This window comes from Nitratireductor rhodophyticola, from assembly GCF_019891355.1.
GTDB classification, from domain to species: domain Bacteria; phylum Pseudomonadota; class Alphaproteobacteria; order Rhizobiales; family Rhizobiaceae; genus Nitratireductor; species Nitratireductor rhodophyticola.
This window is the reverse complement of sequence record NZ_JAHSSF010000003.1, coordinates 113,046-566,608: the sequence shown is the minus strand read 5'-3', so window position 1 is coordinate 566,608 and position 453,563 is coordinate 113,046. Positions and strand designations below refer to the sequence as shown.

General features: G+C 62.3%; 426 protein-coding genes, 5 tRNA genes, 1 other RNA gene, 1 pseudogene, 1 riboswitch and 1 other annotated feature (2 of these 435 cut by a window edge). Of the genes and pseudogenes, 242 read left to right on the top strand and 191 right to left on the bottom strand.

Features of this window, described 5'->3' with window-relative positions; all coding sequences use genetic code 11:
• On the bottom strand, positions 1-2,468 hold the 5' portion of the coding sequence (gene acnA / locus KUG85_RS13745) for an aconitate hydratase AcnA (RefSeq protein WP_223005602.1). The gene continues 229 nt to the left of window position 1, outside the view; only the first 2,468 of its 2,697 coding nucleotides appear in the window; its start codon is at positions 2,466-2,468; its stop codon lies beyond the left edge, outside the window.
• 281 nt (positions 2,469-2,749) lie between these two features.
• Between acnA and ccmA the strand changes: the two genes are divergently transcribed.
• The 6 genes from ccmA to KUG85_RS13715 all read left to right on the top strand — a co-directional run bounded on the left by ccmA (position 2,750) and on the right by KUG85_RS13715 (position 7,030).
• Positions 2,750-3,361 (top strand): heme ABC exporter ATP-binding protein CcmA, encoded by a 612-nt coding sequence (gene ccmA / locus KUG85_RS13740; RefSeq protein ID WP_223005856.1) that lies wholly within the window; start codon positions 2,750-2,752, stop codon positions 3,359-3,361.
• A gap of 289 nt (positions 3,362-3,650) precedes the next feature.
• Positions 3,651-4,316, top strand: a complete 666-nt coding sequence (ccmB, locus tag KUG85_RS13735) for a heme exporter protein CcmB (RefSeq protein ID WP_223005601.1) — start codon at positions 3,651-3,653, stop codon at positions 4,314-4,316.
• 43 nt (positions 4,317-4,359) lie between these two features.
• Positions 4,360-5,148 carry a heme ABC transporter permease gene (locus KUG85_RS13730; RefSeq protein WP_223005600.1) on the top strand — a complete coding sequence of 263 codons (789 nt, stop codon included), beginning with the start codon at positions 4,360-4,362 and terminating at the stop codon, positions 5,146-5,148.
• Positions 5,145-5,312, top strand: coding sequence for a heme exporter protein CcmD (gene ccmD / locus KUG85_RS13725; protein WP_007010672.1), 168 nt, complete (start codon positions 5,145-5,147; stop codon positions 5,310-5,312). Before KUG85_RS13730 ends, ccmD begins: the two co-directional genes overlap by 4 nt.
• Positions 5,309-5,893, top strand: coding sequence for a DsbE family thiol:disulfide interchange protein (locus tag KUG85_RS13720; protein WP_223005599.1), 585 nt, complete (start codon positions 5,309-5,311; stop codon positions 5,891-5,893). The genes ccmD and KUG85_RS13720 overlap by 4 nt, the downstream gene beginning before the upstream one ends.
• A gap of 102 nt (positions 5,894-5,995) precedes the next feature.
• On the top strand, positions 5,996-7,030 hold the full coding sequence (locus KUG85_RS13715) for a DUF2332 domain-containing protein (protein WP_223005598.1): 1,035 nt from the start codon (positions 5,996-5,998) through the stop codon (positions 7,028-7,030).
• Positions 7,031-7,125: 95 nt separating this feature from the next.
• Here KUG85_RS13715 and KUG85_RS13710 read toward each other — a convergent pair whose 3' ends face one another.
• From KUG85_RS13710 to KUG85_RS13680, 7 genes are all read right to left on the bottom strand, one after another.
• Positions 7,126-7,737 (bottom strand): LysE family translocator, encoded by a 612-nt coding sequence (locus KUG85_RS13710; protein WP_223005597.1) that lies wholly within the window; start codon positions 7,735-7,737, stop codon positions 7,126-7,128.
• Positions 7,738-7,741: 4 nt separating this feature from the next.
• On the bottom strand, positions 7,742-8,353 hold the full coding sequence (locus KUG85_RS13705) for a LysE family translocator (RefSeq protein WP_223005596.1): 612 nt from the start codon (positions 8,351-8,353) through the stop codon (positions 7,742-7,744).
• Between the two features lie 317 nt (positions 8,354-8,670).
• Entirely contained in the window at positions 8,671-9,423 is a 753-nt protein-coding gene (locus tag KUG85_RS13700) for a class I SAM-dependent methyltransferase (protein WP_223005595.1), read from the bottom strand.
• A gap of 31 nt (positions 9,424-9,454) precedes the next feature.
• Positions 9,455-11,278 carry a translational GTPase TypA gene (typA, locus tag KUG85_RS13695; RefSeq protein ID WP_223005594.1) on the bottom strand — a complete coding sequence of 608 codons (1,824 nt, stop codon included), beginning with the start codon at positions 11,276-11,278 and terminating at the stop codon, positions 9,455-9,457.
• Positions 11,279-11,406: 128 nt separating this feature from the next.
• Complete coding sequence (locus tag KUG85_RS13690) at positions 11,407-12,336, bottom strand: MBL fold metallo-hydrolase (protein WP_223005593.1); 930 nt, start codon at positions 12,334-12,336, stop codon at positions 11,407-11,409.
• A 193-nt stretch (positions 12,337-12,529) separates the two neighbouring features.
• Positions 12,530-14,098: an alkaline phosphatase D family protein gene (locus KUG85_RS13685; RefSeq protein WP_223005592.1), complete on the bottom strand. Its 1,569-nt coding sequence runs from the start codon at positions 14,096-14,098 to the stop codon at positions 12,530-12,532.
• A gap of 104 nt (positions 14,099-14,202) precedes the next feature.
• Positions 14,203-16,257, bottom strand: a complete 2,055-nt coding sequence (locus KUG85_RS13680; RefSeq protein ID WP_223005591.1) for a M3 family metallopeptidase — start codon at positions 16,255-16,257, stop codon at positions 14,203-14,205.
• A gap of 144 nt (positions 16,258-16,401) precedes the next feature.
• On the opposite strand from KUG85_RS13680, the gene KUG85_RS13675 reads away from it, so the two are divergent.
• On the top strand, positions 16,402-16,881 hold the full coding sequence (locus KUG85_RS13675; protein ID WP_065816834.1) for a MarR family winged helix-turn-helix transcriptional regulator: 480 nt from the start codon (positions 16,402-16,404) through the stop codon (positions 16,879-16,881).
• On the top strand, positions 16,878-18,140 hold the full coding sequence (locus tag KUG85_RS13670; RefSeq protein WP_223005590.1) for a multidrug effflux MFS transporter: 1,263 nt from the start codon (positions 16,878-16,880) through the stop codon (positions 18,138-18,140). The genes KUG85_RS13675 and KUG85_RS13670 overlap by 4 nt, the downstream gene beginning before the upstream one ends.
• 24 nt (positions 18,141-18,164) lie before the next feature.
• Here KUG85_RS13670 and KUG85_RS13665 read toward each other — a convergent pair whose 3' ends face one another.
• From KUG85_RS13665 to KUG85_RS13655, 3 genes are all read right to left on the bottom strand, one after another.
• Entirely contained in the window at positions 18,165-18,809 is a 645-nt protein-coding gene (locus tag KUG85_RS13665; protein WP_223005589.1) for a carbonic anhydrase, read from the bottom strand.
• Positions 18,810-18,992: 183 nt separating this feature from the next.
• Positions 18,993-19,877: a pyridoxal kinase PdxY gene (pdxY, locus tag KUG85_RS13660; RefSeq protein WP_223005588.1), complete on the bottom strand. Its 885-nt coding sequence runs from the start codon at positions 19,875-19,877 to the stop codon at positions 18,993-18,995.
• Between the two features lie 7 nt (positions 19,878-19,884).
• Positions 19,885-20,136 (bottom strand): hypothetical protein, encoded by a 252-nt coding sequence (locus KUG85_RS13655; RefSeq protein ID WP_065816838.1) that lies wholly within the window; start codon positions 20,134-20,136, stop codon positions 19,885-19,887.
• A gap of 124 nt (positions 20,137-20,260) precedes the next feature.
• Between KUG85_RS13655 and KUG85_RS13650 the strand changes: the two genes are divergently transcribed.
• The 5 genes from KUG85_RS13650 to ppa all read left to right on the top strand — a co-directional run bounded on the left by KUG85_RS13650 (position 20,261) and on the right by ppa (position 23,752).
• A complete protein-coding gene (locus KUG85_RS13650; protein ID WP_223005587.1) occupies positions 20,261-20,899 on the top strand; it encodes a LemA family protein in 639 nt (212 codons plus the stop codon).
• A 13-nt stretch (positions 20,900-20,912) separates the two neighbouring features.
• Positions 20,913-21,755, top strand: coding sequence for a TPM domain-containing protein (locus tag KUG85_RS13645; RefSeq protein WP_223005586.1), 843 nt, complete (start codon positions 20,913-20,915; stop codon positions 21,753-21,755).
• 1 nt (position 21,756) lies between these two features.
• Positions 21,757-22,404, top strand: coding sequence for a TPM domain-containing protein (locus KUG85_RS13640; RefSeq protein ID WP_223005585.1), 648 nt, complete (start codon positions 21,757-21,759; stop codon positions 22,402-22,404).
• Between the two features lie 88 nt (positions 22,405-22,492).
• A complete protein-coding gene (locus tag KUG85_RS13635) occupies positions 22,493-22,999 on the top strand; it encodes a GNAT family N-acetyltransferase (protein WP_223005584.1) in 507 nt (168 codons plus the stop codon).
• A 219-nt stretch (positions 23,000-23,218) separates the two neighbouring features.
• On the top strand, positions 23,219-23,752 hold the full coding sequence (ppa, locus tag KUG85_RS13630) for an inorganic diphosphatase (protein ID WP_065816842.1): 534 nt from the start codon (positions 23,219-23,221) through the stop codon (positions 23,750-23,752).
• A 118-nt stretch (positions 23,753-23,870) separates the two neighbouring features.
• On the opposite strand, the gene KUG85_RS13625 is transcribed toward ppa, so the two are convergent.
• From KUG85_RS13625 to KUG85_RS13615, 3 genes are read right to left on the bottom strand one after another with little or no spacing between them, the layout of a single operon-like run.
• The gene (locus KUG85_RS13625) at positions 23,871-24,479 is read right to left on the bottom strand and encodes a hypothetical protein (RefSeq protein WP_223005583.1); all 609 of its coding nucleotides are present in this window, start codon (positions 24,477-24,479) and stop codon (positions 23,871-23,873) included.
• Between the two features lie 55 nt (positions 24,480-24,534).
• A complete protein-coding gene (locus KUG85_RS13620; protein ID WP_223005855.1) occupies positions 24,535-24,852 on the bottom strand; it encodes a DUF167 family protein in 318 nt (105 codons plus the stop codon).
• Positions 24,853-24,864: 12 nt separating this feature from the next.
• The gene (locus KUG85_RS13615; protein ID WP_065817101.1) at positions 24,865-25,155 is read right to left on the bottom strand and encodes a YggT family protein; all 291 of its coding nucleotides are present in this window, start codon (positions 25,153-25,155) and stop codon (positions 24,865-24,867) included.
• 260 nt (positions 25,156-25,415) lie between these two features.
• Here KUG85_RS13615 and KUG85_RS13610 point away from each other — a divergent pair.
• Positions 25,416-25,491, top strand: a tRNA-Ala gene (locus KUG85_RS13610).
• A gap of 270 nt (positions 25,492-25,761) precedes the next feature.
• Here KUG85_RS13610 and KUG85_RS13605 read toward each other — a convergent pair.
• A complete protein-coding gene (locus tag KUG85_RS13605) occupies positions 25,762-26,505 on the bottom strand; it encodes a cyclic nucleotide-binding domain-containing protein (RefSeq protein WP_255606406.1) in 744 nt (247 codons plus the stop codon).
• A 196-nt stretch (positions 26,506-26,701) separates the two neighbouring features.
• Here KUG85_RS13605 and KUG85_RS13600 point away from each other — a divergent pair, with 196 nt between their 5' ends.
• From KUG85_RS13600 to KUG85_RS21105, 9 genes and pseudogenes are all read left to right on the top strand, one after another.
• Positions 26,702-29,440: a nitrate/nitrite transporter gene (locus KUG85_RS13600; RefSeq protein WP_223005582.1), complete on the top strand. Its 2,739-nt coding sequence runs from the start codon at positions 26,702-26,704 to the stop codon at positions 29,438-29,440.
• A 13-nt stretch (positions 29,441-29,453) separates the two neighbouring features.
• Complete coding sequence (locus KUG85_RS13595) at positions 29,454-33,209, top strand: nitrate reductase subunit alpha (RefSeq protein WP_223005581.1); 3,756 nt, start codon at positions 29,454-29,456, stop codon at positions 33,207-33,209.
• Positions 33,206-34,744, top strand: coding sequence for a nitrate reductase subunit beta (narH, locus tag KUG85_RS13590; protein WP_223005580.1), 1,539 nt, complete (start codon positions 33,206-33,208; stop codon positions 34,742-34,744). Before KUG85_RS13595 ends, narH begins: the two co-directional genes overlap by 4 nt.
• The gene (gene narJ / locus KUG85_RS13585) at positions 34,744-35,457 is read left to right on the top strand and encodes a nitrate reductase molybdenum cofactor assembly chaperone (RefSeq protein ID WP_223005579.1); all 714 of its coding nucleotides are present in this window, start codon (positions 34,744-34,746) and stop codon (positions 35,455-35,457) included. Before narH ends, narJ begins: the two co-directional genes overlap by 1 nt.
• A gap of 12 nt (positions 35,458-35,469) precedes the next feature.
• Positions 35,470-36,192, top strand: a complete 723-nt coding sequence (narI, locus tag KUG85_RS13580; RefSeq protein WP_065816869.1) for a respiratory nitrate reductase subunit gamma — start codon at positions 35,470-35,472, stop codon at positions 36,190-36,192.
• Positions 36,193-36,196: 4 nt separating this feature from the next.
• Positions 36,197-37,114, top strand: coding sequence for a peptidylprolyl isomerase (locus tag KUG85_RS13575; protein WP_223005578.1), 918 nt, complete (start codon positions 36,197-36,199; stop codon positions 37,112-37,114).
• Between the two features lie 10 nt (positions 37,115-37,124).
• Positions 37,125-37,682, top strand: a complete 558-nt coding sequence (locus KUG85_RS13570) for a hemerythrin domain-containing protein (protein ID WP_223005577.1) — start codon at positions 37,125-37,127, stop codon at positions 37,680-37,682.
• A gap of 226 nt (positions 37,683-37,908) precedes the next feature.
• Positions 37,909-38,451: a DUF2478 domain-containing protein gene (locus KUG85_RS13565; protein ID WP_065816870.1), complete on the top strand. Its 543-nt coding sequence runs from the start codon at positions 37,909-37,911 to the stop codon at positions 38,449-38,451.
• A gap of 8 nt (positions 38,452-38,459) precedes the next feature.
• A pseudogene (locus tag KUG85_RS21105) lies at positions 38,460-38,657 on the top strand (hypothetical protein); the annotation flags it as partial.
• A 50-nt stretch (positions 38,658-38,707) separates the two neighbouring features.
• Here KUG85_RS21105 and KUG85_RS13560 read toward each other — a convergent pair.
• Together KUG85_RS13560 and KUG85_RS13555 are read right to left on the bottom strand one after the other, a co-directional pair.
• A complete protein-coding gene (locus KUG85_RS13560) occupies positions 38,708-39,322 on the bottom strand; it encodes a glutathione S-transferase (RefSeq protein WP_223005576.1) in 615 nt (204 codons plus the stop codon).
• A 32-nt stretch (positions 39,323-39,354) separates the two neighbouring features.
• Positions 39,355-40,098 carry a GntR family transcriptional regulator gene (locus KUG85_RS13555; RefSeq protein ID WP_223005575.1) on the bottom strand — a complete coding sequence of 248 codons (744 nt, stop codon included), beginning with the start codon at positions 40,096-40,098 and terminating at the stop codon, positions 39,355-39,357.
• 145 nt (positions 40,099-40,243) lie between these two features.
• Between KUG85_RS13555 and KUG85_RS13550 the strand changes: the two genes are divergently transcribed.
• From KUG85_RS13550 to KUG85_RS13520, 7 genes are all read left to right on the top strand, one after another.
• Complete coding sequence (locus KUG85_RS13550) at positions 40,244-41,002, top strand: SDR family NAD(P)-dependent oxidoreductase (RefSeq protein WP_223005574.1); 759 nt, start codon at positions 40,244-40,246, stop codon at positions 41,000-41,002.
• Entirely contained in the window at positions 41,002-41,526 is a 525-nt protein-coding gene (locus KUG85_RS13545; protein ID WP_255606404.1) for a TRAP transporter small permease subunit, read from the top strand. The genes KUG85_RS13550 and KUG85_RS13545 overlap by 1 nt, the downstream gene beginning before the upstream one ends.
• A gap of 9 nt (positions 41,527-41,535) precedes the next feature.
• Entirely contained in the window at positions 41,536-42,840 is a 1,305-nt protein-coding gene (locus KUG85_RS13540; protein WP_223005573.1) for a TRAP transporter large permease, read from the top strand.
• 66 nt (positions 42,841-42,906) lie between these two features.
• On the top strand, positions 42,907-44,028 hold the full coding sequence (locus tag KUG85_RS13535; RefSeq protein ID WP_223005572.1) for a C4-dicarboxylate TRAP transporter substrate-binding protein: 1,122 nt from the start codon (positions 42,907-42,909) through the stop codon (positions 44,026-44,028).
• A 71-nt stretch (positions 44,029-44,099) separates the two neighbouring features.
• Positions 44,100-44,834 carry an SDR family NAD(P)-dependent oxidoreductase gene (locus KUG85_RS13530; protein ID WP_065816876.1) on the top strand — a complete coding sequence of 245 codons (735 nt, stop codon included), beginning with the start codon at positions 44,100-44,102 and terminating at the stop codon, positions 44,832-44,834.
• A gap of 11 nt (positions 44,835-44,845) precedes the next feature.
• Positions 44,846-45,607: an SDR family NAD(P)-dependent oxidoreductase gene (locus KUG85_RS13525; protein WP_223005571.1), complete on the top strand. Its 762-nt coding sequence runs from the start codon at positions 44,846-44,848 to the stop codon at positions 45,605-45,607.
• Positions 45,604-47,331 (top strand): FAD-dependent oxidoreductase, encoded by a 1,728-nt coding sequence (locus tag KUG85_RS13520; protein ID WP_223005570.1) that lies wholly within the window; start codon positions 45,604-45,606, stop codon positions 47,329-47,331. Before KUG85_RS13525 ends, KUG85_RS13520 begins: the two co-directional genes overlap by 4 nt.
• 211 nt (positions 47,332-47,542) lie before the next feature.
• Here the strand turns inward: KUG85_RS13520 and KUG85_RS13515 are convergent, their stop codons facing one another.
• The 8 genes from KUG85_RS13515 to KUG85_RS13480 all read right to left on the bottom strand — a co-directional run bounded on the left by KUG85_RS13515 (position 47,543) and on the right by KUG85_RS13480 (position 58,543).
• Complete coding sequence (locus KUG85_RS13515; protein ID WP_223005569.1) at positions 47,543-49,114, bottom strand: ABC transporter substrate-binding protein; 1,572 nt, start codon at positions 49,112-49,114, stop codon at positions 47,543-47,545.
• Between the two features lie 43 nt (positions 49,115-49,157).
• Positions 49,158-50,243, bottom strand: coding sequence for a DUF917 domain-containing protein (locus KUG85_RS13510; protein WP_223005568.1), 1,086 nt, complete (start codon positions 50,241-50,243; stop codon positions 49,158-49,160).
• Positions 50,240-51,358 carry a DUF917 domain-containing protein gene (locus tag KUG85_RS13505; RefSeq protein ID WP_223005567.1) on the bottom strand — a complete coding sequence of 373 codons (1,119 nt, stop codon included), beginning with the start codon at positions 51,356-51,358 and terminating at the stop codon, positions 50,240-50,242. Before KUG85_RS13505 ends, KUG85_RS13510 begins: the two co-directional genes overlap by 4 nt.
• Positions 51,351-52,907, bottom strand: coding sequence for a hydantoinase/oxoprolinase N-terminal domain-containing protein (locus KUG85_RS13500; protein ID WP_223005566.1), 1,557 nt, complete (start codon positions 52,905-52,907; stop codon positions 51,351-51,353). Before KUG85_RS13500 ends, KUG85_RS13505 begins: the two co-directional genes overlap by 8 nt.
• Positions 52,908-52,936: 29 nt before the next feature.
• On the bottom strand, positions 52,937-54,616 hold the full coding sequence (gene nikE / locus KUG85_RS13495) for a nickel ABC transporter ATP-binding protein NikE (protein ID WP_223005565.1): 1,680 nt from the start codon (positions 54,614-54,616) through the stop codon (positions 52,937-52,939).
• Between the two features lie 2 nt (positions 54,617-54,618).
• Entirely contained in the window at positions 54,619-55,494 is an 876-nt protein-coding gene (locus KUG85_RS13490) for an ABC transporter permease (RefSeq protein ID WP_223005564.1), read from the bottom strand.
• The gene (locus tag KUG85_RS13485) at positions 55,494-56,522 is read right to left on the bottom strand and encodes an ABC transporter permease (RefSeq protein WP_065816885.1); all 1,029 of its coding nucleotides are present in this window, start codon (positions 56,520-56,522) and stop codon (positions 55,494-55,496) included. Before KUG85_RS13485 ends, KUG85_RS13490 begins: the two co-directional genes overlap by 1 nt.
• Before the next feature lie 131 nt (positions 56,523-56,653).
• Positions 56,654-58,543, bottom strand: a complete 1,890-nt coding sequence (locus tag KUG85_RS13480; protein ID WP_223005563.1) for a helix-turn-helix transcriptional regulator — start codon at positions 58,541-58,543, stop codon at positions 56,654-56,656.
• A gap of 321 nt (positions 58,544-58,864) precedes the next feature.
• Here KUG85_RS13480 and KUG85_RS13475 point away from each other — a divergent pair, with 321 nt between their 5' ends.
• Positions 58,865-59,740 (top strand): lytic transglycosylase domain-containing protein, encoded by an 876-nt coding sequence (locus KUG85_RS13475; protein ID WP_255612885.1) that lies wholly within the window; start codon positions 58,865-58,867, stop codon positions 59,738-59,740.
• 102 nt (positions 59,741-59,842) lie between these two features.
• Here KUG85_RS13475 and KUG85_RS13470 read toward each other — a convergent pair whose 3' ends face one another.
• Positions 59,843-60,088, bottom strand: coding sequence for a hypothetical protein (locus tag KUG85_RS13470; protein ID WP_025030912.1), 246 nt, complete (start codon positions 60,086-60,088; stop codon positions 59,843-59,845).
• A 337-nt stretch (positions 60,089-60,425) separates the two neighbouring features.
• Here KUG85_RS13470 and KUG85_RS13465 point away from each other — a divergent pair, with 337 nt between their 5' ends.
• The 4 genes from KUG85_RS13465 (at position 60,426) to KUG85_RS13450 (ending at position 65,207) form a co-directional block, all read left to right on the top strand.
• Positions 60,426-61,742, top strand: a complete 1,317-nt coding sequence (locus tag KUG85_RS13465) for an NAD(P)H-dependent oxidoreductase (protein WP_223005562.1) — start codon at positions 60,426-60,428, stop codon at positions 61,740-61,742.
• A gap of 111 nt (positions 61,743-61,853) precedes the next feature.
• Positions 61,854-62,888, top strand: a complete 1,035-nt coding sequence (locus KUG85_RS13460) for a thiamine pyrophosphate-dependent dehydrogenase E1 component subunit alpha (RefSeq protein WP_255606403.1) — start codon at positions 61,854-61,856, stop codon at positions 62,886-62,888.
• Positions 62,888-63,898 (top strand): alpha-ketoacid dehydrogenase subunit beta, encoded by a 1,011-nt coding sequence (locus KUG85_RS13455; protein ID WP_065816891.1) that lies wholly within the window; start codon positions 62,888-62,890, stop codon positions 63,896-63,898. The genes KUG85_RS13460 and KUG85_RS13455 overlap by 1 nt, the downstream gene beginning before the upstream one ends.
• Position 63,899: 1 nt before the next feature.
• Complete coding sequence (locus tag KUG85_RS13450; protein ID WP_223005561.1) at positions 63,900-65,207, top strand: pyruvate dehydrogenase complex dihydrolipoamide acetyltransferase; 1,308 nt, start codon at positions 63,900-63,902, stop codon at positions 65,205-65,207.
• Between the two features lie 272 nt (positions 65,208-65,479).
• Here KUG85_RS13450 and KUG85_RS13445 read toward each other — a convergent pair whose 3' ends face one another.
• On the bottom strand, positions 65,480-66,166 hold the full coding sequence (locus KUG85_RS13445) for an HAD family hydrolase (RefSeq protein WP_223005560.1): 687 nt from the start codon (positions 66,164-66,166) through the stop codon (positions 65,480-65,482).
• Positions 66,167-66,222: 56 nt separating this feature from the next.
• Positions 66,223-66,870 carry a hypothetical protein gene (locus tag KUG85_RS13440; protein ID WP_223005559.1) on the bottom strand — a complete coding sequence of 216 codons (648 nt, stop codon included), beginning with the start codon at positions 66,868-66,870 and terminating at the stop codon, positions 66,223-66,225.
• Positions 66,871-67,049: 179 nt separating this feature from the next.
• Here KUG85_RS13440 and KUG85_RS13435 point away from each other — a divergent pair, with 179 nt between their 5' ends.
• From KUG85_RS13435 to ptsP, 5 genes are all read left to right on the top strand, one after another.
• Positions 67,050-67,487, top strand: a complete 438-nt coding sequence (locus KUG85_RS13435) for a transcriptional regulator GutM (RefSeq protein WP_065816895.1) — start codon at positions 67,050-67,052, stop codon at positions 67,485-67,487.
• An 82-nt stretch (positions 67,488-67,569) separates the two neighbouring features.
• Positions 67,570-68,310: a PTS glucitol/sorbitol transporter subunit IIC gene (gene srlA, locus KUG85_RS13430; protein ID WP_007009751.1), complete on the top strand. Its 741-nt coding sequence runs from the start codon at positions 67,570-67,572 to the stop codon at positions 68,308-68,310.
• Between the two features lie 14 nt (positions 68,311-68,324).
• Complete coding sequence (gene srlE / locus KUG85_RS13425) at positions 68,325-69,329, top strand: PTS glucitol/sorbitol transporter subunit IIB (RefSeq protein WP_065816896.1); 1,005 nt, start codon at positions 68,325-68,327, stop codon at positions 69,327-69,329.
• 71 nt (positions 69,330-69,400) lie between these two features.
• A complete protein-coding gene (locus tag KUG85_RS13420; RefSeq protein WP_223005558.1) occupies positions 69,401-69,784 on the top strand; it encodes a PTS glucitol/sorbitol transporter subunit IIA in 384 nt (127 codons plus the stop codon).
• Positions 69,785-69,822: 38 nt separating this feature from the next.
• Positions 69,823-71,811 (top strand): phosphoenolpyruvate--protein phosphotransferase, encoded by a 1,989-nt coding sequence (ptsP, locus tag KUG85_RS13415; RefSeq protein ID WP_223005557.1) that lies wholly within the window; start codon positions 69,823-69,825, stop codon positions 71,809-71,811.
• 9 nt (positions 71,812-71,820) lie between these two features.
• Here ptsP and KUG85_RS13410 read toward each other — a convergent pair whose 3' ends face one another.
• Positions 71,821-72,579 (bottom strand): hypothetical protein, encoded by a 759-nt coding sequence (locus KUG85_RS13410; RefSeq protein ID WP_255606402.1) that lies wholly within the window; start codon positions 72,577-72,579, stop codon positions 71,821-71,823.
• 131 nt (positions 72,580-72,710) lie between these two features.
• Here KUG85_RS13410 and KUG85_RS13405 point away from each other — a divergent pair, with 131 nt between their 5' ends.
• From KUG85_RS13405 to amaB, 3 genes are all read left to right on the top strand, one after another.
• Positions 72,711-73,742 (top strand): sugar-binding transcriptional regulator, encoded by a 1,032-nt coding sequence (locus tag KUG85_RS13405; protein WP_065817106.1) that lies wholly within the window; start codon positions 72,711-72,713, stop codon positions 73,740-73,742.
• Positions 73,743-73,855: 113 nt separating this feature from the next.
• Positions 73,856-74,749, top strand: coding sequence for a LysR substrate-binding domain-containing protein (locus KUG85_RS13400; protein ID WP_065817107.1), 894 nt, complete (start codon positions 73,856-73,858; stop codon positions 74,747-74,749).
• Between the two features lie 397 nt (positions 74,750-75,146).
• The gene (gene amaB / locus KUG85_RS13395; protein WP_223005556.1) at positions 75,147-76,661 is read left to right on the top strand and encodes an L-piperidine-6-carboxylate dehydrogenase; all 1,515 of its coding nucleotides are present in this window, start codon (positions 75,147-75,149) and stop codon (positions 76,659-76,661) included.
• Positions 76,662-76,730: 69 nt separating this feature from the next.
• Here the strand turns inward: amaB and KUG85_RS13390 are convergent, their stop codons facing one another.
• The 3 genes from KUG85_RS13390 to KUG85_RS13380 all read right to left on the bottom strand — a co-directional run bounded on the left by KUG85_RS13390 (position 76,731) and on the right by KUG85_RS13380 (position 78,350).
• Positions 76,731-76,994, bottom strand: coding sequence for a DUF2312 domain-containing protein (locus KUG85_RS13390; protein ID WP_007008278.1), 264 nt, complete (start codon positions 76,992-76,994; stop codon positions 76,731-76,733).
• Between the two features lie 239 nt (positions 76,995-77,233).
• Positions 77,234-77,542: a DUF1244 domain-containing protein gene (locus KUG85_RS13385; protein WP_065816901.1), complete on the bottom strand. Its 309-nt coding sequence runs from the start codon at positions 77,540-77,542 to the stop codon at positions 77,234-77,236.
• A gap of 10 nt (positions 77,543-77,552) precedes the next feature.
• The gene (locus tag KUG85_RS13380; protein WP_223005555.1) at positions 77,553-78,350 is read right to left on the bottom strand and encodes an N-formylglutamate amidohydrolase; all 798 of its coding nucleotides are present in this window, start codon (positions 78,348-78,350) and stop codon (positions 77,553-77,555) included.
• Between the two features lie 193 nt (positions 78,351-78,543).
• Here KUG85_RS13380 and KUG85_RS13375 point away from each other — a divergent pair, with 193 nt between their 5' ends.
• Positions 78,544-79,026: a DUF1036 domain-containing protein gene (locus tag KUG85_RS13375; protein WP_065816903.1), complete on the top strand. Its 483-nt coding sequence runs from the start codon at positions 78,544-78,546 to the stop codon at positions 79,024-79,026.
• A complete protein-coding gene (gene pyk / locus KUG85_RS13370) occupies positions 79,023-80,459 on the top strand; it encodes a pyruvate kinase (RefSeq protein ID WP_065816904.1) in 1,437 nt (478 codons plus the stop codon). The genes KUG85_RS13375 and pyk overlap by 4 nt, the downstream gene beginning before the upstream one ends.
• A 77-nt stretch (positions 80,460-80,536) precedes the next feature.
• Here the strand turns inward: pyk and KUG85_RS13365 are convergent, their stop codons facing one another.
• Complete coding sequence (locus KUG85_RS13365; protein WP_223005554.1) at positions 80,537-81,130, bottom strand: tetratricopeptide repeat protein; 594 nt, start codon at positions 81,128-81,130, stop codon at positions 80,537-80,539.
• 70 nt (positions 81,131-81,200) lie between these two features.
• Positions 81,201-81,326, bottom strand: coding sequence for a type B 50S ribosomal protein L36 (ykgO, locus tag KUG85_RS13360; RefSeq protein WP_007008283.1), 126 nt, complete (start codon positions 81,324-81,326; stop codon positions 81,201-81,203).
• A 196-nt stretch (positions 81,327-81,522) separates the two neighbouring features.
• On the opposite strand from ykgO, the gene KUG85_RS13355 reads away from it, so the two are divergent.
• Positions 81,523-81,936 carry a lysozyme inhibitor LprI family protein gene (locus KUG85_RS13355; RefSeq protein WP_223005553.1) on the top strand — a complete coding sequence of 138 codons (414 nt, stop codon included), beginning with the start codon at positions 81,523-81,525 and terminating at the stop codon, positions 81,934-81,936.
• Here KUG85_RS13355 and KUG85_RS13350 read toward each other — a convergent pair.
• The 3 genes from KUG85_RS13350 to KUG85_RS13340 form a co-directional block, all read right to left on the bottom strand.
• Positions 81,923-82,999 (bottom strand): 5-(carboxyamino)imidazole ribonucleotide synthase, encoded by a 1,077-nt coding sequence (locus KUG85_RS13350; protein ID WP_223005552.1) that lies wholly within the window; start codon positions 82,997-82,999, stop codon positions 81,923-81,925. The two genes, KUG85_RS13355 and KUG85_RS13350, sit on opposite strands and share 14 nt — an antisense overlap.
• A gap of 2 nt (positions 83,000-83,001) precedes the next feature.
• Positions 83,002-83,493 carry a 5-(carboxyamino)imidazole ribonucleotide mutase gene (gene purE / locus KUG85_RS13345; RefSeq protein WP_065816908.1) on the bottom strand — a complete coding sequence of 164 codons (492 nt, stop codon included), beginning with the start codon at positions 83,491-83,493 and terminating at the stop codon, positions 83,002-83,004.
• A gap of 92 nt (positions 83,494-83,585) precedes the next feature.
• On the bottom strand, positions 83,586-83,795 hold the full coding sequence (locus KUG85_RS13340) for a YdcH family protein (RefSeq protein ID WP_171900098.1): 210 nt from the start codon (positions 83,793-83,795) through the stop codon (positions 83,586-83,588).
• 241 nt (positions 83,796-84,036) lie between these two features.
• Between KUG85_RS13340 and KUG85_RS13335 the strand changes: the two genes are divergently transcribed.
• Positions 84,037-84,216: a YdcH family protein gene (locus tag KUG85_RS13335; protein ID WP_007008288.1), complete on the top strand. Its 180-nt coding sequence runs from the start codon at positions 84,037-84,039 to the stop codon at positions 84,214-84,216.
• Positions 84,217-84,648: 432 nt separating this feature from the next.
• Here KUG85_RS13335 and KUG85_RS13330 read toward each other — a convergent pair whose 3' ends face one another.
• Positions 84,649-85,911: an MFS transporter gene (locus KUG85_RS13330; RefSeq protein ID WP_223005551.1), complete on the bottom strand. Its 1,263-nt coding sequence runs from the start codon at positions 85,909-85,911 to the stop codon at positions 84,649-84,651.
• A gap of 204 nt (positions 85,912-86,115) precedes the next feature.
• Entirely contained in the window at positions 86,116-86,310 is a 195-nt protein-coding gene (locus tag KUG85_RS13325; protein WP_065816910.1) for a DUF1192 domain-containing protein, read from the bottom strand.
• Positions 86,311-86,417: 107 nt separating this feature from the next.
• Here KUG85_RS13325 and KUG85_RS13320 point away from each other — a divergent pair, with 107 nt between their 5' ends.
• Positions 86,418-87,425, top strand: coding sequence for an NAD(P)H-quinone oxidoreductase (locus KUG85_RS13320; RefSeq protein WP_374730103.1), 1,008 nt, complete (start codon positions 86,418-86,420; stop codon positions 87,423-87,425).
• Positions 87,426-87,607: 182 nt separating this feature from the next.
• On the opposite strand, the gene KUG85_RS13315 is transcribed toward KUG85_RS13320, so the two are convergent.
• A complete protein-coding gene (locus KUG85_RS13315) occupies positions 87,608-89,806 on the bottom strand; it encodes an esterase-like activity of phytase family protein (protein WP_223005550.1) in 2,199 nt (732 codons plus the stop codon).
• A 228-nt stretch (positions 89,807-90,034) separates the two neighbouring features.
• Between KUG85_RS13315 and KUG85_RS13310 the strand changes: the two genes are divergently transcribed.
• Positions 90,035-90,748, top strand: a complete 714-nt coding sequence (locus tag KUG85_RS13310) for a DUF1013 domain-containing protein (RefSeq protein WP_065816913.1) — start codon at positions 90,035-90,037, stop codon at positions 90,746-90,748.
• A 42-nt stretch (positions 90,749-90,790) separates the two neighbouring features.
• On the opposite strand, the gene KUG85_RS13305 is transcribed toward KUG85_RS13310, so the two are convergent.
• The 6 genes from KUG85_RS13305 to KUG85_RS13280 form a co-directional block, all read right to left on the bottom strand.
• A complete protein-coding gene (locus KUG85_RS13305; protein WP_007008294.1) occupies positions 90,791-91,501 on the bottom strand; it encodes a helix-turn-helix transcriptional regulator in 711 nt (236 codons plus the stop codon).
• Between the two features lie 12 nt (positions 91,502-91,513).
• Entirely contained in the window at positions 91,514-91,888 is a 375-nt protein-coding gene (locus KUG85_RS13300) for a VOC family protein (protein ID WP_223005549.1), read from the bottom strand.
• A gap of 112 nt (positions 91,889-92,000) precedes the next feature.
• Positions 92,001-92,588: a DJ-1/PfpI family protein gene (locus KUG85_RS13295; protein ID WP_223005548.1), complete on the bottom strand. Its 588-nt coding sequence runs from the start codon at positions 92,586-92,588 to the stop codon at positions 92,001-92,003.
• A gap of 25 nt (positions 92,589-92,613) precedes the next feature.
• Positions 92,614-92,775, bottom strand: coding sequence for a hypothetical protein (locus KUG85_RS13290; RefSeq protein ID WP_171900094.1), 162 nt, complete (start codon positions 92,773-92,775; stop codon positions 92,614-92,616).
• A gap of 60 nt (positions 92,776-92,835) precedes the next feature.
• Positions 92,836-93,630 (bottom strand): SDR family NAD(P)-dependent oxidoreductase, encoded by a 795-nt coding sequence (locus KUG85_RS13285; protein ID WP_007008297.1) that lies wholly within the window; start codon positions 93,628-93,630, stop codon positions 92,836-92,838.
• 83 nt (positions 93,631-93,713) lie between these two features.
• Entirely contained in the window at positions 93,714-95,615 is a 1,902-nt protein-coding gene (locus KUG85_RS13280; protein ID WP_223005547.1) for a propionyl-CoA synthetase, read from the bottom strand.
• A 150-nt stretch (positions 95,616-95,765) separates the two neighbouring features.
• Here KUG85_RS13280 and KUG85_RS13275 point away from each other — a divergent pair, with 150 nt between their 5' ends.
• A complete protein-coding gene (locus KUG85_RS13275; protein WP_007008299.1) occupies positions 95,766-95,927 on the top strand; it encodes a hypothetical protein in 162 nt (53 codons plus the stop codon).
• Between the two features lie 304 nt (positions 95,928-96,231).
• Positions 96,232-96,558: a hypothetical protein gene (locus tag KUG85_RS13270; RefSeq protein ID WP_255606401.1), complete on the top strand. Its 327-nt coding sequence runs from the start codon at positions 96,232-96,234 to the stop codon at positions 96,556-96,558.
• Between the two features lie 95 nt (positions 96,559-96,653).
• Here KUG85_RS13270 and KUG85_RS13265 read toward each other — a convergent pair whose 3' ends face one another.
• The 5 genes from KUG85_RS13265 to tkt all read right to left on the bottom strand — a co-directional run bounded on the left by KUG85_RS13265 (position 96,654) and on the right by tkt (position 104,214).
• A complete protein-coding gene (locus KUG85_RS13265) occupies positions 96,654-97,676 on the bottom strand; it encodes a class I fructose-bisphosphate aldolase (protein ID WP_223005546.1) in 1,023 nt (340 codons plus the stop codon).
• 109 nt (positions 97,677-97,785) lie between these two features.
• Entirely contained in the window at positions 97,786-98,988 is a 1,203-nt protein-coding gene (locus KUG85_RS13260; protein WP_223005545.1) for a phosphoglycerate kinase, read from the bottom strand.
• Positions 98,989-99,125: 137 nt separating this feature from the next.
• Positions 99,126-100,937, bottom strand: coding sequence for a potassium/proton antiporter (locus KUG85_RS13255; protein ID WP_065816922.1), 1,812 nt, complete (start codon positions 100,935-100,937; stop codon positions 99,126-99,128).
• Positions 100,938-101,075: 138 nt separating this feature from the next.
• Positions 101,076-102,083 (bottom strand): type I glyceraldehyde-3-phosphate dehydrogenase, encoded by a 1,008-nt coding sequence (gap, locus tag KUG85_RS13250; protein ID WP_065816923.1) that lies wholly within the window; start codon positions 102,081-102,083, stop codon positions 101,076-101,078.
• A gap of 136 nt (positions 102,084-102,219) precedes the next feature.
• Positions 102,220-104,214, bottom strand: a complete 1,995-nt coding sequence (gene tkt, locus KUG85_RS13245) for a transketolase (RefSeq protein ID WP_223005544.1) — start codon at positions 104,212-104,214, stop codon at positions 102,220-102,222.
• A gap of 444 nt (positions 104,215-104,658) precedes the next feature.
• On the opposite strand from tkt, the gene KUG85_RS13240 reads away from it, so the two are divergent.
• The 10 genes from KUG85_RS13240 (at position 104,659) to leuC (ending at position 111,810) form a co-directional block, all read left to right on the top strand.
• The gene (locus KUG85_RS13240; protein WP_007008306.1) at positions 104,659-104,931 is read left to right on the top strand and encodes a DUF4164 domain-containing protein; all 273 of its coding nucleotides are present in this window, start codon (positions 104,659-104,661) and stop codon (positions 104,929-104,931) included.
• 8 nt (positions 104,932-104,939) lie between these two features.
• A complete protein-coding gene (locus KUG85_RS13235) occupies positions 104,940-105,302 on the top strand; it encodes a cell division protein ZapA (RefSeq protein ID WP_007008307.1) in 363 nt (120 codons plus the stop codon).
• Between the two features lie 50 nt (positions 105,303-105,352).
• On the top strand, positions 105,353-105,916 hold the full coding sequence (rimM, locus tag KUG85_RS13230; RefSeq protein ID WP_223005543.1) for a ribosome maturation factor RimM: 564 nt from the start codon (positions 105,353-105,355) through the stop codon (positions 105,914-105,916).
• Complete coding sequence (gene trmD / locus KUG85_RS13225; RefSeq protein ID WP_223005542.1) at positions 105,913-106,614, top strand: tRNA (guanosine(37)-N1)-methyltransferase TrmD; 702 nt, start codon at positions 105,913-105,915, stop codon at positions 106,612-106,614. The genes rimM and trmD overlap by 4 nt, the downstream gene beginning before the upstream one ends.
• The gene (locus tag KUG85_RS13220; protein WP_245291813.1) at positions 106,611-106,964 is read left to right on the top strand and encodes a DUF4260 domain-containing protein; all 354 of its coding nucleotides are present in this window, start codon (positions 106,611-106,613) and stop codon (positions 106,962-106,964) included. Before trmD ends, KUG85_RS13220 begins: the two co-directional genes overlap by 4 nt.
• A gap of 211 nt (positions 106,965-107,175) precedes the next feature.
• Positions 107,176-107,700, top strand: coding sequence for a 50S ribosomal protein L19 (rplS, locus tag KUG85_RS13215; RefSeq protein ID WP_065817109.1), 525 nt, complete (start codon positions 107,176-107,178; stop codon positions 107,698-107,700).
• Between the two features lie 172 nt (positions 107,701-107,872).
• Complete coding sequence (locus KUG85_RS13210) at positions 107,873-108,682, top strand: transporter substrate-binding domain-containing protein (RefSeq protein ID WP_223005541.1); 810 nt, start codon at positions 107,873-107,875, stop codon at positions 108,680-108,682.
• A gap of 62 nt (positions 108,683-108,744) precedes the next feature.
• Positions 108,745-109,566 carry an amino acid ABC transporter permease gene (locus KUG85_RS13205; protein ID WP_223005848.1) on the top strand — a complete coding sequence of 274 codons (822 nt, stop codon included), beginning with the start codon at positions 108,745-108,747 and terminating at the stop codon, positions 109,564-109,566.
• Positions 109,567-109,611: 45 nt separating this feature from the next.
• Positions 109,612-110,133 (top strand): MgtC/SapB family protein, encoded by a 522-nt coding sequence (locus KUG85_RS13200; RefSeq protein ID WP_065816929.1) that lies wholly within the window; start codon positions 109,612-109,614, stop codon positions 110,131-110,133.
• A 261-nt stretch (positions 110,134-110,394) separates the two neighbouring features.
• Positions 110,395-111,810, top strand: a complete 1,416-nt coding sequence (gene leuC, locus KUG85_RS13195; RefSeq protein ID WP_065816930.1) for a 3-isopropylmalate dehydratase large subunit — start codon at positions 110,395-110,397, stop codon at positions 111,808-111,810.
• Between the two features lie 4 nt (positions 111,811-111,814).
• Here the strand turns inward: leuC and KUG85_RS13190 are convergent, their stop codons facing one another.
• Positions 111,815-112,426, bottom strand: a complete 612-nt coding sequence (locus KUG85_RS13190) for a hypothetical protein (RefSeq protein ID WP_223005540.1) — start codon at positions 112,424-112,426, stop codon at positions 111,815-111,817.
• 83 nt (positions 112,427-112,509) lie between these two features.
• Between KUG85_RS13190 and KUG85_RS13185 the strand changes: the two genes are divergently transcribed.
• Both KUG85_RS13185 and KUG85_RS13180 read left to right on the top strand, forming a co-directional pair.
• Positions 112,510-113,055, top strand: a complete 546-nt coding sequence (locus KUG85_RS13185; RefSeq protein WP_065816933.1) for a DUF2975 domain-containing protein — start codon at positions 112,510-112,512, stop codon at positions 113,053-113,055.
• A gap of 5 nt (positions 113,056-113,060) precedes the next feature.
• Positions 113,061-113,279 carry a helix-turn-helix domain-containing protein gene (locus tag KUG85_RS13180; protein WP_025031369.1) on the top strand — a complete coding sequence of 73 codons (219 nt, stop codon included), beginning with the start codon at positions 113,061-113,063 and terminating at the stop codon, positions 113,277-113,279.
• Positions 113,280-113,324: 45 nt separating this feature from the next.
• On the opposite strand, the gene KUG85_RS13175 is transcribed toward KUG85_RS13180, so the two are convergent.
• Entirely contained in the window at positions 113,325-114,161 is an 837-nt protein-coding gene (locus KUG85_RS13175) for a COG3904 family protein (protein ID WP_223005539.1), read from the bottom strand.
• 9 nt (positions 114,162-114,170) lie between these two features.
• Positions 114,171-114,536 carry a hypothetical protein gene (locus KUG85_RS13170; protein WP_007008322.1) on the bottom strand — a complete coding sequence of 122 codons (366 nt, stop codon included), beginning with the start codon at positions 114,534-114,536 and terminating at the stop codon, positions 114,171-114,173.
• Positions 114,537-114,670: 134 nt separating this feature from the next.
• Here KUG85_RS13170 and KUG85_RS13165 point away from each other — a divergent pair, with 134 nt between their 5' ends.
• From KUG85_RS13165 to msrA, 7 genes are all read left to right on the top strand, one after another.
• Positions 114,671-115,162 carry a GNAT family N-acetyltransferase gene (locus KUG85_RS13165; protein WP_065816935.1) on the top strand — a complete coding sequence of 164 codons (492 nt, stop codon included), beginning with the start codon at positions 114,671-114,673 and terminating at the stop codon, positions 115,160-115,162.
• 10 nt (positions 115,163-115,172) lie between these two features.
• Positions 115,173-115,541 (top strand): hypothetical protein, encoded by a 369-nt coding sequence (locus KUG85_RS13160; protein WP_223005538.1) that lies wholly within the window; start codon positions 115,173-115,175, stop codon positions 115,539-115,541.
• Between the two features lie 226 nt (positions 115,542-115,767).
• Positions 115,768-116,175: a succinate dehydrogenase, cytochrome b556 subunit gene (gene sdhC, locus KUG85_RS13155; protein WP_223005537.1), complete on the top strand. Its 408-nt coding sequence runs from the start codon at positions 115,768-115,770 to the stop codon at positions 116,173-116,175.
• Positions 116,176-116,177: 2 nt separating this feature from the next.
• On the top strand, positions 116,178-116,561 hold the full coding sequence (gene sdhD / locus KUG85_RS13150) for a succinate dehydrogenase, hydrophobic membrane anchor protein (protein WP_223005536.1): 384 nt from the start codon (positions 116,178-116,180) through the stop codon (positions 116,559-116,561).
• Between the two features lie 8 nt (positions 116,562-116,569).
• Positions 116,570-118,420 carry a succinate dehydrogenase flavoprotein subunit gene (gene sdhA, locus KUG85_RS13145; RefSeq protein ID WP_223005535.1) on the top strand — a complete coding sequence of 617 codons (1,851 nt, stop codon included), beginning with the start codon at positions 116,570-116,572 and terminating at the stop codon, positions 118,418-118,420.
• A 12-nt stretch (positions 118,421-118,432) separates the two neighbouring features.
• Complete coding sequence (locus KUG85_RS13140; RefSeq protein WP_065816939.1) at positions 118,433-119,215, top strand: succinate dehydrogenase iron-sulfur subunit; 783 nt, start codon at positions 118,433-118,435, stop codon at positions 119,213-119,215.
• Positions 119,216-119,472: 257 nt separating this feature from the next.
• Complete coding sequence (gene msrA, locus KUG85_RS13135; RefSeq protein WP_065816940.1) at positions 119,473-120,114, top strand: peptide-methionine (S)-S-oxide reductase MsrA; 642 nt, start codon at positions 119,473-119,475, stop codon at positions 120,112-120,114.
• A gap of 54 nt (positions 120,115-120,168) precedes the next feature.
• Here the strand turns inward: msrA and KUG85_RS13130 are convergent, their stop codons facing one another.
• The 3 genes from KUG85_RS13130 to KUG85_RS13120 all read right to left on the bottom strand — a co-directional run bounded on the left by KUG85_RS13130 (position 120,169) and on the right by KUG85_RS13120 (position 123,147).
• Positions 120,169-121,290 (bottom strand): Glu/Leu/Phe/Val family dehydrogenase, encoded by a 1,122-nt coding sequence (locus KUG85_RS13130; RefSeq protein WP_223005534.1) that lies wholly within the window; start codon positions 121,288-121,290, stop codon positions 120,169-120,171.
• Between the two features lie 128 nt (positions 121,291-121,418).
• A complete protein-coding gene (locus tag KUG85_RS13125; protein WP_223005847.1) occupies positions 121,419-121,856 on the bottom strand; it encodes an OsmC family protein in 438 nt (145 codons plus the stop codon).
• Between the two features lie 46 nt (positions 121,857-121,902).
• Positions 121,903-123,147 carry a ubiquinone biosynthesis hydroxylase gene (locus KUG85_RS13120; RefSeq protein ID WP_223005533.1) on the bottom strand — a complete coding sequence of 415 codons (1,245 nt, stop codon included), beginning with the start codon at positions 123,145-123,147 and terminating at the stop codon, positions 121,903-121,905.
• Between the two features lie 124 nt (positions 123,148-123,271).
• Between KUG85_RS13120 and tesB the strand changes: the two genes are divergently transcribed.
• From tesB to KUG85_RS13090, 6 genes are all read left to right on the top strand, one after another.
• On the top strand, positions 123,272-124,138 hold the full coding sequence (gene tesB, locus KUG85_RS13115; protein WP_065816943.1) for an acyl-CoA thioesterase II: 867 nt from the start codon (positions 123,272-123,274) through the stop codon (positions 124,136-124,138).
• A gap of 218 nt (positions 124,139-124,356) precedes the next feature.
• Positions 124,357-124,695: a P-II family nitrogen regulator gene (locus KUG85_RS13110; protein ID WP_065816944.1), complete on the top strand. Its 339-nt coding sequence runs from the start codon at positions 124,357-124,359 to the stop codon at positions 124,693-124,695.
• A gap of 28 nt (positions 124,696-124,723) precedes the next feature.
• Entirely contained in the window at positions 124,724-126,067 is a 1,344-nt protein-coding gene (amt, locus tag KUG85_RS13105) for an ammonium transporter (protein ID WP_223005532.1), read from the top strand.
• 209 nt (positions 126,068-126,276) lie between these two features.
• Positions 126,277-128,838 (top strand): FtsK/SpoIIIE family DNA translocase, encoded by a 2,562-nt coding sequence (locus KUG85_RS13100; protein ID WP_223005531.1) that lies wholly within the window; start codon positions 126,277-126,279, stop codon positions 128,836-128,838.
• Positions 128,839-128,944: 106 nt separating this feature from the next.
• On the top strand, positions 128,945-129,580 hold the full coding sequence (locus tag KUG85_RS13095; protein WP_083213007.1) for an outer membrane lipoprotein carrier protein LolA: 636 nt from the start codon (positions 128,945-128,947) through the stop codon (positions 129,578-129,580).
• Between the two features lie 135 nt (positions 129,581-129,715).
• Positions 129,716-130,525, top strand: coding sequence for an exodeoxyribonuclease III (locus tag KUG85_RS13090; RefSeq protein ID WP_223005530.1), 810 nt, complete (start codon positions 129,716-129,718; stop codon positions 130,523-130,525).
• Between the two features lie 92 nt (positions 130,526-130,617).
• Here KUG85_RS13090 and KUG85_RS13085 read toward each other — a convergent pair whose 3' ends face one another.
• Both KUG85_RS13085 and KUG85_RS13080 read right to left on the bottom strand, forming a co-directional pair.
• On the bottom strand, positions 130,618-131,073 hold the full coding sequence (locus KUG85_RS13085) for a cyclic nucleotide-binding domain-containing protein (protein WP_065816949.1): 456 nt from the start codon (positions 131,071-131,073) through the stop codon (positions 130,618-130,620).
• Between the two features lie 55 nt (positions 131,074-131,128).
• On the bottom strand, positions 131,129-131,812 hold the full coding sequence (locus tag KUG85_RS13080) for a response regulator transcription factor (protein ID WP_065816950.1): 684 nt from the start codon (positions 131,810-131,812) through the stop codon (positions 131,129-131,131).
• Between the two features lie 155 nt (positions 131,813-131,967).
• Here KUG85_RS13080 and KUG85_RS13075 point away from each other — a divergent pair, with 155 nt between their 5' ends.
• Positions 131,968-132,516: a L,D-transpeptidase family protein gene (locus KUG85_RS13075; protein WP_223005529.1), complete on the top strand. Its 549-nt coding sequence runs from the start codon at positions 131,968-131,970 to the stop codon at positions 132,514-132,516.
• Positions 132,517-132,541: 25 nt separating this feature from the next.
• Here KUG85_RS13075 and KUG85_RS13070 read toward each other — a convergent pair whose 3' ends face one another.
• Positions 132,542-133,123 (bottom strand): peroxidase-related enzyme, encoded by a 582-nt coding sequence (locus KUG85_RS13070; RefSeq protein WP_065816952.1) that lies wholly within the window; start codon positions 133,121-133,123, stop codon positions 132,542-132,544.
• A gap of 123 nt (positions 133,124-133,246) precedes the next feature.
• Here KUG85_RS13070 and KUG85_RS13065 point away from each other — a divergent pair, with 123 nt between their 5' ends.
• Both KUG85_RS13065 and KUG85_RS13060 read left to right on the top strand, forming a co-directional pair.
• Positions 133,247-138,031: an NAD-glutamate dehydrogenase gene (locus KUG85_RS13065; RefSeq protein WP_223005528.1), complete on the top strand. Its 4,785-nt coding sequence runs from the start codon at positions 133,247-133,249 to the stop codon at positions 138,029-138,031.
• Between the two features lie 28 nt (positions 138,032-138,059).
• Positions 138,060-139,460 (top strand): MFS transporter, encoded by a 1,401-nt coding sequence (locus KUG85_RS13060; protein ID WP_223005846.1) that lies wholly within the window; start codon positions 138,060-138,062, stop codon positions 139,458-139,460.
• 18 nt (positions 139,461-139,478) lie between these two features.
• On the opposite strand, the gene purH is transcribed toward KUG85_RS13060, so the two are convergent.
• Positions 139,479-141,095 carry a bifunctional phosphoribosylaminoimidazolecarboxamide formyltransferase/IMP cyclohydrolase gene (purH, locus tag KUG85_RS13055; RefSeq protein ID WP_223005527.1) on the bottom strand — a complete coding sequence of 539 codons (1,617 nt, stop codon included), beginning with the start codon at positions 141,093-141,095 and terminating at the stop codon, positions 139,479-139,481.
• 142 nt (positions 141,096-141,237) lie between these two features.
• Between purH and KUG85_RS13050 the strand changes: the two genes are divergently transcribed.
• The 3 genes from KUG85_RS13050 (at position 141,238) to KUG85_RS13040 (ending at position 142,968) form a co-directional block, all read left to right on the top strand.
• Entirely contained in the window at positions 141,238-141,663 is a 426-nt protein-coding gene (locus KUG85_RS13050; protein ID WP_223005526.1) for a GNAT family N-acetyltransferase, read from the top strand.
• Between the two features lie 224 nt (positions 141,664-141,887).
• Positions 141,888-142,340, top strand: a complete 453-nt coding sequence (locus KUG85_RS13045) for an Lrp/AsnC family transcriptional regulator (RefSeq protein ID WP_007008348.1) — start codon at positions 141,888-141,890, stop codon at positions 142,338-142,340.
• 4 nt (positions 142,341-142,344) lie between these two features.
• The gene (locus KUG85_RS13040; protein ID WP_223005525.1) at positions 142,345-142,968 is read left to right on the top strand and encodes a LysE family translocator; all 624 of its coding nucleotides are present in this window, start codon (positions 142,345-142,347) and stop codon (positions 142,966-142,968) included.
• Here the strand turns inward: KUG85_RS13040 and KUG85_RS13035 are convergent.
• Positions 142,959-143,972 carry an AraC family transcriptional regulator gene (locus KUG85_RS13035; protein ID WP_255606399.1) on the bottom strand — a complete coding sequence of 338 codons (1,014 nt, stop codon included), beginning with the start codon at positions 143,970-143,972 and terminating at the stop codon, positions 142,959-142,961. The two genes, KUG85_RS13040 and KUG85_RS13035, sit on opposite strands and share 10 nt — an antisense overlap.
• Positions 143,973-144,137: 165 nt before the next feature.
• Between KUG85_RS13035 and KUG85_RS13030 the strand changes: the two genes are divergently transcribed.
• Positions 144,138-145,157, top strand: coding sequence for an alpha/beta hydrolase family protein (locus tag KUG85_RS13030; RefSeq protein WP_065816957.1), 1,020 nt, complete (start codon positions 144,138-144,140; stop codon positions 145,155-145,157).
• A gap of 209 nt (positions 145,158-145,366) precedes the next feature.
• Here the strand turns inward: KUG85_RS13030 and KUG85_RS13025 are convergent, their stop codons facing one another.
• The 3 genes from KUG85_RS13025 to htpX form a co-directional block, all read right to left on the bottom strand.
• Positions 145,367-147,088 (bottom strand): heparinase II/III family protein, encoded by a 1,722-nt coding sequence (locus tag KUG85_RS13025; RefSeq protein WP_223005524.1) that lies wholly within the window; start codon positions 147,086-147,088, stop codon positions 145,367-145,369.
• A 105-nt stretch (positions 147,089-147,193) separates the two neighbouring features.
• The gene (locus tag KUG85_RS13020) at positions 147,194-148,579 is read right to left on the bottom strand and encodes an RsmB/NOP family class I SAM-dependent RNA methyltransferase (protein ID WP_407673664.1); all 1,386 of its coding nucleotides are present in this window, start codon (positions 148,577-148,579) and stop codon (positions 147,194-147,196) included.
• A complete protein-coding gene (gene htpX, locus KUG85_RS13015; protein WP_223005844.1) occupies positions 148,570-149,568 on the bottom strand; it encodes a zinc metalloprotease HtpX in 999 nt (332 codons plus the stop codon). The genes KUG85_RS13020 and htpX overlap by 10 nt, the downstream gene beginning before the upstream one ends.
• A gap of 122 nt (positions 149,569-149,690) precedes the next feature.
• Here htpX and KUG85_RS13010 point away from each other — a divergent pair, with 122 nt between their 5' ends.
• Complete coding sequence (locus KUG85_RS13010) at positions 149,691-149,897, top strand: DUF1674 domain-containing protein (protein ID WP_065816959.1); 207 nt, start codon at positions 149,691-149,693, stop codon at positions 149,895-149,897.
• A 41-nt stretch (positions 149,898-149,938) separates the two neighbouring features.
• The gene (locus KUG85_RS13005; protein WP_223005522.1) at positions 149,939-150,394 is read left to right on the top strand and encodes a thermonuclease family protein; all 456 of its coding nucleotides are present in this window, start codon (positions 149,939-149,941) and stop codon (positions 150,392-150,394) included.
• A 562-nt stretch (positions 150,395-150,956) separates the two neighbouring features.
• Here KUG85_RS13005 and acs read toward each other — a convergent pair.
• A complete protein-coding gene (gene acs, locus KUG85_RS13000; RefSeq protein WP_223005521.1) occupies positions 150,957-152,912 on the bottom strand; it encodes an acetate--CoA ligase in 1,956 nt (651 codons plus the stop codon).
• Positions 152,913-153,207: 295 nt separating this feature from the next.
• Between acs and KUG85_RS12995 the strand changes: the two genes are divergently transcribed.
• Complete coding sequence (locus tag KUG85_RS12995; RefSeq protein WP_007010905.1) at positions 153,208-153,480, top strand: usg protein; 273 nt, start codon at positions 153,208-153,210, stop codon at positions 153,478-153,480.
• A 71-nt stretch (positions 153,481-153,551) separates the two neighbouring features.
• Here the strand turns inward: KUG85_RS12995 and KUG85_RS12990 are convergent, their stop codons facing one another.
• Both KUG85_RS12990 and KUG85_RS12985 read right to left on the bottom strand, forming a co-directional pair.
• Positions 153,552-154,586: an aldo/keto reductase gene (locus KUG85_RS12990; protein WP_223005520.1), complete on the bottom strand. Its 1,035-nt coding sequence runs from the start codon at positions 154,584-154,586 to the stop codon at positions 153,552-153,554.
• 33 nt (positions 154,587-154,619) lie between these two features.
• Positions 154,620-155,807, bottom strand: coding sequence for an MFS transporter (locus tag KUG85_RS12985; protein WP_223005519.1), 1,188 nt, complete (start codon positions 155,805-155,807; stop codon positions 154,620-154,622).
• Between the two features lie 122 nt (positions 155,808-155,929).
• Between KUG85_RS12985 and KUG85_RS12980 the strand changes: the two genes are divergently transcribed.
• Complete coding sequence (locus tag KUG85_RS12980; protein WP_065816964.1) at positions 155,930-156,838, top strand: LysR family transcriptional regulator; 909 nt, start codon at positions 155,930-155,932, stop codon at positions 156,836-156,838.
• Between the two features lie 189 nt (positions 156,839-157,027).
• Positions 157,028-157,354: a hypothetical protein gene (locus tag KUG85_RS12975; RefSeq protein WP_322098565.1), complete on the top strand. Its 327-nt coding sequence runs from the start codon at positions 157,028-157,030 to the stop codon at positions 157,352-157,354.
• A 4-nt stretch (positions 157,355-157,358) separates the two neighbouring features.
• Here KUG85_RS12975 and KUG85_RS12970 read toward each other — a convergent pair whose 3' ends face one another.
• Positions 157,359-158,021: a YggS family pyridoxal phosphate-dependent enzyme gene (locus KUG85_RS12970; RefSeq protein WP_223005518.1), complete on the bottom strand. Its 663-nt coding sequence runs from the start codon at positions 158,019-158,021 to the stop codon at positions 157,359-157,361.
• A gap of 111 nt (positions 158,022-158,132) precedes the next feature.
• Between KUG85_RS12970 and leuS the strand changes: the two genes are divergently transcribed.
• From leuS to KUG85_RS12955, 3 genes are all read left to right on the top strand, one after another.
• Positions 158,133-160,748: a leucine--tRNA ligase gene (gene leuS / locus KUG85_RS12965; protein ID WP_223005517.1), complete on the top strand. Its 2,616-nt coding sequence runs from the start codon at positions 158,133-158,135 to the stop codon at positions 160,746-160,748.
• Between the two features lie 46 nt (positions 160,749-160,794).
• Complete coding sequence (lptE, locus tag KUG85_RS12960; RefSeq protein WP_255606397.1) at positions 160,795-161,340, top strand: LPS assembly lipoprotein LptE; 546 nt, start codon at positions 160,795-160,797, stop codon at positions 161,338-161,340.
• Positions 161,341-161,454: 114 nt separating this feature from the next.
• Positions 161,455-162,459, top strand: coding sequence for a 1-acyl-sn-glycerol-3-phosphate acyltransferase (locus KUG85_RS12955; RefSeq protein ID WP_255606396.1), 1,005 nt, complete (start codon positions 161,455-161,457; stop codon positions 162,457-162,459).
• A 128-nt stretch (positions 162,460-162,587) separates the two neighbouring features.
• Here KUG85_RS12955 and fsa read toward each other — a convergent pair whose 3' ends face one another.
• Complete coding sequence (fsa, locus tag KUG85_RS12950; protein WP_223005515.1) at positions 162,588-163,241, bottom strand: fructose-6-phosphate aldolase; 654 nt, start codon at positions 163,239-163,241, stop codon at positions 162,588-162,590.
• Between the two features lie 106 nt (positions 163,242-163,347).
• On the opposite strand from fsa, the gene KUG85_RS12945 reads away from it, so the two are divergent.
• The 8 genes from KUG85_RS12945 (at position 163,348) to KUG85_RS12910 (ending at position 172,430) form a co-directional block, all read left to right on the top strand.
• A complete protein-coding gene (locus tag KUG85_RS12945) occupies positions 163,348-165,534 on the top strand; it encodes a primosomal protein N' (RefSeq protein WP_223005514.1) in 2,187 nt (728 codons plus the stop codon).
• A 103-nt stretch (positions 165,535-165,637) separates the two neighbouring features.
• Entirely contained in the window at positions 165,638-166,033 is a 396-nt protein-coding gene (locus tag KUG85_RS12940; RefSeq protein ID WP_223005513.1) for an AGROH133_08824 family phage infection protein, read from the top strand.
• A gap of 226 nt (positions 166,034-166,259) precedes the next feature.
• Positions 166,260-166,820 carry a F0F1 ATP synthase subunit delta gene (locus tag KUG85_RS12935; RefSeq protein WP_223005512.1) on the top strand — a complete coding sequence of 187 codons (561 nt, stop codon included), beginning with the start codon at positions 166,260-166,262 and terminating at the stop codon, positions 166,818-166,820.
• Positions 166,820-168,349, top strand: a complete 1,530-nt coding sequence (atpA, locus tag KUG85_RS12930) for a F0F1 ATP synthase subunit alpha (protein ID WP_223005511.1) — start codon at positions 166,820-166,822, stop codon at positions 168,347-168,349. Before KUG85_RS12935 ends, atpA begins: the two co-directional genes overlap by 1 nt.
• Before the next feature lie 12 nt (positions 168,350-168,361).
• Positions 168,362-169,237, top strand: coding sequence for a F0F1 ATP synthase subunit gamma (locus tag KUG85_RS12925; RefSeq protein WP_007009217.1), 876 nt, complete (start codon positions 168,362-168,364; stop codon positions 169,235-169,237).
• Between the two features lie 23 nt (positions 169,238-169,260).
• Positions 169,261-170,799, top strand: a complete 1,539-nt coding sequence (gene atpD / locus KUG85_RS12920) for a F0F1 ATP synthase subunit beta (protein WP_065816976.1) — start codon at positions 169,261-169,263, stop codon at positions 170,797-170,799.
• 102 nt (positions 170,800-170,901) lie between these two features.
• Positions 170,902-171,306, top strand: a complete 405-nt coding sequence (locus KUG85_RS12915) for a F0F1 ATP synthase subunit epsilon (RefSeq protein ID WP_065816977.1) — start codon at positions 170,902-170,904, stop codon at positions 171,304-171,306.
• Positions 171,307-171,584: 278 nt separating this feature from the next.
• Positions 171,585-172,430 (top strand): M23 family metallopeptidase, encoded by an 846-nt coding sequence (locus KUG85_RS12910; protein WP_255606395.1) that lies wholly within the window; start codon positions 171,585-171,587, stop codon positions 172,428-172,430.
• A gap of 71 nt (positions 172,431-172,501) precedes the next feature.
• Here the strand turns inward: KUG85_RS12910 and KUG85_RS12905 are convergent, their stop codons facing one another.
• The 13 genes from KUG85_RS12905 to KUG85_RS12845 form a co-directional block, all read right to left on the bottom strand.
• Positions 172,502-173,023, bottom strand: coding sequence for an RNA pyrophosphohydrolase (locus KUG85_RS12905; protein ID WP_065816979.1), 522 nt, complete (start codon positions 173,021-173,023; stop codon positions 172,502-172,504).
• Between the two features lie 17 nt (positions 173,024-173,040).
• Positions 173,041-174,216, bottom strand: a complete 1,176-nt coding sequence (locus KUG85_RS12900) for a divergent polysaccharide deacetylase family protein (RefSeq protein WP_223005509.1) — start codon at positions 174,214-174,216, stop codon at positions 173,041-173,043.
• 200 nt (positions 174,217-174,416) lie between these two features.
• Positions 174,417-175,742, bottom strand: a complete 1,326-nt coding sequence (locus KUG85_RS12895; RefSeq protein ID WP_223005508.1) for a S41 family peptidase — start codon at positions 175,740-175,742, stop codon at positions 174,417-174,419.
• Entirely contained in the window at positions 175,732-177,039 is a 1,308-nt protein-coding gene (locus KUG85_RS12890) for a murein hydrolase activator EnvC family protein (protein ID WP_065816982.1), read from the bottom strand. The genes KUG85_RS12895 and KUG85_RS12890 overlap by 11 nt, the downstream gene beginning before the upstream one ends.
• 177 nt (positions 177,040-177,216) lie before the next feature.
• Entirely contained in the window at positions 177,217-177,699 is a 483-nt protein-coding gene (rlmH, locus tag KUG85_RS12885) for a 23S rRNA (pseudouridine(1915)-N(3))-methyltransferase RlmH (RefSeq protein ID WP_065816983.1), read from the bottom strand.
• A 60-nt stretch (positions 177,700-177,759) separates the two neighbouring features.
• Positions 177,760-178,155 (bottom strand): ribosome silencing factor, encoded by a 396-nt coding sequence (gene rsfS, locus KUG85_RS12880; RefSeq protein WP_007009225.1) that lies wholly within the window; start codon positions 178,153-178,155, stop codon positions 177,760-177,762.
• A gap of 138 nt (positions 178,156-178,293) precedes the next feature.
• Entirely contained in the window at positions 178,294-178,935 is a 642-nt protein-coding gene (locus KUG85_RS12875; protein ID WP_255606394.1) for a nicotinate-nucleotide adenylyltransferase, read from the bottom strand.
• Between the two features lie 14 nt (positions 178,936-178,949).
• On the bottom strand, positions 178,950-180,236 hold the full coding sequence (locus tag KUG85_RS12870; RefSeq protein ID WP_223005507.1) for a glutamate-5-semialdehyde dehydrogenase: 1,287 nt from the start codon (positions 180,234-180,236) through the stop codon (positions 178,950-178,952).
• Positions 180,237-181,391 (bottom strand): glutamate 5-kinase, encoded by a 1,155-nt coding sequence (gene proB / locus KUG85_RS12865; RefSeq protein ID WP_223005841.1) that lies wholly within the window; start codon positions 181,389-181,391, stop codon positions 180,237-180,239.
• Positions 181,392-181,398: 7 nt separating this feature from the next.
• On the bottom strand, positions 181,399-182,436 hold the full coding sequence (obgE, locus tag KUG85_RS12860) for a GTPase ObgE (protein WP_065816986.1): 1,038 nt from the start codon (positions 182,434-182,436) through the stop codon (positions 181,399-181,401).
• Between the two features lie 110 nt (positions 182,437-182,546).
• Positions 182,547-183,140 (bottom strand): GNAT family N-acetyltransferase, encoded by a 594-nt coding sequence (locus KUG85_RS12855; protein ID WP_065816987.1) that lies wholly within the window; start codon positions 183,138-183,140, stop codon positions 182,547-182,549.
• 122 nt (positions 183,141-183,262) lie between these two features.
• Positions 183,263-183,532: a 50S ribosomal protein L27 gene (rpmA, locus tag KUG85_RS12850; RefSeq protein WP_007009231.1), complete on the bottom strand. Its 270-nt coding sequence runs from the start codon at positions 183,530-183,532 to the stop codon at positions 183,263-183,265.
• Positions 183,533-183,615: 83 nt separating this feature from the next.
• Positions 183,616-184,269, bottom strand: a complete 654-nt coding sequence (locus KUG85_RS12845; RefSeq protein ID WP_007009232.1) for a 50S ribosomal protein L21 — start codon at positions 184,267-184,269, stop codon at positions 183,616-183,618.
• Positions 184,270-184,526: 257 nt separating this feature from the next.
• Here KUG85_RS12845 and KUG85_RS12840 point away from each other — a divergent pair.
• A tRNA-Ser gene (locus tag KUG85_RS12840) sits at positions 184,527-184,616 on the top strand.
• Between the two features lie 225 nt (positions 184,617-184,841).
• On the opposite strand, the gene KUG85_RS12835 is transcribed toward KUG85_RS12840, so the two are convergent.
• From KUG85_RS12835 to KUG85_RS12825, 3 genes are all read right to left on the bottom strand, one after another.
• A complete protein-coding gene (locus KUG85_RS12835) occupies positions 184,842-185,828 on the bottom strand; it encodes a phospholipase D family protein (protein WP_223005506.1) in 987 nt (328 codons plus the stop codon).
• Positions 185,829-186,080: 252 nt separating this feature from the next.
• Positions 186,081-187,220: a serine hydrolase domain-containing protein gene (locus KUG85_RS12830; RefSeq protein WP_255606393.1), complete on the bottom strand. Its 1,140-nt coding sequence runs from the start codon at positions 187,218-187,220 to the stop codon at positions 186,081-186,083.
• Positions 187,221-187,288: 68 nt separating this feature from the next.
• Entirely contained in the window at positions 187,289-187,888 is a 600-nt protein-coding gene (locus KUG85_RS12825; protein ID WP_065816989.1) for a TetR/AcrR family transcriptional regulator, read from the bottom strand.
• 218 nt (positions 187,889-188,106) lie between these two features.
• Here KUG85_RS12825 and KUG85_RS12820 point away from each other — a divergent pair, with 218 nt between their 5' ends.
• From KUG85_RS12820 to KUG85_RS12810, 3 genes are all read left to right on the top strand, one after another.
• Positions 188,107-189,192: a DUF418 domain-containing protein gene (locus tag KUG85_RS12820; RefSeq protein WP_223005504.1), complete on the top strand. Its 1,086-nt coding sequence runs from the start codon at positions 188,107-188,109 to the stop codon at positions 189,190-189,192.
• Between the two features lie 227 nt (positions 189,193-189,419).
• Entirely contained in the window at positions 189,420-190,760 is a 1,341-nt protein-coding gene (locus KUG85_RS12815) for an SLC13 family permease (RefSeq protein ID WP_223005503.1), read from the top strand.
• Between the two features lie 33 nt (positions 190,761-190,793).
• Positions 190,794-191,669, top strand: coding sequence for a LysR family transcriptional regulator (locus KUG85_RS12810; RefSeq protein ID WP_223005502.1), 876 nt, complete (start codon positions 190,794-190,796; stop codon positions 191,667-191,669).
• A 114-nt stretch (positions 191,670-191,783) separates the two neighbouring features.
• On the opposite strand, the gene KUG85_RS12805 is transcribed toward KUG85_RS12810, so the two are convergent.
• The 8 genes from KUG85_RS12805 to KUG85_RS12770 are packed head-to-tail and all read right to left on the bottom strand — an operon-like array spanning position 191,784 to position 200,230.
• Positions 191,784-192,512: an SDR family NAD(P)-dependent oxidoreductase gene (locus KUG85_RS12805; protein WP_223005501.1), complete on the bottom strand. Its 729-nt coding sequence runs from the start codon at positions 192,510-192,512 to the stop codon at positions 191,784-191,786.
• Between the two features lie 4 nt (positions 192,513-192,516).
• The gene (locus KUG85_RS12800; RefSeq protein WP_223005500.1) at positions 192,517-193,320 is read right to left on the bottom strand and encodes a cyclase family protein; all 804 of its coding nucleotides are present in this window, start codon (positions 193,318-193,320) and stop codon (positions 192,517-192,519) included.
• A complete protein-coding gene (locus tag KUG85_RS12795) occupies positions 193,317-194,576 on the bottom strand; it encodes an SDR family NAD(P)-dependent oxidoreductase (RefSeq protein WP_223005499.1) in 1,260 nt (419 codons plus the stop codon). The genes KUG85_RS12800 and KUG85_RS12795 overlap by 4 nt, the downstream gene beginning before the upstream one ends.
• On the bottom strand, positions 194,573-195,757 hold the full coding sequence (locus tag KUG85_RS12790) for a thiolase family protein (RefSeq protein ID WP_223005498.1): 1,185 nt from the start codon (positions 195,755-195,757) through the stop codon (positions 194,573-194,575). The genes KUG85_RS12795 and KUG85_RS12790 overlap by 4 nt, the downstream gene beginning before the upstream one ends.
• Positions 195,757-197,397 carry an AMP-binding protein gene (locus KUG85_RS12785; RefSeq protein ID WP_223005497.1) on the bottom strand — a complete coding sequence of 547 codons (1,641 nt, stop codon included), beginning with the start codon at positions 197,395-197,397 and terminating at the stop codon, positions 195,757-195,759. Before KUG85_RS12785 ends, KUG85_RS12790 begins: the two co-directional genes overlap by 1 nt.
• A gap of 13 nt (positions 197,398-197,410) precedes the next feature.
• Entirely contained in the window at positions 197,411-197,893 is a 483-nt protein-coding gene (locus KUG85_RS12780) for an aromatic-ring-hydroxylating dioxygenase subunit beta (RefSeq protein ID WP_223005496.1), read from the bottom strand.
• Positions 197,893-199,224, bottom strand: coding sequence for an aromatic ring-hydroxylating dioxygenase subunit alpha (locus KUG85_RS12775; protein WP_223005495.1), 1,332 nt, complete (start codon positions 199,222-199,224; stop codon positions 197,893-197,895). The genes KUG85_RS12780 and KUG85_RS12775 overlap by 1 nt, the downstream gene beginning before the upstream one ends.
• Before the next feature lie 40 nt (positions 199,225-199,264).
• Positions 199,265-200,230 carry a PDR/VanB family oxidoreductase gene (locus KUG85_RS12770; RefSeq protein WP_223005494.1) on the bottom strand — a complete coding sequence of 322 codons (966 nt, stop codon included), beginning with the start codon at positions 200,228-200,230 and terminating at the stop codon, positions 199,265-199,267.
• A 261-nt stretch (positions 200,231-200,491) separates the two neighbouring features.
• On the opposite strand from KUG85_RS12770, the gene KUG85_RS12765 reads away from it, so the two are divergent.
• The 13 genes from KUG85_RS12765 (at position 200,492) to pbpC (ending at position 217,721) form a co-directional block, all read left to right on the top strand.
• Positions 200,492-201,466, top strand: coding sequence for a TRAP transporter substrate-binding protein (locus tag KUG85_RS12765; protein ID WP_255606392.1), 975 nt, complete (start codon positions 200,492-200,494; stop codon positions 201,464-201,466).
• Positions 201,466-201,975 (top strand): TRAP transporter small permease, encoded by a 510-nt coding sequence (locus KUG85_RS12760; protein ID WP_223005492.1) that lies wholly within the window; start codon positions 201,466-201,468, stop codon positions 201,973-201,975. Before KUG85_RS12765 ends, KUG85_RS12760 begins: the two co-directional genes overlap by 1 nt.
• Positions 201,975-203,261 (top strand): TRAP transporter large permease, encoded by a 1,287-nt coding sequence (locus KUG85_RS12755; RefSeq protein WP_223005491.1) that lies wholly within the window; start codon positions 201,975-201,977, stop codon positions 203,259-203,261. The genes KUG85_RS12760 and KUG85_RS12755 overlap by 1 nt, the downstream gene beginning before the upstream one ends.
• A gap of 12 nt (positions 203,262-203,273) precedes the next feature.
• Positions 203,274-203,798: a MarR family winged helix-turn-helix transcriptional regulator gene (locus tag KUG85_RS12750; RefSeq protein WP_223005490.1), complete on the top strand. Its 525-nt coding sequence runs from the start codon at positions 203,274-203,276 to the stop codon at positions 203,796-203,798.
• Positions 203,795-204,238: a RidA family protein gene (locus KUG85_RS12745; protein WP_223005489.1), complete on the top strand. Its 444-nt coding sequence runs from the start codon at positions 203,795-203,797 to the stop codon at positions 204,236-204,238. Before KUG85_RS12750 ends, KUG85_RS12745 begins: the two co-directional genes overlap by 4 nt.
• 46 nt (positions 204,239-204,284) lie before the next feature.
• Positions 204,285-205,361, top strand: coding sequence for an NAD/NADP-dependent octopine/nopaline dehydrogenase family protein (locus tag KUG85_RS12740; protein WP_223005488.1), 1,077 nt, complete (start codon positions 204,285-204,287; stop codon positions 205,359-205,361).
• Positions 205,361-206,344 carry a 3-hydroxybutyryl-CoA dehydrogenase gene (locus tag KUG85_RS12735; RefSeq protein WP_223005487.1) on the top strand — a complete coding sequence of 328 codons (984 nt, stop codon included), beginning with the start codon at positions 205,361-205,363 and terminating at the stop codon, positions 206,342-206,344. Before KUG85_RS12740 ends, KUG85_RS12735 begins: the two co-directional genes overlap by 1 nt.
• A gap of 59 nt (positions 206,345-206,403) precedes the next feature.
• Positions 206,404-207,417 carry a TRAP transporter substrate-binding protein DctP gene (gene dctP / locus KUG85_RS12730; protein WP_223005486.1) on the top strand — a complete coding sequence of 338 codons (1,014 nt, stop codon included), beginning with the start codon at positions 206,404-206,406 and terminating at the stop codon, positions 207,415-207,417.
• A 61-nt stretch (positions 207,418-207,478) separates the two neighbouring features.
• Positions 207,479-207,976: a TRAP transporter small permease gene (locus KUG85_RS12725; RefSeq protein ID WP_223005485.1), complete on the top strand. Its 498-nt coding sequence runs from the start codon at positions 207,479-207,481 to the stop codon at positions 207,974-207,976.
• Positions 207,976-209,292 carry a TRAP transporter large permease gene (locus tag KUG85_RS12720; protein WP_223005484.1) on the top strand — a complete coding sequence of 439 codons (1,317 nt, stop codon included), beginning with the start codon at positions 207,976-207,978 and terminating at the stop codon, positions 209,290-209,292. Before KUG85_RS12725 ends, KUG85_RS12720 begins: the two co-directional genes overlap by 1 nt.
• Before the next feature lie 4 nt (positions 209,293-209,296).
• Positions 209,297-210,070: an aspartate/glutamate racemase family protein gene (locus KUG85_RS12715; RefSeq protein WP_223005483.1), complete on the top strand. Its 774-nt coding sequence runs from the start codon at positions 209,297-209,299 to the stop codon at positions 210,068-210,070.
• A 91-nt stretch (positions 210,071-210,161) separates the two neighbouring features.
• Positions 210,162-215,624, top strand: a complete 5,463-nt coding sequence (locus KUG85_RS12710) for an alpha-2-macroglobulin family protein (RefSeq protein ID WP_255606391.1) — start codon at positions 210,162-210,164, stop codon at positions 215,622-215,624.
• Positions 215,625-215,651: 27 nt separating this feature from the next.
• A complete protein-coding gene (gene pbpC, locus KUG85_RS12705) occupies positions 215,652-217,721 on the top strand; it encodes a penicillin-binding protein 1C (protein ID WP_223005839.1) in 2,070 nt (689 codons plus the stop codon).
• Position 217,722: 1 nt separating this feature from the next.
• On the opposite strand, the gene KUG85_RS12700 is transcribed toward pbpC, so the two are convergent.
• Together KUG85_RS12700 and KUG85_RS12695 are read right to left on the bottom strand one after the other, a co-directional pair.
• Positions 217,723-218,646, bottom strand: coding sequence for a sugar kinase (locus KUG85_RS12700; RefSeq protein ID WP_223005482.1), 924 nt, complete (start codon positions 218,644-218,646; stop codon positions 217,723-217,725).
• A 279-nt stretch (positions 218,647-218,925) separates the two neighbouring features.
• Positions 218,926-220,278 (bottom strand): sugar transferase, encoded by a 1,353-nt coding sequence (locus KUG85_RS12695; protein ID WP_255606390.1) that lies wholly within the window; start codon positions 220,276-220,278, stop codon positions 218,926-218,928.
• 308 nt (positions 220,279-220,586) lie between these two features.
• On the opposite strand from KUG85_RS12695, the gene KUG85_RS12690 reads away from it, so the two are divergent.
• A complete protein-coding gene (locus tag KUG85_RS12690; RefSeq protein WP_223005481.1) occupies positions 220,587-221,480 on the top strand; it encodes a DMT family transporter in 894 nt (297 codons plus the stop codon).
• Positions 221,481-221,534: 54 nt separating this feature from the next.
• Here the strand turns inward: KUG85_RS12690 and serA are convergent, their stop codons facing one another.
• On the bottom strand, positions 221,535-223,133 hold the full coding sequence (gene serA / locus KUG85_RS12685) for a phosphoglycerate dehydrogenase (protein WP_065817013.1): 1,599 nt from the start codon (positions 223,131-223,133) through the stop codon (positions 221,535-221,537).
• 66 nt (positions 223,134-223,199) lie between these two features.
• Positions 223,200-224,375 (bottom strand): phosphoserine transaminase, encoded by a 1,176-nt coding sequence (locus KUG85_RS12680; protein WP_223005480.1) that lies wholly within the window; start codon positions 224,373-224,375, stop codon positions 223,200-223,202.
• Positions 224,376-224,614: 239 nt separating this feature from the next.
• On the opposite strand from KUG85_RS12680, the gene KUG85_RS12675 reads away from it, so the two are divergent.
• Together KUG85_RS12675 and KUG85_RS12670 are read left to right on the top strand one after the other, a co-directional pair.
• A complete protein-coding gene (locus KUG85_RS12675; protein WP_065817015.1) occupies positions 224,615-225,913 on the top strand; it encodes an adenylosuccinate synthase in 1,299 nt (432 codons plus the stop codon).
• Between the two features lie 75 nt (positions 225,914-225,988).
• A complete protein-coding gene (locus tag KUG85_RS12670) occupies positions 225,989-227,476 on the top strand; it encodes a hypothetical protein (RefSeq protein ID WP_223005479.1) in 1,488 nt (495 codons plus the stop codon).
• Between the two features lie 271 nt (positions 227,477-227,747).
• Here the strand turns inward: KUG85_RS12670 and rpoH are convergent, their stop codons facing one another.
• Both rpoH and KUG85_RS12660 read right to left on the bottom strand, forming a co-directional pair.
• Complete coding sequence (gene rpoH / locus KUG85_RS12665) at positions 227,748-228,671, bottom strand: RNA polymerase sigma factor RpoH (RefSeq protein ID WP_065817017.1); 924 nt, start codon at positions 228,669-228,671, stop codon at positions 227,748-227,750.
• A 201-nt stretch (positions 228,672-228,872) separates the two neighbouring features.
• Complete coding sequence (locus tag KUG85_RS12660; RefSeq protein WP_065817018.1) at positions 228,873-229,922, bottom strand: RluA family pseudouridine synthase; 1,050 nt, start codon at positions 229,920-229,922, stop codon at positions 228,873-228,875.
• A 26-nt stretch (positions 229,923-229,948) separates the two neighbouring features.
• On the opposite strand from KUG85_RS12660, the gene KUG85_RS12655 reads away from it, so the two are divergent.
• From KUG85_RS12655 to phoB, 10 genes are all read left to right on the top strand, one after another.
• Positions 229,949-230,323: a fimbrial protein gene (locus tag KUG85_RS12655; RefSeq protein ID WP_223005478.1), complete on the top strand. Its 375-nt coding sequence runs from the start codon at positions 229,949-229,951 to the stop codon at positions 230,321-230,323.
• A gap of 2 nt (positions 230,324-230,325) precedes the next feature.
• A complete protein-coding gene (locus tag KUG85_RS12650) occupies positions 230,326-230,730 on the top strand; it encodes a VOC family protein (RefSeq protein ID WP_223005477.1) in 405 nt (134 codons plus the stop codon).
• A 51-nt stretch (positions 230,731-230,781) separates the two neighbouring features.
• Positions 230,782-230,857: transfer RNA gene (locus tag KUG85_RS12645), tRNA-Glu, on the top strand.
• Positions 230,858-231,118: 261 nt separating this feature from the next.
• Positions 231,119-234,355, top strand: a complete 3,237-nt coding sequence (locus KUG85_RS12640) for a response regulator (RefSeq protein WP_223005476.1) — start codon at positions 231,119-231,121, stop codon at positions 234,353-234,355.
• A 660-nt stretch (positions 234,356-235,015) separates the two neighbouring features.
• The gene (locus KUG85_RS12635) at positions 235,016-236,053 is read left to right on the top strand and encodes a substrate-binding domain-containing protein (protein ID WP_065817022.1); all 1,038 of its coding nucleotides are present in this window, start codon (positions 235,016-235,018) and stop codon (positions 236,051-236,053) included.
• A gap of 104 nt (positions 236,054-236,157) precedes the next feature.
• Positions 236,158-237,630, top strand: a complete 1,473-nt coding sequence (gene pstC / locus KUG85_RS12630) for a phosphate ABC transporter permease subunit PstC (RefSeq protein ID WP_065817023.1) — start codon at positions 236,158-236,160, stop codon at positions 237,628-237,630.
• Positions 237,627-238,943, top strand: a complete 1,317-nt coding sequence (gene pstA / locus KUG85_RS12625; RefSeq protein ID WP_065817024.1) for a phosphate ABC transporter permease PstA — start codon at positions 237,627-237,629, stop codon at positions 238,941-238,943. Before pstC ends, pstA begins: the two co-directional genes overlap by 4 nt.
• Before the next feature lie 14 nt (positions 238,944-238,957).
• A complete protein-coding gene (gene pstB / locus KUG85_RS12620) occupies positions 238,958-239,773 on the top strand; it encodes a phosphate ABC transporter ATP-binding protein PstB (RefSeq protein WP_025030225.1) in 816 nt (271 codons plus the stop codon).
• A gap of 22 nt (positions 239,774-239,795) precedes the next feature.
• The gene (gene phoU, locus KUG85_RS12615) at positions 239,796-240,506 is read left to right on the top strand and encodes a phosphate signaling complex protein PhoU (protein WP_007010231.1); all 711 of its coding nucleotides are present in this window, start codon (positions 239,796-239,798) and stop codon (positions 240,504-240,506) included.
• 37 nt (positions 240,507-240,543) lie between these two features.
• Positions 240,544-241,230, top strand: a complete 687-nt coding sequence (phoB, locus tag KUG85_RS12610) for a phosphate regulon transcriptional regulator PhoB (protein ID WP_025030226.1) — start codon at positions 240,544-240,546, stop codon at positions 241,228-241,230.
• A 66-nt stretch (positions 241,231-241,296) separates the two neighbouring features.
• Here phoB and KUG85_RS12605 read toward each other — a convergent pair whose 3' ends face one another.
• The 3 genes from KUG85_RS12605 to KUG85_RS12595 all read right to left on the bottom strand — a co-directional run bounded on the left by KUG85_RS12605 (position 241,297) and on the right by KUG85_RS12595 (position 242,810).
• A complete protein-coding gene (locus KUG85_RS12605) occupies positions 241,297-241,623 on the bottom strand; it encodes a hypothetical protein (protein WP_065817025.1) in 327 nt (108 codons plus the stop codon).
• A gap of 91 nt (positions 241,624-241,714) precedes the next feature.
• Positions 241,715-241,882 carry a DUF1328 domain-containing protein gene (locus KUG85_RS12600; protein WP_007010234.1) on the bottom strand — a complete coding sequence of 56 codons (168 nt, stop codon included), beginning with the start codon at positions 241,880-241,882 and terminating at the stop codon, positions 241,715-241,717.
• 133 nt (positions 241,883-242,015) lie between these two features.
• On the bottom strand, positions 242,016-242,810 hold the full coding sequence (locus KUG85_RS12595) for a response regulator (RefSeq protein WP_223005837.1): 795 nt from the start codon (positions 242,808-242,810) through the stop codon (positions 242,016-242,018).
• 203 nt (positions 242,811-243,013) lie between these two features.
• On the opposite strand from KUG85_RS12595, the gene KUG85_RS12590 reads away from it, so the two are divergent.
• A complete protein-coding gene (locus KUG85_RS12590) occupies positions 243,014-243,220 on the top strand; it encodes a NepR family anti-sigma factor (RefSeq protein ID WP_065817027.1) in 207 nt (68 codons plus the stop codon).
• 5 nt (positions 243,221-243,225) lie between these two features.
• Positions 243,226-243,777 (top strand): sigma-70 family RNA polymerase sigma factor, encoded by a 552-nt coding sequence (locus KUG85_RS12585; protein ID WP_223005475.1) that lies wholly within the window; start codon positions 243,226-243,228, stop codon positions 243,775-243,777.
• Here the strand turns inward: KUG85_RS12585 and KUG85_RS12580 are convergent.
• A complete protein-coding gene (locus KUG85_RS12580) occupies positions 243,774-244,175 on the bottom strand; it encodes a response regulator (protein ID WP_245291819.1) in 402 nt (133 codons plus the stop codon). The two genes, KUG85_RS12585 and KUG85_RS12580, sit on opposite strands and share 4 nt — an antisense overlap.
• A 143-nt stretch (positions 244,176-244,318) precedes the next feature.
• Here KUG85_RS12580 and KUG85_RS12575 point away from each other — a divergent pair, with 143 nt between their 5' ends.
• A complete protein-coding gene (locus KUG85_RS12575; protein WP_223005474.1) occupies positions 244,319-245,068 on the top strand; it encodes a Crp/Fnr family transcriptional regulator in 750 nt (249 codons plus the stop codon).
• Here the strand turns inward: KUG85_RS12575 and KUG85_RS12570 are convergent.
• A complete protein-coding gene (locus KUG85_RS12570) occupies positions 244,998-246,191 on the bottom strand; it encodes an AI-2E family transporter (RefSeq protein ID WP_223005473.1) in 1,194 nt (397 codons plus the stop codon). The two genes, KUG85_RS12575 and KUG85_RS12570, sit on opposite strands and share 71 nt — an antisense overlap.
• 133 nt (positions 246,192-246,324) lie before the next feature.
• On the opposite strand from KUG85_RS12570, the gene KUG85_RS12565 reads away from it, so the two are divergent.
• The 4 genes from KUG85_RS12565 to KUG85_RS12550 all read left to right on the top strand — a co-directional run bounded on the left by KUG85_RS12565 (position 246,325) and on the right by KUG85_RS12550 (position 247,950).
• Positions 246,325-246,663 carry a DUF883 family protein gene (locus KUG85_RS12565; protein ID WP_065817031.1) on the top strand — a complete coding sequence of 113 codons (339 nt, stop codon included), beginning with the start codon at positions 246,325-246,327 and terminating at the stop codon, positions 246,661-246,663.
• 12 nt (positions 246,664-246,675) lie between these two features.
• Entirely contained in the window at positions 246,676-247,113 is a 438-nt protein-coding gene (locus KUG85_RS12560; RefSeq protein WP_255606389.1) for a hypothetical protein, read from the top strand.
• An 87-nt stretch (positions 247,114-247,200) separates the two neighbouring features.
• On the top strand, positions 247,201-247,395 hold the full coding sequence (locus KUG85_RS12555; RefSeq protein ID WP_007010243.1) for a hypothetical protein: 195 nt from the start codon (positions 247,201-247,203) through the stop codon (positions 247,393-247,395).
• A gap of 45 nt (positions 247,396-247,440) precedes the next feature.
• Positions 247,441-247,950 (top strand): Dps family protein, encoded by a 510-nt coding sequence (locus KUG85_RS12550; protein WP_065817033.1) that lies wholly within the window; start codon positions 247,441-247,443, stop codon positions 247,948-247,950.
• A gap of 54 nt (positions 247,951-248,004) precedes the next feature.
• Here the strand turns inward: KUG85_RS12550 and KUG85_RS12545 are convergent, their stop codons facing one another.
• Positions 248,005-248,922 carry a diacylglycerol/lipid kinase family protein gene (locus KUG85_RS12545; RefSeq protein ID WP_223005472.1) on the bottom strand — a complete coding sequence of 306 codons (918 nt, stop codon included), beginning with the start codon at positions 248,920-248,922 and terminating at the stop codon, positions 248,005-248,007.
• A gap of 213 nt (positions 248,923-249,135) precedes the next feature.
• Here KUG85_RS12545 and KUG85_RS12540 point away from each other — a divergent pair, with 213 nt between their 5' ends.
• The 4 genes from KUG85_RS12540 (at position 249,136) to KUG85_RS12525 (ending at position 252,192) form a co-directional block, all read left to right on the top strand.
• The gene (locus KUG85_RS12540; RefSeq protein WP_223005471.1) at positions 249,136-250,167 is read left to right on the top strand and encodes a PRC-barrel domain-containing protein; all 1,032 of its coding nucleotides are present in this window, start codon (positions 249,136-249,138) and stop codon (positions 250,165-250,167) included.
• Between the two features lie 172 nt (positions 250,168-250,339).
• Complete coding sequence (locus KUG85_RS12535) at positions 250,340-251,272, top strand: ring-cleaving dioxygenase (protein ID WP_223005470.1); 933 nt, start codon at positions 250,340-250,342, stop codon at positions 251,270-251,272.
• A gap of 3 nt (positions 251,273-251,275) precedes the next feature.
• Positions 251,276-251,896 (top strand): alpha/beta hydrolase, encoded by a 621-nt coding sequence (locus tag KUG85_RS12530; protein WP_223005469.1) that lies wholly within the window; start codon positions 251,276-251,278, stop codon positions 251,894-251,896.
• 2 nt (positions 251,897-251,898) lie between these two features.
• The gene (locus KUG85_RS12525; RefSeq protein ID WP_065817037.1) at positions 251,899-252,192 is read left to right on the top strand and encodes a GNAT family N-acetyltransferase; all 294 of its coding nucleotides are present in this window, start codon (positions 251,899-251,901) and stop codon (positions 252,190-252,192) included.
• Between the two features lie 36 nt (positions 252,193-252,228).
• Here the strand turns inward: KUG85_RS12525 and KUG85_RS12520 are convergent, their stop codons facing one another.
• The 5 genes from KUG85_RS12520 to ectA all read right to left on the bottom strand — a co-directional run bounded on the left by KUG85_RS12520 (position 252,229) and on the right by ectA (position 257,094).
• The gene (locus KUG85_RS12520; protein WP_223005468.1) at positions 252,229-253,713 is read right to left on the bottom strand and encodes an aspartate kinase; all 1,485 of its coding nucleotides are present in this window, start codon (positions 253,711-253,713) and stop codon (positions 252,229-252,231) included.
• A 21-nt stretch (positions 253,714-253,734) separates the two neighbouring features.
• Complete coding sequence (gene thpD, locus KUG85_RS12515; RefSeq protein WP_223005467.1) at positions 253,735-254,670, bottom strand: ectoine hydroxylase; 936 nt, start codon at positions 254,668-254,670, stop codon at positions 253,735-253,737.
• An 87-nt stretch (positions 254,671-254,757) separates the two neighbouring features.
• Positions 254,758-255,150, bottom strand: coding sequence for an ectoine synthase (locus tag KUG85_RS12510; protein ID WP_065817039.1), 393 nt, complete (start codon positions 255,148-255,150; stop codon positions 254,758-254,760).
• 5 nt (positions 255,151-255,155) lie between these two features.
• Complete coding sequence (ectB, locus tag KUG85_RS12505; RefSeq protein ID WP_223005466.1) at positions 255,156-256,445, bottom strand: diaminobutyrate--2-oxoglutarate transaminase; 1,290 nt, start codon at positions 256,443-256,445, stop codon at positions 255,156-255,158.
• Between the two features lie 46 nt (positions 256,446-256,491).
• Positions 256,492-257,094: a diaminobutyrate acetyltransferase gene (gene ectA / locus KUG85_RS12500; RefSeq protein ID WP_223005465.1), complete on the bottom strand. Its 603-nt coding sequence runs from the start codon at positions 257,092-257,094 to the stop codon at positions 256,492-256,494.
• 221 nt (positions 257,095-257,315) lie between these two features.
• Between ectA and KUG85_RS12495 the strand changes: the two genes are divergently transcribed.
• Both KUG85_RS12495 and KUG85_RS12490 read left to right on the top strand, forming a co-directional pair.
• Entirely contained in the window at positions 257,316-257,792 is a 477-nt protein-coding gene (locus KUG85_RS12495) for a MarR family winged helix-turn-helix transcriptional regulator (RefSeq protein ID WP_007010256.1), read from the top strand.
• A gap of 16 nt (positions 257,793-257,808) precedes the next feature.
• Complete coding sequence (locus tag KUG85_RS12490; RefSeq protein WP_223005464.1) at positions 257,809-258,417, top strand: hypothetical protein; 609 nt, start codon at positions 257,809-257,811, stop codon at positions 258,415-258,417.
• 6 nt (positions 258,418-258,423) lie between these two features.
• On the opposite strand, the gene KUG85_RS12485 is transcribed toward KUG85_RS12490, so the two are convergent.
• The 3 genes from KUG85_RS12485 to KUG85_RS12475 all read right to left on the bottom strand — a co-directional run bounded on the left by KUG85_RS12485 (position 258,424) and on the right by KUG85_RS12475 (position 261,897).
• A complete protein-coding gene (locus KUG85_RS12485) occupies positions 258,424-260,439 on the bottom strand; it encodes a DUF4139 domain-containing protein (RefSeq protein WP_255606388.1) in 2,016 nt (671 codons plus the stop codon).
• A gap of 140 nt (positions 260,440-260,579) precedes the next feature.
• A tRNA-Arg gene (locus KUG85_RS12480) sits at positions 260,580-260,656 on the bottom strand.
• Positions 260,657-260,733: 77 nt separating this feature from the next.
• A complete protein-coding gene (locus KUG85_RS12475) occupies positions 260,734-261,897 on the bottom strand; it encodes a M20 aminoacylase family protein (protein WP_223005463.1) in 1,164 nt (387 codons plus the stop codon).
• A gap of 401 nt (positions 261,898-262,298) precedes the next feature.
• On the opposite strand from KUG85_RS12475, the gene KUG85_RS12470 reads away from it, so the two are divergent.
• Both KUG85_RS12470 and KUG85_RS12465 read left to right on the top strand, forming a co-directional pair.
• Positions 262,299-263,414 carry a D-alanyl-D-alanine carboxypeptidase family protein gene (locus KUG85_RS12470; protein WP_065817126.1) on the top strand — a complete coding sequence of 372 codons (1,116 nt, stop codon included), beginning with the start codon at positions 262,299-262,301 and terminating at the stop codon, positions 263,412-263,414.
• Positions 263,415-263,419: 5 nt separating this feature from the next.
• Positions 263,420-264,514, top strand: a complete 1,095-nt coding sequence (locus KUG85_RS12465; RefSeq protein WP_223005462.1) for a CobW family GTP-binding protein — start codon at positions 263,420-263,422, stop codon at positions 264,512-264,514.
• A gap of 228 nt (positions 264,515-264,742) precedes the next feature.
• Here KUG85_RS12465 and KUG85_RS12460 read toward each other — a convergent pair whose 3' ends face one another.
• The gene (locus KUG85_RS12460) at positions 264,743-264,973 is read right to left on the bottom strand and encodes a sulfurtransferase TusA family protein (RefSeq protein ID WP_223005461.1); all 231 of its coding nucleotides are present in this window, start codon (positions 264,971-264,973) and stop codon (positions 264,743-264,745) included.
• A gap of 2 nt (positions 264,974-264,975) precedes the next feature.
• Positions 264,976-266,250, bottom strand: coding sequence for a L,D-transpeptidase family protein (locus tag KUG85_RS12455; protein ID WP_065817045.1), 1,275 nt, complete (start codon positions 266,248-266,250; stop codon positions 264,976-264,978).
• 550 nt (positions 266,251-266,800) lie between these two features.
• Between KUG85_RS12455 and KUG85_RS12450 the strand changes: the two genes are divergently transcribed.
• From KUG85_RS12450 to KUG85_RS12440, 3 genes are read left to right on the top strand one after another with little or no spacing between them, the layout of a single operon-like run.
• Positions 266,801-267,544 carry an amino acid ABC transporter substrate-binding protein gene (locus KUG85_RS12450; protein ID WP_223005460.1) on the top strand — a complete coding sequence of 248 codons (744 nt, stop codon included), beginning with the start codon at positions 266,801-266,803 and terminating at the stop codon, positions 267,542-267,544.
• Positions 267,545-267,573: 29 nt separating this feature from the next.
• Complete coding sequence (locus KUG85_RS12445) at positions 267,574-268,248, top strand: amino acid ABC transporter permease (protein WP_065817047.1); 675 nt, start codon at positions 267,574-267,576, stop codon at positions 268,246-268,248.
• Positions 268,245-268,976 (top strand): amino acid ABC transporter ATP-binding protein, encoded by a 732-nt coding sequence (locus tag KUG85_RS12440; protein ID WP_223005459.1) that lies wholly within the window; start codon positions 268,245-268,247, stop codon positions 268,974-268,976. The genes KUG85_RS12445 and KUG85_RS12440 overlap by 4 nt, the downstream gene beginning before the upstream one ends.
• A 15-nt stretch (positions 268,977-268,991) precedes the next feature.
• Here the strand turns inward: KUG85_RS12440 and KUG85_RS12435 are convergent, their stop codons facing one another.
• The gene (locus KUG85_RS12435; RefSeq protein WP_223005458.1) at positions 268,992-269,627 is read right to left on the bottom strand and encodes a copper chaperone; all 636 of its coding nucleotides are present in this window, start codon (positions 269,625-269,627) and stop codon (positions 268,992-268,994) included.
• A gap of 10 nt (positions 269,628-269,637) precedes the next feature.
• Positions 269,638-270,414, bottom strand: a complete 777-nt coding sequence (locus tag KUG85_RS12430; RefSeq protein WP_223005457.1) for a DUF899 domain-containing protein — start codon at positions 270,412-270,414, stop codon at positions 269,638-269,640.
• Positions 270,415-270,526: 112 nt separating this feature from the next.
• On the opposite strand from KUG85_RS12430, the gene KUG85_RS12425 reads away from it, so the two are divergent.
• Together KUG85_RS12425 and KUG85_RS12420 are read left to right on the top strand one after the other, a co-directional pair.
• Positions 270,527-271,747 (top strand): HTH domain-containing protein, encoded by a 1,221-nt coding sequence (locus KUG85_RS12425; RefSeq protein WP_223005456.1) that lies wholly within the window; start codon positions 270,527-270,529, stop codon positions 271,745-271,747.
• 35 nt (positions 271,748-271,782) lie between these two features.
• Complete coding sequence (locus tag KUG85_RS12420; protein ID WP_223005455.1) at positions 271,783-272,430, top strand: Vgb family protein; 648 nt, start codon at positions 271,783-271,785, stop codon at positions 272,428-272,430.
• 7 nt (positions 272,431-272,437) lie between these two features.
• Here the strand turns inward: KUG85_RS12420 and KUG85_RS12415 are convergent, their stop codons facing one another.
• The 3 genes from KUG85_RS12415 to KUG85_RS12405 form a co-directional block, all read right to left on the bottom strand.
• Complete coding sequence (locus KUG85_RS12415; RefSeq protein ID WP_065817052.1) at positions 272,438-273,388, bottom strand: acetyl-CoA carboxylase carboxyltransferase subunit alpha; 951 nt, start codon at positions 273,386-273,388, stop codon at positions 272,438-272,440.
• A 100-nt stretch (positions 273,389-273,488) separates the two neighbouring features.
• Positions 273,489-274,415: a site-specific tyrosine recombinase XerD gene (gene xerD / locus KUG85_RS12410; RefSeq protein WP_223005835.1), complete on the bottom strand. Its 927-nt coding sequence runs from the start codon at positions 274,413-274,415 to the stop codon at positions 273,489-273,491.
• A gap of 8 nt (positions 274,416-274,423) precedes the next feature.
• Positions 274,424-274,573 (bottom strand): hypothetical protein, encoded by a 150-nt coding sequence (locus KUG85_RS12405; protein WP_007010270.1) that lies wholly within the window; start codon positions 274,571-274,573, stop codon positions 274,424-274,426.
• A gap of 149 nt (positions 274,574-274,722) precedes the next feature.
• Between KUG85_RS12405 and KUG85_RS12400 the strand changes: the two genes are divergently transcribed.
• From KUG85_RS12400 to KUG85_RS12390, 3 genes are read left to right on the top strand one after another with little or no spacing between them, the layout of a single operon-like run.
• Entirely contained in the window at positions 274,723-275,343 is a 621-nt protein-coding gene (locus KUG85_RS12400) for a shikimate kinase (protein WP_065817053.1), read from the top strand.
• Positions 275,340-276,467, top strand: a complete 1,128-nt coding sequence (gene aroB, locus KUG85_RS12395; RefSeq protein ID WP_223005454.1) for a 3-dehydroquinate synthase — start codon at positions 275,340-275,342, stop codon at positions 276,465-276,467. Before KUG85_RS12400 ends, aroB begins: the two co-directional genes overlap by 4 nt.
• Positions 276,464-277,729, top strand: coding sequence for an HlyC/CorC family transporter (locus tag KUG85_RS12390; RefSeq protein WP_223005453.1), 1,266 nt, complete (start codon positions 276,464-276,466; stop codon positions 277,727-277,729). Before aroB ends, KUG85_RS12390 begins: the two co-directional genes overlap by 4 nt.
• Positions 277,730-277,756: 27 nt before the next feature.
• Here KUG85_RS12390 and KUG85_RS12385 read toward each other — a convergent pair whose 3' ends face one another.
• Positions 277,757-278,161 carry a nuclear transport factor 2 family protein gene (locus KUG85_RS12385; RefSeq protein WP_223005452.1) on the bottom strand — a complete coding sequence of 135 codons (405 nt, stop codon included), beginning with the start codon at positions 278,159-278,161 and terminating at the stop codon, positions 277,757-277,759.
• A gap of 151 nt (positions 278,162-278,312) precedes the next feature.
• On the opposite strand from KUG85_RS12385, the gene KUG85_RS12380 reads away from it, so the two are divergent.
• The 3 genes from KUG85_RS12380 to KUG85_RS12370 all read left to right on the top strand — a co-directional run bounded on the left by KUG85_RS12380 (position 278,313) and on the right by KUG85_RS12370 (position 279,570).
• Positions 278,313-278,723, top strand: coding sequence for a MerR family transcriptional regulator (locus tag KUG85_RS12380; RefSeq protein ID WP_223005451.1), 411 nt, complete (start codon positions 278,313-278,315; stop codon positions 278,721-278,723).
• 212 nt (positions 278,724-278,935) lie between these two features.
• Positions 278,936-279,175, top strand: a complete 240-nt coding sequence (locus KUG85_RS12375; RefSeq protein WP_065817129.1) for a type II toxin-antitoxin system Phd/YefM family antitoxin — start codon at positions 278,936-278,938, stop codon at positions 279,173-279,175.
• The gene (locus KUG85_RS12370) at positions 279,172-279,570 is read left to right on the top strand and encodes a type II toxin-antitoxin system VapC family toxin (RefSeq protein WP_223005450.1); all 399 of its coding nucleotides are present in this window, start codon (positions 279,172-279,174) and stop codon (positions 279,568-279,570) included. The genes KUG85_RS12375 and KUG85_RS12370 overlap by 4 nt, the downstream gene beginning before the upstream one ends.
• Positions 279,571-279,579: 9 nt before the next feature.
• Here the strand turns inward: KUG85_RS12370 and KUG85_RS12365 are convergent, their stop codons facing one another.
• Positions 279,580-279,861, bottom strand: a complete 282-nt coding sequence (locus KUG85_RS12365; RefSeq protein WP_025029548.1) for a BolA family protein — start codon at positions 279,859-279,861, stop codon at positions 279,580-279,582.
• Positions 279,862-280,006: 145 nt separating this feature from the next.
• Between KUG85_RS12365 and KUG85_RS12360 the strand changes: the two genes are divergently transcribed.
• The 5 genes from KUG85_RS12360 (at position 280,007) to KUG85_RS12340 (ending at position 285,319) form a co-directional block, all read left to right on the top strand.
• On the top strand, positions 280,007-280,624 hold the full coding sequence (locus KUG85_RS12360) for a J domain-containing protein (protein ID WP_065817059.1): 618 nt from the start codon (positions 280,007-280,009) through the stop codon (positions 280,622-280,624).
• A 102-nt stretch (positions 280,625-280,726) separates the two neighbouring features.
• The gene (gene cobS, locus KUG85_RS12355; RefSeq protein ID WP_223005449.1) at positions 280,727-281,713 is read left to right on the top strand and encodes a cobaltochelatase subunit CobS; all 987 of its coding nucleotides are present in this window, start codon (positions 280,727-280,729) and stop codon (positions 281,711-281,713) included.
• 74 nt (positions 281,714-281,787) lie between these two features.
• Positions 281,788-282,135 (top strand): GFA family protein, encoded by a 348-nt coding sequence (locus KUG85_RS12350; RefSeq protein ID WP_223005448.1) that lies wholly within the window; start codon positions 281,788-281,790, stop codon positions 282,133-282,135.
• A 24-nt stretch (positions 282,136-282,159) separates the two neighbouring features.
• Positions 282,160-284,043: a cobaltochelatase subunit CobT gene (cobT, locus tag KUG85_RS12345; RefSeq protein WP_223005447.1), complete on the top strand. Its 1,884-nt coding sequence runs from the start codon at positions 282,160-282,162 to the stop codon at positions 284,041-284,043.
• Between the two features lie 301 nt (positions 284,044-284,344).
• Positions 284,345-285,319 (top strand): esterase-like activity of phytase family protein, encoded by a 975-nt coding sequence (locus tag KUG85_RS12340; RefSeq protein ID WP_223005446.1) that lies wholly within the window; start codon positions 284,345-284,347, stop codon positions 285,317-285,319.
• A gap of 157 nt (positions 285,320-285,476) precedes the next feature.
• Here KUG85_RS12340 and KUG85_RS12335 read toward each other — a convergent pair whose 3' ends face one another.
• Together KUG85_RS12335 and KUG85_RS12330 are read right to left on the bottom strand one after the other, a co-directional pair.
• A complete protein-coding gene (locus KUG85_RS12335; RefSeq protein WP_223005445.1) occupies positions 285,477-287,234 on the bottom strand; it encodes a hydantoinase B/oxoprolinase family protein in 1,758 nt (585 codons plus the stop codon).
• Positions 287,235-287,403: 169 nt separating this feature from the next.
• Complete coding sequence (locus tag KUG85_RS12330; protein WP_223005444.1) at positions 287,404-289,491, bottom strand: hydantoinase/oxoprolinase family protein; 2,088 nt, start codon at positions 289,489-289,491, stop codon at positions 287,404-287,406.
• Positions 289,492-289,686: 195 nt separating this feature from the next.
• Here KUG85_RS12330 and KUG85_RS12325 point away from each other — a divergent pair, with 195 nt between their 5' ends.
• The 10 genes from KUG85_RS12325 to KUG85_RS12280 all read left to right on the top strand — a co-directional run bounded on the left by KUG85_RS12325 (position 289,687) and on the right by KUG85_RS12280 (position 301,829).
• Positions 289,687-290,514 (top strand): ferredoxin--NADP reductase, encoded by an 828-nt coding sequence (locus KUG85_RS12325; RefSeq protein ID WP_223005443.1) that lies wholly within the window; start codon positions 289,687-289,689, stop codon positions 290,512-290,514.
• Positions 290,515-292,256: 1,742 nt separating this feature from the next.
• A complete protein-coding gene (locus tag KUG85_RS12320; RefSeq protein ID WP_065818061.1) occupies positions 292,257-292,589 on the top strand; it encodes an ArsR/SmtB family transcription factor in 333 nt (110 codons plus the stop codon).
• 12 nt (positions 292,590-292,601) lie between these two features.
• Positions 292,602-293,126 (top strand): arsenate reductase ArsC, encoded by a 525-nt coding sequence (locus KUG85_RS12315; protein ID WP_223005442.1) that lies wholly within the window; start codon positions 292,602-292,604, stop codon positions 293,124-293,126.
• Positions 293,123-294,202, top strand: a complete 1,080-nt coding sequence (gene arsB, locus KUG85_RS12310; RefSeq protein ID WP_223005441.1) for an ACR3 family arsenite efflux transporter — start codon at positions 293,123-293,125, stop codon at positions 294,200-294,202. Before KUG85_RS12315 ends, arsB begins: the two co-directional genes overlap by 4 nt.
• A gap of 11 nt (positions 294,203-294,213) precedes the next feature.
• Entirely contained in the window at positions 294,214-294,612 is a 399-nt protein-coding gene (arsC, locus tag KUG85_RS12305; protein ID WP_007010807.1) for an arsenate reductase (glutaredoxin), read from the top strand.
• A 59-nt stretch (positions 294,613-294,671) separates the two neighbouring features.
• Positions 294,672-296,066, top strand: coding sequence for a DHA2 family efflux MFS transporter permease subunit (locus tag KUG85_RS12300; protein ID WP_223005440.1), 1,395 nt, complete (start codon positions 294,672-294,674; stop codon positions 296,064-296,066).
• Positions 296,067-296,226: 160 nt separating this feature from the next.
• Entirely contained in the window at positions 296,227-298,029 is a 1,803-nt protein-coding gene (locus KUG85_RS12295; RefSeq protein WP_223005439.1) for a DEAD/DEAH box helicase, read from the top strand.
• 69 nt (positions 298,030-298,098) lie between these two features.
• Positions 298,099-298,154, top strand: a sequence feature (sul1 is cis-regulatory element that is thought to sense ions involved in sulfur or methionine metabolism; They are found in Alphaproteobacteria).
• Between the two features lie 71 nt (positions 298,155-298,225).
• Complete coding sequence (locus KUG85_RS12290; protein ID WP_223005834.1) at positions 298,226-299,710, top strand: SulP family inorganic anion transporter; 1,485 nt, start codon at positions 298,226-298,228, stop codon at positions 299,708-299,710.
• Positions 299,711-299,720: 10 nt separating this feature from the next.
• Positions 299,721-300,575, top strand: coding sequence for a universal stress protein (locus tag KUG85_RS12285; RefSeq protein ID WP_223005438.1), 855 nt, complete (start codon positions 299,721-299,723; stop codon positions 300,573-300,575).
• An 87-nt stretch (positions 300,576-300,662) separates the two neighbouring features.
• A complete protein-coding gene (locus KUG85_RS12280; protein WP_223005437.1) occupies positions 300,663-301,829 on the top strand; it encodes a diphosphate--fructose-6-phosphate 1-phosphotransferase in 1,167 nt (388 codons plus the stop codon).
• A 152-nt stretch (positions 301,830-301,981) separates the two neighbouring features.
• On the opposite strand, the gene KUG85_RS12275 is transcribed toward KUG85_RS12280, so the two are convergent.
• Both KUG85_RS12275 and KUG85_RS12270 read right to left on the bottom strand, forming a co-directional pair.
• Positions 301,982-302,284: an alkylphosphonate utilization protein gene (locus KUG85_RS12275; protein WP_223005436.1), complete on the bottom strand. Its 303-nt coding sequence runs from the start codon at positions 302,282-302,284 to the stop codon at positions 301,982-301,984.
• Positions 302,285-302,395: 111 nt separating this feature from the next.
• On the bottom strand, positions 302,396-303,277 hold the full coding sequence (locus tag KUG85_RS12270; RefSeq protein WP_065818071.1) for a LysR family transcriptional regulator: 882 nt from the start codon (positions 303,275-303,277) through the stop codon (positions 302,396-302,398).
• 145 nt (positions 303,278-303,422) lie between these two features.
• Here KUG85_RS12270 and KUG85_RS12265 point away from each other — a divergent pair, with 145 nt between their 5' ends.
• The 9 genes from KUG85_RS12265 (at position 303,423) to KUG85_RS12225 (ending at position 318,157) form a co-directional block, all read left to right on the top strand.
• Positions 303,423-304,919: a CoA-acylating methylmalonate-semialdehyde dehydrogenase gene (locus KUG85_RS12265; protein WP_065818072.1), complete on the top strand. Its 1,497-nt coding sequence runs from the start codon at positions 303,423-303,425 to the stop codon at positions 304,917-304,919.
• 372 nt (positions 304,920-305,291) lie between these two features.
• On the top strand, positions 305,292-306,215 hold the full coding sequence (locus KUG85_RS12260; protein WP_065818073.1) for an ABC transporter permease subunit: 924 nt from the start codon (positions 305,292-305,294) through the stop codon (positions 306,213-306,215).
• The gene (gene livM, locus KUG85_RS12255; protein ID WP_065818074.1) at positions 306,215-307,606 is read left to right on the top strand and encodes a high-affinity branched-chain amino acid ABC transporter permease LivM; all 1,392 of its coding nucleotides are present in this window, start codon (positions 306,215-306,217) and stop codon (positions 307,604-307,606) included. The genes KUG85_RS12260 and livM overlap by 1 nt, the downstream gene beginning before the upstream one ends.
• Positions 307,606-309,177, top strand: coding sequence for an ATP-binding cassette domain-containing protein (locus KUG85_RS12250; RefSeq protein WP_223005435.1), 1,572 nt, complete (start codon positions 307,606-307,608; stop codon positions 309,175-309,177). The genes livM and KUG85_RS12250 overlap by 1 nt, the downstream gene beginning before the upstream one ends.
• Positions 309,174-309,908, top strand: coding sequence for an ABC transporter ATP-binding protein (locus KUG85_RS12245; protein WP_065818076.1), 735 nt, complete (start codon positions 309,174-309,176; stop codon positions 309,906-309,908). Before KUG85_RS12250 ends, KUG85_RS12245 begins: the two co-directional genes overlap by 4 nt.
• Entirely contained in the window at positions 309,908-310,261 is a 354-nt protein-coding gene (locus tag KUG85_RS12240) for a DUF6867 family protein (protein ID WP_065818077.1), read from the top strand. The genes KUG85_RS12245 and KUG85_RS12240 overlap by 1 nt, the downstream gene beginning before the upstream one ends.
• A 160-nt stretch (positions 310,262-310,421) precedes the next feature.
• Positions 310,422-311,522, top strand: a complete 1,101-nt coding sequence (locus KUG85_RS12235; protein WP_065818078.1) for a branched-chain amino acid ABC transporter substrate-binding protein — start codon at positions 310,422-310,424, stop codon at positions 311,520-311,522.
• Between the two features lie 1,898 nt (positions 311,523-313,420).
• Positions 313,421-316,888 (top strand): pyruvate carboxylase, encoded by a 3,468-nt coding sequence (pyc, locus tag KUG85_RS12230; protein ID WP_223005434.1) that lies wholly within the window; start codon positions 313,421-313,423, stop codon positions 316,886-316,888.
• A 90-nt stretch (positions 316,889-316,978) separates the two neighbouring features.
• On the top strand, positions 316,979-318,157 hold the full coding sequence (locus KUG85_RS12225) for an MFS transporter (RefSeq protein ID WP_223005433.1): 1,179 nt from the start codon (positions 316,979-316,981) through the stop codon (positions 318,155-318,157).
• A gap of 45 nt (positions 318,158-318,202) precedes the next feature.
• Here KUG85_RS12225 and KUG85_RS12220 read toward each other — a convergent pair whose 3' ends face one another.
• From KUG85_RS12220 to KUG85_RS12210, 3 genes are all read right to left on the bottom strand, one after another.
• Entirely contained in the window at positions 318,203-318,361 is a 159-nt protein-coding gene (locus tag KUG85_RS12220) for a DUF3309 domain-containing protein (RefSeq protein ID WP_007010814.1), read from the bottom strand.
• 130 nt (positions 318,362-318,491) lie between these two features.
• The gene (locus tag KUG85_RS12215; protein WP_223005432.1) at positions 318,492-321,653 is read right to left on the bottom strand and encodes an efflux RND transporter permease subunit; all 3,162 of its coding nucleotides are present in this window, start codon (positions 321,651-321,653) and stop codon (positions 318,492-318,494) included.
• Between the two features lie 120 nt (positions 321,654-321,773).
• Complete coding sequence (locus KUG85_RS12210) at positions 321,774-322,913, bottom strand: efflux RND transporter periplasmic adaptor subunit (RefSeq protein ID WP_223005431.1); 1,140 nt, start codon at positions 322,911-322,913, stop codon at positions 321,774-321,776.
• A 312-nt stretch (positions 322,914-323,225) separates the two neighbouring features.
• Between KUG85_RS12210 and KUG85_RS12205 the strand changes: the two genes are divergently transcribed.
• Positions 323,226-323,840: a TetR/AcrR family transcriptional regulator gene (locus KUG85_RS12205; RefSeq protein WP_223005430.1), complete on the top strand. Its 615-nt coding sequence runs from the start codon at positions 323,226-323,228 to the stop codon at positions 323,838-323,840.
• A 62-nt stretch (positions 323,841-323,902) separates the two neighbouring features.
• Here the strand turns inward: KUG85_RS12205 and KUG85_RS12200 are convergent, their stop codons facing one another.
• Positions 323,903-324,700, bottom strand: a complete 798-nt coding sequence (locus tag KUG85_RS12200) for a 3-hydroxybutyrate dehydrogenase (protein WP_223005429.1) — start codon at positions 324,698-324,700, stop codon at positions 323,903-323,905.
• A gap of 175 nt (positions 324,701-324,875) precedes the next feature.
• On the opposite strand from KUG85_RS12200, the gene ispG reads away from it, so the two are divergent.
• Positions 324,876-326,153, top strand: a complete 1,278-nt coding sequence (ispG, locus tag KUG85_RS12195) for a flavodoxin-dependent (E)-4-hydroxy-3-methylbut-2-enyl-diphosphate synthase (protein WP_088941579.1) — start codon at positions 324,876-324,878, stop codon at positions 326,151-326,153.
• Between the two features lie 3 nt (positions 326,154-326,156).
• Here the strand turns inward: ispG and KUG85_RS12190 are convergent, their stop codons facing one another.
• On the bottom strand, positions 326,157-326,684 hold the full coding sequence (locus KUG85_RS12190) for a MarR family winged helix-turn-helix transcriptional regulator (protein WP_065818085.1): 528 nt from the start codon (positions 326,682-326,684) through the stop codon (positions 326,157-326,159).
• A gap of 138 nt (positions 326,685-326,822) precedes the next feature.
• Here KUG85_RS12190 and KUG85_RS12185 point away from each other — a divergent pair, with 138 nt between their 5' ends.
• Positions 326,823-327,158 (top strand): cupin domain-containing protein, encoded by a 336-nt coding sequence (locus tag KUG85_RS12185; protein WP_025029517.1) that lies wholly within the window; start codon positions 326,823-326,825, stop codon positions 327,156-327,158.
• Positions 327,159-327,202: 44 nt separating this feature from the next.
• On the opposite strand, the gene KUG85_RS12180 is transcribed toward KUG85_RS12185, so the two are convergent.
• The gene (locus KUG85_RS12180; RefSeq protein WP_255606387.1) at positions 327,203-329,662 is read right to left on the bottom strand and encodes a response regulator; all 2,460 of its coding nucleotides are present in this window, start codon (positions 329,660-329,662) and stop codon (positions 327,203-327,205) included.
• Positions 329,663-329,856: 194 nt separating this feature from the next.
• Complete coding sequence (locus KUG85_RS12175) at positions 329,857-330,765, bottom strand: polyprenyl synthetase family protein (RefSeq protein ID WP_065818087.1); 909 nt, start codon at positions 330,763-330,765, stop codon at positions 329,857-329,859.
• Positions 330,766-330,904: 139 nt separating this feature from the next.
• On the opposite strand from KUG85_RS12175, the gene mtgA reads away from it, so the two are divergent.
• Both mtgA and rpmF read left to right on the top strand, forming a co-directional pair.
• The gene (gene mtgA / locus KUG85_RS12170; RefSeq protein ID WP_223005428.1) at positions 330,905-331,681 is read left to right on the top strand and encodes a monofunctional biosynthetic peptidoglycan transglycosylase; all 777 of its coding nucleotides are present in this window, start codon (positions 330,905-330,907) and stop codon (positions 331,679-331,681) included.
• Positions 331,682-331,833: 152 nt separating this feature from the next.
• Positions 331,834-332,016, top strand: a complete 183-nt coding sequence (gene rpmF, locus KUG85_RS12165) for a 50S ribosomal protein L32 (protein ID WP_007007560.1) — start codon at positions 331,834-331,836, stop codon at positions 332,014-332,016.
• Between the two features lie 60 nt (positions 332,017-332,076).
• Here rpmF and KUG85_RS12160 read toward each other — a convergent pair whose 3' ends face one another.
• Both KUG85_RS12160 and phaR read right to left on the bottom strand, forming a co-directional pair.
• Positions 332,077-332,493, bottom strand: a complete 417-nt coding sequence (locus KUG85_RS12160) for an ACT domain-containing protein (RefSeq protein ID WP_223005427.1) — start codon at positions 332,491-332,493, stop codon at positions 332,077-332,079.
• Between the two features lie 48 nt (positions 332,494-332,541).
• Positions 332,542-333,153 (bottom strand): polyhydroxyalkanoate synthesis repressor PhaR, encoded by a 612-nt coding sequence (gene phaR, locus KUG85_RS12155; protein ID WP_065818090.1) that lies wholly within the window; start codon positions 333,151-333,153, stop codon positions 332,542-332,544.
• A 306-nt stretch (positions 333,154-333,459) separates the two neighbouring features.
• Between phaR and KUG85_RS12150 the strand changes: the two genes are divergently transcribed.
• The 7 genes from KUG85_RS12150 to KUG85_RS12120 all read left to right on the top strand — a co-directional run bounded on the left by KUG85_RS12150 (position 333,460) and on the right by KUG85_RS12120 (position 342,407).
• Complete coding sequence (locus KUG85_RS12150; RefSeq protein ID WP_223005426.1) at positions 333,460-334,644, top strand: acetyl-CoA C-acetyltransferase; 1,185 nt, start codon at positions 333,460-333,462, stop codon at positions 334,642-334,644.
• 109 nt (positions 334,645-334,753) lie between these two features.
• Positions 334,754-335,473, top strand: coding sequence for an acetoacetyl-CoA reductase (phbB, locus tag KUG85_RS12145; RefSeq protein ID WP_223005425.1), 720 nt, complete (start codon positions 334,754-334,756; stop codon positions 335,471-335,473).
• 667 nt (positions 335,474-336,140) lie between these two features.
• Positions 336,141-339,173, top strand: coding sequence for a helicase-related protein (locus tag KUG85_RS12140; RefSeq protein WP_223005424.1), 3,033 nt, complete (start codon positions 336,141-336,143; stop codon positions 339,171-339,173).
• A 9-nt stretch (positions 339,174-339,182) separates the two neighbouring features.
• Complete coding sequence (locus tag KUG85_RS12135; RefSeq protein ID WP_223005423.1) at positions 339,183-339,572, top strand: RNA-binding S4 domain-containing protein; 390 nt, start codon at positions 339,183-339,185, stop codon at positions 339,570-339,572.
• A 138-nt stretch (positions 339,573-339,710) separates the two neighbouring features.
• Complete coding sequence (gene fdxA / locus KUG85_RS12130; protein WP_007007554.1) at positions 339,711-340,049, top strand: ferredoxin FdxA; 339 nt, start codon at positions 339,711-339,713, stop codon at positions 340,047-340,049.
• A 380-nt stretch (positions 340,050-340,429) separates the two neighbouring features.
• On the top strand, positions 340,430-341,002 hold the full coding sequence (locus KUG85_RS12125) for a CarD family transcriptional regulator (RefSeq protein WP_007007553.1): 573 nt from the start codon (positions 340,430-340,432) through the stop codon (positions 341,000-341,002).
• 547 nt (positions 341,003-341,549) lie between these two features.
• Positions 341,550-342,407, top strand: coding sequence for an RNA polymerase factor sigma-32 (locus tag KUG85_RS12120; protein WP_065818095.1), 858 nt, complete (start codon positions 341,550-341,552; stop codon positions 342,405-342,407).
• Positions 342,408-342,499: 92 nt separating this feature from the next.
• Here KUG85_RS12120 and KUG85_RS12115 read toward each other — a convergent pair whose 3' ends face one another.
• The 4 genes from KUG85_RS12115 to thiB all read right to left on the bottom strand — a co-directional run bounded on the left by KUG85_RS12115 (position 342,500) and on the right by thiB (position 347,525).
• Positions 342,500-343,987 carry a M48 family metalloprotease gene (locus KUG85_RS12115; protein ID WP_223005422.1) on the bottom strand — a complete coding sequence of 496 codons (1,488 nt, stop codon included), beginning with the start codon at positions 343,985-343,987 and terminating at the stop codon, positions 342,500-342,502.
• Between the two features lie 171 nt (positions 343,988-344,158).
• A complete protein-coding gene (gene thiQ / locus KUG85_RS12110) occupies positions 344,159-344,905 on the bottom strand; it encodes a thiamine ABC transporter ATP-binding protein (RefSeq protein ID WP_223005421.1) in 747 nt (248 codons plus the stop codon).
• Positions 344,902-346,500, bottom strand: coding sequence for a thiamine/thiamine pyrophosphate ABC transporter permease (gene thiP, locus KUG85_RS12105; RefSeq protein ID WP_223005420.1), 1,599 nt, complete (start codon positions 346,498-346,500; stop codon positions 344,902-344,904). Before thiP ends, thiQ begins: the two co-directional genes overlap by 4 nt.
• Before the next feature lie 20 nt (positions 346,501-346,520).
• Positions 346,521-347,525, bottom strand: coding sequence for a thiamine ABC transporter substrate binding subunit (thiB, locus tag KUG85_RS12100; RefSeq protein WP_223005419.1), 1,005 nt, complete (start codon positions 347,523-347,525; stop codon positions 346,521-346,523).
• 37 nt (positions 347,526-347,562) lie between these two features.
• Positions 347,563-347,676: riboswitch (TPP riboswitch) on the bottom strand.
• A gap of 94 nt (positions 347,677-347,770) precedes the next feature.
• Between thiB and KUG85_RS12095 the strand changes: the two genes are divergently transcribed.
• The 5 genes from KUG85_RS12095 to KUG85_RS12075 all read left to right on the top strand — a co-directional run bounded on the left by KUG85_RS12095 (position 347,771) and on the right by KUG85_RS12075 (position 352,713).
• Positions 347,771-348,418 carry a thiamine diphosphokinase gene (locus KUG85_RS12095; protein WP_223005418.1) on the top strand — a complete coding sequence of 216 codons (648 nt, stop codon included), beginning with the start codon at positions 347,771-347,773 and terminating at the stop codon, positions 348,416-348,418.
• A gap of 3 nt (positions 348,419-348,421) precedes the next feature.
• Positions 348,422-350,233 carry an ABC-F family ATP-binding cassette domain-containing protein gene (locus KUG85_RS12090; RefSeq protein WP_223005417.1) on the top strand — a complete coding sequence of 604 codons (1,812 nt, stop codon included), beginning with the start codon at positions 348,422-348,424 and terminating at the stop codon, positions 350,231-350,233.
• A 120-nt stretch (positions 350,234-350,353) separates the two neighbouring features.
• A complete protein-coding gene (locus tag KUG85_RS12085; RefSeq protein WP_223005416.1) occupies positions 350,354-351,295 on the top strand; it encodes a tyrosine recombinase XerC in 942 nt (313 codons plus the stop codon).
• A gap of 67 nt (positions 351,296-351,362) precedes the next feature.
• Positions 351,363-352,436: a TraB/GumN family protein gene (locus tag KUG85_RS12080; protein ID WP_223005415.1), complete on the top strand. Its 1,074-nt coding sequence runs from the start codon at positions 351,363-351,365 to the stop codon at positions 352,434-352,436.
• 73 nt (positions 352,437-352,509) lie between these two features.
• The gene (locus KUG85_RS12075; protein WP_223005414.1) at positions 352,510-352,713 is read left to right on the top strand and encodes a hypothetical protein; all 204 of its coding nucleotides are present in this window, start codon (positions 352,510-352,512) and stop codon (positions 352,711-352,713) included.
• 56 nt (positions 352,714-352,769) lie between these two features.
• Here the strand turns inward: KUG85_RS12075 and lpdA are convergent, their stop codons facing one another.
• From lpdA to KUG85_RS12030, 9 genes are all read right to left on the bottom strand, one after another.
• Positions 352,770-354,176: a dihydrolipoyl dehydrogenase gene (lpdA, locus tag KUG85_RS12070; RefSeq protein WP_223005413.1), complete on the bottom strand. Its 1,407-nt coding sequence runs from the start codon at positions 354,174-354,176 to the stop codon at positions 352,770-352,772.
• Positions 354,177-354,208: 32 nt separating this feature from the next.
• Positions 354,209-354,964 carry an SDR family oxidoreductase gene (locus KUG85_RS12065; protein WP_223005832.1) on the bottom strand — a complete coding sequence of 252 codons (756 nt, stop codon included), beginning with the start codon at positions 354,962-354,964 and terminating at the stop codon, positions 354,209-354,211.
• 68 nt (positions 354,965-355,032) lie between these two features.
• On the bottom strand, positions 355,033-356,574 hold the full coding sequence (gene odhB / locus KUG85_RS12060; protein WP_223005412.1) for a 2-oxoglutarate dehydrogenase complex dihydrolipoyllysine-residue succinyltransferase: 1,542 nt from the start codon (positions 356,572-356,574) through the stop codon (positions 355,033-355,035).
• A 21-nt stretch (positions 356,575-356,595) separates the two neighbouring features.
• Entirely contained in the window at positions 356,596-359,583 is a 2,988-nt protein-coding gene (locus KUG85_RS12055; RefSeq protein WP_223005411.1) for a 2-oxoglutarate dehydrogenase E1 component, read from the bottom strand.
• 134 nt (positions 359,584-359,717) lie between these two features.
• The gene (sucD, locus tag KUG85_RS12050; RefSeq protein ID WP_065818107.1) at positions 359,718-360,620 is read right to left on the bottom strand and encodes a succinate--CoA ligase subunit alpha; all 903 of its coding nucleotides are present in this window, start codon (positions 360,618-360,620) and stop codon (positions 359,718-359,720) included.
• A gap of 6 nt (positions 360,621-360,626) precedes the next feature.
• On the bottom strand, positions 360,627-361,823 hold the full coding sequence (gene sucC, locus KUG85_RS12045; protein ID WP_223005410.1) for an ADP-forming succinate--CoA ligase subunit beta: 1,197 nt from the start codon (positions 361,821-361,823) through the stop codon (positions 360,627-360,629).
• A 13-nt stretch (positions 361,824-361,836) separates the two neighbouring features.
• Positions 361,837-362,802: a malate dehydrogenase gene (mdh, locus tag KUG85_RS12040; protein WP_007007539.1), complete on the bottom strand. Its 966-nt coding sequence runs from the start codon at positions 362,800-362,802 to the stop codon at positions 361,837-361,839.
• A gap of 362 nt (positions 362,803-363,164) precedes the next feature.
• Positions 363,165-364,370 (bottom strand): cell division protein ZapE, encoded by a 1,206-nt coding sequence (gene zapE, locus KUG85_RS12035; RefSeq protein ID WP_223005409.1) that lies wholly within the window; start codon positions 364,368-364,370, stop codon positions 363,165-363,167.
• Positions 364,371-364,421: 51 nt separating this feature from the next.
• Positions 364,422-364,955, bottom strand: a complete 534-nt coding sequence (locus KUG85_RS12030) for a protease inhibitor Inh/omp19 family protein (RefSeq protein WP_065818110.1) — start codon at positions 364,953-364,955, stop codon at positions 364,422-364,424.
• 351 nt (positions 364,956-365,306) lie between these two features.
• Between KUG85_RS12030 and KUG85_RS12025 the strand changes: the two genes are divergently transcribed.
• The 5 genes from KUG85_RS12025 (at position 365,307) to KUG85_RS12005 (ending at position 370,262) form a co-directional block, all read left to right on the top strand.
• Positions 365,307-365,468: a DUF1328 family protein gene (locus tag KUG85_RS12025; RefSeq protein WP_007007536.1), complete on the top strand. Its 162-nt coding sequence runs from the start codon at positions 365,307-365,309 to the stop codon at positions 365,466-365,468.
• Positions 365,469-365,558: 90 nt separating this feature from the next.
• Positions 365,559-366,440, top strand: a complete 882-nt coding sequence (gene dapF / locus KUG85_RS12020) for a diaminopimelate epimerase (protein WP_223005408.1) — start codon at positions 365,559-365,561, stop codon at positions 366,438-366,440.
• A 1-nt stretch (position 366,441) separates the two neighbouring features.
• Positions 366,442-367,725, top strand: coding sequence for a tRNA (N(6)-L-threonylcarbamoyladenosine(37)-C(2))-methylthiotransferase MtaB (gene mtaB / locus KUG85_RS12015; protein WP_223005407.1), 1,284 nt, complete (start codon positions 366,442-366,444; stop codon positions 367,723-367,725).
• Between the two features lie 5 nt (positions 367,726-367,730).
• Positions 367,731-369,410, top strand: a complete 1,680-nt coding sequence (gene ftsY / locus KUG85_RS12010) for a signal recognition particle-docking protein FtsY (RefSeq protein WP_223005406.1) — start codon at positions 367,731-367,733, stop codon at positions 369,408-369,410.
• A gap of 210 nt (positions 369,411-369,620) precedes the next feature.
• Positions 369,621-370,262, top strand: a complete 642-nt coding sequence (locus KUG85_RS12005; protein ID WP_223005405.1) for a septation protein A — start codon at positions 369,621-369,623, stop codon at positions 370,260-370,262.
• 104 nt (positions 370,263-370,366) lie between these two features.
• On the opposite strand, the gene KUG85_RS12000 is transcribed toward KUG85_RS12005, so the two are convergent.
• The 8 genes from KUG85_RS12000 to tsaD form a co-directional block, all read right to left on the bottom strand.
• Positions 370,367-372,055, bottom strand: coding sequence for a SulP family inorganic anion transporter (locus KUG85_RS12000; protein WP_223005404.1), 1,689 nt, complete (start codon positions 372,053-372,055; stop codon positions 370,367-370,369).
• A gap of 128 nt (positions 372,056-372,183) precedes the next feature.
• Entirely contained in the window at positions 372,184-372,456 is a 273-nt protein-coding gene (locus KUG85_RS11995; protein ID WP_025031833.1) for a helix-turn-helix domain-containing protein, read from the bottom strand.
• 78 nt (positions 372,457-372,534) lie between these two features.
• Positions 372,535-372,942 (bottom strand): DUF1761 domain-containing protein, encoded by a 408-nt coding sequence (locus KUG85_RS11990; protein ID WP_223005403.1) that lies wholly within the window; start codon positions 372,940-372,942, stop codon positions 372,535-372,537.
• A gap of 55 nt (positions 372,943-372,997) precedes the next feature.
• Entirely contained in the window at positions 372,998-373,597 is a 600-nt protein-coding gene (locus KUG85_RS11985) for a class I SAM-dependent methyltransferase (RefSeq protein ID WP_223005831.1), read from the bottom strand.
• A gap of 67 nt (positions 373,598-373,664) precedes the next feature.
• Entirely contained in the window at positions 373,665-374,090 is a 426-nt protein-coding gene (locus KUG85_RS11980) for an EVE domain-containing protein (protein WP_223005402.1), read from the bottom strand.
• The gene (locus KUG85_RS11975; RefSeq protein WP_223005401.1) at positions 374,090-374,386 is read right to left on the bottom strand and encodes a YciI-like protein; all 297 of its coding nucleotides are present in this window, start codon (positions 374,384-374,386) and stop codon (positions 374,090-374,092) included. Before KUG85_RS11975 ends, KUG85_RS11980 begins: the two co-directional genes overlap by 1 nt.
• Before the next feature lie 14 nt (positions 374,387-374,400).
• Positions 374,401-375,387 (bottom strand): NAD(P)H-dependent glycerol-3-phosphate dehydrogenase, encoded by a 987-nt coding sequence (locus KUG85_RS11970; RefSeq protein ID WP_223005400.1) that lies wholly within the window; start codon positions 375,385-375,387, stop codon positions 374,401-374,403.
• The gene (tsaD, locus tag KUG85_RS11965; protein WP_223005399.1) at positions 375,384-376,469 is read right to left on the bottom strand and encodes a tRNA (adenosine(37)-N6)-threonylcarbamoyltransferase complex transferase subunit TsaD; all 1,086 of its coding nucleotides are present in this window, start codon (positions 376,467-376,469) and stop codon (positions 375,384-375,386) included. Before tsaD ends, KUG85_RS11970 begins: the two co-directional genes overlap by 4 nt.
• Positions 376,470-376,562: 93 nt before the next feature.
• Here tsaD and hemC point away from each other — a divergent pair, with 93 nt between their 5' ends.
• Together hemC and KUG85_RS11955 are read left to right on the top strand one after the other, a co-directional pair.
• Positions 376,563-377,492: a hydroxymethylbilane synthase gene (gene hemC / locus KUG85_RS11960; RefSeq protein WP_223005398.1), complete on the top strand. Its 930-nt coding sequence runs from the start codon at positions 376,563-376,565 to the stop codon at positions 377,490-377,492.
• A gap of 1 nt (position 377,493) precedes the next feature.
• Complete coding sequence (locus KUG85_RS11955) at positions 377,494-378,210, top strand: uroporphyrinogen-III synthase (protein ID WP_223005397.1); 717 nt, start codon at positions 377,494-377,496, stop codon at positions 378,208-378,210.
• On the opposite strand, the gene KUG85_RS11950 is transcribed toward KUG85_RS11955, so the two are convergent.
• Entirely contained in the window at positions 378,207-380,261 is a 2,055-nt protein-coding gene (locus KUG85_RS11950; RefSeq protein WP_223005396.1) for a TonB-dependent siderophore receptor, read from the bottom strand. The two genes, KUG85_RS11955 and KUG85_RS11950, sit on opposite strands and share 4 nt — an antisense overlap.
• Positions 380,262-380,550: 289 nt before the next feature.
• Between KUG85_RS11950 and KUG85_RS11945 the strand changes: the two genes are divergently transcribed.
• The 4 genes from KUG85_RS11945 to KUG85_RS11930 all read left to right on the top strand — a co-directional run bounded on the left by KUG85_RS11945 (position 380,551) and on the right by KUG85_RS11930 (position 385,022).
• Positions 380,551-382,035 (top strand): COG4223 family protein, encoded by a 1,485-nt coding sequence (locus tag KUG85_RS11945; protein WP_223005395.1) that lies wholly within the window; start codon positions 380,551-380,553, stop codon positions 382,033-382,035.
• A 6-nt stretch (positions 382,036-382,041) separates the two neighbouring features.
• Entirely contained in the window at positions 382,042-383,679 is a 1,638-nt protein-coding gene (locus tag KUG85_RS11940; protein ID WP_223005394.1) for a heme biosynthesis protein HemY, read from the top strand.
• An 87-nt stretch (positions 383,680-383,766) separates the two neighbouring features.
• Positions 383,767-384,231: a tellurite resistance TerB family protein gene (locus tag KUG85_RS11935; RefSeq protein ID WP_007008384.1), complete on the top strand. Its 465-nt coding sequence runs from the start codon at positions 383,767-383,769 to the stop codon at positions 384,229-384,231.
• 5 nt (positions 384,232-384,236) lie between these two features.
• Positions 384,237-385,022, top strand: a complete 786-nt coding sequence (locus KUG85_RS11930; protein WP_223005393.1) for a glutamine amidotransferase — start codon at positions 384,237-384,239, stop codon at positions 385,020-385,022.
• A gap of 308 nt (positions 385,023-385,330) precedes the next feature.
• Here the strand turns inward: KUG85_RS11930 and KUG85_RS11925 are convergent, their stop codons facing one another.
• The 5 genes from KUG85_RS11925 to KUG85_RS11905 all read right to left on the bottom strand — a co-directional run bounded on the left by KUG85_RS11925 (position 385,331) and on the right by KUG85_RS11905 (position 389,031).
• Positions 385,331-386,521, bottom strand: a complete 1,191-nt coding sequence (locus KUG85_RS11925; protein ID WP_223005392.1) for a vWA domain-containing protein — start codon at positions 386,519-386,521, stop codon at positions 385,331-385,333.
• Between the two features lie 5 nt (positions 386,522-386,526).
• Complete coding sequence (locus KUG85_RS11920) at positions 386,527-386,898, bottom strand: PIN-like domain-containing protein (RefSeq protein WP_255606386.1); 372 nt, start codon at positions 386,896-386,898, stop codon at positions 386,527-386,529.
• Between the two features lie 32 nt (positions 386,899-386,930).
• Entirely contained in the window at positions 386,931-387,608 is a 678-nt protein-coding gene (locus KUG85_RS11915; protein WP_255606385.1) for a helix-turn-helix domain-containing protein, read from the bottom strand.
• A 59-nt stretch (positions 387,609-387,667) separates the two neighbouring features.
• Positions 387,668-388,114: a GNAT family N-acetyltransferase gene (locus KUG85_RS11910; protein ID WP_223005389.1), complete on the bottom strand. Its 447-nt coding sequence runs from the start codon at positions 388,112-388,114 to the stop codon at positions 387,668-387,670.
• Positions 388,115-388,194: 80 nt separating this feature from the next.
• On the bottom strand, positions 388,195-389,031 hold the full coding sequence (locus tag KUG85_RS11905; RefSeq protein ID WP_065818266.1) for an AAA family ATPase: 837 nt from the start codon (positions 389,029-389,031) through the stop codon (positions 388,195-388,197).
• Positions 389,032-389,155: 124 nt separating this feature from the next.
• Here KUG85_RS11905 and ssrS point away from each other — a divergent pair.
• From ssrS to KUG85_RS11885, 4 genes are all read left to right on the top strand, one after another.
• Positions 389,156-389,312: non-coding RNA, 6S RNA (gene ssrS / locus KUG85_RS11900), on the top strand.
• Positions 389,313-389,386: 74 nt separating this feature from the next.
• Positions 389,387-389,968 (top strand): 5-formyltetrahydrofolate cyclo-ligase, encoded by a 582-nt coding sequence (locus KUG85_RS11895; RefSeq protein WP_223005388.1) that lies wholly within the window; start codon positions 389,387-389,389, stop codon positions 389,966-389,968.
• 151 nt (positions 389,969-390,119) lie between these two features.
• Positions 390,120-390,944 carry a TIGR00282 family metallophosphoesterase gene (locus tag KUG85_RS11890; protein WP_223005387.1) on the top strand — a complete coding sequence of 275 codons (825 nt, stop codon included), beginning with the start codon at positions 390,120-390,122 and terminating at the stop codon, positions 390,942-390,944.
• Positions 390,945-391,014: 70 nt separating this feature from the next.
• On the top strand, positions 391,015-391,782 hold the full coding sequence (locus KUG85_RS11885; protein ID WP_065818130.1) for a TerC family protein: 768 nt from the start codon (positions 391,015-391,017) through the stop codon (positions 391,780-391,782).
• 108 nt (positions 391,783-391,890) lie between these two features.
• Here KUG85_RS11885 and KUG85_RS11880 read toward each other — a convergent pair whose 3' ends face one another.
• Positions 391,891-392,697: an MBL fold metallo-hydrolase gene (locus KUG85_RS11880; RefSeq protein WP_223005386.1), complete on the bottom strand. Its 807-nt coding sequence runs from the start codon at positions 392,695-392,697 to the stop codon at positions 391,891-391,893.
• Positions 392,698-392,847: 150 nt separating this feature from the next.
• Between KUG85_RS11880 and KUG85_RS11875 the strand changes: the two genes are divergently transcribed.
• Positions 392,848-393,597, top strand: coding sequence for a YebC/PmpR family DNA-binding transcriptional regulator (locus tag KUG85_RS11875; RefSeq protein WP_223005385.1), 750 nt, complete (start codon positions 392,848-392,850; stop codon positions 393,595-393,597).
• Positions 393,598-393,764: 167 nt separating this feature from the next.
• Positions 393,765-394,064, top strand: coding sequence for a SelT/SelW/SelH family protein (locus tag KUG85_RS11870; protein ID WP_223005384.1), 300 nt, complete (start codon positions 393,765-393,767; stop codon positions 394,062-394,064).
• Between the two features lie 36 nt (positions 394,065-394,100).
• Here the strand turns inward: KUG85_RS11870 and rpmE are convergent, their stop codons facing one another.
• Positions 394,101-394,322 carry a 50S ribosomal protein L31 gene (rpmE, locus tag KUG85_RS11865; protein WP_007007091.1) on the bottom strand — a complete coding sequence of 74 codons (222 nt, stop codon included), beginning with the start codon at positions 394,320-394,322 and terminating at the stop codon, positions 394,101-394,103.
• A 205-nt stretch (positions 394,323-394,527) separates the two neighbouring features.
• Between rpmE and KUG85_RS11860 the strand changes: the two genes are divergently transcribed.
• Positions 394,528-396,333 (top strand): ABC transporter transmembrane domain-containing protein, encoded by a 1,806-nt coding sequence (locus KUG85_RS11860; protein WP_223005383.1) that lies wholly within the window; start codon positions 394,528-394,530, stop codon positions 396,331-396,333.
• A gap of 206 nt (positions 396,334-396,539) precedes the next feature.
• On the opposite strand, the gene KUG85_RS11855 is transcribed toward KUG85_RS11860, so the two are convergent.
• From KUG85_RS11855 to KUG85_RS11810, 10 genes are all read right to left on the bottom strand, one after another.
• Positions 396,540-397,229 (bottom strand): nitroreductase family protein, encoded by a 690-nt coding sequence (locus KUG85_RS11855; protein ID WP_065818135.1) that lies wholly within the window; start codon positions 397,227-397,229, stop codon positions 396,540-396,542.
• A gap of 79 nt (positions 397,230-397,308) precedes the next feature.
• On the bottom strand, positions 397,309-397,989 hold the full coding sequence (locus KUG85_RS11850) for a GntR family transcriptional regulator (RefSeq protein WP_223005382.1): 681 nt from the start codon (positions 397,987-397,989) through the stop codon (positions 397,309-397,311).
• A gap of 41 nt (positions 397,990-398,030) precedes the next feature.
• Positions 398,031-399,686 (bottom strand): FAD-binding dehydrogenase, encoded by a 1,656-nt coding sequence (locus KUG85_RS11845; RefSeq protein ID WP_223005381.1) that lies wholly within the window; start codon positions 399,684-399,686, stop codon positions 398,031-398,033.
• A gap of 80 nt (positions 399,687-399,766) precedes the next feature.
• Complete coding sequence (locus tag KUG85_RS11840; protein WP_223005380.1) at positions 399,767-401,251, bottom strand: carboxypeptidase M32; 1,485 nt, start codon at positions 401,249-401,251, stop codon at positions 399,767-399,769.
• 54 nt (positions 401,252-401,305) lie between these two features.
• Positions 401,306-402,337 (bottom strand): peptidoglycan -binding protein, encoded by a 1,032-nt coding sequence (locus KUG85_RS11835; protein ID WP_007007084.1) that lies wholly within the window; start codon positions 402,335-402,337, stop codon positions 401,306-401,308.
• Position 402,338: 1 nt separating this feature from the next.
• The gene (locus KUG85_RS11830) at positions 402,339-403,349 is read right to left on the bottom strand and encodes a MotA/TolQ/ExbB proton channel family protein (RefSeq protein ID WP_025029149.1); all 1,011 of its coding nucleotides are present in this window, start codon (positions 403,347-403,349) and stop codon (positions 402,339-402,341) included.
• 248 nt (positions 403,350-403,597) lie between these two features.
• Complete coding sequence (locus KUG85_RS11825; RefSeq protein ID WP_007007083.1) at positions 403,598-404,401, bottom strand: inositol monophosphatase family protein; 804 nt, start codon at positions 404,399-404,401, stop codon at positions 403,598-403,600.
• Between the two features lie 50 nt (positions 404,402-404,451).
• Positions 404,452-405,015, bottom strand: a complete 564-nt coding sequence (efp, locus tag KUG85_RS11820) for an elongation factor P (protein ID WP_007007082.1) — start codon at positions 405,013-405,015, stop codon at positions 404,452-404,454.
• Between the two features lie 110 nt (positions 405,016-405,125).
• Positions 405,126-406,163: a tetratricopeptide repeat protein gene (locus KUG85_RS11815; RefSeq protein ID WP_025029150.1), complete on the bottom strand. Its 1,038-nt coding sequence runs from the start codon at positions 406,161-406,163 to the stop codon at positions 405,126-405,128.
• Positions 406,164-406,165: 2 nt separating this feature from the next.
• The gene (locus KUG85_RS11810; RefSeq protein WP_065818139.1) at positions 406,166-406,813 is read right to left on the bottom strand and encodes a thiamine phosphate synthase; all 648 of its coding nucleotides are present in this window, start codon (positions 406,811-406,813) and stop codon (positions 406,166-406,168) included.
• A 246-nt stretch (positions 406,814-407,059) separates the two neighbouring features.
• Between KUG85_RS11810 and KUG85_RS11805 the strand changes: the two genes are divergently transcribed.
• From KUG85_RS11805 to rcdA, 3 genes are all read left to right on the top strand, one after another.
• Positions 407,060-407,833, top strand: a complete 774-nt coding sequence (locus tag KUG85_RS11805; protein WP_223005379.1) for a sulfite exporter TauE/SafE family protein — start codon at positions 407,060-407,062, stop codon at positions 407,831-407,833.
• A 44-nt stretch (positions 407,834-407,877) separates the two neighbouring features.
• Positions 407,878-409,530, top strand: a complete 1,653-nt coding sequence (locus KUG85_RS11800; RefSeq protein WP_407673677.1) for an acyl-CoA synthetase — start codon at positions 407,878-407,880, stop codon at positions 409,528-409,530.
• Between the two features lie 344 nt (positions 409,531-409,874).
• Positions 409,875-410,408, top strand: a complete 534-nt coding sequence (rcdA, locus tag KUG85_RS11795) for a protease adaptor protein RcdA (protein WP_065818142.1) — start codon at positions 409,875-409,877, stop codon at positions 410,406-410,408.
• Here rcdA and KUG85_RS11790 read toward each other — a convergent pair.
• Entirely contained in the window at positions 410,374-411,225 is an 852-nt protein-coding gene (locus KUG85_RS11790; RefSeq protein WP_245291874.1) for a sulfite exporter TauE/SafE family protein, read from the bottom strand. The genes rcdA and KUG85_RS11790 overlap by 35 nt on opposite strands.
• Positions 411,226-411,253: 28 nt before the next feature.
• On the opposite strand from KUG85_RS11790, the gene ruvC reads away from it, so the two are divergent.
• The 9 genes from ruvC (at position 411,254) to pal (ending at position 418,546) form a co-directional block, all read left to right on the top strand.
• Positions 411,254-411,769, top strand: coding sequence for a crossover junction endodeoxyribonuclease RuvC (gene ruvC, locus KUG85_RS11785; RefSeq protein WP_007007075.1), 516 nt, complete (start codon positions 411,254-411,256; stop codon positions 411,767-411,769).
• Positions 411,766-412,386 (top strand): Holliday junction branch migration protein RuvA, encoded by a 621-nt coding sequence (gene ruvA / locus KUG85_RS11780; protein WP_065818143.1) that lies wholly within the window; start codon positions 411,766-411,768, stop codon positions 412,384-412,386. Before ruvC ends, ruvA begins: the two co-directional genes overlap by 4 nt.
• A 55-nt stretch (positions 412,387-412,441) precedes the next feature.
• Entirely contained in the window at positions 412,442-413,488 is a 1,047-nt protein-coding gene (gene ruvB / locus KUG85_RS11775; RefSeq protein ID WP_223005377.1) for a Holliday junction branch migration DNA helicase RuvB, read from the top strand.
• Complete coding sequence (gene ybgC, locus KUG85_RS11770; protein WP_223005376.1) at positions 413,485-413,952, top strand: tol-pal system-associated acyl-CoA thioesterase; 468 nt, start codon at positions 413,485-413,487, stop codon at positions 413,950-413,952. The genes ruvB and ybgC overlap by 4 nt, the downstream gene beginning before the upstream one ends.
• 282 nt (positions 413,953-414,234) lie before the next feature.
• Positions 414,235-414,948, top strand: a complete 714-nt coding sequence (tolQ, locus tag KUG85_RS11765; RefSeq protein WP_065818145.1) for a protein TolQ — start codon at positions 414,235-414,237, stop codon at positions 414,946-414,948.
• A gap of 9 nt (positions 414,949-414,957) precedes the next feature.
• Positions 414,958-415,413, top strand: coding sequence for a protein TolR (gene tolR, locus KUG85_RS11760; protein WP_007007070.1), 456 nt, complete (start codon positions 414,958-414,960; stop codon positions 415,411-415,413).
• Positions 415,414-415,417: 4 nt separating this feature from the next.
• Complete coding sequence (locus tag KUG85_RS11755; protein ID WP_223005375.1) at positions 415,418-416,482, top strand: hypothetical protein; 1,065 nt, start codon at positions 415,418-415,420, stop codon at positions 416,480-416,482.
• Between the two features lie 70 nt (positions 416,483-416,552).
• Entirely contained in the window at positions 416,553-417,860 is a 1,308-nt protein-coding gene (gene tolB / locus KUG85_RS11750) for a Tol-Pal system beta propeller repeat protein TolB (RefSeq protein WP_245291875.1), read from the top strand.
• Between the two features lie 182 nt (positions 417,861-418,042).
• The gene (pal, locus tag KUG85_RS11745; protein WP_223005374.1) at positions 418,043-418,546 is read left to right on the top strand and encodes a peptidoglycan-associated lipoprotein Pal; all 504 of its coding nucleotides are present in this window, start codon (positions 418,043-418,045) and stop codon (positions 418,544-418,546) included.
• Between the two features lie 75 nt (positions 418,547-418,621).
• Here pal and rpe read toward each other — a convergent pair whose 3' ends face one another.
• The 3 genes from rpe to KUG85_RS11730 all read right to left on the bottom strand — a co-directional run bounded on the left by rpe (position 418,622) and on the right by KUG85_RS11730 (position 421,424).
• Entirely contained in the window at positions 418,622-419,293 is a 672-nt protein-coding gene (gene rpe / locus KUG85_RS11740) for a ribulose-phosphate 3-epimerase (RefSeq protein ID WP_223005373.1), read from the bottom strand.
• Between the two features lie 65 nt (positions 419,294-419,358).
• A complete protein-coding gene (locus KUG85_RS11735) occupies positions 419,359-420,057 on the bottom strand; it encodes a GntR family transcriptional regulator (RefSeq protein ID WP_223005372.1) in 699 nt (232 codons plus the stop codon).
• Positions 420,054-421,424, bottom strand: a complete 1,371-nt coding sequence (locus KUG85_RS11730) for a formimidoylglutamate deiminase (RefSeq protein WP_223005371.1) — start codon at positions 421,422-421,424, stop codon at positions 420,054-420,056. Before KUG85_RS11730 ends, KUG85_RS11735 begins: the two co-directional genes overlap by 4 nt.
• A 121-nt stretch (positions 421,425-421,545) precedes the next feature.
• Between KUG85_RS11730 and hutI the strand changes: the two genes are divergently transcribed.
• From hutI to KUG85_RS11685, 9 genes are all read left to right on the top strand, one after another.
• Positions 421,546-422,754: an imidazolonepropionase gene (hutI, locus tag KUG85_RS11725; RefSeq protein ID WP_223005370.1), complete on the top strand. Its 1,209-nt coding sequence runs from the start codon at positions 421,546-421,548 to the stop codon at positions 422,752-422,754.
• On the top strand, positions 422,751-424,292 hold the full coding sequence (gene hutH, locus KUG85_RS11720) for a histidine ammonia-lyase (RefSeq protein ID WP_223005369.1): 1,542 nt from the start codon (positions 422,751-422,753) through the stop codon (positions 424,290-424,292). Before hutI ends, hutH begins: the two co-directional genes overlap by 4 nt.
• 169 nt (positions 424,293-424,461) lie before the next feature.
• The gene (gene hutG / locus KUG85_RS11715) at positions 424,462-425,265 is read left to right on the top strand and encodes an N-formylglutamate deformylase (protein ID WP_223005368.1); all 804 of its coding nucleotides are present in this window, start codon (positions 424,462-424,464) and stop codon (positions 425,263-425,265) included.
• Between the two features lie 3 nt (positions 425,266-425,268).
• On the top strand, positions 425,269-426,942 hold the full coding sequence (hutU, locus tag KUG85_RS11710; protein ID WP_223005367.1) for a urocanate hydratase: 1,674 nt from the start codon (positions 425,269-425,271) through the stop codon (positions 426,940-426,942).
• A 26-nt stretch (positions 426,943-426,968) separates the two neighbouring features.
• On the top strand, positions 426,969-428,060 hold the full coding sequence (locus KUG85_RS11705; protein WP_223005366.1) for a TRAP transporter substrate-binding protein: 1,092 nt from the start codon (positions 426,969-426,971) through the stop codon (positions 428,058-428,060).
• A 58-nt stretch (positions 428,061-428,118) separates the two neighbouring features.
• On the top strand, positions 428,119-428,628 hold the full coding sequence (locus KUG85_RS11700) for a TRAP transporter small permease subunit (protein ID WP_223005365.1): 510 nt from the start codon (positions 428,119-428,121) through the stop codon (positions 428,626-428,628).
• Positions 428,625-430,175 carry a TRAP transporter large permease gene (locus KUG85_RS11695; RefSeq protein ID WP_223005364.1) on the top strand — a complete coding sequence of 517 codons (1,551 nt, stop codon included), beginning with the start codon at positions 428,625-428,627 and terminating at the stop codon, positions 430,173-430,175. Before KUG85_RS11700 ends, KUG85_RS11695 begins: the two co-directional genes overlap by 4 nt.
• 136 nt (positions 430,176-430,311) lie before the next feature.
• On the top strand, positions 430,312-431,307 hold the full coding sequence (gene dgcN / locus KUG85_RS11690; RefSeq protein ID WP_223005363.1) for an N-acetyltransferase DgcN: 996 nt from the start codon (positions 430,312-430,314) through the stop codon (positions 431,305-431,307).
• A 133-nt stretch (positions 431,308-431,440) separates the two neighbouring features.
• Complete coding sequence (locus KUG85_RS11685; protein WP_223005362.1) at positions 431,441-433,093, top strand: alpha/beta hydrolase; 1,653 nt, start codon at positions 431,441-431,443, stop codon at positions 433,091-433,093.
• 13 nt (positions 433,094-433,106) lie between these two features.
• Here the strand turns inward: KUG85_RS11685 and KUG85_RS11680 are convergent, their stop codons facing one another.
• Complete coding sequence (locus tag KUG85_RS11680; RefSeq protein WP_065818160.1) at positions 433,107-433,907, bottom strand: FAD binding domain-containing protein; 801 nt, start codon at positions 433,905-433,907, stop codon at positions 433,107-433,109.
• Positions 433,908-433,923: 16 nt separating this feature from the next.
• Positions 433,924-434,412 (bottom strand): (2Fe-2S)-binding protein, encoded by a 489-nt coding sequence (locus KUG85_RS11675; protein ID WP_223005361.1) that lies wholly within the window; start codon positions 434,410-434,412, stop codon positions 433,924-433,926.
• Positions 434,413-435,071: 659 nt separating this feature from the next.
• Between KUG85_RS11675 and KUG85_RS11670 the strand changes: the two genes are divergently transcribed.
• Positions 435,072-435,147, top strand: a tRNA-Thr gene (locus KUG85_RS11670).
• An 84-nt stretch (positions 435,148-435,231) separates the two neighbouring features.
• Here the strand turns inward: KUG85_RS11670 and KUG85_RS11665 are convergent.
• Positions 435,232-435,936, bottom strand: coding sequence for an MOSC domain-containing protein (locus tag KUG85_RS11665; RefSeq protein WP_374730038.1), 705 nt, complete (start codon positions 435,934-435,936; stop codon positions 435,232-435,234).
• A gap of 230 nt (positions 435,937-436,166) precedes the next feature.
• Here KUG85_RS11665 and KUG85_RS11660 point away from each other — a divergent pair, with 230 nt between their 5' ends.
• Positions 436,167-436,973, top strand: a complete 807-nt coding sequence (locus KUG85_RS11660) for an IclR family transcriptional regulator (RefSeq protein WP_223005360.1) — start codon at positions 436,167-436,169, stop codon at positions 436,971-436,973.
• Positions 436,974-437,012: 39 nt separating this feature from the next.
• Here the strand turns inward: KUG85_RS11660 and KUG85_RS11655 are convergent, their stop codons facing one another.
• The gene (locus KUG85_RS11655) at positions 437,013-437,786 is read right to left on the bottom strand and encodes a MarR family transcriptional regulator (protein ID WP_407673663.1); all 774 of its coding nucleotides are present in this window, start codon (positions 437,784-437,786) and stop codon (positions 437,013-437,015) included.
• A 218-nt stretch (positions 437,787-438,004) separates the two neighbouring features.
• Here KUG85_RS11655 and KUG85_RS11650 point away from each other — a divergent pair, with 218 nt between their 5' ends.
• On the top strand, positions 438,005-438,883 hold the full coding sequence (locus tag KUG85_RS11650) for an SMP-30/gluconolactonase/LRE family protein (protein ID WP_223005358.1): 879 nt from the start codon (positions 438,005-438,007) through the stop codon (positions 438,881-438,883).
• Positions 438,884-438,898: 15 nt separating this feature from the next.
• On the opposite strand, the gene KUG85_RS11645 is transcribed toward KUG85_RS11650, so the two are convergent.
• The 4 genes from KUG85_RS11645 to ilvD all read right to left on the bottom strand — a co-directional run bounded on the left by KUG85_RS11645 (position 438,899) and on the right by ilvD (position 443,645).
• Positions 438,899-440,182 carry a TRAP transporter large permease gene (locus KUG85_RS11645; RefSeq protein WP_223005357.1) on the bottom strand — a complete coding sequence of 428 codons (1,284 nt, stop codon included), beginning with the start codon at positions 440,180-440,182 and terminating at the stop codon, positions 438,899-438,901.
• Positions 440,183-440,188: 6 nt separating this feature from the next.
• Positions 440,189-440,734 carry a TRAP transporter small permease gene (locus KUG85_RS11640; protein ID WP_223005356.1) on the bottom strand — a complete coding sequence of 182 codons (546 nt, stop codon included), beginning with the start codon at positions 440,732-440,734 and terminating at the stop codon, positions 440,189-440,191.
• A gap of 166 nt (positions 440,735-440,900) precedes the next feature.
• Positions 440,901-441,899 carry a TRAP transporter substrate-binding protein gene (locus KUG85_RS11635; protein WP_223005355.1) on the bottom strand — a complete coding sequence of 333 codons (999 nt, stop codon included), beginning with the start codon at positions 441,897-441,899 and terminating at the stop codon, positions 440,901-440,903.
• A 72-nt stretch (positions 441,900-441,971) separates the two neighbouring features.
• Entirely contained in the window at positions 441,972-443,645 is a 1,674-nt protein-coding gene (gene ilvD / locus KUG85_RS11630) for a dihydroxy-acid dehydratase (protein ID WP_223005354.1), read from the bottom strand.
• 109 nt (positions 443,646-443,754) lie between these two features.
• Between ilvD and KUG85_RS11625 the strand changes: the two genes are divergently transcribed.
• The 4 genes from KUG85_RS11625 to KUG85_RS11610 all read left to right on the top strand — a co-directional run bounded on the left by KUG85_RS11625 (position 443,755) and on the right by KUG85_RS11610 (position 447,438).
• Entirely contained in the window at positions 443,755-444,666 is a 912-nt protein-coding gene (locus KUG85_RS11625) for a LysR family transcriptional regulator (protein WP_223005353.1), read from the top strand.
• 36 nt (positions 444,667-444,702) lie between these two features.
• A complete protein-coding gene (locus KUG85_RS11620; protein WP_223005352.1) occupies positions 444,703-446,262 on the top strand; it encodes a sensor histidine kinase in 1,560 nt (519 codons plus the stop codon).
• Positions 446,259-446,867, top strand: a complete 609-nt coding sequence (locus tag KUG85_RS11615) for a response regulator transcription factor (RefSeq protein WP_223005351.1) — start codon at positions 446,259-446,261, stop codon at positions 446,865-446,867. Before KUG85_RS11620 ends, KUG85_RS11615 begins: the two co-directional genes overlap by 4 nt.
• An 88-nt stretch (positions 446,868-446,955) precedes the next feature.
• Positions 446,956-447,438: a GlcG/HbpS family heme-binding protein gene (locus tag KUG85_RS11610; RefSeq protein WP_223005350.1), complete on the top strand. Its 483-nt coding sequence runs from the start codon at positions 446,956-446,958 to the stop codon at positions 447,436-447,438.
• Between the two features lie 128 nt (positions 447,439-447,566).
• Here the strand turns inward: KUG85_RS11610 and KUG85_RS11605 are convergent, their stop codons facing one another.
• From KUG85_RS11605 to KUG85_RS11590, 4 genes are all read right to left on the bottom strand, one after another.
• Complete coding sequence (locus KUG85_RS11605) at positions 447,567-449,552, bottom strand: copper amine oxidase (protein ID WP_223005349.1); 1,986 nt, start codon at positions 449,550-449,552, stop codon at positions 447,567-447,569.
• A 27-nt stretch (positions 449,553-449,579) separates the two neighbouring features.
• On the bottom strand, positions 449,580-451,013 hold the full coding sequence (locus KUG85_RS11600; protein ID WP_255606384.1) for an aldehyde dehydrogenase family protein: 1,434 nt from the start codon (positions 451,011-451,013) through the stop codon (positions 449,580-449,582).
• An 82-nt stretch (positions 451,014-451,095) separates the two neighbouring features.
• On the bottom strand, positions 451,096-452,067 hold the full coding sequence (locus KUG85_RS11595; protein ID WP_007007037.1) for a helix-turn-helix domain-containing protein: 972 nt from the start codon (positions 452,065-452,067) through the stop codon (positions 451,096-451,098).
• A 100-nt stretch (positions 452,068-452,167) separates the two neighbouring features.
• On the bottom strand, positions 452,168-453,563 hold the 3' portion of the coding sequence (locus KUG85_RS11590; RefSeq protein ID WP_223005348.1) for a TRAP transporter permease. The gene runs 683 nt beyond the window's last position; the window shows 1,396 of its 2,079 coding nt (coding positions 684-2,079); its start codon lies off the right edge, out of view — the gene reads right to left on this strand; its stop codon occupies positions 452,168-452,170.

Genomic DNA, 453,563 nt, shown 5'->3' with positions numbered 1-453,563 from the left:
GCAAAGACGAAGGGAATGACGCCCATGCCAACCAGATTGGAGCGGTGGATGCGCTCGTAGCTCTCAGAGATGACGGCGCGGACGCCGAGCAGATTGGTGCCCTTGGCAGCCCAGTCGCGCGAGGAGCCGTTGCCGTATTCGCCGCCGGCGAACACCACCAGCGGCACGCCTTCCTTGCGGTATTCCATGGCTGCGTCGTAGATCGACATCTCCTCCTTGGAGGGGTAGTGGATCGTGTAGCCGCCTTCGGTACCGTTTTCGCCCAGCATGTGGTTGCGGATGCGGATGTTGGCAAATGTGCCGCGCATCATCACCTCATGGTTGCCGCGACGCGTGCCGTACTGGTTGAAGTCGGCCACGCCCACGCCATTGTCCATCAGGTATTTGCCGGCTGGCGACTGTGCCTTGATGGAACCGGCGGGCGAAATGTGGTCGGTGGTGATCTTGTCGCCGAACAGGCCGAGGATGCGCGCATTCTTGATGTCGCTCACATCGCCGGTCGTCTTCTTCATGCCGACGAAGTAGGGCGGGTTCTGCACATAGGTCGACTTGTCGTCCCATGCATAGGTCTCGCCTTCCGGCACCTGCACGGCCTGCCAGTTCTCATCGCCGGTGAAGACCTCGGCATATTTCTTCTCGAAGAGATCGCGGGTGACGTTCTTCTGGATGAATTCCTGGATCTCCTGGTTGGAGGGCCAGATGTCCTTCAGATAGACGTCGTTGCCGTCCTTGTCCTGACCGATCGGCTCCTTGGTGAGGTCCTTGGTGACCGAACCGGCGAGCGCATAGGCGACGACCAGCGGCGGAGAGGCAAGGTAGTTGGCCTGCACATCCGGCGAGATGCGGCCTTCGAAGTTGCGGTTGCCGGAGAGAACGCCGGCAGCGATCAGGCCCTTGTCGTTGATGGTCTTGGAGACCGGCGCCGGAAGCGGACCGGAGTTGCCGATGCAGGTCGTGCAGCCGAAGCCGACGAGGTTGAAGCCGATCTGGTCGAGCTCCTTCTGCAGGCCGGAATTCTCCAGATATTCAGCAACCACCTGCGAGCCCGGAGCAAGCGACGTCTTAACCCACGGCTTCTGCTTGAGGCCGAGGCGGTTGGCGTTGCGGGCCAGCAGGCCGGCGCCGATCAGCACGCTCGGGTTCGAGGTGTTGGTGCAGGAGGTGATGGCGGCAATCGCCACGTCACCATGGCCAAGATCGTAATCCTCGCCCTCAACCTGCCAGCGCTGTTCCAGCGTGGACGGGTCCTTCTTGTATTCCTTCTCGAGCGAGGAGGCGAAGCCGGATGCGATGTTCTCGAGCGGGATGCGGCCTTCCGGACGCTTCGGACCTGCCATGGAGGGAACCACGTCGCCGAGGTCGAGTTCGAGCGTGTCGGTGAAGACCGGATGCTCGGTGCCCGTCTCGCGGAACATGCCCTGCGCCTTGCAGTAGGCTTCCACCAGCGCGATGCGCTCCTTGGAACGGCCGGAGACATTGAGATAGTTCAGCGTTTCCGAATCAACCGGGAAGAAGCCGCAGGTTGCGCCGTATTCCGGGCCCATATTGCCGATCGTGGCGGCGTCGGCCAGCGTCAGATGGTCGAGGCCCTCGCCGAAGAACTCGACGAACTTGCCAACCACGCCCTTCTTGCGCAGCATTTGCACGACGGTGAGCACCAGATCGGTGGCCGTCACGCCTTCTTTCAGCTTGCCGGTGAGCTTGAAACCGATGACTTCCGGCAGGAGCATGGAGATCGGCTGGCCGAGCATGGCCGCTTCGGCCTCGATGCCGCCAACGCCCCAGCCGAGCACGCCGAGACCGTTGATCATCGTGGTGTGCGAATCGGTGCCGACGCAGGTGTCAGGATAGGCAATTGTCTTGCCGTCCTCATCCTTCGTCCAGACTGCCTGGCCGAGATATTCGAGGTTCACCTGGTGGCAGATGCCGGTGCCGGGCGGAACAACGCGGAAGTTCTTGAACGCCTTCTGACCCCATTTGAGGAAGCGGTAGCGCTCGCCATTGCGCTGGTATTCCAGCTCCACATTGCGCGAGAAGGCCTTCGGTGTGCCGAACTCATCAACAATGACCGAGTGGTCGATGACGAGGTCGACGGGCACCAGCGGATTGATCTTCTGCGGGTCGCCGCCGAGCGAAACCATGGCGTCGCGCATGGCTGCCAGATCCACCACGGCGGGAACGCCGGTGAAGTCCTGCATCAGCACGCGGGCCGGGCGGTAGGCGATCTCGTGACCGGCCGTGCCGCGGTCGTCGAGCCATGCCGCGACCGCTTCGATATCGGACTTGGTGACCGAGCGTCCGTCTTCGTTGCGCAGCAGGTTTTCAAGCAGCACCTTCATGGAGAAGGGCAAGCGGGAAATGCCTTCGAGACCGTTTTTCTCGGCCTCCTTGAGGTCGAAGTAAACATATTCCGCATCCCCAACCTGGAGGGTGCGACGGCAATTGAAACTGTCTAGTGATTTGGTCACGGGCGATCCTATCCTGTTCTGCTATCCGAAACGGGAACGGACTCCTCGAGGCATCACGCGCAAAAGGTGCGGGTACGGTCATTTCCGCTGTCCGCCCCCAGCGTCCCGGCCGTTCAAGGCGGCGCGCGCGCGGGTATCGGCACAAAGAGTTACACGCCGACCGCTGGCGTGGTTGAGGCGGATATAGAGAATTTTGTAGAAGAGTTCTAGAGTGAGAAATGGCAAATCTGCCATGTCGTGAAAAATTCAGGACCTTATCTTTGCCCAAGGACGACCAGATGATGCGGCTTGCTGCCGAGGGGCTTGGCGGTGAGCGCGGCGGCGAGACCGTGTTCTCCGGCATTTCCTTCACGCTGGGTGAAGGCGAGGCGCTGACGGTCACGGGGCCAAATGGCGCCGGCAAGTCGACGCTGTTGCGCGTGATCTGCGGCCTTTTGCCAGCCTTTGAGGGCAAGGTGCAGTTTTCCGGTGGAGGGGAGGCGTTTCCGGATGTGGCGTCTGCCTGCCACTATCTCGGTCACCGCAATGCGATGAAGGCCGAGCTTGGCGTCGAGGAAAATTTGCGCTTCTGGCAGGAGTTCATGGGCGAGCCCCATCTGCCGCCGTTCGAGGCGCTGGAGATGGTGGGGCTCGGCGATATCGGCCACCTGCCCTTCGGCTATCTCTCTACGGGGCAGAGACGGCGTGCTTCCATCGCGCGGCTTCTGGTGAGCTATCGCCCAGTCTGGCTGCTCGATGAGCCGACATCCGGCCTCGACAAAGCATCGGAAGCGCAATTCGCCGACCTGATGGCGGTGCATCTCGAAGATGGCGGGATGATCGTGGCTGCCACACATCTGCCGCTTGGCCTGAAGGGCGCGCGGGAGCTGCGCATGGGGGAGGCGGCGATATGAAGGCATTTGGCCGCCGCCGCGGGGTGCGAGGTGAAGCAAGGCACGTCATCCCGGAAGTCCGAAGGGCTATCCGGGACCCATTGGTAGAATGCCAAGGGGCGAGGCCCCGTTTCGCTGCAGGCTCCGATTGGCGCTGTTTGTCGGTTTCTCGGAGACCGGCCGTGCCTCTCAATGGGTCCCGGCTCTCCTTCCAGTCGGCCGGGATGACGGGGGGCAGGGATGAATGTCCTGCCTTTCAGACAGGTGAAATTCGCGTTCATCTCACGCCAATGCCGCCTTTGGTGGCCCCATGCTAGCGCTTTTCCGACGCGAGTTGCAGATTGGCGTGCGCACCGGCAACGGGGCGCTGACCGGTGTGCTCTTCTTTCTTGCCGTTGTCGCCGTCATACCTTTCGGCGTCGGGCCGGATCTCAATCTTCTGGCGCGCATCGGCCCGGCAATTCTCTGGATCGGTGCTCTGCTTGCCGGCCTTCTCGGGCTTGAACGCCTGTTCCAGGCCGACCGTGAGGACGGCTCTCTGGACCTGATGCTTCTGGCCGACAGCCGGCACATGACGGCGGTGACGGTGTTCGTGAAATGCTGCGCGCACTGGACCGTGAATGTTCTGCCGCTGGTGGTGGTGACGCCGCTGCTCGGCCTTTTCATGAATGTTGAACCGGTGGGCATTCTCGCGGCAACCGCGACGCTGGCTGTCGGCACGCCGGCCATCACCTTCATTGGCGCGGTCGGTGCGGCCCTTGCCGTGGCGCTGCCGCGTGGCGGGCTTCTGGTCTCGGTGCTCGTGCTGCCGCTCACCATCCCGGTTCTGATCTTCGGTGTGGCGGCGGCGCGCGGGGCGGTGGCCGACCCCGATCCATTTCTGCCGCCTTTCCTCATTCTTGCCGCGCTGATGCTGTTCTTTGCCGTCATCGGGCCGCTGGCCGCTTCCCTTGCACTGCGCTGGGGCGGCGACTGATGTGCGGCAATCGATTCGATTGCGGAACAGGACACGCAACGCTATGGGTTCAGGCATGACAAACGCCACGCCGCAAGCCTCCACGCTCTCCGGTCGCCTGACGGCGCTCGCCAATCCCACGCGGTTTCTCTCGCTGGCCGACACCCTCGTGCCGTGGCTGGGCGGTCTTTCGCTGGCCGTTCTCGCTGCCGGCTTCTACATGGCATTTGCCGCGCCGGAGGACTACCAGCAGGGCATCACCGTGCGGATCATGTATATCCATGTGCCGTTCGCTTGGCTTGCCATGTTCTGCTATTCGCTGATGGCCATATCCGCGCTTGGAACACTGGTGTGGAAGCATCCGCTTGCCGATGTGGCGCTCAAGTCCGCCGCTCCCATCGGCGCTGCTTTCACGGCGCTCGCGCTGTTCACCGGCTCCGTCTGGGGCAAGCCCATGTGGGGCACGTGGTGGGTCTGGGATGCGCGGCTGACCTCCGTGTTCATCCTGTTCCTGATGTATCTCGGCATCATTGCCCTGACGCGGGCCATGGATGATCCCGGCCGTTCGGCGCGGGCGGCGGCAATTCTCACGCTCGTCGGCTTCGTCAACATACCGATCATCAAGTTCTCGGTGGACTGGTGGAACACGCTGCATCAACCGGCCTCGGTGTTCCGTCTCGATGGGCCAACGATCCACGCCTCGCTGCTGTGGCCGCTGCTTATCTGCGCGCTGGGCTTTACTCTGCTTTTCGTCACGCTGCATCTGATGGCGATGCGGGCGGACATCTGGCGCCGTCGTGTTGTCGCCATGCGCCGGCTTTCGGCGCGGGCGGCGGAAAGGGCGGCCCGATGACCCACGCAGCCTATGTCTTCGCCGCCTATGGAATCTCGGCGCTGGTGATCGCGGGGCTCGGCCTTTGGATCCTGATCGATCAGGCCGGCCGCAAGCGAGAGCTCAAGGAGCTTGAGGAGCGTGGCATTCGCCGTCGCTCGGACCGCAAGGCGCCGAAGAAATGAGCGTGACAAGCGAAAAGCCGGCCCGTTCGCGGCGGCTTCTGTTCCTGCTGCCGCTGTTGCTTTTTCTGGCGCTTTCGGCCGTCTTTCTGATGCAGCTCTTTTCCGGCAAGGATAGCTCTCTCGTGCCATCCGCACTGATTGGCCGCTCCGCGCCGCAGACCGATCTTCCACCGCTCGAGGGGATGAACCTGCCCGGTCTGTCATCGGCGGCCTTCAGCGGCCGGGTCACGCTGGTCAATGTCTGGGGTTCCTGGTGCCTGCCATGCCGTCAGGAGCACCCGCTGCTGATGCAGCTCGCCACGGATGAGCGCGTCGTGATTGCGGGACTCAACTACAAGGACAAGCCGGAAAACGCCCGCCGGTTTCTGGGCGATCTCGGTAATCCCTACGATGCCATCGGTGTCGACCAGAATGGCCGCGCGGCGATCGACTGGGGTGTCTATGGCGTTCCTGAAACCTTTCTCGTCGGACCTGATGGCACGATCCGCTACAAGCATGTGGGGCCGTTCACGCCCGAGAGCATTCGTAGCGATCTGATGCCCGAGATTGAAAAAGCTCTGGCGGCGCGTCCGGCGGGCTGATTGGCCACGCCATATTCTCTGGCCCAGATAAAATGCTGCACTGCAGCAAAAGAGTTGCGAAACACGTGCTAGGGTCTTCATCCCCGCAAACAGGAGGGATGTATGACGACCCATATCAGCGCGCATTTCGAGAAGCAGGCGCAGGCCTGCGATCGCATGGGCTCTCCCTTCACCGCGCAACTGTGCCGGCTTCTGCCTGAAATCCTGGACCGCGAGACCGCCACCGGTGCGCGCGTGCTCGGCTGGCCGGGCGAGGCCGGGGAGGATGCGCTGGCGCTGCGTCTGTGTGGCGGGCTCCACGCGCTTGTGCTTGCCGGTGAGGATGTCGCACTTGCCGGTGTCTACCCACCAAACGCGGCTTCGCCTGAGGCGCTTCGAAAGGCCGTGAGCGCGGCCATTGCGCGCCATGATGAGTGCCTTTGCGCGAATCTGGACAGCGCACCACAGACCAATGAGATCGGCCGTTCGGCGATGCTTCTGCCGGGCTTTCTCCAGATCGCGCGGGAAACCGGCCTGCCGCTCGACCTTTATGAAATCGGCTCGAGTGCAGGGCTCAACCTTCTGTTTGACCGCTTTCACTACCGCTATGGCGATAGCGTATGGGGCGACCCCGCTTCTCCCGTGAGGCTGGCGCCTGAGACGCGGGGGGCAGCCCCGGACCTGTCGGGGGTGCTGGATATCGCCACGCGCCAGGGGAGCGACATCGCGCCCATCGACGTGTCCCGTGATGATCAGCGGTTGCGATTGACCTCCTATGTGTGGGCCGATCAGGAGGCGCGGCTTTCCCGCTTGCGCGCGGCAATGGAGCTGGCGAACGAGACGCCTTTCGCACTGGAAAAGGCGGATGCCGCTGACTTTGTGGATGCCGCGCTTGCCGCCCGCCGGCCCGATCGCGTCACGGTGCTTTTCCATTCGATCATGTGGCAATACCTTCACCATGAAACGCGGGCCCGTATAGAAACCGCGCTTGAGACGGCTGGCCGGGCAGGCGGCCCGCCCATCGCCTGGCTGCGCATGGAGCCCTCGGACACGAATGAGCCATTCGCGCTGGTTTCGCTCACGCTGTGGCCCACTGGAAAGCGCCGCGATCTTGCACGCTGCGACTTTCATGGCCGCTGGATCGAGTGGTTGCTTTAGATCGCCATGCATCCATCCGGACGCACGGCGATCCAGACTATTGATGGAGCATCGGAATAGTCCGAAATCCGGGTTCCACTTTTCGGTCCGATGCTCTAGCGCGTTGCGATGGCCGCCGCAGCACCGGCCATCATCGAGGCGCTGGTGCGGTTCGCAATCCGCATGGCGCGCGGGCTTTTGAGCAGCCTGCGCGCCTGCGTGGCGGCAAGCACCCACACGGCATCCACCGCCACCAGAACAACCACCATGGTGAGCGTCAACTCCGCCCAGCCGACAAGCGTTACCGAGGCGACGTCGATGATGGTGGGCAGCAGCGCCAGATAGAACATCATGATTTTCGGATTGCCGAGGGTGACCGCCATGCCGGTGAAGAAGAGACGCAGGCGCGAGCCGGCATTGGGCAGGGCTTCGCCACCCGTTTCCACGGGCGCAGTCCACATCTTCCATGCGAGATAGAGCAGATAGGCCACGCCCGCATATTTGATCGCGACGAAAGCCATGTGGAAGGTTTCCGCCACGTAGGCCAAGCCTAAAATGGCGAAGGAGAGCCAGATCCCCTCGCCGATCCACATGGCGGCCAGGAACGGCAACACATCGCGCCAGCCGCGCGTGATGACGCGGGCAACCAGCGCCGCGATGCTGGGGCCGGGAGAGCCCGCCGCGACAAGCAGGGCACCGGCGAAGATGACGAGGGCGGAGATATCCATTGTTCTACCTTGCTGAGAGAGCCAGGCGCAGGCCGAGCGCGGCAAAGGCTGCCGCAAACGAGCGCCGCAGCCATTTCATGATGGTCGGGCTCGACAGGACCCGGCCGCGCACGAGCGAGGCCATCTGGCCATAGAGCACGAAGACGACGAAGGTCATCGCCATGAAGATGAAGCCCAGCCATGCCATATCGAGCGCGGGTAGCGCGCTTTCGGCGGGAATGAACTGGGGCAGGAAGGCGAGAAAGAAGATCGAGAGTTTTGGGTTCAGAATGTTGATCAGGAAGCCGCGGCGGATGATCGACCGATGCGGGATCGCGCTGCGGTCGGGTTCGGCATTCAGCATGCCGTTCTCCTTCAGCGCGCCCCATGCCATCCAGAGGAGATAGAGCACTCCGGCGAATTTCACGATCTGGAACAGCATCGCGCTGGCATGTAGCAGGGCGGCGATGCCGAGGATCGCGGCTGCGATATGGGGCAGAATGCCGAGCGTGCAGCCGAACGCGGCCGAAACGGATGCCAGCCCGCCGCGGCCAAGCGCGATGGCCAGTGTGTAGATCACACCAGTGCCGGGAATGAGCACGACGACAAGCGCCGTGAGCAGGAATGCGGGATCCATTGGGGGCTCCTCCACGAGAACGGGGGAGATTAGGGCGCTATGTATGGAAACTGTCAACCCGGATGGCGGGACGTGTTGACGGCTGAGCCTGGCACCCCCGCCCTTCGACAAGCTCAGGATGAGGGTTACTGAAGACGGCCAGTAAGCTCACCATTGAAATGTCGAGGTGACAGAGCGGTGGGCGGTTGATCCTCGCGGACGATAAACCTTTCGAGCCACTGCCACGTCCCAGTAACCCTCATCCTGAGCTTGTCGAAGGGCGAGGGTGCTGGGCGCGAGATTGGTGTCCGCCTGATGCTACCGCGTGCTTCAACTGGCTATTGCGGCACTGCGCGCCCAAGCGGGATGATCTCCTTCGATGCCGGATCGAAGGTGCTTCCGGTCCAATCCCCAAACCATCGTTCGACCTGAAGCCCGCTTTCCTGCAACAGCTCTGCGATGATATTCTTCGGCGTATAGCGGATGCGTGCCGTGGCCGTATGCAACTCACCGCTTTTCAGCACGCGATAGCTGTTTCTGTAGCTGAGTATCTGCGTCGCGTCGTCAAAGGTGGACTCATTCCACGCTTCGACCTCACCATGCACTGGGTGTGTGAAGCGGCGCAATGTCGATTCCATTGTGCGGGTCTTCCCGCCGGGAAAATCCGGATTGCGACTGTCGAAGATGAACTGGCCACCCGGTTTCAGATGTGCGGCGATGGTTGCAATCACCGCGCGCTGATCCGCTTCGGTGAGAAAAACCTGAAACGTATGGCCCGTGAGAGCAATCAGATCGAAACGTTCATCAAGTCGGATCGTGCGTGCATCGCCTTCGATCCAGTCCACCGTCTTGCCATCTGGACGGGCGCGCGCGATGTCGAGCATAGCCGCTGCGGGATCGACCCCGACAACGTGTCGGCCTTCGTTCACAAGAGCGGCCAGTTCGCCGGTTCCGCAGCCGAGGTCGAGAACCGCGCGGGCGTTGCCAGCGAGTTTCCTGCAGAAAGCCAGATCAGGCCGTGCGGCACCGCGAAAGTCGTAGAATTGCGCGATGTCCGGTTCGGCATAGAGCGGTTCGGCCAGGTCATTCATGCGAACAAACTGGCCGGAAAACCGGTCAACCTCAAGCCGCGCCGGCGCGGCTTTTCTCGAAGCGTTTGCGCTCGTGCGGGTCGAGATAGAGTTTGCGCAGGCGGATCGACTTCGGCGTCACCTCCACCAGCTCGTCTTCCTGGATCCAGGAAAGCGCGCGCTCCAGCGTCATGCGGATCGGCGGGGTCAGTTTCACCGCCTCGTCCTTGCCGGCGGCGCGGATGTTGGTGAGCTTCTTGCCCTTCAGCACGTTCACTTCCAGATCGTTGTCACGGGAGTGAATGCCGATGATCATGCCGTGATAGACTTTCACGCCGGCGTCGATCACCATCGGGCCGCGATCTTCCAGGTTGAACAGGGCGTAGGCTGCCGCTTCGCCGTCGTCATTGGAGATCAGGACGCCGTTCACGCGGCCGCCGATCTCGCCCTTGTAGGGCTGATAATCGTGGAACAGCCGGTTCATGATGGCCGTGCCGCGCGTGTCGGTCAAAAGCTCCGACTGATAGCCGATCAGGCCGCGCGTGGGCGCGTGAAAGACGAGGCGCTGGCGGTCGCCGCCCGAGGGGCGCAGCTCGATCATCTCGGCCTTGCGTTCCGACATCTTCTGAACGACGACGCCGGAATGCTCCTCGTCCACATCGATAACCACTTCCTCGATGGGCTCGAGAAGCTGGCCGTTTTCGTCTTTCTGCATCACCACGCGCGGGCGCGAGACGGCGAGCTCGAAGCCCTCGCGGCGCATGGTTTCGATAAGAACGGCGAGCTGAAGTTCCCCACGGCCGGAGACGTAGAAGGAATCCTTGTCGTCGGCTTCCTCGATCTTCAGCGCCACATTGCCCTCGGCTTCCTTCAGAAGCCGGTCACGGATCACGCGGCTCGTCACCTTGTCGCCCTCGGTGCCGGCGAGCGGCGAGTCGTTGACGATGAAGCTCATGGTCACGGTCGGCGGGTCGATCGGCTGGGCTTCCATCGGCTGGGTGACCGATGGATCGCAGAACGTGTCGGCGACGGTGCCCTTGGAGAGACCTGCAATGGCGACGATGTCGCCTGCATGGGCCTCCTCGATCGGCTGGCGCTCAAGGCCGCGGAAGGCGAGGATCTTGGAGATGCGGCCGTTTTCGAGAAGCGTGCCGTCGTGATGCAGCACCTTCACGGCCTGGTTCGGCTTGATGGATCCGGCGGCGATGCGGCCCGTGATGATGCGGCCGAGGAAGGGGTTGGCTTCCAGAATGGTGCCGATCATGCGGAAGGGGCCGGGCTCGGTGGTCGGCTCGGGCACATGCTTGAGCACCAGGTCGAACAGCGGGGCGAGACCCTGATCCTTGGGACCTTCGGGCTCGTAGTTCATCCAGCCGTCGCGGCCCGAGCCGTAGAGGATCGGGAAATCGAGCTGCTCGTCCGTAGCGTCGAGGGCGGCGAAGAGGTCGAACACCTCGTTGATCACCTCGTCGGCACGGGCGTCCGGGCGGTCGATCTTGTTGATGGCGACGATCGGTTTCAGGCCGACTTTAAGCGCCTTACCCACGACGAACTTGGTCTGCGGCATCGGGCCTTCGGCCGCGTCCACCAGAAGCACAGCGCCATCCACCATGGAGAGGATGCGCTCCACCTCGCCGCCGAAATCGGCGTGGCCGGGCGTGTCGACAATGTTGATGCGGGTGTCCTTCCATTCCACCGAGGTGGCCTTGGCAAGAATGGTGATGCCGCGTTCTTTTTCGAGGTCGTTGGAGTCCATGGCCCGCTCTGCGACACGCTGGTTGTCGCGGAAGGCGCCGGACTGCTTCATAAGCTCGTCGACGAGTGTCGTTTTCCCATGGTCAACGTGGGCGATGATCGCAATATTGCGCAGTTTCATGTGTGCTCTTTTGGGGTCGGTAGGCGCGCGAAAGGCATGGCGCGGCCAGTTGCGTTGCCGCGCTCATACAGGTTTTTTCGCAATTGCGAAAGTGTTCACTGCCCTTCCTGCCGCGGGCGGCCGCAAGATCAGCCCCAGCTTGCGCCCTCGAGCGCGTTGAGCGGAAACTTGAGATAGCGCTTGCCATTGGCCTCCGGCGCGGGGAGCTGCCCGGCGTTCATGTTCACCTGCAGTGCGTGCAGGATGAGCTTTGGCATTGGCAGGGTCCTGTCGCGCGCTTCACGGACGGCAACGAAATCGGCTTCCGTTTCGCATTTCGACATATGGCTGTTTGTCGCCTTCTGTTCGGCGACAGTGCTTTCAAAACGCGGCTCGCGCCCGCCCGGCTGATAATCGTGACCCACGAAGATGCGGGTCTCGTCCGGCAGGCTGAGAATGTCCTGGATGGACTTCCAGAGCCGTTTGGCGCTGCCGCCGGGAAAGTCGCAGCGTGCCGTGCCGGAATCGGGCATGAAGAGCGTGTCGTGAACGAAGGCGGCATCGCCGATCACATAGGTGATCGAGGCCAGGGTGTGACCGGGCGAGAACATGACCCTTGCCGGCAGCGAGCCGATGGTGAAGGTGTCGCCGTCGGCAAAAAGCCTGTCCCATTGCGAGCCGTCCGCCTTGAAATCAGGCCAGTTGTAGATTGTTTTCCAAAGCTTCTGGACTTCTACGACCTTTTCGCCGATGGCGATGGGCCTGCCGGTTTTCTCTTTCAGATAGCCTGCGGCGGAAAAGTGATCGGCATGGGGGTGCGTGTCGAGAATCCACTCCAGCTCCAGGCCCTTATCTGCAACGAAGGCAAGGAGCCTGTCGGCATTCTCCGTCGACGTGCTGCCCGATTTCTCATCGAAATCCAGCACTGGGTCGATGATGGCGCATTTTCCGGTTGCCGGGTCGGCAACGACATACTGCGCGGAGAAGGTGCGCTGGTCGAAGAAGACGGTCACATCCGGCCGTGCGGTGGTGGCCTTCGCCGCTGCATCGGCTTCGCGGGGCGTGTATGTTTGATCCATCGTGCTCTCCGTGAGTGCGTGCGATACAGATTAGTTAATGCTGGTGAGGGGAAGATGCAATTTCTCAAACTGCGACCAATTGGGCATGGCATTCCAATAAATTGGTAGTTTGAGCCAACTGTTGGCTTAATCTCTCGAAAGCGCGCAAAAAAACCGGGACCAGAGGCCCCGGTTTGCTGATCTGCGCGGTCCGTCAGGCAGAGCGCACGGGATCGAGCGTCACTTTGTAGAGTTCGCTGTCGTCGCGGTCCATGAGCCGCACGGTCATCTGTTCCGTGGTGGCGTCGATGTCGACAAGACCGAAGAACTGGAAGCCGGCCGAAGGCGGCAGGTTGGCGCCCTGTTCCTCGCTGGGGGCCTTCACATATTTGAGCTCAGGTCCGAACGTCCCGTCGAGCCTGTTAGGCCCGAACGTGCCGGCGTGAAGCGGGCCGGACACGAACTCCCAGAACGGTTTGAAGTCCTGAAAGGCAGCCTTGTCGGGATTGTAGTAATGGGCTGCCGTGTAGTGCACGTCGGCGGTGAACCAGACCGTGTTTTCGATGCCGGCATTCTTGATGTAGCGCAGGAGATCGGCGATCTCGAATTCACGGCCTTTCGGGCCTGCATTGTCGCCATTGGCGATCGCCTCGATCCTGTCGCCATCCGGCACCACCAGGCCGATCGGCATGTCGGCGGCGATCACCTTCCAGGTGGCGCGGGAGTTGGCAAGTTCGCGCTTCAGCCAGCGGATCTGCTCGTCGCCGAGGAAGCGGGTTTCCTCGCCGGCGGCTTCCTGCAGGCCTTCCGTATTGGCGGCGCGGTAGGAGCGCATGTCGAGGAAGAAGACGTCGAGCATCGGCCCGTAGGCGATCTTGCGGTAGACACGACCGGGTTCTGCCGGGGTGTAGCGGATCGGCGTCATTTCGTGGAAAGCGCGCGCCGCACGCGCCTGCAGCAGCGCCACCGACTTTTCGGTGTAGCGATCGTCTTCCGAAAGATCCTTGGAGGCCGACCAGTTGTTGACCACTTCATGGTCGTCCCACTGGAAGAATGTCGGGCAGACGGCGTTCAGTGCGCGCACGTGATCGTCCATCATGTTGTATTTCCACTGGCCGCGGAACTCATCCAGCGTTTCGGCAACCTTGCGCTTTTCGTCGATCAGGACGGTGTTTTTCCAGACGCTGCTGTCCTTGAGCGTAACCTCATCTTCCATCGGGCCATCGGCATAGATAGTATCGCCCGAGTGGAGGAAGAAATCCGGGCGATGCTTTGCCATGGTGGCATAGGTCTTCATGCCGGTCTCGTCGATGCCCCAGCCCTGACCGGCCGTATCGCCGGACCAGGCAAAGCGGATGTCACGGCGGGCAGACGGAGCCGTCCGGAACTGTCCGATAATGGGCTCGGAACCGGCCGAGACGTCGCTCAGATCAACGGCCCTCATGCGATAGAAAATGTCCTGGTCCGAGGCGAGGTTTTCGAGCAGCCGCTTGACGGTGAAATCGCTCTCCGGGAGTGCGTCCATGGTGGGTAGCCGCAAGGGGTTGGCGAAGCTCTCGGTGGTCGAGATCTCGAACTCGATCCGCGCCGGCCGGTCCGTGCGGGTCCAGATCATGCCGCTCGTCGTGTCGACATCGCCGGACTGGACGCCGTGTGTGAACACCGGGCGCGAAGAAGCCCGCGAGATGGCGGGCATGGCAAGCCCGCCCACGGCGGTGGCGAGTGCGGTTGCGCCGGTTCCTAGCAGGAATTTGCGGCGGGTACTCACTGCGAAGGACTTCATGACAGTCTCCCTCAATCTGGTTGATTCTCGGGAGGCAATCTGGTGCTTCAATGTTGCAGTGAGTTATCGCTCACATGACACATCCGTGACTGTCAAAAGCCCTTTCAGGCGAGCCCCTTTTTCTCCATCATGGCTTCCGGGGTGGGCATGCGGCCGCGGAAGGCTTTGTAAAGCTCCTCGGGATCGGCGGAGCCGCCCGCAGAATAGATGTGCCGGCGCAACTTTTCCGCCGTTTCGGGATCGAAGGGATCGCCTTTCTCCTCGAAGGCACGGAACGCATCGGCATCTAGGACTTCCGACCACATGTATGAATAGTAGCCGGCTGAATACCCATCGCCGGCAAAGACATGCAGGAAGTGCGGCGTGCGGTGGCGCATGGCAATGGCCCTGGGCATTTCGAGGGTCTCCAGCGTTTCCGCTTCGAAGCGCAGTGGGTCGTCCGGCGCTTCCGCCTGGCTGTGAAAGGCCATGTCGACCAGTGCGGATGCAGTGAACTCCACTGTGGCGAAGCCGGCGTCGAACGTGCGGGCGGCGCGCATTTTCTCCACCAGTTCCTGGGGCATGGGTTCGCCGGTCTCGTGGTGCAGCGCAAACTTCTGCAGCACCTCAGGCACCGTGAACCAGTGCTCGAAGAGCTGCGAGGGCAGTTCCACGAAGTCGCGCGAGACCGAGGTGCCGGAGATGGATGGCCAGGTCACATCGCTCAGCAGGCCGTGCAGTGCGTGGCCGAATTCATGGAACAGCGTGCGCGCCTCGTCGATGGAGAGCAGGGCGGGGCGCCCTTTCGGCGGTTTGGCGAAGTTCATCACATTGTAGATGATGGGTGACTTGCCTTCCCCCAGACGATAGCCGGATTGAAGCGCGCTCATCCACGCGCCGGAGCGCTTGGACGGGCGATTGAAATAATCGGCCATGAAAAGACCCCGCGTGGAGCCATCGGCGTTGCGGACGATGAATGTGCGCACGTCCTCATGCCATGCAGGCACCGCTTTCAGTTCCTCGAAGGTGAGTCCGAAAAGCCGATGCGCCACATCGAACGAAGCAGCGATGACATTCTCCAGAGCAAGATAGGGTTTGAGAGCGCTCTCATCGAAAGCAAAGCGCTCGGCGCGCCGCTTTTCGGCATAGTAGCGCCAGTCCCAGGGGGCGATGGCGTGGTTCTGCCCTTCCCGCGCGGCGAGGCGAGCCAGTTCCTTCTCGTCCTCGGCGGCCTTCTCGCGCGCTTTCTGCCAGACCGGTTGCAACAGGTCCTGCACGGCTTCGGGCGTTTTGGCCATGGTGTCGTCGAGTTTGAGCGCGGCATAGGAGTCGTAGCCAAGCAGTTTCGCTTTTTCGGAGCGCAGCTTCAGTGTTCTGGCGATCACGTCGGAGTTGTCGGTCTTTCCGCCATTCTCGCCACGTTTCGTGAACGCGCTGAACACTTTTTCGCGCAGGTCGCGCCGTTCTGACGAGGCGAGGAATGGCTCGGCGATGGAGCGAGACAGCGTCGCCGCAAACCGCCCCTTCTCACCGCGCGTTTCGGCAGCTTCGGCCATGGCGCTCTTCAGGGCGTCGGAAAGCCCGGCCAGGTCGCTTTCTTCCAGAAACAGCGCCCAGCCGCTTTCGTCGGCAAGTACATTCTGGCCGAACTGCGCGCCAAGACCGGCCAGGTCCTCGTTGATCGCGGCAAGCCGCGCCTTGTCATCCTGATCGAGTTGCGCGCCGCCGCGCACGAAGCGCTTCCAGGTTTTTTCCAGAACGCGGCTTGCTTCCGCATCGAGACCCAGCGCCTCACGATCCTGGTAAAGCCGGTCAATGCGGGCGAAAAGCGCATCGTTCATGAAGATCGCGGAGACGTGGCGTGCCATACGCGGCGAGATCTCCCGCTCTAGCGTCTGGATCGTCTCATTGGTATGCGCGCCGGCCCGGCACCAGAAAACCGCAGAGACCTTCGACAGGGCGTCTCCGGCAAGCTCCAGTGCGGCCAGCGTGTTGCCGATGCCGGGTGCTTCGGCGTTGCCGGCAATCCTGGCGATCTCGGCTTCGTGCGCGCTCAAGGCAGCCTCGAACACAGGTGCGAATGCTGCGTCATCGAACGCGGAGAAATCCGGCAGGCCATGCGGGCCGGTCCAGTTCGTCAGCGGGTGCGTTGCGAGATCGATTGGGGCGGATTTCTGCATGAGGGTTCCAGAATGTTGGAAGGGTGGGCTCCCTGCGATGTAGGCGTTGGCTGCCAGACGCGCAATGGCTGGAGTTGACGGTGATCCATCATGACTGTATGTAATGCTTATATTAAGCTTACCTTATAATAAGGGGCAATTGTCGTGACGCACTCCGTCAATCCCGATTCCTTCGGTTTTCTGGTTGCCGACATCCATCGCCTGATCCGCGGTACGATGGATCGCGCGATCGCGGAGGCCGGTCTTGGTGTAACGCCCGGTGAGGCAAGAACCCTGGCGCATGCGGCGCGCGCTGGAGCCGTCCGGCAAAATGTCCTGGCCGAACGCATGGGCGTCGAGGCCATGACGCTCAGCGGTTATCTGGACCGGCTCGAAGCGCGGGCACTTATCCGCCGTGCAAACGATCCGAAGGACCGGCGCGCCAAGCTGGTCGAGCTCACCGATGCGGCTGACGACGTTCTCGTGGCCATAGGCCGGGTGGCTGCGGAGATGCGAAAGAAGGCTGCGGGCTCGCTCAGCCATGCAGAATGGGAAAGCCTGCTGGAGCAGCTCAAACTCGTCCGCGCCAATCTTGCCGGGATCTCGCAAAAGCCTGCCGATGCCCGTGCGGAGGCGCCCTTATGAACCTGCGTGCGGACACATCGGACGGTGTTGCCGCGCCGCCGCTCATGAGCGAGCGGCGTGTCAGCATCATCGGGGCAATGCTGGTGGCGCTCGGGCCAGTCTCGATGGCGCTCTTCACGCCGGCAATGCCGCAGATCGTGGAGGCGTTCGGCACGACGGAAGCGGCGGTCAAGATGACCATATCGCTTTATTTCGCCGGCTTTGCATTTGCCCAGCTATTCTGCGGTCCTCTGTCGGACGGGCTGGGGCGCAAGCCCGTCACCTTCGCGTTTATCGGCATCTATGTCGTGGCGAGCTTCATTGCGCTGATGTCGCCCAACATCGAGACATTGATCGCGGCGCGTTTCATGCAGGGCTTTGGGGCTGCGGTTGGCGTTGCGGTATCGCGCGCGGTTGTGCGCGACCTTTTCACCCAGGAAAGCTCCGCCCGCATCATGAACCTGATCGGCATCATCCTGGCGATCGGTCCCGCCTTCGCTCCCACTCTTGGCGGCTTCACAATGCAGCTCGCCGGCTGGCATGCAATCTTCGTTCTCATGCTTGGGGCGGGTGCCGTGATTGCGCTGGTCATACAATTCTGCATGCGCGAGACGGTTGTGCGCGACCTGTCACGCATCAGCCCGAGTGCGTTGATCCACTCCTATGGCCTTTTGCTCGGGAATGCCTATTTCATGCTTTCCAGCCTGGTTATCGCCGGTGCGGTGGGGGCGCTCTACACACAGGCGACAGTGCTGCCCTTCATTCTCATGAGCCGCGTCGGGTTGACGCCGGCCGAGTTCGGCATCGGCATGCTGGCGCAATCGGGCATGTATTTCGCAGGCGCGGTTGCGGCGCGTTTTCTGATGAAGTCGCTTGGAGCCTACAGGCTGGTGCCCATCGGCCTTGCCGCCATTGGCGCGGGCAGCCTGCTTCTGATTTTCTCACTGTCGCTGTTCGAGCCAAGTTTTATCGGAGTGATGGGTCCCGTGGGGGTTTACGCCTTCGGCATTGCCTTCGTGATGCCGGCCATGATGACAGCGGGCCTCGCGCCATTTCCACGCATCGCAGGTTCGGCGTCATCGCTCACTGGTTTTTTGCAGATGGGAACCGGGCTTGCCGGTGGCAGCATCGCGGCGCTGATCGGCGATCCGGTGCTGGCAATGGTGCTCATCATCCCGACGCTGGGGGCCATGGCGATCGTTTCATGGCTGATCTGGAACCGGCTGCCGGAACCGGCACTGGCGACGGCCCTGCGGCCAAGCCCTCCGGGTCCGGTTTAGCGGCTCCGTACGAACGCAGGGCCGTCAGGTGAGTTCTGGCCGTTCAAAATCGCCGGTCTGGGGATTCATCACCCATAGCTCGCCGCTCGAAATGTCAAACCATGCGCCGTGCAGGGAGAGCCTGCTCTTGTCCTCCAGTATCTTCACACAGGGGAAGCTGCGCAGGTTCTGCACCTGGTAGCGGATCGAAATACGCTCCAGCGCTGTTTGCCGCTCTGCCGGCGTCATCAGCTCGTTGCCGGACAGTGCTTCGGCTGCAGGCGCTACGAGGCCCATCCACTTGCCGATGAAGTCACCCGGCGAAAGGGGCTCTGCCGAGGGGTTGAGCGCCGCGCCAATGCCGCCGCAGCGTCCGTGCCCCATCACCACGATATGCTTCACCTTGAGGCTCTGCACCGCAAACTCAAGAGCGGCCGAGGTGCCGTGATGCTGGCCGTCCGGCGCATAGGGCGGCACGAGATTGGCCACATTGCGCACGACGAACAGTTCGCCCGGACCGCAATCGAAGATCGTTTCGGGCGCCGCCCGGGAATCGCAGCAGGCGATGACCATGGTCTGCGGTGACTGGCCATCCTTGGCCAGCTTGCGATAGCGGTCGCTCTCGGAGCTGTAACGGCCGGCCATGAAATTTCGGTAGCCGGCGATCAGGCGTTCTGGAAGATGGGTCATGAGCTTTCGAATAGCGGCAAAATGCGCGGCGGGCAATCCGGTTTAATGTCGAACCACGCACAGCGTCAATGCAATGGCTTTCATGCGCTGCTCTCAGATGCCCGGAGCTATTCTATCCGTTTAACATTCTCGCATTCATATGGATCTCGGATGTTTCCGCCTGCCCCTGGAAAGCTGGCGTATTCAGTGTGATGCGGAGACGGGCTCCGCGACGCGTTCGATATCGACCACCATCTGTGGACGTGTGAGAACCTGCCGGTCGGTTTCCAGCATGAGCTCGTCCGAACCCCGTTCCGTGGCCCTGTTGAGGATGGTCACCACGGATCCCGTTGTCTTCGCAAGCGCTTCTTCCCGCGCCTCGCCGGCAAGCAGGCGCGCGAGGTAGAGTGCTGCCGTCAGATCGCCGGTTCCATTCGGGGCTTTTGGAATGCTGTCGTGTGCCGCACGCAGGATTTCCGTCTCACTGACAAGCAGATTTGCCAGCCGGTCGGCGCTGCTTGCAGGGGCCGATGTCACCATCACATCGGCAGGGGGCGCCTTTCGCGCAGCGCGGATCGCCGTCTCCGTGCCGTCGATATCGATGCCTGTGAGCCAGGCCAGCTCATATCGGTTGGGAGTGGCGATGTCGGCCAGCGGCAATAGCCGGTCGCGGATGGCTGCTGCCGTTGCTTCCGGCACATAGAGCCCGCCCCGGTCGCCAAGCACCGGGTCGCAGACATAGCGTGCCGCTGGATTGCTGGCTTTCAGGGTTTCCACAAGGCCTGCGATCGCTTCTGCCTGTTCCGGGTTCCCCAGATAGCCGGTCAGAACGGCAGAGACCTCGCTTAGCCATGGCGCATTCTCCAGATCGTTCATAAACCGTGCGAACTGGTCGGGTTCCGGCACGATGCGCGTTGCGGGGCCGTGCCCTGGATGCCACGGCAGAATGACGGTCGGCACCGCCCAGACCGGAAAGCCAAGCGCTTCCAGCGTGAAAACGGCTGCGCGGTTTCCCACGCTGCCGCGCGCGACATGGCTTGAGATGACGATCACGGCGCGTGTTTCGCGCCGGTTTTCTTCTGTGGTCATGCTGCCTTTATCCGCCGATGATGCCGAAAACGTAGAGGAGGAGCCAGAGGATCAGCGCGGTCAGGGTCGTCACGGCGATGGCCCTGCCGATCCGTGTGCCCCAGAGTTCGATCGGATCGTTCTGCTCCGCATCTCTTGCCGCGATGTGATCGCGCGCGCGGGTCATCATGGAACTGCCTTCGCTTTCGCGGCTGACCCGGTCGAGGATGCGGCGCGACTCCGCTTCCGCCCGCTCATCCCGTTTCTGTGCTGACCCCATACGAAAACCCGCTGCAGTGAGTGAGGGTCGACCGTACAGCATGGACGCACTGATCGGAATTGGTTTCCTATCAGTGGACCATGTTCTAATGTCCGGAGAACCAATTTTCTGGAGGTGCTCCTTCATGTCGTTTGCCAAGTCGCTCGCCGCCGTTCCTGCACGCGGCCTTTTCCCCCTGCTTGCGCTCTGCCTGATGCTGCCGTTGCTGTCGGCCTGTGGTTTCAACACCATTCCGACCCGTGAGGAGCAGGCCAAGGCGGCATGGAGCGAGGTGCTGAACCAGTATCAGCGCCGTGCCGACCTGATCCCCAATCTGGTCGAGACGGTGAAGGGCTATGCCGCGCAGGAGCGCGAGGTGCTTGAAGGCGTTGTCGAGGCGCGCGCGAAAGCGACGCAGGTCCAGATCTCGCCGGACATGCTTACCGATCCTGAAGCCTTCAAGGCGTTTCAGGAAAGCCAGGCGGGTCTTTCCGGCGCGCTGTCGCGTCTTCTTGCGGTGGTTGAGAATTATCCGGATCTGAAATCCAGCCAGAATTTCCTGGCTCTGCAGGCGCAGCTTGAGGGCACGGAAAACCGCATTGCCGTTGCCCGTCGCGACTATATCGAGGCCGTGCGGCTCTACAACACCTCGCTGAAAACGCTGCCCTCCATGCTGTGGGCCATGTTCTGGTTCACCGGCAACGAGCCTTATGAGACCTTCACCATCCCGGAAGACAAGATGGATGTGCCGTCGGTCAATTTCGGGACCAGCAGCGGCGGCTGACGGAGACGGACCCATGGGGGAGGCTTTTCCGCGTGCGTCGACCGCGCATTGCCGGGGTGGGACCTGGATGGCGTTTGTCGCCGGGCTGATCGCGGTTTTCGCGGCATCGGCCCTTGCAGCTGCGGAATTGCCGCCGCTCACCGGTCGGGTGGTCGACAATGCCGGTATCATAGACGCAGCGACCGAAGGCTCGCTTACCGAGCGGCTGGAGGCTTTCGAACGGAAGTCCTCCGACCAGATCGTCGTCGCTACGATCCGCAGCCTTGAAGGCGAGGCGCTGGAGCCGTTTGCCAACCGCCTGTTTCGCGCATGGGGGCTGGGGCAGGCGGGCGAGGACAATGGTGTCCTGCTCCTCGTCGCGCTCGATGACCGCAAGATGCGCATCGAGGTGGGGTACGGTCTTGAGGGAACGCTGACGGACCTGCACTCAAAGCTCATCATCGAAAACACGATGGTGCCGGCCTTTCGCGCGGGCGATTTTTCCGCCGGCATCAGCGATGCGGTCGATGACATCGTCATGGTTCTGGAAGGCAATGCAGCCGAGCTTGAAGCGCGCGCCAGGCGCAGCCAGCAGGATGACGACGGTCTCCCCTGGCCGGTCATTCTCTTCTTCATCGTCTGGGGCACGTTCTTCTTCGGTGGGTTTGCCATGGCGTTCCTGCCACCCATCTTCGGTCGCAAGATCGGTCCGAAGCGCTACAAATGGCTCGGCATGACGGTGGATTACAACAAGTCGGGCAGCGGCTCTTCCGGCGGGCGCTCATCGGGCGGCTGGTCGACCGGTGGTGGCGGCGGTGGCGGCTTTTCCGGCGGCGGCGGTTCGTCGGGCGGCGGCGGTGCTTCGGGGAGCTGGTAGAATGACGCGACGCATCAGAAGAAGGCTTTCAGGCGCGGAGCACGCGCGCATCGCCCGGGCAATCAGTGACGCCGAGGAAAAGACATCGGGCGAGATCTACTGTGTGCTCGCGCGGACGAGCGACCCCTATCTCTACCCGGCCTGCCTGATCGTCGCTCTTGCGATTCTCATTCTGGGGCCGTTCCTGGCCCTTGCGCTCAGACACTGGTGGATTTCGATCGATCCGGTGGTTTTCGCTGCGGCCCAGCTTGCCGCCTTCGCTGCCGCAGCCGCTCTGGTTGTTGCCTTTGAGGGGCTGCGTGTGGCTCTGGTTCCCAAAGCGCTGAGATACCGGCGGGCGCACGACAATGCGCAGAACCAGTTCTTCGCGCACAACATCCATGTGACGGAAGGCCGGACGGGCGTTCTGATCTTCGTTTCGTTGGCGGAACGATATGTGGAAATCGTGGCCGATCACGAGATCGACGCCTGTGTCGAACAGAGTGTCTGGAACGAAGGTGTTGCGCTGATGCTGAACCATGCGCGGCGTGGCACGCTGGCCGACGGCTTCGTCGAAACAGTCACTTATGCGGGCGAGGTGCTTTCCAGGCATTTTCCTGCCGGACGGCGTAATTCCAATGAAATCGAAGACCGTTTGACGGAAATCTGAGCGCTTTTCGGCCATTTGTGCGTGACCGCAAAGATGAGCGCTCTAATGCTTGCGCATGTCGACCCGACGCAGCTATGGTTAAGAAACTATGAACACGCTGACGATCGACATCAGACGAGCAGAGCCGAACGACGCCGAGGCTGTCGCCGAGGTTCATGACAGTGCGTGGCGCAGCGCCTATACCGGCATCATCCCATATCAGGCGCTCGGACGCATGATCGGCCGGCGCGGTCCGCGCTGGTGGGCAAATGCGATTCGCCGGTCTGCCACTGTTCTCGTGATCGAGATCGGCGGCGAGATTGCCGGCTATGCAACACTTGGGCGGAATCGCGCCCGCGAACTCAGCCAGGAAGGCGAGATCTACGAGCTTTATCTGCGACCCGAATACCAGGGCATCGGTCTGGGCCGGCGTCTCTTCCAGGCGGCACGCGACATGCTGGAGGCTCATGGTCTGAAGGGACTGGTGGTCTGGGCGCTGGAAGACAACGAGACGGCTCTGGCGTTCTATTCGGGTGCAGGCGGGCGCGACATCGCCGAAGGCGTCGAGGTGTTCGAGCACCGGGCGCTGCGCAAGCTCGCCTTTGTCTGGGAATAGGACGTCTGAGATCCGATCTGGTACCCCGTTCCGCCCCATCTGTGCGTTGGCGCGCAGTGTCAAATTTTCGCACTGCACCATTCGCTGCATTGCCATGCGGCCTTTGACGCGATAAAGCGGCAGCCATCCATTTCCGGGCTGCTCCGTCCGGCTGACCGCATCGGTCGCCATGCCGGTCTCCGGCAGCCATAAACTGCCAGAACAAAGGTTGCTTTCCCCATGCGCATAGACGCCATCTCCACCGGTGACAATCCGCCGGAAGACGTGAACGTCATCATCGAAGTTCCGGTCGGCGGCCAGCCGATCAAGTACGAGATGGACAAGAACTCCGGGACGCTGGTCGTCGACCGGTTTCTCTACACGCCGATGACCTATCCGGGCAATTACGGCTTCGTGCCGCACACGCTTTCGGACGATGGCGATCCGATCGACGTTCTGGTCTGCAACACGCGCCAGCTCATTCCCGGCTGCGTCATCAATGTGCGTCCGATCGGCGTCCTCATCATGGAAGACAATTCCGGACAGGACGAGAAGATCATCGCCGTGCCTTCGCCGCACCTGACGCGCCGCTACGAGAATGTGAAGAACTACACGGACCTGCCGGAAATCACGCTTCAGCAGATCCAGCACTTCTTCGAGCATTACAAGGATCTGGAACCCGGCAAATGGGTCAAGATCGGCGACTGGATGGACGCCGCGGCCGCGCGCAAGCTGATCGTTGAAGCGGTCGAGCGGGCCAAGACCAGCAAATAAAGGACGGGGCGGCGCCAGGATCGCCGTGCGTCCCATCCGGACGCGCAAAGGACGATCTAAATTATTGACGGAGCATCGGAACAATCCGGAAACCGGATTCCACTTTCGGTTCGATGCTCTAGCCGCCGCCACCTCCAGCGGCCTCAGGCAGCGGAACATCGCCGGCATCGATAACCGGCTGGTCCGCTCCGCAAGCGAAATCGAAAGCCTGCCCATCGGCGATGCGGCGGGCTTTTTCATTGGCGTTTTCGTTGCCCGTGGCCACGACATAGCCGACCACACAGCCCTCCCGCCCGAAGACTTGCCCGACTTTTTCCACCACCAACACTTCGATCTTGTCACCCAGACTCTCGCCATCGTCGACGAACCAGCGATGGATCGTTGCGAAGGGCCACTGGCGATCGCCATCGCTCATGATGCGCCATTCGATGGTCGATCCTGTCGAATTGAAGCCGGCAAAGCTCTCCCATTCCGGCGCCAGGTCACCGTCAGGCGGAAAGCCGTAGAAGATCGATTCGCGCGCATCACCGTAGTAGATGAGAACGGGGTAGCCGCGCCAACCCGCACAGACGAAGTTGATCCAGTCGCCGGGCTCGTCGCCTGCTGGGGCGGCAAAGGCCGCGCAGTTCTCCTGCGTGTTGACCTCGGTATAGGCGCTTTCGATTTCTGCGGCCTGGGCCACGCCGGCAAGGGCGCCTACCAGAAGTCCCGCTATTGCCAGTCGCATGGGCTATGCTCCTTCTCACAGGTGAGGCGAGCATAGACGCATTTCATGGCGACGCCTATTGCCCTGCGGCGATTGCCCTGAGCCGGATGAGAAGCTCTCCGCGGTCGCCCCTTATCTCCACGGTCTTGAGGCGGGAGGTCGCTCCACCAGCCACTGAAACGGCGCTTGAAGGCACGCCGATCTGTTTTGCGAGCAGTTTTTCCAGTGCGGCATTGGCCTTCCCGTTCTCGGGAACGGCGCGCACACGTGCCTTCAGGTGACAGCGGCCATCCGCGGTCTCCGCCGTGCCTTCAATGGCGTCGCGCGCGGACCTGGGTGTCAGGCGCACGAAAAGCGCCAGCCCGTTCTCGGCCAACCGACAGAAAGCTGGCAGGTTCGTCACGGATCAGAGAAGCGCCGGGGCGATGGTGGTCAGGATGAACTGCCGGATGAAGAACAGCGCCAGCAGCAGGATGATCGGCGAAATGTCGATGCCGCCAAGATCGGGCAGAAGGTTTCGGATCGGCCGCAATGCGGGCTCCGTAACGCGGAAGAGAAAATTGCCGACCGAACCGACGAACTGGTTGCGCGGGTTGACCACGTTGAATGCGTATAGCCAAGAAAAGACGGCCGAGGCGATGATCAGCCACCAATAGATGTCGAGCGCCATGATGATGGTCTGGATAAGCGCGAGCATGCCGGTCTCCTGGGCCGTGTGAAGCGCGGCAGTCGGAAGCGGGAACGATGCCCCTGCCTGCTCCGCATGCCGTGAATTTTGCGACATGTAGCCATTGCCGAAGGATGCGGCAAGTCTGGCGCGGTTATTTGCCTGCCTGAAACGCGAGAATGGGGCCATTTGTGTGTCATTTGGCGATGAATGACGGGCATCTCCCAGTTGAAAACTGGATTCTTGACAGTTCGGGCGCTGCGGACCTAAATGCAGGTCATCGGCGAAACGGGGCTGTAGCTCAGATGGGAGAGCGCGTCGTTCGCAATGACGAGGTCAGGGGTTCGATTCCCCTCAGCTCCACCAACCGTCCGCCGGTTAAACTCTGCCCATACACTTCGAAATCTGATGGTGTTGCCTTCGCCCCGGCGGCCGGGAGAACCGATCACGATACGCGGGCCTTTAACCCTGCTCGGAGTGTATTCGGTGCTTCGGTAGAAATCGGACCGCATTGTCGGAATAGGCGACCCGTGAATATGCGATGACAAGCTCATTGAACCCGCCGAATTGTGAATACCGGTGAACTTCAGAGCCGATGCCACTCACGGATATCCGTGCGGGAACACCGCTCTCCTGCTAACTTGAACGATCGTCGATCAGTTTGTTTGGCTTGGCGAGAGCTGTTAGGCCGTCCAGATCGGAAAGCTCTATGCGCGTGCCATCGACCTGCACGCCATAGGGCTTCAACGAATTAAAGGCACGAGACAGGTTTTCCGGCGTCATTCCCAGAAGCGAGGCAAGGGTGCGTTTGTCATAGGGTAGCTCAAGTGTCCCGTTTGCGCCCTGGTCCTGGTGATATCGCAGGAGGCGATTGGCCAGCCGCTCTATCGCGCTGCGCAGTTTCAGGTCCTTGTGTTCCTTGACGACGGAGCGGTAGCAATTGGCCAGTTCCACAACAATGGCACGGGCGAAGGCCTCATCCGCCTCGAACGCTGCACGAACATTTTCGGCCGGGATCATCAGCACCTTTGATTTCTGACAGGTCCGCGCCGACATCAGATAGGCTGCATCTTTCAAAACCGCAGCCAGTATGAAAGTGCCGATTGGGTTGACCATTCCCATCGTTGCTTCGCGTCCATTGGACCGGGCGAAGAGTTCGACCCGTCCCTCCGTAACAACATAGAGAAAATCAGCAGGATCGCCTTCGCGGATCAGTTCCAGTTGTGCGGGGAAGGTCTGATGATAGGCAGCCTGCATCAGCGCTTCGAACGCCGTGTCCGACATGCTCCTGAAAAGGCCCAGTGCCCTGATCTCTGGAATGTCCGACGGCCGCATCGAGCCTCCTTGATAATTATCAATCAGCGAATTGATAAATGCCAATTTCGCATTTACAGCGCGCAGGCGTCAAACTTGATGAACGCACGTCAGTTGCCGAAAGATTTCCGGCAGCCACTTATTTCTCATCCCGAGCCCAGGCAGTTTGATCTGCATCAAACTGCCTGAAGGGAATGCCCTCAAACTCGCCCCGTTACAGCCATCAGAGCGGCCCGTCCGCCTGTGAGGAAAGGGCGAACATATGAGTTCCCTCAGAGCGGTCACCTCCCGACAGCAAACCACAATTCTTGGCATGAGCACACTGGCTTTCACGGTGTGCTTTGCCGTGTGGACCATCTTCTCAATTATTGGCGTGCAGATCAAAGCGGACCTTGGCCTGACCGACACCCAGTTCGGTCTGCTTGCCGGCACGCCGATCCTGACCGGTTCCCTGTCCCGCATCTTCCTGGGAATCTGGACGGATCAGTATGGCGGACGCATCGTCTATGTCCTGACGATGCTCGCGGCAGCGGCCGCGACGTTCGCGCTCTCCTACGCCACCACCTATGAGACAATGCTCCTGGCGGCACTGGGCGTCGGTCTTGCCGGCGGCTCGTTCGCCGTTGGCGTGGCCTATGTGTCGAAATGGTATCCGAAGGAAAAGCAGGGCACGGCGCTCGGCATTTTCGGCGCCGGCAATGTGGGTGCGGCGGTCACCAAATTCGTCGCACCCTTCGTCATGGTGGCCTTTGGCTGGACCATGGTTGCCCAGGTCTGGGCCGCCGTTCTGGTCGCCATGGCCATCGTGTTCTGGCTGACAACCGAAGATGATCCGGACCTGAAGTCCAGGCGGGCAGCCGGCGCAAAGGCGCGCGGCACCTTCATGCAGCTTGAACCGCTCAAGAACCTGCAGGTCTGGCGCTTCTCGATCTACTATTTCTTCGTGTTCGGCGGCTTCGTCGCGCTTGCGCTCTGGCTGCCGCGCTATCTGGTCGGCGTCTATGAACTCGACATCAAGACGGCCGGCATGATCGCCGCCTTCTACTCGATCCCGGCCTCCATCTTCCGCGCCTATGGCGGACATCTCTCCGACCGGTATGGCGCGCGCCGCATCATGTACTGGACCTTCGGCGTGGCGCTGGTGACGACCTTCATGCTTTCCTATCCGGACACGGATTACATCATCCACGGCATTCGCGGGCCGATCACCTTCTCGACCAGCCTGAGCCTGGTGCCCTTCATCCTGCTGATCTTCGTGCTGGGCTTCTTCATGTCGCTCGGCAAGGCGGCGGTCTACAAGCACATTCCCGTCTACTATCCCGATCACGTGGGCTCGGTCGGCGGTCTCGTCGGCATGATCGGCGGCCTTGGCGGTTTCGTCCTGCCGATCGCCTTCGGCGTTCTGCTCGACATGACGGGCGTCTGGACAACCTGCTTCATGCTCCTTTTCGGCATCGTCGCAGTGTCGCTTGTCTGGATGCACTTCTCGATCCGCCAGATGGAGAAGACGGCGCTGTCGCGTGAACTCGGCGCGCTGCCCGAACTGCCGGAAATGCAGCCGATCCATGAGAAAGACAAGCATGCCGGCTTGGCCGGCGTGATCGAAGACTGGCGTCCCGACGACGAAACCTTCTGGAACGAGAAGGGCAGGGCCATCGCACGGCGCAATCTCTGGATCTCCATTCCCGCGCTGCTTCTGGCCTTCTCGGTCTGGATGGTCTGGTCGGTGGTGGTGGCCAAGCTGCCAGGCATCGGCTTCGACTACACGACCGATCAGCTGTTCTGGCTGGCCGCTCTGCCGGGGCTTTCGGGCGCGACGCTGCGCATCTTCTACTCCTTCATGGTGCCGATCTTCGGCGGGCGCTTATGGACGACATTGTCGACCGCCTCGCTCCTGATCCCGGCCTTCGGCATCGGCTATGCGGTGCAGAATCCCGAAACGCCTTACCTGATTTTCCTGGTCCTGGCGCTTCTGTGCGGTCTTGGCGGCGGCAACTTCGCCTCCTCCATGGCCAACATCTCCTACTTCTTCCCGAAGTCGGAGAAGGGCAATGCGCTTGCGCTCAATGCAGGGCTTGGAAATCTCGGCGTCAGCGTCATGCAGTTCCTGGTGCCGGTGGTGATCTCGACAGGCGCATTCGCCTTCGCGGTCGGTGACGGCCAGATGGCCAGCGATGGCTCCATGCTGTGGCTCCAGAATGCGGGCTTCATCTGGGTTCCGTTCCTGATCGTCTCGACCATCGCCGCCTGGCTCGGCATGAACGACATCGCCTCCGCGCGCGCTTCGTTCGCCGAACAGTCAATCATCTTCTCGCGCTTCCACAACTGGGTGATGTGCATTCTCTACACGGGCACGTTCGGCTCCTTCATCGGATATTCAGCCGGCTTCCCGCTCTTGATGAAAACGCAGTTCCCCGAGGTGAACGCACTTTCCTACGCCTTCCTCGGCCCATTGGTCGGCGCGCTCTCGCGGGCGAGCACTGGCTGGGTTTCCGACCGGTATGGCGGCGGACGCGTCACGCTGTGGACCTTTGCGGGCATGATCGTGGCGGTCTGGGGTGTGCTGCAGTTCCTGCCTCTGAACGGCACGGGCGGCAATTTCTGGGGCTTCTTCGCCTGCTTCATGGCCCTGTTCTTCCTGACGGGCGTGGGCAACGCGTCGACCTTCCAGATGATCCCCTCGATCATGCGGCTCGAGATCCCGCGGCTGATGCCTGAGCTCGACAGGGATGCTTCGGTCAGACAGGCCGAGCGCGAGTCGGCGGCCATCATCGCCTTCACCTCGGCCATCGCAGCCTATGGCGCCTTCTTCATCCCGAAGGCCTACGGCTCCTCGATCGCCATGTCCGGCGGGCCCGAAATGGCCCTGTGGGGTTTCCTCACCTTCTACGTGGTCTGCATGGGCCTCACCTACCTCTTCTACACGCGAAAAGGCGGGCTCCTGCATGCCGTTGAGCGCGCCGGCAACGCCCGGCAAGCCAGCACCGTGCCAGCCAGCTGAAAAGGACCAAGCGATGTCACATCTGTTAAACCGTCTCAACTTCCTGGCGCGGAAGAACACGGGAACCTTCTCCGACGGTCACGGCGTCACCACCAATGAAAGCCGTGACTGGGAGGACGCCTACCGCAAGCGCTGGCAGCACGACAAGATCGTGCGCTCCACCCATGGCGTGAACTGCACCGGCTCCTGCTCGTGGAAGATCTATGTGAAGGGCGGGATCGTCACCTGGGAGACCCAGCAGACCGACTATCCGCGCACGCGGCCCGATCTGCCCAACCATGAGCCGCGCGGCTGTTCGCGCGGCGCCAGCTACTCCTGGTACATGTACTCGGCGAACCGGGTGAAATATCCGCTGGTGCGCTCGCGGCTTCTGAAGCTGTGGCGGCGCGAACGCGCCGTGAAAACGCCAGTCGGCGCATGGGCGGCAATCCAGCAGGATCCGGCCAAGCGCGCCGAATACACGAAGGTGCGCGGCCTCGGCGGCTTCGTGCGGGCAGGCTGGGACGAGGTCAACGAGATCATCGCCGCAGCCAATGCCTATACGGCGCGCACCCATGGTCCCGACCGGGTGATCGGCTTCTCGCCGATCCCGGCCATGTCGATGGTCTCCTATGCGGCGGGGTCGCGCTATCTGTCGCTTCTGGGCGGCACCTGCATGTCGTTCTATGACTGGTATTGCGACCTGCCGCCGGCATCTCCCATGACATGGGGTGAACAGACGGACGTGCCGGAATCGGCCGACTGGTACAATTCCAGCTTCCTCATTCTCTGGGGCTCCAACGTGCCCCAGACCCGCACACCGGACGCGCATTTCTACACGGAAGTGCGCTACCGGGGCGCAAAATCGGTGGTCGTGTCGCCGGACTATTCGGAAGCGGCCAAGTTCTCCGATATCTGGCTGCATCCCAAGCAGGGCACCGACGCTGCGCTCGCCATGGCCATGGGGCACGTCATCCTGCGCGAGTTCCACCTCGACCGGCAGGCGGAGTATTTTGAGGATTACTGCCGTCGCTACACCGACATGCCCATGCTGGTGCGGCTCGTCGAAAAGGACGGGCGTTATGTGCCCGACCGGCTGCTCCGCGCCTCCGATTTCCGGGGCAAGCTCGGCGAGAAGAACAATCCCGAATGGAAGACCGTCGCGATTGACCGCAAGTCGGGCAAGATCGTCGCGCCGGCAGGCTCCGTCGGCTTCCGGTGGGGCGAAAAGGGCAAATGGAACCTGGAGAGCAAGGACGGCAAGGGCGAGGATGTCGAGCTTGAAATGAGCCTGATCCTCGATGCCGATCGCGATACGGTCGCCAATGTGGCGTTCCCCTATTTCGGCAATCGCGAGCACGATCATTTTGCCGGCACCGACCATGAAAGCATTCTGGAGCGCGCCGTACCCGCCAAAAAGGTCAAGCTCGCTTCCGGCGAGGCACTGGTTGCAACCGTGTTCGACCTGTTCGTCGCCAATTACGGGCTCGACCGGGGGCTCGGCGACAATAGCTGCGCGAAATCCTATGACGATGACGCGCCCTATACGCCGGCCTGGGCCGAGAAGATCACCGGCGTGCCGCGCGATCACATCGTCACGGTCGCCCGCGAGTTCGCGCTCAATGCCGAAAAGACCAATGGCCGCTCCATGGTCATTCTCGGCGCGGGCCTGAACCACTGGTATCACATGGACATGAACTACCGGGGGATCATCAATCTCCTGGTCATGTGTGGCTGCGTCGGCCAGTCCGGCGGCGGCTGGAGCCATTATGTGGGACAGGAGAAACTGCGCCCGCAGACCGGCTGGCTGCCGCTCGCCTTCGGGCTCGACTGGGGGCGTCCGCCCCGGCAGATGAACTCGACTTCCTTCTTCTACGCGCATACGGACCAGTGGCGCTATGAAACGCTCAAGGTGGATGAAATCCTGTCGCCGACCGCGCCGGAAGGCCCGTGGGACGGGACGCTGATCGATTACAACATCCGCGCCGAGCGCATGGGCTGGCTGCCATCGGCCCCGCAGCTAAAGACCAATCCGCTGGACGTTGCCAAGGCAGCGAGCGAGGCCGGTCAGGAGGCCAAGGATTACGTCGTGGCGCAGCTCAAGTCCGGCGATCTGCAAATGTCCTGCGAAGACCCGGACGATCCGGCCAACTGGCCGCGCAACCTGTTCGTCTGGCGCTCAAACCTGCTCGGCTCCTCGGGCAAGGGGCATGAGTATTTTCTAAAACATCTGCTCGGGACGGCGAATGGCGTCATGGGCAAGGATCTGGGCGAAGAAGGGCGGCAAAGGGCGCGCGAGGCCGTCTGGCACGAGACCGCGCCTGAAGGAAAGCTCGACCTTCTGGTCACGCTCGACTTCCGCATGTCGACCACCTGCGTCTATTCCGACATCGTTCTGCCGACGGCCACCTGGTACGAGAAGAACGATCTCAACACGTCCGACATGCACCCCTTCATCCACCCGCTTTCAAGCGCGGCGGACCCGGCCTGGGAGGCGCGCAGCGACTGGGACATCTTCAAGGGCATCGCCAGGAAATTCTCCGAAGTCGCGCCCGAGGTTCTGGGCGTGGAGAAGGACGTGGTTCTGGTGCCGATCCTGCACGATACGCCGGGCGAGCTTGCCCAGCCCTTCGACGTGGAGGACTGGAAGACCGGAAAGGTCGAACCCGTTCCGGGCAAGACCATGCCGGCAGTCGCCGTGGTCGAGCGCGATTACCAGAACCTCTACAAGCGCTTCACCGCGCTCGGGCCGCTCATGGACAAGCTCGGCAATGGCGGCAAGGGCATTTCCTGGAACACCGAGCACGAGGTGGAGGCGCTTGGCCGTCTCAATGGCGTCGTGACGGAGGAGGGCGCAACCAAGGGGCGTCCGCGCATCGACAGCGACATCGATGCGACCGAGGTGATCCTCATGCTTGCGCCGGAAACCAATGGCGAAGTGGCCGTGAAGGCCTGGGATGCGCTGTCCCAGAACACGGGCCGCGACCACACCCATCTGGCTCTGCCCAAGGAAGACGAAAAAATCCGCTTCCGCGATGTGGTGGCCCAGCCGCGCAAGATCATCTCCTCGCCGACCTGGTCGGGGCTTGAATCGGAGAAGGTCTGCTACAATGCCGGCTACACCAATGTGCATGAGCTGATCCCCTGGCGCACCATCACCGGCCGCCAGCAGCTCTATCAGGACCATTTGTGGATGCGCGCCTTTGGCGAGGCGTTCTGCGTCTACCGGCCGCCCATCGACACCAAGTCGATCAATCCGATGATCGCGGAGAAGTCGAAGGGCAAGCCTTCGGTGGTCCTGAACTTCATCACGCCGCACCAGAAATGGGGCATCCACTCCACCTATTCCGACAATCTCCTGATGCTGACGCTCAATCGCGGCGGTCCGGTCGTGTGGATTTCGGAGGAGGACGCGAAGACGGCGGGTCTGGTCGACAATGACTGGGTCGAGGTCTTCAACGTCAACGGTGCGATCGTGGCGCGTGTCGTGGTCTCCCAGCGCATGAAGCAGGGAACCGTCTACATGTATCACGCGCAGGAAAAGATCGTGAACACGCCGGGATCGCAGATCACCGGCCAGCGCGGCGGCATCCACAATTCGGTGACCCGCGCCATCACCAAGCCGACGCACATGATCGGCGGCTACGCGCACCAGGCTTACGGCTTCAACTATTATGGCACCGTCGGCTCCAACCGCGATGAATTCGTCGTGGTGCACAAGATGGAGGACGTGGACTGGATGGAAGGGCCTTACCGCGAAACCGGTGAAAAGAAGGAGGCGGCAGAATGAAAGTCCGCGCGCAAATCGGCATGGTGCTGAACCTCGACAAGTGCATCGGGTGCCACACCTGCTCCGTCACCTGCAAGAATGTCTGGACGAACCGCGAAGGCGTTGAATACGCCTGGTTCAACAATGTCGAGACCAAGCCCGGCATCGGCTATCCGAAGGACTGGGAAAACCAGAAGCGCTGGAATGGCGGCTGGGTGCGCAGGGCCAATGGCCGCATCGAGCCCAAACAGGGCGCGAAATGGCGCATCCTTGCAAAGCTCTTCGCTAATCCGGACCTGCCGGAGATCGACGACTATTACGAGCCGTTCGATTTCGACTACAGCCACCTTCAGACGGCGAAGGAAAGCCAGACCTCGCCCACCGCCCGCCCGCGTTCACAGATCTCGGGCGAGCGGATGGAAAAGATCGAATGGGGGCCGAACTGGGAGGAAATCCTGGGCGGCGAGTTCGCCAAGCGGTCGAAGGACTACAATTTCGAAGGCGTCGAGAAAGAGATCTACGGCGAGTTCGAAAACACCTTCATGATGTATCTACCGCGCCTGTGCGAGCACTGCCTCAACCCGACCTGCGTGGCCTCGTGCCCGTCGGGCGCCATCTACAAGCGCGAGGATGACGGCATCGTCCTGATCGACCAGGACAAGTGCCGTGGCTGGCGCATGTGCGTCTCGGGCTGCCCCTACAAGAAGATCTATTACAACTGGTCTTCGGGCAAATCCGAAAAATGCGTGTTCTGCTATCCGCGCATCGAGGCTGGCCAACCAACGGTCTGCTCGGAAACCTGCGTCGGGCGCATCCGCTATCTGGGCGTGGTGCTCTACGATGCCGACCGCATCGCCGAGGCCGCATCCGCTCCCAACGAGCAGGACCTCTACGAAGAGCAGCTCAAAGTTTTCCTTGACCCCAATGACCCGGAGGTCATCGCCCAGGCGAAGAAGGACGGTGTTCCGGATGCCTGGCTTGAGGCAGCGCGCAAATCGCCCGTCTGGAAGATGGCGATGGAATGGAAGGTGGCGTTCCCGCTTCACCCGGAATACCGCACGCTTCCGATGGTCTGGTATGTGCCGCCGCTCTCGCCGCTCCAGTCTGCGGCCGAAGCCGGCAAGATCGGCCTCGACGGCGGCATGCCGGATGTGCGCTCGCTGCGCATTCCCGTCCGCTATCTCGCCAACCTTCTGACGGGCGGCAAGGAAGCGCCGGTCGTCTCCGCGCTCGAACGCATGCTCGCCATGCGGACATATATGCGCGCCAGGACGGTCGATGGGGTCATCGATGAGGCCGTGGCCGGCAAGGTGGGCATGAGCAACGAGATGATCGAGGAAATGTACCACGTGATGGCGATTGCCAATTACGAGGACCGCTTCGTCATTCCCACAACCCATCGCGAAATTTCCGAAGACGCATATGACGTCCGCGGCTCCTGCGGCTTCACCTTCGGCAATGGCTGCTCAGGCGAAGACACGGGCACGGATCTGTTCGGCGGCAAGCGCACCCGCACGGTGCAGACGCCGGTTGGCAAACTTACGGAGGGCGTGTGATGCAAACCGCACTGAAAATCATTTCCCTGCTTCTGTCCTATCCGAGCGCGGACCTGCAGGCGGCGACGCAGGACGTGAAAACCTCCATCGCGGGCGCAGACGGGCTCACAGAGACCCAGAAGCGCCTTCTGGAGCGGCTGGCCGACGATATTGGCGGGCTCGACCTCTACGACGCGCAGGAGCGCTATGTGTTCCTGTTCGACCGCACGCGTTCGCTGTCGCTTCATCTGTTCGAGCATGTCCATGGCGAGAGCCGGGATCGCGGTCAGGCCATGGTCGACCTGCTCGCCATGTATGAGGCGGACGGCCTGTTGATCGACGCAAAGGAGATGCCGGACTATCTGCCGCTCTTCCTCGAATATCTGTCGATCAAACCGGACGCGGAAGCAGCCGAACTCCTCGGCCAGACGGGCCATATCCTGAAAGTCCTGCGCGAGCGACTGAAGAAGCGCCAGTCGGTCTATGCCAATGCATTCGCGGTTCTTGAGGCGCTCGCCTCGGGGGAAGCGGACCCGAAACTGGTGCGTGAACTCCTGGAGACGCCCGAAGACGATCCGGCCGATCTCGAAGCGCTCGACCGAATCTGGGAGGAGGAGGCCGTAACGTTTGCCGGCAATGCTGGTGAGAACGCCTGCGGTCCCGACCGTCTGCAACGCCAGATGCGCGCCCATCAACGCCGGCCGGACGCTCCTGCGCCGGCATCCAATCTCTGAGTGGAGGCCGTCATGTCAGGCTATATCAACACACTCCTGTTCGGGATCTATCCCTATATCGCGCTGGTCGTGCTCATACTGGGCACCGCCATTCGCTACGACCGCGAGCAGTATGGCTGGCGTTCGGGCTCGTCTCAGCTCCTCAGGCGGCGACAGCTCATCTGGGGATCGGTGCTTTTCCATGTAGGCGTTCTGGTGATCTTCTTCGGCCATCTGGTCGGTCTGCTCACCCCCATCGCCATATTCGATGCGCTCGGCATCAGCCATGGGGCAAAGCAGCTTCTGGCCATCGTCGCCGGTGGCGTGGCGGGCGTGATGGCGATCATCGGCGCAAGCCTGCTCGTCCATCGCCGCCTGTTCGATCCGCGGGTGCGGGCGAACTCCAGCACCACCGACACGCTGATCATTATCCTCTTATGGATCCAGTTGGCGCTGGGCCTCATGACCATCCCGGTGTCGATGCAGCATCTCGACGGCGAGGAGATGGTGAAGTTCATGTCCTGGGCGCAGGGCATCTTCACCTTCAACTTTGAGGCTTCCAGCCACATTCTGGAAGTATCGTTCATTTTCAAGGCGCACCTCTTCCTTGGCCTGACGATCCTCCTCCTGTTCCCGTTCACCCGCCTCGTGCACATGCTGAGCGTGCCGCTCGGCTTCTTCTGGCGGCCCGGCTACCAGGTCGTGCGCGAACGCAATCACCGGGCGCAGCCAACGCGCCTGCCGGCAGCGGAGTAGAACCATGGCGACGATCTACAAGAACCCCAAACTCGATCATCCGGCGGCGGCTCCGTCGCCGGACGGGCAGGGCTACACCACCTATCAGGAGCCCGACACGCGGGTTCCGCCCAAGCCCCTGCCGCTCTTCCGCGCCATCGCGGTCGATGGCGTGCCGGTGCCCGAAGACGAGATCCTGCGAGAGGCGCAGAACCATCCGGCAGACAATCCCGGAAAGGCGCTGCGCGCCGCCGCCGAAGCGCTGGTGATCCGCCAGCTCCTTCTGGGTGAGGCGACAAGACGCGGGCTTGCGGGCGAGGGCGAGCGCGACGAGAAGGGCCGGGCCACCTCGGCCGACGATGTGGCCATCCATGCGCTGCTGGAGGCTGAACTCGACGTGCCCCGCGCCGGCGCGGAGGAGTGCCGACGCTATTATGAGAACAACCGGCAGCGCTTCATGAGCGAGCCGCTGTTTGAAGCCCGCCACATCCTGATTGCCGCGCCTGAAAGCGACGATGAAAAAAGGGTGGAAGCGCATCGCAAGGCACAGGGTCTTTGCAATGCGCTGGCCTCCGATCCGTCGGCTTTTGCCGCGCTCGCCGCGCTGCACTCGGCCTGCCCTTCGGGCAGTCAGGGCGGCAATCTCGGCCAGCTTTCGCCCGGCAGCACCGTGCCCGAATTCGAGAAGGCGCTGGAGGGCATGGCGGCTGGCGAGATCGCACCGGGGCCGGTCGCCTCGCGCTTTGGCTATCACGTCATCGCGCTCGACCGTGTGGTTCCGGCGCGTGAACTTCCATTCGAACTCGTCGAGGACAGAATTGCGGCCTGGCTGGAAGCCCAGTCATGGTCACGTGCTTCCGCGCAATACATCGCGATCCTCGCCGGAAAGGCGGATATTTCCGGCATTGAGATCGGCGCGGCGGACAGTCCTCTCGTGCAGTAGCGGGGATGTCATGGGACATATGGAGGAGAAACGCAGGCTGATGGTGGAGGCGCTGGAGGAGCGCCCGCCGGAGGCGCTGCTCAGCGAGCCGCTCGATTACATCTTTGCCGATCATTTTCGGCAGCGGATGCTCTGCAATCTGCTCGACGCGATGGTCTCTGAGGGAGCGCGTGATGCGTTGCTTTCCGGGCAAATTCTGATGTTCATGCGCCTCGACTTCGGCCTTCATGTTCTGGACGAGGAGGAGGACCTCTTTCCGCTGCTTCTGAAACGGGCCTTGCCTGAAGACGGTATGGAAGACGTGATCCACGAGCTATGTGCCGAACATTCGTCTGACCGGCTTGATGCGGACGAGCTGTGTCGTGTGCTTGAAGTCCCCGAAAGCTGCGGGGGGCGATGGAAGAGGCTGTTCACACGCTTTGCCGCAAATGAGCGGCGTCACCTGATCGTTGAAAACGCCATCGTCCTGCCGATGGCGCGGATTCGACTGCAACCCGGCGATCTGACGTTGATCGGTCAGCGCATGGCCGAGCGGCGCGGGATTGTTCCTGCGCGTCACTGGCAATGACCATGCAGCAAAAGACTGTTGGGAAATCAAATGGCTGAGACAGCACTGTTCCTTACTGTTCCTTTCCATGGAACCGAGACAGTGAAGCTGTCACGGGGTGCAGGGCGCGTCGTCGCCAACGCGCTCCGTGCCAGGCCGATGGCGTGGCCGTGATTAAAGCGACGGTCGGAGATGTGGAAGCGGGAGAGGAACTCGACTTCCTTCCATTCATGCAAGGAGTCCTGGAATGACAAACACAATGCCTCCCATCGCGGCAATCCGCTTTGGCGGTGGAGTTGCCGTTGATGCCCTCCTCGCCGAGGCGGCCTTTCGGCTGCAGGCCAACGGGATCGTGGTCGAGGGGTTTGTCCAGCTTGAACGCGATCTTTCTGAAAACTGCTGCGCAGCGATGCATCTGGAGGGGATTCGGGATGGTTCCGTGTGGCTCATCTCGCAGGATCTTGGGAAAGGGTCTTCCGGGTGCAGGCTCGATCCACAGGCTTTGGCTGAACTGTGTGGACCGCTGTTGCGACGTGTGCAGGAGAAGCCGGATCTTCTGATCCTCAACCGTTTTGGCAAAGGGGAAATGCTCGGAGGCGGTTTTCGTGCAGCCATCGAAGCGGCGTTCATACTGGGCATTCCCGTGCTGGTCGCCGTTCGGGACGAGTATGCGGAAGCATGGCAGGCGTTCACCGATGGCTGCCATGTTGAACTGGAGCCCAGATCAGCGGCCATTGACGCCTGGCTTTGCGAGCATGTTCATCGCAGGGAGGCGCGCGATGCGGCCTGACGCTAATCCGCGGACGAACGCTCATCGTCAACCTTCCGGGAAATCCTGCCGCGATCAGAACCTGCCTAGACGCTGTCTTTCCCGCCATTCCCTATTGCCTGGACCTGATATGCGCATCGGCGCTCCCCACCAACGTGGATGGTGTCCATTTGCCAGCTTGTCTACGAGGACGACCCGGATTGCATGTCGCTTCTGACCGCCGATGAGAGCTTCTTCCTGCGGGTTGCCGGTACTCAGACCCAGTCGGAAAGCTACCTCACCCGTGCGGCATTGTCTCACGCATGGATTTTCGCTCCGAGAAGGAGCCGAACCAGTTGGCGAGTGCCCCCCGCCCGCGGCGCCAGTCCTTGTCAGGGAAACGAAAATCGAGATAGCCGAGCGCGCACGCCGCGGCGATCGACCCGGTGTTGACGGGACCGGACAGTAGTGGCATCCACTGTTCGCAAAGCGCATCAAGGCCGCTGTCGACTTTCTCTATCTGGCCCTCATACCAGGCGGTCCATAGCAGTTCTTTCGGCCGCATCACGGTTTCGTAACGCGCCAGAAGTGCTGCATCGAGGATTGAATCCGCGAGTGCCTCGACGGTCAGCACTGCAAAACGCTCGCCGGCGCTTGCCGGTAACAGCCGGGGCTCCTCGGTCTGGGCATCGATATAGGCGCATATTACACGGCTGTCGTATAGCGCGCGCCCGTCTTCCAGAAGGAGAGTAGGGACCTTGCCGGAGGGGTTGCGCGCGACAATGGTCTTGTCGCGTTTGACGGGACTGGCTGCGGACGGGAGGAGTTCGATCCGGTCAGCCAGGCCTTTCTCATGGGCCGTGACCATGACTTTGCGCACATAGGGTGAAGCTGCGGAGAAAAACAATTGCATGACAGACTCCTGTCGGGCTGACGGAAGGAAATTCAGCGTTCCGCCTTCCTGTCCTGAAAGGCATGGCGAAGCGCGGCGGTAGGATCGGCCTCAAGCCGGTCTGCGAGAAGCTGGCCGGCGTAGATGACGTGCTCACTCATGAGATTTTGTGCGCGCACGCCATCTCCGTCGGCAAGCGCCTTCGCTATACGATGGTGATCGTCGTGAGAGCGGTGAATGACGCCGAAATCGTCCCACAGAATAACGCGATCCGAGACCAGCGGTACGTTGTGAGACTGATGTACGAAGCGGCCAATCCAGCGGTTGCCGGCAGCATTGATGATCGTTTCGTGGAACTCGACGTTCATCCGGCGATACGCTGGAAGCTGACTTATGTCGAGAACGCGATTGGATAAAATCCGATCACCCTCTTCCACCAGTGTCATCAGGCGATCACGGTCCGAGCGGCTCATCCCGGATTCGGCAGCGAGCCGGCAGGCCAGACCCTCCAGATTGGCCCGTACGGTGAAGGCCTCGCGGATGTCAGTCACAAGAAAGCGGCGGATGCGGTACCCGCGGTTGGGTTCGTAGTCGATAAGTCCGTCCTGCGCCAGGCGAGCGAGGGCGGTGCGCAGGGGCGTCCGCGAGACGCCCAGGGTTTCGGCCAGCTGATCCTGGTGCAGGCGATCTCCAGGCATGAAATGCCCTTCAAGAATCATCTCGCGGATGGATGTGGCGGCAAGATCGGCGCTCGTTACATCGGGGGTGCTGTTGGGGAGCGAGTTGTGATCGGTCATGGCTGCAAGATGGCTGACTTCCTCGATAGAGGCAAGCGCAAAACCAAAAGAATGTATCCAAAAATGCGATATATCTGCGTATATGGCTTGACTATCCGATAAAATGTATCCATTCATGCTGATGAGAGGACAAGGGAGGAGTTTGATGGCGCTTTTGGCGTTCGTCACTGGCGCGGCCGGCGGGATCGGTAACGCTGTCGCAACAAGACTGGCGAAGGACGGTTTTCGTGTGGCCGCCTCGGATCTTGACGCGGAGCGCGCCGAACAGCTTGCTGCCACGCTGCCCGGCGCGGGGCATGTGGGCCTTGCGCTTGATGTCAGCGACGAAAATGCCGTCGTCGACGGCCTTGCCCGGGTCGAGCGGGAGATAGCGCCGGTCAACGTGATGGTGGCGGCGGCCGGCCTGCTGATCCTCGATGAAAACGGCCAGCGCCGACCAATCATTGAAACCGCAGTCGACGAATGGGAGCGTACTCAGCGCGTTAACAGCACAGGCACGTTCCTGCTGATCCGGGAGTATCTGCGCCATCGGGCAAGCGCACCACTCCCCCACGCCCGTTTCATCGCTTTCTCCTCTGTGGCTGCGCAGCTCGGTGGCTACCGCTCGAGTTCCGCATATATTGCCAGCAAGAGCGCAGTGCTCGGTCTCGTCAAGGCCGCTGCGCGTGAGGCTGCGCCGATCGGCGTGACAGTCAACGCCGTGGCACCGGGGCTGATCGACGCGCCGATGCTGCGCCTGTCGCTCGATCCCTCCAATGACAGCGAGATCGCCCGCTCGATCCCACTGAACCGGATCGGCACACCTGACGATGTCGCCGGCGCAGTGGCCTTTCTGGCAGGCCCCGACAGTGCGTACCTCACCGGCGCAACCATCGACATCAACGGCGGCTATCGGATGCAATGATGCTGGAAACGCTCATCAACAGGCTGAGCGCGCTGCTGGCGGCGCTGGCCTCGCTAGCCCTGGCCCTGATGATGTTACATGTCACCGCCGACGTGATCGGCAAGTATGTCTTCAACGCGCCTGTCCCCGGTACCGCCGAGGTGGTTGCAAGCTACTATATGATTTCCGTTGTCTTCCTGCCTCTCGCCTGGCTCGAGGTGAAGAACGGTCCCATCGTTGTGGAGCTTTTTTACGAGATGGGCTCGCCGCGAGCCAAAAGGGGGATGGTGATGCTTGGAACCATCCTGTCGCTGGTCTTCTACGGAGCGATTGCCTGGCTTTCCTGGGGACCTGCAGTGCATGCCTGGCGGATCGGCGAAATTGTCGAAGGCGCCTGGAAGGTCACTATCTGGCCGACGAAGTTCTTCTTGCCGCTGGGGCTCGGCCTTGCGTGCCTGGCGCTGATCGTGCGTCTCGGCCAGATCGTCACCGGGCGCTGTACGGTAAAGGACGACACTCATCCCCAGCACGCAGATCCCGTTTGAGGCCACGTCATGGATCGTCTCGATATCGGTTTTGTCGGCATCGTTCTCACCCTGATCCTGATCGGCGTTCGCGTTCCTATCGGCGTTGCGATGGGTGGGGTGGCGATTGCCGGCATCTACGTCATGCTCGGCATCATGCCAGCCATCGGCATCGCCAAGGCGGTTCCTTATGAGCTGGTCGGCGACTGGAATCTCTCGGCGGTGCCCATGTTTCTGCTGATGGGGTATGTGGCCTCGGGAGCCGGCCTCACAACGGGCCTTTATGCTGCGGCGCGTGTATTTCTGAACCGCGTTCCCGGAGGTCTCGCCTCGGCGACAGTCGCTTCCAGCGCACTGTTCGCTTCGGCCAGTGGATCGAGTGTGGCGACCGCTGCAGCTTTCTCGCGCATCGCTATTCCGGAAATGCTGAAAGCCGGTTACGCCCCATCCCTGGCAGCTGGTTCAGTCGCCGCAGCCGGTACACTGGGTTCCCTCATTCCGCCGAGCGTCCTGCTGATCGTTTTCGGGCTCATGATGGATGTTTCGATCAGCGCCCTTTTCATCGCCGGCCTGATCCCCGGGCTGTTGTCGGGCGGCATGTTCATCGCCATGATCACGGTTCGCACCCTGTTCAATCCGAAGCTCGCGCCGCGTCTCACCGAGACGTATTCGCAGCGCGAGAAGTTAGCGCTCCTCAGAGAGGTCTGGCCGCTCCCGGTGTTGATAGCCGGCGTTCTGGGCGGCATTTTCTCAGGTATCTTCACGGCGACCGAGGCCGGCGCGATCGGTGCTTTCCTTGCCTGTCTCATCGCCGCTGCCCGCCGCAAGCTGACACCCGGGGTCATGCGCCGCGCTCTGGTAGACACTGCACTCGGCACGGCAGCGATCTTCATTATCGTTGTCGGAGCTGCGCTGTTTGCCCGCTTTATTGCGCTTTCAACCGTCCCGGTGTGGGTAACCGGCCAACTCGAAGGCTATAGTACCATCTGGGTCATTCTGCTGATTGGTGCGCTTTACCTGGTACTCGGCTGTTTCCTTGAGAGCATCTCGATCATGCTGCTGACACTGCCGGTGCTGGCGCCGCTGCTCGGTGTGCTCGGCATAGACCTGATCTGGTTCGGTATTCTCACGGTCAAACTCCTGGAGATCGGCCTGGTAACCCCGCCCGTCGGCATGAATGTTTATGTGATCCGCTCAAGCCTTGGCAGCACCATATCGCTCGGCACGATCTTTGCCGGCGTCTCATGGTTCATCCTGGCCGACCTGATCACCCTTGCCCTGCTGATCGCCTTCCCGGCCATCAGCCTGTGGCTGCCCGCTTTGATGGCGAACTGAGCCCATTGGCCAATCGCCAAACGCAAAGGCGCTCGTGAACAGGCGCCTGAAACTGGGAGAGAGAGAATGAAGAAACTGCTTGTTCTGACGGCCCTTTCGGGTGGCCTCCTGATCTCCACTGCCGTCGCCGATACTTATCAGGCGACCAATTGGATGACGCCGGTCCACATCCTCAACGAGGAGACCTATCAGAAGTTTTCAACCGAGGTGAAGGACGCCACGGGTGGCGACATCTCCTTCGAAGTTTACTCGGGCGGGTCGCTGGTGCCTGCCAAAGCCACTATGCAGGCAGTGCGCGACGGGGTGGCGTCGCTCGGTATTGTCTATCCCGGCTATACACCATCGGAACTGCCGCTCAACAATGTGCTCAACGATCTGGTGTTTGTCTCCGACGACGACATAGCCTCGGCCTTTGCCTACACCGAAATGGGCATGACCAATGACCGCATCATCGACGAATGGAAAAAGAACGGGGGCATTTTCGCCGGCGGTTATTCGACACCGGTCTACAATTTCGTCTGTGTCAAGCCGATCCGTGTGCTTGACGACGCCAAGGGCCTCAAAATCCGCACCGCAGGCGGCGCGCAGACCGCCTGGGTGGAGGCGATCGGCGGAGTGCCGGTCTCAGTGCCTATCGGCGATGTCTATTCCGGCCTGAGCCGCGGCTCGATCGACTGCACCATGTCCGACCCGACCAATCTCGACAAAGGCAACAAATTCTGGGAGGTGGCGAAGTCTGTTACCCGCTTGCCCATGGGGGTCGTTATGGGTGCCAACTACGTGCTCAACCCGTCCTTCTGGCAAGGGCTGTCGCCTGAGCAGCGTCGCGTCCTGCTCGACAATATGGCCATGGGCAACGCCCGCGCCCAGGTCGCCTATCACGTCGGTGTCAACGCGGCGCTTGAAGGATCCCGAGAACGCGGTCTGGAAATCATCGAGCCTGGAGAAGACCTGACGGCCAAGCTGGTTGGCTTCCAGAACGGCTTCGTGGAGGGGCTGGCGCAGAAATCTGTGGCGGACCGGGGCGTTGAGGACCCGAGCGATCTCATCGCCGAGTTCCAGATGCTGCAGGAGAAATGGAAGGGCCTGCTGGAAGGCGTTGACCGGACGGATTCTAAGGCGATTGCCAAGGTGCTGCAGGACAATCTCTATGCGAAAATCGACGAGAACACCTTCGGCATGAACTGAACGAGACCGGGCGGGTGGACCAGCCTTCGCCCGCCGTCCTTCTCCCCCGCATCGCACAACGGACCCATTCCATGTCTGACGATCCTATTGCCATTGTGACCGGTGGCGGCGCCGGTATCGGCGCAGCCATATGCTCGGTGCTTGCCAATGAGGGCTACAGCGTGGCTGTCGCGGACCTGAACGGCGGCAAAGCTGAAGAGACGGCCCGTGGCATTGTAGAGGCTGGCGGCAAGGCGCGCGCCGTGGCGCTCGACATCACCGACTCACGGGCGGTTGACCGGCTGGTTGCGGAGGTGGGTGCTGCGCGCCTGTTGGTCAACAATGCCGGCCTCTTCGAGGTGAAACCTTTCTTCGACCTCGAGCCCGGCGATTTCCGCCGCATATACGATGTCAATCTGGTGGCTCTGTTCGACCTGTCGAGAAAGGCCGCGCGGCACATGCAGCCGGGCAGCGCCATCGTCAACATCGCCTCGCGCGCCATGCTCGGCGCACGCCACTACGCCCACTACGTGGCTTCCAAGGCGGCGGTTGCCGGACTCACCCGCGCCATGGCGCTGGAGCTCGCCGAGCGGCAGATCCGCGTCAACGCGGTCGCGCCGGGCGTCATTGAGACGACCATGCTGAAGGCGCGCTCGGACACGGATCTGGACAGCTTGCGCGCACTCCAGCCCATGGGGCGGCTCGGTGCTCCGCAAGATATCGCACACGCGGTGGCTTTTCTTGGCTCACTCAAGGCGGAATTCATCACCGGGCAAGTGCTGCTCGTCGACGGCGGACGCTCGCTGGGCGGCGCGACCGGACTTTGAGGAGATCAATCATGAACACCAGCCGCTTTGCCGGCAAAACCGCCATCGTTACCGGTGCCGGCTCGGGTATCGGCTTCGCCATCGCAGAGCTCATGAGCAGTCAGGGCGCCCAGGTGCTGGCCGTCGACCGCGACACAGCGGGCCTGGCCCGACTTGGTGCCGACATCGACACGGTGACGGCGGATGTTACAGATCCCGCGTTGCCCGACACGTTGCGGCAAAAGCTGGAGGGGCGTCCGCTGTCGATCCTCGTAAACAATGCCGGCATCGGTGGCGGCGGGCGGGCCGACGAGACCGGCGAGGAGAATTTTCGCCGCTATTTCGAGATCAACGTGCTGGCCCTGTTTTCGCTGAGCAAATTCGCTGTTTCGGCAATGCGTCAGAGCGGCGGTGGGACCATCGTCAATATCGCTTCCATCTATGCAATCGTTGGCGCCACCGGCAGTGCCGGCTATTCCACCAGCAAGGCGGCGGTCGATGGGCTGACGCGTCAGATGGCGACCGATTTCGGCCCGGAAAACATCCGTGTCAACGCTGTCGCGCCCGGTCTGATCGAAACGCCGCTTACGGCGGAGCGCATTCGGAGGGAGGCCTGGCGAAGGCATATTTTCGTAGAGCAGGCGCCGCTGCGTCGGGTCGGGCTGCCGGGCGATGTCGCCCAGGCGGTCGCCTTTCTCGCCAGTGACGAGGCCGCCTTCATCACTGGCGCAACACTGCGTGTCGACGGCGGCTGGGCTGTCGGGCGCTATCCGCGCCAGGGAGACGCTGCATGAGCGGTAACCGGGCAGCGTCCGCAGCGGGGTTTGCAGAGGGTTATGACCTGATCGTTGTCGGCTCCGGTGCGGCCGGCATGGCAGCCGCCATCACCGCGCGGCTCGGTGGGCTGGACGTCGCCATCGTCGAGAAATCGTCGCACTATGGCGGTTCGACGGCCGTGTCTGGCGGCGCTATCTGGATTCCCGACAATCCAAAAATGCGTGACGCCGGCATGACCGACAGCAAAGAGGCCGCCTTCGCCTATCTGGCCTCGGAAACCGGGAATCGCATGAATGCCGAGCTGGTCCATGCCTTCCTCGATGCCGGTCCGGAGATGGTGCGCTTCTTCGAGGAGAATACCGCGCTGCAGTTCGAGCACCGCGCTTATTCGCCGGACTATCATTCGGATCTGCCGGGGGCTGCGCTTGGCGGACGCGTGATTGATGCGCGCGATTATGACGGGCGTCGGCTGGGAGCCCATCTCGAAAGGCTGCGTCCACCGATCGGCGATTTCACGGTTTTTGGCGGCATGATGCTCAACCGCATCGATATAGGCCATTTCCTCAAGATGACCCGTTCGGTGAAATCGGCGCTCTACGCGCTGCGCCTGCTCGCACGTCACGCGCGCGACCGTCTTTCCTACAAGCGTGGCACCCGGCTGGTGCTCGGCCAGGCTCTTGCCGGGCGCCTTGCCGAAACGGTGATCGAACTGGGTATCCCGGTGCATCTCGAGACTGCGCTCGTCAGTCTCGTGCACGACGGTGATGCCGTGCAGGGCGTGCGTGTTGCCCACCAGGGGGAAGAGCGCATAATCAGCGCGCGCGGCGGTGTCGTTCTCGCCACCGGCGGCTTTCCGCAGAATATCCGCAAAAGGCGGGGGATCATGCCGCATGTAAGCGCCGGGGCACCCCACTATTCCATGTCTCCCGAGGCCAGCACTGGCGACGCCATCGATGCAGCGCTCGGCGTCGGCGCGGCGCTGGTCGAGACCAATAGCAACGCCGCCTTCTGGGCGCCGGTCTCCCTGTTGCCGGGAGACGGGTGCGCGCGGCCATTCCCGCATCTCTTCCTTGATCGCGCAAAGCCCGGCGTGATCGCCGTCGGCCAGGACGGCAGACGGTTCGCCAACGAGGCGCTATCCTATCACGACTTCGTCCAGGCGATGATCGCTACCGGCCACCATTCGGTCTGGCTTGTCTGCGATCACCGGGCGCTCAGACGCTACGGTTTCGGTGCTGTGAGGCCGTTCCCCGCGCCCATTGGTTCGCACCTGCGCTCAGGATATCTCAAGCGCGGGCGCACATTCGCCGAGCTCGCGGAGCGAATTGGCGTGCCGCCGGCGGTCCTGACCGAGACCGCCGAGACTTTCAACGCCGCCGCTGGAGCGGGCTCTGACCCCGCCTTCGGCAAGGGCTCGACCGAATACCAGACCTATCTGGGCGATCCCGAGAACCACCCCAATCCATGCCTGCGTCCGCTCGACACCGCCCCCTATTACGCCATTGAACTGTTTGCCGGCGACATCGGAACGAGCACCGGCCTGTCGACGAATGCCCATGGGCAGGTGCTGGATGGAAATGCGGTGCCCATCGCCGGTCTCTATGCCTGCGGCAACGACATGAACTCAATCATGGCCGGAGCCTATCCCGGTGCCGGTATCACACTCGGCCCGGCGCTCACTTTTGGCTACATCGTCGGAAGACACGCTGCGGCCGGCTCGAGGCAACGCCCCATTTCCTGATCCGCTAACTTCGACGTTCTTCCCGCTATAGCGTTTTCGTTTTTCCCGGAATCGCTCGAATGGAGCCGCCCGAAGTGCAAGAGCGGCTCCAGCCTGCCCTGAACAACCCGCTTGCGCAGGAGCTGCAGGCGGCAAGGGTCTGGTACCCGGGCCATTCAATCAGGACCCTGTAGCAGTCGCAGATCGTCCTCCGAATGCGCGGAAGGCCTTATCAGCCTTCGCAGGCCCACCACATGCGCGAAAAGTCGTAATCCCAGCTCTGCATGGGGACTTCCGCATAGCCTTGGAGGCAGGAGTGGGCGGCCATGCGCTTGAGCTGTGTGAGGAGCGGGATTTCCGCCACGTTTTCGTGCAGGCGAGCCTGAATGTCCTTGTAGATCGCGTTGCGCGCCGCTTCGTCGACCGTCGCGCGCGACTTGTCTATCATGGCGTCGATCTCGGGATCCTCGACCCAGGACATCGAGGACCAGGTTCCCGCCGCGCGCGAGTGGTATTGTACGAAAAGCACTGAGTCTGGCGACGGATAGGTTGGTCCGTAAAAAACCTGGGCCGTGTTGGGCGTCGTCTCCACCTTCGTTGCCAGTTCTGTGATGCGGTTCCAGGGTTCGGGCTGAAGGTCTACCTCGAAGCCGATGGTCTCCAGCGTCGATTTGAAAAGAAGCCCGATCTCCTCCTCGAATGCCGTGTTGGCGACGTAGGCGTGGTCGAGCTTGATCGGCTTGTCGCCGGCATATTTCGACTTGGCCACTTCTTCGGCGGCTTTCTCGAGGCTGTATTCGGGGGAGGGCAGTTCGTCCAGATGCGCTTCGGAGAACAGCGAGGAAAGAACGCTCTTCATCTCGCCGCCGGGATAGATCACCTCGCGGATGGTCGCATAGTCCAGCGCATAGGCGATGGCGCGGCGGATGTGAACGTCGTCCGTCGGTGCGATCTGGTTGTTGACCTTGAGATAGAAACCGGTCGCCGTGCTCGCCTCAATGAGTTTGTAATTGTCGAGCGCCTCGATGGCCTTGTAGGTCTCGGTGCTTTGATACTGGGAAGAGAGACCCAGTTCGCCGCGCTGGGCAAGGGCACGGACAGTGGCCTCGTCACGCGTGACGACGAAGCGCAGCTCGTCAATCGGACGCTGCCTGGCCCAGCCGGCATGATAGTCTTCATAGCGTTGCATGATCATTTCGGCGCCACGGGTCCAGCCATTGAGTTTGTAGGGACCGGCGCCGGCGCTGTTTTCGGTAAGATAATCCTCGCCCCATTCGCCGTCCTGCTCCTTCATGACGTCGGAGTTGACGACGAGGATCAGCGGCGTGATGGAAATGAACGGCGCGTAGACGCGGTTGATCCGGATCTCCACCGTATGGTCATCGAGCGCCTTGACGTTCTCCGGATCGACAAGATCGGAGAAGAGATAGGCCGGACCCTCGTTCAGCGAAAGAAGGCGCTGCAGGGTATAGACAACGTCCTTGGCTTCCACCGGGCTGCCGTCCTGAAAAGTCGCATCCTGCTTCAGCTTGAACGTGTAGGTCTGGTTGTCGTCCGACACCTCCCAGCTTTCGGCGAGCTGAGGAACCACCTCGCCGCCGCTGCTCACTGTGGTCAGGCCGTCATAGAGGTTCACGGCAGCCATATATTCGGTGTAGTCGGTGATCTTGGCCGGGTCGACCGTACCGAAAATCTGCACAACGTTGACGACGAGCGAAAGCTTGTCCTGAGCCACAGCCGGCGCAGTCAACGCTGTGGTGGCAGCGAGAACCGCACCGGCCAGCGCATGTTTCAAAAGTCTCATTGTCCTGTTCCTCTTCTCTGGTTCCATCAATGTTGCGTCCTTCTCACCGGGACATCTGGTTCAGCGGCACGTAGTCATGCTCGTAGCCGAAGTATCGGGGCCCAACGAGCTCAAGCCCCTCGGGGGTCGACCATTGCGGATCACAGGCAAGCCCGATCATATTGACCGCCAGCCCGTAGCGAAGCTGCTCCGTGGTGACGGGAAGGCCGCCATCGGCGTCGAGCGCGCAGATCAGATCGGGTGTGACAGCCAGCAGGCCATCATCGTCGCGGCAGACCAGGAACTCGTTCTGGAATTCGACTTCAAAGGACCGTCCCTCGTCCTCGTCGATCCCCTTGAACAGAGCCTTGCCGCGGGCAAAGCCCCCGACGGTTCGTCGGTCGATATCGACGACGCGGCCTGTAAACAGGCGCTTGCCGTCCAGGCGCTTCAAAAGGGCGGCCGCAGGATTGCGGCTTGCCTTGCGCTCCGCCGCCATCGTCTCGCCGATCTCCTTGATCAGCGACATGGTGCCGTGAAGTATGCTGCGCTTCACCTCGGCCCCGCTCATGGGATAGAGCGCGACAAGCGCAGCGCCACCCATTTCCACGGTCTGGCAACGCGCCAGCCTTTCGGTCCAGCGGTTGGAAATCGCGTTGATGACGGAACTGTTGCCCTTGTCATCGGCGAGCACCATGGGCGTTGCCGAAACGCCGTGTATGGTCAAAGTCACCATCTGCAATTCGGGAAATGCCCGCCCCATCCCGTCGCCATCCACCAGCGGAAGGCCAGTGGCCGCTGCAACGGCGTAGGGAATGGTGGAATTGAGCCCCCCGGCCTCAATGCAGATGAGTGCGTCGGCCTTGCGGCCCAGAAAGGTCTCGAGCTGGCTGAGGGCCTCGCGGGCTTCCTCGCCATTGGGCAGTTTCTCGACCATCACGGTCGGAGCTCCCATCATGCAGACGGGGATGCAGAGCGCGTCATCTGGCAATTCGTCGGCCGAAACGACATTGACGGGGCCATGCCGGGCAATAACCTGCTTGGCCATAAGCTTGCCGATATAGGGGTCGCCGCCTCCGCCGGTGCCGAGAAAAGCGCCGCCAAGAGCGATGGCGTCCATATCGTCCGCGGTTACGGAAAAAGATGTCATTCTGACCCTCCCGTGTCATCCGCATTCATCGGCTTGAAGGTAATGTCATCGAAGCCGAACCCCTTCGGGCCGACAACATCGAGGGCCTCAGGACTGCGCAGCAGCGGGTGGCAGGGAAGGGCGAGCACGGCCACGCGCTGGCCGTAGCGCAGCATCTCGGTCGAAATGGCCTCGCCGCTATCGGCGTCAAGAACAACGATCAGGTCGGGAACGATCACCTCGATCTGCCCGTTGCGCGAAAAGATCAGGAACTCGTTCTGAATGTGAATGGAAGCCTGGTCGCCTTCGTAGCTGTCGAAACCCTGGATGATCGCCTCTCCGCGGACGAAACCGCCAGCCAGTTGACGTTTGAGATCGACGATCTTGCCGCGGAACACCACCTCACCACGCTCGGCCTGACAGATCGCCTCGACCGGATCACGGTGTTCGCGCCGTGCGTCAAGAACCGCGTTTCCAAGCGAAATCGCCTTGCTGTAGGAATGCGGAATGGCATAACGCTTGATGAATTCGCCGGACATCGGCGCGCTTGCCAGCGTTGAGGCCCCGCCCTGTGAAACCACGCAGGCCCGCGCCATTCGTTCATGCCAGAGCTCGGATATGGCATGGTCGAAGATCACCACATTGCCGTGGGGATCGCACATCACGCTCGGGGTCGAGCGGTGTCCGTAGATGGCGTAGGTGGTCATCTGCATTTCCGGAAATGCGCGTCCCATACCGTCGCAATCGACCACGGGCAGGCCGGCAACCGCAGCGGCAATCAATGGCTCCATGGAGTTCTGGCCACCGATCTCCTCACAGGCAATGGCATCTACCTTGACGCCAAGCCGTTCTTCGAGAGCCCGCACGCAGCGCAACCCTTCGCGCCCCTCCTTAATGCGTTCATGCGAGACCAGCGGTGCGCCGATACCACCCATCGCGACGATGCGGGCTTCGTCGGGGACGCTTTCCAGGGGGATGATTTCCATGACATGGCCATCGCGCAGGGCCTGGCGCACCCGCAACTTGCCGATATAGGGATTGCCGCCGCCGCCTGTGCCGAGAATACCGGAGCCGATCTCCAGCGCCTCGATCATCTCTTCGTCAAGGCGCCACCTGCCGTCTGCACGATCAAGCATCATGGCCTCCCATCTCGCCGACGACCTTGACGTGAATGCGGGTCGCATTTCCGGGCAGATAGGCCAGTGGCACATCTTCGCGCTCGATGGTCTCGATTGTGTCGGCAACGGCACCGGAGCGGATGGCCTTTTCGCGCGCCTCGTCCTCGGCCTGCTTGAGGCAGATTTCGCGCGTCAGTCCTTTCTCCAGCGAGAAGATGCGGTCGACCTCTCCGCTGATCTGCGCGATGGCAGCTCCAACGGCATTGGCCACGGCGAAGTTTTCCGGCCGGATGACCTTCAGGTCGCCGATCTGCTCCGGCATCAGAATCGAGCCACCGCCGACCGCTATGACGGGCACAGGATCCGGAGAAAGACGTGTGCGCTCGATGGCTCGCTCCAGCATGCTGGTCATTTCGGCGCGGGCTGCTCCCAGCAGAGCCGGGTCGAGACCGGCGACGCGGGCCGGGTCGCCCACCTTTGCTTCGCCTCGGGCCACGGCAATATCGGTCGTGGTAAGCGTATCGCCGCCAAAGACGCGGGCTTCTCGCGTGATCCGGTAGCCGACAGATTGCGGTCCCACGGTGATCCCGTCGCCCGTCTCGCGCACGAGCGACCCGCCGCCCAGTCCGATGGAGAATACGTCGGGCATGCGAAAGTTCGTGCGTACCCCGCCAATATCGACCACCGTGGCCGCCTGCCGAGGGAAACCATGCTGAAGTGAACCGATGTCGGTGGTGGTGCCGCCGATGTCCACGACAATGCCGTCGCGCACGCCGGTAAGGAACGCGGCGCCACGCATGGAATTGGTCGGACCCGATGCGAAGGTGAGCACGGGGAAGCGCTTCACGGTTTCCGCACCCATCAGCGTGCCGTCATTCTGCGTGATGAAGAACGGGCAGTGGAGACCGGCCGATTTCAGAGCGCCTGCAAAGGCTTCCACCGTTCGCGTGCTGAGCTGAAGCAGGCTTGCATTCATGATGGCAGCGCTTTCGCGCTCCAGAAGGCCGATCCGGCCGATTTCGCTGGAAAGAACCACCGGAATGTCGGGGCACTTCAACAGGAGCCGCTTGCGGGCTTCTTCTTCCATATGCGCATTGATCGGCCCGAACACGGATGTGATTGCCACAGCGCCGATACGCTTTGCATTGATATCGTCGGCGATCCGGTCGATTTCTTCGAGGTCAAGGGCAGCGAGCTCACGTCCATCGAATTCATAACCACCGCGCACCAGATAGCCGTGTCCGCCGACTGCCTCGCGCAGATCCCCGGGCCAGTCTACCATCGGGGGCAGGCAGGCGGTTGCCGGCAGTCCGAGACGAATGGCAGCTACAGGGTTCACATGCTTCCGTTCGATCACCGCATTGGTGAAATGCGTGGTGCCGATCATGACCGTGGAGATTTTCGAGCGGTCAACGCCAGCCCTGGATATCGCTGCTTCCATAGCTTCGCGCACGCCGGAGGTGACGTCCTCGGTGGTCGAGGCCTTGACGCCGGAAAGCACATTGCGGCCCTGCATGATCACCGCATCGGTGTTCGTGCCGCCAACATCGATCCCTAGACGATACATAGTTCTGGTCCTGCCTTTCTGATCGGTTCTCAGGCCGCGGTGTCGACGAGGTAGCGCCGTCGCTCCTCATCGCTCACGCGGGGTTTGTGGGCTTCTTCTTCGTCGCTGATCACCGGTACGGCGGCGATAAGTGCTCGGGTGTATGGGTGCTGCGGATCCTGGAAGAGCCTGCGTGGTTCACCCGCCTCGACGATCTCGCCTCGCAGCATGATCGCGATCTGGCTGCAGAAATTGCGCATTAGCGACAGGTCGTGCGAGATGAAGAGATAGGTAAGCCCAAGTTCCTCGCGCAGACGTGTCAAAAGCGCGATGACATTCTTCTGGACCGAGACGTCGAGTGCGGAGGTCGGTTCATCCAGAACAATGATCTCGGGGTCGGCAGCGAGCGCGCGGGCGATGGCCACGCGCTGTTTCTGCCCGCCGGAAAGTTCGTGCGGATATTTGCCGATATAGCTGGCGGGGAGGTCAACCAGGCCGAGAAGCTCGGTGATTCGGCTTTCCAGCGCCTTGCCGCGGAGCCCCGCGAAAGCCAGCGGGACGGTAAGCGTTTGTCCGACCGTCCGTTTCGGATTCAATGAGGTGCCCGGGTTCTGATAAACGATCTGGATCTTGCGCCGGAAGGCTTCGCTGCCGCGTTCGTCGGCGACCGGTTTTCCATCCACGGTGACGGTGCCGCGGGACGCGTCAATGAGCCCCATGATCATGCGTGCCACGGTGGTCTTGCCTGAACCGGATTCGCCAGCCAGACCGAAGACCTCGCCGCGTCGCACTGAAAGTGTCACATCCGATACGGCAACGTGCCGCGTGCGCCGGCCGATCAGTGGCTTCTGCTCGAATATCTTGGTGATGCCCTGCATCTCCACTATGGGATCAGCGTTCGCAGGTTTCTGGTCTTCGACCCTCGCGCCGTACAGCGGCGGGATCGCATCGAGCAGTTCACGCGTATAGGCCTGACGCGGACTGGAGAAGAGTTCGCCCAGCCTTCCGTGTTCGACGATTTCACCATGGCGCATCACGTAGACATCATCGGCCATCTGCCGCACGACGCCGAGATTGTGGGTGATCATCAGGAGAGAGAGGCCGTTTTCGTCGACGAGACGGTTGATCAGCTTCATGATCTCGTCCTGCGTCGTCACGTCGAGCGCGGTGCCCGGCTCGTCGGCGATCAGAAGTTCGGGCTGATGCAGCAGGGAAAGTGCGATTAGCACGCGCTGGCGCATGCCGCCGGAAAGCTGGGATGGATAGGCGGAAACGATACGCTCCGGATCATTCAACTGAACGCGGCGCAGAACCTCGAAAATGCGCTTCCGGCGTTCCGATGGGCTCGTCCTGTGTCCGAGTCGCCGGTCCGCATGGTAGAGCACATCATCGAGATGCCTTCCGATCTTGAAGACCGGATTGAAGGAGGAGAGCGGGTCCTGCATGATGACGGAGAAGGCCGTGCCTTTGAGCGCGTCACGTCGTGCTGCCGGCATTGTCAGCACATCGTCGCCACGAAAATGAATCGATCCGCCTTCCACCCGTGCGTTGCGCGGCAACGTTCCAAGGATGGCTTTGCTGGTGACCGATTTTCCCGACCCCGTTTCCCCGATGAGCGCGACGCGACCACCCTGCGGGATCATCAACGACACATCCCGCAACACGTGGTGACGGCGGCCATAGGTCTGGAAGGCAACATTCAGACCGGAAACATCAAGAAGCGCGGTCATCGTCATACCTCCACGTCGAACATGTCGCGGAGCCCGTCGCCCAGCAGGTTGAAGCCGAGGGTGGCGTAGAAGATGGCGAAGCCGGGAGCCAGAACGCCCCACCACATTTCCGGCAGGAACTGACGGCCGTCAGCCACCATGGAGCCGAGGTCTGGGGTCGGGGGTTTCACTCCCAGGCCCAGAAAGGAAAGCGTGGCGCCGAAGAGGATGACGAATGCAGCGTCCAGTGTCGTCTTGACGGAGATGACAGAAATGCAATTGGGGAGAATCTCCCGCGTCAGGATATGCCAGTGACTTGCACCGGCAAGCCGCGCTGCCTCGACAAAGTCTTCTGCGGCGATGGATTTGGAAACGCGATAGACAAGCCGCGCATGCCACGTCCACCAAAGGAGCGTGATGGCGATCATCGCGTTGACGAGATTGGGCTCCAGCACATTGCCGATCGCCAGTGCCATCACGAGGGGCGGAATGGCCAGCATGACATTGGTTAGCCCGCTGATCAGCCGTTCGGTCCAGCCGCCGAAATAGCCGGCCGCAAGGCCAAGCGCCGCACCAAGGGGAACAGCCACCGCCAAAACGCCGACGACCAGCAAAAGGGAAACCCTGAAGCCGAATATCACGCGGGTCAGGATGTCGCGCCCGACCTTGTCGGTGCCAAGCCAGTGCGTCAGGTCGGGCGATCCATGGCGGGCGCGGAAATTGACGGCAGCGCCCACGTGATCGGGATAGGGCACGATCAAAGGTGCGAGCACCGTCAGCAGCACAACGGACAGCACCATCAATGCCCCGATGACGGCGGTTGGATTGCGTGTGAAGCGATACCACGCCATGTAGCGCGGCGTGAGAGCTTCGAGTTCGGGCGGCCTGCCGGAGGTCATCAGCGCGCCCCTTTCAGTCGAAGGCGCGGATCGACCATGAGAAGGATGATGTCGATGACGATGTTGGCGACGATGAAGAACAGGCCCGAGAGGAGAACCACACCCATCACGGCATTCAGATCCTTTTGCAGGATGGCGTTCAATCCGTATGAAGCGAACCCGCCCCAGGAGAAAACGAGCTCGACCACAAACGCATTGCCAATAAGCGAAGCGAATTCGAGGCCCATGATCGTGAGCGGTGCGATGGAAGACAGCTTTAGAAGGTAGCGAAAGACGATAACCCGGTCAGGAACACCAAAGGATTGAAGCGTAAGGACATGATCGCGGCGCTGGTTTTCGATCATGGCCGAGCGCGTGATGCGGGTAATCTGACCGATGCCGGACATCGCCAGCGCGAGCGCAGGGAAAAGTATGCGCTGAAATGCATCCACGAACACGTCGAAACGTCCGTGGATCAGCGAATCGACAAGAAGCAGGCCGGTTGGCCCTGTGGGGGCGGAAAGGGCATGATTCATCCGGCCGATAATCGGCCAGTCGGTCAGGAAGTACGCTGCAAAGAGCTGAAGAAGGATGGCGAAGAGAAAGCTGGGCATCGTCACGCCGACGATGGAGAACAGCCGCCCCGTATTGTCGATCCAGGTGTTTCTATAGCGCGCCGTAATGACGCCCAGTGGAATCGCCAGCACTGCCATCAGGATCACCGTGACGAGAACAAGTTCCAGCGTTGCCGGAAGCAGGCTCGCGATTTCGGTGCTGACGGGACGGCCCGAAATCAGGGAGCGTCCGAGGTCACCCTGCACAGCATTGGTCACGTAACTCGCATATTGCTCGAACAGCGGCCGATCCAGGCCCATCTCTGTGCGCATCGCATCGACCTGTTCCTGGGAAGCGCTGGGACCCAGCGCGATACGCGCGGGGTCGCCCGGTACAACGCGTGCAAGGATGAAGATCATCAGCGAAAGTACGAACAGCACGCCGACGAAGCCGGCTATGCGTTTGGCGAATGTGTAGAGATAGTTCTCCTGCATGCAGCCTTGATCCCCGAAACGCCACACCTGGGTCGGTGCGATCTTTATTCGGAGTATCCTGCGGCTGCGAGGCGTCCTATCGCAACGCCTCAAGAGTCTAGGTTTTGATCAATCTGGTATAGGTTTATGCTTCAAAGCCACCCGAGTGAACGCGCCGCTGCGACGGCTTCTGCACGACGCCGGCAGCCCATCTTCCGATAGGTGTTGGTGAGGTGAAACTTGACGGTCACTTCCGAAAGACGCAGCTGTCGGGCAACGAATTTATTGGTGCCGCCTTCGGCCACCAGCCGCAGCACTCGCAGTTCCTGCGGGGTGAGCACCGTTGAGTTGGTTTCGCGTCCCGGTGCAAAACCGTGCAGTTTGCGCAGTATTGCACGTCGCTCGGCGGTTGAAATCACCTGTGGCCCCACCCGTTTGTCATCCACCAGCGCATCCACCAGGCCAATATCGCCGAGCAGATGCGTGACGACGCCAATGCGGGCAAGTTCGTCCAGCAGCGCTGCGAACAGGTGGCGAGCACGGGTCATGTCGCGGTGAACCCGTGCCAGGTATGCCGCCCAGAGCCGCAAGCGCCCCCGATCCCTTTCACCGATATGCTCATTGCGCAGCAGCGCTTCTACCTGGGCGCGCAGGAGAGGCCTTCGCGGCAGGTGCTGCATGAGGTGGCGCAGCCAGGCCATGGCAAGTTCGATTTCGTTCGGATCGACGAGCCGTGACAGTGCCTCTTCCGCTGTTTCCACCCATGTCAGGTTGATGCGCGACTGAATAGCCATGAGCCGGTCTGCCGCTGCCTGCCAGCGATTGGCATTCTGCAGCAATTCGACCTCACGCATGGTGATCGCCGTGTTGAACCGCCGGGAGCGCCATTCCTGCACGCGCCATTTGTCTAGAAAGCTGATGGCGGCACCCAGCCCCACCTGACGGCTGACCACCTGCGAACAATAGACGAGCGCAAGCTCAACCACCGCCGGCCAGATTTCCCCATAGGCGAATTTGTCGAATTCCTCAGCCACGAAGCGAACCAGATGATCCGGTTCGCCTTTCTCATATGCCAGAACGCCTTCAAGCAGGGACATGAGCCGCCTGTCGGCCGGTACTTCGAAAGGAACGCGGTCCAGGGCCTCACGCGCTGCCTGCACCCGGTGCTCGGCTTCCGAAAGCATGCCGCGCTGGAGAGAAAAGACGACGCAGTGAAGTTCGATGTAGAAAACGAGCAGATGCGCCTGCGCCTGCTGATAGTGGTAGAGTGCGCGTTTGGCGATGTTCTCGGCCTCGTTCAGTTCCCGTCGCTGCAGGCAGACTGATAGCATTGCATTGTAGAAGCTGCCGCGGTGCAGATGATCGTCGATGGGGAACTCCGCCAGCATGTCGAACAGCTTTTCACGAAGATGGTTGGGAATGGGCTGGTCTTCATAGATCGCCATGAGAAAGCGGAACTGACGCACTGCCAGCGGGTAGCTCTCGCGCCTGGATATGACGGTATCAAGACTGTGCATCTCATCGCCGAAATGCTGCACCATGAGATATCGGGCGTGGGTTACGTTGCCGGCCTTGAGCGCGTGCATGGCGAGCGCCATCGTCAGTGTCTCCTCGGCATCTACCATTGCCCTGGGGAACCGGTTCAGGACATCGAGGCAGGCGTCGTTTCCATGGAAATGAATGAAATAGACGCCGCCATTCTCCTCGAACAGCGCAAGCGCGCGCCGATGGTCACCTTGTTCCTGCGCGGCCACGATCTGTGCGCAGGTCCCGGTTCCGGAAAGCGCTTCGTCACCGTCCTGCACAACGACGCTCTCAAGTTGGGCGAGCACATTCCGGTCGGCGACAAGCGTGCCGTCTTCGTCACGGTAACGGAATGTGCGAGGGAGTTTTCTGGCCAGCCTCCGCGCAGCCCCGCGCTCGCGGCTCGTGATGACAAGAGACCCCTGATACCCTTTGGCCAGCCGATACACGAGTGCCCGCTCGTCCTGAGGAAGCAGGTTGACAAGATCGGCGAGGAGATCAGGCAGCGACGAACGCATGCACAGCGGTATAGCCTCGACACGCGATTCCACAAAGCGGTTGTGTCAATGGCCTCAAAAGTTGAAGCGCATCCACAGCAGGTAGCAAGATGAAGCTATAGCTGTGCGCCCCCGGAATTCTCAGGTCGATTCCATGCTCCAACGGCCGGTGAAGTCGCAGGTCACCGGCTTCCTTCGGTTTGGGGTAGATCCCGGCTCCGGTCCTCTTCGGTCGGAATGCCACCCGCAAATTTCAGGTTGGACACCCGCCGGTTCGATATCAGAGGCCTTGCCTGCCTTTGTCGTGCGTTTTACGTTTCGTTTGGAGAAATGGGGTGGCTTATGCGACATGCGCGACCTTGCCGATGGTTGAGGTGCTTCGCCATTCTGGGCCTGTTTGTGCTCGGCGCTCATGAAGCGGGTGCGGAGGAGAAGTCTGAAGAGACTGAGAAAGACAGACTGATCGCCTCTATCTGCAGTCTCGTCGAGACGCATGCCCGGGAAAACCGCTTTGAGCCCGCATTTCTGGCCAGGCTGCTCTGGAAGGAAAGCCGCTTCAACCCCAATGCCGTGAGCCCGAAAGGGGCTGAAGGGGTGGCGCAGTTCATGCCGGGAACCGCCTCCCTGAGGGGACTGGACGATGCGTTCGACATCGAGAAGGCCATTCCGGCGTCGGCCGCCTATCTGGCGGAACTGAAGAGAAAATTCGGAAATCTTGGCCTGGCTGCCGCCGCGTACAATGCCGGAGAGGCGCGTGTGTCGCGCTGGCTCGAGAAGGGTGGCTTCCTGCCGCTGGAAACCGAGAACTATGTGATGGCGATCCTCGGTGCGCCAGCCGACACGTTTTCGGACCGTAAGCCGACCGCCAGCATCGAACCGCTTCACCCGGAAAAGACGTTTGATGCGGCCTGTCGCGATCTGCCCGTCTCAGCGCGTGCCGTCATGGCTATGACCAGCGTTCATACGCAGCCATGGGGCGTGCAGGTTGCGGGGCATTTTCGCCGTGATGTGGCGATCAGACTGTGGCAGATGGTGCTGCGCAGACATGCGACGCTTCTAAAAGACTACGAGCCGGTCATCACGCGGGTCCGTTCGTCTCGGGGATGGCGTGGAATCTATGCAGTGCGCATCGGTGCGGATAGCCGCCCGGATGCCGTTCAGGTCTGCCAGCGGTTCCGCAGGGGCGGCCTGCCATGCGTTGTCCTGCGCAACAGATAGCGTGGTTTTCCAAAGCAGTGTCGGCGGACCGGAACCAATGAAGCGGTAAAGAAAAAGGCCCGGAGTAACTTCCGGGCCTTTGTCAAAGTGATTTTACGAGCATTAGCTGTTGTTCGATGCCGAACGGCTTACCAGCTCCGGACGGCCATCTGCGCCAACAACATAAATCTCGAGATAATCTTTTCCGTTCGAAGTAAATTGGTGCTGAAGAACAGAGCCGACCGGCGTCTTGCTGAGTGTGGACTGGGAGGGTCCATCAAAGTTGATGCTGCCTTTAATAGGCTCAACAGCAAAAGCGGGGGCGGCAACGAAGGAAGAAATAACGAGGGCAGAAAGAACAGTTTTCATTTTCAATACTCCTGATAGCTTTCAACAAGCCATTCACATTTCCGTCAAGGAAGATGTGATATTACTATCAGCATGGGATTATTCCCTTGCTGGTTCCTCATTTAGGGAGTGCCTGTTCGTTTCGTCAGATCGAAATTTTGAAACAGAGCGTTCACAAATGCTGGAATGTTACGATCTGCACTTTCCCTCAGGGCAGGCTTGCTTCGGCGCGCGCACCCGCGGCGGCGTCGGCTGATCGGCGCAGGTTGCTCCGAGAATGGACATTCGTATTGACACCAAAACAGATGTTCAATAAGCCTCGGGTCGAGGAAACGTCCATCTGGGAGAGTGGTCAGAAATGTCTGCCAACGTTGCGCTTACCGGCCTTGCCCGGGATCTCGAGGATCGGGCCAAATCTGGCAAGCCGATCCGCATCGGCCTTGTGGGGTCGGGCGAAATGGGGACCGATATCGTTACCCGCGTCGCACATATGCCCGGCATTGAAATCGGCGCCATTTCGGAGCTGAACCTGCCTGCGGCGAGCCGTGCCGTGGATATCGCCTATCAGGAAGAAGGCCACGCGAAGGAAGCGGACAGCCAGTCCGCCATGACTGCGGCGATGGAAGCCGGCAAAGTTGCTGTCACGAACAATGCCGATCTTCTTCTCGAGAACGATCTCATCGACGTGGTGATCGACGCGACCGGCGTTCCGGCTGTCGGTGCTGAAATCGGCCTCCGGGCCATGGAGCATGGCAAGCACCTCGTCATGATGAATGTCGAGGCTGACGTCACCATCGGCGCTTATCTGATGAGCGAAGCCGACCGCCTGGGCGTCACCTATTCGCTCGGCGCTGGCGACGAGCCGTCCTCCTGCATGGAGCTGATCGAGTTCGTTTCGGCCATGGGGCATCCCATCGTCGCCGCCGGCAAGGGCAAGAACAACCCGCTCAACATCGATGCGATCCCGGACGACTATGCCGAGGAAGCAGCGCGCCGAAACATGAATGTGCGCATGCTGGTCGAGTTCGTCGACGGTTCCAAGACCATGGTCGAGATGGCGGCCATTGCCAACGCCACCGGCCTCGTGCCGGACAAGCCGGGCATGCATGGCCCCAAGGCGACGCTGGACGAATTGTCCTCCGTGCTGGTGCCGCAAAAGGATGGCGGTGTGCTGTCGCGCGTTGGCGTGGTGGATTACTCCATCGGCAAGGGCGTCGCGCCCGGCGTCTTCGTTGTCGCCGACATGTCGCATCCGCGCATTTCCGAACGCATGGAAGACCTGAAGATGGGCAAGGGCCCTTACTTCACCTTCCACCGTCCCTATCACCTCACCTCTCTTGAAGTGCCGCTCACCTGCGCCCGCGTCGTTCTCTACGGCAAGCCGGACATGGTGCCGCTGGACAAGCCGGTTGCGGAAGTCTGCGCCGTCGCCAAGAAAGACATGCAGCCGGGCGACACGCTCGATGCGATTGGTGAGTATTGCTACCGCGCGTGGATCATGACGGTTCCGGAAGCCCGCGCTTCCAAGGCGATACCCTGCGGCCTGCTTCAGGGCGGCAAGGTCACCAAACCCATCAAGAAGGGCGAACTCATCACGTCCGAGAATGCTGCACCGCCGGCCGGTTCCAAGATCGCCGAGCTGCGCGCGCGTCAGGACAAGCTCGTTTACGGCTAGATCGCCGCGCGCCCGTTCGGGCGCACAGGGACGATCTGATTTATTGATGGAACATCGGACCGAAAGCCGGTTCCCGCTTTTCGGTCCGATGCTCTAGACAGGAGCGTAAATATGTCGGCCACGGCCAAAAAGAGCGCCTCGAAAACCGATGGCGCCAACCAGCCTTTCATCTACAGGCAGTTCGATCAGGAAAAGCTGCGCGATGCGCTGCGCAAGATGTATCTGATCCGTCAGTTCGAGGAAGGCGCGGAAGAAAGCTATATGCGTGGCCTGATCCACGGCACAATGCACCTGTCCATCGGTCAGGAAGCAAGTGCTGTCGGCATCTGTCTCGGCCTTTCCGATGAAGACCAGATCACCTCCACGCACCGTGGTCACGGCCACTGCATTGCCAAGGGTGCGGATGTGTCGCGCATGTTCGCCGAGTTCTTCGGCAAGACCACCGGCTATTGCCGTGGCCGTGGCGGCTCCATGCACATCGCCGATGTGTCGACGGGCAATCTCGGCGCAAACGGCATTGTCGGCGGCGGTCTGCCGATCGCCGTTGGTGCTGCCCTGACCGCCAAGAAGATGAAGACCGGCAATGTCGTCGTCTGCTTCTTCGGCGACGGCGCAAACAATGAGGGCGCGTTCCACGAGGCGCTCAACATGGCCGCCATCTGGAAGCTCCCGGTCGTCTTCGTCTGCGAGAACAACGGTTACGGCATGTCCACCTCCGTTGCCCGCGCGACGGCGGTTCCCAACATCGCCGACCGCGCCGCCGCCTATGCAATGCCAGGCGTGATCGTCAACGGCAATGTCGTGTCGGATGTGGCGGAGGCCATGCACGAGGCGACCGAGCGCGCACGCAACGGCGAGGGACCGACGCTCATCGAGTGCAAGACCTATCGCTATCGCGGGCATTCCAAGAGCGACCGCAACCGCTACCGCACCAAGGAAGAGATCGAGGAGTGGATGACCGAGCGCGATCCGATCGAGGCGTTTGAAGCCGAGCTCGTCGAGTTCGGTGTCATCGATCAGAACGGCATTGAGGACATCCGCGAATCCGTCCGCAAGGAGATCGAGGCCGGCATCGAATTCGCCAAGGAAAGCCCGATGCCCGAAGTCGCCAATCTTGAGAAATACGTCTACACGGAGCAGGCCTGATGGACGCGCAAGTCGAGACAGCCACGCGTGAACTGAGCTACGCGCAGGCCATCCAGGAAGCCATGGCCATCGCCATGGAGCGTGACGAGCGCGTGTTCCTCATGGGTGAGGACATCGGCGTCTATGGTGGCGCTTTCCAGGTCACCGGCGATCTGGTGGAACGCTTCGGCCCCGAGCGCGTGATGGATACGCCGATCTCGGAGCTGGGCGGCGCTGGCGTCGCAGTCGGCGCAGCCGTGACCGGCATGCGTCCGATCTTCGAGTTCCAGTTCTCCGATTTCGCGACGCTCGCCATGGAGCAGATCGTCAACCAGGCCGCCAAGATGCGCTACATGCTGGGCGGCGCCGTTTCGGTGCCTGTCGTCATGCGCTTTCCGGCCGGTTCCGGCACGGGCGCTGCCGCGCAGCACAGCCAGAGCCTCGAAGCATGGCTTGGCCATGTGCCCGGTCTGAAGGTTATCCAGCCGGCAACCCCGCACGATGTGAAGGGCATGCTGCTCGCGGCCATCGAGGATCCCGATCCGGTGATGATCTACGAGCACAAGCTCCTCTACAAGATGAAGGGCGAAGTGCCGGAAGGCTATTACACCGTGCCGATCGGCAAGGCCGAGGTGCGGCGCGAGGGCGCTGATCTCACCATCGTCGCCACGTCGATCATGGTGCACAAGTCGCTCGACGCTGCAAAGCAGCTTGCCGAAGAGGGCATCGACGTCGAGGTCATCGACCTGCGCACGATCCGCCCGATGGATCGCCAGACGATCATCGACAGCGTGTGCAAGACGTCCCGTCTGATGTGCGTCTATGAGGGTGTGAAGACGCTCGGCGTTGGCGCAGAGATTTCGGCGATGATCGCCGAGAGCGAGGCCTTCGATTATCTCGACGCACCGGTCGTCCGTCTGGGCGGCGCGGAAACGCCGATCCCTTACAATCCGGAGCTGGAAAAGGCGACGGTTCCGCAGGTCGACGGCATCGTCAAGGCGGCCCGCGATCTGGTTACGGGAGCGCGCTGACATGGCTGTTGAAGTCATCCTGCCCAAGGTCGACATGGACATGTCGACCGGCCGCATCTCTTCCTGGCATGTGGAAGAAGGCGCGACCGTGAAGAAGGGCGATCTCCTGTTCGAGATCGAGACCGACAAGGCGGCCATGGAGATCGACTCTCCTGCCGCCGGCATTGTTCGCAACATCACCGGCAAGGAAGGCGTCGACATCGCCGTGGGTGAGGTTGTTGCCTGGATTTATGAAGAAGGCGAGGCGGTGGCCGATGCACCGGCTTCTGCGCCCGCCGAAGCCGCAGCCGAAGTGCCCGCAAAGGCGGAAGCGCCGGCCCCCGTCGAGGCCGCCGCGCCCGTTGCGGCTGCTCCGGCAGCGACCGCAGAAACATCCTCCGGCGTTCGTGCCTCTCCGCTTGCCCGCCGTCTGGCGAAGGAAGCCGGGCTCGATCTTGCGGCGATTTCGGGCTCCGGCCCGAAAGGCCGGATCGTCAAGGCCGATGTGGAAGCTGCCGGCAAGGATGGCGGTGCGAAAGCAGCCGCCACACCTTCTGCCGCTCCGTCCGCGCCGCAGGCCATGGCCGACGATCAGGTCATGAAACTGTTCGAGGAAGGCACTTACGAGCTCATCCCGCATGACAGCATGCGCAAGACCATCGCCCGCCGTCTGGTCGAGGCCAAATCCACCATCCCGCATTTCTACCTGACGCTCGATTGCGAGATCGACGCGCTGCTGGCGCTGCGCAAGGAGTTGAACGATGCCGCGCCGATGGTAAAGACCGGGGATGGCGAAAAGCCGGCTTACAAGCTGTCGGTCAACGACATGGTCATCAAGGCCCATGCCAAAGCGCTCACCATGGTGCCAGAGGCGAATGTCTCGTGGACCGAGAGCGCCATGGTGAAGCACAGACATGCCGATGTGGGCGTGGCCGTGTCGATCCCGGGCGGTCTCATCACGCCGATCATTCGCCGCGCCGACGAGAAGACGCTGTCGGCGATCTCCAACGAGATGAAGGATCTGGCCGCGCGGGCGCGTTCGCGCAAGCTGAAGACGGAAGAGTTCCAGGGCGGCAACACGGCCGTTTCCAATCTCGGCATGTTCGGCATCAAGGACTTCGCCGCCGTCATCAACCCGCCGCATGCGACGATCCTCGCGGTTGGCGCTGGCGAGCAGCGGGCCGTGGTGAAGGATGGCGAGGTGAAGGTGGCAACCGTGATGTCGGTGACGCTTTCGACCGATCACCGGGCGGTGGATGGCGCGCTTGGCGCCGAACTCCTCGCCGCCTTCAAGGAGGTCATCGAAAATCCGATGGCGATGCTGGTTTGATTTGCGTCCCCGGTTTGCTGAGGGGCTCGTTGCCGGGGAAGCAGAGGGGGAGCGGCTTGTCGTTATGACGAAGAGACAGGCCGCTGTTGGGGTGGGCAACCGGGGGTAACCCTGGAACTTTGACCGCGTAACTTGGCGCTGCCTGGATCATCACGGGCAGCGCCTTTTCTTTAGAGCGGATCATCGTTTCATGGAAACGCCACTCCGCTCTATCTATCTGTTTCTCCGCATTTATGCGGACGTCAGGTGATTCCACCTGGCTGCAAAATGCCCTAAAGGTCCGCTACGGTTTCGCGGATGAAGCCGCGTCGGGTGAGCTCGGTCTCCACCTCGCTCCAGCTTGCGCATGTGGCGTGGGCTCCGGCGGCCTGCAGTTTCTCCGCATGACCGTCGAAGGTGTGACTGCCGCCAGTGAAGCCGATCGCGGTCATGCCGGCTGCAACTGCACCCTGCACACCGAATGGCGAATCCTCGATGACCACGGAGGCGCTGGGCTCGCCGCCGAGCTTTTCGGCTGCGAACAGGAAGATGTCCGGTGCCGGCTTGCCGTTCTTTACCATCGACGTGCTGAAGACATTGTCTGCGAAGAATTCCGCAATGCCGGCCACATCAAGGCTTAGCGCAATCCTTTCCATCGAGGAGGACGAGGCGACACAGCGTGCGGTTTCAAGATTGCGCAGGAACGGGAGAATGCCGCGTGTCGGCTCCAGCTCTTCCTCAAGAAGCGCCCTGGTCTCCAGCCAGATGTCTCCTTCGGCGTGGGCGGGAAAAGCGTGCCCTGTGAGTTCTTCAATACGGACGATGATATCGGCCTGCTTCATACCGATGCACTGGCCGACCACATCACGGGTCAGCGCAAGGCCATGCTTGTTGTAGACGCGCTCATAGGCGATTGCGGCAAGCGGTTCGCTGTCGACAAGGACACCGTCGCAATCGAATATGATCAGGGGCTTGCTCATGGAAACTCCAAATTGAATTGAAACCTATGTGGGGAGGGGCTCCGGCAGACGCTCTTTCACGTCGCGGGATCGGGGAAGATCGAGGGAGCCTTGATGCTCTTGCGCTTCGCTTCCATCGCCGTACGCATGGCCAGCCGTCCCTCGATCAGATCAGGCGCTACCCAGTTGGGTTCCGCACCGAAAAACCGGTCAAGAAACGCGACTGCGGAGGCAGGCATTTCGCGCGTATTCTCGCGGTAAGACCACCAGGTGCGCAGGTCATCGGCGCAGCGGTCGAGCCGTGGCGTCTGGCCAAACTCCTGCTCGAAGATGGCAGCGATCGCGCAGACGCAATAGTTTGTATAAAGGAAACCCTCAGGCCAGAAGGTCACGATGTCGGCATTGTCGGCTGCGCTCGAAACAGCGCTTCCCTGGGCAATGGAGACGGGGGCGTGGCGGATCATCTCCTTCAGCGCCAGCCCGGCGGCGTAGATGATGAAATCGCCGCGATCGAGCCGGGCATAGGCTTTTTGCGCATCCACCATTTCCACCCAGTCGAGAAAGACGCGTGTCAGCTTCTCCTCGCTCAACACGAACTCAACGCCGTAGTGCTGCGTCACCGCTTTCGCATTGCCGCGAAACGTTGCACGAAACCAGCGCAATTGACGTAGCCGATGGCGCAGATCGGGCATCACGGCCAGTTCGTTTTTGAAATCGAGGTCCAACGGTGAACTCCTTCGCCCGGACAATAGCACGCGGTGGACGGGTTCCAACCAAATAAGCCCACGCTCTAGGCTCAAAGGAATATACAATTTGACATTCTAAAAAACAAATGTTCTTAGTTCAGGATTAATGAGTATGCAGTGCGTGCGCTTGGGATAAGCGTTTCGGGAGGAACGGCCTGATGGCAATATGGCAATGGGGGCTTCTGCTCCTCGCGGTCGTATGGGCTTTGCAGTCCTACGGCGTCTGGCTGCAGATGCGACACTATTCCGATGTCTTCAAGGGCATCACGCAGAAATATACGGACGGCTTTGTGGGAACGGGCGCTTTTCACGGCCGCTTTCTGAAGCGCGGGGCGATTGCCATTGTCGTCGTCGCACCGGATCTTTCCGTCCGCCGCATTCTGACGATGAGCGGGCGCTCCGTTTTTGCGAAGTTCAAACGACATGAGGAATTCGAGGGCATGACCCTCGATGCGCTGCGGGCCGAGCCGGCGATCTTCGGTGAAGACACGCCCGGTCTTACTGCGGCAATCACCCAGGCGGTGGCGCAGATAGACCGTACGCGAGCGGGGGATGAACCGCCGCTTCGGGAATCTCTGGCCGCGGCAAAAGCATGACATACGGGAATGCACGCTCACCGGGGCTCAAGCAACGAGGTGAGCAGAAGAGAGAGGGAGGACTATGTCTGTCATTTCATTAATGGCCCAGCATGCCGACACGGCCATGCAGGGGCTGCACATGGCCGGGGCGGTGGCTGGCGATGCCGCACTAACCGGCAAGCTGGCCGCTAAGGCGGCAGCCAATGATCTTGTCGTGCTTGCGCAGGCGGGCAGCGACATTTCGGTCGAAGAGTTCCGGCAGAAGCTGGATTCGGTTGCCCAGGAAGAGCAGCTTGGCTGGCTCACGGCTGCCGGCAAATATTTCATCGGCATCTTCCAGAAAGGCGGCGAAGTGTTCGCCGGCTTCGTCACCGGCATCATTCCGACGCTGGTCGTGCTGATGACGGCCTTCTACGCCATCACCGAACTGGTGGGCGAAAAGCGCGTGCATGGCCTTGCCCAGAGTGCCGGGCGCATCGCGCTCACGCGCTACACGGTTCTTCCGGTTCTTGCGGTTTTCTTCCTCACCAACCCGATGGCATACACCTTCGGTTCGTTCCTGGAAGAAAAGCACAAGCCGGCGTTCTATGACGCTGCGGTGTCTTACGTGCACCCGCCGCTCGGCCTGTTCCCGCATATCAATCCGGGCGAGTATTTCGTCTGGGGCGGCATCCTCGTCGCGCTGCTCGAGCTTGAGAGCCAGGGCGTTGTTCCCGGTGGTTATCACATCACCGTGGCGATCTGGTATGCGCTTGTCGGCCTCGTTGTCATCCTGCTCAAGGGCATGCTGACCGAGAAGATCACCGCCATCATGGCGCGCCGCCAGGGCGTTGAGCTCTAGGGGAGGGGCAGAACATGGCGAAAACATACAAAGCAGTAAAGATTTCGAAGGGCTCCTCCGGCTGGGGCGGCCCTCTGGTGATCGAACCGACGGCGCAGCGCAACAAGGTCGTGTCCGTCACGGGTGGCGGCATTCATCCGGTGGCGCAGCGCATTGCGGACATGACCGGCGCCGAGGCGGTCGACGGCTTCAAGAGCCCGCCGATCGAAAGCGAGATGGCTGTGGTCGTGGTCGATTGCGGCGGTACCGCGCGCTGCGGCGTTTATCCGCGCAAGCGCATTCCGACCGTCAACCTGACGCCAGTCGGCCAGGCGGGTCCGCTCGCCCAATTCATCACCGAGGACATCTATGTCTCCGGCGTCACACCGGAGACCATCGAGATGGCTGACGGGAGCGAGGCGGCAACGGTTGCCGGTGGTGCCGCCAGTGCCGGCGAAGCCGCGGAGCAGGCTTCTGCCGCCGCGCCAGCACCCTCCAGTGAGGGTGGGCTTGTGGGGCTCATCAGCAGCGTCGGTCGCGTCATGGGTCGCGTTGTCGGCATTTTCTTCAACGCCGGTCGCCGCACCATCGACCAGGTGGTCCGCAACGTATTGCCCTTCATGGCCTTCGTGACCATGCTGATCGGCCTGATCCTCTATACGGGCATCGGCGATGTTCTCGCTCAGCCCATGGGGCCGCTGGCAAACAACATTATCGGCCTGCTCATCATCTCGGCCATCTGCGGCCTGCCGTTCCTGTCTCCCATTCTCGGGCCGGGCGCGGTGATTGCGCAGGTGATCGGCGTGGCGATCATCGGCCCGCAGATTGCCAATGGCACGATTTCGCCCGCCATGGCGCTGCCGGCGCTGTTTGCCTACAACACGCAGGTGGGCTGTGATTTCGTGCCGGTGGGCCTTGCGCTCGGCGAAGCCAAGCCCAAGACGATCGAAATCGGTGTGCCGGCGGTGCTTATCAGCCGTCAGATCATGGGCCCGGTTTCCGTGGCTCTCGCCTGGGCTGTCAGCCTGGTGGTGCTTTAACGATCGGAAGCGGCGGCCGTCTACGGGCGGCCGCCGCTCCCAGAGCTTTTGTTTGCATGGAGTTTTCTTGAATGTCGGTGTTTCTCAAAACGCGCATAACTGCGGTGGGTTCGGAAGTGGCGGATCTGGCGGAAGGTGGTGTCCTGATTCTGTTTGCTGACGGTGCGCCGGAGGAACTTGCCGAGGTTTCCGTTCTTCATGCGGTTCAGGACGGGCCCTCTGCCGATGCGCCGGTGCCCGGGACGCGTGTTTCCGTGGGTGAAGCCGTCTCGGCCGAAATAACCGCAATAGGCGAAGCTGCCTGGAACAAGGTGCGCGAGATCGGGCATGTCGTGGTGAATTTCAACGGCGCGACCGCCGTGGAGCGCCCTGGCGAGATCTGCGCGTCCGTAGTAGAGCCGGACAGGCTTGTCGCGGCGCTGAAGACGGATGCAGTGATCACCATCGGCGCCTGACGCCGTCGCGAAATCGAAGACAGAGATACGAGACCGGTATGGAACGCTCGACCATTGTCCGAGTGCAGGACGGCCTGCACGCCCGACCCGCAACACGCTTCGTGCGCCTCGCCAAGGGGTTCGAGAGCGATGTGGAGATCGTCAAGGGAGAGAAGGCCGTCAGTGCCAAGAGTTCGGTCAAGCTGATGCTGCTCGGCGTGAAGGAGAATGACGAAGTCTCCATTCGTGCCGACGGTGCCGATGCGATTGAAGCCGTCGATGCGCTCATCGCCTATCTGGAAAACCCGCTTTCGGGCGTCGAGGAAGGTGCCGGCGAGAGCGCGACGCAGCCGGTCCCGCCTCAGAAGGAACCTGCCCCGAAGAAAGTTGACGCAGAGGCATCACCCCCCGTGGCGGACGGAGGCATCCATGGCGTTGCCGCTAGTGCCGGCCTCGGCCTCGGTCCGGTCTTTGCGCATTTCCCGCAGCAGATCGTTCCAGCCAACAAGACGCTTTCGGCCGATGAGATCGCTCCGGAGAAGAAACGCTTCGAAGACGCCATTGTGCGGCTTCAGGAGAAACTCGACCGTTCGCTTGCTTCCGATGGGATGCAGGAAAGCGACCGTGGTATCGTCGCGGCCCTGCGTGACATCGCTTCCGACGATGCGCTGCGCGATGAGACGCTCGCCGCCATTGATGGCGGACTGGACGCGGTTTCAGCGGTCATCGCTGCGTCTTCGCGCCTGGCGGATGATTTCCGCAAGCTGGACGATGCCTATATGGCCGCACGCGCAGAGGATATGGAGTCCATTGCGCGGCAGATCTGTCTCACGCTGCTGGGGCAGGAAGATGCACGTCTGGACGACATTCCCGACGGCGCCATTCTGGTTGCCGAGGATATAGGTGCCTGGGATCTTGCGCGCGCGCCGCTCAAGCGTCTTGGCGGCGTGGTGTGCGGTCACGGCGGCGCGACTTCGCATGTGGCGATCATTGCCCGCACACACGGCATCCCGGCCGTGCTTGGCCTCGGGGAGGCCGTCAACCAGCTGCGTGAGGCAAAAGAAGCAGCCATCGACGGTCATACGGGTCAGGTCGTGGTCGAACCGGATGCGGCGACCCGCGCGCGCTTTGACGAGATGATCGGTGCTGCCGCCCGCGAAAAGGAAGCCCTCAAGGCTTACAAGGACGTGGTGCCGCGCCGGGCAGATGGCACGGTCATTCAGGTGGCGGCCAATCTGGGTTCGCTCGAAGAAGTGGAAGCCGCACAGGAGGCTGGCGCGATGGGTGTCGGCCTGTTCCGCACCGAGCTTCTCTTCATGCGCCACATGCATCTGCCCTCCGAGGACATGCAGGCGGAAACCTACGCGGAACTCGCACGCGCATTCCCTGACCATCCGGTGATCGTGCGCACGCTCGATATCGGCGGCGACAAGCCGATCTCCGGCGTTGAGTTTCCGGAAGAGGAAAATCCGTTCCTTGGCTGGCGCGGCATCCGCATGTGCCTCGACCGCACGGATATCTTCAAGGTTCAGCTTCGTGCCCTTCTGCGCGCTGCCGTTCACGGCAATCTGCGGGTGATGCTGCCCATGGTTTCGGATGTGGAAGAAGTGCGCCGCACGCGTGCCCTCATCGATGAATGCGCAGCCGAGCTGAAAGCCGAGGGGGTCGCCTGCGGCGAATTCCCGCTTGGGGTCATGATCGAGACGCCGGCTGCGGTCTTCGGTGCCGCGGCTCTGGCAAAGGAAGTTTCTTTCTTCTCGATCGGCACCAACGACCTGACCCAGTATGTGATGGCCGCGGATCGTCTCAACCCTTCTGTTGCCAATCTCAATGATGCCGCTCATCCGGCCGTGATGGCGGCTGTGGAGCAGGCTGCGAAGGCGGCAATGGATGCAGGCATCGAGATCGGCATGTGCGGCGAAGCTGCCGCGCGCGGCGATCTGATTCCGGAATTCATTCGCATGGGGCTGACGGAACTCAGCATGAGCCCTGCGTCCATCCAGGCCACCAAAAAGCAGCTTTCGGAGCTTCTGGAGACCGCTGCCTGATCACACCGTCTATGGCAGATGGGTGAGCAGGCTTTCGAAGACAGCCGTCAGGTCGGCGATTGGCTGGTCGGCGCCGAAGCTGTGAGCCATCCGGTCCCGGCGGGCGGCGACGGCCAGCGTAGCGATGTCGAGCAGATCCGAAGCCGGGAGGCTGTCGTCGAACGCCATCAGCGCGGAGGCGAGCAGCCCCGGCGCAAAGACGAGTATGGCTGTTTTCGCATCCTGTGCGGAAGCTGGCGTTGCCGGATCGTTGAGCGCGCTGCGGCAGACGTCCTGAACGAGATGTGCGAGCATCCCGGCCAACAGCGGACGCTTTATGTCAGGTCCGGAAGCATTCTTCAGAACCAGCACCATGTGGCCCTGCCGCTGGCGCAGTGTCTCATGGGCTGCGGTGAAGCCGGTTTCGCGAATCACCGGTGGTTCGGTTTCCTTCAACGTGGCTGCCAGGGCTTTCGCTGCGCGATACATATGACGCCTGAAAGCACGTTCACCTGACCCCGGATCACTGAAATACTCGCTGAGGGGCCATAATACCAGTTCGTGCTTATGCGCACCGGGAAGAACGGTCCTGGATGCGGTTTCGGCGAGTGTCAGCGTGTCGTCGACCATGCTCGCAGCACGTGCCAGAAGCTTCTCCATATCGCTGAAGTGCCTGCCTGTGGCGGCTGTCGCCTGCCGCTCATGCCTGTGTGAACGCAGCAGGTCGCGTATGTCCCGCAAGCGGTCCTTGAGGTGAATCGCCATGTCTTGCGAGGCATCACGAAGCATAAAACAGTATCCTGAGCTAAGCAGTTTTCCGCTGCCGGGCATTGACCCGGTGGCGACATCATTGTTTTGGTCTTCCCGGAAATCAAGCTAGATGCTTGTATCCGCTCCGGGGAAAAATGCAGGAAGACCATATGAGCAAGGCGAAGGCGCACAAGAAGTCCGCTGGGCAGCCCGCCGGTACGACCAGTTCTGGAGAAATTGCGATCGTGCCGGCCAGAGGTGGCGTGACCAGCAAGACGGACCGGCTGCGCGTGCGCGCCGCATGGATGTATTTCGTCGAGCAGAAGACGCAGAACGAAATCGCCGAGATCCTCGGCATAGGCCGCGTCAGCGTGGTGCGGATGCTCGCCGATGCACGGGCCCGCAACGAGGTGAAGATCACCATTGAGGGCGACCTTGCGGAGATCACCCGCATCGAACGCGCGCTGGAAGAGCGTTTCGGGCTGGAGCGCGCCGTCGTCGCGCCGCTGTCCGATCCCAACGCGGACCCCATACCCGCAATCAGCGCGGCGACCGGCAGTTTCGTCTCCGATGTCATGACAGCGGGCATGTCGGTCGGTGTCGGTTGGGGGCGCACGCTTTTCGGCTCCCTGCCGTTCATCCGTGCCCGGCCGCTGGCGGATTTCAAGGTGATCTCGCTCCTGGGCGGTGTCGGCGTTGCCCGTCGCTTCAATCCGGCTGAATTCGCGTGGCGTTTTGCGCGCGCTTTTCAGGGCGATGGCTATCTCATTCCCGCGCCCGCCGTGGTGGACAGCGTCGAAACGAAGACAGCGCTCATCGAGCGCTGCGGTCTGCATGAAATTCTGGCGCTTGCCGATACGCTCGACGCGGTCATCGTGTCGATTGGCGGCCTCGCTTCGGCCACAACCTTCTATCGCGGGGGGTATCTCACCGAGGCCGTACGCGCCGCTCTGGAGGATAAGGGTGCGGTGGGGGACATCCTCTATCACTTTTACGATATCGACGGTCAGCTCGTTGATCATCCGATCAACGACCGCGTGATGTCCGTCGATGTCGACCGCCTGCGCCGGGCACCGATGCGCATTCTCACTTCCGGCGGTGACGACAAGATCGATGCGCTCATCGGTGCCATGAAACTGGTCGAGCCAACAGTTTTCATCACCGATGAGGAGAGCGCCCGCAGCATTCTCGCCCTGGCGTGACCGACACGCATCCATGAAATTCGCTCCGGATATGTGATTTCGGTGCCGGAGCCGCTATAAGATGCGGGAGCGATGTGCTGGCGGAAGGCCGCGAGGGGAGCTTTTTTTCGACGATGGTAGACAGGTTTGCGCGGCGCTTTCTGCCTTCCTTCTCCGTTCTGCGCAGTTTCGCCTCGGCGGCGCGGCATCAGAGTTTTACCCTGGCTGCCGAAGAGCTCAATCTGACGCAGAGCGCCGTCAGCCGCCATATCCGCGATATGGAGTCGGCGCTTGGCTTCAGCCTGTTCCGGCGCGTTGGGCGGCGCGTGGTCCTGACACCGGCCGGCAAAAACCTTGCCGATGCGCTGGAGGACGATCTCAGCCGCATCACCCAGACCCTGCATCGCGCGATCGCCGCCGGCATGTCGGGCGCGACACTCAATGTGGCCAGCCTGCCCACATTTGCAAGTCGCTGGCTCATTCCGCGCCTGCCCGGTTTCGAGAAGGCGCACCCGGGGATCGGCATCAACCTGACTGCCCGCATCAATCCGTTCGACCTGGCTCATGAGCGTTTCGATGTCGCCATTCATTTCGGCCGGGACAACTGGCCGGATGCGCAGCTCACCAAGTTCTGCGACGAGGAGATGATCGCGGTCGCGTCGCCGCAGTTCATTGAGGCGAATCGTGTCGACGGCCCGGAAGGATTGCTTGAAGCACCGCTTCTGCACCTCCAGAGCCGGCCGGGCGCCTGGGGTGACTGGATGCATGAGGCCGGTCTGGGAGAGGTGCCGGCGCTTCCCGGCAAGCAATTCGACCAGTTCACCATGGTGATTGCCGGTGCGGCTGCAGGGCTCGGTGCGGGGCTCGTGCCCGCCTATCTGATCGAAGAGGAGCTGCGCTCCGGCGTTCTGGTCCAGGTGGGAGACACAGCCCTCAAGACGCAGAACAGCTATTTCATTGTGCGGCCGCTCGGTGTCGACAATCCGTCGGCGGACGCTTTCGTCACATGGATTCTCGCTCAGGTCTAGAGCATCGGACCGAAAAGTGGGATCCGGTTTTCGGGCTATTCCGATGCTCCATCAATAGTCTAGATCGTCCTTTATGCGTCCGGACGGACGCACGGCGATCTATAGCATCGGACCGAAAAGTGGAATCCGGTTTTCGGATTGTTCCGATGCTCCAACTATAGACTACCTAGATCGTCCTTTATGCGTCCGGACGGACGCACGGCGATCTAGCCGGAACGACAGTTGTGCCTTTCCGACACCGATCAGGCGGATATGCATGACCCTGCATCATGAATACAGTCCGATTTTCCATTTCCAATCCGGGACCGCCCTCCCTACATTCCCGCCAGGGGCCTGTCCGGCCGCGCGGCATCCGTCTGCGTTTTCGCAAGAAGATTATCCAGGGAGCGAAGCACCCATGAACGTCAAGAATGAAACTAGCGAGCTTTTGAAGCGCCTCGGCGTCGACGAGAAGGCTTTCACCGGCGGTGACCTTACCGTGCGCACGCCAGTCACCGGCGAGGAAATCGGTGCGGTCTCATCCATCTCCGCTGAGGAGACAGGCGCTGCCGTGGAGCGGGCGCATCAGGCCTTCAAGGCATGGCGCAATGTGCCCGGCCCGCGTCGCGGTGAACTGGTGCGTCTTCTGGGCGAGGAGTTGCGCGCGGCGAAGGACGATCTTGGACGCCTGGTGTCCATCGAGGTCGGCAAGGTCCGTTCCGAGGGCCTCGGCGAGGTCCAGGAGATGATCGACATCTGCGATTTCGCGGTCGGCCTCTCGCGCCAGCTCTATGGCCTGACCATCGCCACCGAGCGTCCCGGACATCGCATGATGGAAACCTGGCATCCGCTCGGCGTGGTCGGCGTCATCTCCGCCTTCAACTTCCCGGTTGCCGTGTGGTCGTGGAACGCGGCTCTTGCCTTCGTCTGCGGCGACAGCGTCGTGTGGAAGCCCTCCGAAAAAACGCCGCTGACGGCGCTTGCCTGCGAGGCGATCTTCAAACGTGCGGTCAAGCGCTTTGGCGATGACGCGCCGGCCGACCTTCTCACCGTCATCATCGGCGAACGCGCCGTTGGCGAGGCGATGGTCGATCATCCGAAGGTGCCGCTGGTTTCGGCCACCGGTTCCACCCGGATGGGCCGCGAAGTCGGTCCGCGCCTGGCAAAGCGCTTTGCCCGCGCTGTTCTGGAGCTCGGCGGCAACAATGCCGGTATCGTCTGCCCTTCGGCCGATCTCGACATGGCGCTGCGCGCCATCGCCTTTGGCGCCATGGGCACGGCAGGCCAGCGCTGCACCACGCTGCGCCGCCTCTTCGTGCATGAATCCGTTTATGATGCGCTGCTGCCGCGTCTGCGCAAGGCGTATGAATCGGTTTCCGTCGGCAGCCCGCTCACGACCGATGCGCTGGTTGGTCCGCTTATCGACAAGGGCGCTTTCGACAACATGCAGAAGGCGCTCGAAGAGGCGAAGAAGCTCGGCGGCAAGGTGGTTGGCGGAGCGCGCTTCGACAGCGGCGACGCAGACGCCTATTACGCGCATCCGGCTCTGGTCGAGATGCCGGAGCAGGCGGGCGTCGTTCTGGAGGAAACCTTCGCCCCCATCCTCTACGTGATGAAGTACAGCGATTTCGACGAGGCGCTCGAGCTTCATAATGCCGTGGGCGCGGGCCTCTCTTCCTGCGTTTTCACCACCGATATGCGTGAGGCCGAGGAATTCCTTAGCGCGCGTGGTTCCGACTGCGGCATTGCCAACGTCAATATCGGCACCTCCGGTGCGGAAATAGGCGGTGCGTTTGGTGGTGAAAAGGAAACCGGCGGTGGCCGCGAATCGGGCTCCGATGCCTGGAAGGCCTATATGCGCCGCGCAACCAACACGGTGAACTATTCCAAGGAACTGCCGCTCGCGCAGGGCGTCTCTTTCGATATCGAATAGCTGCTCAGGCCATGAATGCGAAAGGGCGGCTCCGGGCCGCCCTTTTCTTTACCCGGTTTTCCGCCGGGATCATTCCATGCCGAGCGCGGCCTTGTAGAGGTCGATCATCGCCTCTTCTTCCTGGCGCTCGGCCTGATCCTTCTTGCGCAGGCGTACGATCGAGCGCACGGCCTTGGTGTCGAAGCCATTGGCCTTCATCTCGGCATAGACTTCCTTGATGTCTTCCGAAATGGTCTTCTTGTCTTCTTCAAGCCGCTCTACACGCTCTATAAAGGCGCGAAGCTGGCCAGCGGCCACTGTGTCGGCGGTCTCGGTCGTGATGTCGTCGGCCATGCGAAACTCCGGTCGATTGTTCTGAAAGCCCGCGAGTCGGGGCGTTGAGGCGTGGCAGGTTCGATGCCCCAGCAAGGCCCGGCGGTCAAGGGATTTGCTGCTTTGAGCGGGCTGGCTGCTGCCAGATTGCCGGTCTGCTGGAGCGGTTCACCGTTTAACGGAAACGCCACTCCGCTCTATCTCTCTGCTTTTCCGCATTTATGCGGACGTCAGGTGATTCCACCCGACCGCAAAATGCTTTAGTGGTCTTTGGGACGATTTTCCTCGAACGCGGCCTTCTGTTCCGCGGTTGCCTCGGTCTGGTGCTTCGCGCGCCATTCCTCATAGGGCATTCCGTAGACGATCTCGCGCGATTCCTCCTTGGAAAGCGCGATCCCTTCGGCCTCGGCGGCGTCCCTGTACCAGTTGGACAGGCAATTGCGGCAAAAGCCGGCGAGATTCATCATGTCGATGTTCTGAACGTCCGTGCGGTTGCGCAGATGGTCGACCAGTCGGCGAAACGCGGCGGCCTCCAGATCGCGCTTCTGCTCCTCAGTCAGCGTTGTCATGGGTGCTCCTTCAGATATGGTCCGTTCGTGACCCAAAATGCCTTACTTCATGCATATCGGGCCGTGCGTTGATGGCTTCAAGCATGGGGGCAAGCCTCTCTGCCCAGGCGATTGCACCGGCCTCGCCGGCAATCAGGTCCTGGCGGATCTCGATGAGCGCATAGGGGAAGCCCCTCGTGGTGGCATGCCGGTGCATGGTGTCACCCGGATAGGCGCCGTCATAGGGTTCGTTGTCACCCACCGTCAGTTCGCCATCAGCCCTCAACGCCTCGATCAGGGGGGCGGCCGCGCGGCTGTCGATGTCCCACAGAACACCCACCTCCCACGGCCGCCTGCGCCCGAGCAGCGATGGCGTGAAGGAATGAATTGCGATGATAAGCGGCGCCTGGCCGATTGCCGCCTCGACGCCGCTCACCGTCTTCGCGACGGCGTCGTGGAAGGGCAGATAAAAGCGATCGATGCGGCTTTTCCGTTCCTCGGCGGTGAGGGGGTAGTTCCCCGGTATGATGGTCCCGTCGTAAAGCTGCCGGATCAGGGTCGGGTCGTTGATGCCGCGATTGGGATCGATAAGGAGCCTTGAAAACCCGCCCAGAACCGCCGGTACACCCAGTTTTTCGGCGAGCGCGCGGGTCACTGCCTCCACTCCGATATCGTATGCGATATGGCGTTCGAATTCCGACGCCGGGAGGCCCAGCGCTCCGTATGTTTCGGGCAAAGCGCGCTTCGCATGATCGGCGACCAGTACGAGGCCCCTGGTGAGCTCACCGGGAATCAGCTCGAACGGTGATGTGAAGGCGAAGGCATTCATCAGGCGGGTCCCGGGAAAACTGGTGCGGTCATAAATGTGCGCTTATCACAGCGTAATCTCGTCCTTTCACGATGTGCTCCGTTCTGCAAGGCTGTGATGGAAAACACGCGCTGGCGGGCGATGGCGCGTTGACAGGGGGCCGGACATTGCCGAAAAGGAAAATATGCTCAGGTCGAATTCAAGGTTCTCAAAAATGCTTCGACGGGCGTCACACGCGAAACGCCGGGGGGCCTTTCTGCTTGCTGCCGCGACCGGACTGGGAGGCGCACTTCTTGCGCCCACCCCCGCGTTTGCTGATTTTCGCGTCTGCAATTCCACACAGAACCTCGTTGGTGTCGCCATCGGATACCGCACCGCTTCGGGCTGGGTGAGCGAGGGATGGTGGCGGATCGAGAAATCGAGCTGCAAGACGCTGATCGAGGGGCCGCTGGAATCACGCTATTACTACCTCTACGCAGAGGACGCTGCGAGTGGCGGCCGCTGGGAGGGGAAGGTGCAGATGTGCGTCGCACTGACCGAGTTCAAGATTGCCGGTACCAATGATTGTTTTGCGCGGGGCTTCCAGCGTGCCGGCTTCCAGGAATATGACACGCGCGAGCAGGAAAACTGGATGGTGGATTTGACTGACGGGCCGGCCGAAAACAACACACTGACGAATTCGGATGCCTCCCAATGAGGCGCAATCGCAAGGTCAAGATCCTCGCCACGCTCGGGCCCGCATCTTCAGAAGAGGAAAGCATCCAGCGTCTCTTCGAGGCCGGCGCCGATGTGTTCCGCATCAATATGAGCCATGCCAGCCACGAGCTGATGCGCACCCTGGTGGGACGCATTCGGGCGGTTGAGAAAAAGGTCGGTCACCCCATTGGCATTCTGGCCGATCTGCAGGGGCCGAAACTGCGCGTGGGCACCTTTGCCGAGAAGAGCGTCGAGCTTTCCATCGGCCAGACCTTCACGCTCGACGACAATCCCGAGCCAGGCAATGACAAGCGGGTCCACCTGCCGCATCCCGAGATTCTGAAATCGGTGGAGCCGGGGCATCGTTTGCTGATCGACGATGGACGGCTGCAACTCAAGGCGCTCAAGAACAACGGCAAGGCGATTACCTGCGAGGTGGTGGCCGGGAACAAGATTTCCGACCGCAAGGGCGTAAGCCTCCCGGACACGGATCTTCCCATGGGAGCGCTCACCGACAAGGACCGCAAGGATCTCGATGCGGTGCTGTCGTCCGATGTGGACTGGATCGCGCTTTCCTTCATCCAGAGGCCCGAAGACCTGGCCGAGGTGCGCAAGGTGGCGCGCGGACGGGCTGCGCTTCTGGCCAAGATCGAAAAACCGCAGGCGGTGAAGCGCCTTGCGGAGATCATCGAGCTTTCCGATGCGCTCATGGTGGCGCGCGGCGATCTTGGCGTGGAAATGCCGCTCGAGGCCGTTCCGGGCATTCAGAAGCAGATCACCCGCGCCTGCCGCCGCGCCGGCAAACCGGTCGTCGTGGCCACGCAGATGCTGGAATCGATGATCTCCGCGCCTGTGCCGACCCGTGCGGAAGTGTCCGACGTTGCGACCGCCGTTTTCGAGGGGGCCGACGCGGTGATGCTGTCGGCGGAATCTGCGGCCGGCGACTATCCGGTCGAGGCGGTTGCGACAATGAACTCAATCGCCACCAAGGTGGAGCAGGATCCCACCTATCCGACCATCATCTACGGCCAGAGGACCGAGCCGGAGCCGACGGGCGCCGACGCGATTTCCATGGCGGCACGGCAGATCGCAGAGACGCTCAATCTCTCGGCGATCATTTCCTACACCTCGTCGGGCACCACGGGGCTGCGCGCGGCCCGTGAGCGGCCGCAGGTGCCGATTATCGCTCTTTCGCCGGTGGTGGAGACCGCACGGCGCCTGTCGCTCGTCTGGGGCACCCACTGCGTGGTGACGGAGGACGCCGCCGACCTGGACGACATGGTCAACCGGGCCTGCCGCATTGCCTATGAAGAGGGTTTTGCCAAGCCCGGCAACCGCGTCATCGTGACCGCGGGTGTGCCGCTTGGCACGCCTGGTGCAACCAACATGCTGCGCATCGCTTACATCGGCTCGGACGGTCTGGGCGGTATCTGACCTGGCGCAGGGGGGGCACGACCGGCGGAGTTGGTTCACCGGTCGTTTTTCGCTGCGCACGGGCCGGCTGATGCCGCTCAAATGCCCTGGCCGGCCAGCTTGTCGGATATCTCGGATACGGCGTTCTGCGCGCTGCGCAGCATTGGATAGATGTTCAGAACCTGCTCATAGGCGGTAAGCGCCTGTTCCTGACGGCCGGTGGCCTGCAGGATGCGGGCCATCCCCGCCAGTGCGCCGAAATGGCGCGGTTCAAGCTCCAGCGTGCGCGATATGTCCGCCATCGAGCGGGCATAGTCATTCATCATGAAATGCACCGTGGCGCGGCGATTCCACCCTTCGGCATAATCGGGGAAAAGCATGGTGACCTGATCGAGAAAGTCGAGCGCGACGGAGAGTTTTTCCGCCTTGATCGCATCATTCGCCCAGCCAACGAGGAGGTTGGCCGTGTCGCTGCCCGAATCGCTCCAGGTCTCGCCGATCCGCAGCGCTATGCGGCGGGCGGCCCGTTCGTTGGTTTCTTTCTTGAGGTCGGTGAAGAGCGCGTCGAGGCGCGCCTGCCTGTCGGGCACCGGTGATTCCACACCGGATGCAGGCTTGCCACCCTCAGCTGCCTGTGCCGTTGGCAGGCCCATGAGAGCGACAGCGAGAATTGCGATCGTGAATCGTACCATGCCGCAATGATAGGCGCGGCATGGTGAAAGGGAAACTGAATTTCGCGTGAAGACCGCCGAGACCGGCGGGTCAGCCCTGCCGTGCCTTGAAGCGCGGGTTGGACTTGTTGATGATGTAGATGCGGCCCTTGCGACGGACCATGCGGTTTTCCCGGTGACGGGTCTTCAGCGCCTTGAGCGAGTTTTTGATCTTCATCGTTCTTGTCCGTGGTTGGCCTTACGGCCCGAAATGAGAAGGCGCGCATCCATGGCGCGCCACAAGTCGATGGGCTCATAGACGAGGATGCTTGTCCGTGTCAACCTTTCGGCGGGGTCCGGCAGCATGAATCAGGCGATTCCCGCTGTTCGGAAAATCAATTCTTCATCACCGGTGCAGATCGAAGGAGTTTCACATGTCATTTCGCAGCCATCTCTACTCGATCGCGATCCTGGCGATCGCGGTTCCGGCTTCCATGGCTGGAGCCTTGGCCCAGGAGCCCGATTGCGACGATCCGCAGACGCAGCTCGACATGACGCAGTGCGCAGGCCGGGACTATGAGGCAGCCGACAAGGCACTCAACGCGCAGTATGGCGCCGTCAGGAAGCGTTATTCAGACAATGAAGATGCACGCACGCTGCTGCGAGACGCTCAGCGGGCATGGATCCGGTTTCGCGATGCCCAGTGCGATCTTGCGACGCTGGCCGTACGCGGCGGCTCTATTGAACCCATGATCCGCGCCCAGTGCCTTCAGGAACTCACCGAGGCGCGTACGCGGCAGCTCGAAGAGCTGGTCGACTGCAAGGAAGGCGATCTCAGTTGCGTATGAGACGGGTGAAGTGTCCCATCTTGCGGCCGGGCCTGATTTCGGTCTTGCCGTAGAGGTGGAGCATCAGATCGGGTTCTTTCAGCAATTCGGGTGCGCGCAGAACCTCATCGCCGATCAGGTTTTCCATCACGCAGTCCGAGTGCCGGCCCGTGTCACCAAGCGGAAGGCCGGCGACAGCGCGGATGTGCTGTTCGAACTGGCAGACCGTGCAGGCTGCCTCGGTCCAGTGTCCGGAATTGTGCACGCGGGGCGCTATCTCGTTGACCAGGACCTTGCCGTTGTCGAGCACGAAGAACTCCACGCCAAGCACGCCCACATAGTGCAGTGAACCTAGGATATCGATGGCCGCCTGCTTCGCCGCGGCGAGGGTTCCAGCGTCGACATGGGCGGGCACGGTCGAGCGATGCAGGATGCCGTCCCTGTGCTCGTTCTCGGCCGGGTCGTATATGGCGGTGCTGCCGTCCGCCGCCCGCGCGGCGATAACGGAAATTTCCCGCCGAAACGGAACCAGGGCCTCGAGTATGAGTGGAACGCCACCCATCTCGGAAAAGACGCCTTCATGAGCGCCGGCATCGGCACTGCGAAAAACACGTTGCCCCTTGCCGTCATAGCCCATCCGGCGCGTCTTGAGGACGCCGCCTGAAAAGCGCTCCAGTCCGCGTGCGAGATCGTCATCGTTGTCCACAGACAGGAACGGCGCTGTGGATATCCCCGCTGTGTTCAGGAATATCTTCTCGGCAAGCCTGTCCTGCGCTGCTTCCAGCGCTTCCGGAGGGGGGAAGACGGACATCTCCTCTGAAAGGGACAGGGCCGTTGCGACCGGCACGTTCTCAAATTCGTAGGTTATGACATCGCATTGCTGGAGAAGCTTCTTCAGAGCTGGCGTGTCATCGTAAGCGGCGTGAATGAAGCCGTTTGCGACCTGCGCTGCGGGGCTGTCCTCGGCGGGGTCCAGCACCACGGTGCGGTAACCCAGCCTGGCAGCGGCCATTGCCAGCATGCGGCCAAGCTGGCCGCCACCGAGAATGCCGATGGTCGCACCTTGGGGAAGGGGAGCGGTCATGTTCAGTCGACCGGATAGTCGGCGACCTGCGCCGTCTGTTCTGCGCGCCATGCATCGAGGCGGTCCGCCAGGCTGTCGTCCTGAAGCGCCAGCACCGCAGCAGAAAGGAGCGCAGCGTTGATCGCGCCGGCGCGGCCGATGGCGAGTGTACCCACGGGAATGCCTGCGGGCATCTGCACGATGGAGAGAAGTGAATCCTGCCCGGAAAGCGCCTTGGATTCCACCGGCACGCCGAACACGGGGAGCGGTGTCATTGCGGCGGTCATGCCGGGGAGGTGGGCGGCACCGCCCGCACCTGCGATGATCGTCTGAAACCCCTCGTCGCGGGCGTTTCTGGCGAAGTCATAAAGACGTTCGGGTGTGCGATGCGCAGAGACAATACGCGCCTCATACTCGACACCGAGCTGGTCGAGCGTGTCTGCGGCATGGCGCATCGTTGCCCAGTCGGACTGGCTTCCCATGATAATCGCCACTCGGGCGGACCGCTCAGCCATCAAATCCCCTCGCAATCAAAAATGAGGCTGTAGTCAAAACCGGCCGTCATCGCAAGCTTGCGCGGTGGCAAGCCCTTAAGAACCTGGAAAAATCAGGCGATGATGTCCGGGATGATGTTGTCTTCCAGTTCCTGCAGCCTGTCCTTCAGGGCCAGCTTCTTCTTTTTCATGCGCTGGATACGAAGCGGATCGCACCCCGTGGCGATCATGGCGTTGATTGCGGCATCGAAATCCGCATGATCCTGTTTGAGGCGGGCGAATTCGAGACGAATCTCCGCCTGTTCCTGTTCAGATGTCACCACAGTCAGCTGACCCACATGCGCGAAACTCCGGCTGTAACCCGCGGGACGAGTCCACAACCCAGCGACGCCGTCGGGACAGTCCCGGCAGCGGAGGCGCTTATATCACATTTCAATGTTTCAGGAAATGCTACCAGACTGTGTTCGACAAGCCACATTTGTGGTGGCACACTGTCCTGATCGCCAGTTCCTGCGGGCGGGCATCGGCTGGCGAATTCTCGAGGAAGCAAAGGAGATCCCAATCATGTCTCTTGAATCCCATCTTGCAGAGTTGAAGCGTAAACATGGTGAGCTGGAGCGCGAAATCGACGATGCCAAGCTCCACCCCTCTGTTGACGAACTCGATGTTGCTCAACTCAAGCGGCGCAAGCTGGCCATCAAGGACGAGATGGAAAAGCTCAAGTCGGCGGTTACCCGCCACTAATGCATGTCGCTTTCAAATGAATTCATTTGAAAGACAACGAACATGCATCATTTGAAAGTGTTACAGCGTCCTTTGCGCGTCTTATAAGACGCGCGGCGCTGTAGGTCGCGGTGCGTCCCTTCGGACGCGCAAAAGACGATCTAGCTTATCTGGGGAGCGTCGGGACAACCGAAAACCGGTTTCCGCTTTTCGGTCCCATGCCCCAGGAGCACTTTGCGAAGCGAAATCGACCAAACAGATTTCGTCATACGCCAAGAACACAAACCAGGATGCATACAGGCTCGCCTGGGTGTCTGGGAGATCGTTTTAAGACGTGCTGGCCGCACAGGGCCTCTGGCCTCCGCCTCGGTATTCGTCCGGGTGCGGGGGCCTTATCGTGTGACCGCCTGAAGCGGCTTGCGCCACACCACCCTTAGTCGGGTTTCATGAAACTTATTCGACAGTTTCGGTCAGAGATTCTTCGGTATCGCTGCGCGGATCCAGAACCGCTGCCTGTGGCGTAACCGCCCGCTCCGCCGGGAGCGTTTTAAAGGCTTCGCGCTCGTCGACCGGAACCGGGGCACGCTGCGAGATGCGCAGCAATGCGTAGGCACCCAGCCCGAAATGGGCCAGCGCGGTGATCAGGAACAGGCTCTCCGGCGGCATGATTTCCATCAACACGCCACCGATCAGCGGTCCGATCATGGTGCCGAAGCCATAGAGGAAGAGCAGCCCGCTTGCCACTTTCACGAAATCTTCAGGCGATGCATGGTCGTTCGCATGGGCGACGATGATCGAATAGAGCGTATAGGCGAAGGCACCATAAACCCCTGTCATGGCGATCACATATGTTCCGTCGCGCGGTGCTGTCAGGAGTATCAGGAGGCCGACGAGACCGGAGCCGAATGCGGCGCCGGAGATGACGAAACGCCGGTCCATCCGGTCGGAGAGCCGGCCCGCGGGAAGCTGCAGAGCGGCCCCTGCAAGAACGGCAATACTCATCATCGTTGCGATCTGCAGTGTCGAAATCCCGATCTGGCCGCCATACACGGCGCCCAGAGTGCCCCAGGCGCCATTTGCAATGCCCACAAGCACGCAGCCGAGAAAGGCGACTGGCGAGTTCACGTATAATCCTTTCAGATCAAGCGAAGCCTGCGTAAGCGGCTCGGGGCTCACGGCTTTGGAGACGGCGGTCGGGATCAGGGCCATACAGAACAGAATGCCCGTTGTCATGAACAGGATCGTGTTGGAAACATCGCCGAAGGCCACTGTCATCTGGCCTGCTGTCAGCGATGCGTAGGTCAGCATCATGTAGATGCCGAAAACGGTGCCGCGGTTCTCATTGGTGGATTTCTCGTTCAGCCAGCTTTCGATCACCATGAAAGCGCCGGCCATGGTGAAGCCGGTGAAAATACGCAGAATCACCCAGCCGGTCGGGTCCACCCACATGCCGGTCAGAAGCGCAATGATCGCACCCGATGCGGCAAAGGCGCCGAAAGCGCGCACATGGCCCGCCCGGCGCACAATGCGCGGCGCCACGAAGCAGCCGGCCACGAAGCCTGCCGCCCATGCGGCACCCAGTGCACCCAGGGAGGCCGTTGGAAACCCCTCCATCTGCCCGCGCAACGGCAGCAGGAGCCCATGCAGTCCAGACCCGGTCAACAGGAAGGCCGTGCCAAGGAGAAGCGCGATGATGGAACCGAGAGGTGACAGCATGAAATGATTCCGAAGGGGTGTGCGTTCGAACTGATCGGGTGTCTTTGGCCAGCCTGCCCTCGCCACTGAAACATGGCATGAGCAAGGCCCGTGGAAAGTCCAACCGCGTCTTCGAGACACGTATCCGGCAATATGCGCGAATAACCTTCAAGGGAGCATCGCAAAACCGGCGCTCAAGGCCGGGATTGCGCTGTCCGGAGTGTCTCAGTCGCGGCGAAACAACGCCTCTGCAGCGTTTTTCGTTGCACCCTTGCTTTCAACTTCCTCTTCGAGGCGCACGATCTCCTCTTTCAACTTTGCAATCCGGTTTCTGAGTTCATCGACGGACAGCAACGAGAGATCCTGACCGATCTGATGTCCCGAACCAGGTTTCTTCTCTTCTTCCTCGAAAATGGCCATCGTGTCCTCTCCCGTCGCTCGCAGCGCCGCGTGTGGGATTACCCTTGATCCGGCAGCACCGCTCGCCGATTGTGTTGTCAGATCTTTCTCAAATCAACAGGGGCATGATGAACCACACAACGCTTCCAGAAACGATGACGGCGGTTGCGATCAGCACACCCGGCGAACCGACCGTGCTGAAACCGGAGCAGCGCGACGTGCCGAAGCCCGGTGAGGGCGAGATTCTGATAAGGGTGCGCGCTGCGGGCATCAATCGGCCGGATGTTTTTCAGCGCAAGGGGCTTTATCCACCGCCGCCTGGCGCCTCGGACCTGCCGGGCCTTGAAGCGGCCGGCGAGGTGGCTGCGGTGGGCGAAGGCGTGAAGCGCTGGCAGGTGGGCGATCGCGTTACCGCGCTCACGCCGGGTGGCGGCTATGCCGAGTACTGCCTCACGCATGAGACCAACGCACTGCCGATCCCGCACGATCTCACCTTCACCGAAGCGGCAGCGGTGCCTGAAACCTTCTTTACCGTGTGGCACAATGTGTTTCAGCGCGGCGGCCTGAAGGCGGGCGAAACGCTGCTCGTTCATGGCGGCTCTTCCGGTATCGGCACAACGGCCATCCAGGTGGCCACGGCACTGGGCTCCAAGGTGATCGCCACGGCAGGCTCGGCAGAGAAATGTGCTGCCTGCGCCTCGCTGGGTGCGGTGCGTTCGATCAATTATCGGGACGAGGATTTCGTCGAAGCCGTCAAGGAAGAGACCGATGGTCATGGTGCCGATGTCATTCTCGACATGATCGGCGGCGACTATATCGAACGCAATTATGCGGCCGCCGCCATGGACGGGCGCATCGTGCAGATCGCCTTCCTGAAAGGCTCGCGCGCCACGGTCGATTTCTCGCAGGTCATGCGCAAGCGGCTTGTCCATACGGGCTCCACGCTCAGGCCCCGTTCCGTGGCGTTCAAGGCGCGTATCGCCACCGAGCTGGAAGCGCATGTCTGGCCGCTTCTCGCCGCGCGCCGCATTGCGCCCGTCATGGACATGACCTTTCCTCTTGAAGAGGCCTGGCGTGCGCATGAACGCATGGAAGAGGGTGCTCATATCGGCAAGATCGTGCTCGAAGTCGCCTGACCGTCAGGAGGCGTTTACCCAAAAGAAAACCCCGGCGCTGGCGCCGGGGTTTTCTCGCCCTGGGAGGCTGTGTCAGAGCGTTTCCGCGTTGCCTGGATTTGCTCTACAGCGCCGCGCGTCTTATAAGACGCGCAAAGGACGCTGTAACACTTTCAAATGAATTCATTTGAAAGTGACATGCATTAGTTTGTGGCGTCGAGTTTGCCGAGATTGACGAAAATCGTCTCACCGGATGAATCGTCCACACCGTCATTGTCGGTCACGAAGTAGGCCGTGCCTTCCGCGTCGATGGCGAAACCCTCGATCTTGTCGACCACATAGCCGTTGGTCGCGGCTTTCATGTCGGGCAACAGGTCGCGCTCCAGTGTCTTTTCGACCAGCGGCAGATCCGCATCCAGCGCCGCCGGCTGAAAGCCGTCGAGCGACACGCTGTAGAGCTTCTTGATCTTCGCAGACGTGCCGATCTGGTTGTCACGCTCGACGATATAGAGCTTTCCATCGTGAGCGGTGATCTCGGAGAGGCCGACCCAGCCCTTCTCGCCTGCATCGAGCGGGTAGCGCACGGCGGCCCACTCGCCGCTAGCGGGTCTGTAGCTCACAAGCTTCACCTGACCCTTCGGATCGTCGCCCCATTCGCGCTGAATGGCCATGACCAGCATCTGGTCATCGCCTTCACCGACCACGGTCACGCCTTCCATGCCGAAACGCTTTTCGACTGCCAGAAGCTCCGCGGGAAGTGCAATCTCTTCCCTGATCTCGCCGGCGGCGTCGACGCGGAAGAGCGCATGCGGCGTCAGGCGGTCGGTGCGGCCTTCCGAAGCGAGCCAGAAGCCGCCTTTGCCGTCATTGGCAATGCCCTCGAGGTCGAGCTTCTGGGCTGCCATGCCGCCACGCGTGACGATGGTCCTGGCGGTGATCCGGGCCGGCGTCTCGGTCGCATCGATGGTGAAGATGGCCGGCTGGTTGCGGTAGAAGGAGTCGGACACGGCGTAGAGTGTGCCCGGCTTTTCGGCATCTGCCACGAGGCCGGAGAGGGCGCCCCAGCCGAACGGAACGCCATTGTCGTCACGCACCGATTCGATGGTCGGATAGACGGGCTTTCCTTCGGTCAGTTCGTAGACCATCACGTGAGAGCGGGCCGCGCCGTCTTCCACCAGATCGGCCTCGTTTGCCGTAACGAGCAGGTTACGTTCGGGTATGGCCACGAGGCCTTCAGGGCCGATACCGGAGGGCAGGATCTGGACGAATTCCGGCGCACCGCCCGTGTCGCGGTAGACGACGACGAGCGAGGCGCGCTCCAGTGCCACGAAGATGTACTGCTGATCGCCGAAGGTAGCGACTTCCAGTCCTTCCGGCTCGGTGCCCTTGGCGTCCGAGCGCTTGTCGGGATAGTGCCCGGCAGCCGCAGCGCGGAACTCAAGATCATTGCCGCTGTCAAACAGAACGTCGCCTGACTTGCTGAAGATGGTGAAACTGCGCGATCCGCCTTCATAATCGCCTTCATTGGCGGTGACGAACCGATCGCTGTCCAACCATTTCACGGCGTCCGGTTCGCGCTTCAGATTCTGCACATTCTGATCGAAAGCGATGGCGCCGTTGTCGAGCGTGTCGATGTTTTCCAGGCTGATTTGACCGGCGGAGAAATGGCCTGTCACCTCGCCGGTCTCGGCTGCAACCACGGCGATGTGATTGTTTTCCTGCATGGTGACGACGATCTCGCCGGCGTCGTTGAAATCAACGAATTCCGGCTCCGGGTCTTCCGGTGCGATCTCTGCAAGGCCGCTCAGGGAGACGGTCTTCATGCTGCCGCAGTCGGGAACCCCGTCGTTGAGATTGAAGACCTTCAGGTCACCGGCGGGCATCTGCGGGATCACACCGTCGTTCAGGTCCTCGTCGCGCTCGTTCTCGATGGCGACGGCGAGAAAACGCCCGTCACTGCTGACGGCCACTGAATCCGGCTGGCCACCCAGATCGCAGGACTTCTCGGCGGTCTTCGCCGCCATGTCGATCACCACGAGATTGCCGGAAGGGCTTGTGTAGCTCTCGGAGGTGTTCACGGCCGCGATGGCCTTCTGGCCCGCCACAGCCACCGAGGTAGGCTCGCCGTCCAGCCTGAGCATGCCGCCCGCCTTCGGGGCGCTGGCATCGCCGATGTCAACGAAACCCACACCGCCCAGCGGGCTGTCGGAGTAAATCAGCGTCTTGCCATCTGCGCTGCGTGCGATGATTTCCGAGGAGGTTTCGGTGGCTACATCGGTGCCGGCCGGCAGGTTCTCCGCCACCGGGAAGGTGGCGATGCGGTTGAATGCCATGTCCGCATGCGCGGGCAGAATGACGGCCGTGCTTGCCAGCAGGCCCAGAATGATTGCGTGGCGTCCCATGTCTGAAAACTCCCTCAAGACCCATAAGAGCGGTACAATCGGAAGCCTTGATTTCAGGCCGATGACACATCGATGACGGTTCGGTGACACTCCCCATCTGCCGTGTCGCGCAATTTGTTGCGTCAGGGGGACGTTTCAGTTTATAACGCGGGCGATATTTCCCAACATCGGTGGTTATGACCACCGCCCGCGCCAGGGACGCGGGCGAAGGAAGAGGATTCTTGACACATGGCCAACACGCTTCTCATGCCCAAGGCCACCGCCGTTTGGCTGGTCGACAACACGGCACTGACCTTCGATCAGATCGCCGAATTCTGCAAACTCCACCCGCTCGAAGTGGGGGCGATTGCCGATGGTGATGCCGCACAGGGCATCAAGGGCATGGACCCGGTTATGACCGGACAGCTCACCCGTGAGGAAATCGCCCTTGGCGAGGGCAACCCGAACCACAAGCTGCGGCTTTCGGAGCCGAAGGTTCGCGTGCCCGAGACCAAGCGCAAGGGCCCCCGCTACACGCCGCTCTCCAAGCGCCAGGATCGCCCCAACGCCATTCTCTGGCTGGTGCGCAATCATCCCGAGCTCAAGGATGCGCAGATCTCGCGTCTTGTGGGCACCACGAAATCGACCATTGAGGCGATCCGTGAGCGCACGCACTGGAATTCGGCAAACCTCGTGCCGATGGACCCGGTGACTCTGGGCCTTTGCTCGCAGATCGATCTCGATCTGGAAGTGCAGCGCGCGGCAAAGTACCTGCCGCCGCAGGAAAGCACCGGCGAGACCCTGCTTCCGGCTTCCGAGACCGAGGATCTGCCGATCGGTGAGCAGGCTCCGTCCGAGACGTCCTCCGACGAGCAGGAACTCGACGCGGATGCGGTCTTTGCCAAGCTCTCGTCGCTGAAATCCAGCGATGCGGACGAAGAAGAAGAGGACGAGCGGTCCTGATCTGAGTTTGGAGACGCTCCCCGGCTGCCGGGGAGCATCGCCTCAGCTCGCGCAGGCTCTGCCCATCATGGCTTCGTGCATTTCCATGCGCCGGTAGAAGTCGGCAAGCTGCTTGCCGCGCTCGGGGCGGAAAGTCCGGCCTGCCGGTTTCATCGTTGCGATGCGGTCGATGCGGAATGTGCGGAAATCCCCGCGCAACTCGCACCACGCCACCAGTGTCCAGACCTTGCCCCAGAACCAGAGACCAAGCGGGCGCACGTCGCGCTCGGAGGTGCGCCCGGCTTCATCCCGGTAATCGATGGAGAGCACGTCCCGCGTCTCCACCGCACGCTCCAGCGTGTCGATGGCCTGGCGGTCCATGTCGCTCACCACCCAGCGCGGGGTGTGGATTTCGGTGCGGGCAATGCGGTCGCGCTCCGGCTCGGGCAGCACGGTTCCTATCTTGATCAGGGCTTCCTCGGCCGCCCGCGCCATGGCCGCGCCGCCAAAGGCGCGAACCATGCGCGCACCGGCCACCAGCGCCACGATCTCATCGCGGGTGAACATGAGCGGGGGAAGCTCGAACCCCTCCCGCATCAGATAGCCGACGCCGGCTTCACCGTCGATCGGCACGCCGGTCGACTGCAGGTCGGCAATATCACGATAGATCGTGCGCTCGGAAACCTCGAGACGCTCGCTCAAAAGACGCGCCGTAACCAGGCGCCCGCCCCGCAAATGCTGGACGATCTGAAAAAGTCGGTCAGCACGGCGCATGCGTATTTCTCCTCACGCAAAAATTCCGAAGCTGTTTCCGTCGGGGTCGAGACAATACACGAAACGGCCGGCAGGAATAGTAATAATGGGTGATACCAGTTTGCCGCCATTCTTTGTGACACGCTCCATGGCGTCTTCAAGCGGGGCCGGCACCGCAAGATGGATCGTCGGGCCGGTCCCCTCCGGAGCCGGCTTGCCGGGGTAGATATGTCCGGCGACAGAATCCTGCGGATCGCGTGTGTCGAAGATGGCGAACGGGTTGGGCCCGTCCTCGCGCAGCACGAGTTCGTTCTGCACCACCGCGGCGTAGAAGTCCCGCGCGCGATCGAGATCGGTCACCGGGATCTCCGCCCAGACCACTGCGTTTAGCGGCAACGTGTCGGACATGCCTCACAACCCTCCATTGTCGATATTGTCGATGGGGCAAGAATGACACAGCCCTCCTGACAACATTCCGTCAGGAGGGCTGAAAAGGTGTTGCCTGAGATTGAGAACGCGCTCAGCCGGACTGGAACTCGCGCGCCATCATCGCTCGGAATTCCGTCAGCATCTCCATTTTGTCAGGGAAGACAGCTTCGAGGAAAGCTGAAGCAAAGGTGGCGGGTGCGGTGCCGGGTGCGCTCACCACGCGGTCATCGCAGATGGCGAAAGGCACATCGCGATAATTCTCCCTGCCTTTGTAGTCGGGCAGGTTCTCGTCGATCCAGTCCGCGCCGTTGCTGGTGTGGGTGCGGGTTTGGAAAAGCCCTGCACGTGCGAGTGCAAGCGTGCCCGCACAGATGCCGCCCACCACGCCGCCACGAGCTCCCACCGTCTGCAGAAGCGGGGCGACGTCCGGTGCATCGGCCACGGTCCATCGTTCGGACCCGATCACTGCAACAGCGCCGAGATCCGCGTTTTCCTCCGCAGAGACCCCCCGGTCGCCGGTTCGCCGAAAACCGGCGATCGACGTCACCGTTCCGGCGCCAGGCGTCAGTGCCACGACATCTGCGCCAAGCCATTCCACGGCGGAAGCGGCGAGAAGGCCGTACTCCCAGTCGGCATAGTTCTCGATGAAGACGAAGCCGATTTTCTCGCGATCACTCATTGCATCTCCTTGAAGTGCGGCAGGCTCAGCGCCGATGGCGGCTGGCGGGATCCCAGTCAATATCGCGTTGCACGGCGGTCGGCAGGTCGTTCAGCATTCGTCTGGTCAGCCTGCGCCGCCGGCGCTCACGGGTCTGGTCGGCCCAGCGGCGGACAGCATTGAGGAAGCTTCCGGGGAAGTCTGACATGGCAACAATCTCCTGATTCTGGCAGGAGTATTATCGCTCCGCGGTGGTGACAGCGTTTTGTCAGGAGGTTTCCGGCTTGACCTCAACCGTGTAGTTCAGCGGCAGCCGACCGCCATCGGCATAGATGGTCTGTCCCGTCACATAGCTTGAATCGTCGTCTGCCAGGAAGGTTGCCACCGATGCGATTTCGCCAGGCTCCCCGATGCGACCGAGTGGCGTGCGCGAAAGCATCCGGTTGCGCGCTGCCTGGTCGCTGTTCACGCTGGCAAGCATGTCTGTTGCGATCGAGCCTGGACCAATGGCGTTGACGCGGATGCCGTAGGGCGCCAGTGCCAGCGCCATGACGCGTGTGAGCTGGCTGACACCCCCTTTGGAAACCGTGTAGGCGATCTGCTCGGGGATGGCGAGAATGGCGTTGATCGACGACATGTTGATGATCGTACCGGCCGCGCCGCCACCTTCGACCTTCTCGACCATATAGCGCGCGACCGCCTGACCTGTCAGGAAGGTGCCCTTCAGATTGGTGTCGAGCACACGGTTGAAGTCTTCCTCCTTGAGATCGAGGAAGTCGGCGGCATGCACGATCCCTGCATTGTTGACGAGAATGTCGACATCACCGAAGGCATCGATCGTCTCGGCCAGCAGGTTGTGAACGTCGAGCCGCTTGCTCACATCGGCCTTGACGAAGCGCGCGTCACCCAGTTTTTCGAGGTCGGCCAGCGCCTGTGCGCCTTTCTCACCCTCTAGGTCGGCGATCACGACCTTGACGCCGTGGCGCAGAAACCGCTCGGCGATTGCATAGCCTATGCCGCCCGCGCCGCCGGTTACGATTGCTGTCTTGCCGTCCAATGCCATGTTGAATCCTCATGCCGAAAACGGCTGGACCCTGCGCCGCAGGCGCGGGAAGGTCAAGAGCTGTACGGCCCGCTCGTATGTGATCAGGATTCCGTCCTGCCGAGCGCCTCGCCGATTTCGTCCAGAATGGCCGGGTCGTCGATGGTGGCCGGCATGGTCCATTCCTGATGGTCGGCGATCTTCTGCATGGTGGCGCGCAGGATTTTGCCCGAGCGTGTCTTGGGCAGGCGCTTCACCGGCACGACCTTCTTGAATGCGGCGACAGGCCCGATGCGCTCACGCACCATGGCGATCAGTTCACGTTCCACCGTGCCCATGTCGGCTGTGTTCTTTCCATGCAGCACCACGAAGCCGCAGGGCACCTGTCCCTTCAGCGGATCGGCGATGCCGATCACCGCGCACTCGGCGACCGCCGGATGTTCGGCCACCACCTCTTCCATGCCGCCGGTGGAAAGCCGGTGACCCGCCACGTTGATGATGTCGTCCGTGCGCGCCATGATGAAGAGATAGCCGTCTTCGTCCAGCAGGCCGGCGTCCGCCGTCTTGTAGTAGCCGGGGAACTCGCTGAGATAGGCATCGCGAAACCGCCTGTCGTCGTTCCAGAGCGTCGGCAATGCGCCAGGCGGCAGTGGCAGCTTCACCACCACATTGCCGAGTGTGCCTGCCGGCACCTCGTGTCCCGCATCGTCCAGAACCTGCACGTCATACCCCGGCATAGGCACGCCGGGGGAGCCATATTTAACCGGGAGCATCCCGAGCCCGATTGGGTCCTGGCTGATCGGTGCCCCGGTTTCCGTCTGCCACCAATGGTCGATCACCGGAACGCCCAGCGTCTTCTCCGCCCATTTGACGGTGTCGGGATCGGCGCGCTCGCCAGCCAGAAAGAGTGTGCGGAAGCCGGAGAGGTCATGCGGGGCCAGCATCTCCGCGTCCGGGTCTGCCGTGCGGATCGCGCGAAACGCGGTCGGCGCGGTGAAGAGCGCGGCCACATTGTGCTCGGCGATTACCCGCCAGAACACGCCGGCATCGGGCGTGCCGACGGGCTTGCCCTCAAAGAGGATTGTGGTGCAGCCATGAAGCAGCGGCGCATAGACGATGTAGGAGTGGCCCACAACCCAGCCCACATCCGATGCCGCCCAGAAGGTTTCACCCGGCCTGATGCCGAATTCGTTGAACATCGACCATTTGAGCCGCACCATATGGCCGCCATTGTCGCGCACCACGCCCTTGGGCCGGCCTGTCGTGCCGGACGTGTAGAGGATGTAGAGCGGGTCGGTCGCAAGCACCGGCTCGCACGGCACCACGAGGCCCTCGGCCCGTGCGGCATTCACCAGTTCGGCGTAGTCGTGGTCGCGGCCTTCCGTCAGGTCGCAGCGCTGTTCCTCTCTCTGCAGGATCAGACACGCCTCCGGCCTGGCGGCGGAGAGGCTGATCGCTTGGTCGAGCAGCGGCTTGTAGGCCACCACACGGCCGGGCTCCAGCCCGCAGGAGGCCGAGATGATTGCCTTTGGCGCTGCGTCGTCGATGCGTGCGGCCAGTTCGCGGGCGGCGAATCCACCGAACACCACCGAATGCACCGCGCCTATGCGCGCGCAGGCCAGCATGGCGAACACCGCCTCCGGCACCATGGGCATGTAGATGACCACGCGGTCGCCCTTGCCGACGCCGAAATCTTTCAGCACCGCAGCCAGCGCCGAGACCTCGTCTTTCAGCTCGCCATAGGTGAAGCTTTTCTGGCGGCGGCTGATGGGGCTGTCATAGACGAGGGCGGGTTGATCCTTTCGCCCGCCCTCGACATGCCGGTCCACCGCATTGAAGCATGTGTTGCAGGTCGCGCCGGGAAACCAGCGTCCGTAAACGCCGGCCCCGGCGTCGAAAACCTTCTCCCAGGGGCCGAACCAGTCGATTTCGGCGGCAGCCTCCGCCCAGAATTCCTCCGGATTCTGTTTCCAGTTTCCGTAGACCTCGTGATAGCGCGACGCCATCCCGCCTCCTCCCTGCGGTTTGAGCCTCTTTGCGAGGAGGTTAGCGGATCGGGTGGCCGCGCGTAAATCAGACTTGCGGCGAAGGGTGCGGTTTTGACAGGCGACATGCAGGGAGGCACAACAGGGCATGTCTTCGCGAATCGGGCCTTCATGACCAAGATCCTGCTGCTTCTCATCCTGGCGATGATGATCGTGCACATCATCAAGCCGCTTGGCCTTCCGGGTCTCAGGCGCCGTGCCGATTTCTGGAAGCTGGCGCTGATCGCGCTTGCCGCGGTATCGCTCACCATTCTTTTACGCGGCGGCGAATAGGGCGTGAAACACGGTCCGCAAACGGTGCTTACCGGCCATTTCGGGGCTTGTTGAAGCGCAAGGACCGACTGGCCTCTGTGTTCGATCCCATCACTCTTCAGTGATCGCATCTGGCGCTTTCGACCATTCATCATCATGTGTGAATCAGGCGGGAGCGGCAGGTGCCGCACCCGCCCGCAAACAGACCGGAAATCAAGAAAGGAGCGACGCGATGATGACGTCGGAACCGGCCTGTCCCGTCCCGGCTCTGCGGAGCTGAGATCGCATTTCCCTTGCCGGGACGGAACGGCGAAGGAGATATGCGATGTTTACCAAGAAAATCATCAGGCACGCTGCCGCCATACTCGGCGCAGCCGTGATGTTTACCGCCCTTGCAGGTGGCGCCCAGGCGCAGGTCAGGGCGTGCGGTCCACGGTCTGAAATTGTCTCCTGGCTGCAGAGCAGGTTTCAGGAGCGGCAGGCCGGCTTTGGCCTGGTCGGTGACCGGGCCGTGATAGAACTCTACACGTCACCTGCCGGGACCTGGACGCTGATCGTGACGGATCCGCTGAAGCGAACCTGCTTCGTAGCATCCGGACACTCCTGGGTCGACATGCCTCCTCCCGCTACCCAGGCCTGGACGGTGCCCTGAGGCTGACCGATGCTAACGCGCGTGCTGCGGAACGGAAACGGCCCGCCGACATTCATCGGCAGGCCGCGATATGCGTTCTCGATGTGCCTGATTGATCAGGCAGCCTCAAGGTCCTGCTTCCACTGGCCGGTGGCGGCAAGGCTGTTCATCTTCGCGCGATGTGCGAAGGCTTTCTGCGCCGCTGCCACGTTTTCCTTCTTGCCGGCCCAGGTCTTCAGTGCAGCAGCCTGCAGCGCACGACCGTAGGAGAAGGTCAGCGCCCACGGCATGTCGAAGCCGGCATTCATGAGCGAGAGATGCGCCGTCGCTTCTTCGTCCGACTGGCCGCCGGACAGGAAGGCAATGCCGGGCACCGCGGCCGGAACGGTCGACTTCAGGCAGCGCACGGTCTTTTCGGCCACTTCCTCGCGGCTTGCCTTGCGGGCGTTCTTGCCGTCGATCACCATGTTCGGCTTCAAGACCATGCCCTCAAGCGAGACGCGCGCGTCGTAGAGTTCGGCGAAGACGGTTTTCAGAACCCACTCGGTGACCTCGTAGCAGCGGTCGATGGAGTGATCGCCCGGCTTGCCGTCCATCAGCACTTCCGGCTCGACGATCGGCACGATGCCTGCTTCCTGACAAAGCGCAGCATAGCGTGCGAGCGCCTGTGCGTTCTGCTTCACCGCGCCCCAGCTCGGCAGGTCGTTCGAGATCGAGATCACGCCACGCCATTTGGCGAAGCGCGCGCCAAGACCGTAATACTCGTTGAGGCGCTCGCGCAGGCCGTCGAGGCCTTCGGTGATGGTCTCGCCGTCGAAGCCGGCCAGCGGCTTGGCGCCGCCATCGACCTTGATGCCCGGCACGGCACCGGAGGCCTTGATGACATCGACCAGCGGCGTGCCGTCGGCAGCCTTCTGGCGGATCGTCTCATCGTAGAGGATGACGCCGGAAATGCAGTCCTTCATCGCCGCCTCGGCGCGGAACATCATCTCACGATAGTCGCGGCGGTTCTCCTCCGTCGATTCCAGCCCGATCGTGTCGAAGCGCTTCTTGATGGTGCCGGAGCTCTCGTCCGCCGCCAGAATCCCCTGTCCGGGGGGCACCATGGCGGCTGCAATATCCTCAAGGCGTTCGCTCATTTCAGGTCTCCTGTCTGTTCATGACCGGGCGATAGCAGATGACGATGACAAACGGAATGCGCCCCTAAGACCCCTAATCGATTGAAATGACAGGCTATTCACATTTTGCTTAACGGGTCTTCGAAAGTGCCTCCACACCGGGCAGTTTCTTGCCTTCCATCCACTCCAGAAACGCGCCGCCTGCTGTCGACACATATGAGAATTCCTCTGCCACTCCGGCATGGTTCAGCGCCGCCACCGTGTCTCCGCCGCCGGCTACCGAGACGAGCAGTCCCTCGGCGGTGCGATGTGCTGCGTGCTTCGCCGCCGCCACCGTCGCTGCGTCGAACGGTTCGATCTCGAACGCACCCAGCGGACCGTTCCACACCACCGTGTCGGCGCGGTCGAGCCATTCGTTGACCTTCTCGACGCTTTTTGCGCCCACATCGAGGATCATGGCATCCGCCGGCACGCTCTCGATCTCGACCGTTTCGCTCTCCGCGCCAGCCTTGAACTCGCGCGCTACCACGGCATCCACCGGCAGGATCAGAGCGCAGCCGCTTTCAGCCGCCTCAATCATGATCTGCTTTGCCGTCTTTGCAAGATCGTGTTCGCACAGCGATTTGCCGACTTCCGTGCCGCGCGCGGCGAGGAATGTGTTGGCCATGCCGCCGCCGATCACCAGGGCGTCGACCTTTTTCACCAGATTCATCAGGAGGTCGATTTTCGTGGAAACCTTCGCACCGCCGACAATGGCGAGCACGGGTTTGGCCGGTTTGCCGAGCCCTTTCTCCAGCGCTTCCAGCTCCGCCTGCATGGTGCGGCCCGCATAGGCCGGCAGCAGATGGGCGAGCCCCTCTGTCGAGGCGTGGGCGCGGTGGGCGGCTGAGAAAGCATCGTTCACATAGATGTCGCCATTCTCAGCCAGCGCCTTTGCGAATTCGGGGTCATTCTTCTCCTCGCCCTCGTGGAAACGGGTGTTTTCCAGAAGCAGGATGTCGCCATTCGTCATTTCGGCAATCGCCTCAGCCGCTGGCGCCCCGATACAATCCTTTGCAAAGTGCACACGATGGTCGAGCACGCTTTCCACCGCATAGGCGATGGGCTCCAGCGATGCTGCCGGGTCAGGCTTGCCCTTCGGTCGACCGAAATGCGCCATCAGGATCACCTTCGCGCCCTTGCTTGAAAGCTCCTGGATGGTCGGCGCGACGCGCTCGATCCGTGTGGTGTCGCTCACCTTGCCGTCTTTCACCGGCACGTTCAGGTCGACGCGCACCAGCACACGCTTGCCTGCAATGTCGTCGAGATCGTCAAGGGTCCTGAAATCCGGCATGATGCGTCGATGTCTCCTGTGAGGGGTTTGCGGATGGTCGGAGGAAGTCGGCCGCCCGGAACCGCTGGTGGAAGAGTGAATTGAATTCGTTGGCGACCATACAGCCCCGTGCGGCGGGTGCAAGATGGTGGGTGCGATTATGCGCCGGCGTCGGGGGGCGGCCTCCTGCGGAAAACGCGGCGCAGGATTTCGCGTGGATTGAGCAGTAGCGGAAGGCGCGCTTCGGGCGGGTGCGGTTCAACTGAAAGGCCTATGGCACTGATGCGGCCGTCTTCATCGACATCGCGCACGATCAGTTCGATTTCACCCAGGGTCGTCCTGTCGCCATATTCGGCGCGTCCGCCGAGTCGTTCACGTATGAGGTCGGCAATGGTCTTCTTCTGGTCGTCTTCGCTCAGTCCCGGCGCATAAGCTGCTTCGATGTCGGACGCCGGACGCTCCGGGTCGACGGCGAAGGCGCCGAAGAAATCGGCATCCTCCGGGTCCACCTCCGCCGGGCTTGCGAACAGGCGGTCGAGCAGGCGCGGATAGCGGTCAGGCACAAAAATATAGACATGGTCGCCGGCGGCGAGCCGTCCGGCATACTGATAGGTCATGGAGCGCCCGTCGCGCACCACCAGAGATGGCTTCGCCCAGCGCGGAATGCGCTGGCCGCGCTCCACCGGGCTCCCTGCCACCACGCGATAGGCGAGGAGTTCATGACGGGCGGAGCCGGGCAGTTCCAGCTCAACCTTGTTCAGCGGCCCCATGCGCGGGGGCAGTGTCAGCCCCAGCCGGCGTGCCAGCGGCCCCACCGTCCAGCCCTGCACGATCAGCGAGACAAGCACGATGATGAAAACGATGTTGAACAGGGGGCGGCCATTGGGCAGTTCGTCGATCAGCGGTGTGATCGCAAGCAGGATCGATACTGCCCCGCGCAGGCCCACCCACGAGATGAAGGCGCTCTCGGCGGGCGAGAACCGGAAGGGCATCAGACAGAGCGTCACCGCCAGCGGACGGGCGACGAAGATCAGGAACAGGCCAATAAACAGTGCGGGCAGAATGATCTCGGCAAATTGTGACGGCGTCGCAAACAGGCCGAGCACGAGAAACATGATGATCTGCGCCAGCCAGGTCACGCCGTCCTGAAAGCGCTTTAGCATGGCGGTCGAGCGCAACTTGGCATTGCCGGCGATCAGGCCGGCCACATAAACGGCGAGAAAGCCCGAGCCGCCCATGGCGCCGGCCAGCGCAAACACAAGCAGAGACAGAGCAAGGACGAAAATGGGCAAAAGCCCCTGTTCCAGCCTGAGTCGGACCACCAGCCGCACGATGCTCCAGCCGCCGACAAGGCCTGCGACGAGGCCGATCCCCATCTGCTGCAGGAAGCCGAGTGCCACGTCGACCGCCAGTTCTCCCGCCTGGATCGCTTCGCCGCCTGCGATCAGCCCGACGAGAGAGAGCGTGAGGAAGATGGCGATCGGGTCGTTCGATCCCGATTCGACTTCGAGCGTCGAGCGCACCCGCTCGCGCACGGAAATGTTGCCCACCCGTAGCAGGAAGAACACGGCCGCCGCGTCGGTCGATGCCACGGTTGCGCCAAGCAGAAAGGATTCAAGCCAGCTGAAGCCCGTTGCATAGTAGGCTGCAACGCCCACGAGCCCGGCGGTCAGCAAGACCCCGATGGTCGCAAGGACGATGGCGGGCGCTGCGGCCTGCCTGAACGCTGTTATGGACGTGCCAAACCCTGAATCGAAAAGGATAACGGCCAATGCCAGCGAGCAGATGAAATAGGCAATCGCTGCATTGTCGAAATCAAGCCCGAGCCCGTCTGTCCCGGCTGCCAGGCCAATGCCCAGGAAGATGAGGAGGAGCGGTGCGCCGAAGCGAAAGGCAATCAGGCTCGAAAACGCGGCGAAGAGCACAAGAGCCGTGCCCACGAGCGTTATGAGATAAATGCCCTGATCCATCCGCCTCTTTCGATCCCGCCTGCCTCAAGTTGCTGTTCTTTTTCATAAAAGATGCGGCGGAAGTGAGATGCAAGGGCCGGGCCAAAAGAAAAACGCCCGGCGCGGTGGCCGGGCGTTCTGAATGGCTTGTAAACCGTGTCAGATGGTCTTGCCGAAGGCGACGGCCGTGTCGGCCATGCGGTTCGAGAAGCCCCATTCATTGTCGTACCAGGACATGACGCGAACCAGATCGCCTTCGATCACCTTGGTCTGGTCGAGCGCGAAGGTGGAGGAGGCGGGGTTGTGGTTCAGGTCGATGGAGACGAGCGGCTCGTTGGTGTAGGCGAGGATGCCCTTCAGGCCGCCATCGGCGGCGGCGACGAGCGCCTGGTTGACCTCTTCTACCGTGACCTTCTTCTTCGGAACGAACTTGAAGTCGATGACCGAAACATTCGGGGTCGGAACGCGGATGGAAACGCCGTCCAGCTTGCCGTTAAGCTCCGGCAGAACAAGGCCGACAGCCTTGGCGGCGCCCGTCGAGGTCGGGATCATGGACATCGCAGCGGCGCGGGCGCGATAGAGATCCTTGTGCATCGTATCGAGCGTCGGCTGGTCGCCCGTATAGGCGTGAACCGTGGTCATGAAGCCTTTTTCGATGCCGAAGGCGTCGTTCAGGACCTTGGCCACCGGCGCCAGGCAGTTGGTGGTGCAGGAGGCATTGGAGACCACGCGGTGCTCGCTGGAGAGCTTGTCGTGGTTGACGCCATAGACAACCGTCAGGTCGGCGCCGGAAGCCGGAGCCGAAACCAGCACGCGCTTGGCGCCGGCGTCGAGATGCAGCGATGCCTTGTCCTTGGCGGTGAAGATGCCGGTGCATTCCATCACGATGTCGACACCCAGCTCGCCCCAGGGCAGCTTGGAGGGGTCGCGCTCTGCGAATACCTTGAAGGAATCGGATCCGATGTTGATCGTGTCGCCGTCGACCTTCACCTCGGAGGGGAAGCGGCCATGCACGCTGTCATAGCGCAGAAGGTGGGCATTGGTCTCGACCGGGCCGAGATCGTTGATCGCGACGATGTCGATGTCCTTGCGGCCCGACTCGTAGATCGCGCGTACGACATTGCGGCCGATGCGGCCAAATCCGTTGATGGCAACTTTGACGGTCATGTACTTCCTCCGGAGAGTGGGTGGCCGTGCGCAGGCACGGAAGGAGACGCCGCTTCATAGCGGCGTCTGCGTCGAGAATCCAGATGGCGGGGCCGGCAAATGCCGGTCCCCGGCGTCAATGAAGCTTCGAGCGGGTTCAACCGAGCTCCGCCAGCCGCTTTTGCGCGGCGCTGGCTGCTGCTTCGGCGGTGATGCCGAAATGCTTGTAGAGTTCCGGAGCCGGTGCGCTGGCACCAAAGCCGGTCATGCCGATGAAAATGCCATCGGAACCGATGATCGCGTCCCAGCCCTGGCGAATGCCAGCCTCGATGGCGATCTTGACCGGCGCATTGCCGGTCACGGCTTTGCGGTAATCGTCGCTCTGCTGCTCGAACAGTTCGAAGCAGGGCACCGAAACGACACGGGCCGGATGGCCGGCGGCATCGAGAAGGGCCTTGGCAGCCATTGCGACTTCCACCTCCGAGCCGGTGGCAAAGAGCGTCACCCTGGCGTCGTCGTCGGAACCGGCGAGTTCATAGGCGCCACGCGCGCAGAGATTGTCAGCTTCATGGCTGGTGCGAACCGGCGCGAGATTCTGACGCGAAAGGGCAAGCGTGGACGGTGCCTTGCGGCTTTCGATCGCCACCTGCCAGCATTCTGCCGTTTCGATTGCATCCGCCGGGCGGAACACGAGATGGTTGGGGATTGCGCGCAGCGCTGCCAGATGTTCCACCGGTTGGTGGGTCGGGCCGTCCTCGCCAAGGCCGATGGAATCATGCGTCATCACGAAGATGGAGCGGATCTGCATCAGCGAGGCGAGGCGCATCGCCGGGCGGGCGTAATCCGAGAAGGTCAGGAAGGTGCCGCCATAGGGGATGATGCCGCCATGCAGCGTCATGCCGTTCATGGCGGCGGCCATGCCGTGTTCGCGGATGCCGTAGTGGACATAGCGGCCGGAGAAGTCCTCGGCGCTGATCGGGCCGGTCTGGCTGGTCTTGGTGTTGTTGGAGCCGGTCAGGTCCGCGGAGCCGCCGATGGTTTCCGGCAGCGCTGCGTTGATTGCCTCGAGCGCCATTTCCGAAGCCTTGCGGCTCGCCACCTTTGGCGGTTCGGCTGCCAGCTTTTCCTTGTATTCGAGCATGGCCGCGGAGAAGGTTTCTGGCAGGTCGCCGCGCATGCGGCGCTCGAACTCGCCCCGCGTTTCCGCGTCGGCGGCCGCAAGGCGATCTTCCCAGGCCTTGCGCTCCTTGGCCGAGTGCAGGCCGGCTAGGCGCCAGTCGTCAAGAATGTCGGAAGGAACGACGAAGGGTTCCGCATCCCAGCCGAGCGCCTTGCGTGCGCCGGCGATTTCTTCCGCACCGAGCGGGGAACCGTGCACCTTTGCAGTGCCGGATTTGGTCGGTGCGCCGAAGCCGATGGTGGTGCGGCAGGCGATCAGGGTCGGGCGGTCCGAACCCTTCGCGGATTCGATGGCGCCGGCGATGGCGTCCGGGTCATGCCCGTCGATGCGCATCGTGTTCCAGCCGGAGGCCTCGAAGCGCTCGCACTGGTCGGTGGAATCCGTCAGTGAGGTGGAGCCGTCGATGGAAATCTGGTTGTCGTCGAAAAGGACGATCAGCTTGTTGAGTTTCAGATGCCCGGCAAGCGTCAGCGCTTCCTGGCTGATGCCCTCCATCAGGCAGCCGTCACCGGCCAGGACATAGGTGTAGTGATCCACCAGGTCGTCGCCGTAGCGGGCGTTCAGGATGCGCTCGGCGATCGCCATGCCCACGGAATTGGCAAGACCCTGGCCAAGCGGGCCGGTGGTCGTCTCGATGCCGGCCGCATGGCCGAATTCGGGGTGCCCGGCCGTACGCGAACCGAGCTGGCGGAAATTCTTGATCTCGTCGATCGTGATGTCTTCGTAGCCGAGCAGGTAGAGCAGCGAATAAAGCAGCATCGACCCATGGCCGGCTGAAAGAACGAACCGGTCGCGGTCGGCCCAGTCCGGGTTCTTCGGGTCGTGTTTCATGAAGCGGGTGAAAAGCACGGTGGCAATGTCTGCCGCACCCATGGGCAGGCCGGGATGGCCCGATTTGGCCTTCTCGACCGCATCCATGGAAAGGAAGCGGATCGCATTGGCCATCCGGTCGTGTTTGTCGCGTGAGATCATGATTGCTCGCTGGTCCGCTTTAGGCAGTTGTCGGGCAGACTGCAGGGGCAGTCCCGGCCCTTTGGAAAAAGCAGGCGACACATAGCAGTTGCGGCCTTGAAGTCAACAAAGGTGCGGTTTGCGGGCGTTTGCCTGCCGTCGGGGAAGGAGGATTTTGTATCAACCCTGTTACAGCATTTTGGGGGATTAGCCGACGTGTTTTGTTGACGGAACCTTCACACGGCGCCTAATCTTTTCGGCGTAACTGGTTAGTAAGGCCAGCGATTCGCAACCGAGGCTTCGCGAAACCTGTCGTGCGTTTGCCTGTCGGCACATGCCTGGATGCGTCACTGGGCGGATGAGAGTAAGCAAGATTGCCTGTGTCAAAACATTTTCGGAGTTCGCATGCCTGCGCCGCTTTGGTGGCTGGCGCGTTCCGGGGATGCTCGACTGGGGTTGGCGGCCATGAGTGGTGAAAGCACTCTCAAAGAGGTGATCGAGCGTCTGAACAAGGCGCTGTCCTCGCTTGAGGATGCCGTTGAGGCGCGGATTGAGCGGGATCGCGCGTTTGCCGATTCCGATGCCGAACTGCAGCGCATGAATGCGGACCGCGCGCGCCTCGCTCAGGAGATCGACAAGTCCGAAGCACGGGCCCAGCGTCTTGAAGAGGTGAACCGCGAGGTCTCGCGGCGTTTGGTTACGGCCATGGAGACGATCCGTGCCGTGCTGGATCGGTAGGGCGGGCGATGGCACAGGTTACAGTCACGATCGACGGCAAGTCCTATCGCATGGCCTGCGATGAGGGGCAGGAAGAGCATCTTGTCAGTCTGGCGCAGCGTTTCGACCGTTATATCACCCATTTAAAAGATTCTTTCGGTGAGATCGGCGACCACCGGCTGGCGGTCATGGCCGGGATCATGGTGATGGATGAGCTTTCGGAGCTGCAGAAGCGGATGCGCACCATGGAGGGTGAGGTCGCGACGCTTCGCAAGACGCGGGACGATGCCCTGAATCAGTCCGGCAAGAACGATGCCGCGGTGACCGGCACGCTGAACGATCTTGCCGCACGGATGGAAAGTCTGGCCGGAAAGCTTGCCGGAAAGCCGTAAAACGGCGCATAAGCCTGTTTTTCCGAACCGCGCAGTGGCAAATCAGGCAGATGAGCAGACAGAAAAACAGCGATACCCGCATCCAGCTTGCCGTTATCGGCGCGGCGCAGGGCCTGCGTGGCGAGGTTCGCGTCAAGGCTTTCACCGGCGATCCCCTGGCGATCGGCGACTACGGTTCGCTGACCACCGGGGATGGGCGCAAACTGACCGTTCTCAATGTACGACCCGCAAAGAACGTGGTTGTGGCGCGCTTTGCCGAGGTGGGTGACCGCAACGCCGCCGAGGCGCTGAACGGGACCGCTCTGTTTATTGAGCGTGAGGCGCTGCCGGACGATCTCGGGGAAGAGGAATTCTACCATGCCGACCTGATCGGTCTTGCCGTTGTCGACGGCGAGGGAGAGCGGGTTGGCAGGGTGCGGGCGCTGCACAATTTCGGTGGCGGCGACATTCTCGAGGTCGGGTTGGCCGAAGGCGGCTCGGCGATGGTTCCCTTCACCCGCGTTGCCGTGCCGCATGTGCGCGTTTCAAAAGGTGAAGTGGAGATCGACCGCGTAGCGGCCGGCCTCGTGGAAGACGACGATCCCGACATGCCGCGCGAAGGAGAGGTGTCGTGACGTTTCACGCGACGATCCTCACGCTCTACCCTGAAATGTTTCCCGGTTCGCTCGATCTTTCGCTGGCTGGCAGGGCGCGGGAGGCTGGAACATGGTCGCTGGAAACCGTCCAGATCCGCGATTTCGCCACGTCAAAACATCGCAATGTGGATGATACGCCTGCCGGCGGCGGTGCGGGCATGGTCATGCGCGCCGACGTGCTCGCGCGCGCCATCGACCACGCCGCGCCGGCCGACGATCCGCGGCCGCGCCTCTTGATGAGCCCGCGCGGAAAGCCGCTCGACCAGCAGCGCGTGCGTGAACTGGCCGCCGGACCGGGCGCGGTGATCCTGTGCGGCCGGTTCGAAGGGGTGGACCAGCGCGTCATCGAGGCGCGCGGCCTCGAAGAGGTATCCGTTGGCGACTATGTGCTTTCCGGCGGCGAGCCGGCGGCCCTCGTGCTTCTCGATGCGGTGATCCGTCTTCTGCCCGGCGTGATGGGCAACGATGCCTCGGGCGAGGACGAGAGCTTTGAAGGCGGGCTTCTGGAACATCCGCAATACACCCGCCCCCAGCTTTTCGAAGAAAGGCCCATTCCCGACATTCTCCTGTCGGGCAATCATGCGAAGATTGCCGCATGGCGACGGGCCGAGGCGGAAAAGCTGACGCGCGAGCGCCGGCCGGATCTCTGGTCGGTCTACAAGGACAGAGAAGAGTGAAACGGTTTCTGCAGGTTGAAAACGCGTTTCTGGCGCTTGTCGTGATGGTGCTCTACGGGGCTTCGGGCGGCGCCTGGTGGCTGTTTGCGCTCCTGATCCTTGCGCCTGACCTGTCCATGCTCGGCTATCTCGCAGGGCCGCGCATCGGCGCCTGGTGTTATAATACCGTCCATAGCTGGATTGCACCGGTAGTGCTCTATCTTGTCGGTCTCTGGCTGGAATTGCCGCTGGTGCAGCAGCTTGCCCTCATTCTTGCCGCCCATATCGGCATAGACAGGGCGCTTGGCTACGGGCTGAAGCATGAAAGCGGGTTCAGGGACACGCATATGGGGCGGATCGGTTCAGACTGATTTCGGACGCCAGAATCGCTCTCTCATGTTGATTCCGGTTGGAATGTCGTGTATGTGCGCCGCACGTAAACGGCCAAGGCCGGTTTGGATCTAACCAAAGAACACGTGAATTCGCTCCTGTTCCTCCGCGTGGAGGGCACTCTTCAGGCGGTCTTGAACTGCCCTTGGGATGAGCGCTCTGACGGTTCGTGAAGAACAAGAGGACACAGAGATGGACATTATCCGTCAGCTCGAGGCCGAGCAGGCCGAGAAGATCGCTGCACAGCGTCAGCTTCCCGAATTCCAGCCCGGCGACACGGTTCGCGTTCTGGTGCGCATCACCGAAGGCACGCGCACCCGTGTGCAGGCCTATGAAGGCGTCTGCATTGCCCGTTCCGGTTCCGGCTTCCAGGAAAACTTCACCGTTCGCAAGATTTCCTATGGCGAAGGCGTCGAGCGCGTGTTCCCGGTCTACTCTCCGCTCGTCGAGGGCGTCGAGGTGGTCCGCCGCGGTAAGGTTCGCCGCGCGAAGCTCTACTACCTGCGCGATCGTCGCGGTAAGTCGGCCCGCATCACCGAGAACACCAGCGTGCGCGCACGCCGTCTGAACGACGCCGTGCGTCAGGCCGCTGCCGAAGAGAAGGCCCGCATCGAGGCCGAGAAGGTTGCCGCTGCCGAGGCGCTCGCCGCCGAGAAGGCCGCTGAAGAGGCTGCCAAGGCGCAGGAAGCTGCCGCAGCCGAGAACAACGCCGAATAGTCAGAACCGGCATCGAAACTCTTCGAAAGGCGCGCTTCGGTGCGCCTTTTTGCATTTGATGGCTCCGCTGCCGCGGTTTTGAAGCCGTCTTGGCTCTTTTACTCGAAAACGCTCTGCTTTAAGGAGAACCAATCACCCGGCCGAGCATCGGTCCGCCACAGGGAGATTGGTCATGACGTTGCGTACGTCCTTTCTGGCTGCGTCCTTCGCAGCCACTGCTTTCATGTTCTCAGGATTGTCCACCGCTGCTGCAGAAGACCTGCCCGATCTTCAGGGCCGTGAAGTGGTCGTGGTAACGGAAAACGCCTACCCGCCGCTCCAGTTCATCGACCCCACCTCGGGTGAGCAGGTCGGCTGGGAATATGATGCGGTGAACGAGATCGCGAAGCGGCTCAACGCCAGGGTGACCTATCAGAACACGAGCTGGGATGCGATGATCCAGTCTGTCGCCGACGGCCAGTACGACATGGGCATGACCGGCATCACCATCCGCGACGACCGCAAGGAAAAGGTGGATTTCTCCGATCCCTATATGCGTTCGGAGATGTTCATGCTCGTGCGCAGCGACGAGACGAACTTCACCGATGCGGAAAGCTTCGCCGCCTATAAGGATGGTTTGATGGGCGCGCAGCCCGGCACCTCGCCCTTCTACACCGCCGTTTATGAGGTGCTCGACGGCGACGAGGCCAATCCGCGCATCAAGCTGTTCGAGACCTTCGGCGCTTCCGTGCAGGCGCTGCGTGCGGGCGATGTCGACGTGGTGCTGACTGACAGCACCGGGGGGCAGGGCTATGTGGACGCTTCCAATGGTGGACTGAAACTGCTCGGCGAGCCGCTGGGTTCGGAGGACTTCGGCTTCATATTCGCCAAGGGTTCCGATCTCGTCGCGCCCGTCAACGCGGCCATCGCGTCCATGAAGGCGGACGGTACGCTCGATGCGCTCAACACGAAGTGGTTTCTCGAATACAAAAGGGGCGAGTAAGACGTGGCTGATCCGCGCTTTGCCGGTCTGACCGGTCGCCCGCCGAGAAGCGTTTAGTGCCGATGGCGGTGTCCGGTTCCAGACCCGCCACCAAGCGCGATTTCCCCTGGTGGCTCGCTGCCGCCGGGGCCATCGCCCTCGGTGTCGCAGTCCTCATTGCCACCAGCGATCTCTACGCGCAGGTTTTCACGATTGTCTCCAGAGGCATCGGCATCACCGTTTTTGTCACGGTTGTCGGGTTTGCGCTGGCCACGACAGTCGGTCTTGGCATCGCTCTGATGAGCCTTTCCGGGTCGCTGGCACTCCGGCAGATCGCCCGCTTCTATGTCGAGATCATTCGTGGCGTGCCCGTCCTCGTGCTCCTGTTCTGGATCGCCTTTGCCGGGGTTCCGATTGTGGTGACGGGCTGGAATGCGGTGACCGCGCCCCTGCAGGAGGCCGGCATTCTGGGTGAGCTCAAGGTGCGGGACATCTCGCTTCTGTGGCGGGCCATCATCGCACTCAGCATCGGCTATTCGGCTTTCATCGCCGAGGTGTTCCGTGCCGGCATCCAGTCGGTGGACGAGGGGCAGGTGGAAGCAGCCAAGGCGCTCGGGCTTTCGCGCTTCCAGCGTTTCCGCCTCATTATTCTGCCGCAGGCGATCCGCACCATCCTGCCGCCGCTCGGCAATGATTTCGTGGCCATGGTCAAGGATTCATCCCTCGTCTCGGTGCTCGGCGTTGCCGACATCACCCAGATGGGCAAGATCTATGCGTCGGGCTCGTTCCGCTTTTTTGAGACCTATTCCATCGTTGCCTATATCTATCTCATTCTGACGGTTGGCCTCTCGCTCGCGCTCCGCGCGCTTGAGCAGCGCATGCGCAGGAGCCAGGCCCAGCGTTAGATCTGAGTGCCGGGAACCTTGGCGGTCCGTGTGCATTCATCTCGCATGGATGCCTTGATCGCCGAATTCGCACCCGCAACCACGCTGCCATGGCAGGTCATCGCAGTGCGGCTTGCGGTTGCGGTCCTGCTTGGCGGCATACTGGGTTTCGAGCGTGAGCTGGCCGACAGGCCGGCCGGCCTGCGGACGCATATGCTTGTGTGTCTGGCTTCTGCCGTGTTCGCGGTGATTGCGCTTGAGATTGTGGCCATGCCCGTGTTCAGCGACGATCAGGTACGGGCCGATCCCATCCGCCTTGTCGAGGCGATTACGGCTGGGGTCGCTTTTCTTGCCGCCGGTTTCATCATCTTCAAGCGCGGAACCGTTCGCGGTCTGACGACAGGCGCTGGCATGTGGCTTGCCGCGGCCACGGGGCTGGCAGCGGGGTTGGGGCTCTGGGTCATCGCCGGGCTTGCCTGTTTTCTGGGCGCGCTGGTTCTGGCGCTTATGCGGCGTCTCGAAACGCAGCTCGATCTCAAGCCGCCGAAAAACCACGGCGGAGGGCAGGCCAGCTCTCGGGACGGATAGATTGCCGATCCCATGAAAGGCTGGTATTAGCCGTGTCATGGAAGCACTTTTTGGAAACCCGGCCTATAAGGGCTTTGTTCTGCAGGACGTCAAGCGCCTGCCGAGCCGCTTTTTTGCGCGGGTTTCCGGCTCGCTTCTGAGCCGACTGCCTTAGGCGGACACGCCAACCGGCTCGGCATTCCCTCGGCATCTACCGGGAATGCAACGAGACACAAGATTAGCCGGCCAGCCTTCCATTTCGCTCCGCTAGGGATGAACAAAATGACCAAAGCACGCACGCTCTACGACAAGATTTTCGACGACCATCTGGTCGATCAACAGGACGATGGCACCTGCCTGCTCTATATCGACCGCCACCTGGTGCATGAGGTGACGAGCCCACAGGCCTTTGAAGGCCTGCGCATGGCCAGCCGCAATGTGCGCCATCCGGAAAAGACACTTGCCGTGGTCGATCACAATGTGCCGACCTCGCCCGACCGCAAGTTCGGCATCAAGAATCCGGAAAGCCGCATTCAGGTCGATGCGCTGGCAAAGAACGCAGCCGACTTCGGCATCGAGTATTATGACGCCAATGACGAGCGTCAGGGCATCGTGCACATTGTCGGCCCCGAACAGGGCTTCACCCTGCCAGGCATGACCATCGTATGCGGTGACAGCCACACTTCCACCCATGGTGCCTTCGGTGCGCTGGCGCACGGCATCGGCACGTCCGAGGTCGAGCACGTGCTCGCCACGCAGACGCTGATCCAGCGCCGCGCGAAGAACATGCTGATCGAGGTGGATGGCGCACTGCCCGAGGGCGTGACTGCGAAAGACATCATCCTCGCCATCATCGGCGAGATCGGCACGGCCGGTGGCACCGGCCACGTCATGGAATATGCGGGTGAGGCGATCCGTGCGCTTTCCATGGAAGGCCGCATGACCGTCTGCAACATGTCGATCGAAGGTGGCGCCCGCGCCGGCCTTATCGCGCCGGACGAGACCACCTATGCCTATATCAAGGATCGCCCGCGCGCGCCGAAAGGCAAGGCATGGGACATGGCGCTCGCCTACTGGGATTCCCTGCGCACCGACGAAGGGGCCGAGTTCGACCGTGTCGTCAAGCTCGACGCCGCCAATCTGCCGCCCATCGTCACCTGGGGCTCTTCGCCCGAGGATGTCGTTTCCGTCACCGGTGTCGTGCCGAACCCGGATGAGATCACCGAGGAGACCAAGCGCCTCTCCAAGAAGCGCGCGCTCGAATATATGGGTCTCACGCCGGGCACGAAGATCACCGACATCGCCGTCGACCGCGTCTTCATCGGCTCCTGCACCAATGGCCGCATCGAGGATCTGCGCGAAGCTGCGAAGATCGCCGAGGGCCAGAAGGTCAAGGACGGTCTGAACGCCATGATCGTGCCGGGTTCCGGCCTCGTGAAGGCGCAGGCCGAGGCTGAGGGGCTGGACAAGATTTTCAAGGCTGCCGGTTTCGACTGGCGTGAGCCGGGTTGTTCCATGTGCCTTGCCATGAACGACGATCGCCTGAAGCCGGGTGAGCGCTGCGCCTCCACCTCGAACCGCAATTTCGAGGGCCGTCAGGGCTTCAAGGGGCGCACCCATCTCGTTTCGCCGGCGATGGCGGCTGCCGCTGCCATCGCCGGGCATTTCGTCGATATCCGCGAGTGGCCCAGGGGCTGAGCGTCTATTTTGCCTCGCTGCAGGCGGGAACCTCTGCAGCGGGCAGGCCGGCCTTTGCAAAGATGTCGGCCAGTCTGATTTCTCCCGTCAGCGGGAAGAATCGACCATCGGCTTCGGTTCGCATGTAACTGCGCACCGAAGCCGATTTCATATCCAGCGCACCCCATCTGCAGCCGCCTGTGATCGAGACGCTGATTGAGCCCTTTCCATCGGTCGCATTTGCTGCGCGCGCGTTCCGTGCCTTTGCCTGCGTGTCGCGGAAGCGCTGCATGTCCGGTGCGGCGATCGCGGCGGTGAGAACATGTTCATCGGCCTTCACCGATTGAGCCAGTCCGGCGGCCGGCGTGGCATTCGTGATCGCCAGCACGAAGTGTTCGTCGAACGCCCTGTTTCGATCATCACTTTCGAGGGTCATGCGCAGCAAAACATCGCCCCGCTTCAGATGCAGGTTCCTGTCTGCCTTTACAGCTATCGCAATCTCTTTCGGATCGGCGTCGAGCGGGTCGAAACGCGACAGTTCGTAGAGCGTGCGGGGATTGCCCGAAACACAGGCGGAAAGCGCGAGCGCACAGGCAGCGCCGATGACGGCCCTGGCGATAAATTTCTCGAAAAACATTCAGATCACCCTTTTCATTGAGAACGATTTGGGATAATTAATTATCGTAATACATTAATTAATGCAATCCGAAGGAGAATCGAATGCATGATGTAGCGCGCCTGCGGCGGCTCAGCCGCCTGATGCAGGCAATTGTGCTGGTTTGTGGAGCTTTCATCGCGGCAGGCGCGGTCTGGTTCTTCGCAGCATCGCTGTCCGATCCCGGACTTTTTGAAACGCTGGTTCGGGACAATCTGTCTCTTTCCGGACCGCTTGCTTTCACCTCGTCCGCGATCGGTGTTACGGCAGCGTTGATTGCGGTTCAGTTTGGCCTGCTGTTTACCGCGCTCTACTGCGTGTGGCGCATGTTCGGCGCCTTTGCGGCAGAGGAGCCGCTCTCAGGCGAATCCGCCCACTGGCTGCGTCACGCCAGCGCTGCTTTTGTCGCCGTGGCGGCAGGCAGCATCGTGCTTCGTATGCTGATGATCTTGGCGCTCACCATGGGCAATCCAGCGGGTCAGAAGATGCTCGCCATCGGGATTGGAAGCGCGGAGATGCTCTCGGTTCTCATCGCCTGCATCATGTATATGACCGGGCGGCTCATGGCGCTCGCAGCAGAGGTGCGCGCCGAACAGCGCGATTTCGTGTGAACGCCATGCCGATAATCGTCAATCTCGATGTGATGCTGGCTCGCCGGAAGATGCGTTCAAAGGAGTTGGCCGAGCAGATCGGCATCACCGAGCAGAATGTATCGCTTCTCAAATCCGGCAAGGTGCGCGGTGTGCGCTTCGAAACGCTGGAAAAGATCTGCCAGGCACTCGACTGCCAGCCGGGAGACATATTGGAGTATCAGGCGGAAACGGCTGAGGAATGACGAAACGGGGCCGTGGCGCCCCCCGGGTCCGTCCAGGGGCTGACCCTAGTGGCCCCGGGCGTGTCCCGGTCGTCCGGTTGTCAGCCGATACGCCCTCATTTGCGCAGGCGTGAGACGATATAGCGTGCGTGGCGGTGTATCGAGCGCGTGGAGCCACAGGGCGGGGTCGACCCCCATCTCATCCAGATGGCGTGAAATGCGCGCGGTCACCAGCTGGGCGTCCGAAAGAGCCTGCTGTGGGTCGGAGAGGCTGCCGGGACTATAGAACTGGTGAAGGGCGATGGTCGCACCGGGTTCCACGTGGCGTTCCCTGCCTCCGGCCAGCACGAGCGGGCATGAAGATGCGCAGGCCGCGCCCGCCTCGACACTGGTCGAAAGTCCGCGCTGGCGGATCAGCCGGGCCATGGCCATGGCCTCGTTCAGAGAGCCGCCGGGAGAATCGAGTGCGATGGTGGTGATCGGCGAAGCCGAACTTTCAAGCGCATCACGCAGGCGACCGGCGCTCCCGGGCTGTATCATCCCCTTCAGCGCAAGAACTCCGGTGCGGCTTGCCGTCATAGACAGGCTGTTGGCCTCGGGCGTCGGCCGCGAAACCTCTTTTGCGCCTTCCGCCGGCTGTCGCCAGAGCGGGTGCGTGTCCGTTTGACTGTTGCTGTGCGGCAGCAATTGAGTCGCATGTTCAAGCGTTTTGTGCAGGCCCGTCTGCAAACCGCCATGCCTGTCGGCGAGTTCGCGCAGTTCCATGCCGGCCACAACCGCCGTGCCGATGACCGCGCCGAACAGCGCGGCCCGCAACACGGAGCCATCGAGCGCTGCAGCGGGCCGGAAAACCCACCGGCTCGCAAAAGCCCGATCCGCAGTTGTCGCCAGTTGATGGTCCATCGATCGCTGCTAGTCGCAGGGTGCCGTCAGCACGGGCAGTTCACCGTCGGAAAGCCCGTACATGTAGCCGCGGCCCTTCACCAGAACGCCGGCGCTGCAGGGTGCAGAGCGGCGCAGATAGAGCTTGCCGTGGCGGCGTTCCAGATAGGCCGTTTCGCGCGGTGCCTCGATGCCGAGCGCACGGTAGTCGTCGGCAAGATGCCCCTTGCCGACCATAATGCGCTTGAAGCCGGCGCGGCTGTGGATCACCAGGTTTCCATAGGCATCCGCATAGACACGGGCGTTGCCTGCATCATGAAAGCCGCCGGCCAGTGCCGGGGCGGTCGCTGCTGCGGCCGCAAGAGCCGCTGCCACGAAAAGAGATCGGAAAGGCATGCACCATCGCTCCTTGAATCTTCGTGGCCCCCTCAAGGCTCATACATTAAGCTTTTCTTAACCTTTGTCACGTCGAGCATGCCGCACCAATATGCCGATTGACAGACGTGGTTAATTTCGGGGAAGGGTGCTCCATGGGCGAGAATCATCAGATCGACATCAATCCGCTGCGCCTCAAGGATGCGCATTCTCTGGCGCCGCTTCTGGCGGCTTACACGCAGTCGCTGAAGCGCGGTGCGCCGCGCCGTCCCGACGATTATTACGCCGAGACCCTGTTGCAGGACCGCGCCGTGGAGGTGGTGGGTGCCAGCCTCGATGGCGAGCTCGTTGGCTTTGCGCTGTTCTACGACCTGCCGGATCCGGTGTCGGGCATGCGTCACGGTCTGGTCGATCACCTCTTCGTGCATCACGACCACCGCCGCAAGGGCATCGGCAAGGCGCTGGTGGATGTGATCGCCGACCAGGCCGAAGAACGTGGCTGGGCGCGCCTGGCGCTCAATGCGCCGCGTCAGCCGGACGAGGGTCGCAAGCTCTATGAGGCCATGGCCGCGCCCGCTGACTGGACCACGCATGTCATTCGTTTCGACCAGTCCAGTGAACGCACTCCGGATTCGGACCCGCAATAGAGGCGGCAGCATGACGTTTTCAGATTCGCCCTTATCGCGGCTGCGTAAGTGCGGCCCGTCAGGCCTTTTGGCGGTCGCAGGATGCGCCGTCATTCTGGCCGGCTGTGTCTCCACACCATCCGGGGAGGCAAAAAAGACCACCACGCTCGCTTTCTCCGGCCCTGTCAAACTGGCCTGCGACGACGGGATGGAGATGACGGTCACTCCAAAGAGCGGCGGCATTTCGGTCGTCAGCCCGCGTGGTGTCGAGATCGACCTTCCGGCGTCGCCGCCTGGGCAAAGCGTGCGTTATGGCGAGTCTCTCTATGCCGTCGTGATCGAGGGCAGCGAGGCTTTATGGATGGTCAGCGGCAAGGTTCCGATCACCTGCCGCCGTTAGGCGCTCGCCATGAAAATCGGAAAAAATGCGTTCAATCGTTTAAAGTCCTGCAATGCCGGTCGTCCCTGCCGCCGGTTGCAATATATTCGGTCAGGGGATTGCTTTTGCGGCTTTGACGCACTGCAAAAACCGCATTAGAAAGCCACAGCCGCAGGGCGCGAGTTCGGGCTCCGATGTCGCTCTCGCAACAGCCACCCCGCCGCGCCGGTATCGAATTGGGGAAGCCATGAGCAAAACCACAACTGTAAAGGCCAGGCCGCTTTCGCCTCACCTGCAGGTCTATCGTCTCATTCCGACTATGCTGATGTCGATCGTCCACCGCATCACCGGTGGCGCGCTTTATTTCGGCATGGTCCTGTTCGTCATCTGGCTTGCCGCCGCTAGCGGCTCGAAGGAAGCCTTCGACACCGTCAATGGCATCTACGGCTCCTGGTTCGGCCGTCTCGTCCTGTTCGGTTTCACCTGGGCCATGATCCATCATCTGGTCGGTGGCCTTCGCCATCTTGTGTGGGATACGGGGCGCGGCCTTGAAAAGGCGACGGCCACGAAGATGGCCAAGGCCACCATCGCCGTCTCCATCGTGCTGACCATTCTGGTCTGGATCATCGGCTATGCCGTTCGCGGAGGTTTTTGATCATGAGCGACATGCGCACACCGCTCAACCGCGTTCGCGGTCTCGGTTCGGCCAAGGAAGGCACGGATCACTTCTGGCGCCAGCGCCTCACGGCCATCGCCAACATTCCGCTTGTCATCTTCTTCATCGGCTTCGTCATCGCCAACAATGGCGCATCCTATGAAGAGGTGCGCGCGGCCATTGCAAACCCGGTCGTCACCGTGCTTCTGGCCTTCGCCGTTCTGTCGGTGCTCTATCACATGAAGCTCGGCATGCAGGTCATCATCGAGGATTATGTCCACGGTGAGGGCGGCAAGGTCGCGCTCCTGATCGGCAACATCTTCTTCACTCTCATTCTGGGCGTCATCTCTCTCTTCGCCCTCGTCAAGATCGCCCTCGGAGGCTGAACCCGGTTATGGCAAAGGCAACAGATAAAAAGGCGGCAGACGCCTACACCTATGTCGACCACAAGTTCGACGTCGTCGTCGTCGGTGCTGGCGGCGCCGGTCTGCGCGCCACGCTCGGCATGGCCGAGCAGGGGCTGAAGACGGCCTGCATCACCAAGGTCTTCCCGACCCGTTCGCACACGGTGGCGGCGCAGGGCGGCATCGCCGCTTCGCTCAAGAACATGGGCCCCGACCACTGGCAGTGGCACCTTTACGACACGGTAAAGGGCTCCGACTGGCTCGGCGATGTCGACGCCATGGAATATCTCGCCCGTGAGGCGCCCGCCGCCGTCTACGAGCTCGAGCATTACGGCGTGCCCTTTTCGCGCACCGAGGAAGGCAAGATCTACCAGCGCCCCTTCGGCGGCCACATGCAGAATTTCGGCGACGGCCCGCCCGTGCAGCGCACCTGTGCTGCGGCAGACCGCACCGGCCATGCCATCCTGCACACGCTCTACGGCCAGTCCGTCAAGAATCACGCCGAGTTCTTCATCGAGTATTTCGCGCTCGATCTCATCATGTCCGACGATGGTGTGTGCACCGGTGTCGTGGCTTGGAACCTCGAAGACGGTACGATCCACCGCTTCTCCGCCAAGATGGTGGTGCTGGCGACGGGCGGTTATGGCCGCGCCTATTTCTCCTGCACCTCCGCCCACACCTGCACGGGCGACGGCAATGGCATGATTGCCCGCGCCGGCCTGCCGCTGCAGGACATGGAGTTCGTGCAGTTCCACCCGACCGGCATTTATGGCGCCGGCTGCCTCATCACCGAGGGTGTGCGCGGCGAGGGCGGTTATCTGGTCAACTCCGAAGGCGAGCGTTTCATGGAGCGTTATGCGCCATCGGCCAAGGACCTTGCCTCCCGCGACGTTGTCTCGCGCTGCATGACCATGGAGATCCGTGAAGGCCGCGGCGTCGGCAAGAACAAGGATCACATCTTCTTGCATCTCGACCATCTGGACCCGGCGGTCATCCACGAGCGCCTGCCCGGCATCGCCGAATCGGCCCGCATCTTCGCTGGCGTCGATGTGACCCGCGAGCCGATCCCGGTCCTGCCGACCGTCCACTACAATATGGGCGGCATCCCGACCAACTATTGGGGTGAGGTGCTGAACCCGACGAAGGACAACCCCGATGCGGTAGCGCCCGGCCTGATGGCCGTTGGCGAGGCGGCCTGTGCCTCCGTGCATGGTGCGAACCGTCTTGGCTCCAACTCGCTGATCGACCTTGTGGTCTTTGGCCGTGCCGCTGCCATCCGCGCCGGCGAGGTTGTCGACCGCGATGCGCCGGTGCCCTCGCTCAACGAGGCGGCTTGCGAAAAGATCATGGAGCGTTTCGACCGCCTGCGTCATGCCAATGGCTCCACGCCCACGGCGGAACTGCGCGAGAAGATGCAGCGCGCCATGCAGGAAGACGCCGCGGTCTTCCGCACGCAGGAATCGCTGGAGCAGGGCTGCGAGCGTATTAGCGCCGTCTGGAAAGAGCTTCCCGACGTCAAGGTCTCCGACCGCTCGCTGATCTGGAACTCGGATCTCATGGAGACGCTGGAGCTGGAAAACCTGATGGCCAACGCCATCACCACGGTCTATGCCGCCGAGGCGCGCAAGGAGAGCCGTGGCGCCCATGCCCGCGAGGACTACAAGGATGGTCCGATGGGCGGCCGCAACGACGAGGACTGGCGCAAGCACACGCTGTCCTGGGTCGATGAGAGCGGCAAGGTCACGCTCGACTATCGTCCTGTCCACACCGACCCGATGCTGAAGCCGGAAGATGGCGGCATCGATCCCAAGAAAATCGCGCCCAAGGCGCGGGTTTACTGAGGCGAGGAAGTCATGGTTGAAATCACCCTTCCCAAGAATTCCCGCGTCAAGGAGGGCAAGGTCTGGCCGAAGCCCGAGGGCGCGACCAATCTGCGCGAATACAAGATCTACCGCTGGTCGCCGGATGATGAAGAAAACCCGCGTGTCGATACCTATTATGTCGACATGGACGATTGCGGACCGATGGTTCTCGATGGGCTGATCTACATCAAGAACAAGATCGACCCGACGCTGACCTTCCGTCGTTCCTGCCGCGAGGGCATTTGCGGCTCCTGCGCGATGAACATCGACGGCACCAACACGCTGGCCTGCACCAAGGGCATGGATGAGGTGGCGCAGGATGCGGTAAAGATCTACCCGCTGCCGCATATGCCGGTGGTCAAGGACCTGGTGCCGGACCTTTCCGTGCCCTATGCGCAGCTTTCCTCCATCGAGCCGTGGCTGCAGACCATCACGCCGGAGCCTGCGACCGAGTGGAAACAGAGCCATGAGGACCGCACCAAGCTCGACGGGCTTTACGAGTGCATTCTGTGCTTCTGCTGCCAGACCTCGTGCCCGAGCTACTGGTGGAACGGCGAGCGTTATCTTGGCCCCGCCGTGCTGCTTCAGGCCTATCGCTGGCTGATCGATTCGCGCGACGAGAAGACGGGCGAGCGCCTCGACAATCTGGAAGATCCCTTCCGGCTCTATCGCTGCCACACGATCATGAACTGCACGCAGGCCTGCCCCAAGGGGCTGAACCCGGCAAAGGCCATCGCCAACATCAAGAAGATGATGGTCGAGCGCCGCGTCTAGAGCAATTCCAGGAAAAGTGGGAACCGGTTTTCCGTCCGGAATTGCGTAAAAACAAAGAGATAGAGCTTTTTCGCTTTCGGAGAAAAGCGGAACTGCTCTAGAACACTCTCTTCCCTCCCTGCTCGACGATACGCCGAGCAGGGAGGATTGCTGCTCCCTCTCTCCAGTTTCAATCACCTCACGCAAGCGTGTAGCGGCTTGATTTGAATTTGCCGCCCGGCGCGGTAGCTCTGTGCGGGAACACAGGAGAGACATTGATGTTGCGACGTTCCCTTTTGGCCGCGGCCTTTTCCCTCACCGCTATGGTGGCTGTTTCGCAACCGGCGACGGCTGAAAAGCAGACGGCGATTTTCGCCGGCGGCTGCTTCTGGTGTGTCGAGGCCGATTTCGACAAGGTTCCCGGCGTGCTCGACACGGTGTCCGGCTATGCGGGCGGGAGCACGGAAAACCCGACCTACCGCACCTATTCCTCAGGCGGCCACCGCGAGGTGGTGAAGATCGATTTCGACGATGCGAAGGTCAGCTATGACCGGCTCCTGGAAATCTTCTTCCGTTCAGTCGACCCGACCGATGCCGGCGGTCAGTTCTGCGACCGGGGCGAAAGTTATTCAACGGCGGTCTATGCGCTTGACGATGCGCAGAAGGCTGCTGCCGATAAAGCCAAACAGGAAGCGAATGCGGCACTCGGCGGCAAGGTCGTCACACCGGTTCTGGGGCCTGCCAAATTCTGGCCGGCGGAGGATTACCACCAGAACTATTATCAAAGCGACGAGCGCATTCTCTCCCGCTTTGGGCTGGTGAAGAAGAAGGACGCCTACAAGGGCTACCGCAAGGGCTGTGGCCGCGATGCGCGTGTTCGCCAGGTCTGGGGCGAGGCGGCCTTTACGGGGATCAAGTGATCCGCGTTGTAACGGAGCGGGTTGCGCCCGTCGAGCGCGCAACCCGCCGGCTATTCAGCGCTGCCGCGCCGCGTTAATCCGCTCGAATGCGATCTCTGCCGCCACATCGTTGGTCGGACGTTTCTGCGCCTCGGCGCGCGCGAAAATGTCGGCCAGCGTCTCGGGTATCTTCGCAACTTTCGCCATCGTGGCTTCGCGGTCGTAGCCGCCGGGCGCGAGCTCGGCTGCGACATTCAGAAGTCCGCCGGCATTGATCACATAGTCCGGCGCATAGAGCACACCGCGCTCCATCAGGAGCCGGGCATCCTCGTGCCGCACGAGCGGGTTGTTGGCAGCACCCGCAACGATCTTCGCACCGAGCAGGGGAATCGTTTCGGCAGAAAGCACGCCGCCCAGCGCACAGGGCGCGAACACGTCAGCGTTCACTTTCAGAATGTCGTCCAGCGCAACCGGGGTTGCGCCGAATGCGTCTTTCGCCTGCTCCATCCGGGCTGCGTCGATGTCGGTCACCGAAAGCCTCGCGCCTTCCGCATGAAGCTTTTCGCACAGTGTCCAGCCCACCGAGCCAAGCCCCTGCACGGCCACATGCACGCCGTCGAGCGTGGCAACGCCACGGTGCTTCAGCGCGGCCTTGATCCCCAGAAACACGCCATGGGCGGTCACGGGCGAAGGGTTGCCGCTGCCGCCGACGGTGGTGCCCGTCACATTGGGGGTGCGTTCGCGGAGAAAGTCCGCATCAGCAACCGTGAAGCCCACATCCTCGCCGGTAAAATACTGACCGTTAAGTGCTATCAGCATTTCCGCATAGGCTTCGAGAAGGGCCGGCGTCTTGTCGGTTTTGGAATTGGCGATAATCAGTGCTTTGCCGCCGCCGAAATCCATCCCCGCCACGGCTGATTTGAAGGTCATCCCCCGCGACAGACGTAATACGTCGGTGAGCGCTGCCTCGAAGGTTTCGTGCGGCCAAACGCGCGTCCCGCCGAGGCCGGGGCCAAGCACGGTGTTGTGGATCGCCACGATGGCGTTCAGGCCACGCTCCTCGTCGCGACCGTGCCAGACGCGCTCATGATTGTCGAACGCGTCCAGCTTCGCGGCCTCGGCCGTGATGTCGGTGATGGTGAGTGTGGACTTCTGTGCCACGGTCTTCAATGTCCGCGGTGTCTGGGTCTGCAGCATGTCATTCCTCCCGAACGACTTGTTCCGTAAGGGAATTCTAGCTGCATGGGCTGATTTTTGGTTGCGAAGTCTCGCCATCGAACGACCTTCCATTGCGCCGGCCGACGGTTTTCATCGCGAAAGTGTCGTCAGCCGTATCTGGCGTCCAGCGTGATCTCGATCGCGCCGAGCGCCTTGGAGACGGGGCACGAGGCCTTGGCCTTCTCGGCGATCTCGAGGAATTTCGCTTCGTCGAGGTTGGGCACGTTGCCAACCAGCGACAGCGCGCTCCCGACGATCTCGAAACCGCCGCCTTTTGCCGGCTGCAGCGTCACATCGGCTCGCACGTCCAGTTTGTCCGCCGGCGTGCCGCCCTCCGCCAGCATGTGCGAAAGCTGCATGGCGAAACAACCGGCATGGGCACCCGCGATCAACTCTTCGGGATTGGTGCCCGTCTTGCCGCTCTCGTCCTCGAAACGGGCCTTGAAGCCGAGAGGCAGGGCCGAAAGCGCACCGCTCTGCGTGTCGAGGCTGCCTGAGCCCTCGACCAGCGATCCCTTCCAGGTGACATTCGCATGCCGTTTCATAGCCATGGTCTTCTCCTTGTGGACATAGTGCGTTGAAGCCGAAAGGCTAGATTGCCTCCCCGCGCAGCAGTCTCGGTGTGCCGGGGGCCAGTCCCGAGGCCTGCTGGATGAAGTAACGCTTCATGGCCGGCATTCGTTCAACCAGGCCAAGACCAAAATCGCGCAGCGCCCGCACCGGGCCGATATCGTTGGAGAAGAGCCGGTTCAGAACGTCGGTCGTCACGCCCATCTGCACCGTGTCGAACCGCCGCCAGCGCTCATAGCGCTGCAACACGTCGAGCGCGCCGATATCCTCGCCCAGCCGTTCGGCCTCGACAATCACCTCGGCCAGCGCTGCCGCGTCCTTGAAGCCGAGATTCAAACCCTGCCCCGCAATGGGGTGGATGCCGTGTGCCGCATCGCCCGCCAGCGCGAAGCGGGGTTTTACGAATTCGCGCGCCAGAGTAAGGCCCAGCGGCCAGGCGCGGCGCGGGCCTTCCACGCGGATTTCGCCCAGTTTCAGGCCGAAGCGCAGCTCCAGTTCCTGTTCGAAGACGAGGTCGTCCTCGTTCACCAGGCGCTCTGCATCCGCCGTGCGCTCGGTCCACACAATGGACGAGCGGTTGCCTGTCAGCGGCAGCGTGGCAAACGGGCCGGCGGGCAGGAAATGCTCCTCGGCGCGCCCATTGTGTGGACGCTCATGCGCCACGGTGCAGACAATGCCTGACTGGCCGTAGTCCCACTTCACCGTCTTGATGCCGGCCATGTCGCGAAGGCGCGAGCGCACGCCATCGGCGGCGACCAGAAGCCGTGTGCGGCATGTGGAGCCGTCTGCAAGGCTCACCATCACATGCCCGCCCATATTGGCGAAGCCGTCGACCGCCACGCCCTCGATGATCTCGATCCCGCTTTCGGCGGCCCGCGCGCGCAATGCGCCATTCATCACCCGGTTGGGCACCATATGGGCAAAGGGTTCGCCCTCTCCAGCCTCGCCGCCAAAGGTCAGGAAAACCGGCCGTACCACATCGGCGGTGCGGGAATCGGTGATCTCCATTTCGGTGATGGGCTGTGCCTCCGGCTCGATCTCCGTCCAGCAATCCAGCCGTTTGAGCATCCGGCAGGCCGCGGCCGCGATTGCCGATGCGCGGCCATCGCGCTGCCACACGCCTTCCGGCGCAGCGTCCACCAACGCCACCTTGAGGCCGGGCTGCGCGCGGGCGATGGAAACAGCGGTCGCCAGACCAACATAGCCAGCCCCGGCGATCAGGATGTCCAGTTCGCGCTCGGATGTCTGTTTGGTATTCCTGGCCATAGCGGCACCTCATTTGCCATCAGCGTTGCAGTGTCTTTGCCCCAATCCGGGGGCCTTGACTTGGTTCCCACCTTCGTCTTGGACATCATCAGCCATATCATTCGCTGCCGGAAGGAAGCCATTCATGTCGTCGGCCATGCAAGACCTGCTTGCCATACTCGATCTTGAGACGCTCGAACACAATCTGTTTCGTGGTCGCAGCCCTCAATCGGCCTGGCAACGCGTTTTTGGAGGACAGGTCATCGGGCAGGCGCTTGTTGCCGCCCAGCGCACGGTCGATGCCGCCCGTCATGTCCACTCGCTCCATTGCTATTTCATGCGGCCTGGTGATCCGGCAGTGCCGATCATCTACGAAGTGGATCGCATCCGCGATGGCGGCAGCTTCACCACGCGCCGCGTGGTTGCCATTCAGCATGGACACGCGATCTTTTCTCTCTCGGCGTCCTTTCAGAAGGAGGAGCCCGGCCTCGACCATCAGCTTCCTATGCCTGAGGGCGTCACGCCTCCGGAAAATCTGCGCACCCAGCGCGAGTTTCTCGCCGAGTTCGGCGAGCGTGTGCCGGAAAACATCCGTCGCTACTGGGCGCGCGAGCGTCCCATTGAGGTGCGACCGGTCATCATCGAGCACTATACCAGCCGCGACAAGCTGCCGCCGCGCCAGGACGTCTGGATCCGCACCACGGGGCCGGTGCCGGACGACCGGGCGTTGCAGGCAGCGGTGCTCGCCTATCTTTCCGACATGACGCTGCTCGATACTTCCACCTTCGCTCATGGTCGCAATGGGTTCGATCCGGATATCCAGATGGCAAGTCTCGACCACGCCATGTGGTTTCATCGACAACACAAGCTCGATGACTGGCTGCTCTACACGCAGGACAGCCCATCGGCGCAGGGCGCGCGCGGCTTCTCCCGGGGCAGTCTCTATTCGCTCGATGGCACACTGATCGCGTCTGTCGCTCAAGAGGGATTGGTGCGACTGCGCACAAAATAGGCAAAATGAAAGTTTTGCCTATTTATTATGCAATTCGCGAAGCATGAGATTCTCCTTCGCCCGGATTGCCGGAGCATTTCAATATATTTTTCAATAACTTGAATCTGGTTCTCTCGAACTGGCACGGCATTTGATTCTCCTTTGCTGTCGCGGTCCGCATGGCGGTTCGCGCGATGCAGGCAACCCGCGGGATCCCGCAACAGCAAAGGTGAACTGCCATGAAAATAGTGATGGCAATCGTCAAGCCCTTCAAGCTGGAGGCCGTGCGCGAAGCGCTCACCGGCCTCGGCATACAAGGCCTCACCGTCACGGAGGTTAAGGGCTATGGACGACAGAAAGGACACACGGAAATCTATCGCGGCGCCGAATATGCCGTGACCTTCCTGCCCAAGGTCAAGATCGAGGTGGCGGTCGATTCCGACATGGTCGACCAGGTGGTCGAAGCCATTGTCGAGGCCGCCCGCACCGGACAGATCGGCGACGGCAAGGTCTTTGTCCACGCGCTCGACAAGGCTGTACGCATCCGCACCGGCGAGTCCGGCGTCGAAGCCCTTTAAGCGGCAGCACATTCCGATGGAGAATCAGATGATGTATCGAACACTGAAAAGCGCCGCAGGTCCGCTGGCGCTGGGCGGGCTTGCGCTGGCGGCCATGTCCTTTCCGGCTCTGGCACAGGAATCTGCCGAGGCCGCGCCCGAATTCGCCTCGGCTTCCGAGACGGCATTCATTTTCAACACGCTGCTCTTTCTCATGGGCGGCTTTCTGGTCATGTGGATGGCGGCCGGCTTTGCCATGCTTGAAGCAGGCATGGTGCGCACCAAGAATGTCTCCATGCAGCTTTTGAAAAACATCGCGCTCTATTCCATCGCCGGCATCATGTACTGGGTGGTGGGTTACAGCCTGATGTATGTGGATGTGTCGAGCTATATCGGCACCTTTGCGCCCTATAGCTGGCCGGCTGCAGGCACGGCCAATGAGGGCGATTATTCCGTCGCTTCCGACTGGTTCTTCCAGATGGTCTTCGTCGCCACCGCCGCCTCCATCGTTTCGGGCACGCTGGCCGAGCGAATCAAACTGTGGCCGTTCCTCATCTTCGTTGTCGTGCTCACCGGCTTCATCTATCCGATCGCCGGCTCGTGGAAGTGGGGTGCAGGCTGGCTCGACGCCATGGGCTTCCAGGATTTCGCCGGCTCCACGCTGGTTCACTCCGTGGGCGGCTGGGCGGCTCTCGCCGGAGCGCTCCTTCTTGGCGCACGCAACGGGAAGTTTGCTTCAGACGGCAAGGTGACGCCGATTCCGGGCTCCAACATGGCGCTCGCCACGCTTGGCACCTTCATTCTCTGGCTCGGCTGGTTCGGCTTCAACGGTGCCTCGCAGCTTGCCATGGGCTCCAATGCCGATGCATCCGACATCAGCCGCATCTTTGCCAACACCAACCTGGCCGCTGCTGCAGGTGTCGTCGCTGCGCTGATCCTCACGCAGCTTCTCTACAAGAAGGTCGACATCACCTTTGTCTTGAACGGCGCCCTGGCCGGTCTCGTGTCCATCACCGCCGAGCCGCTCACGCCGAGCCCGTTCATGGCCATCGTCATCGGTGCTGTCGGCGGTGTCATTGTGGTGCTCACCGTGCCGCTGCTCGACAAGCTCAAGATCGACGATGTGGTGGGCGCGATCCCCGTGCATCTCATCGCCGGTATCTGGGGGACGCTTGCCGTGCCGCTCACCAACAGCGATGCGAGTTTCAGCGTGCAGATTGTCGGCATCGTCGCTTATGGCGTCTTCACTTTCGCCGTGTCCTTCGTGGTCTGGATGATCCTCAAGTCGACCATGGGATTGCGGGTGAGCGCAGAAGACGAAATGAACGGTCTCGATGTGGCCGAGGTCGGCGTCGAAGCCTATCCGGAGTTCATGCCCATGCATGGGCGCTGATCGCAGATACACTTGCCTGACAACCGGCTTTCGGGCCGGTTGCCTTCCTGAGGGGCCCGGTTCGCCGGGCCCTTTTTTCATGGTTCGAGAAATTGTGCCCCGATCCTCCATGGTTAATGCCGTCTTAACCATCCGCTCGCTAGGGTCGAAGGCGAGTCATCACGGCGCGTTTCGCGTCGAAAGCAACGCGCGAGCGGAGAATTGTGCGCATGAGTTCCGGGTCTTCGGCATTCCTGGCGATGGATGAAAACAGCTATGGCCTGCAGGCTTTCCTGCGCCGGCAGGCAGCACGTGCGGGTGGCCTTGCGCTTCTGGCCTTCGTGGCGTTTGCGGTGGCGGCGCTCGCCACCTGGAACGTGGCGGATCCCAGCTTCAGCCATGCGACGGCCAATCCCGTCACCAATGCGATGGGTTATCCCGGCGCGGTGTTTTCCGATCTCGCCATGCAGTTTTATGGTCTTGCGGCACTGGTCGGGCTCGTGCCGGCGGTTTGCTGGGGCGCTCTTCTTCTGCTTGGCCGGCAGATCGATCGCGGTGTGAGGCGTGCCGGTTCCTGGTTCCTTGGTGCTGTCCTTGCCGCGGGCATCGTCGGCGCTTTCGCGCCGCCGCCCACCTGGCCCCTCCCCACCGGCCTTGGCGGTGTTCTGGGCGACATGATTCTTTCCCTCCCGGCCAAGTTCATCGGTGCTTATCCGCGTGGCTTCGCCGGCTTCGTCATCGCTGCCATTCTTGCGGTGCCTGCCGGCTGGCTGCTTGCCTATGGCGCGGGTCTTATCTCGCGTCCGGGTGCAGACGACTTCGCAGACGATATGGAAGACGAAGCGGCCTTTGATACGCTGGACGATGAGGAAGAAAGCGGGGGCTCGGTCATCCTTGGCTATATGGCGCACTGGTGGCTGTCCTTCTGCGCGTTCTTCCGTCGCAACCTCGTGCGTGCCGCCCCCCGCGAAAGCCAGCGGGTGCGTGCAGCCGACATGGATGAGGACGGGGACATGCCGTTCGACGATTTCGATATGGACGTGCGGAGCGAGGATGCGCGTGTCGAGCCGGATTTCGACGATGCGCCGGCAGCACCCCGTGTCCGCGTCGAGCCCGAATTCGATGCACCGGCGCTGCAGCCAGCGGCCGCGCAGCCGCGCCAGGTAGCGCCGGTACCCGCTGCGCAGCGCGTGGAAAATCCTGCGCCCCGCCCGGTGGAAGGCGCGCGCGTGCGCCGCGAAGCGCAGCCATCCTTCCTCGATAGCGGAACGTTCGAACTGCCCGAACTTCATCTGCTCGCCGAGCCGAAGACCTCGACCAAGGATCCGTCGCTCTCCCGAGACGCACTGGAGCAGAATGCTCGCCTTCTTGAAGGCGTTCTGGAGGATTTCGGCGTCAAGGGCGAGATCATCCATGTGCGCCCCGGCCCCGTGGTCACACTCTACGAGCTGGAGCCAGCCCCCGGCATCAAGTCGTCGCGTGTCATTGGCCTTGCCGATGATATTGCCCGCTCCATGAGCGCCATTGCGGCGCGTGTGGCTGTGGTGCCCGGCCGCAACGCAATCGGCATCGAACTGCCGAATTCCACGCGCGAAACCGTCTATCTGCGCGAGCTTCTGGCAAGCCGCGACTTCGAGGCGAGCAAGGCCAAGCTCGCGCTTTCGCTCGGCAAGACCATCAATGGCGAAGCCGTAATCGCCGACCTTGCAAAGATGCCTCACCTTCTGGTGGCCGGTACCACCGGTTCGGGTAAGTCGGTCGCCATCAACACCATGATCCTGTCGCTGCTCTACCGCATGACGCCCGAGCAGTGCCGCCTGATCATGATCGACCCGAAGATGCTGGAACTGTCCATCTATGACGGCATTCCACATCTTCTCACCCCGGTCGTGACCGACCCCAAGAAGGCCGTCGTCGCGCTCAAATGGACTGTGCGGGAGATGGAAGACCGCTACCGCAAGATGTCCAAGGTCGGTGTGCGCAATATCGAGGGCTTCAACCAGCGCGTCGTCGCCGCCAAGAAGAAGGGCGAGACCATCAAGCGCACCGTCCAGACCGGCTTCGACCGCGAGACGGGTGAGGCGATCTACGAGAGCGAGGATCTGGATCTCGAGCCGATGCCCTTCATCGTCGTCATCATCGACGAGATGGCCGACCTGATGATGGTCGCCGGGAAGGACATCGAGGGCGCGGTGCAGCGACTGGCGCAGATGGCGCGTGCTGCCGGCATCCACGTGATCATGGCCACGCAGCGTCCCTCGGTGGACGTCATCACCGGCACGATCAAGGCCAACTTCCCGACGCGTATCTCCTTCCAGGTGACGTCGAAGATCGACAGCCGCACGATCCTTGGAGAGCAGGGGGCGGAGCAGCTTCTGGGCATGGGCGACATGCTCTACATGGCTGGCGGCGGTCGCATACAGCGCGTCCACGGTCCGTTCGTCTCCGATGGCGAGGTGGAAAGCATCGTCAATCATCTGAAGATGCAGGGCGTGCCGGACTATCTCGACGCTGTCACCGAGGATGAAGAGGAAGATGACGGCGGCTCTGCTGGCGGCGGCGGGTCGGGTGGCGGCAATCTGGGCGATTCTGCCGATCCCTACGATCAGGCGGTTGCCGTGGTGCTGCGCGACGGAAAGGCATCCACAAGCTATATCCAGCGCCGTCTCGGCATCGGTTACAACCGGGCTGCTTCGATCATCGAACGCATGGAGGACGAGGGCATTGTCGGCCCCGCCAACCATGCCGGCAAACGCGAAATTCTCGTGCCGACCGAGCAGGACGAAGTCTGATCAAGAGCGGCGCTGGAACCGGCGCCGGCGCGGACTGTTTTCGGGCAGCCAAATTTCGGCCCCACTGGGTGGTTATCCGGAAGGGCAAATGTGGAGATCGAACACGATGATTCTTGGGGTAACCGACTTTCTGGCGCGGCGGATGGCCGTTGTAGCGATGGCTCTGGCGGCGCTCTCTCTTGCGCCGATAGCAGCCCAGGCTGCCCAGAGCGCCGACCAGATCGCGGCGCATTTTTCCAGCGTGCGCACCATGATGGGCGAGTTTGTGCAGTTCGGACCGCGCGGCGAGCAGACCGGCGGCAAGTTCTATATCGAACGCCCGGGCAAGATCCGCTTCGACTATGAAGAGCCGTCAGGCTTCCGCGTCACCTCCGACGGCAGTTCGGTGGTCATCATGAACAAGAAGCTCAACACGGCCGACCTTTATCCTCTATCGAAAACGCCGCTGAAGCTGCTTCTCGACGAGCGCATCGATCTCTCGGGCGACAAGGTTCAGACCGTGCGAGAGGACAATGATCTCACAACGATCAAGATGTCCGACAAGTCTGTCTTCGGCAATTCGACCATCACGATGATGTTCGACACCAACTCATACGACCTGCGCCAGTGGACCATCACCGACGCGCAGGGAAAGGACACAACGGTCATGATCTTCAACGTTCAGCAGGGCGTGACCTTCGACCCGAGCGTTTTCAAGATCGATTACCGCCGTGTCGACGCGATGAGCCGCAACAAGCGCTGACATCAGCTTACTGATACCTGGCCGGGCTGTGGACAGCCCGGCCTTTTCGGTTCAGGCAGGCCGTTGCGCTTGTCTTCCTTTTCTGTTCCGGGCAGTTTTGCGCTTCCTGCAAGCGATCAATCCCGGACCCATTCCATGCCCTTCACCATCGCCACCTGGAACATCAACTCCGTGCGGCTGCGCATGCCGCTTGTCGAGCAGTTTCTGGAGCGGTACAGCCCGGACGTTCTGTGTCTTCAGGAAACCAAATGCGCCGATGACCAGTTCCCTGCCGCGGCTTTTCGCAAGGCCGGGTATGAGCACATGGCGATCCATGGTCAGAAGGGCTATCACGGTGTTGCCACGATCGCGCGCCGCCCGCTGAAACTCGTTGAAAAGCGCGAATTTTGCGGGATGGGCGATAGCCGGCATATCTCCGTTTCCGTCGATGCGGGGGCGGGCCGTTCGGTGCTTCTGCACAATTTCTATGTGCCCGCAGGCGGTGACGAACCGGATCCCGCCATCAATCCGAAATTTCGCCATAAGCTCGACTTTCTGGCCGAAATGCATGCGCTTCGGGCGGAAGAAAACGGCAATTCGGGAACGATCCTTGTGGGCGATCTCAACATCGCTCCGCTCGAAACCGACGTCTGGTCGCACAAGCAGCTTCTCAGGGTCGTCAGCCATACGCCGGTGGAGACTGAGGGGCTTGAACGGCTGCGCAGGGAAGGCGGCTGGGTGGACCTGATGCGTGAGAAGATTCCACCGGAAGAGAAGATATTCACCTGGTGGAGCTACCGGGCGAAGGACTGGGCGCTTTCGGATCGCGGGCGCAGGCTCGACCATATCTGGTCGTCGCCGAACCTTTCGCCGTCACTTGACCGGATCGAAGTGCTGCGCGAGGCACGTGGGTGGGAGCGTCCGTCAGATCACGTGCCCGTCATCGCGGGCTTTGACTTCGGCTGACCTGGCTTTTCCGGAATTTCACGGATTTTCAGCGAAAACGTCCTTTTTTGAGGGAAAAGGGCTGAAACGCGCGTGTTTCTCCGAAAAAAAAATCAGTCGGTGAATCGCGCCGCGATTCGCTCCATTCGGGCGATCATGAGTTGCAGGTTTTCGGCAATTCTCTCGTGCAGGCGCATCGCCGTTTCGGGGAATTCTTCAAGAATCCGATGAAAGCTCGAACGGCTGATTCTGACCAGTCGGGTTTCGCTTTCGGTCATCGCATTTGTCATGCGGCGGCCCTCGGCAATCAGTGCGAATTCGCCCATCATGTCGCCGGGGCCGAGCCTTTCGACAATCTGGCGCTCGCCGTCCTGCTCCGTAAACAGCACAACGCTTCCGGAGGCGACGATAAAGGCGCAGTCGGCCGGTGCACCCTCGGCATAGATGTCCCGTCCGGCGGAAAGCGTCATGCTTTCGGCGCCGAAGGCCATGAGGCGCAACTGCTCGCGCGTGAATCCGTCAAACAGACCCACGCCGGACAGAATGCGAATGTCATCGTCCAGCGCCATTGAAGTCGTCCCCGACCCGTTCCCGGTGATCCCCGAGCGCCCTCATGGCGCAGTCTCACGGAACGAGCTTATAACCACCGCTTTCTGTCACAAGAATTTCAGCTTTGGAAGGATCGCGCTCGATCTTTTGCCGCAGGCGATAGACATGGGTCTCGAGCGTGTGGGTGGTAACGCCGGAATTGTATCCCCAGACTTCTTCCAGAAGGATGTCGCGGGTCACCACTTTCTGTTCGGCGCGGTAGAGATATTTGATGATCGCGGCTTCCTTCTCCGTCAGGCGAATCTTGCCGCCGCGCTCATCGATGAGGAGTTTCTGCGAGGGTTTGAACGTGTAGGGGCCAACGGCGAAGGTAGCATCCTCGCTCTGCTCATGCTGGCGAAGCTGTGCGCGGATGCGGGCGAGAAGCACAGCGAATCGGAACGGTTTCGTCACGTAATCGTTGGCACCGGCCTCAAGGCCAAGGATCGTGTCCGAATCGGTATCCTGCGCGGTCAGCATGATGATCGGCGCGCGATAGCCGCCCTTGCGCAGAAGCTTGACCGCCTCACGTCCGTCCATGTCCGGCAGGCCCACATCCATGATGAGCAGGTCGACGATCGCGTTGCGCGCAGACTGGATGCCCTTTGTCGCCGTTTCTTCCTGAAGAATGTCGAATTCCTCATAGAGCGACAATTGCTCGACGAGCGTCGTCCTCAGGTCTTCGTCATCATCGACGATTAGGATGGTGCGTGACGTCATGGTTAAATCCACTATCCAGGAAAAAGACTGCCGATTCAAATGGAATTGCAGTGTTGACCGTTCCAGCTTTATGCGGAACCTAACAGTGCGAAAACACCATGGCGAACATTTGTTCCAATCAATTTAACGTAAGCTGACAGGCGGGTTTCCTGAGAATGAAGTGTAAAGCCGGCAAATCGATCGATCTGATCGAGGTGCGCCGCAGGCCCGGCAAACCGACTCAGGGGCTCTTGAGCGTGGGTCCGCTTGTCTTCCCCTGTGCCCTCGGGCGAACCGGCACGGCGATGCTGAAGCGCGAAGGCGATGGCGCCACACCGGTTGGCGATCTGCTGCTGCTCTATGGCTATTTTCGGGGAGACAGGGCGCCTGCCGGCCCGCCTTTAAGCCGATTCCCGCTCACACGGATCGACGCGCGCGACGGTTGGTGTGATGCTTCGGGCGACCGCAATTACAATCGCCCGGTCCGGCTGCCCTATCCAGCCAGCCATGAGCGCATGGCGCGTGAGGACCGTCTCTATGACGTCTGCATGGTGTCCGACTGGAACATGCGGCCGGCGATCCGCAATCGCGGCAGCGCGATCTTCTTTCACATTGCCAAACCCGGATTTCCGCCCACCGAGGGCTGCATAGCCGTCTCGCCGCTCGCCATGGCGCGCATACTGCCGCTCATCGGGCCTCATACGCGAATCAGGATCTATCGATGATCCGGCAGCGGCGGTCCTCCGCGGTTCAGTCGGAGGCCGGTTCCCGCGCCATGCCGTGATACTCTTCGTTCGGGTGCATATCGACCGCTGCCGCCATGCGGTTGGACATGTTGAAGAAGCTCGCCACGGCGGCGATGTCCCAGATGTCGTGTTCGGAAAACCCGGCCTCACGCAGCGCCCTGCGGTCCGACTCCTCGATCTTCGCGGGGGTCTCGGTGAGTTTAACGGCGAAATCGAGCATGGCCTTTTGTCGCGGCTCCAGCTTCGCGGCGCGGTAGTTCATCACCATGAGCTCGCCCAGCACCGGGTCGCCGGAAAGCTGGCGCACGGCTGCACCGTGGGCGGTGAGACAGTAGAAGCAGTGGTTGATGCTTGAAACCACAACGGCAATCATTTCGCGTTCGAGCTTCGACAGACCCGAATCACTCAGCATCAGGTCGTTGTACATCTGCGTGAAGGCCCTGAGCTTGTTCTCGTCAAACGCGTAGGCGCGCAGGACATTGGGCACGAGGCCAAGCTTCTCCTCGCATTTGTCGAAATAGGCCCGGGTTTCGTCGCTCAGCGCTTCGAGTGGGGGAAAATGCAGGGCAGTGACCGGTTTCGTCATGATGCAGACACCCTTTCGATAGGAATAGGTTGTATTCAGCCTGCACGGTGGAATGACGGGTCGTCAAACCGCTTTTGTCTGAATACGATGGGCCAGTTTGGTCAACCAACAGGGATTTTCGGCATGGTAGCCAAGGCAAAGACCTCCAAGACCGCGAAAAAGGGCGGACCCATGGGCAAGGTCCTGCATGAGATCATCAGCGCGCGGACACCGGCGGAGGATCTGCGCCCCTATGACGAGGCAGCGTTGCTGCGTGCCGCCGAGGACGCGGTCACGGCGATCAAGGTCCACAAGCCGGGCACCAGTGTGGTGCGGGTGGACAATGCTTCGGGGATCGAGCGTTTGGGTCGTGCGGTCAGCCTTTTGACCGTCGTGAACGACAACATGCCGTTCCTGTTCGATTCGGTTCTGGGTGAACTCAGCGATTTCGGCGTCGAGGCGACGCTGGTTGTCCATCCGGTTCTGGTCGTCAAACACGGCAAGAAAGGCGTGGATGCGATCGTCGGCGATGCCGCGAGCACCAAGGTCGGCCCGGATGAGGACAAGATCAGCCTGATCCACGTGCATCTGCCGAAGCTTTCTGACGAGCAGAGCGCGGATCTGGAGACGCGCCTCAACGCGACGCTGAAGCAGGTGCGCGCAGCCGTTGTTGACTGGAAGCCGATGCTTGCCAGGCTCGACCAGGAGATAACCGAGCTGCGTTATGCGCCGGTGCCGCTCGAAAAGGATGCCGTGGCGGAGGCCATCGCGTTTCTGGAATGGCTGCGTGACGATAATTTCACGTTCCTCGGCATGCGCGAATTTCGCTATTCGGGCGGCGAGGAAAGCGGCACGCTGGAGCGTGCCAACAAGAAGGGCCTCGGCATTCTGGCCGATCCCGACGTTCTTGTCCTGCGCCGTGGCAAGGAAGCGGTCTCAACGACACCGGAAATCCGCGCCTTCCTGCATGGCCCCGATCCCTTCATCGTGACCAAGGCGAATGCCAAGTCGGTTGTCCATCGCCGTGCCTATCTCGACTATATCGGGATCAAGACCTTTGACGATAAGGGCAAGCTCACTGGCGAACTGCGTATCGTTGGCCTGTTCACTTCCACCGCCTACACCCGTTCGGTGATGAAGATCCCGTATCTGCGCTCCAAGGCCGAAGCGGTGATCACGAAGTCCGGTTTTGCGCCCACCGACCATTCGGGCAAGGCGCTCATCAATGTGCTGGAATCCTATCCGCGCGACGAGCTTTTCCAGATCGGCCTGCCGATCCTGCGCAAACATGCCGAGGCCATACTGGCGCTGGGAGAGCGGCCCCGTGTCCGGGCGCTCTACCGTATCGACCAGTTCGACCGTTTCGTCTCCGTGATCGTCTTCGTGCCGCGCGACCGTTACGATTCGCAGGTTCGCATCGAGATCGGCCAGTATCTTAAGACCGTCTTCAAGGGGCGCGTTTCGGCCTACTACCCGGCATTCCCCGAAGGGACGCTGGCGCGTGTTCATTTCATCATCGGCCGTTCCGGCGGCAAGACGCCGCGCATCGATACGGAGACGCTGGAAGCCGGTATTCTCAAGATCGTGCGGACCTGGGACGATGCGTTGCAGGAAGCGCTTGAAGAGACCGGCGCAGACCGCAGGTTTGCGGGCGTGGCAGCGGCCTTTCCCGAGAGCTACCGCAACGGTTTCTCCGCCGAAACGGCGTTGATCGATGCCGAGCGTATGGCGAAGCTGTCTGCCGACAACCCGATCGCCATCGATTTTCACCGGCATGAAGACCAGAACGAAACGCAGGCGGCGCTGAAAATCTATCATCACGGCACGCCGGTCCCGCTCACCGAGCGTGTGCCGCTTCTGGAAAACATGGGCTTCCGGGTGATCAGCGAGCGCACTTTCGAGATCGGCGATGCCGACGATGAAGAGAGCGCACAGATCTTCATCCACGACATGGAGCTGGAAAACGCTTTCGACGGACCGATCGACCTGTCGGACAGGGGCGCGCTGTTCGAAGAGCTGTTCCTTTCGGTCTGGCGCAGGGAGCACGATGACGATCGGCTCAATGCACTCGCACAGACGGCGCGCCTGCGCGTCGACGAGATCGCCATTCTGCGGGCCTATAGCCGCTTCCTGCATCAGGCCAGCATTCCCCAGAGCCAGGACTTCATCGCGGCAACGATGAACCGCTATCCGCATATCGCGCGCAAGCTGTTCGAGCTCTTCGTGCTGCGCTTCGATCCCAAGCGGGCGGAACAGGAAAAGGCACGCGAAGAGGCGGCGGCGCTGACGGCGGCCATCGAGACGGACCTCGATGCGGTGCCCAATCTCGACGATGACACGATCATCCGGCGCTTCCTCAACCTGATCGAGGCGACGCTGCGGACCAACCATTACCGGCCGAAAGCGGATGAGACCGTTCGCTCGCTGGCGCTGAAATTCGATTCACGCGCCATCACCGGCCTACCGCAGCCGCGCCCATGGCGTGAGATTTTTGTCTACGGGCCGGAGGTGGAGGGTGTTCACCTTCGCTTTGGGCCGGTGGCACGTGGCGGCCTGCGCTGGTCTGACCGGGCGCAGGACTACCGCACCGAGGTGCTGGGCCTTGTGAAGGCGCAGCAGGTGAAGAATGCGGTGATCGTGCCGGTGGGGGCCAAGGGCGGTTTCTACCCGCGCCTCCTGCCGGAGAATGGCAGCCGCCAGGAGGTGTTCGAGGCAGGGCGTGCGGCCTATATCAACTTCATCTCCAGCCTTCTGTCGCTGACCGACAATCTGGATGGCGACAAGGTCATTCCGCCCGAGGGCGTGGTGCGCCACGATGGCAACGACCCGTATTTTGTGGTGGCGGCCGACAAGGGCACGGCAACCTTTTCCGACACGGCCAACGGCATCAGTCAGGCGCATGATTTCTGGCTGGATGACGCTTTCGCCTCCGGCGGCTCGGCCGGCTATGACCACAAGAAGATGGGCATCACCGCACGCGGTGCCTGGGAAGCGGTGAAGCGGCATTTCCGCGAGATGAACCGCGATATTCAGACGGAACCGTTCACCGCCGTGGGCGTGGGCGACATGTCGGGCGATGTGTTCGGAAACGGCATGCTGCTTTCTACCTGCACGAAGGTGGTGGCCGCTTTCGATCACCGCGACATCTTTATCGATCCCGATCCGGACCCGGCGGTTTCCTATGCCGAGCGCAAGCGTCTTTTCGACATGGGGCGCTCGAGCTGGCAGGACTACGACACGAGCAAGCTCTCCAAGGGCGGCATCATCGTTTCGCGCGCGCAGAAATCCATCACGCTCAGCAAGGCGGCAGCCGAGGCCATCGGGCTTGGCAAGACCACGGCCTCGCCGACCGAGATCATGATGGCGATCCTGCGAGCGCCGGTCGATCTCCTCTGGTTCGGCGGCATTGGCACCTATGTGCGCTCCCACACCGAAAGCAATCAGGAGGTGGGCGACCGGGCCAATGATGCGATCCGCGTGACTGCGCGGGAGGTGGGGGCCAAGGTGATTGGCGAGGGCGCCAATCTTGGCATGACGCAGCTTGCGCGCATCGAGTTCGGCCTGAATGGCGGGCGCTGCAACTCCGACGCCATCGACAACTCGGCCGGCGTGAACTCCTCCGACGTGGAGGTGAACATCAAGATCGCGCTGGCGGCGGCGATGCGCTCGGGCGCGCTGGAACGACCGGCGCGCGACAAGCTTCTGGCCGAGATGACGGATGAAGTCGCCGGGCTGGTTCTTGCCAACAACTACCAGCAGACGCTGGCCATCTCGCAGGTTCAGAAGCGTGGTATGCCGGAAATGCCGCATCAGGCGCGCATGATGACCCTGCTCGAACAGCGCGGGCTGCTCGACCGGGCTGTCGAGTTCCTGCCCGGGCCGCAGGAACTGGCGGATCGGGAAAGCCGGGGCGAGCCGCTGACGCGTGCGGAAGTGGGCGTGCTGCTTGCCTATGCGAAGATCGTGCTCTTCGACGAGATCGTCGCCAGCAAGGTGCCGGACGCGCCCCATCTGGAAGAAGATCTTTTTGCCTATTTCCCAAGCCGCATGGTGAAGAAATATGAGAGCGAAATCCGGTCCCATCGGCTGAAGCGCGAGATCATCGCCACGGAACTGGCCAATGACGTGATCAATCGTGGCGGGCCGAGCTTTGTCACGCGGCTGCAGGATCTGACAGGCCGGCCGGCAGCCGACATCGTTGCCGCCTTTGCCGTAGTGCGCGAAGGGTTTGAGCTGCGGAAAATCTACAGGGCCATCGATGCGCTGGACAACAGGATCGACGGCATGGCGCAGCTCGATCTCTATCAGATCGTCTGGCGGCTGATCTATTCGGCCACGTCCTGGCAGCTCAAGAACGATGGCGAAAAGGAAACCGTGGGCGCGCGGATCGACCGGCTGCAGGCGGCGCGCAAGGCGCTGGAAGGCAAGCTCATGCCGATGCTGCCGGCCTTCATGCGCGAGCGTCTGGAGAGCCGGCGGGGGCAGCTCGTGGCGCTTGGGGCGCCGGAGGATCTGGCGAAGAAGCTCGCCTTCCTTTCCGTTGCGGAGATGGTGCCGGATATCGAGCTTGTGGCGGAGAAAGCGGGTGCGCCTCTCGAAAAGGCCGCGAAAGCCTTCTTCGGTGTTACCGACGCTTTCCGTATCGGGCGCATCGAGGACGCCGCGCACACGATCGTGCCTTCAGACTATTATGACGGGCTGGCGCTGTTCCGCGCGACCGACATGATCAGCGCGGCGCGACGCGGCATGACAATCGCCGCCCTTACCGAATACGGCAAGGAGGACGATCCGGCCGAAAGGTGGGTCGAGGCCGGCGGCGAACACGTGGTGCGCGTCCGCGAGAGACTGCAGTCTCTCGTGGAGGGCGGCGAGATCAGCGTTTCGCGCCTCACCGTGGCGTCGGGTTTGATGAGCGATCTGAGTGTCTGATCTTGCCGGGGCGCCGGAAGACGCCGGGATGAACATGCCGCCGGCGGAGCACGGAACCGTGCCCCGCCGTGGCATCTGGGGCTGGATGCTCTTCGACTGGGCGCAGCAGCCCTTTCACACGCTCATCATCACCTTTGTCTTCGCGCCCTATTTCGCCTCTGCCGTCGCGCCCGATGCGGCGCGGGGGCAGGAATTGTGGGGGTTCGCCACGGGCATTGGCGGGCTTGCCATCGCGCTTTCCTCACCCGTTCTGGGCGCGATTGCCGATGCGACGGGGCCGCGCAAGCCGTGGATCTTCGTGTTCTCGGTGATCGGGGTGCTGGCCTGCACATCGCTGTGGTTCGCCAAACCGGGCGGCGAGCATGTGGGGCTCGTTCTGCTTGCCGTGGCGCTCGCCGTGTTTGGCATGGAGTTCGCCGCCGTCTTCAACAATGCGATGATGCCCGATCTCGTGCCGCGCGCGGAGCTGGGGCGGCTTTCGGGTTCAGCCTGGGGGCTGGGTTATGTCGGCGGGCTCATGTCGCTGGTGCTGGTGCTCGGTTTCATGGCGGCACAGCCCGATACGGGTCGCACGCTTCTGGGGCTGGAGCCGATCTTCGGGCTCGATGCGGCGGCGCGTGAGGGCGACCGGGCGGCGGGGCCACTGACAGGCTTATGGTATGCGCTTTTCGTGTTGCCGATGTTCCTCTTCACGCCCGATGCGCCGCGCCGCAGGGCGGCGGCGGGGGCGATCCGCGAAGGGCTGACGCGTCTCGGCGCCACGCTGAAGCGGCTACCGGGCGAGCGTAGCTATTTCAGCTTTCTTCTGTCGTCCATGTTCTACCGCGATGCGCTCAACGCGCTCTATGCCTTTGGCGGCATCTATGCGGCGGGCGTGCTTTCCTGGTCGATCACGCAGATCGGGCTGTTCGGGATTCTGGCCAATGTGACCGGCGCACTCGGCGCATGGCTCGGCGGGCGCATGGACAGGCGCTTCGGGCCAAAGCTGGTGGTGAGCGTGTCCATTCTGGTGCTCACGCTGTGCGCGCTGCTGGTGATTTCCACCACGCGTGAGGAGCTTCTTTTCATGCCGATCAGCGGGGCTGGGGCAAGCAGCCTGCCGGACATCGCCTTCTTCGTGGCGGGGGCCTTCATCGGTGCTGCGGGCGGGTCGATCCAGGCGGCGTCGCGCACGCTGCTGGTGGATCAGGTATCGCGCGAACGGGTGACGGAAGCCTTCGGGCTCTACGCGCTTTCCGGCAAGGCGACGACCTTTATCGGGCCGTTCGCCATCGCCATCGCCACCGGGTATTTCGCTTCGGAAGCCTTTGGTTTCTCGGTCGAGGACGCGCAGCGGCTTGGCGTGACGCCGATCCTTTTGCTGTTTCTCATCGGGCTGGTGCTTCTGCCCTTCGTGAAGAGCCGGCATCAGGAGGCGGGCGCCTCCTGATCCTCAGCAGCGCCTGCGTCAATGACGGAAGTGGCGCATGCCGGTCATGACCATGGCGATGCCATGCTCGTCGGCGGCGGCGATGACCTCGTCGTCGCGCATGGAGCCGCCCGGCTGGATGACGGCGGTGGCACCGGCTTCCACGGCGGAGAGAAGGCCGTCGGCGAAGGGGAAGAAGGCGTCGGAGGCGACGACCGAACCCTTGGTCAGCGGCTTGGCATTGCCGGCAGCCTGTGCCGCGTCCTCGGCTTTGCGCGCGGCGATGCGGGCGGAATCGACGCGGCTCATCTGACCGGCACCCACGCCCACAGTGGCGCCATCGCGGACATAGACGATGGCGTTTGATTTCACATGCTTGGCGACGCGGAAGGCGAAGACGAGATCGGCCATTTCCTTTTCGCTTGGCGCGCGTTTGGTCACGACCTTGAGGTCGAGATCGTCGACCACGCCATTGTCGCGTGACTGGACCAGCAGGCCGCCGGCAACGGTCTTGACGGCAAGGCCTGGTGCGCGCGGGTCGGCAAGCCCGCCGGTGACGAGCAGGCGCAGGTTCTTCTTGGCGGCGACGATGGCGCGGGCCTCTTCGCTCGCGTCGGGCGCGATGATGACCTCGGTGAAGATCTTGACGATCTCGGTGGCCGCTTCCGCGTCGAGCGGGCGGTTGAGCGCCACGATGCCGCCGAAGGCGGAGACGGGGTCGCAGGCGAGCGCCTTCTCATAGGCCTCGCGCAGCGTCGCGCCCTCGGCCACGCCACACGGATTGGCATGCTTGATGATGGCGACGGCGGCGGAGCGCTCCGGCGAAAATTCGGAGACGAGCTCGAAGGCGGCATCCGTGTCGTTGATGTTGTTGTAGGAAAGCTGTTTGCCCTGAAGCTGGGTCGCGGTGGCGACGCCGGGACGGCTATCACCGGTGACGTAGAAGCCTGCCTTCTGGTGCGGGTTCTCGCCGTAACGCATCACTTCCTTGAGCCTGCCGCCGACGGCGCGGAAATCCGGTGCGTCGACCTCGAGCGCTTCAGCGAACCAGCCGGAGATGGCCGCGTCATAGGCTGCGGTGCGGGCGAAGGCCTTGGCGGCGAGTTCCTGACGCAGGCGGTAGGGCAGGGCGCCATCGTTTTCGGCAAGCGCCTCGAGAATGCGGGCGTAGTCGGCGGGTTCGGTTACGACGGCCACATAGGCGTGGTTCTTGGCTGCCGCGCGCAGCATGGCCGGACCGCCAATGTCGATGTTCTCGACCGTGGTTGCATAATCGCCACCGCCGAAACGCACCTCCTCGAACGGATAGAGATTGATGACCAGAAGGTCGATGGCCGCGATGTCGTGCTCTTTCATCGCGCTGGCATGGTCGGCATCGTCGCGAATGCCGAGCAGGCCGCCATGGACGCCCGGATGCAGCGTCTTCACGCGCCCGTCCATGATCTCGGGAAAGCCGGTCAGCTCCGAAACGTCGCGCACGGCGATGCCTTCGCCGGAGAGCGTTTTGGACGTGCCGCCGGTGGAGACGATCTCGACATTGCGGCCTGAGAGCGCGCGGGCGAAATCGACAATGCCGCTCTTGTCGGAGACCGACAGAAGCGCACGGCGGACGGGAACGAGATCGGGTGCGGGAATGTTCTTGGCGGCAACGGACATGCGAGGCGGCTCCGGCTTCGGGGATGGATGTGGGGGACGTACCGGCAGGCGGGATGCAAATCAAGCTTGGCGGCAGGCTATTGCCGCTTTTGGCGGCGAAACAGGCTTGCATCGGCCGCGCAAAAGGGCATTGGTGCCGGGCATGAGCGAGAAACCAGAAATCCTTTATGCGTGTGAACCGGACCTTGAAGCCGTCGAGTTCGGCCGGGTGCTGCGTGAGTCCGGGCTGGGCGCGATCCGCCCGATCGATGATGAAGCGCGGCTTCGGCGCATGATCGCCGGCGCCGGTCTCATCGTGACGGCGCGCCGCAATGTGGAGGGTAGACCGCTGGTGGGTGTTGCCCGCTCCGTGACCGACTTTTCCTGGTGCGCCTACCTTTCCGATCTTGCCGTCTCCTCGAAAGCGCAGGGGTTGGGGATCGGCCAGGGCCTGATTGACGAGACACGTCGCCAGCTTGGCCCTGACGTTAGCCTCATGCTGGCGTCTGTGCCGGAAGCGGTGGGCTTCTACGAACGCATCGGCATGGGACGGATCGACGATGCCTTCTGGTTCCGCCGGGAGCGTTGAGACAGCACCAGTCGAACCGCCAGTGGGGGCAATGGTCTCATATCGCGCATGGCAACTGGCTTACTCGACAAGAGCGGCCGCCTGTGGCAATCAGGGAACCCGAATGTGCTTTAAGAAGCGTTTTGCTAATTTTGCGGCGTTTCTATATTTTTACCGCATATTTTATTGACTAATTGCCTTTCTTCTGCAAATTATCCGATAAATGGATTTGCAGGAAGATTGTCATGGATCAAATCGACCATAAAATCGTGACCCTTCTGGCCGAGGATGCACGCCGTTCGCTCGCCGATATTGGTGGCGTGGTGGGGCTTTCCGCATCCGCGGTCAATGAGCGCATTCGCCGGCTTTCAGCCAGCGGTGTTATCCGGCGGTTCACGGTGGATGCCGATCCGGCGGCGCTGGGCTGCCCGGTGCTCGTCTTCATCTGGGTGTCGCTGGTGCAGAACGTCAATGAAGAGGCATTCCGGGTGTTTGCCGCGGCCCACAAGGCGGTGGAGGAATGCCACCACGTGACGGGGCCGTGGTCCTATCTGATCAAGGCGCGGGTGCCTTCGCTCGCCGATGTGGAAAGCGTGCTGGAAGACATGAAGAAACATGGCTTTCTGGCCCGCAGCGAGTCCGTCGTCGCCCTGTCGACGGTGGAGCCAGGGTCCTTCGCGCCGGTCGAGAAGGGCTGACGATTTGGACGCGCTGCTCTTCGGCAAAAGCCTGCTGCTTGGGCTGGCGGTGGCGGCGCCGCTCGGGCCGATCGGCGCATTGTGCGTGAACAGGACGCTGGAGCACGGGCTGTGGGCCGGGGTGGCCGGCGGTCTGGGCACGGCACTGGCGGATGCCGTCTATGCGGCGCTGGCGGCCATCGGTTTTGCAGCGTTTGCGGCGGCCCTTGCGGTGGTCGACGTGCCGCTCAAGCTTGCCGGCGGCGCGTTTCTGGCGTGGCTCGGATGGAAGAGCTTTTCGCCGGCACCTTTGCGGGCGGCTGCCGAGGCACGGGCAAGCGATCTCTTCGGAACCGCCGCTGCCACGTTCTTCCTGACAATCACCAATCCGATGACCATTCTGGCCTTTGCGGCTATGTTTGCCGGTCTCGGGCTGGCGGACACGCCACACCCCGCCGATGCGCTGGTCGTGGTGATCGGCGTCTTTCTCGGCTCGCTTCTCTGGTGGTTCATTCTGAGCGGCGGCGTGGCGCTGGCGCGCGCGCGGTTGCCTGAAAGCCTCTCGCGGTGGGTGTCGCGCATTTCCGGTGTGGTCCTGCTCGCCTTTGCGGCTTTCGCCATCGGTTCGGTTGTGCGCAGCTACCTCTGATTGCCGGCTTCCGGCCGCCATTCGCGTGGCGTTGTTCCGGTGATGCGCCGGAACTCGCGGTTGAAATTGGATTTGGTGTTGAAGCCGCTCGAAAGCATGGCTTCGGTGACATTGGCGCCATCCTCCAGTGCGCGGCAGGCGTGGTGGATGCGGTGCCGGTTGATGTAGCGCGAAACGTTTTCGCCACTGACCAGATTGATGGCGGAGGAGAGTTGCTTCGCCGGTACATGCAATCGCCGGGCAAGCCGGGCAAGGGTGAGTGCGGGATCGAGGTAGAGCGTATCGGTCTGAAGGAGCGCATCGAGCCGCTGGACCAGATGGGCATCTTCCTCGCTGGGGTGGGGACTTTGCGGCGGGGATTCCGCCTCCGTCTCACCCATGGCATTGGGTGAAATGCTGAGCAATCCGATGGCAAGCAGTGCGGCCGACGAAAAGACGCTGACAATGACTGGCGGCAGCCCGGTCTGGCCGGTCATGATGGCGAGCGCGATGAGCGCGTCGCTGAGCGCCGACAGGATGAGGGCGAGGCCGATGCCACCCCAGATTCGGGCTGGCAGGCGTCCGGCCTCAAGCCGTGCCAGAGGCAGGTCATCGCCGCTGCGGTGCAGCTTCACCAGAATGGCGAGCCCATAGAGAACGAAGATGGCCGGTACCACCGTATCGAGCGTACCCGGCGCGAAGACGACGCAGAAAGCCGCGAAGGCAGGTGCTGCCAGGTGCATAAGATCGCGTGGCAGTGAGAATGGCCGGAACGAGGCCGTCTGGAAAGCGAGCCAGGTGAGCGGCGGCACGAAAGTGGCGGTGACGGGCTGAAGGGGCAGAAGGGCGCCGATGCCATAATGCTGGCGCAGCGAAACGATGAGGCTTTGCAGCGCGCAGGCGGCAAGCAGTGCCATCAGGAATGGCGCGCGCTCGCCGGAAATGGCGATCCGGATCAGGAACGCACCGAGAACGAGTGCGACGATTGTTGGAATGGGAAGGACCAGCATGGATGGCGTCTGCATGTTTCCTGCAAGAGTCTGGGTTGTGGCATCGCCACGAGACGGTGGCAACATCCGCGGAAACCTATCGTGCGAAAACCGGTTCGGTGCGACCTGAAACCGGTTTTAGGACGCGGGCAGAACGCGGGTTGAGCAGATTGGCGTCATCCAGATGAAAGGATGACGGATATGAAAAAACTGCTTTCTGCTTTTCTTATCGGCATGGGCCTGACGGGCGCAGCCATGGCTGAACCCTATGCCGGATATGACCGGCTGACGGTGAAGGCGGATCACCGCCCATCGGTTCTGGCTGCCTCGGTGTGGTATCCGGCGGGTAAGGCGACCTATCGCGGCCTGGTGGGCGACAATGCCGTTTTTCAGGGCTCTTCGGCCTATGTCGGTGCTGCGGTGGCGGAGGGGCGTTTTCCGCTCTTCGTGCTCTCGCATGGCTCTGGCGGCAACATGGACGCCATCTCCTGGCTTTCCTCGGCGCTGGCGATGCGCGGCGCGATGGTGCTGGCGGTCAATCATCCAGGCAGCACGTCGGGCGATTCTTCTCCGCGCCGCTCGGTGCGGCTCGATGAGCGGGCGGCCGACCTCAGCGCTGCACTCGACGCGCTGCTCGATGAGCCTGCGTTTGCCGATCACGTGGATCGTTCGCGCATTGCCTCGCTTGGCTTTTCGCTTGGCGGCGCCACGGCGCTGAACCTTGCCGGGCTGCGCTTCGACCCTGATGCGTATGCTGCCTATTGCGCATGGATTGGGGACGAAGGTCAGGACTGCGTGTTCTTCGCCAAGGGAGGCGTCGATCTCGAGGCGCTTCCCGAAGGGTTCGGCGCTGCGCTGCGCGATGATCGCATCGGACAGGCAATCGCCATCGACCCTGGCATGACCTATGCGGCGACGCCGGAAAGCGTCGCCCGGACCGACATGCCGGTGCTGCTCATCAATCTCGGTCGGACCCATCTGTTCAAGGCTGCGGATGTGGGGCCGGACGGGAGCGACCTGGCCGAAAAGCTGCCGTCTGCGGTGCTGAAGACAATCGCACCGGCGCATCATTTCACCTTCCTTGCGGAGTGCAAGGCGGAAGGGGCGGCGATGCTCGCCGCGGAAAAGGACGACCCGGTTTGTGACGATCCCGAAGGGACCGATCGGGCGGCAGTTCACGAGGCGATTGTCGACGAGATCGCGGCGTTTGCCGGGCTTTGATCCGGCCTGATCATGTGGGGTGTTTGAGCAGGCTTTGCAGCATTGACGTGGTGCGTGGTTCGACAAGCTCACCATGAGGGTGGTGGTGGCTGGCAAACCCGTCCCTCGGATCTTCGACCCAGTCCGCAGCACCCTTGAAGCAGTATCCCCGCCCCTCATGGTGAGCTTGTCGAACCACGCACCACGAACCATGCCCAATCTGGGCCGATCTAGCCGTTGCCGTTTATGGCGTGCGTCCTGCGGAGCCGCCATCGGATCTCTGGATGCTCGGAGGCCGTGGTGTAGAGAACGATCTGGCGGCTCCTGCGGGGGCCGCCAAGGCCTGCGAAGAAGATCGATTCCTCAACCACGGGAATGATGCCCTCGACAGTGAAGAGCCAGGTGTCGGTGGCCTCGCCCGCCAGAATGTGGCGGCCTTCGGGGTCGCGGTAGATGTCGATGTCGGGATGGATGTGGAAGCGCACGGCCACCGCATCGTCGCCGACTGCCGTTGAAGGAGATCCGTCGGGCCGGACGATACGGTCGATGCCTTCAAGCACCGCGCCTTCTTCGGAAAGGGAGAGGGCGCGTTCATGTATCAGGCCGAACCGCGAGACATAGCCATTGTGGCTGGCGGTGAAGCGGTGGACGCCCGCGCCATCGTCGCGTCGGCATTCGACCTTGCGGGGTCCGCCGATCAACGGCGTGCCGATCAAATCGCTCCATTTCGGGGAGAGGCTGAAGCGGGCCTGCGACGTGTCGTTGAGCGTGATGGTGGAATGTGCCGCCGTGGTGCGCGCAAGCGGTCGGTAGCTGTCGTCGCCGTAGTTGTCGATGCCGCTGTTGACCACGAACTGATGGCGGCCGGACGACATTTCGAAAGACAGGCAGCCCGCATGGGCGAAATGAGAAAGGTCGGCCGGTGGTGGCGGCGCCGTGTCGGCAATGACCGTGGTGGCGCCCAGCGCCAGACGCTCATAGCCCGAATGCGGTGCATGCAGAAGCGGTGCGCCGCCGGTATCGTCGTAGCGCAGGATGGCGGCGACACTGTCGTGCTGGGTGATGCCCATGCCGTTGAAACGGGCGATGGAACCATCGCGGTGACGGAAGAAGCGCAGTGCCGGCAGCATGCGCTCGACGGCGTCGATCAGTGCCTGCGGGGGTTGCTCCGCCTGATTGGTATAGGTCTGCCTGAGCGGCAGAAGGTCGGTCAGAAGTTCCATGATCGCGCGTGGATTGCGCGAGACATGGCCGCCGTCGGCGAGTATCTGCCGGTCAAGTTCCTGGGCAAGATTGCGGCTGGCGGCCTTGACCGCGGTGGCGGGTGCCGGCAGCGACAGGGCGCAGAATGCCAGCGCGATGCGGGCACGCAGCCGGTCTTCGCCATCAGGCATTTCGCGGGCGTTTGTGCGCAGGTAGCGCATCTGCACGGCGAGCATTTTCAGGAACTGGCGATAAAACGGAAGCTCGGCGCCCTGCAGCACGACGGAGGAATGCTGAAGCCATGCGATGAGGCGCCGGGCGGTGGTGCCCGGCTCCCACGGCATGCCGGAGACGCGCCTGCCGTAGAGCGCCATCCATTCTTCCACCAAAGCTCGGGCATTGGCCGAGGCGAGGTCGCTCTGGGCGGCGCGCATGTGGCGCAGCCAGCGAAAACTGTGCAGGGCATCCTGCCAGGGGAGGTCGTTGACGGGAACGCGGAAGGGCGACTGGCCGCGTGTCTCGACAAGCTGGCCCGCAAGCAGGAACTGGCCGTGATAGATGTCGCGCGCGACCTGGGGATCTGCGATGCGCAGGTCCGGCGGCGCGATGAGAACGCGTTCAGGCGTGCGCCCGGAATAGCGCCAGCGATAGGACGGGCCCGCGCGCAGGCGTCGCCGCAGGCGCGCCCATGCCTGCCGCGCAACAAGGCCCCACAGCTCGTGGGGGGAGTGTCCCCGTGCTTGATCCAACGACCGACTTTTCTTTCCGTGACCCCAAATCAGGCGAGAGTCTAAATGATTCAAGGATTTGTGCGAAGTTGAAATATATCAGCACGCACAGATGGCAGGACCAGCTCAGGGCTTGCGTATCAGACGGGCGGCGAAGAAGCCGTCGAGCCCCTGCGCCAGCGGTTCCTCACCAAGCCTGTCGGCGGGCGTCGTGCGCAGGAAACCCTGCGGTGTGACGAAGCTGGCGATGCCGGGCAATTCATCGGGCTGGATGGGATCGAGCGCCACGTGCGGGGTTTCTGCCAGAAAGGCTTCGAGCATCGCCTCGCCTTCGGTGGGATCGAGCGAGCAATTGGAAAAAACGATCCGGCCACCGGGCTTGACCAGCGTTACCGCATGGTCGAGCAGCGCGCGCTGCAGGCTGGCGAGTTTCTCGATGTCTTCGGGCGTCTTTGTCCACGGCACATCCGGATGCCGCCGCACCGTGCCGGTGGAGGAGCAGGGGGCATCGATGAGGATGGCATCGAACGGGGTTTCGGGTTCGAATTTTCGGATGTCGGATTCGACGATCTGCGCTTCTAGGCGCAGGCGCTTCAGGTTTTCTGCAAGGCGTTTGAGCCGGCTTTTCGAAAGGTCGACTGCGGTGACGTCTGCGCCGGCATGGATGAGCTGTGCGGTTTTGCCGCCGGGGGCGGCGCAGAGATCCGCAACGCGCGTGCCGGCGATGTTGCCGAGCAGTTTCGCGGGCAGGCTGGCGGCGGCATCCTGCACCCACCATGCGCCTTCCTCGAAGCCCGGGAGCGTGTCGACGCCGGCCTCAAGCTTTGCGATGCGTACCGTTCCGGTGGGCAGGACGATGCCGCCCAGCGCCTCGGCCCAGCGTTGCGGGTCTTGCCTGACGGTGAAGTCCACCGGCGGTTCCAGCCGGTGCATGGCGAGGATGGCGGCGGTCTTTTCCGCGCCATAGGCCGCTTCCAGCCGCGCGGCAAACCACTCGGGCGCCTCACGCGTCTGGGCAAGGGCGGCGGGGAGCGCGCGTGCCTTGACGCGGATCAGATTGCGCAGCACGCCGTTGACGAGGCCCGAAAACCGGGCGAGGCGCGGGTCGCTCTTTGCCTGGGTCACGGCGAGGTCGACGGCGGCGCTGTCGGGCACGTCGAGAAACAGGATCTGCGCCGCGGCGACGTGAAGCGCATGAGAAAGCGCGCGGGCGTTGGCGGGCAACGGGCGCTCCAGACGGCGCGCGAGCAGGGCCTCGATGGTGCTGCGATGACGCAGCGCGCTCATCAGGATGGCGCGGACAAGCGAGCGGTCCCGCGCATCGAGCGCGCGAAAATTCGGCTGGCCGTGGGCGGGGTCGGTGAGACCGTCGAGCGAGGCGTGCGCATCCACCACGGCGGCGAGCAGTTTCGTGGCCACGCGGCGGGTCTCAAGGCCTGGCTTGTCGAAGGTCTCAGGCGTGGGGTGGTTTTTGCCGGTGGTGCGGCGCGCAGTGGGGCGGCTCACGACCACGGGCCTTTGCGCCCTTTGGCGTCACGACCCCAGCGGGGGTCGGATTTGGACTCGGATTTGGGTTGGGGCCGGGGTTCGGGCGCTTCGGTCCGCGCTCCCCATGGACCGTGGTTCTCCTCACGGGGCTGCGGCTCAGGCGTCGCGCGCATTTCGCCGGCCAATGCCTGAAGGGCGGCGATGCGGTTGTCCGTATCGGGGTGGGTGGAGAACAGATTGTCCATGCGCTCGCCCGAGAGCGGGTTGATGATGAACATGTGCGCGGTGGCTGGATTGCGCTCGGCATCCTGGTTGACCACCTGCTTTGCCCGCCGGGCGATCTTGTCGAGCGCGGAAGCGAGCCACAGCGGGTTGCCGCAGATCTCCGCGCCCCGCCGGTCGGCCGAATATTCGCGTGTACGGCTGATGGCCATCTGCACCATCATGGCGGCGAGCGGTGCGACGATCATCGCCACAAGAACGCCGATGAAGCCGAGTGGATTGTTGTTGTCGCGGTTACCGCCGAAAAAGAACGCGAAATTGCCGAGCATGGAGATCGCGCCGGCCAGCGTCGCGGTGATGGTCATGGTGAGCGTGTCGCGGTTCTGCACATGGGCAAGCTCGTGCGCCATCACTCCGGCCACTTCCTCATAGCTCAGCCGGTCGAGCAGGCCGGTGGTGGCGGCGACCGCCGCGTTCTGCGGGTTGCGGCCGGTGGCGAAGGCGTTGGGCTGGTCGTTCTGGATCAGGTAGACGCGCGGCATGGGAAGGCCGGCGCGCGCCGCCAGATCGCGCACGATGCCGAAGTATTCCGGCGCGTTGCGCTCGTCGACCTCGACGGCATGGTGCATCCTGAGCACCATCTTGTCGGCGTTCCAGTAGCTGAACAGATTCATGCCCGCAGCGATCAGGAAGGCGATCATCATGCCGCCTGTGCCCCCGATCAGATAGCCCACGCCCATGAAGAGGGCCGTCATCAGGGCCAGGAGCATCGCAGTGCGTATCATGTTCATCGTCGTCTCAAGCTCCAGAATGAGGTCGCGCCAGCGATTTTCCATGGCGCGACCAATCGCTTATATGATGGGGAACGCGCTTCGTGTATTCAATATTTCCCCGTTTTCGAGAGGAAGTTGCCGTGAAAGACGAGACGGACAGACAGGAAGATGCACCGGAAAAGCTTCTCTCGCCGGCAGCCATGCGTGCGCTGGCGGAAGCCGAGGCCCGGCGCAGAACCTATGAGGCAGAAGCCGCAAAGGCTCCGAAGGAGCTTGGCGGACGCGGCGGCCACGACCCGGCACGCTATGGCGACTGGGAAGTGAAGGGAATCGCAACGGATTTCTGATTCCGGTTGCGCAACGCGCATTAGAGGAATATATTCCTCTAATGCCTCATCTCTTCCACAAAGCATTTGTTGCAGTGTTGCTTGCCGGTGCGTTGAGCGCTCAACCGGTGGCCTTTGCCGCACGCAGGGAGGTGATCTCCGGACCGGTGGAAGCCCGTGTTCTGCGCGTGATCGACGGGGACACATTCGTTGCCGAGGCGCATGTCTGGCCGGGTCAGCGCATCAGGGTCAGTGTGCGTATCCGTGGTGTGGATGCGCCGGAACTGCGCAGCCGCTGTGCTGCTGAAAAAGCGGCAGCACGTAAGGCGCGTGCGGTGCTCGACCGCTTGCTGGCAGAAGGTTCCGTCTGGATCAGCGATATCAGTGGCGGCAAGTATTACGGGCGCGTGCTTGCCGACGTGACGACGGAACCGGGCGGGGATGTTGCATCGCGTCTGCTGGACGCCCGGCTTGTGGCGGCCTATGGCGGCGGACGGCGGGTTTCGTTCGTGTGTTGATGGTGGCGTGATTTTCTGATGCGTCGGCGCTCGCCCCTCATCCTCACCTTCTCCCCGTGCACGGGGAGAAGGGGGCTTCGAAGTCAGCGCCTTCCCATTGGATAGCCCTGTGTCACCCGGGTGCACAAAGAACGTGATGAAACGTTGGAATGACCGAAAGCCGGATTTCCGCTTTTGGGTCCGATGCTCGAGAATGGCGTCCTTCTCCCCGCAGGCGGGGAGAAGGTCCCGGCAGGGGGATGAGGGGCTAGCGCCTTCTTTTCAAACATGCGACCCGCGCTCAAAAACAAAAGGCCGTTCCCGAAGGAACGGCCCCGTGTTTTCGAATTCGCACGCGGTCATGGCCGGTCTGCGGTGGCAGACCATCCGCGCTTCATGCGCTTCAACGGGGAGACTGCTCCCCGCGAAGGCAATCCATCGAGACCACGCTTGAACGGAAATCACTCGACATTGGATCACCTCCTTTCGGTTCGTTGACGACACCACCAATGTGGAGGCGATCGCTCATTTCCGCAAGGGGGAGGGCAAAAACGCCGCGCAGGGCACGCGGCGCTTCGGACTGTCAGCCCTTCTTGTTCTGGCGGTTCTCCACCAGATCGTCGACCACGGCCGGATCGGCGAGGGTCGATGTATCGCCAAGCGCGCCGTAATCGTCTTCGGCGATCTTGCGCAGAATGCGCCGCATGATCTTGCCCGAACGCGTCTTGGGCAGGCCGGGGGCGAACTGGATCTTGTCGGGCGAGGCGATCGGACCGATCTCGCTGCGCACATGGGCGACGAGCTCCTTCTTGAGCTCTTCGGAACCTTCTTCGCCGGCCATGAGGGTGACATAGCAGTAGATGCCCTGGCCCTTCACATCGTGCGGATAGCCGACCACGGCAGCTTCCGACACCTTGTCGTGGCTGACCAGCGCGGATTCCACCTCGGCCGTGCCCATGCGGTGGCCGGAGACGTTGATGACATCATCGACGCGCCCGGTGATCCAGTAATAGCCATCCTCGTCGCGGCGGCAGCCGTCGCCGGTGAAATACTTGCCCTTGTAGGTGGAGAAGTAGGTCTGGATGAAGCGTTCATGGTCGCCATAGACAGAACGCATCTGGCCGGGCCAGGAATCGGTGATGCACAGATTGCCGCTGGTCGCGCCTTCGAGCACCTGCCCCTCGCCATCGACGAGCTGCGGCTGGACGCCGAAGAACGGACGCGTGGCAGAACCCGCCTTGAGGTCGGTTGCACCCGGAAGCGGCGTGATGAGAATGCCGCCGGTCTCCGTCTGCCACCATGTGTCGACGATCGGTGATTTCTTGTCGCCGACGACGTTGTAATACCACTCCCAGGCCTCCGGATTGATCGGCTCGCCGACCGAACCCAGAATGCGCAGGGATTTGCGCGAGGCGCGGGTGACGAATTCGTCGCCGGCGCCCATCAGGGCGCGGATCGCGGTGGGGGCAGTATAGAAGATGTTGACATTGTGCTTGTCGACAACCTGCCAGAAGCGGGAGGCGTCCGGATAGTTGGGCACCCCCTCGAACATCAGGGTGATGGCGCCGTTGGCCAGCGGCCCATAGACGATGTAGCTGTGGCCGGTGACCCAGCCCACATCGGCGGTGCACCAGTAGACGTCGCCCTCGTGATAGTCGAAGACATATTCGTGCGTCATCGAGGCATAGACGAGATAGCCGCCCGTGGTGTGCAGAACGCCCTTCGGCTTACCGGTCGAGCCCGATGTATAGAGGATGAAGAGTGGGTCTTCCGCCTTCATCTTCTCCGGCTTGCACTCTGGCTTCGCCTTCGCGGTTTCCTCGTGGTACCAGAGATCGCGGTCCTCGAACCAGTTGATCTTGCCCGCAGTGCGCTGGACAACCAGAACGTGGCGCACTTTTGCGCCAGCCTTTTCGGCCAGTGCGATGGCCTTGTCGGTGTTTTCCTTGAGCGGAATCTTCTTGCCGCCGCGCAGGCCCTCATCGGCGGTGATGACGAAATCCGACTGGCAGTCCTCGATGCGGCCGGCAAGCGAATCGGGCGAAAACCCGCCGAACACGACCGAGTGGACCGCGCCGATGCGCGCGCAGGCGAGCATCGCATAGGTGGCTTCCGGGATCATCGGCATGTAGATGGTGACGCGGTCACCCTTCTTGACGCCGCGCGACTTCAGCACGTTGGCGAGCCGGCAGACTTTCTCGTAGAGCTCGTTATAGGTGATCTTCCTGTCGTCGTAGGGATTGTCACCTTCCCAGATGATGGCAGTCTGGTTGCCGCGCTTTTTCAAATGGCGATCGATGCAGTTGTAGGCGACGTTCGTCACGCCGTCCTCGAACCATTTGATCGAAACCTTGCCCTTGAAGGAGGTGTTCTTCACCTTGGTGTAAGGCTTGAACCAGTCGATGCGCTTGCCGTGCTTCTTCCAGAATTTTTCCGGATCCCTGACGCTGTCCTTGTACCATTTGAGATACGTCTCATCGTCGATGAGCGCGTTTTTCTTCCACGCGGATTTGACGCGGTGAACATGCACTTCGGACATTTTTCCTCCTCCGGGTAGGCACTTGCTGGGACTGGAGCTGCGCATCGAGACGCAGGGTCCGCTGGCTCGCGCGCATTATTACCATTCTGCCTGCCGCTACAACATTAGACATTTGGTGGCAGCGGTAGAACCGCACAAAACGCATGGGCCAGAGCGTTAGCACCGATGGATTCCGGCTGCTAATAATTTGTATTTACACGATAAATTTACGCATATGTGACAGCATCAGGCTGGACGAAGAATCGCTTTCGCCGCACAATTTCTCAATCCGGAACCCGATTCGGAAAGGAAGCACATGCAGCAGAAGGGCGAAATGGAGCTGATGCTCCGGGGCTATGGACTGACGACGGCAGAGTTTCTTTATCACATGCCGGATCATCCGACGATCCTGCAGAGTTTTCTATGGCAGCATTACGACACAGCACCGGATTTTCCGGCACTCTACCGGTTTATCGACTTCTGGAACGAGACGCTTGACGGACCGCTTCATTCGGTCACCTACACGCACAGGAAACTGATCTCGCCGAGCGAGTGGCGTAGCGTGGCCGGAGAGCTTGTCCTGCACTGATGCCTGTTGGGGTCAGGCCGCTGCCGGGCGTGGAGCCTCCTCCTCACTCCATGCCCGGCCGCATCGCGGGGTCAGACGGCGGGCGGGCTGAGGCGGGCGAACGCCTCCTGCCGCCGGTAGGGGAAATAGGGATAGGCGGCATCGGTGAGGCTTGCCGCATCCAGCTTCGCGATCTGCTCATCCGACAGCGACCAGCCGATAGCGCCGAGATTCTGGCGTAGCTGCTCCTCGTTGCGGGCACCGACAATGACGGAGGAGACGCTCGGCCGGCGTGTAAGCCAGTTGATTGCTATCTGTGGAACCGTTTTCCCGGTTTCCTCGGCCACGTCCTCTAGCGCATCCACCACGCGATAAAGCTGTTCCTGGTCAACGGGCGGGCCGAAGCTGGCCGTATCGTGCAGGCGGCTGCCCTCGGGGAGGGGAACGCCACGACGGATCTTGCCGGTAAGCCGGCCCCAGCCGAGCGGACTCCAGACCAGCGCGCCGACACCCTGATCGAGGCCGAGCGGCATCAATTCCCATTCGTAATCGCGACCGACCAGCGAATAGTAGACCTGGTGAGCGACATAGCGCTGCCAGCCATGACGCTCAGCGGCCGCCAGCGACTTCATCACCTGCCAGCCGGAAAAATTGGACACGCCGAGATAGCGCAATTTGCCGGCACGCACGAGATCATCAAGGGTCGACAGAACCTCCTCGACCGGCGTTGCGGCATCGAAGGCATGCAGTTGCAGGAGGTCGATATAGTCGGTTCCAAGGCGTTTCAGGGCCGCGTCCACACTGCGAACGAGACGGGCCCGCGAGGTGCCGGCATCGGACGGACCCTCGCCCATGGGCAGGGCCGTCTTGGTGGAGATCAGCATCGCATCACGCCGGCCCCTGATAGCTTCGCCCAGAACCGTTTCGGAAGCGCCGTCTGAATAGACATCCGCCGTATCGAAGAGATTGAGCCCGGCGTCGAGGCAGATATCGATGAGACGACGGGCTTCATTCGCGTCAGTGGTGCCCCAAGCCCCGAAAAGGGGGCCAGTGCCGCCGAAGGTCCCCGTGCCGAAGCTCAAGACCGGAACCTTGAGGCCCGATGCGCCGAGATTTCTGTATTCCATGGTTTGCTCCCTGGTTGGATAGAGGATGAAAGGTCAGGATGTGGCGGGATCGCAGACGGCTTCCCGCCTTGTGCGCCGGTGCTCCATGCGCTGAGCGGCGAAAGCGACAGCGAAAGCCGCCATGGGCACAAGGCCGGCGATCCAGATGACGGCACCAAGGCCCGGGCCGCGGTCGATCACCGCGCCGCCCAGCCAGGCACCGATCGCATTGCCGAGATTGAAGGCGGCGATGTTGAAGGAGGAGGCGAGGCCCTGCCCGGCGCCCTCGGCTTTTTCGAGCACCCACATCTGCAGGGGCGGCACGGTGGCGAAGGCGGCAGCACCGAACACCCCGATGGCGATCACGGCGCCGACCTTTTCGTGGACGGCGAAGCTCATGGCAAAGAGGACGGCCGAGAGCAGGGCGAGTGATCCGAGAACAGCCGGTCCGAGCCATCGGTCGGCGAATTTCCCGCCGATGAGGTTTCCGGCGATGAGGCCGCCGCCGAAGACGAGCAGGATGGGTGAGACCGCGCTTTCTGAAAAGCCGGTGATGCGTGTGAGGATAGGCGCAATGTAGGTGAAGGCAGCAAACACGCCGACCCAGCTCAGCACCGTTGTCAGAAGGCCGAGAAGCACTTGCGGGCGGGCCAGCACGGCGAGCGTGTTTCCGCTGTCGTCCTCACCAGCGGAAGCATCGTCGCGTGGAACAAAGGCGGCAATGATGGCCAGGGCTGCAAGGCCCACCAGCGTGACGGCCCAGAATGTGGAGCGCCAACCGAAAGCCTGACCGAGCCAGGTGCCGAACGGCACACCGAGAATGTTTGCCACGGTGAGGCCGGTGAACATGATGGCGATAGCCGAGGCACGCCTGTCGGGGGAGACAAGGCCAGTGGCCACCACGGAGCCAACACCGAAGAACGATGCGTGTGCAAAGGCCGTCAGCACGCGCGCGGCCATGAGGGCCCAGTAGTTGGGCGCAAGCGCGCAGGCGAGGTTGCCGAGCGTGAAGATGACCATCAGGGCGATCAGCAGGGTCTTGCGGGACCAGCGCCCGGTCAGAGCGCCCAGGATGGGCGCGCCGGCCACCACGCCGAGCGCATAACCGGAAATGAGGAGACCGGCTGCGGAGATGGTGACGTCAAGATCGGCGCTCACCTCCAGAAGCAGACCCATGATGACGAATTCGGTAACGCCGATGCCGAAAGCGCCGGCGGTCAGCGCGTAGAGTGCAAGGGGCATGTCAAAGGCTCTTGTCGTTGCGAAAGGGCGAATTTGGATTGACCACTTGCGCTTAGATGGACGTCTGCCGATTGATGAATTAGACTTCGAAAAATAAAATCATCATGGAATTCAATTCATAAATGGCGCGTATCGACATAAACCGTTCCGGTGAGATCGAAGTGTTCGTGCGGGTGGTGGAATTGCAGAGTTTTTCCGCCGCGGCGCGCGATCTGAAGATGACGCCGTCCGCCGTCAGCAAGCTGGTGGCGCGGCTCGAGGCCCGGCTTGGAACGCGGCTGCTGCGTCGCTCCACGCGCCGGCTTCAGATAACCCCGGAGGGAAGCGCTTTCTATCAAAGCGGTGTGCGCATTCTGGCGGATATCCAGGCGGCTGAGCAGGAAGCTGCGGCGGGATCCGCGCCGCGCGGGCGCCTCAGGGTCAACTCGAACGTGCCTTTCGGCCAGAACCGGCTGATCCCGCTGCTTCCAGAATTCACGGCCCGTTATCCGGATGTGGTGGTGGATCTGGTGTTGACGGACCGGGTGATCGATCTGATCGAGGAGAGGGCGGATGTCGCCATCCGTGCCGGAGCGCTCGCCGAATCGAGCCTGATCGCGCGCAAGCTTGGTGATAGCGGCATGGCCGTCGTGGCCGCGCCTTCTTATCTGGAAGTACATGGACGACCGGAGAGCCCGGCCGACCTTGCCGGCCACGCGTTGCTCGGTTTCTGCTTTTCGCGCATTCATGAAGGGTGGCCCTTCATCGGACCGGAGGGGCTGAAAAGCAGCATCCCGCCCACTGCCGGCACGCTTGTCAGTGACGGTGAGGCCATGCGGTTGATGGCGCTGGCGGGCGCGGGCATCGCCCGCCATGCCCGCTGGCACATCCAGCCGGACATTGACGCGGGGCGGCTGGTGCCGCTCTTGGAGAATTTCAATCCGGGCGATCGCGAAGGTGTCTATGCGGTCTATGTCGGACACGGAAAATTCCTGCCGACCCGCGTCCGGGCATTCCTCGATTTTCTGGCCGAGAAGGTCAAGATCGCCTAATTCGGGGCAGCCATTGTGCCTATATTCCTACCCCTTCGCCCCCGATGTAGACTGTTGCCTCACGGAACAGGGCGCCACGGGACCGGAACCGATGTGACCCGGTTGCCGCGCCGAGTGGCGGAAGGGGCAGCTATGAACGGGCTTGCGAGAGTATGCTGGATCACGGCTCCGCTTTATGCGGTGCTTGGGATGAGCTTTGGAATTTACATGGCGGCGTCGGGCGACCACACTCTGGCGCCCGCGCATGGACATCTGAACCTACTCGGATGGGTCACCATTGGGCTTTACGGTGCCTTTTACACGTTGGTGCCGCAGGCTGCGGAGGGGCGGCTGGCCAGATTGCAGGTGCTTCTTGCCCAGCTCGGAGTGATCGTCACGGCGCCGGGCATTGCGTTTGCGATCCTGGGAATGGGCGAGGGGCTGGCGAAAGCCGGTGCGGTGCTCATCCTGCTCGGAGCGCTTTTGTTTCTGATTATTGTTGTGCGCGCCACGGGGCGCTCGGCGGCGGGTGCCTGATCCCTCAGCGCGCGCCGAAGATCGCTGATCCGACACGCACGCTGGTGGCGCCGAAGGCGATGGCTTTCTCGTAGTCACCGGACATGCCCATGGAGCATTTCTCGACGCCGGCTTCGGCGGCGAGCTTTTTCAGCAGTGCGAAATGCGGGCCGGGGTTTTCGTCGAGCGGCGGGATGCACATGAGACCCTCGATGGCGAGGCCGTATTCCTCGCGGCAATGTTTGACGAAGGTGACGGCCTGACGCGGGTCGATGCCGGCTTTCTGTTCTTCGAGGCCAGTGTTGACCTGGACATAAAGACGCGGGTGCCGGCCCTGTTTCTGCATCTCGGTCGAGAGCGCGCGGGCAATCTTTTCGCGGTCGACGCTCTCGATAACATCGAACAGGGCGACGGCATCGGCGGCCTTGTTGGACTGCAGCGGGCCGATCAGGCGCAGCTCGATGTCGGGGAAGGCTTCCTTGACGCCGGGCCATTTGCCCTGGGCTTCCTGGACGCGGTTTTCGCCGAAAACACGCTGGCCCGCCTCGATGACCGGGCGGATCTGATCTGCATCGAACGTCTTGGAAACGGCGACCAGTGTGACCGGCTCGCCTGAGCGTCCGGCAGCTTTCTCCGCTGCTGCTATCTTCGCTTTGACATCCTGCAAATTCTCGACGGCGTGGCTCATCGGTTCGCTGATCCCTCTTCCAAAAAGGCCTCTTGGAGTTGACGCTTCGGCGAAACCATGGTGAAGGTCCGCCGACATCATTTCCGCTTCTTATCTTGTGAAAATCCGGCCATGGCAACCGAACGTTACAATCCCCGTGTCGCAGAACCCCGCTGGCAGAAAGCCTGGGACGAGGCAAAGCTGTTCGAGGCCAGCAATGATGACGGGCGGCCGAAATACTACGTGCTCGAGATGTTCCCCTATCCATCCGGGCGCATTCACATCGGCCACACGCGCAATTACACGATGGGCGACGTGGTCGCGCGTTACAAGCGCGCCAGGGGCTACAATGTTCTGCACCCGATGGGCTGGGACGCGTTCGGCATGCCGGCAGAAAACGCGGCGATGCAGAACAAGGTGCACCCCAAGGAGTGGACCTATCAGAACATCGCGGTGATGCGCGACCAGCTGAAGACGTTCGGTCTGTCGCTCGACTGGAGCCGTGAGTTCGCCACCTGCGATGTGGATTATTACCATCGCCAGCAGATGCTTTTCGTCGACTTCTTCGAGAAGGGGCTGGTGACGCGCAAAACCTCCAAGGTCAACTGGGACCCGGTGGACCAGACGGTGCTTGCCAATGAGCAGGTGATCGACGGTCGCGGCTGGCGTTCCGGCGCGGAAGTCGAGCAGCGCGAGCTGGCGCAGTGGTTCTTCAAGATTACCGACTATGCGCAGGATCTGGTCGATGCCATCGACGATCTCGACCAGTGGCCGGAGAAGGTGCGCCTGATGCAGCGCAACTGGATCGGCCGTTCGGAAGGCATGTTGATCCGCTGGGCTCTGGCAGAAGAGACGGCGCCCGAGGGCGTGAACGAGCTGGAGGTCTATACGACCCGGCCCGACACGCTGTTTGGCGCGTCCTTCATGGCGATTGCCGCCGACCATCCGCTGGCGAAGACACTGGCCGCCGACAATGCCGAGCTTGCCGCATTCTGCGAAGAGTGCCGCCGTATCGGCACCTCGGCTGCGGCGCTGGAGACGGCGGAGAAGAAAGGTTTCGACACGGGCGTGCGCGTGCGCCATCCCTTCGATCCGGAATGGACGCTGCCGGTCTATGTCGCCAATTTCGTGCTGATGGACTACGGCACGGGCGCGATTTTCGGCTGCCCCTCGGGCGACCAGCGCGATCTGGATTTCGCCAACAAATACGGCCTGCCGGTGACGCCGGTTGTGATGCCGGAAGGCGCGAATGCCGCGACCTTCCAGATCACCGAAGAGGCCTATACGGATGATGGCGTGATGATCAATTCGCGCTTCCTCGATGGCATGAAGCCGAAGGCGGCGTTCGAGGAGGTGGCAAAGCGCCTCTCCTCTCAGACGATCAATGGCCGACCGGTGGGCGAGCGCAAGGTGAACTTCCGCCTGCGCGATTGGGGTGTTTCGCGCCAGCGCTACTGGGGTTGCCCGATCCCGATGATCCATTGCGACGATTGCGGCGTGGTGCCGGTGCCGAAGGCCGACATGCCGGTCAAGCTGCCCGACGACATCGAGTTCGACCGTCCCGGAAATCCGCTCGACCGCCACCCGACCTGGAAGCATGTGAAGTGCCCGAAATGCGGCAGCGATGCCCGGCGCGAGACGGACACGATGGACACGTTCGTCGATTCGTCCTGGTATTTCGCGCGCTTCACCGCGCCCTGGGAGAATGCCCCGACCGATCCGAAGGCCGCCAATGAATGGTTGCCGGTCGACCAGTATATCGGTGGCATCGAGCATGCGATCCTGCATCTGCTCTATTCGCGCTTCTTTGCCCGCGCCATGAGCGCGACGGGCCATCTGGATGTGGCCGAGCCCTTCAAGGGCCTGTTCACGCAGGGCATGGTGGTGCACGAGACCTATCGTTCATCCGATGGCCGCTGGCTGGCTCCGAACGAGGTGGAAATCACAGGCTCGGGCGATGGCCGCAAGGCGGTGGAGATTGCCACAGGTGAGCCCGCATCGATCGGCTCGCTCGAGAAAATGTCGAAATCCAAGAAGAACACGGTGAGCCCGGAGGACATCATCGAGTCCTTCGGTGCGGATACGGCGCGCTGGTTCATGCTGTCCGATTCCCCGCCAGAGCGCGACGTGGAATGGACGGACGATGGCGCGACCGGCGCGCACCGGTTCGTGCAGCGCGTGTGGCGTCTGGTCTCCGAAGTTGCGGATCATGTGCGTGGTGTGGCGCCGAAGGCGGCGCATGAGGGCTCTGCCGTTGCGACCTCGAAGGCGGCGCACAAGGCCTTGAAGGCCGTGGGCGAAGACATCGAGAAGCTGGCGTTCAACCGTGCCATCGCGCGCGTTCATCAGCTCGTCAACGATCTGCAGGAACCGCTGTCGGCGCTGGCTGGCGCGGACGACGCGGCGAAGGGCGCAGCGCGCGAGGCCGTCGACATCCTGATCCATCTGGTCGCGCCCTTCATGCCGCACCTGGCCGAAGAGTGCTGGGCTACGATCGGCGGTGAGGGGCTGGTCGCCGCGAGCGCCTGGCCGGCGTTCGATCCGGCGCTGGTCGTGGACAATGAAATCGTCCTGCCCGTTCAGATCAACGGCAAGAAGCGTGGTGATTTGACAATTGCGCGCGACGCAGATCAATCTGCGGTCGAAGATGCGGTGCTCCAGCTCGATTTCGTCCAGAAGGCGCTGAACGGTTCTGAGCCGCGCAAGGTGATCGTCGTTCCGCAGCGTATCGTCAACATCGTTGCCTGATGCCGCGGGACCCGGATTGATGCTGTTTGGAAAACAGGGGGAAAGCTTGAACCCGACGTTTCGCGTTTCGCTTCTGGCCGGTCTGGCATTTTCATTGGCGGTGGCGTCCGGCTGCACGGTGCACCCCCTGATGGCCACGCCGGATGTAACGTCAAGCGGCTATGCCTCTGTGCCCGCCCTGTCGTCAATCGCCATTGCGCCGGTCGACACACGCTATGCGCAGGAGGTTCGCAACCATCTGATTTTCCTGCTCAATGGCGGGGCCGGCCAGCCCTCAGGCGCACGGTATACGCTCGATCTTTCCGTGAGACGGTCGAGCTCCGCGGCGGCACGCGTGCAGGTTCGTACCGACAATGAGCCCACCTCCAGCCTCATGACGATGACGGCGGATTACAAGGTTACCGACAGCGGCACCGGCAGTGTGGTTGCGACCGGGCGCCGCCAGATTTCCTCGGCCTACGATGTGCCGCGACAGGAGTTCGCCGCGCTGCGCGCAGAACGCGATGCCGAAAACCGCGCTGCCCGCGAACTGGCGGAGCAATTGCGTCTGGCGCTGGGGCAGGACCTGGCGCGCGCGGAGAACGGATCATAACGCTGCTGCCCTCAGCGGTCGTCGTTTCGCTGCACATGGACGTTGTAATCTTGCATTCGTGTCATTGCGTCGTCACAGTATTCGGTGAAACAGCCTGTGAGGCGTGATCTCTGAATGTTGCGCTATTTCCGTGGAAGCTCATCTTCCGACAAGTCGAAGGAGCGGAATGACGGTGATGACGAGAACCGAAATGCTGCAGGGGGCACTTCGTCCATGGCTCTGCACACGACGCTGACCTCGGTCGCTGCGGTTCTTGGTAGCCGCGTTCTGGGACGCGACGTCTATGCGCCCGAAACGCCGCATGTGGTCGATCAACTGATTGCCGAGCGCACCACGCATCTTTCGCAGAATATGCTGTGGCCTCTGGCTCAGCCCTTTCTCTACCGCTTTCTGCACTATCGGCAGGCCGTGACCATGGCCGACGAGGTTGCCGAATTATCCGGTCGGGATGCCTTCGCCTATATCAGTCGGCTTCTTTCGCTGGAAATCTCGGCGAGCGGACTTGAGCATATACCGTCTTCGGGCGGCTTTATCCTTGCGCCGAATCACCCGACCGGCATTGCCGACGGCATCGCCGTCTACGACATGATGAAGGCCGTTCGTCCGGATATGGCGATTTTCGCCAACCGCGACGCCCTGCGTGTCAATTCGCGGTTCCGCGATCTGATCATTCCGGTGGAATGGCGCGCGGGCGAAAAGTCTCACGCCAAGAGCCGGGATACGCTGGAAATGACCGCCAAGGCGTTCAATACCGGCAAGGCCGTCGTGCTCTTCCCCTCCGGACGAATCGCGTACTGGAACAAGGACAAGCTGACCGAACGCCCCTGGCAGCCTTCCGTGGTGGCGCTCGCGCGGCGCTATCAGGTGCCGGTCATTCCAATGAACATGACGGCGCGCAATTCGGGCCTGTTCTATCTGCTCTCGCGCTATTCGACAGAACTGCGCGACATGACGCTGTTCCACGAGCTTCTGAACAAGAAGGGCCGGGCGATCAGCATGGTGATCGGCAAACCGATCATGCCGGACGCGCTGGGTGAAGGTGAGCCGGCGGATGTGGCCGCGCGCCTTCAGGAGCACACGGTGCACCGGCTGCGCGAAGACCCGGACGCGACCTTTTAGGATTTGCGGCGAGCGTGCCGATGGGCTTGCTGAACATCGTGGCAGCCCCTTCTCCCCGCGGGCGGGGAGAAGGGGGGCGTCTGTGTCGGTGCAAATCTTGCACCGAGGTTGCTTCCGGCTGTTTAGCCTCAGCCGATCTTCTGGCCGGTTTTCGCCCAGTCGGCGAGGAAGGCTTCCAGGCCCTTGTCGGTGAGCGGGTGCTTGACCAGCGCCTTCAAAACGGACGGCGGCACGGTTGCCACGTCGGAGCCGATCAGGGCGGCCTGCTTCACATGGTTTACGGTGCGGATGGAGGCGGCGAGGATTTCGGTGCTGAAATCGTAATTGTCGTAGATCGTGCGAATCTCCGCGATCAGGTCCATGCCATCGATACCCATGTCGTCGAGACGACCGATGAAGGGCGAGATGAAGGTGGCGCCGGCCTTGGCGGCGAGCAGCGCCTGATTGGCCGAGAAGCAGAGCGTGACATTGACGAGGCGGCCCGAAGAGGTGATCGCCTTGCAGGCCTTGAGGCCATCCATGGTGAGCGGCACCTTGATGCAGATGTTGTCTGCGATCTTGGAGAGAACCTCTGCCTCTTTCATCATGCCTTCGAAGTCGGTTGCGGTCACTTCCGCGGAAACCGGGCCATCGACGATGTCACAGATTTCCTTCGTCACTTCCATGATGTCGCGGCCCGACTTCATGATCAGCGACGGGTTCGTGGTGACGCCATCGAGCAGACCGGTGTCGCTCAATTCGCGGATTTCATTGACGTCGGCGGTGTCGACGAAGAACTTCATGGCAAACTCCTTAGGCAGTCCGAAGGCGGGGATTGAGAGGATGCACTTCCATCCTCCATATGTTCGGTCTTTGCTCTAATGCAAGAACAGGGCAAGGTCACGCCCGATGACAAAAGATTCGCCAATGAGCTCCGTTGTTCCGGTCATGGTGCCGATGCCGGCCGAGCGGCCCTACTCCTATGCGGTGCCGGAAGACATGCGCGTGGAGCCGGGCTCCATCGTGCGCGTGCCTTTGGGGCCGCGCGAGGTGGCGGGGATTGTCTGGGATGGGCCGGGCGAGGCGGTGGCGGCGAAAAAGCTTCGGGCCATTGCCGGGGTTTTCGACTGTCCGCCGATCCCCGAAGAGATGCGCCGTTTCGTCGACTGGGTGGCGAGCTACACGCTTTCGCCGCCCGGTATGGTGGCGCGCATGCTGCTGCGTGCGCCGGCGGCGTTCGATCCCGAACCGCCGACCGAGGGGCTGCGGCTTGTGGAGGGCATGGGCCCCGACCGGCTGACGGCAGCCCGCGAACGCGTGCTGGAGATGGCCGCCGACGGCCAGGCATGGACCAAGGCGGGGCTTGGCCATGCCGCTGGCGTCTCCTCCAGCGTGATCGAGGGTTTGCGCACGCAGGGCGTATTCGAAACGGTTTCGATCCCGCCGCGCCCCGTTGTGGCCGCGCCCGACCCGGCATTCGGACGCGCGACGCTGACCGACGGTCAGGCGGAAGCGGCGGATCGTTTGCGGGAAAAGGCCGGCGCCGATGCCTTCAGCGTGACTCTGATCGACGGCGTAACGGGATCGGGCAAGACGGAGGTCTATTTCGAGGCGGTGGCTGCGGCGCTGGAACGGGGCAAGCAGGTGCTGATCCTGATTCCCGAGATCGCGCTGACACAGGCTTTTCTCGAACGCTTTCATGACCGGTTTGGCGCAAAGCCCGCCGAATGGCACTCCGACCTTGCGCCGAAGAAACGCGAGCGTGTCTGGCGGCAGGTGGCCGAAGGGCAGCTGCGGGTGGTGGCGGGCGCGCGCTCGGCGCTTTTCCTGCCCTTTCGCGAGCTTGGCCTGATCGTGATCGATGAGGAGCACGATCCGGCCTACAAGCAGGAAGACCGTGTTTTCTACAATGCGCGCGACATGGGCGTGGTGCGGGGGCATATCGGCGGCTTTCCGGTGGTGCTTGCGTCTGCAACGCCATCGCTTGAAAGCCGGGTCAATGCCAATCAGGGCCGCTATGAGCGGATCGTGCTGTCCTCACGCTTTGCCGATGCGGCGTTGCCGGAGCTTGCCACCATAGACATGCGCAAGGCGGCGCCAGAGCGTGGCGGGTTTCTCTCGCCGGTGCTCATCGAGGAGATGAAGAAGACGCTGGCGCGGGGCGAGCAGTCGCTTCTGTTCCTGAACAGACGCGGCTATGCGCCGCTCACGCTGTGCCGGGTGTGCGGGCATCGGTTTCAATGTCCGGACTGTTCGAGCTGGCTGGTGGAACATCGCTTTCGGCGGCAGCTTGTGTGCCATCATTGCGGATACAATGAGCCGCGCCCGGAAGCGTGCCCGGAATGCGGCACGCTCGATCATCTGGTGGCCTGCGGGCCGGGGGTGGAGCGAATCACCGAAGAGGTGGACCAGCTTTTTCCCGATGCGCGCACCATCATGCTCTCCTCCGACATGATGGGGGGCGTGAAGCGGCTGCGGCTGGAACTGGAGGCCATCGCCAAGGGCGAGGCAGACATCATCATCGGCACGCAGCTTGTGGCCAAGGGGCACAATTTCCCCGGCATGACGCTGGTGGGTGTGATCGACGCGGATCTGGGGCTGGCCAATGGCGATCCGCGCGCGGCGGAGCGCACCTTTCAGCTTCTGGCGCAGGTGACGGGCCGCGCGGGCCGCACGGGGCGAAAGAGCCTCGGCCTGTTGCAGACCTATCAGCCGGAACATCCGGTGATGCGGGCGATCGTGACGGGTGATGCGGAGGCGTTTTACGAGCGCGAGACGGCCGAGCGCGAACGGGCGGGGCTTCCTCCATTTGGCAGGCTTGCCGGTATCATCGTAAGTGCGGCCACGCGCCAGGAGGCTGAAAGCCATGCGCGGGGGCTGCGGCGTGCGGCGCCGCAGGCCTATGAACTGGACGTTCTGGGACCTGCGGAAGCGCCGCTGGCGCTGGTGGCCGGCAGGCACCGGTTCCGGCTGCTCGTGCAGGGCACGCGCCGGGCGGACATTCAGGGCTTTCTGCGTGACATGATCAAGGCAGGGCCAAGGCCGCGCGGCTCGGTGCGGGTGCAGGTGGATATCGATCCGCAGAGTTTTCTGTGAAGTGTGGCAGGTCCGCTATGCCGCGCGAGGGTTGAAACAGGATAAGAGAGCCGAAGCTTGAAATAGGCCTTCTCGGGCCACAATCCGCAAACGGGGGTTTCAGATGCAGTTCTCCTTTCCATGGCCGGTAACCCAGGGCGAATGGCTGGCATGGTCGGCGGCGGCGGTGACAATCTTCATCGGCCTGTTCGTCATGTTCATGCCGCGGCTGGCGCTGAAGCTCTTCAGGCTGCAGCCGGCGGTGGAGCGCACCGAGATGCTGGTCGTGCCGCGCGCCATCATCGGCGGCTTCTATATTGGCTTCGGGCTCGCGGCGATGATGTTGGCGCAGCCCTTCATCTATCTGGCGCTCGGGGCGGCGTGGGCCGTGTCGGTTTTCGGCTGTGTGATCTCGATGCTCTCGGACGGTGCGAAGGCGCTTTATAGCTGGCTATTTTTGCTCCTGTCGCTCGTTCTGGCGGTGCTGCCGCTGGCCTTTGTGATGGGATTCGTTGCCTGACGGATCAAAAATGCGTCGAAACTGCGACAAAGCAGCCTGTTTGCCGGGGGGTATGCGTGTTGCGACTCTCGGAAGCCTGTGCTAGACGGCAATCGGCTTTCGGCAGAAGGGCATGTCCCATGTCTTTTTGCGAGGGGAAAAATTCAATCAGGTCAGAGATTTAGCCCGAGCCTGGCGCTCCAGCAGAAAATCTTGTGGCCTTCTAGGCGTGAGAGATGACCATCCCGTGGCACAATCTGGCTCCATGATTTCCGGAATGGCAGGGCGCTACGCTGGTTCGCTTTTCGAACTGGCGAAGGAAGCCAAGGCGATTTCCACAGTCGAGGCCGACCTCGACCGTTTCGAGAAACTACTTGCAGGCAGCGACGATCTTCAGCGCCTGGTCGAGAGCCCGGTTTTTTCCGCCGACGACCAGCTGAAGGCGATCAGCGCCGTTCTCGACAAGGCCAAGATCACGGGTCTGGTCGGCAATTTTCTGCGTGTCGTTGCGAAGAACCGGCGTCTGTTCGCCGTTCCGCAGATGATCCGCGCATTCCGCCACATTGCCGCAGAAGATCGCGGTGAGACCACGGCGGACGTGACGGCAGCGCATGCGCTCAACGCGACGCAGGAGAAGGAACTGAAGGCCGCCCTCAAGGCAGTGGCTGGCAAGGACGTTTCAATCAACGTTTCCGTTGATCCCTCCATTCTCGGCGGGCTGGTGGTCAAGATGGGCTCGCGCCAGATCGACACATCGCTCAAAACCAAACTCAATTCGCTCAAGCTTGCACTGAAAGAGGTCGGCTGATGGACATCCGTGCGGCGGAAATTTCCGCAATTCTGAAGGATCAGATTAAGAACTTCGGCAAGGAAGCCGAAGTTTCAGAAGTTGGCCAGGTGCTCTCCGTGGGCGACGGCATTGCCCGCGTCTATGGTCTGGACAATGTCCAGGCCGGTGAGATGGTGGAGTTCCCCGGCGGCATCCGCGGCATGGCGCTCAACCTGGAAGTCGACAATGTCGGCGTCGTTATCTTCGGTAGCGACCGCGACATTAAGGAAGGCGACACGGTGAAGCGTACCGGCGCCATCGTTGACGTTCCGGTCGGTCCGGAGCTGCTCGGCCGCGTTGTTGACGCGCTCGGCAACCCGATCGACGGCAAGGGCCCGATCAAGGCGAAAGAGCGTCGCCGCGTCGATGTGAAGGCGCCGGGCATCATTCCCCGCAAGTCGGTTCACGAGCCGATGTCGACCGGTCTGAAGTCCGTTGACGCCCTGATCCCGATCGGTCGCGGCCAGCGCGAGCTGATCATTGGCGACCGCCAGACCGGCAAGACCGCCATCGTTCTCGATACCTTCCTCAACCAGAAGCCGCTCAACGACGGTGACGACGAGAGCCAGAAGCTCTACTGCGTCTACGTCGCCGTTGGCCAGAAGCGCTCCACGGTTGCACAGCTTGTGAAGGTTCTGGAAGAGCGCGGCGCTCTCGAATACTCGATCATCGTCGCCGCAACCGCTTCCGACGCCGCTCCGATGCAGTTCCTGGCTCCGTTCGCCGGCTGCGCCATGGGCGAATATTTCCGCGACAATGGCAAGCATGCCGTGATCGCCTATGACGATCTGTCCAAGCAGGCCGTTGCCTACCGTCAGATGTCGCTCCTGCTGCGCCGCCCGCCGGGCCGCGAAGCTTACCCGGGCGACGTTTTCTACCTGCACTCCCGCCTGCTCGAGCGCGCGGCGAAGATGAACGACGAGCAGGGCGCCGGTTCGCTCACGGCTCTGCCGGTCATCGAGACGCAGGCCAACGACGTGTCGGCCTACATTCCGACCAACGTGATCTCGATCACCGACGGTCAGATCTTCCTCGAGACCAACCTGTTCTTCCAGGGTATCCGCCCGGCCGTGAACGTCGGTCTGTCGGTGTCGCGCGTCGGCTCCGCAGCCCAGATCAAGGCCATGAAGCAGGTTGCCGGCTCCATTAAGGGTGAGCTCGCCCAGTACCGTGAAATGGCTGCGTTCGCGCAGTTCGGTTCTGACCTCGACGCCTCGACCCAGCGCCTGCTCAACCGCGGTGCGCGCCTGACCGAACTCCTGAAGCAGCCGCAGTTCTCGCCGCTGAAGACGGAAGAGCAGGTTGCCGTGATCTTTGCCGGTGTGAATGGCTACCTCGACAAGCTGCCGCTTGGCGATGTCACCCGTTTCGAGCAGGGCCTGCTTTCGCACATGCGTGCGGATGGCAAGGACGTGCTGGAAGCGATCCGCAAGGAAAAGGCGCTTTCCGACGATCTGCGTGAGAAGCTCAAGGCACAGATCGACGCATTCGCCAAGAACTTCGCCTGAGGCTGAGCGAGCATGGCTTCCCTCAAGGAACTTCGCAACCGGATCGCCTCGGTCAAGGCGACGCAGAAAATCACCAAGGCGATGCAGATGGTCGCCGCGGCGAAACTGAAGCGCGCCCAGGAGGCGGCCGAGGCTGCGCGGCCCTATGCCGAACGCATGGGAACCGTGCTCGCCAACATCGCCGGCGCCGTGTCGGGAACCGACGCGCCGCCGCTGATGGCCGGCACCGGTAAGGACGACGTGCATCTCCTGGTCGTTGCCACGGCCGAGCGCGGCCTTTGCGGCGGCTTCAACAGCCAGATCGCCAAGAAGGCACGCGAGCACATCCGCGCACTTCTGCGGGATGGCAAGACCGTGAAGGTGCTCTGCGTCGGCAAGAAGGGTTACGACATCCTGCGTCGTGACCATGGCGACCTGATCATCGATCGCGTGGATTTGCGCGAGGTGAAGAAGATCGGCTTCGAGAACGCGCATGAGATCGCCCGTCAGGTGATCGGCCTGTTCGAGAAGGGCGAGTTCGACATCTGCACGCTGTTCTACTCCGAATTCCAGTCGGTGATGTCTCAGGTGCCGACCGCGCTGCAGATCATCCCCGCAGCCGTTCCCACAGAGGACGCCGGCGAAGGTTCGGATGCGGTTTACGAATACGAGCCGGATGCGCCTTCCATTCTTGCCGATCTGATCCCGCGCAACATCTCGGTGCAGATTTTCCGTGCGCTTCTTGAGAACGCAGCCGGTGAGATGGGCGCCAAGATGACCGCCATGGACAGCGCGACGCGCAACGCAGGCGAGATGATCGACAAGCTGTCGATCACCTACAACCGCCAGCGCCAGGCGCAGATCACCAAGGAACTGATCGAAATCATTTCGGGCGCGGAAGCGCTCTAACGGACCGAAGAGGTTAAACGAACATGGCCAAAGCAGCGACCCCGAAGACGGCGTCCGCGACTGCCGCAAAGAAGGCGGCTCCGGCACGCAAGACGGCTTCCACCCGCAGCACCGCAGCAAAAAAAGCAACCGGCGCAGCCGGCACGATCCGTCAGGTTATCGGCGCCGTTGTCGACGTGCAGTTTGAGGATCACCTGCCGGCGATCCTGAACGCGCTGGAGACCGAGAACCAGGGCAACCGCCTCGTTCTCGAGGTGGCGCAGCATCTCGGCGAGAACACGGTCCGCTGCATCGCCATGGACTCCACCGAGGGTCTGGTTCGCGGCATGGAAGTGCGCGACACGGGCAACCCGATTGCGGTTCCGGTCGGTGACGCCACGCTCGGCCGCATCATGAACGTGGTCGGCGAGGCCATCGACGAAGCCGGCCCGGTGAAGGGCGACGGCACCCGCGCCATCCACCAGCCGGCTCCCGACTATGTGGACCAGTCCACCGAAGCCGAAATTCTGGTCACGGGCATCAAGGTTGTGGACCTGCTGGCTCCTTACGCCAAGGGCGGCAAGATCGGCCTGTTCGGCGGCGCCGGCGTTGGCAAGACGGTTCTCATTCAGGAGCTGATCAACAACGTCGCCAAGGCGCATGGCGGTTACTCCGTGTTCGCCGGCGTTGGTGAGCGTACCCGTGAGGGCAACGATCTCTACCACGAGATGATCGAGTCCGGCGTGAACAAGGACCCGGCAAAGAATGACGGGTCCACCGAAGGCTCCAAGTGCGCTCTCGTGTTCGGCCAGATGAACGAGCCGCCCGGCGCGCGCGCCCGTGTTGCTCTGACCGGCCTGACGGTTGCCGAGCACTTCCGCGATCAGGGCCAGGACGTTCTGTTCTTCGTCGACAACATCTTCCGCTTCACGCAGGCGGGCTCCGAGGTGTCGGCGCTTCTCGGCCGTATTCCTTCGGCTGTGGGCTACCAGCCGACGCTGGCGACCGACATGGGCGCCCTGCAGGAACGCATCACCACCACCACCAAGGGCTCGATCACCTCGGTGCAGGCCATTTACGTGCCCGCCGACGACCTGACCGACCCGGCACCGGCAACCTCGTTCGCCCACCTGGACGCAACGACCGTGTTGAACCGCGCCATTTCGGAAAAGGGTATCTACCCGGCCGTGGATCCGCTCGACTCCACCTCGCGCATGCTTGACCCGATGATCGTCGGTGAAGAGCACTACCAGGTGGCGCGCCAGGTTCAGGAGATTCTTCAGCGCTACAAGTCGCTGCAGGACATCATCGCCATTCTCGGCATGGACGAGCTTTCCGAAGAGGACAAGCTCACGGTTGCCCGCGCCCGCAAGATCGAGCGCTTCCTGTCGCAGCCCTTCCACGTGGCCGAGGTCTTCACCGGCGCGCCGGGTCTGTTCGTTGATCTTGAAGATACGATCCGTTCGTTCAAGGGCCTGTGCGACGGCGAGTACGATCACCTGCCGGAAGCGGCTTTCTACATGGTTGGCACGATCGAGCAGGCTGTCGAGAAGGCACAGAAGCTGGCAGCGGAAGCAGCCTGATCCGAAGCGATTAGCGAATAGGGAGTAGCGAATAGGGAGTGCGGAAGCGGCAGAAGCGAATTTCACGTTCGCTGTTCGCCATTCGCTATTCGCTAAACAGAGATGGCTCAATCCTTCAAATTCGATCTGGTCTCGCCCGAGCGGCTTCTGGTTTCCCAGGATGTCGAATCGGTTGTCATTCCCGGCACCGAGGGCGAAATGACAGTCATGGCGACCCACGCGCCGACCATGACCAGCATCAAGCCGGGCGTGGTGGCCGTTGCCGCCGACGGCAAAACGGAACGCTATGTGGTTTTCGGCGGCTTCGCCGACATTCTTCCCGATAGCTGCACCGTTCTGGCCGAATCGGCAGTGCATGTGGACGACATCAATCGTGAAGACCTTGCGCGTCGCATTCAGGATGCTCGCGAGGATCTCGAAGACGCCAAGGATCACGAGACGCGCCTGCGCGCCGAAGAGTTCCTGCATCAGCTAACGACGCTGGAAGGCGCTATCCTTCCAGCCTGATTGGCCGTTTGTTTGAGGGAAAAGCCGGGCCAGCGCCCGGCTTTTTTCGTTTGAGCCTGTAACAGTCGGATGAGATTGCTGGGTTAGGATAACGCGGACTGTGATCTGGAGCGATTTCGATGATTATGCGCAAGCTGACTGGTCTGTTGTCCGGTGTTGTCGCGGTTGCGGCAGGCAGTAGCGTGTGCGCTCAGGAACCGGATCTCCGGACACTGCAGCTCGGCCGACACTTCACCGAGGTTTTTCAAACGGGTTCTGCGGAAGATGTCTGGTCACGGATGTCGGACAAGATGCAGGCCGCGCTTGGCAGCCTCAATCATCTCAAGGGCTTCCAGGCTTCGGTCAGGCTGACATTCGGCCCGCAGACGAACATTCTCGATGAGCGGACGGAGCGTCGCAGCACACTCCGCACCTATCGCCGCCGCGCCACCCATGCGAGTGGGGCGGATGTCGTCTGGCAATGGAGTTTTGGCCCTGACGATAATATCGAGGGCTTCTATGTGCGGCGTGTGCCCGAGGAAGCTGTGTCCGCGTATCTCAACTACGAAACACGCGCCGCGCTTCGCCTGCCCTTCGAGGGTGAGTGGTATGTCTTCTGGGGTGGCCGCACTCTGGAGGAGAACTACCACGCCGAGAACCCGGCACAGCGCTTTGCCTATGACTTCGTGGTTCACAAAGACGGAAAATCGCACAGCGGAGACGGGGCCAGGCTGACGGACTACCATTGCTGGGACCGTGCGATCCTTGCGCCGGCAGACGGAACGGTGGTCGCACGCGTAGACGGTTTGCCCGATCAGGCCATCGGCGAGACGGACGCGCAGCGGCCGGCGGGCAATCATGTGGTGCTGGACCTGGGAGAGGGGGAGTTCGTGTTCCTTGCGCATCTGCGCCGTGGCTCGGTGACGGTCGAGGCTGGTGAGCGCGTGCGCAGCGGCCAGGAAATCGGCCGCTGCGGCAACAGCGGGAACACATCCGAGCCGCATCTGCATATGCATATGCAGACCACGCCGGACCTCGCTGCCGGCGAAGGGCTGCCGGCCCAGTTCCGGAACTACAGGGCCGATGGCGTGTTGCAGGAACGTGGGGAGCCCGTGCGCGGGCAGACGGTGATCGTCGGGGATTGAGTGTCTGCGCCAGAGAAAGCACGGTGATTTCAGGCTTGGCGGTCTCAGTGCATTCTTTTGATGAGACTGCTTCAGGGCGCCAGATGACGGAAGGCGTCGACCACGCTGTCATAGACCTTGCGCTTGAACGGCACGATCAGCTTCGGCAGGTCCGTCATGGGCTTCCATTCCCACATGTCGAACTCGGCCTCGTGGCCACCGGGCGGGGGGTTGATGGCAATCTCCGTATCCTGCCCCTCGAAGCGGAGGGCGAACCATTTCTGCTTCTGGCCGCGATACTTGCCCTTGAGCGCCACGCCGATGAGATGCTCGGGCAGGTCGTAGGTGATCCATTCAGGCGTTTCAGCGAGGAATGAGACGGACTTGATGCCGGTTTCCTCGTAGAGCTCGCGATAGGCCGCTTCGCGCGGGTCCTCGCCCCTGTCGACACCGCCCTGCGGCATCTGCCAGAGCTGCGTTGCGCCGGACAGTTCGTCGGTATCCGGCTGTACGATGCGCCGGCCCGCCCAGGCGAGGCCCCTGTCATTCAGCACCATGATGCCAACGCATGGGCGATAAGGCAGGTCATCTGCGGACATGTTGTTCCTGGCCATTGCTGGGGGTTCCAATGCTATCGGGGCTGCGGGTCGGCGGCGAGCGCCGAGATCGGGACGAGTTCTATCCCGCGCGCGGTGACCTCGCCAGCCCATTCGGCCACGGTGTCTATGGTTTCATCGAACGCCGAGCCCGTGCCGATGGCAAAGCCTCTGGCGCGGGCGATACGCTCCAGTTCGTCGAGTTTCTTCAGGATCTCGCCACGCTCTGGGCGGCGGCTGTTTCCGGTGGGGTCGATCAGCACGTCGGACGCGGCGAAGGGAACCCCTTCCTGAAGCGCGAGGTCCTGCGCAACACTGCGCGCGGATGTGCCGTCGTCGATATACATAAGCCCGCGCTTGCCCAACTCGGCCATGATGTCGCCCATGGGCTCCGAATCGGCGGTGAAACGCCCGCCCATATAGTTCATGACGCCGGTATAGTTGGTGATGCGCGAAAGTGCCCAGCGCAGGCGGGACAGATTTTCCGCGGACGAAGCATCCACGGTGAGCGTGTTGCGGCCCGGATTGGGCGAGGGGTAGCCGAAGGGCTCCATTGGCACCTGGAGAACAACCTCGTGCCCTGCCTTGCGCGCGGCCTGCATCCAGCGGCCCAGACTGTTGCCGGCCGGCGCGAAGGCCAACGTGATTTCCGGGCGCAGCGTTTCAATCGCTTCCTGCGTGGTTGTCTGTGAAAGCCCCAGGCCGCCGACGATGACGGCGATCCTGGCGCCCCGCGTGCCCGACCACGAACGGGCATAGACGTCGAACGGGCGGCGGCCGCCGGCATCGCGCACGGGCAACGGTCCCGTTTCCGATTCCTCGATCAGTGCCCGGTCGGGAAGATGTGCAAGCCTCGGGTGCTGCCCCATGGCCGAAGGATCGCGGATGACGATGACACCGTTGCTGGCGGGTTCTTCCGGGCCGAGACGCGTGATCGAGGCGTTCGGCGCGCCCTGTTCCCGCGCTTCCGCCGTGGGCTCCGGCGCCGTCGCTTCGGTAATTGTCTGCTCCACCGGCTCCGTTACGGCGATTGCCGAGGGCGTGCGGAACGGGCGGTCGCGCAGGGCAACGGCGGTGGAGACGCCGAGAATGGCGATCACGGCAAGGCTCACCAATATGCGTTCTGTGGTGAAGATGCCCCGTCGTTTCGGCTTTTCGGGCCTGCTATCGCGGCCAAGGGGCCGGTCTATGTCTCTGTTCCCCGAAATCATACCCACCCGTTACGATGGCCGAGGGCCAAGAATCCAGACCGGTCATCTCCTTCGCTGAAGGATTGCCGCTCCAATGTTCAGTCATTCCAAATTTCAGGCCGCGAAGCGCATCGCCGCGTGCGAAATTCGGTTTACCGGCGTGTTGTGTCGCCCGGATGTCATCGCCGGTTCGTTCGAAACCGGCGACGACACTTCGATACTTACTGATTCATGACCGCTTTGTCAGGATTTGGAGGAAAGGCGGGATCAGTTTTTTCGCCGCGCAGCAGTTCAAGCGCTGCATTGAGCTGCACGTCGTCCTTGGCATCCGGCGGGACATAGGCGATCGAGCCGGAACCTTCCTCATTCTCTTCCTCACCCTTGATGTGGCCGCGAAGGTCCGATTCGCCCCGACGCAGGTCGCGGCCCTGTAACTCTTCGGGCAGCGGCTGATCGACCTTGATGTCGGGCGTGATGCCCTTGCCCTGGATCGATTCGCCGGACGGCGTGTAGTAGAGCGCGGTGGTGAGGCGCAGGGCGCCATTCTCGCCGAGCGGGATGATGGTCTGCACCGAACCCTTGCCGAAGGACTGGGTGCCGAGGACCGTGGCACGGCGGTGGTCCTGCAGCGCGCCGGCAACGATCTCGGAGGCACTTGCCGAACCGCCGTTGATGAGCACGATCACAGGCTTGCCGTTGAGCACGTCGCCAGGCCGCGAATCGAAGCGGGCGATGTCGTTGGCCTCGCGTCCGCGCGTCGAGACGATCTCGCCGCGGTCGAGGAAAGCATCGGAGACGCTGACCGCCTGATCGAGCAGGCCACCCGGATTGAGACGCAGATCGAGCACATAGCCTTTCAGCTCGTCGTCCGGCACCTCTTTGCTGATCGTGTCAATGGCGCTCATCAGGTCGTCGAAGGTCTTCTCGGTGAAGGAGGTGATCTTCAGATAGCCGACGTCTTCCTCCACGCGGAACTTGACGGCCTTTACCTTGATGATGTCGCGCACGATCGTCAGTTCGATCGGCTTGTCTGCACCTTCGCGCAGGATGGTCAGCTCGATCGGCGTGTTGACCGGACCGCGCATCTTGTCGACGGCGTCGTTGAGCGACATGCCGCGGACTTCTTCGCCGTCGATCGCGGAGATCAGGTCGCCGGCCAGAACACCGGCGCGTGAGGCGGGTGTGTCGTCGATGGGTGCAACCACCTTGACCAGTTCGTTGTCCATGGTCACTTCAATGCCAAGGCCACCGAACTCGCCCTTGGTCTGAACCCGCATGTCCTTGGCGGCTTCCGGGTCGAGATAGGACGAGTGCGGATCAAGCGAGGTGAGCATGCCGTTGATGGCGCTCTCCACCAGCTTCTTGTCGTCGGGCGGGGTCACATACTGGGAGCGCACGCGCTCGAAGATGTCGCCGAAGATCGCAAGCTGCCGGTAGGTATCCGAACCAGCGGCGTTTGCCGAAAAGCTGCTCGTACCATGGAGAAGCGAAACCGCGGATGCGCCCACCAGGGCGCCGGCAAACAATAGCGACAAGTTACGTTTCATTTCCTGTCCTTCCAGAGTGTCCCGGAGCCCACCAGGGTTTAGGATCGATCGGTTTTCCGTTCTTCCTGAACTCGACATACAGCTCGGGTGTAACGTCCTCGGTCCCCGGGCCTGCGATGCTTGCCAGACGAGCTTCCCCCATCATGCCGATTGGTTCGCCCGCCAAAACGGATTGCCCCAGCGTCACGCTTACCTTATCCAAGCCGGCAAGCACGATATGATAACCGTCGCCGGCGTTGAGTATCAATAGCTGACCATAGGAACGGAACGGTCCTGCGTACAGTACCGTCGCCCCCGCAGGCGCGGTAACGATTGCGCCGGATTGTGTTCTTAGAATGTCGCCCTGAAGTGGTGCGCCGGTATCGTCGTCCTCGCCGAATCGGGCTGCAAACTGACCGGACACGGGCAGGGCCACCCCGCCGGTACGTTTCGCAAATGTCGCACCGGCGCCAAGGCGGTTTTCGGGCGACGTCGGTTCGCTCAACCGCCGCGCACGCTCGGCTTCAGCCTTGCGCAGAGAGGAGATTTCCGTCTCGAGCGATCCGATCAGCTCCTGCAGGCTGGTGGCGCGCGCGGCCAGTGCCTCTGCCTGCTGCTGCTCGGCTGCCATGCGGTTCTCCGCTTCCTGCTGGAGACGCTTCTTTTCATCCAGAAGCAGGGCCAGCCGCTTCTTCTCCTCGGCCTGTTCGGTCACGGTTTTTTGAAGTTTGTCGCGCTCGCCCTCGATCGATGTGACGATGCGGGAAAGATCGCGCAGGTCGCCGATCAGGATTTCCGTTTCCGCGCGCAGTTCAGGCACGACCGCACCGAGAAGGATGGCGCTGCGCACCGATGCGAGTGCATCCTCCGGGCGCACGAGAATGGCCGGCGGCGGGTTCAGGCCCATGCGCTGCAGCGCGCCGAGCACCTCGGCCAGCACGCCGCGCCGGGACTGGAGCGATTCGCGCAGATAGCTCTCTTCATGCCGCAGTCTGGTCAGGCGCAGCGAAATGGCATCGATGTCCTCGCTGAGCTTGCGTTCCGTCTTCGCTGCCTGGATGAGGGCTGCCGTGATTGCGGCATTGTCGTTCTTGATCGTATCGATTTCGGCGGCGATCTCGGCCAGCCGCTTTTCGGTCAGGGCGATCTCTCGATTAACGTCCTGAAACTCAACCTGGCTCTTGTTGTGCTGGGTCTCCAGGACCTGAATTCCATCCTGTGCAAGGGCAGGGGCAGGGAGAACGCAGAAAACGGCCGCAGCAGTAGCGGCCGTCCTGAGACGGGCGAGATATGGGCGCGGCGCGAGCGCATTCTTCATCCCTGGTCTGCCGTTCTACGCGGGGTGGAGGTCATTCAGAGACAGCATAGGCCAAGTTTCCTTAAGGAAACATCAACCATGTGGCAGCCGTATGCAATTTTTGGTTGTATTTTGCCGGATGTCAATGCGCGGATGTGAAAACACTGGGCGCGGATGTGAAAACAGGGCAAAAACCGCTCAATCCCGGTGATAGGGATGACCGGAAAGAATGGTCGACGTCCGGTAGAGCTGTTCGGCCAGCATGAGACGCACAATCTGGTGCGGCCATGTCTGCGCGCCGAAGGCGATGGTGCGGTCCGCCGCCTGGCGCAATTCGGCGTCATGCCCGTCAGGTCCGCCGATGACAATGGTGAGGCTGCGCCGGCCCTGATCGCGCAAATCCGCGATCGCTTCGCTCAACTGTCGGGACGTGAGGTTCCTGCCGCGCTCGTCGAGCAGGAAGAGCGCCGAGCCTTCGGGGCGCATCTGCGCGATCCTGCGGCTTTCTTCGCGCCGTCGCTCGTCGGTGGATTTGGCGCGGCTTTCGGCGATTTCGCTGACGCCGGAAAACTCCAGGCCGACAGCCGGGCCGCTCCTTGCGAAACGCTCCAGATAACGGTCCGCCAAATCCCTCTCGGGGCCGGCCTTCATCCGGCCCACGGCACAAATCGCGATATGCATTCCAGCCTCTCTGCCCGGTGGGCGGAGGTGGCTCATGGGCGCCGTCGTTGCCGACGGCGGTCAGTGAACCGTTTCATCCTCCAGATCGGGGGCCTGCCACATCTTTTCGATGTTGTAAAACTCCCGAACTTCCGGACGGAAGACGTGAACGACAATGTCGCCCGTATCGATCAACACCCAGTCGGCGCCACTCAGACCTTCGACCTTGGCATTGCCAAGACCGGCCTCCTTGAGCGCGCGGATCAGATGATCCGCCACCGCCGCCACATGGCGATGCGAACGCCCCGACGCGATGATCATATGATCGGCGAGCGGGGATTTGCCCTGGATGTCGATGGAGATGATGTTTTCCGCCTTGGAGTCTTCCAGACTCGTGAGGGCTGTTTCAACGGCCTGAGAAACCAGATTCCGACTGGCCTCGGCCGGCGAAGGCACCACGTCAGCCTTCTTCGTCATTGCTGTTCTCAGTGTCTTTCCTTTCCAATAAGAACAAGCTCACCGTCGGCGCGCGCGCCAACGGTACCCAATAGATAGGCAGAGTCTCTTAACAGTTTCAAGACATCGCCGATCACATGTTTTCACGGAGCCTGGCGGTTACTGCGCCTCTTTCGCCGCATTTCTGATGGCCGTCGAGGACAGCGAGGAGCGGGGACCGTGGATGAATGTCCAGGCAGGCGGTCTGCTGCGAGCAAGAATTGGCGCGTCGTCCTCATCGATACGGGCATGGTCGAATGTCTTGGCCATGGTGGATGAGAGAAAGGCCAGTGTGGAGCCCGGGCGATCGATCACCGCGATGGGCATGGAGCGGGCAATGTGGCGCCAGCGCTCCCAGCGGTGGAAGTCGCGCAGGCTGTCGGCCCCCATGATCCAGACAAAATCGATGCCACGATTGCGCATCTGAACAAGGTCTATCGTGTCTGCGGTGTAGCGGATGCGATGGCCGGCCTCGAAGGCGGTCACCTTGACGCGCGGATCGCTGGTGCATTTTTCAGAAAGCGCGATGCGCTCGGAAAGGGGCGCGAGCTCGCGGTGGCTTTTCAGCGGATTGCCGGGCGTGACAATCCACCAGAGCTGATCGAGCCTGAGCCTCCGCATGGCGATTTCGGCGACCAGCGCGTGGCCGGCATGGGGCGGGTTGAACGACCCGCCGAAGAGCCCGACAGCCATGCCAGGCTCGACATGGGGCATGCGCAGATAGCGCGCCGGGACAGAGGGAGGCGAAGCAGGCACCGGCATCAAATCATCCGGGCTCACGGCCGGGTCTGGCCGGAGCCGCGAACCCGGTATTTGAACGAGGTGAGCTGTTCGACGCCGACCGGCCCGCGCGCATGCATCTTGCCGGTGGCGATGCCGATTTCCGCACCCATGCCGAACTCGCCGCCATCGGCAAACTGGGTGGAGGCATTGTGCAGAAGAATTGCCGAATCGATCTCGTTGAAGAAGCGCTCGACGGCTGCAGCATTCTCCGCGACGATCGCCTCGGTGTGGTGCGAGGACCAGGTGGCGATATGGCGGATCGCTTCATCGATGCCGTCCACCAGCCTTACCGAGATGATGGCATCTAAATACTCCGTGCCCCAGTCCTCGTCGGTGGCAGGCGTTGCTGAAGCGAAGCGGGCGCAGACCTCTTCATCGCCGCGAATGGCGCAACCGGCTTCTAACAGCGCGGTCAGAACGGGCGTGAGCAAGCGGTCGGCAGCGGCGCGATCCACGAGCAGGGTTTCGGCAGCGCCACAGATGCCGGTGCGCCGCATCTTGGCATTGACGGCAATGGAAACCGCCATGTCGGTCTCGGCCGAGCGGTCGAGATAAAGGTGGCAGATGCCTTCCAGATGCGAAAAGACCGGGACGCGTGCATCGCTCTGCACACGCTCGACGAGGCTGCGCCCGCCGCGCGGCACGATGACATCGACATTGCCGCCAAGGCCTTTCAGCATTTCGCCAACGGCGGCGCGGTCCGTTACCGGCACGCGCTGGATGGCATCGGCAGGCAGGCCCGCTTTCTCCAGCCCCTCCACGAGGCAGGCATGGATGGCGGCGGACGACCGGGCGGAATCGGACCCACCGCGCAGGATCACCGCATTGCCGGCCTTGAGGCAGAGCGCGCCTGCATCGGCGGTCACATTGGGCCGGCTTTCGTAAATCACGCCGATGACGCCAAGTGGCGTGCGCACGCGCTCGATCTGAAGACCGTTCGGACGCTCCCATGCGGCGATCACGTCGCCGACCGGGTCTTTCAGCGCGGCGATGGCGCGGATGCCTTCGGCCATGCCGGCGATGCGCGCGGGATCGAGCTTAAGCCGGTCGAGAAGAGCGGGCGACAGGCCGGCCTCTTCGCCGCGCGCCATGTCTTCGCGGTTGGCCTCGAGGATCGCCGCTTCATTGCGCGTCAGCGCTTCGGCCATGGCTTCCAGCGCGGCGTTCTTCTCATCCGGGGTGGCGATGGACAACGGGCCGGCGGCAGCGCGGGCGCGCGCACCGAGATCGTTCATCAGCGCGGCAATGTCCGCGCTGCCCTGCCTGTTTTCCATCAGCATTCAACCCTCCGCCTTTTCCTTCAGGTGATTCCGCGCATGCGGCGTTGTCACCAGATCGTCGCGGTGCACCATGGCAGCGCGCGCTTCATATCCGAGCACTTCGGCAATGTCGCCGCTTTTCAGACCGGCGATTCTTACGGCATCAGCCGCGTCATAGGCAACCAGCCCGCGCGCCACTTCGCGCCCGTCGGGGCCGTGAATGGCCACGGTGTCGCCGCGGGCGAAACTGCCGGAAACATGGGTGACGCCGATGGGCAGGAGCGAGTTTCCTGCGGCAAGCGCCAGAACCGCGCCGGCATCGACCGTGATCGAGCCCGCCGGCTCCAGCTGACCGGCGATCCATGTCTTGTAGGCGCGTACGGGCGTGTCGCTCGCCTTGAAGAGGGTGGAGCGAGCGCCGTTGTCGATTGCCGCAAGCGGGTTGAGCCGCGTGCCCGAAGCGATCACCATCGCCGTTCCTGCTGCCGTTGCGATGCGGCCTGCATCGAGCTTTGTGCGCATGCCGCCGCGCGAAAGCTCTGAAGCGGCAGCGCCGGCCATGGCCTCAATGTCTGGCGTGATCGCATCCACCACCGGAATGAAACGCGCATCGGGGTCGCTGGCCGGCGGGGCCGTGTAGAGCCCGTCCACATCGGACAGCAGAACCAGAAGGTCTGCGCCGAGCATGGTGGCGATGCGGGCGGCGAGGCGATCATTGTCGCCATAGCGGATTTCGCTTGTGGCGACCGTGTCATTCTCGTTGATGACGGGAACGACGCCCATCTTGAGAAGTGTGGAGACGGTGGCGCGAACATTGAGATAGCGGCGGCGCTCTTCCGTATCACCGAGCGTTACGAGGATCTGTCCAGATTTCAGCCCGCGCTTGCGCAGCTCCTCATCCCACGCGCCGGCGAGCGCGATCTGGCCGACCGAGGCGGCCGCCTGGCTTTCTTCAAGCTTCAGCGTGCGCCGCTCGATACCCAGAATGGTGCGGCCAAGCGCGATGGCCCCGGACGAGACCACCAGCACCTCGACACCATCGGCATTGAGTGCGGCAATGTCATCGACCAGCGCGGAAAGCCATTCGCGCTTCAGGCCCTTCTTGCGGTCCACCAGAAGGGCAGACCCGATCTTGACCGTGATGCGGCGGTGGCTGCTGAGCGCGGGGCGGGTCATGTTTGGCCTATCTCTGCCAGCGGTCATCGACGGCTTCCGCGTCTTCTTCGTCTGTGCGGGCGTCCTGAATGATCTTCATGAGCGCGCGCAGCACGTCCTGTACGCCTTCGCCGGTGGCCGAGGAGAGGAGGAGGGGCTTCCTTCCGCAGGCTTCTGCAAGGGCTGCCTGCTTTTCGGCCCGCGCTTCCTCATCCAGAAGGTCCACCTGGCTGAGTGCAACAATCTCTGCCTTGTCGGTGAGGCCGTGGCCATAGGCGGCAAGCTCGCCGCGTATCGTGTTGTAGACGGCAGCGGGGTCTTCTTCGCGCGCGGAGACGAGATGGAGCAGAACGCGCGTGCGCTCCACATGGCCGAGAAAGCGATCGCCGATGCCCACGCCCGCGTGGGCGCCCTCGATGAGGCCGGGGATATCGGCCATCACGAATTCGCGCGCGTCGATGCGCACCACGCCCAGATTGGGATGCAGCGTGGTGAACGGATAATCGGCAATCTTGGGCTTGGCCGCCGTGACCGTGGCGAGAAATGTGGACTTGCCGGCATTGGGCAGGCCGACCAGACCGGCATCGGCGATGAGCTTCAGGCGCAGCCAGATCCATGCCTCTTCTCCCGGCAGGCCGGGATTGGCGCGGCGCGGCGCCTGGTTGGTGGAGGATTTGAAATGCTGGTTGCCGAAACCGCCATTGCCGCCGCTGGCCAGCTTGAAGCGCTGGCCAATTTCGGTCAGGTCGCAGATGAGCGTCTCGTTGTCTTCCTCGTATATCTGCGTGCCGACGGGTACTTTGAGAATCGCGTCCTCGCCCTTGGCGCCGGTGCGGTTTCGGCCCATGCCGTGCACGCCGGTCTTGGCCTTGAAATGTTGCTGGTAGCGGTAGTCGATCAGCGTGTTCAGGCCCTGAACGGCCTCGACCCACACATCGCCGCCGCGGCCGCCATCGCCGCCGTCAGGGCCGCCGAACTCGATGTATTTCTCGCGCCGGAACGAAACGGAGCCCGCGCCGCCATCGCCGGAGCGAATATAGACCTTGGCCTGATCGAGGAATTTCATGGGTTTGACCGTCTTTCCGTATCGTTGCGCAGAACCGTCTACAGCATCACGCGCAGAAGTGCGAGAGCAGACAGGTCCCGACCGCGGACTTGCCTGCTCTCAGCTTCCGTTCAGGCGCCCCAGCTTCTGAGGCTGACCCAGGTGCTGCGGTCGAGCTGATAGCGCTCAACCGGAACCTTGCCGGCCACAACCGAATCCATCATGCCCTGACCGGCATACTGGAAACCGCATTTGTGGATCACGCGCCGCGAGGCGGTGTTGGTGACGCGGCAGGACACATTCAGCCGGTCGATATCCGTGGCGCGGAAGGCCAGATCGACGAGCGCATGCGCAGCCTCTGTCGCGTAGCCGCGCCCCCAGTAGGGCTCACCGATCCAGTAGCCCATTTCCAGGCCATTCGCACGGTTTTCAACACCGGCACAGCCGATGAAGGCGCCGGTCTCCGAAAGCGTGATGGCATAGGTGCAGCCACTGATCTCGCCGGCGCGAACGCGGCTCAGGAAGCTTTGCGCATCGGTCACGCGATAGGGGTTGGGCAGGCGCCCGAGCATTTCGGCCAGCCGCCGATTGTTGGCGAGTTCCACCAGTTCGGTCACGTCGTCGTCGCGCGGGATGCGCAGAACGAGGCGCTCGGTGACGAGGACCGGGCAATCTATTTCAACTCTGGGACTTTCACTCTCGATGTCTTCACTTTCGGCAACCATCGTTTTTCCTCCGGACAAAAAGAAAGGGGAGATGGCGACCCATCTCCCCTTTCGAACCTATTTCCGGAATGTCCAGACACCGGTCCCCGAGATGGGTCGCCGGTGTTGGTGAAGCGGACCGGCTACTCCGCTGCCTCCGTAATCGGGTTTACGGACACGTAGGTTCGACCATTGGCTTTTTTCGCGAAGGAGACAGCACCTGCCTCTTTCGCAAAAATCGTATGATCCTTGCCCATGCCGACATTGACGCCGGGATGCCATTTCGTGCCGCGCTGACGGATAATGATGTTGCCGGCGAGAACCTTCTCGCCGCCGAACTTCTTCACACCAAGGCGTTTGGACTCGGAATCGCGACCGTTGCGCGACGAACCACCAGCTTTTTTGTGTGCCATAATCTTGCTCCTTTGCGCCCGTCGAGAGCGCTTGCATTCCTAATGCGCTGTCAGGCGCTGAATTTCAACCCTTTGGCGAAGGATTATTTCGCCAGTTCCTTGGCCTGCTCGCGCCAGTCCTTGATCTGGTCGGCGCTGAACGGCATGGCTTCATCGATGCGCACCACGTCCTCGTCGGTGAGAGCGGCCACCTGTGCGTAGGTGGTGATGCCCTGCTCGGCGAGCTGGCCGGCTGCAACCGGGCCGATGCCCTTGATCTTGGTCAGATCGTCGGGCTCGCCGGCCGGAGCGGTGAAGAGCGGAGCAGCCGCTGCCGGCGCTTCCGTCTTTGCCTCTGCCTTTTTCGGCGCGGCTTCCTTCTTCGCCGGCTTTTCCTCGGCCTTGGCAGCCGGCTTCGCAGCGGCCTTCTTCGAGGGCTTCGCGCCGCCGGTCAGGATCTCGGAGATCCGCACGGTGGTGAGAAGCTGGCGATGGCCGCGCTTGCGGCGCGAATTCTGGCGGCGACGCTTCTTGAACGCGATGACCTTCTTGCCGCGGCCCTGCTCGACCACCTCGGCGGCCACGCTGGCGCCATCGACGAGCGGTGCGCCAATGGTCACGTCCTCGCCTTCGCCAACGGCCAGAACGTCTGCAAACTGAATGATCTCACCGGGCTCGCCGGTGACGCGCTCGACCTGAAGCAGGTCGTTTGCGGAAACGCGGTACTGCTTACCGCCGGTCTTGATGACTGCGAACATCTTTTTGCCTTTCAGTGTCCGGTCCGGCTTGGGTCCGCAAGGCGCGGCCTGCCGTCTTTTTGCCAGTCTGGATGGTTAAACAACAAACGGCGCCGGGTTTTCCCGCGCCGCAGGTCGCGTGTCCATAACGGAAGAGGGGTGGCAGGTCAAGCAGAGGCGGCAAAAATGCCGCAGATTGGCTGCGATTGGCCCTTGTATCGAATCCGATCACCGGTTATCTAGTGCGCCGCGCTGGCAACAGCAGACCAGCATCTCGCGGAGAGGTGGCTGAGTGGTTGAAAGCACCGCACTCGAAATGCGGCATACTCGCAAGGGTATCGGGGGTTCGAATCCCTCCCTCTCCGCCATTTTCCATAAGTGACAGCGTTCCCGGTACAATGATATGTGCTGCGGTATCGGCGTCAGATTTTCGCTGTTCACCGTATACTGCTCAATTCCGTCTGTGGGCAGATATTGGGCCAAATGTCGGTTATGCGGACTTTACTGACCTTCGCTGCGGCGTGCATGAAGGTCTGGTTCCGCCGGACAGGGTTCCTTGAGACACCTCCTCGCTAGGAACCCTGCGGCATTCATTAGACTACTTCAAGATGAGGTGCTAGTTCCGAGATGGGGAAGTTGTAGGATCGCCGGCCTCCCTCTTCTTTGGGTGCCCCGGCGTGGACATAGGCGTGGAATGCCCTGCGGATAGCTGTCTTGTCCGCTGAACCAAACGTGATCCCCTCAATGTTGTCGATTTCATAGGCGACGTGAAAAGTTTCCCCGTCCTGCTCGAAATCCGGAAAATCACTTGCATTCCTGCGGTAGAGCATCCCTCTAGCTATTACTCCGCGAGCGGGCCAGTCGTAGTCGACCAGATACGCCGTCGCAGCATCGGTGGTCATGCTTTCCCAGTCCCAATACACGCCAAAAGATTGGCCGTACTGGCTGCGCGCACTCTCTTCAGCGTTGTCTAGAACCGCCAGTTCATCGGCATCCGTCACGGTGTCATACACCACCATCCTGACATTGAGGGCATCAAGTTCCGCCGGGGCCGTCCGCAGGACGTCGACCAAGCTACGGCCGCCCCTTCTGGCAGCGACTGCGGCATTTCCCTCTTGCCGCGTTTTCCAAGCCGCAGCCGCAGCCTCTAGATCGGCCTCATTGATTTCCGTGGCAGCATCCCAGAACGTTTTAAACATCCTCACAATCTCGGGGCGGGCGTCGCCGTACACGACATTTGCCTCTCGCCACAGGGCGGGCTGGCCCTCCATGCCGAGGCCATTCGCCGACATGTTGGATGACCCCATGAACGAAATGTCGCCGACGATGCCGATCTTCGCATGCAGGTCGTTCAACTGACGTACGTCTGCGCCTATTCTGCGTAGCGCACGAATTTCATTCGGGTTCGTGCCACCACTCAAAAGATTGCATACGATCCGCACCCCTGTGCCGTTTCGGAGGCCGAGGTTTTCTAAGGCGTTTATACCCCAGAAAGCCACGGCAAGGTCGGCACGCTGTGTTCGGAGATATTCGGTGCGAAGCTGTTCAAGAAGTTGGGTTCCGTCGACAAAATCAGGCATGTGTAATCCTTTTCCAAATCAAGCAGACATTCGTGCCAGTCGTAGTTTTGGTCAACAATGGGCTCAAAGCGGCCGGTCGCCCGCTGGGAACCGCGTTCGAATTTTCTCACGAACGCTCCACCGGTTCATGATCAAATGGATCGTCATCTCCGATATCCTCAAGTTCTGATTATCGCTCCCGGGCAATTGTGTAATCCGTGGTTTGAAAGAAGCGGCAGAGCCGGGTCCAAGCGAGACAGTGCCGCGTTCACCTCACGGCTGCGCGGGCATTGAGCCTTGCTGCGGGTCGGCGCTCAGCGTCTGCGCAAACTCGACGAGTTTTTCACCGATCATCACCGTGCGCAGAAAGATGCCGGCATTGCTGAGGACGACGAGGGTTATCTCGTTCTCCAGATCGCGCCAGTAGAAATTCGAAAACCCCTGCCATAGGCCGTAGGACGTGACGATGGGGAAATCCTGTACATTCCAGCCCAGGCCGGGCTGGAGGGTTTTGCCCAATACGGTTTCCTGAATGATCTCACCATTCGCCAGACGCCCGGGCGCATAGGCGGGCTCGTAGGCTTCTGCGGGCATCAGTGTGCCCCGGCGCAGGGCCTGATCCCAGATGATGAGGTCGCGGGCGCTCGCATATATGTTTCCGTCCCCGGCCACACCGTCAAAACGGTTGAGATCGTCGGGTACGTCAGAACCGAAATAGAGGAAGCGCCTGCGAAAACCGAGAGCCCTGTCTTCCAGAAGGCTGGTGTTTTCGATGCCGCTGACGACTGCCGTGCGGTGCATTCCCAGAGGGGTGAACAGGCGTGATTGCAGGAAGCCGGCGAATGACTGCCCCGAAACGCGTGCGACGATTTCGGCCAGAAGCGCATAATTGCTGTTCGAGTAGTTTTCCTTTTCGCCCGGGGTAAACATCGGACCGTCATCCGTCGTGGCAAGCCAGGCGATCAGCTTTGCGGGCGTCAGGATATCCCCGTCCCGCTCCAGTCTCTTCGCCAGGTTTCGGCTTCGCGCATAGTCAGGAATGCCGGACGTATGAGAAAGCAGATGATCGAGTGTCACGCCGTCGTGGCGTCCCAGTTCGGGAATGTGCCGTACAAGAGGGTCGTGCAGCGAGAGTTTGCCCTCATGCGCAAGCAGCAGGACCGCGAAAGCGGTGATGTGCTTTGAGACCGAGGCCAGGTTGAAGGATGTGTTGCTGGTGATGGCGCGCCCTGTCGCGGCGTCGGCAAAGCCGACATGGCGCTCGAAAACCGTGCTGCCTTCCCGGGCGATCAGGACCGTGCCGTTGAATTTTCTGGCGTGCTCGAGTGCGTCGAACCAGTCTTCCAGCGCACGCGTCCTTTCCGCGAGCGGCGCATCTGGCGAGATGACAAGCTTGGGCAGCTTCAGGGTCACGTATTCCAACGCGACGAAGGCGCAGACGGCAATGAGGACCGATATTGCGCCACATATCAGGGCAAGCTTCACGGCTTAACCTGTGTCGCCGCGTCGATGAAGCGCCACAGCGTGGTCTTTGCGGAGCCTTTTGCGTCCTTCAGCAATACCCTCAGCGCGCGCCCCTCGATGGCGTCGAGTATGAGGCCTGCCGTTTCGCGAGGGTCTTCGAACGCGCGGAAATGGCCAGTGCGTGCGCCCTTTTCAAGCAGCTCTTCCAGACCGGTCACAAGCCCGGCGCGGTTGCCGGAAAACAATGTGGCGATCTGCGGCGCGCGGATGGCTTCGGACAGGATTTCGAGCCCCAGAACCGCATTCTCCGGGCGGGCTGCGTATTCCGCATAGTCTTCAACAAAGCGCGTCAGCGTCGCCTTCGGGTCCGGGCCTGCGGCGAGCAGTGTGCGGAACGCTTCCAGTTCCTGTGCCTCGATCCGTGCGATCTCGGCCAGGACGGCCTCCTTGCCGGAGAAGTGATTGTAGAGATTGCCGAGGCTGATGCCCGCCCGGTGGGCGATGTCGCGCACGCCCGTCTGATGATAGCCGGCTTCCAGAAAGCAGGTGACGGCAGCCTCGATGATGCGCTGCTTGCGCGGGTGGGGAGGCGAAGGCGCCGTTTTCTTTCCAATCATCTTGCAGGTTTCACAATTGGCAGATATATGAACGAACGATCGTTCATAATATGGCTGATATATCGAGATGGAGCAAGGGATGCAGCGCGATAAACACAGAAAATCAGGAGACCGGCACTCGCAGAGAGGAGCCCGGTCCATGGTCGACGCAGGCAGATGCGTGGCCGGTGGGGAACCCTGCCGCGCGGCAGCGCGTGATGCCACGGCGGAGGCGCGGCATGACCGTTTCTGATCAGGTCGAACGACTGGCGCGAACCGGGAGGCTGGAAGGCCTCGACCTCGCGCGCTTCTTTGCTTTCGTCGGCATGGTGATCGTCAACTTTACGATTGTCATGGGGGCGGAAGGGATGGGGGCGGAAGGCGGCGAGGGACCCCTTGCCTGGTTCACGCTGGCGCTTGAGGGGCGGGCTGCGGCCACATTCGTGGTGCTCGCCGGCATTGGCCTTGGCCTTGCGGCCGGGCGCGGGGTGGAAAGCACGGTGCCGGTCACGATCAGGCGCGCGGTGTTCCTTCTGGTGCTGGGCCTCGCCAACACGCTCGTTTTCGATGCCGACATCCTGCACTACTACGCGTTCTATTTCCTGTTTGGCGCGCTTCTTCTCTCGTGGCCAACGCCAACGCTGATCGCCATGATCGTGGCGCTCAACATTGCCTTTGTCGGCATGAACTTCATTTTCGACTACGACACGGGCCGCAACTGGGTGGACTACAGCTATGCCGATTTCTGGACACCGGCGGGCTTTGTGCGGAACCTCCTCTTCAATGGGTGGCACCCGGTCATTCCGTGGCTGGGCTTTCTGCTCTTCGGCATCATCCTCAGCCGGCTGAGGCTAGGCGAAAGGCGTGTTCGCAACGCCCTGATGCTTGGCGGCGTGGCGGCGTATCTGCTGGCCGAGGTGCTTGGCGCGCAACTGCGCCCGCTTCTGGCGTCGCTCGATCCCGAGCTTGCCTATCTGGCGACAACGGGGCCGGTACCGCCCATGCCGCTCTATATGCTGGCCGGCATGGGAATGGCGTCGTTCGTGGTCGGTCTCTGCCTGTGGCTTGCGGAGCTGGCTGCCATGGCGCCGTTCATGCGGGTGGTGGTGCCCGCCGGACGGCAGACACTCACGCTTTACATTGCCCACATCATGGTTGGTATGGGGGTGATCGAAGCGCTCGGCCTGCTGGGTGGGCAGACACTCGGTGTGTCGTTCATGGCGTCGCTGATCTTCTGTTTCGTCGCGGTGCTGTTTGCGTGGCTGTGGTCGCGCGCCTTCAGGCGTGGGCCTGTCGAGATGCTGATGCGGGAGCTCGCCGGGTAGGGGCACTGCCCTCGGTTTTGCTGAGGGCAGGTATTTCAACAAACGATTGGATCGGAAAAGGGTGAAAAGAGCAATGTCGCCGGCACGACACCGTTTCCTGGAGGCTTTCTCATTCCATGTCCGACCAAACGCTTTTGCCTGCTGCCGCGCAGGCCCCCAAAGATGCGCAAGCAAGCGGCGTGTCCACGGGGGCCCCGGCGGGAAACTCTATAAAATCATTAGCCATCGTGGTTGCCGCCTGTGCCGTCGGGTTTGTCACCGGGCTTTCGCTGCCGGTTCCGATGGCGCTCGCGGCGGCGCTTGCCGTCTTCTGCATCGGCATGTGGGCGACAGCCGCGGTCCCCGAATACTGGACGGCGCTGATGTTCTTTCTCATCGCCATGCTTTCCGGTATCGCCCCGGCGCAGGCGGTGTTTTCCGGCTTCTATTCATCGACCTTCTGGCTGCTCTTCGGGGGCATCATTCTGGGGGTATCGATCCGGTACACCGGCCTTGGCAAACGCATGGCGGCGGTGCTCGCCGGCATGCTCGGCATGCGCTATTCCACCGTCATTGCGGGTGTGACCGGCTTCAGCCTGGCGCTGGCCTTCGTCATGCCGTCTTCCATCGGGCGCATCGTGCTGCTTCTGCCGATCGTCATCGCGCTCGCCGATCACATGGGATATGGCAAGAGCTCCAGCGGGCGGACCGGCATGATTCTGGCCGCGGCTTTCGGAACCTGCCTGCCAGCTTATACCATCCTGCCGGCGAATGCGCCCAACATGATCCTGGCCGGTATGGCCGAGACGCTCTATGGCGCGCGCATTTCCTACTGGTCTTATCTGGCCATTCATTTCCCGGTGCTGGGGCTTTTGAAGGCGGGCGTGCTCGTCGTGCTCATCCTGAAGATGTTTCCCGATGGCGATCCGCAGCGCCAGCCGGAGGCGCCGGCGGACCTGCCGGGGATGTCCCCGGCGGAAAGGCGGCTGACAATGGTGCTGGGGCTGTGCCTTGCCCTGTGGCTGACCGATACGCTCCACCATATCTCGCCGGGCTGGATCGCGCTTGCCGCCGGCCTCTATTGCCTGTGGCCCGGGTCCGGGCTCACCTCGAAGAAGTGCATCAATGAGGACGTGAACTACGCCTCGCTCTTTTTTGTCGCCGGCATTCTCGGTCTTGGCACGGTGCTTTCGTCAACCGGGCTGGGCGAAGTGGTGGTGGAAAATCTGAGCGGTCTTGCCGGATTTCAGGCAGATCGGCCTTTCTGGAATGTTGCCATGCTGACAGGCATTTCGACGCTGGTGGCGATGATCACGAACCTGCCCGGCGTGCCCGCGATCATGACGCCGGTGGCGGAGAACCTTGCGGCGCTGACGGGGCTGCCGCTCACCACGGTTCTGATGACGCAGGTTCTGGCCTTCTCCAACGTGTTCCTGCCCTATCAGGCACCGCCGCTGATAACGGCGATGCAACTGGGCGACCTGCCTGTCGGTGCAGTGGTTCGGCTTTGCCTTGTGATGTTCGCCATCGGCGCGCTCGTGCTCATGCCGCTCGATCTTCTGTGGTGGTATGCTCTCGGCATGGTGTAGACATGCGTCTGGCTACCCAGCGATGAGGCGGGAATGGATATTCAGCAACTGAGAACCTTCGTTGCCGTTGCTCGCGAGGGGAGCATTACGCGGGCCTCCGAGCGCATCCATCTCAGCCAGCCTGCCGTCAGCGCACACATCAAGGCGATGGAGGAGACGCTCGGGCTTTCCCTCTTCGAGCGCACACCGCGCGGCATGATCCTGACGGGGGACGGCGAACGCCTGCTTGCGAGGGCCGAACAGACGCTGGGTGCCCACCGTGAACTGCTTGAGGAGGCAACCCGTCTCAAGGGCAGCCTCACCGGGCGCCTGCGGCTTGGCATGGGTTGCAACTCCGGGCCTGAGGCGCTGGGGCGGCTGATGACGGGCTTTGCCGAGCGCTATCCGCAGGTGGATGTCGTGCTGCGGCATGGAACCTCGCGCTCCATTGCCGAAGGCATTCGCAGCGGCGGTCTGGATGCCGGTTTTTACAACGAGACAGGCGAGCCCGGCGACGATCTGAATGTGGTCGATGTCCTGCGCTTTGCTATCTATCTCGCCGTTCCGCCCGGGACCGTGGACGCGAAAGACAAACCCGACTGGCGGAAACTGGCGGAGATGCCGTGGATTTGCCCGGCCCCGGACACGTGTTGTGGGGAGGCGGCCGAGGCGCTCTTTCGCAGGCATAATTTTCGGCCCACCCGCATCATCAGCGTTGACCGGGAGCAGGTCACGCGCACATTGATCGCAGGCGGGGTAGGCGTCGGTCTGCTGCATGCAGAAGCTGCGCGCTCGGCGGAGGCGGACGGCGAGGTGGACCTCATCTGCAAGGCGCATGCTGCCGCACGGCTCGTTTTTGCCAGCCTCAGGGAGAGGGACGACGACCCGCTGCTTCAGGCGGCGCGCACCATCGTTACCGCCGCCGACTAAAGCATTTTGCAGTCAGGTGGGATCACCTGACGCCCGCACAAATGCGGAGAAACAGACAGATAGAGCGGAGCGGCGTTTTCCTGAAACGGTGAGCCGCTCTAACGTGCGTCGCTGTCAAAGCTGCATGCTGCCCACGCTTGCACCACCGCAGACATAAAGCGTCTGCCCGGTGACGAAGCTCGCCTTCGGGTCGGCGAAGAACATGAAGGCGTTGGTGACGTCTTCCACCGCGCCGAGCCGGCCAACGGGAATGCGTTTGGCAAGCTCTGCTTCCCGCTCGCTGCCCTTGGGGATGATGCCCCAGAAATTGTCGGTCTGGATCGGTCCCGGCGCAACCACATTCACGGTGATGCCATGGGGGGCGAGCTCCAGCGCCCAGGTGCGCGCCATGCCCACCATGCCGGCCTTGGATGCGCCATAGGCGGTGCGGGTCTGCGCGCCCAGTGCTGCACGCGATCCATTGAAGAGAACGCGTCCGAAGCGGCGTTCCTTCATGGCAGGCAGGAAGGCTTTCAAAAGCGTGAGGGCGGAGCCAAGGTGAAGCTGGGCGAGGCCGGTGATGTCCTCGGCGCTGGCGTCCTCGATGAGGTTCGGCCAGATGAGGCCTGCATTCTGCACGAAATGGGTGACGTCGTGCCTGCCGGCGATCTCGGCTGCGGCCGCGCTGACGGCTGTGTCGTCCAGCAGGTCTGCCTCGACCGAGCTCAGCCGTTCATGCGAGAACTCCGGCGCGCGGCGCGCGACCGAGACGACGTGGTAGCCCGCATCCAGCATGGTCCGGGCGAGATCCGCACCGATGCCCTTGTTGCCGCCGGTGATGACGGCCGTAAGCTCTCTATCCATCGTGTCAGTTCCTGCCGGGCACAAGCGCCACCACGCGCAGCGGGCTGCCGGTGCCGTTCTTGATCTTGAGCGGGGTTGCGATCAGCATGGCGCCTGTGGGCGGCAGCCGGTCGAGATTGTTGAGGCATTGCAGGCCGTAACGCCCTGCGCCGTGAAGATAGAAATGGGCCGGGTAGGGCGGCGTGTAATGCGATCCCTGACCGGCGTCGGTGCCGACGGTCTCGGTGCCGAAACCGCGAATACCGCGTTCATCCACCAGAAGCCGGATCGCCGCCGGCGTGGGGCCGGGCGAATGCGCGCCATCCTCGCGCATGTTGAGATAGGCCGCGCCCCGGCGCTTCGACCAGTCGGTGCGCATCAGAACCCAGCTTTCGGTGGGAATGCGGCCATGCTCGGCCTCCCACGCCTCGATGATCTCCGGCGTCAGCTCGAAATCCTCGTCGGCGGCAGCGCCGTCCGAACAGTCGATCACGCAGACCGGGCCGATGAAGCGCTCGGCGGGAATCTCGTCGACGCTGCCATTGGGCACGTCGCGGCCGGAGATCCAGTGCGAGGGCGCATCGAAATGGGTGCCGGTGTGCTCGCTGCAGGTGAAGTTGTGCCATTTCCACGCCGGGCCGCGATGGTCATAGGCGGACACCTCTTCCATGCGGAAGCGGGCGCACTGGCCGAATTCGGGCGGCAGCACGATGACCGGAAAATCCTGATCGAGCGTGTGGGTGAGGTCCACCACCTCGATTGCGCCGGTGGCGAGCGCCTCCGCCAGATTGCCCAGAAGGGCGGATGGGTCGGTTGCGTGGACGTTCATGCGCCGCCTCCGTCGGTTTCGCTCATCTCGCGTTCCAGCACTTTTGCGCCGGCGCGCCAGCGTTCGATCAGGTCTTTCGCCACATCGCCGACGAACACGTCTTCCAGCCCGTCTTTGAGGCCGGAGACGATGGCCCGGGCAAGTCCAGCGGGCGCGACCTTGGGCGGCGGCAGGGGCTGGTGCCATGCGTCATCCGTCGGGCCGGTATAGACGTTCATCACGCGCACGCCGCCGGGGCGCATCTCTGCGCGCAGGCACTGCGACAGCGAGTAGGCGGCGGCACTGGAAGCGGAGAACGCGCCAAAGGCCGGCATGTTTGAATAGGCGTAGACCGACAGGATGTTGACCCAGGCGGCGGCGCTGTTGTCGCCGTCTGCGCCGCGCCCGCGCATGGCCGGGCCGAAAGACTGGGCAAGCCGCATCAGGCCGAGATAATTCACTTCCATTTCGTCGCGGGCGAACACGGTGTCTCCACGGTCCATGATGCCGCCGGGGCGCACGAAGCGGGCATTGTTGACGAGAATGTCCGTCTTGCCGCCGATCTCGCCGGCAAGCTCGGCGACCGACGCGGTGTCGGTGACGTCGAGCGGCACGATCTGAACATTGGGGATCGCCTCGAGTGCTGTGCGGTGCGGATAGGGCCGCCAGCCTTCGGGCTCTCCGATGAAGATGATCGACGCGCCGGCCTTGGCAAAGGCCTCGGCCAGCGCCACGGCGTTTTCGCTGCGCGCATCGGTGATGAGCACGCGGCGGAATTTCGGATCGGCGGTGATTTCGCGCAGTTGCGGATCGTCTTCCATGTTGGGCGTCCCTTCGGGAGGCAGGGCGTAGAGAACGCCCTGGCCCGACTTGTCGAGCCGGTTGATGATGCGCACCCGGCCGCCGCGCGGCACATCGCCATGGATATGGCACATCACGGAGGGGCCGGCGTCGAGCCGGACGGTGCCGACACGCCAGGGGGTGCGTTCGCGGAAATAGGTGTTGGTGCTGGTGCGCACCGTGGTCTCGGCGATCATCTCGCCTGCCGGGTCGATGTCGCGCCATGGCAGGTCGGTCGACAGGCAGGTGGAGCAGGCGTCGCGCGGCGGATATTGCAGCGCGCCGCATTCGCCGCAGACCTGAAGCATGAAGCGCCCTTCGGCGGCGGCCGCCGTGAGCCCCAGCGCCGCGCGGCTTCTGAGGCCCGAGGGCAGTGTCTGTGTGCGGGTGCGCTTTTGCGGGTCTTTCTTCGGTGGCGGCAGAATGGCGTCGGTCATGTGCCGGCTCCCGAAATGATGGCGGCGCTGGAGCAGACGCCACGGTCGTAATTGATCATGCCGAAGCCCGAGACCATGGCGGTCGCCGCCCCTTCCACCTGGGTGGGACCGGCTCTGCCAGTGACCTGGCGGATGGCCTCGACCAGCCCGATGAAGCCGCCGGCGGCTCCTGCCTGTCCGGCCGAAAGCTGACCGCCCGACGTGTTGTGCGGAAAATCGCCGGCAATGGTGAGATCGCGCTCGCGCACGAAGGCCGGGCCCTCACCTTTCCCGCAGAACCCCAGATCCTCGAACTGCATCATGGAGATGACCGGGTAGTCGTCATAGGTCTGCAACAGGTCCATGTCGTCGGGCGTGGCGTCTGCCATGGCGTAAAGCTCGTCGATATCCATGGCCCAGCCACCGCGCATCTGGATCGGGTCTTCGAGGAAGGCGTTGTGGCGTTCGATGCTGCCGCGAATATGCGCGTAAGGAAGGCCGGCGGCGCGGGCGTCCTCCTCACGCATCACGAGAAACGCTTCTGCGCCGCTGACGGGCATGACGCAATCGAACAGCGCGATGGGATCGGAGATCATGCGCGCGGCAAGATACTGATCCATGGTCAGCGGCTTTTTCATCACCGCGTGCGGGTTCTTCAGCGCATTGTCGCGCTGGGCGACACAGATGCGGCCGAAATCCTCGCGGGTCGCGCCATAGGCGCTCATATAGTGGTCGGTCAGGAGCGCGAAACAGGCATTCGGTCCGCCTGCTCCATAAGGATATGAGGCATCCTGCGCGAAGCGGCTGAAGCTTGAGAGCATGCGCCGGAAACTGTCGACATGATTGGTGTCGCCCGCAACGCAGGCGACGATGTCGGCGTCGCCCGCCTGCACGGCACGGGCTGCGCGCCTGAGCGCCACGACGCCGCTCGCCCCGCCCATGGGGATGTGATCGAGCCAGCGCGGGGTGAGGCCGAGATGCTGGGTCAGCCCCACCGCCGTGTCGGGAAAGAGCGTGAAGCTCGAAACCGAGAAGCCATCCACATCGCGGGGGCTGAGGCCGGCACTTTGAAGCGACTGGCGCAGCGCGCGGGCGATCCACCAATGCGCCGTTTCCTTGGAGAAGCGCTGATAGGGCGTTGTGGCGGGCGCGGCGAGCACCACGCCCTCATAGCCCTTGCGTCTTGAGGTGCGGCCCGCCATCAGGCCGCGCGCCTTTTCTTCATGGAGCGTGTGTCGACCGTTGCCGGATCGGTGAGAAGCCGGGCGACCAGTGTCTTCAGTTCACCGCGCTGGATCTTTTGCGTCGAGGTCAGGGGCAGGGCGTCGACAAAGGCGATGTAGCCCGGAACCTTGTAATAGGCGACGCGGTCCAGACACCATTCGGCGATCTCGCGGGCGCGCGCCTCATCGCGTTCGCCGCTCTCGACCACGAGACAGGCGAAGACCTCGTCGCCGCGCAGCTCGTCCGGGGCTGCTGCGACTGCTGCCGCCTTGATGTCGGGATGCTGCATGAGGAAGGATTCCACCTCCACGGCGGCGATGTTCTCGCCGGAACGGCGGATCACGTTCTTCTTGCGGTCGACGAAGAAGAAGTCGCCATCGGCGTCGCGCATGACGATGTCGCCGGTGTGGAACCAGCCGCCTTCCCACGCCTCGGCAGTGGCCTCGGGGTTGGCGTAATATTCGGAGAAGAAACCGAAACGCGGATCTTCGCCGGCATGGCGCACCAGAAGTTCGCCGGGCGCGCCGGGGGCTGCCTCGCTGCCATCGTCCGCGACCACGCGGGCCTCGATGTCCGGGCCGGGCTGGCCAAGGCAGTTCGTGCCGCGCTTGCGGGGCTCGTGATTGGCGACGATGACCGCGCCGGCCCCCGTCTCCGTCATTGCCCAGCCCTCGATCAGCGGAATGCCGAAGCGCTCCTCGAACGGGCCGTGCAGCTTGGGGTCGATGCCCGCGCCGAAACCGAAGCGCACATTGTGCGCCTGGTCCTGATCGGATGGGGCGGCCTTCATGAGAATGGACGGCATGACGCCCAGATAATGCAGGCAGGTGGCCCGGCTGTCACGCACGCTCTGCCACCAGCTGCGCGGGTGGAAGCGGTCGAGCGCGATGAGGCAGCCGCCGACCGTGACCATCGCCATCAGCGAATAGGCCATGGCGTTCATGTGGAAGATCGGCAGCGGCGTGATCATGCGCTCGCCGTCTTCGTTCATGGCGCACAGCCCGCCCGCCTTCGCGTACCAGCGGCCCGAATGCAGGAAATAGAGGTTCGACAGGACGCAGCCCTTGGGCTTGCCTGTGGTGCCGGAGGTGTAGAGCATGGCCGCTTCGCGGGTGAGCGATGCGCCCTGCGACGTCTCCATGCCGGCAAAGCGCGGATCGAGCGGCGGGGTGTCCGCCTCGGGGGTGACGACCGGAAAGCCGACGCCGGAGGCGGCGGCCGCCTGTTCAAGGTCCGCCACACGGCTCGCGATGGCCACCGCCAGAACCGGGCGCGCGTGCCCGGCCATGTATTCCAGCTCGGCCGATTGCAGATCCGGATTGACCGGCACGACCGAGAGCCCGAGCGCATTTAAGGCGAACCAGTGCAGGAAGAAGCCCGGCCGGTTTTCCATCAGGAGCATGACGCGCATGCCGGCGCGGTAGCCACCGGCGGCATAGGCGTCCCTCAGGCGTTCAATCTCGGCAAGTGCGGCGCCATAGGAGAGTTCGCCGGCGGGAATGTCGTAGACCGTGGCCGTCTCCTCCAGTACGTGCAGGAAGGGGCGCTCGGGCCAGCGGCGGGCGGTGTCGGCAAAGGCCGCGAACACGGTGTCGAACGGCGGGATCTGCGATTTCATCTGCTGCGCGCTTTCAAAGGAACATCTGGATATTACCGAAGGCGGCATCGGAATTGAGCAGATCGACGCGCTTGTGGGTGATCTTCAGCTTTCCCTCGATGAGTTTCAACTCGTGGCGTGCCGTGGCGGCGAGCAGGATCTGGTCGTCGAGCCGCGTCTCCACATAGTGGAATGCCGTGTGGGTGACATACTCACCCTTCTCATCGTCCATATGGTCGATGAAGGGGCGGTTCAGAACGTGGTGGCAGCGGGTCTTCGGCTTCTGGGAGAAGGTGCGCTCGCCCTTGAAACGCTCGACGCGCAGCTTGCGCATGAAGGCATCTTCATGCAGGAGCGAGGTGACGTGTTTGGCGTCTTCCTGATTGTAGTCGAGCGGCATCCAGTAATAGCTGTCGTGGGTCCACAGATCGAGCCATTCGTCAAAGCGCCCATCGTCCAGCATGCGGGCTTCTTCATAGACGAAGTCGATCAGGTCTTCGCGGGTGGGAGCCTTCATCACGCGTCTCCTTCCATCGTCATCGTCATGTATTTGGCCCACGCGTGGAACTGGTTGCGCATCTGGCGCTCGGTGGTGCCGTTTTCGACGGCGATCTCGTCGAAATTCTCGCCTTCCTGGTAAAGGCGCTGGACATTGACCCATTCGAGTCCGTCGGAGTGCAGGCCCTCCTGCGCGCGCTCATACATTTCCAGATCGTCATGGCCGACCATGGAGGTGGGCGCGTTGATCATGCGGTTGTACATGGCGGTGCGCTCCAGAAGCATGTCGGGCGCGCCCACCAGCCGGTAGATATAGCTTTCGACAAGCGTCTTGTCGGCGGCGATGGGGGTGAACAGCCGCAATTGCTGGATCGGCCCCTTGATCATGATGTTGGGGAAATAGACCGTGTTGTGCCGGTTCTCGCCGAGGATCGCCTTTGCGCGCTCCTCGCCATAGGCCTCGACCATCTGCTCGTAATAGCCGGGAATGGCTGAATAGTCGGAGTGGATCGAGTGATGCACGCCGGTGTGGCCGTGGCCGTTCGGCCAGGTGCGGATGCCCATGTTCTCGAAGAACTCATAGGGGCTCATGAAGGGGGCGATTACCTCCATGGCCATGGGCTTTTTCGTGCCTTCGGGCTTGTCCATCTTCTCCCACAGGTCGATGGCCGTGCCGGCGGAGCTTTCATGCGCGACCATGGGATGGCAGGTGTCGGTCTGGTTCTCGACCAGCATTTTCCAGTTGCAGCGATGCATGTAGCGCAGCGGCGGGCCGGCCACCTCCAGACGGCCCTCGGGCGAGCGGTCGACCATATTGTCGAAGGAGCTCAGCGCCTCTCCGAAGAAGCTTTCGAAGTCCGGGCCTTCCTTGTTGAGGCGGGCGAAGATGAAGCCGCGATAGTTTTTCACCGCACCGACCGGGGCCATGCCATGAACGGATTCGCTTTCTTCGAGGCCGGTGTCCTTGTAGCCCTTGCGCAACGGGATCGCCAGCAGGCAGCCATTCGTCTTGAACGACCATGCATGGTAGGGGCAGCGAAAGAATTTGCCCGTGTTGCCCGTCCGGTCGATGGCGATCTTCGTGCCCTTGTGCGGGCAGCGATTGTGCAGGACGTAGATCTCGTTGTCGGAGTGGCGCACCATGATCACCGGCTGCGTGCCGATCTCGGTGGTGAAGTAGTCGCCCTTGTTGGGCGTCTGGCTCTTATGGCCGACAAAGACCCAGGTGTTGGCGAAGAGATGTTTCATCTCCAGCTCGAACACTTCCTGATCGATATAGACGTCGCGGTGGACTTCCGTGGGCCGGATCAGATTTCTGATGGCTTGCGGGTTGTTCGCGTAACGGCTCATGGCTTGCTGCTCCCTTGCTGGCCGCCGTCCAGTCGGTCTCCTAGAGGTCGAGGACGAGCCGGTCGGATTTTGCGCGTGACACGCAGATCTGCATGACGTCATTTGCCGCGCGTTCATCGTCGGTGAGGATGACATCGCGGTGGTCGGGAATGCCGGACAGGACCGTTGTCTGGCAGATGCCGCAATCGCCGCGCTGGCAATCATAGATCAGGTCGACGCCTTCTTCCTCGAGCACTTCGATGATGGACTTGCCCGGCGGGATGGTGAAGACCTGACCCGTGGAGCTGATCTCGACCTCGAAGGGCTTGTCGCCCGCTTCGGCTTCATGCGCCTCGAACAGCTCGAAATGCACATGGTCCTTCGCGATGCCGCGGGCGTGGGCGATCTCGCGCACCGCCTCGATCATGCCGCGCGGGCCGCACACATAGATGTGGCCTTCCGCCGGCGCCTTGCCGATCAGCGCCTTCAGGTCGATGCAGGTTTCGGGCTCGTCGTCGCAATGGATGGTGAGGGCATTGGTTTCGATGGCCTCAAGCGCATCGACAAAGGCCAGAAGCGTGCGCGAACGGCCGGCATAGTGAAACGAGAAAGGGCGGTCCTTCGCCTTGAGTTCGGCAGCCATGGAGATGAGCGGCGTGACGCCGATGCCGCCGGCGATGAGAAGGACAGGCGCTTGCGCGTCGACCAGCGCAAAATCGTTGCGCGGCGCGGAGGTTTCGATGATGTCGCCCTCTTTCAGCCCATGCATGAAGCGGGAGCCGCCCTTGCTGTCCTCTTCGAGGCGCACGCCGAGGCGATAGGTGGCGGGTGCGTCCGTGGCACCCGCTTCGGTACTGGCATTGACGAGGGAATAGTGCCGGTCCGAGCCATCGGGCAGCGCAACGCGGATATGCGCGCCGGCAGAAAATCCGGGCAGCGTGCCGCCATCGGCTGCTTCCAGCTCGAGCGTTCGAATTTGCGGGGTCAGCGCTTCGCTCGCGCGCACCTTGAGCTTCAGTTCGCCCATTGCCGAAATCTCCTCCCTCTGCAGCTCCTCCATTTAATCCGCTCGGCGGGCGGATTGTCAGCCACAGTTTCCAATTAATATGAATTCGCATATTTATGCCTTGTCAAGCTTCAAGCCTAAAAAAGTGAAATTTCATCTTTTTAAGCTTGAAGCGCGCTGAAACTTGTGGAAGCCTCAGGGCTGGAGGAGGCCGTCATGGGAGGAACAACGATGACGCGCATGATCAAAACACTTGTATCTGCATCTATTCTATCGACAGCCATGAGTTTTGGTGCCATGGCGCAGGAGACGGTTCTGCGCATGTCGAACTGGCTGCCGCCGTCTCACCCGATTGTCAGGGACATGATGATCCCGTGGGCGGAGAAGCTGAAAGAGGCCAGCGCCGGCCGCATCGAGGTGCAGATCCTCGACGCGCCGCTCGGGCCGCCGCCGGCGCATTTCGATCTCGCCGCCAATGGCGCCGTGGACCTGACATTCGGCGTGCATGGCTATACGCCGGGGCGTTTCACCCTGACCGAAATCGCAGAAATGCCGTTCCTCGCCGATACGTCGGAGAGCCTTTCGGTGGCCTTCTGGCGTGTGTTCGAGAGCGATCTGGCGCAGGCCGAAGAGCATCGCGGCACCAAGGTGCTGGGCGTCTTCGGGCATGGGCCGGGGCTCCTGTTCACCAAGGGCAAGCCGGTTTCGCCTCTTTCGGACCTGTCCGGTGCCAAGATCCGCGTTGCGGGCAACATCACCAACAAGCTTGCCGAAGCGATGGACATGGTGTCGATCCAGGCACCGTCTCCGCAGTCCTATGAGATCCTGTCGGGCGGCATCGCGGACGGTATTTTCTTCCCGGTCGAATCCGTGCCCTTCTTCAAGCTCGAAACACTGGTCGACAAGGCGCTGCGCGTGCCCGGCGGTCTCTACAATGTCTCGTTCTTCTTCGTAATGAACAAGGCGAAGTTCGACAGCCTGTCGGATGAGGACAAGGCGGCCATCGAAGAGGTCTCCGGCGAGGCGTTCTCGCGCATGGCCGGTCAGGCCTGGGATGCGGCGGATGCAGCCGGCATGGACGTGATCGGATCGACCGTCGACTTCCACGATGCGACCGAGGAAGAGCTTGCGACGCTGCGTGAGAAGACGCAGCCCATGTTCGACGATCTGGCCAAGGCCTATGAGGCCAAGGGACTCGATTTCGAGGTGGTCATGGGCAAGCTCAAGGACGAAATCAAAGCGGTGGCGGCTGAATAATGGCCGCCTCCTCCGAGCGGATCGCAATGCGGGCTCGGCGGTGGCTAAGACTGGCGACCGCCGTGCTTTGCGGCGCGTTTCTGGTGGCGCTGACGCTGGTGACGGTGGTCGATGTGATCGGCCGCTATCTCCTGTCGTCGCCGCTGCCGGGTGCCGCGGAATATACCGAAATCCTCCTGATGGCGATCGTGTTTGTGGGGCTGCCGGCGGTGTGCCTGGATGACGGGCATGTGAGCGTCGATCTGCTCACGGCCGGGCTCAAGGGCGTTGCTGAGAGAATTCAACTCAATCTCGCCCGGCTTGTGGTTGCCGTGGTGCTGGGGCTCGTTTCCTGGCAGCTCTGGAACCATGGGGCCCAGCTCGACAGCTACAATGAGGTGACGGTTTATCTGCGTGCGCCGCTTGGGCCGTTCGCCAAGGCGACGGCAGTCATCGCCGGTGTCTGTGCGGTGGTTACATTCGTCATGGCGGTGCTGCGCCTGCCCAAAAGCGATGGCGGGGGCGTTTGATGGCGTGGCCAATCGGAATGGCGCTGCTTCTGGCGCTCATCTTTGCGGGCGTGCCCATCGCCTTTGCGATGACGGCGGTGGGGTTGATCGGCGTTGTCTCGATCGTCGGCTGGCATCCGGCACTGGCCATGCTGGGGCAGGTCTTCTTCGACAGTGGCAGGAGCTATACGCTGTCCGTCGTGCCGCTGTTCCTGCTGATGGGCAATCTCGTGGTTCAGTCGGGCGTGGCTGGCGATCTCTATGCGGCGGCCAATGCCTGGCTGCGCCACCGCAAGGGCGGGCTTGCCATGGCGACCATCGTCGCCTGTGGCGGGTTCTCATCCGTGTGCGGCTCGTCGCTCGCCACCACGGCGACCATGGCCCGCATCTCGCTGCCGGCGATGCGCAAATATGGTTATTCGGACCGGCTGGCTGCCTCATCCATCGCAGCGGGCGGAACGCTCGGCATTCTCATTCCGCCGTCCGTCATCCTTGTCATCTACGGCATCCTCACGCAGCAGAACATCGGCAAGCTGTTTCTGGCCGGCCTTCTGCCGGGGCTGATCGGCGTGATCGGCTACATGATCGCCGTGCGTCTGTCGCTGGTGGTCTATTCAGAGCATCTGGAGACCCAGCCGAAATTGCCGCTGATCGACCGCATTCGCGCTTTGCGCGGTGTGGTCTGGGCGCTGGCGCTTTTCGTGTTCGTTCTGGGCGGCATCTATATGGGGGTCTTCACCGCCACCGAGGCGGCGGGCATGGGCGCGGGCGGGGCGTTTCTTCTCACCTTCATGCGCGGTCGGCTGACCCTGCGGGCCACGCTTTCCACGCTGTTCGACACAGCGAAGACCACGGCGGTGATGTTCTTCATTCTGTTCGGAGCGCTCTACTTTCTGAACTATGTGAACTTCTCCGGCCTGACGGGCGATCTGCGCAACTGGATCAACGCTTTCGGCGTCGGCCCGTATCCGGTGATCTTCATGATCGTGCTGATCTATCTGGTGCTGGGCTGTCTGCTCGAAAGCATCTCGATGATCACGCTCACCGTGCCGATCCTGTTTCCGATCGTCACCGGTCTTGGCTTCGATCCGATCTGGTTCGGCATCTTCGTGGTGATCGCCACCGAGCTGAGCTTCATCACGCCGCCCATCGGCATGAATGTTTTCGTCATGCGCACGGTGGCGCCCGACATTCCGCTGGAGCGCATCTTTGCCGGCATCCTGCCCTTTGTCGCGCTGGATGTGGTGCGGCTGGCGCTTCTGATCGCGCTGCCGGCGATGGCGCTTCTGATACCCAATTCCATGTGACCGGAAGAGATGATGGCGAAAGACGAAGACAGGATCGAGATCGACCGCAACGCCGGGTTTGTCGGCGACTACCTGCTCTATCTGCTCGCCGCCGCAAGCGATGCGGCCAGTGCCGACTTTCACGCCCATGTGCGCGAGCAGGGGCTGCGCGTGCCCGAATGGCGCATTCTCGCCTGCCTGAGCGATGAGGACGGCCAGATGGTGACGCAGCTCGCCCAGCTTGCGCTGATGGAGCAGTCGCATCTGACCAAGATCGTCGATCACATGGCATTGAAGGGACTGGTGAAACGCCGCAGCGACGAACGAGACCGGCGGCGCGTGCGCGTGTTCCTGACACCGGCTGGACGCGAGCTTGGCGGGCGTCTGGTCGATGAGGCGCAGGCCCATGAGCGGGCGATCATCGCCCGGCTTCGCCCCGGCGAGGCGGCGCTGCTGAAAGACGCCCTGAGGCACATTCACGCGCTGTACCGTGCCGGCAGCAGCGTTGCGCCCGCGCCGGTCGCCGGACCGGTGAAACTGGAGACGAGAGCGACATGAGCGAGACCGAGAACGCCCCGAACGCTGCCGAGCCGCGCCTGCTGCACGCAACGGTCAGCCCGGAAGGCTGGCCGCAGCCGAAGGGCTACGCCAATGCCGTGATGACCGATGGCGGCATCATCTATACGGGTGGTCTGGTCGGGTGGGACCGGGAGGGGCGCTTTCCGAAAGGCTTTGTCGCGCAGGCTCACCAGACGTTCCGCAACATTCGCGATGTGCTGGAGGCGGCTGGAGCGGGGCCGGAGCATCTGACGCGTCTCACCTGGTATGTGACCAATGTTGAAGATTATCTCGCCGACCCGAAAGGGCTCGGAAAGGCGTATCGCGATGTCTTCGGGCGCTGCTTTCCGGCCATGGCGACCGTTCAGGTGACACGGCTCGTGGAGCCGGAGGCTGTCGTGGAGATCGAGGCGACGGCGGTTTTGCCTGCTCAAAAATAGAACAACCATCCGCAAGAAAATGCGCGGCAATGAGGGGAGTACAGGAATGAAAGTAGCGGTTCTGGGCGGAGGCAACGGGTCTTATGCAGCGGCGGCGGATTTCGCCGAGGCGGGGCATGACGTTCGCTGGTGGCGGCGCGACCGCGCCAGTTTCGCCGATGTCGAGAAGGCTGGCGGCATCACCCTGACCGACCATGAGGGCAGCCGGAAGATCGCGGTCGTGCCGACCGACGATCTTGCTGCAGCGCTCAAGGGAGCGGAGCTGATCGTTGCGCCGACGCCGGCCTTCGCGCAGGAGGACATCGCCACTCGCCTCGCACCGCATCTGGAAGACGGGCAGGTGATCTATCTGCCGCCGGGCACGTTCGGCTCTTACCTGATGATGAAGCGGATTCGCGAAGCGGGCTCGAAGGCCGACATCGCGATTGCCGAGACCGGCACACTGCCATGGCTGACGCGCAAGCAGGGACCGCTCGAAGTGCGTGTGACGACGCGGGCCTCGCGCCTGCCGACCGGCGTGCTGCCGGCGCGGCACACGGATCATGCGATCAAGACCATTGCGGCGGTGTTCCCGGCCTCCATCGAGCCGGTGGAGGATGCGCTGTCGGGCGCGCTGATGAATGCCGGCCCGATCATCCACCCGCCGCTGATCCTCATGAATGCCGGTCCCATCGAGCATTTCGATCGCTGGGACATTCACAATGAGGGGACGCAGCCCTCCATCCGCCGCACGCACACCGCGCTCGACAATGAGCGGATGGCGATCCGCGAGGCGCTGGGCTATGGCGCGCCGCATTTCCCGCTCGCCGATCACTACGAGACCAGCAACTGGATGTATGGCAATCTGGCCCATGACAAGCTGGTGGATTCCGGTGACTGGCACGAGAAGCTGGACCTGAAGTCGCATCGCTACATGCTGGAGGATGTGGGCATGGGCCTCGCCTTCATGGTTTCCGTGGGTGAATGGGCAGGTGTGCCCTGTCCGGTGGCGACCGGCCTCCTGGCCATTGCCGGTGCGGTGGCCGAGCGCGACTTCCGCGCCGAGGGCCGCACGATGGAGAAGATCGGCCTTGCCGGTGAAAGCCGCGAGGCGGTGCAGACGATGCTGCGCGAGGGGCTGTGATGGCAGATGACGTGACCATCGCCTGCATCGGCGCCGGGCGCATGGGGCGAGGCATTGCCCAATGCGTCGCCTATGCCGGCCACGAGGTGCGGCTGATCGATGCCAAGGAGCGTGACGCCGACGCCTTCGCAAAACTGCGCGACGAGGCGCTGGACGAGATCCGCACGGCGCTCGCCTCCATCGCAGCACTCGGTGCTTTCAAAGTCGATGCCGTTCCGCAGATCATGGAACGGGTGAGCATTGTGCCGCGCGGCGAGGCGGCAGCGGGCCTTTCCGGCGTGCGGATCGTGTTCGAGGGCGTGCCCGAAGTGACGGACGCCAAGCGCGATGCGTTTGCGCTGTTCGACGCCCATGCGGATGGCGACGCCATTCTGGCCTCGACCACCTCGACCATGCTGTCGACGGAACTGGCGGGTTTCACCTCTGCGCCCGAGCGCTTTCTCAATGCGCACTGGCTGAACCCGGCCTTTCTGATGCCGCTGGTGGAACTGAGCCCGGCCGATGAGACGGATGCGGAAACCACCGCATTCGTGCGCGCCTATCTTGAAGGCATCGGCAAGGTGCCTATCGTCTGCAAGGCTTCGCCCGGCTATATCGTGCCGCGCATTCAGGCGCTCGCCATGAACGAGGCGGCGCGGATCGTGGAGGAAGGCGTTGCGAGCGCCGAGGATGTCGACAAGGCGGTGACCTATGGGTTCGGCCTGCGCTTCGGCGTGCTGGGACTTCTGGAATTCATCGACTGGGGCGGCGGCGACATTCTCTATTATGCAAGCCGCTATCTCGCCGGGGCTTTCGATGACGAGCGTTATCAAGCGCCGGAGATCATCAGTCGCCACATGGAAGAGGGGCGTATCGGTCTGAAGACCGGCTCCGGCTTCTTCGATTATTCCGACATGGATGTCGATGCCTATCGCCAGCGCCGCATGGCCGCCTTCCTGAAGGCGCTCGACAATGCGGGGCTTGTGCGGCCGCCAAAGCTTTAGGGAGCAGTTGAAACCAAAACCGGGTGGAACAAGCCCGGACAACCAGAGAGGACGAAGAAATGAACCAAGCCAAGACCAGATCGATCGCCAGGACCATCAGAAACGGCCTTCTTGCAACGGCGCTGACCAGCATCGCCTTTGCCGGACAGGCCAGCGCGGAAGAGACGCTGAAGGCAATTTCCGCCTTCCCGCAGTCGCTTGCCTTCTCGCAAAGCTTCAAGGGCTTTGTCGACCTCGTGAACGAGCGCGGCAAGGGCGTCATCCAGATCAACTATGCGGGCGGGCCGGAGATGTTTCCGCCGAACCAGCAGGTGGATGCGGTCCGTCGCGGCGTGATCGACATGCAGTATGGCCCCGCCTCCTACTATCTCGGCACGATGCCGGAGGCGGATGCCTGGGTCGGCTCGACCGTGACGGCGGCGAAGGCGCGCGAGAATGGCGGCTTCGGCATCATGCAGGAAGCCTTTTCCAAGAAGCTCGGCGTGAACCTTCTGGCTCACCTCGACACGGGTGTGCAGTTCTACATCTACACGATCAACGAGCCAAAGAGGACCGAGGATGGCGGCATCGATCTCGATGGTCAGCGCATCCGCTCGCAGCCGATTTACAATTCCTTCTTTGAAGCGCTGGGCGCCATTCCCGTCTCCGTTCCGGTTCCGGATGTCTATACCGGGCTGGAACGCAGCACGTTTGACGGTTCGGGCTGGCCGATTGTCGGCATTCAGGATCTCTCCTGGGACAAGTTCCTGCGCTACCGCATCGATCCTGGCTTCTTCCAGACCGACCTCGCCGTGGTGGTGAACCCGGCCAAATGGGACAGCCTGAGCGACGAGGCAAAGAAGATCATCAACGATGCTGCTGCCGAATATGAGCAGACGTCCTATGAGAATTTCCAGAAAGTGATCGAGGAGACCGACAAGGCGGTCCGCGAAAACGGGATGGAAGTGATCACGCTCGAGGGCGAGGCAGAGGCGAAGTTCCTTGATCTGGCCTATGACAGCGCCTGGAAGCGGATGAAGGATTCCGGATCGGAATATTACGACGCATTGCGCGAAGCGTATTACGACCGCTGATCCCGCACCGGCGGGGGGCTGATCGGCTCCCCGCCACACTCCCTTTGAAAAGCCGCGCGCCATGTTTCTGATACGTCTCTACAACTGGATCATCAACGGACTGGCTGTGCTGGGCGCCGCCAGTCTCGTTTTCATTTCTGTCGCCATCATTGTCGACGTCGTGCTGCGCAACACCGGGTTTCGCCCGTTCCAGTCGACCAGCGCCATCGTTGAATATGTGATGCTCTTCTCCACCATGGCAGCCGCCCCCTGGCTGGTGCGCAACAACGGGCATGTGGCGATCTCCTCCTTCGTGGGAGCGATGCCGGAAACGATACGCCTGCTGGCGGGGCGGGTCGTGCTGGTTCTCGCCATCCTGACGCTTGCCCTCCTGTGCTGGCGCTCGGCGGCGGTGGGGTTGGAGATGGTGCAGTCGCGCGCGGTCGACATGCGCTCCATCAACATCCCGTCCTGGGTTCTCTACGCGATGCTTTCCGTAGGCTTCGGCCTGATGGCGCTGGAGTTCCTGCGCATGCTGTTGCGGGGCGAAACCTATACGGGTAGCGGGGGAGCACACTGATGGCCTGGTATGAAGCCACACTCCTCATGATCGGCGGGCTGCTCGCGCTGATGTTCTTCGGCATGCCGGTGGCGATTGCCTTTCTGGCGATCAACATCGTCGGTGTTGTCATTTTCATGGGTGGCATGATCGGCATCGATCAGCTCGTCGCCAATGCCACCACATCGGTGACGAGTTTCGCGCTTGTGCCGGTGCCGCTTTTTCTCATCATGGGCGAGCTTCTGTTTCACACGGGGCTTGCCATTCGTGTTTTCGATGCGCTCGACAAGTGTTTTGGCGGCATCAAGGGGCGGCTTTCCTATCTGACAGTGGGCGGCGGCACGATCTTCGCCACCCTGTCGGGCTCCTCAATGGCCAACACGGCGATGCTCGGCACGACGCTGATGCCCGACATGATCAAGCGCGGATACAAGCCGCACATGATCATGGGGCCGATCCTGGCGACGGGTGGTCTGGCCATGATCATTCCGCCATCCTCGCTGGCCGTGCTGCTCGGATCGCTGGCGCGGATCGATGTGGGTGCTCTGCTGATCGCGGGTCTGGTTCCGGGTCTTGTGCTGGCGCTCATGTTCCTTGCGACGATCCGCATACAGATCGCGCTCGATCCAGAGGCGGCACCCGGCTATGCGGCGGAACGGGCAAGCGTCTCCGAGATCGTTCGGGCGCTTGCTGTCGATGTCCTGCCCATGGGCATCGTGGTCTTTGCCGTGGTCGGGCTCATCCTGCTCGGCTGGGCGACGCCGACCGAATCCGCCGCTTTCGGTGCGCTGTCGGTGGTGGTGCTCGCGGCCTGCTATCGCACGCTGAGCTGGGAGGCCGTCGTTCGCTCGCTCACCGGCACGCTGAAAGTGTCGGCCATGATGCTGATGATCATCGTGGGCTCGACGACCTTTTCGCAGATCCTTGCCTTTTCCGGCGCGTCCTCCGGGCTGATCGCGTTTGCCACCAGTTTCGAGCTCAACGCCTATGTGGTGCTTGCCATCATGTTCCTGGTGCTTCTGCTTCTCGGCATGTTCATGGATCAGCTCTCGATCATGATGCTGACGCTCCCGATCTTCATGCCGCTGGTGGCACTCTACGGGTTCGATCAGATCTGGTTCGGCGTGGTGATGCTTCTGGCGCTGGAGCTGAGCCTTGCAACCCCGCCCTTCGGGCTTCTGCTCTTCGTCATGGTTGGGGTGAGCCCGGCCGGCACGACCATCGGGCAGGTGGCGCGGGCCGCGCTGCCTTACATCGCCTGCACGCTGTTGCTGGTGGTCTTGCTGGCGCTATTCCCGCAACTGGCCCTTTGGCTGCCGGGCCTCATCAGGAGCTGACCGCATGAAGATCTGGTATCAGAGCTATGTCGATTACGAGAATGGCGCGGGCTACTGGGATGAACTCAGAAAGCATCTCGATGCGATCATCGATCCCGGTACTGAGATCGACATCAAGGGCATCACCCCGCATGACAGCTACGCCCATGCCATTGTCGAGTTTCGCTGCGCGCGCGAGGTGATCTGCAATGCGGTGCGGGCCGAGCGCGAGGGCTATGACGCCTTCATCATCGGGCATTTTCAGGATGCGGGGCTCTATGAGGCGCGGTCGGTGGTCGACATTCCGGTGCTGGGCATGGGCGAGGCGTCCATGCTGCATGCCTGCCAGCTTGGCCAGCGCTCGGGCATCGTCACCATCAACCGGCGTTACATTCCCTGGTTTCACCACCAGATCGGCAAATATGGTCTCGGCGAACGCGTGACCGGCGTGCACGCCATGGATTTCGAGCCGGGGCAGATCCTTGCCGCCTTCGGCTCCGATGAGCGGCTTGAGACGGTGCGCGCCCTGTTCGAGGAACAGGCAAGGCCATTGGTGCGCGACGGTGTGGACGTGCTGATCCCCGGTGGCGGCATTCCCATGCTTCTGTTCTCTCAATTGCAGGCACACCGGGTGGATGGCGCGCCTGTTATCAACGGCATCCCGATTGTTGTGAAACTGGCGGAAATGGCGGTGAAGCTGCGGGCGCTGACCGGCCTTGGCGTGAGCCGCACCTCGGACTTCGTTAAACCGCCCGAGGAAATCATCGAAGAGTTCATGACCCATCCGAAGGGACTATAAGGAAGCGATAATTCTCCGGGCCTGTTGACTGGCTTTTGCAAAGCTGCCCCAATAACAATGGGACGATATCGGCAGCGCCTGGAGGATTGCCATGCTTGCGGCACGCGGACTCTCCCTGTTTTTCGTTTTTCTTCTCGGGTTTGCAGCAATGGCTGCCGCGCAGGATGCGCGCCGGATCGTGGTAAGCGAGAATGCCGATTATTTCGGCTTCGACCTGCGCACCGAGAAGGATGTGACGCTCGACCAGTGCAAGGCGGTGTGCCTTGCCGATCCGCAGTGCCGGGCCTTCACCTACAACACCAGCGCGCAATGGTGCTTTCTGAAGTCGGACTTCAATCGCCTCAATGCGTTTGACGGCGCGGTGGCCGGCAAGGTTGTGGCCGGTGGAGAAGCACCCGATATCGGAGCGCCGCCTGCGCTCCGCTTCGTGCCCGAGCACATCCAGCGCGAGGCTGGCGAGTATCGCGCCGAGATACTGCGCGCGGTGCGTCCCGAGAATGCAGGGTTTGTTCAACTGAGTGCGGCGGGCGGGCAGGCGCTGGCAAATGGTGATCCGTTCAATGCCATGCAGGCGTTTTCAACCGCGCTCGTAATGGAGCCGCAGAATGTGGGCCTTTGGTTGGAACTTGCGCGTGCCGCGACCGCCTCGCAGCCCGTGGGTGACATGAACCTGTATCGGCTTCAGCGCGCCGGCACCGGCGCTGCGATCAATGCCTACAATCTGTCGCGCAGCACGGATGACCGTGCCGAGGCGCTGGCCGTTCTTGCGCCGGCTCTTGAGCGGCGCAACCTGTTCCGCCCCGCGCTCAGCGCCTATGAGGCGAGCCTTGCGCTCAGGGCCGCGCGCGATGTGCAGGAGGCCTATGCCGACCTCAAGCGCCGCAAGGGGTTCCGGGTGATCGACCATTCGGTCGATTCCGACAGCGCCACGCCGCGCGCCTGCGTGCAGTTTTCCGAGGAACTGGTGAAGAGCGGCGTCGACTATGCCCAGCTCGTGACCGTCGACAATCTGCGCTCCTTCGCCGTCGATCGCAGCGACAAGGAGCTTTGCGTCAGCGGCCTGAAGCATGGCGAGCAGTATCGCATCGTCATCCGGCAGGGCCTGCCGGCGGCCATTGGCGAGGTGATTGCCGAGCCGGTGCCGCTCGAAATCTACGTGCGGGACCGCGCGCCTTCGCTGCGCTTTACCGGCGAAAATTTCGTGCTGCCGTCCTCGGCGCGCCGGGGCATACCGTTCGTTTCGGTCAATGCCGACAGTGCGAAACTCTCCGTCTATCGCGTCGGTGAACGCGCTCTGGCGCAGCTGTTGAGCAAGGGGCAGTTTCTGCGCCAGCTCAATGAATATGGGGCCAATGAGGTTGGCGATGACATGGGAGCGCCGGTCTTCGAGGGTGCCATTGAGATCAAGGCGGAACTGAACAAGGATGTCGTCACCAGCATCCCCATCGATGAGGCGGTGCCGGAGCGTAGGCCCGGCGTCTACATGATGACGGCGGTGCCGGAAGGCGACACCAGCCAAAGCTGGGACAACCGCGCCACGCAGTGGTTCCTTGTCTCCGATATCGGGCTTTCCACCTTTGCCGGCGAGGACGGGCTTTCGGTCTTCGCGCGCTCGCTGGCGAGCGCGAAGCCGCTGGAGGGGCTGAAGCTCAGGCTTGTGGCCCGCAACAATGAGGTGCTTGGCGAGGCGGAGACCGATGGCGATGGCCATGCGCGCTTCGATCCCGGTCTGGCGCGCGGCTCTTCCGGTCTCGCGCCGGCGGCGATCATCGCTGAAAACGGGACTGAGGATTTCGTCTTCCTCGACATGACGCGCGCGGGCTTCGATCTTTCGGATCGCGGCGTGGCGGGGCGTCCTTCGCCCGGACCGCTCGACGTGTTCGCGTGGACGGAGCGCGGCATCTATCGCGCCGGCGAGACGGTGCATGCGAGCGCGCTCACGCGCAATCCCGCTTCGGATGCGGTGGAGGATCTGCCGCTGACCTTCATCTTCCGCCGTCCCGACGGTGTGGAGGACCGGCGCGTCGTTTCCGATGGCGCGGCGCTTGGCGGTCATGCGGTGGCGCTTGATCTGCCCGGAAGCGCGATGCGCGGCACCTGGGTGCTCGGCATTTATGCCGATCCGAAAAAGCCGGCGCTGGCCGAGAAAAATTTTCTGGTCGAGGATTTCGTGCCCGACCGCACCGAGTTCGCGCTTGCGAGCGCGGATGAGGCCGTGCCGGTCGGCGGTGTGACGGATGTGACCGTCGATGGCCGCTATCTCTATGGCGCACCGGCAGCGGGGCTTGCGCTTGAAGGCGAACTGACGGTCGCGCCGACGCGCGAATGGAAAGCCTTCCCCGGCTATGTCTTTGGCCTCGATGACGAGGAAGATGTGGAGGCGCTGCGTGTCTCCCTGCCCGGCCTGCCCGAGACCGATGCGGAGGGGCAGGCGCAGTTCCCGGTGGCGCTCGATGGCGCGCCTTCGACCACGCGTCTCCTGAAAGCGCAGGTGAGCGTGCGCATGCGCGAGGCCGGTGGCCGCGCGGTGGAGCGTGCGCTGGAGATCGATATCGAGCCGGAAAGCGCGATGATCGGCCTGAAGCCGGAATTCACCGGCGGGCGCGTTGCCGAGGGAGCGACGGCGAATTTCCGCATGATCGCGGTCGATCCGAAGGGCGAGCGCATCGCCATGGACGGCCTCGAATGGAAACTGCTGAAGGTGGAGCGACACTATCAGTGGTATCGCGATGGCGGTTCCTGGAACTATGAGCCGATCACCACGACGAGCCTCGTGCGCGAGGGAACGGTGGATGCGAAGGCCGACAGCGAGCCGCAGATTGGCGTTTCCGTGGACTGGGGGCGCTATCGCCTTGAGGTGGAAAGCCCGGATGCGGGCGGGCCGATCACCAGCGCGGCGTTCGATTCCGGCTGGTATGTGGAGGCCGGTTCCACCGAAACGCCGGACGGGCTGGAAGTGGCGCTCGACCGCGACGCCTATGCGGTGGGCGAGACGGCGAAGCTGAAGATTTCGCCACGCTTTGCCGGCGAGGTTCTGGTGACGGTGGGCTCTGAGAGCCTCATCGAAACCTTCACCGCAAAAGTGCCGGAAGCCGGCGCGACCGTGGACATTCCGGTGACCGATGCACTTGGGGCCGGGGCCTATGTGACCGCAACGCTGTTCCGCCCCGGCGACGATGCCGAAAATCGCCTGCCCATGCGCGCCATCGGCGTGCGCTGGCTCAAGGTCGATCCGGGTGCGCGCGATCTTTCGGTTGAACTCGGCGTTGAGGAACAGGCGCGTCCCGATGAGAGCCTTTCCATCCCCGTCAGCGTTGGCGGGCTGGCACCGGGCGAAGAAGCCTATGTGAGCGTCGCGGCAGTTGATGTGGGCATTCTCAACCTCACGCGCTACGAGCCGCCAGAGCCGGACGCCTGGTACTTCGGCCAGCGCATGCTGGGCATCGAAATGCGCGACATTTACGGGCGGCTGATCGATGGTTCGCTCGGCGCGATGGGCCGGCTGCGCACAGGCGGCGATGGCGGCGGCATGGCGGCCACCGGCAGCGCGCCGACACAGAAGCTGCTCGCCTTCTTTTCCGGTATCGTGAAGGTGGACGATGACGGGAAGGCAGAGGTCTCCTTCGACATTCCGCAGTTCAACGGCACGGCCCGCATCATGGCGGTCGCCTGGTCGAAGAAGGGTGTGGGCAGCGCGCAGCAGGACGTGATCATCCGCGATCCGGTTGTGCTGACCACCAGCCTTCCGCGCTTCCTGGCGCCGGGCGACGAGGCGCGGCTTCTGCTTGAAATCGCCAACACGGATGGCCCTGCCGGCGACTATCGCCTCACGGTGATGGCCGAGGGACCGGTCAGCGCCGATCTGCGGTCGCTCTCCGATACGGTGACGCTTGAGGCGGGCGGCAAGGCCACGCTCTCCGTGCCCATCTCGGCGACCAACCAGACGGGCGAGGGTGCGCTGACGGTGGCGCTTGCGCATGAGAGCGGGCTTGCCGTGGAGAAAAGCGTGCCCCTGCCGGTGCGGCCCGGCGTGATGCCGGTTGCCACCCGTAGTGTGGTCACGCTTGCGGCCAATGGCGGCAGTGTCACTCTGGACGGCGCGCTTCTGGAAGACAGCTTTGCCGAAAACGCGTCGGTGAGCCTCAACATTTCGCGGGCCGACGGGTTCGACATTCCGGCTCTGCTGATGTCGCTCGACCGCTACCCCTATGGCTGCACGGAGCAGACCACCAGCCGCGCGCTGCCGCTGCTCTATGTGAGCGAGCTTTCAAAGGCCGCCGGACTGGAAGATGACCCGGCGCTCAAGGGGCGCATCGAGGACGCCATCACCAGCGTGCTTGCCGCACAGTCTTCGTCCGGCGGTTTCGGTCTCTGGGGACCGGGATCGGGCGATCTGTGGCTCGACGCCTATGTGACGGACTTCCTCACCCGCGCTGGCGAGCAGGGCTTTGCCGTGCCCGAGGCGGCGATGGGCCAGGCGCTGCAGAACCTTCAGAACACGCTCGCCTATGACACGGATGTCTCCTCGCGCGGCAGCGAGATCGCGTATGCGCTCTATGTGCTGGCGCGCAACCGCAAGGCTTCGGCCGGCGATCTGCGCTACTATCTCGACACGCGGCTCGATGAGTTCTCCACGCCGCTGGCGCGCGCGCAGCTTGCCGCAGGTCTCGCGCTCTATGGCGATGCGGGACGTGCGGAACGGGGCTTTGCCTCCGCCTTCCGTCTCGCTCAGGGCATGAGCGGGCGCTACACGGCACGCTCCGATTACGGGTCGCGTCTGCGCGATGGCGCGGCGATGCTGGCGCTGGCGGCAGAAAGCCGGCCCGAACCGGCGCTGGTGCCGCAGATGATCGATCTGGTGGCCGATGTGCGCGGTGACACGCGTTACATGAGCACACAGGACGAGGCGTGGATGCTGCTTGCAGCCCGCGCGCTGAGCCAGTCGAGCGACGATCTGCGCCTGACCGTGGACGGCAATGCGCATCAGGGCGCATTCTCGCGGCGGCTGTCGGGACTGGAGATTGAGGCAGCGCCACTGACGGTGGCCAATCGGGGTGATGAGCCGGTCGATGCGGTGATGACGGTGGTGGCAGCGCCGCAGCAGCCGCTGCCGGCGGGCGGCGAGGGCTTCACCATCGAGCGGCGCTACTACACGCTTGACGGTGAAGAGGCGAATGTCTCCGACGCACGCCAGAACGAGCGCTATGTCGTGGTGCTGGAGATGATGGAACAGAACGCTTGGCCTTCACGCGTGCTGGTCTCCGACCTGTTGCCGGCGGGCTTCGAGATCGACAATCCGCGCCTTGTTGGCAGTGCGGATCTGGCGAATTTCGAGTGGCTTGGTCAGACGGATGCGGTTCACACCGAGTTCCGCGACGACCGCTTCATCGCCGCCTTCGACCGCAGTGGGGGCGGCAATTTCAGGCTCGCCTATGTGGTGCGTGCGGTGACGCCGGGCGTCTACACGCATCCGGCGGCGAGCGTGGAAGACATGTACCGTCCGCAATTCTCCGCCCGCACGGCCACGGGCTTCATGGAGATCGTGGGGCAGTAGGCGGCGGCGATGAAAACGCGTCGACATATGCGCCGGGTCGCCATGGCCGCTGGCCTTGCGGCCCTGCTCGCCATTGGCGGGGCGGTGACGCTCAACCGGCTGGACTCGGCCTATCCGCCGCCGCTGGATCCTGCCCCGCTTTCGGTGGAGGTGCTCGACCGTGACGGCGCGCTGCTGCGGGCCTATGCGGCGTCCGACGGGCGCTGGCGTCTGCCGGCGGATATCGACACGCTCGATCCGCAGTTTCTCAAGATGCTGGTCGCCTATGAGGACAAGCGCTTCTGGTCGCATCCGGGCGTCGACATGCGCGCGCTTGGCCGGGCCGCATTGCAGCTTTTGTGGAACGGGCGCATCGTCTCGGGCGGTTCAACACTGTCGATGCAGCTTGCACGCCTCATCGAGCCGCGCGAGGCGCGCAGCTTCAGCGCCAAGTTCCGGCAGATCGCGCGGGCGCTTCAGATCGAGCGCAGGCTTTCCAAGCGGGAAATACTGGAGCGCTATCTGACGCTCGCGCCCTATGGCGGCAATCTTGAAGGGGTGCGCGCGGCAAGCCTCGCCTGGTTCGGCAAGGAGCCGCACAGGCTGGGGCTGGAGGAGGCTGCTCTTCTGGTCGCCCTGCCGCAATCGCCGGAAGCGCGCCGGCCCGACCGTCATCCGCAAATGGCAAAAGCCGCGCGCGACCGCGTGCTTGCGCGCATGGCGGGGGCTGGCGTCATCATCGAAAGCGAGGTCGCGCGCGCGTCTGAGGCGAAGCTTGCGGGCCGGCGTCTGCCCATGCCGGCCTATGCCGCGCATCTGGCCGATGCGGTGGTGCAGGCGGAGCCGGACGAGCGTGTGCATCGCCTGACCATCAGCCGGCGTGCGCAGGCGGGCCTTGAGGAGGTTGCCGCCAGAGCGGCGCGCGGGCTGGGGCCGCGCGTTTCCGTGGCGATGGTGCTGGCGGATGCGCAGACCGGCGCGGTGCTCGCGCGGGTCGGATCGGCGGGGTATTTCAACGCCACACGCGCCGGCTGGATCGACATGAGCGTGGCAGAGCGTTCGCCGGGCTCCACGCTCAAACCCTTCATCTATGGCCTTGCCTTCGAGGAGGGGCTGGTGATGCAGGAAACCATGATCGAAGACCGGCCCGGCAATTTCTCCGGCTATCGTCCGCGCAATTTCGACATGGCCTATCAGGGCGACGTTTCGGTGCGCACGGCCTTGCAGATGTCTCTCAACGTGCCGGCGATCCGGCTGCTCGATGCGGTGGGGCCGGTGCGGTTGGTGGCGCGCATGCGGCAGGCCGGTGTGCCGCCCGCTCTGCCGCCCGGCGAAACACCGGGTCTTGCCATCGGGCTTGGCGGTGCAGGGCTGACGCTCGAAGGGCTCGTGCAGCTTTATGGCGGGCTCGCCAATCAGGGGCGGGTGCGCCCGCTGCATTATCTGGAAGGTGCAGAGATTGCCGCGCATCCTCCTTCCGTGCTGACGCCGCAGGCCACATGGCAGGTTGCCGACATCCTGTCCGGTGTCGCGCCGCCCAGAGACGCGCCGCGCCTCGGCATCGCCTACAAGACGGGCACGTCCTATGGCTACCGCGATGCGTGGTCGGTGGGCTATGACGGGCGGCATGTGCTGGGCGTGTGGGCCGGGCGGCCCGATGGCGGCTCGGTGCCGGGGCTGACCGGCTATCTGGCCGCCGCCCCCATTCTGTTCGAGGCGTTTTCGCGCTCGGGCGTGGGCATCGTTCCATTCCCGCCTGCACCGGCAGGCGCGATCCGGCTTGCCGCGTCCGATCTTTCGTTTCCCATGCGGCGGTTCTCCGTCTCGGGTGGCGGGTTCCGGGCCGGCGCGCCGGTGGAGCCCGCGCCGGAAATCGTGTTCCCGCCGCAGGGTGCGCGCATCGATGTGGGGCTTGCGCGTGGCGCGCGGGTCATGCCGCTGGCGCTCAAGATCAATGGCGGGCGCGCGCCGTTTCGCTGGCTGGCCAATGGCGAGCCGCTGCCGGACGCCTATCGCCGGCGCAGGGCAAGCTGGGTGCCGGATGGCGGGGGCGCATCGACCCTGACGGTGATCGACGCGGCCGGACGTTCCGCCAGCGTGGATGTTTTCCTGGAATAGATCAGGCGGCTTCCGCGAGCGCCTTCAAGACCGTTTCGCGCATGGGCATGGGGGCGACTGCGCCAAAGCCCTGCGTGGAAAGGGCGGCGGCCGCATTGGCGTAGCGCGCTGCCTCGAACGGGTCGCCATGGCGATTGAGCTCGGCGAGGAAATTGCCATCGAACGTGTCGCCCGCACCTGTGGCGTCGACGGCGTTGACCCTGATGCCGGGCACACGGCGACTCTCGTCCGGCGTGGCGACGAGGCAGCCATCCTTGCCGAGCGTCAGCGCGACGATGCCAGCGCCAAGACCCAGATAATGATCCGCGATGGCGTCCGGGTCGCTGATGCCGACCAGTTGCTCGGCGTCTTCCAGGCCGGGAAGCGCGATGTCGGCCTTGCGCATGGCGGCTTCGGTGAGTGCGCGGGCGCGCTCGAGCGGCCACAGCTTCAGGCGCAGATTGGTGTCGAAGGAAACCTTTGTCCCGGCATCCCGCGCAATGTCGATCGCTTCGAGAACCGCATCGCTCGCATCGGCGCTGATGGCCATGGAAATGCCCGAGAGGTGCAGAATGTCGGCGTTCTCGATGGCGCTGCGGGGCAGGTCGCGCGGGGCGACGCGGCTCGCTGCCGAACCCTTGCGCAGATAGGAGAAGACATGGCCGTTCTCGCCATGGCTGACGAAGTAGACACCCGTATGGGCATCCGGATTGCGCAGGACCTGGCTGGCGTCTACGCCATTATCCGCCCAGAGCTGCATCAGGCTGTCGCCGAACTCGTCCGCGCCAAGCGCAGTGAAGAACCCGACCGATGCGCCGGCGCGCGCGGCTGCGATGGCGCAGTTGGAGGTGTCGCCGCCGTAGCCGAAGAGATAGCGGCCCGTGTCGTCCACCTGGTTGAACTCAATCATCGGTTCGCCCATGCAGATGATCTTCGGATGGCTCATGACGGTGTTCTCCTCCCCTTGCGCAGCGTGCGCTTCTCTTTAAGCGATTGTGCGCCAATGGTGAATGTCTCTTGGGAGAAGATTTTTCACCATGCGTGGAGAGCCCGGCCTCAGGACCTGGAGCGGTTCACCGTTTCATGGAAACGCTGCGCCACTCCACCTGACTGCAAAACACTCTAGATCGCCGTGCGTCCATCCGGACGCACAAAGGACGATCTAAACCATTGATGGAGCATCGGAACAATCCGAAAACCGGATTCCACTTTTCGGTCCGATGCCCTAGCGGGCGCCGCGACCGAACAGGACGGTGCTGATCGTTGAAAGTATGATGAGCATGTCGAGATCGAATGACAGGTGCTTGATGTAATAGAGGTCGTAGGAAAGTTTGTTGATCTCTTCCTGGGTTGTGCCCGCATAGCCGGAGTTCACCTGTGCCCAGCCGGTAATGCCGGGCAGCACCATGGTGCGGTGGATGAATTTTGGCTCTTCCGCCTCACTCGCCTGCGCCACGTATTCGGCCACGGGGCGTGGTCCCACGAGGCTCATTTCTCCGCGCCAGATATTGATGAGCTGGGGAAGCTCATCCAGCCGCAGGCGGCGCAGCAGCCGGCATCCCTTGATGATCCGGTCGTCGTTCGTGCGCGTCGCTCCACCCTGCCTGCCATGATACATGGTTCGAAACTTGAGCATGTTGAAAGGGCGCCCGCCATAGCCCCGGCGGGTCTGCACGAAGATCGCCGGTCCGCCATCGAGGGTCCGGATATAGAGCCAGACGGCAAACCCCAGCGGGATGGTGATCGGCGCCGTGACGATGACGGCGATAAGATCAAGCGCGCGTTTCGCCTTGGAATAGTAGATCTGGCTCGGCGTGTAGGCGAGGTGCGAAACGTCGAACGCGCCCACATCCACGCGGCCTTCGCGCAGCTCGAGAAAGTTGAACCAGGGGGTAACTTCGACCCCGACCATGTAGGCCTTTGTCAGAAAGGCCGACCATTCCGGATTGTGGTGTGTTCCGGTGTCGATCAGCAGTCGGTCATAGGCGCCGATATCCGCTGTCTTGTCGCTGATCACGGCCACATGGCCTGCGAGCCTCGCTGCAACCTGGGCGGCCTGGGGGAAGTCGAGCAGGGCAACGCGGTCCTCCAGAGACCGGTGAAGCCTCAGATTGGCGACGATCATGGCGATCGTGGCGATCGGATAGGCGGTCAGCAGAGCCGAGTAGCTCACCGGAATGCGCAGGCCGGACAGAACCGCGACAGCCACGTTGAAACACACAAAGGTGACGAAGATCGCGATGGAAAACGTGTTGCGTTGCCTGCGAAAGCCAAGCAGGGCCAGCGCGACGGCGAAGGGCAGAACGAACAGCACCGAGCAGACGATTGCCAGATTGTTCCAGTCGCTGCGCGACGCATTGAGAATGAAAGCGCTATAGACCATGCACTGCAAAACGCCGGCGGCCAGAATCTCCGGCAGCATGGGGCGCAGGTTTCGCAGCAGGCGCCGTTTGCGCAGAGACGCGCCGTGCTGGAGCACGTCCTCCAGGTCGGGGCTGGGCTCGGCTGGGCTGCGTTTCAGAACGCGCCTGGCGCTGCGATTGGCGGGGCCGTCACCCTTGCCCGCTGGTTTGGACACGTCGTTCAACGTTACTTCTCGCCCGCACGTAAGAGCTCATACGACCGCGCTTTGCCATGCAGGAACCGGAAGCGCAATCAACGATTGTTCGCATGTCCACAGACAACCCGGATGCAGGCCGTCGGTTATGCATCGATTCGACCGACCTTAGACCGGTTCGCTCATTCATGGAAACGTTCACCCGCCCGCCGTTCTATCCGCCAGCGTATTTGTGCAGCAGTTTGAATGTCGATTTATGACGTTGGCATTTACGATTTCAGTTCGAGGCTCTATCAGGCGGAACCTGTCGCTGTTCTGACTATGAACCCATGCACCGCCAAGCCTATGTCTTTCTCTGCCTGACCACGCTCTTCTGGGGCGGCAATGCCGTGGCCAGCCGGCTGGCTGTCGGCCACGTTTCGCCGATGATGCTGACAACGCTTCGCTGGATCATCGGCTGTGCGCTGCTCGCTGCCTTTGCCTGGCCGCATCTCCGGCGCGACTGGCCGGCGATCCGGCCGAAACTGCCGTTGCTGGCGGCGTTGGGCACGCTCGGTTTCACCGGGTTCAACGCTGTTTTCTACAGTTCCGCCCAGTTTACCTCGGCCATCAACATCGCCATCGAGCAGGGTGCGGTGCCGATGGTCATTTTCGTCGCCAATTTTGTCCTGTTTCGCCAGCGCGTGAGTTTTCTGCAGATTGCCGGCTTCGTTCTGTCTCTGGTCGGCGTGGCTCTGGTTGCCAGCCATGGCGAATTTTCCCGCCTTCTCGACCTGGATGTGAACTTCGGCGACGCGCTGATGCTTGTCGCCGTCCTGCTCTATGCGGGGTACACGGTCGGGCTGCGTTTGAAGCCGAACATTCACTGGCTGAGCCTGATGTTCGTGCTCTCGTTCTTTGCGCTTCTGGCGTCCCTGCCTCTGGTGGCCTGGGAGATCGCGACGGACCGGCTCATCGTGCCCGACTTTCAGGGCTGGATGGTGGTGTTCTACGTTGTGCTGTTCCCCTCCATCTTCGCACAAACGCTCTACATTCGCGGCAATGAGCTGATCGGCGGCAACCGCGCCGGCCTGTTCATCAATCTGGTGCCGATCTTCGGAACGCTTCTGTCGATCGTCATTCTGCGTGAAGCCTTCTTCACCTATCACGCCGTCGCGCTGTTCATGGTGCTGGGCGGGATATGGATGGCCGAACATGGAGGGCGCAAACTGGCGTCCAGATAGGCAAATGCCGGCGCGTGGCGCCGGCATCGCATTCCTGAAAAGACTGTTTGACCCCTATGCCGCCACGTCGAAGGACAATGGCTTGGCCGAGAGGATCACGTCGGTTGCGCGCAGCTCGCGCAGGACTTCCGGCGGGAAGGGCGCGTCGAGGTAAAGCAGGGCGATGGCATCGCCGCCCGGCCGGTTGCGGCCGAGCTGGAAGTTGGCGATGTTGACCTGGTGCTTGGCGCAGATCGAGCCCAGCAGGCCGATAATGCCCGGCACGTCGTAATTGGTCGTGTAGAGCATGTGCTGGCCGACCTCGGCATCGAGATTGATGCCCTTGATCTGGATGAAGCGCGGCTTGCCATCGGAAAACACTGTGCCGGCGATGGTTCGCGTCTTCTCGGAGGTCTTCACCGTCAGCTTGATATAGCCGTCGAACACGCCCGACTTGTCGCGCTTGACCTCGGACAGGATGATGCCGCGCTCCTTGGCCATGATCGGGGCCGAGACCATGTTGACATCGGCCACCTGCGGGCGGATCAGGCCGGCAAGGGCGGCGCTGATGAGTGCGCGGCGGTTCATCTCGGTGGTGGAGCCGTCGAACAGGATCTCCACTTCCTCGATGGCCTCGTCGGTCACCTGGCCGACGAATGCGCCAAGCACTTCCGCGAGTTTGATGAAGGGTTTCAGACGCGGGGCTTCCTCGGCGCTGATCGAAGGCATGTTGATCGCGTTCGTCACAGCCCCCTTGGTCAGATAGTCCGCCATCTGCTCCGCCACCTGGATGGCCACGTTCTCCTGCGCCTCGCTGGTCGACGCGCCCAGATGCGGTGTGCAGACCACGTTGGGCATGTTGAAGAGCGGGTTCTCCGTCGCCGGCTCCGTCTCGAACACGTCGATGCCCGCACCGGCCACCTTGCCGGATTTGAGGCCTTCCACGAGATCGGCCTCGACCACAAGGCCGCCGCGGGCGCAGTTGATGATGCGCACGCCCTTCTTCATCTTGGCGATCGCATCCTTGTCGATCACGCCACGCGTCTTGTCCGTCAGCGGTGTGTGCAGGGTGATGAAATCGGCGCGTTTGAACAGCTCGTCGAGCTCGACTTTCTCGACACCCAGTTCGGAGGCACGCTCGGCCGAAAGGAACGGGTCGAAGGCCACAACATGCATCTTCAGGCCGATGGCGCGCATCGCGACCACGGAGCCGATATTGCCGCAGCCGATCACGCCCAGCGTCTTGCCGGTGATCTCGACGCCCATGAAGCGGTTCTTTTCCCACTTGCCGTCATGCGTGGAGGCGTTGGCCTCCGGGATCTGGCGGGCAACCGCAAAGAGCATGGCGATGGCGTGTTCGGCCGTGGTGATGGAATTGCCGAAAGGCGTGTTCATCACGATGATGCCGCGGCGCGATGCGGCCGGAATGTCGACATTGTCGACGCCGATGCCGGCGCGCCCCACCACTTTCAGATTGGTGGCATTGTTGATCAGCTTTTCGGTGACCTTGGTGGCCGAGCGGATGGCAAGGCCGTCATACTGGTCGATGACGGAGAGGAGCTTCTCCTTGTCCTTGCCGAGTTCGGGAAGATAATCCACCTCGATGCCGCGATCCTTGAAGATTTCGACGGCAGTGGGCGACAGTTTGTCGGATACGAGTACGCGGGGCGCCATGGCGGCCTCCTGTTTCAATGCATAGAATTGGGGAGGCGGCTCCGGTTCAGGAGCCGCAGTATCGTGTCAGGCTGCGGCCTTGAGTTGCGCCTTCTGGGACTGGAACGCCCAGTCGAGCCAGGGCATCAGCGCTTCCAGATCGGAAGCTTCCACCGTGGCGCCGGCCCAGATTCGCAGGCCCGAGGGCGCATCGCGATAGTGACCGATGTCATAGGCGACGCCCGCCTTGGCGAGTGCGGAAACCATCCCCTTGGCAAAGGCAGCCTGCTCGCCCGCATCGAGTGCGGCGATCTCGGGATCGACGATCGACAGGCACACCGATGTGTTGGAGCGCGTGGCCGGCACTTTTGCCAGATGGTCGAGCCAGGGCGTGCGGCGCACGAATTCGTCGATCACGGCGAAATTCGCATTGGCGCGGGCAACGAGACCGTCGAGGCCGCCAATGGCCTTCGCCCAGTTCAGCGCGTCCAGATAGTCTTCCACGCACAGCATGGAGGGTGTGTTGATCGTCTCACCACGGAAGATGCCCTCGATCAGCTTGCCGCCCTTGGTCAGGCGGAAGATTTTGGGCAGCGGCCATGCGGGTGTATAGCTTTCCAGCCGTTCGACAGCGCGCGGCGAGAGGATGATGACACCGTGTGCGCCTTCACCGCCAAGCACTTTTTGCCAGGAGAAGGTGACCACATCGAGCTTGTCGAAGGGCAGGCGCTGCGCGAAGGCCGCAGACGTTGCGTCGCAGATGGTCAGGCCAGCGCGGTTCGCGGGGATGAAATTGCCATCGGGCACGCGCACGCCGGAGGTGGTGCCGTTCCAGGTGAAAACCACGTCGCGGTCGAAATCGATGGAGCCGAGATCCGGCAGATCGCCATAATCGGCTTCGATGCGGCGCACATCGTCGAGTTTCAGCTGCTTGACCACATCGGTGACCCACCCGGCACCGAAGGATTCCCAGGCAACCATGTCGACGCCGCGCTCACCCAGAAGCGACCAGAGCGTCATCTCGACGGCGCCTGTGTCGGATGCAGGCACGATGCCGATGCGGTAATCGGCCGGAACCTGCAGAATTTCACGGGTAAGATCGATGGCCTCTGCCAGTTTCGCCTTGCCGATGGAGGAACGATGCGACCGGCCAAGGGGAGCGTCGGCAAGCGCTTCGAGCGACCAGCCGGGACGTTTTGTGCAGGGACCTGAGGAAAAATGCGTATTGGCCGGACGGAGGTCCGGCGTGGGGAGTGTGCTCATGATATATCCTATCCTTCCAGATAGCACGCCTCTCGGTGGGGAGAGGTGGCCCACGGACGGAGTTACGCCGATCCGGTTTTTTCGTCAAGTGCGACATGAGTGCCTCTGGAGACGGGAAATCGGTTCCGCATGGCGCGAGATGGTTCCCACCGGGGCTTTGAGGCTCTATAGAGGCGTTTCGATTTCTTAAGTCATCCAGGCGGGGGACCCGCCGGACGTTGCGCCGGAAGGATGTTTTCATGGCAAATGTGGTGGTTGTCGGCTCGCAGTGGGGCGACGAGGGCAAGGGCAAGATCGTGGACTGGCTGTCGGAGCGCGCTGATGTGGTGGCGCGTTTCCAGGGTGGCCACAATGCCGGTCATACCCTCGTCATCGACGGCGTGAGCTACAAGCTGTCACTGCTGCCCTCCGGTGTTGTGCGTCCGGGAAAGCTTTCGGTCATCGGCAATGGTGTCGTGTTCGATCCGCATGCTTTCGTTGCGGAAATGGGGCGTCTTGCCGAGCAGGGGATCGAGGTGACGCCGGATCGGCTGAAGATTGCCGAGAACACGGCTCTGATCCTGTCGCTCCACCGTGAGCTCGACGGGTTCCGCGAGGATGCCGCTTCCAATTCGGGTACGAAGATCGGCACCACCCGTCGCGGCATTGGTCCGGCCTACGAAGACAAGGTCGGCCGCCGCGCGATCCGTGTCATGGATCTGGCCAACACCGACACGCTGCCGATGAAGATCGACCGCCTGCTCACGCATCATAACGCCCTGCGCCGGGGGCTCGGCCACGAAGAGGTGACGCACCAGGCCATCATGGACGAGCTCACCTCGGTGGCTGACAAGATCCTCCCCTATGTGGATCGTGTCTGGAAAATTCTTGAGGATGCGCGCCGGGCGGGCCAGCGCATCCTGTTCGAGGGCGCACAGGGCACCATGCTCGACATCGACCATGGCACCTATCCCTTCGTGACCTCTTCCAACACGATTGCCGGTCAGGCGGCCACCGGTTCCGGTCTCGGGCCGGGTTCCATCGATTATGTGCTGGGCATCACCAAGGCCTATACGACACGCGTCGGCGAAGGGCCGTTTCCGACAGAGCAGGACAACGAGGTCGGCGAGTTCCTCGGCACGCGTGGTCATGAGTTCGGCACCGTTACCGGGCGCAAGCGGCGCTGCGGCTGGTTCGATGCGGTTCTCGTGCGCCAGGCAGTCGTCGCCAACGGCATGAATGGCATCGCTCTCACCAAGCTCGATGTTCTCGATGGGATGGACGAGATCAAGATCTGCACCGGCTACAGGCTCGACGGCGAACTGATCGATTATCTCCCGGCAGGTCAGGGCGCGCAGGCCCGCCTCGAGCCCGTTTATGAGACGCTTGAAGGCTGGAAGGGCACGACCAAGGGCGCACGCAAGTGGACGGACCTCCCGGCTCAGGCGGTTAAATATGTCCGCCACGTGGAGGAACTGATTGGCGCGCCGGTGGCGATTCTTTCCACCAGTCCCGAACGCGAAGACGCCATACTTGTGACCGATCCTTTTCAGGACTAGTTTCGCGGGCGGAACTGTTTTGCGTGTCTGTGGAAATGGCCGCGCGTTCAAGAAGTAAAACAGGTTTGATAAGGCATGGCGGATTTTTCTGCGGTTCTGAAGAAGACGATCGAGGCGTTGTCGGAAAACACTCCGGCGGCGCGCGAGCGCATCTATCAGAAGGCCCGGACGACGATCGAGAACAAGCTTGCGGGCATGGACCCGGCGCCGTCCGCTGCGGTGGCTGACCGCCAGCGCAAGCTGCTTGAAGACGCAATCGCCAAGGTCGAGGCCGAATATGCGCCCCCGCCCCAGCCTGAGGAACCAGCACAGGATGAACTAGACCAGATCTTTGCCGAACTGGATGTCGATCCGGCGAAGCCGGGTGTTTCCGTTCCTCCCGCCTTCGAGACGCCGACTCCGACGCCGGAACCTGCTCCCCCGGCTGCGGAAGCGCAGAAGGAAGCCGAGGCTGCGTCAGAAGGGAGCGAAACGGACCATGCCGTGCGCTCCGAAGCGCCGATCTCGTCTTCAGGTGAGGATGTCGCCCTGGAGACACCTCCGCCGCCGCCGCGCGCCAGGCCGCGCAAGGGTGGAGCTTCCGGGCTGGTCGCCGGGCTGGTGTTGCTTCTCGTGGCTGCCATTGCCGCAGGCGCCTGGTTCTACAGGGACGATCTTTCCAGGTTCGCTGATTTCGAGGGCGATGGGCAAACGGTCGCCGAGAGTGGTGAGACCCGCTCGGAGGCAGGAGACGGTGCGCCGGCGGATACTCAGGAAACCGAGCAGGCGGCAGCCGAGAGCGGCAGCGCCGAAGCCACTCCGCCCGCCGAGCCGGCGCCGGTTCGCAAGTTCACCCAGCGCCTGCTCGAAGATGGACGCGAGGTCGATGAGGGCCCAGCCGGCGGAGAACCCGGTCTTGGCGAAGGCACGTCCGTGGCGCAGGCAACGGTGCAGGGCGATGAAACAGCGGTGCAGCCGGCACCGGTTCAGAACGGTCAGCCGGAGAGCCCGGGCGCCGGCGAAGCGCTGCCCGTGGGCCAGAAGGCGATCTTCTATGAAGAGCGCACGAGCGTTTCGCAGGGGTCTGCGGATCTCGGCGCGGTCGTCTGGTCCGTGGTGCAGGAATCGCCCGGCAATGATCTTCCACCCGAGCCGGCCATTCGGGCCGATGCAACGATCCCCGAGAAAAATCTGCAGCTCAAGATGACGATCCGGCGCAATGCCGACGAATCCCTGCCTGCCAGCCATATTCTCGAGATCATCTTCCTCACACCGGACGATTTCGACGGCGGTGGCATCGATAATGTCCTGCGGGTTTCCCTGAAACGGTCAGAGCAGGATACGGGCAATCCGCTGCTTGGCATCCCGGCCAAGATCGCCGACGGCTTCTTCCTCGTTGCGCTCAGCGACAGCACGGCCGATGCCGAAACCAATATGCTCCTTCTGCGCCGCCAGAGCTGGATCGACATACCCGTGGTCTACAAGTCGGGACGCCGTGCGCTTATCACGATCGAGAAGGGCATTCCCGGTGAGAAGGTTTTCACCGATGTGCTCAACGCCTGGCAGAATGCGACGAGCGGCTGACGGGACCGTGGCTTTCCCGCAGGTCGTTTAGATCGTTGATGGAGCATCGGACCGAAAAGTGGAAACCGGCTTTCGGATTATTCCGATGCTCTACAGCGCCGCGCGTCTTACAAGACGCGCAAAGGACGCTGTAACACTTTCAAATGATGCATGTTCGTTGTCTTTCAAATGAACTCATTTGAAAGCGACATGCATTAGAAACAACCTCAAAAAAAAAGCCGGCGGGAGACCACCGGCTTTTTTCAGTTCATGCAAGTTGCACGTTTCCGTATCAGGCGCCTGCCTGGCGGTGTGCCTCGGCTGCCATGGCCTTGGCGGCCAGTGCCTGCTGGCGAGCCGAATTCTGCACGGCTTCCTGAACCTTCTCGAAGGCGCGGACCTCGATCTGGCGCACGCGCTCGCGGCTGATGTCGAATTCGCCTGAAAGCTCTTCCAGGGTCATCGGATCCTCGGAAAGGCGTCGGGCCTGGAAAATACGCTTCTCGCGATCGTTCAGCACCGACATGGCGTCGCCGAGCATGCGGCGGCGAGTTTCCAGTTCGTCCTGCTCGACCAGCATGTCCTCCTGGCTTTCGCCATCGTCGACCAGCCAGTCCTGCCATTCGCCCGATTCGCCCTCGGTCGCCCGGATGGGCGCGTTGAGCGAAGCGTCGCCGGACAGGCGGCGATTCATCGAAATCACCTCTTCCTCGCTGACATTGAGGCGCGTGGCGATTTCCGAAACCTGTTCGGGGTTCAGGTCGCCGTCATCGAGTGCCTGAATCTTGCTCTTCACCTTGCGAAGGTTGAAGAACAGGCGCTTCTGGTTTGCCGTGGTGCCCATTTTCACGAGGCTCCACGAGCGCAGGATATATTCCTGGATCGAGGCCTTGATCCACCACATGGCATAGGTGGCGAGACGGAAGCCGCGCTCCGGTTCGAATTTCTTCACGGCCTGCATCAGGCCGACATTGCCTTCGGAAATGACTTCGCCGATCGGCAGGCCATAGCCGCGATACCCCATGGCGATCTTGGCCACGAGACGCAGGTGGCTCGTCACGAGCTTGTGTGCAGCCGCCGTATCGTCATGCTCTGAATAGCGCTTGGCGAGCATGTACTCTTCCTCGGGCTGAAGCATGGGGAAGCGGCGAATCTCCTCCAGGTAGCGGGTCAGTCCGCCTTCACCTGAAGCGATGCTGGGTAATGTCTGGGCCATTTAAGCACCCTCCTTTGCCGGATATGCCCTCATGCGGGGACGCCTTGAAAACCTGGCGTTTGCTGGAATGAGAGACAGCGCGACCATCTTTGATGCATCGCACCATATCCTATATAGGAACGAATTCCGACGGTTAAAGTTTCATCCTGCTGTCAACATTATGTCACCAGGCGGTGAACAATAATATTATTGTACCGATAATTACAAAATATCCAGCGCCCTTGTCAATGCCATCATGTCGGGAGGCGGATCGGCCTCGAAACGCATGAGGTCGCCGGTCTCCGGATGACGGAAAGCCAGAAGGCGCGCATGAAGAGCCTGACGCGGAAAAGCGGCGACTGTAGGGCGTATGTCTTCCGGCAGGCGGTTTACCTTCGTGCGGAATGCGCGGCCATAGTCCGCGTCACCGATAAGCGGGTGACCGATATGGGCCATATGGACACGGATCTGATGGGTGCGTCCGGTTTCCAGCCTGCATTCCACTTTCGCGGCAAACGCCTTGCCGCTGCCATCGGTTCCGTAACGCTTCTGCACCTGATAGCGGGTCACCGCGTGGCGCGCATCGCTGCGCCCCGCCGGCACGACGGCACGCAATGTCCGGCTCTGTGCATGGCGTCCGAGCGGAGCGTCGATGGTTCCCGCCATCCGCTCCGGGGCACCCCACACGAGGGCGATGTAGGCGCGCTCCAGGTCGCCGCTCCGGCCATGGTCGGCAAAGGTCTCCGAAAGAAGGCGATGGGCATTGTCCGTCTTGGCAACGACCATGACGCCGCTTGTATCGCGGTCGAGGCGATGCACGATGCCCGGCCTGCGCACGCCGCCAATGCCCGAGAGGGAGGCGCCGCAATGGTGCAGCAGCGCATTCACCAGCGTTCCGGACCAGTTGCCGGGGGCGGGGTGAACGACAAGGCCGGCTGGTTTGTTGATCACGATCAGTGCATCGTCTTCGTAAAGAACCTCGAGTGGGATCGCCTCGGCTTTGGGCTCGGCGGGTTCCGCTTCGGGTATTGTCAGCGCGTAGACCTCGCCCTCCGCGACCCTGTGCTTTGTCTCGGTGACCGGGTTTCCGCCCGTTGTCACTGCACCGGCGCGGATAAGCGTCTGCAGGCGGCTGCGTGAAACGGACGCGCCCAACCGGTCTGAAAGCCAGCGATCCAGCCGTTCTCCGGCATGTTCTGCTTCGACGGCAAACGCTTTGCGCGCACGCGTGTCTTCCCAATCGTTGTCGTCTTCGGTATCAGGATCGCCCATTGGAACTGCTTTCGAAACGGTGAGACATGGCCACGCCACAAGAACAGGAAGACCTGGAGCAGGAAGAGCTCGACCCGGCGGCCGAGCGTGTGCGCCGCAAGATGGTCCGCTTTATGGCCATCAACCTGGGCATTCTGTTCGCAGCGGTTATGGCTGTCGTGCTCGCCTTTGTCTACAAGACACTCAGCAGCGGCCCCGAAGAACCCGCCACGACGATTGCCCTGCCGGGCGATGCCGTTGAAGGGAGCATCGACCTTCCCGAAGGTGCGCGCGTCGTCTCCCAGGCTCTGGACGGCATGCGCGTGTCGCTGCATCTGCGCCTTGCCGACGGCACCGAGGAACTGCGTCTCTACGACCTGGCGAGTGGCCGGATGATCGCCCGGTTCGCGCTGCAGCCCTGACCATGTCCCGCCGCCACATCGCGCTGACCACGCTTGTCGTTCGTGACTATGACGAGGCAATCGCCTGGTATCGCGGGAAGCTCGGCTTTCACCTTCTTGAAGACACCGTCCTTTCCGCCGAAAAGCGCTGGGTGGTCATGGCGCCAGACGCCGGGGCGCTCGGCGCGCTGCTTCTGGCGCGGGCTTCGGGAAACGGACAATCCGCCAGCATCGGCAATCAGGCGGGCGGGCGCGTGTTCCTCTTCCTGCACACGGATGATTTCTGGCGCGACTACCGCGCCATGCGCGATGCCGGCGTGACGTTTCGTGAGGCGCCACGGGAAGAGGCTTATGGAACCGTGGCCGTCTTTTCGGACCTCTATGGCAATCTCTGGGATCTTTTGCAGCCAAATTCACAGGGAAGGTAAAACCGCTGTTGCATTTGCCGGCGAAGGCGACTATATCGCCGCAATCGCTGCGCTCCCATCGTCTAGCGGTCTAGGACGCCGCCCTCTCACGGCGGAAACAGGGGTTCGAGTCCCCTTGGGAGTGCCACTTCCCCCCAAGTCGCACGAATGGTTTCGATTTGCAGGCTGACCGTGCTGCGCTCCAGCAGCAGGCAAGCTCCGTCTGTCAGGGTGCGCTGCGAACACTTCTTATGCTTTGCAAATCGTTAAGCCTTGGCAACCACACTGGCGTCGATGCGTTGAGGTCACGAGAAGGCTCGGTTTGTGCCTTTCTAGGGAGCGGACAGTTTTGGGGACCGGCGAGGATTCAGACGTTGGGCAGCGTTTTTGCGGCGATGAACTGGCCGCTTTGCTGCGGTCTGCGCCCGGCTGGGTCTGGGAAGCCGACGAAGCCCACCGGCTGACCTGGATCTCGGAAGAGTTCGAGAGAATCACCGGGCTGAATCGTGAGCGTTTCATCGGCCGTTCGCGCATCACGCTGGCCCGCAATGCGTTTCATCCCGTCGGCGATGTCGAGGCCCATGAGAGACTTCTGGCGGCGCGTGAGCCGTTCAGCCAGTTCGTTTATGACCTGGAAGGTGGACCTCCCGACTGCCGCTGGATTTCTGTATCCGGGTTCCCGCTTTTCGACGACCATGGCCGATTTTACGGCTATCGGGGTGTAGCCTGCAACGTCACGCCGATGATGGAGCTCCTTCGCGGGGCAGGCGATGGAGCGGGTCTGCATGAGCATCGCACGGGCAGCGGCGGGCATCTTGCAAGGCTGATGGCTGCGCTGGATGTCACCCGCGACGCGTTCTGCTGCTACGACGCAGACGACCGCCTGGTGCTCAGCAACCAGGCCATGCTGGACATGTATGCAGGTCTGGAAGACGTCATCCGCCCGGGAACGTCCTTCGAGGCGCTTTTGCGTGCCGGTCTCGAGCGCAGAATACTGTCTTCTGAAGGGCTCGAGCCGGAGGTGTGGCTTCGCAGGGTTCTGGATCTGCGCAGCCGTGAAGAGGCCTTTGAAAGCGTGCTCCGTTTCACGGACGGGCGCTGGGTCATGCATCGCGAGAAGCGGACCGAGGATGGAGGGGCCATCGGCATCTGCACCGACATCACAAGGCTCAAGCGGCATGAAGGTGCGCTGGCCGCGGCTCTCGAAAAGGCAAAGCTTGCCGAAGCCATCCTGGATGAACTGCCCAATCCGGTTTTCGCCAAGGACCAGGATCTGCGGTTCGTTCTGGCCAACCGGGCCTTCAAGCGTACGCTTGGCGACGAAGCGACTGAGATTCTCGGTCGGCGTGCCGCCGATTTCACGACACCGGAGCTTGCCGAGACATTCGAGAGCAGCGAGCGGCGCGTGCTCGAAACCCGCGAGGATTTCGAGGTCGAGGAAGACTTCGACCAGCCCGGTATCGGCAAGTACCGTATCGTGCGCAAATGCCGCGTGGAGACGGAGAGCGGCACGCCCTATGTGGTGGGGGCGCTGTTCGACATTTCCGATATCCGCAAGCGCGAGAACGATGCCGAAGATGCGCGCCGGCAGCTTGCCGAGGTTCTGGAGACGCTTCCGGCTGGCGTTGTCATCTACGATCGCGACGACCGCTATGTTTTGGCCAATCGCAAGATGCAGGAGGCACTGCCGGCCATGATACCGGCGATGCGGCCGGGAAAATCGCTGCGGGATGCCGTCGAACTCGCGCACGATGCGGGATATTTCCGGCAAAGCGGCGATCCGGATCTCGATGCGCTTTATGACACCGATCGGGAAGCCTGGATCACGGGCTATCTGCGTTCCTATCACGTGCGTCATCGCATCTTTGAGCGCAGCCATGCCAATGGGCGCTGGGTCAAGGCCATCGATACACGCACCGAGGATGGCACTTTCGTTGGCGTGCGGGTGGATATCACCGAGCTCAAACAGCGTGAGGCCGAATTGCAGGCAGCACGCGAAGAGGCGGTGCTCGCCGACCGGGCAAAGTCCGAGTTCCTCGCCAATATGAGCCACGAAATCCGAACGCCCATGAACGGCGTTCTCGGTATGACCGAGTTGCTGGCAAAGACAGAGCTTACGGCCAAGCAGAAAACCTTTGCCGACATCATTCTGAAATCGGGCAACGCGCTTCTCACCATCATCAACGATATCCTGGACTTCTCCAAGATCGATGCCGGCCATATCGTCCTTGAGGCCGAGCCGTTCTATCTCGGAGAGGCGGTCGGCGATGTGGCAACCCTCATGTCGTCGCGCGCAAAGGAGAAGGATCTCGAGCTGATCGTCCGGGTGGATCCGGGCATCACGCGCGCCGTGGTGGGTGATGTCGGCCGCGTCCGGCAGATTTTGACGAACCTTGTGGGCAACGCCGTCAAGTTCACCGAAAAAGGACATGTTCTGGTGAATGTGAGCGGCAGCGACACACCCGATGGTGCGCTGGCGCTGCAGTTCAGTGTCACCGACACGGGCATCGGAATTCCAAAGGAAAAGCTCCACCTGATCTTCGACAAGTTCAGCCAGGTCGATGCGTCGTCGACCCGCCGCCACGAGGGAACCGGCCTCGGGCTCGCCATCACCTCGCGCCTCGTCGATCTCATGGGGGGTGAAATCGGTGTCGAGAGCGTGGAGGGACGTGGATCGACGTTCTGGTTCACGTTGATTCTGCCCAAGGCCGCTGGCGCAACCCCGCAACCCCTCGCGCCCCGTGAAGTCTCGAACGCCCGCGTTCTTGTTGTCGATGACAACTCCGTCAACCGGATGATCCTCCGCGAGCAGATGGAGCACTGGGGTTTTGACGCCTGCGTGGCCCGGGATGCCGCCGAAGGTCTGGATGTGCTGCGCGCTGCTGCAAAGCTGGGACTGCGCGTCGACTGCGCGGTCGTCGACTATCAGATGCCGGGCATGAACGGGCTGGAGATGGTGGAGGCGATGAGGGCGGATCGGGCAATCGCGGACGTTCCGGTGGTTCTCCTGACCTCCGTCGACCAGTCGCTTTCCGGCTTTGGAGCACGCGAATTGTCCATCGCTTCGCACCTGATCAAGCCAGCGCGATCCTCGGCACTTCTCGAGGCAATGGTTGCCGCCATGCAGCCGACACAGGCTGCAGCGCCCGTTGGTGAAGCTGGAATGGCGCGGGAACCCGTCCCGGAAGGTGCAACGCGATCTGCCCAACCGGACGATGCGGCGTTGCAAGGCGACGGTGAGATTTCGTCCGACATCGACGTTCTGGTTGCCGAAGACAATGAAGTGAACCAGCTGGTCTTCCGGCAGATCCTGAGTGAGGCAGGGCTGCGTTTCGATATCGTCGAAAGTGGCAAACATGCCCTGGAAGCACATCGGCGCAGGAAACCGCGCCTCATCCTGATGGATGTTTCGATGCCCGGTATGAGCGGACTGGAGGCAACGCGGGAAATACGCCACCGGGAACGGGAAATGCGGACACGGGTTCCGATCATCGGTGTCACCGCTCACGCCTTGAAAGGTGACCGTGAGCTTTGTCTGGAAGCGGGGATGGATGATTACCTTTCCAAGCCGATCAGCCCCAGGGCACTTCTGGAGAAAATCAACTCCTGGGTGAGTTTTGTGCACTCGAAATCAATCATTAAATGAGTAAAAAAATTAATTAACACACTGTTGTTTATGAGTTATTTCCCTCTGCTCCGGCTTTCTTGTGAACTAGCGCGATCGCACCATTTAGGGTGTCTGGTGTTCTCATTAAAGTTGAGACAAATGGTCGATAACCGATCTAGATTTTCCGGGCGGGCGGATGTCCGCAGGCCGTGGGTGATCCAAACGAGCCCCAACAGGATCTATCCGGGTTTTAAACCCAGCCAAGTGTGATTTGCCATTCTATATGGTCTTTCCCCCGCCCGGCTTTTTTGGCTCTGCCGTCCAGTGCGGTGTTCCTGCACACTTCAGTTGGCTCCCGCTTCTTATACCGGTGATAACCCAGCCGGTATTGTCGCCAGGCGGGATCATCCGGGGCGATGTACATACTTGGTGTGATACGGATACAGAGCCGAAAGGGGCATCCTGCCTCTGGCAGCGCGGCTGTGCCGAAGGGCCTGCAGAAAAACAGCAGTGTCACACTGGCCTTGCCGTCCGTACCGTTGCGATCCGCAACCCGTTCCGTTGTCCGAAAAACCTGTCATTTCGTCATCGTAATCGGGCTGACACGGAACTGTCATGGAACTGTTACACAGAGTTGTTATTCCGCTCCCCGACGCCGGCAGGGCGTCTGACCGAATTCCGAACAGGGAGCTGTCTCCAATGAAAAAATTCCTTCTCACCGCTTCGGCGGCCACGATCGCCCTTGCCGGTGCGGTCGGCGCGGCCGCGGCCCGCGATCAGGTACAGATCGCCGGTTCGTCGACCGTTCTCCCCTATGCGAAGATCGTTGCCGAGAATTTCGGCGAGACCTTCCCGAACTTCAAGACGCCGGTTGTCGAGTCCGGTGGTTCGTCCGCTGGCCTGAAAGAGTTCTGCAAGGGCGTCGGTGAAGCCACGATCGACATCGCCAATGCATCGCGCAAAATCCGTGAAAAGGAAGTCGCAGCCTGCGCGGAAGCAGGCGTGACGGAAATCCAGGAAGTCCAGTTCGGCTATGACGGCATCGTCTTCGCCACGGATATCCAGGGTCCGGATTGGGCGCTCGAGCCGGTCGATGTCTACAAGGCTCTGGCGGCGAAGGTCGCTGTCGACGGCAAGCTCGTCGACAATCCCTACAAGAAGTGGAACGAAGTGAACCCGGATCTGCCGGATTGGGACATCGCTGCTTACATCCCCGGTGAAAAGCATGGCACCCGCGAAGTCTTCGAGGAGAAGGTGCTTGCGGCCGGCTGTGAAGTTGCTGGTGGCCTCAAGGCAGCCGAAGAGGCTGGTCTCGACGAGGATGCTGCCGAAGACGCATGCATCGCGGTCCGCAAGGACGGTGGTGCGGTCGACATCGACGGCGACTACACCGAGACGCTCGCTCGCATCGACGCCAACAAGACCGGCGTCGGCGTGTTCGGCCTCTCCTTCTACGAGAACAATGCCGACAAGCTGAAGGTCGCCACCATCAACGGCATCACGCCGTCGGTCGACACGATCTCCACCGGCGAATACCCCGTGTCGCGTCCGCTTCAGTTCTACGTGAAGAAGGCGCATATCGGCGTTGTCCCGGGCCTGAAGGAATATGTCGAGTTCTTCCTCGACGACCAGATGGTCGGCCCGGAAAGCCCGCTCGCCGATTACGGTCTGGTTCCGGCTCCGGATGCGGAGCGCGACGCTCAGCGCAAGGCTTTCGAAGCTGGCGAAACCATGTAATCCGGTTTCCGCATGACAACGCAGGCGGCTCCTGCCGCCTGCGTTCGATCTTTGCGGAGAGGTTGTGAACTGGACGCCCGGCCAGGTGCCGGAGAGGGGGCTTCGTGGCCTGGGGACTTCTCCTTACCATCATCGTGTTCATCGGCGTTGTCGGCTATGTTCTCGGCAGTGCGCGCGCAAAAAAGCAAAGTGCATCGGCGGCTGAGAAGCCGCATTCGCGTGCGCATTATCATGGCTGGTGGGTTTTTCTCCTCGCCGTTTTGCCGACGCTGCTTTTCATGGCGGCCTGGTCGGCTGGCAGCTATGCCTATGTGGATCGCGCGATCAGCGAACGTATGCCCGAGCAAACAGCCGACAGCGCGATTGCGAGCCGTTCGCTCGCTCTGGGCATGGTCCGCAATCTGGCAGCCGGTCTGCGCAGGATCGAGGGCGACCCCGCCTTTGCCGAGGTGCCGAAGAGCTTCGAGGCACTGCGGCCCGTTCTTGCCGAACGCGGCGTGGCACTCGCCTCGGATACGCAGGACTACATGATCCCCATCGCACTCGACCTCAACGCCATGCAGGACAATGCAGCGTTGATCGGTACGGTGATCGCGATCCTTCTGTCGCTTGGCGGCGCCTTTCTCGGTCTGCGGAGCGTGCGTCCGCGCGGTCGGGCCAGGAACAATGTCGAGCGTGTCATCACCTGGGGCCTGCTGGCCGCCTCCACCATCGCCATCCTGACGACGGTGGGCATCGTCTTCTCGATGCTGTTCGAGACGATCCACTTCTTCCGCTCGGTGTCGCTGAGCAACTTCTTTTTCGGGACCGTCTGGGACCCGCGTTTCGCCGCTGCCGGTGCAGAGGCGCAGGAGGGGCAGTTCGGTCTCATTCCGCTGCTTGCCGGCACGGTCTATATCGCCTTCGTGGCGATGCTGTTCGCCGTTCCGGTCGGTCTGATGGCTGCGATCTACATGGCCGAGTACGCCTCCAAGCGCGTGCGTTCGGTGGTCAAGCCCCTGCTTGAGGTTCTGGCCGGCATTCCGACCATCGTCTACGGCTTCTTCGCCCTGGTCACGGTCGGTCCGTTCCTGCGCGACATGAGCGCGGCGATCGCCGGCGGCCCCGGCTTTATTCAGGCCCAGAGCGTTCTGACGGCGGGTCTCGTTATGGGCATCATGTTGATCCCGTTCGTCTCGTCGCTGTCGGACGACATCATCACCGCCGTGCCACGCGCCATGCGTGACGGTTCGCTCGGGCTTGGCGCGACGCGTTCCGAAACCATCAAGCGCGTCATCATGCCCGCCGCGCTGCCGGGCATTGTCGGGGCGCTGCTTCTCACGGCGTCGCGTGCCATCGGTGAGACCATGATCGTGGTTCTGGCCGCAGGCGTCGCCGCCAATCTCACGCTCAACCCGTTCGAGGCAATGACAACGATCACCGTCAAGATCGTCAATCAGCTCACCGGGGACCTCGAGTTCACCTCGCCGCAGACACTGGTGGCCTTCGCGCTGGGCATGACCCTGTTCGTGCTCACGCTCGGCATGAACATCTTCGCGCTGTACATCGTGCGCAAATACCGGGAGCAATACGAATGACCGACGCTGTCTACAAAGGGGGCGATGCTCCCCGCGCAGCCGCGCGCCGAGACATCGGCATCAAGAAGCGTTATGCGGCAGAGCAGCGGTTCCGGATGTACGGCATCATCGCGATCGCCATCGGCATCTTCTTTCTGGCCGCGCTTTTGTGGTCGGTGGTGTCCAACGGTTACACCGCTTTCTGGCAGAGCTCCATCAATCTGGATGTCACCTTCGCCGAGAATGTGATCGATCCGGACAATGAGCGCGCCACCGACCCGAACGCGCTTCTGACGGCCAATTATCCGAAACTTGCGACAGATGCCCTGGTGACGAAGCTAGGGGTCGACCCGGAGAACCGCAAGCTGGTTCGCGAGGTGGGCGGTCTGATCTCGAACGGGGTTCGCACCCAGTTGCGCGACATGGTGGTGGCGGACCCGTCGATCATCGGCACGACCCGGAATGTGTGGGTGCTCGCGAGCGGCGATGTGGATTCTGCCGTGAAGGGTCAGGTCAACCTCGACGTGGATGAAAGCCGCCGCAAGGTCTCCGACCAGCAGCTTGAATGGATGCGCGCGATGGAAGCCGATGGCGTTCTGGAACAGCGCTTCAATTCGGGGCTTTTCACCCGAGGTGCCTCGAGCCGGCCCGAAACGGCAGGCATGGGCGTCGCTATTGTCGGCTCGATCTACATGATGCTGATCGTGCTCGTCCTGGCGCTGCCGATCGGTGTTGCCGCCTCGATCTACCTCGAGGAGTTCGCGCCGCAGAACAAGCTGACCGATCTGATCGAGGTCAACATCAACAATCTGGCGGCCGTGCCGTCCATCGTCTTCGGCCTCCTCGGCCTCGCCGTGTTCATCAATTTCATGCATCTGCCACGCTCTGCTTCTCTTGTGGGCGGTCTGGTGCTGACGCTGATGACATTGCCGACGATCATTATCGCAACGCGCGCAGCGCTGCGGGCCGTGCCGCCGTCGATCCGCTCGGCAGCTCTCGGCCTTGGCGCTTCGCGCACACAGACGGTGTTTCACCATGTGCTGCCGCTGGCCGCGCCCGGCATTCTGACGGGCACGATCATCGGCCTGGCGCAGGCGCTTGGCGAGACGGCACCGCTGCTTCTGATCGGCATGGTGGCTTTCGTGGCCGATTACCCGACCACGCCGCTCGATCCCGCAACGGCGCTGCCGGTTCAGATCTATATGTGGGCGAACGAAGCCGAACGCGCGTTTGTCGAGCGTACTTCGGGCGCTATCATCGTATTGCTGCTGTTCCTCGCCGTGATGAACATCACCGCCATTATTCTGCGGCGGCGCGTCGAGCGTCGCTGGTAACGGAGTGGAAGGACATGAATATGCTCACTGATGCTGCTGTCGAAGAAGCACTGGATGCGAGCCAGAAGCCAAGGCCCCTCAAGATGCGCGGCGAGAATGTGCGTGTCTTCTACGGCGAGAAGCAGGCGCTTTTCGATGTGAACCTGGATGTCCTGGAGAACCAGGTCACGGCGCTGATCGGCCCTTCGGGCTGCGGCAAGTCCACGTTCCTGCGCTGTCTCAACCGCATGAACGACACGATCGATATCTGCCGCATCGAAGGCAGGATCACGCTCGACGAGCAGGACATCTACGATCCCAGGATCGACGTGGTGGAATTGCGCGCCCGCGTCGGCATGGTGTTCCAGAAGCCAAACCCGTTCCCCAAGTCGATCTATGAGAACATCGCCTACGGACCGCGCATTCACGGTCTGGCATCGAAGAAGGCGGAGTTCGACGAGATCGTCGAGTCCAGCCTGCAGAAGGCCGGTCTCTTCAACGAGGTGAAGGACCGTTTGCATGAGCCTGGAACGGGTCTCTCCGGCGGCCAGCAGCAGCGTTTATGCATTGCGCGTGCCATCGCGGTTTCGCCCGAGGTGATCCTCATGGACGAACCGTGCTCGGCGCTCGACCCCATCGCCACCGCCAAGGTGGAGGAGCTGATCGACGAGCTGCGCGAGAATTACACCATCGTCATCGTCACGCACTCCATGCAGCAGGCGGCGCGCGTGTCGCAGCGCACGGCCATGTTCCATCTGGGCAACCTTGTCGAGGAAGGCCCGACGGACAAGATGTTCACCAATCCGGATGACAAGCGCACCCAGGATTACATCACCGGCCGCTTCGGTTGACGCACAGATAAGGAACCAGATCATGGGCGAGCACACAGTCAGCTCCTTCGATGAGGAACTCGGTGAGATCGACCGCCTCATCCGCGATATGGGCGATCTCTCCGGTGCGATGACCCGCGCCTCAACCAATGCCCTGCTCAACTCCGACACTGCGCTCGCGCAGCGTGTCATCTCCGACGACACGATCATGGATGCCAAGCAGCGCGATCTCGACGAGCGTGCGATCACGCTGATTGCCAAGCGCCAGCCGATGGCGCAGGACCTGCGCAGCGTTGTGGGTGCCATTCGCATGGCAGCCGACCTGGAGCGCATTGGCGATCTCGCCAAGAACATCGCCAAGCGCGTGAGCGCGGTCGGGCAGAGCGCCACGCCGCGCACGCTCGCCCATTCCATCGATGCGATGGCAGGTCTGGTGCTGCATCAGGTCAATGCGGTGGTCGAGCACTATGTGAAGCGCGATGCCGAAGCGCTGATCCGGTTGCGCGACGAGGATGAGAAGATCGACATTCAGTATACGTCGGTGTTTCGCGAACTGCTGACCTACATGATGGAGGATCCGCGCAATATCACGTCGTGCACGCATCTTCTGTTTTGCGCCAAGAATCTCGAACGCATCGGCGATCACGTGACGAATATCGCCGAAAATGCCTATTATGTGGTGACGGGGGAACAGCTTCCGGTCCAGCGGCCGAAGCTCGATGAAACACAGATGACGGTCGATGCGGATGCGTAGACGGCCGTAGCAATGCCCTAGGAGAATGCCTTCCATGATTGCCCCCAAGGTCATGGTCGTTGAAGACGACGAACCGCTCTGCGTCCTGCTGAAATACAATCTGGAGGCCGAGGGTTATCAGGTAGAGATGATTTCGCGCGGCGATGAAGCCGAGGTGCGCCTGCAGGAAAATGTCCCGGATCTGCTCGTTCTGGACTGGATGGTCCCGGCTGTGTCGGGCATCGAACTGTGTCGCCGGCTTCGCATGCGCCCGGAAACCGAGCGCCTGCCGATCATCATGCTCACCGCGCGCGGTGAGGAAAGCGACCGCGTGCGCGGACTTTCCACCGGCGCCGACGATTATCTCGTGAAGCCCTTTTCGACACCGGAGTTCGTGGCGCGTGTCCGCGCGCTCCTGCGCCGGGCCAAGCCGGAAGTGCTGTCAACGGTTCTCTCCGTCGGCGACATTGTGCTCGACCGGGAATCGCACCGCGTTTACCGGCGCAAGAATGAAATCCGTCTCGGACCGACAGAGTTCCGTCTTCTGGAATTCATGATGCAGCATCCCGGCCGCGTTTTCTCGCGCAGCCAGCTGCTCGACAATGTCTGGGGTGAAACGATCTATATCGATGAGCGCACGGTTGACGTCCATGTGGGCCGGTTGCGCAAGGCCGTGAATCAGGGCCGGCTTCCCGACGTGATCCGCACCATTCGCGGCGCCGGCTACGCGATCCGTGAAGCCTGAGACAGACCGACACAAAAACCCCGGCGCAATTGCCGGGGTTTTTGTATGTCGTTGCAGTCGGTTCGATCACTTCATGAGCGTGCTTGCGGGCCTGCCATGTTCGTTCCGGGCAACCGCAAAGCTCGTCACCGGCTCAAGGGTGGCCGTCAGCTTGCCGTCGTCCGTAACGTCCCATTCCAGAACCGCGTCGTCATAGACGAGCGCCGGATCAACATAGACACATGTCGCCATAACACGCGGAGCCTCGCTTTCGAGCTCACGCATCGAGACGGGCCTTTCCGCCTCGCACTCCTCGAATGTCTCATAGACAGGCGTGGGGGCGGGCAATTCGCGGCATTCGGCCATGTTGCCGGAGCAGCCGACAATCAGAAGAAGCGCAGCGATGTGTTCCATGGCATTCTCCTTTCATTGTCTCCCCGAAGCGGAAGCCATGGAAGGTCCGCCTCGCCGGGTGCCGCATTCGTTTACGTCATTGTCCCCTTGTTTAACCGCGTCTCCTCAGCAGTCCCATGATCAGGGAAATGGCGAGAAGAGCGAGGAAAATATAGAACAGGATCTGCGCGATTCCTGCGGACGCGCCTGCAATCCCACCGAAGCCGAGGGCGCCGGCGATGAGCGCCACGACCAGAAATATAAGTGCCCAGTAAAGCATGCTGTCTCTCCGTTTAGTTATGGCTCCTAAACGCCTGCGCAGGGAGATTGGTTCCCGATCGAAAGAAAACCGGCAAAATAAAAGGCCGCCCGTGGAGGGGCGGCCCTTCGGAAGCGGTGAAGCCAGCACTCAATCAGGCAGCGGCGCGTGCCTGGTGATCGAAGAACAGCGCCTGACTGATCAGCGCCTTGACCATTTCGGGACTGAACGGCTTGGTGACCAGGAAAGTCGGCTCCGGGCGTTCGCCGGTCAGCAATCTCTCCGGGAAAGCCGTGATGAAGATGACGGGAACGGTCGCCGCTTCGAGAATTTCGTTCACGGCATCGAGGCCCGAGCTTCCATCCGCAAGCTGGATATCGGCAAGCACCATTTTCGGCTGTGTCTTCGCGAACATCTCTACAGCCTGCTTGTGCGTGCGGGCGTTGCCGACAACCCGATGACCGAGGCTTTCGACCATCTCCTCGATATCCATGGCAATCAGAGGCTCATCCTCGATGATCAGGATATCGGTTGCCACCTGGCGGGAGATCTCTTCGCTGGCCTCGTGCAGCATTGCGTTGATACCGTTGAGATCGGTCTCAAGAATCTCCGCTGCCTCCTCAGGCCGAAAGTTCTCGACCGCCACCAGAAGGAAAGCCTGGCGTGGACGTGGCGCGAGGGATGACAGATTGCTCGAGGCGCGCTGTTCCCAGGCAGAGGCAGGGGCGGTGTCGGGCACTGGCACATCAAGCGTTTCGAACAGCGATGTGAACAGCCTGAAGAGCGCGATCCTGTCGGTCGACGCTTCGGGAAAGATGCTCGTGTCGGCAATAAGCGCTTCAAGCACCGCGGCCACCAGGGCGTCACCGCTCGATTGAGAACCGGATACCGCTCTTGAAAAGCGCCGCAGATAGGGAAGGTGCGGAGCGATACGCGCTGACAGGGTCATGGATTTCAGGTCTCCCTCGTAACGTGGCAATGGGAACAATGTACATTTATGATGTGTGAAACGCCCGTTCCGCGAAAATGTTCCGCGGGGACGGAACGATTTCCGATCGGCGGCGTTTGGCAAGACACGAGACAGTGATGGCGCGGGGCAATCGCTTATGTCCGGGCCAGTGGGAGACAAGACCTCATGGATGAAGACAGGGCATGAATTACGGCAAACCCAACACCCGAAGCGGCCTGGATAGGCGTGGCAAGGACGATGATCCTCTCGGCGCAAACTCCGAGATCGGGCGCAAGCTCAGGCAATATTACGACGATTTGATTGCGGAAGACATTCCGGATCGGTTCAGCGACCTGCTCAATCAGCTCGAGCAGAAGAGCAGCGCTGGTACCGCCGGAAACGAGGATTGATATCTATGAGTGTGTATCCGGGCTTTCGTGACGATCTTCTGGCTGCCGTGCCCAGTCTGCGCGCGTTCGCGGTTTCGCTTTCGAAGAATGCCGACCGGGCCGATGACCTGGTTCAGGAGGCGCTCGTCAAGGCGTGGGACAAGCAGGCAAGCTATCAGCCGGGCACAAATCTGAAGGCATGGCTCTTCACCATCCTGCGCAACGAGTTTTATTCGCAGATGCGCAAGCGCAAACGCGAGGTCGAGGACAGCGATGGTGCCATCACGGCCCGTCTCTCCGTCCATCCGCCCCAGGAGGGGTCGGTCGACCTCAAGGACTTCCGCCGTGCGCTCGAGCAGTTGCCAGAAGATCAGCGCGAGGCGATCATTTTGATCGGCGCGTCAGGTTTCTCCTATGAGGAAGCCGCCGAGATCTGCGACTGCGCCGTCGGCACGATCAAGAGCCGTGTCAGCCGCGCCCGGACGCGGTTGCAGGAAATTCTGGCTATCACCGGTGAGAATGATTTTGGGCCGGATGCCATCTCCACCCAGATCACCAATTCGGTCTTCACCGCTTAATCGGATTGCTGTCCGGCCCCGGCAGGCGAAGAGCCGATCGCCTGCGCGAGCGCTTCGATAAGATCGCTGTCCTTGTAGGGTTTTTCGACAATCGCGACGCCGTTGAAGGTCTCGAAGACCTGATGGTTGGCGGCATAGCCCGTTGCAAAGATAAAGGGTATGCGCCGGCTTTGCAGAAGGCGGGCGAATTCGTCCGTCCAGTTGTCTGAAATCTTGATGTCGAGAATCGCGGTCGAGATGCGGCCCGCTTCGAGAATATCAGGCCCAAGCGCGTTGAATGAGGCGATGGTCACCACATCCTCGGCGCCGTGTTCCTTGCAGAGTGCCTCTATATTCATGGCAATCATGGTCTCGTCTTCGACAAGAAGAACGCGTGCGCCGTCCAGGGTTTTCTTCAAGCGGGCATCCTTCCGAAGCCAGAGAATCCATTCCTTTTGAACTCTCATTAGTTGACTGACTTGTCATTAAAAAAAGACATACCCCTGACGGAACCGGACAGTCCCAGATGGCGTTCCTCTTTATCAGCGGATTGAGGCAACCCGTGACAAAAGAACAAGAACTCACTCACAACAGTTTACCGTGTGAAAAATGTCCTCTGCGAAAGCGCAATATTTTCCGTGATTTTGAAGCCGACGAACTCGATTTCGTCGGTCGTTTCAAAAAAGGCGATCTCGCGGTCAAGAAGGGCGCAACCGTCCTGGTCGAGGGGGCGCACAATCCGCATCTTTACACCGTTCTTTCCGGATGGGGCTTTCGCTACAAACTTCTTGAGGACGGCCGCCGGCAGATCGTGAATTACGTGATGCCCGGGGATCTGGTCGGTCTGCAGGGCAGCCTGCTTGGCGAGATGAAACATTCCGTCGAGGCGCTCTCTCAGATGGTCCTGTGTGTGTTCGAGAAGGCGGAGCTGTTTTCGCTCTATCGCAAGTTTCCCGAGCTCGCCTACGACATCACCTGGATCGCGTCGCGCGAAGAATGCATGCTGGACGACAATCTGCTTACGGTGGGGCGGCGCACCGCGCTGGAAAAAGTCGCCTATCTGCTGGTGTTCATCCTCGAGCGTAGCCGGCAAAGCGGCCTGACAAAGAACGGTACGCTTTCCATCACGCAGCAGCACGTGGCCGATACGCTCGGCATATCGGTCGTTCACACCAACAAGACCATCGCCCGCCTCATGGAGCGCGGCCACGTGAAATGGGAAGACGGCGGTTGCCGAATCCTCAATCCGGAGGCCTTGGCCGAATTGGCGGGCTGGACGGCCGAGCGAGCGGGGAAGCGGCCTTTTCTATAGGCGCATGTGGCACGACCGGCCGTGCCCTTGAGCGCGGTCTGGCGGGCGCTGGAGGTTCTATGCCCGGGATGATGTTGCCGGCGACTGCGTAAAGCGTCAGCAATGCAGGGATCGCAATGAACCCGCCGATGGGTCCCCACATCCAGAGCCAGAATGCGATTGCCAGAAAAACGATGAAGGGGTTGAGCGTCATCCGCCGGCCGATAACGGTTGGCGTGACGAACTGTGCCTCGATCGCGTTTAATCCCAGATAGGTCAGCGGCGGCAGGAAACTCGCCGTCAGAGTGTCGAAAGTGCCAAGGCCTACGGCCAGCAGAACGCAGGCCACCACCGCCGGACCGATATAGATCACGAAGTTCAACAGTGTCGCCATGGCTCCCCAGAGGGCGGGAGAGGGGACGCCGAGCAGCCAGAGGGCGATGCTGACGGCGATCCCAAGCCCAATATTGATGATCGTGATCGACAGCAGGTAGTCCGAGACCGCGTTCTCGACGTCGCGGAAGATGTGGGCAACGCGCCAGCGCAGACGACGATTGAAACAGAGGCGCAGAATGGCCGCCCGCGTTTCATGCCGGGTGGCCACGAAGAAATAGAGACTGGCGAAGAAGATCAGCAATTGTGCCAGCAGCGAGGGGGCGAGCACTGCCACATTCTCCACGGTGGTGTCTTCCTTCACCGCTACCGTCACGCTTGAGCCCCCGGTGACAGAGCGAATCTGCTCCTGAAGGTCCTTGATCGTGTTGAGGGGCTGTCTGAGACTGGAAAGCTGCAACTGCAGTTCGTTCCATATCTGGGGCAGGCGGTCGGCCCAGGCTGTCAGCGGGGCCGCGATGGCGGTCAGAAAGCCGCCCACAAGCGCGATGAAGATCAGCACCACGACGACCGCCGAGACGGCCGGCCAGACGCCGATCCGTTCCAGGCGCGTGGCGATGGGGCCGAGCATCAGGCCGATGAAGACCGCGAGCGACATGGGGGCGAGCAGGAAGCGCCCATAGTGCAGCGCGACAATGAAGGCAAGCAGACCCAGGAACAGAACCGAAGCCTGCGCGCCATAGGTCAGCGCCATGTCGAGCGTCATGATATGTGAGCTTTTGCCCGGGCGGTTCCGTGATGCGTCATCCATGCAGTTTTTCCGGTGGCGTTTTCATTGAAAAGCGCGATGACGGGCAAATGGTTCCTTGGGATCGGGAACTTCACGGAGTGTTTCGCGTTGGCCTGTGAGCGAAACATTGTGAGCGAAGCATGGGAGATTGCACATGGCAACGACGACTGCGAAATCCGCCCGGGCCCAGAAAAGCAGCGAGATCACGACAGGCGACCTTGAAAAGGACATCCAGCAGCTGCGCGCCGATATGGCGCAGCTCGTCAATCATCTGAAAGACATGGGTGGCCAGTCCGGAGAGGCGGCACGCAAGGCGGCGAGCGAGCGCATCGAGCATCTGCGCGGGCAGGGCGAAGCCGCGCTGAACAGTGTCAAGGACAGCACGCAGGAGCTGGAACAGGAGCTGGCCCGCACGGTGCGTGAGCGCCCATTCACCTCGCTGGCGCTCGCCGTGGGGGCCGGGTTTCTCATCGCCCTTGCAACGCGCCGCTAGGCCTTCGCCATGATGGCAAGGCTGTTGGCTTCACTGGCGGCCGGAGAGGTTTCAGGCGTCGTCAGGCGCATGCGGGTCGCAACGGCGCTCTATGCGCTGGCCGCGTTTCTCGGCCTGTTCGGCTTTGGCTTTCTGGTGCTCGCCGGCTTCATTGCCGCATCCCGGCACTGGGGTGTGATTGAAGCGGCACTTGGCTTCGGCATCGCATTCATGGCGATGGCGATGGTCGTTCTCGTCAGCCTGAAGGTCTGGAGCCGGATCCAGGCGCGCCGTGCCCGGCGACGCCGGGTATCGGATGCAGGCGTGTTGGCCGGTACCGCAGCCCTGACGCTGCTACCCTCCCTTCTTTCGCGTACCGGGCGGCTTGGCACCATCGCATTGCCGGTTCTGGCCGTCCTTGGTTATGCGATCTATCGGGAAAATGCCGGTCGCGACCCCGACGACGAGTGACCGGGTGCTGCAGGTTCCTTCCTGCATTTTCTTGGAACTCTCTCCTGACCTCGGCATTGAACCAGGGAAACAACAGGAGCGGTGACCATGCCTGAAACCGAGAGAAAGACAACGCCGGAGGAAGCCCGCCAGGGGCGTCGAGGCTTTCCCGTACTGATGGTGCTGGTGTGCGGCCTCTTGCTGGCTGCGGTGGTCTGGTGGGGTGTCGAAGTCTACGGCCTGATGCTCGACGATCAGCAGGCCATAGAACTTCCTGCTGCCCAGGACGATCCGACCGGCTGATCCGCCCGATAACTTCCCAAAACATGTTAATCCAAGGAGAAACCCATGAGCGATGCCGCTGAAGTTCTCAAGCCGAAAACCCATGCGGAGAAAATGAACATTGGTCTTTCCGAAGCGGACCGAAAGGAGATTTCGGCCGGCCTTTCGGAGATACTCGTCGATACCTATCGTCTCCTGATCAAGACGCATATCTACCACTGGAACGTGGTCGGCCCGCTGTTCCACTCGATCCATGTGTTGACCGAGGAGCAGTACAACACGCTGTTCGAGGCGACCGACATCATTGCCGAACGCGTGCGGGCGCTGGGTCATCACGCGCCCATCCTCAGCGGCAAGGGCGTCGACACATCGATCGAGCTTCGCGCCTCCGGCCGTTCGGCGCTGGAGATGGTTCAGGATCTGGTCGACGATCACGAGGAAGCCGTGCGCAAGATGCGCGAGATCGGCACAAAGGCAGATGAAAAAGGCGACCTTGTCACAGCCGACATGCTCACAGACCGGCTGACCTTCCACGAAAAGGCGCTTTGGATGCTGCGCGCGATCATTGCCGATTGATGCATGATCCGCTTCCGCGAAAACCCCGGTCGGTTCGCCCCGGCCGGGGTTTTCTTATGACGTCCGGTCGTCGCTTTGCGGTGTGAGCACACGCAGCGCCTTCGGGTGAAGGACGATCTGGGTTTCCTTTGGCAGCGGTCGGAGTTCACCGTCGATGGCGCATTTGAACCGGCGTCTTCTGGAACGGATGCGCACCGTCACCTCGGCAGCCTGATGAATTTCCACCTGTTCGTTCTTCCGCCACCGCCCGATCCCCATATTGAGGAAGAAGAGAAGCATCTCGCCGCGTGTCCGCGCGTGGGTGATGTAAATGCCGAGCTGGCCGCCATCGGGCCGATCGGCGAACGGCAGGCGCTGGCCTTCGCCATAGAGATTGTTTGTCACCGCCAGGTTCGATGTGGTGGCGAGCAGCCTTGTGTCGGGCAACTCCAGTTCCAGCTCAAGCCTGGGCGGCCTGATCATCGTGACGAGGGCTGCGCGCACCGAGGCGAAGATCTTGCCGAGCCGGGAGCGGAACTCCATGCGCTCGCGCAACCGGATCAGTTGCGGGTGCATGCCGATCGACATCTGGTGCACATAAAAGGTTCCGTCGGCCTCGGCTATGTCCACCTCCCGCACTGCGCCACGGGCGAGCGCGCTCATGGCCGCGTGCAGGTCCTGCGGGATGGCAAGGCTGCGCGCGAACAGGTTCATCGTGCCGGCGGGCAGAATGGCAAGGGCCTTGTCGGAATGAGCAAGCAGACCGGCAGCCAGCGAAATGGTGCCGTCGCCGCCACCCGCCAGCAATACATCGGCTTTCTCGTCGCGGGCTGCCTCTTCCATCGTCGGCACGAGCTCATCCCCCGCACAGAGCCTGACCTCGAGAGAATGCCCTTCCGTTTCGAAGATGTTTTTCATCTTGTTGGCGAGCGCACTCGTGTCGAGGTTTCGGAGCGTTCCTCCATTGCGGTTGAGAACGGCCAGAACATGCATTGCGGGCTTCCTGAAGGTTTCGCTGCAGTTGGTCTTTAAGGGGGAGCCGAAAGAAAGGTTCCAAAAAGAAGTCTGCCGGCGCGAGAAGAAAATGGCGGAACAAGAATCGGGGCGGCGCGTTCTAAGGATGCAAACGGCCACACACCAATCCTCCCTGGCAGGTTCGGTTCGGTGCGTGGCCTGTACAGAAACACTGCACACGGAGAGCTTATCATGTTCCGCAACCTTTTGGCGACCACCGCTATTGCAACGCTTGTCGCGACCGGCGCGGTCGCACAGACGTCGACCACCACGGGAACTGGCGCACCGGCTGCTGCACCCACCGAGCAGCCCACTGAAATGGTGGTGCGCGCTGACGGCCACCTGGCCACCGATCTGATCGGCAAGACCGTCTATAACGGCACAGGCGAAGACGCCGAGAACATCGGCGAAGTCAACGACCTCGTCCTTGATGAAGAAGGTGAGGTAAGCGCCATTGTCGTTGGTGTCGGCGGCTTCCTCGGCATCGGTCAGAAGGAAGTTGCACTTGAGTACGATCTGGTCGAATGGGCCGAGCAGGATGGCGACCGCTGGCTCGTCGTAGAGACCACGGCCGATGCGCTCAAGGCCCAGGAAGAGTTCGACCGCTCTGCCTATCGCCCGATGCCGGCCGATGCAGAGGTCTCGGAAGCGAAGCCTGCTTCCAGGGACGACCTGGCCAACGCGCCGGTCAAGGCCGACGAGAACGCGGAAGAGACCGCGATGGCGCCTGCCACCGATACGATGGGCGGCAACGAAGCGGCGGATACCGATGGTATGGCGGCGGCGCCCGCTCCGGAGACGGATGCTTCCACGGCGCCCGCCGGTCAGACGGCGGATGCAGAGCGCCCGGCGACCGATGACACGATGACGTCCGCCATCGACCGTTCAAGCCTGCAGGAGATGCCGGCGAACGAAATCCGCACCGAGCAGCTCACGGGCACCACGGTCTATGGTGCCAATGAGGAGAATATCGGTGAGATCGGTGACGTCATCATCTCGCAGGACGGCAAGGTCGATGCCATCATCGTCGATGTCGGCGGCTTCCTCGGCGTTGGCGAGAAGGAAGTGGCCATCGGCATGGACAATCTCGCCTTCATGACCGACGGCAACGGCTCGCTCTATCTCTACACCGAGTTCACGCAGGAAGAGCTGGAGCAGCAGCCAGCCTACGACGAGGCGAGCTATGGTGAGCGTCGCGACGAAATGCGGATGCAGGTTCAGTAATCTGCGCGTACCGTATTGAAACGAAGGGCTCCGTGCGATGCGCGGAGCCCTTTGTTTCTCTCGCATTGACAATGCGTTTGATCGTTGCTGCTTTCATTGACGCATTTTCGTTGCCATCTTGGAGCCAGCTGGCCTGTGCATGAAGAATGGCCAGGCGCGGAAAGGAATTGCCATGCTTACCCAGATTGAAGGCATTCACCACATCACCTCCATGGCGCGGGATGCGCAGGCGACGGACCGTTTCATCACCGATACGCTCGGCCTGCGCCGCGTGAAGAAAACCGTCAATTTCGACGCGCCGGAAGTTTACCATCTCTATTATGCCAATGGCTCCGGTCAGCCGGGCACGGTCATGACCTATTTTCCGTTTCCCAACATCGTTGCCGGCAGGCGCGGGGCGGGCGAGGTGGGAGCGACCGTCTATGCCGTTCCCGAAGGCAGCCTCGATTTCTGGGAGAAGCGTCTTGAGGAACACGGTGTGACCGGTCTGGCGCGCGAGACCCGTTTCGGCGAGACGCGCCTGCTTTTCGACGGTGTGAATGGCGACGGCTTCGCCTTGAACGAGATGAAAGGTGACGCGCGGGAACCGTGGAATGGCGCGGGGATTGCCGACGACGTGGCAATCCGCGGCTTTCATTCCGCTTCGCTGGTGCTGCGCGACCGTCGCGGCACCGAGGCGCTTCTTTCGCTGATGGGTTACGAGCCGCTTGCCGAAGAGAACGGCATACTGCGCATGAAGAGAGACGGCGGCAATGGTGCTGACCTGATCGACCTGGAAACCCGCCCGGATGCGCCCGTGGCGCGGCAGGGTGCCGGCTCTGTCCATCACATTGCCTTTGCCGTTGCCGATGATGCCGCGCAACTCGCCGTGCGTGACGCACTGGTCGCGGAAGGCTTTCAGATCACGCCGGTGATCGACCGGGATTATTTCCACTCCATCTATTTCCGTGCCCCCGGAGGTGTCCTCTTCGAGATCGCCACCAACGAGCCGGGTTTCGCCAATGATGAAGACATGGCGCATCTGGGCGAGGCCCTGAAACTGCCCAGCCAGCATGCGCATCTGCGCGAGCGGCTCGAGGCGTCATTGCCGAAAATCGGAGGCTAGCACATGGCGACCGACAACTACGTCCATCACCTGGCCTCGGCGGGGCCGGGAAAGCCGCTCCTGTTCCTCTTCCATGGAACAGGCGGCGACGAGCGCCAGCTCCTGCAGCTGGGTGCGGAGCTGGCGCCCGGAGCCGGTATTGTCTCACCGCGTGGCGATGTGAGCGAACAGGGTGCGGCGCGCTTCTTCCGGCGCACCGGCGAGGGCGTCTACGATATGGACGATCTGGCGCGGGCGACCGGCCGTATGCGCGATTTCATCGCCGCACATGTGGAGCGGGAGAGACCAGGTGCGGTTCTTGGTCTTGGCTATTCAAACGGAGCGAACATTCTTGCTTCCGTGGCCTTTGCCGCGCCGCAGCTTTTCGATGCTGCCGTTCTGATGCATCCGCTGATCCCGTTTGCGCCGGTCTGGGGCGAGGGTGCAGTGCGGACGCGGTTTCTCGTTACGGCGGGGCGGAAGGATCCAATTTGCCCGGAACGGCTCACCACACGGCTTACGGATTATCTCGAGGATGCCGGTGCAGAGACCGAGATCGAATGGCATGAGGGCGGGCACGAAATCCGCCCGAACGAAACCCTGGCGGCGGGGCGTTTTCTGCTGCCGTTTCTTGAGGGAGAGTGAAAATGAGCGTAAGCGAATCCATCGTTGTCGAAGACAATGACACCAAGGGGCGGTATCTCTATCGCGCCGACGGCCACGAGGCCGAGATGACTTTCTCCAAGGTCGGCACCAGTCAGATCATCATTGACCACACCGATGTGCCGGACGCCTTTCGCGGGCAGGGAGTCGGCCTCGCGCTGGTCACGCGCGCCGTGGAAGACGCGCGCGCCAATGGCATCAAGATCAGGCCGCTGTGCCCGTTTGCCAACGCTCAGTTTCGGCGCCATCCGGAATGGGCCGACGTTCTGGCACGCTAGAGTGGAGCAGTGCGGTCACGCTGAAGGAAACGACACTCAGGCCGCTTCCTTCAACGTCTCCTCCCCCTCTTCAATGAAGGCCCGGTGCAGTGCCTTGACGGCTTTTTCCAGGTCTTCACTGCGGACAAGAAACTGCACATCGACACCGCGGCCGGTCTCCTGCGAGGCAAGCGGCTCCACGCCGGAAGCGTCGAGCGCTTTCAGCCCTTCCAGCATGACGCCGAGCCCGGTGAGGTCGCGCCCGATCACAGACACCATGCCGGCGCGGCGCGCGGTGATGCGCGCGGCGGGATAACGTTCGGCCAGATCCCGCTCCACGCGGCGCACGGATTTGAGCGTCGCCTCCAGATGGTGGACGATGGAATTCGCGTTCGAACTTTTCGAGACGATGCGCACGCGGTGGCGGGTCAGCGATTCGAGGATCGCCGCGTCATAGCCCTTCACGCCCACCATGTCCTGTTCGAAGAGTTCAAGCGAGGTGACCGGCAGGCCGGTGACCATCTCGACGCCTGCCCCATCGGCCGGCTCTGCGTCGATGAGCGTGCCGGGATCTTCCGGCTCGAAGGCATTGGCAACGCGCAGCGGCACACCCGCCTGGCGCAGTTTCTTTGCCGCCTTCGGATGGATCGCCTCCATGCCCATATTGGAGAGCTGGTCGGCAACATCGTAATTCGTGCGGCCGATCTTGCGCACATTCTCCGGTCCCACAAGGCGCGGATCGGCGCTCGAAAGGTGGAATTCCTTGTGAATGATCGCCTCGCGTGCGCCAGTCAGTGCCGCGATGGTGGCGAAGGTCACTTCGGAGTAGCCGCGGTCGAATTCGCGCATCAGCCCCTCGCGGCATTGCGAATAGCCGGTGACGATTGGCAGTTCGCGCGACAGATCGATCTCGTCGAATGCCTGTTCGATGCGCTCGTTGAGGCTCGGCTGCGTTTCATCGCGCCAGCCGGTAAGGTCGATGAAGCGTGCATTCACGCCCGAGCGGCGCAGAAGCAGGGCCAGATTGTTGGCCGAATGCGCTTCACCCAGCGCCGAGAGAAGCTCGCGGATCGTCTGCATGTGCTCGCCGAGCTGGAAATGCCCGTAGGAGCACAGGCGTTGCAGGTCGATCAGGCAGCCGCGCGCGCCCTCGATGCGTTCGCGCACGAAGTCGTCGGCGGCGTGGCGGTCGGCGGCCTCGTCGAACATGTCTTCATTGATGGTGTGCATGGCCCGGCTCACCGCGCTCAGCGCCTCCATCCAGCCGTGCTCGTTGTCGGCATGGGAAAACAGTGCGTAGACACCGGGTTCGCCCGACTTCTTGTGTTCCAGCAGCTTGTCCGTGATGCCGCCGAAAGCGGAAACGACGAAAACGCGGTTGTAGAGTGCATCGCCCTTGCGTTTGCCGATCAGGATCGTGTCGAGCAGTTCGCGCGCACGGCTCATCGACGTGCCGCCGATCTTCTCGACGGTGTGGACGCCTCGTTGTTGCTGGTTGGTGCGGCCCTTTTCAGCCGCACCGCTTTCTTGTCGGTCAGTCATGATGTCCAGTTCGGTTTTGGCTTATGCCAGTTTCCCGGTCTTGATTTCGACAGGGGTCGGGTCGCCGCGCTCGGCGAGGAAATCGGGGCGGGCTTTTTTCGCGCCATAGGGTTCTTCAAGCCGGTTCGATACGGCGTTGAACACGAAGAAGGCGTTGGAGCGCGGAAACGGCGTGATATTGCCGTTGGAGCCGTGGATCGTGTTGCAGTCGAACAGCACCAGCGTGCCTGCCTTGCCGGTGGCGGCGGTGATGCCATGCTCGCTCGCCAGCTTGCCCAGCGCCTCGTGCGAGGGCACACCCACCTCCTGCTTCTTCAGCGAGGATTTGTGGTTGTCGTCGGGCGTTTCGCCGGCGCAGGCGATGAACTGCTTGTGCGAGCCCGGCATCAGCATGAGAGGGCCGTTCATCGCATCATTGTCGGTCAGAAGCAGCGAGGCGGAAACAGCGCGCATGCGCGGCATGCCATCCTCGGCGTGCCAGGTCTCGAAATCCGAGTGCCAGTAGAATTCCTTGCCGGTAAAGCCCGGCTTGTAGTTCAGCCGCGACTGGTGGATGTAGACCTCGTCACCGAGAAGGAAACGGGCAATGCCGGCAACGCGGCGGTCGCTGGCCAGACGATTGAAGAGGGAGCTCTGCTCGGGCAGCTTGAAGATGGTGCGAACCTCGTCCGAGCCGGGCTCGGTGATCACGCTGCCATCCATCAGGTCACGCTCGCCATTGCGCATGGCGGCGGATTCGGCCTTCAGCGCCTCGACCTCTTCAGCCGTGAAAATGTCTTTGAGGATCAGGAAGCCGTCACGGTCAAACTGGTCGGCCTGCTGTGCTGTCAGGGGCGCATCGGGGCGCCACTGGCTCCATACGACCCGGTCCTGACGGGGCAGCCAGTGTTCTTCGGGCAGCCTGCTGGGGTAGGGATCCTGACGTCTTCGGTCACGTTCCTTCGACATCGCTGTCATGGTCGTTCTCCTTTTCTTTCAGGGTTTTCGCCGGCGGATGCATGAGCCTGGCACCCCATTTTTGAAGGGTGCCAGGCTTCAGGAAGGTTATGCATCCTCCAGCGCATAAGAGCCGTCGGCCTGGTGCACTTCCTTGCCGCTTACCGGCGGGTTGAAGGTGCATGCCATGATCATCGGCTTTTCTGCGTCGGCGCGCAGAATGTGCTTGTCGTGCTTGTCGAGCGCATACATGACGCCCGGCCTGATCTTGTGGACCTCGCCGGTGGCGCAATCCTCGATGGAGCCAGTGCCGTCGACGCAATAGACGCATTCAAGATGGTTCTTGTAATGCATGTGCAGTTCGGCGCCGGCGTGGATGGTGGTGATGTGGAAGGAAAAACCCATCTCATCCGACTTCAGGAGAAGACGCACACTATCCCACCCTTCCGAATGGACGTGACGTTCGGTGTTCTTCGCTTCGTTCAGGTCGCGCACGATCATATTCGTTACTCCGCTGCGATTTTCGTGTTCTGGGTTGTTTCAGCAACGGCAGACTGAAGGATGTCCAGTCCGCGCGCAAAGGTTTCCTGATCGATGTTGAGCGGGCAGAGGATTTTCACCACCTCGTCATGCGCGCCGGAGGTCTCGATGATCAGGCCATCGCGGAAGCAGCGCTTGCAGATGTCGCTTGCCAGCTCGCCTGAGCCCACATCCACACCCATCATCATGCCACGGCCCTTCACGCGGGCGTCGGGCAGAAGCGCGGCGATCTCGTTGAGCCGCTTTTCGAGATAGGCGCTGCGCTCGGCGATCGTGGCGCGGAACGTGTCGTCCGCCCAGAATTTCTCGAGCGCCACGCGAGCGGTGACGAAGGCATGGTTATTGCCACGGAACGTGCCATTGTGCTCGGCCGGGCCGAACACGTCGTATTTCGGCTTCACCAGAACAGTGGCGAACGGAAGACCGTAGCCCGACAGCGATTTCGCCATGGTGATGATGTCCGGCGAAATGCCCATCTCCTCGAAGGAGAAGAAATTGCCGGTGCGGCCGCAGCCCGCCTGAATGTCATCGATGATGAGCAGCGCGCCATGGGCGCGGGCAATCTCGCTCACCCGGCGCACCCATTCGCGCGATGCGGCATTCAGCCCGCCTTCGCCCTGCACGGTTTCGAGCAGGATTGCAGCCGGTTTTTCAACGCCGCTGGAGGGCTCCGAAAGCATCCGGTTCAAGAGATCGGCCGTGTCGATATCGCCGCCCATCGCGCCGTCATAGGGGATGCGCGTGACATGGCTGAGCGGCACGCCGGCGCCGCCGCGATGATAGCCATTGCCGGTTGCCGCCAGCGCGCCGAGCGTGACGCCGTGGAAGCCGTTTGTGAAGGACACCACATTCTGGCGTCCCGTCACCTTGCGGGCGATCTTGAGCGCGGCCTCAATGGCGTTGGCGCCCGTCGGGCCGGTGAACAGGACACGGTGATCCATGTCGCGCGGGCGCAGGATGAGGCGCTCGAACGCCTTCAGGAATTCGGCCTTCGCGTCGGTGTGCATGTCGAGCCCGTGCGTGACGCCGTCGCGCTCAATATGCTCGATCAGCGCGGCCTTCATGTCCGGGTCGTTGTGACCATAGTTCAGGCTCGAGCAGCCGGCCAGAAAGTCGATGTAGTCCCGGCCTTCGGCGTCTGTCAGGGTCGAGCCGCTGGCTTTTGTGAATACGGTCGAGAAGCTGCGGCAATAGCTGCGCGCTTCCGATTCGCGTCGCGTGAAAATCTGTTTGTCGTCCGTCGTAACGGTCGTCATCTTTTTTCCTTCGGATTGTTCGGTCGTGCGGATTTTTGTGTCGCCGTCAGGCGGCATCGTCGCTCCGGGCTTCGTCTGCATTGCGCAGAGAAATCCAGTTTCCGCCTAATTCGTCGGATGCGTCTTCGGCGAACCGGATCGTCACCATGTGTTCGGTGGCATGCTTGCCATCGAAATGCGCATCCTTGCGGAAATAAGGCTCGTGGCTGAGTTGGCCGCCGCGCCTGCGGGCAAGTGAGGAAAACAGACCCCAGCTTGCCTTGTTGTCGGAGGTGATGGTGGTCTTGAGCGCCTGCACGTTCTCGCAGGCTTCCCGGTCGAGCAGTGCGGCGAGCAGTTTCTTGCCGACGCCCATGCCCTGGACGCTCTGGTCCACGGCGACCTGCCAGACGAACAATGTGTTGTCCTCGTCCGGCAGAAGATAGGCTGAAATCCAGCCGACCAGCGCGCCGTCGCAGCTTCTTTCGGCGGCAATGCATGTGTCGCCGAAATGGTCGCACTGCAAGAGATTGCAATAAAGGGAATTTTCGTCGAGCGGCTCGCAGGACTGGATGAGCCGCCATACGTCCGCGCCGTCTTCCTTGCGCGGGGGGCGATAGACAATTTCGGACGATCGCTTGCGTACAAGCTTGATATCAGTGGTGGCCATTGGTCTCCTCATAGCGCGCCGAATATTATGACTATCGAAGGATATTTCAACCGCTGGAATTGAAAATGGTTCCACAAGCTGCGCAAGCCCATGAAATGCAATGGTTTCCGAGGAAGATTTTATTCGCTAATCAAAATATCTTTTCTCTGCTATTTGTGTGCGAGTGGAGAGCGGCGACCGAGAATCGCCCCTTCGGCCTCCGAGTCTTGGGGAATGGCGGCATGGAAGATCGTACTGAAACAAGCCTGATCGCGCTGCGGCGAATCCTGCGTGCAACAGAGCTCAACGCGCGCACACTTGCCCGGGCGACAGGGCTGACGACACCGCAGCTCATCGTGCTTGAAATTGTCGCTGCGGCAGGCCGGGCCACCCCGAAGGACATCTCCGGCAAGGCCGGTGTCGGGCAGGCGACCGCCACCTCTCTGGTCGACAAGCTGGAGGCGCGTGGCCTCGTCACCCGCACGCGCAGTGAGCGCGACAAGCGTGTGGTCTGGGTGGCACCGACGGAAGAGGGGCGCGCGCTGTTGAGCGCTGCACCCGATCCATTGCAGAAGACCTTTTCAGAGCAGTTTCAGGCCCTGCCGGACTGGGAACAGGGCATGATCGTTGCAGCCCTTGAGCGTGTCGGTGCAATGCTCAATGCGGGCGCGCTCGATGCCGCACCGCTGCTGGACGTCGGTGCGGTGGATCGCAAATAGGAGAGGGTAAAGAGGCATGTTCGGGACGTCGATGCAGCGCGAATGGCTGACGGATATTGTCGAAAGCCTGCCGTCGCTGGTTTTTGTCGCGCTGTGGCGCAGTGGAGCAGATCAGGAACTGACGGGCTGGATCGGGGCAGCGCTTGCCGCATGCATGCTTGTGGGCTTCCGTGTCTGCCGCTGGCGGTTCCACCCGGTGCTTCTCGGCATCAACATCCACCTTCTCGTGGTCACGCCGCTGATCGTCGGTCTCTACCGTTTTGGCATGCCCGCCTGGGGGGACGCCATTGTCGAGGTCGCCTATAAGGGCGTTCTGATCACTATCTTCGTGACCGGATGCGTGCTGATCTTCACGCGCCGGGGCTTTATCGGCGTCGACGGGGCGCCGGGCGTTCACCGCCCCTATTCGCTGACGCTTCTCCTTGCGTCTGCGATCACGATCCTCTGGTCTTTCTTCCTTGCCGGCGGCGGTCCGCTCACGACGGTCGCTCTCCCGGTCATGGGGCTTTTCGGGCTTCGTCGCTTTCTTCTGGCGCGACTTGCCGACCGCGACGGTGCAGCCGGTGCGCTGGCGCCAGTCGGAGCCGGCGCAGCGTTTGGAGCCGGCTCCATGGATGATGCCTGAGAATGATCAGAGCCCGTCGATAAACGCCCGCACCTCGCCGCTCAGGCGTTCCATCTCGCTTTCTGCCCGGGCTCTCTCCTCGCCGAGCGAGGCGATCCGGTTTTCCTGTTCTTCAAGCATGCGCATATAGCGTTCTGCCAATGCGCTTTCGCGGGGAACCGAGCCCAGATTGTCGCGGATGCGGGCCTGGTCTCCGGCGGTTCGTTCCAGCGCCTGCTGCACATTGGTGAGCGTGCGTTCGGCAGTCGCTGCCTCGCGTTTGAGCGCGGCGAGCGCCTTCAGCTTCTTCGTGGTTTCGCCATCGGCTGCCGAACCGGCCCAGACATAAAGCGCGTCGGCGCTGGCATCGATGAGGGCGAAGTTCTCCGTGCGGCTGCGCTCCATCACGGTCCTGACGGTGGATTTCCCGCCGGCTTCCACAGTGGCGCGCAGGCGGTAATGCGTCGGTGTGGCGCTGTCGAGCGCGTCGGAGGTCATCTGCCATCCGTCACGCCGCGGGTGCTCGATCAGAACGGTGCGTTTCGCGTCCGCAGCGCCCTTGATCGTATAGGCCGTGGTGATCCGCGAAACCGTCGTTGTGCGCAGAATGCCATCGGTGATGGCCGCCTCGCCGACGATCTCGTGCGGTTTCGTTTCGGTCGTGATCTCGACCTTGCGGTCGCTTGCGAAGCTTGCCATCCGGCTTTCGCCGGCGGGAATGCCCAGGAGCTGCGCATCGCCCACATAGCCGCTCGCCCCGTCATAGACCGTGACGATGCCGGGCGGCAGGCTTGCCTCGGTGTCGTTTCTCAGAAACACGGCTGCGACAGGGTGGATTCCGCCGTTTTCAGGCTGGAAGACCGAGACCCGCTCCGCCCGGACCTTGGCGTCCACGAACGGCACGGAAAGGCTCTGCCCCGCTGCGAGGTCGACGGCATTCGGCAACTGGTAGGTGGCGCTCGTCTCGCCCTCGCGCGCCTGGCTGCCATTGGTCGGTGCCGAAGGCTCCATCATGGCCATATCCGCCATCGGGGCGGGTGCGGCCGCCCCGCCCAGGGCGCGCATGCGCCGGGGGGCGGCGTTCATTTCGGCCATCTCGATGCCCGCCGCATCGTCCGGCCGCGGCGGCGCGGCGTTGCCCACGGCAACGGGAATGTCCGGGCGTTCGCTCCAGTAGCGCTGATGCAGCTTCTGGGCGAGGGTCACCGGCGCGCCGGAGGAAAGCGTCAACCCGATGCCTTCCCAGTCCTCGCCGGTCGCGTTTTCAATCACCGCCCAGGCCTGCAGGCGGGCGGTCTCCTCTCCGGCCGAAACCAGCCGGTAGGCGGTCTTCCACACGGGCGCCGGCACCACATAGGAGAGGGCGATGTCGCGCGCGCCCGTTCCCGATAGCGTGACCGCCACGGAGCGGATGGCGTCGGTGCGCCCGCGTCCGCTCACCTTCGCGGCCTCCCGCAGCCGCTCCCGCATCGCCTCGTCGCGGATATCGAGCTGGGTGTCTGTCCCAAGCTTGAGAACTTCAACCGTTCCGTCCGCCGTCATCACCGAGAGAACCCGCTCGATGCGGGGAGCCGTTTCGCTGCCCGTTTCTTGCGTGTCGACACCGAGGATCATGCCCTCGACGGTGCGTCCGCCCGAGGTGGCGCGCACGGAGATGCCCTGAAGCGCAGCGGCCAGCGCCGGCACGGAGCCCATTTCACCGGGGCTGAAGGGCAGCCGCCGGAACGTCTCCTCGACCGGCGAGAGCCCGTCGAGCGTGACGGCATCGATCGTGCCTGCGGGATCGCTCACCACGAGGCTTTTCAGAAAATCATCCACCTGGTCGAGCGGAATGTCGATGCGCAGCGTGCCGTCCCCGTCGATGCGGGCAGAGCGCCTGACCTCGGCCAGCCCGCCGGATGAGAGCGTGATTCTTTCGATTCTCCCGCTGTCGACGATGTCGGCAAGGGCCGGTGGCACAGCCTGAGCAAATGCAAAACAGGCGCCGAACAGGGCGGTGCGGGCAATTTTCCGGTTCACGCCGGGGAAAGGTTTCGCTGTCACGTCATGTCTCCACGCTGCCTTGAGAAAGTCCTGAACGCACCTTCGTTATCAGTGTATCTGGATTGGATCGTGGCGCGTTTGGAGAAAAGTGCGTATCGCAGGCCGGCAGGGCGATGTCATCGGGCTGGACCCAGCAAAAATGGCGATCCCGACAGGATTCGAACCTGTGACCCTCAGATTAGGAATCTGATGCTCTATCCTGCTGAGCTACGGGACCGCTGAGCCCTCTCATAACGCGATGAAGCCGGTTCGCCAAGATCAAATGGGACGGCGTGCAGGGCGCCGTCCCCTGCGTCATGCCGCCAGGGCGGTCTCGGCCAGGCGCACCCAGTAGCTCACCCCGTGCGGGATGGCGTCGTCGTTGAAATCGTAGGCCGTGTTGTGCAGCGCGGCGCTGTCGCCATTGCCGATGAAGATGAAAGCGCCCGGGCGGGCTTCCAGCATGTAAGAGAAATCCTCGCCGCCCATCGTTGGCGTGATGTCGGTGTCCACATTGGCCGCGCCGGCAATCTCGCTTGCTATCGCACTCGCAAAGGCGGTCTCGTCGGCATGGTTGAACGTCACCGGATAGTTGGAATCGTAGTCCACCTCCACCGTGGCGCCATGGGCGGCAGCCACGCCCGCGCAGATCGCGCGCATGCGGCTTTCGGCATCGGCGTTCACGTCCTTCTTCAGGGTGCGCACGGTGCCGGCGAGCTCCACGGAATCGGGAATGACGTTGAAGGCGTCGCCGGCGTGGAACTTTGTGACCGAAACCACCACCGAATCGAGCGGATGCACATTGCGCGAAGCGATGCTCTGCAGCGCCGTCACGATCTGGCTTGCAGCGAGAATCGGGTCGACCACCGTATGCGGCATGGCGGCGTGGCCGCCGCGCCCTTTCACCGTGATCACGAACTCCGCCGTGGCCGCCATGATCGGGCCGGGGCGGATGGCGAACTGGCCGACGGGCAGGCCCGGCAGATTGTGCATGCCGAACACACGCTCGATGGCGAAGCGCTCCATCATCCCATCCTTGACCATCTCGTTGCCACCGCCGCCGCCTTCTTCGGCAGGCTGGAAGATCACCGCGACACGGCCCCTGAAATTGCGCGTTTCGCAGAGATATTTCGCTGCGCCGAGCAGCATGGCCGTGTGCCCGTCATGGCCGCAGGCATGCATCCTGCCGGGGATGGTGGAGGCCCAGGGCCTGCCCGTCATCTCCGTCATCGGCAGAGCGTCCATGTCGGCGCGCAGGCCAATGGTCGGCCCGTCGCCGAGATTGCCTTCGATGATGCCCACCACACCGGTCTTGCCGAGCCCGGTCACAACCTCTCCGCAGCCGAATTCCGTGAGTTTCTCCGTCACGAAGCCGGCGGTGCGGTGCACATCGAAGAGAAGCTCGGGATGACGGTGGATGTCACGGCGCCATTCGGCGATTTCGGCCTGCAATTCCGCAGAACGATTCAAAATCGGCATGTTTTGCTGTTCCCTTCAAATTTTTGCCGGCATTTGCCCTTCATGACGAGGCGGGTTTCGCGCAGGTACCGGAGGGCCGCATGCATCCCGTGGTCATCTTCCTGAAGTCAGCAATAGGTAAGATGTGATCACGCGTGATTGCAAGCTGATCCGGTTGGACCAGCTTGGGCTTTTGTTCGCCCCGCATCGGTATTCTGGAGCGCGAAGCAGGCGCCGGCTTTGTGGTTTTTTGCTATAAGTGCCCGGTTCGCGTTAAATGAACCCGGACGCGCCGATATGGAGCGAACGGGGCTTGAGGCCGGTCGTTGACCATCTGTCGCAGGCACAGGTGACAATAACCGGTATACGGGTCAACAACGGAGCCTGATATTTCAGGCGGACATGAAATTCGGATAATGCGCATGTGTTTCGCAAGGTTTGCCGCGCCGATGGTGGCCGGGGCAGTGATGGGGATGGTCGCGGCAGTCATGCCGGCGTCGGCAGGGCCGACAATCGTTCTCGACGTCAACAGCGGCAGGGTTCTGTCCCATGAAGACGCATTCCAGCGCTGGTATCCGGCATCGCTCACAAAGCTGATGACGGCCTATGTGGCGTTCGAGGCGGTCAGGGATGGCGAGCTGCAGTTCAACTCTCCGGTGACGATCTCCAAACGTGCGACGCGGGAGCCGCCAAGCAAGATGGGCTATCCGGCAGGCTCGGTGCTGACGCTCGACAACGCCATCAAGCTGATCATGGTCAAGTCCGCCAATGATGTCTCTACGGCGATTGCCGAGAATGTCGGCGGTTCGGTCGATGCGTTTGCAAAGCGCATGAATGCGGCTGCCCGCAAGCTCGGCATGTCCGGCACGCACTACGTAAACCCGCACGGTCTTTTCTCAACCGAGCAATACACCACCGCCCGTGATCTGGCGCTTCTCGTGCGGGCCATCCGCACCGAGTTCCCGCAGCACGCGCATTATTTCTCGATGGAGGCCATCCGCACCGGCGACAGGGTTTTGCCGAATTACAACTGGCTGATCGGCCGTTTTCCCGGCGCGGACGGCATGAAGACGGGGTATGTGTGCTCGTCCGGCTTCAATCTCGCTGCCACGGCCACGCGCAACGGCCGCACGCTTGCGACGATCGTGCTGGGTGCTCCATCGCAGGTGGAGCGCGGTGAGGAAGCCGCACGCCTGCTTGCCGAGGGCTTCAAGATTCAGGGCTCGGTCTCGCCCTCCATCACCGCGTTCGCGCCTTATGGCGAAGGCCGCAATGTGGCGGTCGACCTGCGCCCCGAGGTCTGTTCCGAAGCGGCGGTCAAGGCCCGGTTCGAGCGCGGTGACGACGACGGTCTCCTGGTTCAGCGCTCGCCTTACCTGTCGGCGATGGACCACGAGCCGCGCGCCGTAACGATCGCTCTGGGCGGCGCCACCGGCCCTGCACCGTCGGTGCCGCGCTATGCCGATGTGCCGATCCCCACGCCGCGGCCGGAATATCCGCTGAAAAGCGCCACCGCCGACACCGCGCAGGGTGGCTGATCACCATGTCCCGCACCATCGCGTTGACCCTCGTCACGGGCTTTCTCGGCGCCGGCAAAACAACCCTGATCAATCGGCTGCTGCGCGATCCGGCACTTTCGGACACCGCCGTGATCGTCAACGAGTTCGGTGCCGTGGGCATCGACCATCTGTTGGTGGAAGAGGCGTCCGACGGCATCATCGAACTGTCGGATGGCTGTCTGTGCTGCACGGTTCGCGGCGCGCTGGTCGACACGCTTCTGGGGCTGGATGAGCGCCTCGCGGATGGCCGTGCAGACAGTCTCAAACGCGTTGTCATCGAAACCACCGGCCTTGCCGATCCGGTGCCGGTTCTGCAGGCTCTCGCCGCGCATCCGGCCCTGGCTGCGCGTTACCGGCTGGACGGCGTTGTCACGCTGGTTGACGCGATGCACGGGCGTGAGACGCTCGAAGCGCACGAAGAGGCGCGGCATCAGGTGGCGGTGGCCGACCGGCTTCTCCTCACCAAGACCGATGCGGTTGTGGCGGACGCGCTCTCCGGTCTGGAATCGTACCTCGCAAAGCTTGCACCGGGTCTCCAGCCGCTCGTGGCCGAGGGGATGGAGGCTGCTGCCATCATTGACTGCAGTGCGCTCGACATCGGCGCACGCGCCGCCGGGGCGTTGCGTGATGCTCAGCCATATCATCATCACGATCACGACCATGGGCACGATCATGGGCACGACCATCACCATGACCGTGGGCACAGTGCAGCCTACGACACGATCCTGCTGACGCACGACCGGCCCATTTCAGGCCCGGCGCTCGATAATTTTCTAGACCTTCTGCGCAGCCAGTGCGGACCGCAGATCCTGCGGCTGAAAGGCATTGTCGAACTGCACGGGCAGCCGGATCGTCCGCTTGTCGTGCAGGGGGTTCGACAGGTTCTGCACGAACCGCGCCTTCTGGCGAAATGGCCTGACGATACGCGCGGCGTGCGTCTCGTCATCATCGGTACGGGGCTCGACGAAGCCTATGTGAAGGGGCTGTTCTCGGCGTTCATGGGCGATGCGGCGGTCGACACGCCCGACAGGGCTGCGCTTGAGGACAATCCGCTCGCCATAGCGGGCTTTCGCCGTTGAACCGCGCGCCGCGTCGACGCAATTGGGCGCTGACCCAGTGTTTGGGAAGAATGTGGGACGGATATGTCTCTGATTTCTGCGCCGTTTAAAGTTCAGGTCATTTAACGCGACTGCTGACCGCCGGCTTGGATCGCCTTGCGCCCATGCGGACGCACAAAGGACGATCTAAACTGTAAATGGAGCATCGGAATAATCCGAAAACCGGATTCGACTTTTCGGTCCGATGCTCTAACCGCGTTCCACGAGAAAGCGATGCCCGTCCCTTGTCGCTTCCGTCTCCACGAGCAGATGTCCGTTCTCGTTGCAGAAGGCGGGAATGTCGATCACCGCCAGCGGGTCGGTGGTTTCAAGCCAAAGCCGGCCGCCGCGCGGCATGCCGGCAAGGCGCTTGCGCGCTTTCAGCACCGGCAAGGGGCAGTTGAGCCCCTTGAGGTCGTATGTCTGCGGTGCAACCGTCACGGTCAGCGGCTGAAGATGTTCTGAATGCGGCGCCGCAGCGAAGGGGCCTGGCCACCCGTTGCCGGAGCCGGGACGGAGGCTGTGCGTTCTGCGCTCGTATCCGGTCGCGGTGTCGGGCTCGGAACCGCGCCCTCTGCCGGCACCGGTGCCACGGCTGCGGCGGTGCTTTCCGCCGGTTGCTGCTGTTCAGGCTGGCCTGCAACGGCTTCCAGCGCATTCTGAAGGCGTGAGGCAGGCTCTGCCGTGTAGGCCGAAGCCGTGGCTGCAACGGCAGGTGTCGATGCCGGCTGAGGCGCCTCGGCGACCGCGGTCGGTGAGGGAATGTTGGGCGGCAGGCGCGAGACCTTTTCGCCCCGCGCGCGGCGTTTGCTCCAGTCCGCCACCAGGCGCGCTTCCTCATGCCCGGCGATGGTCTCGGAGCGTGTAGCGGTCGACTGTGCCTTGAGGGCTTTGCTGAAAGCGATGTCGTATTGCGCCTGGTATTGCCGGTAGGCCGTAAGCAGCGATTCGGGCTGGCTCATCGGCGGGCATGCGGCGGTCGGCGAAAGACGCTCTCCGTCCGCGGCCTCACGGTTGAACACATAGCGCTTGCCGCACACATCCACCTTCGGCGGGATCTTGGTCAGCTCGAAGTGGTCGTAACCTTCCTTGAGCATTTTCCAGAAATCGTAATTCGGGTCGCTCCGGTAGCGGGCCATGTTTTCGGCCGTCATGCGGAACGGAAAGGCCTGAACCTGGAATTCACGCTGCCCGCCCTTGAAGGAGTCGCGGGCGAAAGCATAGATTTCCGAGATCTGTTCGTCGGTCATCGAGTAGCAGCCGGCGGACGAGCAGGCGCCATGCACCATGAGGTGCTTGCCGGTGCGGCCATTGGCCTGATCGTAAGCGTTCGGAAAACCGATGTTAAAGGCGAGGTAATAGCTCGACTTCGGGTTCATCTGGCCGGGGCGGACCGTGTAGAAACCTTCCGGCGCCTGGCGGTCGCCCTCGGTGAATTTCGGCCCGAGCTGGCCCGACCATTTGCAAATGTCATAGCTGGCTATGATGTCGTACCGGCCATTGGTCTTGGCCTTCCAGACTTCCAGCTTTCCCTCTTCCTTGAAGATGCGCATCATCACGGGAGAGGTCTTGCTCATCCCCTTGGCCTTCATCGTCTGCACGACGCGCGCCGGCAACTGACGCTCGGCCTTCGGCGCGATGTCTTCAAGTGTTTCGTTGCATGCAGCCAGCGCAAACGCTGTCGACAGCAAGAAGGCATATTTGATCAGGCGTGTCATGGATGGTTGTCGTGTCCCGCCTATTTGGCCCCCGTGCGGAGAATCTAAAATGGCACTCCGCTTATAGAAAATGAACCCTTATGCTTTCGAAAAGATTACCCGGCTCGTTAGGCATTGCAGCCATGCCGTGACCTTTTCGTGGCATTTTGTCGGGCTTTGTGGCCTTTTCGCGGCTTATAGAGTATCGGACCGAAAAGTGGAAACCGGTTTTCGGATTATTCCGATGCTCCATTTATAGCCTGGATCGTCCCTTGTGCGTCCGGATGGACGCACGGCGATCGAGGCGAGGAATGTTGTGCGCGCAAGAGGCTGAAACGTGTTCGCGAGTTGGCTTTCTGCCCGGTAGATCGCCTTCGTGCCTATGACAAAGCGGTTAAATCATACTCAAACAATCCCTATTTTTGGCATCCGATACGCTTCTCTGCGCCATAAGTATAAGAATTTTGCTTTTTAAATAAGGAAACCGGCAGACCTATAGAAAATTTTTCTACACTGACTATTTGTGCCGCACCGAGCAACACGCAGGCGCAGGGCGCCGCTGGAGATTTCAATGCGCAAACTGGCACTAGCAGCTGCAATTTTCGCCGCCACCGTTTCGGCATCCCAGGCAGAGACCATTCGTGTCGGCATGTCGGGAGGCTATTTCCCGTTCACCTTCGTCAAGCAGGACAAGCTTCAGGGTTTCGAGGTGGATTTCATCGATGCCGTGGTCAAGGAGACGGGTGACGAGGTGGAATATGTCACCATGAGCTTTTCTGGCCTTGTCGGCGCGCTCGAATCGAACCGCATCGACACCATCGCCAATCAGATCACCATCACGCCCGAGCGCGAGGCGAAATTCGCCTTCTCGCAGCCCTATGTGATCGACGGTGCGCAGGTGGTGGTGAAGAAGGGCAATGAGGGTGAGATCACCGGACCCGAAAGCCTCAAGGGCCGCTCGGTCGCGGTTAATCTCGGCTCCAATTTCGAGCAGCTTCTGCGCGAACTGCCCTATGCCGACGAGATCGACATCAAGACCTATGAGAGCAATCTCGAGCAGGACACGGCGCTCGGCCGCGTCGACGCTTTCGTCATGGACCGCGTCAGCGCCAGCCAGGTGATCAAGGAAACGCCGCTGCCGCTGGCGCTTGCCGGCCAGCCCTTCTCCGAGATCCGCAACGCGCTCCCGTTCCGCAACGACGATGAAGGCAAGGCGCTGCGCGACCGCGTGGACGCGGCCATCACCACGCTGAAGGAAAACGGCACGCTGACCGAAATTTCGCAGAAATGGTTCGGCACCGACATTACCCAGTAAACACGCAACACCAATGAGAGCCGGGGACGATGAGACCGCTTGATCTCGACTACATGCTGGGGCTCGTCCCCGTGCTTCTCAAATATGTGCCGCTGACGCTGGCCATGGCGTCGGTGGCCATGGTTTTTGCGCTGCTGCTCGCCTCGCTGATGGCCATTGTGCGCGTCATGCGCGTGCCCCTGCTCGACGGCTTCACTCAGATTTTCATCAGCTTCTTTCGCGGCACACCGCTTCTGGTGCAGCTCTTCCTGTTCTATTACGGACTGCCGCAGGTCTTCTCGTTCCTGACAGCCATCAATGGCGTCACCGCGGCCATCATGGGGATCACCCTGCATTTCGCGGCCTACATGGCCGAAAGCATTCGCGCCGCGATCCTCGGGGTTGACCGTTCACAATGGGAAGCGGCGCGCTCCGTCGGCATGACGACAGCGCAGATGATGCGTCGCATCATCCTGCCGCAGGCCGCCCGCATAGCTGCTCCGACGCTCGTCAACTACTTCGTCGACATCATCAAGAGCACCTCGCTTGCCTTCACGCTGGGTGTGACCGAACTGATGGGCGCGGCACAGAAGGAAGCGGCCGGCAGCTTTCTCTATTTCGAGGCCTTCATTCTCGTCGCCATTGTCTACTGGGTCATCGTCGAGGCGCTGACGGTCGTCCAGCGCCAGCTCGAAGCGCGGCTCGGGAAGGCGGTGGCGCGATGATCTCGGTCAAGGGACTCACCAAGCGTTTCGGCGCCAACACCGTGCTCGACGGCATCGATCTGGACATCCGCTCGGGCGAGCGGGTGGCGATCATCGGACCCTCCGGTACCGGCAAGTCGACTTTGCTGCGCTCGCTCAACTTTCTCGAAAAGCCCGATGAGGGGATGATCACCATTGGCCCGGTAACGGTGGATGCACGCCGGGTCAGGGCCGCAGAAGAACTCGCGCTCAGACGACAGACATCCTTCGTGTTCCAGAACTATGCGCTCTTTGCCAACATGACTGCGCGCGACAACATCGCCGAGGGTTTGATCACCGTCCGGGGCTGGGAGAAGGCCAGGGCGCACGCCCGCGCCGAGGAGATTCTTGCAACGATCGGTCTCGCCGACAAGGCGCAGAGCTACCCGGCGGCACTTTCCGGCGGTCAGCAGCAGCGTGTCGGTATCGGCCGCGCCATGGCGGCGGAGGCCGAGATCATGCTGATCGACGAGCCCACCTCGGCGCTCGATCCCGAATGGGTGGATGAGGTGCTGCAATTGCTCAAGCGCGTCGCCGATGCGCGCCAGACGATGCTGATCGTCACGCACGAGATGCAGTTCGCCCGCGACATAGCCGACCGCATCCTGTTCATGGATGGCGGGAAGATCGTCGAGCAGGGGGCGCCCGACGCGATGTTCACCGATCCGAAGGACCCGCGCACCCGCGCATTTCTGCGCAAGGTGCTTTGACCTGGCCGGCTGGTGTCACATGGCCGGCATGAGGCCGGGCACGTGTTCCGGAACGGCGAGGATGGCGAGCCCCAGCCCGATCAGCGCCAGAGCCAGGACCGTGTCGATCAGGGCGCGTGGCGGCATCAGTTTCTGCGCGCAGATGATGAGTGTCACCACCGCCATCCAGCCGAGGCTCATGATGACGATGGCGATCTGCGTTGCCATCAGCCCGATCGTCATGACGACACAGAAGAACCCGCACTCAAGACCCGACGAGAGGGGACCGCGGCAGCACCGACGGCGCGCTTCCTTCTTGATGGGTGTGAACTCGTAGAGGCCCGCAGCCATCGTGACGATGCCCGCCATGGTGGTGCCGTGCGGCTGGTAGAGCAGATAGACCGGCAGGCCGATCGCGGCCCAGACGATGAGGTAGGCCGCAACGAAGCCCAGAACGGCTGGACCGGAAGCGCCGTCTCTGGCTGTCTTCACGACGGTCGGTGCGATGCCGGGCAGCATCATCGCGGCCATCATTGCGATCCACATGGCGATGAAGGCAGGAAACGGGCCGGGCGAGGCAGCCGGTCCCATCTGCATGTCGCCCATCGTCTGTGCCATGAAGCCCCAGCAGAGTGCGGCCAGCCCCAGCGTTGCCGCAAGGGCCAGAGCCACGGGCAGCGTTCTAGTATTTGTTATGGTGGCGCCACCACATGCCCGTTTCATTGCGCCCCATGGGTGCGCGGTCGAGCCACTGATACATGCCCCACAACCCGTCCAGTCCGCGAGCATAGGTGGAGTAGGTGTGGTAAACCACGCCGTCCTCCAGAACGAAGGTGCTGGCACCCGGCCTTTCGCGTGTAAAGGTGGGCACGTCGGTTCCCGTCATCGCGGCGGTCTGGACAACGGGGCTGTCACCCTCCCAGGTTCGCATCGTCTTGCCGGCGAGTGTGTTCTTCATCGGCGGTTCGCGCCGGAAGTTGTATTCGATGCCCTCGCTTTGCTGCTCTTTCGTGAAGCTCACACCGAAATCCTGGTTGAAATCGCTCCGGCCGGAAGATGCCCACGGGAAGGACCAGCCCATCCGCTTTCTGAAAGCCATCAGCTTTGAAAGCGGCGCGCGGGATATGGCCATCAGGGTCACGTCGTGATTGGCCAGATGCACCACCGAGCCGTCAAATCCGTCTGCAATGGCCGAGCAGGAGGGGCATCCCGCCTCGTAGTCCGGGCCGAACATGAAATGATAGACAAGAAGCTGCGAGCGTCCCTGAAAAAGGTCCGCCAGCGTGGCTTCGCCCGCCTCGGTATCGAAGCGATACGCCTTGTCGATGCGCACCCGGGGAAGTTGCTGGCGCTTCTGCGCCAGCGCATCGCTGCGTCTGGTAAGCTCTTTTTCTTCCTGCAGAAGCGCCAGGCGCGCTTCGCGCCATTCCTCGCGTGTTCCGATCGCGTGTGTGGTCATGGTTTTCTCCTTTTCTCCGCCGCCCTTCATCCGCGTCTTGTCGGTTGGCGGCTGTCCGGTAGAGTAGAGGCCGGTTTTCAGGGGTGAGAGTGACAATCGTGGCGCGATTTAGATGGACGCTCTGATCACGGCAGCGGGCCGTGCCCTGGCGGCGGGTGACCCTCTGGGCGCGCTCAATCGCATCGCCCTGCGCAGCGATGCGCCGGCGTTGGCATTGCGCGGCATCGCCATGGCGCAGCTTGGAGATCTGGATATTGCCAAGGCGCTCCTGCGCCGTGCCGGCCGCGCCTTCAGCCCGCGCGAACACAGGGCCCGCGCGCGCTGTGTCGTGGCGGAAGCCGAGATTGCCCTTGTCTCGCGCGATCTCGGCTGGCCGGAGAAGGCGCTTGAGCGCGCACGCAGAATGCTGTCGCGCCACGGCGATACCGTCAACGCCGCCTATGCCCGCTATCTCTCAGCCCGGCATCTCCTCCTGATCGGCCGTCTGGATGAGGCCGAGCGGGAGCTTGGTGCGCTCGATCCGGGGCTTCTGCCTCTGCAGGCGCAGGCCGGATACGAGATGGTGGTCGCCGGCATTGCCATGCGCCGCGTCGAGGCAGGCAAGGCGAGAGCCGCGCTGGAACGCGCCGCCGCGGCTGCAGTGCAGGCGGGCATCCCAGCGCTGGTGAGCGAGGTCGATGCTGCCAGGCGGGCGCTGGCGGCGCCGGCTGCCAGGTTGATCGCGAAAGGGCGTGAAGAGCTGCTCCAGCTCGCTCAGGTGGAGGCGCTTTTTGCGTCGGATACAGTCGTTGTGGATGCCTGCCGGTACGTGGTGCGCAGTGCCGGCGAGACGATCCGGCTTGGAACACGCCCGGTTCTTTTTGCCCTTGCGCGAACGCTGGCGGAAGCCTGGCCGCGAGACGTTTCACGCGAAAACCTCGTGGCGCGGGCCTTTGGAGGCAAGGTTGCGGATGAGTCCCACCGTGCGCGGCTGCGGGTGGAGATCGGCAGACTGCGCGCGTTGCTGCGCCCGCATGCAAAGCTGCGTGCCACGAAAGACGGTTTCGTGCTGACCATCGCCAGCGGACGCGACGTGGCCCTTCTGGCGCAGCCTGTCGAAGACAGCCATGGCGATGTCCTTGCCCTGCTCGGCGATGGCGAGGCGTGGTCCAGCGCGGCGCTTGCACTGGCTCTGGGCGTCAGCTCCCGCACTGTCCAGCGTGCACTTGAGCGGTTGCGGGAGGAGGGCAAGGTGCGGTCTTTCGGGCGCGGGCGGGCCTGTCGCTGGGTCGTGCCGACGCTGCCCGGATTCCCGACAAACTTGTTACTCCCGGCCAAAATTACCGGCGGCTAGGTTCGGGCCATGATCAATCAGAAAGGAAACGGATCATGACCAGATCAAATGCAGACATCATCCAAGAATATGGGCCTTTTCCAGACGTGGAGGCCGTTCATGGCGTCTCCCACGACGGAAAGAATGTGTGGTTTGCTTCGGGAGACAGGTTGAACGCCGTCGATCCCGGCACAGGCCAGATCGTTCGCTCGATCGAGATGACAGCAATGGCGGGCACGGCCTTTGACGGCGCGCACATGTTCCAGATTGCCGAGGACCGCATACTGAAGATCGACCCGGAAACGGGTTCGGTGCTTGCCACCATTCCCGCACCCCCCAATGGCGGCAGCTCCGGCCTGGCCTGGGCCGACGGCGCGCTTTGGGTCGGGCAGTATCGTGAGCGGAAGATCCACAAGCTGGATCCGGAAACCGGTGCCATTCTGCGCACGATCGAGTCCAATCGCTTCGTCACCGGCGTGACCTGGGTGGACGGAGAGCTATGGCACGGAACGTGGGATGGCGACGAAAGCGACCTGCGGCGCATCGATCCGGAGACCGGGGCGGTTTTGACGCAACTGGACATGCCGTCCGGGGCAGGTATTTCCGGCCTCGAATCCGATGGCGGAGACCGCTTCTTCTGCGGCGGTGGAAACAGCGGTACCGTCCGCGTTGTCCGCAGGCCGCAGCGTGCTTCCGCCGCCTGATCGAGGCCTATAATGTCCGGCCGATGGCGAGGAATTTCTCGCGGCGATGCTCGCGGTAATCCATTTTGCCGTCGGCCATCTCGGCAAATCCCTTCTCGATCTGGTCGCCGGCCGCCGCGATCACCTTTTCCGGTGCGCGGTGCGCGCCGCCGATCGGCTCGGGGACAATGCCGTCGATCACCTTGAGGGTCATCAGGTCCTGCGCGGTGATCTTCATGTTGGTGGCCGCATCCTTGGCGCGTGCGGAGTCCCGCCACAGGATGGAGGCGGCACCCTCGGGTGAGATCACCGAATAGATGGCGTGTTCCAGCATGTAGACCTGGTTGGCGGTGGCAATCGCAATTGCGCCGCCCGACCCGCCTTCGCCGATGACGACGGCGATGTTCGGAACCTTCAGGCCAAGGCATTTGGACGTTGACTGGGCGATGGCCTCCGCCTGCCCGCGTTCTTCCGCGCCAATGCCGGGATAGGCGCCGGTCGTGTCGACGATGCTGATCAGCGGGATGCCGAAACGGTCCGCCAGGTCCATCACACGCACCGCCTTGCGGTAGCCTTCGGGCCGGGCCATGCCGAAGTTGTGCTTCAGTCGGCTCTGCGTGTCATTGCCCTTTTCCTGGCCGATCACCGCAACGGATTCGCCATTGAAGCGTGCAAAGCCGGCGATCACCGCATTGTCTTCGCCAAAAGCCCGGTCGCCGGCCAGTGGCGTGAAGTCGGTGAAGAGCCCGCGCACATAGTCGAGGCAGTGCGGGCGGTCGGGATGGCGGGCCACCTGTGCCTTCTGCCAGGGCGTCAGAGACCGGTAGATTTCTACCAGTGCATCCTTGGAGCGCTTCTCAAGGCGTGCGATCTCATCGGCGACGTCCACCGCTTCGCCGCTTTCGGCGAGCTTTTTCAGTTCAAGGATCTGGCCTTCGAGATCGGCAACGGGCTTTTCAAAATCGAGATAGTTGTACATTCACTCGCCAAATCGAACACGAGACACTGCGATAGAGGCATCTCTGGGTTGAACACGGCCTGCCGCCGATAATGTGACGCTCCACATAACGTTCATGAAGCTAATCGGCAAGCGGATGGTGCTTTTGAACCAGCTCGGCAAGGCGTTTTTCAAGCACATGCGTATAGATTTGCGTCGTGGATATGTCCGAATGGCCGAGCAGTTCCTGCACGGCGCGCAGGTCCGCACCGTTCTGCAGAAGATGGCTTGCAAAGGCGTGGCGCAGCACATGCGGCGAGATTTTTGCCGTGTCGATGCCCGCCCGCGCCGCGACCGCCTTCAATTCCCGTGCAAAGACCTGGCGTGGCAGATGACCACTCTCAGAACCGGCGGGAAAGAGCCAGCCGCTCTCTGCCCGCGAGGGGCTCGCCTTCCGCACCGCGAGCCAGGCCTGCATGGCCGCGCGCGCCTTGCCCGAAAGCGGCACGATGCGCTCCTTGCCGCCCTTGCCGCGCACAGCAAAGAAACGCTCATCCCGCAGCGCAACCGTGACCGGCAGGCTCACCAGCTCCGAAACGCGCAACCCCGAGGCATAAAGCACTTCGAGCAGCGCATGGAGCCGTAATGCGGCGATGTGTTCCGGGGTGCCCGGAGCGGCTTCGCGAGCTTCCGTTTCGGCCCGTTCCAGCAGGCTTCCGGTCTCTTCCTCGCTCAGCGTCTTCGGCAGGCCGCGCCCCTTTTTCGGGCTGTCGAGCACGCCTGTCGGGTCGTCGCCGCGCAGGCCTTCGGCATAGAGAAACTGGAAAAACTGCCTGAGCGCCGAGAGCTTGCGGGTCTGGGTCGTCGCCGCAAAACCCTGAGCCGAGAGGGCGGTGAGGAAATCGCGCAGATCGTCGGCGCCGGCATCCTGCAGGGCCTGTCCCTTTGCCGCCACGTGCTGGGCGGCGTCTTCCAGATCGCGGCGATAGGAGGCAAGCGTGTTGTCGCTGGCGCCGCGCTCGGCGGCCATCATCTCCAGAAAGGCCTCGATCCGCGCGCCGCTGCCGATCCGGGAGGTCATTGTGACGGGTTCAGTTTATCTGCCGGGATCCGCACGCTCATCTCGCCGGTCTGCGGTTCCACGAAGGTCACGAGGGCGACCATCGCACCATAAACCAGCCCGGCCAGCACCGCGATGATCATCAATAGCCGAAAAAGCGTCGGCATGCCTTCAATGCCCCATTCTGACTTCCCCTGCCCAGTCCGTTTATGGGATGCCGGTCTGTCGATTGCAAGCGGGTAACTGCGTTGCCTGCCTGTCAAGCGCTTGACGGATCATGGCTTTTGTGTCGAAACCGGCAGGCAGAGGCGCGAGCATGACAGTCACCGAAAACCTATCCGTTCCAGATATCGAAAATCTCGCCCACCGGCTTGGCAGGCGCTCGCTTGTGTTCGTCGGCCTGATGGGTGCCGGCAAGACGGTGATTGGCCGGCGTGTGGCCGATGCACTGAAGCTGCCCTTCATCGACAGCGATCACGAGATCGAGACCGTTTCGCGCATGACGGTGCCGGACCTGTTCGCGGCCTATGGAGAGAGCGAATTCCGCTCGCTGGAGCGTCGGGTCATCGCGCGTCTGCTTAAAAGCGGGCCGCGTGTCGTCTCCACCGGCGGCGGTGCGTTCATGAGCGCGCAGACACGGCGGGCCGTCGCGCGCCGCGGCATCTCGGTCTGGCTGAAGGCCGACCTGCCGACCCTGATGGAACGCGTCGGCCGCCGCTCCAACCGGCCGCTCCTGAACAATGACGATCCCGAAGGGGTCATGCGCCGCCTGATGGACGAGCGCTACCCGCTTTATGCCGAGGCCGACATCGTTGTTCACTCGCGCAACGAGGCCAAGGAGGTCATCGTCGCCGAGGTGATTGCCGCCCTTGACGACCATCTGCAGAACCAGGCCCCGAAAGGGGAGGACGAACGCCGGAAGGACACCCGATCATGAACGATGTGAATGCCGCGTCCGCCAAAGTGCATGTTTCGCTTGGCGCGCGCTCCTATGACATCCTGATCGGGCCGGACCTGCTTCGGCGGGCGGGTGCGGAGATCGCGCGCCGTCTTCCCGGCGTGCGCGCTGCCATCGTCACCGACGCCAATGTCGCGGAAAATCACCTGGCGACGCTTCAGGGCAGTCTCGCTGACGCCGGCATCGAGGCGACCGCCATCACCGTTGCCCCCGGCGAGCGCTCGAAGAGCTTCGCAACGCTTGAAGAGGTGGTGTCCGGCATTCTCGATGCGCGGCTTGAGCGCGGCGACATCGTCATTCCGCTTGGCGGCGGCGTGGTGGGCGATCTGGCGGGCTTCGCTTCCGGCATCGTGCGGCGCGGCATGCACTTCGTGCAGGCACCCACCTCGCTGCTCGCCCAGGTGGACTCCTCCGTTGGCGGCAAAACCGGCATCAACACCGCCCATGGCAAGAACCTCGTCGGCGTGTTCCATCAGCCGCAGCTTGTCATTGCCGATACGGCGGTGCTCGATACGCTCTCGCCGCGCGAGTTCCGCGCGGGCTACGCCGAAGTCGCCAAATACGGCCTCATCGACCGGCCGGAGTTCTTTGCCTGGCTGGAGAAAAACTGGCAGGCGGTGTTTGCCGGCGGGTCCGAGCGGGTTGAGGCGATCGCGCAGTCCTGTCAGGCCAAGGCCGATGTGGTGGCCCGCGACGAGCTGGAAAAGGGTGACCGTGCGCTGCTCAACCTCGGCCACACATTCGGTCACGCGCTGGAGGCAGCCACCGGTTATGACAGCGCGCGTCTTGTGCATGGCGAGGGCGTTGCGATCGGGATGGCTCTGGCGCACCGCTTCTCCACGCAGCTCAATCTGGCAAGTCCCGACGATGCCGAGCGCGTCGAGGCGCATCTCGCCGCTGTCGGCCTGCCGACCCGGCTTTCCGATGTGCCGGGGGGGCTGCCTGGCGCAGAGCAGCTTTTGACCTATATCGCGCAGGACAAAAAGGTGTCGCGCGGCGCGCTCACCTTCATTCTCACCCGCGGCGTCGGCCAGTCTTTCGTTGCGAAAGACGTGCCGACCAGCCAGGTTCTTTCCTTTCTTGAGGGAGCTCTTTCGCAATGACAGCCGAGATGTGGATCACCGGTGGCATCATTTTATGCCTGATCGCGCTCTCCTTTCTCTTTTCGGGAACCGAGACCGGCATGACCGCCGTCTCGCGGGCAAGGCTCCACACGATGGAGGCAAATGGCGACGCGCGCGCCGGCCTGGTCGACCGGCTGATCCAGCGGCGCGACAGGCTCGTGGGTGCGCTGCTGATCGGCAACAATCTGGTCAACATTCTTGCCTCGGCGCTGACAACCAGCCTGTTCCTGAAACTCTTCGGCGATGCCGGCGTGCTCTACGCCACCGTCATCATGACCGTTCTGCTGGTCATCTTCGCCGAGATACTGCCGAAATCCTGGGCGCTGGCAAAGCCGGAGCTTTTCGCTCTCACCGTGTCGCCCTTTGCCCGTGTTGTGGTGCTTCTGTTCGGCTTCCTGTCGTCGCTCGCCAATGGCATCGTCCGGCTTCTTCTGGCAATCTTCGGCGTCGACCTGCAAAGCCGCGAATCGATGCTTTCCGCCCATGAGGAGCTACGCGGCACCGTCGAGGTCCTGCACCGTGAGGGCGCGGTGGTCAAACAGGACCGCGACCGCGTCGGTGGTCTGCTCGACCTGCATGAGCTGGAAGTCTCGGACGTCATGATCCACCGCACCAACATGCGCTCGGTCAATGCGGATGAGGCGCCCGAAGTCGTGGTGCGCGAGATCCTTCAAAGCCCCTATACCCGCATCCCGATCTGGAAGGGCTCGACGGAAAACATTGTCGGTGTGGTCCACGCCAAGGACCTGCTGCGCGCGCTGGGCGATGTGCAGAACGACTATACCAGGATCGACATCGCCAAAGTGGCCTCGAAACCATGGTTCGTGCCCGACACGACCACGCTGCAGGACCAGCTCAACGCCTTTCTGCGCCGCAAGGCGCACATCGCCATCGTTGTCGATGAGTATGGCGAGGTGGAGGGCCTGGTAACGCTCGAAGACATCATCGAGGAAATCGTCGGCGACATTGCCGACGAACACGATGTGGAGGTGCAGGGCGTCAAGCAGGAAGCAGACGGCTCCATCGTCGTGGAAGGTTCCGTGCCGATCCGCGACCTGAATCGCGCACTCGACTGGGACCTGCCGGACGAGGAGGCGACGACGATCGCGGGTCTCGTCATCCACGAGACCCAGACCATTCCGGACGAGAAGCAGGCATTCACCTTCTTCGGCAAGCGTTTCATTGTCATGAAGCGCGACAAGAACCGCATCACAAGGCTGCGGATCAGGCCGCTGGGGTGAGGAGAAGGCCGCCTCCGGTCTTCTCGCCTATCCCCCTGTCGCCTGCGGTCGCACGAAAATCGTCTCCTGGACAACCTGCCAGCGTTCGTCCTCGCGCACGAGATGAATGGCAAGGACGAAGGTTTCGGGCCGGCCCCTCAATTCCATCTTTCTCGTCACGATCACAAATCCTGCCTCGTCCTTCGCTTCGATGTGGCGGAATTCCGCCCAGCGGTTCAGAGGATCGAGCCCGGCGTCGCGTCTTTGCTGGAACATCTCCATATTGCGCGCCCTGTCGAGCACCTGGGCATTGCCGTCCTCATCGACGATAAAAATTTTGAGATCCCGGTGATACAGCCTTTCGAGTTCCTCGAGATTGTAGGTGCTGCCGCTTTCGATCAGGTGCTCGATGGCTTCCCGGACCTGGCTGGCTGGATTTCCGTTGCTGGTCATTGCGAACCTCCTTTTTGGGGAGGTGATGGTTGCCCCACTGTCTCTAGGGTCATTGTCAAGCGGGTTCAGCCAGAATGATCCGCCCCTTGCAGTGCTTGACCTTGACCTTAAGGTTACGTTTCTAAAGTCCTTCCCAAAACGGAGGTGAAAGATGCGGATCGGCGAGCTGTCGCAATTGACCGGTGCGAGCCAGCGTTCCCTGAGACTCTACGAAGCCAGGGGATTGATACACGCTGAACGCTCGGCGAATGGCTACCGCGCATTCCCGCCTCAGGCGGTCGAACGCGTGAGATTTATACAGGGTCTTCTTGGCTGCGGGTTTTCTACCCGTGAGATCAGGGCGTTTCTGCCGTGTTTCGAGGGTGGTGCTTCAGATGCGCCCTGTGCCGCGGGCCGCAAGCGCTTTCTGAGAAAGCTGTCGCAGATCGAAACCCTGCTCAGCGAGCTCGAACAGCGGCGGCAGGCCCTCCTTTCCCGTGTCGAACGCATGGACACGGTGGGCGCCGGCGCGACGTTGCAGGATTTTGCGGAACAGGATCGCTCCGAAAGCCTGGCCGGATAGGTCTTCCGATACCGGGCTCACGTCCCCGGCCACGGAGGGAAGGAACGTGAGCGCGCCGCCCTCGAGCGAGGGCGCGCGCTGACGCTGGCGCAAACACTCACCAGCGCGTCGGCGCGCCGCCACAGAACAAAGCCAATCACAAAATGACCATGGTCATTGTCTATGGTCATTTTGGCTTTTATATTTGTCTCGAAGGCAGGCGGAGCATCAAGATGACGGTTCAGGTGTCCAAATCCCGCTTCAAGGCGCGTGCGCTTGAATATTTCCGCAAAGTCGAAAAGACCGGCGAGCCTCTTATCGTGACCGATCATGGCAAGCCGACACTCGAGATCCGCCCCCTCGAAAGGAAGGCCGATGCGCAGGCGGCACTGAAGCGGCTCAAAGGTTCGGTGACATCCTATCAGCGCCCGTTCGATCCCGTGGATGACGCCGACTGGGACGTGCTGGGTTGATCGGCATCGACACACATGTGCTTGTATGGTGGGCCAATGGCGATGCCGAGAAGCTGAGCGCGGCTGCAGGTGCGGCCCTGGGGGAAGCTCTGGCGAGCGGAAAGATCTTCATCTCGTCCATCACGGCATGGGAGATCGCCATGCTCGTCGCACGCGGGCGTCTGGGCCTGACCGAGGATGTCCGCCATTGGCTCGATATTGTCGCCGAATTAAACGCGGTCGAATTTGTGCCGATCGACAATGAGATCGCGGTGCTGAGTACCCGCATTGGCGATGATTTTCACCGCGATCCCGCTGATCGTTTCATAGTGGCCACCTGTCAGAAGTTCGCTGTGCCCCTTGTGACGGCTGATGAAAAGATCAGGCGCTACCCGCGCATTGCGACCATCTGGTAAACTGCCGTATCACCAGCGCGTCGGTTCTCCCGGCGCAGCGGGTTCGATGGCGAGTGCGTGTACGGGGTCCTTGAGCTCTTCTGCAAGCAGTTCGTTGACCGCGCGGTGCCGCTCGACGCGGCTCATGCCGGCAAAGGCTTCTGCGACAATCCGCACACGAAAATGCGTCTCGCCGGTTCCGTCGAAATGCTCCTGATGGCCCGCGTGCAGGTGGCTTTCATTGATCACGGCAAGCCGCTCCGGCGAAAATGCGCTGGTCAGCTTGCTTTCTATCGTTGACTGGATGGACAATCGCGTCTCCTCACACCATATGGGGGACATCCCCAAATTCACGTTCGATTCAAGCGCTAGGTCGAACTTTGGCCAAAAGTCAATTCTTGTATCCCGGCGCTGAGCGGCCATACTTCCACACTGATTTGGTGACACGCAGTCCGATATGAAACCCTACTCGAAATATTTCGAGAAAATTCGCATTCGACCCGACCCGCAGGCGGAGGCGAAATCTCGCGCGCCACGCTGCCAGTGGGATGGCTGCGATGAGCCTGGCATGCATCGTGCGCCCGTAGGGCGTCACGCGGAGGGGCAGTATTTCCGCTTCTGCGTCGATCACGCACGGCAATACAACAAGGGTTACAACTACTTCTCGGGTCTCAGCGACACGGAAGTCGCGCGCTACCAGAAGGAAGCGCTGACCGGGCATCGCCCCACCTGGAAGATGGGCGGCAGCAGCGAGACGCGTGCAGCGGCCGATTTCTCGACCTATCGCTCCGGCCGCGCTGCCTATCACAACCGCATGGGCGACCCGTTCAACATGTTCGGCGAGCAGCAGGCCGCGCGCAAGCCGCGCGAAAAGCGGCTGAAGCCGCTTGAGGCCAAGGCGCTGGAAACACTGGGCCTGGGGGCACAAGCGACTGGCGAACAGATCAAGTCGCGGTATAAGGATCTGGTGAAGCAGCACCATCCCGATGCGAATGGTGGCGACCGGGGTTCTGAAGACCGGCTCAGAAGCGTGCTTGAAGCATACCGTCTGTTGAAACAGGCGGGTTTCTGTTAAAGCGGGCGTCTGATAAGACGCGTTGAACAAAGTCTGATGAGACGCTCCGGAAAAACGAACAGTTCAAGCGATGCAGGCACGGGCCTGGCCGCTGGAGGCATGATGAACAAGATTGACCGCGATATCGCCAATTTGCCCGACACGACCGTTTCGGTGAAAGACACGTTCGGCTTTGAGTCCGACATGGTTGTGCCGGCCTATTCCGTGGCCGATTCCCACGTGCCGGATGTCGATCCCGACTATCTGTTCGACAAGCAGACGACGCTCGCCATTCTGGCCGGTTTCGCCCACAATCGCCGCGTGATGGTTTCCGGCTATCACGGCACCGGCAAGTCCACTCATATCGAGCAGGTTGCAGCCCGTCTCAACTGGCCCTGCGTCCGCATCAACCTCGACAGCCATGTCAGCCGTATCGACCTCGTCGGCAAGGACGCCATCGTGGTCAAGGAAGGCAAGCAGATCACCGAGTTCAAGGACGGCATCCTGCCCTGGGCCTACCAGCACAATGTCGCGCTCGTCTTCGACGAGTATGACGCCGGTCGCCCGGATGTCATGTTCGTCATCCAGCGCGTGCTGGAATCGTCGGGCCGCCTGACCCTGCTCGACCAGAGCCGCGTCATTCGTCCGCATCCTGCCTTCCGCCTGTTCGCCACTGCCAACACGGTCGGCCTCGGCGACACGACCGGCCTCTATCACGGCACGCAGCAGATCAACCAGGCGCAGATGGACCGCTGGTCCATCGTCACCACGCTCAACTATCTGCCGCATGACGATGAAGTCGCCATCGTTCAGGCCAAGAACAAGCACTTCCAGAACGAGAAGGGCCGCGAGACGATCTCGCGCATGGTTCGCGTTGCCGATTTGACGCGCTCGGCATTCATGAATGGCGACCTGTCGACCGTCATGAGCCCGCGTACGGTGATCATGTGGGCTGAAAACGCCGAGATCTTCGGCGATGTCGGCTTCGCCTTCCGCCTGACCTTCCTGAACAAGTGCGACGAACTGGAGCGGGCGCTTGTCGCCGAGTTCTACCAGCGCGCTTTTGGCGAGGAACTGCCGGAGAGCGCTGCCAACGTTGCGCTGAGCTAAAGCATTTTGCAGTCAGGTGGAAACACCTGACGTCCGCAGAAATGCGGAAAAACACACAGTTCCAGGAGGAACGGATGCGTTACCAGGGTGGATGTCATTGCGGCGCCGTGCGCTATAGCGCCGATGTCGATCTCAAGAATCCGATCACCTGCAATTGCTCCTATTGCAGCAAGCGCGGCAGCATTCTCGCCTTTACGCCGCTCGACAATTTCACTCTGGAAAAGGGCGATGACAGCCTGACGGAGTATCGCTTCAACACCAACACGATCGAGCATCTCTTCTGCTCAAGCTGCGGTATGGAATCCTTCGCGCGGGGCGCGATGCCGGACGGCACGAAAATGGCGGCGGTGAATGTACGCTGCCTCGACGGTGTCGACCTCAACGGTCTCAAGCCGCAGGAATATGACGGCCGCGCCCGCTGAGCCGATCGCGAGAAAAGACGACCCGTGAGCCAGACCAACCGAAAGCCCGGACAACCCGCCGATGCACCGCTCGACCCGTTCAAGCGGGCCACCACTGCCTGCATGCGCGCCGTTGCCGGCGATCACGAGCTGGAGGTGTCCTTCTCCAAGGACAAGCCATCGCTCACGGGCAGCCGCGCCCGGCTTCCGGATCTGCCCAAGCGGGTGAGCGCCGAGGCGCTCACCGTCACGCGCGGCATTGGCGATTCCATGGCGCTGCGCCGTGCCTGCCACGACATCGACCTGCATCGTCGCCTTGCGCCGGAAGGCAATGAGGCGCGCGCTATTTATGACGCCGTCGAGCAGGCGCGCGTCGAGGCCATCGGTTCGCGCGCCATGCAGGGCATGGGCGACAACATTGCCGCCATGCTGCAGGACAAATATGAGCGCGCCAACCTCGCCGACGTGACCGAAAGGGCCGATGCGCCGCTTGAGGAGGCCATCGCGCTGATGGTGCGCGAAAAGCTGACCGGTCGCCCTGCGCCGAAGAGCGGCGAAAAGCTCGTGTCGCTCTGGCGCGACTGGGTCGAGGACAAGGCGGCGGCCGACATCGACGCGCTTGCCAGCCAGATCGACGATCAGAACGGATTTGCCCGTGCCGTGCGCGATCTTCTCTCCTCCATCGACCTTGGCGAGGACCTTGCCGAGGAAGAGCAGACCGAGGAAAGCGAAGAAGACAGCGACTCACCCGAGGCCCAGGAACAGGCCGAGCAGAACGAAGAGGATGATTCCGGCGGCGAAGAGAGCGAGGGTGAGGAGTCCAGCGGCGAGAGCGAGGACACCGAGACCGGCGAGAGCGAAGCCGGCGATACCACCGCCGACGATGTTTCCGAGGATGACGAACTCGATTCGGAAACGCCGGGAGAGGCGCGCCGTCCCGACAGCCCGTTCGACCAGGCCGCCCGCGATATCGACTACAAGGTTTTCACCACCGAGTTCGACGAGACCATCGGTGCCGAAGAGCTTTGCGACGAAGAGGAGCTCGACCGCCTGCGCGCCTTCCTCGACAAGCAGCTTGCCAATCTGCAGGGCGTGGTCGGGCGTCTCGCCAACCGTTTGCAGCGCCGCCTGATGGCCCAGCAGAACCGCTCCTGGGATTTCGATCTGGAAGAGGGCGTGCTCGATACGGCGCGGCTCGTGCGCCTGGTCATCGATCCCATGCAGCCGCTCTCCTTCAAGCAGGAGCGCGACACCAATTTCCGCGACACGGTGGTAACGCTGGTGCTCGACAATTCGGGCTCCATGCGCGGCCGGCCGATCACGGTGGCCGCCACCTGCGCCGACATTCTGGCCCGCACGCTGGAGCGTTGCGGCGTGCGCGTCGAGATCCTCGGCTTCACCACGCGTGCGTGGAAGGGCGGGCAGGCGCGCGAGAAATGGCTCAAGGAAGGCAAGCCTGCCAATCCCGGCCGTTTGAACGATCTGCGCCACATTATCTACAAGAGCGCCGATGCGCCCTGGCGCCGCGCGCGGCGCAATCTCGGCCTGATGATGCGCGAAGGGCTCCTGAAGGAAAACATCGACGGCGAGGCGCTGTTGTGGGCGCACCAGCGCCTGATGGCGCGGCCCGAGCAGCGCAAGATCATGATGATGATTTCCGATGGTGCGCCGGTCGACGATTCCACCCTGTCGGTCAATCCCGGCAATTATCTGGAGCGGCATCTGCGCGGGGTCATCGATCTGATCGAGACCCGCTCGCCGGTCGAGCTTCTCGCCATCGGCATCGGCCACGACGTCACGCGCTACTACCGCCGCGCCGTCACCATTGTCGATGCCGAGGAACTGGCCGGCGCCATGACCGAGCAGCTTGCCTCGCTCTTCGAGGAAGAGGGCGCGCGCCGCGGCGGCGCGATGCGGCGTGCGGGCTAGAGCGTCTGACCGAAACGCGGAAACCGGTTTTCGGTCATTCCGATGCTCTATCACGCGCGTCGATCGTCCTTTGTGCGCCCGGACTGGCGCACGGCCATCCAATCCGTCTCCTTCTAGGCGCCTGCTTCCTGTCTGGCTCGAGCGATCTTTCGGTTTGACAGTGCAGGGCGCGCGCCTACACAGCCCTCATGGCGCGCACCTACGCAGCCCTTATGGTGAGCGCCCACACAGCCCTCATGGTGAGCCTGTCGAACCACGGGGGCGGGGCGAGGGGCTGCCGCACAGCCTGCGCCTCTTCCTTATGGCACTGCTCTTTGCCCTCTCTGCACCGGCCACAGCTCAGGAACCGGCCATTTCCATGGCGGTCAATGCGGTGCCCATCCGCCATTTTGCCGTCGGTTCTCACGACACGCGTTTCGGACCGCTGGAGTTTGTCGGCGGTCTTTCCATGACCTCGCCGGTCGATCATTTCGGGGCGTTTTCGTCCTTCCGTTTCATCTCGCCTGGCACTGAGTTCATCGGCGTTTCCGACACCGGTTTCTGGTTTTTCGGGACTGTGACCCGGGATGCCGAGGGGCGTCCGTCCGGCTTTGCCGAGTTCTCCATGCAGCCCATGGTCGATGGCGATGGCAACTCCACCCGCGAGAAATGGACCACCGATGCCGAAGGCATCGCCGTCAAGGGCGAACTGGCGACGGTGAGCTTCGAGCGCGTTCAGCGCATTGCCGAGTTCGAGATCGAGCGCGATGCCATGGGGGCTGCCATCCGCGATCTGGACTATCTCGTTCCGCGAGAGGAGTTGCGCAGCAATCGCGGCTTCGAAACCATCGCCTATGCGCCATCGGGCGGGCGGCTGGACGGGGCGCGTGTCGTTGTTGCCGAGCGCAGCATCGATGAGGATGGCAATTGCTTTGCCGCCATTCTCGAAGGGCCGATGAAGGGCGTCTTCACCGTCGCACGTTCAGAAGGCTTCGACATTACCGATGGCGCGTTTCTGCCCGATGGCGATCTGCTTCTGCTGGAGCGCCGCTTCACCTTCGCCAGCGGTGTGGCCATGCGCATTCGCCGGATCGATAGCGCAACCATTGCGCCGGGCAGGGTGGCCGACGGCCCGGTGCTCTTCACCGCCGGCATGGATCATCAGATCGACAATATGGAAGCGCTCGATGTCTGGCAGCGCGCCGATGGCGCGACCATGGTCTCGCTCATGTCCGACGACAACCACTCGCTGCTGCAGCGCAATCTCTATCTGGAGTTTCGGCTGCTTGGGGAGTGAGTGGCGCCCTATGGGACCAAGCACCCTCGCCCTTCGACAAGCTCAGGATGAGGGTTACTTGAGCGTCGCCGCACCAAGCAACTGCTGAAACAAGCGAGCCTATCAACAGCCCTCATCCTGAGCTTGTCGAAGGGCGAGGGCGCCTGGCTCAGCCCTCTCAACCGCCGCGCTTAGCCAGCGTTGCCACTTCGTCCACCGCCTGACCATTCGCGCTGAGCACCACGCCAAACAGCGCCTCGGCCTCGTCCGCCGTGAAATATCCCAGCGCCACATCGCGCAAAACCTTTTCCGGCGCGCGCTTCAGTGGATCGCCATAGCCGCCGCCGCCGGGCGTGCCGACACAAACCCGGTCACCGGCTTTCAGCGGAATATCCTGTTCCTTGGAAAGATGCGGCGGCACATGGGCTTTTCCATCGCGCCACACCGTCACCTCGTTCACCCTACCGTCCCTGCCGCCGAGCACGCCCTGCGGGCCGGTGCGACCGTGATCCATCACGAAGGAGGCGCGGGCATCGCCACGCAGAAGCTCCACCTCATAGGAAAGGCCGAACCCGCCGCGATGCTCGCCGGCACCGCCCGAGCCCTCGCGCAGCGCATAGCGCCGATAGAGCACGGGAAAGGCCTGCTCCATCACCTCCACGGGAGGCGATTTCGAGATGCCGATGGTGGAGCAGCCATTGGTCAGCCCGTCATGGTCGGCATTGCCGCCATAGCCGCCGCCGGAAATCTGGTACATCACGAAATCGCGGCCACGCGCCGGGTCATGCCCGCCAAGCGCGAAATTGCCGCTGGAACCCGCCGGTGCCGCGGTCACCTTTTCCGGCAGCGCCTTCACCATGGCCGCGAACACGGCCTCCGCAATGCGCTGCGAGACCTCCGCCGCACAGCCCGAGACAGGACGCGGATAGCGCGCATCAAGAAACGTGCCCTCCGGCCGATTGATGATCAGCGGCTCGAACGCGCCGGCGCTGAGCGGCACTTCGGGGAAGATGTGGCGCATCGCCAGATAGACGGAGGAAAGCGTTGTGGCGAGCACGCTGTTCATCGGCCCCATGCAGGGCGGGCTCGATCCTTCGAAATCGAAGGTCAGCGTGTCGCCCTTCTTTTCGATGGCAAGCGCGATGGTCAGCGGTTCGTCCACCACGCCGTCGGAATCCACGAAAGCTTCGCCGCGATAAACCCCGTCGGGGATCGGCGCGATCAGCGCGCGCATCTGTGTCGCCGCGCGGGTGCGCAGTTCGGCAATGGCCTGCCGCACCGTCTCGTCACCATAGCGGTCGAGCACCTGCGCTAGCCGCTCGGCACCCACTTCCAGCGCCGCGCCCTGCGCGCGGATGTCACCGATGCGCTGGTCGGCAACGCGGATGTTGGAGCAGATGATCGCGTAGATTTCAGGATCCAGTTCGCCCTTCTTGAAAAGCTTCACCGGCGGCAGGCGCAGCCCTTCCTGTTCCACCGCCGTGGCGGAAGCGGAAAAGCCGCCCGGAACCGCGCCGCCAATGTCCGGCCAGTGCCCGGTGTTGGAGAGCCAGCAGAAGATTTTCCCATCGCGCCACACGGGCATGGCGAAGCGCACATCCATGAGATGCGTGCCGCCGAGATACGGGTCGTTGACGATGTAGATGTCGCCGGGCTCGGGCGCAGCCGTCTCGCCGCCCGCGATGCGCTCGATGAGCGTGCGCGTGGAATACTGCATCACGCCGACAAAGACCGGCAGACCGGCCGAGCCCTGCGCGATCAGCGCGCCGTCTTCGGCGGCGTAGATGCCGTCCGAACGGTCGTTTGCCTCGGCGATGACGGGAGAGAAGGCGGCGCGCGAGAAGGTCAGGTCCATCTCGTCGCACACCTGCTGGAGCGCGGCCTGAATGACGGAAAGCGTGATGGCGTCGAGGGCGGGGGTGTTCGTGTCGGTCATCCGTGCCTCCCTTTTGCGTTGACGCCATGCCCCTCATCCCCCTGCCGGGACCTTCTCCCCGCAGGCAGGGAGAAGGAGGCTTGCATCGGCGTTGCGGCCATCGTCCTTCTCCCCGTGAACGGGGAGAAGGGTGCGCAGCACGCAGGCGGATGAGGGGCTGGCTCTGCGTTCATCGGCCCGCTCCCACCGTGATGATGATGTTCCCATCGGCATCGGATGCCGCCCGGTCGCCGGGTTCGATCACCGTTGTCGTGTCGAGCTGTTCGAGGATCGCCGGCCCCTCGATCACCGCATCGAGCGGCAGTTTTTCGCGGGCATAGACCGGCGTGTCGTGCCAGTCCCCGGAAAACCAGACCCGCCGCCGCTCGTTCAGCGCCTCGGCAAGCGTCGCCACACGCCCGGCCGGGTCGATCAGGCTGGCAAGGTCGATATCCGCGCGCACGCCGATCACCGAGGTGTTGAGATTGACGAGATTGGCGCGGATCTCCGGCAGGCGCACCTTGAAGCGTTTGTAATAGGCGTCCTCAAAAAGCGTCTGCAGCGTATCGCGATCAACCTCGGGGCCGGGCAGCGGCACATTGATGAGATGTGTCTGGCCGACAAACTGCATGTCCGCCGTGTGCACGCACTCAATGCGCTCCGGCTGCACTGTCTCTTCCGCGATCAGCGCCTCGCCCTCGGCGCGCTGCTCTTCGAGCACGCTTTTGACCAGCGCCACGTCGAGGCTCGCGACAGGCCGGTTCACCGTGCGCACAAAATCGTGCCGCAGATCGGCCACCACGCAGCCAAGCGCATTGGTGATGCCGGGGCGCGCCGGCACCATCACACGCGGAATGCCCAGTTCACGGGCAAGGGCTGCCGCGTGCAGCGGTCCTGCGCCGCCGAACGCGAACAGCGCAAAGTCGCGCGGGTCGTGCCCCTTGCCGAGCGAAACCATGCGGATCGCGCCCGCCATCTTGATGTTGGCGATCTGCAGCATCGCTCCCGCCGCTTCCACGCCGGAAAGCCCGAGACGGCTTCCAAGCCTTTTTGCAAAGATCGCCTCCACATCGGAAACGGAAACCGGGTTGTCGACGGAGAGAAGTTTTTTCGAGTTTAGCCGGCCAAGCAGGAGATTGGCATCGGAGATGGTCGGCTCCATGCCGCCTCGGCCATAGCAGATCGGGCCGGGCTTTGCACCCGCGCTCTGCGGCCCCACTTCCAGAAGCCCCGCATCGTTGACGCGCGCGATCGAGCCGCCGCCGGCACCGACTGTATGCACGTCCACCATCGGCACGTGGATCGGCATGGCATACTCCACCTCGATCTCGTTGGAGACGGCAGGCCGCGCCCCGCGCACCAGCGCCACATCGGTGGACGTGCCGCCCATATCGTAGGTGATGAGATTGTCGACGCCCGCCCGCCGCGCGGTGAAGGCTGCCGCCATCACGCCCGAGGCCGGGCCGGACATCACCGTCTTGGCGGCCTCACGGGCCACATGGGCGGCGGAGATCATGCCGCCATTTCCGTTCATCACCAGAAAGTCGCGCGCATAGCCGAGGCCCTGCAACTCGTTCGAAAGCCGGGCAATGTAGCGCTCCAGGATCGGCTGCACCGAGGCGTTGACCGCGGCCGTCACGCCGCGCTCGAACTCGCGTGCTTCCGACAGAAGTGCATGTCCAGTGGTGATGTAATTGTTGGGCCAGATCTCGGCGGCGATTTCGGCGGCGCGCTTTTCGTGCGCCGGGTTCGCATAGGCATGCAGGAAGTGGATCACCAGTGAAACGCAGCCCTGATCGAGCAGCGCCTTCACCGCCGCGCGCACGCCATCCTCATCGAGCGGTGTGAGCACGTTTCCGGCGGCGTCCATGCGCTCATCCACCTCGAGCCGCAGATTGCGCGGTACCACCGGAATGAAGGTTCCTGTCATGCCATAGGCCTGTGGCCGTGTGCGCCGCCCAAGCTCGATAATGTCGCGGAAGCCGGCGGTGGTGATCATGCCTGTTCTGGCAAGCTGCCGCTCAAGCACCGCATTGGTCGTGGTGGTCGTGCCATGCACGATCAGGCCGATCTCGGAGGCCGGAACCTCGGTCTCGCGTATCGCGTTGACCACGCCAAAAGCCTGGTTTTCGATGGTGGTCGGGGTCTTGGCGACCCGCACCCGAGGCCCCATATCCGACCCTTCGCGTGTGTCGATCAGGATCAGGTCAGTGAAGGTGCCGCCCACATCGATGCCGGCGACCACAGAACCCGAATTAATGCCTTTTTTCTCATTCATTGGGAAAATCCAGAATGCGAAACCTTTTTTGACCCGACGATATGAAATAGGTGTCGAACGCTCGAAACTTGACGTCAAATTCATTTGTATACTAATAATCTCGGTAGGCAAGAGCCGCCATTAATGCCGTGATTTGAGTTTGCGTCCGCACCCGAAACAGGCATAGAGACTTCCGATCGAACGAGGAAAGTACCGATGGACAGCGCTGCGCTCCGCGAAACCGAGGCCGAAAAGACCACCGAATTCCCGATTCCCGCCGGCTGTTTTGCCGAGCGTGTGACGTCGGTGAAGCATTATACGGACAATCTGTTCGCCTTCCGCATCACGCGGCCGCAGAGCTTCCGTTTCCGCTCCGGCGAGTTCGTGATGATCGGCCTGCCCAATGCGGAAAAGCCGGTGTTTCGCGCCTATTCCATCGCCAGCCCCGCCTGGGACGAGGAGGTGGAGTTCTTCTCCATCAAGGTGCCGGATGGTCCGTTGACCCAGCATCTGCAGAAAATCCAGCCCGGCGACACGGTGCTCATGCGCCAGAAGTCCACCGGCACGCTGGTCAACGATGCGCTGACGCCGGCGAAAAACCTCTACATGATCTCCACCGGCACGGGTATCGCGCCTTTCGCGAGCCTGATCCGCGATCCGGAGACCTATGAGAAGTTCGACAACATCATTCTCACCCACACCTGCCGCGACGTGGCCGAGCTCGACTACGGCAAGGAACTGGTGACCGCTCTCAGGGACGATCCGCTGATCGGCGAACTGGTCGAGGGCCGCCTGACCCATTTCACCTCCACCACGCGCGAAACCTCGCCCGTCATGGGCCGCATCACGACGCTGATCGAGAATGGCGACCTGTTCAAGGCGCTCGGCACCGAGCCCTTCGACCGCGAGAATGACCGCGTCATGATCTGTGGCTCCATGGCCATGCTCAAGGATGTGAAGGCGCTGGTCGAGAAGGCGGGCCTCAAGGAAGGCTCCAACGCCGAGCCGGCCGATTTCGTCGTCGAGCGCGCTTTCGTCGGCTGAGGTCGTGTTCAGGGCAGGGCGTCTCGGCTCCATTGCCATGCGTCCCGGTTGGCGCTTCGCCCGGTCGGGATGAAGCTCTTCGCATGATCGCACCACATCTTTGCCCCTTCGCCTCCTGAACCTGCCGAACGGATAGGGGTTCCCACCCCGGCCCGCACCTTCGTTATCCTCGGGCCCGACCCGAGGATCCATGCCGCAACACCGGGGATAAACCGCCGCCCTTCAAGGCGAAACACACTTTTTCTCACTTCTACCCCGTCACCACCGCAAAGGCATGGCTCCCATGGTCAAGCCATAGGATGACGACGTTGGCGAAGCGCGTTCCCTACTCGCTATTCGCTACTCCCTATTCGCTCTTTTCTCCCCCACCCCCAAAACCTCCACTACACTTCCCCCCATCGCCCCTGTCGGGAACCGGGTCCGGAGCCGGGGATCAGGAGGGGCGACGGCAGCCTCCCCCTCGGGTTCGGTGACCCGAGGCCTGTGAGGGCCCGCGAAAGGCCGGCGGCCGGCATCTTGCCGGTTGCGGAAAAGCCGCTAGGGCGACGTTCGCCCGAGTGACCGGTCGGCAGTCGGGACAGCGGCCGGCGGGGCGCGCTTTTCGCGCCACTTACTTCACAACAGAGAGGCACGAAAAACGCGCCCCGTTTCCCGAACGATACAAACCCCGGCGGAAAACCCCGCGCGGCAACGAAGGAGCCTGTCTTGAAATGCCCGCGCCACACACCCCTCTGTCCTGCCGGACATCTCCCCCTCAAGGGGGGAGAATGGCTGGCGGGCAGGCTGCACACTCCTCAATCCGGTGGTGATTGGCAAAAACCCATCCACCGCCTGATCTCCCCCCTTGAGGGGGAGATGTCCGGCAGGACAGAGGGGGGTAGCTGCGCCAAGGGTCGAAACCAGCCCCACCCCCTCTGCAGAATGCGCACCAACGTCAAACGCCCCCTTCTCCCCGCGAGCGGGGAGAAGGTGAGGATGAGGGGCGAGCGCCATCAGTGGCCGGGATACCGTCAGAGGTGAAGAAGACCGCAAGGCACCGCCCGCCCCTCATCCCCCTGCCGGGACCTTCTCCCCGCCGACGGGGAGAAGGAGGCCGTCATCCTGGAAGCCGCGGTCGATTGGAAAAACACGCAGGAACACGGCCGGTCGTCGCCCCACCCCCTCTGCAGAATGCGCACCAACGTCAAACGCCCCCTTCTCCCCGCAGGCGGGGAGAAGGTGAGGATGAGGGGCGAGCGCCGTCAGTGGCCGGGATGCCGACAGAGGTGGAAAAGACGGCAAGGCATCGCCCGCCCCTCATCCCCCTGCCGGGACCTTCTCCCCGCCGGCGGGGAGAAGGGGGCCGTCATCCTGGAAGCCGCGGTCGATTGGAAAAACACGCAGGAACACGGCCGGTCGTCGCCCCACCCCCTCTGCAGAATGCGCACCAACGTCAAGCGCCCCCTTCTCCCCGCGAGCGGGGAGAAGGTGAGGATGAGGGGCGAGCGCCATCAGTGGCCGGGATACCGTCAGAGGTGAAGAAGACCGCAAGGCACCGCCCGCCCCTCATCCCCCTGCCGGGACCTTCTCCCCGCAGACGGGGAGAAGGAGGTCGTCATCCCGGGCCTGACCCGGGACCCATTGGCAGAATGTGCAGGAACACGGCCCGGTTTTCATCCAGCTACCTCCCAATGCGTCTTGACGCCATTCCGCAACCATGCAAAAAACATTTTAACCCATCGATAAATCCGGATATTTCGATAATGCAGAAAACCGAAGCCATAGACGCACTCGCCGCGCTCGGTCAGGAGACCCGGCTCGATGTGTTCCGCCTGCTCGTCAAGGCAGGGCCGGAGGGTCTGCCGGCAGGCGAGGTCGCGGTGCGGCTGGGTGTCGTGCAAAACACCGCCTCCGCGCATCTCAAGGTTTTGGCACAGTCGGGCATGATCCGCGCCGAGCGGGAAGGGCGCATCATTCGCTACTCCGCCGACATGACCGGCTTCCGCGATCTCCTCGCCTTCCTCATGGAAGATTGCTGCAACGGAAACCCGGATCTCTGCCGTCCCGCCATCGAGGCTGCGACGTGTCACTGCTAGGAGGCGAATGCCATGAGTGATAGATCGTTCAATGTGCTTTTCCTTTGCACCGGAAACTCCGCCCGCTCCATTCTGGCCGAAGCTGTTTTGAACCGGGTCGGCGCCGGGCGTTTCAACGCTTATTCAGCGGGCTCGCAGCCCAAGGGTTCGGTGCATCCATTCGCGTTGGATCTGCTCGAGCGCATGAACCACGACATCGCCTTTGCCCGCTCGAAAGACTGGGCGGAGTTTGCAAAGCCGGATGCACCGAAGCTCGATTTCGTTTTCACGCTTTGTGACAGCGCTGCGCAGGAAGCCTGTCCGGTCTGGCCCGGCCAGCCGATGACGGCCCATTGGGGCCTGCCCGACCCGGCAGCGGTGACAGGAACAGAGGCCGAGAAGCACCTCGCTTTCGCCGACACCTATCGCATGCTCAACAACCGCATCTCCATCTTCACGGCGCTGCCGCTCGCCTCGCTCGACCGGCTTTCCCTGCAGCGCCGTCTCGATGACATTGGCCGCACGCCGGCCCTTTCCGAACAGGAACCCCTTGCATGACCGACCACATATTGAACCGCGATGAGGCTCCTGCGGGCGGCATCGGCTTCTTCGAAAAATACCTCTCCGTGTGGGTGGCGCTGTGCATCATCGCCGGCATCGCTCTTGGCAATCTCATGCCTGGCCTGTTCGGCTTCCTCGCCTCGCTCGAATACGCCTCGGTCAATCTGGTCGTCGCCGTTCTCATCTGGGCGATGGTTTTCCCGATGATGGTCAATGTCGACTTCGCAAGCCTCAGCCATATCGGCGACCGGCCCAAAGGCCTCGTCCTGACGCTTGCCGTCAATTGGCTCATCAAGCCCTTCACCATGGCAGCACTCGGCGTCCTCTTCTTCGAATATGTCTTCGCGCCATGGATCGAGCCCGCCGATGCGCAGCAATACATTGCCGGCCTCATCCTTCTGGGTGCAGCGCCCTGCACGGCCATGGTTTTCGTGTGGAGCCAGCTCACCCGGGGAGACGCGACCTACACGCTCGTGCAGGTCTCGCTCAACGATGTGGTGATGATCTTCGCCTTCGCGCCCATCGTCGCCCTGCTGCTCGGCGTGACCGACATCGCCGTGCCGTGGGAGACGCTGCTTCTGGCCACCGGCCTCTATGTGGTGATCCCGCTCGTCGCCGGGTTCCTGACCCGCAAATGGCTGACCGGCCGCGCCTCGGGCGCGGAGGCGCAGAAGGCGGTTGCGGATTTCACCGCTTCGCTCAAACCCGTTTCCGTCATCGGGCTGCTGGTCACGGTCGTTCTGCTCTTCGGCTTCCAGGGGCATGTGATTGTCGAACGGCCGATCCTGATCGTGCTGATTGCCGTGCCGCTCCTGATCCAGTCCTATGGCATCTTCTTCCTGACCTATTTCGCCGCCCGCATCTGGAAAGTGCCGTTCAATGTCGCCGCGCCCTGCGCCCTCATCGGCACGTCGAATTTCTTCGAGCTTGCCGTGGCCGTCGCCATCAGCCTGTTCGGCTTGAATTCCGGTGCCGCCCTTGCCACGGTGGTGGGCGTTCTGGTCGAGGTGCCGGTGATGCTGTCGCTGGTGGCCTTCGCCAACCGCACCCGAGACTGGTTTCCCAAGAGCTGAGCGAGACAAACATGACCGTCACCATCTATCACAATCCCAAATGCGGCACCTCGCGCAATGTGCTGGCCATGCTCCGCGAAGCCGGTGAAGAGCCGCAGGTGATCGAATATCTCAAGACCCCGCCCGGCCGCGAAAAACTGGTTTCGCTGATTGCCGCCATGGGCGTGTCGCCCCGCGCGATCCTGCGCCAGAAGGGCACGCCCTATGACGAGCTGGGCCTTGGCGAAGATAAATGGAGCGATGACGAGCTGATCGACTTCATGGTCGAGCACCCGATCCTCATGAACCGGCCCATCGTGGAAACCCCGCTTGGCACAAAGCTCTGCCGCCCGTCCGAGACCGTGCTGGAGCTCCTGCCGAAAGACGCGGTGAAGGCTTTCACCAAGGAAGACGGCGAGGTGGTGCGGTAGCAGGCTGCGACGTGATCGCGCGTTGACTTCAGCTCCGGGCCGGTTGAGAGTTCCGGCCCGTGAGCACGGATCGCAAGACACCGCCGCCGGCCATCCCCGCGCGGATATGGAAGATCGCCGCCGTCACCGGCGCCGGCGCCTTCATGGCGATGCTCGATTCCACGGTCGTCAATCTCGCGCTCGAAACGATACGGGAAGATCTCGCCACCACGCTGCCTTTGATCCAGTGGATCGCCACCGGGTATCTGGTCGCGCTGGCAATCTCCCTTCCGCTCGCCGCCTGGCTCGGAAACCGTTTCGGCTATGGCCGCCTTTGGGCGTTCAGCCTTGCGGGGTTCACGGGCGCATCGGTGCTCTGCGCCATCGCGCCCGGGCCGTGGTCACTGATCGCCGCCCGTTTTCTTCAGGGGCTGGCCGGTGGTCTCATGGTGCCGGCGGGACAGGCGATCATCGGTGCGACTGCAGGCCCCAGGCAGCTTGGCCGCATCATGGGCGCGCTTGGACTTGTCGTTGCCCTGGGGCCGGCCATCGGCCCGGCGATTGGCGGGCTCCTGCTCGATCATACGTCATGGCGCTGGCTGTTCTGGATCAACGTTCCGGTCGGCGTTGCAGCGCTTCTTCTCGCAAAGGGGCTTGTGCCAGCCGGCGACCGGGACGAGACGCGGCGTCTCGATATTGCGGGCCTGCTGCTGCTTGGTGCCGGGCTGCCGCTCTTCCTCTATGGCGCCACCGAATTCGGTGCCGAAGGCCTCACACGCACCAATCTTGTCTGTGTCGTCGCCGGCCTCGTCCTCGTCGCAGGTTTCGTTGCAAACGCCACACGTGCGCGGCCACCCCTTATCGACCTCGCGCTTCTGCGGAGGCCGGTCTTTGCCACGGCCACGCTCACAACCGGCCTGACCGGTGCCAACATGTATGGCGGGCTCCTGCTCCTGCCGCTTTACCTTCAGGTGATCGCAGCCCGCGACACGGTGGAGACGGGATTTCTGCTTTTGGCCATGGGGCTCGGCAGCGCTCTGGCTCTGCCGGTCGGCGGCGCGCTGACAGACCGTTTCGGCGCGGGACGGGTAACGCTTGCCGGCGCACTTGCGCTCCTCTTGAGCACCTTGCCCTTCCTTCTGCCCACGCCGCTTCCGGCGCTTTGGCTGGCACCGCTTCTCGTTGTCAGGGGCATCGGCATGGCGCTTGGCCAGATGCCGGCCATGACGGCTGCCTACGCCGCCGCGCATAAAGAGGAAATGGGCGATGCGGCAACGCTGGTGAACATCGTTCAGCGTGTCGGCGGCGCAATCGGTGCTGTCCTGATCGTCGTTCTTCTCGCCCATGCGGATGGTGCCGAAGGCTATTTCAATGCGTTCGTGATGCTCTCGATCATCTCGGCGCTCACCATGCTTCTCGCCCTGGTCATGATGCGCCTGACGGCACGAGACGAGCGTGAGGCCGCTGCCGGCTGAGCGTTCGAAGCAAAGGGAATTTGACACTCCCCGCTGTACATTTGCCTCCGACACGCGTAGTAGGGCGCAAAAGCGTTGGTGAAATCGCCGCGCTGCGCGCCCTCCAGACCATCTGCCACAGACGATCTCACAAAGCGCGCTCATTTCCGAAAGAAGATGAATGACCGAGTTCGAAGGCATTGTGCCAGCGCTTGGCCGGGCGTTGGACAAGCGCGGCTATACCGAATTGACCCAGGTTCAGAAGGCTGTTCTGGAACTGGAACCTGCAGGCGCCGATGCGCTTGTTTCCGCCCAGACCGGCTCCGGCAAGACCGTCGCCTTCGGCATCGCGCTGGCGCCAAGCCTGCTTGATGGCGCGGAAAGCTTTGATCGTGCCGCAGCTCCGCTCGGCCTCGCCGTTGCGCCCACGCGCGAACTGGCGCTTCAGGTCAAGCGCGAGCTGGAATGGCTTTACGCAGAAACCGGCGCCGTGATCGCCTCTTGTGTCGGCGGCATGGACATCCGCACCGAGCGTCGCGCGCTGGAGCGCGGTGCCCATATCGTCGTCGGCACGCCCGGCCGCCTGTGCGACCACATCCGCCGCAACGCGCTCGACATGTCGGATTTGCGCGCCGTCGTGCTGGACGAGGCGGACGAGATGCTCGATCTCGGCTTCCGCGAGGATCTAGAGTTCATTCTGGATGCAGCACCCGCCGAGCGCCGCACGCTCATGTTTTCGGCGACTGTCTCGCGCACCATCGCCAATCTGGCGAAGAACTATCAGCGCGATGCGGTACGCATCACCACCGCCGCCGAGCAGAAGCAGCACGGCGATATTGAGTATCGTGGCTTCCTCGCCATCCCACAGGAGCGCGAAAACGCCATCATCAACGTGCTGCGCTATCATGAGGCGCGCAATGCGCTGGTGTTCTGCAACACGCGCGCCACCGTCAATCATCTGACCGCGCGGTTCAACAATCGCGGTTTCTCGGTCGTAGCCCTCTCGGGCGAGCTCAGCCAGAGCGAGCGCACCCATGCGCTGCAGGCCATGCGCGACGGGCGCGCCCGCGTCTGTGTCGCGACGGATGTTGCAGCCCGTGGCATCGACCTGCCCAATCTTGAGCTCGTGGTTCATGCGGATCTGCCAACCAATGCCGAAACGCTTCTGCACCGCTCGGGCCGCACCGGGCGGGCAGGGCGCAAGGGTGTCAGCGCGCTCATCGTCGCGCCCAATGGCCGCCGCCGGGCCGAGCGCCTTCTGCGCGATGCCAAGGTGCGGCTTGAGTGGACCAGCCCGCCTTCCGCCGACGAGGTTCTTCAGCGTGATGACGAACGCCTGATGGCCGACCCGCATCTCGAAGATCCCATTCAGGAAAACGAGGCAGACTTCGTCAAAGCGCTTCTTGAGAAGCATGGCGCCGAACAGATCGCGGCGGCCTTCGTCAGGCTTCACCGCGCAAAGCTCTCCGCGCCGGAGGATGTCACGGAAGTGACCATCCAGGATGGTGGCGGCATGCGCGAGGAACGCGCGCCGCGCCGTGAAGAGTTCGATGAGAGCGTCTGGTTCTCCCTGTCGGTTGGCCGCAAGCAGAATGCCGAGCCGCGCTGGCTTATCCCGCTTCTGTGCCGTGCGGGCGATATCACCAAGCGCGAGATCGGCGCGATCAAGATGCAGCAGGACGAGACCTTCGTTCAGCTCGATGCCGCCTGTGTCGACCGTTTCCTCGCGGCCATCGGCCCGCAGGCCGTTCTGGAGCGCAGCATCCGGGTCGTGCAATTGGACGGAGCGCCTGAATTCGCAGCGCGCGGCAGCGGTCCGAAACCCTTCGCCGGAAAGCGCAGGCCGGCCGGCAAGCCGCATCGCAAGGGTGGCGAGTGGCGTGACGATGCCAAGCCCTGGGCGAAGAAGGATGGCAAACCCGGCAAGCCGAAATTCGCCAAGCCCGCTGGCGGCAAGAAGAAGGCGCGCAAAAAGCCGGACTGACATGAGCGTCGTCAGGAGACGAACAATGTTGCGCCGCAGCATCATCCGGGTTAAACACCGCGCATCCGCTTAGGACCCGGTGAAACTCCGGGTGGCTCTGCCGGCCGCTGATCCGCCGGCGCAACCTCGATCGTTTCTGTCTTTCCCGGCCGCAGAAGCCTGTCGGCGGTTGGAAGTCATGTCTCCTGAAGGTTCCATGTTCTCGCTTTCCCATTACCGTGACGAATGGTTCGGCAATATTCGCGCCGATCTCCTTTCCGGGCTTGTGGTCGCGCTTGCGCTCATCCCCGAAGCCATCGCCTTTTCCATCATTGCCGGTGTCGACCCCAAGGTCGGGCTCTATGCCTCGTTCTCCATCGCCGTCATCACCGCCATTGCCGGTGGCCGGCCGGGCATGATCTCGGCGGCGACAGCCGCCACGGCCGTGCTCATGGTCACGCTGGTCAAGGAGCATGGGCTGCAATATCTGCTCGCCGCCACGGTGCTGGCCGGCCTGTTGCAGATCGGGGCAGGCCTCCTGAAGCTCGGCCATCTGATGCGGTTCGTCTCGCGCTCGGTGATGACCGGCTTCGTCAACGCTCTGGCGATCCTGATCTTCATGGCGCAGCTGCCCGAGCTGATCGGCGTGCCCAACCTCACCTATGTGATGGTCGCCGCAGGCCTTGCCATCATCTATCTGTTTCCGCGTCTGACCAAGGCGATTCCGTCGCCGCTCATCTGCATCATCGTGCTCACCACGGTGTCCATCGCCTTCGGCCTCGATGTGCGCACGGTGGGCGACATGGGCGAGCTTCCCTCCACCTTCCCGGTCTTCCTCATTCCGGACATTCCGCTCAATGTGGAAACGCTCCAGATCATCCTGCCCTATTCGGCGGCGGTGGCAGCGGTTGGCCTTCTGGAATCGCTCATGACCGCCTCGCTGGTGGATGAGCTCACCGACACGCAGAGCAACAAGAACCAGGAATGCATCGGCCAGGGCCTTGCCAACACGGCAACCGGCTTTATCGGCGGCATGGCCGGCTGCGCCATGATCGGCCAGTCGATGATCAATGTGAAATCCGGCGGTCGCGGGCGTCTTTCCTGCTTTGTCGCCGGTGTCTTTCTCCTGTTCATGATCGTGCTTCTGGGCGACTGGGTGCGCCAGATCCCGATGCCCGCACTTGTCGCCATCATGATCATGGTCTCGATCGGCACCTTCTCATGGTCGTCGATCAAGAACCTGCGCGAGCATCCGCTCTCCTCCTCCGTGGTCATGCTCGCCACGGTCGTCTGTGTGGTGGCAACCCACAATCTCGCCATCGGCGTGCTGGTCGGCGTGCTTCTCTCCGGCATCTTCTTCGCCGGCAAGATCGCTCAGATCTTCCGCGTCACCTCCACCCTGTCGGAAGACGGGCGCGAGCGCACCTACCGCGTCGAAGGTCAGCTTTTCTTCGCCTCGGTTGAAGACTTCAACGCCGCCTTCGACTTCAAGGAAGGGTTGGACAAGGTCACCATCGATGTTTCGCGCGCGCATATCTGGGACATTTCCAGTGTTGGCGCGCTGGACATGATCGTGCTCAAATTCCGCCGCGACGGTGCCGAGGTGGAAATCATCGGCATGAACGAGGCCAGCGAAACCATCGTCGACAAGCTTGGCATTCACGACAAGCCGGGCGCACTTGAAAAGCTGATGGGCCACTAAGGGGGGCGAAATGTCCAAGATCACCGCATTCATCGACGGTTCCATCTATGCGCAGAGCGTATGCGAACACGCGGCATGGATCGCCGGCAGGCTTGAAGCCTCCGTGGAGCTTCTCCATGTGCTTGGCCGCCGTGAGACGGGCAGCGCACCGTCCGATCTCTCCGGCAACATTGCGCTTGGCGCGCGGTCATCGCTTCTGAAGGAGCTGTCCGAGCTTGACGAGCAACGCGCGCGCCTTGCCATGAAGCGCGGCCGTGCCATCCTCGAAGATGGCGAGGCTGCCGTGCGTGCCGCCGGCATCGAAAAGGTCTCTGGCCGCATTCGCCATGGCGATGTGGTCGAGACGGTGGCCGAAGTGGAGGAAGATTCCGACCTTCTGGTGATCGGCAAGCGCGGCGAGGCGGCGGATTTTGCAAAACTGCATCTCGGCTCCAATCTGGAGCGCGTGGTGCGGTCGAGCCACCGCCCGGTCTTCGTCGCCAACCGCGCCTTCAAGCCGATCGACAAGGTGCTCGTCGCCTATGATGGTGGCGCAAGCAGCATGAAGGCGGTGGATGCCATGGCGCGCTCGCCGCTTTTTGCAGGCCTCTCCGTCAAGCTTCTCACGGTGGGAAGCGACACCAGCGAGGCGCGCAACCGGCTTGCCGATGCAGAAGCCGTGTTGCGCGGCGGTGGCATCGAAGCGACAAGCGAAGTGCTGCCCGGTCAGCCCGAGACGGTCATCTCCGAGCGCGTCGAGAGCGAGAATTTCGGCCTGCTCGTCATGGGCGCCTACGGTCACTCGCGCATCCGCAGCCTGATCATCGGGTCCACGACGGAGGCGATGCTGCGCTCCTGCAAGATTCCGGTCATGCTCTTCCGCTAATCCTGCAGGCGGGCATGGCGGCTCTTTTCAGCGCCGCGCCCGCCATGCCATGAATGGCAGACCCGGATTGCAAGGAAAGAGCGAACCATGGCCGAAACCTTCGTCATCGCCCAGGGCGGCGGTCCCACCGCCGTCATCAACCAGACCGTTGCCGGTGCGACGCTGGAAGCCATGAAGCTCTATCCCGGCTGCCGGGTGCTCGGTGCGCTGCATGGCGTGCGGGGCATTCGCGATGGCCGCTTCGTCACCCTGTCCGATCTCTCCGAGACCGAGTTGCTGCGCATCGCCGGCACGCCAAGTGCCGCGCTCGGCTCCACCCGCGACAAGCCGGATGCTGACTATTGCGAAGAGATCATGAAAGGTCTGAAGGACGTCGGTGCCGATGCCTTCATCAATATCGGCGGCAACGACACGTCCGGCACGCAGGCCATCCTGCGCGATGCTTCTGGCGGTGGCATGACCTTCATGCACGCACCCAAAACCATCGACAACGATCTGATGGAAAACGACCACACACCGGGCTTCATCTCGGCGGGCGAAATGGTGGCCGGCGCCTTTCTGAGCATCGATCTCGATTTCCGCGCTCTGCCGGGTGTCTATGTGGGCATCGTGATGGGCCGTCATGCGGGCTTTCTCACGGCAGCCGCTGCCGCCTGGGCGCTCGATGAAGAAAGCGGCCCGCATCTCGTCTATGTGCCTGAGCGCGCCTTCGAACGCGCCCGCTTCATCGAGGATGTGAAGGCGACAGTCGCCCGCCACGGGCGCTGCGTTGTCGCCATGTCGGAGGGTGTCTCCGATGCCGATGGGCGCTCGCTCATCGAAACGCTGGTGCCTGCCGAAATGCAGGAGCGCGATGCCCACGGCAATCTCAAGCTCTCCGGCAGCGATCTCGGCCAGGCGATCGAGCGCATTCTGGCCGAAGATCTCGCCGGCCAGCGCGCCCGCGTCGATACGTTCGGCTATCTGCCGCGCGGCAACATCGCCACGATCAGCGAGACCGACGCGCGCGAGGCTTTCGAAGCCGGTGCCTTCGCTGTCCGTTCAGTGGAAAAGGGCGACGGCTCCGTCGCGCTCCAGTTCGATGGCGAAAAGACGGTGTGCCGTCTGGTCGATCTCGATGCCGTTGCCGGCAAGACGCGCCACATGCCCGAGACCTATCTCAGGCCGGATGAAAACCGTCTGTCAGACGAGGGCCTAGCCTATCTGCACCGCCTCCTGCCGCGCCGCTACGATCCGGCAAGGCCGTTTGTGTAAGCTTCGCTTTCTTGGAACGTGTCGCGCTTGCGTTGGGGCTTCGAAGGCCTACAGCGCCGCGCGTCTTATAAGACGCGCAAAGGACGCTGTAACACTTTCAAATGATGCATGTTCGTTGTCTTTCAAATGAATTCATTTGAAAGCGACATGCATTAACGTTTGCGCACGAATTCCGTGCGCAGCACGAGACCCTTGATGCCTTCGTGACGGCAGTCGATCTCTTCCCTGTTGTCCGTCAGGCGAATGGTCTTGATCACGGTTCCTCGCTTCAGGGTCTGGCCGGCGCCCTTCACTTTCAGGTCCTTGATCAGCGTAACCGAATCTCCATCGGTCAGCGCATTGCCTTCAGCGTCGACGACAGCGCCGCGCTGCGCCTCAAGGGCGGCCATTTCCGAGGCCGGCATCCATTCGCCGGTCACGTCGTCATACACATACTCGTCATTGCTGTCGGTCATATCGTGCCTTTCCTGTGCCGTGCTCCGGCATGTCTGCAATCGGTTCCATAGCCCACGCATACGACCTTGGCCACCTCCGTGCGGAGTTGGGAGGCAACAGGCAGACAGCCGTCAGCAGAAGAGATGCCGCTCCCTGTCCACCAGCTCGCCGATGAAGGCTGACGTCACCTGAATGCGGCGCGTCGGGCGCATGGATTCGTGATAGACCGTCCAGTAGCTGCGACGGATCGGTTCGGCCCAGTCGAGTGCGATCAGCTCTTCATCCCCGCGCGCGATAAAGGTGTGCAATATGCCGATGCCGGCGCCGGAGCGCACCGCTTCCACCTGGCCCATGGCTGAGGAAACGGCAAAGTCGGCAGTCCAGTTTTCCGAGATTTCAGCGGCGTAGTCGAGCGTCGGGCTGAACACGAGATCGGGCACATAGCCAACAAGCCGATGACGGCCAAGGTCGGCGGCACGCTTCGGCAGATCGTGTTTCCTGGCATAGGCGCGGGAAGCATAGAGCCCGAGCGTGTAATCCACCAGCTTGGCGGCCACAAGCCGGCCTTCCGTTGGGCGGTCCACCGTCACGGCAATGTCGGCCTCGCGGCGCGATAGCGAGAGCGAACGGGGAACGGGTACAAGCTGTACGGAAAGTCCCGGGTGCCGCTCGGTCAGGGCGCCGAGTCGCGAAGCGAGGAAAGCCACGCCGAAACCGTCCGGCGCGCCGATCCGCACCGTGCCGGTCACATCCTCGCTTTCGCCGGCGATTTCCGCCCGCGCGGCGATCATGTCGGCTTCCATGCGCTCGGCGGTTGCCAGCAACTGCTCGCCTGCGGCCGTGAGTTCGGTTCCGGTGGTCAGTCGGTGAAAGAGCTTTGCCCCGATGGACTCCTCCAGTGCCGCCACGCGGCGAGAAACCGTCGCATGGTTGAGTCCGAGCCGCTTCGCCGCACCTAGAATCTGCCCGGCCCGCGCGACGGCCAGAAAAACGCGCACATCGTCCCAATTCAATCGACCCTCCCATGCTCGATATTTTTCGCACGCGACATTTTATTTCGACTTTATTTTTTGCACAACGGTTGCTGTGCGTGTCACGTTGCAAATCCGGGAGCGAGTAGAGAGAATGGCGCCAACTTCAAAATCAGGGAGAAGTCTTATGGAGGATTTCGGTCACTTCATCGGCGGTAAGCATGTCGCCGGAACGAGCGGTCGCAGCCAGGACGTCATGCAGCCCATGGATGGCACGGTGCGCTGCAAGGTTGCTCTTGCCAGCGCAGCGGAAGTGCGCGCTGCGGTCGAGAATGCGAAGGCCGCACAGCCCGGATGGGCGAAGACCAATCCACAGCGCCGCGTGCGCGTGCTCATGAAATTCCTTGAACTCGTGCACCGTGACTATGACGAGCTTGCCGAGCTTCTCGCCCGCGAACACGGCAAGACCATTCCCGATGCCAGGGGCGATATTCAGCGCGGGCTCGAAGTGGTCGAGGTGTGCATCGGCGCGCCGCACATGATGAAGGGCGAATACACCGAGGGCGCGGGCCCGGGCATTGATGTCTATTCCATGCGCCAGCCGCTCGGCGTGGTGGCGGGCATCACGCCCTTCAACTTCCCGGCCATGATTCCACTCTGGAAGATCGCGCCGGCCATTGCCTGCGGCAACACCTATGTGCTGAAGCCTTCCGAGCGCGATCCGGGTGTGCCGATGCGCATTGCCGAACTGTTCCTCGAGGCGGGTTTGCCCGAGGGGGTTCTGAACGTCGTCAACGGCGACAAGGAAGCGGTCGATGCGCTTCTCGACGATCCGGACATCAAGGCCGTCGGCTTCGTGGGCTCCACGCCGATCGCGCAATACATTTACAGCCGCGCCACCGCCAATGGAAAGCGCGCTCAGTGCTTCGGCGGTGCGAAGAACCATCTTATCATCATGCCGGATGCCGACATGGATCAGACGGTCGATGCGCTGATCGGTGCCGGTTACGGCTCCGCCGGCGAGCGGTGCATGGCCGTTTCGGTGGCTGTGCCGGTCGGCAAGGAGACGGCCGACAGGCTGGTTGAGAAGCTCATCCCGCGTGTCGAGAGCCTCAAGGTCGGCCCCTCCACCGATGCTTCGGCCGATTTCGGCCCACTCGTCACCCAGCAGGCCCTGGAGCGCGTGAAGGGGTATGTCGACCTTGGCGTCAAGGAAGGCGCGAAGCTTGTTGTCGATGGCCGCGATTTCAAAATGCAGGGCTATGAGAACGGCTACTATATGGGTGGCTGTCTGTTCGACAACGTCACGAAAGACATGCGCATCTACAAGGAAGAGATATTCGGCCCGGTGCTCTCCGTGGTGCGCGCCAACACCTATGAAGAGGCGCTGGCGCTGCCGAATGACCATGAGTTCGGCAATGGCGTCGCCATCTTCACCCGTGACGGTGACGCGGCACGTGATTTCGCAGCCCGCGTGGATGTCGGCATGGTGGGTGTGAATGTCCCCATTCCAGTGCCGATTGCGTATTATACTTTCGGAGGATGGAAGGCGTCCGCTTTCGGCGATCTGAACCAGCACGGGCCGGATGCGTTCCGCTTTTATACCAAGACCAAGACGGTCACCTCACGCTGGCCTTCAGGCGTGAAAGACGGTGCGGAATTCGTCATTCCGACAATGAATTAGGCGGATTTCCGCCTCTTTTCTCCAGCGTTTCGCAAGGCCCGCATCGGCACACGATGCGGGCCTTTTCGCTGGCGGTCTGGATGCAGCCGTTTTGTTCTTTTTTGTCTAAAACTTGCAATATTGATGCGAGTTTACCGTAGATTCCGAGGGAATCTGCGCAAAACGCTCAAATTTTCCCCGTCAATGCAATGACATTGCATTGGTCCAGTGCTAGCTTCCCGCGTCAATAAGAGCCGGAGAAACCGGCCTTCGGTCTGGAGCCGGTCGTGGGAAGTTTGACGTTGCAATCGGGCGTCATTCCTCTACGACTATCAAGGGGAAAGAATAAGAAATGCGCCTGAATGGCGACATTTCAGGGGAGTTGCATATCACATGGAATATTTCATCCAGCAGCTTATCAACGGGCTGACGCTGGGTTCCATCTATGGGCTGATCGCCATTGGCTACACCATGGTCTATGGCATCATCGGAATGATCAACTTCGCGCATGGCGACGTCTTCATGATCGGTGCGTTCATCGCTCTGGCGATGTTCCTCATCCTGACGACCGTGCTCGGGTTCGCGTTCCTGCCCGTGGTGTTGCTCATCGTGCTCATCGTGGCCATGATCTTCACGTCCGCCTGGGGGTGGACGGTCGAGCGGCTCGCTTACCGGCCCCTGCGCGGTTCCTTCCGCCTCGCTCCGTTGATCACCGCAATCGGCATGTCGATCGTTCTGCAGAACTTCGTCCAGATCACGCAGGGTGCGCGCGTCAAACCGCTGCCGCCGCAGATCCAGGGTGGCATAACGCTGATGGAAGGAAGCGCGACCGGCATTTCGGTTCAGCTTTCCTACATGCAGATCATCATCATCCTGACGACCATTGCGCTGATGGCCGGCTTCACGCTCCTCATCACCCGCACGCCGCTCGGTCGCGCGCAGCGCGCCTGTGAGCAGGACCGCAGGATGGCAGCACTGCTCGGCATCAATGTCGACCGCACCATCTCGCTGACCTTCGTCATGGGGGCAGCACTGGCTGCCGTGGCCGGCCTGATGTTCGTGCTGCTTTACGGCGTGATCGATTTCTACATCGGCTTCCTCGCTGGCGTTAAGGCGTTCACCGCGGCCGTTCTGGGCGGCATCGGCTCGCTTCCCGGCGCCATGCTGGGCGGGCTTCTGATCGGTCTGATCGAGGTGTTCTGGTCGGGCTATTTCTCGGTCGAATACAAGGATGTCGCGGCCTTCTCGATCCTGGCAATCGTGCTGATCTTCCTGCCCTCCGGTCTTCTCGGCCAACCTGAAGTGGAGAAGGTCTGATGGCGATGAACGGTTCGAACAGGGTGGTCGCTGCACAGCAGAACGATCCGAATTCCTTTGCCGCTTCGGTCAAGGATGCCGCCATGGCCGGCTTCCTTGTCGCGGTGCTCGGCTTCTTCTTCATCGGCATCCGCACGGACATCGCGCCCGGCGGTCTTGATCTCAAGATGCGCTGGGGCGCGTGGATCGTCTCGATCCTCGTCGTCTTTGTGGGCCGGCTCCTCCTCAATCTCTTCGTGCTCAAGACCGACAGTCCGATCACGCGGAAGATTGCCGGCGCGATGCCGAGCGGCTCGCGCTTTGCCGGAACGGGCAAATGGCTCATGCGGGCGCTTTTCGCCTTCGCGCTCATCCTGCCCTTCTTCTTCACCACCTTCTTTCCCGGCAAGGACCGCCAGTTCATCGATCTGGCCATCCTGATCATGACCTACATCATGCTCGGCTGGGGGCTGAACATCGTGGTGGGTCTTGCAGGCCTGCTCGATCTTGGTTACGTCGCCTTCTATGCGGTGGGCGCCTATTCCTTCGCGCTGCTCGCGCAGTATCTCGATATGGGTTTCTGGTTCGCGCTGCCGCTGGCGGGCATTCTCGCAGCGTGCTGGGGCATCGTGCTTGGCTTCCCGGTGCTGCGCCTGCGTGGTGACTATCTGGCGATCGTCACGCTCGCCTTCGGTGAGATCATTCGCGTCGTTCTCCTGAACTGGTACGAGTTCACCAATGGGCCGGACGGCATCTCGGGCATTCCCAAGCCCACATTCTTCGGTCTGGAACTGAAACGTGGCGAAGGCGGTTTTGCCGATTTCTTCGGCATTGCTTATGACCCGATCCAGCGCTTCATCTTCCTCTACTACATCATCTTCATTCTGGCGCTGATCACCAATTTCGTGACCATGCGCCTGCGCCGCCTGCCCATTGGGCGGGCCTGGGAGGCGCTGCGTGAGGATGAAATCGCGTGCCGTTCGCTCGGCATCAACACACGCAACACCAAGCTGACGGCCTTCTCCATCGGCGCCATGTTCGGCGGCTTTGCAGGCTCCTTCTTTGCCACGCGACAGGGCTTCATCTCGCCGGAGAGCTTCACCTTCCTGGAATCGGCGATCATTCTTGCCATCGTGGTTCTGGGCGGTCTCGGCTCGCAGGTGGGCGTGGTGATCGCGTCGATCGTGATGATCGGCGGCATCGAGATGCTGCGCAATCTCGGCTTCCTTCAGCAGGTCTTCGGTTCCGGCTTCGATCCGGTGCAGTACCGCATGCTGATCTTCGGCCTCGCCATGGTGCTCATCATGGTGTGGAAGCCGCGCGGCCTGATCTCGACCCGCGAGCCATCCGTGGTTCTGAAGGAAAAGAAACGTATCGGCGCCGATATGGTGGCTCAGGGTGAGGGACACTGATGGACGCGGCAACGACCATGAAAAACTCTGATCCGTCGACGCCCGGCTGGGACCGCGATCCGGTCCTGAGCGTCGAACATCTGACCATGCGCTTCGGCGGCCTCGTGGCCGTCGGAGACCTCTCCTTCAATGTCGGCCGGGGCGACATCACCGCCCTGATCGGCCCCAACGGTGCGGGCAAGACCACGGTCTTCAACTGCGTTACCGGTTTCTACAAACCCACCGAGGGGCGCATCGTGATGCGTCACGGGCCGGGCCGGCAGCAGGAGGATGTGGAAACGCTCACCGATAGCGGCCAGCGCTGGAAGACCACCGGAAACGGTGCTGTCTATCTCCTCGAGCGGATGCCGGATCACGAGATCTCGCACAAGGCCAAGGTGGCGCGCACCTTCCAGAACATCCGCCTGTTCGGCGGTATGACGGTTCTGGAAAACCTGCTTGTCGCCCAGCACAACCCGCTTATGGTGGCCTCCGGTTTCTCGATCGGCGGCATTCTGGGCCTGCCGAGCTACAAGAAGGCGCAGAAGGAAGCCGTCGACAGGGCTGTCTACTGGCTGGAGCGTACCAATCTCATCGATCGCGCCGACGATCCGGCTGCCGATCTGCCCTATGGCGCGCAGCGTCGTCTGGAGATCGCGCGCGCCATGTGCACGAAGCCGCAGCTTCTGTGCCTCGATGAGCCGGCCGCCGGCCTCAACCCGCGCGAATCCGCCGAGCTCAATGAGTTGCTGAAATATATCCGCGACGAGCACGACGTCTCGGTGCTGCTGATCGAACATGACATGGGTGTGGTGATGGAAATCTCCGACCATGTGATCGTGCTCGATTACGGTGTGAAGATTTCCGACGGGCCGGCGGATTTCGTCAAGAACGATCCCAAGGTCATCGCCGCCTATCTGGGTGTCGACGACGAGGCCGAGATCGATATGCCCGAAGTGCGCGAGGACATCGAAAAGGTTGCAGGCGAGGGGCCCGCAAAGAAAAAGCCGGCGGCCAGATCAAAGGCGGCCCCCGCCGCGAAGAAGACGGCAGCAAAGGCAAAACCCTCGTCGAAGGCCTCGACTGCGAAGACATCGACGGCCAGATCCACGGTGACAAAAGCGTCCTCTGCAAAGCCTTCGAGCGCCGCATCCGCGGCGACGAAACCGAAGACTTCTGCGAAGCCGAAACCCGCCCCGGCCGCCAGCGAGGTGAAGATCGCCAATGCCGGCGATTATCCGGGCAGCCAGCCGCACGGCACCAAAAAGCCGCGCGCGGGCGGTGCCAACAACCTCACCCGCGTCAAGGGCATCGGCCCCGCCAGCGAAAAGAAGCTGAATGCGCTCGGCGTCTGGCACTTCGACCAGATCGCCGCGTGGAAGAAGGCCGAGGTTCAATGGGTCGGCTCCTATCTCGCCTTCCCCGGCCGTATCGAACGCGAAGAGTGGGTCAAGCAGGCGAAGGTGCTCGCCAGGGGCGGTGAGACCGAGTTCTCCAAGCGCGTCGACAAGGGTGAGGTGGCCAGCAGCGTTCCCGGCAAGCGGGGCGCACAGCCCAAAAAGAAGACCACCGGTAAGGGAGGCAAGGCATGAGCGCTCAGAACGAACCCTTGCTCTCGGTGCGCGGCGTCGAGACCTATTACGGCAACATCGTCGCTCTGCGCGGTGTCGACATGGATGTTCATCGCGGCGAGATCGTCACCATGATCGGCGCCAATGGTGCCGGCAAGTCGACGCTGATGATGACCATCTGCGGCGATCCCCGCGCCCGCAACGGCCAGATCGTCTATGACGGCATCGACATCACCATGATGCCGACGCACGACATCGTCAGTCTCGGCATCGCCCAGTCGCCGGAAGGTCGACGCATCTTCCCACGCATGACGGTGATGGAAAATCTGCAGATGGGCGCAGCCCTCGTCGATCCGAAATATTTCGACGAGGACATCGCCAAGGTCTTCAAGCTGTTCCCGCGCCTCAAGGAGCGGATTGGCCAGCGCGGCGGAACGCTCTCGGGCGGCGAGCAGCAGATGCTCGCCATCGCGCGGGCGCTTATGAGCCGGCCCAAGCTTCTGCTTCTGGACGAGCCGTCGCTCGGTCTTGCACCGCTGATCGTGAAGCAGATTTTCGACGCCATCCGCGAGTTGAACGAGAAAGAGGGGCTGACGGTCTTCCTAGTCGAGCAGAATGCCTTCCACGCGCTGAAGCTTGCTCATCGCGGCTATGTCATGGTCAACGGCAATGTGACCATGAGCGGCACGGGCGCGGAGCTTCTCAAGAAGGAAGAAGTGCGCGCGGCGTATCTCGAAGGCGGGAGGCACTGATGGAACACGCAAATGGACCGATCTGGGAAGTCACTTTCTGGGAGTTCTTCTTCGTCACAATTCTTCTTGCAGGCAGTGCAGCCTACCTTACGGGCCGCGCCATGGCGCGCACCTGGCAGGCCGATGCACAGCTTGCCTTCTACATCGTGCTTCTGGCGGCAGCGACGCGCTTCATCCATTTCGCGCTGTTCAGCGGCACGCTGCTCTCGCTTCACTACTACATCGTCGACCTGATCGTGTTGCTGATTATCGCTTTTGTCGGCAAGCGTATTACGCGCGCCGGGCAGATGGCGACACAGTATAGCTTCCAGTATCGGCGCAGTGGACCACTGGGCTGGCAACGTTCAGGCTGAACGGATTCATGATTAACCGGTATGAAGCCTTTATTTCTTGTTTGAATTGGGGTTTCATGCCGATTAAGCGGGCCGCTGCGGTCCGCAAAGGCCAAACCGGAAAGCCAAACACCATTTCCGGAAAGCCAAGGGAACTTCTGGTGTTTTAAAGGGAGAAGTCATGAAAAAGGCACTTATGGCTGGCGCAGCACTCAGCCTGATGATGACCGGTTCCGCCTGGGCGGACATCACGATTGCAGTTGCTGGCCCCATGACGGGTCAATATGCTTCCTTCGGTGAGCAGATGAAAGCCGGTGCCGAGCAGGCCGTGGCCGACATCAACGAAGCCGGTGGCGTCAACGGCGAAATGTTGAAGCTGGAAGTGGGCGATGACGCCTGCGATCCCAAGCAGGCTGTCGCTGTTGCCAACCAGTTCGCAGGCTCCGGCGTTTCCTTCGTTGCAGGTCACTTCTGCTCGGGTTCGTCCATCCCGGCATCGTCGGTCTATGCCGAGGAAGGCATCATCCAGATCTCGCCGGCTTCCACCAACCCGGCTTTCACCGACAACCGCCCGGGCCCCGGCGTCTACCGCGTCTGCGGCCGCGACGATCAGCAGGGCGATGTCGCCGGCAAGTTCCTCGTCGAGAACTTCGGCGACAAGAAGGTGGCCTTCGTCCACGACAAGACCGCCTATGGCAAGGGTCTCGCCGACGCGACCATGGCGGCTTACGAGGCTGCTGGCGGCAAGCCGGCTCTCTACGAAGCCTATACCGCCGGTGAAAAGGACTACACTGCGCTTGTTTCCAAGCTGAAGCAGGAAGGCATTGGCGTTCTCTATGTCGGCGGCTACCACACGGAAGCCGGCCTCATGGCGCGCCAGATGCGCGAGCAGGGCATGGACACGGTGCTCGTCTCCGGTGACGCGCTCGTCACCGACGAGTACTGGGCCATCACCGGCGATGCGGGTGAGGGCACGCTGATGACCTTCTCGCCCGATCCGCGCAAGAACGAGATCGCAAAGCCGGTCGTCGACAAGCTGCTTGCCGCCGGCAAGACGGCTGAAGGCTACGCGCTCTACACCTATGCCGCCATCCAGGCATGGAAGGATGCCGTCGAGGCAGCCGGTTCCACCGACTACGATCCGGTCGTTGCCGCACTCAATGACGGCACGTTCTCGACCGTTCTCGGCGACCTGTCCTTCGACGACAAGGGCGACGTCACGCTGCCGGGCTATGTCTTCTACGAGTGGAAAGACGGCAAATACGACTACCTCGAGCAGTAAGCCACTGGCTTGATGTGAGGTCTGGCGGCCCGGCAGCGATGCCGGGCCGCTTTCTTTTGGTGAAGCGGCTGGCGCCCAATTTCATTCAGCTGGCATTCCAGTCCTTTCGTCCTCCTCGGGCTTGACCCGAGGACCCATGCCGCAACAGCGGGGATAAACTCCGGCCTCCAGGAAACTGCCCCCTTTTTTCTCACTCCTACCCCGTCATCCCCGCAAAGGCATGGCTCCTATGGTCAAACGACGGGATGACGAGGCGAATGAAGCGCGTTCCCTACTCGCTATTCGCTACTCCCTATTCACTCTTTTCTCCCCCACCCCCAAAACCGCCGCTACACTTCCCCCCATCGCCCCTGTCGGGAACCGGGTCCGGAGCCGGGGATCAGGAGGGGCGACGGCAGCCTCCCCCTCGGGTTCGGTGACCCGGGGCCTGTGAGGGCCCGCGAAAGGCCGGCGGCCGGCATCATGTCGGTTGCGGAAAAGCCGCTAGGGCACAGATCGCCCGAGTGACCGGCCGGCAGACGGGACAGCGGCCGGCGGGGCGCGCTTTTCGCGCCACTTCAATTCCAACAGAGAGGCACGAAAAACGCGCCCCGTTTCCCGAACTGATGGCAAACCCCGGCGGACCCCCGCGCGGCAACGAAGGAGCCTGTCTTGAAATGCCCGCGCCACACCCCCCTCTGTCCTGCCGGACATCTCCCCCTCAAGGGGGGAGATCAGGCATTGGATGGGTTTTTGCCAATAGCCACCGGAATCAGGAGTGTGCGGCATGTCCGCCAGCCAATCTCCCCCCTTGAGGGGGAGATGTCCGGCAGGACAGAGGGGGGCAACTGCGCCAACGGTCGAAACCAGCCCCACCCCCTCTACAGAATGCGCACCAACGTCAAACGCCCCCTTCTCCCTGCGAGCGGGGAGAAGGTGAGGATGAGGGGCGAGCGCCATCACGTGCAAGGATATCGACAGAGGTGGAAAAGACGGCAAGGCACCGCCCGCCCCTCATCCCCCTGCCGGGACCTTCTCCCCGCCGGCGGGGAGAAGGGGCCGTCATCCCGGAAGCCGCGATCCATTGGAAAAACCCGCAGAAACACGGCCCTGTCCTCGCCCCACCCCCTCTGCAGAATGCGCACCAACGTCAAGCGCCCCCTTCTCCCCGCGAGCGGGGAGAAGGTGAGGATGAGGGGCGAGCGCCATCAGTGGCCGGGATACCGTCAGAGGTGAAGAAGACCGCAAGGCACCGCCCGCCCCTCATCCCCCTGCCGGGACCTTCTCCCCGCTTGCGGGGAGAAGGGGGGCGTCATCCCGGACGCCGCGATCCATTGAAAAGCACGCAGGAACACGGCCCTGTCCTCGCCCCACCTCCTCTGCAGAATGCCCGCCAGCACCAAACGCCTCCTTCTCCCCGCTCGCGGGGAGAAGGTGCGGATGAGGGGCAAGCGCCGTCAGTGGCCGGGATACCGACAGAGGTGGAAAAGATCGCAAGGCGCCGCCCGCCCCTCATCCCCCTGCCGGGACCTTCTCCCCGCCGGCGGGGAGAAGGGGGTCGTCATCCCGGGCCTGACCCGGGACCCATTGGCAGAATGTGCAGGAACACGGCCCGGTCGTCGCCCCGGCATCACCCGCCGCACCCTCTGCGGACCCCGGCCGCGCCTCTCAATACGTCCCGGCTCTCGCTCCGCTCGGCGGGGATGACGACGATGAAGCGCGCCAATGGACGAAAGCAGCGTTGGCAGAAACACGCAAAGCGGAAAATCGCCGCGTCGAAACCCGCGAATCTTCCTCCACGTCAAGAAAGTTTGCACCGCAGCATCGTCCACGCTAATCATACCGCGTCGTTTTGGCGCGGAGGGGAGTTTCGCGCCAGGCAACCCCGCACCATCCTTCTCTTCCCGGAGTTCTTGCCAGTGCAGATTAAGAAGATCCTCGTCGCAAACCGTTCCGAAATCGCCATCCGCGTCTTTCGCGCAGCCAATGAACTCGATATCCGAACGGTGGCCATCTGGGCCGAGGAGGACAAGTATTCGCTGCACCGGTTCAAGGCGGACGAATCCTATCAGGTTGGGCGCGGGCCGCATCTGGAACGCGATTTCGGCCCCATCGAGAGCTATCTGTCGATTGATGAAGTGATCCGCGTTGCCAAACTTTCGGGCGCGGATGCCATTCATCCAGGCTACGGCCTTCTGTCGGAGAGCCCGGAATTCGCCGAAGCCTGTGCGGAAAACGGCATTGTCTTCATTGGGCCGAAGCCCGAGACCATGCGCCGCCTTGGCAACAAGGTTGCTGCCCGCAACCTGGCCATTGAGGTCGGTGTGCCGGTGGTTCCGGCAACGGAGCCGCTGCCGGACGATATGGCCAGGGTCGCCGAGATGGCCGAGGAGGTGGGCTTCCCGGTCATGCTCAAGGCTTCCTGGGGCGGTGGCGGGCGCGGCATGCGCGTTATCCGCCGCCGCGAGGATCTGGAGCATGAAGTCACCGAGGCGAAGCGCGAGGCCAAGGCCGCTTTCGGCAAGGACGAGGTCTATCTGGAAAAGCTGGTCGAGCGCGCGCGCCATGTGGAGGTGCAGGTGCTGGGCGATACGCATGGCAATGCCGTGCATCTGTTCGAGCGCGACTGCTCCATCCAGCGCCGCAACCAGAAGGTCGTGGAGCGTGCGCCCGCACCCTATCTCAACGACGAGAAGCGCGCCGAACTGTGCGGATACGCGCTGAAGATTGCCGAGGCGACCAATTACATCGGTGCCGGCACGGTCGAATTCCTCATGGATGCCGATACGGGCGCATTCTATTTCATCGAGGTCAATCCGCGTATCCAGGTGGAGCACACGGTCACTGAAGAGGTCACCGGCGTCGACATCGTGAAGGCGCAGATCCACATTCTGGAAGGCAAGAAGATCGGCGACAAGGCGTCGGGCGTGCCCGCGCAGGCCGACATCCGCCTCAATGGCGATGCCCTCCAGTGCCGTATCACCACCGAGGACCCGGAACAGAATTTCATTCCCGATTACGGTCGCATCACCGCCTATCGCGGCGCGACGGGCTTCGGCATCCGGCTCGATGGCGGTACGGCTTATTCCGGCGCCGTCATCACGCGGTTCTACGATCCGCTCCTGGAAAAGGTCACGGCCTGGGCGCCGACGCCCGAAGAGGCGATCGCCCGGATGGACCGTGCGCTGCGCGAGTTCCGCATTCGCGGCGTGGCGACCAACCTGACCTTCCTTGAAGCGATCATCAGCCACCCGAATTTCCGCAACGCTTCCTATACGACGCGGTTCATCGATGAGACGCCCGAGCTCTTCACGCAGGTCAGGCGGCAGGATCGCGCCACCAGGCTTCTGAACTATCTGGCCGATGTCACGGTGAACGGCCATCCCGAGGCGCGCGGTCGGGCACTGCCCAATGCCGAGGCGGCTGCACCGCATGTGCCTTATGTGGACATGCCGGTGCCGGATGGCAGCAAGCAGACTTTCGACAGTCTCGGCGCCGAGGGGTTCGCAAAATGGATGCGCGAGCAGGAGCGCGTGCTCGTCACCGACACCACAATGCGCGATGCGCACCAGTCGTTGCTCGCCACACGCATGCGCACCTTCGACATGGCGCGCATTGCCGGCGTCTATGCCCGCGCCCTGCCAGAGCTCCTGTCGCTGGAATGCTGGGGCGGGGCGACCTTCGATGTGGCCATGCGCTTCCTGACGGAGGACCCGTGGGAGCGTCTTTCACGCATCCGCGAGGGCGCTCCGAACCTGCTTCTGCAGATGCTTTTGCGCGGGGCGAATGGCGTCGGTTACACCAACTATCCAGACAATGTCGTGCAGCATTTCGTCAAGCAGGCGGCCGCAGGCGGCATCGATCTCTTCCGTGTGTTCGACTGCCTCAACTGGGTGGAGAACATGCGCGTGGCGATGGACGCGGTGCGCTCCGAAGGCAAACTGTGTGAGGCCACGATCTGCTATACGGGCGATCTGCTCGACCCGGACCGCGCCAAGTACGACCTCAAATACTATGTCGGTCTCGCTGGCGAGCTTGAGGCTGCCGGTGCCAACATCATCGCCATCAAGGACATGGCAGGCCTTCTGAAGCCGGGTGCTGCGCGCGTGCTGTTCAAGGCGCTGCGCGAGGCGACCGACCTGCCGCTCCACTTCCACACGCATGATACGTCCGGCATTTCCGCCGCGACGGTGCTTGCTGCCGTGGAAAGCGGTGTAGACGCGGTGGATGCGGCAATGGACGCGCTTTCCGGCAACACATCGCAGCCCTGTCTCGGCTCCATCGTCGAGGCGCTCAAGGGGGATGCCCGCGATACCGGGCTCGACCGTGAATGGGTGCGCCGTATCTCCTTCTACTGGGAGGCCGTGCGCAACCAGTACGCGGCCTTTGAAAGCGATCTGAAAGGACCGGCTTCCGAGGTCTATCTGCACGAAATGCCTGGCGGCCAGTTCACCAATCTGAAGGAGCAGGCCCGCTCGCTGGGGCTGGAGACCCGCTGGCACGAGGTCGCGCGCGCCTATCATGACGTCAACATGATGTTCGGCGACATCGTCAAGGTCACGCCCTCCTCCAAGGTCGTGGGCGACATGGCACTGATGATGGTCTCGCAGGACCTGACGGTCGCCGATGTCGAGAATCCGGAGAAGGATATCGCCTTCCCGGATTCGGTTGTCTCCATGCTGCATGGCGATCTCGGTCAACCGCCTGCGGGCTGGCCGGTGGCCCTGCAGAAGAAGGTTCTGAAGGGCGGCAAGCCGATCACCGTGCGCCCGGGCTCCCTGCTCGAACCTGCAGACCTTGAGGCCGACCGGAAGGCGCTGGAAGAGAAGCTTGGCCGGAAGGTCAGCGAGTACGAGTTCTCGTCCTGGCTAATGTATCCGAAAGTCTTCACCGACTTTGCCGCCGCATCGGAAAGCTACGGCCCCGTCAGCGTTCTGCCGACGCCGGTCTATTTCTACGGCATGGAGCCGGAGGATGAGATTTTTGTCGACATCGAGCGCGGCAAGACGCTCGTCATTCGCTGTCTTGCCGTCGGCGAGGTGGACGAAAAGGGCATGGTCACCGTCTTCTTCGAGCTCAATGGCCAGCCCCGCCGGGTCAAGGTTCCCGACAGGGTTCACGGTGCATCCGCTTCCGCTGCCCGCCGCAAGGCGGAGGCTGGAAACGAGGCGCATGTGGGGGCGCCGATGCCGGGCGTGGTTTCCACGCTCGCCGTCAAGCCGGGACAGAGCGTGCAGTCCGGCGATGTGCTTCTGTCCATCGAGGCCATGAAGATGGAAACCGCGCTTCACGCCGAACGCGACGGGACGATTGCCGAGGTTCTTGTGGGCGCCGGCGACCAGATCGACGCCAAGGACCTTCTCGTCGTGTTCGAGAATGGTGATTGACGCCATGGATTGACGTGCGCGATTAAACCGATTTAGATGCGGCGCAATCGGGTGTTTTCCTGATGCGCCGTTTCCTTTCTGGAGCCCCACATGTCTTTCCGGAATGCGTCCATCGGGCGCTGGGCCGTAGCGGCCTCATTCTTTGTCAACGGTTTCATGGTGGGTAGTTGGGCACCGCAGATTCCCGTGGTTGCTTCGCGTTTCGACCTGAGTGAAACGGCACTTGGGCTGTTGATCCTCGTTTTCGGCTGCGGCGCGGTGTCGGTTATGCCGCTCTGCGGTTATCTGATCGGCCGTTTCGGTTCCCGCGCCATCCTGCGGGTCGCTGCTTTTATATGCGCGCTGTCCTTTGCCGGTCTGGTCGCGGCCACGCAGATCTGGCAGATGGTTGCGGCGCTGGTCTTTTTTGGTGCGTTTCTCGGCGCGATGGACATTTCCATGAACGCCAATGCCGTGGCGGTGGAGCGGTCGCTCGGGCGGGCGGTGATGTCGTCTTCGCACGGTTTCTGGAGCCTTGGCGGGTTTGTCGGCGCCGGTGTCGGCGGTCTGCTTCTCGAGCGCTACGGCTACATGGCGCATGCGGGCATGGTGGTTGCATTCGCTTTTGCGCTCGTGCTGATCACGCTCCCCTTCTTGATTGTTGAAGCGCGCCCCGTGGCGGGGCAGGCGGGCCATGGGCGCGGCAGGCTGCCGCGTAACCCCATCATCTATGTGACGGGACTGGTCGCACTCATCTGCATGCTGCCGGAAGGCGCGGTGCTCGACTGGGCCGCACTCTACCTGCGACAGGAAATGGGCGCCGGCATTGCCGAGGCGAGCCTCGCCTTCACGGCGTTTTCAGGCACGATGGCGATGATGCGGTTTGCCGGCGACCGGCTGCGCAACCGTTTCGGTGCCGTGCGCACATTGCGTTATTCGGGGGTCGTTGCGACTGTCGGCATGCTCGGGGCAGGGCTTGCCCCGACGCCCATGCTGGCGACGATCGCCTTTGCGTTAAGCGGGATGGGGATCGCCAACATGGTGCCGATCGTCTTTTCCGCGGCCGGCAATCAGCCCGGGCTCTCACCTGGAGCAGGCATGAGCGTTGCAACCACGATCGGCTATTCCGGCATGCTCGTTGCTCCCTCGCTTGTGGGGTTCATTGCCGAGCGCACCGGTTTCGCACCGATCTTCATCGCGTTTTCGGTTCTGCTCGCCTGCGTCCTGATGCTGGCCAATCTCGTGAGCTCCGCTGACACGATCGCCGTCCAGCAAGCTGGCGGAGCCTGACACTGGATCCGGGCCTGGAGCGTACCCACTTTTCGATCCGATGCTCTAAATATTGCCCATCAGCATCAGGATCAGGACGATGACAAGGATCAGGCCGAGTATGCCTGACGGTCCGTAGCCCCATCCACGCGAATGCGGCCATGCGGGAATGGCACCGAGCAGGATGAGGATGAGAATGATGATGAGGATTGTGCCGAGCGACATCGCGTTCTCCTCGCTGTCTTGAAAGCCTTGCAATTCAACGCTTCAGATGGCTTCAGGTTCCCTCGAGACAAAAACGGGCCGGCACGCTGCGAAGAGCGCGCCGGCCCGCAAATCTGACAGGCTGGGCCTGTTATTCAGCCGGCTTGGGGAAGGGGTCCTCCGGAATGTCGGAAGTCTTCGTCGAAGCCTCCTGTTTTTTACCGCGCCGGAAGAGACGCGCGAACAGGCCGCGCCGCTTCTGTCCGGCCGGAAGGGTTTCTCGCGTGAACACCATCAGGGCCGAAGGGGTCACGATGAGGGTCAGAGCCGTTGCGAAGGTCAGGCCGTAGACGATGGCGCCGGACAGCGAAATCCACCATTGAGTGGAGGGTGCGCCGATGGTGATCTCCTGGTGAAACAGTTCGAGGCCCAGACCAAAGGCGATCGGCAGAACGCCAAGCACGGCAGAGATGGCCGTCAACATCACCGGCCGTGCGCGCTCGCGGCAGGTCTGGAGGATGGCCTCCTGCTTTTTCCAGCCCTCGTGCCGCAGCCTGTCATAAGTGTCGATCAGCACGATGTTGTTGTTCACCACCACGCCGGCGAGCGCGATCACGCCGATGCCGGACATGACGATACCAAAGGGCTGACCGGTGATGAGCAGGCCGAGGAACACGCCGATGGTGGCCATGACAACGGTCATCAGCACAAGGAAGACGCTGGTGAACTTGTTGAACTGGGCAAGGAGCACCACGAAGATCAGGAAGATCGCCGCGCCAAACGCTTTTGACAGGAAGGCGCTCGCCTCCTCGCTTTCCTCGTTCGAGCCGGCGAGCTTCCAGCGCGTTGCGCCGAGATCCATGTCGCTTAGCGTCTGGGTGACCTCGGCCTGAACAGCGGAGACCTGATAGCCGCTTGCCACATTGGCGCTGACCACGATGGTGCGCTGACCGTCGATGCGGTTGAGGATGCCGGTCGAACGCTCGGGTTCGCGCGAGACGAAGTTGGCAATCGGCACCGGCCCCTGCGAAGTCTGCACACGCAGTTGGTCGAGCGCGGAGAGAGTACGCCGGTCCTCGGGCAGGCGCAGGCGGATATCGACAGCGTCGTCGACGCCGGCGGGCCGGTATTCCGAGAGCTTCAGACCATTGGTCACGAGCTGAACCACGGTACCCACGGAGACAGGGCTGATCCCATACTGCGCGGCCCGGGCGCGGTCCACCTTGATCGCCCAGTCAATGCCGGGCGGGGGAAGACCATCAGAGATATCGATGACTCCCGGAACATTCGCGATCGCCCGCGCGACATCCGCAGCCTGATCGTTCAGGTTGGCCGGATCCGCTGCCGAAAGGCGAATCTGGATTGGCTGTCCCGTCGGCGGCCCTGCATCAGGCACGCGAACCTCGATCTCAACGCCCGGCGTGCCAGCGAGTTCACGGCGCAGATCGTCGAGAATCTTGCTGGCCGGCTCACGTTCGCGCCAGTCGATGAACTCATACTGGATGACACCGATGACATCTTCATCGATATCCTGCCCGCCGCCGCGGGTCTTGCCGACGCGGGTGTAGACGGATTCGATGCCCGGCCAGTTGAGCAGCTTTTCCTCGGCGGGCTTTGTCAGCCGGTCCATCTCTTCAAGAGAGAGATTGCCGCGGGCATGGACATACATCAGGCCGTATTCCGGCTCGACATTGGGGAAGAATTCAACGCCGGCGCCGTATTGCGAGTAGGAATAGATGATGCCGCCGAGAAGGCCGACCGTAAGAAGCAGTACGGTTTTCGGAAAGCGGACGGCCTGCTTCACGAGCTTCATATACCAGCCATCCGGCTTCTGCTCTTCCTCGACATGCGCCTTGGCGAAAATCGCGCCGAGAGTCGGGGTGAAGATCAGGGCGTAGATCATGGATGCGCTGAGCGTGACGATCAGCGTGATCGGCAGGTATTTCATGAACTCGCCGACAATGCCCGGCCAGAAGAGGAGTGGCGAGAAGGCGGCGATGCGGGTCATGGTAGCGGCAATGACGGGACCGGCCATGCGTTTGGCCGCCAGTTCGAAGGCCTGCGCCTTGTCCATGCCTTCGGTCATGCGGCGTTCGGCGAATTCGGTCACGATGATCGCGTCGTCCACCAGCATGCCGACTGCCAGAATGAGGCTGAAGAGCACCACCATGTTGACGGTGAAACCACCGAGCGAGAGCGCATAAATGCCCATCAGGAAGGATGCGGGAACCGCAAGGCCGATCAGCAGGGAGGCGCGGCCGGAGAGGGTGTAAAGGACAACGATGAAGACGAGGATCACGGCGATCAGAACGTGGTTCTGAAGGTCCTTCAGCATATCGCGGATCATCACCGACTTGTCCTGGCTGTAGGACACGGTGATGTTGCCATCGGCGACCTGCTCGAATTCGGCGGCCGCGGCCTTAACCGAATCGACCGTTTCGACGAGATTGGCGCCGACGCGCTTCTTGACCTCGATGGCGATCGCGTTTCTGCCATTCAGGCGGGTGATGGTCTCGGCGTCCTTGAACGTGGAGCGGATCGCGGCCAGATCGCGGGCGCGCACAACGGCATCCGGGCTGGAGACGATCGGCAGGTTGGCCACGTCCTCGACCGTTTCGATCAATGAAGGCACCTTGACCGCATAGCGTCCGGCTTCACCTTCCAGCGAGCCGGCTGCCACCAGGCTGTTCGAAGCGTTGACACCATTGATCATCTGGTCGAGCTGCAGGCCGTAGGACGACAGTTTCATCGGATCGATAAGAATCTCGACCAGTTCGTCCCGTGAGCCCTGCAACGTGCCTTCGAGCACGCCGGGAATTTCCTCGATCCGGTCCCTGAGCTCCCGCGCAGCGGTGGACAGGACACGCTCCGGCACATTGCCGGCGAGCGTTACGACCAGAATTGGGAATTCCGAGATATTGACCTCATGCACCGAAGGTTCGTCGGCGCCCTGCGGCAGCTCGCGCCGGGCATCGGCCACTTTGGCGCGCACATCCTCGATGGCGTTGGAAAAGTCGTAGCCGGCCTGGAACTCGACAAGGACAAAACCGCCGCCCTGATAGGCGGAGGAGCGCATTTCCTTGACGCCCTCCAGGCTTTTCAGCCGGGTTTCGATGGGGCGAAGCAGGAGCCGTTCCGAATCCTCGGGCGAGATACCCTGATAGGTCAGGCTCACATAGATGATCGGGATCGGAACATCCGGCTCGGCTTCCTTCGGAATGCTGACATAGGCCAGCGACCCGGCGATCACGAAGAAGAGCAGGATGGATAAGGTCAGCCTGGCGTTCTGAATTGCAATACGGACGATGTCCATCGGGCAGGTCCTGTCTTGTCCCGTCAGCGCGCTGCCGTCGTTCTCCTGATAACGGAGGCGCTCTGTTTCGTTGTCTTGCAGCCTCCCGGGCGGAAACGGGTTCCGCCGTTACGGACTGCCTCAGCGGCTGGTCATTTCGGAGGCGAGGACGCCGGCCAGTTCCCGTATCAGCTTCTGATCGGCAACCTCGGTCTTCACCGCATCGCCCTCGGTCACCAGATCCTGACCGGAAACGATCACCCGGGCGTCGGCCGGGATGCCCGCAAGGAAGAGGGCGCGCGGCGTGTCGTCGACCAGATCGATGGGGTAGAACACGACCTTGCTGTCGTCATTAACGGCGCGGACGCCGAGTTCACCATCCTCGTTCAGCGTGACCACGGAGCGCGGCAGGGCTACAGCCTCCACCGGCTCGGCATGGATGTTGATCTCCGCAGTCATGCCCGCCGGGATGTCGCCTTTCGGATTGGGTACCGCCACTTCGATGCGGAAGGTGCGGGTCTGTTCCGAGGCTTCACGGCTGACGAAGCGCACTTCGCCCCTGACACTGGAGCCGTTGACAAGTCGAACCTCCGCACCGTCGCCCACATCGACGGAACCGAGGTCGTGTTCGCTGACCTCGCCCACGGCAATCACCGGGTCGAGTTTGATCAGCGTGGCGACTTCCTGGCCCTGCATGGCGGAGGATCCCAGCTCCACGTCGACTTTATCTATGATGCCGTCGAAGGGCGCGCGAACCGTAATGCGTGCAAGGTCGGCTTCGGCCGCTTCAAGCTGTGAGCGAGCAGTGGCCAGCGCCGAACGGGCGCTGTCGAGTTGCAGCCGTGCCAGATTTCCGGACTTGGCCAGACGGTCAGCGGCTTCGGATTCGGCCTGGCGCTGTGCCAAGACCTGGCGCGCGGTTTCGACCGCAGCTTCCTTGCCCTCGGTCTCAAGCCTCAGGATCAGGTCGCCGGCGGAGACATTGTCACCCTTGGAAACCGGCAGTTCCGAAACGACGCCACCGGCACGCAGGGCCAGGGCGGAGCGCTTGTCTGCAGCAGTCTTGCCGGAAACGCGGATGGTGCGTGAATGATCGATGCGCGGCGGCGTGGCGACGGTTACCGTCTGCGCTTCCGCAGGCTTGTTCTCCGGACGCTGCGCAACGGTCTGTATTTCCTCGCTGGCGCTGCCGACGGAGGAGAATTCCCCCGTAGCGATCCAGGCGGTTGTCGCGACCAGAACGGCAATCGCGGCAAGTTTATGCAACCTTATCTTCGGCATGTCGTTTTCCGATGCGATAGAGCCGGCCGGTCAAGTAAGGACTGGCCCGATATGGGGACTGCCCGCGCAGAATTCAATTCGCCTGGGCGCAAGGGCACGAAGCCCGTATCTTGCGACAAAAGCACGCTCCTATATCGCACGCGCGGGCTTTACAAAAGCCAAACGGCTATTGCTCCTGACATCAACGAACGTTGGCTCGGAACCAGAGTGCGAGCAAATATAGGCGGCCTCTGCGCGCATGTTGCGCGAAGGTTGGGACATATTGACAAAATCCGTTATTTTGTCAATGGTCATTGAAAGAAAGTGCAGGCAATGAATCTGATCGCCAGATGTACCGATGATCCGAAGCGGGAGCGTATCCTCGATGGCGCCATGAAGGTGTTCCTCGCCTATGGCTTCGCGCGGACCACGATGGACGACATTGCCCGCTCGGCCGAGGTCTCCCGGCCCGCGCTGTACCTTCAGTTCCGCAACAAGGCCGATATTTTCCGTGCCATCGGTGCGTGTGTTCTCGAGCAGTCGCTCGAGGGCGCGCGGCAGGGACTGGCCGAAGACGGCACTTTTGGCGAGCGAATGATGACGGCGCTCGATCGCGCCCTGTTCGGACTGATTGAAACCATCGACCAGTCGGCGCACGGGCAGGAGATTCTCGATATGGAGAACAAGATCGCCGCCGACATCATCGCCGAGTGGCGTGACGGGCTAACCTCCATCGTTGAGGCGGCTGTGGCGGACGAGGCAGCCCGGACGCGTGCCGATCTCGAGGGGCAGGGTCTCTCCGCGCGGGGGCTGGCCGAGATCCTGCTTGACGGTCTCGAAGGCATGCGCATGCGCGGACTGTGCGGTAAGCCGGCGATAGAAGGCGCGGGGCGGCTGGTACGCATTCTCGAGATTTCCATGGCCGCGGCGCAGCCGGGGCGCGGCTGAGGCCCTGATCCGGGGCGTTTGCATTCCTGCAATCCCTGCAGCGGAATCGGCCCTGGCCAGTTCTATTGTGCCGTCCAGCCTCCATCCATGGGCAGGGCCGTGCCGGTCATCTGGGCCGCATGGTCGGAACACAGGAAGACCACCAGCCCACCCAGTTCCTCGATGGTAACGAATTCGCGGGTCGGCTGTCTGGCGAGCATCACTTCGCGTACGACCGTCTCACGATCCATGCCGTGCACTTTCATCTGGTCGGGAATCTGCGCTTCCACCAGAGGCGTGAGCACATAGCCGGGACAGATGGCGTTGCAGGTGATGCCGGTCTCAGCCAGTTCCAGAGCGACTGTCTTGGTCAGGCCCACGACGCCATGCTTGGCGGCCACATAGGCGGATTTGAAGGGCGAGGCGCGCAGGCCGTGCGCCGACGCTATGTTAACGATGCGGCCGCGGCCGGCCTTCTTCATGTGCGGGATCGCAGCGGCGATGGTGTGGAAGGATGACGAAAGATTGATCGCCAGAATGGCGTTCCACTTTTCGACGGGAAACTCCTCGACCGGAGCGACATGCTGTATGCCGGCGTTGTTGACGAGAATGTCGAGGCCACCGAAGCGCTTTACCGCGTGTTCGACAAGCTCGCGACAGGCGTTCGGGTCCGACATGTCGGCGCGCGCATAGGTCGCTTTCACGCCGTGATCATCGGCAAGCTTCTCTGCAAGAGCGTGGTCGTCGGCGCTGTCAGTGAACGAGTTCAGCACGATGTTGCAGCCGCTGGCTGCCAGCGCTTCGGCGACACCGAGGCCGATGCCGGAGGTTGAACCGGTGATGACAGCGGTCCGATTGTGCTTGCCCGGTTCGTCCTGCATGGCATGGCCCTTCGTTGAAGCTGGGGAACTGGAGTGATGCTGCAACGCAGCAAAGCGACGGATGCAGACGCTGTCAAGCGAGGCGATCTGCGCAAATGCGCTTCTGCGCCATTGACATTCGGGCCGGTCTCGGCCACCTCAAGCCCGATACGGCTGAAAACGGGACAGTTCCCCCATGACCGGAACATTCACGGCCAGCAAATCTGTGAGCGGCTATTTCTCTTCGCCATTCCCGCGGCGTGATGCGGTGGGTGTTGCCGTCGGCAACGTCATTGTCGGCGGGGATGCGCCCGTGGTCGTCCAGTCGATGACGAACACCGACACGGCGGATGTGGACCGCACGGTCGCGCAGGTGGCGGCGCTTCATCGTGCGGGGTCGGAGCTGGTGCGCATCACGGTCGATCGCGACGAGGCGGCGGCTGCCGTTCCGCGCATCCGCGAGCGGCTGGAGCGCGTCGGCATTTTCGTACCGCTGGTCGGCGATTTCCACTATATCGGCCACAAGCTGCTGGCCGATCATCCGGCCTGTGCAGAGGCGCTGGCGAAATATCGCATCAACCCCGGCAATGTCGGCTTCAAGGACAAGAAGGACCGCCAGTTTGCTGCGATCATCGAAACGGCGATCAAATACGACAAGCCGGTGCGCATCGGCGTCAACTGGGGGTCGCTCGACCAGGAGCTGCTGACGCGCCTGATGGACGAGAACCAGAACAATGGCTCGCCCATGACGGCGCAGGAGGTGACGCGCGAGGCCATCGTGCAGTCGGCGCTGCTTTCGGCGGAACTTGCCGAGGAGATCGGGCTTGGCCGTGACCGGATCATCCTGTCGGCCAAGGTGAGCCAGGTGCAGGACCTGATCGCGGTCTATACCGAGCTCGCACGGCGCTCCAACCATTCGCTGCATCTCGGGCTCACGGAAGCCGGGATGGGCACGAAGGGTATCGTTGCCTCGTCGGCGGCGATGGGCATCCTGCTGCAGCAGGGCATTGGCGACACGATCCGCATTTCGCTGACGCCGGAGCCCGGTGGCGACCGCACCCGCGAGGTGCAGGTGGCACAGGAGCTTCTGCAGACCATGGGCTTCCGCCAGTTCCTGCCGGTGGTTGCCGCATGCCCCGGCTGCGGCCGTACGACGTCGACCGTCTTTCAGGAACTGGCCCAGAAGATCGAGGGCGATCTGCGCAAGAACATGCCGGTCTGGCGCAAGAAGTATCCGGGGGTGGAAAGCCTCAAGGTTGCGGTGATGGGCTGCATCGTCAACGGGCCGGGCGAATCCAAACATGCCGATATCGGCATTTCGCTGCCTGGCACGGGCGAGACTCCCGCTGCGCCGGTCTTCATCGACGGCAGGAAGGCCGCGACGCTGCGGGGCGGGGACATCGCCGCGGAGTTTGAAAAAATGGTCGGCGACTATATCGAAAAGCGTTTCGGCTCCCGCGAGGCGGCGGAATAAAGTTTAGTTTTCCCGGTCCGCCAGGTTTGACGTCACATTCTGGGTGAGTTCGCGCAAGAGTTCCGCCAGAAGTTCGCGGCGCGCGGCTGGCATCGACGCGAAGAGGGCGAGCTCGCTTTCCATATCTGCCCGGAAGGCCTCTTCAGCACGCTTTATCCCGGTGCCCGTCAGACCGACGATCATGCTGCGCCCGTCCTCGGGCGAGGGGATTCGCTCGACCAGGCCGGCCTTTTCAAGCCGTTTCAGCCTGTGTGTCAGGCCGCCCGAAGTGATCATCAGGGATTTGTAGAGTTCGGTTGGCGTCAGCCGGTATGGCGGCCCCGCGCGGCGCAGGGTGGCGATGACGTCGAACTCGCCGCGATCGAGATCGAAGGCGGCGAAGGTTTCCTCGATACCGGGGCGGACAAGCATTGAAAGCCGGTAGATGCGGCCGAGAATGCTCATGGGGCTCGTGTCCAGGTCAGGAAGCTCGCGTGCCCACTGCGCGCGCAGGCGATCGACATGATCCTCGCCGGTTTTCTCAATGCTCATGAAGGCCCTCTATCGTCTGCGACTCCGAATGCTCACTATATATCTTGACACAAAGATATATTGCAACTATCTTTGCGTTAAGATAATTGCTCTCAGGCCATCGCCTGCGGACGCTTAAGGAGGAAGGGAGAGACAGTCATGTTCGAGATCATCCGACGCTCACAGCAGAAGCCGAGCCCGAAGGGGACCGTGACGTTCGAGGGAGAACCATATGGCGGACAGGTTTCGATGTTTGTCATGAACAGTCCGCCCGGCCACGCCACCGGCCTGCACAAGCATCCCTATTCGGAAACCTGGGTGCTGCATTCGGGGGAGGCGGAGTTCACGGTGGGCGACGAGACGGTGCGGGCGCATGCCGGCGATATTGTCGTCGTCCCGGCCGACACGCCGCACAGCTTTGCCAATGTCGGATCGGAACGTCTCGACATTGTCTGCATCCATGCGTCGGGGCGCATCGAGCAGGAGAACCTTTAAGGCATGCAGGCGGGGCCGGCGGGTCTGTGGCTCACCGGCCTTTCTCAGGCGCTTGCGGTAAGCTGTTCCGGATCGTTGCGCCAGTGCGTGATCTTTTCGGCGAGTTTCTGCGGGGAGATCGGCTTGGGCAGATAATCGTCCATGCCTGCGCCCAGGCATTTTTCGCGGTCGCCCCTCAGAGCGTGCGCGGTGATGCCTATGATCGGTGTATGCGTGCCGCTGGCGGCTTCGTGCTCCCGGATCGCCGCCGTTGCCTCGAAGCCGTTCATTTCCGGCATGGAAACGTCCATGAGCACGAGCCCGGGCTTCAGCGTGCGCAACATCTCCACCGCCGTCTTGCCGTTGCCTGCAATTCTGTATTTCAGGCCCATTCCATCAAGAATCTGGCTGAACACCAACTGGTTGACCTCATTGTCCTCGGCGACCAGAACGTCGAGCGGCCCGTTGGCGCCGCGCGAACCCGAAAGACCGCGCTCGAGCGGTGTCGAGGCGTGAATCTGGATCGGCTTCGCCGGGGCAGGGGCATCGCCCTGCGGCTGATGTGGGAGGGCGCGGCTTACCTGCATCACGGAGACGAGTGTTTCGAGAAGCATGGATGAGCGCGTCGGCTTGTTGAGATGGGCGGCGATGCCGCATTCGCTGACGAGACTCGCGGTGTCCGTCTGGTCGACCGATGTCAGGAGAACAAGCGGGATGCCGGCGAGTGCCGCATCGGCCTTGATCTTCTTGGCGACGTCGGCGCCGTTCATGTCGGGCATCTGATAATCGAGGATCACGCAGTCCACGCGTGCGTCGAGCTGGGCAGAGCGCTGAAGGAAGGCAAGGCCAACGGCGCCGCTTTCCGCGGCAGCGCATTCGAAACCCCAGCTGTTCAGCTGTTCCAGAAGGATTTCGCGGTTGATCGGATTGTCGTCGATCACGAAAACACGGGCCCCGGAAACGTCGACGGGTGCTGTCGCCTGTATCACGTTTGCCGTGTCAATGGCGAACGGCAGGGTGAAAATGAAGGTCGAGCCTTTTCCGACCTCGCTTGTCGCTTCAATCGAACCACCCATCAGTTCGGCAAGCTTCACGGCGATGGCGAGCCCGAGACCCGTTCCTTCGTGACGGCGGGTGGAGGAGGAGTCGACCTGCGCGAACTTGTCGAAAACCGCTTCCAGTTTGTCCGGCGGAATGCCAATGCCGGTGTCTTCCACACGAACCGTAACCTGCGTTGTGCCGCCTTCGGTTTTCCCCGAAACGTCGATCAGCACATGCCCCCGTTCGGTGAACTTTACGGCATTGCCGACAAGGTTCGTGGCGATCTGCCGGAAACGCCCCACATCACCGATAAAGGACGCGGAGAGCTCCGGGTCAACACGAACGATGAGTTCCAGATTCTTTTCGGCCACGCGAGACGAGACGAGTGCGGCCACATCCTCGATCGCTTCTCTAAGCCGAAAGGGGGCCTCGTCCAGTTTGAGCTGGCCGGCGTCAATCTTCGAGAAATCAAGGATGTCGTTGATGATCGTCAGGAGAGCGGTGCCCGACTTGACGATCACGTCGACGAACATCGCCTGACGCTGGTCGAGATTGGTGCGGGCGAGTAGTTCGGCCATGCCCATGACGCCGTTCATCGGCGTGCGGATCTCGTGGCTCATATTGGCCAGGAACTCCGATTTCGTCCGGTCGGCCGACTGCGCCTTTATCTTCTCGGCGGCGAGCGAAATATTGGCGCTGTGCAGATCCTGGTGCGCTTTGGAGATGCGGCGGATCATTGGCTCGAAAATGCGGAGCGCGAGCAGGAGGCTTGCGCAAACCATGGCGACGGCAACGCCGAAGAGCCCCCACTGGAGGGTACCATGGCTTTCGATCATCCCGGCATTGAGCAGATCGGAGATGCGTTTGAGCTCCGGGCGCACCTGCGTGTTGGCCAGTGTCTGCAATTGCTTGAAAACGCGACGTGCCGTGGCGTTCTCATAGTCGGTGAACACCTCCAGCCTGTTGGCGAGCGAGATGATGTCGCGGATCTGGCTGCGGAGCGCCGGTTCCCCATTCTGGCCAAGCCAGATACGCCGTACCGAAGCCGGGACGGCATGGCCGGTAATGTCTGTCGCGGTCGGGTTGGTCTGCGGGACCGGTGCGCCTGCGTTGCCGCCGATCTGGAGGTTGCTGAGACGCTGGCTCTCCAGCGTGGTTACTTCCCCGCTGATGGCGAACTCGAGCGCCTGATAGGCGTCGTTCAATCTGGCCAGAGCCATCTTGAGCTCGCTGTGGCTCGCTTCACTCTCGGCGGCATCGCCGCGGGAGATGAGCTTGGCCTGCTCCAGCCGCAGCGCATTGTGAATCACATCGTTGGTGGCATCGGCCATATGGCTGATGAACGCACCGAAGCGCACCTGATTCTTGGTGACCTGTGTCTGCCAAAGAAGGAACCCGGTTCCCATGGCAACCGCGACCACGAAGCCAATCAGAAGCACGACCAGGCGCCCGCGCATATACTGCTGTGTACCTACGGTAGGCATTACTCTTCCCAAGACATCCCAATACCGTAAGAATTGAGCATCCGGATTAATGTCTGATTAACGCTAAAAGAACGTGTTTTTACACGGCCTTCCAAAATCGAAGGCGGCGTCGTGACGTCAAATTCCACATTCAGAAAAGCAAGACGAGCCGCATTGTTGTCGGCTCGCAAGAAAAAAGATGCAGAAAGCTGGGCTTAATTCTGTCGATCGGCCACAAATCGCGCGGCCTGCCGCAGGGTCTCGGCGCGCTCGCCGAATGGCTCCAGAATATCCTCTGCCTGGGCGACAAGCCCATTCAACTGACGGCGCGTCCAGTCGACGCCATGCAGGCCTGCCAGTGTCGCCTTGCCGGCGGCGGCGTCCTTGCCGGTCGCCTTGCCCATTGTTTCGCTGCTGGATGTGAGGTCCAGAAGATCGTCGGCCAACTGGAAGGCCAGTCCAATAGCAGCGCCGAATTCACCGAGACGTTCTATGTCTGCCGGTTGTGCGCCGCCGACCACGCCGCCGGCCTCGCAGGCGAACCGAATCAGGGCTCCCGTCTTCATGGCCTGAAGGCGAAGTATTTCTTCTTCACTGAGCCTCGAGCCTTCCGCAGCCAGGTCCAGCGCCTGCCCACCGGCCATGCCGCCGATGCCGGAAGCGCGGGCAAGCCGGTTGACGAGCGCGAGCCGCGCTTCTGCTGGCAGGGGCGTCTCGGGGGCGCTCACAATGTCGAATGCGTAGGTCAGCAGGCTGTCGCCAGCAAGGATCGCCGCGGCCTCGTCAAATGCGCGATGCACTGTCGGCTGTCCCCGCCGCAGATCGTCGTCGTCCATCGCCGGCAGGTCGTCATGGACGAGGGAGTAGCAATGCACGCACTCCAGCGCTGCCGCCACGCGCAGCGCCGCCGTGTCGTCGCTTGCATCGAAGAGCGCGGCTGTTTCAAGAACGAGAAAGGGACGCAGGCGCTTGCCGCCGTTCAGCACGCCGTGGCGCATGGCTTTGAGCAGTCGTTCGGGCCGATAAAGCTCACCCTCAAGCGGACGGGCATCGAGCAGATCGCGCAGGGTGTTCTCCACCAGGCTCGCGCCGGCGGCCAGTTTAACCTCGAAGGGGAGTATCATCGTCTCTTCCATGCCCGGAGCGATGCCGCTAATGGGCGCCCGGGTCAAGCCCGATTGCCGGTGCCATTGCGCCGCAGGCATTGGACCGCTATGCGAAAAGCTGTTTTTTAGAGGCGTACATGACAGCGGGGGAACAGGTTTGAGCGGCCCGACAGTCGATCCCGAGAAAAAGCCGTCGACCAGAGGCGGCAGACGCCGTGGCCGCAGCGGCAAAACACGGACGGGGTCTGCGCGTCGCTGGCGGGGATGGCTTCTTCGCCGTGTTGTGATCGTCCTTGCCGTTCTGGCACTGATTCCGGCCGGGTTGACCATTCTCTACAAGGTCCCGTTCATTCATCCGGTCTCTACATTGATGCTGCGGGATCTGGCGACGCTTGAGGGGTATGACCGCCGCTGGAAATCGCTCGAGGAAATGGGCACACTGATCCAGTACTCCGTGATGATGTCGGAGGACGGGCAGTTCTGCGCCCATGACGGCATAGACTGGGCGGCGCTGAACCTTGTCATCAATGATGCGCTTTCCGGGGAAAAGGCCCGCGGCGCTTCCACCATTCCGATGCAGACGGTGAAGAACCTCTATCTGTGGCAGGGCCGTTCCTTCGTTCGCAAGGGGCTGGAACTGCCCCTGGCCGTCTATCTGGACCTTGTGCTTTCCAAGCGGCGCATTCTTGAACTCTATCTGAACATCGTCGAGTGGGGACCGAATATCTATGGTGCTGAAGCTGCGGCGCAGCACTATTTCGGCCGGTCGGCTTCCGAGCTTACCCGGCGGCAGGCGGCCCTTCTGGCGGTGACGCTGCCCAACCCGCTGGAGCGCAACCCGGCAAAGCCATCGGGCGGCCTCAGCCGGCTCGCCGCAAACATCGAGCAGCGGGCGCGAAAGGCGGGCGGTTATGTGGGGTGCCTGAAACCCTGATTACGGCGATTCTCCAAAAAAATGCGCTGCGCCCCACTGGCCAAAACCCGTTTGGAGGTGTATAGGCACGCCGACTTCCAATTCCCGGCCGAAATGCTGGGCCCTGGATCAAGGGGCCGCAACGGCCTTTGACCGATTAGCGGAGCAGGACAATGGCTGTACCAAAAAGGAAAACGACGCCTTCGAAGCGCGGCATGCGCCGCTCGGCCGATGCCATCAAGGCACCGACCTATGTCGAAGACAAGAATTCGGGCGAGCTGCGTCGTCCGCACCACATCGACCTGAAGACCGGCATGTATCGCGGTCGTCAGGTTCTGGAGCCGAAGGACGCATAAGCGCCTTTCTCCTATGGATTGCGAAAAGACCGGTCTCTGGCCGGTCTTTTTTCGTTTGGGCTATTGGGTAGACTGAGCGCGCTTCTGGACGTCCTGAAGCACCGAGAGCGCCTTTTCGGCCTGATTCCCGGGCACGAAGATGTGGTCGTGATGGAAAGCGGCGATCACATTGCAGGGAATGTCTTCCTCCGCCAGCGCGGTGGCGACGGCCGCGGTAAGCCCGACACCGTCGAGTGCGGAATGAACCCTGAGGACGATCAGGCGCATGGGCATGCCGGTGTCGAAGCCAAGCGCCGCCGCGCGCTCAAGGGAAAGCACCAGCGTCGTGCCTTCCTCTTCGATGAAGATGCCTCTTGCGTCGCTGAACAGTGTCTGCGCGACGTCCGGTCTGACGCTGCAGAAGATATAAGTGTCCTCATCCAGAACCGGCGTCATACCGGAGAGCATGGCCAGCCTGTCGTGAATGGGAGAGGACATTTCGCGCTTCCCGGGAGGTGGTTTCGGTCCGCGAGTGTATCTACCGGATCAGGAATCGCCCATTGAATCGATCTTGCGCTGCATTGCCGCGATCTGCTCCCGTAAGTCCTTCAGGTCATCGGACCGGGGGTTGTCGTCACCCGTTTCCGTGTCCGCGGCAGCGGGCTGTTCGGGTGCGCCGGGCATCGGCGTGAACATGCGCATGGCGTTCTGAAACATCTCGATGTTGCGGCGGGTCTGCTCCTCGACCATTTTCATGGGCGCCGACATGCCCATCATGTCCATGGAAGATGTCCCGAACGCCTTGTTCATCTGCTCGCGCATGCGCTCCTGCTCCTTCGAGAAGGCCATCATGGACTGTTCAAGAAAGCTTGGAACAACCATTTGCATCTGGTCGCCATAAAAGGCGATGAGCTGGCGCAGGAAGGAAACCGGCAGCATGTTCTGCCCGTTGCGGTCGTTCTCCAGTTCGAAAATGATCTGGGTCAGAACCGAATGGGTGATGTCGTCGCCGGACTTGGCGTCCTGAACGACGAAATTCTCATCGCGCTTCACCATTTCGGCGAGGTCTTCCAGCGTCACGTAAGTGCTGGTGCCTGTGTTGTAGAGGCGGCGATTGGCGTATTTCTTGATGACGATCGGGTCGTCCTTGGCTGGCATTGCTGACCTCCCCGTAGCACGGTGTCTATGGCGTCGCGTCCGGCCGTCTCTTTGCGTCGACCTGGAAAAACGATGCCCTGGATTCAAGGACCAGGGGCAGGATATGCGCAAAATCCGGTCGAATGAAAGCGGTTTTCGCAGTGGCGAAGACGCGGGCGCTTCCGTTCGGCGCTGCGCATGGGTTGCTGCGCTGCACACATCCGTTTGACTCGGCCCTGATTAGCCGCGACAAATGCGGATAAGGACAGTCCGTCACCTGGGCTGCACATTTTCGCGTGTATGCCTTTTTCCAAGGGAGAACCTTCCATGTCGTCAGCCGAAGCCATTGTCGTCGCCAGCGCCGCCCGCACACCGGTCGGTTCCTTCAACGGGTCGTTCGCCACGGTGCCGGCGCATGAGCTGGGCGCTACCGCGATCCGCGAGGCGCTTTCGCGCGCCGGGGTGGCGCCGGAAGAGGTGAACGAGGTTATACTTGGTCAGGTGCTGACCGCGGGCCAGGGGCAGAACCCGGCGCGTCAGGCGTCGATCGGTGCTGGCCTGCCGAAAGAGACAACTGCCTGGGTGCTCAACCAGGTCTGCGGTTCAGGCCTGCGCACCATCGCCATCGGCATGCAGCAGATCGCCACCGGCGATGCCGACATCATCGTAGCCGGCGGGCAGGAATCGATGACGCTCTCGCCGCATTGCGCCTATCTGCGTGCCGGCGTGAAAATGGGCGATTACTCGATGATCGACACGATGATCCGCGATGGTCTGTGGGATGCCTTCAACGGCTACCATATGGGCATTACGGCGGAAAATGTGGCGCGGCAGTTTCAGATCACGCGCGACGAGCAGGATGCGTTCGCGCTCGCATCGCAGAACAAGGCGGAGGCCGCGCAGAAGGCCGGGCGCTTCAAGGACGAGATCGTGCCGGTGACCGTGAAGAGCCGCAAGGGTGAGACGGTCGTCTCCGACGACGAATATATCCGCCATGGCGCGACGCTGGAGGGGATGCAGAAACTGCGCCCGGCCTTCGACAAGGAAGGTACCGTGACGGCGGCCAACGCGTCTGGCATCAATGATGGCGCCGCCGCTGTCGTGCTGATGCGCGAAAGCGAGGCGGAGCGCCGGGGCCTGACACCGCTCGCCCGCATTGCCTCATGGGCAACGGCGGGTGTCGACCCGGCGATCATGGGCACGGGGCCGATCCCCGCGTCGCGCCGTGCGCTGGAGAAGGCTGGCTGGAAGGCGGAAGATCTCGATCTGGTCGAGGCCAACGAGGCTTTTGCCGCACAGGCCTGTGCCGTCAACAAGGATATGGGCTGGAACCCGGAGATCGTGAACGTCAACGGCGGAGCGATTGCCATCGGCCATCCGATCGGTGCTTCGGGCACCCGCATTTTCAACACGCTGGCCTTCGAGATGCGCCGCCGGGGCGCGAAGAAGGGGCTGGCGACGCTTTGCATCGGTGGCGGAATGGGCGTCGCCATGTGCGTGGAAGCGCTGTAGGCTGACTGGCGGCGCGCTGCGGGGGACCGTTGCGCGCCGGCCGAATTATCGCTCAGGCAAAATAGGGCGAAGGCGGCGGGGAACATTCATCTCAAGGGAGGCGATCTGCATGAAGACGGCACTTGTTACCGGGGGAACCCGTGGTATCGGCGCGGCGATAGCGACAGCTCTCAAAGAGGCAGGCTATCAGGTTGCGGCGAATTATGCGGGCAATGACGAGGCGGCGGCGCGGTTTACCGAGGAAACCGAAATCGCCACCTATAAATGGTCGATTGCCGACTATGACGCCTGTGCCGAGGGTGTGGCGAAGATCGAAGCCGATCTCGGCCCGGTGGACATTCTGGTCAACAATGCCGGGATCACGCGCGATGTGATGTTTCACAAGATGACGCCGGAAGACTGGCGCGCGGTGGTCGATGTTAATCTCAACGGCGTCTTCAACATGACGCATCAGGTTTTCGCCGGCATGCGCTCGCGCAAGTTCGGCCGGATCATCAGTATTTCCTCGATCAACGGTCAGAAAGGCCAGATGGGGCAGGCCAATTACTCGGCCGCCAAGGCCGGCGAGATCGGTTTCACCAAGGCGCTGGCCCAGGAGGGGGCGCGTTTCAATGTGACGGTGAATGCGATCTGCCCGGGCTATATCGCCACCGACATGGTGATGGCCGTGCCGGAAGCGGTGCGCGAGAAGATCATCGCGCAGATCCCGGTGGGGCGGCTGGGCGAGGCGTCGGAAATCGCACGGTCGGTGCTCTTCCTGGCGTCCGACGATGCAGGCTTCGTGACCGGCTCGACGCTGACCGTCAATGGCGGGCAATACTTCATCTGATGAAAATCAGGCGTGCCGCGCCGTAAATTTTCGGGACGCTGTGGATCGATCATGGCGTTCCGGATTCCTCGATCCTGTATCAATTTGAAGCAATTCGGTTAACGGAGCTTTCATCCTGCCGGAGCCGAGCTGTGGATAAGGTGTGCGCTGTCTGTCGACAGGCGGTGGAAAACACCAGATGTAGCGGTGAACGTACCGGGAACATTGCGATATCACTGATTCGTCGCCGATTCGTTCCGGGTTTGGTCGAAGTGTTAATGCCAGGTCTCAACCCGCGCGGCGCGGCTGTTAACGGCGGGTCAAATTTTCCTAACAAAATCTTATGCTTGTGCAGAGTGGAACGGGCCTGCGTCTCCGCTGCCTGCAAAAGGTTAACGCTTGCCCTTCCTTTGCGGCACTTCCGGTTTGGCGCCGATTCAGCATCTAGTTCCGCTTCCTCTGCGTCATACAGTATGTTGGGGTGAACAAAACGAGAAATCTGCAAAGTCAGTGATTCGTCGCCGATTCGTTCCAGACTCGTTCCAAACCTTAACGGATGCATGGATATGCGAAGGCATATGGCAGTCATTGTCGGGGGAATGACAGTCTTGCCTTGGAATGCGGAGGCAAAGCGTGCTAACCCGTGTGCTCGCCTTTTTTCGCTGAGGTAGACGGCTTTCCGGGCCCTATGAATTTCCAGAATCAGAACGCCAGCCCCCGGGTGCTTTCGGGGCGCAACGTCACAGCCATCCTCGGCCCTACCAACACGGGCAAGACGCATCTCGCCATCGAGCGCATGGTTGCGCATTCCAGCGGCATTATCGGCCTGCCGCTGCGCCTGCTTGCGCGCGAGGTCTATTCGCGCGTGGTCGCCAAGGTGGGCGAGCAGCATGTGGCACTGATAACCGGCGAGGAAAAGATAGCGCCGCCGGGGGCACGCTTTTCGGTGTGTACGGTGGAGGCGATGCCGCGTGAGGCCGATGTGGCCTTCGTTGCGATCGACGAGGTCCAGCTTGCCGCTGATCTCGAGCGCGGCCACATTTTCACCGACCGTATCCTGCATCTGCGAGGCCGCGAGGAAACGTTGCTGCTCGGGGCCGGCACGATGCGCGGCATACTGGAGAAGCTCCTGCCGGGCCTCTCCGTCATCACCCGGCCGCGCATGTCGGTGCTCACCTATTCCGGCTCACGCAAGATCACGCGGCTGCCACGCCGCTCGGCCATCGTGGCGTTCTCCTCCGACGAGGTTTATGCCATCGGTGAGCTGATCCGCCGCCAGCGCGGCGGGGTGGCCGTGGTGCTCGGTGCGCTAAGCCCCCGCACGCGCAACGCACAGGTCGCGCTCTATCAGTCCGGCGATGTCGACTATCTGGTGGCGACGGATGCGATCGGCATGGGGCTCAACCTCGATGTCGATCATGTGGCCTTCGCGCAGAACCGCAAATTCGACGGTTTCCAGTATCGCGATCTCAATCCGGCGGAGCTCGGCCAGATCGCAGGCCGTGCCGGCCGGCACCTGCGCGACGGCACGTTTGGCGTTACCGGCCAGGTCGATCCCTTCGCCGATGAACTGGTCCACCGCATCGAGGCGCATGAATTCGACCCCGTGAAGGTGCTGCAATGGCGCACGGCGTCGTTCGACTTCTCAAGCGTCGATGCGCTCAAGGCGTCGCTCGATACGCCGCCGCCCGTGGATGGCCTGACGCGCGCGCTGCCGGCCGCCGATGCGAAAGTGCTCGAATTCCTGTCGCGTGAAGGGGATGTCCGGGCGCTGGCCGAGGGACGTGAGCGTGTCGGGCTCCTGTGGGAGGCCTGTGTGCTGCCCGATTACCGGCGCATCGCACCGGCCCAGCACGCGGAAATTGTTGGTGCAGTCTTTTCTGATCTGGCGCGAATGGGCCATGTCGATGAAGACTACATGGCCGAACAGGTCAAGCGTGCCGCGTCCACCGAGGGGGACATCGACACGTTATCACAGCGGATCGCGCAGATTCGCACATGGACATTTGTCTCGCACAGGCCCGGATGGCTGGCCGATGCGACACACTGGCAGGAAAAAACACGAGAGATTGAGGACAGTTTGTCCGATGCGTTGCATGAGCGATTGACGAAACGCTTTGTGGACCGCAGGACTTCCGTGCTCATGAAGCGCCTGAGAGAGAATGCAATGCCGGAAGCAGAAATCAGCCCCGTTGGCGAAGTCCTTGTCGAGGGGCATCACGTTGGTGAGATGCTAGGGTTCCGATTTACCGCCGACCGTTCGGCGGAGGGAGAGGACGCGCGCGCCGTAAAGGCTGCCGCCCAGAAAGCGCTTGCCGCCGAGTTTGAGACCCGCGCGGACCGTTTTGCCTCGTCGGGCAATGGGGATCTGGCGCTCGATTCCGACGGTCTGCTGCGCTGGCTCGGACAGCCGATTGCCACTCTGGTGGCCGGTGAGGAAGCGCTGAAACCGCGCATCGTGCTCCTGGCCGACGAGCAGTTGACCGGACCGGCGCGCGACAAGGTCGCCGCCCGTGCCGAGCGCTTTGTGACCTATCAGATCGAATCGCTCCTAAAGCCGCTGGTGGACCTGCGCGATACGGAAAGCCTGTCGGGTATGGCGCGTGGCATCGCCTTCCAGCTTGCCGAGAATTTTGGCGTTCTGAACCGCCGCACCGTGGCTGAAGACGTTCGGGCGCTCGACCAGGACGCGCGTGCATCGCTGCGTCGCCTCGGCGTGCGCTTCGGCGCGTATCACATCTTTGTCCCCGCGCTGATCAAGCCGGCACCGGCCGGTCTCCTGTCGCTTCTCTGGGCGCTCAAGAACGACGCCAAGGACAAGCCGGGCTATGGCGATGTGGTGACCGCGCTTGCCGCCGGCCGCACGTCCATCGTGACCGACCCGGCCTTTGAGAAGGCCTTTTACGGTCTTGCCGGGTATCGCAATCTCGGCCGCCGTGCCGTGCGCGTCGACATCCTGGAACGCCTTGCGGACCTCATCCGTCCCGCGCTTTCCTGGAAGCCGGGAACGGGTGCGCGCCCCGAAGGCGGCTATGACGGTGCGGCCTTTGTGGTCACGCCGGCGATGATGTCCATTCTTGGTGCGACTGCCGACGACATGGAGGCGATTCTCAAGGGGCTGGGCTACCGCGGAGAGCCGAAACCGGCCGAAGAGGTGGCGGCGCATCTGAAGGCGCTGGACGAAGCGGCTGCGGAAGAGGATACCACGCAGAAGGCCGAGGAGGCCACGCCCGCCGAGCCTGTGACCGAGGGCGCGGACGCTGCCACGCAGACCGGGGCTGTTGCCGCCCAGCCGGACGAGCAGGCGGCGGCCGAGCCCGCCGCAGCGGAGACGCCGGAAGAGACCCCGACGCCTGTGGCGGAGATCAAGCCGGATGCGACGCCCGAGGCGGCGGCTGAAGCACCTGCTTCCGAAGCCCCGGCCGAAAAGCCAGCCGGCGAAGAAGAAGAACCCAAGCCGGTCCTCATCTGGCGGCAGGCCCGATTTGACGGGCGCAAGCGCCATGGTGCAGGCAAGGGGAACCCGCGTCAGCAGGCGCGCGGGCGTCAGGAGCGTGACGGGGCCCAGAAGCGAGGCAAGCCGCACCGCAAGGATGGCGAAAAGCCGGGCTTCAAGCGCAAGGGCGCACCGCACCGCCCGCGCGAGGAGCGCCCGGCGCGCATCGACCCGGATTCACCCTTTGCGAAGCTCGCTGCCCTGAAGGACCAGCTGAAGAAGTAGCGCCATGCAATGAGCGGAACGGCTTTAGAACGGCAGCGCATCGACAAGTGGCTGTTCTTCGCGCGGGTGGTGAAATCACGCTCGCTCGCCGCCAGGCTCGCCCAGGCCGGGCGGGTTCGCGTCAACCGCAACAAGATCGAGCAGGCCGCCTACCAGATCAAGGTGGGCGACGTGCTCACCATTTCCCTCGACCGGCGGATCCTCGTCTACCGTGTCCTTGCGCCGGGCGCGCGGCGCGGCCCCGCAGAAGAAGCGCGGACGCTTTACGAAGACATGACCCCGCCAGCTCCGCCGAAGGAGGCCGCTGCCGCGGCGGTACCGCCAAAGCGTGACATGGGGGCCGGGCGCCCGACCAAGAAGGAACGCCGTGCGCTCGACCGGTGGCGCGACGATGGGTGATGCCGGATTGCGGTCTGCGAAGGCTGGAATGGGATTCCGCCTGCGACGATTGCGGCGCAACAACGGGCCTTGCAACGGCTCTTCAAAGGGGATACCTCACCTTTCGACATTCGAAGAAGCTGTCAGCCGAGAGCACCAATGACCTATATCGTCACCGACAACTGCATCAAGTGCAAGTACATGGACTGTATAGAAGTCTGTCCGGTCGACTGTTTCTATGAAGGTGAGAACATGCTCGTCATCCATCCGGATGAGTGCATCGACTGCGGTGTCTGTGAGCCGGAATGCCCGGCAGAGGCGATCAAGCCCGACACGGAGCCGGGGCTGGACAGCTGGCTTCAGCTCAACTCCGAATATGCCGAAAAATGGCCCAACATCACCGCTAAGAAAGAGCCTCCGGCCGACGCCAAGGAATTCGATGGCGTCGAAAACAAGCTGGAACAGTATTTTTCGCCGGAGCCCGGCGAAGGAGACTGAACCCACTTTTTGACCGTGGGGCATAACGCTAAAAGACGGGGCGATCGCGCAGGATTCTGCCGCGACATCTTCGCACATGCGTCAAATTCTTGATTCTTTCGGCTTTTTGTGGTAGCTTCACAAAATCATGCCGGTGACAACACGTCTTTTGATGGCGCACACAGACTAATCACTGAAAGGTGGGGCTCAAAATCCGGACCGGGGCTATCTGGGTCAGGGTGTATTGGTTTGCGTGGCGGGCCTTAGGTGCAGGCGCTGTCACCGTCTTCCAGAGCTTTCAATCTTCTATGCGTCCGAGAAGCCGGCAGGCGTATGGGCACGGGGTATCGTCGAGGCGAGACGAAACCTGCATGTCCCACTAGAACAGGAGTGTTAGGCGGATGACCACCCAGCAGAAGAAATCGGCGCAGCGCCAGGGATTCAAGACTGGCGAATATATTGTGTATCCGGCGCATGGCGTCGGGCAGATCGTTACGATCGAAGAGCAGGAAGTCGCCGGTCACAAGCTGGAATTGTTCGTCATCGATTTCCAGAAGGACAAGATGCGCCTCAAGGTGCCGGTCGCCAAGGCGACGTCCATCGGCATGCGCAAGCTTTCCGAAACCGACTATGTTGATCGCGCGCTCAAGGTCGTGCAGGGCCGCGCCCGCGTGAAGCGCACCATGTGGTCGCGCCGCGCCCAGGAATATGACGCAAAAATCAATTCGGGTGACCTGATCTCGATTTCGGAAGTCGTGCGCGATCTCTACCGCGCCGACAACCAGCCGGAGCAGTCCTACTCGGAGCGTCAGCTTTATGAAGCCGCGCTCGACCGCATGGCGCGTGAGATTGCTGCCGTCAACCGCATGTCGGAGACGGAGGCCGTGCGCCTGATCGAGACCAACCTCAACAAGGGCCCGCGCCGCGGCGCCAAGGCCGACAACGAGGAAGGCGAGAAGGAAGAGGCAGCATAAGCTTCCCCTTCAACTGGTTTCAGGGCATCGGACCGAAAGGTGAAATCCGGTTTTCGGATCGTTTCGATGCTCCATCAATCGTTACAGCGCCGCGCGTCTTACAAGACGCGCAAAGGACGCTGTAACACTTTCAAATGATGCATGTTCGTTGTCTTTCAAATGAATTCATTTGAAAGCGACATGCATTAGATCGTCCTTTGTGCGCCCGGATGGACGCACGGTGAACCAGAGAACCCGGCTGTTTCAGCCGGGTTTTTTGTTGCCGACTTCAATTTTGCCACCGCTGGAACTTTTCCTGTTTCCGACTCGTTACTTTAAGTGATGTCTCGTTGCTTCGGTCGAGATCACCGCAGTTTGCGAAGCCTTGTGACGGCTCTTGCCGGGGTTTGCGGGATATCCGCCATTGGCGTGGCCGCGCGTGTTGGGACGGTGCGTCAACGACGCTCTGACAGAACGAACCGCGCATTGGCCAGAGCCGGTGCGTTTGGGCTTGGAGGCCCGCGAAGCCCTTGTTTAAGGGGGCGGGCCGGTAACGCGGGAGTGCATCATGCAAGACCGGGCGGAACGCAAACTGATTGAAAGTGCCATGAAGGCGCCGTATCTGGCGCTGGAAGAAGAACAGGATCTGGCGAAGCGCTGGTACAGGAAGCACGATCAGCAGGCGCTTCACCAGTTAACCGTGGCCCATATGCGGCTGGTTATTGCCATGGCCGCCCGCTTCCGGAACTTCGGATTGCCGGTGGCCGATCTCATTCAGGAAGGCCATATCGGCCTTCTGGAAGCTGCGGCGCGCTTTGACCCGGAGCGGGGCGTGCGGTTCTCGACATACGCAACCTGGTGGATACGCGCCTCGATGCAGGACTATGTTCTGCGCAACTGGTCCATCGTGCGCGGCGGAACGAGTTCTGCGCAGAAGGCGCTGTTCTTCAAGTTTCGCCGGCTGCGGGCGAAGCTGCAGAAGAGCATGGGAACCTCCAGCGAGATCCACGAGGAAGCGGCCAGGCTTCTCGGTGTGTCGCCGGCAGACGTGGCCATGATGGATGCAAGACTTTCCGGCCCCGATCTTTCCCTCAACGCCCCGATGCGCGATGAAGGGGACGCGTCCGCAGAGCGGATGGAGTTTATTCCTTCCGATGACGATCCGATAGACGAAACGGTTGAGCACATGATCGATGGCGAACGCCGGGCGCTCTGGCTCACCGATGCGCTCGATGTTCTCGACAAACGCGAACTGAAGATCATCCGCGAGCGTCGCCTGTCGGATGAGGGGGCCACGCTGGAGGCGCTCGGCACGGCGCTCGGAATATCGAAGGAGCGCGTCCGACAGATCGAAAGCAGGGCGATCGAAAAGCTGCGCAGTGTGCTTGCGCGCGAACATCCTGCGCTTGCAGGTGGCGCAGTCTGAGAGACTGTTCGGTAGTGCTGCTGCGCTGGCCCGCTTCGGCGCTTCACGCAGTTCCGGACGAACAACCGGTTTCAGCTTTCCCTGGAGCTGCCCTACTGGTCGGTGACGATCTTCACCTTGGTCCCCGCCGACGGCGTGGCGCCCGGGCTGAGCGCATTCAGGAGGCGGAACAGTTCGACTTTCCGATCGACGCCGCGCATTTGTGCGGCCAGCGAACCCAGTGTTTCGCCGGGCTGAACCGTAACCACGCGAATGCGCAGGGGCTTGAGGGCCGCACGCTCGGTCTGGTCGAGAACACGGAAGCTCTGGCTGACCGAATCGGCGACCCTTTCAAGATCACCGCTCGTCGCCGGCGCGGCTGTCAGCAGACGATAAACCTGCCCGCCGGAGCGGATCACCGTCACGTCGAACTGCCAGCCGTCGGCACTGGCGCGCCCTTTTGCAGCCGGGTAGCCATTGATGGTGAGCGTGCGGATGGTCTCAGGTTCCAGTCCGGCCACCCAGCCGCTGGTCAGATAGTCGGACAGGGACGTGCCCTGGGGCACCGTTGCGCCATCGAAACGGACCGCGATGTCGTCGGGCCCGACGGCGGTGACCGCCTTTGCGGAATTGTCGATGACGAACCCCTGGGGGACGCGGAACGCGACGCCGAGGCCCGGGTGCAGAAAATCGCGCCCGCGCACAAAGCCTTCTTCCGGCGAATCGCCGTAGATCATCCCGTCAATGCCGGCGAGGAAAGATTCGCGGTCACGCTTGCCTGCCGCGTCCGGCTGTTGCAGTTCGCGGGCGTGGCGCTGTGCGAGTTCGATACGGCGCGGCGCATTGGGGTGGCTGGCCAGAAAGTCGAGGCTGGCGTCAGTCGCGCCGCTGACGCTGCGAAAGCCCTGATAGGCGTCCATCGCCTGAAGGAAACGTGCCGCCGCGAAAGCGTCATACCCCGCATGGGAGGTGGTGCGGATGCCGATACGGTCGGCTTCAAGCTCCTGATTGCGGGAGAACTGCGCAAGCCGGAGCTTGCCGCGCACCAGAGCGGCCTGGGCCGCCTGATCGCGTCCGCCGACCACTTCATTGACCACTTTCGATGCGAATTTTTCTTCCGCTTCGAGCTTCTGCCGCTCGATGCCGTGATTGGCGGTCACATGCGCCATCTCATGCGCGAGCACGGCAGCAAGCTCCGCCGAGTCGTTGGCGAGCGCGAGAAGGCCGCGTGTGACGTAGAGGTAGCCACCGGGCAGGGCGAACGCATTGACGTTCGGCGAGTTGAGGATTGTGATCCTGTAGGCGGCGCCGGTGTTCTGTTCGTCGAGCGTGAGCGAGCCGACGACCTTGGCCACCATGCGCTCGAGTTTCGGATCGGAATATTCGCCGCCATAAGTCTGCAGGATGCGCGGATGCTGCTGGCGGGCAAGGCGCGCCAGGCGGTTGCCGCGCGTTACCGTGTCCACCGTGACCGGGTTGGACGAGGGCATGAAGCTGCCTGTGTCGGTCGGAATCATCTGGCAACCGGACAGGAGCGCGGTGAGCGTCAGGGCCAGGACAGTTTTGCGCGGCAAGGAACGCGCGGACGGCAGGAAGTTCATGGTAGCGGGCGCTCGATTGGACAGGTGAATGTCCTTCCGGTTGATCTTGTCCAAAGCATGACCGGCGTTAATGTGCGAGTCACGCGTTTGGTTCCCTCAGCATTTCGTCATGTCCCATCCGGGGCACGGTCTAGCGTATAAGCTGCAAAAGGGGAATCCATTTCTTGGAGCTTAATTGATTTCCCGGCGTGCGCCTATATAGCGGTTGAAGGCTTCCGAAGCGGTGCCTGAAACAAACGCCCCGGTTGTGCCCGTCGCCGAGATCCTTCCATCTTCCACGAAGATCATGGTTTTGCAGAGCCGCTCCGCATCGCGCGGATCGTGCGTGGCCATGAGGACCGTCATTTTCTGCTCTGCGTGCAGCGCGGCTATGAGCGCGAGCATTTCGTCGCGCAGCGCCGGTCCAAGCGAGGCGAAGGGTTCGTCCATCAGGAGAACCGGACGTTTGCGAATCAGAACGCGGGCAAGCGCCACACGCTGGCGCTCGCCGCCCGAAAGCGCCTGCGGCAGCCGGTCTTCCTTGCCGGCGAGGCCGGTTCTGGCAAGAGCGTCCGAGACGGCCGCGCGGTCTTCTTCCGTCAGTTTCAGGGAGGGTGAGCGGCCGAGCCCCACATTCTGCGCCACGGTGAGATGCGCGAAGAGATTGTTCTCCTGAAACACCATGGAGACCGGCCGGCGGTGGGGGGTAAGCGCAGAGACATCCTCGCCATCGATGAGGATGCGGCCCGATGCGGGTCGCTCAAAGCCGGCAATCAGGCTGAGCAGGGTTGACTTGCCCGAGCCGCTCGGGCCCATGACGGCGACGATGTCTGACGCAGCGATGGTCGCGTCGAACGCCATCGGCCTCCCCCCCGGATAAGCGAATTGCAGCGCTTCCAGAGCGATTTGCGCGCCATGTCCAGCGGCGGTCTTGATCATGTCTTCTCCCTGCCGAGACGATCGGCGATGAACATCAATGCCAGACAGAGAAGCCCCAGGAAAAGAGCGAGGCCGGCGGCATCTGCCGTGCGGTAGCTGCCCATGCGCTGCAGCAGGAGATAGGGCAGCGTCTGCACCTGATCGGAGCCGAACAGGGCGATGACGCCGAGATCGCCCAGAGATAGGGCGGCAGCGAAGGCGAGTGCGGTGGCAGCGGGACGTTTGAGCGCAGGCCAGTCGACAAGGCGTAGCCTGCTCCACCCGGTAATGCCAAGTGAGAGACACAGTCTTTCATGGCGGGCGCTGGCGGCATCATATGCCGGACGAATGGCACGGATGGCGAAGGGCATGGCCATCACCGCATTGACCGTGACGACCATGACCGGCGCGAAAGCGAAGACATTGCCCACATGACGCAGGAGAATAAACCAGCCAGCACCGATGACCAGCGGCGGAACGATGAGCACCATGGCAGCACCGCTGTCGGTGGCGCGTTCGAGCAGGGTTGCGGGCAGGGCGCCGCGCTTCATTTCCAGTGCGCGCCGGGCGGCGACCAGCGCCAGGGAAAGGATGAGGCAAAGAAGCGACGAAAGGCCCGCGAAGACAAGGCTGGTCGTCGTGGCGGAGAAGACCGCGCTTTCGGTCGCAAGACGCCCGAGATCGGCCCTGAGGCCGGCAATCACGGTCGCGCCCATCGGACCGGCGACGAAGAACAGGCCGATGAGAATGAGGGTCGCGTTGAGACCGGTTTCGGCGGGCGTGTGCCAGACGATCCGGCGGGGTGCGACGGGCAGGTTCGCGTCGCCGCTGAAGGACGCGCCAAGACGGCTCATAGCCAGCACGATGCTGCCCGCCAGTGCCACCTGAATGAGGGTGAGCACCAGTGCACGGGCAGGGTCGAAGTCGAAGCGCAGCGCCTGATAAATCGCCACTTCGAGTGTGGTCGCGCGCGGGCCCCCTCCGAGCAGCAACACAATGGTGAAGGACGTGACGCATAGCATGAAGACGAGCCCGGCGATGCCGGGCAGGGCAGCGCGCATGGCCGGCCATTCGAGAAACCGGAACGAGGCGCGCGCACCCATGCCAAGCTGGGTCGCAAGACGCCACTGGTCTGCCGGCACGCTTTCAAGCGCGTTCAGGAAGAGCCGCGTTGCGAGCGGCAGGTTGAAGAAGACATGGGCGACCAGAATGCCCGAGAGGCCATAGATGCCAGGCCAGTGCTCGTTGAAGGCGACCGACAGGAATGGCGCGAAGAAGCCCGCGCGGCCATAGAGCGCAAGAACACCGAGGGCGGCCACGATGGCCGGTAGCGCAAGGGGCACGGCGAACAGGCGCAGGATGAAGGCACGTCCCGGAAAAGCCGGGTGCCGTGCCAGCGCACGCGCCAGAAGGATCGCTGGTAATACAGAAAGCAGTGTCGACAGCAGCGCCTGCCAGAACGTGAAGCGCGCAATGCGCAGAAGCCATGCATCGAACGCATCCAGCACGCCAGAACCCTGGCGTGCCGCTTCCACCGCGAGGCCGATGAAGGCCCCGCCGATCAGCAGGCCAATGGCGGTGAGCGCGAGGCGCCCCGCAGTTGTGCGTCTGTCCATGGCGGGGGCGTGCGGAATGGTCAGCGGCTCATCACCGAAAGCCACTCGTCGACCCAGGCCCTGCGGTTCTTTGCAACCTCCTCAGGTGAAAATTCGAGCGTCTTTTCCGGTTTCACAAGGTCATCGAAGACCGGGTTCAGCGGGCCGGAGATTTCTCCGGCCGGGAACATCCAGTTGGTTTCGGGGATGGCGTCCTGAAAGCCGGGACCGGTCATGAAGGCGAGGAATTTCTGCGCCAGCGGGTTTTTTGCGCCCGCAACCGTCTGTGCCGCCACTTCCACCTGCAGGTAGTGACCTTCCGCGAAGCTGGCTGCCTTATAGCGCTCTGTATCCTCCGCGATGCGGTGATAGGCGGGCGAGGTGGTGTAGGAGAGCACCATGGGAACCTCGCCGCTGGTGAAGAGACCATAGGCCTCGCTCCAGCCGGGTGTCACCGTCAGCACCTTGTCCTGCAGCCGGCTCCAGGCGGTGGCCGCCTCGTCGCCATAGACGGCCTTGACCCAGAGCAGAAGACCAAGCCCCGGTGTGGAGGTGCGCGGGTCCTGAATGGCGATCTTCAGATCACCCTCGGCCTCCACCAGTTCCTTCAGGCTTGCCGGTGGTGTCTCGATGGCTTCGGTGTCGTAGACGAAGGCGAAGTAGCCATAGTCGAAGGGTACGAAAATGTCGTTCTCAAAGCCGCCCGGCACCTCTACCTTGGCCGTATCAATACCGTGGGGGGCGAAGAGGCCGGTTTCCCGCGCCTCGTGGAGAAGATTATTGTCGAGGCCGAGCACAATGTCGGCTTTCGTGGAGCTGCCCTCAAGCCGGACACGGTTGAGCAGTGCCACGCCATCGGCGACCGAAACGAATTCCACGTCGCAACCGCATTCCGCCTCAAACGCCTTTTCCACCTGTGGGCCTGGGCCCCAGTCGGACGTGAAGCTCTCATAGGTGTACACCGTGAGCTTTTCCTGGGCGAATGCCTGGCCGGAAAGGACCAGCGCGCCGAGCGCCAGAGTGGAAAGCAGGGTGGTGGTGCGCATCTGCGCCTCCTCTTTTCTGGTCTGGGAATGAGGCGCTGAATGAAAAGCGTCTAATCCCTCCGCCGGTATCAGCCGGATCAGGTTCCGCGGGTTGGTTGGGTTCTTCCCAAGCCTCTCAGCCGACAATGCGCCGGCACCCCGTTAGAGCGACCGGGAAAATAGGGCGCGGTGCGCAGCTCCGCAAGGGGGGTGAATGGCGCAAACGCCGTTGGCGCTGGCCCGCCGGCATGATATGGGCCTCGCCCATGAGCCGATTTACCCTTCTCCTTGGCGGAGACCTCACCCGGACACCGGCCCTCGATGCCGAAATCGCCGACAGCCGCATCATCGCAGCGGATTCGGGCATGCGCCATGCTGCGCTTCTGGATGTGAAGCCCGAGCTATGGGTGGGGGATTTCGATTCCGTGCCCGACGGGTTTGAGAATGCCTATGCCGACGTGGCGCGCCGCACCTTCCCCTCCGAGAAGGACAAGACCGACGGCGAGATCGCGATTGCGGCAGCTCTGGAGGCCGGGGCAACAAGCCTTTTGCTGGCCGGTGCCTTCGGAGGCGAACGGGCCGACCACATGTTCCTGCATTTCGCTCAGGCATTGCAGCTCTCCGAACGCGGCATTGCCGCAAAGCTGACGAGCGGGCATCAGGAAGGCGTGCCGCTCGTCCCGGGGCGGCGCCACAGCTTCGCCTATGCTGATGGCACACTGTTTTCGATCCTCGGCTTTTCGGAGCTTTCCGGCCTCACGGTCGAAGGCGCGAAATGGCCGCTCGATGCCGTGGAGGTGCCCTTCGGTTCCTCGCTCACGCTTTCCAATCTGGTGGATGGCGGCCTTTCCATCACGCTCATGAAGGGCCGGGCGCTGTTCATGGCGCATCTACTGAATGACGGAGAACGCTGAACCATGGCGCCGCCCCTTTTAAAGTTGGATGATATTCGTTTGACCTTCGGTGGCACGCCGCTGCTGGCCAGTGCCTCGCTGATGGTCGGCCCCGGCGAGCGGCTTGCGCTGGTGGGGCGGAATGGCTCCGGCAAGTCGACCCTGTTGAAGATTGCCGCCGGGCTCGTGGAGCCGCAGGATGGCGAGATTTTTCGCCAGCCGACGGCAACCATACGTTACCTGCCGCAGACGCCCGACTGGCAGGGCTTTGCGACCGTGCGCGCTTATGTGGAAGCGGGGCTCGGCCCTGCCGACGACATCAACCGGGTGGCGCTGGTCATCGACCGGCTGGGGCTCACGGGCGATGAAGATCCGGCGACACTGTCGGGCGGTGAGGCGCGGCGGGCGGCACTTGCGCGCGTGCTTGCGCCGGAGCCGGATCTGCTATTGCTCGATGAGCCGACCAACCATCTCGATCTCGCCACGATCGAGTGGCTTGAGGAAGAGTTGCAGCGGACCTCTTCCGCTTTGGTCACCATCTCGCATGACCGCCGATTTCTGGAAAAGGTAAGCCGCGCAACCGTGTGGCTCGACCGGGGTGTGACGCGGCGGCTCGACAAGGGGTTCGCTCACTTCGAGGACTGGCGCGATCAGGTGCTCGAAGAGGAAGAACGCGAGCAGCACAAGCTCGCCCGCAAGATCGAGCGCGAAGAGCACTGGCTGCGCTATGGCGTGACCGCGCGCCGCAAGCGCAATGTGCGCCGTCTGGGAGAGTTGCAGGCGCTGCGCGAGAAACACCGCAGCCACCGCGGCGCGGAAGGCGTGGCGACCATGGCGGCCAGTGATGCTGCCGAATCCGGCAAGCTCGTCATCGAGGCGAAGGGGCTCGCCAAAGCCTATGACGGACTGCAGGTGGTCAAGGACTTCTCCACGCGCATTCTGCGTGGCGACCGGGTTGGTCTTGTCGGGCCCAATGGCGCCGGCAAAACGACGCTTATCAACCTTTTGACAGGCAAGCTTGAGCCCGATGAGGGATCGCTGCGGCTCGGTGCCAATCTGGAAATCGCCATTCTGGATCAGAAGCGAGCGCTCGATCCGCTGGAGACGCTCTCTCACTTCCTGACCGACGGGCGCGGCGACAGCGTCGTCGTCAACGGGCAGGAGCGACATGTCGTTTCCTACATGAAGGACTTCTTGTTCAAACCGGAGCAGGCGCGCACGCCGATCCGCGAGCTTTCGGGCGGTGAGCGCGCGCGGCTGGTTCTGGCCCGGCTCCTCGCACGGCCGGCCAATCTGCTGGTTCTCGATGAGCCGACAAACGATCTCGATATGGAGACGCTCGACCTTCTGCAGGAGCTTGTCGAGGACTTTCCCGGCACGGTGCTGCTCGTCAGCCATGACCGCGATTTCCTCGACCGTACGGTGACGAGCACCATTGCGCCTGCGGGCGATGGCCGCTGGATCGAGTATGCGGGCGGCTATTCCGACATGATGGCGCAGCGCAAGGGCGAGGAGCTGGAGCGGCGCAAGACCCGTAGTGCCGAGCAGCAGAAGGCGAAGCCAGCCGGCAATGCGGGCGCGCCCAAATCGGCTGCCAAGAAGCTCTCCTACAAGCAGAAGTTTGCGCTGGAGACACTGCCCAAGAAGATTGATGAGCTGGCGGATGAGATGGCGGCATTAGAAGAGAAACTCGCCGATCCGAACCTCTACACGCGGGATGCAGCCGCTTTTCAGCGCTTTTCCAAAGAGCTGGACACCGCGCGCGCCAGCCGTGAGAAGATGGAAGAAGAGTGGCTGGAACTAGAAATGCTGCGCGAGGAGGTCGAGGGCGCATAGCAGCTCCTGCTTTTTTGGACGCCGACTTCAAAGCCCCCTTCTCCCCGCAGGCGGGGGGAAGGAAGCCGTCATTCGCCCGCCTTCACCGCTCGCTAACCGGACTGGTTCAGAATGCTGCGCATGGACCAGGATTTCCTCATTTCCACAAAGCTCGACCTCCAGAAGGCCCGTGCCAAGTGGCTTGCCTCGCTGGCCGATGAGCGGCGTCTTTCGGCGCTGACCGTCGATGCCTATGAGCGCGACACGCGGCAGTTTCTGCAGTTTCTCACAGGGCATTGCGGCGAGGCACCGGGTCTCGCTGACATTGCCGAGCTGCGCCCGGCGGACCTGCGCGCCTTTCTGGCCTTTCGGCGGGGCAGGGGGGCGGGAGCGCGCACGCTCGGGCGCGGGCTTGCCGGGGTTCGCTCGTTTCTGCGTTATCTGGAGCGTCGGGGGCTGGTGAACGCGGCGGCTGCGGCTGCGCTGAAGGCGCCGCGTGCTCCGCGCGCGCTGCCCAAGCCGCTAACGGCCGCCGATGCGCGCAAGGTTGCCTCGGGCGAGGGGCAACTTGCCGAAGAGCCATGGATCGCGGCGCGGAATGCCGCCGTCTTCACGCTGCTTTATGGAGCCGGACTTCGCATTTCGGAGGCGCTGGGGCTTCTGGGCGGCCAGGTCGGGGAACTGCGCCAGGGCGCGCTCAGGATCACCGGCAAGGGCGGCAAGACACGGCTTGCGCCGGTGCTGCCGGTATCTGCCGAGGCGGTCGTCGAGTATCAGCGTCTTTGCCCTTATCATCTGGAGGCAGACGGGCCGCTTTTTCGCGGCGCGCGTGGCGGCGCTTTGCAACCGGCCATCATTCAGCGCGAGATGAAGCGTATGCGCTCCGCGCTCAACCTGCCGGAGACGGCAACGCCGCATGCGCTCAGGCATTCCTTTGCCACGCATCTTCTTGGGCGCGGCGGCGATCTGCGCGCGATCCAGGAGCTTCTGGGCCATGCGAGCCTCTCCACGACGCAGGTCTATACGGGCGTGGACACGGCGCGGCTTCTCGAAATCTACGATGCCGCCCATCCGCGGGCCTGAAGCCGTTGCTCGCAATTTGTGGTGGCGGATTAACGGTTTCGCCGGGATTTGCCGCTAGCGTGGCACCATGAAAACGCATGCAAAAGCCACCACCGCGACCGAGCGGTTTGTTGACCGCCTTTTTCTGTGCGCTGCTGCCTTTCCGCTTTTCCTGCTTCTGGCGCTAGTCCTCGGCCTGTCGATGGCGAAGCCGGCAAAGGCGGATGAAATTGTCTGTTCGGGCACAAACCTCCTGACGGAACTCGCCGCAGAGAACCCGGCCGCGCTTGAAGAGGTGCGACGACAGGCGGCGGAGACGCCGAATGGCAGCGGACTCCTTTGGCGGGTCGAGAAGGAGGGCGTTGCGCCCTCTTATCTTTTCGGCACCATGCATATGAGCGACCCGCGCGTGGTCACGCTCCCCAGGGATGCCCGCGAAGCTTTCGACGGGGCGGAGCGTGTCGTTATCGAGACCACCGACATTCTCGATCAGTCGAAGATGGCCGCGGCGATGTTCAAACGGCCGGACCTGATGATGTTCACGGGCAAGGAAACGCTTGGCGATCACCTCGATGAGGCGGAGCGTGAGGCGGTGGCGGATGCACTCAAGGCGCGCGGCATACCGTTTGCCAGCGTCAAGAAGATGAAGCCCTGGATGCTGATCTCGCTGGTGGCGCTGCCGGTCTGCGAGATCGAGCGCAAGGAAGCTGGTATGCCGATCCTGGATCTCAAGCTCGCAGAGGATGCCCAGAACGCCGGCAAAGAGCTTCTGGGCCTCGAGACGGCGGTTGAGCAACTGGATGCCATGGCCTCCCTGCCCATGGACATGCATGTGCGCGGCCTGGTGGAGACGCTGGCGCTTGGCGACGGCCTGAACGACGTGATGGAAACCATGGTGTCGCTCTATGCCGAAGGCGAGACTGGCATGTTCTGGCCGCTGATCCGCGTTGCGATCCCCGAACAGCAGGGTGCATCAGGGGATTACGCCGCCTTCGATCGGGCCATGGTCAAAGCGCGCAACGGCACGATGGCCGAACGGGCGCGGCCTATTTTGAATGAAGGCAATGCCTTCATCGCCGTCGGGGCGCTGCATCTGCCCGGTGAGGAAGGGCTCATCGAACTCCTGCGTGCGGACGGTTATACCGTCGAGGGTGTCCGGTAAATTTGGGGTTCCGGCTAACTAATTGCATGTTATCTTTCCGTCGGCGTTGGGGAGCGTCATTTGGAGCGCTGTCATGCAGGACGAAAACCACAAAAAGAAACCCCAACATCGTTCTGCCGGTTCGGAGGGAACACGGGGTTTTGTGATTGGCGCCGTTGGAGCGGCGATCGTGATCCTCGCTTTCATGGCGATTTCAGGAAGCGGCTTTTTCGGCGAGGACGTCACCGGGACGTCCGACACCGTCTCCGACAGTGTACCCATGGGCGACGACGGATAGAAAAAGGCCCCGAAGCTTTCGCGCCGGGGCCCTGTTGTCTGTAAATTCCTGTCGGATCACATGTGGATCGGCTTGGCGAAGGTGGCGAGAGCCGCTTCCTTGACCGTTTCCGACATGGTGGGGTGCGCGTGGCAGGTGCGGGCCAGGTCTTCCGACGAGCCGCCGAACTCCATCAGAACTGCTGCCTCGTGGATCATTTCGCCGGCGCCGAAGCCGACGATATGAACGCCCAGCACGCGATCCGTCTTCTTGTCGGCGAGCACCTTCACGAAGCCGTCCGTCTTGAGCATGGAGCGGGCGCGACCGTTGGCCGAGAAGGGGAATTTGCCGGCGTTGTATTCCACGCCGGCCTTTTTCAGCTCTTCTTCCGTCTTGCCGACGGAGGCGACTTCCGGGCTGGTGTAGACCACGCCGGGGATCACATCATAGTTCACGTGCCCGGCCTGTCCGGCGAGGATCTCGGCCACGGCGACGCCTTCATCCTCGGCCTTGTGCGCCAGCATCGGACCGGCAATCACGTCGCCGATGGCGTAGATGCCATCGACATTCGTCTTGAAATGGTCGTCGGTCTTTACACGGCCGCGCTCATCCAGCTCCACGCCCACGGCATCAAGGCCAAGGCCCTCTGTGTACGGCTTGCGGCCGGTCGCAACGAGAACCACATCTGCTTCGACGGTTTCGGCGTCTCCGCCCTTTGCCGGCTCAAAAGTGACCTTCGCGCCCTTGCCGGCCTTGGTAACGTCCGTGACCTTCGCGCCGAGCTTGAACTCGAAACCCTGCTTGCCGAGCATACGCTGAAACTGCTTGGCGACCTCACCGTCCATGCCGCCAAGAATGGTGTCGAGATATTCGACCACGGTCACCCTGGCGCCGAGGCGGGCCCAGACGGAACCCAGCTCCAGGCCAATCACGCCGCCCCCGACAACCACCATGTGCTCAGGGACCTTGGAAAGCTCCAGAGCGCCGGTGGAGGAGACGATCACCTTTTCGTCGAACTTCACGTCGACGCCAGGAATGCCGGCGACGTCGGAGCCGGTGGCGATGACGATGTTCTTCGTCTCGACAGTCTGTTCCTTGCCGTCGTCGCCCTTGACGCTGACCTTGCCTTTGCCGGCGATGCTGCCAAAGCCGCGAAGGACATCGATCTTGTTCTTCTTCATCAGGAAGTCGAGACCCTTGGTGTTCTGCTCGACCGTCTTGACGCGATGCTCCATCATCTTCTTGAGATTGAGCTTGGGCTTGCTCACCTCGACGCCGAGATCGGCAAGACCGTGGCCGGCTTCCGCGAACATTTCCGTGGCGTGCAGCAGCGCCTTGGAGGGGATGCAGCCGACATTGACGCAGGTGCCGCCATGGGTGGAGAGCTTCTCGACAACAGCTGTCTTGAGGCCGAGTTGAGCCGCCTTGATGGCGCAGACATAGCCGCCGGGGCCGGTGCCGATCACGACGAGATCATAGGACATGTTCGTGCCTTTCCTGAATTCCGTTGCGTCGGCTATCGGCCGCCGCTGACATTGAGAATGGCGCCCGTGGAGTAGGACGCCTCATCGGAGAGAAGCCAGAGCGCGGCGCGGGCGATTTCCTCTGCCGTGCCAGGCCGTTTCATTGGGATCAGACCCGAAAGCCGCTGCGCCCTGTCCGGCTGGCCGCCGGAGGCGTGGATTTCGGTATCGGTGATGCCGGGCCGCACGGCGTTGACACGGATGCCTTCCTCAGCAACTTCGCGGGCAAGCCCCATTGTGAAGGTATCGACCGCTGCCTTGGAGGCTGCGTAATCCACATATTCGCCTGCCGAACCAAGCACTGCGGCGATGGAAGATATGTTGACGATGGCACCGCCCTTGCCGCCGTGGCGTGTGGACATGCGCTTCACCGCCTCGCGGGCGCACAGCATCGTGCCGATCACATTGATACGCATCATACGCTCGAAGCGAGCGAGGTCCATTTCGTCGACGCGCGCCTTGCGGTCGACAATGCCCGCATTGTTGACAAGAGCATCGAGCCGGCCAAAGCGCCGGTCAACGGCCTCAAACATGGCCAGGATTTCGCTTTCCTCGGCCATGTCAGCCTTGACGGTGAAGGCTTCGCCACCTGCCTGTTCGATGTCGCGGACGACCGTTTCGGCTGCGTCAGGGTTGGCGACATAGTTGACCGCGACGCGGTAACCCGCATCTGCGGCAAGCCGGCAGATCGCAGCGCCGATGCCGCGGCTTCCGCCTGTCACCAGAAGTGTTTTCGCTGCCTGCATCATCGCCATTCCCGATCTCGCCGGATGGACGAGGGCGCGGAAGGCATCTGCCTTCCGCGCCCCGCCGTTTTCTAGAGGTCGAGGACCAGACGTTCGGGATCCTCAAGCACATCCTTAATGCGCACGAGGAAGGTCACGGCTTCCTTGCCGTCCACGATGCGGTGATCGTAGGAGAGGGCGAGATACATCATCGGGCGGATGACGATCTGGCCGCCGACCACCATGGGCCGCTCCTGGATCTTGTGCATGCCCAGAATGCCCGACTGCGGCGCATTCAGGATCGGGGTCGACATCAACGAGCCGTAGACACCGCCATTGGAGATGGTGAATGTGCCGCCCTGCATGTCAGCCATGGAGAGCTTGCCATCGCGGGCCGCGAGACCCAGACGACCGATTTCCTTCTCCACCTCGGCGATCGACATCTGGTCGGCATCGCGCACCACCGGCACGACGAGACCACGGTCGGTGCCGACCGCTACACCGATATGGCAGAAGTTCTTGTAGATGATGTCCGTGCCGTCGATTTCGGCATTCACAGCCGGGATTTCCTTCAGCGCATGGCACACCGCCTTGGTGAAGAAGCCCATGAAGCCGAGCTTCACGCCATGCTTCTTCTCGAAGAGCTCCTTGTACTTCTTGCGCATCTCCATGACCGCGGTCATGTCCACCTCGTTGAAGGTGGTGAGCATGGCGGCAGTGTCCTGCGCGTCCTTTAGGCGGCGCGCGATGGTCTGACGCAGACGTGTCATCTTCACGCGCTCTTCGCGCTCGCCATCCTCGGCCGGAGAGGCCGGGCGGGCTGCTTTGGGCTTTTCAGCCGGTGAACTCGGTGCGCCGCCTTCAAGCGCTGCCAGCACATCGCCCTTCAGCACCTGGCCATCCTTGCCGGAACCGGCAACGTCCGAGGCCTTCATGCCCTTTTCGGTCATCATCTTCTGTGCGGAGGGTGCGGGCGGACGTCCGCCGTCGTCATCCTTCTTCGCCGCGGGGGCTTCCTTCTCGGCCGGCTTGTCGGCCTTGGGCGCTGCGGCGCCGGCAGAGGCTCCCTGTTCGATGCGCAGGAGAAGCGCACCGACTTCAACCTCGTCGCCCGATGCAACCACCATCTCAGTGATCACGCCATCGACCGGCGACATCACTTCCTGAGCCGCCTTGTCGGTTTCGAGCTCAAGAATGGCTTCATCGGTTTTGACCGCGTCGCCAACCTTCTTGTAGATCTCGCCGACCTGGGCTTCGGTGACGGATTCGCCCGCCGATGGAACATTCACCTCGACGATTTTTCCGCCGCCGGCCATGGTTGCCTCCTGGGTTTCTTTGGTACCGGACGAGCTTTCGCCGGCCTGACTGGTTTCTGGTTTTGCTTTGCCGGCGCCATCGCCCGCGGCAATCATGCCGAGAAGCGCGCCGACTTCGACGGTTTCGCCTTCCTGAACGGCAATCTCGTCGAGCGTGCCGGCAGCGGGGGCCGGCACTTCAATGGAAACCTTGTCGGTTTCCAGCTCGACGAGCGGCTCGTCGGTGGCGATCGTGTCGCCCACCGATTTCATCCAGCGGGCGATGGTTGCCTCGGTCACGGACTCGCCCAGTGTGGGAACCCGAATCTCGGTCGCCATGTCGTTTTTCTCCGTCGCGTTCTATTCGCCGAGCGCGTCTTCGAGGAAAGCCTCGAGCTGCGCCAGATGCTTCGACATAAGGCCGGTTGCGGGCGATGCCGCGGCCGGACGGCCGGTGTAGCGCACGCGCGTGTTCTTGGCCTCGATGTGCTGCAGGACCCATTCCAGATACGGGTCGATGAAGGACCAGGCACCCATGTTCTTGGGCTCTTCCTGGCACCACACCATCTCCGCATTCTTGAAGCGCGAAAGCTCGTTGATCAAAGCCTTGGCCGGGAACGGGTAAAGCTGCTCGACACGCAGGAGATAGACATCGTCGATGCCGCGTTTCTCGCGCTCTTCGTAAAGATCGTAATAGACCTTGCCGGAACACATGACGACGCGGCGGATCTTCGAATCCTTGACCAGCTTGATCTTCTCGCCGTCCAGATGCTCCGCATCGTCCCACAGGAGACGGTGGAAGGCGCTTTCGCCCGAAAGCTCAGCGAGCGTAGACACGCAGCGCTTGTGACGCAGCAGAGATTTCGGCGTCATCAGGATGAGCGGCTTGCGAAAGTCGCGCTTCAACTGGCGGCGCAGGATGTGGAAGTAGTTCGCAGGCGTCGAACAATAGGCGACCTGCATGTTGTCCTCGGCGCACATCTGCAGCCATCGCTCGAGACGGGCGGAGGAGTGCTCCGGACCCTGGCCCTCATAGCCATGCGGCAGCAGGCAGACGAGGCCCGACATTCTGAGCCACTTGCGCTCGCCTGAAGAGATGAACTGGTCGAACACCACCTGCGCGCCATTGGCGAAGTCGCCGAACTGAGCTTCCCACAGCGTCAGCGCACGCGGTTCGGCGAGCGAGAAGCCGTATTCGAAGCCGAGAACGGCTTCTTCCGAAAGCATCGAGTTGATGACTTCGTAATAGGCCTGCTGCGGCCCCAGATTGTTGAGCGGGATGTAGCGGTTCTCGTCGCGCTGGTCATAGAGCACCGAGTGGCGCTGCGAGAAGGTGCCGCGCTCGGAGTCCTGTCCGGAGAGGCGAACCGGGTTGCCCTCGAGCAGGATCGAGCCGAAGGCAAGTGCCTCGGCCGTTGCCCAGTCGATGCCGGCGCCTTCGTCGATCATCGTCTTGCGGTTTTTCAGGAAACGCTGGATCGTGCGGTGCGCCTCGAAATCCTCCGGGGTTTCGGTCAGTTTTTTGCCGATTTCCTTGAGCGTCTTGACTGGAACCGCAGTCTTGCCACGGCGCTGCTCGTCGGCGTGGTCGGCCTTCTTCAGGCCCGACCAGACACCGTCCAGCCAGTCGGCCTTGTTGGGCCTGTAAGCCTGCCCGGCTTCGAACTCGGCTTCAAGGTGCGAGCGCCAGTCGGCGCGCATCTTCTCGATGTCGGCTTCGGTGACCAGACCTTCTTCGAGCATCTTTTTCGCGTAGATCTCGCTCGTCGTCGTGTGCTTGCGGATCTTGCGATACATGATCGGTTGGGTGAATGCCGGTTCGTCGCCCTCGTTATGGCCGTAGCGACGGTAGCAGAACATGTCGATGACGACCGGCTTGTGGAAGGTCATGCGGAATTCGGTCGCAACCTTCGCCGCATAGACCACCGCTTCCGGGTCGTCGCCATTCACGTGGAAGATCGGTGCCTCGATCATCTTCGCCACATCGGAAGGATAGGGCGAGGAACGCGAGAAGCGCGGGTTGGTCGTGAAGCCGATCTGGTTGTTGATGATGAAATGCACGGTGCCGGCAACGCGGTGACCGCGCAGGCCCGACAGGCCGAAGCACTCGGCCACAACGCCCTGGCCGGCAAAGGCGGCATCGCCATGCAGCAGCAACGGCATGACACGCGCCCGCTCTTCCGGCGGCACCACTTCCTCGCGCTTGCGGCCGAACACCTGGTCCTGTTTGGCGCGGGCCTTGCCCATCACCACCGGGTTCACGATTTCCAGGTGTGACGGATTCGCCGTCAGCGAGAGGTGGACATTGTTGCCATCGAAGGCGCGGTCTGAGGAGGCGCCGAGATGGTATTTCACGTCGCCTGAACCTTCCACATCGTCGGGAGCGAAGGAGCCGCCCTTGAACTCGTGGAAGATGGCGCGATGCGGCTTTTCCATGACCTGGGAAAGCACGTTAAGGCGGCCGCGGTGGGCCATGCCGAGAACGATTTCCTTCAGGCCCATCTGGCCGCCGCGCTTGATGATCTGTTCGAGCGCCGGGATCAGCGCTTCACCGCCGTCGAGGCCGAAGCGCTTGGTGCCCTTGTATTTGACGTCGATGAACTGCTCGAAGCCTTCGGCCTCGATCAGCTTCTGCAGGATCGCCTTCTTGCCGTTGGCGGTGAACTCGACGCCCTTGTCGGGTCCTTCGATGCGCTCCTGGATCCACGCCTTTTCGGCCGGGTTGGAGATGTGCATGAACTCGACGCCCAGCGTCGAGCAATAGGTCCGCTTCAGAATGTCGAGCATCTGGCGGATTGTGGCCGTCTCCAGACCGAGCACATGATCGATGAAGATCGGGCGGTCGTAGTCGGCTTCCGTGAAGCCGTAGGCCTCCGGCGACAGCTCGTTGTAATCTTCCAGCGGCTTGGCAATGCCCAGCGGGTCGAGGTCGGCATGCAAATGACCGCGCATGCGATAGGCGCGGATCATCATGATGGCACGGACGGAATCGCGGGTCGCCTGCAACGTCTCTTCGGGAGAGAGCTGTGCTCCGGCCTTCGCAGCCTTTTCTTTGATCTTGACGTCGAAGTGTTTTTCGACCGCGCCCCAGTCGCCGTCGAGCGCGGAGACAAGCTCGCCATTGGCAGCCTGCGGCCAATTCTTCTTTTTCCAGGACGCACCGGCGGCGTTCTTCTTCACATCGGCGGCATCATCCTTGAGCGCGCCGAAAAAGTCGCGCCAGTCTTCGCTGACGGAAGCCGGGTTGTCCTGATAGCTGGCGTAGAGCTTCTCGATATAGGCGGCGTTGCCACCATAGAGAAACGAGGTAAGCGACATCTGGTCGTTGGCCTGATCTTGCCGTGCCATGTTGATTTCCGGAACCCGCGTTCCGGCTCCTTGCATGGGCGAGTAGCGAATAGCGAGCAGCGAGTAGGGGAAGCGCGATCATCGCGCCGCCCAATGGATCTATTCGCTATTCGCTACTCCCTATTCACCTTTAACTAACCCTTGATCGCTTCGACGAGCGTCTGGCCAAGGCGCGCCGGGGAGGGCGAAACCTTGATGCCGGCTGCTTCCATCGCCGCGATCTTGTCTTCTGCGCCACCCTTGCCGCCGGAAATCACGGCGCCTGCGTGGCCCATGGTGCGTCCGGGAGGGGCGGTGCGGCCCGCGATGAAGCCGGCCATCGGCTTCTTGCGACCCTTTTTGGCCTCGTCGCGCAGGAACTCGGCAGCTTCTTCTTCCGCCGAACCACCGATCTCACCGATCATCACGATAGACTTCGTCTCGTCATCGGCAAGGAACATCTCCAAAACGTCGATGAACTCGGTGCCCTTGACGGGATCGCCGCCAATGCCGACCGCGGTCGACTGGCCGAGACCTTCATTGGTGGTCTGGAACACCGCTTCATAGGTTAGCGTGCCCGAGCGCGACAGAATGCCGACGGAACCCTTCTGGAAGATGTTGCCCGGCATGATGCCGATCTTGCACTCGTTCGGCGTCAGGACGCCGGGGCAGTTCGGGCCGATCAGGCGCGAGTTCGACTTCTCGAGCTTCGCCTTCACGTGGACCATGTCCATCACTGGAATGCCTTCCGTGATGCAGACGATGAGCGGGATTTCCGCCTCGATGGCCTCGATGATGGCCGCGCCTGCGCCTGCTGGCGGAACGTAGATCACGGACGCGTTTGCGCCGGTCTTTTCCTTGCCTTCGGCAACGGATGCGAAGATCGGGAGCTCTTCACCGCCCTGGCCGGTCCAGGTGGAGCCGCCCTTCTTGGGGTGAATGCCGCCGACCATCTGCGTGCCGTGATAGGCGAGCGCCTGCTCGGTGTGGAAGGTGCCGGTCTTGCCGGTCAGGCCCTGCACCAGGACCTTGGTGTCTTTGTTGACGAGAATGGACATCTTGGCTCAGCTTCCCTTAACGGCTGCAACGATCTTCTTGGCGGCGTCGTCGAGATCATCGGCGGCGATCACGTTGAGACCGCTTTCGTTGATGATCTTCTTGCCAAGATCGACATTGGTGCCCTCGAGGCGAACCACCAGCGGAACCTTCAGGCCCACTTCCTTGACGGCAGCGACAACGCCTTCAGCGATGACGTCGCAGCGCATGATGCCGCCGAAGATGTTGACCAGAATGCCTTCCACTGCCGGATCGGCGGTGATGATCTTGAACGCTGCCGTCACCTTCTCCTTGGTGGCGCCGCCACCAACGTCGAGGAAGTTGGCAGGCTCGGCTCCATAGAGCTTGATGATGTCCATCGTGGCCATGGCGAGGCCGGCGCCATTGACCATGCAGCCGATATTGCCGTCGAGAGCGACATAGGCGAGGTCGTATTTGGAAGCCTCGATTTCCTTCTCGTCTTCCTCGGTCGTGTCGCGCAGGGCAACCACGTCCTCGTGACGGAACAGCGCATTGCCGTCGAAGGAGACCTTGGCGTCGAGAACGCGCAGACGGCCATTTTCCATGACGATCAGCGGGTTCACTTCCAGAAGGCTCATGTCCTTCTCGGTGAAGGCCCTGTAGAGGATCGGGAACAGCGTCTCGCCGTCCTTCGCCGCATCGCCCTCGAGCTTCAGCGCCTCGTTGAGCTTCTTCACGTCGTCGGCCGTCACGCCCGTCTCCGGGTCGATGGCGAGCGTGAGGATCTTCTCCGGGGTCTCTTCGGCGACAGCCTCGATGTCCATGCCGCCTTCCGTCGAAACGACGAAAGCCGGACGGCCGACCGTGCGGTCGATGAGGATCGAGAGGTAGAGCTCGCGGTCGATGTCCGCACCATCCTCGATGTAGAGGCGGTTCACCTGCTTGCCGGCCGGGCCGGTCTGCTTGGTGACGAGCGTGTTGCCCAGCATCTCGTTGGTGTGCGCGACAACTTCCTCAACGCTCTTCGCAAGCCGCACGCCGCCCTTTGCGTCAGGGCCGAGTTCGGTGAACTTGCCCTTGCCGCGTCCGCCGGCGTGGATCTGGCTCTTGACCACATAGAGCGGTCCGGGAAGCTTTTTCGCAGCAGCTTCGGCTTCGCCCTTCTCAAACACCGGCACGCCATCGGCCACCGGTGCGCCATAGCTCTTCAGAAGCTGCTTGGCTTGATACTCGTGAATGTTCATTGGAGGCCTACTCCTACTTCTTCAGGTTGGGCGCGATGTTGGCGCAGGCCTCGCAAAGACCGGCAACGGCCTCCACGGACTGTTCGAACATCTTCTGCTCAGACTTGTTGAGATCGATCTCGATGACGCGCTCGACACCGCCGGCGCCGATAACCGTGGGCACGCCCACATACATGTCCTTGACGCCATACTGGCCGGCAAGATGTGCCGCGCAGGGCAGGACACGCTTCTTGTCTTTCAGGTAGCTCTCCGCCATCGCGATGGCCGAGGAAGCCGGGGCGTAATAGGCAGAGCCGGTCTTCAGAAGGCCGACGATCTCTGCGCCGCCGTCACGGGTACGCTGCACGATCTCGTCGATCTTTTCCTTGGAGGTCCAGCCCATCTTCACCAGATCCGGGATCGGAATGCCGGCAACGGTGGAGTAGCGCGTCAGCGGAACCATGGAATCGCCGTGGCCGCCGAGAACGAAAGCCGTCACGTCTTCGACGGAGACCTTGAACTCTTCCGAGAGGAAATAGCGGAAACGGGCGGAGTCCAGCACGCCGGCCATGCCGACCACATGGCTCTTCGGCAGGCCGGAGAACTTCTGCAGCGCCCAGACCATGGCGTCGAGCGGGTTGGTGATGCAGATGACGAATGCGTTGGGGGCGTATTTCTTGATGCCCGCGCCGACCTGCTCCATGACCTTCAGGTTGATGCCCAGCAGGTCGTCGCGGCTCATGCCCGGCTTGCGGGCGACGCCGGCGGTGACGATGCAGACATCCGCGCCTTCAATGGCCGCATAGTCGTTGGCGCCAACCATTTTGGCGTCGAAGCCCTCGACCGGCGAGGATTCGGCGATGTCCAGTCCCTTGCCCTGGGGGATGCCCTCGGCAATGTCGAACAGGACGACATCGCCCAGTTCCTTCAAGCCCGCCAGATGTGCGAGCGTTCCACCGATCATGCCGGAGCCGATGAGAGCGATCTTGTCGCGTGCCATGTGGTTAGAATTCCCCCTTGTGTCGAAAGGATAGGTGGTGAGATGGATGTGTGAAGAAAAATCCGCGCGTCGCGTTTTGCCTGTGTCGTGTCACACCGATGCATTCGGGCCCACATCCCGCCGCACTCCTTCAACGAAAGGCGCGGCAAATCCGTGGCGTGGCCCGCTTCATAAGCCTCTTTGGAATAAGCATACTGGCAGGAAAATTCAACCGGTTCTTACACGGTCAGGAATTTCAATCGTTTAGACATTTGTGGACTTACGTAAAAGTAAGAATTTTGCCTCAATAATGTGCAAAGACGAGAGACTCGCGGGCGCTTGTGGTGGTTTGGGCGGCTCTCCGGGGGAGTGGGGTGGCGGCATCATCCCGCCTGTCCTGTCCGTTCTCCCGCCGGAGCGGATTTTTCTTCGTTTCGTGCGCCTGTGCGTTCCAGCCAGTCCCGACTCTGCATCTCGATGAGGCGGGAGACCGTGCGGTCGAATTCGAAGGCTTCCGTGCCGTTTGCGGCCGTATAGAGCGCATCGGGCGCAGCTTCTGCGGACAGGAACAGCCGCGCCTCGGCATCGTAGAGCGTGTCGATGAGAAGAATGAAGCGCTTCGCTTCGTTGCGCCGCCGCAGGTCCATGGTCGGAACATGGTCGATGAAGATCGTGTCGAACGCGCCGGCAATAGCCAGATAATCTCGCGCGCCGAGCGGTTTCTCACAAAGATCGGAGAAGGAGAAGCGGGCGGCTGAGCCTGATGCCTGCGGCACGGGCACGGTGCGGCCCTTGACGGTCAGCGCGGCGGGTTCGACGGGGCGACCATCCACCACCGTCTCCCAGGCCTCGTCCATCTGCTCTTTGGCCGAGGCATCGTCCGGTGTCATATAGACGGGAATGCGGTTGAGCTTTCGCATCCGGTAGTCGGTATCGATGTCCAGTTCCAGAATGCGGGTATGTTGCTTGAGAATGCCGACGAAGGGCAGAAACAGACCGCGGTTGAGCCCATCGCGGTAGAGATCGTCCGGCGCGACGTTGGAGGTGGCGACCAGCACGACCCCCTGGTCGAACAGTGCCGAGAAAAGGCGCGAGAGTATCATCGCGTCGGCAATGTCCGTCACGGTGAATTCGTCGAAGCACAGAACCCATGCTTCCTTCGCCAGCGCCGCCGCCACGGGCGGGATCGGGTCGGTTTCCTGCGTCTCGCCTGCCTTCAGCGCCGCACGGTGCCGGCCGATACGGTCATGCACGTCCGCCATGAAGTCGTTGAAATGCGCGCGGCGCTTGTGCTCGACCGGGACCAGTTCATGAAAGAGGTCCATGAGCATGGTCTTGCCGCGCCCCACACCGCCATGAACATAAAGCCCGCGTACCGGCTCCCGCGTCTTGTTGCGCTTGGCAAACAGCCAGCCGAGCGCGCTCGACTTGCGCGCCAGGCGCTTGTCGCTGATGTCGGCGATCAGCCGGTCCAGCGCCGCTGCGATCCTCTCCTGTGCGGGATCGTGCGCGATCCTGCCTGTCTCGACCATGTGGCCATAGCGCTGCGTGACGGAAGGATGGGTTACGAGTCCGTCACGCAATGTCATGTCAGGCTTTCACGCTTGGCCGTTCGGCCGAATGATGTTGATGGTCGAGAGTCAGCGCGACAGCGAAATGGGCTGCCCCGATGTGGTCTGGCCGTCGAAGCGGCCTGCGCCGGACGAATAAAGGCGTGCGAGCACGCTGCCATTCGCATCGTAAAAGGCAAGCTGCTTGCCTTCGACATTCCACGATTTCACGCCATCGATGGGAGCGGGGCAGCGCAGCGGGCCGGCGCGGTAGCCGGAACCGAACTTGGTCTGCGGCGTGGCAACCCGGCACGACTGGCCGGCGACGTTTACGCTCCAGACGCCGGCAACGGCTCCGGTTGAAACGTCGGGTGCATTGGCAGCCGCGTTCGGATCAAGGGCTGCGACCTGCGTTTCCTGCTGGGGCGCTTCAGGGAACTGCGACGGATTTGCGGTCGGGCTCGACGGAGGAGGGAGCTGGTTCGACGTCACCGTGCCGGAGGGCGCGGAGGGCAGCGGGTCAGGGGCCCGCGTGGCCATCGGCGAGAAGCGGTCGCTCTGACAGCCGGCCAGGCCCGCAGCCAGAAGCGTTACAGCCAGAATTGCAAACTTGTTGTGTGGCATGCCGTCTCTCCGTTACAGCGTCCAATGCACTGAAATACAAATGAGTTCCATTTGAAGCGCCAGATCGTGGCGAACTTTTGCGACTATAACAGCCCAGCCATGGTTAAGAACCGGTTTCAGCCACATGGGGCCGCGACTGTTTCTTATTGGCAACACTCCTGAGCGGTGTTCGGCGGGTGCACTGGAACCGGGGAACCGCTTTCGGCGTTGAAGCTTTTCAACCGGCGTCAGAGCACCGGACCGAAAGTGGAATCCGGTTTTCGGATTATTCCGATGCTCATTTATAGTTTCGATCGTCCTTTGTGTGTCCGGATGGACGCCGGCGATCCAGCGCCAATAGGAGGGCAAACAATGCTTAAATGGATTCTCATTCTGCTGATCGTCGCGGCTGTTGCAGGTCTGCTTGGTATGAACAGCCTTGCAGGAGCGGCAATGACCGGCGCGAAAGTTCTGATCGCCGTGGTTCTGGTTCTCTTCCTTCTCGCGGTCCTCGGTATTGTGGCGATAGCCTGACATCGCACTTGATTGATGGGGCCGTTCGTCTGGTAATTTTGCCTCTCATCAGCCATATAGGCGCCTGAGACATAAGGTTTTGGAGCCACCATGGCGCTCGAGGCAGCATTCGCGAAGATGAACGGCCTCGGCAACGCGATCATCGTTGCCGATATGCGTGGCCGCGCGGACCGGGTGACGCCCGAGGCTGCGCGCGCTCTCAATGCCGATCCGGCTACGCGCTTCGACCAGATCATGGCGATCCATGATCCGCGCCTTGCCGGCACCCATAACTATATCGAAATCATCAATTCCGATGGCAGCCAGGCGCAGGCCTGCGGCAATGGCACGCGATGTGTCGTGCAGGCGCTGGCCGCTGAAACCGGCGAGAAGGTTTTCACCTTCCAGACCATCGCCGGCATTCTGAACGCCGAGGAGCATGAGGACGGCCTGATCTCGGTCGACATGGGCAAGCCACGGTTTGGCTGGCAGGATATTCCGCTTGCCGAAGAGTTCCGCGATACGCGCATGATCGAGTTGCAGGCGGGGCCCATCGATGCGCCGGTGCTGCATTCGCCTTCGGTTGCCTCCATGGGCAACCCCCATGCGATCTTCTGGGTTGAGAGAGACGTCAATGTCTACGATCTGGAGCGCTTTGGACCGCTGCTTGAAAACCATCCGATCTTCCCGGAACGTGCCAACATCTCCATCGCACAGGTGACAGCCGAAAATGCGCTGAACCTGCGCACATGGGAACGCGGGGCTGGGCTTACGCTCGCCTGCGGGTCTGCCGCCTGTGCTGCCGCTGTGTCTGCCGCGCGAACCGGGCGCACGGGCCGTCATGTCACCGTCACCGTTCCGGGCGGGCCGCTCGACATTCTCTGGCGGGAAGACGATCACGTCATCATGACCGGCCCCGCCGAATGGGAGTTCTCCGGCCGCTTCGACCCCGCCACCGGGGCCTGGGAGCGCGAGACCGAGGGAGCGGCCTGAAATGGCGGTGGATGTTCTGACATTCGGGTGCCGGCTGAACGCCTATGAGTCCGAGGTCATCAAGCGCGAGGCGAAGGATGCCGGGCTTGAAGAGCTGAGGGGCGGCGCGGTCGTCGTCAACACCTGTGCCGTTACCGGCGAGGCGGTGCGGCAGGCGCGTCAGGCGATCCGCAAGGCGCGTCGTGAAAATCCCGATGCCCGCATCATCGTCACCGGCTGCGCCGCACAGACGGAGCCCGGCACCTTCGATGCCATGAACGAGGTGGATCTCGTTCTCGGCAATGAGGAAAAGCTCAAGGCCCACAATTACCGCGCCCTGCCGGATTTCGGCGTGAACCAGTTCGAGAAGGTGCGCGTCAACGACATCATGGAGGTGCGCGAGACCGCATCGCACATGGTCGAATCCATCGAGGGCCGCGCCCGCGCCTTCGTTCAGGTGCAGAATGGCTGCGATCATCGCTGCACCTTCTGCATCATTCCCTATGGCCGGGGCAATTCCCGCTCGGTGCCCATGGGCGCGGTGGTGGATCAGGTGCGCCAGCTCGTCGGCAATGGCTATGGCGAAGTGGTGCTCACCGGCGTGGACCTGACCAGTTTCGGGGCCGATCTGCCGGGCAGCCCGCGCCTCGGGCGGCTTGTCTCCACGCTTCTGCGTGAAGTACCGGAGCTTGAGCGTCTGCGTCTTTCCTCCATCGATTCCATTGAGGCGGATGACGAGCTGCTGCGCGCTCTGGCGGAAGAGGAACGGCTAATGCCGCATCTCCACCTTTCGCTACAGCATGGCGACGACATGATCCTGAAGCGCATGAAGCGCCGCCATTTGCGCGCCGATGCCATTGAATTTTGCCAGCGCGTGCGTGCGCTCAGGCCAGACGCCGTGTTTGGTGCCGACATCATTGCCGGTTTCCCGACGGAAACGGATGCCATGTTCGAGAATTCGCTGAAGATCGTCGAGGAATGCGGGCTCACGCATCTCCACGTCTTCCCCTTCAGCCCGCGCGAGGGCACGCCGGCAGCGCGCATGCCGCAGCTCGACCGCGCGCTGGTGAAGGAGCGCGCCGCGCGTCTGCGCGCCGTGGGTGATGCCGCCTATGCGCGGCATCTCGCATCGCTTGACGGCACCCGTCAGCGCATTTTGATCGAGCGGCCCGGGCTTGGCCGCACAGAGGGATTCACGCTGGCCGCGCTTGAAGGCGGTCAGCCGGGGCAGATTGTCGAGGCACGGATCACCGGTCACGACGGGGAGCGGCTCACTGCGGTCGCCGTCACACAGGAAGCGGCATAGCAGGCATGGCGTTTGGATTTATCAAAAAGGTCTTTTCCTTCGGCAAAAAGGAAGTTGAGGAAACGAAGCCCGACGAGGCCGAAACGGAAGAGGCTGTTGCTTCCGAAGAGTCCGATGCAGCCTTGACGGGCGAGAAGCCCGCCCCTGAGCTCATTCCAGAGCCAGAGCCAGAGCCAGAGCCAGAGCCAGAGCCAGAGCCAGAGCCAGAGCCAGAGCCAGAGCCAGAGCCAGAGCCAGAGCCAGAGCCAGAGCCAGAGCCAGAGCCAGAGCCAGAGCCAGAGCCAAAGGCCGAAATTTCAGACGCAACACCTGCGCCCCCTTCTCCCCGCGAGCGGGGAGAAGGTGAGGATGAGGGGCAGCGCGACGTTGACGACATCACGCCCGCAGTCGAAGCCGCGCCGACACCCTCGACCGACGACGCCCGCCCCTCATCCGGTCCTTCGGACCACCTTCTCCCCGCCCCTTCGACGGGCTCAGGAGGGGAGAAGGAAGCGGAGCCCGTGATCGAGGTTGCGGAAAAGGCCGAGGCCGACGAAGCCCCGGAACCGAAGGCCGAAGAACCGGACGCAACACCTGCGACCCCTTCTCCCCGTGAACGGGGAGAAGGTGAGGATGAGGGGCAGCGCGGCATTGGCGACACCACGCCCGTCGCCGATGCCGCGCCCGTCGCCGATGCCGCGCCAGCCGCTGCCGCAGGCAAGATCGCCGTCTCCAAAGCAGTCGAGCGCGTGGAAGAGAAGGCTCCCGAGCCGGAAGCGCCGCAGCCGCGCAAGCCATGGTTCCAGCGTCTGCGCGAGGGGCTGTCGCGCTCATCGCGCGAGCTGCGCGATTCCATCGCTGGCGTCTTCACCAAGCGCAAGCTGGACGAAGACACGCTCCAGGATCTGGAAGACGTTCTGCTGCGCGCCGATCTCGGTCTTGAGACCGCGATGCGCGTCACCGATGCGCTGGCGTCGGGCCGCTACGGCAAGGATGTGTCGGGCGAAGAAGTGCAGACCGTCATGGCCGAGGAAATCGAGAAGGTGCTGGCGCCGGTCGCCATGCCGCTCGAACTCGACCTGTCGCACAAGCCGCATGTCATTCTCGTGGTCGGCGTCAACGGCACCGGCAAGACGACCACCATCGGCAAGCTGGCCGCAAAGCTCACCGAGGGCGGGCTCTCGGTCACGCTGGGGGCCGGCGACACGTTCCGCGCCGCCGCCATCGAGCAGCTCAAGATCTGGGGCGAGCGCACCGGCTCGCCTGTCGTTTCCTCAAAACTCGGCGCGGATGCGGCGGGCCTTGCCTATGATGCCTATGAAAAGGCGAAGGAAGCCGGCTCCGACGTGCTGATCATCGACACCGCCGGCCGTCTCCAGAACAAGGCCGAGCTGATGGCGGAGCTTGAGAAGATCGTGCGCGTTCTCGGCAAGCATGATCCCGATGCGCCGCACACCGTCCTCCAGACGGTCGATGCCACCACCGGACAGAACGCCCTTAATCAGGTCGAAATCTTCCGCAATGTTGCGGGCGTGAACGGTCTGGTCATGACCAAGCTCGACGGCACGGCGCGTGGCGGCATCCTTGTTTCCATCGCCGCCAAGCACAAGCTGCCGGTCTATTTCATCGGTGTCGGCGAGCAGGTCGACGATCTGGAGCCCTTCTCGGCGAGCGATTTCGCCAAGGCGATTGCAGGAGTTGCATAGATTGATGGGTTTGCGCCTGAATACCCCCCTCTGCCCTGCCGGGCATCTCCCCCTCAAGGGGGGAGATCAGGTTGTGGCGCGGGTTTCGCCAATTACCGAGGTTGAGGAGAGCAGAGCTTCATCTCTACCACCAATCTCCCCCCTTGAGGGGGAGATGCCCGGCAGGGCAGAGGGGGGTGCAGCGCCAACATTTTCCGAGGAGCATCTTCAATGACCCGCTTTCTCGAACGCGATCCCGCCGATCCCAAGCGCAAGGAGATCAACCCGATCCTCAAGCTGGCGCTGGAGCTGGGGCCGCTCATGGTGTTCTTCTTCGCCAATTCGCGCGGCGAGTGGCTGGTGGAGCGCTTTCCCGCTCTTGGGGAGCTGGGCGGGCCGCTTTTCGTGGCGACTGCGCTCTTCATGGCCGCCACGGCCATCGCGCTTACAGCCTCTTGGATCCTCACGCGCACGCTGCCCATCATGCCGCTCGTTTCGGGCGTTGTGGTTTTCGTGTTCGGCGCGCTGACGCTCTATCTGCACAGCGAAATCTTCATCAAGATGAAGCCGACCATCGTCAACACGCTGTTCGGTGTGGTGCTTCTGGGCGGTCTCGCCTTTGGCAAATCGCTGCTCGGCTATGTGTTCGATTCCGCCTTCAAGCTGGATGCGGAAGGCTGGCGCAAGCTCACCCTGCGCTGGGGCCTGTTCTTCATATTCCTGGCGGTGGTCAACGAGGTGGTGTGGCGGATGTTCTCCACCGACACCTGGGTCGCCTTCAAGGTGTGGGGCATCATGCCGATCACCATTCTCTTCACGATGAGCCAGATGCCGCTGATCATGAAGCACTCGCTGGAAGAGCCCACGAAGTGAGCGAGAGCATCGGCCCGAAAATCGGGACCGATTTTCGGAAAGCACGATGCGCAGATCCAATAGGTTAGAGCGTCCTTTGTGCGTCCGAATGGACGCACGGCGCTCTAGCCGGCCGCATCCCGCCTTGCGGCGGCGATGGCGTCGTCCAGCCGGCTGTAGAACCGGAGTGCGGGTGGCCGCATCCCGTGGGTGCGCAGCAATTTGCGCACCGGCTGGCTCGCCCCCACGAGATAGACATTCGCTCCCTGCTGGCGCGCCTTGCGCACGAAACCTTCAATGGTTGCAGCCGCTGTGGAATCGAGAAAGCTCACCGAGCCGATGTCGATGACATAGGCTTTCGGCTGGCCGCCGATCCGGTCGAGTGCGGCCCCCACCGCAGCCGCTGCGCCGAAGAAGAACGCGCCGGCAATGCGGTAGACAACCACATCGTCGTCGGTTGCAATCTCGGCGTTGTATGGGCGTTCGCCATTATCAGGCTGATCTCCCAGGGAGGCAACGCCATGCTCCACGCGCACCGCTTCCGACATGCGGTGCAGAAAGAGCAGCGCGCCGAGACCGAAGCCCACCAGAATGCCCTCCGTCAGGTCGCGGAACACCACCAGCAGGAACGTCACCAGAAGCACGATCGCATCGCCCCAAGAGGAGCGCAGCAGCGCGGCGAACTGGTGCTTCTCCGCCATGTTCCACGCCACCACGGCCAGAATTGCGGCAAGGGCTGCAAGCGGGATGAAGCGCGCCAGCGGCGCAGCCACCAGCATGAACGCCAGAAGAAACAGCGAATGCAGCATGCCCGCAACAGGCCCGCGCGCGCCGGCCCGCACATTGGCTGCCGTGCGTGCGATGGTGCCCGTCACACAGAAACCGCCAAACAGCGCCGAACCGATATTGGCTGCGCCCTGCGCCACGAGCTCGCTGTTGGAGCGGTGCCGGCGTCCGGTCATGGAATCGGCCACCACCGCCGAAAGCAGGCTCTCAATGCCGCCCAGAAGCGCAAACGAGAAAGCGGCGGGCAGAACCGCCATGATCTTTTCGGTGCTCAGGACCGGCAAATGCGGAGCAGGCAGCATCTGCGGAATGCCGCCGAACCGCGAGCCGATGGTTTCCACCGGCAGACCCAGCGCCCAGGCGACCAGCGTGGCCGCTACAACGGCGATCAGAAAGCCCGGCCAGTGCGGCCGCCAGCGGCGCAGCCCGACGATCACCGCCACCGAGCTGAGCGCCAGCAGAAGTGCTGCGGCATTCACCGTCGGCGCGGCTTCCGCCAGCGCCTGCAGTTTGGGAATGAAGGGCCCGGGCTCCGCGCCCGTCAGCGTCAGGCCGAAGAAATCCTTGAGCTGGCTCGTCAGGATGATGACGGCGATGCCGGAGGTAAAGCCAACGGTGACGGGATAGGGCACATATTTGATGAAGGTGCCGAGCCTCAAGAGACCAATGGCAAGCAGGATGAAACCGGAGAGGAAGGTGGCGAGGATCAGCCCGTCCATGCCGTGCGCCTGCACCGTGGCGAAAACGAGCACGATGAACGCGCCCGCCGGGCCGCCGATCTGAAACCGGCTGCCGCCAAGCGCTGAAACCAGAAAGCCGCCGACAATGGCGGTATAGAGCCCGCGCTCCGGCCCCACGCCCGAAGCGATGGCGATGGCCATCGACAGCGGCAGCGCGATGATCGCGACCGTAAGGCCGGCAACGATGTCGGCCTTGAGCGCGGCAGGGCCATAGCCCTCGCGCAGCACGGTCAGCAGTTTGGGCGTGAAAAGAGCAGTGAAGCCGGGGCGCGTGGCGCTCGCCTGCATGGGAAAGCCTCATACCATCGGCAGCGGAAGGCCGTCGGCGGATTTGCAGGCGGTCGCCGTTGCGTTCTCATCGTTCCCGCCGTTCCGGACGCAAAACCGGTTTCCACTTTTGCTGGAACTGCGTTGTCTCAGACGGTTTTCGCCTTTGCCGGGGTTGGCTCTCTGAAGCGTACACCACGTCCGGTGCCGTGGCTGGGTGCATGGTCACCGATCAGCTCGATGCCGGCTGCCCCCAGCGCCTCGACCACCTTGGAAAGCGTGTCGACCACACCGCGCACATTGCCTTCGCTTGCCTCCATCCTCTGGATGGTCGGCAGGGAAACGCCCGAAAGCTCGGCCAGTTGCTTCTGGTCGATGCCCAGAAGGGCTCGGGCGGCGCGCATCTGTGCTGCGGTTATCATTGGCGCTCCGTCTTTGAGAGTATATACAGTCTTTTAGTATTGATGTCTAGAACATCAATATTGATGGTTTTAAACGGATCAGACGCCGAAAAGTCCGATCACCCCGCCCATGATAAGGGCGACACCCAGCCAGTGGCCGGCGTCGATCAGGGTCAGGTCCCAGCCAAAGCCTTCATAGCGCTGGTTGACAGCAACGGTCGTGGCCATGAAGCCGAGCCAGATGAAGGCACCGGAGACAACGCCGTTCCAGAAGGTCACTTGGCCTGCGCCCAGATGACCGATCACGCCGGCCAGAACCCATGCCATGATCAGTTCGGCCACGAATGAGGTGATGAAGAGCGACGGTTCCATCCTGGCGTCTTCGGGCTTGATGCGAGCGGCCTTCATCCATGGCTTGCCAAGCGTGCTGTAATAGACGGCGCCGAACATGAACGCTGCGATGGCGGCAACGAGGATGGCGAGATAGTTGAGACCGGCGAAATCCATGGGGTTCTCCTCACATGTCCAGCAGGGCGGATTGAACCCGCACTCCACAAAGCGGTCAAGCGAATTGCCAGACGGTAGTACGCTTCACCTCTGCGTCTTCGAGCGCACGGGTCACGGGTACGATATAGCTCGCCAGTTCGGTGAGGCGTGTGCGCGGCAGGTAGCTCCGGCCGGGGTCGCCGACAATGACCGTCGCGCCTGCTCCTGACAGGCGCTCGAACCATGGCACCAGCGTGTCGGTCATCGCCCGGTCATAGAACACGTCGCCGGCAAGCACCACGTCCCATTTGCCTGTTGCGCCGGTGAGGTCTTCCTGCGTGGTCTCGAACTGCACCTCGTTCGCGGCCATGTTCAGCGCGCAGGCCGGTCCGCTGAACGGGTCGATGTCCGCTGCCAGAACATGTTCCGCGCCTGCCTTCACGGCGGCAATGGCGACAAGCCCGGATCCGGTCGCAAAGTCGAGAACGGTTTTCCCCCGCACGGTTTCGGGGTGATCGAGAATGTAGCGCGAAAGCCCCTGACCACCCGCCCATGCGAAGGCCCAGAAAGGGGGCGGCAGGCCGATCTCGGCAAGCTCCTCCTCCGTGCGTTGCCAAAGATCGTGCGCCTCATCGGCCAGATGAAGCGCGACCTCCGGCACATGTGGCGGGCGCATCAGCGCCGTGTTGGCGTGGATGAACGCCGCCGCATTGTCCGGGGTGATGCGCTGCACGGTGAAAGGCTCAGGGTGCCTTGTCGAGGCCGCCCATGCGGCAGATTTCGGCCCATTCGTCCGGCCGCACCGGCTGCACGGAAAGCCTCGAATTGTTGACCAGGATCATCTCAGAAAGCGCCGGATTGGCCTTGATCTCAGCCAGCGTGACCGGGCGAGGAATGTCCTTCACCGCGCGGATATCCACGCATTCCCAGCGCGGGTCATCCGTCGTGGTGTCGGGATGCGCCAGCGCGCACACTTCCACGATGCCCACCACGGAAGTTTCCTTGACCGAGTGGTAGAAGAAGCCGAGGTCGCCGAGCTTCATCTCGCGCATGTTGTTGCGCGCCTGATAGTTTCGCACGCCGTCCCACTGCTCGCCCTTATCGCCCTTTTTCTTCTGCATCTCCCACGACCAGGTGGAAGGCTCGGACTTGAACAGCCAATAGGCCATCACGCATTCTCCGGATTGTTGAAGACCCAGTTCCAGGCCCGTATTTCAACGGATTCGAAAAGGCCCGCAAGAGCATAGGGGTCTGCGGCGGCGATCAGTTCCGCTGCCGCCTGGTCCTCGGCCTCCACTGCAACAAGGCTGCCGCAGGGCTTGCCTTCATCGTCAAGGAATGGCCCTGCGAATTTCAGCGCGCCGTTTTCGTTGAGCCCGTTCAGATAGTCCACATGGTCGGGCCGTGTGCTCATGCGCGTTTCCAGATGGCCAGGTTTGTCCCGGCAGATGATGGCGAAGATCATGGTTTCCCCTTTTGTCAGGTTTCACTCTTGAGCGGGCGCGAAAGCAGGGCTTCCATGGCAGCCGGCACAGTCAGTCTGCCTTTGAGAAGCTCTGTCACGCTTTCGATAATGGGTGCTTCGAGGCCGCGTTCGCGCACGATACGCGCGGCGATGCCGGCCGTATGGGCGCCTTCGGCAAGCGGTCGGCCTTCAAGGCTTTCTCCGCGCCCGAGTGCAGCGCCATAGGCAAAATTGCGCGATTGCTCTGAGCCGCAGGTCAGGATCAGGTCACCGAGACCGGAAAGCCCCATCAGCGTGTCGGGCCGCGCGCCGAAGGCCTCGCCGATGCGCCGCAATTCCACGAAACCACGGGTGATCAGCGCTGCCGATGCGCTGGCGCCAAGCCCGGCTCCGTGTGTGGCGCCGGCAGCGATGGCCAGAACGTTTTTCAGCGCGCCGCCGATTTCAACGCCCGTCAGATCGTCGGTCGAATAGCAGCGCAGGCGCGGCGCGGAGAGCTGTTCGGCGAGCGTCATCGCCAGATCGGTATTTTTTGCCGCTACCGTCACGGCGGTTGGCAGGCCGCGCGCCAGATCGCTGGCAAAGCTCGGGCCGGAAAGCGCGGCCACAGGGTTTTCAGGCAGCATCTCGGAGGCGATTTCGGACATGAGCCTGCCCGTCTCGCGTTCGATGCCTTTGGCGCATAGCACGACGGGGACCCCCTTCGGCACATGCGGGCCGGCGTCGGCAAGAACCGCCCGCAGGGTCTGCGCTGGCGTCACGGCAAGAATGCAATCGGCATTCTTGAGTGCATTCTCCATGCTGCTCGTTGCAGCAAGCTTTTGATCAAGCATCAAGCCGGGCAGGTAGCGTTCGTTGATGTGATCGGCATTGATCGCCTGCGCCAGCGCCTCGTCGCGCGCCCAAAGTTTGGCACGGTGCCCGCCTGTGAGCATTGTCGCGCCCAGCGCCGTTCCCCATGCGCCTGCGCCCAGAACGGCGATGGTCCATGGTGTTCTCATGCCTTTGCTCCCCGTTTGCCCGCGCCGAAGAGTGGGGCCGATGCCTGATCCAGCGGCCAGCGCGGGCGCGGGGCGAAGCCGAGGGTGTCTTCCTCTTCAAGGCCTGCTTCCAACCGTTCCAGACCGGCCCAGGCGATCATCGCGGCATTGTCACCGCACAGGCGCAGGGGCGGGGCGATGAGCCGGAAACCGGCTTTCTCGCAGAGTGTATCGAGTGCCGCGCGGATCGCCTGATTGGCCGCGACGCCGCCTGCCACCACAAGGGCAGGTATTTCGAGATCGGGGTGCGTTTCCTGGAAGCGGGCGAGACTTCGAGCAACCCGGTCGGTCAATGTCTCCGTCACGGCCTGCTGAAACGACGCGCAGATGTCGGCAATGTCTTTTTCACTGAGCGGTGCAAGCGCGGTGGCCTCTCGCCGAACGGCTGTCTTGAGTCCGGAGAAAGAGAAATCGGGCCGAGCCTCACCCTTGAGCGGACGCGGAAAGGCAAAGCGTTTCGCATCGCCGCCTGCGGCAGCCTTTTCCACGCTGGGGCCGCCGGGATAGGGCAGGCCGAGAAGCTTGGCTGTTTTGTCGAATGCCTCTCCCAGCGCATCGTCTATGGTGGAGGCCCAGCGCTGATAGCGCCCGACGCCTTCCACATGAACGATCTGCGTGTGCCCGCCGGAGACGAGCAGAAGCAGATAGGGAAAATCGATGCCGTCGGTCAGCCGGGCGGTCAGCGCATGGCCTTCCAGATGGTTGATGGGGATGAACTTCTTGCCGCTCGCCGCCGCGATCGCCTTGGCGGTGGTCAGCCCCACGATCAGCCCGCCGATCAGGCCGGGACCTGCCGTGGCGGCGATGGCGTCGATGTCTTTTAGCGAGAGGCCCGCTTCATCGAGTGCGGCTTTCACCACTCCGTCCAGCGCTTCCACATGGGCGCGGGCTGCGATCTCCGGTACCACGCCGCCAAAGGCGGCATGGTCGGCGATCTGGCTCAAAACCACATTGGACAGGATTTTGGTGTCGTTGCCCGATTTTTCGATGACAGCCGCCGCCGTCTCGTCGCAACTCGTTTCGATGCCAAGGATGCGCGTCATTCAGACTTACCCGCTCATGTTGCCGTCGCAGCCAATCCCCGTTAGGGGTGTGGTGCATCCGGTTCGGATGCGGGTTAGCACGGACGTGACGGCATGCAAACTGATGTGGTGAAGATCGGCACGCGCGGAAGCGCGCTCGCAGTGGCTCAGGCGGCAGAGGTGCGCGCGCGCCTCATGGCGGCACACGGCCTGCCAGAAGAGGCGTTCGAGATCGTCGTCATCTCCACCTCCGGCGACCGCATTCAGGACCGCCCGCTCTCGCAGGCCGGCGGCAAGGGGCTTTTCACCAAGGAAATCGAGGAAGCCATGCTCGATGGCCGCATCGATCTGGCCGTGCATTCCTCGAAGGACATGCCCACCGTCCTGCCGGACGGGCTGGAAATCTCCGCCTTTCTGGAGCGAGAGGATGTGCGCGATGTTTTCATTGGCCGCTCCATCGCAAAGCTCGAGGATCTGCCGCGGGGCGCAAAGCTCGGCACCTCGTCGCTGCGTCGTCAGGCGCTGGTGCTTCGTCTTCGCCCGGATCTCGATGTCGGCATGTTCCGTGGCAATGTGCAGACACGCTTGCGCAAGCTGGAGGAAGGCGTTGCCGAGGGCACGCTTCTGGCGCTTGCCGGCCTCAACCGGCTCGGCATGCCGCATATAGCGACCGAGGTGATGGATCCCGAACGCTTCCCCCCAGCGCTGGGGCAGGGCGCGATCTGCATCGAAAGCCGCATCGGTGATGCGCGCATCGGGCCGATGATCGCCGCGATCCATCATGTCGAAACGGGCGATGCGCTGCTTTGCGAACGCGCTTTTCTCGGTGCACTGGACGGTTCCTGCCGTACGCCCATCGCAGGCCTTGCCCGCATAGAAGGCGACAGGCTGCGCTTTTCGGGCCTGATCCTCACGCCAGATGGCCGTGAGACCCATGAGATCGCAACTGAAGGCCTGGCAGTGGATGCCGTGCGCCTCGGCGCGGAGGCAGGCGCGGAAATCCGTGAGAAGGCCGGCACGCGGTTCTTCGATAGCTGGCAGTAAGATGCGGCGGGTGCTGGTCACGCGCCCGGAGCCGGGCGCATCGGAAACGGCAGCCAGGCTTGTTGAGATGGGGTTCGAGCCACTCGTCCTGCCGCTCACGGAGACTGTGCCGCTTCACCCCGCCATTTCCACCGGGAGTGTGGATGCTGTGGCTGTCACCAGCCCCAACGCCATCCGCCATGCACCGCAATCCATCTTCGACGCTTTGATAGGTAAACCCGTCTTTGCCGTGGGTCGCCGCACGGGTGACGCAGCGCGTGCTGCCGGGCTCAATGTGGTCGATGACGAGGCGGGCGATGCGGAGCGGCTGGCGGTGCGCATGAATGCCGCTTTCAAAGTCCCCAGCCATGTGACGGTGCTTTGCGGGCGGGTGCGCCGTGACGTGCTCGAAACGCGGCTTCTTGAGGCCGGACACAGGCCACGCCTTATCGAGATCTACGACACTCTGCCGTTGACGCCGACCGACGATGAAGTGCAGGCGCGTCTTGGCGATCGTCCTGTCGATCATGTGCTTGTCTATTCGGCCAATGGTGCAGCACGGCTTTCCAGTCTCCTAGAACGTCCTGTTCTTCAGCACCGCTTCCACGGTGCGTGCTTCTACTGCCTTTCTTCGCGGATCGCCGGGGCTTTGAGGGTGGAAGCGGGGCCGGAGATGGCTGTCGCCGATTTCCCTTCGGAAGACAGTCTCCTGGCCCTGCTGCCGGCTCTAACGGGCTAGAATTTTCTGGCGACTGTCAGGTTGACCGTGCGCCGGTCGCCATAGAAGCAGTCGCCTCGTGCAAGGCAGCTCGACACATAGGTCTTGTCGAACAGGTTGCGCGCGGCCAGCGTCACATCCCAGTCTTCGGTCTCATACCCGATCATTGCGTCTGCGAGCAAAAACGGGTCGGTGCTCAGGCCGTCTGCGCCATCCCAAGTCTCGCCGATGTAGCGCAGGCCGAAGCCCGCCTTGAAGCCCTCCCAGTCTCCCATTGGCCGGTAGCTTGCCCATGCCGAGGCCATGTGGTCGGGCACCGCGCTCAGCCTGTGGCCGGTTTCACTGCGGGTGTCGAGATAGGTGTAGTTGGCGAGCAGTTCGAAATCACGCCATTTTGTGCGCGCTTCGAGTTCGAGGCCGCGAATGCGCGCTTCGCCGAGCTGAACCCTGTTCAGCGGGTTGGCGGGATCCGAAACCAGCATATTTTCCTGATTGATCTGGAAGACGGACGCGGTGAACAGGGACGGGGTGCCGGGTGGCTGATACTTCAGGCCGACCTCGAACTGGCGTCCGCGCAGCGGCTTGTACGCCTCGCCGTAAAAGTTTGTGCCGGTGACCGGCTTGAAGGATTCGCTGTAGCTGACATAGGGGGCCAGACCGTTGTCGAATTCGTAGACAAGTCCGAAGTCCTTCGAGAGTTCACCGTCACTGTTGCCGGCGGCATCGCGCACAGAATCGTAACGCAGGCCCGCCGAGGCGATCCACCCGTTTCCGAACCTGATCTGATCGCTGAGGTAGATACCGGTCTGGCGTGTTGTGGCCGGATCGAAATCGAAATAGGCGAGACCGGAAGGCAGGTTTCCATAAACAGGGTCGTACAGGTCGATCTGTCCACCAGCCCCATAGAAATAGTCGTTCTCGGTGGTGGCCCTCTGGTAGTCGAGGCCGAGGGTGAGACGGTGAGCGAGCGCGCCGGTGTCGAACTCGGCCTTCGCATGTGTGTCGGCCGTGAAGACCTGCGCGCTGGCGTCACTCGAATAGGCGACACGGTTCAGCGTACGCCCGTCTGGATTGATAACGGGCGGAAAGGCAGCATAGATGCTGTCATACTGCGCCTCGCTGTCGCTGTAGCGCATGCGGGCGCTGACACTCCAGGTTTCGTTGAAGCGGTGATCGAAGATCGCGGTGATCGCCGCCTGTTTCGTGTCGTACCGGTCCCAGCCCGGTTCTCCCACAAAGCGGTTCGTGGGGATGGGGCCATTGGGTGCAGGAAGCAGAGTTCCCTGCCAGGGGAAAAACTGGTTCGTGGGTGCGGATTTGTTGCGCTGCAGATTGGCAAGCAGCGTCAGGCTGGTGTCGTCTGTCGGCTGCCATGTGATCGAGGGGGCGAGCGCATAGACATCGTCGGGAACGAAATCGACCTGCGTGTCGCTGTCTCGCCAGACACCCACCATGCGATAGAGGAGGGTGGCGTTCTCATCGATCCTGCCCGTTAAGTCTATGCCGACTTCCTTGCGATTGTGACTGCCGTAGGAAGCGAAAATCTCACGCCGGGTCTCCTCCTTCGGTAACTTGCTGACAAGGTTGACGATGCCGCCGGGCGAACCCTGGCCGTAGAGAACCGAGGCCGGACCTTTCAGAACCTCGACGCGTTCGAGCATGAAAGGATGAGGGCGGGTGTTGTTGTAGCTGCCAAACTGGCGCTTCAGCCCGTCGCGGTAATCTTCCGGCTCCAGGCCGCGAATGCGCGCCCAGTCACCACGGGTGTCGAAGCCGAACGCTGCGCCATACACGCCGGCGCTATAGGTGAGGGCGTCCTGAACATTCTGGACGCCCTGATCGGCCATCAACTGCTCGGTGACGACCGAGACCGATCGTGGTGTCTCAAGGATCGGCGTATCGCTTTTCGTCGCGGTCGTGCTGTCCTGAGCGATGGTCGGCCCTCTCTGTCCGCCCGTGCCCAGCGCATCTCCCTCAACGACCAGTCGATCCAGATGGGTCGTTTCCTGTGCGCTGGCCAACTGGCTGGTGAGCGCAGCCCCAGCCAAAGTAATCCAGAATCGTAATGCCATTGTTGAATCTCCAGCCGGCTGTTCGCAAAATGACTGCGCCTGGCCGCTGCTGGGATCGGCAGTCCCGCACGTCACTATTTAATATGATTACATTTATCAAGTTATAGTTCTTCACTTTTGGAAGTGTGCTGCGGGGAAAGCACAACTTTTTATTGCAGAGGCTGTGTGGGGTGCTCTAAAGACGCGCTCTCTTTTGTCGCTGCCCCTGTTTTCACCACATCCGGGTGTGATAGGAACTTATATGCACTGCACATAGTGCAGGAACCGCCTTTTGCAGTGGAGTTGCCTGATGGTCAAAACGCCGAGAACGCGTCATTCCAAATCCCAGAAGGAGCCGGTGACGATCGATCTGGATCCCGATCAGGTGAAGCGGGAGGCGGTAGACAGGCCTGACGCATCCGGCGAGACAGGCAGACAGACGGCCGGGCCGGAAGCGCAAAAGCCTGCTGAAGCGAAACCGGAGACGGCGAAGGCTGAAGCGGCTGCAAAGTCCACCGGTTCGGACGCGTCCAAAGGCGAGACGGCCACAACCGGGTCCAGGGCTAAACCTGCGTCGAAGGAGGCCGGCTTCGGGCGTGACGCAAAGACGGGCGATGCCGGTGCGCGTAACGACGATTCTGCCAAGAAATCCGAGAAGCCTGCGGCTTCCGCCCCTGCGTCGGCCAAAAGCGGTGGGGCCGGCCGGGCACTTGCCGGCGGTGTTGTCGGTGGTGTCGTGGCGCTTGCGCTTGCCGGCGGCCTGCAGTGGGCCGGTATTCTGCCAGCTCCGGAGAGAGGGAGCGATGCGGTCGACCCTGGGGTCGAGGCATTGCGCCAACAGGTGAGCGCGCTTGAGAGCAGGTTGAACGAACAGCCTGCCGCCGGCGGCGATGGCGAAGCGCTTGAAACCGCATTGAGCGAGGCCCGGGAGCGCGCCGGCGCGACCGAGCAGCGCCTTGCCGAACTGGGCAACGAGATCACGGCGCTGCGTGAATCGATCTCGTCAGGCGAAGCCGGCGAAGGCCCGGGGCTCGAAGCGCTCTCCCAGAGGCTCGCGGCGCTTGAAGAGCAGACACAGAGCCATTCTCCTGATGGTGATGCCGGTGCGGCGCTGGAGGGCGTGACCTCGCGGCTTTCCGCTATGGAGACGAGCATTCAGGGCGCATCCGAAGCGGCCCGCGCGGCCAGCCAGTCAGCGTCCGATAATGCAACGGTTCTTTCCACGCTCAAAAGCGAACTCGATGCATTGAAAGCGCAGGTCGCCGAAGAGGGCGATACGCCGCGCATGGCGCTTGTCATCGCCGCAACGACGCTCAAATCGGCTGTTGAGCGTGGCACACCCTATGCCAGCGAACTCGAGACCTACACCACGATTGCCCCGGAGGGCGAGGCCGAGGCGCTCGCGCCGCTTGAGGCGAATGCGGCAACCGGTGTGCCGAGCCGCGCCACGCTTGCTGCCGAGGCGCCCGAAGTGGCGAGCCGCATCGTCGCCGCGGTCACGCGCCAGACCGTTGAAGGCGAGGGTGGCATCATCGACAGCCTGATGGCGAGCGCCCGTTCGCTCGTGGTGGTGCGGCCCGTGGGGAGCGTCGAGGGCGACGGGCCGGATGCGATTGCCGCGCGAATGGAAGCGGCCGTTGTCGCAAACGATTATGAAAAGGCACTTGCCGAATACGAGACGCTGCCGGAAGCTGGTAAAGAGGCTGCCGCCGATTTTGCGGAGAGACTTCGGGCCCGCCAGGCTGCCGACCAGATATTGAACAGAGCGCTCGCCGATGCGCTGAAGGGGGCATAAGCGCAGATGTTCCGAATTCTTTTCTACCTTGTTGTTGTCTTCCTGCTGGGGCTGGGCTTTGCCTGGCTGGCCGAGCGCCCGGGCGATCTTGTCGTCACCTTTGCGGGCTATCGCTACGAGGTTTCCCTCATGGTGGCTGCGGTTGCCATCGTTGCCATCGTCGCGGCGGTGATGATCCTTTGGTGGCTGATCCGCAGCATCTGGACGAGCCCCTACACCGTCGCCCGGTATTTCCGCGTGCGCCGCCGCGATCGCGGCTATCAGGCGCTCTCCACCGGCATGATTGCCGCGGGCGCCGGCGATGGCGGCCTTGCAAGACGCATGAGCCAGCAGGCGGCCAAGCTCATCTCTTCAGATCAGGAGCCGCTTATTCACCTGCTCGACGCGCAGGCTGCGCTTCTCGATGGCGACCGGCAGGCGGCGCGCGACAAGTTCACCGCCATGCTCGACGATCCCGAAATGCGCCTTCTGGGGCTGCGCGGGCTCTACCTCGAAGCCGAGCGACTGGGTGAACGCGAGGCCGCGCGCCACTATGCCGAGCGTGCGGTGGAGAATGCACCGCAGCTCGAATGGGCGGTGAATGCCGCACTTGAGGGCAAGACCGGCGAGGGTGACTGGGACGGAGCGCTGAAGCTGCTCGACAGCCGCAGAGCGACGGGCAAGGATGCGCGCGAGAGCGTCGCCAGCCGTCGTGCCGTGCTGCTCACGGCCAAGGCCATGGACGTGCTCGACGCCGATCCGCAGGTTGCCCGCACCACGGCTCTGGAAGCGCACAAGCTGCGACCGGATTTCGTTCCGGCGGCTGTGACGGCGGCCAGGGCGCTCTTCCGCCAGAACGAGCTGCGCAAGGGGTCCAAGGTCCTTGAAACCGTCTGGAAAAAGGAACCGCATCCCGAGATCGCCGACGCGTATATCCATGCGCGCCCCGGCGATTCCACACAGGACAGGTTGGCGCGCGCCAAAAAGCTTCAGTCGTTAAAGCGCAACAATGTGGAATCGGCGCTGGTCGTCGGTCGTGCCGCCCTTGATGCCGGCGAATACAGGCTGGCACGCGAATCCTGCGAGGCCGCCGCCCGCCTCGGGCCGCGCGAAAGCGTCTATCTGCTTATGGCCGACATCGAGGAAGCCGAGACCGGGGATCAGGGCCGCGTGCGCCAGTGGCTGGCAAAGGCGCTGCGTGCGCCGCGCGATCCCGCCTGGGTGGCCGATGGCTATGTGGCCGAGCGCTGGGCGCCGGTCTCGCCCGTCACCGGCAAGCTCGATGCCTTCGAGTGGCGCATGCCGATGGAACGGCTTGCGCAGGTGGTGGAAGGCGAGGAGGACTTCTCGCCCGCCCCCGCCATTGCCGCGCCGAAAGGAGAAGAAGCGGATGAACCGGCCAAGGCAGAAGCCGAACCGGTGGTGATCGAGGCGGAGCCCGTTGAGGTTGAGAAGCCGCAGAAAGCGAAGCCGGCTGACGCTGCCGCAGAGGCGGTGGCGAAACCGGAAAAGCCCGAGCCGCCTGCGGAAACCGCACCGGTCAACGGGCAGAAGGCAGCGTCCGCAAAGAAGGATGATCCTGCCAAACCGCCACTTCCCGATGATCCCGGCGTGGACCCGGACGACAAGGACAGCTCGACGCAGAGCCCCTTCCGCCTATTCTAAGTCTGAGACACGGCGATTCGCCCCGGGTTCGCCCGGGCCGCTCCGGGGCGGATCGCTTCCCCCAATTGACCCGAACCGCAGGCGCTCATGTTCGACAGTATCCTGTCCTTTCTGAAAGACCTTCCAGGCAACAGCCGGCAAACGGCTCTGAAACCGGAAGATGACCCGCGCGTGGCCGCTGCCGCACTCCTGTTTCACGTGCTCGATGCCGATGGTATCCGCGAGGCGTCCGAAGTCGAGAAGCTCAAGGAAACCCTGTCCAGCACCTACAATGTGACTGGTGCGGAGCTCGAGAAGCTCCTCAGGGCCGGGGAGAAGGCGGAGCAGGAGGCGATCGACCTTTATGCCTTCACCAGCGTTCTGAAACGGCATCTGGACGCGGATGCGCGCAAGGCCTTCATCGGCCTGATGTGGGGCATCGTCTTCGCCGATGGCGAGATGCACGAGCTGGAGGATAACCTTGTCTGGCGCGTGGCCGAGCTTATCGGCGTCGACAACCGGGACAGGGTGATCCTGCGTCAGGAAATGCAAGAGAAGTACGCCAAGAGCTGAACGCCATGGAGATCGACCCGAGCCGCAGGATTTTGATCGTTCTGCATCAGGAAACCTCGAGCGCGGGGCGTGTCGGCCAGGTGTTGCAGGCAAGCGGATTCTCGCTGGATATCCGCCGCCCGCCGCTGGGCCACACCTTGCCTGAAACGCTTGAAGGCCACGCGGGCGTGGTGATGTTCGGTGGCCCGATGAGCGCCAACGATCATGATGATTTTGTAAAGCGCGAGACCGACTGGCTTTCCGTGCCTTTACGGGAGAACAAGCCCTTTCTCGGCATCTGCCTCGGGGCGCAATTGCTGGTGAAGCATCTGGGCGGGCATGTGAAGAGCCACGATGACGGGCTAGTGGAGATCGGCTGGTATCCGTTGCGCGCCACGGAAGCCGGACGCAAGCTCATGCATTGGCCCGAAATGGTCTACCAGTTTCACCGTGAAGGCTTTTCTCTGCCGAAGGATGCCACGCTTCTCGCCACCGCCGAACACTATCCCAATCAGGCTTTCCGCTATGGCGAAAACGCCTGGGGGGTGCAGTTTCATGCCGAACTGACCCGCGCCATGATGCAGCGCTGGGTGGTGCGCGGTGCGCATCGTTTCGTCATGCCCGGTGCCCAGCAGGGGCGCGATCATCTGGGCGGGCGGCTCATCTGGGACCGGCATCTGAAACAGTGGCTGGCGGAATTTCTGGAACTGATTTTCGGGCGCGAATGCGCCGGAACGCTTCAGACAGGAGACGAAGCGAAAGGGCAGCATCCCGTGGGCCGACGCATGGTCGGACGCAGGGGCGTGGCCTAGGCTTAGGAAAGATTGAGCGCGGCATTGGCCCCCCTCTGCCCTGCCGGGCATCTCCCCCTCAAGGGGGGAGATTGGCTGAAGTACCCAAGGCACCTACCTACCAGCGTTGGAGCGGTTCACCGTTTCACGGAAACGCCACTCCGTTCTATCTATCTGTTTTTTCGTATTTATGCGGACGTCAGGTGATTCCGCCTGACTGCAAAAAGCCTTGGTGACTAGCGAACTCAATGACCCGATTGATCCCCCCCTTGAGGGGGAGATGTCCGGCAGGACAGAGGGGGGTATTCGGCGTAAACCTTGACCCGCACTCAATGCCGGCGCGAAAGCTCTCGCGTGGCCGCTTCCAGCCCGGCGAGCGTCATCGGATACATGCGGCCTGAGAATATTTCCTGCAGCATCTGGATGGAGTGCGTGTAGCGCCAGTGCTTTTCCGGAACTGGATTCAGCCACGCCGCATTTGGCCACTGCTGGAGAACGCGGTTCAGCCACACATGGCCTGCTTCCTCGTTCCAGTGCTCCACCGAGCCGCCCGGATAGGCAATCTCGTAAGGGCTCATCGAGGCGTCGCCGACGAAAATCACCTTGTAGTCAGGCCCGAATTTGTGGAGCACATCGAAAGTGGGGGTCACTTCGGAATAGCGGCGGCGGTTGTCCTTCCACACACCCTCATAGAGGCAGTTGTGGAAGTAGAAATATTCCATGTGCCTGAATTCGGCGCGCGCCGCCGAAAACAGCTCTTCCACAATGCGGATGTGATCGTCCATCGAGCCGCCCACATCGAAGAACATCAGGAGCTTCACCGCGTTGCGCCGTTCCGGCCGGGTTTTGACATCCAGATAGCCGTGTTCGGCGGTGGCCTGCACCGTGCCGGGCAGGTCGAACTCCTCTTCCGCGCCCTCGCGCACCCAGCGGCGCAGCCGCTTCAGGGCAACCTTGATGTTGCGCGTGCCCAGTTCCACCGCATCGTCGAAGTTCCTGAACTCGCGCCTGTCCCACACCTTTACCGCACGGCGGTGACGCGATTCATGCTGCCCGATACGCACGCCTTCAGGATTGTAACCATAGGCGCCGAAAGGCGAAGTACCTGCAGTGCCGATCCACTTGTTGCCGCCCTGATGACGGTTCTTCTGCTCGGCAAGACGCTCCTTCAGCGTCTCCATCAGTTTCTCGAAGCCGCCCATGGCCTCGACCAGCTTCTTCTCTTCTTCGCTGAGGTGCTTTTCGGCCAGCCTGCGCAGCCATTCCTCGGGGATCGCCTGCGGGGCGACGCTGTCCCCGCCCGACACCGCTTCGACACCCTTGAAGACATGCGAAAACACCTGGTCGAAACGGTCGATATGCCGCTCGTCCTTCACCAGCGCGGCGCGGGCGAGATAATAGAACGCCTCGACATCATGGGAGACAAGCTCCTTCTCCATCCCCTCCAGCAGCGAAAGATATTCGCGCAGCGAAACGGGAACGCGCGCGGCCTTCAGCTCGAGGAAGAATGGGATGAACATTTTCGTTAAAAACTTAGCTGCTTGAATTTGCCGCTGAAGTTGATGCTCATTTCGAGCAGAAATGGCGGGTCGAACTTCTCTATTGTATCAATCAATGCTGGCCATTGATGCACGACAACAGCGCAACATCGATGCATGGGAGTCCGTTGATATGCTGAAGATAGCACAACACCTCGGAGATTTGCTCTCCGAAACGCTTGCGCCTCCGCTTTGTTTTTCCGGATGCGCTGATCGCCGGTGATGACCAGCCATTCGTCGGAGCTGTTTGAAAGATAAGACATCCATTCGATGTCGGTTGGGTGCGATAGAGGTAGATCGCGGATGTGCGTGGCGCTATGTCCATCGTTGACGATGAAGCCGTTCAGTGTGGTCGCCATGACCGGCGATGTACAATTGTCAAACAAGACCCTCATGCGGCCTTGCGAAGCGAATGTTCGAATTCGACCGCACGTTTGACCGTAGCGGGCGTTACAAACCAGTTCTTGGCTGCGCGATCCAAACCTTCCGTATTGGCTGCCGAGGCCAGTACTGCTGTAGGGATGCCACTTTCTGTATCGATTGGTTGCCCGAATGAACGTTGTGGGTCGACAACTATCTTTTTCTGCTTGGACAGAGGCCACCAGCGTGATGGTGCAATTCCGTCAAACTCCACACCTTTAAGGCTCTGATCTACAATCCGTTTGAAGGTGTATTGTTTCTTGAATAGGTCAAGCAGTTTCGGGTCGTCATTCTCATCAGCAACTTCGAGAAAGATCGATCTACCGTCAGTTTGAAATCGGGTGGTTGAGAGCGGTCGTTCGTCTGCCACATATTTCTTTGCTTCTTCTATCGCTTTCCGGATCATAATGGCACTGACGCCAGCCTGCATGAATGCAAAGGCTGTACGCATTTCCATTAGATCACGGAAGCCCAGATAGACCCGATCGTCACCGATATCCACCTGAGGGCGCCAGAGCCGTTCATAGCGCCTGCCCTTAATTTCATGCCCTTTGAGCCATCGGGAAATCTTCCGACTTGGGACACCCAGCAACCGAGAGGCTTCCGCAGGTGTGTAAACACCTATGCCAACGAGGTTATCATTGTTCATATGCATGCATCCTCTCATACAGCACGCAGTTTATCACGATGCAGGATCGAAATGAATCCCTAGCTCCGCTGGTACTTGATGAAGGGTGTCAGTTTAGCGATCCGGTCATAGAGCTTGCGGGCGGTTTCGTTGAAGTCCTGCGTCATCCAGTAGACATTTGCCGCGCCGGCCTCGTCCGCCTTTTCGTAGACCGCCTCGATCAGCGCCCGACCGATGCCCTTTCCGCGCACGGCGGGGTCGGCGTAGAGATCCTGCAGATAGCAGTTGTTGCCCACCGTCCAGCAGGTGCGGTGGAGCATGTAATGGACAAGGCCGACAGGCTTTCCATCCACCTCGGCGATCAGGCCATTGGGTTCGTATTCGCCATCATCGAAGAGCCGCTTCCAAGTGGTCGCATAAACCTCTTCCGGCACGCTCGTCTTGTAGAATGTCAGATAGTCCGTCCAGAGCCGGCGCCATTCGGCTTCGTCGGTTTTTGCGAGCGGGCGGATAGTGGTGTCGGTCATGGTGTTCTCCCTCTTCTCCGCGGCACTGTCGGGCCAGGCCCGCGTGTCTGACAAGGGCCAGGAACGTGGAGGCTTTGCGCCTATTGCCGCCGCGCCATGAAGGCGAGTTTTTCGAAGAGGTGAACGTCCTGCTCGTTCTTCAGTAAAGCGCCATGCAGGCGGGGCAGGGCGTTCTTTGCCTCGCCGCGCAGGTCTTCCGGCTCTACATCGTCTGAAACCAGAAGCCGGATCCAGTCCAGCGCCTCGGAGGTGGAGGGCTTTTTCTTCAGCCCCGGTACCTCGCGGATTTCATAAAACTGGCTGAGGGCCGCTGAAACCAGGTTCTTCTTGATGCCGGGATAGTGAACCTCGACAATGTCGGCCAGCGTCTCGGCATCGGGAAAGCGGATATAGTGGAAGAAGCAGCGGCGCAGAAAGGCGTCCGGCAGCTCTTTCTCATTGTTCGAGGTGATGATGACGATGGGGCGGTGGATCGCCTTCACCGTCTCGCCGGTCTCGTAGACAAAGAACTCCATCTTATCGAGCTCCTGCAACAGGTCGTTGGGAAACTCGATGTCGGCCTTGTCGATCTCGTCGATCAGGAGAACGGTCTTGCGGTCTGCCGCGAAGGCTTCCCACAGTTTTCCGCGCCTGATGTAGTTCTTGATGTCGTTGAAGCGCTCATCGCCGAGCTGGCTGTCGCGCAGCCGCGAGACGGCGTCGTATTCGTAAAGACCCTGCTGTGCGCGTGTGGTGGATTTGACATGCCATTCGATCAGATCAAGCCCGAGCGCTGCCGCCACCTGCTTGGCAAGCTCGGTCTTGCCGGTGCCGGGTTCGCCTTTCACCAGAAGCGGGCGCTCCAGCGCGATTGCCGCGTTCACGGCCACCATCAGATCCTTGTCGGCGACGTAATCCGCCGTGCCTTCAAAACGCATGCGCATCAGTCCTTGCGGTGTTGTTCCAGCCCAAAATTCGAGCGCGACCCTATTGGGTGAATTTTGCTGGCGCAAGTGCGCGAATGCCTCTGGCGAAGCCGGGGACGGAAGACTATATTGCGCATGCGGTCTGCGCTTCCCGACAGGAATCTAATTCCCCGGGGCCTTATCGATCCTTAAGGGAGCTGTCCCTGGTCTCGCCCGTGGGCTTGGCTACACGGCGCCCACCTACTTTGTAGGTTCCCGGGATCGTGTATTCCATCGGTCGCCGTGGATCGCCACTCTTTCCCTTTGCTCTCTGCGGTTTGCCTGATTATCGTCGCGTGATGTCGAGACACGCCACACACCATTCCGCATGAACACCTCCCGCGATCTGAAAAAAGAACTCCGTGCCGCTGCGCTTGCGCGCCGCGACGCGCTGGATGCCGCGTGGCGCGTGGATGTGGGGCAGCAGCTTGCCGCCCATGCGGATGCGCTGGCGCCTTCGTCGGGGGGCGTGGTCTCCGGCTTCTGGCCGATGCGCTCGGAGATGGACGTGCGTCCGCTGATGACCGCACTTGCCGCACGTGGTGCACGCATCGCGCTGCCGGCCATTCTCGACAAAACCACTATCGTTTTCCGCGAATATCTGCCCGGTGTGCCGATGGTCGATATGGGGTTCGGAACCATGGGCCCGGATGAAGAAGCACCGGTGCTCGATCCCGATGTGATGCTGGTGCCGCTCGCGGCCTTCGATGCACGCGGCCATCGCATCGGCTATGGGGCGGGCTATTACGATCGAGCCATAGCGCGGCTTAAGGCCAAGGGATGCAGGCCACGCCTGATCGGCATCGCCTTTGACTGCCAGCAAGTCGAACACGTGCCCGACGAGGCGCATGACCAGCCTCTTTGCGAGATCCTAACCGAAACAGGCCTTCGGCGTTTCAATGGCGGGTAGGGGCATTTGGGCTTTTCACCAGTGCCAGACTTGTTCAAGATCGCCGTGCGTCCATCCGGACGCACAAAGGACGATCTGGACTATCAATGGAGCATCGGAATAATCCGAAAACCGGATTCCACTTTTCGGTCCGATGCTCTAGAAGCGGCGCATGAGATTTTTGTTTCTTGGCGATATGGTTGGCCGTGCCGGCCGCTCGGCGGTCTGGGAAAAGCTCCCCGGCCTGATTTCCGATTTCCGGCTGGATTTCGTTGTGGTGAATGGCGAGAACGCGGCGGGCGGTTTCGGCATCACCGAAGAGATTTTCCGGGCTACGCTCGATGCCGGCGCCGACGTGGTGACGACAGGCAACCATGTCTGGGACCAGCGCGAGGCGCTGACTTTCGCCCCGCGCGAGGAGCGCTTCCTGCGGCCGGCGAATTTTCCCAAGGGCACGCCGGGCCGGGGGTCGGGTGTCTACATCGCGCGCAATGGCGCGCGGGTTCTGGTGTCCAACATCATGGGCCGGGTCTTCATGCATCCCGAGCTCGACGATCCCTTCGCCTGCGTTGAAGATGTGCTGGCCGCCTGTCCGCTGGGCGAGCAGGCCGATGCCGTCATTCTCGATTTTCATGCCGAGGCCACGTCCGAGAAGATGTGTTTCGGTCACTTCGTCGATGGGCGTGCGAGCCTCGTCGTGGGCACGCACACGCACCAGCCGACCGCCGATCACCAGATCCTCAATGGCGGCACCGGCTATCTCTCCGATGCCGGGATGTGCGGCGATTACGATTCCTCGCTTGGCATGGACAAGGAAGAACCGCTGAACCGTTTCACCGCGAAAGTGCCCAAGGGGCGCTTCGAGGCCGCGTCCGGCCCTGCCACCATTTGCGGTGTCGCACTGGAGATTTCCGACCGCACCGGGCTTTGCGAGAAGATTGCCCCATTGCGGCTCGGTCCCCGGCTTGAGGAAACCGTTCCCGCCTTCTGGCGTTGACGCTGGGCGCGTGCACGCATAACTCTGCGAAACGCTATATTTTGAACAATTGCCAGCGAGGGGTGCTGCAATGGAATGGCTTGCCGGTCACTTCGAGTTTGTCTCCAATCCGGAAGCCTGGGTCGCGCTTGTGACCCTGGTGGTGCTGGAGATCGTTCTCGGCATCGACAATCTGATCTTCATCTCCATCCTGACGAACAAGCTGCCACAGGAGCAGCAGGCGCGGGCACGGCGCATCGGCATCAGCGCGGCCCTGATCCTGCGACTGGCGCTGCTCGCCACCATTTCCATCATCGTGCAGCTCACCGAGCCCGTGTTCGAACTGTTCGGCCACGGTTTCTCGTGGCGCGATCTGATCCTGATCGCCGGCGGTCTCTTCCTCGTCTGGAAGGCCACGAAGGAAATTCACCATTCGGTCGATCCCGACGACGGCAAGGAAAATATGATGGGCAAGGTCACGATGACGGCCGGTGCCGCCATCGTTCAGATCCTGCTTCTCGACCTGGTTTTCTCCATCGATTCCATCATCACCGCCGTCGGCATGACCGATGAGATCGCGATCATGTTCATTGCTGTCATCTCGGCCGTAACCGTGATGCTGATCGCCGCGGAGCCGCTGTCGCGCTTCATCGCAGCCAACCCGACTGTGGTTATGCTGGCGCTCGCCTTCCTGCTGATGATCGGCATGACGCTGATCGCGGACGGCATGGGCTTCCATGTGCCCAAGGGCTATATCTACGCCGCCATGGGCTTCTCGGCGCTGGTGGAGGGGCTCAACATGATGGCGCGGCGCAAGAGGACACGCGAAAAGGCGCTGGCGGAGGGTTCGGCTGAATAGAGCAATTCCAGGAAAAGTGGAAACTGGTTTTCCGTTCGGAATTGCGAACAAAAAACAAGATGGAGAGTGTCTGCAATTCAACGAAAAGCGGACACGCTTCAGGCCGCGTTACACGCCGTCCAGGATGACGATGGTCGGTCGCCGTGGCAGGTTGTCGAGCGCCACGGTGATCGTCCGTCCCTCGCGGAAATCCAGTTCGAAGCCACCGCCCATTCTGCTTGTGAAGGCGCTGAGCGGCGTGGAATGACGGTGCATTGGCAGGATGACCGACGAGGAAAGCCGGCGCGCGATTTCGCTCATGCCGTCGAGCGAGAGCGTCAGCCCTCCATCGACGGGCACCATCACCACGTCGAGCCTGCCGATTGCCGCATAGTGGCTGTCGTCGAGCCTGTGGTGCAGATGTCCCAGATGGCCGATGCACAGGCCCGCCACCTCGAAGATGAAGATGGAGTTGGCGTCCGGCTCCATGGCGCCATAGCGGTGGATGTCGGTGGTCACGTTGCGGATATAGACGTCTTCCACGAGAAGCGAATGCCGGGCCGGCCCGCCTTCCGGGTTCCAGCCCGGCAGCACATGCTCGATGGCCGGGTCGGGATTGCGGGTGAAATGGGTGCCGTGCGCCTTGTTCATGGTGACGACGCGCGGCACCGGACTGGCACCATGGGCACCCGAAAAATCGGTGGCGATGGTCACGCCGGCGGGCGTCTCGATGATGTAGGTGGAGTGTCCCGCATAGGTGATGTCAACCGGTTCGGCGCTTGCAGCGGTGGGGGTGGCAAACGAGGCGTAGATCACGCCGGGCGCGGCCTGCGCCATGGCAAGGCAGGTGCTTGGCCGTTCGCTTTGCGCCCATGCGGCGGCCAGCGGTGCGAGCAGAAATGTCAGTAAGCTTGCGGTCAGTCGGAAGGCATTCATCTGCATCTCCCGTGTGAGCAGGGGGCGATGGTACGGCAAAGCGCGGCAATGCGCCACGTTTGGCTGCCGGCGGTTCTGGACGTTGGCCGGCATTTTCACTATAAGGCGGCGTTATTCCGTTGCATTCAAAAGACCGTGAGAAGGAGCCCCATGGCCGGTCATTCCCAATTCAAGAACATCATGCACCGCAAGGGCCGGCAGGATGCCGTTCGCTCGAAGATGTTTTCCAAACTGGCGCGCGAAATCACCGTCGCTGCCAAGATGGGACTGCCCGACCCGGCGATGAACCCGCGCCTGCGCCTGGCCATCCAGAACGCCAAGGCCCAGTCCATGCCGAAGGACAACATCGAGCGCGCCATCAAGAAGGCGGCAGGCGGCGATGCGGAAAACTATGACGAGGTGCGCTATGAGGGCTACGGCCCGGGTGGCGTCGCCGTGATCGTCGAGGCACTGACCGACAACCGCAACCGCTCTGCCTCCAACATTCGCGCCGCCTTCACCAAGGCCGGCGGATCGCTCGGCGAGACTGGCTCGGTGGCGTTCATGTTCGACCGCGTCGGAGAGATCATCTATCCGGCCGACAAGGGCGATGCCGACACCGTGATGGAAGCCGCCATCGAGGCTGGCGCCGAAGACGTCCAGTCGGATGAGAACGGCCACGTCATCACCTGTGCCTTCGAGGACATTGGCGATGTCACTGCGGCGTTGGAAGCCTCGCTGGGCGAGGCCGAATCCGTCAAGGCGATCTGGCGCCCGCAGACCGGAACGCCCGTCGATGAAGAGCGTGCGCAGTCGATCCTCAAACTGGTTGCCACCCTTGAAGACGACGATGACGTGCAGAACGTCTACGCCAATTTCGAGGTGGATGACGAAACGCTCGCAAAACTCAGCGCGGCCTGACTGCGCTTCTGCCGGGCATGGGTGTCCGGCAGTACCCGCTGGCGAATGGCTGGACCGCTTCAGCGTTTCGAGGAATCGACAATGCGGTCTGACTGCTTGTTTTCACGCAATTCCGGACGGAAAACCGGTCTCCACTTTTCCTGGAATTGCTATAGGGACGGGGTGGCATGAAAGAGCATCGCGTCGTGATTACCTATTGCACCCAGTGCCAGTGGCTCCTGCGGTCCGCGTGGCTCGCGCAGGAGCTGCTCTCCACCTTTTCCACAGAGCTTTCGGAAGTGGCGCTGCGTCCGGGCACGGGCGGCGTTTTCGAGGTCACCTGCAACGGCATCCTCATCTGGGAGCGCAAGCATGACGGCGGCTTTCCGGACGCCAAGACGCTCAAGCAGCGCGTGCGTGACGTGATCGACCCGGAACGTGACCTTGGACACATCGACAGGGCGGCAACAAAAAACCCGCCCTTGTGAGGCGGGTTTTTGCGATATCTGCTGCGATAGGGCGGCTTAGATGCCGAGGCCCTGGTAACGCTGCTTGAATTTCGAGACGCGGCCACCGCGGTCCATCAGCGACTGCTGACCGCCGGTCCAGGCCGGGTGCGTGGACGGGTCGATGTCAAGCTGAAGCGTGTCGCCCTCTTTGCCCCAGGTGGAGCGGGTTTCATACTCGGTGCCGTCCGTCATGACGACCTTGATCGTGTGATAGTCGGGATGAATATCGGCTTTCATCGGCTTGTCCTGAATTTGGTCGGGGTGACAATCCACTCCGCACTTGCGGCAATTGCACCCATCCTGAAAACTTGAAGCCGTGGCCAAGGAAGGCTACGGCTTCGGAATTGGTTGGCGAGCCTATACATCAGGTCCGGCGACAAGACAAGAGTTGAGCGGCGTACAAATTGCCGCTCTCGGGCATGGTGTGAAAAAGGGAAAGCCAATGGCGCGCACACAAACGGCGTCGGATGAGAGGCAACAGGCAGCGAAGCGGCGGTCTCTCAAGCCGCTCAGGCGCCTTCTGCCCTATGTCGGACGCTATCGCGGTCTTGCTGCCTGCGCTGGATTTTTCCTCGTCATCGCGGCCATTGCAACGCTCACGCTTCCGCTCGCCGTGCGCCGCATGATCGATCACGGTTTTTCGGAATCGGATTCGATCTTCATTGCCAATTACTTCTCCATGCTGATCGTGGTGGCCGCCGTGCTGGCCGTTGCCTCGGCGGGCCGCTATTTCTTCGTCATCACACTTGGCGAGCGTGTCGTCAGCGATCTCCGGCGCGACGTGTTCGACCATGTGATGCGCCTGTCTCCCGGCTTTTTCGACACGGTTCAGTCGGGCGAGATTGTCTCGCGCATTTCTGCCGATGCGACGCAGGTCAAATCCGCCGTAGGCGCCACGATCTCCCAGGCGCTGCGCAATGTGATCATGGGGCTGGGGGCCGTCGGCATGATGGTCGTCACGAGCCCGCGGCTTTCGCTGCTCGTCGTGGCGGCGATCCCCGTCATCGTGCTGCCGCTGGTGGCCTTTGGCCGCTCCGTTCGCCGGCGGTCGCGGTTTGCGCAGGACACGCTGGCCGATGCCACGGCCTATGCGGGCGAGCAGATCGGTGCGATGCGGACGCTTCAGGCCTTTACGGGCGAAGCGGTGGCGCGGGGGAAGTTTTCCAGGGCAATCGAGACGGCGTTTGCAGCGGCGCGGTCTTCCATCCTCGCGCGGTCCTTTCTTACCTTCTTTGCCATCTTCATGACCTTCAGCTCGGTTGTGGCCGTGCTGTGGTTCGGTTCGCGTGATGTGCTGTCGGGTGCGATGTCACCGGGGACGCTCGGACAGTTCCTGCTCTATTCGGTGCTTGCGGCGGGCGCGCTGGGTGCTCTGTCCGAAGTCTGGGGCGAACTTTCGCAGGCGGCCGGTGCTGCCGAGCGCATGAGCGAGCTTCTGGCCGAAGAGCCGGTCATCACGGCACCAGCCAATCCGGTCGCGCTGCCCGACCCCGCACGTGGGGCCGTGGCCTTCGAGGACGTGTCTTTCGCCTATCCGACCCGGCCGGACCGGTCCGCCATTCACGGTCTTGCATTTTCTGTGGAACCGGGGGAAACGGTCGCCATTGTCGGTCCGTCAGGCGCGGGCAAGACCACACTCTTCTCGCTGCTCCTGCGGTATTACGATCCCGATTCCGGCTTGATCCGGGTGGACGGCGTCGACGCGCGCAAGGCCGATCCGCAGGCCCTGCGTGGTCGTATGGCAATCGTTCCGCAGGATGTCACTATTTTTGCCGCCAGTGCGGCGGAGAACATTGCCTTTGGCCGGCCGGACGCCACACGTGCCGAAGTCGAGGCTGCAGCCAAAGCCGCACTGGCGCATGACTTCATCAGCGAACTGGCAAACGGATACGACACACCGGTGGGCGAGCGCGGTGTCACCCTGTCGGGCGGCCAGCGTCAGCGCATGGCCATTGCGCGCGCGATATTGCGTGATGCGCCGATCCTGCTTCTCGACGAAGCGACATCGGCGCTCGACTCGCAAAGCGAGACGCTGGTGCAGCAGGCGCTGGAACATCTGATGAAGGGACGCACCACGCTCGTCATCGCTCACCGGCTATCGACGGTCCTGAAGGCCGACCGCATTCTCGTGATGGATGAGGGGCACATTGTTGAAGAAGGCACACATGCCGAGCTCGTGGCGGCAGGAGGCGTCTATGCACAGCTTGCAAGCCTGCAGTTCAATGCCTTTGGGGAGGCTGCGGAGTAGAGTCGTTTCAGGAGGAGTGAAGTCGGCTTCCCCGTCGGGGGACGGGCATGGGTGCCCGGTCATTCCGGGCATGACGAAAGAGCGGAGTGTCTCGCCTTGAAGCGCTTGCAGACCGACACGAGCCCCGTTGCCGGTCCGTTGCGCAGGAACCTCCTTTTGTCGCCCCTCGTCATCCTCCTTTCGAGGACCCATGTTCTTTCTACCTCTCAGAGGAAGGTGGCGATCTCCTCCAGCGGCTTCTTTTCCATCGCATGTTCGGGAATCGTTGCACCCTCTTTCGGATAACCGACCACCATCAAAATATAGGGCTTGTCGTGCGGGTCTCGGCCGCACAGTTCGTTGAGGAAGCTCATCGGGTTGGGTGTGTGGGTCAGCGTGGCGAGCCCCGCCCGGTGCAGGGCTGCGATCAGAAAACCCGTGGCGATGCTGACCGATTCGGGCACATAGTAATTCTTGCGCTTCACACCATCGGCAGAGCGGCTGCGGCGCTCGCCGAACACGCAGATCAGCCACGGTGCCTCTTCCAGAAACGGCTTGCTCGCATCCGTGCCGAGTGGCGCCAGTGCCTGCAGCCATTCTTCGCCGGCGCGGCCTTCATAGAACGCCTTCTCCTCGACTTCGGCTGCTTCGCGGATCTGCTTTTTCACGGCAGGATCGCCAATCACGGCGAAATGCCAGGGCTGATGATTTGCGCCGTTGGGTGCCGTGCCTGCAGCCCTGATGCAGGTCTCGATGATGTCGCGCGGGACGGGCCGGGAGGAAAAGTCGCGCACCGTATGCCGGGTGCGGATCTCGTCGTAGAAGGCCTGCGCGCGTCGGCGCATCTCGTCAAGCGGAAGCTCCTGGTAGTCCGGCAGGGGTACGGGACGGTATTCCTGAACTGGCTGCGTGCTCATATGAGCATCTCCTCCCGATTGTCTTATATTATTGTCGGACAATCCAACGTTCTGGTTTCGGCGTCAAGTCTTGCCCGGCTTAATCGGTCTGGGTGGTGGAAACCTGCGCGAAATGGTCGTCGGGCAGCGACTGGATCAGGGTTCTTGCGTTTTCGATATGGCCGAGCATCGCTGCTTCCGCGCCGGATGCATCATTGGCCTTTACGCATTCAGTCAGACGCTGGTGCTGCCGGTTGGTTTCAAACACCTGTTGCCTGTCCACCAGAATACGGAACTGCAGCCAATAGAGCGAGTTGGAAAGCCTCGTCAGTGTCTCGTTCAGAAGCGGGTTGTTCGCCGTCTCCCGAAACAGGCGGTGAAAGCGGGCGTTCAGCTCCGAGAACCGGTTCATGTCGCCCGCTTCTGCGGCGGCGTCCAGGCCGTGCTGAATGTCGATCAGGGAAGCGGGTGCCCGGTGAAGCGCGGGAAGGGCGAGTTTCACCGCGAGCGCTTCCAGCGCACCGCGCACCTGAAACAGATTGTCCACCTCGGGGCGCGAGAGCTGCCGCACGGCAACGCCGCGATGGGGTTCAGCCGAGAGGAGCCCGTCCGCAGTCAGACGGCGAAACGCTTCGCGCAGGGAGGAGCGTGAGACGCCGAGCCGGCTGGTAAACTCACTTTCGGTCAGCCGCTGGCCGGGCACGAGCCGCCCGGTGCGCACGGCTTCTGTCACAGCGGTGGCAACGATCTCCACGGTGGATCGGGAATCGGTCTCTTCCATTGGGAGACAGTGTGCCGGGAGCGACCGTCTGGCAAGCCTGTTCAGCAGCCGGCGGCGTGGCGGCCGGCGTTGCGGCCGGAAAAGATGCAGCCGCCCAGGAAGGTGCCTTCCAGTGCGTTGTAACCGTGATAGCCGCCACCGCCGAAGCCCGCCACCTCTCCGGCGGCGTAGAGACCGGGAATGGGCTCGCCGTCCTCATCCAGCACCTGGCTGTCGAGATTGGTGTGCAGTCCACCCAGTGTCTTGCGGGTGAGGATGTGCAGCCGCACCGCGATCAGCGGCCCGCTGGCAGGATCAAGTATCCTGTGCGGTCGGGCGGTGCGCACCAGCCTGTCACCGAGATAGGCGCGCGCGCCGCGAATGGCGGTCACCTGCGCGTCCTTGGAAAAGGCGTTGCCGATCTCGCGGTCGCGCGCGTCGATCTGCGCCTTGAGCCGGTCATGATCGATCAGCGGTTTGCCTGCGAGCGTGTTCATGGCTTCTACCAGTGATTTCAGATCGTCGCGGACGATGAAATCCTCGCCTTTCTTCTTGAACGCTTCCACCGGTGGTGGCGCGCCCTTGCCGCGGCGGCTTTTCAATACCTCGATCCAGCGCTTTGACGTCAAGTCCGGATTCTGCTCGGAGCCAGAGAGAGCGAACTCCTTCTCGATGATCTTCTGGGTCAGCACGAACCAGGAATAGTCGTAGCCGGTCCCAAGAATGTGCTTCAGTGTTGAGAGCGTGTCGAAACCCGGCATGCAGGGCGCGGGAAGGCGGTTGCCTTCGGCATCGAACCAGAGCGAAGAAGGGCCTGGAAGAATGCGAATGCCGTGATCGGGCCAGATCGGCGCCCAGTTCTTCACGCCTTCCGTATAGTGCCACATGCGGTCGGTGTTGATGGTTGCCGCGCCCGCTTTTCGGGCAATGCCGATCATGCGGCCGTCGACATGATGCGGGACGCCGGCGATCATTGTCTTCGGTGCGGGGCCGAGCCGTTTCGTCGGCCAGTTTCTGCGCACCAGGTCCAGATTGCCGCCAATGCCGCCGGAGGCGACGATCACGGCATCGGCAGTGAACTCGAAATCGCCGACGATGTCGCGTCCTGACTTTTGACCGCGCTCCGCCGTCGAAGGTTCCAGTATTTCGCCCGCCACGCCGGAGATCGCGCCCTTCCTGCGCACAAGGCGGCTTGCCTGATGGCGAAATTTCATTGCAATGCGGCCGGCTTTGGCATGGGCCAGAACCCGTCTGGCGAAAGGCTCCACCACGCCGGGGCCGGTTCCCCACGTGATGTGAAAGCGGGGCACCGAATTGCCGTGGCCATCGGCGAGGCTGCCGCCACGTTCCGCCCAGCCCACCACTGGGAACCAGCGCATGCCCATGGCATGGAGCCATGGGCGCATCTCGCCGGCGGCGAAATCGATATAGGCTTCGGCCACCCTACGGGGCCAGAAATCTTCTTCACGATCGAACTGCGCCGAGCCCATCCAGTCCTGCAGGGCGAGTTCGCGGCTATCGGCAATGCGCATCCGCCGCTGCTCGGGACTACCGACGAAGAAGAGCCCGCCCAGCGACCAGAAGGCCTGGCCGCCGAGCCCGTTTTCGCCTTCCTGCTCAAGCAGTGCAACGCGCTTGCCGGCGTCGGCCAGTTCGGCTGCCGCCACCAGTCCGGCGAGGCCGGCGCCGACGACGATCGCATCGAATTGATCAGCCATGTCTCCTCCCAAAGCGACCGATGGCGAGTGTCGGCTGCTTTGATGGGATGAGCAAGTGCGATTGAGCGCAGCCCCGGTGCCTATGCGCCGTAGCGCTGTTCCAGATGCCTTGTGAAATGCGCCGCGTTGAGCGGCTCGCCGGTCGCCTGTTCGATCAGGTCCGGCGTGGAGAGCCGGGAGGCCTGTGACCAGATCTTCTCGTGCCGCCACGCGTTCACCGCCTCGAACTGGCCCCGGGCGAACTGCTCGTTCACATCTGGAATGTCCTTCTCGATCGCCGACCACTGCTGCGCGGCGATCATGGCGCCGAGCGTGTAGGAGGGGAAATAACCGAAGGCGGCGGAGGGCCAGTGGACATCCTGCATGGGGCCATCCTGCGGCGTGTCGATCGTTGACAGGCCAAGATAGGCTTTCATCTTTTCGTCCCAGGCTTCCGGCAGATCGCGGGCTTCGAGCCTGCCGGCGATCAGATCCTGTTCCAGTTCGAAGCGCAGGATGACATGCAGCGGATAGGTCACTTCATCCGCGTCGACACGGATCAGCCCGCGCTCGACATGGTGCACATGGGCGAGGATCTCGTCTTTCGACCATTTTTCGCCGAGATGCTGCTCCACCACCGGCAGCGCCCATTCCCAGAAAGCCGGGTTGCGGCCGATCTGTTTTTCGACAAACAGGCTCTGGCTTTCGTGCATCGCCATGCCCCGCGCCCTGCCGAGCGGCCAGTGCGCCCATTCGTGCGGCAGGTTCTGCTCATAGAGCGCGTGGCCGGTTTCATGCAGGATGCCCATCAGCGAAGAGAGAAACTCGTCGGTGCGATAGCGCGTGGTGATGCGCACATCGGTCGGAACGCCGCCGCAGAACGGGTGGTGCGAGACAGAGAGGCTGCCGCGCGTCAGGTCGAAACCGACAGCCGCCATCATCGTCAGTCCAAGCTCGCGCTGCCGCTCGACCGGGTAGTTTCCCGACAGCGGGCGCAGCGGATTCTTCGCCCGTTTCTTTTTCTGGATTTCCAGCGCGTTTGGGACGAAATCAACCAAAAACGCTTTCAAATTCTCGAAAACGGGAGCGATTTCCGCCGTTCTGTTGCCGGGGTCGAACTGCTCCATCAGCGCATCGTACGGGCCGAGGCCGAGCACGTCGGAGCGACGCGCAGCCTCTTCCCTCGCCAACTCGACAACGCCTTCGAGAGCCGGCAGGAAACCGGCCCAGTCGCCCTTCGGCCGGGTTTCGCGCCAGAGCTGCTCGCAGCGCATGCGGGTGCGTGTCTGGCGTTCCACGAAGTCGGATGGCAGGCAGGTGAGGTTGATGTAGTGGCGGCGGAATTCCGCGACCGCCGTTTTCTGATCGGCGTTCAGGTCTTCCTGCCCGGCCGCCTCGATCCAGTCGGCGATTTCGGGTGCGGTGGCCTGACGATGCGCCATTCCGGCGAGGGTGGACATGGCCTCGGCACGTGCTTCGCCACCGCCGGGCGCCATATGCGTTGCCTCATCCGCACCGAGAATTGCCAGCGCATGGCCGAGCGCTTCCAGCCTGTGGCCAAGGTCATCGAGTTTCTGGAAGGACATGAAGTTCCTCATACGCATGGAAGGAGAGCAGGGACAGGCCTGCGGAAGGAAAGATCAACGCTCGGTAAGCTTCAGCTCGATGCGGCGGTTGCGGGCACGGGCTTCGGCGGTGTCTTCGGTGTCGAGCGGCTGATATTCGCCGAAGCCGGCGGCAACGAGCCGGTTCGCCGGCACGCCGTTTTCGATCAGAAACTTGACGACGGCCGTGGCGCGCGCGGTTGAAAGCTCCCAGTTGTCGCGGAAGCGTCCGGTGCCGGAAAGCGGCACGTCATCCGTATGGCCGTCGACGCGCAGAACCCAGTTGATTTCGGGTGGGATCTCTTTCTGCAGTTCGAGAATGGCGTCGGCCAGCTTGCGCATTTCCTCGCGGCCATTGGGATTGATCTCCGTGGCGCCGGAGGGGAACAGAACTTCCGACTGGAACACGAAACGGTCACCAACGATGCGGATGTTTTCGCGGTCGGAGAGGATTTCGCGCAGACGGCCGAAGAAGTCGGAGCGATAGCGGTTCAGTTCCTGAACGCGCTGGGCCAGCGCCACGTTGAGGCGGCGCCCGAGATCGGCGATCTTGGTGCGGGATTCGCGGTCGCGCTCTTCAGAAACCTCAAGGGCGGCTTCCAGCGCACCGATTTGTTTGCGCAGTGCTGAAATCTGCTGGTTCAGAAGCTCCACCTGCGACAGCGCGCGCTGGCTGACCTGACGTTCTTCATCAAGGGCGCCGGAAAGTTCACCGATCCGGGCTTCGGCCTGCTCGCTCTGGCCGCTACCGCTTGCCAGAATCTGTTCCAGCCGCGAGCGGTCGGCGCGAATGTCCTCGAGCGAAGCGCGCAGATTGGCGATGGTGTCTTCGGCATCCTGGCTGTTGGCCTGCTCGAGGGCCAGAAGCTGCGTCAACTCGTTGATCTGCGCATTCAGCCGGTCGAGCACTGCATCCTTGCCGGTGATTTCCTGGCTGAGGAAATACTGCGCCAGAACGAAGACGGAGAGCAGGAACATGATGGCGAGCAGGAGCGTCGCCATGGCATCCACGAAACCCGGCCAGTAATCGACCCGCCGGTCTGTGCGGCGTGCGCGGGCAAGCGCCATGTCAGCCTTCCCGCTTTTTCAGTGCAGCAGACAGCTTTTCGAGCGTGGCGCGCATGGCTTTCTGTTCATCGGCCTGGGCTTCCACCCAGTCGCGCATCATCTGCTGTTCCTGGCGCATGTTCTTGACGAGGCCGGATATGCCTTCGGCGAGGTTGGCCATGGAGGCGGTCAGACGGGGGCTGGACGTGCCTTCTTCCTGGGCGGCGCGCAGCTTGTCGGCAAGCTGCTGCATCTCCTCGGAAGCGCCGTTGCGGCCTTCGGAAAGGTCCGAACCCAGATCCGTGACGGAGGAGAGCCAGTTTTCAAGCTCTGTGTAAAATCGGTTCTGGGCGCGGCCAGCCTGCAGGTCGAGAAAGCCCAGGATCAGCGAGCCGGAGAGGCCGAAGAGCGAGGAGGAGAACGCCGTTCCCATGCCTTCCAGCGGCGCGGAAAGGCCGGATTTCAAAGCATCCAGAACGTCGTTGGCATTGCCGGAGGCGGGGTCCAGAGACTGGATGGTGTCGCCGATGGAACCAATGGTCTGCAAGAGACCCCAGAAGGTGCCTAGCAGGCCGAGAAAGACCAGAAGGCCGATCAGGTAGCGCGAGATGTCGCGGCTTTCATCAAGGCGTGTTGCGATGGAATCGAGGATGGAGCGCATGGAGCTGGTCGACAGCGCCATGGAGGAGGCGCGGCTCAAAAGCGCTTTCATCGGTGCGAGCAGAACGGGATCGGATGCTTCTGAACCCGCGCGGAAGGAGTTCACCCACCGCACTTCCCGAAACAGGCGCGTGACCTGCATGAAGGCAAGCAGAATGCCGATCAGGAGAACGCCGAGGATCAGGCCGTTCAGGCCGGGGTTGGTCTGAAAGGCGGAAGCGATCTGCCGGTAGAGGATGGCGGCCACGAAGCCCGCTATCGCCAGAAAAACCAGCATGGAATAGAGGAAGACCTGCGGGCTCGAGAGCGTGTGCGGGTCGTAATCGAGCCCAACGGATGGTTCGGCGTCCTCACGCGATTTCAGCAAGGCCATCAGCTCCTCGTATCCATTGCGGTGCAGAACCACTACTGATTCCTGTATCGCGCAGGATTCTAATCGCAAATATGACGAAATTGAAAGTCGCGCACAGCATCATGTGATGCCGGGATCAGCTTTTGCCATCCTGAAGCCCGAGGGGTGACCGCAACGAGCCCGCCAAATCGCGCAGGCAGTGCCAGGTGCCCTCGCTCGTCGGCACGCTCAGGGTGAGGGCTGCGGATATGCTTGCGCGTGTGTGTCCGTCAGCTCTTCTGGGGAGCGGGCCTGGCCAGGGTCTTGAGCAGGGCGCGGTGAATGGCTTCATTGCCGGCGACGATCTGGCCCGTGTCGAACATTTTGTCGCCGCCCTTTTTATCGCTGACGAACCCGCCGGCTTCGCGCACGAGGATGATGCCCGCTGCAATGTCCCAGGGGGAGAGCGTGTCTTCCCAGAAGCCGTCCATGCGCCCCGCTGCAACATAGGCGAGATCCAGCGCCGCCGAACCGAGCCGGCGGATGCCGGCCGTCTCGCCCATAACGTTGCGCAGGTCGAGAAGGGCGGTGCCATGATGGCCGCGTCCCAGATGCGGGATGCCCGTGCCGACAACCGCGTCGGACAGCCTGCTGCGGGCCGCAACGCGCAGGCGGCGGTCGTTCAGGAAAGCGCCGCCACCGCGTTCGGCGGTGTATAGCTCGTCCATGGCGGGATTGTAGATCACACCGGCAACGATCTGCCCCTGACGCTCCAGGGCAATCGAGATCGAGAAGATCGGGATGCCGTGCAGGAAGTTCGTCGTGCCGTCGAGCGGATCGACAATCCAACGGTGCTGCGGGTCGTCACCCTCGACCGTGCCGCTCTCCTCCATAAGGAAGGAATAGCCCGGACGGGCACGCGCCAGCTCGGCGTGGATGATTTCCTCGGCCTTGCGGTCGGCCTGGCTCACATAGTCACCGGGGCCTTTCAGCGAAACCTGCAGGTTCTGCACCTCGCCGAAATCGCGTGCGAGGGAGCGGCCTGCCTTCATGGCAGCCTGAACCATGACATTGATGATCGCCGAACGGGCCATGGGGAAAGAGCCTTTGTGACTTGAAGTTTCGGTAAGCGCGCCGGCGGACGTTATTCGCCGCGGCGCAGATAGGTGATTTCGTTGGTGTCGACCACGATCTTCTCGCCGGCCTCGATGAAAGGCGGGACCATGACGCGCACGCCATTCTCAAGCACGGCCGGCTTGTAGGAGGAGGCCGCCGTCTGGCCTTTCACCACGGGATCGGCTTCGGCGATCGTGAGCGTGACCTGATCAGGCAGGGAAATGCCGATGGGCTTTTCTTCATAGAGTTCCACGGTCACGGTCATGCCATCCTGCAGGAACGCGGCGCGGTCGCCGACGAAATCCTTCTGCAGTTCGAGCTGCTCATAGGTTTCGGAGTCCATGAACACCAGAGCATCTTCCTGTTCATACAGAAAGCTGAAGTCCTTCTGCTCGAGGCGCACGCGCTCGACCGTCTCGGCCGCACGGAAGCGCTCGTTGAGCTTGGTGCCGTCGATCAGGTTCTTCAGCTCGACCTGGTTGTATGCGCCGCCCTTGCCGGGTTTCACAGCGTTGGTCTTAACTGCAACCCAGAGGCCGCCATTGTGTTCAATGACGTTACCGGGGCGGATTTCGTTGCCGTTGATTTTCATGTGATCGTCCTGCGGGTCTCAAGCGCGCAGTCACGCGCAATTCGGCGCTTCCAAGACCATAAAACGGGGTTCAAGGCAAGCCGCGCGCCGGATTGTGATCCAGGAAAATCTCAGCGAAGCCGATTTGCGCGCTGGATCGCATCTTTCATTTCTTCCGGCGTGAGGCCTGCAAGGAAATCCTCGTTCTCGGGGTCAATGAGGCCAGCCCGGCGGGCGGAGACATACCAGGCCGCGCCCTCGATGACGTTTGCCTCAACCCCGACACCGGCACGGTAGAGCTTGGCAAGTCGGTTTTGTGCCGCGACATTGCCGCCTTCAGCCGCGCGCTTGAGCCAGCCGAAGCCGGCCTGCGTGTTGCGCGCGCCGCCGCGCCCTTCCACCAGCCAGGTGCCGAGGTCCAGCTGCGCGGTGTCGAAGTTCTGCATTGCCGATCTCTCGAGCCAGCTCCGGGCGACTTTGTCATCTGCCTGCCGGCCGCCAAAGCCATTGGCATAAACCTGGGCCATGGCGTATTGCGCGTCGGCGAGACCGGCGTTGGCAGCCTTTTCGTAATAGCTCACCGCACGTTTCTGGCTTTCGAAGCTGGATTGCCGGTCGAGGATCATCTGGGCGAGATTGAACTGGGCGAGCCGGTTGCCCTTGTCCGCCGCAATCTGCATGAGCTCGAACGCCCGGTCCGTATCCTTTTCAACGAAGTTTCCGTCAAGCAGCATAAGCGCATACTGAAACTGGGCTTCAGGAACGCCCTGCTGTGCGGCTTTCGAATACCATTCTGCCGCTTTGGTGGCGCTGCGGGGCATACCGAGGCCACGCGCATAGATTTCGGCCACAAGGGTTTGCGCGGCTGCGTCGCCGGCTTCCGCTCGCGGCAGCGCGAGATTGTGCGCGGTGATGTAGTAGCCGCGCTGGAATGCACCATAGGCGGCGTCCGGTAGTTTTCCGAAACGATCCGGGTCCACCTGGTCGACCGTGGGGGCTGAAAGAGGACGGTCGCCCGGCGGTTGCAGGCGATCGGACATGCGCTCGCTTGCCTGAGGGGCGCCGGAGCCTGCCGTTTCCGGCTCGACATTGCCGGCAGCGCGCGCGTTTCCCGCAAGCCCGCAAAATGCGGCGGCAAGGAGCAAGGCAGGAAGGAAACGTGGGCGCATGATCAGGCTCCCTCAACTTGCTGTGCGGCCCTGTCGAGGATGGAATTGGCTTCGGCCACCGCTGCCGCGGGATCGGTCTCATCGGCAAACACCGCGGCGCAGAGCGCGGTGAAATCCGAACCGCTTGCCGCGACCGGTTCGACAGAGGCAATGGTGTTGCCGCCCATCACGATGCAGGGGATTTCGACCATCTCGGACCACCAGGTGCCGAGGGTCAGATTTCGGGGATGGGGTTCCGGTTTGTTATCGTAGCCAAAGCGGCCGAAGAACAGATAGTCGGGCTGCAACTCTCCGTATTGAAGGGCGTCGTCGCGGGTCTTCACGCCACCGGCACCGATCATCATGCGATCCTGATATTTCTCGATCACGTCGGCGAGCTCTTCGAGCGACCCTTCGACATGGATGCCGTCGGCCTTGACGCGGGCGGCGATGCGCGGCGCGCCGGCGATCATCACCGCGACATTGCGGGCCTGTGCAATGGGGGTGAGGCGCTCGGCGCGGGCCTGGAAACTGACTTCGTCCTGTCCGTAATCGGGGATGATCAGCGAGGCCACGTCTCCCCCTGAGAGTGCGGCCTCCAGATGCGCTTCGTCATTGGCAGCCGTTTCGGGCGGCGGTGCGATCAATACGAGGCGGCAGCGATTGGTCATGTGGCAACTCCTCAAGCCTGTTCGTGATTTGCCCGCGTGGCGAAAAGGCTCCGTCTCACTGTTGTACGCAGGTCCGCGCTAAACCGGTCTGAACCGTTTCTTGCCCGTCAATTTGGTTTGAATGCGGCATAGACGACGAGCGGGGTAAACGACAAGGAAAATTGAAGCATTTCCGGCGAGTCTCGCCAAATCCGGACAGGGAGGTTATGAGAGTCGGGCCCGACAATCGGGGCGCAGACGAGTTTCATGAACGCACTTCTTTCCGATCCGACATTCTATTTCGCAGCGGTTCCCGCCGTCATTCTCGTGGGGCTTTCAAAAGGCGGTTTCGGCGGAGCCATGGCACTGCTTGGCGTACCAATGCTTTCGCTTGTCGTCTCGCCGGTGCAGGCCGCGGCCATCCTGCTGCCGATCCTGATCGTCATGGATGTGGTTTCGCTTTGGGCCTGGCGCGGGTTCATGGATCGCAGAACGCTCTCGATCATGCTGCCCGGAGCGTTTCTGGGTATCGCCATCGGCTGGGCGACGGCGGCGGTTGTGACGGAGGGGCATGTGCGTCTGATCGTCGGTCTCGTCACACTCGCCTTTTTCCTGCGGTGGGTTTTCGAGAAGGTGGCAGGGCGTGCGCACATCGCCGATCCGAGCCGCCCACGCGGTACGTTCTGGGGTGGCGTGGCGGGTTTCACCAGCTTTGTTGCCCATGCGGGCGGGCCGCCCTATCAGGTCTATGCGCTGCCGCTCGGGCACGATCCGCGCGTCTATACGGGGACGAGCGTTGTGTTCTTCGCCATTGTCAACGCGGTGAAGCTCATTCCCTATTTCGCACTCGGTCAGTTCGACCGCTCGAACCTGACGGCATCGCTGATTCTGATTCCGCTCGCGCCGCTTGCCACCCTTGCCGGCGTGTGGGTGGTCAAGCGTATGAAGCCGGCTGTGTTCTATCCCTTCATGTATGTGATGGTGCTGATCGTTTCCCTGAAGCTCATCCACGACGGCGTGTCCGACCTTATGGGGTGGTGACGGCATCGGAAGCCTGTGCTTAATAAGCAAAAAATTGCGGGAGGATATCTGTGACCGGGAACGCTTTTGATCGGGATCTCGACAGGAATCCCGCCAATTTTCAGCCCCTGACACCGCTTGTGCTTCTGGAACGCGCCGCGAAGGTGTTTCCGAATGAAGTCGCGATCATCCATGGCGGCCAGCGGGTGACCTACGCAACGTTCTGGGAGCGTTCGCTGAAGCTGGCCTCAGCGCTTGCCCGCCACGGCATCGGCAAGGGCGACACGGTTTCCGTCATGCTCTCCAACACGCCGCCCATGCTGGAGGCGCATCACGGTGTGCCGATGACGAAGGCGGTGCTGCATTCGCTCAACACGCGGCTGGATGCGGCGATCATCGCCTTCCAGCTCGACCATGCGGAGAGCAGGGTGGTCATCGTCGACCGGGAGTTCTCCGATGTGATGAAGGAGGCGCTGGCGCTGGCGCAGGTCAAGCCGCTGGTGATCGACTATGACGATCCCGAATTTGGCGAGGATGCACCCTATCCGAAGGGTGAGCGCATCGGCAGTGTGGACTATGAAGCGTTCTTGGCATCGGGGGATGCCGGCTTCACCTGGTCCATGCCGGATGACGAATGGGACGCGATTGCGCTGAATTATACCTCGGGCACGACCGGCAACCCAAAGGGCGTTGTCTATCACCATCGCGGGGCCGCGCTCATGGCCTATGCCAACACGGTGCATGCCGGGCTCTCGCGGGGGGCTGTTTATCTGTGGACCCTGCCGATGTTTCACTGCAATGGCTGGTGCTTCCCGTGGACGCTGGCGCTGACCGCGGGCTCCCATGTGTGCCTGCGCTGGGTGCGGGCAAAGCCCATGTATGACGCGATCGCGGAGCATGGCGTCACGCATCTGTGCGGTGCACCGGTGGTGATGTCGGCACTGCTCAACGCGCCTGAGGACGAGAAGCGGGATTTTTCGCACACGGTGACCTTCAACACGGCGGCGGCACCGCCGCCCGAGACCGTGCTTTCGGCCATGGCCGAGGCGGGGTTCACGGTGACCCATCTCTACGGGCTGACGGAAACCTATGGGCCTGCGGTGGTGAACGAGTGGAAAGGCGAGTGGGATGCGCTCGACGGAGCGGGGCAGGCGGCGCGCAAGGCGCGGCAGGGCGTGCGCTATGCGGCGCTCGAGGGGCTGACCGTGATGGACCCGGAAACGATGACCGAGACGCCGCCCGATGGCGAGACCATCGGCGAGGTGATGTTTCGCGGGAACATCGTCATGAAAGGGTATCTCAAGAACAGAAAAGCGACGGACGAGGCGTTCGCCGGGGGCTGGTTCCATTCGGGCGATCTCGGCGTGATGCATGCCGACGGCTATATCCAGCTCAAGGATCGTTCCAAGGACATCATCATCTCCGGCGGCGAGAACATCTCCTCGATCGAGGTGGAGGATGCGCTCTATCGGCATCCTGCCATCGCGGCATGCGGGGTGGTGGCCAAAGCGGATGAGAAGTGGGGCGAGACGCCGGTGGCCTTCGTGGAGCTGAAACCGGGGCGGACCGCCAGCGCGGAGGAGATCATCGCGCATTGTCGGTCGCTTCTGGCGCATTTCAAATGTCCGAAAACGGTGGTTTTCTCCGAAATTCCCAAGACGTCTACGGGAAAAATCCAGAAGTTTCGTCTGCGGGAGCAGGCCCGGGAATTGTCCTGAACCGGGAGTTGTCGATCTGCATTCGATTCAAGAATTGGCGTGGCTGTTAACCATCCATTAAGCTTTACATGCGTTTACTGTGTGTATCCAGTGATCTGGATTCTTACCGAGTGGCTGGAGCCATTCTGTTTGACGCCTCCCTGTTTAAACTCCTGAGAGCCGCCTTTGCGGCTCTTTTTTTGTCCAAATTCAGTATTAACCCTTCGTTAAGGAAGAACTTGCCAACAGCTGTGCACAAGCCCATTCTTGAGTGACGTGCCGGCATTGAGAGTCAGGCGCACTTGTGATTGAACGCATCAACCGGCGGTGGCCGGAAAAATCGTATCTGGTGGGGCGTAGGCACAATGATTGAAAACGGGAACGGTCGCGCGACCACGATCAAGCTGGCCGAGCATCGCGTGTTCTCGGATTCGTTCAAACCCCTTTACAATCAGGGCATGAGCCTGGTCGAGGAGGCTGCGGAGTATCTCGACGGCGATGGGCGCGCGGAGGCAAAGCGCCTGACGCGCGCAGGAGCGGCGCTCTATGCGGCCGAATCCATGCGCCTGACGACACGCCTCATGCAACTTGCATCCTGGCTTCTTTTGCAGCGCGCGGCCAACTCCGGCGAGATGACCCGTGAGCAGGTGGCGGCGGAAAAATCCAAGGTGCGTCTCGATACGCACTCGCCGCAGGAACAGGCACAGGGCTGGTCCGACCTTCCCGAGAAATTCCAGAGTCTCGTGGTGCGCTCGATGCGCCTTCAGGATCTGGTGCGGCGGATGGATGAAGAAATCTACGGTGGTGCCCCGGCGCGGGCGGAAGAAGCCGAGCTTTTCGGCAGCAATCCGGTCTATGAGCAGATCACTCTCCTGAAAACAGCATTCGGCCACCGCTGAACAGCCAGTCGAACACGATCTCCGTGAGCGGCAGCGCAATCAGCGCCGAGGCGATGATGAGCGTGAAGGCGATGCGACGATAGGTCGTGTCGCTGGCGATGCCATAGAGCCTGCCGCCAACGAGCAGGCTGAGCATGTAGGGCGGGATCATCAGGAGCCCCAGCATGACGCGCGAATGCTCGAACAGGCCGGCCGCCCACAGATTGCCGGCGGAGAAGATCTCTGAAATCAGGAAAAGTGTCATGAGATTGGCGCGCACAACCGCGACCGGTAGCGTTGACGCCATCCAGTATATGATGACGGGCGGGCCGGGAATGGCGGCGATGCCCGACAGGGTTCCGGCAATGCCGCCAATGCCAAAGGAGAGGGGCAGGCTGCGCGGGCCATGATAGCGCCAGCCGCTGCGCAGAGTGAGTGCACAGGCAAGGATGATCACGCAGATGACCCAGCGCAGAACGGTTTCGTCTCCATTCTTCAGGATATACACCCCAAGCGGAACGAACAGCGCCAGCCCCGCGAGCACCGGTAGGACCTCACGCCAGCGGGCGAGCTTCACCACGGGAAGCGCCACGGGCAGGGTGGGCAGCGAATCGATGATGACGAGCAGGACGACCGCCGTCACGGGGTCGTAGAGCGCTCCGGCGATCGGGGCGACGATCAGGCCGGTGCCGAAACCCGAAAGGCCGCGCACGACGCCAGCCGCCAGCACGGTGGCGGTCAGAAGGGCGAGGCTGAGGTCGAATTCGGGCAGACTTCCATCTCCTGAAAAGGGCGGTGGCGAGCCCGCTTCTTCGCTCGTGCTGCTTGTGCGTGGCAATGGGCCTGCCCACAGCTATGTTAGTGCCATGAACACACCGATTCGCATTCTTGGCATCGACCCGGGGCTCCGGCGCACAGGCTGGGCCATCATCGATGCGCAGGGCAACTCCCTGCGCTTTGTGGGCGCTGGCACCGTGACGTCCGACGGCAAGGCCGATCTGGCCTCCAGACTGTGCCAGCTGCATGATGGTCTCGATGCCATTCTGCATGACCATCGACCGGATGAAGCGGCGGTGGAAGCGACCTTCGTCAACAAGGATGCTTCGGCGACGCTGAAGCTTGGCCAGGCGCGGGGCATCGCCATGCTGGTGCCGGCGCGGGCCGGTCTGCCGGTGGCCGAATATGCGCCCAATGCGGTGAAGAAAACCGTTATCGGGGTCGGTCACGGCGACAAGAAACAGATCCACATGATGGTGAAGGTGCTGATGCCGAAGGCGCGGTTTGACACGGATGACGCGGCGGATGCGATTGCCATTGCCATATGTCATGCCCATCACCGGCAATCCGCCACCTCCCGACTGGCCATGGAAGCACTCAAATGATCGGAAAACTGAAGGGCATCATCGACGAGATCGCCGAAGACCACTGCATTATAGATGTGGGGGGCGTTGGGTATGTCGCCTATTGTCCGGCGCGGACGCTGGCGGCGCTCGACGGCGAGGGGACGGCTGTGACGCTGTTCATCGAGACCTATGTGCGCGAGGACATGATCCGGCTTTACGGCTTTCGCACCGCGCTGGAGCGCGAATGGTTCCGGCTGTTGCAAAACAATGTGCAGGGCGTGGGGGCCAAGGTGGCGCTTTCGGTGCTTTCGACACTTTCGGCTTCGGAACTGGCCAATGCGATTGCGCTCAAGGATGCGGCCACCGTGGCGCGCGCGCCTGGCGTGGGCAAGAAGGTTGCCGAACGGATCGTGACCGAACTGAAGAGCAAGGCCCCTGCCTATGCCGGAGAGGCAACCGGCACGATCGGCCTGAAGCAGGAACTGGGTGAAGGGGCTGCGCCTGCGCCGGTGTCCGACGCCGTATCGGCGCTCTCCAATCTCGGCTATTCACGCGACGTGGCGGCGAATGCCGTCGCTGCCGCAATGAAGGCAGCGGGCGAGGGGGCGGATGCCGGCACGCTGATCAGGCTTGGCCTGAAGGAACTGGCGCGTTAGTCAGGGCCATGAGCGCGCTGTTTGCGCTGTATGATTGTGAAATGGAAGTCTGCGGATGACGGATGGCGACAGGCTGATTGCAGCCGACAAGCGCGGTGAGGATCTGGACTCGACGATGCGTCCGCAGTCGCTGGACGATTTCGTCGGGCAGAAAGCGGCGCGCGCCAATCTGAAAGTTTTCATTGAAGCTGCGCGTGGACGCGGCGAGGCGCTGGACCATGTGCTTTTTGTCGGGCCGCCCGGCCTTGGCAAGACCACGCTGGCGCAGATCATGGCGCGCGAGCTGGGGGTGAATTTCCGTTCCACCTCCGGTCCGGTGATCGCCAAGGCAGGTGATCTCGCGGCGCTTTTGACCAATCTCGAAGAGCGCGATGTGCTCTTCATCGATGAAATCCACCGGCTGAACCCGGCGGTGGAGGAGATCCTCTATCCGGCGATGGAGGATTTTCAGCTCGACCTGATCATTGGCGAGGGGCCGGCCGCGCGCTCGGTGAAGATCGATCTTGCCAAGTTCACGCTGGTGGCGGCGACGACGCGGCTTGGCCTTTTGACGACGCCGCTGCGCGACCGTTTCGGCATTCCCGTGCGGCTCGATTTCTACACCGTCGATGAACTGCAATCGATCGTGACACGCGGCTCGCGCATTCTTGGCCTGCCATTGGCCGCGGACGGGGCGGAGGAAATCGCACGAAGGGCGCGGGGTACCCCACGCATAGCCGGACGTCTTTTGCGCCGGGTACGCGATTTCGCCACCGTGGCGGGCGCGAGCGAGGTGACGCGGAAAGTGGCCGACGAGGCGTTGTCTCGGCTGGAAGTCGATGCGCTTGGCCTCGATCAGCTCGACCGGCGCTACCTCACCATGATCGTGGAGAACTTCGGTGGCGGGCCGGTGGGCATCGAAACGATAGCGGCGGCACTCTCCGAACCGCGCGACGCCATCGAGGATATCATCGAACCCTATCTGATCCAGCAGGGCTTCATCCAGCGCACCCCGCGCGGGCGTGTGCTGGCCGCCAGGGCGTGGCGCCACATGGGGCTGCAGCCACCGAAGGAACTGGCGGAAGCGCAGATCAGCCTGTTTCAGCAGGGGGACGGGGAATGAGCGCCGGTGCAGGCGAAGACCTGACGGTCGCGCTTTCGGGTGAACTGACCGATTTCGGACATCGGCTCGTGGCGCGGGTCTATTTCGCCGATACGGATTTTACCGGCGTTGTCTATCATGCCCGCTATCTGGAGTTTCTGGAGCGGGGACGCTCGGATTTCCTGCGGCTTGCCGGTGTGCACCACACCGAACTGGCCGATGGGAAGCATGGCGAGGTGCTTTCCTGGGTGGTGCGGCGGATGGAGATCGATTTTCGCCAGCCAGCCCGGGTGGACGATATCGTGATGGTGGAGACACGCACAGAGGCGATATCGGGAGCGCGCATTCAAATGGCGCAACGGCTGCTGCGCGGCGAGAACGTGCTGGTGGAGGCGAAAGTCGAAGCGGCAATCATTGGCGCTTCCGGACGGCCACGGCGGTTTCCGAAAGAGTGGATCGCGGCGTTCAAGCCAAAGGGGGCATGAACCACATCGGTGGGTGCTTTTGTGCATCCAGCACTGATTCCATACGGAATCCCTGGGCGCGGTCCTATTTCCTAACGCTTAATTAACCATAACGGTTCATGAAGAAATCCATGAAATCCGTAGCGAATCCGTGCGCCTTCCTTTCACCAAAATTTACCGGATAAAGGGGCGTTGAAGCATCTTGCGGGGACGCCTCGGATCGGACGCAGGCAACGGCACGCAAGCAGGGGCGCGGCCGAGACCGAGATGTACGCCGCCCTGATCTTAAGAGGATGTTGATCCATGGAAAGTGTTACGCTCGCCGCACCGGGTGGGGAGTTGTCGATCTGGGCTTTGTTCTGGCAGGCAGGCTGGGTGGTCAAGCTGGTCATGATCGGCCTGCTTGTCGCATCGGTCTGGACCTGGGCGATCATCGTTGACAAGCTGATTGCCTATGCCCGCATGCGCACGGCCCTCAATCGTTTCGAAAAGACCTTCTGGTCGGGCCAGTCGCTTGAGGAGCTTTACCGTGCGCTTTCGGAGCGCAAGACCACCGGTATGGGCTCGATCTTTGTCGCCGCCATGCGCGAGTGGAAGAAGAGTTTTGAGAAAGGCGCGCGCTCGCCCATCGGTTTGCAGACGCGCATCGACAAGGCGATGGACCTGGCGCTGACGCGCGAGATGGAGCGGCTTGAGAGCCGGCTCGGCTTCCTTGCCTCCATTGGCTCGGCGGCCCCATTCATCGGTCTGTTCGGCACGGTGGTCGGTATCATGACCTCCTTCCAGGCGATTGCCGGTTCCAAATCCACCAATCTGGCTGTTGTGGCACCGGGTATCGCCGAGGCGCTGCTGGCCACGGCCATCGGTCTTCTGGCCGCTATCCCCGCCGTTATCGCCTACAACAAGCTGTCATCCGACGCGGGCAAGCTCGCCGGACGGATGGAAGGTTTCGCGGACGAATTTTCGACCATCCTCTCGCGGCAGATCGACGAGAAGGTCGCCGCCAAGGCGGCTTAGGAGCGCACAATGGGTATGTCAGTCGGATCGGCGGGCGGAAGAAACGGACGGCGGCGTGGCCGCCGCGGCTCGCGCTCGGGCCTGATCTCCGAGATCAACGTGACGCCTTTCGTGGACGTGATGCTGGTGCTGCTCATCATTTTCATGGTGGCGGCGCCGCTTCTGACAGTCGGCGTGCCGATCGATCTTCCGGAGACACAGGCCAAGGCGCTGAACTCCGAGACACAGCCGATCACGGTTTCGGTCAACAATGAGGGCCAGATCTATCTGCAGGAGACCGAGGTGCCGATCGAAGAAGTGGTGCCGAAGCTGCAGGCGATTGCGCGTTCGGGCTATGACGAGCGCATCTATGTGCGCGGCGACCGCGCGGCCGACTACGGCACGGTGATGCGCGTGATGGCGCGCATCTCGGCTGCCGGATATCGCAATCTCGGCCTGGTCACTCTGCAGGAAGAAGGCAATTGACCAAATGAAGGCGGGTCTCGTTACATCGGTGACCATGCATGCGGCGCTGCTGGGTTTCGGCCTGTTCTCGCTGTCGGCGCCGCGCGCCTTCGAGGTGGCGGATGTCGAAGCGCTGCCCGTTGACATCATCCCGATCGAATCGATGACGCAGGTGCAGGAAGGCGACAAGAAGGCTGCGCTCTCCGAGAAACCCGCGCCGACGCCGACCAAGCGTCCGGAGCCGGTGGAGAACGCGCAGAACACAGGCGACAATGATGTCGACCTGAAAACGCCGCCCACACCCGAACCGCGCAACCGCGAGGTGGAGAAGACGGCGGAGCCGCCGCCGACGCCCAAACCCACCCCCAAACCGGAACCGAAGCCCGAGCCGGAACAACAGCAGGCGGCGGCCGAGCCAACGCCGGTGCCTGCGACGGAAGTGCGGCCGGAGCCACAGCCCAAGCAGGAGGTGAAGCCGGACCCCGCTCCTGAAGAGACGGTGGTGGCGGAAGCACCCGAAGCGACCGAGAGCGTTGCGCTGCCCAACAGCGCGCCCGTGCCGCAGTCGCGCCCTCAGCCCCCCAAGGCAAGCACCGCCAAGGCACCTGAGCGCAAGGACGCGGACAAGCCAGCACAGAAGACCGCTTCGAAGCCGAAATCGCAGAATTCCGACGAGCTGTTTGACGAGGTGGCAGCACTCCTGAACAAGGACAAGGCATCTGGCGGAGGCGCAAAGCGCTCGCAAGAGCAGGCATCGCTTGGCGGCAGCCGCAGCACGCCGGGCGAGAAGCTTTCACAGAGTGAAATGGATGCGCTGCGAGGCCAGATCCAGCGATGCTGGAACGTGCCCGCCGGGGCGCTGGACGCGGAAAACCTCAAGGTTTCCGTTCAGATGAAACTGGATCCGAGCGGGAACATCGAGGGCAGCCCGCGCATTATTGCCGGCGGCAATGGCAACATGGTGGAGCGCGCGGCGGCGGAATCCGCGCGGCGCGCGGTTCTACAGTGTGCGCCCTACAATCTGCCGGCAGCGAAATACGATACCTGGTCCGAAGTCATCGTCCACTTCGATCCAAGCGACATGTTTTAACCTGAGCACCATTCGCACGGCGATGGGGGCTGGAGCCTAACCAAAGCGGGAGAGGCAGGAGCAAATGCAGATGATCATGAGAGCGACCTTCCTGATCGCGACGCTGGTCGCAGGGCTTGGCGTTGCGGTGCTGCCGGCACGGGCAGTGGTCGAGATCGACATCAACAAGGGTGTGGTGGAGCCACTGCCAATCGCGATCACGGAGTTTATCTCCGCGGATGGCAAAGGGGCGGAGATCGCCAGCGTTGTCGAAGCAGACTTGCGGCGTTCCGGCCTGTTCGCGCCGATTGAGAAGGGCGCATTCATCGAGAAGATTTCCAATCCGGATGCGGCACCACGCTTTCAGGACTGGACGGTGATCAACGCGCAGGCGCTGGTGACCGGCAAGGTTTCGGAGACACCTGACGGGCGGCTGCGGGCCGAATTCCGGCTTTGGGACACCTATGCGGGGCAGCAGCTCATCGGCGAGCAGTTCTTCACCAGCAAGGACAAATGGCGGCGCGTGGCCCACATCATCGCCGACGCCATCTATCAGCGCCTGACCGGTGAAACCGGGTATTTCGACACGCGGATCGTGTATGTCGACGAGTCGGGCCCGCGCAACAATCGCGTGAAGCGGCTTGCGATCATGGACCAGGACGGGGCGAACCAGCGCTTCCTGACCGACGGGCGCGCAATCGTCCTGACGCCGCGTTTCTCGCCGACGCGCCAGGAAATCACTTACATGTCCTATGAGGGCGGTCAGCCGCAGGTCTATCTTCTGCAGCTTGAGACCGGTCAGCGCGAGCTTGTCGGCAATTTCCCCGGCATGACCTTTGCCCCGCGCTTCTCGCCCAACGGTCAGCAGATCGTGATGAGCCTTCTGCGCGACGACGGCAATTCGAACATCTTTGCGATGGATCTGAGAAGCCGCAACACGACGCGCCTGACGACCTCCAATGCCATCGACACATCGCCCTCCTATTCGCCGGACGGCTCGCAGATCGTGTTCACTTCCGACCGTGGCGGGCGGGCGCAGATCTATGTGATGAGCGCCAGCGGCGGCGATCCGAAGCGTATCTCCTTCGGTGATGGGACCTATTCGACGCCGGTCTGGTCGCCGCGCGGCGACCTGATCGCCTTCACCAAGCAGACGGGCGGTGAGTTTCAGATCGGTGTCATGCGCACGGATGGCTCCGGCGAGCGTATTCTCTCGTCCGGCTTCCTGCAGGAGGGACCGACCTGGGCCCCGAACGGTCGCGTGGTCATGTTTTTCCGCCAGCCGGCTGGCTCGGCCGGGCCGCAGCTCTATTCGATCGATCTGACGGGCCGCAATGAGCAGAAAATTCCGACCGCGAACTATGGTTCGGACCCGGCCTGGTCGCCGCTGCTGGAATAGGATTGCGGCGGCTTCTGCCGGATTCGCCGCGTTTCCGCCGTATTTTAAGCTAGTTTGCGCGAAATAACGGTTCTGATTTGCACCGGTAGGGGTTTGTTAACCGCGTTTCTTGAGGGGTCCTTAACGGCAACGTGGTTACTGATCGTTGAACAAAATATCTCTAATCTGAAGGAGAGGTGGCAATGCTGTCGATTGCAGCTATCGCCAAAAACCCGGTTGGCATCGCCCTGGTGGTGGCCCTTGCCCTGGCCGGTTGTGCCAATAAACAGGTTCCCAACAACGCGGCCGATATCGGCCTTGGCGGCGCTGGTGGTCCTCCCGGATCGCAGCAGGAGTTCACCGTCAGCGTGGGCGACCGGATTTTCTTCGATCTCGATTCGTCGGTGATCCGTGCGGACGCGCAGCAGGTGCTGACGCGCCAGGCGCAGTGGCTGAACAAGTACACGAACTATTCGATCACCGTCGAAGGCCATGCGGACGAACGCGGCACCCGTGAGTACAACCTCGCGCTCGGTGCGCGCCGTGCGGCTTCTGCGCGCGACTTCCTGGTGGCACGCGGCGTTGCGGCCAACCGCATTCGCACCATCTCCTACGGCAAGGAGCGTCCGGTCGCGACCTGCGACGACATCTCCTGCTGGTCGCAGAACCGCCGTGCGGTCACGGTGCTGAACGGCGGCAGCAGCTAAGCGCTCACGCCTGAAACGACAAAAGCCGCGCCGGACCTTGTCCGCGCGGCTTTTTTATTGCGACAGATCGGGCTGTCAGCCGTTCGCGGCGTCGCGGATCGCCGCGATGTTTTTCGCATAGGCTTCTTTGCCTTCGCCCTTGAAGACGGCGGAACCGGCGACGAGGACATTGGCGCCAGCGGCAGTGAGTTCCCCGGCGTTTGCAGGTGAGACACCGCCATCGATCTCGATATCGATGGGCCGGTCGCCGATCATCGCCTTGATGCGGCGCACCTTCTCGACCACGGACGGGATGAAGGCCTGTCCGCCGAAGCCCGGATTGACGGTCATCAGAAGTACGAGGTCGAGCTCGTCGAGCACATATTCGATGACGCTTTCAGGCGTGGACGGATTGAGCGAGACGCCGGCCTTCTTTCCGAGATTTCGGATCGTCTGCAAGGAGCGGTGCAGATGAGGACCGGCCTCCGCGTGAACGGTGATGATGTCGCAGCCCGCATCGGCGAAGGCAGCGAGGTAGGGATCAGCCGGGGTGATCATCAGGTGGCAATCGAACACCTTGTCGGTGCGGTCGCGGATTGCCTTGATGATCGGCGGGCCGAAGGTGATGTTGGGCACGAAATGGCCATCCATCACATCGAGGTGGATCCAGTCAGCGCCTGCCTTGGCGACGGTTTCGACTTCCTCGCCAAGGCGTGAGAAATCCGAAGCGAGAATGGAAGGGGCGATGAGCGTGTTGCGCGCGGTCATGGCGGTTTCCCGGAATGATGAGACTGGCCTGCCCTAACGCCTCCACCCCGGCTTGTCGAGGTGCCTCACAGATGTGTCACCATCCGATGCGAGGATGGGTGGACGAGGTGAGCGAGCGTGATCGGCTGACCCTTCATCCAGGTGATGCGCTCGCCGATGAAGACTGGATCGCCTTCGCGGACCTGCAGTAGCGAGGCTTCGTCGGCGCTGGCGGAACCGGCCATGAATGTAAACTCCGCATTGGAGAACGGGGCGTGCCCGACGAGCCATTCGTTCGGACCCATCGATTTGAAGTCGGCCCTGCGCGCGTCGGGGACGGTGTTCAGGTTGATCCAGCGGTCTTCATACTGATACGGCACTCGGTCTGCCAGATGCAGGCAGCGCACATGCAGCATACCCGATTTCGAGAGCAGGCTGAGACGCGCGCAGATGACTTCCGGCGCGTCGGTCTCCTCAGCACTCAGAAGGCGATACTGGTATTCAGAGCCACGCCCTTCGATCTCCTGGCGGATGCGCGGAATGACGAAGCGGGCCTCACGCACGGGATGAAGCGCGACCCGTGTGCCGGCGCGGCGCTTGCGCTCGAGGATGCCGGCACGGGCCAGCTCCTGCAGGGCGCGGTTGACCGTGGCACGGGCGGCGCCGAACTCCTCCGCCAGCGCCTCCTCGCCGGGGATCAGCGTTCCCGGCAGCCAGATTCTCTCGGCGATACGGCGGGAGAGCTCGTCGCGGATGGTGCGGAATGAGGCGCGTTGGCTGGTCACAGATGCTCCACCAGTTTCCGGATCGTTTGCGCATAGCGCGCCGCGATCGCTTCTCGTTCGATATGACGGCCTTCGCGGACGCAATGGCGCCCCGCAGACCAGACATCCCTTACGGCGCCATTGTCGCCGGTAAAGAGCCATGCGTCCAATGGGCCATCGTCGTATGCTGCGCCAGCGAATTCCGTTTGGTCAATGGCAATCAGGTCGGCCCAGTGTCCGGGCTGGATGGCACCGGACCTGCGGCCAAGCGCCTGTGCGCCTCCGGCAAGGGCAGCGTCATAGAGCGTGCGCCCGCAGGACTGACCGTGCGCGGCCAGAACCACGCGGGCAGTATCGCGCAGGCGCTGGGAATATTCGAGCTGGCGCAACTCTTCTGCGACCGTGATGCGGATATTGGAATCGGAGCCGATGCCGAGCATGCCACCGGCACTCTGGTACTGTGGGCCGTTGAAAATGCCATCCCCGAGATTGGCTTCGGTGACCGGGCAAAGGCCGGCAACGGCGCCGGTCTCGGCCAGATTGGCGGTTTCCTCGTCTGTCATGTGGGTGCAATGGATAAGGCACCAGCGTTCGTCCACGCGGCAATTGTCGAGCAGCCATTCCACCGGGCGCCGACCGTAGGCTGCGCGCACTTCGTCGATCTCAGGCAATTGCTCGGCGATGTGCATGTGGAGCGGGCCTCGAGGGTGCATGGCCTGTGCTTCGCGGAGGTCATCGAGACCGACGGCGCGGAGGGAATGCGGTGCGACACCCAGATGCGCGTCGGCGGACAGATTGGCCACGCATTCTTCGGCGCGCGAAAGCAGCTTCTGGTATCGGTCGAGATCGTTGCCAAACCGCTTCTGACCGCCCTGAAGCGGACGCTGGTCGACACCACCATGGCGATAGAGGACGGGCAGGAGCGTGAGGCCGATGCCGGTCTGTTCCGCAGCGCCGGCGATGCGAGCGGACAATTCGCCGACATCGCCATAGGGAGCGCCGCCCGGCTGATGGTGGACATAATGAAATTCGGCGACGGCGGCAAAGCCGGCTTCCTGCATCTCCATAAAGGCGAATGCGGCGACGGCTTCCAGGTCGTCCGGGGATAGCAGGTCGAGGAAGCGATACATGATTTCGCGCCACGTCCAGAAACTGTCGCGCCCGGCCGGGCCGCGCCGTTCGGCAAGGCCTGCCATGGCACGCTGAAAGGTGTGGCTGTGCAGGTTGGACATGGCCGGCAGAAGGACCGGCACGCGCACCGTCCTGTCATTCTCCGGCTGCGTGTTGGAGGCGACGCTGCCGATGCGGCCGGAACCGTCGAGCTTTACAAGCACATCTTTTTGCCAACCGCCTGGCGTGAGGGCATTCTGCGCAAAAATGGCTTGCATGGAGTGCTGTTCCTGACTTAATTATGTCTATACATATATGAATAACACTAGACAAAAAAGCGCGGTTAGGCAATATGCCCTGCAAATATGTCCCGCAGGGGGATGGAGGAAACTTCCTGTCATGAAGCAGAGTGTCATCAGCGGTATCCGGTTGGCAAGCATGTGTGAGGGCGCTGTGCCCTACGGGCTCGTTGAGGATGCCGGCATCGCCATTGAAAATGGCGAAATCGTCTGGTCGGGCATGCTGAGCGCCATTCCGGACACGTTTGCCGACTGGGAACGAACCGACTTTGGCGGTCGGCTCGCGACGCCGGCGCTGGTGGACTGTCACACGCATCTGGTTTTTGGCGGCAATCGCGCAAGGGAATTCGAGATGCGGCTTGAAGGCGCGAGCTACGAGGAAGTGGCGCGGGCCGGCGGCGGCATTGTTTCGACTGTTTCTGCAACGCGTGGCCTGGGCGAAGATGCGCTGGTCGAAGACGCGCTGAGGCGGCTCGATGCGCTTCTTGCCGAAGGCGTTGCGACGGTGGAGGTCAAATCCGGATATGGGCTGACCGTCGAGGACGAACTGAAGATGCTGCGCGCCGCGCGCCGTCTGGCAGAGCTGCGGCCCGTACGGATCAAGACGAGCTATCTCGCCGCCCATGCGGTTCCAGCCGAATATCGCGGACGCGAAGACGCCTATATCGATGAGGTGGTGCTTCCGGGCATGGAGGCGGCGCATGCCGAGGGGTTGGTCGATGCGGTCGACGGGTTCTGCGAGGGCATTGCCTTCTCGCCGGCGCAGATGGCGCGCGTGTTCGACAGGGCACGCGAACTCGGCCTGCCGGTGAAGCTGCATGCAGAGCAGCTTTCCAATCTGGGTGGCGCGAAAATGGCGGCCTCCTATGGCGCGCTTTCGGCGGACCATCTCGAATATCTGGACGAGGAAGGCGTTGCAGCGATGGCCGCTTCCGGGACGGTGGCTGTTCTCCTGCCGGGTGCGTTCTACACGCTGCGCGAGACGCAACATCCGCCACTTGCGGCGCTGCGCAAACATGGCGTGCGGATTGCGGTCGCGACCGACTGCAATCCGGGTTCATCGCCGCTCGCCTCGCTTCTTCTGACCGTGAACATGGCCTGCACGCTGTTCCGCATGACGCCTGAAGAGGCGCTGGCCGGGGCCTCGCGCGAAGCCGCGCGGGCGCTTGGGCTGGCCCACGAGATCGGCACCATCGAGGCCGGCAAGCGCGCCGAGATCGCCATCTGGGACGTGGAGCATCCAGCCGAGCTTGCCTATCGCATAGGCTTCAATCCGCTCCATCGCCGCATTGCAGGAGACTTCGCATGACGCTTGTTCTGACCCCCGGTGCGGTCACGATCCAGGATCTGGAGCGTATCTGGCGTGATGGCGTTGCCGTGCGCGTCGATCCGGCCTGCTATCCCGGCATTGAGGCGGCGGCTGCGCGCATCGACCAGATCGCTCGCGGCAATGAAGCGATCTATGGCGTCAACACCGGCTTTGGAAAGCTCGCCAGTGTGGGCATCCCGCCGCAGGATGTGGAGACGCTGCAGCGCAATCTCATTCTCTCGCATTGCTGCGGCGTTGGCGCGCCGCTTGACGAAGCCATCGTGCGGCTGATCATGTCGTTGAAACTGCTCTCGCTGGGCCGTGGCGCATCCGGCGTGCGCATGGAGGTGGTCAAGCTGATCGAGGAAATGCTGGCGCGCGGTGTCGTGCCGGTGATCCCCGAAAAGGGCTCGGTCGGCGCATCCGGCGATCTGGCGCCGCTCGCGCATATGGCGGCGGCCATGATGGGCGAAGGCGAGGCTTTCTTCGACGGTAAGCGGCTTTCCGGCGGTGAGGCGCTGCGCGGGGTCGGGCTCAAGCCGGTCGTGCTGAAGGCCAAGGAAGGGCTGGCGCTGATCAACGGCACGCAGGTTTCCACTGCGCTGGCGCTGACCGGTCTGTTCCGGGCGCACCGCGCGGCGCGGTCCGCGCTCATCACCGGGGCGCTGTCGACCGATGCGGCAATGGGGTCTTCCGCGCCATTCCATCCCGAAATTCATACACTTCGCGGCCATCAGGGCCAGATCGACACGGCGGCGGCACTGTGGGCGCTGCTCGAAGGGTCGCAGATCCGCGAGAGCCATCTGGAAGGTGACGAGCGGGTGCAGGACCCGTATTGCATTCGCTGCCAGCCGCAGGTGGATGGCGCGTGCCTCGACCTTCTGCGCCAGGCGGCGCGCACCCTGACCATCGAAGCCAATGCGGTGACCGACAATCCTTTGGTGCTGTCGGATGGGACCGTGGTTTCGGGCGGCAATTTCCACGCCGAGCCGGTGGCGCTTGCCGCCGATCAGATCGCGCTTGCCATCTGCGAGATCGGCGCGATTGCGCAGCGGCGCATTGCGCTTTTGGTCGATCCGGCGCTTTCGTTCGGCCTGCCGGCGTTTCTGGCGAAGAAGCCGGGCCTGAATTCCGGCCTGATGATTGCCGAAGTGACTTCGGCTGCGCTGATGTCGGAAAACAAGCAGATGTCGCATCCGGCCTCTGTCGATTCGACGCCCACCTCCGCCAATCAGGAAGACCATGTGTCGATGGCGTGCCATGGCGCGCGGCGGCTCATTCCGATGACGGAGAACCTGTTCGGCATTATCGGCATCGAAGCCGTGACGGCGGCGCAGGGCGTCGATTTCCGCGCGCCTCTGAAAACGAGTGCAGCGCTTGCGCAGGCGCATGCGGCGATCCGCAGCGCGGTGCCGGATCTGGAGGAAGACCGTTATCTCGCCCCCGATCTGGAAAACGCCATCGCGCTCGTGCGCTCCGGCGACCTGAACGCCAGCATTCCCGAGAACATTCTGCCTGAATTGAGGAGTGAGCCTTGATGATGGAGATGGGTTTTACAGCGATGGCGCTCGCCCCTCACCCTTACCCTCTCCCCGCATGTGGGGAGAGGGGGGCGTCCACGTTGCGGCTCGCGTCCTTCTCCCCGCGTGCGGGGAGAAGGTGCCGGCAGGCGGATGAGGGGCGGACGCCAACACTGGAGATTTGCGAATGAACCCCGTCGAAGTGCATCAGGGCTCTTCGCCCGTCATTCTGGGGCTGCCGCACACGGGCACTTATGTGCCGGATGCGGTCAAGGCCCGGCTCAACGAACAGGGCCGGCTTCTGACCGATACGGACTGGCACGTGCATCGGCTCTATGATGGTCTGCTTGATGGTGTGACCACCGTGCGGGCGACCTTTCATCGCTATCTGATCGACGCCAATCGGGATCCTTCCGGCGAGAGCCTTTATCCGGGGCAGAACACGACCGGTCTGGTGCCGCTGACGGATTTCGACAACCGCCCGATCTGGCGCGAGGGAGAGGGGCCGACGGCGGATGATGTCGCTGAGCGGCTTGAAGCCTTTCACGCACCCTATCATGCCGCGCTGGAGGCCGAGATTGCGCGGGTGAAAGCGCTGCATGGCGTGGCGATCCTCTATGACTGCCATTCCATCCGCTCACACTGCCCGTTCCTGTTCGAAGGGCGGCTTCCGGATTTCAACATCGGCACCAATCGCGGCAAGACCTGCGCAGCGGAAATCGAGCGGTTGACGGCGGAGATTTGTGCTGCGGCGGACGGCTATACGAGCGTGCTCAATGGACGTTTTGTCGGCGGCTGGACCACACGGCACTACGGCAAACCGGAACGCGGAGAACATGCGATCCAGATGGAACTGGCGCAGGCGACGCATCTTCAGGGCGAGGCCGTGCCGTTTGACTATGATGAAGAAAAAGCGGCGCGCCTGCGACCGCATCTCAAAGCCATTCTGACGCGTCTTTCCGAGATCGCGCCATCCTTGAAGGGGAACTGAACCATGACCAATCCGCGTCACAACATTCGCGAGGTGAGGGCGCCGCGCGGGACGGAGCTGAACGCCAGGGGCTGGATGACGGAAGCGCCGCTCAGGATGCTGATGAACAATCTCGACCCCGACGTCGCCGAAAACCCGAACGAGCTGGTCGTCTATGGCGGCATCGGCCGGGCGGCCCGCACCTGGGATGATTTCGACCGCATTGCCGCGACGCTGAAGACGCTTGAGGAAGACGAGACACTGCTCGTTCAGTCGGGCAAGCCGGTGGGCGTGTTCCGCACCCATAAGGATGCGCCGCGCGTTCTGATCGCCAATTCCAATCTGGTGCCGCACTGGGCCAACTGGGACCATTTCAACGAGCTCGATAAGAAGGGTCTGATGATGTACGGCCAGATGACGGCCGGCTCGTGGATCTATATCGGCTCGCAGGGCATCGTGCAGGGCACTTACGAAACCTTCGTGGAGGCTGGCCGGCAGCATTATGGCGGCGACCTTACGGGCAAGTGGATCCTGACCGCAGGGCTTGGCGGCATGGGCGGTGCGCAACCGCTGGCGGCCGTGATGGCCGGCGCGTGCTGCCTCGCCATTGAGTGCGATGAGACGCGCATCGATTTCCGCATCCGCACCCGCTATGTGGACGAGAAGGCGACCACGCTGGACGAGGCGCTGGAGATGATCGACCGCTGGACGAAAGCGGGCGAGGCGAAGTCTGTCGGCCTTGTGGGCAATGCGGCGGAGATCGTACCCGAGTTGGTGCGGCGCGGCGTGAAGCCGGACATGGTGACGGACCAGACTTCTGCGCACGATCCGGTGAACGGCTATCTGCCCAAGGGCTGGACCGTGGCCGAGTGGCGCGAGAAGCGCGAAAGCGATCCGAAGGCCGTGGAGAAAGCGGCCCGTGCCTCGATGCGCGAGCATGTGGAGGCGATGGTTGCCTTCTGGAATGAGGGCATCCCGACGCTCGACTATGGCAACAACATTCGCCAGGTGGCGCTCGAAGAGGGGTTTGAGAACGCTTTCGCCTTCCCCGGTTTTGTGCCGGCCTATATCCGCCCGCTGTTCTGCCGTGGCGTCGGCCCGTTCCGCTGGGCGGCACTTTCCGGCGATCCGGAGGATATTTATCGCACGGACGAGAAGGTGAAGGAGCTTCTGCCCGACAATGAGCACCTGCATCGCTGGCTCGACATGGCGCGCGACCGCATCGCGTTCCAGGGTCTGCCGGCGCGCATCTGCTGGGTCGGTCTGGGTGACCGGCATCGCCTTGGCCTCGCCTTCAACGAAATGGTGGCGAAGGGCGAATTGAAGGCTCCGGTGGTGATCGGTCGCGATCATCTGGATTCGGGCTCGGTGGCTTCCCCCAACCGTGAAACCGAGGCCATGAAGGACGGTTCCGATGCCGTTTCCGACTGGCCGCTGCTCAACGCACTCCTGAACTGCGCCTCCGGCGCGACTTGGGTTTCGCTGCATCATGGCGGCGGCGTGGGCATGGGCTTCTCGCAGCATTCGGGCATGGTGATCTGTGCCGACGGCACGGAGGATGCAGCGCGCCGCCTCGAGCGGGTGCTGTGGAACGACCCGGCAACCGGCGTGATGCGCCATGCCGACGCGGGCTACGACATCGCGCTCGACTGGGCCAAGGAAAAAGGCTTGCGGCTGCCGGGGATTCTTGGAAACTAACAAAAACACCTCAGAGGGATTTTATCATGAAAAGGCGTCAATTTCTGAAAACCGCCGGCGTGGCCGGTGTGGCGACGGGGCTTGCGGCTCCGGCCATCGCACAGGACAAGATCACCTGGAAGATGGTCACGGCATGGCCGAAGAACCTGCCCGGACCGGGCGTGGCGGCGCAGATGCTCGCCGACCGGATTACGGCTTTGTCCGGCGGGCGGCTGGAAGTGAAGCTTTACGCCGCTGGCGAGCTTGTGCCGGGCAATGGCGTGTTCGATGCGGTGTCGGAGGGCACGGCCGAGCTTTATCACGCGGTTCCCTCCTACTGGGGTTCCAAGTCGCGCGGCATTCTCCTGTTCGGTTCGCAGCCTTTCGGTCTGCGCGCTGACGAGCAGCTTGGCTGGCTCGTGCATGGCGGCGGGCAGGCACTCTATGACGAGATGTATGGCCGTTTCGGACTGAAGCCGTTCCTTTGCGGCAATTCCGGTCCGCAGTGGCAGGGCTGGTTCCGCAACGAGATCAACTCGGTTGACGATCTGAAGGGCCTGCGCTTCCGTACCACGGGTCTTGCCTCCGAAATGTGCGCCAAGCTTGGCATGGCCGTTCAGGCCATGGGCGGCGGCGACATGTTCCAGGGTCTGCAGTCCGGCACGATCGACGCCGGCGAGTTCATCGGTCCGTGGACGGATTCGGCGCTGGGCTTCTATCAGGTTGCCAAGAACTACTATTGGCCGGGTGTCGGCGAGCCGTCTTCGGCAGAGGAATGTGCGGTGAACAAGGCGGCCTATGAGGCGCTGCCGGAAGACCTGCAGCAGGCCGTCGCCTATGCCTGTGAATCGCTCTACAATCCGGTCTGGACCGAATACACGACCAAGCACGCCGCAGCGCTGAAGCAGCTTGTGGCCGAGCAGGACGTGCAGGTGAAGAAGCTGCCGGATGACGTGATCGTCGCCATGGGCAATGCCGCAGGCGAAGTGATCGCGGAACTGCGCGAAGACGACGACGAGCTGGTCAAGCGCATCGTCGAGAGCTTCCTCGAATACCGCGCCGGCATCGCCGAATACATGGTCTATGCGGATAACGGGCAGATGAACGCCCGTGCGCTCGACTATAAATACGGCGGCTGACACAATCGCCAGGGCCGGGCGTCCGCGCCCGGCCTCTTTCATTCGGAGAATGCTCTTCATGCTGGAGCTGGCGGATAGACTTGACCGGATCAACCGGGCAGTGGGCGCGGCCGTGCGCTGGCTGGCGCTCGTTATGGTGCTGGTGCAATTCGGCACGGTGGTGCTGCGCTATGTCTATGGCGTCAGCTTCATCTTCATGAACGAGACCGTTCTCTACCTGCATGCCACACTGTTCATGCTGGCGGGCGGCTACACGCTTCTGGTGGACGGGCATGTGCGCGTGGACATTTTCTACGGGCTGTTCGGCCCGCGCGGCAGGGCGCGCATCGATATTTTCGGTGCGCTGTGCTTCCTTATGCCATCCATGTTCATGATCGCCTGGTTCTCCTGGCCTTCGGTGCGCAATTCCTGGGCGATTATGGAAGGGGCCATCTCGGTGGGCGGCATTCCCGCCTCCTTCCTGCTCAAGTCGCTGATCCCCGCCTTCTGTGCGCTGCTCATCATCCAGGGCCTTGCCTGCATCCTGCGCGATCTCGCGCGTCTTCGTGAAGAAAATCCCGCCGCATGACCTTACCGCTCGACATCCTCATGTTTGCGGCGCTGATCGTCGCCATTCTGATCGGCTATCCCGTTTCCTTCATGCTGGCGGGCACGGCGGCGCTGTTCGCCTTTCTTGGCTGGATGACAGGCCAGTTTGATGTCGGGCTTCTGGGCGCGCTTGGGCAGCGGGTATTCGGAACCCTCACCAATGAGGTTCTGATCGCCATTCCGCTGTTCGTCTTCATGGGTGTGGTGCTGGAAAAGAGCCGCATCGCGGAAGAGCTTCTGGAGACGATGGGCCGTCTCTTCGGCGGCATACGCGGCGGTCTCGGGGTTTCCGTCGTGCTGGTCGGCGCGCTTCTGGCGGCCTCGACCGGCATTGTGGGCGCAACCGTGGTGGCGATGGGCCTGATCGCGCTGCCGACCATGGTGCGCAATGGCTACGACCCGAAGCTTGCCTCCGGCGTCGTGTGTACATCCGGCACGCTGGGTCAGATCATTCCACCCTCGACCCTTCTCATCATCCTGTCGGACGTGATGTCGAGCGCCTATCAGCAGGCGCAGTATGAGCAGGGCAAATTCACCATCGAGACGATCTCGGTGGGGCAGGTTTTTGCCGCTGCCCTTTTGCCGGGGCTGACGCTTGTCGCCGTTTATATCGCCTATCTCATGACGCGCGCGGCGCTGAAACCGGAAACCGCGCCTGCCCTTGTGGAAGCCGGCGACCGGCCGAGCCGGCAGGAAGTGCAGCGCGCCGTCGTTCCGCCTGTTCTCTTAATTGTTGCCGTGCTGGGGTCTATTCTGGGGGGCATCGCCACACCGAGCGAGGCTGCCAGTGTGGGTCCAATCGGCGCGCTGCTTCTGGCTGGCGTCCGCGGCGAGGGCAATGGCCGCCTCATAGTGCTGGGTGCGGCCGCACTTGGTGCCGTTGCGGTGCTGGCCGGGCTCTTTCCGGTGCGCCTGCAGCGCAGCGATGCGGGCTTGTTCGAGTGGAGCATGGCCGCGCTGACCACCGGGCTTCTGGCGCTCGGCGTCACTGCCATTGTGATCTCCATCTACAGGGCACGCAGACGGGGTATTCTCACGCCAATCGTCACTTCCACCATGACGGTGACGGCAATGATCTTCGCCACCATCCTGACCGCCAGCGTCTTCTCGCTGGTGTTTCGCGGGCTTGGCGGTGACGCGCGGGTGGAGGAGATTCTTCACGCGATGCCGGGCGGCCCGCAGGGCGCGCTCATCTTCGTGATGGCGCTGATCTTCATCCTCGGCTTCTTCCTCGATTTCGTGGAGATCTCGGTGATCGTGCTGCCGCTGGTGGCGCCGATCCTGATCCTGATGGGGCACGATCCGCTGTGGCTCTCGATCCTGATCGCGATCAACCTGCAAACGTCCTTCCTGACCCCGCCATTCGGATTTTCGCTGTTCTATCTCCGGGCAGCGGCACCGAAGGAGATCACGACCGGGCAGATTTATCGCGGCGTCATTCCATTCATCATTCTGCAGATCGTCGGGATGGGCGTGATCTGGCTGCTTCCATCGATTTCGACATGGCTGCCGGGAACCATCTTTTAGGATCTGGTGGGGAAATGCTGGCTCAGGGGCCGCCCAAGTGTTGATCCAGAACGCCTTGTCTGGACCACCGCAGCTTGACAAGCGGTGGCTGGATCATTGATGAGCCGGTAAAACAATTCTAAGGGAGCGCCCGCTCATGCTTAAGACGCCCTATCTCCTGTTTCTTGGTGATGCCCCCGATGCCCTGACCGCGAAGGTTGCTCAGGGCATCAAGGACTGGCGGCCGGAGTTCTGTGTGGGCCAGCTGCGCCTCGATGGCTGCAAGGCTGATCTCGGCCTCAAGGACATGACTATCGCCGAGGCCAAGGAAGCCGGCGCACAAACACTCGTCGTGGGCGCTGCGAACCGTGGCGGCGTGATCGCGCAAAGCTGGGTGGCGACGCTTGTGGAAGCGGCCGAGGCCGGCATGGATATCGCCTCCGGTCTGCACAACCGCCTGACCGCTCAGCCTGCCCTGGTGGCCGCCGCCGAGAAAGCGGGCACGCAGCTTTTCGATGTCCGTGTACCCCAGGAAGACTACCCCATCGCCGATGGTAAGCGGCGGACCGGCAAACGCTGTCTGGCAGTCGGAACGGACTGCTCCGTCGGCAAGATGTACACCGCGCTTGCCATGGAACGGGAAATGCGCGAGCGCGGCATGAAGGCCACGTTCCGCGCGACCGGCCAGACGGGTATTCTCATCACCGGCTCGGGTGTTCCGCTCGATGCCGTTGTGGCCGATTTCATGGCTGGTTCCATTGAGCATATCACCCCGGACAACGATGCAGACCACTGGGATCTGATCGAGGGGCAGGGCAGCCTTTTTCATCCATCCTTCTCCGGTGTCACGATGGCGCTGATCCACGGCGGGCAGGCCGACGCGCTGGTGCTTTGCCATGAGCCGACCCGCACGCATATGCGGGGTCTGCCACACTATCAGCTGCCCACGCTGGAGGCGCTGCGCGACCTGGCGCTGGAGACGGCCCGTGTGGTCAATCCGGATGTCAAGGTGGTGGGTGTCTCCGTAAACACTGCGGCGCTGAACGATGCGGAGGCGAAAGCCTGCCTCGAAGAGATCGAAGCCCGTATGGGCCTGCCGACGGCCGACCCGTTCCGCCAGGGGGCTGGCCGTCTCGTCGACGCGCTGGGTTGATGCGAAAGCGGTATTTTCCGGTTCATGGAGAATGCCGCAAGGAGACCTCAACAACCTTGCCCTTCTCAAGCTGACATACCACTCTGCCCGGTGACAGTGGCACGGAGCAGATGGCGGCGAGGGCGAGGTTGAGATGACCGAGACAGCGACAAGGGACGAGGCACGCCTCTGGCAGACGTTTTCCGTTGTCGGACTGTGCCTGGGAACACTGTTCTTCGCCGCCTCGCTGACACCGTCGCTTTTGCCACGTGCGTTTTTCGTTCAGGGCGTGCTCTCGGGTGTCTCGCTTGCCGTTGGCTACGGGCTCGGCGTGCTGCTTGTGTGGCTGTGGCGTTACCTGGAATTGCCGGAGCCTCCGCACGGGCCGCGATATTACGGCAAGCTCGGCATGGCGGCTGCATGCGCGGCCGTGGCCGTCTTCTTCCTCTGGAAGGCAGCCGAATGGCAGAACTCCATTCGCGCGCTGATGGAGCTCGAACCGGTGGATACGGCCCATCCCAGCAGGGTTGGCGGTATTGCACTCGTTCTGTTTCTTCTGCTCGTCGCACTTGGGCGGGGCCTGAAACGCCTCTACGTGCTGGTTTCCGACCGGCTCAAGAGTTTCGTGCCGCGCCGGGTCGCTTACGTGCTCGGCGTTGTGCTGGTGGGGCTGATCGTGGCATCGCTGGTGGATCGTGTTCTGTTGCGCTATGCGCTGCGGCTTGCAGATTCAGCCTATGCGGAGCTGGACGCGCTGTTTGAAGACGGGATCGAACGGCCGAGCGGCGCCCTGAAAACAGGCAGCGCCGGGTCGCTCATTTCGTGGGAGACACTTGGGCGCACGGGGCGCAGTTTCGTCTCGGGAGGACCGGGAAGCGAGGAGATCGCGGCGTTTACCGGGCATGCGGCGAAGGAGCCAATGCGGGTCTATGTGGGACTGCGATCCGCCGACACCGCCGACGCGCGGGCCAGACTGGCGCTTGAGGAACTCAAGCGTATCGGCGCGTTCGACAGGAAGGTGATGGTCGTTGTGGCCCCCACCGGAACGGGGTGGGTGGATCCGGAGGCCAGCGTGACGCTGGAATATCTGCATGGCGGCGACACGGTGATGGTCGCGCAGCAATACTCCTATCTGACGAGCTGGCTGTCGTTGCTGATCGAGCCGAGCTATGGCGCGGAGGCCGCGCATGCGCTTTTCCGCGAGGTCTATGGCCACTGGACAACACTGCCCGTGGAGGCGCGGCCGGAGCTCTATCTCTATGGGCTCAGTCTCGGGACGCTCAGCTCAGAGCAGTCGACCGATCTTCTGAACATTCTGGGCGATCCGTTCCAGGGTGCGCTTTGGGCTGGCCCTCCCTTCAACAGCCGGCTCTGGAGCCGGTTTACAGCTGAGCGTAATCCCGGAACGCCAGCCTGGCTGCCGCGCTATGGCGACGGCTCGGTGGTGCGCTTTACCAGCCAGAAGAATGCACTCGACATTTCGGGTGCCCAGTGGGGACCGCTGCGGATTGTCTATCTGCAGTATGCCAGCGATCCGGTGGTGTTTTTCGATCCCCTTGCCTGGTACCGGCGACCTGCATGGCTGGTGGATGAACGCGGGCCGGATGTCTCGCCGGAACTGCGCTGGTATCCGATCGTGACCTTCCTGCAACTGGCGCTCGACATGGCGCTGGCGACGACCGCACCGCTCGGATACGGCCACCTCTATGCGCCGGAACATTACATCGATGCCTGGATGGCCGTTACCGAGCCGGACGGGTGGTCCGATGCGGAGGTCGAGCGGCTCAAGCAGGCGCTTGCGAAGTAGCTGGCAAACGACTTCAGCCGATTGCCATGGTGACGGCGCGCCTGGCCATGGCTACGATGAGGCTCGCACGGTAGTCGGCGCTTGCGTGGATATCCGTCATCAGACTGTCGGCGGGCACGGTGATGCCGTCGAGCGCCGCCGCACTGAAATCCGCGCTCAGCGCGCTTTCGAGTTCGGAGCACAGAAACACACCATCATCGCCAGCGCCGGTGACGGCGGCGCGAACGGTTTCGCCATCCTGCACGACGAAGACCCCGGCCATCGCGTAGCGCGAGGCGGGGTTGGGAAACTTGCCGTAACCGGCTTTCTCCGGCGCTTCAAAGCGAATGGCGGTGATAAGCTCATCCTCGTCCAGCGCCGTTTCGAACAGGCCGGTGAAGAAATCCCGGGCAGCGATCTCGCGCTTGCTGGTGAGGATGGTTGCAGCCAGAGCCAGCATTGCCGCAGGATAGTCGGCTGCCGGATCATTGTTTGCGAGCGAACCGCCAATCGTGCCCATATGGCGGACCTGCGGGTCGCCGATCGAGGCGGCGAGATGCGAGAGAGCGGGGCATACGCTTCCGATCTCGCTGCTTGCCGCGACCTTCGCGTGGGTGACGCCGGCACCGATGGTGACTGTTTTGCCGGCAACAGAGATTGTCCGCAATTCGGCGACATGGCGCAGATCCACAAGGTCGGACGGGGCGGCAAGCCGGGTCTTCATGGCGGGAATCAGGGTCTGCCCGCCGGCCAGGAACTTTCCGTCGTCGGCTGCTTCGAGCAGGTCGAGTGCTTCCTTCACGGAACCGGCGCGATGATAAGTGACGTCATACATGATCGATCTCTCCGGCTCAGGCGGCTCTGTTGGAGGCGGTGTTTATCGCCTCGGATGCGGCCATGATCGCCTTGACGATGTTGTGATAGCCGGTGCAGCGGCAGATATTGCCTTCGAGTTCGTCGCGCACGGTCTTTTCGTCAAGCCCTTCCGGGTGACGGCGAATCATGTCTGTCGCAGCCATGATCATGCCGGGTGTGCAGAAGCCGCACTGGAGGCCGTGGTGCTCCCTGAACGCGGCCTGGACGGGATGCAGTGCATCGCCATCGGACAGGCCCTCAATGGTGGTGATCGATGCGCCATCGGCCTGCACGGCGAGCATCGAACAGGATTTAACCGACTCACCGTCCACATGGATCGTGCAGGCACCGCATTGCGACGTCTCGCATCCCACATGGGTCCCGGTCAGCCCCAGACTGTCGCGCAGAAACTGCACGAGCAGGGTCCTGCCTTCGACGGTGCCCGAAACCGTCTTTCCGTTCACCGTCATCGTCACGTCTGTCATGGGATACCTGCCTACTGGAATTTTCGGTGGCTAGGGTCCTGACCCTAGATGCGCTGGTCGGCTGCCAACTTAGCGTATGCAGCCATTGTGTCCATGCCCTGTGACAATTCAAGCGCGATGAAGCCGGCAGCTTATTGCGCGCAGGGTCTGCGGGTGATTTGGCCACCCCTTCCCGACAAGAATGGCATAGGCTTCAGAGTAGGCCCTCCATGGCGAATTGGCCTGAATCTCAAAGCTTGTATTGAGCGCGCGGCAGTGAAAGATCATTTCTGACGCCGTGCTTGCCGGGACGCCTGTTGAAATGAACGCGGCGAGAATGATTGCTGATTTATACATGGCTTTTCCTCCTTCAATGATTTTGTACGATTGACCATTTACGTTCAATAATTTTCTATTTATACATGAAATGTTATGACGGTGTCGGATTCACTTTCTCAGCCGGACAAGACACGAATTTCGCGCGGAATGCTTGATTTCACAGGCAAATGAGGCTATCAGGCAGCCGCTCGCTGGGACCCTCGGGTCTGAGGACCGGTATTCCGGTGCGATTGGCAGTGTTGCTCGACAATTTGGTTGCGAAAGCCTGCCGGGGCGGGTATGTGCACGGTGAAGTGCTTCGCGGCCCTGTCGAAAACGGGTCCGGCGGAGCGCGAAAAAGGGCCGCTTTAGCTCAGTTGGTAGAGCATCGCATTCGTAATGCGGAGGTCGTCAGTTCGAGTCTGACAAGCGGCACCATTCATTTTTCCCGAACCGGCTTTTCCACGATACCTGAAGACCCGTTGTGCGCGTGTGCCCGCGGAGCAGGGTGACGAGGCTTCTTCAATTCTGTTTTTCGCCTTCCAGACGGCGGCTCCAGTCTTCGACCCTGCCGGAGGCGAGGCGTCTTTGTGCGTAGCGCCGCCATCCATCCGGCAGTTTGGAAAGTGCGGCCATTTCTTCAAGCTCCCCACGGTCCAGGGTTTTGACATAGAGGATCTGCCACAGGCGTTTCAGCGGCCATTCCGGCAAAGGCCGTTCGATGCGCTCAAGCTGGTCCTCGGATGACACCATACCTTCCTGGAGGACACGGTAATACCAGCCCGTGCGGCCGGTTTTCTGGACCTGATAGGCCATCGTGCCGACGGCGAAGCGGCTGTTGAGCTTCCAGCAGGGCTGGCGGCCCTGCGATACCTCGACGACGGCTTCGCCCAGCCGGAAGATGTCGCCAAGCGCGACGGTTTCCTCGTTCAGCCCGAAGGTGGACAGGTTTTCACCGAAGGCTCCCGGACATGCCAGCAAAGGATGGTCGCCGATTTCACGCTTCCAGTCGGCATAGTGGTCGCGAGGATAGTGGTGGACGGCCTTCTCCGGGCCGCCGTGCACCCTGGTGTCGGCCTGATGGTCGCCCGCGAAGCCGTTTGCGCCCAGCCATAGCGGACCTTTTACGGCGCTTTTTTTTATGCCGCTGGGGACGTTTCGCTCTCCCAGGGGCGCGATGTTGCCGGTCAGAATTGCCTCAAGAGGAAACTTCTCGATCTTGGTCACGGATGCCCCCTGTGAGACCTTTGGCGCGGATGTCCGCATCTCATACGGTGTTGCAAAGCGGGGTTGAAGGTCCAGTTTGCGGAACCGGGTGGTCCGCCGTTGTGGACAAGTTCATCGGCCTCCCGAATCCTGCTGGAAACTGCGTGGACCGGTTGGGCGTTGCCGGCCGAGCAGGGTTTTTGCTACTCTTCATCCCCGTTTTTCGACGGGTGGAATGAAGGGCGGGAATTGTGGTTGTAAAGGCATCGCGCGCAGAAGATCGAAAAGCGGCTTCCGTTTCCCCGGCGCTGTCGAGGGGACTGCATCTTCTTTCCGTATTTGCCGACGCTCCTGTCTGGCTGAGCAATTCAGACATTGCCGGCCGCACCGATCTGCCCGCGGCGACCGTTGCACGGCTGACGAAATCGCTGACCCAGATGGGGTTTCTGCACTATAGCGGCAGTCGCCGGCGCTTCCGACTGGCGCCCGGGGTGGTGCGGCTCGGTTATGATGCCAAAAGCGAGACGCAGGTGATTGAGGTCATACGTCCTCACCTCCAGAAAATCGCTGACCGTTTTGGGGTGCACGCGGCGCTGGCCGTTCTGGATGGCGTCGAGGCCCTGCATCTGGAAGTCTGCCATAGCAGTGCCACGCTCGTGACCCTTCGGCTTGAGGCAGGTTCGAGAGTTCCTCTGGCCGGCACTCCGATCGGCCATGCCCTGCTGGCTGCTCTGGAACCCGCACGGCGCGAAAGCTGCCTGGGGGACCTGGAGTGCCACCATGCGGCGGAGTGGAATGTGCTTTCGCCGCAGATCGAGCGCGGGTTGGTCGAAATTGCAGGCAGTGGATTTACGCTGTCCCTCGGCGGCTGGCATCCTGATGTTCATGGGGTGGCGGTGCCGTTCAAGCCATCCGATCAAGCCGCTGCAATGTCACTTGGCTGCGGTGTCCCAAAAGGGCAGCTGCCCCTGCCGCGTCTGAAGGAACTCGGGGGTGAACTCGTGAAGCTTTCCGCGCTTGTTTCCTCAAGCCGCGAAAATTCGGTGCCGGTGCAGTGACGCCGCGGAGGCGCTGATGCCGCCCGACCTCGTGGTCGGTCAGGAGTCTTCTAAATATCGCACACCCAATGCCGCGCATTTGCGCTGTATGAGTTCCACGGCTGCAAGCAGATCCTTCATTGGACCTGCCGGATCATGCGCAGCCTGGGCGGTGGTCGGAAGAACAAGCTCCAGTGCCAGAACGGCATTGTTGAGGTGCAAAGGTGCGGCCAGCAGGAGCAGATTCTTGTCTGGAAGCAGCAACCGGAAGCAGCCCGACGCCCGAAAGAAGCAGAAGCTTTCGTGAAGCGCCTCGGTCTCAACGGGACACTGGGATAGCTCGGATACTGATCTGTTCATGCTGGTCTGGCTGGTGAACAGAAGGGCGTGACCCGCCGCGGTCTGCGCGAGCGGATAGGCCGAGCCAACGTGACAGCAGGGGGAGCTTTCGCGATTCAACCCGTTGCAGACGACGAGAAAGAGAGCTTCGCCGGCATCGTCCACAGCAAGCGTCGACGTGGCATTGTGCCGGTCGGCCAGCGCCTGAAGAACAGAACGTGCGATTCCTGCGATAGGGGTTTCACTCAAGAATTTTTTCGAGAGCGCGCCGGCCGTACGGCCCGGCTGGTAGCGCTCCGCAAATCTGGATGGCTCGACGAAACCATGAAGCTCCAGGGTTTTCAAAAGCCTGGTGGTGGTGTCGTGTCTCAACGAAAACCGTAAAGCCAATTCATCGGAGGTCATCGGCCCTTCGTCTGACAGAAGCTGGACCAACCCGAGGCCGTTTCTTAGAGCGACTGTGCTGCTGATTCCTTCGTCTGTCTGCTTTTTCACCGTGTGTTTTGCCTTGATGGACAGGCCCCCAACTGATTTTTTAGGCTTATCGCGCCCGGCATATCAATATGCAGGCGCCGGTTCGTGCCGTGAAACGGGCCTTGATCGCAATATTGTGATCGAATGATCGGCCCGGATCTCATCTGAATGCTTCTTGAACCCCGGCGTCAAAGGGGGCTATGGCAGCCATTGACTGAGAAAACGAGGGAGGAAAGCCGGTGGCTGGGGACGTCTGGACACGTCTGGAAGGGGAACGCTGTGTGCTCGGTGAGGGGCCGACTTACGACAGGCATAGCGACACCGCCTGGTGGTTCGACATTCTGGAAAAGGCTCTCTTCGAGCATCGCTTCGCGGACGGCGTGACGCGCCGGCACACGCTGCCGGAACTATCCTCCGCGCTTGCCCGTGTCGATGACGACCGGCAATTGCTCGTGACGGAGAGCGGCCTTTATCTGCGCAATGTCGCAGATGGGAGCCTGAGCCTTCACCGCCCGCTGGAAGCGGACAATCCGCAGACCCGCTCCAACGATTCCCGTGTGCATCCCAGCGGGGCTTTCTGGATCGGCACGATGGGCAAGAACGCTGAAAAGGGCGCGGGGTCGATCTATTGGTATCGCAAGGGCGAGGTGAGACGGCTCTATTCCGGTATCACCGTCACCAATGCGATCTGTTTTTCTCCCGATGGCAGCGTGGGATATTTCACGGACACGCCGACACTTCAGATCATGCAGGTTTCGCTTGACCCACAGACGGGACTGCCGGTTGGCGAGCCGTCACCATTTGCCGCGCCATCGCGCGACGGAGAACCCGATGGCGCGGTGGTCGATGCCGAGGGCAATCTCTGGGTGGCGCGATGGGGCGGCCATGGCGTGGAGGTCTATTCGCCGGGGGGCGTGCTGCTTCGCAAGATTGACCTGCCGGCGGCACTCATCACCTGTCCGGCCTTTGTCGGGCCGCGGGCGGACAGGCTCCTGGTGACATCGGCGTCTATTGGCGTGGACCCGGACAGTTCGGATGCTGCCTCTGCCGGCGGCGTGTTCGTCAGCGATCTTGGGGCGCCGGCGGGCAAGCTCGAGCCCGACGTTTTGATCGGCTGACGCTGCTGCCGGAGTTCAGTAGCCGCTGAGGTGCGGCAGCCAGGTGGACAGCGCCGGGATGAAGGTCAGGGCGAGCAGGACAAGGAGATGGACGACCAGAAAGGGCGGCATCTCCCGGATCATCTCGCTGACGCGTATCTTGACCGCTGAAGACACGACAAAAAGCAATGCACCCACCGGTGGGGTGAGAAGGCCGAGCGTGAGGTTGACGATCACGACGATGGCGAAATGGATCGGGTCGATGCCCAGTGAGTAGGCGATGGGGCCAAGGATCGGCACAAGGATCATGACACCGGGCAGTGGATCCATGAACAGGCCGAAAGCAAGCAGCAGCACATTGACCGCCAGCAGAAACAGAACCGGGCTCAGTTCCCAGGCGACGATGGTTGAAGCAATGGCCTGGGGGATGCCCTCGATAATGATGATCCAGGCGAATGCGCGCGCGGCAGCGAGGATCAGCAGAATGGCGACGGTGACCAGCGCTGAACGAAAGAGAATGTCCGGCAGGTCGCGGAGCCGCAACGAGCGGTAGATGAACATGCCGCACAGGAGCGCATAGAAAACCGCCACCACCGAGGCTTCGGTCGGTGTGAACAGCCCGCTGCGGATGCCCCCGATGATGAGCACAATGAGGAAGATAGCGGGCAGCGCCTGAAAGCTGGTGCGCATCATCTCGCGCAGGGACGGGCGCGGCGAACTGCTTCTGAAGCCACGCCTGCGGCAGACATACCAATTGGTCGCGGCCATGGAGAGCGAGATCAGAATGCCGGGAATGATGCCGGCCATGAACAGGGCGATCACGGAGACATTTTCATCCTGCATTGCGTAAAGGATCATGATGATCGATGGCGGGATGATGGGCCCGACGACCGACGCGGAGGCGGTCAGCGCGCTGGCATAGGATTTGTCGTATCCATCCTTCTCCATCATGCGGATCATCATGGCGCCGGGTCCGGCGGCGTCGGCGAGGGCAGAGCCCGAGATGCCGGCGAACATGGTGGAGGAGACCACATTGGCGTAGCCCAGCCCACCGCGGAAATGACCCACGAACTGTGAGGCGAAGCGCAGGAGAATCTGCGTCATGGCACCGCTCGACATCAGCTCGGCTGCCAGGATGAAGAACGGCACCGCCATGAGCGGGAAACTGTCGAGCCCGGAGAACATCTCCTTGACGATGACGATCTGCGGATAGGTGCTGCCCAGGCTGATTGCCGCCCAGACGGCGAGCGCCAGCGAGAAGGCCACCGGCATGCCGATGATCAGAAGGGCGAAGAAGGAAGCAAAGAGGATCAGCGCCACGGCCGTCTATTCCCGGTTGGCTGCAATGTGGGTGTCGCCGCTCTCGGAAAGTGCGGCGGATGGCGTGTCGGTTTCCACTTCGGCAAACCGGTTTTCCATCACGAAGGAGCGGGCGACAAGAAGCAGATGCACGATGAGGAGGCCAAAGCCGATCGGCATGGCGGCATAGATGTAGCTGAAGGAAACGCGCGTTGCCGGCGTCAGCTGGAAGCGGGCGCGATCCATATAATTCAGGCCCATCCAGATCATGATCGAGAAGAAGGCCAGAAGCAGACACAGGATCAGGACGCGTATGGCGCGCTGGCCATTTGGGCCGAGCATTTCCTGGAAATTGCCAACGGCGACATGGCCGCCGGTGCGCAGGGCGAGGCCGGCACCGATGAAGGTCATCCAGATCATCAGGTAGCGGGCGACTTCCTCTGACCAGGTGATGGAGAAATTCGTGAGATAGCGCAGCGATACATTGGCGAAAACAATCACCGCCATGGCGCCAAGCAGCAGCACCAGAGCCCATTTGTTGAGGGCTACGAAATATCGCTCAAATGTTTTCACTGATCCTCCCCGACCTGGATGCCGGGGCATCGCAGCCTGTTGATCGCATCCTGTTTAGACCAACATGATGAAGCGTGGGAACCGGCCATTGCTCAAAAAAAGCAGAATACAAAACTCCGGACAGCCGCCGCACGGACTGCTGTCCGGAGTTTCAGACACATAGACCTTATTCGGTCGCGATGATCTGATCGATCAGCGCCTTGTCGTACTGCTCATAGTATTTTTCATAAGCGGGCTGGACGGCCTGCTGGAAGGCGGCTTTCTGCTCGGCGGTCAGCTCGCCGATTTCCATGCCCTCTTCCTTGAGCTGCTTGACGCCGGAGGTTTCGACATTGTCGACATAGGCGCGCATGGCCTTGACGGCTTCTGTCGCCCCTTCCTCGAAGGCTTTCCTGTCTTCATCCGACATGCCGTCCCAGAGCTGGCGGGAGACGAGAAGCATGGCCGGCGAATAGACGTGGCCGGAGAGCGTCAGGTACTTCTGGACCTCGGAGAGCTTGGCCGAGGTGATAACGGAAAGCGGGTTTTCCTGACCGTCGATCGTTCCCTGCTGGAGCGACGAGATGACTTCTGGCCATGCCATCGGCGTGGGAGCGGCACCCAGCGTTTCGAACGCCGTGATGTGGATCGGGTTTTCCATCGTGCGCAGCTTGAGGCCGGCAACGTCATCGGGCTTGCCGATGGTGTTGCGGTTGTTGGTGATATGGCGGAAGCCCTGTTCGCCCCAGGCGAGTGCGACGAGGCCGACATCATCAAACTTTGCGAGGATGTTCTGGCCAATCTCGCCATCAAGCACATTGCGCGCGTGGGCGAGGTCACGGAACAGGAACGGGATGTCGAAAACACCGGTTTCGGGCACGAAGTTGCTGAGCGTGCCGGAGGAAACGATGGTGGCCTCGATCGTACCGATCTGCAGCCCTTCGATCACTTCGCGCTCGCCGCCAAGGCCGGAGGAGGGGAAGTGACGGAAGGTATAGCGCCCGTCAGTGTTCGCCTCGACCACTTCCTGCCATTTCTCGGCTGCCACGCCATAATGCGAGGTCGGCGCGAGGGCATAGCCGATCTTGATTTCCTGCTGGGCCTGCGCGGCCGATACGCCGGCAAAAATGCCAAGCGCGGTTACAAGTGCCGCTAACGGCCCCGTGTTTCTTGCGGAAAATTTCATGTCTCTCTCCCGTCGTGGAATTTCGTTGCGATTCAGGTCTCCCATTCACTGAAAGCGTCTGGCGCATCCGGCCTATTCAGTCAATGCGCCAGTGCTTGCAGGACCAGCAAGTTTTGCGAATTTGGCCAACACGCCGTTGCGGTAGCGCGGTTCGGGCTGGCGCCATTTGGCACGCCGGCGTGCGAGCTCTTCTTTGTCGACATTCAGTTGAAGCAGGCGGCGGCTGGCGTCGATGGTGATCGTGTCGCCTTCTTCGACAAGGGCAATGGTGCCGCCGTCGCAGGCTTCGGGAGTAACATGGCCGACGAGAAGGCCCCAGGAGCCGCCGGAAAAGCGACCGTCTGTGATAAGCCCCACCTTCTCGCCGAGCCCGCGCCCGATCAGGGCGGAACTGGGGGCAAGCATCTCCGGCATGCCGGGGCCGCCTTTCGGTCCGAGATAGCGCAAAACCATGACGTCGCCGGGGTGGATCCGGTCGGTCAGGATCGCATCCAAGGCCGACTGCTCGTCTTCGAAGACGCGGGCGGGGCCGGTGATGCTGGCAGATTTGAGGCCGGTGATCTTGGCGACAGCACCGTCTTCAGCGAGGTTGCCTTTCAGAATCGCGAGGTGACCCTCAGCGTAAAGCGGTGCCTCGATGGGGCGAATGACATCCTGATCCGGTGGCGGAATTGCCGGTATGCCCTTCAGTTCTTCCTCGAGGCTCCGACCGGTTATCGTCAGGCAATCGCCATTGAGAAGTCCGGCCTCGAGCAGGATTTTCAAAACCTGCGGTACGCCGCCAGCGCGATGAAGATCGACAGCCATGTAGCGGCCGGACGGTTTGAGATCGCAGAGAACCGGCACTTTGCGCCGGATGCGCTCGAAATCGTCGAGCGTCCATTCGACCTCCGCGGCGCGGCAGATGGCGAGATAGTGCAGGACCGCGTTTGTGGAGCCGCCCGTCGCCATCACGAGGGCGATGGCGTTTTCCACGCTCCTGCGGGTGATGATGTCGCGGGGCCTGCGGCCTGCGCGCACGGCATCGAGCAGGACATGGGCCGAGCGCGCAGCAGACTGGCGCTTTTCCTCATGGACGTTTGCCATGGTGGAGGAGCCGAGCAGGGACATCCCGAGCGCCTCGAAAGACGAGCTCATCGTGTTGGCCGTGTACATGCCGCCACAGGCGCCGGTGCCGGGCACGGCGTTGCGTTCGATGGCGTCGAACTCCTCGCGGCTGATTTTGCCGGCCCTCAGCGCGCCGACGGCTTCGAACGCGGAAACGAGATTGAGGTCCCGACCATTCAGGCGACCGGGCAGGATGGTGCCGCCATAGACATAGATTGCCGGGACATTGGCGCGGGCAATGCCGATCATGCCGCCAGGCTTGTTTTTGTCGCAGCCGCCGATGACGAGAACACCATCCATCCACTGGCCCTGAACGGTGGTTTCCACGCAGTCGGCGATGACTTCGCGTGAGACCAGCGAGTATTTCATGCCTTCGGTGCCCATGGACATGCCATCGGAGATGGTGGGAACGCCGAAGGTCTGCGGGTTGCCGCCGGCCTCGCGCACGGCTTCCACGGCGGCGTCTGCCAGGGGCTGGAGGCCCGCATTGCACGGTGTGATGGTGGAGTGTCCGTTGGCGATGCCGATCATCGGACGGGAAAAATCTTCCTCCCGATAACCGAGCGCATAGTACATGGCGCGGTTGGGCGAGCGCTCGATGCCCTGGGTGATGGTTTTTGACCGGTTGTTCGCTGGCATGCTTTCTCCTCAGTGGCCGACACCGCTGAGAAGTCAGGCTAGGGAGTGTTTACTGATATGAGAAATATATTTATAATATCAAATTGATTTAGTTTACATATGAGATGGCATGGATATTCGCCAGATTCGGCATTTCGTCGCTGTTGCCGAGGAACTGCATTTCGGTCGCGCGGCCGAGCGGCTGGGCATGACACAGCCGCCGCTCAGCCAGAGCATACAGGCGCTGGAGGCGGATCTGGGCCTGACACTTTTCGAGCGGACACGGCGCAGCGTGACGCTGACGCCGGTCGGGCATGAGTGGCTGCCCCATGCACGTCGGGTTCTGGACGAGGCGACCGAACTGCCGCGGGTGGCGCGGCGGCTTTCGCGCGGCGAGATCGGCCGCGTGCGCCTCTCCTTCATCAGCTTCGTGAGCTACAGTTTTTTGCCGAAGCTCGTACGCCGCTTCAAGGAACGGTTTCCCGAGGTCGAGCTGGTGTTGAACGAAGCGACGAGCGATGTGCAGATCGCCGAACTGCTCGATGGTGCCCTCGACTCCGGCATCATCATCGCTCCGCCGCGCGGCGCGTTGCACTCGCCTCTGCGGTATCGGCCGGTGGAAACGGACAGGCTGGTGGTGGCGGTGCCGGAGGAATGGGTGATTTCTGGACGTGTGGTGCCGCGCGGCGGAAAGCTCGACTTCAACGCGCTGCGCGATCTGCCGGTCATCCTGTTTCCACGCCATAGCGCGCCGGTGCTGCACGATCTCGTCACGCGCTACTATGCCGAGCGTGACGCAGCGCCCGTTCCCGGACAGCAGGCCGTGCAGATGCAGACGATCATCAATCTCGTTTCCAGCGGGCTTGGCATCGCGTTCGTGCCGAGCACGATGCGACGGCTGATCCGACCGGGGGTCGCCTATTTCCGGCTTGCGGAACAGCAACCCGAAATCGAGATCGGGTTTGCGTGGCGCGGCGCCGGTGCGAGCGCTGCATTGCAGCACCTGGCCGGCATCATTGACGAGATGTTTCCGGTGCAATGACTTGCAAAAGGCGGATTGTTCCTCAAAATCGCGCGGATGAACCAAAACGCCAGCGACAGAAACGCCCAAGGCGACCGACCCCTGTGGCTTGTCGGTGTGTGGCTGGTGCTGGCTTTTCTGACGGTCGCGGCCGTTGTGGCAAACGAGCGCTGGCAGCTGCTTTCGGAGCTCGCGGCTGAAAGCCGGGTGCTGCACAGCGTTGCTTCGCAGCGTGCGGACCAGCATGACGCGCACCTGACCGCGCTTTCGGCGGTAGCGGTTGCCGGCGGGGAAAGCCGCTTCGATCTCTTTCTGGAAGTGGCGGGGACGATCCATCGATTTTATCCGCGTATCGTGGCGATTGACCTTGTTCCCCTCAATGCGGGCGAGACGGGCGTGACCACACGTGACAGTGTCGATCCGGCAGTCGATAACATGATCCGTGCGGCGGCGCTGGCGTCCGATGGCGCGCTCGTTCTGCGACCGACACCTGGCGCACCGGGCCGCTATCTGCTCGTCAAGCGGAGTCCGAATACGGCGGCGGCACGTTTTGGTCTGTCGCTGGACATCGATGCACAGGGACTGCTGGAATCCGACCGGGATTTCTGGCTGAAACCGTCGGTCAGCTTTTCCCTGTCGCTGCCGGACGGTACGCTTCTGGCGGGGGAGGAGATCGAAAGCGATCCGGCGTTTGCGCAGCGACTGGGGAGCGCTTCTCAGCCGCTTGTTCTCGAGGTCGCGATTCCGCAGACCCTGGCGGTGTTGATGCCCCCTGCGAAACTGGCGCCGGCGCTCATCATGATGTCGGCAGTGTTTCTGGCCGGCGTGGTCCTCTGGCAGCAATGGGCGCGGCGGCGTCAGGCAGAACAGGCAGCGCAGCTGAGCGCCCAGGAAACGCGGCTGGCGCATGCCTCCCGTGTCAACGCGCTGGGTGAAATGGCAAGCGGGATCACCCATGAAGTCACACAGCCGCTGACCGCCATCTTAAGTCAGGCGCAGGCCGGTAAACGACTTCTGGGCAACGGTGACACGGGCGCTGTCGCTTCGGTGCTCGACGAACTGATCGCACAGGCGCGACGGGGCGCGGACATTCTCGCCCATCTGCGTCAATGGATCAGGCCCGTGCGCGGCAACCCGTCTGCGGTGACGGATCTGAATGCGGCGATCAGCGGTGTGGAAGCACTCCTGCTGCCAGAAGCGCGCAGGCGTGCGGTGGTTCTGAAACTGATGCTCGGGAACGGGCCTCTCCCGGTGCGCGCCGACCAGACGGAACTGGAACAGGTGATCTTCAATCTCGTTCGCAATGCGTTCGAAGCTCTGGACAACGCGCCGGGGACCCGGGGCGAGGTGGTCGTTGAAAGCAGCAGGGAGGCGGGTCTGGCAGTCCTCGACCTGCGCGATAACGGCCCAGGCGTCGATCCTGAAATCCGTGCGCAGATATTCGAGCCCTTCGTTACCGGCAAGGATCACGGCACGGGCCTGGGTCTCGCACTCTCGCAGCGGCTGGTGGAGCGGATGGACGGCGATATCGAACTCAGGTCTTCGCGGAAGGGCGCCTGGTTTCGGGTTTGCCTGCCCCTTGTGGAGGGGCGTGCGAAGGTGGAGATTGCCGCATGAGCAGGCCTGTCTATCTGGTGGATGACGATGAGGCGGTGCGCCGGGCGCTGGTCCTGCTTCTGAATACGGTCGGTGTGGGGGTGAAAGCGTTTTCCGGCCCTGAGTCCTTCCTCGCTGCGCTAGAAAGGCTGCCACCGGGCTGTCTTGTTCTCGATATCCGCATGCCTGTAATTTCGGGTCTAAAACTGCAGGAGCATCTGCTTGCGCTCGGTATCGAATGGCCGGTCGTTGTGATCAGCGGGCATGGTGACATCGAAGCCTGCCGCCGGGCTTTCCGCAGCGGGGCGGTGGATTTTCTGAGCAAGCCGGTGGATGAGCAGGATCTGATCGATGCGATCCAGAAAGCCCAGGACATGCTGGCCAGCGCGGAGCGGGCGGCGGCTGAACGTGCCGAAACGGCGGTTCTGCTCGCAAGCCTGACAGCGAGAGAGGGCGAAATTCTGGAACTTATTGCCCGCGGCTTCACCACCAAGGAGATTGCAGGCTCGCTGGAACTTTCGCCGCGCACGGTGGAAAGCCACCGCGCGTCCCTGGGGGCGAAACTTGGAACGACATCGGCAGCCGAGATGACGCGGTTCTGGCTGCAGGCAGGACAGGCTCCGTAGAACTACGGATATCGGCGGCAAACCTACCGATGCGGTGCCACCGGGCGAATTGCTAGAGAACGGAACATCAAAAACCATGGAGTTTCCGATGATCCGATCGACTGTTCTTTCCGCTACGCTTCTGGCCGCAACCGCGGCATCGGCCCAGGATCTGCCGACCGCGCCCTACCTGCCGCTCGACATGGCGCAGAAGGCCGCCCAGGCTGCGCTCGACGCCTGTGCCGCTGAAGGCTACGCGGTGAGCGTTGCCGTGGTGGAACGAAGCGGTGCGACCAAGGTTCTTTTGAAAGCCGACAATTCCGGCCCGCACACGACCGGCAGCGGCATCGGCAAGGCCTTCACCTCCGCAAGCCTTGGCCGCGACACGGCAGGTCTGGCGAATTTCATCGGCGAGAACCCGCAGAATGACGGCCTGCGCGACATGGATTCCCGTCTGGTGATCCAGGCCGGTGGTCTGCCGGTGCGCATCGGTGGCGCTCTGGTTGCGGGCATCGGTGTCGGCGGCGCGCCTTCGGGCGACATTGACGCCACCTGCGCCCGCGCCGGTCTCGACGCCATCGGCGCCGAATAATAACCCATACGGGTTGAACAGAAGAGGCGCGGCCTTTCGGTCGCGCCTCTCTTCGTTTCTGCGGTCTGATTTATTGATGGAGCATCGGACCGAAAACCGGATTCCACTTTTCGGTCCGATGCTCTGGCCTATTTGGGCAGTCGCACGGTGAGCGCCGGATTGTGCGGGAAGAAGTTGTAGGGTTTTAGCGTGATGCCCTTCCACATGGTCGACATGACCGGCCAGTCCTCCATCTGCGGCACATGATGGAAGCCCATCGTGTACCAGGTCACGATGTCGGTGTTGTCGATGCTGCGGTCCTGCTTCACCCACTCGGCCAGCGTGTCCGACCCGTCGCTCTGGAAAGCGTATTCGCCGCCGGCATAGCGTTCGCTGGCCACATAGGGCGTGTTCCAGAACGTGTAGTCGATATAGGCGTTGCGCTTTGCGGGCGGGTCGTTCTCTGTGTCCAGCGGGCTGTAGGCGACGCTGTTCTGCGGCAGGATCATGTAACCCGGCGCATGCCCGACGCCGATTTTCCGGCCCATGTTCATGATGTGATACATGGCCGGCGTTGCCGGGTTTACGCGATAGCGCGCTTCCATTTCGGTCTTCGGCATTTTTGCCTCGGTCACCCACATGGAGCGGCGCGGCACGCCATCGGGCATGTCGCCCTTCACGAGGCCGGTGCGCATGAAGACATTGTCCTGGCCGTCGATGTCGAAATCGAGCCGGAAGTTGAAGAAGTGGTCGTGATTCGGCGCGACCAGATTGGGCACGATCAGTGTGCCGTAGCGGGTTTCCTGTTCGGCGGTTGCATCCTCCATGGAGGTGGAAGCAACACCCTTCACCGCATCGAGGCCGGTTGCGCCGACCATCACGCGAATGCGCCCGTTCTGCTCGAACACATAGTCGATGAGATAGTCGTAATTGCCCACCTGCGAGGCGGAGCGCACGACCAGCTCGCTTGCGGGGCGGCCTTCCGCCGGCACGGACTGTTCCTCGCTCTGGGCGAATATCTCGTAATGCCGCCAGACGGGATCGCCGATATTGCGCTCGAAGATGCATAACGCATCCGGGATTTCGATCGGGTTGCCCAGATCGTCATGCACGGTGGCGGGCAGGAAGCGCGCATAGGAAGGGCAGTCCACGCCCGCGCGCAGCGGGCTCAGGAAGATGCCGAAGCCATATTCGCCGCTGTCCATATAGGTGCGCCAGTACCAGCCTTCGTCCGGGTCCATATAGGGCACGAAGACTTCCGACAGATGGGCCTGGTAGAGCACCGAGCGCCAGTCGTCGCGGTCATTGACCTCGATGTTGGAGAGAACCACGCCGGGGCGCTTGTCGACGCGCCAGCGAAAGCGCCAGATGTCCCAGTTCACCATGCTTCCGTCGATGGTGAAATTGGGATCGCCTTCCTGACGCAGCGTGGCGGGATTGCTTTCGGGCCGCAGTGCGCCCGTGCGCGCCTCGACCTCTTCTTCCATGTAGCCCCAGGCATCCTGCGGCACCGGGACGACGCCATTGTCGATCACTTCGACCACGGATTTTCCGGCGAGATCGACCACGGCGTAAAGCCCCTCAATGGGCTTGGCGTAGAAGTTGGAGCCGGTCGGATTGACGTAGCAGGGCACCTTCATCAGACGCTGGCCGGCTTCCGCCTCCATGTCGAACGAGCCGGCTGTCAGCGGCAGGCAGAACACGTCTCCGGGCTCCAGGTCGCGCTTTGCGAGGGCAGCGACAAAGTTTTCGTCGGAAAGCGCCAGATCCATGGCCCCGATGAATTCTTCCAGAAGCACCATGTGCTGGCCGCCAATGGCGCCGAAATCGCTGATTTCACCGGAAACGAGATCGACCTCGGCCTTGTAGGTCTCGTCGCCCGAGATGACATGGACGGTGGCGGCGCGGGGGCCTTCATCGCCTTCTTTCCAGGCAAGCACTTCGGCCTTTTCCGGCTCTTTCAGCTCGATCAGCGGAAAGCGGGCCTCGTCGGAAATCCGGTCATCGGATTTCATGATGGTGACGACCTCTGCGATCTCCTCCTTCGACAGGCCGTCCAGTGGGTGAGCCAGAGCGCCGCCGCATAAGACGGTCAGCGCCATGGCCGCGCAGGTGGTGGATAAGTGTCTCTTCATCGTGTCTCCTCCTCTTGAACCGTGCCGTTACATGATCAGGGTCTGGCCGACGGTGTTCTCCATCAGCCCCGCCTCGGCGAACTGCACGCCGACGCCGGATTGCTTGATGCCGCCAAAGGGGGCGTTGGGCTGGATCATGCCGTGCTTGTTGATCCATGCGGTGCCGCATTCGAGTTGCAGCGCCAGCGCCTTCGCGCGTTCGGTGTCCTGCGACCAGACCGAGCCGCCAAGCCCGTTCGGATTGTCGTTGGCGCGTGCGATCACGGCCTCCACATCCGTGTAGCGGATGACCGGCAGAACCGGGCCGAACTGCTCTTCATCGACAAGGCGCATGCCGTGTTGGGCATCGGCGACGATGGTGGCGGGGTAGAAATAGCCGGGTCCGCCGGAGGGTGCGCCGCCGGTGAGAATGCGTGCGCCTGAAGCTTTTGCCTCCTCGACCAGCTCTTTCACGCGCTCGAACTGCATGGCGTTCTGCACCGGGCCGAGGGCGACGCCGTCCTGCCGTCCGTCGCCCATGGGAATGGCGGCGGCGAGTGCCGAGAGTGCATCGCAGACGGCGTCATAGATGCTGTCATGCACATAGAGCCGTTTGATGCAGGCGCAGGTCTGGCCGTTGTTGAGGAACGCGCCCCAGAAAAGCCCTTCGGCGACGGCCTGCGGGTCGACGTCGGGCAGCACGATGGCTGCATCATTGCCGCCGAGTTCCAGCGTCAGGCGCTTCACCGTTTCGGCGGCCGAGGCCATGATCTTGCGGCCAGTGCCGGTGGAGCCGGTGAACACCATCTTGTCGATGCCGGGATGGGCGGACATGGCCGCGCCGATTTCATCTGCGCCACACACGATGTTGACCACGCCGGCCGGCAGCACCTCGTTGATGATCTCGACGAAACGGATCGTGGCGAGCGGTGTGTTGGGCGAGGGCTTGATGACCACGCAATTGCCGGCGCGCACGGCGGGAATGATGTGCCAGGCGGCGATCAGCACCGGGAAGTTCCATGGTGTGATGGAGCCAACCACGCCGATGGGCTTGCGGTGAACCTCCACGCGGCCCTCATTGTTGTCTTGCAGGACGGAGACCGGCAGTTCGAGGCTTGCGGTGTGCCGTGTCCAAGCGGCGGCGGCTCCGATTTCCCACTGTGAGCCGAAACCGCCAATGGGCTTGCCCTGCTCGGCGGTCAGCAGCGGGGCAAGCCCGGGAATGCTCTGCTCGACGAGGTCTGCAATCTTCAGGCAGGCGGCCTTTCGGTCGGCATCGCTGGTGGCGGCCCAGCCGGGGAATGCATTGCGTGCGGCTTCTACGGCATCATCAAGGTCACCCGGCGTGCCGAGCGGCATATGGCCTACCAGTGCGCCATTGGCTGGATCGAGCACGGGAAACGTCTCTGCGCCCGGCGTCGCACGCCCGTTGATGATGTTGTAGAACGGATCGCTGGTTGCTTCCTTTGCCGTATCGGCCATTGTCTTCCTCCTCCCGATAGCGCCGCATTTCAGGCGGCATCAATCGGTCATAGTGGAGGCGCATTCGGCCAACGGTCTTGGACTATTGCGTCGGGTTCTTGGCCGATGACGTCGCTGCGTGAAGGCGGTATTCGCCGGGCGGGACCCTGAAACGCGCCCGGAACTGGCGGTTGAAATAGGACAGGTCGTTGAAACCCGCGTCAAAGGCGATGGTGGAAATGCGCTCCGAAGTGCCGGCACTCTTCTGGGCCATAAGACGGTTGCAGACATAATCGAGCCGTGTGGCGATAAGGCACTCGGACAGGGACAAGCCCGCAGCCTGGAACCGGCGCTGCAGGGCGCGCAGGCTGACCCCCATGGCCGATGCGACGCTGGCTGGTGTGCATGCGGGATCGCGGAAGCGCTGGCGGATATAGGCACGCGCCTTGGTGACGAGCAGTTCGTCGCTGGTTCGGGCGGAGGCCAGAGTGCCGGCTTCGAGACCGCAGAGATAGGCGCCCATCAGATTGAAGAAGGCTTCGCCGATGAAGTGTTGCTGCGCGGCGGCGGCGTCCTCGGAATTGACGAGGCGATCGATGGTGGCGCGGAGGGCCATGCCGATCTCGGTGGAGCCCGGGATCGGGCAGCCGCCAAGGGCCGCGGTGCCGAAACGGTGAGCAAATTCGGAGCGGTTCAGGTGGACGGAATATTGCAGGCTGCCGCTGTCGCCATAGAGAAAGCGCGACGGATAGGCCGAATCGATCATGATGAAGTCGCCGGGTGCCAGACGCACATCGGCATCGCCCTGCCGCATGACCGAATGTCCCGATTTCTGCAGGACGAGAAAGAGGTGCTCGGCGGAATCCTGCCGGATGCAGCGCCAGTCCCGGTTGATGCGCGCGGCGCTGTTGCGCACGACCGCCACGGCCAGCGCCTGACGCTGTTTCAATGTGATGAGCCCGCGCATGTCGCGTGCGCCATCCGGCGGCGACACCAGAAACTGCCCGCAAACATTGCGTACACCAGCCTGGAAGGCATCGAGCGGTGCCAGGCTGTTTGTCTCGTCAGACAGCATAAATTACCTCCCGCCCTTATCCGCTCTCCATGCGGATAAGGGCGGGGGGAAGCGTAATCAGCTTTCAACAGCTCGGCAAGCCGGGCGTGTGTTCCGGTTTTCAGGAACTGGAGGCGCTCGCTTCCCGGTGTCCCGCCATCTGTCGCAAAAACACCGGCAGAGCGATGATGGCGCCGGCCAGGGTGGCGTAGAGATCCGGTGCGACAAAGAGGATGGCGGAGAGCGCGAGCAGCAGCCGCTCATAGACGCGCAGCGGCGCAAACAGCCAGCTTGAGAACGCCGCCGACAGCATCCAGATCCCAAGCATTGCGCCGATGGTCGCCAGGAAGAACTCGTTCCAGGTGAAGCTGTCGGTGACGAGCAGCATGGAGGGCGAAAAGACGAAGACGAACGGCACCAGCGCCTTGCCCATGCCGAGCCGGAAGGCGGTGTTGCCGGCCTTGAAGGCGTTGGCTCCGGCGATGCCGGCCGCCGCATAGGCCGCCAGCGCCACCGGCGGGGTGATGTCTGCCAGAACGCCGAAATAGAACACGAAGAAGTGGGCCACGATCGGTTCGACGCCGAGCAGGTTGAGGATCGGGGCCGCGACGGCGATCATGATCAGATAGTTTGCCGTGGTGGGGATGCCGCAGCCCATCAGCACGCAGACAACTGCGGTCATGATCAGGGTGAAGAGCAGGGTGAGCGTGGCGACGCTGAAGAGTTCGAAGGGCAGGAATGCGAGGCTGTCTGCCACGCTCTGCGCCCAGCCGGCGGCAACGGATGTGACCATATAGGCGATCTTGAAGCCGACGCCGGTGAGGGTGACAACGCCGATGATGACGCCGACAAGGGCTGCAGCGGCCGTGACCGAGAGCGAGTATTTCGCACCGACGACAAAACCCTCCCAGGTCTCGCGGATGCTTTCGGTGATGGCGGTCCTGATATCGTGGCGGATGAAATTCTGGATGACGAGGACCAGAAGACAGGCCGTGATGCCCCAGAAGGCAGCGAGATAAGGGGTCTTGCCCGAAAGCAGAATGGCGACCAGAACGAAAAGCGGGAGCGTGGTGAGCCAGCCGGCCTTGAAGACGGTCCAGGCGACGGGAAGCTCGTCTTTCGTGAGGCCGCGCAGGCCACGGCGGCGCGCTTCCAGATGCACCTGCACGAGAACACCGAAGAAATGCATGAAGGCAGGCACGAGGGCAGCCGTCAGAATGGTGGTGAGCGGCACGCCCAGATATTCGATCATGAGAAAGGCGACCGCGCCCATGACCGGCGGGGTGATCTGCCCGCCGGTGGAGCTTGCGGCTTCCACTGCGGCTGCGAAATGGCGCGGATAGCCGATGCGGATCATCGCCGGAATGGTGAGCGAGCCTGTTGTTACCGTGTTGGCAATGGAGGAGCCGGAGATCGAACCGAGCATGGCGGAGGAGAGAACCGAAACCTTGGCCGGTCCGCCCGAATAGCGCCCGGCCAGGGCCGAGGCGAGGTCGATGAAAAGCTGACCAAGGCCG

Excerpts from the sequence above, each read along its gene's own strand:
- KUG85_RS12545 (WP_223005472.1), bottom strand. The coding sequence starts at position 248,922 with ATGCATGTTCTGGCCGTTCTCAACCGCAATGGAGGAACGCTCCGAAAC.
- KUG85_RS11675 (WP_223005361.1), bottom strand. The coding sequence starts at position 434,412 with ATGACAGACGTGACGATGACGGTGAACGGAAAGACGGTTTCGGGCACC.
- KUG85_RS12285 (WP_223005438.1), top strand. The coding sequence starts at position 299,721 with ATGTCCAAGATCACCGCATTCATCGACGGTTCCATCTATGCGCAGAGC.
- KUG85_RS13125 (WP_223005847.1), bottom strand. The coding sequence starts at position 121,856 with ATGAAACGGCATGCGAATGTCACCTGGAAGGGATCGCTGGTCGAGGGC.
- sucD (WP_065818107.1), bottom strand. The coding sequence starts at position 360,620 with ATGTCCATTCTCGTCAACAAAGACACCAAGGTCCTGGTGCAGGGCCTG.
- KUG85_RS12335 (WP_223005445.1), bottom strand. The coding sequence starts at position 287,234 with ATGACCGACACGAACACCCCCGCCCTCGACGCCATCACGCTTTCCGTC.
- narI (WP_065816869.1), top strand. The coding sequence starts at position 35,470 with ATGTCAGGCTATATCAACACACTCCTGTTCGGGATCTATCCCTATATC.
- KUG85_RS12605 (WP_065817025.1), bottom strand. The coding sequence starts at position 241,623 with ATGGAACACATCGCTGCGCTTCTTCTGATTGTCGGCTGCTCCGGCAAC.
- KUG85_RS13715 (WP_223005598.1), top strand. The coding sequence starts at position 5,996 with ATGACGACCCATATCAGCGCGCATTTCGAGAAGCAGGCGCAGGCCTGC.
- KUG85_RS13280 (WP_223005547.1), bottom strand. The coding sequence starts at position 95,615 with ATGGCGTCGCGCTATCACGAGGTCTACGGAAACTGGAAACAGAATCCG.
- KUG85_RS12445 (WP_065817047.1), top strand. The coding sequence starts at position 267,574 with ATGAGACCGCTTGATCTCGACTACATGCTGGGGCTCGTCCCCGTGCTT.
- fdxA (WP_007007554.1), top strand. The coding sequence starts at position 339,711 with ATGACCTATATCGTCACCGACAACTGCATCAAGTGCAAGTACATGGAC.
- KUG85_RS12745 (WP_223005489.1), top strand. The coding sequence starts at position 203,795 with ATGAGCGAGACCGAGAACGCCCCGAACGCTGCCGAGCCGCGCCTGCTG.
- KUG85_RS13640 (WP_223005585.1), top strand. The coding sequence starts at position 21,757 with ATGACGCGACGCATCAGAAGAAGGCTTTCAGGCGCGGAGCACGCGCGC.
- KUG85_RS12450 (WP_223005460.1), top strand. The coding sequence starts at position 266,801 with ATGCGCAAACTGGCACTAGCAGCTGCAATTTTCGCCGCCACCGTTTCG.
- hutH (WP_223005369.1), top strand. The coding sequence starts at position 422,751 with ATGACGCTTGTTCTGACCCCCGGTGCGGTCACGATCCAGGATCTGGAG.
- KUG85_RS13655 (WP_065816838.1), bottom strand. The coding sequence starts at position 20,136 with ATGGGGTCAGCACAGAAACGGGATGAGCGGGCGGAAGCGGAGTCGCGC.
- nikE (WP_223005565.1), bottom strand. The coding sequence starts at position 54,616 with ATGACCGCGCTTCTTGATGTTTCCGGTCTGAATGTTGCCTTCCAGACC.
- KUG85_RS11705 (WP_223005366.1), top strand. The coding sequence starts at position 426,969 with ATGAAAAGGCGTCAATTTCTGAAAACCGCCGGCGTGGCCGGTGTGGCG.
- KUG85_RS11970 (WP_223005400.1), bottom strand. The coding sequence starts at position 375,387 with ATGAGAACACCATGGACCATCGCCGTTCTGGGCGCAGGCGCATGGGGA.
- KUG85_RS13190 (WP_223005540.1), bottom strand. The coding sequence starts at position 112,426 with ATGTTTTTCGAGAAATTTATCGCCAGGGCCGTCATCGGCGCTGCCTGT.
- livM (WP_065818074.1), top strand. The coding sequence starts at position 306,215 with ATGGCGATGAACGGTTCGAACAGGGTGGTCGCTGCACAGCAGAACGAT.
- KUG85_RS12280 (WP_223005437.1), top strand. The coding sequence starts at position 300,663 with ATGGCCGAAACCTTCGTCATCGCCCAGGGCGGCGGTCCCACCGCCGTC.
- KUG85_RS12025 (WP_007007536.1), top strand. The coding sequence starts at position 365,307 with ATGCTTAAATGGATTCTCATTCTGCTGATCGTCGCGGCTGTTGCAGGT.
- tolQ (WP_065818145.1), top strand. The coding sequence starts at position 414,235 with ATGGAAAGTGTTACGCTCGCCGCACCGGGTGGGGAGTTGTCGATCTGG.
- KUG85_RS11620 (WP_223005352.1), top strand. The coding sequence starts at position 444,703 with ATGAACCAAAACGCCAGCGACAGAAACGCCCAAGGCGACCGACCCCTG.
- KUG85_RS12525 (WP_065817037.1), top strand. The coding sequence starts at position 251,899 with ATGAGCGTAAGCGAATCCATCGTTGTCGAAGACAATGACACCAAGGGG.
- KUG85_RS12005 (WP_223005405.1), top strand. The coding sequence starts at position 369,621 with ATGACCCGCTTTCTCGAACGCGATCCCGCCGATCCCAAGCGCAAGGAG.
- KUG85_RS12670 (WP_223005479.1), top strand. The coding sequence starts at position 225,989 with ATGGCGGATTTTTCTGCGGTTCTGAAGAAGACGATCGAGGCGTTGTCG.
- KUG85_RS13530 (WP_065816876.1), top strand. The coding sequence starts at position 44,100 with ATGTCTGACGATCCTATTGCCATTGTGACCGGTGGCGGCGCCGGTATC.
- ccmB (WP_223005601.1), top strand. The coding sequence starts at position 3,651 with ATGCTAGCGCTTTTCCGACGCGAGTTGCAGATTGGCGTGCGCACCGGC.
- mtaB (WP_223005407.1), top strand. The coding sequence starts at position 366,442 with ATGGCGGTGGATGTTCTGACATTCGGGTGCCGGCTGAACGCCTATGAG.
- KUG85_RS13540 (WP_223005573.1), top strand. The coding sequence starts at position 41,536 with ATGGATCGTCTCGATATCGGTTTTGTCGGCATCGTTCTCACCCTGATC.
- KUG85_RS11880 (WP_223005386.1), bottom strand. The coding sequence starts at position 392,697 with ATGAATGCCTTCCGACTGACCGCAAGCTTACTGACATTTCTGCTCGCA.
- hutI (WP_223005370.1), top strand. The coding sequence starts at position 421,546 with ATGAAGCAGAGTGTCATCAGCGGTATCCGGTTGGCAAGCATGTGTGAG.
- KUG85_RS13005 (WP_223005522.1), top strand. The coding sequence starts at position 149,939 with ATGCCTCATCTCTTCCACAAAGCATTTGTTGCAGTGTTGCTTGCCGGT.
- phoU (WP_007010231.1), top strand. The coding sequence starts at position 239,796 with ATGGGCGAGCACACAGTCAGCTCCTTCGATGAGGAACTCGGTGAGATC.
- KUG85_RS13450 (WP_223005561.1), top strand. The coding sequence starts at position 63,900 with ATGGCTGTTGAAGTCATCCTGCCCAAGGTCGACATGGACATGTCGACC.
- KUG85_RS13185 (WP_065816933.1), top strand. The coding sequence starts at position 112,510 with ATGCATGATGTAGCGCGCCTGCGGCGGCTCAGCCGCCTGATGCAGGCA.
- pal (WP_223005374.1), top strand. The coding sequence starts at position 418,043 with ATGCTGTCGATTGCAGCTATCGCCAAAAACCCGGTTGGCATCGCCCTG.
- KUG85_RS13300 (WP_223005549.1), bottom strand. The coding sequence starts at position 91,888 with ATGTCCGACACGTTGCCGCTAAACGCAGTGGTCTGGGCGGAGATCCCG.
- KUG85_RS11625 (WP_223005353.1), top strand. The coding sequence starts at position 443,755 with ATGGATATTCGCCAGATTCGGCATTTCGTCGCTGTTGCCGAGGAACTG.
- KUG85_RS13075 (WP_223005529.1), top strand. The coding sequence starts at position 131,968 with ATGAAGTGTAAAGCCGGCAAATCGATCGATCTGATCGAGGTGCGCCGC.
- KUG85_RS12430 (WP_223005457.1), bottom strand. The coding sequence starts at position 270,414 with ATGACCACACACGCGATCGGAACACGCGAGGAATGGCGCGAAGCGCGC.
- KUG85_RS11825 (WP_007007083.1), bottom strand. The coding sequence starts at position 404,401 with ATGGCCCGTTCGGCGATCATCAATGTCATGGTTCAGGCTGCCATGAAG.
- KUG85_RS12660 (WP_065817018.1), bottom strand. The coding sequence starts at position 229,922 with ATGGGCGATCCTGATACCGAAGACGACAACGATTGGGAAGACACGCGT.
- ilvD (WP_223005354.1), bottom strand. The coding sequence starts at position 443,645 with ATGCCAGCGAACAACCGGTCAAAAACCATCACCCAGGGCATCGAGCGC.
- KUG85_RS12275 (WP_223005436.1), bottom strand. The coding sequence starts at position 302,284 with ATGACCGACAGCAATGACGAGTATGTGTATGACGACGTGACCGGCGAA.
- KUG85_RS12570 (WP_223005473.1), bottom strand. The coding sequence starts at position 246,191 with ATGGATGACGCATCACGGAACCGCCCGGGCAAAAGCTCACATATCATG.
- KUG85_RS13035 (WP_255606399.1), bottom strand. The coding sequence starts at position 143,972 with ATGCAGACGCCATCCATGCTGGTCCTTCCCATTCCAACAATCGTCGCA.
- KUG85_RS13710 (WP_223005597.1), bottom strand. The coding sequence starts at position 7,737 with ATGGATATCTCCGCCCTCGTCATCTTCGCCGGTGCCCTGCTTGTCGCG.
- KUG85_RS12295 (WP_223005439.1), top strand. The coding sequence starts at position 296,227 with ATGACCGAGTTCGAAGGCATTGTGCCAGCGCTTGGCCGGGCGTTGGAC.
- KUG85_RS13720 (WP_223005599.1), top strand. The coding sequence starts at position 5,309 with ATGAGCGTGACAAGCGAAAAGCCGGCCCGTTCGCGGCGGCTTCTGTTC.
- ykgO (WP_007008283.1), bottom strand. The coding sequence starts at position 81,326 with ATGAAGATCAAAAACTCGCTCAAGGCGCTGAAGACCCGTCACCGGGAA.
- KUG85_RS12680 (WP_223005480.1), bottom strand. The coding sequence starts at position 224,375 with ATGAGCACACTCCCCACGCCGGACCTCCGTCCGGCCAATACGCATTTT.
- KUG85_RS13645 (WP_223005586.1), top strand. The coding sequence starts at position 20,913 with ATGGGGGAGGCTTTTCCGCGTGCGTCGACCGCGCATTGCCGGGGTGGG.
- KUG85_RS12540 (WP_223005471.1), top strand. The coding sequence starts at position 249,136 with ATGTTCCGCAACCTTTTGGCGACCACCGCTATTGCAACGCTTGTCGCG.
- KUG85_RS12185 (WP_025029517.1), top strand. The coding sequence starts at position 326,823 with ATGTTCGAGATCATCCGACGCTCACAGCAGAAGCCGAGCCCGAAGGGG.
- KUG85_RS11935 (WP_007008384.1), top strand. The coding sequence starts at position 383,767 with ATGTTCGACAGTATCCTGTCCTTTCTGAAAGACCTTCCAGGCAACAGC.
- KUG85_RS13085 (WP_065816949.1), bottom strand. The coding sequence starts at position 131,073 with ATGGCGCTGGACGATGACATTCGCATTCTGTCCGGCGTGGGTCTGTTT.
- KUG85_RS11870 (WP_223005384.1), top strand. The coding sequence starts at position 393,765 with ATGAAAGAGCATCGCGTCGTGATTACCTATTGCACCCAGTGCCAGTGG.
- KUG85_RS13705 (WP_223005596.1), bottom strand. The coding sequence starts at position 8,353 with ATGGATCCCGCATTCCTGCTCACGGCGCTTGTCGTCGTGCTCATTCCC.
- KUG85_RS12455 (WP_065817045.1), bottom strand. The coding sequence starts at position 266,250 with ATGACACGCCTGATCAAATATGCCTTCTTGCTGTCGACAGCGTTTGCG.
- ruvC (WP_007007075.1), top strand. The coding sequence starts at position 411,254 with ATGAACACACCGATTCGCATTCTTGGCATCGACCCGGGGCTCCGGCGC.
- KUG85_RS12800 (WP_223005500.1), bottom strand. The coding sequence starts at position 193,320 with ATGAACGTCCACGCAACCGACCCATCCGCCCTTCTGGGCAATCTGGCG.
- KUG85_RS12085 (WP_223005416.1), top strand. The coding sequence starts at position 350,354 with ATGGACCAGGATTTCCTCATTTCCACAAAGCTCGACCTCCAGAAGGCC.
- KUG85_RS13670 (WP_223005590.1), top strand. The coding sequence starts at position 16,878 with ATGAACCTGCGTGCGGACACATCGGACGGTGTTGCCGCGCCGCCGCTC.
- efp (WP_007007082.1), bottom strand. The coding sequence starts at position 405,015 with ATGAAAATCAACGGCAACGAAATCCGCCCCGGTAACGTCATTGAACAC.
- KUG85_RS11875 (WP_223005385.1), top strand. The coding sequence starts at position 392,848 with ATGGCCGGTCATTCCCAATTCAAGAACATCATGCACCGCAAGGGCCGG.
- KUG85_RS12985 (WP_223005519.1), bottom strand. The coding sequence starts at position 155,807 with ATGCCCCTTGCACTCTACGCGCTGACCGCCGGCGCTTTCGGCATCGGC.
- KUG85_RS13565 (WP_065816870.1), top strand. The coding sequence starts at position 37,909 with ATGACAAACACAATGCCTCCCATCGCGGCAATCCGCTTTGGCGGTGGA.
- KUG85_RS13295 (WP_223005548.1), bottom strand. The coding sequence starts at position 92,588 with ATGAGTGATCGCGAGAAAATCGGCTTCGTCTTCATCGAGAACTATGCC.
- ftsY (WP_223005406.1), top strand. The coding sequence starts at position 367,731 with ATGGCGTTTGGATTTATCAAAAAGGTCTTTTCCTTCGGCAAAAAGGAA.
- KUG85_RS12870 (WP_223005507.1), bottom strand. The coding sequence starts at position 180,236 with ATGCTGATGGAAAACAGGCAGGGCAGCGCGGACATTGCCGCGCTGATG.
- KUG85_RS12970 (WP_223005518.1), bottom strand. The coding sequence starts at position 158,021 with ATGAGCCACGCCGTCGAGAATTTGCAGGATGTCAAAGCGAAGATAGCA.
- thiB (WP_223005419.1), bottom strand. The coding sequence starts at position 347,525 with ATGCGCACCACCACCCTGCTTTCCACTCTGGCGCTCGGCGCGCTGGTC.
- KUG85_RS11920 (WP_255606386.1), bottom strand. The coding sequence starts at position 386,898 with ATGGCGACCACACTGAACGGCTTCATCGTCAACGATGGACATAGCGCC.
- KUG85_RS12235 (WP_065818078.1), top strand. The coding sequence starts at position 310,422 with ATGAAAAAGGCACTTATGGCTGGCGCAGCACTCAGCCTGATGATGACC.
- KUG85_RS11940 (WP_223005394.1), top strand. The coding sequence starts at position 382,042 with ATGTTCCGAATTCTTTTCTACCTTGTTGTTGTCTTCCTGCTGGGGCTG.
- ccmD (WP_007010672.1), top strand. The coding sequence starts at position 5,145 with ATGACCCACGCAGCCTATGTCTTCGCCGCCTATGGAATCTCGGCGCTG.
- gap (WP_065816923.1), bottom strand. The coding sequence starts at position 102,083 with ATGACCGTCAAAGTTGCCATCAACGGATTTGGCCGCATCGGCCGCAAT.
- KUG85_RS12385 (WP_223005452.1), bottom strand. The coding sequence starts at position 278,161 with ATGACCAGCAACGGAAATCCAGCCAGCCAGGTCCGGGAAGCCATCGAG.
- KUG85_RS12805 (WP_223005501.1), bottom strand. The coding sequence starts at position 192,512 with ATGGATAGAGAGCTTACGGCCGTCATCACCGGCGGCAACAAGGGCATC.
- KUG85_RS12715 (WP_223005483.1), top strand. The coding sequence starts at position 209,297 with ATGAAGATCTGGTATCAGAGCTATGTCGATTACGAGAATGGCGCGGGC.
- KUG85_RS12030 (WP_065818110.1), bottom strand. The coding sequence starts at position 364,955 with ATGCCACACAACAAGTTTGCAATTCTGGCTGTAACGCTTCTGGCTGCG.
- KUG85_RS12440 (WP_223005459.1), top strand. The coding sequence starts at position 268,245 with ATGATCTCGGTCAAGGGACTCACCAAGCGTTTCGGCGCCAACACCGTG.
- KUG85_RS12890 (WP_065816982.1), bottom strand. The coding sequence starts at position 177,039 with ATGAAGAATGCGCTCGCGCCGCGCCCATATCTCGCCCGTCTCAGGACG.
- KUG85_RS11755 (WP_223005375.1), top strand. The coding sequence starts at position 415,418 with ATGAAGGCGGGTCTCGTTACATCGGTGACCATGCATGCGGCGCTGCTG.
- KUG85_RS13240 (WP_007008306.1), top strand. The coding sequence starts at position 104,659 with ATGAGTGGTGAAAGCACTCTCAAAGAGGTGATCGAGCGTCTGAACAAG.
- KUG85_RS12400 (WP_065817053.1), top strand. The coding sequence starts at position 274,723 with ATGACAGTCACCGAAAACCTATCCGTTCCAGATATCGAAAATCTCGCC.
- KUG85_RS13320 (WP_374730103.1), top strand. The coding sequence starts at position 86,418 with ATGAACCACACAACGCTTCCAGAAACGATGACGGCGGTTGCGATCAGC.
- KUG85_RS13205 (WP_223005848.1), top strand. The coding sequence starts at position 108,745 with ATGGCGGTGTCCGGTTCCAGACCCGCCACCAAGCGCGATTTCCCCTGG.
- atpD (WP_065816976.1), top strand. The coding sequence starts at position 169,261 with ATGGCCAAAGCAGCGACCCCGAAGACGGCGTCCGCGACTGCCGCAAAG.
- KUG85_RS12225 (WP_223005433.1), top strand. The coding sequence starts at position 316,979 with ATGTCTTTCCGGAATGCGTCCATCGGGCGCTGGGCCGTAGCGGCCTCA.
- tsaD (WP_223005399.1), bottom strand. The coding sequence starts at position 376,469 with ATGACGCGCATCCTTGGCATCGAAACGAGTTGCGACGAGACGGCGGCG.
- rsfS (WP_007009225.1), bottom strand. The coding sequence starts at position 178,155 with ATGACGAAGAAGGCTGACGTGGTGCCTTCGCCGGCCGAGGCCAGTCGG.
- KUG85_RS12055 (WP_223005411.1), bottom strand. The coding sequence starts at position 359,583 with ATGGCACGGCAAGATCAGGCCAACGACCAGATGTCGCTTACCTCGTTT.
- KUG85_RS13090 (WP_223005530.1), top strand. The coding sequence starts at position 129,716 with ATGCCCTTCACCATCGCCACCTGGAACATCAACTCCGTGCGGCTGCGC.
- pstA (WP_065817024.1), top strand. The coding sequence starts at position 237,627 with ATGACCGACGCTGTCTACAAAGGGGGCGATGCTCCCCGCGCAGCCGCG.
- KUG85_RS13200 (WP_065816929.1), top strand. The coding sequence starts at position 109,612 with ATGGATGCCTTGATCGCCGAATTCGCACCCGCAACCACGCTGCCATGG.
- KUG85_RS13420 (WP_223005558.1), top strand. The coding sequence starts at position 69,401 with ATGTCGGTGTTTCTCAAAACGCGCATAACTGCGGTGGGTTCGGAAGTG.
- KUG85_RS11695 (WP_223005364.1), top strand. The coding sequence starts at position 428,625 with ATGACCTTACCGCTCGACATCCTCATGTTTGCGGCGCTGATCGTCGCC.
- KUG85_RS12075 (WP_223005414.1), top strand. The coding sequence starts at position 352,510 with ATGCAGGACGAAAACCACAAAAAGAAACCCCAACATCGTTCTGCCGGT.
- KUG85_RS13315 (WP_223005550.1), bottom strand. The coding sequence starts at position 89,806 with ATGGGACGCCACGCAATCATTCTGGGCCTGCTGGCAAGCACGGCCGTC.
- KUG85_RS13545 (WP_255606404.1), top strand. The coding sequence starts at position 41,002 with ATGCTGGAAACGCTCATCAACAGGCTGAGCGCGCTGCTGGCGGCGCTG.
- KUG85_RS12160 (WP_223005427.1), bottom strand. The coding sequence starts at position 332,493 with ATGTCCTCTCCCATTCACGACAGGCTGGCCATGCTCTCCGGTATGACG.
- KUG85_RS11605 (WP_223005349.1), bottom strand. The coding sequence starts at position 449,552 with ATGAAGAGACACTTATCCACCACCTGCGCGGCCATGGCGCTGACCGTC.
- KUG85_RS13130 (WP_223005534.1), bottom strand. The coding sequence starts at position 121,290 with ATGCTGCAGACCCAGACACCGCGGACATTGAAGACCGTGGCACAGAAG.
- tesB (WP_065816943.1), top strand. The coding sequence starts at position 123,272 with ATGTCGTCGGCCATGCAAGACCTGCTTGCCATACTCGATCTTGAGACG.
- KUG85_RS13685 (WP_223005592.1), bottom strand. The coding sequence starts at position 14,098 with ATGAAGTCCTTCGCAGTGAGTACCCGCCGCAAATTCCTGCTAGGAACC.
- KUG85_RS12375 (WP_065817129.1), top strand. The coding sequence starts at position 278,936 with ATGACGGTTCAGGTGTCCAAATCCCGCTTCAAGGCGCGTGCGCTTGAA.
- pstB (WP_025030225.1), top strand. The coding sequence starts at position 238,958 with ATGAATATGCTCACTGATGCTGCTGTCGAAGAAGCACTGGATGCGAGC.
- KUG85_RS12250 (WP_223005435.1), top strand. The coding sequence starts at position 307,606 with ATGGACGCGGCAACGACCATGAAAAACTCTGATCCGTCGACGCCCGGC.
- rlmH (WP_065816983.1), bottom strand. The coding sequence starts at position 177,699 with ATGCATATCGCGATTTGTGCCGTGGGCCGGATGAAGGCCGGCCCCGAG.
- KUG85_RS12750 (WP_223005490.1), top strand. The coding sequence starts at position 203,274 with ATGGCGAAAGACGAAGACAGGATCGAGATCGACCGCAACGCCGGGTTT.
- KUG85_RS12065 (WP_223005832.1), bottom strand. The coding sequence starts at position 354,964 with ATGATGCAGGCAGCGAAAACACTTCTGGTGACAGGCGGAAGCCGCGGC.
- sucC (WP_223005410.1), bottom strand. The coding sequence starts at position 361,823 with ATGAACATTCACGAGTATCAAGCCAAGCAGCTTCTGAAGAGCTATGGC.
- KUG85_RS12635 (WP_065817022.1), top strand. The coding sequence starts at position 235,016 with ATGAAAAAATTCCTTCTCACCGCTTCGGCGGCCACGATCGCCCTTGCC.
- KUG85_RS12360 (WP_065817059.1), top strand. The coding sequence starts at position 280,007 with ATGAAACCCTACTCGAAATATTTCGAGAAAATTCGCATTCGACCCGAC.
- KUG85_RS13700 (WP_223005595.1), bottom strand. The coding sequence starts at position 9,423 with ATGAATGACCTGGCCGAACCGCTCTATGCCGAACCGGACATCGCGCAA.
- KUG85_RS13290 (WP_171900094.1), bottom strand. The coding sequence starts at position 92,775 with ATGTCAGACTTCCCCGGAAGCTTCCTCAATGCTGTCCGCCGCTGGGCC.
- KUG85_RS12405 (WP_007010270.1), bottom strand. The coding sequence starts at position 274,573 with ATGCCGACGCTTTTTCGGCTATTGATGATCATCGCGGTGCTGGCCGGG.
- KUG85_RS12700 (WP_223005482.1), bottom strand. The coding sequence starts at position 218,646 with ATGAGCCATCCGAAGATCATCTGCATGGGCGAACCGATGATTGAGTTC.
- KUG85_RS13445 (WP_223005560.1), bottom strand. The coding sequence starts at position 66,166 with ATGAGCAAGCCCCTGATCATATTCGATTGCGACGGTGTCCTTGTCGAC.
- rpe (WP_223005373.1), bottom strand. The coding sequence starts at position 419,293 with ATGACCGCGCGCAACACGCTCATCGCCCCTTCCATTCTCGCTTCGGAT.
- KUG85_RS13180 (WP_025031369.1), top strand. The coding sequence starts at position 113,061 with ATGCCGATAATCGTCAATCTCGATGTGATGCTGGCTCGCCGGAAGATG.
- KUG85_RS13385 (WP_065816901.1), bottom strand. The coding sequence starts at position 77,542 with ATGACAACGCTGACTGAGGAGCAGAAGCGCGATCTGGAGGCCGCCGCG.
- pyk (WP_065816904.1), top strand. The coding sequence starts at position 79,023 with ATGAGGCGCAATCGCAAGGTCAAGATCCTCGCCACGCTCGGGCCCGCA.
- KUG85_RS12585 (WP_223005475.1), top strand. The coding sequence starts at position 243,226 with ATGAGTGTGTATCCGGGCTTTCGTGACGATCTTCTGGCTGCCGTGCCC.
- tkt (WP_223005544.1), bottom strand. The coding sequence starts at position 104,214 with ATGATCTCACGCGACAAACACGACCGGATGGCCAATGCGATCCGCTTC.
- KUG85_RS12535 (WP_223005470.1), top strand. The coding sequence starts at position 250,340 with ATGCTTACCCAGATTGAAGGCATTCACCACATCACCTCCATGGCGCGG.
- KUG85_RS11895 (WP_223005388.1), top strand. The coding sequence starts at position 389,387 with ATGAACACCTCCCGCGATCTGAAAAAAGAACTCCGTGCCGCTGCGCTT.
- KUG85_RS12200 (WP_223005429.1), bottom strand. The coding sequence starts at position 324,700 with ATGCAGGACGAACCGGGCAAGCACAATCGGACCGCTGTCATCACCGGT.
- KUG85_RS12220 (WP_007010814.1), bottom strand. The coding sequence starts at position 318,361 with ATGTCGCTCGGCACAATCCTCATCATCATTCTCATCCTCATCCTGCTC.
- KUG85_RS12190 (WP_065818085.1), bottom strand. The coding sequence starts at position 326,684 with ATGAGCATTGAGAAAACCGGCGAGGATCATGTCGATCGCCTGCGCGCG.
- KUG85_RS13285 (WP_007008297.1), bottom strand. The coding sequence starts at position 93,630 with ATGGCATTGGACGGCAAGACAGCAATCGTAACCGGCGGCGCGGGCGGC.
- KUG85_RS13380 (WP_223005555.1), bottom strand. The coding sequence starts at position 78,350 with ATGAATGCCTTCGCCTTCACATCACCGTTCGAGCTGATTCCCGGTGAG.
- sdhC (WP_223005537.1), top strand. The coding sequence starts at position 115,768 with ATGAGCAAAACCACAACTGTAAAGGCCAGGCCGCTTTCGCCTCACCTG.
- KUG85_RS12980 (WP_065816964.1), top strand. The coding sequence starts at position 155,930 with ATGGCGCGTATCGACATAAACCGTTCCGGTGAGATCGAAGTGTTCGTG.
- KUG85_RS11610 (WP_223005350.1), top strand. The coding sequence starts at position 446,956 with ATGATCCGATCGACTGTTCTTTCCGCTACGCTTCTGGCCGCAACCGCG.
- KUG85_RS12995 (WP_007010905.1), top strand. The coding sequence starts at position 153,208 with ATGCAGCAGAAGGGCGAAATGGAGCTGATGCTCCGGGGCTATGGACTG.
- KUG85_RS12000 (WP_223005404.1), bottom strand. The coding sequence starts at position 372,055 with ATGCAGGCGAGCGCCACGCGCCCCGGCTTCACTGCTCTTTTCACGCCC.
- phbB (WP_223005425.1), top strand. The coding sequence starts at position 334,754 with ATGAAGACGGCACTTGTTACCGGGGGAACCCGTGGTATCGGCGCGGCG.
- KUG85_RS12905 (WP_065816979.1), bottom strand. The coding sequence starts at position 173,023 with ATGGCCAGGAACAACATGTCCGCAGATGACCTGCCTTATCGCCCATGC.
- thiQ (WP_223005421.1), bottom strand. The coding sequence starts at position 344,905 with ATGATCAAGACCGCCGCTGGACATGGCGCGCAAATCGCTCTGGAAGCG.
- KUG85_RS12205 (WP_223005430.1), top strand. The coding sequence starts at position 323,226 with ATGAATCTGATCGCCAGATGTACCGATGATCCGAAGCGGGAGCGTATC.
- KUG85_RS13165 (WP_065816935.1), top strand. The coding sequence starts at position 114,671 with ATGGGCGAGAATCATCAGATCGACATCAATCCGCTGCGCCTCAAGGAT.
- KUG85_RS12315 (WP_223005442.1), top strand. The coding sequence starts at position 292,602 with ATGAGTGATAGATCGTTCAATGTGCTTTTCCTTTGCACCGGAAACTCC.
- proB (WP_223005841.1), bottom strand. The coding sequence starts at position 181,391 with ATGACCCGCCCCGCGCTCAGCAGCCACCGCCGCATCACGGTCAAGATC.
- KUG85_RS13120 (WP_223005533.1), bottom strand. The coding sequence starts at position 123,147 with ATGGCCAGGAATACCAAACAGACATCCGAGCGCGAACTGGACATCCTG.
- KUG85_RS13045 (WP_007008348.1), top strand. The coding sequence starts at position 141,888 with ATGGATCAAATCGACCATAAAATCGTGACCCTTCTGGCCGAGGATGCA.
- KUG85_RS12415 (WP_065817052.1), bottom strand. The coding sequence starts at position 273,388 with ATGTACAACTATCTCGATTTTGAAAAGCCCGTTGCCGATCTCGAAGGC.
- KUG85_RS11810 (WP_065818139.1), bottom strand. The coding sequence starts at position 406,813 with ATGACCAATCGCTGCCGCCTCGTATTGATCGCACCGCCGCCCGAAACG.
- KUG85_RS11980 (WP_223005402.1), bottom strand. The coding sequence starts at position 374,090 with ATGGCCTATTGGCTGTTCAAGTCCGAGCCTTCCACCTGGTCGTGGGAG.
- leuC (WP_065816930.1), top strand. The coding sequence starts at position 110,395 with ATGACCAAAGCACGCACGCTCTACGACAAGATTTTCGACGACCATCTG.
- KUG85_RS13170 (WP_007008322.1), bottom strand. The coding sequence starts at position 114,536 with ATGCCTTTCCGATCTCTTTTCGTGGCAGCGGCTCTTGCGGCCGCAGCA.
- KUG85_RS13635 (WP_223005584.1), top strand. The coding sequence starts at position 22,493 with ATGAACACGCTGACGATCGACATCAGACGAGCAGAGCCGAACGACGCC.
- KUG85_RS12390 (WP_223005453.1), top strand. The coding sequence starts at position 276,464 with ATGACAGCCGAGATGTGGATCACCGGTGGCATCATTTTATGCCTGATC.
- KUG85_RS11975 (WP_223005401.1), bottom strand. The coding sequence starts at position 374,386 with ATGATCTTCGCCATCATCTGCCGGGACAAACCTGGCCATCTGGAAACG.
- narH (WP_223005580.1), top strand. The coding sequence starts at position 33,206 with ATGAAAGTCCGCGCGCAAATCGGCATGGTGCTGAACCTCGACAAGTGC.
- KUG85_RS12325 (WP_223005443.1), top strand. The coding sequence starts at position 289,687 with ATGGACAGCGCTGCGCTCCGCGAAACCGAGGCCGAAAAGACCACCGAA.
- msrA (WP_065816940.1), top strand. The coding sequence starts at position 119,473 with ATGTTGCGACGTTCCCTTTTGGCCGCGGCCTTTTCCCTCACCGCTATG.
- KUG85_RS13095 (WP_083213007.1), top strand. The coding sequence starts at position 128,945 with ATGATTCTTGGGGTAACCGACTTTCTGGCGCGGCGGATGGCCGTTGTA.
- KUG85_RS12755 (WP_223005491.1), top strand. The coding sequence starts at position 201,975 with ATGGCGTGGCCAATCGGAATGGCGCTGCTTCTGGCGCTCATCTTTGCG.
- KUG85_RS11915 (WP_255606385.1), bottom strand. The coding sequence starts at position 387,608 with ATGAACAATGATAACCTCGTTGGCATAGGTGTTTACACACCTGCGGAA.
- KUG85_RS12125 (WP_007007553.1), top strand. The coding sequence starts at position 340,430 with ATGACCACCCAGCAGAAGAAATCGGCGCAGCGCCAGGGATTCAAGACT.
- KUG85_RS11950 (WP_223005396.1), bottom strand. The coding sequence starts at position 380,261 with ATGGCATTACGATTCTGGATTACTTTGGCTGGGGCTGCGCTCACCAGC.
- narJ (WP_223005579.1), top strand. The coding sequence starts at position 34,744 with ATGCAAACCGCACTGAAAATCATTTCCCTGCTTCTGTCCTATCCGAGC.
- KUG85_RS13235 (WP_007008307.1), top strand. The coding sequence starts at position 104,940 with ATGGCACAGGTTACAGTCACGATCGACGGCAAGTCCTATCGCATGGCC.
- zapE (WP_223005409.1), bottom strand. The coding sequence starts at position 364,370 with ATGACATTGCGTGACGGACTCGTAACCCATCCTTCCGTCACGCAGCGC.
- KUG85_RS13485 (WP_065816885.1), bottom strand. The coding sequence starts at position 56,522 with ATGCAGGAGAACTATCTCTACACATTCGCCAAACGCATAGCCGGCTTC.
- KUG85_RS12530 (WP_223005469.1), top strand. The coding sequence starts at position 251,276 with ATGGCGACCGACAACTACGTCCATCACCTGGCCTCGGCGGGGCCGGGA.
- KUG85_RS13030 (WP_065816957.1), top strand. The coding sequence starts at position 144,138 with ATGAAAAAACTGCTTTCTGCTTTTCTTATCGGCATGGGCCTGACGGGC.
- KUG85_RS13390 (WP_007008278.1), bottom strand. The coding sequence starts at position 76,994 with ATGGCCGACGACATCACGACCGAGACCGCCGACACAGTGGCCGCTGGC.
- KUG85_RS12265 (WP_065818072.1), top strand. The coding sequence starts at position 303,423 with ATGGAGGATTTCGGTCACTTCATCGGCGGTAAGCATGTCGCCGGAACG.
- KUG85_RS13110 (WP_065816944.1), top strand. The coding sequence starts at position 124,357 with ATGAAAATAGTGATGGCAATCGTCAAGCCCTTCAAGCTGGAGGCCGTG.
- KUG85_RS13350 (WP_223005552.1), bottom strand. The coding sequence starts at position 82,999 with ATGACCGCTCCCCTTCCCCAAGGTGCGACCATCGGCATTCTCGGTGGC.
- KUG85_RS12340 (WP_223005446.1), top strand. The coding sequence starts at position 284,345 with ATGGCACTGCTCTTTGCCCTCTCTGCACCGGCCACAGCTCAGGAACCG.
- ptsP (WP_223005557.1), top strand. The coding sequence starts at position 69,823 with ATGGAACGCTCGACCATTGTCCGAGTGCAGGACGGCCTGCACGCCCGA.
- KUG85_RS12495 (WP_007010256.1), top strand. The coding sequence starts at position 257,316 with ATGGAAGATCGTACTGAAACAAGCCTGATCGCGCTGCGGCGAATCCTG.
- pbpC (WP_223005839.1), top strand. The coding sequence starts at position 215,652 with ATGCGCCGGGTCGCCATGGCCGCTGGCCTTGCGGCCCTGCTCGCCATT.
- KUG85_RS13160 (WP_223005538.1), top strand. The coding sequence starts at position 115,173 with ATGACGTTTTCAGATTCGCCCTTATCGCGGCTGCGTAAGTGCGGCCCG.
- KUG85_RS13690 (WP_223005593.1), bottom strand. The coding sequence starts at position 12,336 with ATGGATCAAACATACACGCCCCGCGAAGCCGATGCAGCGGCGAAGGCC.
- KUG85_RS12915 (WP_065816977.1), top strand. The coding sequence starts at position 170,902 with ATGGCTCAATCCTTCAAATTCGATCTGGTCTCGCCCGAGCGGCTTCTG.
- KUG85_RS11955 (WP_223005397.1), top strand. The coding sequence starts at position 377,494 with ATGCGGCGGGTGCTGGTCACGCGCCCGGAGCCGGGCGCATCGGAAACG.
- KUG85_RS13070 (WP_065816952.1), bottom strand. The coding sequence starts at position 133,123 with ATGACGAAACCGGTCACTGCCCTGCATTTTCCCCCACTCGAAGCGCTG.
- KUG85_RS12490 (WP_223005464.1), top strand. The coding sequence starts at position 257,809 with ATGTTCGGGACGTCGATGCAGCGCGAATGGCTGACGGATATTGTCGAA.
- KUG85_RS11615 (WP_223005351.1), top strand. The coding sequence starts at position 446,259 with ATGAGCAGGCCTGTCTATCTGGTGGATGACGATGAGGCGGTGCGCCGG.
- arsB (WP_223005441.1), top strand. The coding sequence starts at position 293,123 with ATGACCGACCACATATTGAACCGCGATGAGGCTCCTGCGGGCGGCATC.
- htpX (WP_223005844.1), bottom strand. The coding sequence starts at position 149,568 with ATGAACATGATACGCACTGCGATGCTCCTGGCCCTGATGACGGCCCTC.
- KUG85_RS13255 (WP_065816922.1), bottom strand. The coding sequence starts at position 100,937 with ATGGATCAGGGCATTTATCTCATAACGCTCGTGGGCACGGCTCTTGTG.
- KUG85_RS13060 (WP_223005846.1), top strand. The coding sequence starts at position 138,060 with ATGAACATGCCGCCGGCGGAGCACGGAACCGTGCCCCGCCGTGGCATC.
- thpD (WP_223005467.1), bottom strand. The coding sequence starts at position 254,670 with ATGACAGCGATGTCGAAGGAACGTGACCGAAGACGTCAGGATCCCTAC.
- KUG85_RS12835 (WP_223005506.1), bottom strand. The coding sequence starts at position 185,828 with ATGCCTGATTTTGTCGACGGAACCCAACTTCTTGAACAGCTTCGCACC.
- KUG85_RS13175 (WP_223005539.1), bottom strand. The coding sequence starts at position 114,161 with ATGGACCATCAACTGGCGACAACTGCGGATCGGGCTTTTGCGAGCCGG.
- srlA (WP_007009751.1), top strand. The coding sequence starts at position 67,570 with ATGGCCCAGCATGCCGACACGGCCATGCAGGGGCTGCACATGGCCGGG.
- KUG85_RS13100 (WP_223005531.1), top strand. The coding sequence starts at position 126,277 with ATGAGTTCCGGGTCTTCGGCATTCCTGGCGATGGATGAAAACAGCTAT.
- KUG85_RS12555 (WP_007010243.1), top strand. The coding sequence starts at position 247,201 with ATGCCTGAAACCGAGAGAAAGACAACGCCGGAGGAAGCCCGCCAGGGG.
- KUG85_RS12945 (WP_223005514.1), top strand. The coding sequence starts at position 163,348 with ATGACAAAAGATTCGCCAATGAGCTCCGTTGTTCCGGTCATGGTGCCG.
- KUG85_RS12210 (WP_223005431.1), bottom strand. The coding sequence starts at position 322,913 with ATGCCGAAGATAAGGTTGCATAAACTTGCCGCGATTGCCGTTCTGGTC.
- KUG85_RS12240 (WP_065818077.1), top strand. The coding sequence starts at position 309,908 with ATGGAACACGCAAATGGACCGATCTGGGAAGTCACTTTCTGGGAGTTC.
- pdxY (WP_223005588.1), bottom strand. The coding sequence starts at position 19,877 with ATGACCACAGAAGAAAACCGGCGCGAAACACGCGCCGTGATCGTCATC.
- KUG85_RS13490 (WP_223005564.1), bottom strand. The coding sequence starts at position 55,494 with ATGACCTCCGGCAGGCCGCCCGAACTCGAAGCTCTCACGCCGCGCTAC.
- mdh (WP_007007539.1), bottom strand. The coding sequence starts at position 362,802 with ATGGCACGCGACAAGATCGCTCTCATCGGCTCCGGCATGATCGGTGGA.
- KUG85_RS11855 (WP_065818135.1), bottom strand. The coding sequence starts at position 397,229 with ATGAGCACGCAGCCAGTTCAGGAATACCGTCCCGTACCCCTGCCGGAC.
- KUG85_RS12990 (WP_223005520.1), bottom strand. The coding sequence starts at position 154,586 with ATGGAATACAGAAATCTCGGCGCATCGGGCCTCAAGGTTCCGGTCTTG.
- KUG85_RS12560 (WP_255606389.1), top strand. The coding sequence starts at position 246,676 with ATGGCAAGGCTGTTGGCTTCACTGGCGGCCGGAGAGGTTTCAGGCGTC.
- thiP (WP_223005420.1), bottom strand. The coding sequence starts at position 346,500 with ATGGACAGACGCACAACTGCGGGGCGCCTCGCGCTCACCGCCATTGGC.
- KUG85_RS11890 (WP_223005387.1), top strand. The coding sequence starts at position 390,120 with ATGAGATTTTTGTTTCTTGGCGATATGGTTGGCCGTGCCGGCCGCTCG.
- KUG85_RS13520 (WP_223005570.1), top strand. The coding sequence starts at position 45,604 with ATGAGCGGTAACCGGGCAGCGTCCGCAGCGGGGTTTGCAGAGGGTTAT.
- sdhA (WP_223005535.1), top strand. The coding sequence starts at position 116,570 with ATGGCAAAGGCAACAGATAAAAAGGCGGCAGACGCCTACACCTATGTC.
- KUG85_RS13665 (WP_223005589.1), bottom strand. The coding sequence starts at position 18,809 with ATGACCCATCTTCCAGAACGCCTGATCGCCGGCTACCGAAATTTCATG.
- KUG85_RS13460 (WP_255606403.1), top strand. The coding sequence starts at position 61,854 with ATGTCGGCCACGGCCAAAAAGAGCGCCTCGAAAACCGATGGCGCCAAC.
- KUG85_RS12770 (WP_223005494.1), bottom strand. The coding sequence starts at position 200,230 with ATGGGCGAACTGAAGCTCAAGGTGCGCGCGAGCGAAGCGCTGACCCCG.
- hemC (WP_223005398.1), top strand. The coding sequence starts at position 376,563 with ATGCAAACTGATGTGGTGAAGATCGGCACGCGCGGAAGCGCGCTCGCA.
- KUG85_RS13260 (WP_223005545.1), bottom strand. The coding sequence starts at position 98,988 with ATGCCGGATTTCAGGACCCTTGACGATCTCGACGACATTGCAGGCAAG.
- lpdA (WP_223005413.1), bottom strand. The coding sequence starts at position 354,176 with ATGTCCTATGATCTCGTCGTGATCGGCACCGGCCCCGGCGGCTATGTC.
- KUG85_RS12975 (WP_322098565.1), top strand. The coding sequence starts at position 157,028 with ATGAGCTTTGGAATTTACATGGCGGCGTCGGGCGACCACACTCTGGCG.
- KUG85_RS12140 (WP_223005424.1), top strand. The coding sequence starts at position 336,141 with ATGAATTTCCAGAATCAGAACGCCAGCCCCCGGGTGCTTTCGGGGCGC.
- KUG85_RS11925 (WP_223005392.1), bottom strand. The coding sequence starts at position 386,521 with ATGTTCATCCCATTCTTCCTCGAGCTGAAGGCCGCGCGCGTTCCCGTT.
- sdhD (WP_223005536.1), top strand. The coding sequence starts at position 116,178 with ATGAGCGACATGCGCACACCGCTCAACCGCGTTCGCGGTCTCGGTTCG.
- KUG85_RS11680 (WP_065818160.1), bottom strand. The coding sequence starts at position 433,907 with ATGTATGACGTCACTTATCATCGCGCCGGTTCCGTGAAGGAAGCACTC.
- KUG85_RS12725 (WP_223005485.1), top strand. The coding sequence starts at position 207,479 with ATGTTTCTGATACGTCTCTACAACTGGATCATCAACGGACTGGCTGTG.
- KUG85_RS13730 (WP_223005600.1), top strand. The coding sequence starts at position 4,360 with ATGGGTTCAGGCATGACAAACGCCACGCCGCAAGCCTCCACGCTCTCC.
- ectA (WP_223005465.1), bottom strand. The coding sequence starts at position 257,094 with ATGGCCACCACTGATATCAAGCTTGTACGCAAGCGATCGTCCGAAATT.
- leuS (WP_223005517.1), top strand. The coding sequence starts at position 158,133 with ATGGCAACCGAACGTTACAATCCCCGTGTCGCAGAACCCCGCTGGCAG.
- KUG85_RS12180 (WP_255606387.1), bottom strand. The coding sequence starts at position 329,662 with ATGCCTACCGTAGGTACACAGCAGTATATGCGCGGGCGCCTGGTCGTG.
- KUG85_RS11840 (WP_223005380.1), bottom strand. The coding sequence starts at position 401,251 with ATGTCCTTCCAGAAACTCGATGACCTTGGCCACAGGCTGGAAGCGCTC.
- KUG85_RS13210 (WP_223005541.1), top strand. The coding sequence starts at position 107,873 with ATGACGTTGCGTACGTCCTTTCTGGCTGCGTCCTTCGCAGCCACTGCT.
- KUG85_RS12465 (WP_223005462.1), top strand. The coding sequence starts at position 263,420 with ATGTCCCGCACCATCGCGTTGACCCTCGTCACGGGCTTTCTCGGCGCC.
- hutU (WP_223005367.1), top strand. The coding sequence starts at position 425,269 with ATGACCAATCCGCGTCACAACATTCGCGAGGTGAGGGCGCCGCGCGGG.
- rpmF (WP_007007560.1), top strand. The coding sequence starts at position 331,834 with ATGGCTGTACCAAAAAGGAAAACGACGCCTTCGAAGCGCGGCATGCGC.
- KUG85_RS11860 (WP_223005383.1), top strand. The coding sequence starts at position 394,528 with ATGGCGCGCACACAAACGGCGTCGGATGAGAGGCAACAGGCAGCGAAG.
- KUG85_RS12290 (WP_223005834.1), top strand. The coding sequence starts at position 298,226 with ATGTTCTCGCTTTCCCATTACCGTGACGAATGGTTCGGCAATATTCGC.
- KUG85_RS13550 (WP_223005574.1), top strand. The coding sequence starts at position 40,244 with ATGGCGCTTTTGGCGTTCGTCACTGGCGCGGCCGGCGGGATCGGTAAC.
- KUG85_RS12350 (WP_223005448.1), top strand. The coding sequence starts at position 281,788 with ATGCGTTACCAGGGTGGATGTCATTGCGGCGCCGTGCGCTATAGCGCC.
- KUG85_RS12120 (WP_065818095.1), top strand. The coding sequence starts at position 341,550 with ATGCAAGACCGGGCGGAACGCAAACTGATTGAAAGTGCCATGAAGGCG.
- KUG85_RS13330 (WP_223005551.1), bottom strand. The coding sequence starts at position 85,911 with ATGCTGTCACCTCTCGGTTCCATCATCGCGCTTCTCCTTGGCACGGCC.
- KUG85_RS13480 (WP_223005563.1), bottom strand. The coding sequence starts at position 58,543 with ATGCGTTCGTCGCTGCCTGATCTCCTCGCCGATCTTGTCAACCTGCTT.
- KUG85_RS12910 (WP_255606395.1), top strand. The coding sequence starts at position 171,585 with ATGTCGGACAAGATGCAGGCCGCGCTTGGCAGCCTCAATCATCTCAAG.
- KUG85_RS12475 (WP_223005463.1), bottom strand. The coding sequence starts at position 261,897 with ATGCCGATTTTGAATCGTTCTGCGGAATTGCAGGCCGAAATCGCCGAA.
- KUG85_RS13625 (WP_223005583.1), bottom strand. The coding sequence starts at position 24,479 with ATGCGACTGGCAATAGCGGGACTTCTGGTAGGCGCCCTTGCCGGCGTG.
- KUG85_RS13510 (WP_223005568.1), bottom strand. The coding sequence starts at position 50,243 with ATGACATCTTTTTCCGTAACCGCGGACGATATGGACGCCATCGCTCTT.
- KUG85_RS11845 (WP_223005381.1), bottom strand. The coding sequence starts at position 399,686 with ATGGCTGATCAATTCGATGCGATCGTCGTCGGCGCCGGCCTCGCCGGA.
- hutG (WP_223005368.1), top strand. The coding sequence starts at position 424,462 with ATGAACCCCGTCGAAGTGCATCAGGGCTCTTCGCCCGTCATTCTGGGG.
- KUG85_RS11995 (WP_025031833.1), bottom strand. The coding sequence starts at position 372,456 with ATGATAACCGCAGCACAGATGCGCGCCGCCCGAGCCCTTCTGGGCATC.
- rimM (WP_223005543.1), top strand. The coding sequence starts at position 105,353 with ATGAGCAGACAGAAAAACAGCGATACCCGCATCCAGCTTGCCGTTATC.
- dapF (WP_223005408.1), top strand. The coding sequence starts at position 365,559 with ATGGCGCTCGAGGCAGCATTCGCGAAGATGAACGGCCTCGGCAACGCG.
- KUG85_RS13355 (WP_223005553.1), top strand. The coding sequence starts at position 81,523 with ATGTCATTTCGCAGCCATCTCTACTCGATCGCGATCCTGGCGATCGCG.
- KUG85_RS12175 (WP_065818087.1), bottom strand. The coding sequence starts at position 330,765 with ATGATACTCCCCTTCGAGGTTAAACTGGCCGCCGGCGCGAGCCTGGTG.
- KUG85_RS13065 (WP_223005528.1), top strand. The coding sequence starts at position 133,247 with ATGGTAGCCAAGGCAAAGACCTCCAAGACCGCGAAAAAGGGCGGACCC.
- KUG85_RS12550 (WP_065817033.1), top strand. The coding sequence starts at position 247,441 with ATGAGCGATGCCGCTGAAGTTCTCAAGCCGAAAACCCATGCGGAGAAA.
- cobS (WP_223005449.1), top strand. The coding sequence starts at position 280,727 with ATGAACAAGATTGACCGCGATATCGCCAATTTGCCCGACACGACCGTT.
- KUG85_RS12825 (WP_065816989.1), bottom strand. The coding sequence starts at position 187,888 with ATGATTGGAAAGAAAACGGCGCCTTCGCCTCCCCACCCGCGCAAGCAG.
- ectB (WP_223005466.1), bottom strand. The coding sequence starts at position 256,445 with ATGACGACCGTTACGACGGACGACAAACAGATTTTCACGCGACGCGAA.
- KUG85_RS13335 (WP_007008288.1), top strand. The coding sequence starts at position 84,037 with ATGTCTCTTGAATCCCATCTTGCAGAGTTGAAGCGTAAACATGGTGAG.
- KUG85_RS11685 (WP_223005362.1), top strand. The coding sequence starts at position 431,441 with ATGACCGAGACAGCGACAAGGGACGAGGCACGCCTCTGGCAGACGTTT.
- KUG85_RS13465 (WP_223005562.1), top strand. The coding sequence starts at position 60,426 with ATGTCTGCCAACGTTGCGCTTACCGGCCTTGCCCGGGATCTCGAGGAT.
- KUG85_RS11600 (WP_255606384.1), bottom strand. The coding sequence starts at position 451,013 with ATGGCCGATACGGCAAAGGAAGCAACCAGCGATCCGTTCTACAACATC.
- KUG85_RS13500 (WP_223005566.1), bottom strand. The coding sequence starts at position 52,907 with ATGTATCGTCTAGGGATCGATGTTGGCGGCACGAACACCGATGCGGTG.
- KUG85_RS11730 (WP_223005371.1), bottom strand. The coding sequence starts at position 421,424 with ATGCAAGCCATTTTTGCGCAGAATGCCCTCACGCCAGGCGGTTGGCAA.
- rpmA (WP_007009231.1), bottom strand. The coding sequence starts at position 183,532 with ATGGCACACAAAAAAGCTGGTGGTTCGTCGCGCAACGGTCGCGATTCC.
- KUG85_RS12795 (WP_223005499.1), bottom strand. The coding sequence starts at position 194,576 with ATGACCGACGCCATTCTGCCGCCACCGAAGAAAGACCCGCAAAAGCGC.
- KUG85_RS13140 (WP_065816939.1), top strand. The coding sequence starts at position 118,433 with ATGGTTGAAATCACCCTTCCCAAGAATTCCCGCGTCAAGGAGGGCAAG.
- ybgC (WP_223005376.1), top strand. The coding sequence starts at position 413,485 with ATGAGCGCCGGTGCAGGCGAAGACCTGACGGTCGCGCTTTCGGGTGAA.
- KUG85_RS11905 (WP_065818266.1), bottom strand. The coding sequence starts at position 389,031 with ATGCGTTTTGAAGGCACGGCGGATTACGTCGCCGACAAGGATCTGATG.
- arsC (WP_007010807.1), top strand. The coding sequence starts at position 294,214 with ATGACCGTCACCATCTATCACAATCCCAAATGCGGCACCTCGCGCAAT.
- odhB (WP_223005412.1), bottom strand. The coding sequence starts at position 356,574 with ATGGCGACCGAGATTCGGGTTCCCACACTGGGCGAGTCCGTGACCGAG.
- KUG85_RS13570 (WP_223005577.1), top strand. The coding sequence starts at position 37,125 with ATGGGACATATGGAGGAGAAACGCAGGCTGATGGTGGAGGCGCTGGAG.
- dctP (WP_223005486.1), top strand. The coding sequence starts at position 206,404 with ATGAACCAAGCCAAGACCAGATCGATCGCCAGGACCATCAGAAACGGC.
- ruvA (WP_065818143.1), top strand. The coding sequence starts at position 411,766 with ATGATCGGAAAACTGAAGGGCATCATCGACGAGATCGCCGAAGACCAC.
- ispG (WP_088941579.1), top strand. The coding sequence starts at position 324,876 with ATGACCGGAACATTCACGGCCAGCAAATCTGTGAGCGGCTATTTCTCT.
- KUG85_RS11635 (WP_223005355.1), bottom strand. The coding sequence starts at position 441,899 with ATGAAATTTTCCGCAAGAAACACGGGGCCGTTAGCGGCACTTGTAACC.
- KUG85_RS12470 (WP_065817126.1), top strand. The coding sequence starts at position 262,299 with ATGTGTTTCGCAAGGTTTGCCGCGCCGATGGTGGCCGGGGCAGTGATG.
- KUG85_RS12655 (WP_223005478.1), top strand. The coding sequence starts at position 229,949 with ATGGCCACGCCACAAGAACAGGAAGACCTGGAGCAGGAAGAGCTCGAC.
- KUG85_RS11885 (WP_065818130.1), top strand. The coding sequence starts at position 391,015 with ATGGAATGGCTTGCCGGTCACTTCGAGTTTGTCTCCAATCCGGAAGCC.
- KUG85_RS12955 (WP_255606396.1), top strand. The coding sequence starts at position 161,455 with ATGTTGCGCTATTTCCGTGGAAGCTCATCTTCCGACAAGTCGAAGGAG.
- KUG85_RS12115 (WP_223005422.1), bottom strand. The coding sequence starts at position 343,987 with ATGAACTTCCTGCCGTCCGCGCGTTCCTTGCCGCGCAAAACTGTCCTG.
- KUG85_RS12735 (WP_223005487.1), top strand. The coding sequence starts at position 205,361 with ATGGCAGATGACGTGACCATCGCCTGCATCGGCGCCGGGCGCATGGGG.
- rplS (WP_065817109.1), top strand. The coding sequence starts at position 107,176 with ATGGACATTATCCGTCAGCTCGAGGCCGAGCAGGCCGAGAAGATCGCT.
- KUG85_RS13535 (WP_223005572.1), top strand. The coding sequence starts at position 42,907 with ATGAAGAAACTGCTTGTTCTGACGGCCCTTTCGGGTGGCCTCCTGATC.
- KUG85_RS13555 (WP_223005575.1), bottom strand. The coding sequence starts at position 40,098 with ATGACCGATCACAACTCGCTCCCCAACAGCACCCCCGATGTAACGAGC.
- acs (WP_223005521.1), bottom strand. The coding sequence starts at position 152,912 with ATGTCCGAAGTGCATGTTCACCGCGTCAAATCCGCGTGGAAGAAAAAC.
- KUG85_RS11835 (WP_007007084.1), bottom strand. The coding sequence starts at position 402,337 with ATGGCGCTTGCCCGCGCACGCCGCACAGACCGGCGGGTCGATTACTGG.
- KUG85_RS13265 (WP_223005546.1), bottom strand. The coding sequence starts at position 97,676 with ATGAGCGAACGCCTTGAGGATATTGCAGCCGCCATGGTGCCCCCCGGA.
- KUG85_RS13305 (WP_007008294.1), bottom strand. The coding sequence starts at position 91,501 with ATGCGCCGTGCTGACCGACTTTTTCAGATCGTCCAGCATTTGCGGGGC.
- KUG85_RS13275 (WP_007008299.1), top strand. The coding sequence starts at position 95,766 with ATGACCAAGATCCTGCTGCTTCTCATCCTGGCGATGATGATCGTGCAC.
- KUG85_RS13325 (WP_065816910.1), bottom strand. The coding sequence starts at position 86,310 with ATGGCCATTTTCGAGGAAGAAGAGAAGAAACCTGGTTCGGGACATCAG.
- KUG85_RS11910 (WP_223005389.1), bottom strand. The coding sequence starts at position 388,114 with ATGACCGACACCACTATCCGCCCGCTCGCAAAAACCGACGAAGCCGAA.
- KUG85_RS12215 (WP_223005432.1), bottom strand. The coding sequence starts at position 321,653 with ATGGACATCGTCCGTATTGCAATTCAGAACGCCAGGCTGACCTTATCC.
- KUG85_RS13310 (WP_065816913.1), top strand. The coding sequence starts at position 90,035 with ATGGCCAACACGCTTCTCATGCCCAAGGCCACCGCCGTTTGGCTGGTC.
- KUG85_RS13375 (WP_065816903.1), top strand. The coding sequence starts at position 78,544 with ATGCTTCGACGGGCGTCACACGCGAAACGCCGGGGGGCCTTTCTGCTT.
- KUG85_RS12720 (WP_223005484.1), top strand. The coding sequence starts at position 207,976 with ATGGCCTGGTATGAAGCCACACTCCTCATGATCGGCGGGCTGCTCGCG.
- KUG85_RS12320 (WP_065818061.1), top strand. The coding sequence starts at position 292,257 with ATGCAGAAAACCGAAGCCATAGACGCACTCGCCGCGCTCGGTCAGGAG.
- KUG85_RS13365 (WP_223005554.1), bottom strand. The coding sequence starts at position 81,130 with ATGGTACGATTCACGATCGCAATTCTCGCTGTCGCTCTCATGGGCCTG.
- KUG85_RS13080 (WP_065816950.1), bottom strand. The coding sequence starts at position 131,812 with ATGACGTCACGCACCATCCTAATCGTCGATGATGACGAAGACCTGAGG.
- KUG85_RS13455 (WP_065816891.1), top strand. The coding sequence starts at position 62,888 with ATGGACGCGCAAGTCGAGACAGCCACGCGTGAACTGAGCTACGCGCAG.
- KUG85_RS12595 (WP_223005837.1), bottom strand. The coding sequence starts at position 242,810 with ATGACCCTGTCAGCGCGTATCGCTCCGCACCTTCCCTATCTGCGGCGC.
- KUG85_RS11805 (WP_223005379.1), top strand. The coding sequence starts at position 407,060 with ATGAACGCACTTCTTTCCGATCCGACATTCTATTTCGCAGCGGTTCCC.
- KUG85_RS12775 (WP_223005495.1), bottom strand. The coding sequence starts at position 199,224 with ATGAGCCGTTACGCGAACAACCCGCAAGCCATCAGAAATCTGATCCGG.
- KUG85_RS13615 (WP_065817101.1), bottom strand. The coding sequence starts at position 25,155 with ATGCTCGCGCTTATCCAGACCATCATCATGGCGCTCGACATCTATTGG.
- aroB (WP_223005454.1), top strand. The coding sequence starts at position 275,340 with ATGAACGATGTGAATGCCGCGTCCGCCAAAGTGCATGTTTCGCTTGGC.
- KUG85_RS12650 (WP_223005477.1), top strand. The coding sequence starts at position 230,326 with ATGTCCCGCCGCCACATCGCGCTGACCACGCTTGTCGTTCGTGACTAT.
- srlE (WP_065816896.1), top strand. The coding sequence starts at position 68,325 with ATGGCGAAAACATACAAAGCAGTAAAGATTTCGAAGGGCTCCTCCGGC.
- KUG85_RS12420 (WP_223005455.1), top strand. The coding sequence starts at position 271,783 with ATGACCAGATCAAATGCAGACATCATCCAAGAATATGGGCCTTTTCCA.
- KUG85_RS11700 (WP_223005365.1), top strand. The coding sequence starts at position 428,119 with ATGCTGGAGCTGGCGGATAGACTTGACCGGATCAACCGGGCAGTGGGC.
- KUG85_RS11595 (WP_007007037.1), bottom strand. The coding sequence starts at position 452,067 with ATGCTGTCTGACGAGACAAACAGCCTGGCACCGCTCGATGCCTTCCAG.
- KUG85_RS12150 (WP_223005426.1), top strand. The coding sequence starts at position 333,460 with ATGTCGTCAGCCGAAGCCATTGTCGTCGCCAGCGCCGCCCGCACACCG.
- KUG85_RS13470 (WP_025030912.1), bottom strand. The coding sequence starts at position 60,088 with ATGAAAACTGTTCTTTCTGCCCTCGTTATTTCTTCCTTCGTTGCCGCC.
- KUG85_RS11815 (WP_025029150.1), bottom strand. The coding sequence starts at position 406,163 with ATGCGCCCACGTTTCCTTCCTGCCTTGCTCCTTGCCGCCGCATTTTGC.
- KUG85_RS12080 (WP_223005415.1), top strand. The coding sequence starts at position 351,363 with ATGAAAACGCATGCAAAAGCCACCACCGCGACCGAGCGGTTTGTTGAC.
- KUG85_RS12760 (WP_223005492.1), top strand. The coding sequence starts at position 201,466 with ATGGCCGCCTCCTCCGAGCGGATCGCAATGCGGGCTCGGCGGTGGCTA.
- amaB (WP_223005556.1), top strand. The coding sequence starts at position 75,147 with ATGAACGTCAAGAATGAAACTAGCGAGCTTTTGAAGCGCCTCGGCGTC.
- KUG85_RS13515 (WP_223005569.1), bottom strand. The coding sequence starts at position 49,114 with ATGAGACTTTTGAAACATGCGCTGGCCGGTGCGGTTCTCGCTGCCACC.
- tolR (WP_007007070.1), top strand. The coding sequence starts at position 414,958 with ATGGGTATGTCAGTCGGATCGGCGGGCGGAAGAAACGGACGGCGGCGT.
- KUG85_RS12845 (WP_007009232.1), bottom strand. The coding sequence starts at position 184,269 with ATGTTCGCAGTCATCAAGACCGGCGGTAAGCAGTACCGCGTTTCCGCA.
- KUG85_RS13595 (WP_223005581.1), top strand. The coding sequence starts at position 29,454 with ATGTCACATCTGTTAAACCGTCTCAACTTCCTGGCGCGGAAGAACACG.
- KUG85_RS12690 (WP_223005481.1), top strand. The coding sequence starts at position 220,587 with ATGCACCGCCAAGCCTATGTCTTTCTCTGCCTGACCACGCTCTTCTGG.
- KUG85_RS12875 (WP_255606394.1), bottom strand. The coding sequence starts at position 178,935 with ATGCCGGTGCCTGCTTCGCCTCCCTCTGTCCCGGCGCGCTATCTGCGC.
- KUG85_RS12940 (WP_223005513.1), top strand. The coding sequence starts at position 165,638 with ATGCAGTTCTCCTTTCCATGGCCGGTAACCCAGGGCGAATGGCTGGCA.
- serA (WP_065817013.1), bottom strand. The coding sequence starts at position 223,133 with ATGGCGCCCCGCGTACTCGTATCCGACAAACTGTCGCCCACTGCCGTC.
- KUG85_RS13270 (WP_255606401.1), top strand. The coding sequence starts at position 96,232 with ATGTTTACCAAGAAAATCATCAGGCACGCTGCCGCCATACTCGGCGCA.
- KUG85_RS12565 (WP_065817031.1), top strand. The coding sequence starts at position 246,325 with ATGGCAACGACGACTGCGAAATCCGCCCGGGCCCAGAAAAGCAGCGAG.
- KUG85_RS12245 (WP_065818076.1), top strand. The coding sequence starts at position 309,174 with ATGAGCGCTCAGAACGAACCCTTGCTCTCGGTGCGCGGCGTCGAGACC.
- KUG85_RS12425 (WP_223005456.1), top strand. The coding sequence starts at position 270,527 with ATGGACGCTCTGATCACGGCAGCGGGCCGTGCCCTGGCGGCGGGTGAC.
- KUG85_RS12895 (WP_223005508.1), bottom strand. The coding sequence starts at position 175,742 with ATGAAACGTAACTTGTCGCTATTGTTTGCCGGCGCCCTGGTGGGCGCA.
- atpA (WP_223005511.1), top strand. The coding sequence starts at position 166,820 with ATGGACATCCGTGCGGCGGAAATTTCCGCAATTCTGAAGGATCAGATT.
- KUG85_RS12710 (WP_255606391.1), top strand. The coding sequence starts at position 210,162 with ATGCTTGCGGCACGCGGACTCTCCCTGTTTTTCGTTTTTCTTCTCGGG.
- fsa (WP_223005515.1), bottom strand. The coding sequence starts at position 163,241 with ATGAAGTTCTTCGTCGACACCGCCGACGTCAATGAAATCCGCGAATTG.
- purE (WP_065816908.1), bottom strand. The coding sequence starts at position 83,493 with ATGGCTGAGCGGTCCGCCCGAGTGGCGATTATCATGGGAAGCCAGTCC.
- purH (WP_223005527.1), bottom strand. The coding sequence starts at position 141,095 with ATGTCCGTTGCCGCCAAGAACATTCCCGCACCCGATCTCGTTCCCGTC.
- KUG85_RS13600 (WP_223005582.1), top strand. The coding sequence starts at position 26,702 with ATGAGTTCCCTCAGAGCGGTCACCTCCCGACAGCAAACCACAATTCTT.
- KUG85_RS13410 (WP_255606402.1), bottom strand. The coding sequence starts at position 72,579 with ATGCTTCGTGATGCCTCGCAAGACATGGCGATTCACCTCAAGGACCGC.
- KUG85_RS12780 (WP_223005496.1), bottom strand. The coding sequence starts at position 197,893 with ATGAAGGCTCCCACCCGCGAAGACCTGATCGACTTCGTCTATGAAGAA.
- ccmA (WP_223005856.1), top strand. The coding sequence starts at position 2,750 with ATGCGGCTTGCTGCCGAGGGGCTTGGCGGTGAGCGCGGCGGCGAGACC.
- rpmE (WP_007007091.1), bottom strand. The coding sequence starts at position 394,322 with ATGAAAGCCGATATTCATCCCGACTATCACACGATCAAGGTCGTCATG.
- typA (WP_223005594.1), bottom strand. The coding sequence starts at position 11,278 with ATGAAACTGCGCAATATTGCGATCATCGCCCACGTTGACCATGGGAAA.
- KUG85_RS13400 (WP_065817107.1), top strand. The coding sequence starts at position 73,856 with ATGGTAGACAGGTTTGCGCGGCGCTTTCTGCCTTCCTTCTCCGTTCTG.
- KUG85_RS11930 (WP_223005393.1), top strand. The coding sequence starts at position 384,237 with ATGGAGATCGACCCGAGCCGCAGGATTTTGATCGTTCTGCATCAGGAA.
- KUG85_RS11850 (WP_223005382.1), bottom strand. The coding sequence starts at position 397,989 with ATGGAAGAGACCGATTCCCGATCCACCGTGGAGATCGTTGCCACCGCT.
- rcdA (WP_065818142.1), top strand. The coding sequence starts at position 409,875 with ATGATTGAAAACGGGAACGGTCGCGCGACCACGATCAAGCTGGCCGAG.
- KUG85_RS12820 (WP_223005504.1), top strand. The coding sequence starts at position 188,107 with ATGACCGTTTCTGATCAGGTCGAACGACTGGCGCGAACCGGGAGGCTG.
- obgE (WP_065816986.1), bottom strand. The coding sequence starts at position 182,436 with ATGAAATTCCTCGATCAGGCCAAGGTCTATATTCGCTCCGGCGATGGC.
- KUG85_RS13680 (WP_223005591.1), bottom strand. The coding sequence starts at position 16,257 with ATGCAGAAATCCGCCCCAATCGATCTCGCAACGCACCCGCTGACGAAC.
- KUG85_RS12740 (WP_223005488.1), top strand. The coding sequence starts at position 204,285 with ATGAAAGTAGCGGTTCTGGGCGGAGGCAACGGGTCTTATGCAGCGGCG.
- KUG85_RS12520 (WP_223005468.1), bottom strand. The coding sequence starts at position 253,713 with ATGACTGACCGACAAGAAAGCGGTGCGGCTGAAAAGGGCCGCACCAAC.
- KUG85_RS13475 (WP_255612885.1), top strand. The coding sequence starts at position 58,865 with ATGCGACATGCGCGACCTTGCCGATGGTTGAGGTGCTTCGCCATTCTG.
- KUG85_RS12135 (WP_223005423.1), top strand. The coding sequence starts at position 339,183 with ATGAGCGGAACGGCTTTAGAACGGCAGCGCATCGACAAGTGGCTGTTC.
- KUG85_RS12765 (WP_255606392.1), top strand. The coding sequence starts at position 200,492 with ATGAGTTTTGGTGCCATGGCGCAGGAGACGGTTCTGCGCATGTCGAAC.
- KUG85_RS12260 (WP_065818073.1), top strand. The coding sequence starts at position 305,292 with ATGGAATATTTCATCCAGCAGCTTATCAACGGGCTGACGCTGGGTTCC.
- KUG85_RS13560 (WP_223005576.1), bottom strand. The coding sequence starts at position 39,322 with ATGCAATTGTTTTTCTCCGCAGCTTCACCCTATGTGCGCAAAGTCATG.
- KUG85_RS11985 (WP_223005831.1), bottom strand. The coding sequence starts at position 373,597 with ATGCGCCCGCCACATGTGCCGGAGGTCGCGCTTCATCTGGCCGATGAG.
- KUG85_RS12510 (WP_065817039.1), bottom strand. The coding sequence starts at position 255,150 with ATGATCGTGCGCGACCTGAACGAAGCGAAGAACACCGAACGTCACGTC.
- rpoH (WP_065817017.1), bottom strand. The coding sequence starts at position 228,671 with ATGGCCCAGACATTACCCAGCATCGCTTCAGGTGAAGGCGGACTGACC.
- KUG85_RS12090 (WP_223005417.1), top strand. The coding sequence starts at position 348,422 with ATGGCGCCGCCCCTTTTAAAGTTGGATGATATTCGTTTGACCTTCGGT.
- KUG85_RS12600 (WP_007010234.1), bottom strand. The coding sequence starts at position 241,882 with ATGCTTTACTGGGCACTTATATTTCTGGTCGTGGCGCTCATCGCCGGC.
- ruvB (WP_223005377.1), top strand. The coding sequence starts at position 412,442 with ATGACGGATGGCGACAGGCTGATTGCAGCCGACAAGCGCGGTGAGGAT.
- KUG85_RS12785 (WP_223005497.1), bottom strand. The coding sequence starts at position 197,397 with ATGAAATCGCAGATCCCGCCGTTCGACACCGTGTTCGCGGCCTTTGCC.
- KUG85_RS12590 (WP_065817027.1), top strand. The coding sequence starts at position 243,014 with ATGAATTACGGCAAACCCAACACCCGAAGCGGCCTGGATAGGCGTGGC.
- KUG85_RS13405 (WP_065817106.1), top strand. The coding sequence starts at position 72,711 with ATGAGCAAGGCGAAGGCGCACAAGAAGTCCGCTGGGCAGCCCGCCGGT.
- KUG85_RS13050 (WP_223005526.1), top strand. The coding sequence starts at position 141,238 with ATGAGCGAGAAACCAGAAATCCTTTATGCGTGTGAACCGGACCTTGAA.
- KUG85_RS13505 (WP_223005567.1), bottom strand. The coding sequence starts at position 51,358 with ATGCTTGATCGTGCAGACGGCAGGTGGCGCCTTGACGAAGAGATGATC.
- KUG85_RS12675 (WP_065817015.1), top strand. The coding sequence starts at position 224,615 with ATGGCAAATGTGGTGGTTGTCGGCTCGCAGTGGGGCGACGAGGGCAAG.
- tolB (WP_245291875.1), top strand. The coding sequence starts at position 416,553 with ATGATCATGAGAGCGACCTTCCTGATCGCGACGCTGGTCGCAGGGCTT.
- KUG85_RS11990 (WP_223005403.1), bottom strand. The coding sequence starts at position 372,942 with ATGGATTTCGCCGGTCTCAACTATCTCGCCATCCTCGTTGCCGCCATC.
- KUG85_RS12855 (WP_065816987.1), bottom strand. The coding sequence starts at position 183,140 with ATGGTTGCCGAAAGTGAAGACATCGAGAGTGAAAGTCCCAGAGTTGAA.
- KUG85_RS12900 (WP_223005509.1), bottom strand. The coding sequence starts at position 174,216 with ATGATTTCGGGGAACAGAGACATAGACCGGCCCCTTGGCCGCGATAGC.
- KUG85_RS13650 (WP_223005587.1), top strand. The coding sequence starts at position 20,261 with ATGTCGTTTGCCAAGTCGCTCGCCGCCGTTCCTGCACGCGGCCTTTTC.
- dgcN (WP_223005363.1), top strand. The coding sequence starts at position 430,312 with ATGCTTAAGACGCCCTATCTCCTGTTTCTTGGTGATGCCCCCGATGCC.
- ppa (WP_065816842.1), top strand. The coding sequence starts at position 23,219 with ATGCGCATAGACGCCATCTCCACCGGTGACAATCCGCCGGAAGACGTG.
- KUG85_RS13435 (WP_065816895.1), top strand. The coding sequence starts at position 67,050 with ATGGCAATATGGCAATGGGGGCTTCTGCTCCTCGCGGTCGTATGGGCT.
- KUG85_RS13525 (WP_223005571.1), top strand. The coding sequence starts at position 44,846 with ATGAACACCAGCCGCTTTGCCGGCAAAACCGCCATCGTTACCGGTGCC.
- KUG85_RS13575 (WP_223005578.1), top strand. The coding sequence starts at position 36,197 with ATGGCGACGATCTACAAGAACCCCAAACTCGATCATCCGGCGGCGGCT.
- KUG85_RS11830 (WP_025029149.1), bottom strand. The coding sequence starts at position 403,349 with ATGGCCTTGCTGAAATCGCGTGAGGACGCCGAACCATCCGTTGGGCTC.
- KUG85_RS12095 (WP_223005418.1), top strand. The coding sequence starts at position 347,771 with ATGAGCCGATTTACCCTTCTCCTTGGCGGAGACCTCACCCGGACACCG.
- amt (WP_223005532.1), top strand. The coding sequence starts at position 124,724 with ATGATGTATCGAACACTGAAAAGCGCCGCAGGTCCGCTGGCGCTGGGC.
- KUG85_RS12810 (WP_223005502.1), top strand. The coding sequence starts at position 190,794 with ATGGATATTCAGCAACTGAGAACCTTCGTTGCCGTTGCTCGCGAGGGG.
- KUG85_RS12380 (WP_223005451.1), top strand. The coding sequence starts at position 278,313 with ATGCGGATCGGCGAGCTGTCGCAATTGACCGGTGCGAGCCAGCGTTCC.
- KUG85_RS12925 (WP_007009217.1), top strand. The coding sequence starts at position 168,362 with ATGGCTTCCCTCAAGGAACTTCGCAACCGGATCGCCTCGGTCAAGGCG.
- KUG85_RS11945 (WP_223005395.1), top strand. The coding sequence starts at position 380,551 with ATGGTCAAAACGCCGAGAACGCGTCATTCCAAATCCCAGAAGGAGCCG.
- KUG85_RS12790 (WP_223005498.1), bottom strand. The coding sequence starts at position 195,757 with ATGGCGGGCCGCACCTCAAGACGCAAGGGCTATGAGGGCGTGGTGCTC.
- KUG85_RS12330 (WP_223005444.1), bottom strand. The coding sequence starts at position 289,491 with ATGAATGAGAAAAAAGGCATTAATTCGGGTTCTGTGGTCGCCGGCATC.
- phaR (WP_065818090.1), bottom strand. The coding sequence starts at position 333,153 with ATGCCAGCCAAGGACGACCCGATCGTCATCAAGAAATACGCCAATCGC.